Origin of the sequence: Guptibacillus hwajinpoensis, from assembly GCF_020524165.1 — a bacterium.
GTDB lineage: Bacteria > Bacillota > Bacilli > Bacillales > Guptibacillaceae > Guptibacillus > Guptibacillus hwajinpoensis_D.
On the sequence record NZ_JAIVKU010000001.1, the window covers coordinates 1 to 340,163 of the forward strand.

The window sequence follows — 340,163 nt, forward strand, 5'->3', positions numbered from 1 at the left end:
TCAGGGAGCAAGCTCCCATCTCTTCGCTCGACTTGCATGTATTAGGCACGCCGCCAGCGTTCGTCCTGAGCCAGGATCAAACTCTCCGATAGAAAGCTTAATCTAGCTTTTAAAACAATGTTTGTTTCCGTAGAAACAACTACTTACATGGCGTTTCGTTCAGTTTTCAAAGAGCAATTTGTTTCTTTCGTTTCCGCCGTTGTTTATCGGCGACTTAAATAATATATCATGTATTGCACTGTCTCGTCAACACTTTTTCAAAAGTTTTTAAAACCAATTTATGAAGGTTTTGGAGACGCCGTCAAAGCGACGGAATTACATCTTACCATCTGCTATTGTTTTATGCAATAGAAATAAACAAAAAAAGAAGAGGATTTCTCCTCTTCTTTAAAAGTTATTCTTCTTCGGTTGTAGAACCGTTACTTTCGTCATCTTCCGGGACTTCCTCAGCTTCAACCTCAATGATCTCTTGATCACTTCCAACAGTAGCTTCAGAATCTTCACTGTCTTCCCCTTCGATGCCCTCTTCATTAATCTCCACTTTCGCGACCGTTGCGACAGAGTCTCCTTCAGAGATACGGATTAATCTCACACCTTGCGTGTTTCTTCCAGTTTGAGAAATATCCTGTACATCGATACGAATAATAACGCCACTCTCCGTAATGATCATACATTCTTCTTCAAGCGTGACAGTTTTTAGAGCTGTTAGCACACCATTACGCTCAGTAAGGTTACACGTCTTGATTCCTTTACCACCTCGTGTTTGAACCCGATACTCTTCCACAGGTGTTCGTTTACCGAATCCTTTATCCGTCACAATAAGAACATCCTGGTTTTCATCTAGAATGCCAATACCAACAACTTGATCGTTTTCTTGTAACGTGAGTCCTTTAACACCAGTTGCTGTTCGGCCCATGGATCTAACGTCCTCTTCATGGAAACGAATCGCCATTCCTTGTTTTGTTCCCATAATAAGTTCCTTTGATCCATTTGTCAGACGAACCCCCATTAGCTCATCATCTTCTTTAAAGTTGATAGCAATGAGTCCACCTTTGCGGATATTTGCAAAAGCAGAAAGCGGCGAGCGTTTGACAACACCCTGCTTCGTCGCAAAGAAGACAAACCAATCATCGACGAATTCTTCTATAGGAATAATCGCAGTAATATATTCATCTTTTTCAATTTGTAGTAGATTGATAATCGGGATGCCTTTCGCTGTTCGACTGAGTTCAGGGACTTCATATCCTTTTAGTCGGTAGACTTTACCTTTATTCGTAAAGAACAGAATAGTATTATGGGTTAACGTTGTAAATAAGTGTTCAACGAAATCGCCATCGTTCGTACCCATTCCCTGAATTCCACGACCGCCACGTTTCTGACTACGATACGTATCGATTGGTAAACGCTTGATGTAGCCTTTGTGCGTTAAGGTAATGACGATATTCTGCTTAGGGATAAGATCTTCATCCTCAATCATATCGAAACCTACTGTGATTTCAGTACGACGTTTGTCAGCAAATCTTTCTTTAACTTCTGTTAGTTCTTCGCGGATGATTTCAAGAACTTTCTCTTCATCAGCAAGAATGGCTTTTAGCTCAGCAATTCGCTTCATTAATTCTTGATATTCAGATTCAATTTTATCTCGTTCTAGACCCGTAAGACGCTGAAGTCTCATATCAAGGATGGCTTGAGACTGATCATAGCTTAATGAGAACTTCGTCATGAGACCTTCTCTAGCGATATCCGTTGTCTCAGAAGCACGAATCAACTTGATTACTTCATCTAGGTGATCAAGTGCAATTCGTAAACCTTCTAAAATATGAGCTCTTGCTTCCGCTTTGTTTAGCTCAAATTGTGTTCTTCTTCTAATAACAACCTTTTGATGCTCGAGATAGTGTTCAAGACATTCTTTCAGTGTTAATACTTTCGGCTGTCCATCTACTAACGCAAGAGTGTTAATACCAAAACTCGTTTGAAGGGCTGTTTGTTTATATAAGTTATTTAAAAGAACATTTGCATTTGCATCTTTACGGACTTCAATCACGACTCGCATACCTGTACGGTCAGATTCGTCACGTAGATCGGTGATACCTTCAATCTTCTTATCACGAACGAGCTCTGCAATTTTCTCAACAAGACGTGCTTTATTTACCTGATAAGGAAGCTCAGAAACTATGATTGTTTTCTTTCCATTGCTGAATTCCTCAATTTCAGCTTTTGCACGCTGAATGATTGAACCTCTCCCAGTTGTATAAGCTTTGCGAATTCCCTCACGTCCCAGAATCTCAGCAGCTGTTGGGAAGTCTGGTCCAGGAATAAACTCCATTAGTTCAGGAATGGTTATCTCAGGGTTTCGACTTAATTCTAAGATCCCTTCAATCACTTCCCCTAGGTTATGCGGTGGAATATTTGTCGCCATTCCGACTGCGATACCCGAAGCTCCGTTTACTAGCAGATTCGGAAATCTTGCTGGAAGAACGATTGGTTCCTGCTCAGAACCATCATAGTTGTCCTGATAATCAATCGTATCTTTGTTAATATCTCGCACCATTTCCATTGCGATCTTGGACATTCTTGCTTCTGTGTAACGCATTGCAGCTGCTGAATCGCCATCAATAGACCCAAAGTTTCCGTGTCCATCTATCAACATATTGCGATAGCTGAAGTCCTGAGCCATACGTACCATTGTGTCATATACAGCTGAATCACCGTGTGGGTGATACTTACCAATAACTTCTCCTACAATACGTGCCGACTTTTTATAAGCCTTATCAGAAGTCATACCAAGGTCATTCATGGCATACAAAATACGACGATGTACCGGTTTTAAACCATCTCGTACATCAGGAAGAGCACGACTCACAATAACGCTCATCGCATAATCCATGAAGGAGGTGCGCATTTCCTGACTAATATTTATTTCTTTAACTCTCGATCTTTCCATATCAGACATACGGAAAACCTCCAATTATACTCTTGTTCATCTCATAACATTTAGCTCAAGATCTTTTGTTGTTTCAATCAAAAAAACGCTTTTAACAGAAGAAAAGGGGGGATATCCCCCTTTGATGTGTCTCTTACACGTCTAAATTCTTTACGTAATGAGCATTGTCTTGAATAAAGTTCCGTCTCGGTTCAACACGATCTCCCATTAGCATATCAAACACTTCATCCGCTTCAATGGCATCCTGCAGTTCAACCTGTAGCACCGTACGTGATTCAGGATCCATCGTTGTTTCCCAAAGCTGTGTTGGATTCATTTCTCCAAGACCTTTGTAGCGTTGAATACCCGGCTTAGGGTTTTTCGGAATTTCTTCTAAAATAACATCAAGCTCACGGTCATTATAAGCATACGTTACCTTTTTTCCTTGAGAAACTTTATAAAGTGGTGGCTGAGCAATATAAACATATCCATTTTCAATTAATGGGCGCATATAGCGATAGAAGAATGTTAATAAGAGCGTTCGAATATGTGCACCATCAACATCGGCATCCGTCATGATGATTAACTTATGATAACGAGCTTTTGATAAATCAAAATCTTCTCCTATACCAGTTCCTAGTGCCGTGATAATGGCTCTAATTTCATTGTTTGAGAGGATTTTGTCTAAACGCGCCTTTTCGACATTTAGAATTTTACCTTTCAACGGTAGAATGGCCTGGAAATGGCGGTCCCGACCCTGTTTTGCAGATCCACCCGCTGAATCACCCTCAACAATATAAAGTTCTGAGATAGATGCATCTTTAGAGGAACAATCCGCTAGCTTACCAGGAAGTGCACTGACTTCAAGTGCTCCCTTTCTTCTTGTTAATTCCCTTGCTTTCTTAGCTGCAGCACGCGCTCTTGAAGCCATAAGGCCTTTTTCAACAATTTGTTTCGCAACGAGAGGATTCTCAAAAAGGAAAGTAGAAAACTTCTCTCCAAAGATCGACTCGGTAATCGTACGCGCTTCCGCATTTCCAAGCTTTGTTTTTGTCTGACCCTCAAATTGCGGATCAGGGTGCTTAATCGAAATAATGGCTGTTAGACCTTCACGTACATCGTCACCTGTTAAGTTAGGATCCGTTTCACGGAATAGGCTGTTTTTTCGTGCATAGTCATTGATAACACGAGTAAGAGCCGTTTTAAAACCGTACTCGTGACTCCCGCCTTCATGCGTGTTGATGTTATTTGCAAAAGAATAGATATTACTAGCAAACCCGTCATTATATTGAACAGCGATTTCTACAGAAATTCCTTCACGTTCCCCTTCTACGAAGATTGGCTCTTCGTGCAGTGCTTCTCGGGAACGATTCAAATGTTCAACGTAGGATTTAATACCACCCTCATAATGATATTCATTGCGCTTCGTTTCTTCAGGACGCTTGTCCTGTGCGACAATCTTAATGCCGCGATTTAAAAAGGCAAGTTCTCTAAGGCGGTGAGCAAGAATATCAAATTCATACTCTGTTGTTTCAGTGAAAATCTCGTTATCCGGAATAAAGTGAATGGTTGTGCCTGTTATTTCGCTTTCCCCAATCACTTTAAGATCTTCATCAGGTACACCGCGGGTATAGCTCTGGTAATAAACTTTTCCTTCTCGCTCTACTGTAATTTCCAGCTTGGAGGATAAAGCATTTACGACAGATGCTCCTACACCGTGCAGTCCGCCAGAAACTTTATATCCGCCGCCGCCAAACTTACCGCCGGCATGCAGTACGGTCATAATGACTTCAACTGCAGGACGACCCATCTTTTCCTGAATTCCAACCGGGATCCCTCGCCCATTATCTTCAACCGTAATACTGTTATCCTTTTCAATACTTACAGTAATTTGCGAACAGTAACCTGCAAGGGCTTCATCAATACTGTTATCGACAATTTCCCATACAAGGTGATGCAGTCCACGGCTACTCGTTGAACCGATGTACATACCCGGGCGTTTCCGAACAGCTTCGAGTCCTTCAAGAACCTGAATCTGACTTTCATCATAACTTTCTTTATTAGACTGTTGCTCTAATGTCATATTGTTCACCTACATTTCTCTATCAAAGATAGACTCAATTCAGCTTGCTGATGATCAGACAACCTGGTTTTAAGATGATTCGCCATTTGATGTAACTTCCACACTGTCTGATATTGTGTAAGCACGTCTTTTAAGTGTGAGTGAAGATAAAGGGGACAAATAGACCATATCAGTCGTAATAACGATTGATTTCGTTAAATCACCACCGATGTCTTCTACTAGCCTGTCTTTTTGATGGCGATGCAAAAATTCACTCGTGATCTCTGCTTCCTCCATAACTTGCCAATCAAAGATCCCAACAACATCTCTCGATTGGACGACAACGTCCTCTCCTAAGTGTATAAACAACACTTCACCTCATTTCACCTTTTCGATTAGCCCTTCTTGGACTTGAAAAGTCGTCGCTTTTTCAAGCGTTTCATGATGAATGCCTTCCACGCTCGTTGTTGTCACAAACGTTTGTACTTTTCCTTGAATTGTATTTAAAAGATGCGACTGTCTAAAATCATCTAACTCCGACAGTACGTCATCGAGTAGAAGTAAAGGATATTCGCCTACTTCACTGTGAATCAATTCGATTTCAGCGAGCTTTAAGGATAAAGCAGTTGTTCGCTGTTGTCCCTGAGATCCATACGTTTGAACGTCCTTTCCGTTTACAAAAAACGACAAATCATCTCGATGCGGTCCCGCGAGCGTGACACCACGCTCCACTTCTCTCTCTTTAATTTTATCAAACTTTTCCTTATATCCATCTACTATTTTCGACAAATCCGTTGGTTCTGATACCTCAACCGTCGGATTATAATGGATTTCGAGTTTCTCTAGTCCTCTACTAATCCCATAATGAATCGGTTCAGCCCACTGTTGCAAGAGTTGAACGAATCGAACTCGACGTATATAAATATTCGCAGCAGCTTCGATTAATTGTTCGGTCAAAATATCCAGCATGACATAATCGGGATTCTTTTGATAGCGCAACGTTTTCAATAAGCTATTTCGCTGCTGAAGAAGCTTCAAGTATCGTCCCAAATAATAAAGATAAACGGGTTGAACCTGGCCAATTTCAATATCTATAAACCGTCTACGAACGCCAGGATTACCTTTAACCAAATTGAGATCCTCTGGTGCAAACATGACAACATTCATTGCGCCAATGTAATTACTGAGCTTCTGCTGTTCCAATTGATTTAGTTTGGCTTTCTTACCTTTTTGGGAAATAACCAGTTGGAGGGAGAGGGGACCATTTCGTTTTTCAATTCTACCTTCTATTTTAGCATATTCCTCATCCCAATTGATTAATTCTTTATCTCTTGGTGTACGATGGGACCTTGCCATAGCAAGGACATAGATGGCTTCCATGATGTTCGTTTTTCCTTGCGCATTCTCGCCCAGAAAAACATTCACGTTGTTTTCAAACTGAAGTTCTTGCTTACGATAATTTCGATAATTCGTTACTTTTAATGTGTTTAGATGCAACGGGATACCCCCATTCAGCTAGATACAACAAACTCTCCTACTCCAGGAATCATGACTGTATCCTGGTTGTAGAGTTTTCTGCCACGCCGGTCTTCTAATTCTCCGTTTACATAGACCTCATACTCTGACAGAAACCATTTTGCCATTCCGCCTGTATTAATCACCCCAGCTTCCTGAAGAAGTTGTCCAAGAGTGATATATTCTTTAATTAATTTAATTTCATTCATGTTCGTTCACCTCATTTTCCTCCTGCTCTATCTTACTATACCGAGTTTGAAGGTAGACAATAGTTTATTATAACTCTTTTTTAACTAAAACGCATGAATAATTGAGTGGAAAATTTGTAAAGAGGCTAAAAAACAGAAAGCCGCTGGAAGTAAACTTCTCAGCAGCCTCATGATCTTTATATTTTTTTAAAAATTAATAAGTTCGGACAGGAAGAATCAACTGCATAATCGCAGCCCCTTCAATTGGTTTAATCAAGAAAGGTCTCATCGCACCAGTAAAACTAATATTCACTTCATTGGAGTCCATTGACCTGAGGGCATCCATCATATATTTGGCACTGAATGAAATTTTCAGTTCTTCTCCATCAAAGGAATGAGATTGCACCTGTTCAATAACCTTACCAATTTCAGGTGAATTGGATGAAATCTCTAGAGTTGACTCTTCAAGGCTCGCCAGTTTTACAACGTTGTTTCTTCCCTCACGCGCAAGAACGGAAGCACGATCAATTGCTTGTAACAATTCTTTGGCAGAAACCGTTACATTCGTTTTGCTTTCATTTGGGATCAATCTGCTTGTATCCGGGTAGTTTCCGTCAAGAAGTCTTGAGAAGAAAAGAATATGATTCGATTTAAATAAAATTTGGTTTTCAGTAACCGTTATATCAACCAGCTCTTCGTTATCATCAATGATTTTTGATAACTCACTTAGGCTTTTTCCTGGAATAACAACATTCGAAAATGAAAGGTCATTACCATTTGGCTCAACTTTAACCGTTCTAAGCGCAAGTCTGTGGCTATCTGTAGCAGTACAGTTGAGCTCACCATCTTCTAACTTCCAGTTTACACCTGTCAACACCGGTCTAGTTTCTGAAGTTGAAACAGCGAAAACTGTTTGTCTAATAATGTTTTTAAGTAAATCCGCTTGAATCTGAAATCCTTCTTGCGCTTCCACTTCTGGCAGACGAGGATATTCTTCTGGGTCTAAGCCGTTCAGGTTAAATTCTGAAGAACCAGAACGAATTCGTGTTGTTAAACTATCGTGAACTTCGATTTCGACTTGATCACCTGGTAGTTTTTTAACGATATCAGAAAAGAAACGAGCTTGAAGTACGATGCTTCCCATCTGAGAGATTTCAACAATTTGTTTATCATTTTCTTCTGAGGGAATGAAACATTCGATTGAAATATCTGAGTCAGAACCCGTTAACGTAACGCCTTCATCACTTGCTACAATTTTGATCCCGGTAAGAATCGGTATAGTTGTTCGTGAAGACACAGCTTTCATTACATCGGATACGCTTGATACTAAATAATCTCTTTCGATCTTGAAACGCATAATTGACCTCCTAAATAAATGACTCAGATTATATAATTATTACTTAAAAATATCGTAGTCTTACTAGTAGGGGCTGTGAATGTGTGGATAAGTGTTCACGAACCCATAAGAGATAAGTTATCCACTTGTGGACAGTGTGTGAGTAACTGTATGAAATTGTACACACTCTATTAACCGCTATCCACAAAAAAAGAGTTTACCCGTTTTTTAATTGTTCAACGATATCTTGCAATTTCTTCTGAAAAGCTTGATCAGAATCCACTAGTTTTGAGATCTTCTCATGAGCGTGAATAACTGTGGTATGATCTCTTCCCCCAAACTCTTCTCCGATTTTCGGAAGCGAAAAGTCTGTTAGCTCCCTAGAAAGGTACATGGCAATTTGACGTGGAAATGCCACAGATTTTGTTCTTTTCTTTGCTGCGAAATCTTCGAGTTTTACTGAAAAATGATCGCCTATTACCGTTTGAATATCATGAATTGTAATCACTCGCGGTTTTGAAGATGGAATAATGTTTTTTAACGCTTCAGCTGCAAGATCTGCATTCATATCTTGATTTATTAAAGAAGAATAGGCTACCACTCGAATAAGAGCACCTTCAAGTTCGCGAATGTTCGTGTCAATTTGATTGGCTATATAGAGCATCACTTCATTTGGTATATCGAGACCTTCCGCTTTTGCCTTCTTTCTAAGAATGGCAATCCTTGTTTCGAGATCAGGAGGTGTAATATCCGTAATTAACCCCCATTCAAAGCGGGACCGAAGGCGATCTTCCAACGTAGGGATTTCTTTAGGCGGTCGATCACTAGAAATGACGATTTGCTTACTTTCTTCATGAAGAGCATTAAAGGTATGGAAAAACTCCTCTTGTGTTTGTTCTTTTCCTGCCAGGAATTGAATATCATCAATTAGCAGTACGTCTACATTACGATACTTATTGCGAAAATTAACCGTCTTATTATCACGAATCGAGTTAATAAATTCGTTTGTAAACTTCTCAGATGATAGATAAACCACTTTTGCATTCGGATTATGCTCAATGACATAGTGTCCAATTGCGTGCATTAAATGGGTTTTTCCAAGTCCAACTCCCCCATATATAAATAGCGGGTTATATGCTTTGGCTGGTGCTTCTGCTACGGCTAGAGAAGCAGCGTGCGCAAAGCGATTCCCTGATCCAATCACGAACGTATCAAACGTATATTTCGAATTAAGCACGCTCTGAGGGTGTTCTTCATGGGCTGGATTCGCTTTAGGCTTTTTTTTCATAGCTTGTTCAAGGTCCAAATCAGCATCGGACTGATTTTGAGGAATAATGAACTTAGCTTGTAATTCACTTCCGGTCAGCTCAAGCAACGTCTCCGTTATTAAACTTGAATATCGTGACTCCAGCCAGTCTCTAGCGAACTCGTTAGGGGCAGTAATAATGATTGTGTCGCCTTCCATTCGATTTGCAGAAGTCGACTTAAGCCAGGTTTCAAAGCTTGGCTTACTTAATTTTTTTTCGATTTCGGATAGAGCCTGTTGCCAGAGATCCGTGATGTTATCCAACGAAGTCCCTCCTTTTGTTCAAAAATATCTAACTAGGGAAAGCAAGTGAAACTGTTATAGATAATGGTTAGATCAAACAGCCGCTAACGCTTTTCCCCAAAATAAAAACAGGCTGTAATCGCTGACGATAGTCGCCTAATGTGCCAACGTACAACCTTTGTACAATCATTTGAATATTCACGAATAATTATACTATCCACAGTATCGAAGCAGATCATATAATATAGAAGAAAGTCGAATTATCGACTATGTTCACAGTGTTGTGGACACGATGAATAACACCTCTTAATAACTGTCCACACTTTTATCCACAGACTGTGGACTAGTTTTGTTGTCGCTAATCTTATTCACGAGTTAAAACACAAATATCATAACAAAAGAATAGCTTGTTTGCAATGTTTTTCGGGTGGTTATCCACAGAGCGCATATCTTGTGGATTGGAACTGTCCACAGCACTAGATTTTGTGTAGAACCTGTCGATAAGTGATGTGAATAAGTGAAAAGTGTCGAAATGAGTTATCCACATGGCCTTTTGTAGAGTTTTCGTTAATGATTTTTTGTTGCGGACAAGCTCGTGGATCATCTGGTTATTGGAAGAGGAGATTTATAAGAATGTCTTTTTATTTTAATTAAACTTGACAATTCACCCCCTCTTTTCTTATAATTACTTGGACTGTCTTTATACAGTTTATCCTCAGGGAGGTGTAATAGAATGAAAAGAACGTTTCAACCAAACACACGTAAACGTAAAAAAGTTCACGGTTTTCGTGCACGTATGAGCTCAGCTAACGGACGCAAAGTTCTTGCTCGTCGTCGCCGTAAAGGTAGAAAAGTATTGTCTGCATAGACCACTGATCATCAGTGGTCTTTTTTTAAGATAAGGTTTATAATATGCTTATCCAAGTAACACTGGGAGTGTGCGGATTGAACAGCAACTACCGGATTAAAAAGAATTCTGAGTTCCAGAAGGTTTTTAAGAGTGGGAACTCAACTGCAAACAGACAATTTGTTGTGTACGTATTAAAGCGAAATGATCAACCTCAATTTCGACTGGGTCTTTCAGTAAGTAAACGGATCGGCAATGCGGTTACAAGAAATCGTGTGAAGCGACTCGTAAAAGAATCCTTCCAACAACTTTCCGATCAAATTAAGTTTCCTTATGATTTTGTCGTTATTGCTCGAAAACCTACTTCAGAGATGAGTTTTGAAGAAGTAAAGAGTAGCTTAATTCATGTGCTGAATCGCGCACGTGTATTAAGAGGAGGGAAACAGACTGATAAAGGAAGGGATGTTAAATGAAAAAAACGGCTATGATGCTGATTCGCGTCTACCAGAAGTTTATTTCTCCATTAACTCCCCCATCCTGTCGTTTCTATCCATCTTGTTCTCATTACAGTTTTGAGTCTTATCAGAAGCATGGTTTTATGAAAGGTTCATGGTTGACCATTAAAAGAATTTTAAAATGCCATCCATTTCATCCTGGAGGTTTTGACCCCGTACCGGATAAAAGAAACTAGTGGTATGCTTTTACTACATAAATTATTGTCGAGATATGATTGCAAGGAGGATGAAGCGTGAGGAAAAAACTAACCCTCGCATTTCTATTAATTGGTCTCGTTGCGGTCCTTTCAGGCTGTAACATTAATGAGCCAATTAACGCAGAAAGCACAGGATTTTGGAGCGAATATATTGTTTATCCATTATCTATGACCTTAACATTTTTCGCTGATTTAACGGGTGAGGGGAATTATGGTCTTGCGATTATCATTGTAACGATCTTAATTCGACTTCTACTGCTTCCGTTAATGATTAAACAAACGAGAAGTTCGAAAGCTATGCAAGAACTGCAGCCAGAAATGCAGAAGCTTAAAGAAAAATACAGCAGTAAAGACCAGAAGACGCAGCAGCAGCTTCAACAAGAAACGATGCAACTCTTTCAACAGAATGGGGTTAACCCGCTTGCTGGTTGTTTGCCAATCCTGGTTCAAATGCCGATTCTATTAGGTTTTTACCATTCGATTATGCGTACAGAAGCAATTGCTACACATAACTTCCTGTGGTTTAGTCTCGGTGATCCAGATATTATCCTGGCATTAACTGCTGGTCTAACAACATTTATTCAACAAAAAATCATGATGGGTAGTGGCGGTACGGTGCAGCCTCAAATGAAGATGCTCCTATACGTTATGCCGATAATGATCATTGTCTTTGCCATTAACTTCCCTGCAGCACTTGCGCTTTACTGGGTTGTAGGTAACATCTTTATGATTGCGCAAACTTACTTTATTACGAAACCTACCATTAAAACCGCTGATACGAATATGGAGGGAGCGAAGAAGTGAGAAGCGTTACGGTAACGGGGAAAACGATTGAAGAGGCCATTCAAAATGCGCTCAATCAAATCGGAACTGTTCAAGAAAATGTTGATGTTGAAGTGTTAGAAGAGCCTAAAAAAGGATTTTTAGGCTTTGGAGGAAAGCCCGCCCGCATTAAAGTCATTGAAAAACCCGACATCCTGGAGCAAACAAGGGCTTTTTTAGAAAAGGTCATTCGCAATATGGGAGTTGAAGCCAGTATTGAAGGTAGAAGAGATGATCGCGATCTTTTCTTTACGTTATCTGGCGAAAAAATTGCAATTGTGATCGGGAAACGTGGCCAAACTCTTAATTCTCTGCAATATTTAACAAATCTTGCCGCAAATCGATTTTCTGACCGATTTGTCCGGGTAGTTCTTGATGCTGAGAACTACCGTGAAAGACGTGAAGATACGCTGAAGAAGCTAGCAGATCGTCTTGCAGACAAAGCGATGGTTACGAAAAAGGACATACAGCTAGAACCGATGCCGTCGCTTGAACGAAAAGTCATCCACCTTTATCTAAAAGATAAAAAAGGGATTACCACTCACTCAGATGGAAAAGATCCACACCGACGTGTGGTTATTGTTCCGCGTAATAAATAATCGAAAACCTTCGGGCCATTAGCCCGGAGGTTTTTTTGAGGAAAGATGTGTTTCCCTCGTTTTATTATTCAATTCGCATTCTTATGCGGCACGTTGCAATAAGCATCCTTATTTCTTTTTTCGTGAAAATCGGTTACACTAAAAGGTATTGTGGATTAGTCTGTCACTTTTAGGCTGGTAGTTATCCACTGTGGATAATTGGTTAAACTAATAACACCTATTAATAGATAGAAACTTTAATAAAAGAGACGAAGTGTGGATAGAGAGGTGAATGTAAGTGGAATATGAAACAATTGCTGCGATATCGACTCCAATGGGTGAAGGAGCGATTGCGATTGTCCGACTTAGCGGGGAAGAGGCCATTAAGATAGCGGATCGATTATACAAAGGAAAGCAGCCACTTGAATCTGTTGATACGCATACGATTCACTATGGGCATTTGATTGATCCAGATACGGAACAAACTGCTGAAGAAGTAATGGTTTCAGTAATGCGAGGTCCTCGTACGTTTACTCGTGAAGATATTGTTGAAATTAACTGTCATGGAGGTCTCGTTTCTGTTAATCGTGTCCTTGAATTGGTTCTGCGTGGTGGAGCGCGTCTTGCGGAACCAGGCGAATTTACAAAGAGAGCCTTTTTAAACGGCCGTATCGATTTATCGCAAGCCGAAGCCGTTATTGATTTAATTCGAGCGAAAACAGATCGGGCAATGAACGTTGCTTTAAATCAGATGGAAGGCCGTTTGTCGACACTAATTGCGTCCTTAAGACAGCAATTGCTTGAAACGGTTGCACATGTTGAGGTGAACATCGACTATCCTGAATATGATGCAGAGGAAATGTCAAAAGATCTCTTAACAACTCAGTTAAAAGAAGTAGAAAAAGAGATTGAAGGAATTCTTGTTACAGCAAGACAGGGGAAAATTTTGCGAGAAGGACTCTCAACGGTTATCGTTGGACGCCCGAATGTCGGGAAATCGTCTTTGTTAAACAGTCTTGTTCATGAGAATAAAGCGATCGTAACTGATGTACCTGGAACAACGCGGGATGTGATTGAAGAGTATGTTAATGTAAGAGGCGTACCATTACGACTAGTAGACACAGCAGGTATTCGAGAGACAGAAGATCTTGTGGAACGAATTGGTGTTGAGCGTTCACGTGAACGTTTAAAACAAGCTGATCTTATTTTACTTGTGCTAAATTACAACGATGAGCTTACGCATGAGGATGAGAAGCTTTTTGAAGCTGTTAAAGGGATGGACGTTATTGTCATTATAAATAAAACAGATCTTGATGAGAAACTTGATTTAGATCGAGTGAAAGAGTTAGCAGAAGAACATCCAATGATTACAACTTCACTTAAGAATGAACAGGGCGTTGATGAACTTGAACAATCGATCTCTGAGCTGTTTTTTGCTGGTGAAGTTGAGTCACAGGATTTAACATATGTATCAAATTCTCGTCACATTGCATTACTAGAGCAGTCGCGAAGAACGCTTGAGGATGCATTAGAAGCAGTTGAATCTGGAATGCCTGTTGATATGGTGCAGATTGATATTACGCGCACCTGGGAGATTCTTGGAGAAATTATTGGTGATTCGGTTTCTGATAGTTTGATCGATCAGTTATTTTCACAGTTTTGTCTTGGGAAATAAGAAGATTAAAGGAGGAATACGGCAATGGGTTACAAAGCCGATTCTTATGATGTTATTGTCGTTGGCGCAGGCCATGCAGGTGTGGAAGCGGGACTTGCTTCAGCAAGAATGGGTGCCAAAACACTCATGCTTACACTTAACCTTGATTCTGTCGCTTTTATGCCATGTAATCCAAGTGTAGGAGGCCCTGCAAAAGGAATCGTTGTGCGGGAAATCGATGCACTTGGTGGAGAAATGGGACGCAATATTGATAAAACGCACATTCAAATGCGTATGTTAAACACAGGTAAAGGACCTGCTGTACGTGCACTGCGTGCACAGGCTGATAAAGTGCTTTATCAAAGTGAAATGAAGAGAACAATTGAAGAACAAGACAACCTCACGCTTTTGCAGGGAATGGTTGAGAAACTAATCGTTGAAGACGGTGTCTGCAAAGGGGTTATTACAAAAACAGGTGCAGAGTATGAAGCGAAGTCAGTCGTTTTAACTACGGGTACATTCATGCGCGGTCGTGTTATTATTGGTGATCTTTCTTATGAAAGTGGACCAAATAACATGCAACCGTCCGTCAACTTGTCTCACCATTTGGAAGAGTTAGGCTTTGAGATGGTTCGCTTTAAGACAGGTACACCACCGCGTGTTAATAACAAATCAATTGATTATAGTAAAACTGAAATTCAGCCCGGAGATGAAAAGCCTCGTGCATTTTCGTATGAAACAACGGAGTTTATTACAGATCAGCTACCATGCTGGTTAACGTATACAGGGGAAGAAACACATAAACTTATTAATGATAATCTTCATCGATCTCCAATGTATTCAGGAATGATTGAGGGTACAGGCCCACGTTACTGTCCATCCATTGAAGATAAAATTGTACGCTTTAACGATAAGCCACGGCACCAAATTTTCCTTGAACCAGAAGGGCGCAATACAAAGGAAGTTTATGTACAGGGTCTATCCACAAGTCTTCCAGAAGACCTGCAGCAGAAAATCCTTAAAACTGTCCCAGGGCTTGAAAATGTTGAGATGATGCGTGCAGGCTATGCGATTGAATATGATGTGATGGTTCCAACCCAGTTATGGCCTTCACTTGAAACGAAAACAGTTAAAAATCTCTTTACTGCAGGACAGTTAAACGGAACTTCTGGTTATGAAGAAGCGGCAGGGCAAGGCATTATGTCGGGAATTAACGCTGCAAGAAATGCACAGGGCCGTGAAGCTGTGATTTTGGATCGCTCACAAGGGTACATTGGGGTTATGATTGATGATCTTGTGACAAAAGGGACGAACGAGCCGTATCGTTTGTTAACCTCACGTGCAGAATACCGACTCCTTCTTCGTCATGATAATGCTGATTTGAGATTAACAGAACTTGGTTACGAAATCGGCATGATTCCTAAAGAGCGCTACGACCGATTTGTAGCTAAGAAAGAAATGATTGAAAAAGAAATGAAACGTCTTGAGAAGGTTGTTATTAAACCGAGCGAACAAGTGAATGCAGTGCTTCCAGAGAAAAGTACGGAATTAAAAGAAGCCATGCATGCAGCTAATCTATTGAAGCGACCGGAAGTAACGTATCAAGAAATTCATCAATTAGCACCCGCTGATTTTGACATTCCAGAAGATGTAGCGGAACAAGTTGAAATCCAGGTGAAATACAGCGGCTATATTAATAAAAGCCTGCAACAGGTTGAGCGTATGAAGAAGATGGATGAGAAGAAAATTCCTGATGGCATTGATTATTATGCGATTGGTGGCCTTGCGACTGAAGCGAAGCAAAAGCTTGATGAGGTGCGTCCACTGTCTATTGGTCAAGCTTCTCGCGTGTCAGGGGTTAACCCAGCTGATGTATCCATTTTGCTTGTGTATATCGAACAAGGTAAAATCGCTAAAATTGCAAAATAATGTACAAGTGGAGGGTCTATGAACGAGCAACAGTTTCAGGAGTTGTTAGAGGAGAACGGAATTAGCCTTTCTCCCAGACAGCTTCACCAATTTCAAACCTACTATGAGATTCTAGTTGAATGGAATGAGAAAATGAACCTGACGGCTATTACGGATAAAGAAGAAGTGTATGAAAAGCACTTCTTTGATTCGATTATGGCCGCGTTCTCATTTGATTTCTCTTCTGATTACCATATTTGTGATGTGGGAGCAGGAGCTGGCTTTCCGAGTTTACCTATTAAGATTTGTTTTCCTCATTTAAACATTACGATTGTCGATTCACTTAACAAACGAATTGGCTTCCTAGAGCATCTTTCTTCAAAACTCGAGTTGGAAAATGTCTTCTTTTATCATGATCGTGCAGAATTATTTGGTAAAAACAAAGATCATCGCGAAAAATATGATGTTGTCACTGCAAGAGCTGTTGCAAGACTGTCTGTTCTTGGTGAATTGTGTCTCCCTCTCGTTAAAACTCACGGCTACTTTGTGGCGTTGAAAGGTCCAAATGTAGAGGATGAGCTGAATACAGGAAAGCAAGCAATTAAGCTTCTTGGTGGAGAAGTCGTCAAGCGAGAAACGCTAACATTACCAGGTGAAAAAAGTGAGCGAAATATCGTAACGATTAAAAAAATTAAAACGACTCCTAAAAAATATCCAAGAAAGCCAGGCACACCAAATAAAAATCCTTTATAATGAAGATGGACTGCATTTGAACGGTTAAGTGTTTCACATGGAACGCTGCAACGATGGAAGGAATTTGTTTTCAGGCAGCGAATCAGTTAAGGAGTCGATTAAAGGTGGTGTTAGGCGATGAAGCATACGTTTTCACGTCTTTTCGGTTTGAACGATGAAAAAAGCGAGACGATGGAAATTGAACAAGAGGAAGTGAAGCAGCTTCTTGTTGAGGATATTATTCCGAACCGTTTCCAACCTCGAACAATTTTTATAGATGAGAGAATTGCTGAACTATCTCAGACAATAAAGACTCATGGAGTTATTCAGCCGATCGTGGTTAGAGAACGTGAAGGCAAGTATGAAATTATTGCCGGGGAAAGGCGCTGGAGAGCAGTCAAGAAGCTTGGATGGGAACGAATTCCTGCAATCGTGAAGGAATTTAATGATTCTCAAACCGCTTCAATTGCATTGATTGAAAACTTGCAGCGCGAGGAATTAACAGCTGTTGAAGAAGCGATGGCTTATGCTCAGCTGATTGAGCTACATGATTTAACACAGGAAAGTCTTGCTCAGCGACTTGGTAAAGGGCAATCAACGATAGCGAATAAGCTAAGATTATTAAAGTTGCCTGAACCGATCCAGCAAGCCCTCTTGCAGAAGAAAATTACGGAGAGGCATGCTCGAGCATTAATTCCATTAAAAAATCCTGATAATCAGGTAAAAGTTCTTAGTGAGGTTCTTGAACGACAGTGGAATGTTAAGCAGACGGAAGAACGAGTAGCCCGTATGTTAGAAGGCACTGTCCAAAAACCTAAGCCGAGAAAAAAATCGGTTAGTAAAGATATGAGATTGGCCGTCAATACCATTCGCCAATCCCTTGATATGGTGACAGAAACTGGTTTAATGATTGATACAGATGAAGAAGACCACGATGAATACTATCAATTTACCATTCGCATACCGAAAAAGAAGTAAACTCATCCACTCGGATGAGTTTTTTATTAACAAAAATGTGATTCCAAGTTGTAGAGAGAAAGTGGACGACAATTGAAAAAAGGATCCAGATAATTGGAAACATGATAAACTAAAGAGAGTACTGTTGTGAATGAGAGTGGGGTGGCAGGTTGGCGAATATTGTGGCGATCGCGAATCAAAAAGGCGGAGTTGGAAAGACGACAACTTCAGTGAATATGAGCGCATGTCTTGCTTATCTAGGAAAGAAAGTTTTACTTGTAGATATTGATCCTCAGGGCAATGCAACAAGCGGTGTTGGCATCGAAAAAGGGGATGTTGAAACGTGCGTTTACAATGTTCTTGTTGATGATGTGGAAGCGGGAGAAGTTATACAGGAAACGATTGTCGAGAATTTGCATGTAATTCCTTCCACAATTCAGCTTGCAGGTGCGGAAATTGAGCTAGTTCCAACCATTTCCCGGGAAGTAAGATTGAAGCGGGCTCTCAATAAAGTTGAAAAAAAGTATGATTATATTATAATAGATTGTCCTCCATCATTAGGACTATTAACCATAAACGCTTTAACTGCGGCAAATGCAGTGCTTATCCCTGTGCAGTGTGAGTACTATGCACTCGAAGGGCTGAGTCAGCTACTGAACACAGTTCGACTTGTCCAAAAGCATTTAAATACAGAATTGAAAATCGAAGGAGTTCTTTTAACGATGCTTGATGCCAGGACAAATCTTGGGATCCAAGTGATTGAAGAGGTTAAGAAATACTTTCAAGAAAAAGTGTATCGAGTGATTATTCCTAGGAATGTACGGTTGAGTGAGGCGCCAAGTCATGGCAAGCCAGTCATAGTATATGATCCAAAATCTCGAGGAGCTGAAACTTATTTAGAACTTGCAAAGGAAGTGTTAGACAATGGCTAATCGTGGTTTGGGTAAGGGGATTAACGCCTTTTTCCCTTCCCAAAATGAGGACGAGGTAGTGAAAGAAATACCAATCAATGAACTTCGTCCTAATCCTTATCAACCGAGGAAGAAGTTTAGTAATGAAGCCATTGAAGAATTGCGCGCTTCGATTGAAACTTTCGGTGTTCTTCAGCCATTAATCGTTCGACAGAGTATTAAGGGGTATGAAATTGTTGTTGGAGAACGGAGATATCGTGCTTCAAAAGAAGCAGGTCTTACAACAATTCCTGCTGTTGTGAAAAAGTTAACGGATCGAAAAATGATGGAAATTGCATTAATTGAAAATCTGCAACGTGAAAATTTAAATCCAATTGAAGAAGCGCTAGCCTATCAAAAATTAATGAACGAAACGGATGTCACGCAAGAAGAGTTAGCTCAGCGCCTTGGAAAAAGCAGGCCACATCTGGCAAATTTTTTGCGTTTGTTGCAATTACCATCAGAAGTGCAGGAGTATATTTCTGAAGGAAAGCTTTCAATGGGACACGGGCGTGCGATTCTGGCATTAAAGAAAAAAGAAGCTCGAAAAACGCTAGCCGATCGAGCATTGGAAGAGAAATTAAACGTTCGACAGCTTGAAAAGTTAATTACACAGTTAAATCAAAACGTTTCACGTGAAACAAAGAAAAATGAAAAATCTGATCCGTTCTTAAAAGAAAAAGAAAGTTCTCTTCGTGAGAAGTTTGGAACATCTGTTTCAATTAAACGATCAAAGAAAAAAGGGAAAATTGAAATTGAATTTTTCTCAGAGGAAGATCTTAATCGTATTTTAGATGTATTAGAAGAAAGTAAGGAATAAGAGCATGAGCTTAGTTCATGCTCTTATTTTAACGAAACGTGATGGGGTGGTAACGTGATATATTTTGATCAAGCGGCATCATCATTTCCTAAACCACAGGAAGTCGTCCAGGCAATGACAGAGGTGATGACGGAGTATGGAGCAAACCCAGGTCGCGGCGGCCACGCTTTATCTCGCCGTGCCAATGACACAATTATCCAAACACGTGAACAGCTAGCGGACTTTTTCGGATTCGACTATCCTGAACGCGTTTGCTTTACCACTAATGCCACTGCGGCACTAAATCAAGCGATTAAAGGGTTTGAATTTGCAGAAGGGGACCATGTTCTAACAACCTCGTATGAACATAACTCTGTGCGCCGTCCCCTAGAATACATGAAAAAAGCTATCGGAATTGAAGTTGATTACTTAAACATAGGGGAAGCGGAGGATTTTGATAGGGAAGCATTTCGCCAAGCGATTCAACCAAATACTAAAATGATCATCGTGTCACACGGATCAAATTTAACTGGCAACATTGTGCCTATTGATGTTATTGGAGAGTTAGCAAAACAAAAAGGAATTACATTTTTAGTAGATGCTTCTCAAACCGCTGGTATACTCCCTATCCACATGAGGGAAATGGGCATTGATTTGTTAGCCTTTCCCGGTCATAAAGGTTTGCTAGGTCCTCAAGGGACAGGTGTGCTTATTGTGGGCGAAGGAATGGAGCTAAATCCTCTGTACCATGGCGGAACGGGGAGTAGCTCAGAATTAATTGGTCAGCCGGATCAACTACCGGAACGTCTTGAGAGCGGTACATTAAATACGCCTGGTATTGCAGGGTTATTAGCTGGTCTAGGCGCTGTAAAAAAGATGGGTCTGCTTGAAATAAGAAAGCATGAACAGAAGTTAACAGAGATGTTGATCAATGGTTTGAAACAAATTGAGTATGTTTTCGTTTATGGTCCCGCTGAACGACTTGGCGTCATTCCTTTTACGATAGAGGGAATTGATGCCCAGGAAATTGCTATTATTCTTGATCAGCATTATCAAATAGCGGTAAGAGCAGGATTGCATTGTACGCCGCTTGGTCACGAAACGATTGGCACGAGCAGTACGGGAGCAGTTCGTTTAAGTGTAGGGCCATATAATACAGAAGATGAGGTTCATAAAGTAATCGAAGCAATAGAAGAAATTGTTGAGGGGTACTTCGGCTGAGGAGATGTAGGGAATGGTGTTTTTAGGTACAGTTGTAAATGGAGTAGCCATTGTGGTTGGTACTTTAATCGGAACATTTAGTAGACGAATTCCAGACAGAACGAAAACGACGATCATGCAAGGACTTGCTCTCGTCATTACCGTGATTGGTCTTCAAATGGCGATGAAAAGTGAACAATTTCTTATCGTCATTGGTAGCCTTGTTCTTGGTGGTATGCTTGGAGAATACTGGGATCTTGAAGGGAAACTCGCAACATTAGGTAGGTGGATTGAGAAGAAAACGGGTGCTTCCTCAGAAGGAAGCGTTTCCCAGGCTTTTGTAACCGCTACCCTTGTTTACGTTGTAGGTGCAATGGCGATTCTTGGTGCACTCGATAGTGGCCTTCGAAATGATCACTCCATTCTATTTACGAAATCACTGATTGATGGCTTTACAGCGATTATGTTTACAGCGACGCTTGGATATGGGGTGTTGTTTTCAGCTATTCCAGTTATGATTTATCAAGGCGTGATTGCTTTATTTGCTTCTCAAATTAATCAACTTGTGCCTCAAGTGCTCCTCGATGCGTTTATTGCAGAAGTGACTTCAGCGGGAGGCATTATGATTATGGCGATTGGCTTGAATTTACTTGGTATCATACATATTCGAGTAGCTAACTTCCTACCTGCTTTATTGATTGCCGCTATTCTTGTCGCTGCTATGACTCTCTTTCCCGCTATTTATTAATTAAATAGATATCAAAAAGCTCATGTTTTGGCCAGGTAGCCGGAACATGAGCTTTTATTCATTGCTAGGGAAGTTGAACCAAATCATCCCCCCAATTGGATGCATTATTCTTTTCAAACGGAATGTCTCTTCCATAAGCTTCAATTGACTCATGAAGGCTGACGGCCATCACATCTGCCATTTTCATAACAAGATTTAATCGTGTATTTTGAAGAACAAAGTATTCCATGAAGCCACTTACATTCACAATACCTGTTAAATGAATGTTTCCTACTTCAGGTAGTTCTTTTTTAACCCCCGCTCCCGGCTTAACTGGACCTTCTCCCGCCGTTATAATACCAACCGAATGAAGACGTCCGAGACAAGCATCAATTCCAATGATAAACGGGCGGGCATGAGCTTTAGCAATTGATTCCATAACCTCATTTAAATTGACAGCATGAACAGGTGATTCAAGCGTACCGTAGACTGTCGCTTTTGGTTGTAGCTGTTCTAATTTAGTACCTACGAGTGGACCAAGTGCGTCTCCTGTTGAACGATCTGTTCCAATACAAACAATAACGATTGAATCCGTTCTTCGTGCTGGTAAAAGTGAGGAAAGTTTCTCACTAAGCGTTTTTATAGCCAGAGTATCCTCATGATGGATTCGATACGCAGCAGGCTTTTTTTGAAAAAACTTGTCTCGAAGATTCATAGGATTCTCTCCTTTGTAATAGTAGTAACAGTATACGGAAATCTGACGTGATCTATACATACAAGATGATTTTTGCGATGTATTTCACTTCGATCGTATAACGAGTAGGCCAGGGAGGGAATGCCATGTTAAGCGGTGGATTGAAATGGCTGTTTCTTATATTAGGAACGATGATCGGCGCTGGTTATGCTTCAGGACGAGAGCTGTGGCAGTTTTTTGGGCATGAAAGTGTACTGGCTATTATGTTGTTTACGATGATGTTCTCCATTTGTTGTTTCGTGATTATGAAAATTAGTTACGAAACGAAATCTACTCACTATATTCCGATTTTGGAGCGACTTGTTGGGAAAAGACTTACCGGTATCTATGATTTATTAATAATCTTGTATTTATTTACGACAACGATTGTGATGTTGGCAGGTGGCGGTGCGACGATGGAAGTGGTGCATCTGCCGTATTGGTCTGGAATTGGCATTCTCGCCTTGCTTGTCGTTATCTTGTTTTTTTGGGATATCAATGGCATGTTATCCATGAATGCCTTCATTCTTCCTCTACTTATTATTTTACTACTGTCTGTTCTGACGCTGTTTATCTATGCTAATCCTTCAGCAATCCTTTTTAATTGGACAAAACAGTCAAATTGGCCGGCTGCATTTACATTTACGGCGCTTAATATTCTCCCGCTCGTTGCAGTTCTTTCGGCCGTTGGCCACCAAATTAAGCATCGAGGAGAAATTTGGATTGCGAGTGTTGGAAGTGGGGTTATTCTTGGAGGGGTTTCGTTTCTCTATAATCAATCGTTAATACAAGTTGCTCATGATTTACTACTATATGAAATTCCACTATTTGCAATATTGAAAAGTTATCCTTATTATATGATTTTAATTATGTCCGTTTTATTATGGTTAGCGATTTATACAACGGCGGTTAGCGGTGTTTTTGGGCTTACTTCAAGATTTCGAGGTTTTCTTGGACTACCATTATGGCTTGTAGCGTTTCTTATCGTATTGATGATGATTCCATTTACGTCGTTTGGTTTTTCAACGTTGGTTGCTTTTTTATACCCTCTCTATGGTGTGCTCAATCTTTATATTTTGGCATCTATCTTGATTTTCCCAGTTCTAAAACGGTATGATTTGTTATCATAACACTAAAAACTGGGAGGGATGATGCTTGGATTGGTTCGAGGCGATGTGGCATTCTGGGTACGACTATTTATCCAATCGTGATCTTTGGGGGAATGTAATCAAAAGAGGATTTACGATCCTTGCCATCATTATCGGAACGTGGATCTTTCTTCGGATCGCAAAATCGGCCCTAGCCCAAATTTTTGCGATCCGTCTGAAAAGTCCACTTCGGTTATCTGAACGGAGAGAAGCAACGCTCATCCGTTTAATTGAAAATATTTTAACCTACGTCACTTATTTTATTGCACTTGTGATGATTTTGAGTGAGTTTGATGTGGATGTACGAACGCTAATTGCTGGAGCTGGTGTCGTCGGTTTAGCTGTTGGTTTTGGAGCCCAGAACCTTGTTCGGGATGTTATTACAGGTTTCTTTATTATTTTTGAGAAACAGTTTTCCGTTGGGGATTATGTGCGTATCTCTGGAGTGGAAGGCTTTGTTGAAGAAATTGGACTACGCGTGACAAAGATTAAAAGCTGGACAGGAGAACTTCATATTTTACCGAATGGTAATATAAATCAAGTGACGAACTATTCTATCCATAATAGTATTGCTGTAGTAGACGTGAGCATTGCATACGAAGAGCAAATTCAAGAAGCTGAAGAAGTGATTATTGAATTATTGGACGAGCTTTACGAGAAATTCGAAGCAATGATTGTGAAGCCGGAATATCTAGGGGTACAGAATCTTGGCGCCTCGGAAGTAGTTCTTCGTATCATCTCTGAAGTACAGCCAATGGAGCATTGGGTAATCGGAAGGGAAATTCGTAAAGCAGTGAAGCAACGTCTTGATGAAAGTGGTATTGAAATACCATTCCCGCGTGTTGTCATGTATCAGCGTGACGAGCAAGGTGAAGTGAAAGAAAAAGCATAGAGGGGGAATCCTTGTGTCTGATAAAGAATTTGGCTTAAACGATGTTGTTGAAATGAAGAAAGCTCATCCATGTGGGGAAAATCGTTGGAAAGTGATTCGAATGGGAGCAGATATTCGAATCAAATGTCTTGGATGTGATCATAGTGTGATGCTTCCAAGAAAAGAGTTCTCCAAAAAGTTAAAGAAAGTGCTTGAGCACGCAGAATCTTGACCGTCCATTTCGGGCGGTCATTTTACTTATAGCGGAATGGTGAGCGCTTGTTTTTTTACGTTGTCATCTCTATAATTGATAGGGTATGTCGTTTGATTACTAGAATGATGAAAAAAGTCTAGAAATGGCTCATATAGCCGTCTTTTTATAAAAATCGCCTTTTAAGGCAATTTAAAGGAGTGACCGAGATGGCATTAACCACCGGTATTGTAGGACTTCCGAATGTTGGGAAGTCAACGTTATTTAACGCAATTACACAGGCAGGAGCAGAGTCAGCAAACTACCCGTTCTGTACAATTGATCCGAACGTGGGAATTGTAGAAGTTCCAGATGAGCGTCTTCAAAAGCTGACAGAACTCGTAAATCCAAAGAAAACTGTACCAACAGCTTTTGAATTTACGGATATTGCTGGGATTGTTAAAGGCGCAAGTAAAGGAGAAGGTCTAGGAAATAAATTTCTTTCTCACATTCGTCAAGTGGATGCGATCTCTCAAGTTGTTCGCTGTTTTGATGATGAAAATATTACCCACGTTTCTGGTAAAGTAGATCCAATTTCTGATATTGAAACAATTAATCTTGAGCTTGTTCTTGCTGATCTTGAATCCGTTGATAAACGTATTGCTCGCGTTCAAAAAATGGCGAAGCAAAAAGATAAAGAAGCGTTGGCGGAGTTTAATGTCCTTACAAAGCTTAAGGAAGCATTCGAAGAAGAGCAGCCTGCTAGAAGCGTAGAGCTAACGGAAGAAGAAGAGAAAATTGTTTACGGCTATCACCTATTAACGAAAAAGCCTGTTCTTTACGTAGCTAACGTTGATGAGGATGATCTACTTGATCCATCAGATAACGAATACGTCGCTAAAGTGCGGGAGTATGCTGCAAAAGAAGGCGCTGAAGTAATTGTGGTTTGTGCGAAGATTGAATCTGAACTGGCTGAGCTTGATGGCGAAGAAAAAGATGCATTTCTTGAGGACATTGGAATCTCTGAGCCAGGCTTGAATAAATTAATCCGTGCTTCCTATGATCTTCTTGGATTAGCTACCTACTTCACAGCTGGTGAGCAAGAAGTTCGCGCGTGGACATTCCGTCTTGGTATGAAAGCTCCGCAGGCAGCCGGCATTATCCATACAGACTTCGAACGTGGCTTTATCCGCGCAGAAATCGTAGCTTATGATGATCTAGTTGCAGCGGGCACAATGGCTGCTGCAAAGGAAAAAGGTAAAGTTCGTCTTGAAGGTAAAGAGTATATTGTGAAAGACGGAGACGTCATTCACTTCCGCTTTAATGTATAAGATTGAAATCGAACTTGCTAAGAGAGAACTAATTTGGTATAATCTAAAGCTGTGAGTAATTATCTTTGTATACTTACTCCTTGCTCTTAATTCCAGTTAAGAGCCGTTAGACCAAAAGGAGGTGAACGGAATGCGTAACTACGAAATTATGTACATTATCCGTCCAAACATTGAAGAGGATGCACAGAAAGCTCTTGTTGAGCGTTTTAACAACATCCTTACTGACAATGGTGCGGAAATTAATGAAACGAAAGAAATGGGTAAGAAGCGTCTTGCTTATGAAATCGAGAATTTCAACAGCGGGATCTACATGCTTCTTAACATTAACAGTAATACTGAAGCGATTGATGAATTCAGCCGTTTGATGAAAATCAACGACGATGTTCTTCGTTTCATGACGATCAACCTAGAAGAAGCTAAAAAGTAATTGTTTTATAAATAGGAGGGGTTCTGATGCTGAATCGCGTCGTATTAGTTGGACGTTTAACAAAAGACCCTGAATTGCGTTATACCCCTAGTGGCGTAGCGGTTGCGAACTTCACACTAGCTGTGAATCGCCCGTTTACGAATCAGCAGGGAGACCGCGAAGCTGATTTTATCAACATTGTAGTATGGCGCAGACAGGCAGAAAATGCAGCCAATTTCTTGAAAAAGGGCAGCCTTGCTGGTGTAGATGGACGAGTTCAGACTCGTTCTTATGATAATAGCCAGGGACAGCGTGTGTTTGTGACAGAAGTGATGGCTGAAAGCGTCCAATTTCTCGAGCCTAAAGGTGCAAACCAGGGCAGTGGCGGAAGCGGCAACAGTAGCAACTACGGTGGCGGCAACCAAAACAGAGAAACCGGCGGTTACGGGAATCAGAACCAAAATCGTGATAACAACCGTGATCACTCCAATTTTGGAGATGACCCGTTTGCGAGCGATGGCAAGCCGATCGACATTTCAGATGATGACTTGCCGTTCTAATACTCTCTGTTTCGAGCGGTGAATACAGAGAACGAATTTTAAATGCAAAGGAGGTAACTACCCATGGCAAGACCAGGTGGACGCAGAGGTCGTCGTAAAAAGGTTTGTTTCTTCACAGTAAACAAAATCACTTACATCGACTATAAAGATGTAGATCTTCTTAAACGCTTCGTATCTGAGCGTGGAAAAATTCTTCCACGTCGTGTAACAGGTACTAGCGCTAAATACCAACGTCAATTGACTCGCGCGGTTAAACGTGCTCGTCAAATGGCTTTACTACCATACGTACTTGGTGAGTAAATAAGAAAAGCAGTAGGATGATGTCCTACTGCTTTTTTCTATACAAAACAAAGTTATTCTATGAGGTTAACGACATTTTAGAATAAGTGGTTTACTCTCCTACAGAAAGAGGGAATACAACCTTTACAAGAATCCTGTAAGGAGGAACCACAATAATGAATGTTGAAACTTCAACAATAACGCTTACGGCACAGCTTACTATGAATTCTCTTATGGCATTTGTTAAAAAAGCAAAAACGTTTCATAGTCACGTATCCCTCTATCGGAATGGTCATAGCATCAACGGAAAGAATTTAACAAGCGTCATTACGTTTAATCTTACCGTGAAAGAAAATGATTCAATTCTTCTTATTGCGGACGGTGAAGATGCACAGGAAGCTTCTATGCAATTAGTAGAGTGGCTCCAAAATGAAATGAATAGTAAGAAGGAAGAGACGCTCTCTCTTATGTAATACATAAAAGGCTGTTTTATTATACAGCCTTTTCTTAATGCTTACTATTCAAATTAATGAAACATTTGCTGAAACGGGCAGAAATTCTTACAATGTAGTAAGGGGATTTCGACCCGTTTTTTGTATTTCAACTAAGCAGGTTGATAAAATACATGTGTATACTGATAAATATGGGGTCTAATCGGTTATTTCCGCTTTACTGATCTAGCTGCGCGGGCCAAATCCTTCGGCTGTTTCGCCCAATCGAATGAGACAAAAGGCCTCTCAATCTCATGGGCTCCAACATCCTGCGGGTTTAAGCAGGACCGCTCCGCTTTACACGATTCAGCTGCAGTGACCAGTCTCTCGATCACTTCACCTTTTCCTCTGAACACAAAGAGCGTGTTCAAATGAAAAGGTTCCAGTGCTTGTCGAGCCTAGCCGGTCACTTCCGCTTTACACAAAGGAGAAGACTATTGAAGAATCAGACTGTTAGGCAGTTAGTTGAAGGGGCTGCGCTTGCGGCCGTGTTTGCTGTATTGTTTGTGATTACGATTTATGTACCGCTTTTAGGTTCATTAACGATTTGGGCTCTTCCTATTCCGTTTATATTAATGGTTATTCGTAATGGGGTGAAGAGTGGGCTCGTCATGTGGGCTGTTACACTTGTTCTAGGAGTTTTAACGGCAGGTCTTCCTTCTCTCGTACTTACCTTTACGGTAGGCCTAGGAGGTTTAACTGCGGGGTATTTATATTCTATTCGGAAGTCTGCTCTGGCCGTTCTTGTGGGAAGCGGCTTAGCGTATATCATTGGCCTCTTAGTTGCTTTTGTATCAAGTATCCTAGTGATTGGTCAAAATCCAGCTGATCTTGTCGTTGAAATGATGAACCAATCTTTTCAACAAGCAGAATCAATCTATCGTTCTTTAGGGCAGGATACAAGTCAATTTAATCAGCTTAAAGAACAAATTGGTTTGCTACGTTATTTAATTCCAACAGGTCTTGTGCTGATGGGTGTTGTGATTGCCCTTATTTCTCAGCTTCTTTCAGGCCCAATCTTAAAGAGAGTAGGCCATTTTCATCCACCTGTCTTTCCGCCAATCCGAGAATGGACATTTCCAAAGAGTTTTTTATGGTATTATTTAGTTGTTACTATTGTTATGATGGTAGGATTAGAAGAAGGATCGGCTGTTTTTGTTGCAGCCATTAATGTGTACGCGATACTCAATGCTCTGATATTTGTACAGGGGCTTGCAGTTATTTACTTTTTTAGCCATCAAAAAGGATGGCCCATCATCGTGCCAATTCTGTTAACGGTTCTTGGCTTCGCGTTAACATCATTTGTTGTTATTCTTGGAATCATTGATCTTGGTTTCGAATTGCGAAGGAGAATGAAATCATAGGTAGGAGCTGAAAGTATGCCAAAGTTTTTAACGAAACGGTGGCATGGTTATCATGTGGTAGCCTTGTTCGTCATTTCCATCCTGTTTATCGGCATCATCACCTATTACAACTGGATATTAGGAATTGGGAGCGTAGTGGTCATGACGCTTCTTGTTTATACAGCGATTCGTGCAGAGTCTTTATTTCAAGCTGCTCTCAGAGACTATGTTTCCACTCTATCTCATCGGGTGAAAAAAGTTGGAGACGAGGCTTTGATGGAGATGCCATTTGGGATATTGCTGTATGATGAGGAATATCATATCGAATGGACAAATCCTTATTTGCCCATCATGATGGAGAAAGAACAATTAATTGGACTTTCTTTAAATGATATTTCCGAACAAATTATTCCCTTTCTAAAATCAGAGGCGAATGAAGAAATTCTAACGATTCAAGATCGAAAGTACAAAACGTATTTTAAGCAAGAAGAAAGGCTGCTATATTTCTTTGATGTAAGTGAAAAAGTAGAAATTCAGCGTCTTTATAATGAAGAAAAAACGGTTGTTGGAATTGTCTACCTTGATAATTATGAAGAAGTCACCCAGGGACTTGGTGATCAGGTGCGTAGTAATTTAAACAGCTCTGTCACATCAATTCTAAATAACTGGGCAGACGAACAGGGGATTTTCTTAAAGCGTAGTTCATCTGAAAAGTTCTTCGCTGTTTTAAACCAGAAGATTCTTCAGGATTTAGAAAAAAATAAATTTTCGATTCTTGATGAAGTGCGTGAGGCGACTTCTAAAGAGAATATTTCAATCACCTTAAGTATTGGAATTGGAAGTGGACATAGTACGCTAACCGAACTTGGACAGTTAGCTCAATCTAGTCTTGATTTAGCTCTTGGTCGCGGTGGTGATCAAGTTGCCATTAAGCAGACAACAGGAAAAGTGAAATTTTATGGTGGAAAGACGAATCCAATTGAAAAACGAACACGGGTAAGGGCGCGAGTCATTTCCCATGCTTTACGAGAGCTTGTGCTTGATAGTGATCAAGTCATTATTATGGGGCATAAGAACCCTGATATGGATTCTATTGGGGCTTCCATTGGTATTCTTAAAGTAGCACAGGCTAATGGAAAAGAAGGGTCAATCGTTTTTGATCAAAATCAACGTACAAGCGGTGTCTCAAGATTAATCGAAGAGATTGAGGGGAATGAACAGCTTTGGGCTCGTTTTATTGATCCTGAAGATGCGCTTGAGAATTGTACGCCAAATACACTGTTAGTTGTGGTAGATACGCATAAACCTTCCCTAGTGATGGAGGAGCGACTTTTACAAAAGCTTGATCACGTCGTTGTTATTGATCACCATAGACGTGGAGAAGAGTTTATTGAAGATCCTGTTCTTGTTTATATGGAACCTTATGCTTCTTCCACAGCTGAGCTTGTGACCGAACTCTTTGAATATCAGCCTAAACGGCTTAAAATGGACATCATGGAAGCGACAGCTCTTTTGGCCGGTATTATCGTGGATACAAAAAGCTTCACGCTTAGAACCGGTTCTAGAACGTTTGATGCAGCTTCTTATTTAAGAGCACATGGTGCTGATACTGTCCTCGTTCAAGAATTTCTTCGAGAAGACATTGCGCAGTATATTAGAAGAGCCAAAATCATAGAGAAATCTCATATTTACCGAAGTGGGATTGCCATTGCGCTTGGTGAAAAAGATCAGACTTATGACCAAGTTCTGATTGCGCAAGCTGCTGATACGCTTTTATCGATGAGCGGCGTGATTGCTTCTTTCGTTATTTCGAAACGAAATGATGGTAAAATTAGCATTAGTGCCAGGTCGCTTGGGGAAGTGAATGTCCAGATAATTATGGAAGGCCTAAATGGCGGCGGACATTTAACAAATGCGGCTACACAAATTGACTCAGGGTCAATTGAAGAGGCAGAGGAATTGCTTAAGGAAACAATCGATAACTATTTGGAAGGGAGCGAAGATGAATCATGAAAGTGATTTTCTTAGAAGATGTAAAAGGTAAAGGCAAAAAAGGTGAAGTGAAAAATGTAGCGGACGGATATGCTCGTAACCACCTGCTTAAGAATAATCTTGCTCTAGAAGCAAATAATGCAAATATGAAAACATTAAAAGCAAAGCAGCGTAGTGACGATAAAAAAGCTCAGGAAGAGCTTGATGAAGCGAAAGCGTTGAAAGAGAAGATCGAAAGCCTTGAAGTTGAACTAGAAACGAAATCTGGTGAGGGCGGCCGCCTCTTCGGTTCCATTACAAGCAAAAATATAGCTGAAGAACTGAAAAAGCATAATATTAAAGTTGATAAACGTAAAATTGAACTAGATGAACCAATCCGTTCCCTCGGTTACACAAATGTACCCGTTAAATTGCACCATGATGTAACAGCAACTGTTAAAGTACATGTGGTCGAGCAATAGTAGGTGATGACGGGTGGAAAATAGCGAACTGCTCAGGGGGAAAACAACATGAGTGATTTATTTGCTGATCGTACGCCACCTCAAAATATAGAAGCTGAACAAGCGGTAATCGGTGCTGTTTTTCTTGAAATCGATGCACTCACAACAGCAACAGAGGTACTACAACCAGAAGACTTTTATCGAGCGGCACATCAGAAGATATTCTCTGTGATGATCGACCTCTCTGAAAAAGGAGAACCAGTCGATCTTGTCACGGTTACATCAGAGCTTCAGGATCTTAAGATTCTTGAGGAAATCGGCGGAGTATCTTATTTAAGTGATCTGGCTAATTCGGTACCCACCGCAGCAAACGTTGAGTACTATTCCAAAATTGTAGAAGAGAAATCGATTTTAAGAAGATTGATCCGCGCAGCTACGGATATCGCCTCTGATGGATATGCGAAAGAGAACGAGATAGAAAACCTTCTTTCAGAAGCTGAAAAGTCGATTATGGAAGTTTCTCAGCGTAAAAATACAGGAGCCTTTATTTCGATTAAAGATGTTCTTGTCACAGCTTATGATAATATTGAAACCCTTCAGAACAATACGGGAGACATTACAGGGATACCTACCGGGTTCTCAGAGCTTGATCGTATGACGGCTGGTTTCCAGCGAAATGATTTAATTATTGTAGCGGCACGACCATCAGTAGGTAAGACGGCATTTGCGCTTAACATTGCGCAAAACGTTGCAACGAAGACGGATGAGAATGTCGCCATCTTTAGTCTTGAGATGGGTGCAGAACAGCTTGTCATGCGTATGCTTTGTGCGGAAGGCAACATTGATGCTCAACGTCTTCGTACAGGTGGTCTGACAGGTGATGACTGGCAGAAGCTTACGATGGCGATGGGAAGTTTATCGAATGCCGGTATTTATATCGATGATACTCCTGGTATTCGAGTAGGTGATATTCGAGCTAAGTGCAGGCGACTAAAGCAAGAAAAAGGGCTCGGTATGATTCTGATTGACTATATGCAGTTGATTCGGGGAAATGGATCTGGAGAAAACAGACAACAGGAAGTTTCTGAAATATCACGATCCCTAAAAGGAATTGCACGTGAACTTGAAGTCCCTCTTATTTCACTCTCGCAGCTCTCACGTGGAGTTGAGTCGAGACAGGATAAAAGACCAATGATGTCTGATATTCGTGAATCTGGGAGTATTGAGCAGGATGCCGATATTGTTGCGTTCCTCTACCGTGATGATTATTACGATAAGGAATCGGAGAATAAAAACATTATTGAAATTATTATTGCGAAGCAGCGTAATGGGCCTGTTGGGACAGTCGAGCTTGCATTTGTAAAAGAATATAATAAATTCGTTAATCTGGAGAGGCGTCATGAAGAAGGTGACATGCCGCCAGGTGCTTAAAAAGCCTCGTATTTCGAGGCTTTTTTCTTTGCTTGAAACGAGTATGACCATAGATTATAGATTCGTGACAGGGCATCTCGCAGTATATTATGAAAACAAATAATGCGCATAATAAGAGAGCATACTTTGTTTAATTGCATGTATTTAAAAACTAAATAACGAACATATTTAGTTTTGTCTATATAATTGTTCGGGTTTGTTGACTTGTGAGGATCAAATTGGTACACTTAGCCTGGGTTTTTTAAAAAAGTAGTATGCTTCTGACAAATAATTCAAGGAAGCATCTGGAGGTGCTCAAATGCCATCAGTAGTTGTGGTAGGTACACAGTGGGGCGATGAAGGTAAAGGAAAGATCACAGATTACCTTTCTGAAAATGCAGAAGTTGTCGCTCGTTATCAGGGTGGAAATAATGCAGGACATACCATTGTATTTAATGATACAAAGTACAAACTTCACTTGATTCCATCAGGGATTTTTTATGATGATAAAATCTGCGTCATTGGAAATGGAATGGTAGTTGATCCAAAAGCCGTTCTTGAAGAACTATCATACTTACATGAACGTAATATCAATACAGATAACCTGCGTATAAGCAATCGTGCACACGTCATTCTTCCATATCACTTAAAGCTTGATGTCGTTGAGGAAGAATACAAAGGTGCTAATAAAATCGGTACGACGAAAAAAGGGATTGGCCCAGCGTATATGGATAAAGCAGCACGAGTTGGCATCCGTATTTGTGATCTACTTGACCGTGAAGTTTTTGAAGAAAAATTAGAACGAAACCTTACAGATAAGAACCGCCTTCTCGAAAAGATGTATGAAGTAGAAGGGTTCAAAAAAGAAGATATTCTTGAGGAGTACTACGAGTATGGTCAACAGATCGCTAAATACGTCGTGGATACTTCCGTGGTGCTGAATGATGCCATTGATGAAGGTCGTCGCGTACTTTTTGAAGGTGCTCAAGGAGTTATGCTTGATATTGACCAGGGGACGTATCCATTCGTTACATCTTCTAATCCAATTGCTGGTGGCGTTACGATAGGTTCTGGAGTAGGACCAAGTAAAATCAATCATGTGGTTGGCGTTTCTAAAGCTTACACAACAAGAGTTGGAGATGGCCCATTCCCTACCGAGCTTCATGACGAAGTTGGAGATCAAATTCGTGAGGTAGGAAATGAATATGGAACAACAACAGGACGCCCTCGCCGAGTTGGCTGGTTTGATAGCGTTGTTGTACGTCATGCACGTCGCGTGAGCGGTATTACAGACCTTTCTTTGAATTCAATTGATGTATTGACTGGAATTGAAACGCTTAAGATCTGTACAGCTTATAAGTACAAAGGTGAAATCATCGAAGAATTTCCTGCTAGCCTTAAAGTACTGGCTGAGTGTGAGCCTGTTTATGAAGAGATGCCTGGCTGGACAGAAGATATTACAGGCGTGAACAACTTAGGTGAACTCCCTCCTAATGCTCGTCACTATATTGAACGAGTTTCACAACTTACTGGGATTCCATTGTCGATCTTCTCAGTTGGCCCAGATCGTAATCAAACTAATATGATCCGCGGCGTGTTTGCTTAATGAACAGAGCTGGCAGTTTAAAACTGTCAGCTTTTTTTACAGCTTTAGAAGTTGGAAAATTCTGCAGAAAAACACTTTTTATGATAAACTTGAACTATCAAAATCGGTAAACGTTGATGAGGTGTGCATATGAGTCGTAATAAAAGGCAGGTTTTTCGACAGCAACTGGACGTTCCTTTTGCTGCAAGAATGAGAGTGATTGAAAAAGAATCACCTGTCGCGCCAGAATTCAATCATAAAATCTATATCCATGATATTGGACTTGAAGGTATTGGTTTCTCAGTAGATCTAGAAGTACCAATGTATACGAATATGGAGTTTTCGATTAAGTTAAACGATGAGCCTTTTCGCATCACAGGTGAAGTCGTATGGGGGAAGCCGAACGATCCTAACGATCCAAATACAAGAGCAAGTCAGTTTTTTGGGGTGAAGTTTCACCTTAAGACGGATCAGGAATCTTCTCTCATATTTCAAGAAGTCAATCGTTTTGCTATTAAACGTCATCGTCGAAAACAAGAAATTCGTGAGATGATGAAAGAGCGACTAAATAAACAGGCAAAGGGGTAAAGTAAGATGGAATCACCTTACTCCATGACTGTTTTTTTATTTTCTTTTTAAGATTGCTTGCTTTTTATGAATTCCAATGATATGATAAATCTTGTCGTCGTTACACGATATTTATGACGAGCCATTAGCTCAGTTGGTAGAGCATCTGACTTTTAATCAGAGGGTCGAAGGTTCGAGTCCTTCATGGCTCACCATTTTCTTTTTACATAGTGAAGAGGAAACAGTGCACAGCATAATGAAGCATGTGCAAAATAATGACACTTATATCGTCGCGGGGTGGAGCAGTTCGGTAGCTCGTTGGGCTCATAACCCAAAGGTCGCAGGTTCAAATCCTGCCCCCGCAACCAATTTAAAATTCTGACTACGTCGAATTTACATCTATGTTAGAATTTAAGGGTAGTACCAATGGTGCAACCAAAAATTTAACTGCGTCGATTAATCTTCCTTGTTAAATTTTTATCGGAGTCCCTTCAGGGGCAACCTAAATGCATAACTTGGTATGATTACTCTCAAACGTAAGTGAACAATATCTACTTGGTCTCGTGGTGTAGCGGTTAACATGCCTGCCTGTCACGCAGGAGATCGCGGGTTCGATTCCCGTCGAGACCGCCATTTAATCTATTAAACGGAATATAAAATTAGTAAAACATGGCTCTGTAGCTCAGTCGGTAGAGCAGTGGACTGAAAATCCACGTGTCGGCGGTTCGATTCCGTCCGGAGCCACCATGATTTTTCAATTAACAACGTACATATATCGCATATCTCTCTTTGAGGGATATGCGTTTTTTGTTGAGAAAAGCTTCGCTGTAATTATACCCCCTTCGTCGTCTAGGTGGAAAGCCATGAAGAAGCTTCCAGAATGTTACCATGACTTGCCACGATCGTGACGAAAAGACTACATTTTTATTACAAGTTGAGTACTTGTACCCATGTGACTTCCTAATTATGATAAAGTGCGAAACGTGAGTAAAAAAGATAGTTTCAGCTATTTCGGGAGGAAGTCGCATGAAAAGAATGAATGTACGTCGTTTTTTACAGCTTTCCATTATTGTTACAAGTTTCAGTTCGCTTCTTTGGATCGAACCAGTTGGAGCGTCTGTTCATAATTTAATGAAACCAGTTTATCATGTTTATATAGATGGAGAAAATATCGGCACGATTGATAGTCGAGCAGCGTTAGATAAAAACATTGAAGAACTCAAGACTGAAAAAAGTAGTGAAGGTATTGAGCTCTCCGTTGAGAATGATGTGGAAGTCGTAACGGAACGACTTTTTAAGCCAACTTATGATAATAAGGAAGCTCTTGATCAACTAGATGAGGAAATCTCGTTTATTGGTGAGGGGTATTCGCTTTCATTTGATGGGGAACAGGTAGGTCGGTTTACGAGTGAAAAAGAAGCAATGGATGCTTTATGGACATACGCTAAACCGTTTCTATCTGATGAAAAAGTAAAGGAAATTGAAAAGACGGTTAAAAGCATGGGAGATTCTAATGAAGCGTTTCATCCGGTTGAAGCCGTTGACTTTTCTACTCCTTTTACGATAGAAAAGGTAGAAGTCCATCCGAAAGACATTATGTCTAAAGAAAATGGGGTTTCACGACTTCAAGATGGTTATGAAGAAGAGACGGAATATGAAGTAGACGAAAAACAATCTCTGAAAGAAATTGCAGATGAAGTTGAGATGGAGAAAGAAGAACTTTTGGATCGAAATAACCTTTCAAATGATGATGAAATCAAGAAAGGCGATCAGCTCAATGTTCTTCAGCAAAAGAAGTTCACCACTGTCTTGGAAACGATTGAAGTGGAAAAAACAGAAGAAATCGACTACAAAGTGATTAAGAAAAAAAGCAGTGAGCTCCTTAAAGATGAAGAAAAAGTTAAGAGAGATGGAGAAAAAGGAAAGAAGCTTGTAACCTATTCTAAAGAATATGAGAACGGTGAGGTAGTTGAGAATGATGTTGTGAAAGAGGAAGTAACGAAGGAACCAGTTGCTAAAGAAGTAGTGATTGGAACTAAGGAAATTTCCTCCAAGGGCACGGGTACATTTGGCTGGCCAGCTGTCGGAGGTACCATTACTAGTAAACAGGGAGAGCGCTGGGGGTCATTCCATAAAGGGATTGACATTGCCGGTGTGAAGGATAAAACCATTCGATCGGCTGATAATGGTAAGGTGACAGCTGCAGGTAAGAGAAGTGGGTATGGCAACCAAGTTACTGTCAGTCATAATAACGGAATGAAGACGACCTACTCTCATCTAGCATCTATTTCTGTTTCTGTAGGTGATACCGTGCAAAAGGGTGAAAAAATCGGTGTGATGGGGACAACAGGTGATTCGACTGGAATCCATCTTCACTTTGAAGTATATAAAAATGGTAAGTTAGAGAATCCAATGGATTATCTAAAGAAATGAACCTTCAGTGAGAGCTGAAGGTTTCTTTTTGACCTTTTGTCCAGGTGTTTGGGACGCCGTACGAAAGGGATCGCGTTTCTCTTCAAGAAGTTAAGGGAAGAGCTGTAGGGAAGATCGTAATAAAACCTACATAATATGATAAAATAGATGAAAGTATGCATGTTTCATATCAACGGTAAATTGATATTGTCATATCAAAGAAGGAGCGTTCATAATGGACAAGAAAATTCTTGTTGTAGATGATGAAAAACCAATTGCGGATATTTTGCAATTTAACTTAGAGAAGGAAGGCTTTACAGTTGTTTGCGCTTACGATGGCGATGAAGCCATTGCGAAAGTGGAGGAAGAGAATCCTGATATGATTCTTTTAGATATCATGTTACCTCAGCGCGATGGCATGGAAGTTTGCCGTGAAGTTCGTAAAAAATACGAAATGCCTATTATTATGTTAACGGCAAAGGATTCAGAAATTGATAAAGTGCTAGGACTTGAACTTGGTGCAGATGATTATGTGACAAAACCCTTTAGCACAAGAGAACTGATTGCACGTGTGAAGGCTAATTTGCGTCGTCGTCAGCAGGAGCCTGAGAAAGAGTCGTCACCAAATTCTCTTATAAAAGTAGGAGCGCTAACGATTCACCCAGATGCTTATCTTGTGACAAAGCGTGAAGAATCGATTGAATTGACACACCGAGAGTTTGAACTGCTGCACTATTTGTCGAAGCATATCGGTCAGGTGATGACGCGTGAGCACTTATTACAGACTGTGTGGGGCTATGATTATTTTGGTGATGTAAGAACGGTCGATGTAACTGTACGTCGATTACGAGAAAAAGTAGAAGATAATCCAAGCCACCCGACGTGGATTATTACAAGACGTGGCGTGGGGTACTATATGCGTGAACCGGAACAGGAGCAGTAAACTTTAGATGGGAAAGGTCGGTTTTTTTAAGTCTATCCATTTTAAGTTTGCAATTGTTTATGTTCTTCTCATTCTAGTTGCGATTCAATTTATTTCTGTTTATTTTAATGACAAATTAGAAGATCAGTTTCAACAGAACTATATGAGTTCAATTCGAGATCGTGCTGAGCTCCTAGCTGATAATGTGTCTGATCAAGTGAATAGTAAGAGTGATGAAGAAGAAAATACAATCACAAGCTTGATCAGAAATTTTAGACAAAACGAGATTCGTCAAATACTCGTTGTTAATTCATTAGGCCAGGTTGTCGGGACGCTTAATGATGATGGTCTTGAAGGAACGCGCGCAACCAATGATTACGTGAACAGTGCTTTAAATGGCGTTTCTAAGGAAAATATTTTGATCGACAGTGAAGGAGAACGCTTCTTTGCGTATAGTTATCCTATTAAGGGAGAAACGAATTCAACTGTTGGTGCTGTTTACATTCAGGCAAATATGAATCAAGTTTTTGAACAAGCAGATGAAGTCAATAGTTTATTAGCTCAATCGGCTCTCATCGCACTTGTGTTAACTGGACTACTTGGCATTATCATTTCACGTACAATCACAAGGCCCATTTCGGATATGCGAAGACAAGCACTTGTCATGGCACGCGGAGATTTCACCCGAAAAGTAAAGGTATATGGTGAGGATGAGATCGGACAGCTTGCCCTTGCCTTTAATGATTTAACACGTAGGTTGCAGGAAGCGAATGCGATTACTGAAGGAGAGCGTCGCAAGCTTACTTCGGTTCTTGCTTATATGACAGATGGCGTTATTGCTACAGATCGAGAAGGCATGATTATATTAATGAACGATCGAGCAGAGGAAATGATGAGCGTTTCACGTGAAACGGTACTCGGAACATCACTAAATAAAATTCTTCAGTTTTCAGAAGAAAAAACGTGGGATGATGTCTACAATGGCCCTGATTCCATGATTCTGGATTTAAGTGATGATCATCAGACGTTTATCATACGCGTTAATTTTTCCATTATCCATAAAGAAGACGGTCCTATTAATGGATTAATTGCTGTTCTTCATGATATTACAGAACAAGAGCAGCTTGAGCAGGAGCGCCGTGAATTTGTTGTGAATGTTTCTCACGAGCTACGTACGCCACTAACAACGATGAGAAGTTATCTCGAAGCCCTTCAAGATGGGGCATTGCAGGATCCTGAGATTGCTCCTCGCTTCTTAAGTGTGACGCAAAATGAGACCGAACGAATGATTCGACTAGTAAACGATCTTCTCCAATTATCTAAAATGGATAAGAAAGAGTATCGTCTTGAGTTTACAGAGGTCAATTTTGTAGAAATGTTTGATCATGTACTTGATCGTTTTGTAATGTCGAAGCGAGATAACATTGAGATTATTAGACAGCTCCCTCGTGTAGCTATTTATACGCAGGTGGATAAAGACAAGATGACGCAGGTGCTCGATAATATTATTTCGAATGCCATTAAATACTCTCCAGATGGCGGTACGATTACCGCCCGGTGCTGGACGATTGGTAAGAAGATACGGATCAGCATTAGTGATGAAGGTGTAGGTATTCCTAAAAATAACCTTTCAAAGATTTTTGACCGGTTCTATCGTGTAGATAAAGCTCGCTCCAGACAGCTCGGGGGAACGGGGCTTGGTTTAGCTATTGCCAAGGAAATGATCCACGCCCACCATGGTGATATTTGGGCAGAGAGTAAGTGGGGACAAGGAACAACGATCTACTTTACTCTCCCTTATAAACGAATAAGGGAGGTTGAGGACAAGTGAGAATGACGAAGAAGCAGTTTGAGAATTTTAAGACAGTCTTGTTGAACGTCCTTGTGTTAACGAGTTTGTTTCTCACCTGGCAAATTTGGACGTTTGAACCTGAATACGAGAAAGAAGCAGCACCTACGGAAGCGAGTCCTGTGGGCATTCAGGATGTCAATATAAGCGATGTTGTGAAACCCAATCAGCTCGTTTACCATATTGATAATCAGCATTTTACTTCGTTCAATTTCAACACGATTAACGACTTTTATACCAACTTTATTTCTGGAGTGAAAATTAAATCCTTTACAGTTGAAAATGATATGGAGGATTTAAAGGGAGTAGGGGATAGCGTAGAGCTTATTTTCCCTACCCTGCTTTCAAATGATGTGTTAAAGAAATTAGTGAGCATATCAAAAGATGATATTCCACTTTCGACATTCGATCGGATTATTATTCCTTCCATTGCTTCCGGTAAAAACAATGAGGTCGTTTTTCTCAACACATCAAGTCAGGTTGGCATGCGCGCTACGATTGAGGCCTCTAGTGAAATGAAGGAATGGTATGCAAACGTCTTTTCTTCTTTCGATATTGCTAGTAGTGATGCGGAAGAAATGGAGATGGCTCGTGCAAAAGAACTTCAAGTTTCTAATAAATCACCTATCTTTTATTTGCCAATTCAAGGTCAAACGATTGCTTCATTCGGTGGGAGTACAGATGAACTAGCCAATGAAGAAGATTTTAAAGAAGCGCTTTTTCCTGAACAAGATACTGTTGAAAAGAACTCTTTTAACAACATTTCAGATCTTTATACTGATGGAAGTCGTGATTTAACGTTTAACTATGACAATGAATATATGATCTTTAAAAACCCGCCATCAACGACAAGGGAATTTGTGGCAAATGAATCACCTATATTAGATGCTTATGGCTTTATTAACAAGCATTTTGGCTTTCGGATCACTGATTTAAACGACGACAAGTATATCCTTAGTGAATGGGTGACATCTTCTAAGAACAACACGGATCAAATCTCTTTTCGGCTTTATACAGAAGGTTACCCCGTGTATAGCTCTTCTACAGAAGATTTAGATGAAATAAATGTAACGCTAGAAAATAATGATGTTAGCACCTACAAGCGGATGTTGAAAATCATCCAGTATACAAAAGAAATCAGTGAACGCCAGCTACCAGGTTATGATGACGTTGTTGCCCTACTGGAAGAGGGAAGCTTTAAAACAAGTGAGATACAAAACATGACAGTTGGTTATACAATTGATCGTTCAGCAAATCAGACATATGATTTTTCACTGATTCCCCAATGGTTTGTTAAATTGAATGGTACCTGGACACCGCTGCAAACCATTAGCAATGAACAGGGAGGGGAAGAAGTTGGATTGGAATAGAACGAAAACGATATTAATCTTAACCTTCCTGGTATTTAATATCTTTCTGGCAAGTGATCTATTTAAAAAGCAAACGGAATTAAGTGAAATCGAACAACAAAAACAGGTGACGATTGAAGACCAGCTGAAAAATCTAAACGTTACGTACGAAAAGAACCTCCCTATTCAATCTGAGAAAATGTCTTTTATAAGCGGAGACGTTCATGAATTTACAGAGAAAGAAGAAAAAACCTTAGAAGAAGGAACGAGCCAGGATATTACACTTGATGAAGAAAAGTTAGTTTCTACGCTTAAAAAACCTTTTCCAATAAGTGATCCAACAGAGCCTTCTGCTTACTCCATCTTTCTTGAAACGTATGTTTACGAAGGTGGAAAGTATCAATATTACGGTCCTGCTGAGAATAACCCTAATATCGTTTATTTCGTTGAAACGTTTGAGGATCGGCCCATTTATAGTCAAGAATCAGGTATGTTGATCGTAACACTTGAGGACGATAAGGTTATTTCCTATACACAAACTTATTTAAGTCTGCAGAAAATAGGGAAAGAACGTAAAATTGATCCTGCTTCTGAAACGATCGGACTACTATTAAACCAACAAGACATTGGTTTAAATGATGAAGTCGAAGACATGTCGATTGGTTATTATACAACGGTAGCAAACGAAGATGAGCGGGACACGTTCGTCTTTGTTCCAACATGGCATGTGGTCGTTTCAAACAAGAAGAAAGATGATCCAGTAGATAATTATTATGTTAATGCGATCGAAAAAACGGTATTTAGCGAACCGGAAGAAGATAGTGGAAATGAACAGGATGAGAAGGACACGGATCAGCCTGATCCTTCAAAGCCAAAGTCGATTACAAGCGATAAGTAGGAGAGGAATGTTTTATGTCTCTTGAATTTAGTGTGCTTGCTAGTGGGAGCACTGGGAATGCCATTTATGTTGGTACCGAGAAGCACAAGCTTCTAGTCGATGCCGGATTAAGCGGGAAAAAACTTGAAGAACTGTTCACAAAAGCCCATCTCGATCCAAAAGATCTAGATGGGTTGCTTGTGACACACGAGCATAGTGACCACATTAAAGGACTTGGAATATTTGCAAGACGATACAAACTCCCGATCTATGCCAATGCAAAAACGTGGGAAGCGATGACTGGATTAATTGGTGAAATACCTGTTGGCCAGAAATTTCAATTTGATATGGATACGGTAAAAACGTTTGACGACCTCGATGTGGAGTCTTTCGGTGTCTCGCACGATGCGGCAGAGCCGATGTTTTATGCCTTCCATCATGAAGGGAAAAAGCTCAGTATTGCAACAGATCTTGGTTATGTAAGTGATCGCATTAAGGGAACTATTCGGAATTCAGATATGCTTGTATTTGAATCCAATCATGATATTAATATGCTAATGATGGGGCGTTATCCTTGGAACGTCAAGCGACGGATTCTAGGGGATATGGGGCATGTATCTAATGAAGATGCCGGAGCAGCCCTTTCAGATATCATTGGTGATCAGACAAAGCGTATTTATTTAGCCCATTTAAGTAAAGATAATAACATGAAAGACCTGGCAAGACTTTCTGTCCAACAAACCCTTGAACAAAATGGATTTGCAGTTGGAGAACAACTTTCTTTATATGATACTGATCCTGCTTCCCCAACAGTAGTAACAAAAGTATAAAGAGAACCAAAAAGGGTTCAGAGAAAAGAGAAGTCTTGAACGGTCTCCTTTTTTAATTGAAAGGATGGGTGAACACTTTGGGCTATTATGATGGTGAAGAAAACAATCGACCAAAGCGGCAGAAAGGAAACCGAGGCGGCGCCTTTATGGCGGCATTATTTGGCGCAATCCTCGGTGCCCTGCTTATTCTATTTACGGTTCCTGCCCTATCAGATGTAGGCGTCCTGCCTGATATTGAGCCCCCTCAAGAGGAAGAAGCGGATTCCCAGTCAGAACAGCGAGCGATTACAAAGGACATTAGTATTGATGTAACAAATGATATTACATCAGCTGTTGCCAATGTAGGAGAAGCCGTAGTAGGAGTTATTAATTTACAGAAAACAGATTTTTGGGCTGAGGATTATGGAGAAGCCGGAGCGGGCTCAGGTGTGATTTACAAAAAAGAAGGGAAAGATGCCTTCGTTGTAACGAATAATCATGTAGTCGAAGGTGCAGGACAGCTTGAAGTAAGTTTAAACGCCGAGAAACGCGTTTCAGCAAAGCTTGTAGGCACTGACCCTCTGATGGACCTGGCTGTTCTTAAAATCCCTTCTGAGGCCGTTACAATGGTTGCTGAGTTTGGAGACTCCGATAAGTTAAAACCAGGTGAGCCAGCGATTGCAATTGGTAACCCGCTAGGTTTTTTAGAAGGAACCGTTACCCAAGGGATTATAAGTAATCCAGAGCGCTCCTTTCCGGTCGATACTGACCAGAATGGTACGATTGATTGGAATGCTGACGTAATTCAAACAGATGCATCGATTAATCCTGGAAATAGCGGCGGCGCATTAATTAACATATCAGGTCAACTCGTCGGGATTAATTCGATGAAGATTGCTCAATCAAGCGTAGAAGGTATCGGCTTCTCTATTCCGATTAATATTGCTGAACCAATTATTAACGACCTTGAATCATACGGGGAAGTCAGAAGACCTCAAATTGGAATTGGAACAAAATCACTATCTGAAATTCCAACATATCATTGGAGTGAATCGCTTAAGCTGCCAGGTAAAATCGATTATGGTGTTGTCGTGATGAGCGTGTTCCCTACATCATCAGGAGAGATTGCGGGTCTTAAAGAGTTAGATGTGATTACAGCAATGGATGGTCAAAAGATTAAGAATTCCATTGATCTTCGTAAGTTTCTTTATACAAAGAAAGAAATTGGCGATCGTGTGAAATTAACCATATACCGTGAAGGAACAAAGCAAGAGGTTGAAGTAACACTTGCTGAGCAGCAACATTCGTAAACGAGAACAGGGGAGGAGACTCTCCTGTTTGCTTTTGAAAAAATCATTTAGAATGAACAAGAAAGGAACGATTAGATGAAAATCTATTGTTGTGACGATCACGTAGAATTGGCATTGGATGTTGCTGTTGATGAAACAGGACAGTTTCCTGTCTTAGAAAGAGTGGAAAAAGATGCGGAAAAGTTGTCCACAGTTTGTGAGTATTGCAAAAATAACGCAACATATATGGTGTCGAACTAATATTCGGTCACGATATGTGGATGGAAAATGTGTATATGTGGATAAAATCTGTGGATAACCTGTTTATTTTCTGTGGACTTACAAAAACATACACAGGTGGGGATAACTTTTGAATATCAGTATTGTAACGGTAGGGAAGTTGAAAGAGAAATATTTAAAGCAGGGAATTGAAGAATACACAAAACGATTAGGACCTTTTGCAAAAATAGAGGTTATTGAGGTTCCTGATGAAAAAGCACCAGAAAATTTAAGTGAGACGGAAATGGAGCAAGTAAAAAAAGCAGAAGGCAACCGCATTTTATCTAAAATTTCTCCTGATGCGCATGTGATCGCGCTTGCGATTAACGGAAAAATGAAAACGTCTGAGCAGCTCGCTCATGATCTTGATCAATTGGCGACGTACGGAAAAAGTAAAATTGCCTTTGTAATCGGGGGATCACTTGGTTTAAGTAACGAGGTTCTTCAACGAGCAAACGATACGTTATCTTTTTCTAAAATGACTTTCCCTCATCAACTGATGCGGCTTATTTTAGTGGAGCAGGTGTATCGTGCGTTTAAGATTAATCGAGGGGAACCTTATCACAAATAAAGTTACTATAAATAGTAAATAAACACACAAAACTAGCAAACTACTAGAAAAATAATGAAAAAGGGCACGGATCACTAGTGATCCGTGCCCTTTTTAATGGAACAGTAGGAGTACATCAATCTGACTCCACTATAAGGTTCTCCATTGTTCTTTCAATATTTATAAAGACAATTTATGGATAATTGCTATAATGGTTTTTATAGGGAAAGTGTAGCACCTACTTTTTGCATGACAGTAAAGGGGGACTGGCGAATGTCCGAAATGAACGAGAATCCGTTAATGAGCGAAAAGGAACCAAAGATGAAGATGGAAAGAAAAGAAGGGGAACCGACAGGCGCTTTTAAAGGGGCTAGTTGGGCCGCTTTAGTCGTCGGTGTATCTGCGTATCTCATTGGCCTTTTTAACGCCTCTATGGAGCTCAATGAGAAGGGATATTACTTTGCTGTATTGGTATTTGGACTGTATGCAGCTGTATCTCTGCAAAAAGCAGTTCGGGATAAGGACGAGGATATTCCTGTTTCGGGCATCTACTATGGACTCAGTTGGTTTGCTGTGATTGTAGCGATCGCTTTAATGGCCATCGGGCTTTATAATGCCAGAAGTATTACCTTAAGCGAAAAAGGATTTTATGGTATGTCGTTTGTTCTTAGTCTATTCGCAGCCATTACAATCCAGAAAAACATTAGAGATACACAGGTGGCGAGAGATCGAGATAAATAAACAGAGGATTTTTACTGTTTTTAGTCTTTCGGAATGAAGTTCGAAACCTAAGCTTTTAGCTGAGCTTAGAAATGATAAAGGCATCGGTAAACTTAGTCAGTTACCAGTGCCTTTTTTAATACTTGAATGAAAAAAAGAGAGAAAAGCACGAATGACTTTTCTCTCTGAAAACATCTAATATGTTACCTTGAAAAAGACCTAAGAAACCGTAAATCCTTTCTTTTTCAACGCCTCATTCTCCATAAACTCGTCAATTAGTGCACGCACTTCGTCAGTCGAGTCAGTACTCATCAATTGATTCCTTAATTCACTTGCGCCTCGGAATCCTTTAACATATATCTTAAAAAAGCGGCGAAGCGTTACAAACTGACGCGTTTCTAGTTCTGCCGAATATTTATCATGAAGATCGAGCTGCAATCGAAGGAGATCAAGCAATTCTTCACTCGTATGCTCTTTCTTCTCTGTTTCAAATGCAAACGGGTTGTGGAAAATGCCACGCCCAATCATGACGCCATCCACCCCATACTTCTCTACAAGCTCGAGTCCTTTTTGACGGTCTGGAATATCCCCGTTGATCGTTAGAAGCGTATTAGGAGCAACTTCATCACGAAGTTGCTTGATCTCCGGAATCAGCTCCCAGTGAGCGTCAACATTGCTCATTTCCTTTTTTGTACGGAGATGAATCGAAAGGTTAGCAATATCCTGTTCCAGAAGGTGCTTCAGCCAGTGGCGCCACTCTTCAACTTCCGTGTATCCGAGACGGGTTTTGACACTGACGGGTAACCCTCCAGCTTTTGCTGCCTGTATGATGTCTGCTGCGACATCAGGACGACGAATGAGTCCGCATCCCTTTCCTTTTGGTGCGACATTGGGAGCAGGGCAGCCCATATTGATATCTACGCCTCGATAGCCCATCTTTGCCATACCGATACTCATTTCTTTGAAGTATTCCGGCTTATCGCCCCAAATATGGGCTACGATTGGCTGCTCATCTTCCGTGAACGTCAATCGTCCGCGCAAGCTGTCTTTTCCTTTCGGATGACAGTAGCTTTCCGTATTCGCAAACTCTGTAAAATACACGTCAGGACTCGCTGCAGCACTCACTACATGGCGAAAAACGACATCCGTTACGGCTTCCATTGGAGCGAGAACAAAGAACGGTCGTGGCAGCTCATTCCAAAAATTATCTTTCATATCTATCTGAACCCTTTCCTTAAGGGAAATCCATTCCCAAAATTAAAAAGTAAAATGGTGTTGTACAATCCATTATAGAATGGATTTCAACCAGTATATACTTTAATCGTATTAAATGAAAAGTGCAAGGGGATGAGTTAGGATAGGTGGAAGGAGATTCCGATTATAACAAGAATTTCGTTTAATCATCAGTTGTTAAAGGTCTTCAGATGGTTAAAAAAGAGTTCTCAAACCCGTTAAAATGTGTAAAAAATAGTAAAAACGCTTTAGATTATTTGTTATTTTTCCTACAATTATAATAATTGCTTATGATAAGGTATAATTAGGATAGAACATGTTAGTTAACCATGTATCGCCTTGCTTTTCTAGCATATGAGCATGAGCGCGTATTCTTTTTATTACAAATAAATGAGACAAGGAAGGGTATCATGAGCAAGAATCAAAAAAAAGATGTTATCTTAATTGGTGCTGGAGTCATGAGTGCAACTTTGGGATCTTTATTAAAAGAATTAGCACCTGAATGGAATGTTAAAGTTTTTGAGAAACTTGGAAGTGCAGGAGAAGAAAGCTCGAATGAATGGAATAATGCAGGGACAGGCCATTCTGCTTTATGCGAACTAAATTATACGTCTGAAAAGGCGGACGGATCAATCGATATTAGCAAGGCGGTCAAAATTAATGAGCAATTCCAACTGTCAAAACAGTTCTGGTCTTATTTCGTTAATAAAGGATTAATTCAAAACCCTCAAGAATTTATTAAACCAATTCCCCACATGAGTCTTGTGTTTGGAGAAGATAACGTAAGATTTCTGAAAAAGCGTTTGGAAGCGTTGTCAGGAAATCCACTCTTTCAAGGCATGGAACTTTCTGAAGATCCTGACAAGCTTAAGGAATGGATTCCACTCATTATGGAGGGGCGTACTTCGGATGAACCGATTGCTGCGACAAAAATCGATTCTGGTACGGATGTGAATTTTGGGGCTTTAACCCGTCTTATGTTTGAGCATTTAGAACGCGAAAATGTTCAAGTTCAATACAAACACAGTGTAGAGGATATCACACGTACGAAGGAAGGACTTTGGGAAGTCAAAGTTAAAGATTTGGTCCATGATAACCTTGAATTCCATACGGCAGACTTTGTCTTTATTGGTGGAGGTGGCGGTAGTCTTCCTTTACTCCAAAAAACCGGAATACCTGAATCAAAACAAATTGGAGGGTTTCCAGTAAGTGGGCTGTTCATGGTATGTAATAATCCTGAAGTGATTGAGCAGCATCATGGAAAGGTTTATGGGAAAGCAAAGGTAGGAGCTCCCCCAATGTCTGTCCCTCATCTTGATACAAGGTACATTAACAATAAGAAAAGCTTATTATTTGGACCATTTGCAGGATTTTCGCCGAAATTTCTTAAAACCGGTTCAAACATGGATCTCATTAGTTCTGTTAAGCCTAATAATTTATTAACAATGATGGCAGCAGGCGTAAAGGAAATGGGATTAACGAAATACCTTGTGCAACAAGTCATGTTATCAGAAGATAAGCGCATTGAAGAATTACGTGAATTTATTCCGACTGCACAAAAGGAAGACTGGGATATTGTAGTGGCTGGACAACGTGTACAGGTAATCAAGGATACAGAAGAAGAGGGGAAAGGAACGCTTCAATTTGGTACAGAAGTGGTGACAGCATCAGACGGATCGATTGCAGCGTTACTTGGTGCTTCTCCAGGTGCTTCCACAGCTGTACATGTCATGCTAGAAGTTTTTGAAAGGTGCTTCCCGGAGTATCTAGAAAAATGGGAACCCAAGATTAAAGAAATGATTCCATCTCATGGGTACGCTCTCGAGGAAAACCCTGATCTTTTTAAAGAGATTAATCATGCAGTCTCACAAACGCTTGGTCTTACTGAAGGCCAGCCTATATATAGCTGATTTGTAACGACAAAGAAGCGTGTGGCAATGATAGTGCTGCACGCTTCTTTTAATTGAACTACTAATTTTACTTTAAACCACTCAATTATATGAAAAAATAAGCTTGAAAGAGGGAGTTGATTTGTGCCTTAACCTGAGAGTCGTAGTAATGGTCTAGCCGTTGCGTCAATGGTTTTAGGTATAATTGGTCCTCTATCTCTTTTTAAACCCTATTAATCCTTATCCTTTGTCTATATTGGCAATTATTTTTGGAGTGATAGGGAAAGGCTTTGCAGTTAAGGTCTGGTAACGCACGACGTTAGGTTAAAAATATGGTTTGTGGCTAGCCTCACTTCTTTGATGTAGTTTTCTTTCTAATTGATCCGTTTTTAATGACTGCGATAAAGCAGTCATTTTTATGTTTTAACATTTACATAATCATTCAAGGCAGTATTCTCTTAAAACCCACCTCATATCTAAGCATTCTTACAGACTAATAAAGCTTGAGTGAGCAGGTATAGGAAGTGCTTATTTTGAACGGTTATAAAAGAAAAATCTTTGTATACAAATTACGTGTACAAGTAAACAAAAATGTAAACTTGTAATCATTTTATGTACACAAGTAAACAAATGTGTACACATGTTGGTTTGTAGGGATGCGTACAATTATGTATACAAGTAAACATTTAATGTGTACATGTAGACGGAGTTGTAAACATGTATACAAAAATGTAAACTAGATAGAATGACTCATTGACTTCGTTTGAAAATTTCTATAAATTTTAAAGTAATAGTAGAAATACTAGATTTTAAATATGAAAGGATGGATCGTTTTTATGAGTAATTCAAGAATTGCAGCAGTCGATGTAGGTAACGACTCACTAAAAGGAATCTATGGAAAAATTGAATCTGACCTCTACATACCAAATGTAATTGCAAGAGATATAGAAGATCGCCCAGTGATTGGAATCGAAGAATTGGATACAAAGGATCCACTTGACGGTATTCATATTCGCGTTCACTCCCCTGCTCTAAAAGATAACAATGCAATCTATCGAGTTGGTAATCTAGCAACAAAGAGTGATAATCCGACTGAATTAGACCCCGGGAGTGCAAAATCAGAAGAAGATCAAACCCTTGTCATGCTGTTTGCATCTCTCGCTTTGGATGCAGTTGATCCAAAGAACTCAGCAAACTTCAAAAATCAAAATGGCGTGATTGATGCCAACTACACACTTGGAACAGGTCTTCCACTACGTGAAGTAAAAGAAGGAAAAGATGTAGGTTACCGTTCAAGACTTCTTGGTTCTGTTCACCAGGTAGAGTTTCTTGTCACACCGAAATATCAAGGGAAGAAAGTAAATATTAAGTTTGATGAAGTTAAAGTTTACCCAGAGGGCTTTGCGGCATACATTAACCTTGTTATGGATAATGATCTTAATATTATTAACAAAGATCTAATTGATAAGCGTATTCTTATCCAAGATATTGGTGGTCTTTCTACTGATATCGCGGTTATTAAAAACCGTAATGTGGATGACGATAAGGCCCAGGGCTTTAATCTTGGTGTTGCTGAGTCGCTTGAAGCGATTCGCGAAGAAATCCGCTCAAAACATGGTGTGGAACTTGATAGCCGTCGTGATGTAGTTGATATTATTACGAAAAAGAACGATCGTAATCACATTATGGTTCGCGGAAGCCGTACGAGCGTCCATGATATTACGGACCGCATTCTACTAGAACTAGCGAAGAAGCAGTATCGTCACCTTCGTAATGTATGGCAGAAGAACTCTCAATCTGAAATCTGCTATTTCGTTGGCGGTGGTTCCATTGTTCTTAAAGATTACCTAAAAACGTTGAACAATAATTTAGATGGATACAACATCGATTTCTTTGAAGATGAGAAAGAAAGCATCTGGATGATGTCGAACGCTTACTACAAGCTGATCTCTGATTTCACTCGTAAAAATAACAAACCTCAGCACCAAGAAAAGAAAGACGAAAAGAACAAGGTCAAAAACTAGTAGGGTGATTTGATGAAAAAGGCGGGGATGACGGGGATACAGAGAGGACAGGCGATCACGTTTCGCCTTCCCTCTGATACACCTGATCATATTCTCAAGCAGCTACAGAAGTTGAAAGAAGAAGAAAAGCGTAACTTCTCTAGCCGCATTGCGGAATATGTATTGGATGGTGTGACGCAAACGATCAGACGCGATAATGATGCGATTACAGTGCCTTTACCCAAAGGATTAAGCAAAGCGCAAAGAGATTGGCTAAAGCATGAGCATTCAGAAGCGCTTCTTGGCAACATCGTTTACCAAATTTTATCAGATCCCGTACGCGCTGCATCACTCCTCGCATCGTTTAACAGCAATTCAATTGATATTGATCAGGCCCTTTATTTGCAGGAGGAAGCAGTACACAGAGAAGTGTCAGAACCTGTGGCAACCTTACCAGAGACGTCTGATGATGATCTAATGAACTTTGATTGGGATCAGGCGAAACAGGAGCAAAGTTCAGCTGTTGAAGAAGAGGAAGAAGAAAGCGTAGATGATTTGCTTGGCGGATTTCTTGATAAAATGAATAAATAGCAATAGAAAGGCAGCGGATCTCCGCTGCCTTTCTTCGTTTATGAGATTAATCAATGGAAACGATGCCGCTATCACCTTGAGGTATGCTACCTGTTTTTTTGATTTTTAATGTTTGTAAATTCGTGAAAATAACAGGTGTTGCAAGGGACGGAACAGCTCGTCTGACGCTACTTAAATCGACTGTCATCAATTTATCGCCTCTCTTAATCTTATCTCCTTCTTTTACATAAGTCGTAAACCCTTCTCCTTTTAAATTGACCGTATCAATGCCAACATGAATTAAGATTTCTATGCCACTATCGGACTTCATACCTATCGCATGTTTTGTAGGGAAGACGCTTATGACTTCGCCGTCAACTGGCGAAACAAAATGACCATCTTCAGGAAGGATGGCGAAACCATCTCCCATCATTCCTGCAGAAAAGACTTCGTCAGGTACCTCTTTCAACGGAATGATTTTCCCTTTAACAGGCATGATAAAAGCTTGATCGTCCATCGTTTTTGTTAAGTTGATGGAAGGATTAGACTTCTCCTTTGAAGGAGTTGAGCGGGTACCCCGCATGGCATCTGCTACAAATTCTACATCCGTTCCGACGATGATTTGAAGGTTGCGATTATTTACTTTCACCACGCCTCGAGCACCGTGTCGTTTTAATTCTGCTTCATCGACTTTTGCCATATCATTCATTTGTAAACGCAGTCTCGTCGTACAGTTATCAATGGATGAAATATTATCGATGCCGCCAATACTACGAATAAAATGGCCTGCCATGACATCGTATTTATCACCTTCAGAAGTCGAAGTAGCTTGTACGGCCATATCTTCGTCTTCTCGACCAGGCGTTTTTAAGTTTAATTTTTTGATTAAGAAGTAGAAGACAACAAAGTAAATGACTCCGTAAATCAAACCAATAACAAGCAATAGCCCGGCTTTCTGTGCTAATCCATAATTAAGGAAAAAGTCAATGGCACCAGCAGAGAAGCCAAATCCATGGTGGATGTCCAGAACGTAGGCGAGAACCATGGAGCTAGCTGTTAAAAGAGCGTGAATCCCATATAATAAAGGTGATAAGAACATAAAGGCAAATTCAATTGGTTCCGTAATCCCTGTTAAAAAGGAAGCAAAGGCAATTCCAATTAACATGCCGCTTACTTCAGCTCTTCGCTCTTTTTTAGCAGCGGCTATCATGGCAAAGCAAGCTGCAGGTAGGCCGAACATCATAATTGGGAAGAAGCCAGCCATGAATATGCCGGCAGAAGGATCTTCGGCAAAGAATCGATTCAGGTCTCCTGTTGCGCCGTTATACTCTCCAAAGACGAACCAAACTAAACTATTTAGTACATGATGCAGTCCAAAAGGAATCAGCAATCGATTTAAAAATCCAAATACGCCAACACCGAGTGCCCCTGCATCAATAATCCATTGGCCAATTGCATTAATTCCGTCTTGGATTGGAGGCCAGACAAAGCCGAATAACCCGGCAAGAATAACCATTGCAGTTGCTGTGATGATTGGTACAAAACGTCGTCCTCCAAAGAAACCAAGCCATGTTGGCAGCTTAATGTCGTGAAATCGATTATAAAGCAGTCCAGCGACGATACCAGATAAGATTCCTCCGAGGATCGCCATGTTTATATCTTCATTCACTGCTTGAGTTCCCTGTGTCAGAACCAGGTAACCAATTGCACCTGCTAATCCAGCGGCGCCATTGCTATCTTTTGAGAAACCAATCGCTACACCAATGGCGAAAATCAGGGCTAAGTTATCAAATATGGCTCCTCCTGCAGCAGCGACAAATGGAATGCCGAGCAGGTCATCTTGCCCTAACCTTAGCAGGAGAGCGGCAGCTGGTAGCACTGCGATAGGAAGCATTAACGACTTACCGATACGCTGTAAAGCTCCGAGCATAAACGTTCAACCCCTTTCATAATTTGAAAACGTTTTATTGTCCTGTTCATCATAACAGCACAAAATATAGTTGTCTATACCAATAATTTGATATCATGCCGCCTTGATGCATCTACTGGTATAGACAACTGTACTTAATGGTGATACGATTCATTTAATAGAACGATGAGGAGTGTGTGGTAGTGACAGATAATCATTTCGTTATTGATCAGGTAACGGTATATAGCGAACGAGAAACAATAGAGAATGGTTACATTAAAGTTGCAAATGGCATCATTACTGAAATTGGAGAGGCGAAGCAACGTATTGAAAGTGATGGTGAAAAAGTATTTACGTTTCATGAAAAAGTATCTCTGCTTCCAGGCATGATTGACGTACACATTCACGGGGTAAATGGAGCAGATACGATGGATGCAACAACAGAAGCACTTGATACGATTACGAAAACACTACCTCGCGAAGGCACCACAAGCTTTCTTGCGACCACCATTACACAGGAAGCAAAAGCGATTGAACGTGCTCTTCAGAATGCAGGTGATTATGTAGATAATAAGCAAATGGCCGGTCACGCTGAAGTGCTTGGCATTCATTTAGAAGGGCCGTTTCTAAACAGTGAGCGAGCCGGTGCACAGCCACTGCATGCGATGCAGCGTCCTGATCATCATGTGTTTGAATCGTGGAATAAGCTTGCTAAAGAAAAGATTAAACTTGTAACACTCGCCCCTGAAAAGGAAGGTGGGTTGGAGCTGGTTCGTTATTTAACAAAAAGAGGGGTTGTCGCCTCAATTGGACATTCTGATGCAACTTATGAGCAGGTAATGGAGGCTGTATCCAATGGCGCCACGCATGTTACTCACCTCTATAATGGCATGAGAGGACTGCATCACCGAGAGCCGGGTGTGGCAGGTGCTGCTTTATTAGTCGATCAATTAAAAACAGAAGTGATTGCAGATGGGTTTCATGTTCGACCGGAGATGATTCAGCTAGCTTATCAACAAAAAACGTCATCTGGGATGATTTTAATAACAGATGCCATGCGTGCAAAATGTCTTAAAAATGGTCGATATGATCTAGGTGGGCAAGAGGTAGAAGTAAAAGATGGCAAAGCCCTTTTGGAGAACGGGACTTTGGCGGGCAGTGTGCTGAAGATGAAAGACGCGCTTACGAATATTCAAGCTTATACGGGGTGTTCCCTTGAAAGTGCAGTTAAAATGGCGTCTGAAAATCCTGCTAAACAGCTCGGGGTTTTTGATCGAAAGGGCAGTCTTGCCGTAGGAAAAGATGCAGACCTTTTCCTACGATCTGAAGAGGGAGACGTGATCATGACTTTCTGTAAGGGGCATCTTGCTTATTCGATTGGAGGGAGCGAGAAAAATGAAGTTGATTGAAGCAAGGGATTATAAGCATATGAGTGAGCTCGCGGCCAATTATTTAGTTGATAAAGTCCAAACAAATCCGTCGATAGTACTCGGACTTGCAACGGGAGGGACTCCCCTTGGAACATATCAACGATTAATTATGGATCATGAAAAGAACGATACATCTTACAAACAAGTAACCACCTATAATCTGGATGAATATGTCGGTTTTTCATCGGATCATCCCAATAGTTACCATGCTTTTATGCACAAAAATTTATTTGAGAAAGTCGATATACCACCTTCAAATGTCCATCTACCTAATGGAATCGCTCCTGATCTCGTAGAAGAATGCAAAGAGTACGAAGCAAAAATCGAAGCATCTGGAGGAATCGATGTTCAGCTTCTCGGAATGGGAAGTAACGGGCATATTGGCTTTAATGAGCCAGGAACATCCTTTCAAGCAACAACGCAAATCGTAGAACTGGCGCAATCTACAAGAGAAGCCAACGCTCGTTTTTTTAGTGATATTCGTGAAGTACCACATGAAGCCATTACTATGGGAATTGCCACCATTATGAAGAGCAAAGAAATTTTATTACTCGTATCAGGCGAATCAAAAAACGAAGCGATGAGAAAATTGGTGAAAGGTGAAGTTGATGAGTCCTTTCCTGCATCAGTATTAAACAAGCATTCTCATGTTACAATTATTGCTGATAAACATGCGTTGTCTGGCGTAACCATGCGCTGAAAGGAGTTTGTTCCGATGATTGATAAAACGTCCCCCTTACCGATTTACTATCAGTTAGTAGAATGGATAAAAGGATTAATTGAACGAGGTGAATTAAAACCAGGAGATTCATTACCGTCAGAGCGAGAGTACGCCGAGCGGTTTAGTATTAGTCGGATGACAGTGAGGCAGGCGATTACAGAGCTTGTGAATGGTGGGTACCTTTATCGCCAAAAAGGCGTTGGAACGTTCGTAGCCGAGAAAAAAATTGAGCAGCAGCTAATGGGGTTAACAAGCTTTACCGAAGATATGAAATCACGCGGCATGGAGCCAAGCAGCAAACTTGTTGGTTTCGAAATTGTTCCTGCTCCCTCGTATATTTCGCATCAGCTAAACATCATGGAGCATGCACCTGTATACGAAATTAAGCGAATTAGATTAGCGGATGGCATTCCAATGGCGCTTGAAAAGACGTATATATCAGCTAATTTAGTGAAAGGGCTAACAGAAGAAACCGTCCAACATTCGTTGTATCATCACATTGAAAATCAGCTCGCGATCAAGATCGAAGAGGCCACTCAGGTGCTAGAGTCGTCTGTAGCAACACAGCAAGAGGCAGAATACCTCAACATTCAAAAAGGAGCACCGATCTTACTTATTCAGCGAAATACGAAACTTGCAGATGACACACCGCTTGAAGTGGTGAAGTCTTCGTATCGAGCCGATCGTTATAAATTTATGATTACACTTAAGCGTTAAAGGAGGGGACCGCTTGTTTAGTGAGTACTTTCATAAAATCAAAACAGCTCTTCAAGTGATTGAAAAGCATGAAGCACACTCTATTGAACGAGCAGCTAGCGCTGTGGCGACTACTATTGAAAGTGGGAAAATCGTTCATGTCTTTGGCTGTGGTCACTCTCATATGATGGCAGAAGAAGTATTTTATCGTGCAGGAGGTCTCGTCCCGATTCGCCCCATTTTTATCGAAGACTTAATGCTACACAGGGGCGGAGTGCGTTCTTCTGCTCTAGAAAGAACCAATGGTCTAGCTGCAGATTTTATGAGTAATCAAGACATTCAACAAGGTGACGTGGTCATCGTAGTCTCCACGTCAGGACGTAATCCCGTTCCGATTGATGTTGCCCTTCTTAGCAAAGAAAAAGGGGCTTTTGTAGTTGGATTAACATCGCGAAATGCTTCAATTGGACAGGCATCCAGGCATCATACAGGAAAATACTTATATGAAATGGTGGATCTGGAAATAAATCACCACATTGCGCCAGGAGATGCAGCAATGCAGGATCCGGAGAGCCAACTTTCTTTTGGTTCAACTTCTACTGTTCTTGGAATGGCCATTATGAACGGCATTACAGTAGCAGCCATTCAGCTGCTTATTGATCGAGGAATTCATCCTCCTGTATTTAAAAGTGGGAATGTAGATGGTTCAGACGAGTGGAATCAAGCATTGATTGCGAAATATAAGTCGCGCATTCCTCTTCTTGAAAATCGTCATAGCTAAAAAGCTCCCCGTTGTGGAGAGCTTTTTTCATTCTCTTTAGGAGGCTGATGCTGATCATTGCCCCGGCAATAATTCAATGAGTAAGGACGCTAGACTAATAAACACGAGCATTTCCGCTTGATAGTGAAATCTTCACCTGATATTTTCCACTACCATGGACACCAGAAATTTTTTTGTTGCTTACAGTTTGGTCTTTTAGGTTAAAGCTTGTTGATATATCACCACTACTTGCTTCTGTATCGAGGGTAAAATCAGCATTGTCTGGGAGATCTAACTCAACGTCTCCCGAGCTAAGATCAAACGAGACGTCTCCCGTTAATTGAGTCATTTGAACGTTCATTTCGCCTGATGACATGTCTCCCTCAATTGGACCTGAATAGTTCGTTAAGATCACATCCCCAGAGCTAATGTCAAAGCGACCATCCTTCGTTGTAAGCTGATCAATCGTTAGTCTTCCAGAAGAACCATCATGTTCAAATCTTTTTGTTTGCAGATTCGAAAGTTCTACATCGCCAGAACTCATTTGGATCTCCACATCATTTAGAACGAGTGGGCTTCCTGCATGTAATGCAAGATTTCCTGACCCAACTTCCAGCTTAAGGTTTTGTTTAAAATCTTCTGGTAAAAAGACCGTCACATCAGAGTCATTGTTGAAATTAAGAAATTGATACCATTTTTTCTTCACTTCTACTTCAATCGTATCTCCTTTTTGTCGTAAGGACAGCTCTCCATTTCCTGTGAGCACTGCTTTAACATCATCCCGTGCTTCAGGAACGATTTTCATATCACTGCTGTGCGTCCTAATGTTTATTTCCTCTATCCTCTCCGTAACGTTTATTTGATTCTCGTCACTGCTCCCAGTAAATAATGATGTGTTCTCATAGAGGATTAATAAAACGGCACCGACGGCTAATAATCCAACAATCACAAAAAATCCACTTCTCACATCGCACACCCCCGCGTTTTTACATTCTATATGGTAATCTTATACTAGCTGATTGAGTTAAAACAGAAACCAGAGCAGTAACATGGAATAAGACTAAAGACGTAAATGAAGATATGGAGGCAAGCGTATGTACCTCACAGTGAAAGAGACGGCAGAATATTTATCGCTACCTGAATCTTATATTGAAACGCTCATTCGCGAAAAACGCGTTCGGACGATTTTTGACGGTGAGCAGCATTTGTTGTATAAAGAGCAATTTAACACTCATTTCGAACAGCTCGAGAAAATGAAGCAAAGACTTGAAGAGGAAGCCAATGAGCCGATTCCTGAAGATCCCGACGTTAAAGATGAAGATTAAGAAATGAAAGAAAGGATGCCGGATGGCATCCTTTCCTCACGTCGTAGAAATTTCGCTCATAATAGCATGCGTGTTTTGTTCGCTATCCTCAAAAAAAGCCATCCAAGTTTCGTTATCATTCATTTTTGCGACAAGGTGAGGTTTACTAGTAAACAGCACGCCATCCTTTTTTAACCGTTCATAACTTTTTTCAATGTGATTAACTTGAAAATAAACAATGGAGCTAGCCTGAGCGAATTTTTCTTTTTCAGGAATGCTAAGAAGAATGCGTAGTCCGTTACAATCAAAAAAGGCCATTTGATCAGTTTCAAATAATAACTGCAGCTCCAGAATTTCTTTGTAAAACTGGACAGCTCGTTCCATTTTTTTGACGGGAATGGCAATTTGACTCACCTGTTTGATCATAAAAGGGATACTCCTCCTAGTTAGTAAGCTTAGTTTCTATTTCTACCCATCAGTATGCGATTCCTTTAATTTTCGTTTATGGATTCAGAAAACGGGAATAGCCTTAAGTAACAGAGGAGGGGTTCTTTTAATGAGAAACCTGATTAAGAAAGCGATCAAGTACGGTCCCATTATTTATCCGATTGTGAAAAAGATGCGTAATAAACGAAGAACAAGATAACAAGGATAAACCCCTGTGCTTAAGCACAGGGGTTTTGATTATGGTTAATACGTCGTCACCTGGAATAATTTCTGAAGAATGTACATGACATATTTATAAGAGGAGAGGGAGTTTTGATATTTCTCATAATCCGCTGTGTATGTTCCATCTTCATTCGTCCATATTCTATTAAAATAACGATCAACGTTTTGGATGACTTCCTGGTCATTTGAAGCTTGTAGTTGAATGTTTGTTTCCATGTTGTAATCATCCATGTTACGAGAGGTATAGTTACCTGATCCACCAACAATCGTGCTTTTTTCTTTCCCTTTTATATAGAGAAGTTTGGTATGGAACTGCTCTTTGTTTGTATCATACCAGCGGATCGTCAGGTGTTTCTTTCCCTGTTTCGTAAGTTCGGCTGTTATAGGTAAATTAGGTAATCCCATTTTTTGTTGACCGAATGCATTTTGATTAGGGTCAAGAACCAACCTTACGTCGACTTTTCGTTCTGTTGCGTCAACGATGGCATCAATAATGTCTCGATCGGCAAGGTAGAACATGCCGATATAGATGAGATCACCTTCTTTGGCGTCATCAATCGCAGTTACAACGCTATCTTGAATTTTACTTTCCGTTACGATTTGTGCCTTTATCTCTTTAGTAGCATCTGCATCAGAGATCGGTTTATCCGGGAATTTTGATATATCTCCTCCGGAAAAGCCTGCGACAGCTTTCTCCGACTTAACAAGATCATTAATAATAGAGCCTTTCACCTTGAACGCAATATTGGAGTGAAACCCACTTGCATCGTGCGGGTTGGCAGACATGATAATTCCAGCATCTTCTGTTGTAACGGTTTTTCGATGATTTGCCTTTACATTTAACAGTTCAAGGTAAGAGCGAGCCGTCACTTTTGGTGCAGAAGGAGCCATTGGATTTGGAAGCCACCCTTTGCCCTCCTGACCAAACCAGGAAAACGCCATTCTCCAGAGGCCTGAATAAAACAAACTAGGATCGCGAAGTCGTTCTAAATCCGTAAAAATGACTTCCGCCCCCATGTCTTCAATTTTCTTGATTTGTTTTGCTTCATGTGAGCCGTATGTTGTATTTACTTCATCACTTATTAAGATGACGTTGAGTTCGGGTTTCTTTTTCATAGTCTCAATTACAGCTTTCGACAATTCCTCACTGATTTTTGGATAATCACGCTTGCCATCTGTATATCCATTAAATAAAAAGAGGTCTAAAATGAGAAAATCATCCGCTTCTTTAATCGTTTTGTTCACTTCATCAAAGATCTGATGATCGTACACTTCTTTCCTATTTTTATCGTACGTTAAATCATAAAGAAATTCGACTTCATCACTACTTAATTCATGAACATCACTTGCATAAGAGACTCCTTCCGGTAAAGGTTTAAAACGATGATAGGTAATAATGGAGACATAAATGAGAATAAGAATACTAAATAAGATCCAACGTTTCCTTCTATACCATGGCCGCTTTTTCATAGGACGTGCTCCTTAACTTCTATTTTCTTTTCTATACCCTATACCGTACAAATTTATCCCGATTCTGAATGTGTTTTTTGGCGTCTTGAATGGTTGTTTGAATGAGGGGCTTAGGATTATACTGATGGATAACCGACTGGAAGACAGAAAGAAGGTTTTGCATAATGACTGTGGAACAACATACTTATCATTTTGACGCTTACCCAATGTTTGCCTTTGTACCAATGGGAAAGAAAAACAAACGAATTCGATCAGTTGGACAAAAAGTACAAAAAGGGTTGCTTCATCGCCTTCACGAACATGTTAAACGAAAAGTCGACACTTTAACGAAGGAAGAACGTATGAAATTACAGGCATTTCTTGAGCATGACACGGAGGCTGTATTACCTATTCCCTTAAATAAAGAAGATGAATTATACCCCCACTTTCTAAGACCAGAGCAATTAATTTGGCAATCTTTTTCGCCGATGCATGGTATCCCGATTCGTGCGTCAGCCACTTATAGCGAATCTTATTTAACTCTATCAACGGATGACCTGGATCATCATCTCGACCTAGTGTTTCGCGATTATCTTTTTTGTGCGAGTTTAGCTCAAAGAGAGAGGCACGAGTGGGAGAATCGAATTGTTAAAGGTTTTCAACGCCATCCTTTTATTCAATTAGCAAAAGAGAAGAAAGAAGTCGTTCAAGCAGTAGAAAAAATGAATCATTCTCCATTGATTTCGCTGTTAAATTCTCCTGAAGATCTTTCTTTTTGGCGACACCGTGTAGAGATTGTGATGAGGCCGTATCGCGCAATTCCAAATGCGTGGTTATGGGGAAGCGGCTGCACACATGAAAAAGAAATGGTTTTTCACTCGTCTACCTGGGAGATTGAATATTTTTGTGAATCGTGCGGATTTGCCGTTTACTATGATATCACCAAAGACCAGGTGCGCCTGAAAGAAGAAGTCGATTTGGCTCGCGCCCAGAAACGTATCGCGACCATTGAACGTCAATTTAATGAAATGGTAGAGAAAACCCCACGATTAGTTGAGAAAATTGATGATGTAGCGAATGCGATGTTGTCCTTTAAACCGTTTGATGGACTTTATAATGAGGTGGCGAACCTCAAAAGCAGATTAGAAGCAGAAGAAGCACCGCCGTCAGTAACTTTGTATGAGCAGCTTAGAAAGGTGCGCCTTCCTGAAGAGAGAGAGGGTTCACCGCTGCTTTGGTTTTCAACCGTTTCGACCGATACCATTGAACCGTTTAAACCGAGAACGATTTTACCTCTTTTGAATGAAGCTGAGCTAACGCGTGTAAGAACCTATTTAGACAAACTTCTATCGTTAAGTACGCGTCGTCCTGGGGATGGGGATCAGTATGTAACGATAAAGGGGAACGTGCTTACCTATGGGGAAATGAAGGGAGTACTTCAATTCATCTCTTTAAACGAACATACACCGTTGCACGTGATAACAAAAGTATTAACGGGACAAGCCACAAACGCAATACGAACCCAAGGATTGCATGAAGATGAAAACTTCGGTTTATTGAATTCTTGGGAAGAAAAACACGTGGTGAAAGCAATTAAGTTGATGGAGAAGGACGGCTTTCTCGATAAGCTTTTAAAAGGCTTTATGTTGACGGAGAAGGCGAATTCTCTAGTAGATTGAGAGATGAACGTTAGGCGATGCGGTAGTAGGCATCGTCTTTTTTGTTATGGGTATATTTTCCTCTAATAGTGAAACCTTTTTTTGTAAGTTTCGTAGAAAGAAGTAGAAGTTTACAGACGGAGGAGATTTTATGAACCACGGACCAGGTAAGGTGCTTTCTCTAAAAGGATTAACAAAATGGTATGGCGAGAAGCTCGTCCTCGATCATATTGATCTTGACGTCTATGAAGGTCAAATCATTGGATACATAGGGCCAAACGGAGCAGGAAAAAGCACGACAGTTAAGATCATGCTTGGATTAGATACGTCTTATACAGGTAAGGTAGAAATTTTTGGTCAGGACATTAAGGAAAGCGGCGTTGCATACAAGAAAAGAATTGGTTACGTACCAGAAGCTGCGGATCTTTATGATAATTTAACGGCAAGAGAATATTTAACGTTCACAGGAGAGCTTTATGGTTTATCGGCGGATACGGCAGACGATAAGGCACGATTACTGATGAACGTGTTTGAACTTGAAGACGTTTATGATTCGCGTATCTCTTCCTACTCCAAAGGAATGAAGCAAAAAGTTTTATTAATTTCAAGCCTTCTTCATGATCCTGACATTCTCTTTCTAGACGAACCAATTAATGGGCTTGATGCGAACAGTGTTATGGTGTTTAAGGAAATTCTTGCACAGCTGGCCGCACAGGGAAAAACCATCTTTTATTCTTCTCATATTATGGAGGTGGTTCAGAAGATAAGCAGTCGCATACTTCTGTTGAATGATGGGAAAATCGTTGCCGATGGGAGCTTTGAACAGCTGAGTCAAAAGAATAAAGAAGGTTCTTTAGAAGAAATTTTCAATCAACTCACAGGTTTTAATGAGCATCAAAACCTGGCAGAGGATTTCGTGCGGATCGTACAGCGTGATAATAGATGAAGAATTTTAATACGTTAAAAGTACTAGATCTGTTTCGGATCATGTTTGAGCGATTTGAGATTGATTATTGGACAATGAGGCGAATTATTCAGATTAAGCTTACGATGGATAGTAGGCGACCAACAACAATTATGAGTCAGAATATGGGCGGGGAGAAAAAGAAAGATACAAATCAGTTTCTTAAATCACTCTGGTTCTATGCGCTCATTGGGCTAACATTAATTCCAATTTTGTTTATAGGCGACAATTTTATGTTCCAAATGAGCTTGATTTTCGGAGTGGTCATGTTTTTAATTATGACCGCGATGATCTCCGACTTCTCATCTGTGCTGTTGGATGTACGTGATCAGACGGTCATAGGGACAAGACCAGTTGATCATCGGACGATAAGTGCAGCACGCACCATTCACGTTTTGATCTATTTATTGTTTTTAACAGCCGCAATTGTATGTGTGCCTTTCATCGTTGGAACCGTGCAATATGGAATCGTTTTTGGATTGCTATTTTGTGTGACTGTTTTGTTTAGCGATTTGTTCATTGTAGCCATCACAGCGTTACTTTATTATGTGATTTTGAAATTCTTTGGTGGGGAACGTTTGCGGGATATCATTAACTACGTGCAAATAGGGCTTTCTTTTACGATTGTCGTAGGTTATCAAGTACTTGCTCGAGCTTTTGAGTTTCAGGGTATACAGGCGAGCTTTGAGCCAGCATGGTGGAACATGTTTTTGCCACCAGTCTGGTTTGGTGCGCCATTTGCTGTTGCACTAAATGGTGCTAACGGATGGTATTACGAAGTGTTTATAGCGCTAGCCATCCTCATACCAGTGATTGCTTTATGGATTTACTTATCACTATTACCAACATTTGAAAGAAATCTACTGAAATTAATGGATCAGACAGGGCCACCTAAAAAGAAAGCGACAAAAGGAATGAACCGTCTTGCTTCGCTTTTAACAACGAGTAAAGAGGAACATGCTTTTTATCAATTTGCAGAGAGAGTGTTGAAGAATGAACGTGATCTAAAACTGAAAATCTACCCTTCATTAGGTTTTGCGATCATTTTTCCTTTTGTTTTTCTCTACAATGGCTACTCTGCAGGGCAATCTTTAGAAAGTATTCGTTCTGGGCAAATGTATATAACGATCTATGCAAGTATGATGATGATTCCGGGCATTGTGATCATGCTTCAGTATTCAAGTAAAAGTAAAGGATCATGGATTTATCACGTTACACCAATCGATAATATGGGAGTGATTATGAAAGGCACATTAAAAGCGTTTCTCATTCGACTGTTTGCCCCTGTATTTCTTGTGATTAGTCTTCTTTACGGTCTTTTATTTGGCATCCGGATCCTCCCTGACCTGATTATCGTCCTCTTGATTGCTATCATTTATAGTGTGATTTGCTTTCGAATGCTGAAAGGAACGCTTCCTTTCTCACAGCCTTTTGAATCTGCTGGACAAAGTGATGGGTGGAAAACGATTCCATTTGCGTTATTGATCCCTGTATTTGGTGGTATACATTTTGCACTAACCTATGTTCCATTCGGTACATGGGTCTATCTCGTCATTCTATTATTGATTGTTCCGCTAACATGGCAGAAGGGGCTTCAAAGGTGACAGGCACCCGCGCTTTTTGTCGAATGAAAACCCACCCTAATGGTTTTTAGGGCGGGTTTTCATATGGTTCTCATCAACCTAATGGATGCTTTCATTCAATTTCACGTTTTTTGCATATATCACCATAATGACTGCAGACAAAGCCATTAAGGCGAACAAAAAGGCATACGTTAGCTGGAAGGATTGCGTACTATAGGTTAAACCGTTCAGCTCTAGTAGTATTCCTCCAGCTACTGAACCGGATGCGCTGCCGACGAATTGGGTGAGTTGTTTCATCCCAATCCCGGTTGCGATTTCTTCAGAAGGAAGAATGCGCGATACTTCATTTGTCGTACTTGAAGAAAGGCTAGAGAAGCCGAAGCTTGTGAACATATAGCCAATCATAATCATGTACTCATGAAGAGGAGAAAGGAAATAGAAGAGCACGGTTGATAGAAGAAGTAGGCCGTGAGCAAGGTAGATGACCTTCATATTTCCATAGCGATCGAGTAGTCTCCCTACATAAATAGCGGCCACGGCGGAAAGCATGGCTCCCGGGAAAATAATATATCCAACTACCGATGGACCTTTCTCGTAAACGTTCTGAAGCATGAGCGGCATCAGCAATAAAATAGCAAAATGCGTCGTAAACCCAAGGTAGCTCATATACAGAAGCTTTCGGTACCCTTTGTTTTTAAAAAGGGAAGGCTGAATAAAAGGAGCATCGGTTCTTGTAATCCGAAGCCAGAGCAGTCCACCTACAATCATCCCAATCGCTAAAAACAGCCAGTTAAACGTTGAGATATAGAGAAGGAAGCTTGTAACGGTAGCTCCAGTTAATAATCCGCCAGTTAGATCAAAGCTTCCCTTTCGAACCTTTTCTTCAGGCAGGCGACGAAAGAGAATGGGGATAAGTAAAACAACAAACAACGTGACGGTGAAAAGGTAGTTCCAGTTCAAATACTCCGTCACAACACCGCCTACAACCGGACCAAGACCGAAACCAAGTGATGAGGCAGAGGCGATCATCGCCATGGCTCTTCCGCGTCTTGAAAAAGGAATGAACCGTCCTGCGAATACCATGGATAGTCCTGGAATAGCTGCTGCCCCTGTTGCTTGTAACAGACGTGCAGCAAGTAGAAGTGGAAATGTTGTCGCAAAGAAACCAAGGATCGATCCTAGTCCGAATATGACAATCCCTGCAATTAAGAGGCGTCTGATTGGAAGGTAATCCGATAGGCGCGTATACGTTATCGTAAATATCGCCAGGATGATTGAGTAACCTGAAACAATCCAGGCGCCATCTGCAGGGGAGAGATTAAATTCAGTTAATACGTTAGGTAGTGCTACATTAAACATAGTTGTATTCATGACCACAAGCCAGACCGCCACGCTTAGAAGAAGAATGGTTCTGAAATAGCTTGAAGTTGTTTTTTCGTTCATTAAAACCCTCCTGATGCGTTAGTAAAGCACCAGCTTATTGTAAACGATAAAGACACAGTTCGTCTCATTTCAAGGTTTCAGTTTTGTTCATTCTGTTTCTGTACCATCCTTTTTGCCAATAGTTCCTTGGCTTGATTATAGGTAAGACCAGAGTTTGCGTTAAGACGTTTTACCGTCTCAATATCGGTTCCTGTTTTTGTTTTCACGATGGATCACCACCTTTCCTACTTAGTGTCTGAACTGACCGGGTCATTTATCCGATAAGAATCCTGGTTAATAGATGGGAAAGAATACGTGATATAATGCAAGCAGATTAAAAAACACGAAAAGTTAGGATGACACGATGAGGAACGAACAAAGCGTGCAGGTGCAGCCAAAGCATCAGAAGAAATTTCTAAAAGGATATCCGCTCATTTTTAAAGAAGCACTTGTGAATGCAGATCGCTTAAAAGAAGAAGGAGTCGTTCTCAGGCTTGAAGATGAGAAAGGACAATTTATCGCAAAAGGCTATTATGGAAGGCAAAACAAGGGGTTCGGCTGGGTCCTTTCACAAAACGAAAACGAAGTCATCAACCTTGATTTTTTTGTTAGGAAAATTCAAGACGCACTTCAACACAGAGTTCCCTTTTTTAATGACCCGTCGACCACGGCCTTTCGCATTGTGAATGGTGAAGGAGATGGTCTTGGCGGGGTAACGATCGATTATTTTGATGGATACTACCTCATTAACTGGTATAGTCAGGGGGTTTATTCATTTAAGGACGCTATTATTGGTGCGTTAAAGCAACTCGTTGATTTTAAAGGGATTTATGAGAAAAAGCGATTTGATGCTAAAGGGCAGTATGTAGATGATGATGATTTTGTAGCTGGGGAACGTGGCGAGTTTCCGCTAATTGTAAAGGAAAATGGTGTAAACTTTGCAGTATATCTAAACGAAGGAGCAATGGTTGGCGTGTTTCTTGATCAGCGTCCGGTACGTAAATTAATTCGCGATAAATATGCGAAGGGAAAAACGGTATTGAATACGTTTTCGTATACTGGTGCATTCTCGGTTTTTGCGGTTGAAGGCGGGGCAGTTCACACAACAAGTGTTGATCTTGCTAATCGCAGTCTGAATAAGACGATTGAACAGTTTAGCGTAAATGGCATTGATTATGAAGAACAAAATATTCTCGTTATGGACGTGTTTAAGTACTTTAAGTATGCCGTTAAGAAAAATTTATCGTTCGATATGGTCATTCTAGATCCGCCAAGTTTCGCGCGTTCTAAGAAACATACGTTTAGCGCTGCAAAAGATTATAAAGATCTTCTGAAGGATGCCATTTCAATTACAGAAGATAATGGGGTGATAGTCGCTTCTACGAATTATAGCGGCTATGACATGAAAAAGTTTAAAGGCTTTGTAGATCAAGCGTTTAAAGAAATGAATGGAAGTTATCAGCTGCTTGAAGAATTTACACTTCCTGAAGATTTTCGAACAATGAAGGAATTTCGAGAAGGAAATTATTTAAAAGTCGTCTTTATTAAGAAAGTGAGGTAGTTTCACCTTTCTTATAAAAAGGGGATATAAAAGATATCACGCATAAGAAGGGAAGAGGTTCTTACAATGAAGCTACTTGTTTTCGGAGCTACTGGTGGTACTGGAAATGCATTTGTCAGACAAGCGATTGCCGCAGGTCATTCCGTTACAGCATTTGTTCGAACGCCTGCAAAGCTTGAAACGTCTCACAAGAACTTGTCAGTTGAAATTGGTGACGCGATGCAGTCTGCAGATGTAAAGCAAGCAATGTCTTCCGAAGTGGACGCGGTTGTTTCATGCCTTGGCGCAAATGGACTTGGAAAAACGACGGAGCTTTCGACAATGACCACAAACATTCTTGATGCGATGAGTCTTCATGGGGTAGATCGCATTGTGTATATGGCTTCGGCAGGAATCTATAAAGAAATTCCGGGTGTTACAGGTTTCATTGCAGGAAAACTATTACAGAACGTTTTAGCTGATCATCGAAGAGCAGCTGACCTTCTTGTAGCAAGTGAAGCGGAATGGACAATTGCTCGTCCAATGGGTTTGACGAATGATGACCGTAAAGGAGAATATCGGAAAGCTCGCAAAGGTGTACCCAAAGGAGGTCGCCGAATTTCAAGAGAAGATGTAGCTGACTTTCTGCTTCAAACGGTGAGCAATCATCTTTATCTTCGAGAATCAATAGGACTTGCCTATTAAAAAAAACACCGTGAAGGAAGTCTTCACGGTGCTTTTCCTTATACAGAGACTTTTTGAGCATGGATGACGCGTTCTCCAACGGCTTTAATCAATTCTGGGGGCAGCGGATAATTAAGAGCGGCTGGATCCATTTTAACAGCTGCAACAGTAGCATCGAGTGCTTCAGGGGGAATCGAATAGTCCTTAAAATTTGCAGGCAGCCCAATGTCCTGCTGCATGTCTTGAATTTTTGAGATGACTTCCGTCAATAACGACTGTTTTTCCTTGCCTGTTGTTTCTAAATGAAGGGCTTCAGCAAGCTCCTTGATTTTTGGAAGGTAAAGATCAGGAAGAGACGCCATCACGACCGGTAGGAAAACCGCATTGGCGAGGCCGTGTGGGATACGGAATAGTGCTCCATAAGCATGAGCAAAATTGTGAACAGGAATGGCATTTAGTGCGAAGCTAAATGCGGTAATCCCCATCATGCTTGCCTGTAGCATTTCCATGCGCGCATGAAGATTTTCTCCGTCTTTCACTGCAATCGGAAGGTGAGATTCAATCAGGCGAATCGATTGCAGGGCATACGCATCTGTTAAGGCTGTAGCTGTTGGTGATGCGAGGGCTTCAATCGCATGAGTTAAGGCATCGAATCCAGTAAATGCAGTGATTTTAGCAGGTAACCCGGTGGTCAGTTCCGGATCTAAAATAGCCATGTCAGCATTAATGAATGGATGAATGATATTAGTCTTCATCTTTATTTCCTCGTTATATATGACGGCAATAGGTGATACTTCCGATCCAGTTCCAGCAGTCGTCGGGATGGAAATATGGGGGATGGGCATATACGTTGCTTCTGGCCATGATAAATAAAGAAGTCCGCCAGGGATTGCTTCCTTGATATCCGTTATTCCGTGATGCAGTGCATACTTAACGCCTTTAACGGTGTCCATTACGCTTCCTCCTCCAACAGCGAGGAGCCCATCAGCACTTACTTCCCGAGCGAATTTAAGTGCAGCGTTCACGTCGTTACTCCCTGCATCCTGATGGATATCAAGGTAAACGCCTGCAAGTTCCGGACCTGTCCCATGTGGGGTTAGCTCAAAGATTTCCTTGATTTTCTCAACGATCCCTGCCTGCTCAAGACCACGATCACTAAAGAGAACCACTCGCTTCGCTTCAAGTCCTTTGAAAAGATCAGGAACGAGTGCGCGTGTGCCAGCGCCACTATGAATGGCGGTTCGAAGCATATACTGTGAATAGGTTAAAGACATACGTTTCGACCTCCTTTATTTAGATTGATTTGAAAAGAGTAGACTGTACCAGGATCTTCTCTCAACTTCTGGAACCATCGACGTATGAACATGCTTCACCTGGGTATACGCATCAAGGCAATGCTTGCCCATTTCTCTCCCAATCCCACTTTGCTTGTATCCTCCAAATGGCGCATCATTTCTCAGCATATGCCAGTCATTAATCCAAACAACACCTGCACGCAGTTTTCGAACGACTTGATAGGCTTTGTTTACATCACGCGTCCAAACACCAGCAGCAAGGCCATAGATCGTATCATTTGCCATTCGAATTGCATCATCAACATCGCTATAGCGAATGACGGATAGAACAGGCCCAAAAATTTCTTCACGCGCAATTGTCATCTCGTTCGTTACATCTGCAAAAATGGTCGGAGCGATAAAATGCCCTTTTTCGCAGCCTTTCACGTTCACTTCATAACCACCGCAAATGAGACGAGCGCCTTCTTGTTTTCCTTTCTCGATATACGATAGAATGGATTCTTTTTGAGTGGCAGAAACGACTGGTCCCATATCTGTTGCTGGGTCAATCGGGTTACCAAGCACAAGCTTTTCAGATAGCTCTTTAAGACCATCGATCACTTGATCATACAATTGATCTGGAACAAATAATCTCGTTCCGCTCTCACAAAGCTGACCTGAGTGGAGAAATACGCCGAAGAGACTACCAGGCAGTGCGAGTGAAAGGTCAGCGTCTTCAAGAATAATAGAAGGTGATTTTCCACCAAGCTCAAGCGTCGTATTTTTTACTGTGCTTGAAGCGAGGCTCATAATATGACGGCCGACATCTGTGGATCCTGTGAAGGCAATTTTATCGACTTGAGGGTGCGTTGCAAGAGGTTCGCCGACGTCCTTCCCGCTACCTGTCACAACGTTAATGACGCCCTTAGGTACAACTTCAGAGATAATTTCCGCCAGGCGAAGCGTTGTAAGCGGTGTGTAGCTTGCAGGCTTAATCACAATGGTGTTTCCCATAGCGAGTGCTGGAGCAATTTTCCATGTAGCAATTAGCATTGGCATGTTCCATGGCGTAATGGCTGCACATACGCCGATTGGTTCACGCCAAATAAAGTTATGAGCAGGTCCTGGAAACGGGGGAGAAGGGAGCGTTTCTGAATAGGTGTAATCGAGCACGAACTTGCCCAGCGTCTGGAAAAGATCAACCATTTGAATGATGTCATTTGAACCAAGACGTCTGACTGTACCACCTGAAGAGAGCGCTTCTAACGAAACAAGCTCTTCAGCATTTTCTAAAATTTTCTGAGCAATGGCATACAACATTTTAGATCGCTTTTTAGGAGGCATATCACGCCAATCGTCCTTATCGAAAGCTTCAGAAGCAGCTTTAACTGCCAGGTCCACATCTTCTGCTGTACCACTTGTTACTTTTGCAATCACATCTCCTGTCGCAGGATTCATTACGTCAAATAGCTGCCCTCCTTTGGATGGAGACCATTCTCCATTGATGAAGAGGGGGAATGATTTGATTTCAACGTTAACGGCCATATTACTTCCTCCTTTACATTAAAGAACTCCGACATCTGATTCTGTCGTGCGATAAATCTCGTTTATGCTTTTCCCTTTTGCTCGCGCAAGGATCTCCATACGAACGGAGAGTTGTTTCTTCGAAAATGCCATTGTCGCATCAAGCGTATTTCCGAAGGCGCTATACGTTCTTCCTCCGATTCCTTCCTGTGTTAACTGTGCTGCAAGAGGAGCGAGTTGATTCATCTTGTTCTGAATAAGATCAAACAGTTGCGGATGTTCAGCGATAAGACGCTGTAACAAAAATGTTCCATAACCGATATGACGCGATTCATCTCTTTTAAGTAACCCAATGCCTTTCATTAGTCCGGGCATCACATTTGCTTTGGCAAGAGATTCATAGAAAGAGAAGTAACCTGTTTCAGCTAGAACCCCTTCGACAAACATGTTGTAGACAGTAGAGGCTTCTGCTAATGCTTCAGGTGAGTGATCATGCTGGAGCTTCTCCATTGCTTCAGGCAAGATTGAGTAAAAAATGTGGTGGTAAGTTTCCGAGTGAAAACGTGAGAGGTCACCTGTTTGACCAATCTCGTTTAAAAAAATGCGAAAAAACTCTGTATGTTTGGCCTCTTCGTACAAAAAAGTGGTTAAGTACATCTCTTCTTCCAATCTTCCTTCTTTTGCAATTACCATGATTAAAGGAAGGAGATCGAGCGTTACGGCTTCTTCCCCAGCTTGAAACTGTGAGACGAGTCTAAGTATTTCTTCCTGCTGATCCCCGGTAAGAAATTGCCAGTCTTTCACATCTTGAGTGAAATCAATCTCAACTGGATTCCAACTCCCGAATTTCTTCGCTTTTTGATAAAGACGAAAAGGTAGCAACTCTTTATTAAGACCACGAGCACTCGTTGTAATCATTTCTTTTCGCATCTCATACCGCCCTTCCTTGCGATTTCAATGAGCACCTTCTATAATAAAAGAGCAATCACAGAAAGCGCTTACATAATTAGTGTAACGAATGATGTCCAAGGATTATATTCCTGAAAAGATAGGGGGGAATTATGTCGATGCATGAGGAAGTGTGGATGCGCTCTTTTCATCGTATCATCGCGATAAAAGATCCAATCCACCGTTGTGAAGTCATGATTCAGCAGTGCCTTGCTCATTTTCCATTCATGCGTGCAAGTATGTTTACTTTTTCCTATTTTACGAGTATGGGGGAAGGGATTCTTCGCGTAGACCGTCACGGTGTCTTTTCAATGGCCGCCATTCGTGAAGACGTGAGGCGCATTCCACCCATTCAACGTGCTCTTCTTTCAAATAAACCAGCCTTGTTGATGATGGATCAGCATCATCAACTTTTCCCCGAAGAATACATCGAAGCCTATGATTTAACTTCTGTCTTAATCATCCCGCTAAGCATTGAACGTGTCGCAATCGGATGCGTGCTTCTTGATGAAAAAGAAGAAGGGGTAACGATTCATCAAGGTCTTATTGACGATGTGATGATTTATTTTCAACACGCCCTTGCTTATTTGTTACCACCTACTCCAACTACACCCAGTCCTTTAAGTAAACGCGAAACGGAAGTACTTCAGTATGCAGCTGATGGCTACAGCACAAAAGAAATGGCCAGTATGCTATGCATAAGTGATTTTACAGCTCGAGATTATATGAGCTCAGCCATTCGAAAGGTAAAAGCCAATCATCGTGCAGAAGCTGTTGCAAACGCATTGCGGGAAAAGTGGATTCAGTAATTGCACTCCTTCTCTTTTCTTTTTCTTGAATAATGATGGAATTTTCAGTAAACTTAAAATACTGACCAGTTGGTATTTAAAGTGAAGGAGGATTTTATAATGGATTCGGCTAAGAACGTTCACTACCGTACCTGTCCGCTTTGTGAAGCGACGTGTGGCTTAGAAATCCACACTGTAAATGGAGAAGTGACGCACATTGAGGGAGATAAGCAAGACCCTTTTAGTAAAGGGTATTTATGTCCAAAAGGATTTAGTTTAAAGGAACTTCATCATGATCCAGATAGAATCAGAGAACCGATGATTCGAAAAGGTACGGAATGGTTTACAGTGAGCTACGAAGAAGCTTTTAAGGAAGTGAGAAAAGGACTTCGAGGTGTGATTGAAAAACATGGGCGGGATGCAGTTGGCGTCTATCTTGGAAATCCAAATGTCCATAATTTATCAGGTATGCTCTACTTGCCAATCTTTCTACGCGAGCTTGGGAGCCGTAATCAATACTCCGCTAGTACCGTTGATCAGATTCCAAAACAGCTAGCAGCAGAGTTTATGTACGGCAGTGACTTCAGCATACCAATCCCAGATATTGATCGGACACACTATTTTCTTGTGATTGGGGCAAATCCCATCGTTTCAAATGGAAGCTTAATGACTGCTCCAAATATGCGAGGTAGGCTTAAATCGTTGCAGGAGCGGGGAGGACGACTAGTTGTTGTTGATCCAGTTCGTACCGCAACCGCTAAATTGGCGGACGAGCATCACTTTATTAAACCAGGTACAGATGGGTATTTGTTATTTAGTATTCTTCACACCTTATTTGATGAGGGGTTAACGAAGGAGTCACATCTTGCTGATCATGTAAACGGCCTATCAGAAGTAAAGAAACTTGCAAAAGATTTTCCGCCTGAAAAAATGGCATCAGTGTGCGGTCTTGATTCAGAAACGATTCGTACCATTGCAAGAGATCTTTCTTCTGCCACTTGCGCTGCTGTTTATGGACGAATGGGGACGTGTACACAGGCGTTTGGAACAGTTAACAGCTGGTTAATTGACGTGATTAATTATGTAACAGGCAATTTAGATCGTGAAGGCGGCGTCATGTTCACAACACCTGCAACTGGAGGAAGAACGTCTAAAAAAGGCTATCGTTTTAATCGTTTTAGAAGCAGGGTAAGCGGCATGCCTGAAGTGTTAGGGGAGCTCCCTGTTAGTTGTCTGTCAGAAGAAATGGACACGCCCGGGGAAGGACAGATCAAGGCGTTTGTAACGGTCGCAGGAAACCCTGTTTTATCAACTCCGAATAGTAAGCGGTTACAAAATGCGATGGAAAATCTTGAATTTATGGTTAGTGTCGATTGCTATTTGAATGAAACGACAAGAAAGGCGAATGTGATCTTACCTGCACCGACGCCACTTGAGCGCTCTCATTATGATCTTTCCTTTTACCAGCTGTCGGTACGTAATATTTCTCACTACTCGCCACCTGTTTTTGATAAGAAAGAAGGCCAGTTAGACGAATGGGAAATTCTTCTTAATCTTACGGCGTTAGTTGGAGAGGAAGAGCCAGATCAAGATGCCGTTACCAAAATAGATGATGCAACGATTGAATATCTTATCAAAAAAGACATTAATAATGATCGGTCACCAATTTATGATCGCGACCCAAAGGACATATTTGAAGCGTTAGAAGGACAAACGGGCCCAGAGCGAATGCTTGATTATATGCTCCGTTCAGGGCCATACGGTGATCATTTTAAACAACAGGATGGGTTAAGTTTAAAGAAATTGGAAGAGAACTCGCATGGTATTGATTTAGGAGCGTTAAAACCACGAATTCCAGAAGTGTTGCTCACGCATACAGGGAAGGTAGAGCTTGCCCCTGAGTTAATCATAAAAGACGTAACAAGACTAAAAAAAGAAGCATCAAGTCAATCGGATATGCTTTTGATTGGTCGAAGAAATCTGCGATCGAACAATTCTTGGATGCATAACTTACCTGTGCTTATGAAAGGAAAAGATCGGTGTACCCTTTGGCTTCACCCAACAGATGGTGAGAAGCTGGAGATTCAAGATGGTGAACTTGCTGAGGTGCAATCAGAGGTGGGTCTTCTTGAAGTAATCGTGGAGTTAACAAACGACATTATGCCGGGAGTAGGTAGTATTCCCCACGGCTATGGACATGGTCTTAGCGGTGTAAAAATGACCGTGGCAAAGGAAAACAAAGGCGTAAATACAAATGTATTAAGTGATGAGAAAAGACATGATGCTATCTCAGGAACCGCCGTTTTAAATGGAATTCCAATTAAAGTTAGCAAAATAAAAAGTGGGAGGGAGAAACATGGCGCTGTACGCACTGAATCTATTTAATGTAAAGGACGGAGAAGAATATGCTGAATATGCGAAAAGAGCAGAGGAACCGCTGCGTCAATATGGAGGCAAGGTTGTGGCCATTGGTAAGCTTCACTCCTCTCCAGAAGGAGACATTGCGCCGAGGCAAGTGATGATGCTTGTTGAGTGGGAATCGAAAGAGGGGATTGACAACTACGTGAATGATCCTAACCTTGAAGATTTACACCCTCATCGTGAGCTTGGCGTCGATGATTTTGTTTGGCATTTGTTTGAAAAACTAGAAGATCTGCGTCCAGTATTGAAATAATAAAAGCCCCCGCAAACAATGTGGGGGCTTTCTTCATTTTATTCTTCGATTGGGAACCAGCCAGGTACGCTGAAAATCGCGTTCCAAAGCGGATCAGGTAAAACGAGTTCTTGCTGTGCATCTTTCCGTAACGTTACACGAATGTTTTCTTCGTCACCGCTTTGGACTTTCTCTACCCAGTTTGGTTCCATGATCATTTCACGACCAAGGGCGATGAGAGGCACGCCAGTATCAAGTGCTTTTTCTACTTCATCAGGAGTATGAAGAGAGCCGACACCGATGACAGGTACAAGGTGACCAATTCGTTCTTTGATCATTGACATGCGTGGGGTAGGGTCTTCTTCACGCATTGAACCTTGATAGAAATCGGATAGCGAAACGTGAACATAATCAAGGTGACGTGAGGCAAGTTCATCTACGAGCTGAAGGGTATCGTCCATTGTGATGCCAGGATTTTCACGTTCTTCAGGTGAGATTCGATAGCCAAGAATGAAAGCACTATGCGCGTGTTCCTTGATAGCTGCCTTTGCTGATTCTAAAACAGCTAATGGAAATTTCATGCGGTTTTCAAGACTTCCACCCCACGCATCTTCTCTACGATTTGAGTGAGGAGAGAAGAACTGTTGTAGAAGATACGTGTTTGCACCATGAAGTTCAACACCGTCAAAGCCGGCTTCAATTGCTCTTCGCGTTGCTTCACCAAATGCTTGAATCGTTTCTTGAATTTCTTCTTCTGTCATGGCTCGAGGTGTTTTCGATCCTTCTCGCTCAGCAGGTACTGCACTTGCGCTAAGGATTTCTTCATTCGGAACGAGCTCAGGAGGGCACATTCTTCCTCCATGGAAGATTTGTAAAATGGCTTTTGCACCTTTCGCGTGAATTGTATCAGCTAATTTTTTCAGGCCTGGGATCTGTTCATCGCGATTAGCCCCAATTTCACCAGCGAAACCTTTACCGTGCGGGAGCACATAAGCGCAGGCAGTTATAACCGCCCCTACACCGCCAGAGCGCTTTTCATAATAAGCCAGTTCCTGTGCGGATACAGTTCCATCTTCATTAGATAAAAAATTGGTCATTGGAGCAAGCATGACACGGTTCTTTAATTCTATCCCTGAAGGTAGTGTATAAGATTGTAGCATTTTTCGATTTGAAGTCATTGTGTTCCTCCTTATGTACTTACTGTAATTCTAACTCTTACAGTTTAGCATGGCAGATTATTGTTTGTCTTATCATGTGCCTTCTAAGTTGAAAAATGTAAAAAAACCGCCTGAAATGGCGGTTGGATGTGTAAGATTAAATTCGCTTTGAAGAGATCGCTTCGCGCATTAATTGAAGGGAGTGCTGAGATTTTTCTTTTCGAGCGATCATAATGTTCACGTAAAGCGCATCAACAAGACTTAACTGTGCAATCCTAGATGCGAGCGCTTCCGAGCGAAAGTCTGTTTCCTGTGAAACGGTATAGAGAGGAATGTCGACTTTTTTACTAAGTGGCGAAGTGGCCAGGTTCGTGATGGCAATTGTAGTTGCACCAGTTCCACGCGCAATGTCAGCTACACGTAACATATCTTTATTCGTACCAGAATGAGAAATCAAGACAGCTACATCGCTACTTGAGAGCTGAGAAGCTGACATGATTTGCAGATGCGCATCGCTATATGATGTTGAGCGTAATCCAGTTCGAATAAATTTATGCTGAGCGTCCATCGCAATAATGCCAGAACCACCATTACCATAAAACTCAATATGTGTTGCTTTTAATAAAATTTGAACGGCCTGGTCAATTGTTGCGTCATCCAGAATGTGATACGTATCTTCAAGCGTCCGAATGTTTGACCGAAGGACCTTTTCGGCGACCTCTTTCGTGGAGTCAGTCTCTGTGATGGTTTCATGAATATCCTGAATAGGGTTCACAATTTCAGCTGCAAGGGCAATCTTCATTGCTTGAAAACCTTTGAAGCCAATTCGCTTACAAAAACGGAATACGGTAGCATCTGCTACGTTCAGGTCTTCAGCCACCTGATTAATGGTACTATGGATAATCTTATTCGAATTATTCAATATATAATCCGCAACCTGTCGTTCTTTTTCGCTAAATTGCGAGTAAGAAGAGCGGATTCTTGGAAGGCAGTGACGGGTTTCCGTGTCGGACATTTACATTCTCCTCTCTATCAATCCTCATTTTATTATTGTAACCGATTACAATTAAGATGAAAATAGATTCCGCTCAACCAATTGAAACAAAAAATATTTAATGTATAATTAGAATATAGGAAAAAATATTTCATTCGTATAAGGAGTTTTTCATATGAACGTCGGATTAATTGGTCTTGGCAAAATGGGGTACAATCTTGCCCTAAATTTACGTGATCACGAACATAACGTGATCGTACATGATGCAAACGATGAACAGGTTCAAAAAATGAATGATGAAGGTTTTGCTGGAAAGAACTCTCTTAAAGAAGTTGTTGAATCATTAGAGGCACCACGTATCCTATGGATGATGGTTCCTTCAGGTGATATTACGGAAGCTGTGACAACTGAATTATCAACGCTTCTTGATAAAGGTGATATTATCATTGATGGTGGTAATTCCCATTACAAGGATTCAAAACGCAGAGGCGAAATGCTTTTAGAAAAAGGCATTTATTTCTTTGATGTAGGAACAAGCGGTGGGAAGTCAGGTGCACGCAATGGCGCTTGTACAATGATTGGTGGAGATAGCACAGTATTTGAAACGATTGAGCCTCTATTTAAAGACATCTGCGTAGAAGATGGATACCTTTATACTGGCGAGTCTGGCAGTGGCCACTTCCTAAAGATGGTTCATAATGGCGTGGAATACGGCATGATGCAATCCATTGCTGAAGGCTTTGATCTGCTAAGTAAAAGTGAATATGATTTTGACTACGAAAAAGTGGCCCGCGTATGGAACAATGGTTCTGTTATTCGCTCGTGGTTAATGGAATTAACAGAGTCTGCATTTTCTAAAGATGCAAACCTAGATGAAATTCGCGGTATCATGAATTCATCAGGCGAAGGAAAATGGACTGTAGAAACAGCGCTTGACCTTCAGACAGCTACGCCTGTTATCGCTCTTTCTTTGATGATGCGCTATCGCTCATTAGAAGATGATACATTCACAGGTAAAGTTGTGGCGGCACTTCGTAATGAATTCGGCGGTCACGCAACTGAAAAAAGCAATTAATGAAATAGATAAAGAAGGGAAGCATGTTCACACAACATGCTTCCTGATCTTTTTTTGTTAACGATTCGTTTATTTTAATTGAACGCGCTTACAGGTGTGTTCGGAAGATCATTCGTATCGTGCGTACGAAAGAGCTATACTATAAAGTGGAATGAACAATTACGTAGGAGGAATGGCTTATGACGATGAATGAACAATATATGATCGGTGTCGATATCGGTACAACGAGTACAAAAGCCGTTCTATTTAATGATGACGGACAGCCCGTTTCAAAACATAATGTGGAGTACCCACTCTTTACTCCAACACCAGCAACGGCAGAACAAGATCCTGAACAAATTCTTCTAGCGGTTGTAGAGTCAATTCGGACGGTCATACAAGATAATCAGCTAAGTGGTGAACAAGTCAAATTTGTTTCATTTAGCTCAGCCATGCACAGTTTGATCGGAGTAGATGGCAAGGGAAAGCCACTAACGAACTGCATCACATGGGCAGACAACCGAAGTGCACAGTGGGCTGAGAAAATAAAAAATGACATGGATGGGCATGAAATTTATCGCCGAACAGGAACCCCTATTCACCCAATGTCGCCTCTTTCGAAGCTTGTTTGGCTTAAAAATGATGAAAGTGAATTATTTCAATCAGTTGCAAAGTTTATTTCAATTAAAGAATACGTTTTCTACCGCTTTTTCCATGAGTACGTGATTGACTATTCAATCGCCTCAGCAACAGGATTATTTAATTTAGAACAGCTTAGCTGGGATGAAGAAGCGCTTAACATCGCTGGTATCAATGCGGAACAATTATCGAAACCCGTGTCAACAACGCATATGATATCAGGGTTGAAAGCACCATATATCGAGGAAACCGGGCTTACTTCTTCCACTAATTTTATTGTTGGTGCAAGTGATGGCGTCCTTTCGAACCTTGGCGTTAATGCCATTGAACCAGGTGTTGTAGCCGTAACGATTGGGACAAGCGGAGCCATTAGAGCTGTAACGGATCGTCCCGTAACGGATCCAAAAGGACGCATCTTCTGCTACGCTCTTACGGAAGACAAGTGGGTTGTAGGTGGCCCAGTAAATAACGGTGGTATCACATTCCGCTGGGTACGCGATCAATTTGCTGCTTCTGAAACAGAAACAGCGAAACGTCTTGGCATTGATACGTATGAAATACTAACGCGAATTGCAGAGCAGGTGAACCCTGGCTCAGACGGTCTTCTTTTCCACCCATATCTTGCTGGAGAACGTGCTCCATTATGGAATGCGGATGCCCGTGGAAGTTTCTTTGGACTTGCTATGCATCACAAAAAAGAGCACATGATCCGCGCGGTACTGGAAGGCGTTATTTATAATCTATACAGTGTTCTTCTTGCTCTAGAAGAGTTAATTGGAGAACCAAAGCAAATTAAAGCAACAGGTGGATTTGCTCGATCAGCTCTTTGGAGACAAATGATGGCTGACATCTTTAATCAAGAAGTAACCGTGCCAGAAAGCTATGAAAGCTCCTGCCTCGGTGCCATCGTTCTCGGTAAAAAAGCACTCGGTGAAATCGACTCACTCAGCATCGTCTCAGACCTCGTCGGAGACACATTCAGCCATGAACCAAAAAAAGAAAATGTCCAAATCTACTCAGAACTACTTCCAATCTACATCAGAATCTCAAGAAAACTAACCGAAGAATACACCGCCATAGCCAATTTCCAAAACAAAACATTGGGGAAAAGCTAAAGCGTATGTGCCACGCTTAGACCCGGCAGGCACTGGAAGCCTTCAAAATGAACACGGTGTTTGTGTTCAGATTGAAGGCTGAAGTGACCGAGGGTCTGTGGCACAGGAGCTGGATGGAGCTAAAGCGGAAACACACCGTTTAGACCCGGCAGACACTGGAGCCTTTCAAAATGAACACGGTGTTTGTGTTCAGATTGAAGGCTGAAGTGACCGAGGGTCTGGGGTTTTGCAACTAGCCCAAGCTAAAGCATATGTGCCTCATCCTCACGCTCATACAAAAAAGGACAGCCCGAGGGCTGTCCTTTTTTGTATTACGAAAATTAATGCTTAATCGCTTCTTTTAGAATGACAGTTGCTTGATCTAACTCGACATCTTTTGTCAGAACGATCTCGCTTATGAGAAACTGCTGGGCGTTTTCCAGTAGTTTTTTATCATCAGTTCCGAGTGGTCGTTTCTTGTTTAGGGCTACGAGCTCACGGATCACTTCCACATGATTGTGGATATCACCTGTTTTAAGCTTGTTCATATTATCCCTGTAACGCTGGTTTCTATTTGCACTGGGCTCTTCCACGTCTACTTCTTCGTTAAAAGAAGTAAGAACCTGGTCCATTGTGCTGACGTCAGACACTTCACGAATTTTCAGGTTTTCCGTTTTTCCTTTTGGAATCATCACCTGAATATCTCGAAAAGGCATATTAAGAATATAATAGATCTGAGTTTCACCCAGTATTTCTTTTTCCTCGATAGCTTCGACTATACCTGCACCGTACATGGGATAAAAAATCTTATCGCCTACCTCAAACAAGCGCCCACCCCCAAATTTATAAATTATAGCACATCTCCTATTATAACATAAACAATTAATTTGTACGAATGGAATATTTTTTTAGGTTTTGCGCTTTGATTGCTTGATCGGTGCCAACTCCATTACAATAATAGACAAAACTGGTTCTGGCCAACAATGGAGGCGATTACAAAATGAAGATCGGAATGATTAGTTTTTGGCACGTTCATGCAAAAGATTATGCGGAAGAAGCTCGGGTTCATCCAGACGTAGAGATTGTAGCGATTTGGGATGAGAATGAAGAGTGTGGAAGAGAAGAAGCTCAAATGAGACAAGTGGAATACATAAATAGCATAGATGAACTTCTGAATCGACAAGAGATTGACGCAGTGGTTGTGACTTCACCAACAAACAGACATAGAGAACTCATTGTAAAAGCAGCTAGAGCAGGAAAGCATATTTTTACCGAAAAAGTTCTGGCGGCTACAGAAGAAGAAGCGCTTGTTATCCTAGATGAAGTAAAGAAAGCGGGAGTAAAGTTATTTGTCTCGTTGCCACGCGTTTATGATGGCTATACGGAAGCCATCCAACAGTTGCTTGCTTCAGGAGAGCTAGGTGATGTGACACAAACGCGCGTGCGCCTTGCGCACAATGGAGCGACGGCTGATTGGCTTCCAAATCATTTTTACAACAAAGAAGAATGCGAGGGGGGAGCCCTAATTGACCTTGGATGTCACCCGGTTTATTTAACAAAAATTTTTCATGGAATGCCACAACGAGTCACAGCACAGTTTGGGTATTTAACTAAGAAAGATGTAGAGGATCAGGCTGTCGTAACATTCGGGTATGAGGACGGATCCTATGGAATAGCCGAAACAGGTTTTGTAACAGCTCACTCTCCATTTACCATTGAAATACACGGCACGAAAGGTTCAGTTGTCTATGGAATACCGGATAAAAAACTAATAAAAAAAGTGTCTGATAGCTGGGATGAAGTAGCGATACCTGCTAATCGCCCCTCTCCTTTTTCACAGTGGATTGATCATATTCAAAAAGATAAGGTGACAGATGAGAACCTGGCACTTGCTCTTGATTTAACGGTGTTAATGGAAGCGGCTTATGAAGCAGAGGAAAACAAGTCTGAAGTCTTAGTGGGTGGCCGATAGTCCATCCTACGTTCTGATGATTGGAATATGGTACACTAGCTTCGACTAATGATAACGAGGTGTCTTATGAAACCATTTTTACAATACAACCCAACTCGTCTTTATTTTGGGAAAGACAAAATAAAGGAAATAGCAGAGGAACTTAACTATGGAGTAAAAGTTCTTGTGGTCTACGGTGGCGGAAGCATAAAGCGAAACGGCGTTTATGATGCAGTCATGACTGAACTTAAGAAAGTGAATGCGGACGTGCATGAGCTTTCTGGAGTAGAACCGAACCCTCGCCTGACAACAGTAGAAAAAGGTACTGCCATTTGTAAAAAAGAAGGCATTGATTTTCTTCTTGCCGTAGGCGGTGGAAGCGTGATCGATTGCACGAAAGCAATTGCGGCAGGGGCTCACTATGAAGGTTCAGCGTGGGATTTAATCACGCAAAAAGAGCCAATTGAATCAGCCCTGCCTTTTGGAACAGTTTTAACCCTTGCTGCGACAGGTTCAGAGATGAACTCCGTTTCGGTGATTACAAATTGGGAAACGAAAGAAAAACTAGGGTGGGGATCTCCACATGTATTTCCAACGTTTTCTGTTCTTGATCCGACCTATACGTTTTCAGTTCCAGAAAATCAAACGGTTTATGGCATCGTTGATAGCATGTCACATGCACTGGAGCATTATTTTCATCGGACAAACAACACGCCGATGATTGATGGGTTTATTGAATCCCTTCTTCGCACGGCGATTGAGACAGGTCCAAAGCTTCTAAGGGATTTGAAATCATATGAACATCGGGAAACAATGATGTATATTAGCACGACAGCTTTTAACGGAACATTAAGTAATGGAACGGATGGCGGTGATTGGGCCACACACCGAATCGAACATGCTGTATCTGCCGTTTACGATATTCCTCACGGTGGTGGATTGGCAATTTTATTCCCGAACTGGTTGGAACATGTCCTTGAAGAAGATCCAACTCGAGTGAAACAGTTAGCCGTGAATGTTCTTGGCGTATCATCAGAGGGTAAAAGTGATTACGAAGTGGCTGTAGAAGGAGCGGAAGCGCTTCGTACGTTCTGGAACTCTCTTGGTGCACCCTCTCGTCTTGCAGATTATGAGATTGATGATGCCGAATTTGACAGTATGGTTGAAAAGACCTTCATCAAGCCAGGCGTTGGCACATATAAAGAACTCGATCGGGAAAGCGTTCGAGATATTCTAACCCGTTCCTTATAATGCAGAAAGCAGCATGGCGCCGCCATGCTGCTTTCTTCTTTACTCATTAATGGAAATGTGGCGAAACTCTTTAACGCTAAAGAGTCCCATATCTGTTAGTTTAAGCTCTGGTATGACTGGAAGACTTAAGAAAGAAAGCGTTAGAAAAGGATTGAAAGACTTAGGAGCACCAATTTCTGTTAAGGCCAGGTCGATTTCTTCTAGTTCTTTCACGACAGATTGGTAATCGTTATTCGAAAGTAGTCCCGCAATAGGTAGCGGCAATTTTGCCAGCATTTCTTGGTTGCGCACAACCACTAAACCACCTTGCATTTCTTGAATGGCTTCAGCGGCTATGATCATGTCCTCGTCGCTAACTCCGGCCATAATCAAGTTATGGGAGTCATGTCCAACAGTTGTCGCAATGGCCCCATCTTTAAACTGAAAACCGTTTACAATGCCAAGGCCAACGTTGCCTGTATGATGATGCCGCTCGATAACGGCGAGTTTCATGAGGTCTTTTTCAAAACAGGAGACGAAGCCATTGTTAGCATTGCGATTAACGGTGAACTTCTTTGCTTCTGTCACAATCTGATTTGGAATTACTTTAATCACATTTGCTTCTTTGTCTGTTACAGGTAAGTGCAGGTGTTCCATTGTTAGTTTTGGTAGATGAACGGAGTTGGTTATTCTTGTAGAAGGCGTCACCGTCTTGATCCTCTTCGTCTTGCCTTCTTCTGCAACAAGCTCCCCAGCTCGATAAACCTGTGCGATTGAAAATGTTGTAACGTCGTTAAGGAGTAGGAAATCAGCATCAAGACCTGGGGCGATGGCGCCTTTTGTGGATAAATTAAAACACTCCGCTACGTTTAGTGAAGCCATTTGAATGGCGAGCAGAGGATCAAGTCCTTCTCGGATAGCAAGGCGAACATTATGATCAACGCTTCCCTCTGTTATCAAGTCGTCAATGTGCTTATCATCCGTGCAAAACATAAATCGTCTCACATTTCGTTCGGTTACAGCGGGAAGGAGTTTCTTTAAGTTTTTTGCGACAGAGCCCTCGCGAATAAAAACATACATCCCGCGTTTCACTCGCTCAAGCGCTTCCTCGGCGGTGATGCATTCATGGTCTGTTCCAATGCCTGCTGATTTATAAATATTCAAAGCACGGGTATCTAAGCCAGCAGCATGACCATCAATCTTTTTATTTTGAGCATCGAAAAGTTTTTGCATCATAGAAGGGGAGGTGTTTGCAACAGATGGATAATCCATCACTTCAGCTAACCCAAGAACGCGTTTATGTTCATAGAACGGCTTTAAGTCTTCAGCAGAAAGAATCGCTCCACTATTTTCAAAAGGTGTAGAAGGAACGCTTGAGGGAAGCATGTAGTAGATGTCCATCGGAACATTTTCAGAGTCTTGTAGCATATAAGCAATCCCTTCTGCCCCAGAAACATTAGCGATTTCATGGGGATCGCTAATGATTGTCGTTACACCACATGGAAGGACAGCCTTGGCAAATTCAGATGGAGGAACCATAGCGGATTCAATATGGACGTGCGCATCAATTAAAGAAGGTACGACGTATTTTCCTTTTGCATCAATGACGTGTTTCCCTTCATAATTTCCTATGCCTGCAATAACTCCATCGATAATTGCTACATCCGCTTTGATAAACTCGAGATTATAACTATCTAAAATCAGTCCATTTTTAATAACATAATCGGCAAGACGTTCGCCGGCAGCTGTTTGTATTCTTCGAGTCAGTTTATCCATTCTTTATCTCCTCTCAGTCTAGACAGAGGATGACAGATTCGCATTGCCAGAATTGTCATCGTAGTCAAACCATTTACGGTAGTTTGGTAGAAACCTTTGGACCATATCTCCAAAATTATACGAAACCTGGTACGTATTATTAGCGTATTTTATAGATGTCTAGGGCGCTCGTCAATAGCATGTGACCTTCCGCCCTAAAAATACTTTCATCTTCGTATTGATAAATGAGTCAAATCCAAGTAAACTACAAGTAGGTAGAAGTAAATAAGTGAAAAAGAAAGCGCTTTTTTTATCGAGTTTTGAGCAAACGTTTGCACTTTACGAACTTTATAAAATAGATGAGGGTGTAGAGATATGAAAAGAATCTGGTGGAAAGAAGCGGTAGGCTATCAAATTTATCCTCGAAGCTTCCAAGACTCTAATGGTGATGGAATTGGAGACTTACAGGGGATTATTGAGCGACTGGATTATATAAAAGATCTTGGTATTGATGTCATTTGGATCTGTCCAATGTACAAATCTCCAAATGATGATAACGGTTATGACATTTCTGATTACCAGGACATTATGGAAGACTTCGGTACAATGAAAGACTTTGATCTGCTGTTAAAAGAAGTGCATAAACGCGATATGAAATTAATTATCGATCTTGTCTTAAATCATACGAGTGATGAGCACCAGTGGTTTATTGAATCGCGTTCATCAAAAGAAGATCCAAAACGTGACTGGTATATTTGGCGAGATGGAAAGAATGGCAAAGAACCGAATAACTGGGAAAGCATTTTCGGTGGATCCGCCTGGGAATATGATAAGAAAACCGATCAGTATTATCTTCATGTTTTCTCAACAAAGCAACCGGATGTGAACTGGGAAAATCCAGATGTTCGTGAAGCACTCTACGACACGGTTAACTGGTGGCTTGATAAAGGGATTGATGGTTTTCGAATCGATGCGATTAGTCATATTAAGAAGCGCCCAGGGTTTCCCGATATGCCGAATCCAACCAATGAAAAATACGTTTCTTCATTTGATATGCACATGAATCAAAAGGGAATTCAGTCATTTCTTCAGGAGTTTAAGGATAAAACGTATTCAAATTACGATGTTATGACGGTTGGTGAAGCAAACGGTGTAAGCATTGATGAAGCCGATCAATGGGTGGATGAAAAAGACGGTAAAATGAATATGATTTTTCAATTTGAACACCTTGGATTATGGGATGCAGAAGAAAACCCTGATCTCGATATCGTGTCTTTAAAGAAAGTACTAACACGCTGGCAAAAGGGACTGGAAAACAAAGGGTGGAATGCTTTGTTTGTTGAAAATCATGACAAGCCACGTGTTGTTTCAACCTGGGGCAATGACCAGGAGTATTGGAGAGAAAGTGCAACTTCAATGGGTGCGATGTATTTTCTTATGCAAGGGACACCATTTATATATCAAGGCCAAGAAATCGGCATGACGAACGTTCAGTTTCCTTCTATTGAAGATTATGATGATGTGGCCGATAAAAATCGCTATCGCATTCAACGCGAAGCAGGAGTACCCCACAAGGATATTATGAAGGTCATTTGGGCTTCATCTCGTGATAATAGCCGAACACCGATGCAGTGGAGCAACGATCATAACGCTGGCTTTTCTTCTGGAACGCCGTGGTTAAAAGTGAATCCAAACTTTGTGGATATTAATGTGGAGAAGCAAGAAGCTGACGATCAGTCCATTCTATCTTTCTATAAAAAAATGATTGAACTGAAGAAGAAGAACCTTGTTTTCACATACGGAAGCTATGACTTGCTTCTTGAAGAGGACCCGCAAATTTACGCTTATACAAGAACGACAAATGATGACGCAGTTCTAGTGGTCACAAACCTATCCATTGAACCTGCTGTATTCAACACAGAACTTAAGCTAGAACCGAAACAATTACTTTTGAATAACTATCCAGTTGCAAGAGAAGTGAACGATTCGATCGTATTAAAGCCGTACGAAGCAAGAGTTTATCGCCTTAATCGCTAATAATTGACAGTCGAGTTTGATCGACTGTCTTTTTACTAGGTAGAAAAAGGGTTTCAAATGGCACTGTTTTGTCTAAAATTTACCAATATTGTCGAGAAAACAGGGGGAAAAAAGATAGATTTCTTGAAAAATTTACCGTATAGTGTTGATTAGTGGGAGGTAGGACCTATTTTAAACTTTCACTACATACTAGTTTGATAGGGGAGGATTAACATGAAGAAGTTCATAGTAGCTTTATTTTCAGTAGTAGCACTATTTATGTTTATGGGCACTGGCGCTTTTGCAGCAGAAAATGATCACGCTGAAATCTTACAAAAAATTGACGAAACGAATGTAAAAATTGAAGCGGAAATCCAAACGGCGCAAGGCAAAGGAGATCAGTTATTGGCAACGCTTTCCCTTGAAACGGCAAAGCTCGATGCCAAGCTTGAAAATGCGCGTCTAAATGGTGCTTCAGATGCAGACGTTGCGAATATCGAACAAGAAATAAAGAAGAAAAAAGCAGAGCTTACTGAAAAGTACAACCAGGATCTAGATAAATTAATCGATGACCTTATTAGTAAAACGAATAAAATGACTGCTGATATGATTGAGGAAGCAGCTGAAGCGGGCATTCAAGCAGAATGTTCATGGGTGTACGTCCAGATTGCAGACCGATGGGTTTGGGTTGATCCGATTCAAATCGTGGGAGTTTAATTGTAAAAGCATCTCATTTGAGATGCTTTTTATTATATGCGTAGTACTATATAATAAGATATAGAGGAAATGTATGTTAGTGGAAAAAGAGGTGTAAATTTGGACGGTTTATCTGTAGGACGTAAGCAGGAGTGTTTGGAAGAAGTAGTGCAAGAATCTGCGAAGCTTAGTTTATTAGGAAGAGGTTCTGGCATTGAGGTCATGAAACAAGTAGTATACGAAGGAACCGTGTTTTATTTATATCCAGGCAACAACTCTGAAAGCTTTGAATTCTTTTATATTTTAGAAGGTGAACTGGTATGTGAAGAACTTTCCATTACCTTGAAAAAAGATGATTACTTTTTCGTAAAAGATCTTAAAGATATCGTATTTTTTGAAGCTGCTTCTGAAGTCTCAATGATTTGGATGATAAATGAGTCCGTTTTCCATTTAATTAGTCAAAAAGTTTCTTTGCTACTAGAAGTGGTTAGTAAGGTTGAAGAGAAGGATCGATATACGTTTAAGCATAGTATTAGAGTTCAAAATACTAGTATTAAAATAGGGAAAAAATTGAAGTTGACAAAAGATGAGTTAGATACACTAATTGTTGCTTCAGTCCTTCATGATGTAGGGAAAATAAACGTACCTGAAGAAATATTGAACAAGCCGGGCGGTCTTACGGATGAGGAATATGAGGTCATAAAAAAACATCCTGGCGATGGGGCGGAAATGGTTAAAGACTCCTATTATTCCGATATAAGCACTATTATACGACAGCACCACGAGAGACTTAACGGCTCTGGTTATCCGGATGGTCTGATGGGCGATAAGATCACGATTGGTGCAAAAATTATAGGTGTTAGTGACTCTTATGACGCGATGACCGATGATCGTTCATATCGAAAAGCTTATACACCTGAATATGCATTGAATGAATTAAAGCGTCTTTCAGGCGTGTTGTATGATGCTGAAGTAGTCGATGCCCTTGAAGCTGTTTTAATAGAAGAAGGCATTTTAAATAGCAACTAGCCGAAGGGAGATGGGAGACATCTTCTTTTTTGTTTGGTAAAGAAAATACGAGTAGGCAATGTTTCACGTGTAACATTGAAGCTGGTATGATAGGACATAGAAATAATCGAACTATGAGGAGATTGGTATTGTGGGTAAAAAGCTCATTCTTGCAGAAAAACCCTCCGTTGGGCGCGATATTGCGAGGGTATTAAATTGTACAAAAGGTGGAAATGGTTTTCTTGAAGGGGATCGCTATATCGTAACGTGGGCGCTTGGTCATTTAGTGACGCTTGCAGATCCCGAAGTTTACGATGACTCATACAAGACATGGAAGTTAGAAGATTTGCCAATGCTTCCTGCCCCGCTAAAACTCGTCGTTATTAAAAGAAGTGGAAAGCAGTTTAGCGTTGTAAAAACGCAAATGAATCGTAATGATGTGAGCGAAATTGTTATTGCAACGGATGCAGGACGTGAAGGAGAGCTTGTGGCCCGGTGGATTATTGAAAAAGCACGAGCTAAAAAGCCTCTTAAAAGATTATGGATTTCATCTGTTACAGACAAAGCGATTCGTGATGGATTTAAAAATTTGAAAGATGCGAATCAGTACACGAATCTTTATCATGCAGCTGCAGCTAGGTCTGAAGCGGATTGGTATGTTGGTTTAAACGCAACTCGTGCGCTTACAACAAAATACAATGCACAGCTTTCCAGTGGAAGAGTGCAAACGCCGACCCTTTCAATCATTGCCAGGCGAGAAGAGGAAATAAAATCATTTCAACCTGAACGGTATTATGGAATAGCAGCGGTGGTGGATGGCTTTACATTAACGTATCGTGATTCAAAATCGAACGATACTCGTGTATTTGATCGCGACCGAATTGATGCCGATCTTAAGCTGTTATCAGGAAAGCAAGCACGGATAGAAGAAGTGAAAAAAGTTAAGAAAAAGTCGTTTGCTCCTGGATTGTATGATCTTACAGAGCTACAAAGAGATGCACATAAACGTTATGGCTTTTCAGCGAAAGAGACGCTCTCAGCTACCCAACGCTTGTACGAGCAACATAAGCTCGTTACTTATCCGAGAACGGACTCACGTTTCCTATCTTCTGATATGAAAGACACGTTGAAAGAAAGACTAGAAGCCGTAGCCCCTTATGAAAGAACAGCTCGGAAAGTACTTGGGAAAACGATTCAAACAGGGAAGCATATTATTGATGATCGAAAAGTATCCGATCACCATGCGATTATTCCAACGGAGCAAACCCCTGTCATTCGTGAACTAAGTGATAAGGATCGAAAAGTTTATGATTTGATCGTTAAACGATTTGTAGCTGCGCTATACGAGCCTTTTGAATATGAGCAAGTAACGGTTAAAGCTAAGATTGGTGAAGCCAATTTTGATGCAAAGGGGAAAAGGGTTCTTTCGGCTGGTTGGAAAGAAGTATATGACACAGAGGAGGCAGATGTCGTGCTTCCTGAGTTGAAAGAAGGTCAGGAACTTCGCGTGCTCTCTCTTACTAGAACGGAAGGGAAAACGACTCCTCCTTCTCGCTTTAACGAAGGGACTTTATTAACTGCCATGGAAAAGCCAGCGCAATTTTTAAGCGCGCAAGATAACAAGCTTGCGAAAACGCTTGGAGAGACTGGAGGCCTTGGAACAGTTGCGACACGTGCGGATATTATCGAAAAATTATTTAATAGCTTTTTAATTGAAAAGAATGGGAAAGATCTAACAATCACGTCAAAAGGCAAGCAATTGCTCGAAATTGTTCCTGATGAATTGCAATCACCTGCACTAACTGCTGAGTGGGAGCAGAAGCTTGAAGCGATTGGCAAAGGTCATCTTTCAAAGCAGGCATTTATTGAGGAAATGAAAGCTTATGCCAATGAAACTGTTCAGAAAATCAAATCAAGTTCGAAGAAATATAAACATGATAATGTAACGGGAACGAAATGTCCTGATTGTGGGAATTTAATGCTCGAAGTAAAGAGTAAAAAAGGAAAAATGCTCGTTTGTCAGGACCGCGAATGTGGCTACCGCAAAGGAAAAAGCAAAGTCACAAATGCAAGATGTCCTAAATGTAAAAAGAAACTTGAGCTCCATGGTCAGGGTGATGCCCAAACCTTTGTATGTAAGTGTGGCCATCGTGAAAAACTGTCGACATTTAATGAACGTCGTAAAAAAGAGAAAAACACGAAAGCGACAAAGAAAGATGTATCAAGTTATATGAAAAATCAGCAGAAAGAAGAGCCGGTTAATACCGCTCTTGCCGATGCGTTAGCAAAATTAAAATTAGACCAGAAGAAGTAGCAGAGAGCAGGGTGACCTGCTCTTTTTCATTTTAAAGTGATCCTTGTCATCAAAAAATAAATTTGAATAGAAATGGATTCATTTCGCCATCTGAAGGGTAATAAACCTTTCATAATCTAAAAGAGAAAGTGTCCTCTTCCGATAAAAAAGAGTAGATAGTTGCCATATTGTATGAGTAGCATATAAAATGACGACATGAAAACGCATTTCAATCTTTTTACTAATAACGGTATTTTTGAGCATATTTTCAAACATTTCTGTCCATATCGATTATAGTGAAGTTAGGTACATAGGACAGAATAGGAATGAAGTACGAGCAGTTGTTAAACATAAGGAGGCTATCCATGGTCGATTCGATTTTATTTAATATTATGCTGGTTGGTGCCCTTGGCATCTTTTCGCAATGGATTGCCTGGCGTTTTCATTTGCCCGCCATTGTCGTTATGTCCATTATTGGTTTGCTTGTCGGTCCAATTTTCGGCTTACTTCATCCTGAAGATGTATTCGGGGATTTGTTTGATCCATTCGTATCCATTGCGGTAGCCATTATTTTATTTGAAGGAAGTCTTAATCTTGATTTTCGGGAAATTAAGGGGCTCGGTCGACCGGTTGGCAGAATCGTAACGGTAGGCGCTTTTCTAGCCTGGCTTTTAGGGTCACTGTCAGCACATTATGTTGCGGGATTATCCTGGGGTGTGGCATTTGTTATTGGTGGCTTGTTTATCGTAACTGGGCCAACCGTTATTTTACCGCTATTAAGACAGGCTAAACTAAAGCCAAGACCAGCAAAAATATTGAAGTGGGAAGGCATTATAGTCGATCCACTGGGAGCGCTTCTAGCCGTTTTTGCATTTGAAATTATTAAGTTTTTAAAAGTAGAAGAAGCAACGCCCACCGTTCTTCTCGTCTTTTTCTTAGGTTCATTATTTGCAACGCTATTTGGCTTCCTTTGTGGTCGAGGCGTTGGATGGATGTTCGAGAAGGGGTACGTACCGGAATTCTTAAAGTCTCCCGTCGTTTTCGCTGTCGTTATTCTTTGTTTTGCAGTAGCAGATGAAATCACTCATGAAACGGGGCTACTCGCTGTTACCGCAATGGGAATTACGCTTGCGAATATGCATATTTCATCGATTGACGATATGAGACACTTTAAAGAAAATATTTCAGTACTGTTGATTTCAACAATCTTTATTATGCTAACCGCTTCATTATCCGTTGACACTTTGCTTGAAATTTTCCATTGGCAAATTCTTGCCTTTGTCCTTCTTATGCTATTTGTGGTTAGACCCATTTCAATTTGGCTATCAACCATTGGAACGGACTTATCCTGGCAAGAAAAGACGCTTGTTGGCTGGATTGCACCACGAGGAATCGTTGCGTTAACTGTCGCGAGCTACTTTGCCAGTGTGTTACTTGATGCCGGCTTTGAAGATGCCAAAATATTGATGTCTCTTACATTCGCATTAGTATTTGCTACCGTTGTTGTTCACGGATTTTCGATACGTTGGACAGCTGAGAAGCTTGGACTTGCAAGCGATGGGCAGCCTGGTGTTCTCATCGTAGGTGGCAGTACGTTTTCCACCGCTTTATCAAAAACGCTACAAGAATTAAAGATCCCAGTTTTAATTACGGATTCGTCCTGGCAAAGGCTACTTACTACGAGAAAAGCTGGTGTACCGTTTTATAGAGGAGAAATTCTATCCGAACAAACCGAATATCGCCTCGATTTAACGCCATACGAGTATATGATTGCGGCAACCGAGCTTGATTCTTATAACGCACTTGTTTGCACAACGTTTGTTCCTGAAATCGGACGCAACAATCTCTTTCAGTTAAGTTTACGGAACGATCGCGGTGATGATCTAGAAGAGCTCGTGCATACGATAGGAGGCCGTGTTGCATTTAAAGAAGGTGCCACGTGGGAAAACCTGAATCGTAAAGTGGAGAGTGGCTATGTTTTTCGAAAAACAAATATTACACAACAGTATGGCTATGATCAATATCTTGAGGAAAGAGATGAAGAAACAATTATGCTCTTTGTGAAGAAGCCTTCTGGAAGTTTGGAATTTTTTGCTCACGATTCTCAAACAAGAGCGGAAGCAGGCGATGTTATTGTAAGCCTGATGCCGCCTAGTAAAGAGTTCAATCGAATACGTGAAAAGCTTGAAAAACAGCGTACTGATGAGAGGAATGAAAAGGAAGAAATGAAAGAGGTAAGTGAGTAAGGCCCCCGTAAAGGGGCTTTTTCATTTATCAAGAATCAGGATACGGTGGGAGATTGATGAAATGAAGTAAAAGTGAAGAGGCCAACTCGCCGTTCTAGTGCTGGATTATGATATGCTTTTTTAAATAGGAGGGGAGGGTTGTCATGTATGACGTAACGATTATTGGAGCTGGGGTTAGCGGGATCTTTATGGCTTATCAGCTGGCAGAGCTACACCCGGATTATAAAATTATGCTGCTTGATAAAGGGAAGGAGCTTTCAGAACGAAAGTGTCATGCTCGTTCAAAACAAACGTGTTCTTGTGACGTTTGTGATCAGTACATAGGGTTTGGTGGACTCGGTAAGTCGGAAGGGAAATTTAATTATACGAATGATTTTGGTGGTCATCTCGGGAGAAAAATTGGAGCAGAGCGGGCAGAAGAACTGATGTGGGAAGTCGATCGTATTCTTTGTGCTTTTGGGGGAGAAGAAGCAGAGCTCTATCATACGCATAGTCAGGAGTTAAAAGAAGATGCGAGAAACGCAGGTTTGGAAGTATTTACCACGTCAGTTCGGCATCTTGGTACGAAACGCTCTCGTATTGTATTTCAAAAATTGTACGAGTTTCTACTAGATCGGATTGAGCTACAATTTGAAACAGATATTTACTCAATTAAAAAAGCTGAAGTCTTTGATATAAATACTTCAAAAGGAACAATACAATCAAAGAAAGTTGTTCTCTCAACAGGGAACAGCGGAAGTGAGTGGATGTATACTCAGTGTGAACAGCTCGGTCTACTACCTGGTCCAGCTCGTCTTGATCTGGGTATTCGGGTTGAAATGCGAGGCAATCAGCTTCAATCGATATTAAAAAATACATTTGAAACTAAGCTTCATATCAAAAGAGCGGCTTTCGAAGGAACAACATACTGCATGAATCCAAACGGGAGAATTATAAGGAAATATCAAGACGGACTTGTCATGCCGGATGGACAGAATAAGAGGGAAAAAGATGAGCCGGGCAGTAATTTAAACTTTACGTTATTCGTACCTTCTTTTTATTCTTCAAAAGAGGAAGCCGATCAAGTTGCGAACCAGGTGATTGGTGGGATTAATCGAGAAAGGGATCGGATTGTGGTTCAGCGTCTCCAGGATTTAAAAAAGCAGCAGACGACTAATCCAGATATTCTGAAACTAAATTCAATTGTACCCTCCCTTGATGCGGATGCTGGGAACCTGATTAAAGAAGTCCCCCACGTTTATCTCCAAGCACTTCTGGAGTTTTTCGATTGCCTCGAGCAGCTGATAGGGGATCGGATTGATGAAGAGACGTTGCTATATGGCATGGACGGGAAATTCTACGAAGCAAAAATCCCAACAAATGACCATTTCGAAACAGAAGTGAGTGGACTCTTTTTGATTGGAGATTGTTCAGGTGAAACGCATTCCTTATCTCAGGCAGCTGCTAGTGGTTTATATACAGCCCAAATGATATAAGAAAAAAGATCGGCACAGATGGCCGATCTTGTCATTGCTTATGAAGAAGCAGATGATTCAGGTACTGCTTTTTCACGCTTAGACAAAAACTTCAACGTGAAGATCGAAAAAGCGAGTAAACCAATACATGTTAACCCAAGGTATAGATTACTAAAGATAAGATTGTTTCCCGATAGTGAGAAAGGATTCATGGAAAACGAGACATTTTTCATATCAAGAAGTCTTCCAAAGATCGCTGAACTAAAAGCACCCGCAAGGAAGTTCAATAAATTGAACACGCCCATTCCTACACCATTTTGGTTGTCTGGTAAAATGGTCGATAATAAATCAGCAGTAGAGCTTTGAATGAGTGGGAATCCGAGATAAGCAATTAATAGACAAGGTGCAATCACCCAAGCACTGTATCCTGCAAATGTTGAAATAAAAAATGTTCCACTGGCAATTAAGAGTAAAGCGATTTTAACAACGAGAATGGCGCCACGCTGTTCAATAATTTTACCGCCAATTTGTCCAATTAACCCAGCTGCCATGGCACCAGGGAATAAGACAAGACCAATCTTTAACGTAGACAGCCCGTTTAGCTCTCGTAACATAATCGGAATGACAAAAATGAGTCCAAAAAGTGCTGAAGTACCTAGAAAGCTTGTTAAAACGGTTATTGTATATTTGGTATTTTTTAATATAACTGGATCGATAAAGGGATGGGTAATTGTAAACGTTCGCCATAGAAAAAGAATGAAAAAGACAATGAAGATGACGAGTAAATACCATAGAAACGTTGTAATATAGAATAACAAAGAGGCAACGGATACAGCCATAAGAGCAGCACCTGGTAAGTCAATCGAGCCTGAACGTTTTTCTTCATTGGGCAACCATTTTCGAAACAGCGGTATCGCAAATACGGTTGCAACAGAGAATAGGAAAAGAAAGCGCCAATTCAGGGTGCCGCCTACAACCCCGCCAATAATTGGACCAACTCCTGAAGCAAAAGCTACTGTCGAAGAAATCAATCCAAACACTCTGCCTTTTTCATTAGGGAGAAAACGAATCGGAACAATAAAGGCAAGCGCTGGGATCGTAGCGCCACCAATCGCTTGTAGAATTCGAGCTGCTAATAAAGTCGGATAGTTGGGGGAAAGGAAGCCAATAAAAGCACCTGTAGCAAAAATACTAATTCCTATTGTAAAAAGTGTTTTGATTGGATAGAGATCCGCCAGTTTGCCGTACATGAGCGAACCAATCGCAAACACAAGGATATACCCTGTCAAGACCCAGCTTACTTCTGAAGGGCTAAGGTTAAACGACGCAGCAATATCGGGAATGGCAACGTTAAACATCGTTCCATTCATAACAGCAAAAGCTAAAATCGTACAGACGAGAATGATCAACTTTTGCCGAGCTTGGGCGTCTAATTTTTCGTGTTCTGTATAGTCTGACATAGCTGCCCTCCTTTAATTGGTTTGTTATTCGTTCAACATCATTTATTTAGTATCCCGAAACAAAACATATTCCATTTAATCATAGTGGCCTTTTTGTGAGAAGTAAACTATATTGCCTGTCTCAAAGGTTTAATCGTACATATTTTCCCAATTATAGACTTTAGAGGTTATTTCGATTATGATGATAGAAGGAAAGATTGCATTAATGGAGGAACAGTTATGCCAACTATTAAGGATGTAGCAAAACGTGCTGGAGTCTCTCGTACAACCGTATCACGAGTACTTAATGACAATGGCTACGTGAGTCATGAAGCAAGGCAGCGGGTCGTTGAGGCTGTCGAAGAAATGGGTTATATTCCAAGTGCTCATGCTAAAACGATGCGAACGAAACGCTCTGGAGTAATTGGCGTTATTCTGCCTAGAATTAGTACGGAAACTGCCAGTCGCGTTGTGAACGGAATTGAAAAAGAGCTTGCGGAAAACGGATATCAAATTCTTTTAACCAACACACAGTTACAGCCTGAGAAAGAAATACAAAATATTAAACTATTGAAAAGTCGTCAAGTAGACGGCATTATTTTGCTTGCCACAAACCGTAATCAAGATTTACTCGATACAATTTCTGAAACTTCCATCCCCTTTGTGGCGATTGGACAGGAGCTAAGCGGAGTGACGTCTGTCGTTTACGACGATTATCATTCTGCCTTTAGTGTAACCGAGTTGCTTATTGAAAAAGGTCATCGTAATGTTGGGTTTATTGGCGTACCTGAGAGTGACCACGCGGTTGGCGTTATTCGAAAACAAGGCTATTTAGATGCGATGAAAAAGCACGGCTTGTCAGTTGAAGAAGGGTGGATTCAATATGGAAACTTTACGTTTGAATCTGGCTATGAAGCAGCAAGACAATTATTGGAGCAATCTGAGCATCGGCCGACAGCTATTTTTGCTGTAACAGATCGAATGGCGATCGGAGCACTTGGCCAGTTGAAAGAAAAAAGCATTCGTATACCTGAAGATATGGCTTTATTTGGTATTGGGGCGTCAGATTTATCGAGACATGTGACACCAGCACTATCAACTGTTGATTATTTTAATGAAGATGCTGGACAGAAGACAGCTCAGCTTATTTTAGAGCAGTTATCAGGAAAAGTGGTTGAAAAAGAAAAAATTAAACTTGATTATAGACTTATTGAAAGAGATAGTGTATAGTAACTAATGAAAACGATGTCAATTTCTTTTTAACTAGTGTGGAATCGTTCACACATCCTTTGAACCTAAATTTACTTTTGGAATAACAGAGTAGCGAGTAAATGAAAACGTTCGCATTCTGTTTTGTATAATGTGGAATCGATACCATGAACAAGATAAACCTTGAAGGGAGAAAATAATATGGCTACAAATCGTGAGATTGCTCAGGAAGTCATTGCTGCCATTGGAGGACAAGAAAATATCCAATCTGTTGCACATTGCGCAACAAGACTTAGAATAATGGTACACGATAAAGAGAAGATTGATCAGGAGAAAGTAGAAGGGGTTGAAAAAGTTAAGGGTGCCTTCTATAATTCCGGTCAATATCAAGTTATTTTTGGAACAGGAACGGTTAACCGGATTTATGAAGAAGTGACGGCATTAGGAGCGACTGGATCAACGAAGTCCGAAATTAAAGAAGAGTCGGCTAAGCAGGGAAATGCTTTTCAACGTGCCATTCGTTCATTTGGTGACGTTTTCGTGCCGATCATTCCTGCACTGGTCGCAACTGGATTATTTATGGGTCTACGTGGACTTGTTCTCCAAGAAGAGATACTCGCTCTTTTCGGGTTAACACCAGGGGATATTTCAGATAATTTTATTCTATTTACACAAGTCCTAACAGATACAGCGTTTATTTTCTTACCGGCGCTTGTCGCGTGGTCGACATTCCGAGTGTTCGGAGGAAATCCCACCATTGGTCTCGTTCTTGGATTAATGCTAGTGACTCCAGCTCTTCCAAATGCATGGGAAGTAGCGGCAGGAAATGCAGAACCACTTAAGTTTCTAGGATTTATTCCAGTCGTTGGGTATCAAGGTTCCGTGATTCCAGCATTCGTTGCTGGTTTACTCGGTGCAAAGTTAGAGAAACGTATTCGGAAACTAGTTCCTGAAGCACTGGATCTTATTTTAACGCCATTTTTAGTATTGCTCATTATGATTACCCTGTCATTGTTTGCGATTGGACCGATTTTCCATACGGTAGAAGAATACATCATGGATGGTACCATCTATATTCTTGATCTTCCATTTGGTCTAAGTGGATTAATTATTGGTTTCTTCCATCAAATCATTGTGATTACAGGTGTGCATCATATCTTTAATTTCCTTGAAATTCAGTTGTTTGAGAACCTTGGTTATAATCCCTTTAATCCAATCATTTCAGCTGCCATCGCAGCTCAAGGTGGGGCGGCACTTGCAGTCGGGATGAAAACAAAATCGAAGAAACTAAAAGCATTAGCACTTCCATCTTCTTTATCTGCATTTCTTGGAATTACAGAGCCGGCAATCTTTGGCGTAAATCTTCGTTATATGAAACCATTTATTATGGGACTGATTGGTGGGGCAGTTGGCGGATTCCTTGCATCACTCTTTAAGCTAAAAGCCACTGGTCTTGCGGTTACCGTTATTCCAGGTACACTCTTGTTCTTAAACAGTCAGATCGTTTTATATCTTCTTGTGAACGTTATTTCGATCGGAATTGCCTTTGGTCTTACATGGGCATTTGGCTATAAAGACGGTATGTTAGATAAATAATCATGGAAGGGGGGTCCTCATAAGAACGGATCCCCTTTTCAAAAATTAAACAAACTAGGTGATTTGATGTTAGATCGAAACAATGAATTAAAAGAACTAGCCATAAAAGAGATCGAAATGCACCGAGAGACGGTTGAGCGTGATCCGTATCGTCCAGCTTTTCACTTAATGCCACCCGTAGGCTTATTGAATGATCCAAACGGCTTTATTCAATGGAAAGGAACTTATCACGTCTTCTTTCAATGGATGCCGTTTAAGACGGAGCATGGGGCAAAATTCTGGGGTCACTATACATCCAAAGACCTTGTGAACTGGGAGCTTGCGCCAATTGCATTAACTCCTGGTGACTGGTATGACAAGAATGGGTGTTATTCAGGGAGTGCGGTTGTTCATGATAACAAGATGAAACTTTTCTATACAGGAAATGTGAAGGATGAAAATGGAAATCGCGAAACATATCAATGTGTGGCCGAATCAGAAGATGGGATCCATTTTGATAAAAAGGGCGTGGTGGTTGAGTTACCAGAAGGGTATACCCCACATTTTCGTGATCCGAAAGTATGGAAGCATTTAGATAAGTGGTATATGGTCATTGGCACGCAGGATTTAAGTGAGGAAGGGCGCATCGTGTTATATGAGTCTTCTGATTTAAGAGAGTGGACGTTCAAAGGCGATGTAACCGCTTCGGGACAAGAGCCGATTGGTGACCTGGGATATATGTGGGAGTGTCCAGACTTATTCGAGTTAGACGGAAAAGACATTCTACTCTTTTCACCACAGGGTCTTGAAGGAAATGGCTACCTTTATCAAAACGTCTATCAAACCGGTTATCTGTCTGGAGAACTTGATTATGCTAGTGGGAAGATGAGTCATGGAGCATTTACTGAGCTTGATCGTGGCTTTGAGTTTTATGCCCCTCAAACGACGCTTGATGAGAATGGTAGAAGGTTAGTGATCGGATGGATGGGTGTACCAGAGCAGGGAGAAGAGCATCATCCAACAATCGCTCATAAATGGATTCATATTTTAACAATCCCGCGTGAGCTTCATTATGAGGGAAATCAACTTTTTCAACGTCCTGCTGCAGAACTTGAGGCAATGAGACATAGTGACATAACGAAGAATGTAAGTCTTTCGAATGAGCGAAAAGAGTGGAGTGAGTTGAACGGAGCGGTATATGAACTACTTGTTCAACTTAATAAAGTGGAAGAAACCTTTTCTGTAACCATACGAAATAATGCTACAATGACGTATGATGCAACAAAATCAGTGTTAACATTTAAGAGAAAAAGCTTTGTGAACGGGGAAGAAGAAACACGTAGCTGCTTGATTGAGAGTGTAAACGAGCTCCGTTTCTATGTTGATTCTTCTTCGATTGAAGTATTTGTAAACGATGGTAAAGAAGTATTCACCTCAAGGTTTTTCCCAGAGGAGTATAACGAAAGCCTTGTATTTGAAGCAGACGGACATTCAACCTTTCAAGTAACGAAATGGTTATTAAAGTAATAGGTATTAAGCGAAACCCCACTGGCTGAGTCAGTGGGGTTTCATGGTGTGTAAAGACATTTCCTAACAAAGTTTATGTCGTTTCAATATGAAAACGACATGAAAGTGAATGATAGGAATCAACATTGTAAAACAAGCAAGCGCTGTTATATCCAGTAAAGTTAAAAAAATCCACAAATTTGAACGAATTATGAACGAAATGTGTCGAAAAAGTGATAAATGCATGAGCAACTTTTGACACTTTGTGACACGTGTCACATTTATATGAGGAACCTGCTACAATAGCCAATGGTAACTGTTGTTCCATGTCATTTATTGTTTAAAATCTACTTAACTATTATATAGGAAGAAAGGAAGGTGGCCTGGCGGTGAAGCGAATGAAATCATTCTTTGCGCTCAGTATGTTTCTTGCAGTAATGGTATTGAGTGGCTGTAGTAACTTAACCGTGCTTGATCCAAAAGGACCTGTAGCAGAACAACAAGCGAATTTAATCCTTTTCTCTATTGGATTTATGCTGTTTATTGTTTTGGTCGTGTTCGTGCTATTTACACTCATCCTTGTTAAATATCGTGAACGTAAAAGTGGTCCTGAATATGAACCTCCTCACATCGAGGGAAATGTATTTCTAGAAATTGTTTGGACTGTTATTCCGGTAATTATTCTTATTGTTCTTGCAGTGCCGACGGTACAAACGATCTTTGCACTTGAAGAGGCACCGGAAGCAACGTCTCATAAAGATCCAATCGTGATTCATGCAACGTCAGTTGATTGGAAATGGGTCTTCAGCTATCCAGAGGAAAATATTGAAACGGTGAACTATCTTCATATTCCTGAAGATCACCCAATCTTATTTAAACTCGCATCTGCTGATTCGATGGGATCATTTTGGATTCCGTCACTTGGTGGGCAGGAGTACACGATGTCCGGCATGATGACAGAACTGTATTTGCAAGCAGATGAAGTTGGGGAGTATCGAGGCCGTAATGCAAACTTCACTGGTGAAGGATTTACGGAACAGGTATTTACCGTAACCGCTGAATCTGAAGAAGATTATGAAGAGTGGGTAGAAGAGGCGCAAGACGCACCTAAACTTACTCAAGAAAAATACAATGAGTTGATGCTAAAAGGTCATACAGAAGAGCAAACATTCTCAGAAACCCATCTTCAGTGGGTGGATCATGGAATGGATGCTGAGTATGCAACGAAAGTCCGTAATGGCGAATCAACTGATGAAGATGATTCCTCAGAAATGGATCATTCCGAAATGAACCATGACGATTCTGAAAAAGATTCCGAGGAACACTCGCATTAAGAAAGGAGGAAGACACCATGAAATTGGATGAATTTTTTGTCACCGGGGATCCGCTTATTTACGGTGCGGATGTTTCGATCGCGTTAACACTGATCGGTGCCATTTTCGTACTAACGTATTTCAAAAAGTGGAAGTGGTTATGGACAGAATGGCTAACGACTGTTGACCATAAAAAGCTCGGTGTCATGTATATCATTGCAGCCGTCCTAATGCTATTCCGCGGTGGTGTGGATGCCTTGCTCATGAGGGCACAGCTAACCGTTCCGGATTCAAGCTTTTTGGATGCGAATCACTACAATGAAATTTTCACAACGCACGGTACGATCATGATTATCTTCATGGCGATGCCGTTCTTGATTGGTTTAATTAACGTTGTTGTTCCACTACAAATTGGTGCACGTGACGTTGCTTATCCATTTCTAAACGCAGTAAGTTTCTGGACTTTCTTCATGGGGGCTATGCTCTTTAACATTTCTTTTGTTATCGGGGGATCGCCTTCTGCTGGTTGGACAAGTTACGTACCTCTAGCTGGTCTAGAACTAAGCCCTGGAGTAGGGCAGAACTATTATTTACTAGGATTGCAGATTGCAGGTATCGGTACTTTGTTAACGGGGATTAACTTCCTGGTAACGATCTTGAAAATGAGAGTACCGTCCATGAAGCTGATGCAAATGCCTATGTTTACATGGTCTTCCTTGATTACAATGGTTATCATCATTTTTGCATTCCCGGTACTAACTGTGGCACTTGCACTTATGACGTTTGACCGTCTGTTTGGAAGTCACTTCTTTACAATGATGGATGGCGGTATGCCAATGCTATGGGCAAACCTCTTCTGGATTTGGGGACATCCTGAAGTATACATTGTTATTCTTCCAGCATTTGGTATGTTCTCTGAAATTATTAGTACTTTTGCTCGTAAAACGCTGTTTGGTTATAAAGCAATGGTTTACTCCATGGTTGTTATTGCCGGACTAAGCTTCCTAGTATGGGTTCACCACTTCTTTACGATGGGAGCAGGTGGAGCAGTTAACTCATTCTTCTCCATCACAACGATGTTAATCGCCGTTCCGACAGGTGTGAAGATCTTTAACTGGCTATTCACTCTGTACAAAGGGCGAATACGATTTACAACAGCGATGCTTTGGTCGCTTGCCTTTATCCCGAACTTCGTTATCGGTGGGGTAACGGGTGTTATGCTAGCGATGGCAGCAGCTGACTATCAATATCACAATACGTATTTCCTAGTTGCTCACTTCCACTACGTACTAATTTCTGGTACCGTATATGCTTGTTTTGCAGGTCTATATTTCTGGTATCCAAAAATGTTCAACCACCGTTTGAACGAACGTCTTGGTAAATGGAGCTTCTGGATTTTCGTTGCTGGATTTAACTTATGTTTCTTCCCAATGTATTTCTTAGGTCTTGCAGGAATGCCTCGTCGTATTTACACTTACGGAATTGGAGACGGCTGGATGAGCTTGAACGTACTGGCTACGTTCGGTGGTGTGTTAATGGGAATCGGCTTCTTAATCCTTGTTTATAACATCTACTACAGCTTCCGTTACTCTCCACGTGAAACGACTGGTGATCCGTGGGATGCTAGAACACTGGAATGGTCTACACCAGCTCCAGTACCGCATTATAACTTCGCACATCTTCCTGAAGCGAAAGGTCATGATGCATTCTGGATTATGAAAGAAGAGAAGAAACAAGGAAAAGCACCTGAGAAGAAACCTTATAAACCAATTCATATGCCAAGCTACTCTGGTGTACCGATTATTATGAGTGTTTTCTTCTTTATTGCCGGATTCGGTATGGTCTTCTCCTGGCACTGGATGTCCATCCTTGGACTAATCGGTGTGCTTGCGACAATGGTGATCCGTTCGTTTGATTATGATAAAGGTTTCTACGTTAGCGTAGAAGAAATAGAAGAAACTGAGAAAAAGACTACCTTATAAAGGAGGCGTGAAGCATGGAATCAGTCGAATATTCTCCTAACACGCCTTTAGAATATCAGTCGGAAACTGGCCGACTGAATATTCTAGGCTTCTGGGTTTTCCTCGGCGCAGAGATCGCTCTATTCTCTACTCTGTTTGCGACTTACTTAGTGTTAGTAGGTCGTACTGGAGGCGGTCCTGGACCAGAAGAGCTTTTTGAACTAAAAGGTGTGCTTATAGAAACGTTTTTACTTCTAACAAGTAGTTTTACTTGTGGACTAGCAATTCATTATATGAGAAATCATTCACTAAAAGGTGTATTTCTATGGATCGGTGTTACGCTGGCTTTAGGTCTAGGATTCCTGGGCTTTGAGATTTATGAATTTGTTCATTATATTCATGAAGGTGCTGCACTAACAACAAGTGCTTATTGGTCTGGCTTCTTTGTATTAGTCGGAACACACGGTGCCCACGTTACAATGGGTATCGCATGGATTTCGCTAATCTTAATTCAGTTAAAGCAGCGCGGGTTAACACCTGATACAACAAGGAAGGTCTTTATCTCCAGTCTTTACTGGCACTTCCTTGACGTTGTGTGGATCTTTATCTTCACAGCAGTCTACTTGTATGGGATGGTGATGTAAGATGTCCAACAACGAGCAGACAAACAGTCATAGCCACTTTCCATGGAGTCACTTAATTGGTTTCGGTCTTTCGATCGTCCTCACATTACTTGCTTTGTGGGTAGGTTTTGCTTCAGACTTTAGCTTCAGAACAATTATGATTATTGTCGTTATTCTGGCATTAATTCAGGCAGCTATTCAACTCTTGATGTTTATGCACATCACAGAGAGCGATAGTAGTCGAATTCAAGTTGGTACGATTTTATATGCGGTCTTTATTGCCGCTGCAATCGTAGCTGGAACAATCTGGGTGATGTCATTCGGAATGCACAATATGAACATGTAATTGAAAAACCGTTGTTCCCGACAAGAAGGGAACAACGGTTTTTTTAATGGATATGTGATTATTCTTCAACGCGGGACATTTTCTTTGCAAGCTGACGTTCCTTAAGGAAAGGACGAGCAAAGATGAGATAAGCCGCTAAATGAGCAAATAGAACATTAATCGCAAAAAGTGTAATAAAGAGTGTATGTGCAACTGGAGTCATACCGCCACCAATATAGAAAATAAGTAGCGCCCAGATTGCTACAATGAAAGGCGTGTGTACGAATGCGAGCTTCTTATAATCCTGCCAGAGAAAAAGTGGGGTTGCCGTAATAACGAAAAGATAGACCATATAGACATCCATAGTAAACAACTCCTTTTTATGATACCGCTTACAAATTAAACTTATGTCAAAATAAAGAATAATTTGTGAATGTTTTGTTACAATTAGTATACCACAATTGTTCGAAAATTCTACATATATTTGAGATTTTTTTCCGGTAACCTTATGATTTAAGAAGTCATTTAAGAAAGTTGGGTTCATTATGAAGAGAATTTTATTATTTATTATATGGCTTGGATTCATTTTATATGCTGTCTTTGTGGCACCCGAGGGTAACGGTTCCTACCTCTCAGACCTCTTCACAATGAATCATTCTGATGCTGGTTTGTTCGCTATGTTTTCTTTACTTGGGGTTTTTCCGGCGGTATTTGCTATTTTACTTCTACGAGACGATAGTGGATCAGTTCCAGCCTGGCCGTTTGTTCTTGGATCTTTTGCGTTAGGTGCGTTTAGTTTGTTGCCTTATTTCTTCTTAAATAAGAAGAGAAGTCGCTCCAATCGAACGCCAGATAAGCTAAGAAAATTTCTGGATTCTAAAGTTCTCTCGCTCTTCCTATTGGTATTAGCGCTTGGTTTAATGGTATATGGGATATCTGCTGGAGATGGGATGGTTTATCAAAAAGCTTTTCTAGAATCGAATTTTGTTCACGTAATGACAATTGATTTTATCGTATTAACTGGTCTTTCCATTCTAGCTTTACGAGAACGCGACGGAACTTCAGGTGTGAAGGGTTTTCTTCCAATTATCGGCCCTCTATATGTAGTCACCATTAAAAAAGGTAAATAAGGAGAATGAAAATGCGTAAATTAGAAAAAAACGAAATCATCAATGCGGTACGTCTTTCAGAATATGCCTTTCAATATACTGTGCGGAAAGATGAGCTAGATGAAAAAATCAAGGGATATAGCGAGCATGAGATCTGGGGTGATTTTGAAGAAAATGAACTTGCTGCAAAACTTCATTTAATTGATTTTGAAACATGGATTGCTGGAGAGAAAATGAAGATGGGTGGCGTAGCATCAGTTGCAACTTATCCGGAATATAGAAGAGGGGGAAGGGTAGCACGACTGCTCTGCAATGCTTTGATGGAAATGAAACAAAGGGGCCAAACGATCTCTTACCTCCATCCCTTTCAAATTTCCTTTTATCGAAAGTTTGGATATGAAGTGTTAAATAATTGGAAGCAGTTAGAGTTACGTGCAGAAGATTTCAAGCCACTTTCTCGTGTGAATGGAACAGTGAGACGAATTGAACTGGATCACGTATATGAAAGCTTGAATCCTGTTTACGAAACATTTGCGAAACGCTATAATGGCATGCTCGTTCGAACTGAAAAGTGGTGGAAGGAACGCGTATACTCGAAAGGGTTTCAGTTTGCTTCTTATAAAAATGAAAAGGAAGAATTGGTCGGATACGTTTATTACAAAATTGAAAATCGGAAATTGGAAGTTGAAGAAATGGTCTGTTTGGAGGGCGAAGCAAGAAGTGGACTGTGGAATTATCTCTGTCAGCACGATTCGATGATTGATGGAGGAACGATACTAACAAACGAAAGTGATCAGCTAGCATTTTTGTTAGCCAATCCTAAAGTGAAAGCAACTGTCGAGCCATATTTTATGGCGCGTATTGTTGATGTGGAGAACTTCCTTAAACTTTACCCATTTCATATTGAACGGAACGAGTCTCTCTTTCTTCATATCATTGATGAACAGGCGGAGTGGAATAATGGAAGCTATTTAATCAATGCTGAAGGTATTCGTGTATTTAAAGGAGATAAAACAAATGCAGCATGCGCTCATCCGCCAAGGAGAGGGCTTAGGTGTACGATTAATACACTAACGGCTATAGTAACTGGATATCAGAATCCATCTTTTCTCTATGAAGCAGGCTTGATCGAAGGGCCAGAGGAGGACGTTGTTCTCTTGCAACGCTTATGTTCTAATAAAGAAACAAACTTTATGGACTTCTTTTAAAAAAAATCCCATCTCAACATATGAGAGATGGGATTTTTTTTGCTTTATTCTTGTACATTTGCCGTTGCTTCTCTTTCCGCCTTCATGTTTCCTACATAGATCAAACGCAACGCAATCACCATTAGGAGGATGGCAATCAACCTTTTTATATCAAAAGAAACCTGTAAACCACCGAACCAACCGAAGTGATCAATAAGCATCCCCATTGACAATTGGCCGATAACGGTTGAAATGTTTGCTGCGATGACACCTATTTTTGGAACAGCAAGAATGGTAAGAAACAGATAACCTACTCCAAACCACACGGCACTAAGCTGCCATTTTGGTGCTTCGAGTATTTTAAGCAAATCCCCATTCCCAACGAAAAGAATGACGATAAATAGTATCATTGCTCCAGTAATAAAAGTGATAAAAGTACTTTCAAATGTTCCTGCTTTTTTACTAAATGCCCCATTGATTGAAGACTGAGCGCTTAGAAAAATACCGCCAAAGACAGAGGCAAGTAGAATAAGAATGGACATCATGAACCAACTCCTTAAAAGATTAAAATAAGAGCAACGGCCATCAATAAAACGGCTATTATTTTTTCTTTCTTGACCCTTGTTGCTTTGCTTCCTAACCAGCCCTTATGTTCAATAATCATACTCATCGCCATTTGACCAACGATTACGCTAATCATTGCTAAACCTACACCTACAATAGGGATTCCGATAACAAGGATGGTTAAATAAATAACACCTAGAAAACCGCCAGTTAACTGCCACTTTGGTGCTTTGAAAGTATAGGACAAGGATCCTTTTCCAAGAAATAACACCACGATTCCAATAATGACTGTACCGACAGCAAAGTTATAAAAACTGCTTTCCAATTTTCCAATTGATTTTCCTAACTCACCGTAGATTGCTCCTTCCACGCTTAGCGCGGCACCAGCAAGTAAAGCGAGGAGGTAAATGCCAAATTTCACAATGAACATCTCCAATCATATTTATAATTCGAGGAATATCGATACGTTGAGTAAAAAAAGAGAGCTCAAAGCTCTTTTTGAATAAAAGTGGCTACTTGTTGAATGATTTCTTCGTTTCTCCGGTAATAAGTCCATTTTCCATGTCGCTCAGACTCGAGTAGACCTACCTTTTGCATCATAGATAAATAATGCGAAACGGTCGATTGAGACATGTTTGCTTTTTCTTGGATGTCACCAACGCACACGCCACCCTTTTCACTGATGTTCTTAGAAAGGTGTGCGGTTGGTTTTTCAAAATGGTCCATTGGATTCTTGAGCCACATCAACATATCAATACGCGTTTGATTTGCCAGCACTTTAAAAATATCAACGTAATTTTCCATGCGTTTATATTAATCGATGATCTTCGATATGTCAAACGCTTTGCAAATCCTTAACATTCATGGAGAAACGGCATTAATCAAACTGGATAAGGGTATTCTGTTAACAGTTAAGCAACAGAAATGTTAAGACCAACTTAGGAAATCAGTTAAGCACGAAGACTTTTATGAGAAATATAAAGAAATTGTATGAATTAGCAAACGAGAGGGATTTAATATGACACGCATGTTAACTGGAATCGTCATCATTCTAATGATTGGATTAATGAGCTTAGTTAGTGCCAAAGGATGGCCATCTTCAACGAAGGACGCATCTGAGAAGAGCGAATGGGTCGGATCATGGACTGCTAGCATGCAGGCTCCTGCTAAAGATGGAAACTCTCATGAAGGATTTAAGGATCAAACAATCAGGTTAATTCTTCGCCCGCATATGGCAGGGGAGAAGATGCGGATTCGATTATCCAACGAATTTGGTTCACTCCCTTTATCTATGAAAGAAGTGAGAGTGGCTGTTTCGAGTGAAGGGGCAAGTATTGATAAGGAGACGGATCAGCTTATTACATTCAAAGGTGAAGAATCAGTGACGATTCCTGCAGGAGAAACACAATATAGTGATGCCATTGAATTTCCGGTAGATGCCAATCAAAACTTAACGGTTAGTTTGTACGTAGATCGTGAGACCGGCCCAACAACCTGGCATCAGCGCTCAAACCAGACAGTCTATATGTCTGAAAAAGGAAATCATGCCGGAGAAGAAAAAGGCTCTTCCTACACGTCAAAAGAGGAAGCCTGGTTCTGGCTTGACCGACTAGAAGTTGTACCTGATGAATCAGTAGAAGGTGCTGTTGTTGTAATGGGAAGTTCCATTGCAAATGGCAATTATTCCACGTTAAATGCAAACCGGCGTTGGCCAGATTATTTAGCGAATCGCATGAATTCGAAAAATGCTGAGGTGAAAATGTCGGTTTTAAATGCAGGGATTTCTGCCAATCACCTGATTAATAGTGAAGAAGGAAAAGGGCAGAATGCCTTTGCAAGATTAGAACGAGATGTACTTAGCCAAGAAGGAATCAATGGTGTTATTCTACATGAAGGCATTAATGATTTAAGACACTATCCCGAATACGATTCACAGAAAATCATTGATCGAATGAAAAAAATTATTAAAGCCACTCATGATAAGAGAATGCCTATTTATGGAGGGACTTTAGCTCCTTATAAAGATTCTAGTATGTTTACGAAAGAGGGAGAGAAGACGCGTCAGGAAGTCAATGAATGGATTCGTACGAGCGGAGAATTTGATGCAGTCATCGATTTTGATAAAGCATTGAGAGATCCAGACGATCCCGAAAAGTTTCTTTCGGAGTTTGATTCTGGGGATCATTTGCATCCGAATGATAAAGGATATAAGAAGATGGCAGACACAGTCGATTTCTCAATATTTAAACAAAAGTAACCCTTGCAAAAAGAACGAATGTTCGATAAAATTGAATTATCAACCGAATATACGTTCTCACATCATGGTATGACTTCCACTTCTTAGGGGAGTCATCTTTTTTTTTAGGAGGAGGGGAAGGGAATGGAAAATGAGTACGTTTTAAAGCAAGCAGAGAAAGATATGAGGGAAGCGATGACACGGTTTTCAAAAGTAAAGAAACGGGATGGCATGAAAACAATTGTTCAAAGACAAATGCAGGGAAGTCGTCAATGGAAAAGAGATATTTGGTAAGTGCTCTCATAGTCACGTCTTGACAAATTTTGTTTGGATTGATATTTTTATTAAAATATATTTTCTTATCCAGAGAGGTGGAGGGACTGGCCCTTTGAAACCTCAGCAACAGGTCCATTGGATACTGTGCTAACTCCAGCGGGTGATAAACCTGATAGATGAGAGCCTTCGGTTTTATTTTGTCAGTTACGCACTCATTTCGAGTGCGTTTTTTTGTTTTTCTGGATGGAAAGTAAGGAGAATTAACATGGAAAACAAACAGGGTTTTAAAAGGGAAATGAGGTCAAGACATGTTGTCATGCTCTCGCTTGGAGGAGTCATCGGTACGGGGTTGTTTTTAAGTTCTGGATATACGATCCAACAAGCAGGTCCTATTGGGACGATACTGTCTTATCTGGTAGGTGCACTTGTCGTTTACCTGGTCATGCTGTGTTTGGGGGAGCTGGCGGTGCATATGCCTGAGACAGGTGCTTTTCATAGCTATGCGGCTAAATACATTGGCGGAGGAACAGGCTATACGGTTGCCTGGTTGTATTGGCTAACTTGGACAGTTGCGCTTGGTTCTGAGTTTACAGCTGCTGGTATGCTCATGCAGAGGTGGTTTCCACTCATTAACGTATGGATTTGGAGCGGGTTGTTTGCTGCAATGATTTTTATTTTAAATGCTCTAACAGTGAAATTTTTTGCTGAGAGTGAATTCTGGTTTGCTCTTGTAAAAGTTCTGGCTATCGTGTTGTTTATTATCATAGGTGCAGCAGCGATCGTAGGATTTATTCCAATGGAAACTGGAGCAAACGAATCCTTATTCGCTAACTTCACAAATGAAGGCATATTTCCGAATGGTGCATTTGCCATTTTAATGACGATGCTGGCAGTGAATTTTGCTTTCTCTGGAACTGAACTCATTGGAATTGCAGCGGGAGAAACAGATAAACCTGCACAAACCATCCCAAAAGCGATTCGAACCACCTTAATACGGCTGATTCTATTCTTTGTCGGTTCAATCTTTATTTTATCCGCTCTTCTACCGGCCTCAGAAGCTGGCGTTCTAGAAAGCCCATTTGTAGCGGTACTTGAAAGAATTGGGGTTCCTTATGCGGCGGATATGATGAATTTTGTTATCCTTACCGCTATTTTATCCGCTGCAAATTCAGGATTATATGCTTCGTCGAGAATGCTCTGGTCTCTTTCGCACAAGCAAATGATTTCTCCTATTTTTGCTAGACTAAACAAAAATGGTGTCCCTCTTAACGCGGTGATTTTAAGTATGTTAGGCGGAGTACTTGCACTCCTTTCAAGCATCATTGCACCAGATACCGTTTATGTGGTGCTTGTCTCTATATCTGGTCTGGCCGTTGTCATTGTCTGGATGAGTATTAGCGCGTCGCAATTTCTTTTTAGAAAGAAATATGTAACAGACGGCAGATCGATTAAAGACCTCAGTTATCGTACGCCATTCTATCCGATCGTTCCGATCTTAGCCTTCGTCCTTTGCTTCGCTTCTTTGGTTGGAATTGCTTTTGATCCGACCCAGCGAGTAGCGTTGTACTGTGGAATTCCGTTCATTGCATTGTGCTATGGAAATTATTATTTAACAAAACGAGTAAAGAAAAGGGGAGTAAGTGATGTGGCAGAAACAGAATCCTATTAAGGGCATTTTAGAAGACTTCAATTTAGTCATATTAGACGGGGCGCTTGCAACTGAACTTGAGAAATACGGATGTGACTTAAATGATTCGCTCTGGTCTGCTCGCATTTTGCTTGAAAATCCAGAGCTTATCTATCAGGTTCACTTAGATTATTTCCGTGCAGGAGCTGATTGTGCGATAACATCAAGTTATCAGGCTACAATTGAAGGATTAACAACCCGCGGTTTAAGTAAAGAAGAGGCTGTGGAGTTAATAAAGAAAACAGTTATTCTTGCGCTCAAGGCACGTGATGATTTCTGGGAACAGGAGGGAAAATTGAATCGTCCCAAACCTTTTATCGCTGCTTCTGTTGGTCCCTATGGTGCCGCCCTTGCTGATGGATCGGAATATCGTGGTGATTATAACGTAAGCGATGAGGTGCTTATCGCATTTCATCGTCCGAGAATAGAAGCATTAATTGAGGCAGGTGCGGATGTTTTAGCTTTTGAAACCATACCATCTTTTCAAGAAGCGAGAGTTTTAGGTTCCCTATTACAAGAGTTTCCATCGACTTATGCATGGCTTTCTTTCACTCTTCAAAATGAGGAAAAAATGAGCGATGGAACGACTTTAAAAGCATGTTCTCACTACTTTAAGGAAAATGCCCAGATTGCGGCAATTGGCATTAACTGTGCGTCTCCTTCACTTGTGACGAAAGCGATTCATCAATTAGCTTCTCAAACCGATAAACCGATTATTGTGTACCCTAATTCAGGAGAAGTTTATGACGCTAAGACCAAAACATGGCGGGATGGTGAATCATGCGATGGGATTGTCGATGGATCAAATGAATGGTTTCAAGCAGGTGCACGATTAATTGGTGGATGCTGTCGGACAAGTCCGGAACAGATCAAGCGCCTTTATGAAAGCTGGAGAGGGTAACACAAAAAGGAGGTAACGGATGTTTCGTTACCTCTCTTTATTTAGTGAATTTAGTTTAAAATGGATTCGTCGCCCACTGCAATGACTGCTTGATGAAAATCCGCGGGTGCAATTTCAATTGACCCACCATATATTCGGCAAGGTCCTCAGGCTGCATATATTTTTCTTTATCCTGCTCATCAAGCTTGTCCCCGAAGACGAGTTCTGTTGCAACAAGACTTGGATTAAGAGTAAAGACGCGAATGTTATTTCGACGAACTTCTTGCATAAGGGCTTCGGTCATGCCCTGGATAGCAAACTTAGAAGCACTGTAAGATGTAGAGCCAGCCGTTCCTTTTAGGCCGCTACTTGAGGAGATTGTGATAATATCACCGCTGTCTTTTTCGATCATTTGTGGGAGAACTGCCCGCGTTACATGATACGTTCCATAAACATTGACTTCGAACGTTTCCTTCCAGTCATCGGGTTCAATCTCTAAAAATGATCCGTAACGGCCCATTCCAGCATTATTAATTAAAATATCTGCTGTCCCGAGTTCATTTTTTAATTTCTCTACCGCAGTATTCACTTCTTCAATCTTCGAAATGTCAGCTGGAGCAACGATCGCTTTAACGCCGTGCGATTCTGCTTCGGTCGCTACTTCTTTCAGCTTCTTTTCTGTCCTGGCAATTAAGCCAACGTGTACCCCTTCACTCGCGAGTTGAAGCGCGGTTGCACGTCCAATACCACTACTTGCGCCTGTAATATAAGCAATTTTTCCTTTAATCGTTTGTCCCATTCTTACTCATCCTTTCTGCAAATCTCTCTATTTTAGTCTAAAGCTAATATTCCTCGGATTCAAAGATAAGCAACCGCTTTCTAAATTTCATGAAAGCATCCATATGTTTAACTATAGTCCTTAACGGTTACAGTTACTGTGGAAGCAAAGAAAAGCTAAATCATTTTAAATCGATTAAATATAAAAAGGAGTTTTACATCATGCGTAACCAATTAAAACATTACATTAATGGCGAATGGGTTGAATCAACAGGTTCAGAAACACATGAAGTAATCAATCCAGCGACAGAAGAAGTGATCGGTAAAATTAGTTTAGGAACGAAAGAAGATTTGGATAAAGCAGTGAAAGCAGCACGTGCGGCATTCCCTTCTTTCTCTCAAACAAGCCGAGAAGAACGTGTGAAAATGCTTGAAGATATCGCGGAAGAATACGCGAATCGTAAAGAAGAAATTATTGACGTGATTACACAAGAACTCGGTTCTCCACGCTCTATTTCAGAGAAAGTTCATTACAACATGGGCTATCAACACTTCTCTGAAGCAGCAAAAGCATTGAAAGAGTATTCTTTCTCAGAAGATCGTGGCGATCATACAATCTTTAAGGAATCCATTGGCGTGAGTGGTTTAATCACACCTTGGAACTTCCCGACAAACCAATCGTCTACTAAAATTGCGAGTGCGTTTGCAGCAGGAAGTCCAGTTGTCTTAAAACCAGCTGAAATCACACCATTTGCAGCGATTATCTTAACTGAAATCTTTGATAAAGTGGGCGTGCCAAAAGGTGTATTTAACCTCGTGAACGGCACAGGCGAAACGATCGGTGACGGCATTAGCTCACACCCTGATATCGATTTTGTATCATTCACTGGTTCTGCAGGCGTTGGTGAAAAAGTGATGAAAAACGCGGCGGAAACAATTAAGACAGTAGCACTTGAACTTGGAGGTAAATCTCCATTTGTGATGCTAGAAGATGCGGATATTACGGAAGCGGCTAAAGCAGCGGTTAGTCATATTGCAACAAACTCCGGTCAGGTTTGCTCGGCTGGTACTCGAATGATTATTCCTGCTTCTCGAAAAGAAGAATTTGAAGAAGCTGTAATAAATGTTCTTCCTGAATTTCCAGTAGGTGACCCGAACGGAAACAACTATGTGGGACCACTCGTTTCTGAAAAGCAGTGGAATACCGTGCAGTCTTACATTCAAAAAGGAATCGACGAAGGTGCCAACTTGATTGCAGGTGGAACTGGTAAGCCAGAAGGTCTTGAGAAAGGCTACTATACAAAACCAACAATCTTTACAGATGTGAAAAATGACATGGTCATTGCGCAAGAAGAGATCTTTGGACCTGTTATGTCGATCATCACATATGAGACAATTGATGAAGCGATCGAAATTGCGAACGACGTCGTATACGGTCTTGCTGGATATGTCTTTGGTGAAGATAAAGAAACACTTCGCAAAGTCGCAACAAGCATCCGTGCCGGTCGCATTAAAGTGAATAATGCTGATATGGATTTCTCAGCACCGTTCGGTGGCTACAAGCAATCTGGTATCGGCCGCGAGTGGGGAGACTTCGGAATTGAAGAGTACCTTGAAACAAAAGCAGTACTAGGATTCCCGTCTTAAAATAATTTAATAACGTATGAAAGAGAGCAGTTGCCACAAGGGCAGCTGCTTTTTTGGTTTGGATGTAGATAAAGAGTAGAGGGATTCCTTAATTAGATCGGTATAGAATCAAATAAAGACCCGTTTGTATTTTGTTTAAAACCCCACGGTAGACGTAAGAAATGGTAAATTAGTTTTGTATGAATTTAGGAGGTGCGAAATGTTTCTCTTTTTTCTGATCGTAGCGAGCAGCGTGGTTGGACTTTTACTTTTTCCGCTACATGAGATTGGCTTCATTATTGGATTTGGTATTATCGTAGGTTGCTTGCTTCGAGGGCTATATTTGCTTCATGAAATTAATCGAAAGCTTGACCCAGATAAGAAGTGATAGTTTGAAACGATCTATTAAATTTGAAAAACGATGTTTTTTATGAATCCAATTGATTGAGGTGTTAATTTGAATAAGTTTAATCTGCAAAAAGTGTCTGCAAGATTAGTGATACGACCTTTAAAAATGGAAGACTATCAAAACTGGTTACGCGAATTTAATGCAAGGCTTCCTTCGCAACACGCCTATGATCCAGGTAAGATGGATATGAGTGACTGTACAGAAGAGTGGTTTCACGAATTAGTGCATAAGCATCAAGAATTAGCCATAAGTGATACGGCTCATGTGTTTGGTGTTTTCCATAAAGAGGATGGGACGCATATTGGAATGGTGGATTTTTCAACACTAGCGAGAATGAATTTCCAGTGGGCACGGATCGGCTACACGATACATAATCAGTATTGGCGAAAAGGGTATGGAAAAGAGGCAGTAAGAGCGGCGTTACAAATTGCATTTCATAATCTTAACTTTCATCGCATAGAAGCACACATTAACCTGGATAACCAACCATCGACTCAATTAGCTGAAAGTGTGGGAATGATGTATGAAGGTGTGAGGAAAGGCTTTATTTATGAGAATGAGAATTGGACCGATCAGTTGGTTTATGTAGCGACTGCTGAAAATGAGATAGAATAACAAAAAAGACCATCCTTTTACTGAGGATGGTCTTTTTCGACTAAATCGTATCATGTTTTTCTTCTAAATTATTTTTCGCTAGCGAACGTTTGATCAAGGCAGCTCCAGCAAATACAGCGATGAGTAAGGCAGCAACGATGACAAGGAATAGAACGTTAGAAGATAGCAGCTCAATCAAGCCGCCGAGAAGGAGTCCAACTACACCGAAATCTGAATCTCCAAATGTCGTTCCTTGAAATCCTAGTGAACCAAGCACTGGCAGAAGTAGTGCTGGCAAGAAACTGATGATGACACCATTAGCCATCGAGCCAAATACCGCTCCTTTACGACCGCCAGTCGCGTTACCGAATACGCCAGCTGCAGCACCGGTAAAGAAGTGAGGCACAAGACCTGGGACAATCACTTTTAGACCTAAGATTGGTAGAAGGAACATGCTGAGAAGTCCTGCGACAAAGCTAAAGAAGAAACCGATGATGACCGCATTGTTTGCGAATGGGAATACAGACGGAGCATCAAGTGCTGGGATTGCATTAGGTACGACTTTATCAGCAATTCCTTTAAAAGCGGGAACGATTTCAGATAGGAGCATTCTTACACCCGCCAAAATGATGTAGACGCCAGCTGCAAACGTTAACGCTTGCATAAATGAGAAGACCAAGAAGTTTGTTCCGCCGCTTAATTCTGATTCGATGAACGAAGGGCCTGTGAAAAGAGCGACTACGAAGAATAGAATCGCCATTGTAAGAGAGACAGATACAGAAGTGTCTCGCAAAAAGTTAAATGACTTTGGTACTTTAATTTCTTCAGTCGATTTAGAGTTTTTTCCAACTGCTTTACCGACAGTGGCTGCGATTAAATAACCGAAAGAGCCAAAGTGTCCAATGGCAAAGTCATCACTACCTGTAATTTTTCTTGTGTAAGGTTGCAATAGAGCAGGTAACAGAACCATCAGAGATCCGAGGATAAGGGACCCAGTGATGATCATTGTTGCGCCACTAAAGCCACCGGTTGAAAGAATAACGGCGATCAGACAAGCCATGAACATCGTATGATGACCTGTTAAGAAGATATACTTAAAAGGTGTGAGTCGCGCTAGTAGGATGTTGGCTACCATTCCGAAAAGCATAATCATCGCCGTTTCTGCACCAAATGCATCCTGAGCTAGTGCAACGATCGCTTCATTGTTTGGAATAATTCCCTGAATTTCAAAAGCATGATCAAACATACTACTAAAGTTATCTAGGGAGGCGACAAGCACACCTGCCCCTGCCCCCAAAATAACAAAACCCATGATTGTTTTTAGCGTACCTGATATGACATTGGCAACATCTTTCTTTTGAAGAAGTAAGCCGATAAGGGCAAATAACCCTACAAGAATCGCTGGTGTACCTAGAATGTCTTTCATTATGAGATCGACCATGATTTATGCCCCTTTCAAGTTTGCTTCAATCGCCGTCCTTAGTTCTTTTTTATCCATCAAATTATTTAGCTTAATCACATTTCGTTTGCCGTCTTCTAGATTTTCAACAATCTCGGTTGAGCCTAAGTAGTAATCAGCATTTTCAGATTTACTAGTCGTAAGGTCTGTGTGATCAACCTCAGCTTCAATTCCAAGCTCGTTTAGAATACTTTTTACGTTCATTTCTACGATAAAGCTGCTTCCTAGACCATTTCCACATACAACAAGAATTTTTTTCATTTTTATTCTCTCCCTTAATTTGAGTATTTTGATACAAGTTTAATAATTTCTTCTTTTTCCTCTGCTCGATAAATCATTTCTAGATTTTCTTCTTCTGATAGAAGCTCCGATAGTTGAGCAAGAGCTTTTAAATGTGTTTCGTTATCTACTGCAGCAAGCACAATGAGCAACTTAACCTGGTGCTTTTCTTTAGATGAAAAAGGAACTTCTTGATCTAGTCGAAGCAAGCTCATCCCGACCGTATTCACGCCTTCTTCTGGACGGGCATGAGGAATAGCGATTCCTGGAGCAATCACGACATACGGCCCCAGATCTTCTACGTTTTTGATCATAGCATCGATATAGGAAGGGGCGATTTGCTCTGTTGCAAGAAGCGGCATGGCCGCTGTTTTAATCGCCTCTTTCCAATCGGGTGTATCTGTAGCAAATTGGATCGTTTCTTCGTGTAATAAGTCATTTAACATAGGTCGTTCAAACCTTTCTATCGATAAGGTGGTTGGTGATGGTGCAAAAAACTGTTGTAATTCATTTCTTAGTTCTTTTTCATTCGTAATCGTGCCGTGTTTTTTCATGATTTCAACGATCACGTCAGGGGTAGGTCCACTCTCTTCACTTGGAGTTGTTTGTACTTCCTCCATCCAATGCAGAATTTTCTCTTTTCCCTGCTGCGTCAAAATCGGGTTAACCGTTAAAATGGGTAACGTCTCATGCTCCAAAGGTGATGTAGAGAAGACATAATCTACGTCGTAGTGATTTTGTAGAAATTGCCTCCTTGAAACTGTCCCGATGATTTCCACATTTGTGAGAAGCTTTTCAAGCTGTCCTCTTAAAATATTTGATGTGCCAATTCCTTTTTCACAAACGATAATCGCTTTCCCAAATGTTACTTCTGGAAGCTCTTCCTTCTGCATCCAAGCTCCAAAGTGCATGGCGAGATAAGCTAATTCATCATCAGGGAGCTTTTGAGACATCATCAATTCAATCGGCCAAACCGCTCGTTTCGTAATAGAAAAAACATCTGGATATTCCTGCTGGACTGACGCTGTTAATTCGTTTGTGATCGGAACATGATATTTCAGCCGGTAGTATGTTGGTTTAAGATGAAGAAAAAGTGCTTCTTCTAGTTCATCGCGCTGTTCGAATAGGACACAAGCGTAAACTTGAAATTCGTTCACGATTTCAGTAACCACTTTTCTAAGCTTATTACTTTCAAGACTACCTACCGTACCTACTTCAGAATAATTGACTCTTGAGCCAAGTAGGTGCATTGTGATAAAGCCTATCTCATCCAGTGATAAGGAAAGTTTAAATTGAGCTTCTAATTCTTTTGCAATGCTCTTTGCCGCTTCAAACTCTCTCGTTGAACAAAGAGCGTGTTTTTCATCTGGATCGAGCTGGATACGATGTTCGCCTTTTAAACGTTGAAGAAGAACGACAAGCTGAATGGCTAGAACATGAATTGTATCGTCTGTTAACTCTACTTTTAGAATTGGTTCCGCATTCATGATGATTTGCTTCATCGGTATGAGGTGTGAATAGGTATGTTCATCACCATTCTTTAAGAGCGGATAAAGAAAATTCGTCATTTCGGTTAATTGTCCATTGGTGAGGACCTCGGACAGAAAAAGACTCAATATTCTCCGCTTGTTTTCCTCTTTCCCTTCCACACGATAGCCTGTTGATCGTTCAAACTGTAACGTTAATGCTTCATCGGCTAGAACTTTCTTAACAAGTTTTAAATCTTTAGCGACTGTTCCACGACTAACTTGAGTTCGATCCATAAAGTTCTGCATAAAGATCGGCTTATCATTTGTTAAGAGCTCGACACCAATTAAGGTGATACGTTCTTGTTGCGAATAGTGGTACTGCCATTCTTTTAGTTCTTTCATCAATTTAGGAACGGTTTGTTTGGTCTCTTCTGAGAGATAGTAACCTAATCCTTGTTTTGTTTGGATAATGGGTAGTTTGTTCTCATCGAGCCAATCGTTAATTTTTTGTAGATCGTAATGAACGGTTCGTTTTGATATGCCGAGCTGGTCGATGACATGATCAACCGTAACTAACTCAGTTGCATTCACGAGTTTCGTTAATAGAAACGTGCTTCTTTCATCAAGTGACATGGAGATCTCCAACTCCCTTACGAGTGCAAAATGATACGGATGAAACAAATCATGATTTGATAGTGCTAAGTATATAGGCGATAGAACAAATATGAAAGGGTTTGCAATGTGTTGTTTTTGTCTTTCGTCAATTTGCAAAAGTGAACAGATGTAATTTTTGGGTATCTAAACCTAGTCATACTCTATTAAAAAAGCGAAAGATCAATAAAAAATAAGTTTTAGAAAACGGCAAAAAAGCGTTTTAATTTTACTTTATTGGGAAAATAAGGTTTAGGTGAAAGAAACTGGTGATTAATAGGTGTCTCATCTGGTAGCCTCATACATCATTTCCTGTCACATCACTTCCCTAGCCTTCTCTTGCCAAAAAAATGAATTGGAGTGTTTTGATGTTAAAGAAGTTAGTCCCTCTATCGGTAGCCGCAGTTGTTTTTGTAGGAGCTCCGTTTCACACATCAGCAAAGGAAATGACTGCAACGGATATTTTAAAGCAGTCAAATGAGGCGATGACTGAGGTTGAGAGCTATTCTACAAAAACAAATGTGGAACAATCAATGCCTCTTGAAGGAGAAACAATGATGATCTCCAGCCAATCTGAAGCAGACATTACGTTAAAGCCTTTTGCGATGCATCAGGTCGTCACAACAAAATCACCTGAAGAAGGCGAAATGTCCATAGAATCTTATTGGACTGAAGAAGGTTATTATCAAGAAGATCCCGAAAAAGGCTGGATCAAGATGCCGAAAGAACTCACACAAGGTTTAGAGGAACTACAAAGCATGTCGTCAGTAGAAGCACAAATGGCTCAGGCGGAAGAGCTCGGCAAAGAGATGAGCGTCGAAGAGACGGATGAAGGTTTTGTGTTAACGTACGAAGGCGATGGCAAGACGTTAATGGAAGCCTCTATGAAGATGTTTGAAGACAGCATGTCAGGTGAAGAAGGTTCCGGATCGATGAAAGGTCTCATGGAACAAATGACGATTAATGACGTTAACTATAAAGTAACAGTTGATAAAGACACGTATTACATGAAGCATTTAACGATGGACATTGATATGGATATGAAAATTGAAGATGAAAGCATGAACATGAAACAATCAATGGAAATGTCGATCGACAACTTTAATCAAGTTGATACGATTACCGTTCCGCAAAACATCATTGACTCTGCTAAACCGCTTGATGGAATGAAAGAGGGCGGAGAGTTGCCTGAAACAGCTACAGCCAATCCAATGCTTGCTATGGGTGGAGTAGCTTTGGCGGTAGCTGCAGGTGGTTTACTTCTTTATAGAAGACGTTCCGTTAGCTGGTAATATGGCTTAAAAACCGCATAATAAGCGGTTTTTTCGCTTTTCTTAGTGAGGTGAAGACTATGAACAAATTATATGCTTTGCTCATGTGTGCAGGCATCGTGATGGCGGGCTACTATGGGTATGAATGGTGGCAGGGCACACAGGGAGTAGAACAAGTTTCTGCAGAAGAAACGAAACAGTGGCATAATATGGAAGGAGTAGAGACTGCGAAGAAAACAGTTGTGAATACACAAGAAGTTTTCATGAGTGATCAGATAAAGAAATTTGATCCTGGTCAAGAAGTAGGTAGGTTAGTCATCCCTACGATTGAAAAAGGGTTTATGATCTATTGGGGAACCGATGAAGACACGCTCGACCAGGGAGTTGGTATGTTTGTTAGTCCATTCACAACGACACCAGATCAGAAGCGTCACACCGTCCTAAGCGGCCATCGCGATACGGTTTTTACTGGTCTAAAAGACGTGAAAAAAGGGGATGCCGTGTTTCTTGAATACGATGGAAAGCGGTATGAATATGCTGTGGTCGACATGAAGATCGTAGATGAAAGCGATCGAACAGTAATTGTTGATAAAGAGGAAGCGACCTTAACATTAACAACATGCTACCCATTTGATTTTATCGGAAGTGCGCCTGAGCGGTATGTGATTGAATCTGAATTAGTCAATGTGTCAGATATGTAGCTATTAGTCTATAAAAATAAAAAGTCCTGCCGTCGAGCAGGACTTTTTACGTGTGGGAAAGAGAGGTCGTCGGTCGTAGACGCGGTAAGATGGTTTCAACGAGCTGTTTGCCCTTTCCTTGCTCATTTAACTGCAGCAAATTGACCGCCGTGCTTTCTTCCACTTCATACGTGAGGCCTGTGTGGTAATCGATGAGAAAATACATTTTCCCATCTTCAGTCGTTCCTGATAAGAGCTCATACTTATCGTATTCGAAGTGTACCTCAGTTCCATATTGGGTCATCTCAAGATACGTTTCAAAAGGAGTGACAGGGAATCTTTCAAAATTGTTCATGCTTAACCTCCAACTTTTTAATAGACTTTAAGAAGCAGTCTATCCAATTAAGTTGTTCTCTATACATGAAAGCGAGAATAAGAGATTGAAAGGTTGATAAAGGAATTTAGTTGGATGTTAAAGCTAACTTTTTGACTTTCAAGGAATTGTGCTGTATCTTATTTCCTAGTAAACGTATATGAATAATTTGCGTTCGAAGGAGGCGGAAACGATGAAGAAGATCTTAAGAGGCTATATAAACGCTTCGTTAATTATAAAAATTACAGTTGCACTTATTCTTGGAGTTGCCGTAGGGCTTATCTTTGGAAAAGATGCAGCAGTTCTTGCACCATTCGGAGACTTATTAATTAAATTGCTATCGTTCCTTATCATTCCACTTATTTTATTTACATTAATTGTGGGTGTCAATCAAACGAAACTGAGTAACCTTGGACGCATGGGCGGAAAGGTATTTCTCTATTACGTGTTAACATCTGCACTAGCGATTATTGTGGGATTAACCGTAGCGAACTTGTTTAATCCCGGTACGGGATTATCCATTGATCCAGATCAATCGTTTGATGTACCTGATAATCCAGGGATTGTAAGCGTGCTGTTAAACATTGTGCCATCAAACATTGTAACGGCATTTAGCGAGATGAATCTTCTTGGGATTATCTTTACGGCCTTTGCTTTTGGGATCGCTATCGCTTCTTTACGAAACTCTGAAGAACATGGTGCACTTGGCGAACATCTTTATAAAGTGGTGGAAGGATTAAATGAAGCCACGTTTAAAATCATGAACGTGATTTTGCAATATGTTCCAATAGGAATCTTTGCTATAATAGCGAAAACAATTGGGAATCAGGGGTTGGATACGATCCTCTCGCTAGGAAACATGATCGCAGTACTTTATATTGCGTTGATTGTCCAAGTAGGGATCTATATCCTGTTCTTACTTTTCTTTAAAGTAAGCCCGAAAGAATTCTTTCGTAACGCAAGTAAGCCGATGATTACGGCTTTCGTGACGCAAAGTAGCTCTGGAACCCTGCCGCTTACGATGAACGCAGCTAAGGGATTAGGCCTTTCAAAAAGTCTATATAGCTTTAGTTTACCATTGGGCGCAACGATTAATATGGACGGAGCTGCCATTCGCATTGCGATTTCAGCCGTTTTTGCTGCGAACGTCGTTGGCTCGCCGCTTAGTTTTACAGATATGGTAATGGTCGTTATCGTAGGAACGCTTGCATCGATTGGTACAGCAGGCGTTCCAGGTGCAGGAATTGTTATGATTGCCACCGTATTTGCGCAAGTGGGATTACCGATGGAAACCGTTGCTTTATTAACAGCGGTGGATGCTTTAGTTGGAATGGGCGCTACTGGTCTAAACGTAACAGGAGACCTTATTGGCGCGAGCATTATTAATCGAAAAGAAAGTTCGGTGAAAGAAAAATAATCTGCACAAAAAGTCAGGCTAAATGCCTGACTTTTTATTTTGCTTAAAAATTCATATAGAAAAAAGCTTGTAGATCAGGTGTTAGTATCCGCTTTCGAATTCGAAACCCTCTCTTACGCCGATTATGTGTAAGAAAAATCCATTTACTTTTAACAGTCGAAATATTAAGATAACAATAACTTTAGAGCTTTCATGCAGAAAAGGAATGGGGGATATGAGTGACAGAACTCAAGGGGATTTGGAAGGATTGGCGACTACATTTACTTGTATTAGTCATTGTAGCGTTTACGGAGTGGATAGGCGTCTTTCAATTTACGGTGGGGCCAGGCGTAATCCTGCTATTGCCGATGCTATATGCAATGCTCATTGGACTTGGTTTGTTTTTTACACCAGTTATTAAAAAAGCGCAGTCACTAAATGCTGAACCGCTTATTGTGCTTGGAGTTACCTTGCTTATTGCAAAAATTGGAGTGATCATTGGGCCTTCACTACCGAAATTAATTGAGGCAGGGCCGGCTTTGCTGCTTCAGGAATTTGGGAATTTGGGCACGATTTTCATTGCTCTTCCGATTGCTGTTTTACTTGGATTAAAGAGAGAAAGCATTGGTATGACGCATTCTGTCGCACGAGAGCCAAACGTTGGATTAATTGTTGATAAATACGGTTTTAATTCACCTGAAGGACGAGGCGTGATGGCGATTTACATCTTTGGTACTGTTTTTGGAGCAGTATTTATGGGCGTGATTTCCGGATTCCTTGCGACCATTACACCTTTACATCCGCTATCGTTCGCAATGGCTTCTGGGATTGGAAGTGGAAGTATGATGGCTGCTGCAAGTGGCTCGCTCGTTGCTGCTTTTCCTGCATTTTCAGATGACATTATCGCATTTGCAGGTGCGAGCAATTTGCTGTCATTATCAACTGGATTATACATGAGTATTTTCATTGGTCTTCCACTAACAGAAAAGATGTATCAGCTGATGACAAGAAAAAAAGCATCGCATAGTGTGGAAAAGGGGGCATAAGATGCTACTAAAAAATGTACAAGAGTGGACGTTGTTATTAATCATCTTTGGTCTGATTGCCGCCATTGGAAACTGGGTTGGCTACAGTGTTTTTCCAATTTCATCTTTACCAGGTATGACCGTATTAATCGTGATTTGTTTAGCGGGACTTATTCTTCAGCACGTTCTTCCTGTCAATATTCCAAGCGTTGCTTACATCGGGATTATTGGGATTCTTGTATCGATGCCTGTCATGCCTGGTTCAGAGTATATTGTGAAGTGGACTGAAAACATTAATATTCTTGCTCTAGCAACACCAATTCTTGCATATGCAGGTATTGCAATAGGTCGCTCATGGACCGATTTTGTAAAGCTTGGATGGCGTAGCGTTGTCGTAGCTATGTTCGTAATGGTAGGAACGTTTCTCGGCTCAGCATTGATTGCTGAAGTTGTGCTACGCATGCAAAATCTAATATAGATCCATAAAAAACTTCCCTTGCGGAAGTTTTTTTGTTTGGAAATAACGATGTTCAAATCAGACTTTCTAATAAATGCAGGGAATGGCAATAGATTTTCTGGGCATTGCCTGAAAAGTCCGGTTCTGGTAATGAAAATAACGAAAGGGCAGGTGTGTTAATGAACCAATCTCTGCGATCGGGTGGTTCATGATGGACGTCTTTCCAAACAGATAAAGTAGGACTATAAATGCGCGGTCCTTTTTCAAGTTTACATTTTTTTAGGACGCGTTTTTCATCTAAACTTCCTTCCTTTATGGGGTGAAACAGCTCTGGCCAAAAATCTTTTCTAGATCCTGTGTGAGAGGAGCTTATTGCCCACTGTATGATTTCATTTAGAACGTGTTGATTCGAAAATACGAGTTGATAAAGTCGTTTTCCTAGTTCAATCCGTTCTTTCACATAAAGAAAGTGGTGGGCAGGTTCTCCAATGAGTTGAATCGCGTTGTTTCGTACCATGGGAAAGAGGAGCACGTTCATATTAAAGGCATCTTGAAGTTTAAAAGGAAACGTTGCAAAAACGGTTTGCTTAAAATGCTCCTTGCTCATGACACGAGAATCGATGTAGTATTGTTCGTTAATAATGAGAGCGACTGAAAGCGTAGGTGAATTTTTGTCGAACCAGAACCGACGCCAAACAACTTCCATAAAAGAAGAAACGTGAAAGAATGGTAGAAGATGAAAAAGCGGTTTCTTTCGTTTCAGGCTTTCTTCGTAGATTAATAGCTGAGGATAGGCATCCTGAAAAATGAGCCAGTTTCCTCGTTCCAGGAATGAGAAAAAGGATTCTTGATCATCTTGTGATAAAAAGCGAAGAAGGTATTCACCTTTTAAATCTGTCATCGTCCAACCGGCATTCCGTGAAACAAGGTGAGCAAGGAAGGCCCAGTGAATTTCCCGATGCCTTAAGTAGAAATCGAGATATGCCCTTGTTCGTGTGACATTATTTTGATTTGCTCGTTCCGTTCGTTCACGAATCCGATCTGTGACTCTCACTTCTTCGGCTGTTAAGTCAGGGGGTGGGGAGGGTGTGACACTCTTCAACTCTTTTATTAGTGGGGTATCCTGATTCTTGATGATTGGAAATAAGGAAAATGAGAATTTCATACTGACTTCCCCCTAACACCTTGTTTCTATATAGGTATGATGTGAGGTAAAGGAAAGAATCCTGTTTTTACGAAAGAGTAGGACCATTTTGATGAGGTTGATTATTTCTTAATGGAAATCACATATGAACTAAGCGAAGTCATATTTTGCTTTCCTTAATCTACCACTCAACGTCGTATGCGTGTATGATAGAAGTATTCAAAACATTAGTACGATAGTATTTTCCCATTTGGAAGAAGGATAGCCTTAACTATTTTTTCAATGATCATAGTAAGGGAGGCCGAAATGCTGAATGTCAAATGGCCATTGGAAGAAGGAGCTTGAATCAGAAGAGCTTCTTAAAATCATTTTTGATTATGCAGGGCGTATTACGATTGAGAACAATCTTAATCGTCTCTTGTTGCTTATGGCAGATATGGGGCGAGATATGGCAGTTGCCGATCGCTGTATACTCTGGATTTATGATGAACAATTGGATGAGCTATGGGCGAAAGAGGCTCATGGGATGGGGGAGGTCCGTGTACCTGCTGAGAGTGGTTTAGCAGGTTACGTGTATCAGACATCAGAACCGCTCGTTATTGAGGACGCCTATCAAGACGAAAGGTTCCATGCAGACGGTGATAATACCACGGGTTATCGAACGAAGTCAGTTATGGTAGTTCCACTTAAAAATAAGCAGAATCAGACACTTGGCGTTTATCAAGTGATCAATAAATTAACGAAGGAAGGCATATTTACGCCGCAGGACGTAAGAAATTTAAGTCTTGCCGCCTCTTATACCGCTCAGGCGCTTGAAGCGGTACTCATGAATACAGAGATGGAAGAAGCACAGAAGGAAATTATTTTTAAAATGGGGGAAATCGGAGAAGTTCGTTCAAAAGAAACAGGTGCACATGTTAAACGTGTAGCGGAGTATGCCAAGCTTCTTGCCATTAAATCTGGTTTTAGTGAAGAGGAAGCCGATCTTATTAAAGTTGCTTCACCTATGCATGATATCGGAAAAGTAGCCATTCCGGACGCGATTTTAAATAAGCCTGGGAAACTATCGAAAGAGGAATTTCTTGCGGTGCAGGAACATGCGAACATCGGCTACCATCTTCTTGAAAATTCAAAGCGAAGTATCCTAAAGGCGGCAGCGATTATCGCAAAAGAGCATCATGAACGCTGGGATGGAAAAGGTTATCCTGAGGGACTAAGTGGGGAGAAAATTCATATATATGGGCGGATTGTCGCTGTAGCCGATGTATTTGATGCCCTCGCCACGGATCGCCCTTATAAAAAAGCGTGGACTCTAGAAAATATTCTCACTCATTTTAAATATGAAAAAGGAAAGCAGTTTGATCCAGCGTTAATTGACGTCTTTTTAGAAAATCTAAATGGTTTTCTCCAAATAAAAAAACGATACGAAGATTAAAAAGTAAAATAAAGAGCGCACTCGGCGCTCTTTATTTTTGTAGAGAATGAAGGTTAGAAAGTTCGTGAGCGAGCGTTTCGGCGATTGCTTTCATACCTGAAACACCTGCTTTTTTCTCTGCCTCCGCATTGTAGTTTGTATTCGTGTTTACATCATAAGTAAAGAGATCGCCACGCTCATTTTGAATGCATTCAATCCCTGCAAAGGCAATGCCGTTCGCTTTTAAGAAAGCTTCGTAGTTAGCGAGAACAGGATGGTCGAAATTCTCAATCACTTCGAATTTAGGCTTTGGTTCTTCGGTAGTTGGGCAAAAGGAATCGCCAACCTGGCACACATCTGCAGGGCAGAGTTCAAAGCCTTCTGACGTATCAACGCGAACAGCATAAAGAAACTTTCCACCGACGAATTCGCATCGGGTAATCGAAGCGTCAGGTGATGAAATGTACTGTTGAAGCAATGTGATCCCATCTATTGAATCTTCAAAAGCATCGCTCTTCACATAAGCTTTCAGCGTCTCAGGATCGTTAAATAGCTGAACGCCAAGTCCTTTGCCGGCTCGGTTATGCTTCGTTATAAAGGAGTCAGAAAACGCATCCGCTGCTTTTGCGAGATGGTCTTTCCCGACGGCAGCGATGGTTTTCGGTGTAACAACACCATGTTTTCGAAGGGCCGCATACTGCGCCACTTTGCTTACTTCAAGAGCAAGGGCGCGACTATCATTTAACACTCTACGACCGTGACTCTCGAGCCATGTGAGTACTGCTGCCGTGTATTCAGGAGCATAACGATGATCACGCGTATGAGAAGAAGCACTCATGCGATTATAGAAAATACCGTCTGGTGGTACATCACTTAAGTCAAAACTTCCTTCACTCAAAAACCAGTCTTCGTATGGGACATGAAGTGCCTCAAGTTCTTGTTTAAGAGGCTTTGTCCATTCTTCGTTTTCATGAATGATATATACTTTAGCACTCATATCATAACCTCCTTGATCAATAACCGTTAAAACCCATCATTTTACTCAAGTATAAAGGAGATTGATCAAAAATCCCAGTGAAACTGTTTTAGAATAAAAAAAGCAGAGCACTCACGCTCTGCTTTAAAAACTAAATGGCCCAGTTTCCTTTACGGAACACCGGCTCACTTGTTCCATCTTCTTTGATTCCGTCAATATCCATTTCGGCTGATCCGATCATAAAGTCAACGTGTGTCACGCTTTCGTTCGCTCCAGCTGCTTCAAGCTCTGCTTTCGACATTGTCTTCCCGCCTTCTAAACAGAAAGAATAAGCATTTCCGATCGCCAGATGATTCGATGCATTTTCATCAAAAAGAGTGTTAAAGAAAATGATGCCGGCATTTGAAATAGGTGAATCATGAGGAACAAGCGCTACTTCACCAAGATAATGAGCGCCTTCATCTGTTTCAATGAGGTGTTGAAGTGTTTCGTTACCTTGCTTTGCTTCAGCTTTAATGATCCGACCTTCTTCAAAGGTAAGGGTAAAGTCTTCAATGACTGTACCACCATAGCTGAGCGGCTTTGTTGAAGAAACAACGCCATTTACACCCTTTTTATGTGGAATGGTGAACACTTCTTCTGTCGGCATATTAGCAACAAAGTGATTTCCTTTCACGTTTTCGCTAATGCCGCCTACCCACTGATGAGCCTTTGGTAGCTCAATTGTAAGATCTGTTCCTGGCGCATGATAGTGGAGCTTGGTGTAGTGTTTCGTATTTAGGTAATCTACTTTTTGTTCGAGGTTAGCACTATGTTCTTTCCATGCTTGAACAGGATCTCCTGTTGAAACGCGCGTTGCTTGGAAAATGGCCTCCCATAGCTTCGCTTCCTGTTCGTCTTCAGGCGCATCAGGGAAAACCTTCTCGGCCCATCCTTTCGAAGGAACGGCGACAACGGACCAGCTGTTGTGGTCAGACATGATATAGTTCCGATAGCCTTCCATTGCCTTTCCGGCTGTTTTGCTAGCGTTTGAAATTCGTTCAGGATCAACCCCTTTTAAAAGGTCGGGGTTTGATGAGGTAATGGAGAGAAAAGCCGCACCGTTTTCCGCCATCTCTTCAAACCCTTTTGCTTTCCATGTTGGGAATTCCTTGAATGCTTCATCAGGTGCTTTGTCATACTTAATCCGAGTTAAACTTTCGTCATTCCATTCCACGTGAACATTCTTTGCTCCAGCTTCATAAGCGCTTTCAGCAATATTTCGCACAAATTCAGCCGATGTGAGAGGAGCGTTGACGACAAGCGTTTGTCCTTTTTGAATGTTCACGCCAACTTTAACTGCTAGATCTGCGTATTTCTGTAAATTTTCTTGAAACGTAGCCATAGTCGAAAATCTCCTTTTTTATCACGTAGTTTTACATCTAAATTGTAGCAGATTTCAGTATATTTTAGTAAATTATTCCCTGATTGCATACCCATAAAGCAAGTTTCTGGCAATAAACCGTCCGTTTCGGATATGTTATAGATAGTGAAACGAATATTTGAGGGAGATTTCCCCCTTAGGTGGAAGTTAAGTAGTGACGTTTAGAGACAATTCCCCACACTTAAGGTGGGATCAATCTGCTATATTGGAGTGATAGAAAATGAGTACGAATTATGAGCTTGCAACATTTGCTGGAGGCTGTTTCTGGTGTATGGTGGAGCCGTTTGAAGAAATGCCGGGCATTCAAAGCATTGTATCTGGCTATACAGGTGGAGAAAAACCTTATCCAACATACGAAGAAGTGATTTCAAAAACAACAGGTCACGTAGAGGCCGTTCAAATTTCGTTTAATCCCAATGTTTTCCCATACAGTAAATTGCTTGATCTTTTCTGGCGTCAAATTGATCCAACTGATGCAGGAGGACAGTTCTTTGATCGTGGTGACACGTACATTACTGCGATTTATTATCATAATGAAGAGCAAGAGCAGCTTGCTGAGCAGTCACGGAAAGATCTAGAAGCAAGTGGTCGTTTTTCAAAACCGATCGTAACAAAGATTCTTCCAGCGAAGCCGTTCTATCCGGCTGAAGATTATCATCAGGATTATCACAAGAAAAATCCTGCTCACTACAATCGCTACAAAAAAGGATCAGGTCGAGCTGATTTTATCGAAAAAAACTGGGCCTATGAGAAGAACGATGACGAGCTACGTAGCCGTCTTACAGATATTCAATATGAAGTAACACAAAAAAACGGCACAGAGCGTCCGTTCCAGAATGAGTATTACGATAATGCAAAACCAGGCATTTATGTGGATATTGTATCGGGTGAACCGCTGTTTAGCTCAACCGATCAATACGATGCAGGCTGCGGCTGGCCAAGTTTTACACAGCCAATCAACAATCATTTCGTAAAAGAAAAGAAGGATTTCAGTCACTTTATGATTCGAACAGAAGTGCGAAGCAAGGAAGCAGATTCTCATCTCGGCCATGTCTTTAATGATGGCCCAGGAGAAAATGGTCTTCGTTATTGTATCAATTCCGCGGCGATGAAATTTGTTCCGAAAGAAAGTCTTGAAGAAGAAGGATACGGCGAATACCGAGTTTTATTTGAATGAAGGAAGTTGACGTTGCAATCGTAGGTGGGGGGATGACGGGCATTCTGGCGGCAAGGAAACTAATGAATACAGGTTTTAAGGTTCTGGTGCTTGATAAAAGTAAAAGTGTTGGAGGCCGTCTTGCTACCAGAAGGATAAATGATGGCCGAGCTGATCATGGAGCCCAGTTTTTTACCGTTCGAACCGATTCATTTCAACAGATGGTGGATGAATGGGAAGAAAACCGCTGGGTATCAAGGTGGTTCGGGGAGAAGCACCCAAGATACAAAGCAGCGAACGGTATGAATCAACTGGTAAAAAACCTTGCAAATGAGATACCGCTTCAGCTCGTTAGTAAAGTGGAGCGCATCGAGCGGAATGAGGAAAAGTACGTAGCCTTTTCTGAGGGAGGAGAGCAAGTAAAAGCGAGCGCGATCCTTTTTACTCCACCAGCTCCTCAAACGCTCGAGCTACTTGAAAACAGTGAGGTCCTTCTTTCTGAAGAGGCGGCGAAAGCACTTAAAGAAATAACTTTTGATCCTGCGCTCGTTTGCCTCCTTACGATGAAAGGTGAGACAGCAGGTCTGTCCCTTGAAGGTCACAAAGACTCAGACCTTCCTGATGGTATCGAGCGTATCGTGGATAATCAGATAAAAGGGATTTCTGACGAAAAAATCATATCGATTTATGCAACAGCTGCTTTCTCGAAAGTTTACTATAATCAAGAGGATGAAAGCATTTTAGATCAAATGTTAGCTAAATTGGGGCATTTTCTTCCCCGTGAAGCGATTTCTTCTTGGCAGTTAAAAAGATGGCGTTATGCCCAAGCAAATCACGTGCACCATCATCCGTTTCTGCAAGTTTCTATAAAGGAACCTGTCTATGTTGCGGGTGATGCCTTCTTACATGAAGAGGACCAGGCAGGAAAAACGAGAATCGAAAGTGCGGTGATTTCAGGGCTCTCAGCAGCCGAAGAATTGCAGCGATTTCTGAACGAGAGGGCTTCTACGTGAAGCCTTCTTTTTTGTGTGAGTAGAATTTCGAAAGTTTCGAAAACACATGATTGTTGGTAAGAAATTACGTTATAATGAAGGTGGTGGAAAAATTTTCATAGTTGGACGAGGTCAACATGAAAAGGGTGAAAAGCTAAGTGAATGTTTCAAGAGAAAATGATCATAGTATTGAAATGATATTATCCCTATTTCGATGGGTGTTTTTGATCATTGCAGGCGGATATTACTATATTATAATGCAGGGGACAAGTTTCTCCTTTTTAGTTTTACTTTTATTTGGCGTAGCATATATGACAGCTGCTGAATTTGCGCTCCATTTGGCCCCGTTGGATTCAAAGAGATATCACTACATGACAAAAGTAAGCGTCGGTTTTGATTATGTCGCTTTCCTTTGGCTAATTGTACTAACCGGCGGCGGTGAAAGCCCTTTGTTTCCAATCGCCTATTTAATTATTTTACATGTAGCGGTTTACTGGAAATTTAGTGGTGGCATGATTGCCGCGCTTTTTCTTGGCGGAGGGTATACCGGTATTCTCCTTATTAGTGGCTACTCCTTCACCGGAGAAAGTCTCATTTCCTATCTTTTTAACTGTATGTTCTTGATTTTTATAGGGGTTTTGGGCGGAATAATCGTATCAAGAGAGCGTACGATGCGTTCAAAAAACTCGCAATTAGAAGACATTGCTCGAAAGGATTTTTTAACGGATCTTTACAATCACCGCTCTTTTCAAGAAGATTTGCGCTACTGTGCTGAACAAGAAAAACAAATTCTTATTGTTCTAGCGGATATCGACTATTTTAAATCAGTTAATGATCAATTTGGTCATCTGGTTGGAGATATGGTCCTTCGAAAAATAGGGGAAGTATTGAAAAAGCAAATTGGAACTAGGGGACGCGCCTATCGTTATGGAGGAGAGGAGCTTGCTATTTTACTTGATTCAACGAACGTAGAGGAGGCGAGAGAGTGTTTGGTGAACATTCAACTTGCCATTAGAAACACAACTTTTACGGCAGATGGTGAGCGTTTTAACGTGACGATGAGTTTTGGAACAGCGCTATTTCCTCTTGAAGATCGTATTATTTCGAGTATGAAGCTTGCAGATGAGCGATTGTATTTAGCAAAGAGGCAGGGAAGAAATCAAATCTTCTGGTACGACCAAAATATAGAGAAAGGCTCACGGCTCTCCTAACGATAGGGAGGCGTGAGCCTTTTTGTTAGAGGGGGTATTTATTGGTGAGTTGTCTCTCTATTTAATATTGAAGTGACGATATGTTTGGGGGAATTTTCAAATAAAGAAAAATAGTTCAGCACATGTCGATCGGGAAAAAGCTCCTTCTGAATGACGGATGCAGGCTTTCCATCGTTATGCTTTTGAATGACCTGCGTTTGAATAGAAAGGAGGTAATCAAGCTTTTCTTCTAAACGCCTCCGTCCATTATGTAAAATCCCCGCGTGAGAACAAAACACGGTGTCAAAATCGTATGATAAAACTTTGTGAAGCGATTGGATGACATCTGGTATGGACTCAAATGCGAAAATGCTTTTGGGCTGACTCATCACGTAAAGGTCACCTGTAAAGAGCCAGCCCTGCTCCTTCTCGAGAAGAGCAAGGTGATCAGGGGCATGACCTGGTGTATGAAGCAAATCGAATGTATGGTTTTTTGTTTTTACCTGATGTTCGATCCCTTTCGTTTCAAATGGTTTTCGTGAGCCCCAGAAAACACGTCGGTAAAGTGGCAGACGAGGTCTGGTACGACAAAGAGGTATGCCTTCAGGGTGAATATAAATTGGAATCGACGGTGGCACGAGTGAAGCATTGCCTGTATGATCCTCGTGGTGATGCGTTAAAATTATTTGGGTATAGCTCTCTGTAGAAAGGAAATCAGTTATTTCTTTTCGAAGACGGCTAGGCCCACAGTCAATTAAAAGTTCATCAACAAGGTACATATAGACATTCATTCTTACGCCACCAAGTTGAAAGGTTCCTTTTATGGCTTTCATACTCTCGAATTCTGAAACGGTGAGCACAATCCATCACACCTTCCGCTAATCTACTTCTAGTATAGCGATTTTTAAGCGGAATAACAGCTCATCTTCTAGTGGGCGTTGAGGGAGTATTTTTGGTTTTATTGAGCAAACCACAAATACCACATGAAAAAAGAGCTGCCGACTGTCGGCAGCTCTTTCCGGTACGTGAAGCTTACTTCGCGATGGCTACTAGCTCTACTTCCATATTTCCACGAGTTGCTCTGGAGTAAGGGCACGTTTGGTGCGCAGCTTCAACAAGCTCCTCTGCAGTCGTTTGATCAACGCCAGGGATCGTCACGTGTAATTTCGCGCTAAGCCCAAATGCGCCGTCTTCTTCTTTTCCGATCGAAACGTGGGCTTCTACGACCGTATCCTTAATTTTCACTCGCTTCATGCGTGCAACCATATTTAGGGCACTATCGAAACAAGCAGCATAACCTGCTGCAAACAATTGTTCAGGATTTGTTGCTTCTCCCCCCTGACCACCAAGTTCTTTTGGCATACGAAGATCCATGTTGATGACACCGTCTGAAGATTCTACTTTACCCTGTCTGCCGCCGTGAGCGGATGCTTTTGCTGTGTATAACGAATTCATAATCAAACTCCTCCTCGATATTTAAGTTGTGCACAATTTAATTTTACAAGATTAAATATACCGCAATGGTTTTTATCTGTCAATGAAGAGGCTTCAAGAATGCCCTCATATTGACAACACAGCCAAATCGGGATAAGTTGATTGTGCACAACTTACTGTAAAGAAGGGGTTACTATGAACCATAATGAACAATTAAAACTAGAGAACCAGCTCTGTTTTTCTGTATATGCCTGCTCAAGAGAAATTACGAAAATGTACCGCCCTTATTTAGATCAGCTCGGTCTTACGTATCCACAATATCTTGTCCTACTCGTTCTATGGGAACATCATGAAACCACAGTAAAAGCGCTAGGGGCCGAGCTTTATTTAGATTCCGGCACGTTAACGCCGCTGTTGAAAAGGATGGAAGAAGCGGGTCTTGTTAAAAGAGAACGTTCAAAAGAAGATGAGCGGAAGGTAATGGTTCATTTAACAACGAAAGGGGAAGAGTTAAGAGAAGAAGCGTCGATTATTCCTGACGCGATGGCAGCAAATAGTGGTTTATCAAAAGAAGAATTCAAGAAAGCACTAACAGGCTTTCAACAACTGCTTGATCATATCCATTCTGTAAATGAAAAATAGTCACTTCATTTTAGAAAGAGTTGACAGAGGGAATTGGGTACAAGTATAATTATCTCGAATTCAAGATATTAGAAGGTTAAGGGTGAACGTTATGAATGAAACAGATCGGGAGCTTTCGTTAAAGCTATTTATTGTGTTAGCCAGAGCTAGTCGCTCCGTAACAGATCATATTAAAACAGATATTCAACGGTACGGACTAAATCCAACAGAATTTGCCGTCCTTGAATTGCTTTATCACAAAGGAAATCAACCGCTTCAGCAAATTGGTGAAAAAATTTTACTCGCAAGTGGAAGCATTACGTATGTAGTCGATAAGCTTGAAGGAAAAGGCTATTTAAAACGTAATCCATGTCCAAATGACCGTCGTATCACACATGCTGTGATTACCGATGAAGGAAAAGAATTGATGGATCGTATTTTTCCTGAACACGAACTTCAGGTGCAATCGATTTTTGCTGGGTTAGACGAACAGGAGAAAGAAACGGCTATTACTTTACTTAAAAAACTGGGTCATTATGCGGAGGAGCTGTAGAAGCTTCTCTTTTTTTATCCATTTTTACCCTTTTTAATGTTTGAGATAAGAAGAGAAGGGTATATCTCGAAGTAGAGATAAATGAATTAAAAGTAAATAACGAATGACATCCTCACCAAAAAAAGGAGTGGAAAAATGAGTACAAAGATTTTAATTCCGTATTACAGTGCTTACGGTCATATTTATGAAATGGTTCAATCTGTAGCTGAAGGTGCAAAAGGCGCTGGAGATGTAGAAGTGAAAATTGTGAAGATACCGGAATTTGATGTCGTAAAACAGGCGATGTCAGATCAGCCACCTTACGTCGAAGCACAAGAAGCACAGAACAATATTCCTGAAGCGACGCTTGATGATTTACGCTGGGCTGACGGGATTATTTGGGGTGTTCCAACTCGCTATGGTTCCATGCCTGCTCAAATGAAACAATACCTTGATTCAGCGGGATCACTTTGGATGAATGGTGAATTAGAAGGGAAAGCGACGGCGGTTGTTACAAGTACCGCTTCGATTCATGGGGGACAAGAAACGACAGCACTCACAACGTTTGTTCCGCTTATGCACTTTGGTTTGATCTATGTTGGACTGCCTTACGGTGAAAATCCGGAGCAGCTCACAACAGATGGAATTGGAGGCTCTCCTTATGCTGCTTCAACTCTTGCGGGTGGCGATGGGTCCAGAACGCCAGTTGAAGCTGAACGAACGATGGCTTCCCGCCTTGGTGCACGCGTTGCAAAGGTTGCAGGCGCCTTAAAAAACATAAGATAGGCGAAAAACCAGCTTCTCACACCGAGAAGCTGGTTTTTTTGACTTGCTTTGTCTCCTGCATGGCCGTTACGCCAAGCAACCCAAAGAGTGAGAAGCCGAATGTATTGATAAACCCATGAAAAAAGACCATTAAAGGAATGCCGAGGATGACCGTTTCATTAATATGAGCAAAGCCATAGATCATCGCGGAGCTCATTGAAAACAAAAGAGAGGCAAAAGAGATCGATAATAGCATTTGCACCGAATACTCAAGCGTTGGCACGAAGTAGACGAGGCAAAGAATTGAAAAGACGATTAACGGCGTCACAAATTCAACGACTGAAATAAACTCAAGAACGGGTAATGAATCCGATAGCGTAATGCCTGCTGCGATAAACGGTGGCCCAAATAAGACAAGAATAGCGATCAGTTTAAACCAGGCCTTCAACGCCGGCACTTTTGCAAGCAGACGTTTTCCGATAAACGCCATCGTGATGGGTGTGATAAATGCAGCATAATGAAAATGGATGGATGTAAGGAGCACAATGACGTCGCTAAAATGCAGAATTTGCATACCCGATCGATGTAAAACGAGCCAGAGACCACCGATGCTGATATACATTAACCCAAGTTGGATTAAGACATCAAAAATCGTACTTCTTTTCCACGTTTGCAAGAGACGGGTTAGACCGTAAAGGGCAATGAAAATGGTTGTGAGAAACCATGGAACGGCTAGCAAAACGGCGATCGCTCCTTGTTCAAGAAAGAAGGAAATGCCCGCTAGCACCCCTGCAAGAAGCTGCAAACGAGTAGCGTAGCGATAGAAAGCATTCTTTTTTTGCGTTACAAGGTTTAGCGTTAACGGTACGAGTACCAGGTAGGCGAACATTAATAGAATCATGACATATTGAAGCGTATCGATCGGCGTCGTGATTAATTTTGTCACAACGAACGCGATCCAAAGAAATAGACCGGCAAAACTACTTGTTTTCATTAGGATTTCACCTCTCTTTTAGTGTACGATGAAGAGAAGTGATAGAAAAGGAAATTCTGGGAAGAGAGGCGATTCATATGGAGAAAAAGACAGTATTAGGGTTTATTGGCATCGGTGTTATGGGAGAAAGTATGGTGCGAAACTTGATTAACGCAGGGTATCGTACCCTTATTTCGACAAGAACGAAAAGGAAAGCTGAAGCGCTTATTCAAGAAGGTGCAGAATGGTACGACGAAGTGAAGGATGTGGCGGCAAACGCTGACGTTATCATCACCATGGTCGGTTACCCGAAAGATGTGGAAGAGGTCTATATTGGCGAGAATGGGCTGCTTGAACACGCACGAGCACATTCGATTTTAATTGATATGACAACCTCAAGCCCAACGCTAGCTGAAGAAATCTACCAGCAGGCTTTATCAAAACAACTCTATTCCCTTGATGCACCGGTATCGGGAGGAGACGTTGGGGCCAAAGAAGGCAAGCTATCGATTATGGTTGGTGGCGAATTAGAAGTCTTTGAAAAAGTTCAGCCTATTTTTGAAGTGATGGGTCAAAATATCGTGCTTCAAGGACCAGCTGGAGCAGGGCAGCATACGAAAATGTGTAACCAAATCGCCATCGCAAGCAATATGGTTGGCGTTTCAGAGGCGATCGTTTATGCCGAAAAAGCTGGATTAAATCCGACAACGGTTCTTGAAAGTATTGAATTTGGTGCTGCTGGAAGCTGGTCGCTAAGCAATTTAGCGCCAAGGATGATTTCGAATCGCTTCGAGCCAGGATTTTATGTGAAGCATTTTATTAAAGATATGACGATTGCCCTTGAATCCGCCAAACAAATGGGAATGCTAACGCCAGGACTTGAGCTTTCGAAGAAGTTATATGAAGATCTAGCTGAACGTGGAGAAGAAGATAGTGGCACGCAAGCGCTTGTGAAATTATTTCGCGACGCAAACTAAACGAAGACCCGGGGCACAGGCTCCGGGTCTTCGTTAATTTTAAAAGGAAGTTTCCTTCTTCTATCGAATAAACTCTAAGAAACGATCATTTCTCTTTTTTTGAACGTTTTTCAATTTCTTCTGATACAACAAATGCAAGATCATCATTTCCAAATAGGGAAAGCACGCCGATTACCGTTTGATCTGGAATATGCTCTGATTCCTCTTTCGGCACAACGAGTTCGATGCTTTGTTTCAGTGCAGGGTTATGGATCTGATCAGGATAAGCTTTCTCGTAAAGGGTTTCTGGATTCAGGTCATTGTTCACGCACCATTGGGCGAATACGAGAATCATCATGTTTTCATCACGCTGATAATTTTCAATTACTTTATTTTGAATGTCATTTTGGTCCATAGGACGACCTCCGTTTCATCACTCTACCGTTAGTGTACTCGCAGCAAGAATGTGTGGCAAGTGTGCTCGTTGTAAAAGGTTGATGAATAATCTTCCAGTACGAGGGATGAGGCCACAAGACCTGTTATGCTGAAAGAAAACGAACTTCATGGGGGCAAAGAGATGAGGAAAAAAGAGATTCGTAGTTGGATGATGTATGACTTTGCAAACTCTGCTTTCGCAACCACGATGATGGCGGCTGTTCTACCCGTTTTTTACTACGATGTCGCTGCCAACAATATTGATCGAAGTCTTGCTACTTCTTACTGGGGCTATTCACAATCCATTGCTGTTTTAATCGTCGCCATCCTTGCGCCAGTTCTTGGAGCAATAGCTGATTACTCCAATTCGAAAAAAACATTTTTGCGCTTTTTTGCTTATATGGGCATGATGGCAAGTCTGTTAATGGCGTTTGTTGGAGAGGGCGGCTATCTTTTTGCTTCGATTCTATTAATCTTTGGAACAATCGGTTTTTCGGGTAGCAATGTTTTTTACGATGCGTTCTTGCCTGAAATTGCAAAAGGAGAAGAGATCGACCGCATTTCGGCACGGGGCTACGCATTTGGTTATATTGGTGGTGGACTCCTTCTTCTGGTAAATCTGATGATGATCCTAAATCCATCCTGGTTTTTCCTTCCCAATACGCTTGTTGCAACGCAATTATCATTCGCGAGCGTTGGCGTATGGTGGTTTGTTTTCTCTATTCCGATGTTCAAAAACGTGAAAGAAGTGGCGCATCCCCAGCCGAAAGTAAGCGGCTCTTACACAACGATCGGGTTTAAGAGGCTTAGCACGACGTTTAAGGAGTTAAACCATTACAAGCAGCTTCTTCTATTCCTTGTCGCCTTCTGGTTATTTAACGATGGAATTTCTACCATCATTAAAATGGCTACGATTTATGGAAGAGACATTGGAATTGATGCAAACGATTTAATTGCGGCACTCTTGATTACGCAGTTTGTCGGAATCCCATTTGCTTTTTTATTTGGCTACCTAGCGAAAAAAATTCGGCCAAAGCGAGCCCTCATGCTTGCACTTTGGATTTATGTCGGAATCGTCCTACTCGGTTATTTTATGACAACCGCCACCCATTTTTATCTGCTAGCCATACTCGTTGGTTTTGTTCAAGGAGGCGCTCAAGCGCTAAGTCGTTCGATCTTTGGAAGCATGGTTCCGGAACACAGACATGCAGAGTTTTATGGTTTCTATGGCATTTCAGCTAAATTTTCAGCGATTTTCGGCCCATTTCTCTTTGCCTTTGTGGGTCAAGTAACCGGATCAAGCCGCCTCGGTATCGTTTCCCTCGTCGTCTTTTTCTTGGCAGGTATCTATTTACTTAGCAAAGTAAACATTGATCAAGGGAAAGAGCAGGCGAAGATTGTAATGGCGAATGAAGGGCTAGATGTGTAGGGTTTGTAGGATCGCGATTTTAGAACGTACAAGTCAGCAACAAGGCCACAAAAAAGGTTCAGAGCAGTACAACCAACTGCTCTGAACCTTTTTATATCTTGTAACCCCTTACACAATTGGATCGAAATGTTTTAGCTCAAGTGGAAGCGTGCAATCTTTTCCTGTGTCATAGGAACGGTTGCCGATTTGTGTTTTTAACTCAGTGATGCAATCTTCTTCATTGTGCCAGTAGTCATGAATCAGAGGCAGGATACTTGTTGCTTCTTCTTCCGCTTGTTCGAGCAGCTCCTCAAAGGTCGCGGTCGATTCCTCATCTTTAATAGCTGGGTGAATCCAAGTTGTGCCATCTCGATTTAAATAATCTTCATCGCCGATTTGTTTTCGATAGGAAAACGAAGAGATTTGCTTTTTTAAAAGCTGATTCTTCCAGCCGTGCGGGTCGAATAAAATTTTCAGCGCCAGCACCATATCTCGATAAGATTGATTGATAAAGTCATCGGGCATGCGTTCACCCGTCTCTGGATAAAAGGATTGAATCAATTCATACAGCATGAGTTCAATTGGGGGGTAGAGCGATTTTCCAATTTGAATCTCGGCATAGACAGGGGTTTTCCATGTTTCCACATCTTTATATTCTTTCATCAAAATGGTATCAATGATAATTTCTAATTGCTGATGACGATTTCCCTCAAGACCGGAACGGTAGTGAATATAAGGATGGGTGTTTCGATCAAGAATATGATGCGTGACGAATCCAAGGATATAGGCGCGAAGCATCGGATCGTCTTGTTTTCCATATTCAATCATCTCCATAAGGAATGGGCCACAATGATCTTGATGGAGCACAGATCCTACTTCTTGAACCGGCTTATTCTTTTTCCACGGCCAGAAATTATGATAAAAGAAAGGATCAGGTCCCTGTGCACCAAGTCGAAAAAAAGGCAGGTCACCTTTAATCGCGTTCCATATGCCGGCTTCCATCGCAGCTTCTTCTCCGAATAAAATATGTGTCCAGACATTTGGCATCGATTTATCCCCTCCTTACGTGTCTTTCTATTAGTATACCTGATCAGAACCTGTCTTCTTGCCACTTTCTTATGAAAAGAAATTCTTCTTCTATTCTATTTCCCTTATTCATGAAAAGATAAGCAAAAAGCCCGGCGTTAGCCGAGCTCTTTAGGTTCCAGATCTTATTCACTTAAAAAGACTTCTTTAATATCATCAAGCATTAAGTTAGCGGATAAAACGCCGCCGGACGTATTCCAAATGGCGTCACTTACTTCATGTACATTTCCGTCTTTTACAACCTGTAGATTGTTCCAAAGCGGATCGTTTGTCCATTCTTCAGCAGTGGAATTCGCTTCACCGTCTCCAGCTTCATAGGTGAAGTAGAAGAGAACGTCGCCATCCATTTCAGGGATGCGTTCTTTGGTTACTTCTTCCGCAAAATCATCTTTTTGCTGAGATTCTGGACGGTCGAAGCCGAGCTGTTCAAGAATAACTCCTGAGAAAGAATCTTTATAGTAAATTCTCGTTTGGCCCGCTAGGAAACGAACAACGGAAACCTTCTTATCCAGCTGATCACCAAGCTCTTCGCTCATGGAGTTAATGCGATCGCTATAGGCATTCATCACTTCTTCGCCTTTATCTTTTTTGTTTAGTGCTTTGGCATAAAATTCGAAGTTCTCCTGCCAATCGCCTTTTAACGTTTCTGAATAAACCGTTGGAGCGATCGCGCTAAGTTGATCATAAATGTCTTCTTGACGAAGCTTATTACCGATAATAAGGTCAGGTTTTAGTGCAGCAACCGCTTCAAGATTCACTTCACTTTCCGTTCCAACAACTTCAACATCTTTCATGTCGTCTGAAATATGGTCATACCACGGATCACCGAGCCATGACTGCACAGCACCAACCGGAGTTACATCCATGGCAAGTAATGCTTCCGTTCCTTCGTTTGTTAATATAACGACCTTTTCAGGATTCTCTGGTACTTCAGTTTCTCCCATTGCATGAGTTACTGTACGAGTACCTTTCTCTTCTTGTTTGTCATCTGAGCTACTATTCCCGCTATTTCCGCTCGTTCCGCAGGCAGCTAGAATCATAAAGGTTGCTAGACAAATGATAAGCCAGCTTTTTTTAACCATATGTAAATCCTCCCCTGTTAGTGATAATCGTTTTCATTTACGATGTAATCATACTGAATTGTCACACAAGAGTCAACCGTTAAATGAGATTGATTCTCAAAATCATTGACACGTTTTCATTCTTTTTTTACACTTAAAAAGGATGATTAGGAAAGGGATTAACCTTTATGACGCATAAATTACATTCATCGAATAGAAAATGGTTTGGAATCGTGATTGGGTTGCTTCTCGTTATGATGTTAATGGTAGCGAGCGTTGTGTATGGGCTAACGAGTATCACATGGGCAACAGCCTGGCGGGCATTTACACAATATGATGGGAGCAATGCCCATATTATTATCATTGAAAATCGCGTTCCGCGGGCGCTAATTGGTGCGGCTGTTGGTGCGAGTCTCGCTGTAGCAGGTGCACTAATGCAGGCGATTACGCGAAATCCTCTGGCGTCACCGTCGATCCTGGGCGTTAATGCTGGGGCAAGCTTTGTGATTGTGATCGCTGTTACGTTTTTTTCGGTATCGTCGCTTGCAACCTTTAGCTGGTTAGCGTTTCTTGGAGCGGCATTCGCATCAATTCTTGTATACGTACTTGGTTCACTTGGAAGAGAAGGATTGACGGCGATGAAGTTGACACTTGCAGGTGCAGCGATGGCAGCGATGTTTTCTTCATTAACGCAAGGCATGCTTGTGTTAAATGAGAAGGCACTTGAAGATGTCCTTTTCTGGCTAGCTGGGTCGATTGAAGGCCGCAGTCTTGCCATGCTTTACTCGGTGCTTCCATATATTGGCGTCGGTTTAGTAGGGGCGCTGCTGATTAGCACGAAAATTAATACGCTTGTCATAGGAGAAGACGTCGCCAAAGGCCTTGGCCAACGTACGCTTCTTGTGAAAGCCGGCGCTGCACTATTCATTGTTTTTCTTGCCGGTGGCTCGGTTGCGGTTGCTGGCCCAATCGGATTTATTGGCATAGTGGTCCCTCATGTAGCTCGCTTTTTTACTGGTCCTGATTACCGTTGGGTCATTCCATATAGCGCCATACTAGGGGCTATTCTGCTACTATCTGCAGATATTGCGGCGCGTTATGTGATCATGCCGCTCGAAGCGCCTGTGGGAGTATTAACCGCTGTCATCGGAACGCCTTTTTTTATTTACATTGCTCGAAGGGAGTTTAAATAACTATGACGAAATATACTTCCTTTCGAATGAAAGCTATTTCTTTTTTACTTGATCGGCGTGCACTCTGGGTAATCGCTGCTCTTGTTTGTGCGGTTCTTGTGACCGCGCTCCTTAGCATTGGTCTTGGAGAGATTTTTATGACACCTGATCAAGTGGTAAAGGCGCTATTCGGCTATGGGGATGAAATGAATGAGCTTGTTGTGAAACAGTTTCGTTTCCCACGAATTGCGATGGCGGTGTTAGCAGGTGCAGCCCTTGCCGTGTCAGGAGCGATCCTGCAGGGGATGATACGAAACCCGCTTGCGTCTCCTGATATTCTCGGTATCACCTGGGGCGGTGCCCTTGCGACAATTGGCTTTCTAACGGTGTTTAGTGATAAAGCGAATGCGCTAACAGTCAGCATTCAGTGGATGCCGCTCGCATCGTTTACCGGAGCAGTGTTGGCGGGATTTCTGGTGTTCCTTTTATCCTGGAAAAATGGCATCTCGCCCATTCGATTAGTGTTGATTGGGATTGGCTTAACGGCTTTGCTGCAGGCGCTAACAACGCTATTAATGATCGTTGGGCCAATTTATCGAGCGTCTGAAGCGAACATTTGGATTACAGGTAGTGTTCATGGCACGAATGGAGAGGACGTTCTTACGCTTTTGCCGTGGGTTGTCATCTTACTGATTTTGCTGATGGTTTACTCAAGAAGAGTGAATTTACAAGAGCTTGGCGATGATGTTGCAAGGGGAGCAGGCGCTATGCTTTTGAAAGACCGCATCGTTCTGCTTTTAATTAGTACGGCACTTGCAGGAGGTGCTGTCGCATTCGCCGGTGGCGTTGGCTTTGTTGGTTTAATGGCTCCTCATATTGCGAGGAAATTAGTGGGTTCTTCTTTTGGTGTACTTGTTCCCGTCTCTGCTCTTGTCGGCAGCATGCTCGTCATGATCGCGGACTTGATTGGACGCACGCTTTTTTCTCCGCTCGAAGTTCCAGCCGGTGTGTTTACGGCAGCGATTGGCGCTCCGTATTTTATCTATTTATTGTATCGCTCTAGAAACAAATAAGGAGTTGGCGACATGTATGCACTGCAAACGAAAGATCTAACGCTTGGATATGGAGAACAGACGGTCATCGATCAGCTGAACTTACTGATTCCTAAAGGAGAGATGAGTGTCCTAATAGGTGGCAACGGCTGTGGCAAGTCAACGCTTTTACGAAGCCTTGCCCGTCTTTTAAAGCCACATTCAGGTGGTATTGTGCTAGACGGAGAGGCGATATCACATATGCCAACCAAAGAAATTGCTCGGAAAATGGCCATTCTCCCTCAGTCTCCTGTCGCTCCTGAAGGCCTCACGGTGCTGCAGCTTGTCAAGCAGGGCCGTTATCCGTATCAAACTTGGTTTAGTCAGTGGTCCGAAGAAGATGAAAATGCCGTGCAAAAAGCGCTTAAAGCGACGCACATGGAAGAGTATGCGGAGCGAAATGTTGATTCCCTTTCCGGTGGACAGCGTCAGCGTGCGTGGATTGCGCTTACCCTTGCTCAGGATACAGATATTATTTTACTAGATGAACCGACAACGTATTTGGATCTCGCGCATCAAGTGGAGGTGCTCGATCTCCTTTTTGAATTAAATAAAGAGGATAACCGGACGATTTTAATGGTTCTGCACGATTTAAATCTTGCTTGTCGCTATGCCGATCATATTATTGCTGTAAAAGATAAAGGCATTTACGATCAGGGGAAACCTGAGGATATTGTGAATGTTGAGCTGGTGGAGCGTGTATTTGGCCTTCAGTGTGATATTATCCAAGATCCGCTATTTGGGACGCCACTTTGTGTCCCGCATGGCAAAGGGAGGAGGGTACATCGTGACGGAGCAGGTGGGGTTTAACGAAAAGGAGAAAGAGAAACTGGAGCAGCTCCGCCTTACGTTTGATGGAAAAGGCGAGTATACGGTTCAACAACTTCTGGATGCCGATCAATTAAAAACATTACTTGAACGACTTGTTACGGAAGGACAGTATCCATCGATTATCGTCGCAGGTTCACAGTTCATGAAGCGATATGGCTTTATGACACTAGCACCGATTTTATATGCTTTCACAATGTGGGATAAACCAATTTTTTCAGGACCTGATGAACTTGAGATAAACATGAATATGCAGGCAGCGCCCTTAATGATGCAGTTAACGATTCCGAATCCGTTGAAGAGAAGCGAAAAGGAGCGGGCGGACACTAGAGCAGAACTTGCGAATAAGCTCATTAATGAAAATCTTGCCCCTTTCGTGGAAACGATGGTAAAAGCCACCAAACTATCCGCAGCCATTCTATGGGAGAATGCGGCAATCTACCTTTTTTGGGTCTATGAAACACTTATTCCTTCTGAGGGAAATGCGGAGCAAGTGAATCGAGCGAAAGAAGACTTTCATTATTTACTCAGAGAGTTTAACTGTACAAGCTTCACCTGCGGAGCGAATCCGTTTATGCCGTATTATTCAGAGAAAGTCGAGCGAGAAGAAGGACCAATCCGGTTCCGTCGCACGTGTTGCTTATATGATCAAGTTTCTGCAGATGGAGCGTGCTGTAAGACGTGTCCGAAAGCGCGATAGCGGGTAGCGGGTGACAGGCACCACCCGGTTTAGCTCGATTGATGTCGAAACAGCGAGGCGCACTCCTCAAGGGTGCGCCTCGCTGTTTTTTGGTTTTCTTTTGTATGAGTAGCTTCTGATAAAGAGGTAAAGACCAGTAATGATAATTCCGCCACCGATCCACTGCATCGTATGCAACGTCTCGCCCAGAATGAAGTATGCGAGAATACTAGCGCCAATTGGTTCGAACAGAATGCTCATCGAAATCACATTCACGCTTACCCACTTTACCGCCCAATTGAGGAGGGAATGCCCGAGCAACGTAGGGAAAATAGCGAGTAAAAGAAAATATCCCCAATCGGACCCCGGGTAGGAAAAGAAAGGATAGCGCAGGACAAGGTTATAGATCACAAGCGTTAGCGCTGCGATTCCGTAGACGATGAATGTATAGGGGATCAAATCCAATCGCTTGCGAATGTTTTGTCCAAAGAGAAGGTATCCGGTAACCATGGCACAGGCAGTGAGGGCGAGAAGGTCTCCCCATAATGCCATTCCACTAATGCGAAAATCCCCCCAGCTAATCACGATCGATCCTGCCACAGCTGTCACCCCTCCAGCAATTGCTAGAAGGGTGAGCTTTTCTTTAAAGAAGAAATAGGTGCCGATGAAAGCAAAGAGCGGCTGCAGTGTAACGAGAACGACTGAGCTCGCGACTGAGGTGTAATGAAGCGATTCAAACCAGAGAATAAAATGGAACGCAAGACTGATTCCTGCCAGACTACCATAGCCCCAATCTGACTTTTTGATCTGTCTAAATGAATCGCGATAATGTCGAACAACTATCGGCACCATGATAAGAATCGCAAACATAAGACGGTACATCGCAATGACCGAAGCAGGTGCTGAAGCGAGCTTAACAATGACAGCGGAGGTTGAAATAAATAAAATGGCAACCATAATTGCGAGATAAGGCTTCGTATGTTGATTCGTAAACAATTCGTAGTCAATCCTCCTGTTAGCTTAGACGAGTTCTGCCTCAACTTCTTCGTTCTTAGCATCATGATGTAGACAGCGCTGATAACGCCCGATGCGCTGCTCAATCTGTTCACCTAGCTGAAAGAGCGCTTCTTCATGACCTACCCGACTAACGAGCTGGACACCAATTGGAAGACCTTCTTTACTCGTACCAATTGGAATTGTGAGGGAAGGAAGTCCCCACACATTGGCATAGGCAATGTAAGGCATGTAGTTCAAGAACGTTTTCCGAATTGAGAATAGCTCTTGATACAATTCGCCATGATGTGGGGCTGGAGAATGATAAACAGGCAGAATTAAAATGCGGTCATCCAGGTAGTCGTCTAACATTTCATCCCCGCGTTTTAGTGAAGCATGAAGTTGCTTTATTTGTTTTTGATTCGGTTTAAAAAGTCGTGTGCCGATGAGCGCCCAGGAGAGATAAGGATGAACATCTGAACTTCGAAAGAGCTTTTCTTTCATATATTCTCCGAAAGGACTAGCTTTCTCATTGTCTGACATGAGTTTTGCCATATCAGCTCCTCCGTCAATCGACATCATTTGTTGCCACATAAGAGCCGCTTCTTCAAAAAATGGAGGGTTCGCCTGTTCTTCAGCAAGCTCTCCATCAAATGCATCTCTTATCCCTGCGATCAATTGAAAGGTTTCGCGATTGATCGGATAGCGATGATGAGGTACGGGATAAACGAGTTTGAAATCATCCAGATTTCGTGCTGAAGGCGGTTCGTGAGCGATAATCTCGTTCATTAACCTCGCATCCTGGACGGACTTACTCATCGCACCAATACCTAGCATACGTTCTTGCTCGGGCTTATCGACGTAAGGGAAATTTCCCACTTGTGACACCTGGCGATTACCAGATTTAAAACCGACAATGCCATTAAAATGAGAAGGGAAGCGAATGGATCCGCCAATATCGGCTCCAAGTCCCACAGCGGCACCACCTGAAGCAATTAAAGCCCCTTCGCCTCCACTTGATCCCCCGGCGGTTCTTGTTACATCCCATGGATTGTTCGTTCTACCAAAATGCTTATTATCGGTTTCCTGGCAAAAACAAAGGGCTGGTGTATTGGTTTTCCCTAGTATAATGGCCCCTTCTGCACGAAGGCGTCTCACCACTTCAGCATCTTCTTTTTCCCGTGTTGAAGCGCGGTAGCTTAGTCCTCCAGTTGTTTTCATGTTCGTAACATGGAAACACTCTTTCACACTAATTGGAACACCGAATAGTCGACCTTTTGCATCTCCAGTCGTAAGGGTATAATCGGCTTTTTTCGCTTCTTCGATCGCTTCATTAAAGCGATCTTCGACAAGACAATTTAGGACAGGATTAATTGCATTCAAATGATTCATGTACGTTCGAACGGCATGGTACGATGAAATTTCTCGGTTGGAAATCTTCTTCGACAGGGACAGGGCATCCATTTCTAATAATCTCATGCTATCCCTCCATAGGTTACCGGCCTATCCTCCGGCATTGGTTAATTACCATATTCGTCTTGAAGGCACAAAATCCTCTAACTAATGAATCTGCTCATTAGAAAAGGCATTTCGCGTTCATCGAAATGCCTTCTCATCATTCTTACATCGCAACAGAAGATTCTGAAGGAAGTTTTCCATAAAACAGGCGACGTTCATTTGTTTTAGGGTGATAGTACACGAGTAAAAGGGTTTGCACAGCCTGACCGTTTTCAGAGGCTGGTAAAAGTTCTACGACCGTATGCTTATGAAGCTCTCGTTCCGATAACTGTAATGATTGATAGGCTTCTCCCAGCAAAGCTGGCTGATTGTTAATCAATTTTAAAAGTGTTCCTTCTTTTTCTTTGTCTAAGCGGTCACTCCACCACACCGTCCGCGGTTTTTTCTTTGACTTAGATAAATAGTCGATTTTCATAAGAGAGGACACACGTTCATGATGTTGAGGCGCATGCATCTTAATAAAATCAGCGAGCCGCCTGAAAAGATCTTCAAGCTGATGGCCGATGCGTGACCATCCTTTGCCTTCCCAGTAACTACCGAAAGCTTGAAAGAAATCAAATGGTGATGGAAACACTTCTGTCACGAGATATTCAATCGTTGGATCCATCCGGTGATCGTTCCAGTATTTTTCGAGCACATCCTCCACCTGTTTAATGCGAATAACGTCATCAAATGAAAGAACGTTATTGCCGAGAATTTCATAAGGTGCATTGTCCATGTATAGATAGCCGTGCTTTTCTGCGCTTAGCCTTACCCCAGTTCCACGAAGCATTTTTAGAAAACCGAGCTGAAGCTCTTCAGGACGAAACGAGAAAACATCATTAAACGTTTTACGGAACGATGCGTAATCTTCTTCCGGAAGTCCGGCTATTAAATCAAGATGCTGATCGATTTTTCCGCCGTCTTTTACCATTGTCACCGTTCGGGCGAGCTTCTCGTAATTTTGCTTACGCATCACGAGTTCATTCGTTGCGTCGTTCGTTGACTGTATCCCGATTTCAAAGCGAAAAAGACCTGGAGGTGCTTCGCGATTCAGAAACTCAAGTACTTCCGGGCGCATAATGTCAGCTGTGATTTCAAATTGAAAGACGCAACCAGGGCGATGCTCATCGATAAGAAATTGGAACATATCGATCGCATAGTTTCGTCGGATGTTAAACGTTCGATCGACGAATTTAATCGTTTTTGCCCCATTGTCCATCAAGTAACGGAGCTCATCCTTCATGCGTTCTGCTGGAAAATACCTCACCCCAACTTCGATAGAAGAGAGGCAGAACTGGCAAGAATAAGGACAGCCTCGACTCGTTTCAACATAGGTTACACGGCGACCAAGATCAGCGCGATCTTCTTCAAAACGAAACGGAGATGGAAGGTCACTTAAGCTAAGCTTCGGTGCAGGTGGATTGATGTGGTTTTCTCCCTCTTTTCGGTATGCAATGCCTTTTACAGACTCTATGGATTCACCTGTTTCAATAGAATGAAGAAGCTCTTTAAATGTGTGTTCGCCTTCTCCCATCACAATATAATCGGCCTGAGGGATGCGATCAAGCCACTCATACACATCATATGACACTTCTGGTCCGCCAAGTACAATTGTGAGTGACGGATTTACTTTTTTTAACATTTCAATGACGGGAATGGTTTCTTCAATGTTCCAGATGTAGCAACTAAAGCCAATCACATCGGCTTTCATGCTGTGTAGGTCACTTACAATATTCATAACGGGATCTTTAATCGTGTATTCTGCCATCTTGATCTCATAGTCAGGGGCAGCGGAGGCTTTTAAATAACGTAATGCGAGACAAGTATGAATAAACTTCGCATTTAACGTACTGACAACAATCTTCATTTTTTCCAACTCCTGCATTGTTAATCTTTTCATTATATCACCAGAATGGGATCTTTTCTTAAGAAAAATACGTTTGATTATTCAGAAAATATTTGTAATGTAAGCGTTATCATGAGAAGATAAACAAAAACTGGGGAGTGACGCAATTGGAACTTGCTTCAATAACGCCTGAACATCCTTTCACTGAACAGGATTTTGAGTATACTGCGTTAATGCCAAGCTATCGTGTTGACTTAAGGAATCCTCGAAATGAACAGTTGGATCGTTTTGTAAATGCGAATGTTGTTAGTGACTGGTCAGACCTTTCGTGGAAACAGGTAGGAAGGCCATTTGAAGTAAAGAAACTTGCGAGAGAGCGACGGGACTGGGAAGCAGAACATCAGCAGGACATGCCAGTGAAAACGTCGTGGGAATACTTTAACCGCTCCTTTCATCAGCTGTTCATGCAGGACGTACCAGCGGAACAAAAGCGAGTGAAGTCTTCTCTAAAAGATAGTTTCAAAGGCTTTCATTTACGTGATGTTAAGCATGGACTGGGCGAGATGGTGCGCTTGTCTCTTTGGAATTATGTGCACCGCATTGAAGATGGCATTTGGGATCCAAGAGGGAAGCGGGCTCTTTTTGAAGGACTGGATGTGAAAAATCCTCGTATTCTCTTTTTAGGCGCAGCGGAAGGATATGAAGCGATGCAGCTTCATGCGATGTATCCTGGTGGAGAAGTCGTTATGGTCGACTATGATGCTTTCTGTAAATCCGACCGATTTGGGCATTTTCCCAATACGTATCCGTTTCTTGGGACAAATCCACAAACCGGCGGGCCCAAAGTTTGGTACAAAGATCAGATGAATATTAGTTATCTCGTAAAAGATATCCGTGATCTCGATTTTCATAAAGAGTTTGATATTGTCTTGAGCGTTGGGTTACTTGAGCATGTACCTGATGAGCACAAGCCCGCGATACTAGACTGGCATCGAAAGTTTGTGAAGGATAATGGATATGTGATCATGACAACGCCTCGAAATCAGATGAAGTCTCGTCTTTATTATCACGTGATGGCCGATATGATGAACCATACGTATCGAGAGCTAATGGATATTCGCCAGATGGGGCTCTATGCCTACGAGAACGGCATGGATATTGTGAGACACGGATACATCAAAGTTCATAACGGGATCATTGCAAGAGCACGCTAATGGCTAGCACACTTTTCTTAATTATGATAAAAGTGAGGTGAGACAATCACTAGGAGGGGTAATATGAGTGTACATTCATTCACTGCAGAAACGCTTCAAGGGAAAGAAATGCCGCTTTCAGAATATAGTGGCAAGGTACTTCTGATCGTCAATACGGCAAGCAAATGTGGATTAACACCGCAATACGAAGGGCTTCAGGAACTATATACGTCTCTTGAAGATAAGCCGTTTGAAATTCTTGGTTTTCCCTGTAATCAGTTTGGCGAGCAGGAACCTGGATCCAAAGAAGATATTGAGGAATTTTGTTCGATAAATTATGGCGTTAGTTTTCCAATGTTCGCTAAAATTGATGTGAACGGTGAACATGCTCATCCTCTTTACACGTATTTAACGAAGGAAGCGCCAGGGATCGAACATGCCGACATCCCATGGAACTTTACGAAGTTTCTTGTGAATGAAAATGGTGAGGTTGTAAAACGCTATGAACCTACGACTGAACCGGCTGATTTAAAGAAAGATATCGAGGAAATGCTCTAAAAAAGGTTCAGTAATTGTCGAAACGGGGTATATCATTTCTGAGGTGATGATTCAAAATGAAATGGTGGATTCCGTTTTGCTATATGATTGGCACGTTTTCAGGAGCGATGCTCAGTGGATGGGGCATGGACCGTGAATGGGATGTGTTTCCTTCATTTGCGATGGCAATTACAGCATTTTTTATAGGGATATTTTATATTGTCGTTCGCGACGTTGTTCCAAAAGTCTTTGATGAGACCCTACGTAACTAGTACGCAGGGTTTTTTTGTGGTTTAAAAGGTTTATTAACAGCTCATATCAAAGGGGTGAAACGGGGGTTCCGCTTGATAGAGAAACTCCGATTTCCCTTGCTCCCATTTCCAGGCTGCATACGCAGCAAGGCAAGCATCAAAAGAGTGCGAGGACTGAAGCGCTTTGTTTGGAATGCCGCTCACCCCCTCGCTCTCGAGAAAGCTTCTTAGCTCATCGCGTGATTCCATTTCTGTTTTATAATCGAGAACCGCTCCCAAATGTGGCGTTCGCAAACCAATGGCTGCTCCAGGATGAACCTCAACGAGATGCGTGTTAACCAGACCTCTCGAGAGAGAAATGCCTCTTAACGTTAAATACACCATTCGCGTCATCGTCGGGGTCATAATTGACCCACTTCTCATTCCAGCTTTCACAATACGCTGTCGAAGAGCACGGTCTGATGGACGATCGCCACCACCCGGCTGATACGATAGGGGCGCATCCATTCCGACAAAGGTCTCCTTGTTATCTTGGAATCGTTCATAGATTTCTTCATCCGTAACACCTTCCAATAGTTGAACAAACATAAGCTTCTTATCGTTCCCCTCAAAAATGGCTAAAGACGTATCCTTCGTATTTGATGGTCCGGATAAGTCAATACCAGCATACTGCTTCATAATAGCCGCTCCTTCTATCTGAATTAAGTAAACAATAAGTGGAAAATGGGTTCATGTAAACCCCCTGCTTACGTTATAATGTAGGAATAGAAACGGACTGATACGAATGATAGACATAAGGCATAAAGTATTTAAATTTGTTGGTGGACGTATTTTAAAAACAGGACTGGCGGCGTTTCTAACCGCCTGGATTTGTGATGCGCTTGGATTGCCTGTTCTCTTTGCGGTGATTACCGCGATTGTAACGGTTGAACCGACCGCCTCCGATTCCATTAAGAAAGGGCTTGTACGCTTTCCCGCTGCGGCGATCGGCGCCGGATTTGCAATGTTGTTTGAATCTTTTTTACATCAATCGCCCTTCACGTTTGCATTAGCTGCAACCTTCACGTTAATTGCCTGTCATAAGCTTGGTCTCGATGACGGGATGCTTGTGGCAACGCTGACAGCCGTAGCGATGATTCCGGATACGACAGGCGATTATATGACTTCATTTGTTGGACGACTTAGTACAACGTTAATCGGGATTGTGGTCTCAACTGCCGTTAACTACTTTGTCATGCCACCCAAATTTCATACGATGATTAATCAAGGTGTCAAGCGGCTGTATCGAAATGCTGGTGATTTATTAGATCAAATTATCATCGATCTCCCTCATGCTAAAAAACAAACGCTCGTTTACCAGAGACTTAGTCGTGATCTGGAACGAACATACAAATTAATTGCTTACCAGCGTGAGGAATGGAAATACCGTAGACACAGCATAAATGAAGTGCGTAGTTTCTCAGTTGTACTTAAAAAGCTCGAATACCTTCAAAAGATCCTTTATCACCTTGGAAATATGTTATTTACTGAGACAAAAAACACCATTGACCAAGATGACCATCGCATTATTATTGAAGCGGGTCGATCGATTTCAAAAGCGTTCCATAACCCTTCCACACAGAATTCGAAAGCTCATCTAGAAAGTATCGAAAAGCTTGATCAGCTCTTTCACGACCTTGATGACATAAGAGATGAAACGACAGATCCACGCCATCATTTTACTGGAAAAATGATTGTTATTTTTGAATTGCTTTCTTTAAATGACGTGATTGATGATCTGTATATCTTAGAACAGAAAGAAAAAAGGTACAAAAGCAGGGGGGATAAGCGTGATGCTGATCTTTGAGGAAAAATGGGATCGAACGATTGCAGAGCGTGATCGTAAAATGTATGAGGAGATCTACACAAAGAATCCGATTCAAGAAGGCAAGATCCAGTTTATTCCCGTACGAATAGCTTTCAACCACCGAAATGATCTGCTTGCTTCCGTTTGCATCGTAAATGGGATGGATGACTGGATACTAGAAAATCGTTTGCTGTTTTATTTTGAAGACAACGTACTCGTAGCCGAGAAACGTTTTACTCATAACCTAACAGTTCCAGCCAACACGGCTGTACCATGGACATTTATTTTTACGCCTGACTCGATGATTCGACAGGCAACTCTTAAAAATTGGGAAGTCTCGAACTAATTTGATAAAAATTCACAAATTGAAATCCATGTTTTTACGACATTTCGCTTTCTTTCGACAGCTCATCGGCCAACAGCCTTAGTCGAAAAAAAACGAAAGAAGTAGAAATGTGGATTTTTTTGTATTAGTACAGTTTAGGTGTGGAGCTGTGTCATTGAACAGCCTGTACCAATTGCAGGAACAATATGGTATAGTAAATTTGAAATTTTCTAATTATTGAAGGGGGCGAATGGCATGGGAAAGAAAAAATTAATGAGTTTATTTATTGTCGTATTATCGATGGCAATGATACTCGGTGCTTGTGGAGGGTCTGATTCAGAGGGAGAAGCGAACGGATCCCCTTCAGAGCTTAGTTTACTAACGGGTGGTACGGGAGGAACTTATTTTCCACTTGGTGGTGAGCTAGCGAATATTATTCAAGATGAAACCGATATTGAAAGTGCAAATGCGCAATCTTCTGGTGCTTCCGTTGAAAATATGCAAATTCTTCAGGATGGAGACGCGGATATTGCCTTTACACAAACAGATATTGCAGCTTATGCAACGAATGGTGAACTAATGTTTGAAGATGGAAAAGTGGACAATATACAGGCAATCGGCACACTTTACCCTGAAACGATTCAAATCGTAACGCTTGAAGAAAGCGGAATTGCTTCTGTTGATGAATTAAAAGGCAAGAAAGTATCGGTTGGAGCGCCGGGTAGTGGAACGTATGCGAATGCGGAGCAAGTGCTCGCAGCTCATGACATTACAATGGACGACATTGATGCTCAGCATCTGGCATTTGATGAGTCCACAGAAGGCATTCAAGACGGCACAATCGACGCTGCTTTCATCACTTCTGGTACGCCGACAGGTGCGGTAGAAGGACTATCTGCTCAAAAGCAAGTTCGTATCCTTCCAATCGAACAGGATAAAATCGATAAGCTGATTGAAGAGCATCCGTACTATGCAGAAGATACGGTGAAAAGCGGAACGTATAAAATTGAAAGTGACGTGAAAACCGTTGCGGTTCTTGCGATGCTTGTCGCTCGATCAGATCTTGATGAAGATTATGTGTATCAAGTAACGAAAGCGATCTTTGATAACTCTGATAAAATTACCCACGCAAAAGGGGAGTTCATTACGGCTGATTCTGCACTAGATGGCGTTGGAATTGATCTTCATCCTGGAGCGAAGAAATACTTTGATGAAAAAGGTGTCGAGTAAGTAAGAATCTACAAAAAAAGGATGTGATGGACGCAGGTGAAAAGCCTGCGTCTTCTTACGATGAAACCTTCTGATTCAACAAAACAATTTCTGTATCAAACGTCGATTGCCCTTATCCTTATTTTAATCGTTTTTCTTTATCCGTTTTTTCCTGTCGTGGCATTAGAAAAAGGAGGATCCGGAAAGGTACTTGCCTATGTGCCATTTGAGGATGACCCTGCGAACTTTGATATTCGCTATACGCACTCTGTTCACAAAACGCCCGTTCAGGAATCCTATTATGTATCGGAGTCAGGTGAAATTGTGCAATATGAGCTTGCTTATGAGAATTTCGCAATCGGTATGCCTTCTAATGCAGATGCAGGAGAGCGCTTTGTGCAGGATAAGGATGGATATAAAATCAAGGACATGAACCGAAAATTTCCGTTTATTGACCTTAGGACCGGACAGGTTGTTGCAAACCACGTACTCCTTGTGCAAGATAAAGAAATTGAATTAAGTCGGATTATTGAACCGGGATCATGGCTTCATCTTGAATCAGAAAACATTAGTTTATGGCAGTGGATGAAAGGAGTGAACGTACTTGAGTGAGAAAGATCAGCCTCCGAAAACAAAGCAAGACAAAGATCAGATGACAGACGAACAAACGCAGGAACTAATGGCGAAATTCGATCCTGAAGCAGGACATCGAAGGCTGACAGGAATAATTGGATGGATCGCTCTTGCAGGGCTCGTTGGATTCTCTATTTTCCAGCTGTACACCGCGATATTTGGTGTTTTTACAGCCCAGCTGCAGCGCTCCATTCATTTAGCATTTGCGCTGGGCCTCATATTTCTTTTATTCCCTGCTTCGAAAAAGAAGCTGCAGAATAAAACGAAAGGCAAATTTCAAGTCGCCTGGTACGACGGACTCCTGGCGATGATTGGTGTATATGTCGGGATGTACTGGCCGCTCAACTTTGATGAGCTTGTATTTAGAGTGGGCCGGTTAACTACCCTCGATTTAATTGTTGGTCTTCTGGCAATATTGCTTGTACTAGAAGCGACTCGTCGCGTTGTAGGCTTACCGATTACTGTGATTACATCGATCTTTTTGCTTTATGCCTACCTTGGTCCATATATGCCGGGCTTCTTACAGCACCGTGGGTTAAGCATTGATCGGATTATTCGCTCGATGTATTACACGACAGAAGGGATTCTTGGTACGCCGCTCGGGGTGTCTTCCACCTTCATTTTCCTCTTCCTTCTCTTCGGAGCCTTTCTCGTTAAAACAGGGGTTGGACAGTATTTCAATGACCTTGCTCTTGTGATTGCAGGGAAGCGCGTTGGTGGTCCTGCAAAAGTCGCCATCTTCTCAAGTGCGCTTCAGGGAACGATTAGCGGAAGTTCCGTTGCGAACGTTGTCACGTCAGGATCTTTTACAATTCCAATGATGAAGCGGCTCGGCTATCGAAAAGAGTTCGCTGGTGGCGTTGAAGCGGCAGCTTCAACAGGTGGCCAGCTCATGCCACCAATTATGGGGGCAGCGGCGTTCCTCATGGTTGAATTTATTGGGGGCATCACCTACTGGGAAATTGCGAAAGCGGCTGCGATTCCAGCCGTGCTCTATTTTACAGGAATCTGGATCATGACTCATTTTGAAGCAAAGCGAATTGGATTACGCGGACTAACGGAAGATGAAATGCCAAACCGAAAAGCTGTACTCGCTCGGATTTATCTCCTATTTCCAATTGTCGCCGTTATCTTCTTCTTAATGTCTGGAACATCGGTTACGCGTGCTGCGCTTTATGCGATTTTATCAGCAATCGTCGTTGGTGCGATAAACAAAGAAACGCGCATGGGCATTCGTGATTTTATTGATGCGCTTGCGAACGGTGCGCGCACGGCGCTTGGCGTTGCAGCAGCAACGGCTGCAGCGGGGATGATTGTAGGGGTTGTAACCCTAACAGGTCTTGGGTTAAAGCTTGCAAATAGTCTCGTTTCTCTTTCAGGAGAAAATTTGCTGCTCACGCTCTTCTTTACAATGATTGCTTCGCTGATTCTCGGAATGGGATCGCCGACAACTGCCAACTACGTAATCACTTCAACGATCGCGGCGCCGGCGCTAATCGTACTATCTGTGCCTGAACTTTCAGCGCACATGTTTGTGTTCTATTTCGGAATTGTGGCGGATATTACCCCGCCAGTTGCGCTCGCTGCATTTGCGGCAGCAGGTGTGTCAGGAGGTGAGCCTCTTAAAACCGGGGTGCAATCCGCCAAACTCGCGATTGCCGCGTTTATCATTCCTTACATTTTTGTGCTCTCACCAGAGCTTATGATGATCGATACAACGTGGCAAAGTCTTCTTTGGGTGCTGTTTACGTCCTTGACGGGCATGATTAGCATTGGCGCAGGTATGATCGGATACTGGTACCGTCGCACCTATTTAGTGGAACGAATTGCAGCAGTAGCGGCAGGTGTGATGCTCATTTATCCAGAGGGGTCAACGGATCTATTTGGACTTGGGCTGTTTATCGCATTACTTGCGCTACAGTTTATCATTAAGCAAGACGATCAGAAAAAAGAAGTTGCGAATGCTTAAAAAACCGCTCCTACGTGAGCGGTTTTTTTATATGAAAATGCAACGATCTCCTGATTCCCGCTAGAAGGAGAGTGTGTTATGATGAAAGCGTCGTCATAAATAGAATTTTAACGAAGAGAGAGGACTTCTCTTCTTTTTATCGAAGTGGAACCTGTTAGCTTATACTCTGAAGGAGGATCACAATGGATTATCGAATTGAACGAGACACAATTGGAGAAATCAAAGTACCAGCAGATAAAATGTGGGGTGCTCAGACGCAGCGAAGCAAGCAGAACTTTAAAATCGGCAATGAGCAAATGCCGCTTGAAGTCGTGAAGGCTTTTGCGATTTTGAAAAAGAGCGCAGCCCTAGCGAACCAGCGTCTTGGTAAGCTTGAAGATGTAAAAGCGGAAGCCATTGTGAAAGCGGCGGATGAAGTGATTAACGGGGATCATAATGAACACTTCCCACTTGTCGTATGGCAGACAGGTAGCGGCACGCAGTCCAACATGAACATGAATGAAGTACTCGCTTTTCGTGCGAATGAACTTTTACAAGAACAGGGAAGGGAAGAGCGCATTCATCCAAACGATGACGTGAATAAATCTCAGTCATCCAATGATACATTCCCGACAGCCTTGCATGTTGCGGCCGTTCTTTCTGTTGAAGATCATCTGTATCCTGCTCTAATTGAGCTTAAGGAAACCCTTTATCAAAAAATGCAAGACAATGAACATATCATTAAAATCGGACGTACGCATCTTCAGGATGCAACGCCACTAACGCTCGGTCAAGAAATTAGCGGCTGGCATCGCATGCTTGTGAAGTGTGAGAATATGCTCCTTGAAAGTGTGAAATACATGAAGGAGCTTGCGATTGGAGGAACAGCGGTAGGAACGGGGCTAAATGCTCACCCGAAGTTCGGAGACATGGTAGCGGAAGAAATTAGCAAAATGACAGACAAGACGTTCGCATCTGCTCAAAATAAATTTCATGCGCTCACAAGCCATGATGAGATTGTTCACGTACACGGTACGTTAAAAGCACTTGCGGCTGATCTAATGAAAATTGCAAATGACGTGCGTTGGCTTGCGAGTGGTCCGCGCTGTGGCATTGGTGAACTAACGATTCCTGCGAATGAGCCGGGAAGCTCGATTATGCCAGGTAAAGTTAATCCTACGCAGAGCGAGGCGCTTACGATGGTAGCTGCGCAAGTGATGGGGAATGACGCAACAATTGGTTTTTCAGCGAGTCAAGGGAACTTTGAGCTTAACGTCTTTAAACCAGTTATTATTTATAACTTCCTTCAGTCTTCTCGCTTGCTTGCAGACGGAATGAAGTCCTTTAACGATAACTGTGCAGTTGGTATTGAGCCGAATGAAGAAGTGATTCAAGACTACTTGAAAAACTCCCTAATGCTTGTCACAGCATTGAACCCGCATATCGGTTACGAAAACGCGGCGAAAATTGCGAAAAAAGCGCATGAAGATGGGACAACGCTTCGCGAATCTGCTCTTGAGAGCGGTCTTCTAACCGCCGAGCAGTTCGATGAGATCGTTCGTCCAGAAGATATGATTGCACCAAAAGAATAAGGCAAAAAGCGGGATCCTAGAGATCCCGCTTTTCGTTTCTTTCAGGAGCGGAAAGCGTTTACACTTTCCGGGGTAAGATGGCCATGATGCCTTTGTAGATCAAGACAAGTGCAAATAGCAGCGCTGCTAAAAAGCCAACAACTTCGAAGACCGGATTAAGACTCTCGAGGAATGAATCTGCTTCAGACAGACGAAGTAATGCAAACCCAGCAATCATAGCGGCTACGAAAAGCAATGTTCGATCCAACATATCAGCACTCCCTTTGAAAGAAATATTTTTATTGCCCTACAAATATATGCGCCTGGAGACGAGCGGAGAACTAGTTTTTGTGTGCCATTTATGTTGTTTTTTATTGCACTTTTTTTGGGGTCTGACTCCTCTCTGACCCCCTTCACATACAATTGTCCGCTTACCATGGAAAGATTTTCACCAAGTTGACGGAATGGACGGATGAGATACGTCTATTTAAGTGAAAGCTCTAGTGAGGTGAGATAGGTTGAAGCAATCGACTTTAGAATGGCAAACAGAAGAAGGCTTTCGAGAGGTAATTAACTGCTATTCGAACGCTCTCTATGCGGTTTCCTATAGCGTTCTTGGGGACTACCACCTTGCCCAAGATGTGGCGCAGGAAGCATTTATAAAAGCCTACGTAAAGCGGCACACACTTGAAGATCCAGAGAAGGTAGGGAGCTGGTTAACGAGTATAGCGCGAAATTTGAGCTTAGATTTAAAAAGAAAGCGAAAGCGAATGGTGCAGGTGATGGAGCGTTCCTTTCACGAAAAGACGCTTCAGCTGTTTGAAAAGAAAGAAAGTGAAACAAGCGAACTTGTTTGGCTAGCGCTGTATGAATTGAAGGAAGAAATTCGAACTTCTGTTGTTCTTCACTACATGGGCGGCTATTCCATGAACGAAATTGCTTCCATGTTAGCCTGTTCCACCTCTGCAGTAGAAAGTCGGATCCGAAGGGCTAGAGCAAAGTTAAAAAAGGAGATGAATGAGATGGTTGAGAAAAATTTGAAGGAACAAAACGTTGGGGAAGAATTTGAGCGGAAAGTATTCAAAGAACTTCGTCTTCGCAGTGCTTTATTCGATCAAGTTGAGTTAACGAACGCGAATTTCATGAATTCGAACTTAGCGCAGTCCATCTTTTCTGATGCCTACATGGTTGAAGCAACGTTTAAGAACATGAACATGAGTGGGATTTCGTTCCGAGATATTGATCTGAGTGATCTTAAGATTGAGGATGCGCAAATGGGTGGTGCGGTTTTTCGAAACATTGGATTGCCCCCTGAAGATCATTTAGCAGCGGGGCGTAGAGAGGAGCATATGCCACTTCTTTTTGATAAATGTGACCTTCATGGAAGTACACTGACTAATTGTAACCTTAAAGGTGTGAAAATCGAGAAGTCAGAAGTAGAAGGTATGACGATTGACGGGATTTCTGTGGAAGAAATGTTAAAGGTCTATAAGGAGAAAAAGAGTGAGTGAGCTTAGGGTATCGATTGAGTCTTATCGAGGGCGTTCCGTTGAGATCGGTGAAGGCGTGGGTTCTCATGAACAAATGAAGGTCGTGCAGAAACGATCTGAGCATTTTGTTCAGCCAATTCATATCGAGGAAGCCCGCACTGTCTATGAACGCTTTGCTCCACATCTATTAGATGAAATCGAAGGGATAAGTAAGGCATTAGCGATTTCACCAAATAACGCGCTCTCTCTTTTTAGTGGATATGATTTACCTAAACTCGAAGGATTAGGCTGTACAGCCGTCATGACCAATGAAGGATATGTGAGGAATTATGATTTTGGGCCTGACTATTACGATGGACGATTCATGTTAAGACAGCCAACCGAATGCTATGCAACGTGTGGTCATAGTTTATTTGGAATTGGTTTACATGATGGGATGAATGAATATGGACTTACAGTAGGTCTCCATTTTGTATCAACGCGCTTTCATCAAAAAGGACTAATGGCTGGAATCATTGTCAGAATCGTACTCGACACATGTCAAACGGTTGAAGAAGCCATGTCGTTATTAGAAGATTTGCCCCACGCTGACGAGTATAATTACTCCTTAACAGATGCTTCAGGTCGATCGGCCATTGTTGAAATTGGCCCCTTAAGTAGCGAGGTGAAACGTAGCGAAACACTGTATTGCACCAATCATTTTCAGAAGTCTAGCACACCGCAAGCAACGGAAAACTCGCTTCAAAGGCTAACCTATTTAGAAAACCATCCCGTCATTGAGCTAGAGAATTGGTTTGATGAATTTAAAAATCCTAATTCTCTCCTATTTTTTGCTGACTATGACAACCTGTTTGGCACGCTTCATACTGTCATGACGAAGCCGAAGGAACGCCTATTCAAAACCGCTATAGCAGGAAGCGACGAGGTCATTGCGGTCGATTTCGAGGATTGGCTTAATGGCGGCACAGTAAACAATCGTTACGTTAGTGCAGCACTTTAAAGCAGCGGGGGTCAGGTACGTACCTGACCCCCGCTGCTTTACTGCATAAAAAAGCCGTGGATCTCAACAGCAGATCCACGGCTCTTTCTCAATCACTCACTCATTCTTTCTTACTTCCAATTCGTCACTTTATCTGTATCCGTTACAAACATGAAAATCTTGCCTTTGTCCATTTCTTCTTCGTAACGTTCTGATTCTTCTTTAGAGAAACCGATTTCCTGCATTTTGCTGCGCAGTTCGTCGCCTTTTTTACTAAAAACGTTCTTCAAGCTGCTAAGTCCCATTTCTTTTTTGCCAATTGTGTTTGCATCAACGCCGTCTGCAACGCGCTCTGTGCGGTCGTCATCATGGGAAAGTACGTAGATGTCATCTTTTGAGACGCCGATATTGCTTAGCTCCTCGATATCACTTTTTAGTTTCTCATCGTTTTGATATTCACGTACAACTGGTCTACTCACAATATTGCCTCCTTCAAAGATTAAAATCCTGTTTTTTTGATCACAGAAGTACTATTCACGCTTTCTTAACGTTCTAAACGAGAAATTTGCACATCAATGTGCTGCTTTTTTCACACATTGTAAGGCATAATAAGTTCAAATGGTGACGTGAGAGGGTATAGAAAGAATAGAAACATGATAACAGGAGGCGATCGATGTGAGTTCAGAACAATTAGGTGTGAAAGAAGGGAAGCTTGCTCCCTGCCCAGATAAACCAAACTGCGTATTGAGTCAAAGTAATGACGAAAAGCACGGCATGGATCCGATCCCGTACAAAGGTACGGCTGACGAAGCTCTCGCTAAATTAAAAACAATCTTAACGAGTCGAAAACGAACAGAAATTGTAGAAGAGGGATCGCACTACCTACGAGCGGAGGAAAAATCAAAGCTGTTTAAATTTGTTGATGATATTGAATTTTACATTGATACTGCGAGCGAAATGGTGCATTTTCGATCCGCTTCTCGTACAGGCTATTCGGATATGGGCGTTAATAAAAAACGGATGAATGAAATCAAAGAAGAGTTTCAGAAAGCATAAACAACAGGTGCCTTGATTGGCACCTGTTGTTCGTTATGAAAAATCATTCGCTTCATCATTTTCCTCTTCAAGGGTATCATCGTTCTCGTCTTCTCGTTCCGTTTCCTTTCGTTCTGAAGATAAAAACCAGCCGCCAAGGGCAATGGCGACAAGGACGCCCCAGAACGTAATTTTCCACGCAGGTTCTTTCGGGAAATCTTCTGCAAGGATACCGAGGTTTGGATGCGCAAGGGTGTAAATGGCAAGCTTCACCCCAACCCAACCAACGATAACGAATGCAGCTGTTTCTAGACCAGGCTTACGATGGAGAAGCTTTACAAAATAATTAGCAGCAAAGCGCATGATGATTAGCCCAACAATTCCTCCAGTTAGGATGACAAGGAACTGTCCGCCATCCATTCCACCGATTTTCGGTAACGTTGTATTCGGAAGCGTTAGCGCTAACGCAACGGCCGCTAAAATTGAATCCACCGCAAAAGCAATGTCAGCAAGCTCGACTTTTAAAACAGTTGTCCAAAAGCCAGCTCCCTGTTTCGGCTCTTTTTCCTTTTTGGTTTCTTTACGATCGCTTAGGAAAAACTTTTTCACAAGATGATTTAAACTGAGAAATAACAGGTAAATGGCACCAATCGCCTGCACCTGCCAAATGTCGACGAGAAAGGAAATGATGAAGAGAGATCCGAAGCGAAAAACAAAGGCTCCACCAAGTCCATAAAACAAAGCCTTTTTACGCTTTTGTGGATCAAGGTGCTTGACCATAATGGCCATGACGAGAGCGTTATCTGCAGCTAGTACCCCTTCAAGACCGATTAAAACAAGAAGCACCCAACCATATTCCAGTAAAAGACCAACATCCATGGTTATCTCTCCTTTACCTTCTCATTAGTATTCCCAGAAGGCCAAGACCATACTAGAAAATACATGCATCAAAAGGGAGATCTATCCTCTAACATGTTCTTCGTTTTGAATTAGACGAAAAATGGTATAAGGTAAGAAGTGGAGGTGGAAGTATGCGTTTAGAAAATAAGAAAGTGATTAGTCTCGTTCATCATGAATTTGAAGATCTCGAGCTCACATACCCTTATTATCGCTTAATGGAAGAAGGCGCAACCGTTCATTACGTTGGGGAGAAAGCAGGAGAGAAATATGTTGGGAAATACGGCGTACCCGTCGTTTCCGACTATGCATATGAAGACATTAACCCTGCTGATTACGATGCGATTCTCGTTCCTGGTGGATGGGCACCTGATAAAATTCGCCGTTTCCCTGAAGTGTTAAAAATGGTACAGCACATGGAAGAAAATAAGAAACCAATCGGTCAGATTTGCCATGCAGGCTGGGTGTTGATTTCTGCAAAGGTACTAGAAGGAAAGAAAGTAACGAGCACACCAGGAATCCGTGATGACATGGAAAATGCAGGTGCAACGTGGATTGATGAGCCAGTTGTTGTTGACGGACATCTCGTATCTGCCCGTCGTCCGCCGGATCTTCCGCAGTACGGAAAAGCTTTTGCTGATGTGTTAGCGAAATAGCCTTTAAACAAAGCGCGCTCCTCGATGAGGAGCGCGCTTTTACTATTATTCTGTTACTTGATCTAATTTTCCAGTCGCTGGATCAATCACAAGCCCATGAACGGGAAGGTCTTTTGGAAGAAGCGGATGATTTTGGATCATCGAAACGCTATCGCGTACGCCATCTTGAACAGTTGTGAATCCCTGGAGCCAAGAATGAAGATCGATTCCAACGTGTTTCATGGAAGCAACCACTTCTTTTGTGACGCTATCTTCGATTTTATGAAGAAGTTCATCCGGATTGACTTTTCCCATGCCGCAATCGTGGTGTCCAATAACCCAGACTTCTTCAGCTTGAAGTTCATACACCGCTACGACGATACTGCGCATAATACTTCCGAACGGGTGACTGACAACAGCACCGGCGTTTTTAACAATTTTTACATCGCCATTCTTTAAATTCATTGCGCGTGGTAGAAGTTCTACTAGACGTGTATCCATGCAGGAAAGAATGACGATTTTTTTATCTGGAAGGCCAGTGGTTTCAAAAGGAACATACTCCTTGTTCTTAACAAATTCCTCATTAAATTTCAGAGCTTCTTGAAGAGTATCCATTGTTTAATCTCCTTCTCATTTAATTTTTTCATTTGGTTTGTAGTTTGGTACACTAGGGACAAAAGATCCTTCACTAAAGGAGTTAACTGAAATGAAAGATATCCCGATTGATCAGCTGATTCAGCAAATGAATGCACGAATGAAGCAGCTTACGTATAATGTTGAAGAAAATGATGCTGACGTTGAAGGCATTCGCGAAGAGCTTATTGCGATTAAAACATACTGCGACATGCTACTTCAGGCAGGAAGCAGTCGATCAAAGCCCGTAGCGCAATCAGCTAGGCCACTTCAACAACAGGGGGCCGCGCCCGTTCAACAATCCCTGTCTTCTAAACCGATGAAAGACGATGATGCGAACGAAGATTCAATCTTTGATTTTTAAGCAGGAGCCGCTAATGAGCGGCTTTTCGTATGTCGTTTTTACACTCCGAATGCTTTCGGATAAACAACTTCTCCGCTAATGTTTTTCAGCGCGTCCTTTTTTAGTTCTTTCACCATGAACGCATCTCCTGCATCAAATGGTCCAGTAAGGTTTTGTTCAGAAGCGGGGACGAAACCGAATCGCGGGTAATATTCTTTGTGTCCAAGCACGACAACGTGACGGTAACCGAGCGAAGTCGCCCTCATCAGACCTTCTTGAATGAGCATGCTCCCAATTCCCTCTCGCTGTAATTCAGGAACAACTGCTACAGGGGCCAGCGCAAGAGACGTGAGGCTCCCTTTTTCTGTAGAAATGGTGATCTCACTAAGAAGAATGTAACCGACTGGATCGCGTCGATTATGTAGCGCAACAAGAGAGAGCTCAGGAACAAAGTACGTAGACGCTCGAATCTCACTGACGAGCTTAACCTCATCTTCTCCACCAAACGCTTTTTGTAAAATGGTTGAGATTTCCTCATGATCCTGTACCTTCTCTTCACGAACTTCAATCATGTTTCCATCTCCTTCTCTCTATCTATTTTTTCAAAAATGAAAATAAAAAGCAACAAAATAGCCATTTAAGTATTTTCCTACTATTTCCCGGGTAACCAATTTTTATTTAGTGAAGGTAGGTCATTAAAAAAGCCCCCGAACGAATCGAGGGCTTTTAACTACTTATTGGAAAAATGGATACTGACGACGTTCTTGTTGAACGGAAATCCATTTTACGGTTGTAAATTTATCGAGTGCCCATTCGCCACCGAAACGGCCAAGTCCTGACTCTTTTTCGCCACCGAAGGCCATGTGTGCCTCATCATTTACAGGCTGGTCGTTAATGTGGACCATTCCTGTTTCAATTTGCTGAGCTACCTGTACTCCCCGGTTTAAGTCGCGAGAGTGAACGGAGCCACTAAGGCCATACGGAGATCCATTTGCGATTTCAATTGCTTCGTCTACTGTGCTAAATTTAATGATTGGTGCGACAGCTCCGAAAATTTCATCTTTCGCAATTGGCATATCGTTGGTGACATTCGTTAGAATGACCGGATGCATCACGTTTCCTTCCACTTCGCCACCAAGAATTTTCTCAGCACCTTGTTCAAGAGAAGCGTTAAGTGATTCTTGAATACGTTCAACGGCATCTTTGTTGATCAGAGGACCAACGGCTGTTTTCGCGTCAGACGGATCACCAGCTTGCAGAGAAGCCACTTTTTCTTTAAATGCTTCAACAAATTTGTCATGAATGCTTTCGTGCACGATAATGCGGTTGATCGCCATACAAATTTGACCCTGATGCAAGAATTTACCGAACGCTGCTGATTCAGCTGCCTGATCAATATCCGCATCATCAAGAACGATAAACACGTTGTTACCGCCGAGCTCTAGTGCCGTTTCTTTAATGTTCTTACCTGCAAGCTCACCGATATGTTGGCCAACTTCGGTTGAACCTGTGAAGGAAATCAACTTCGGAATTGGGTGAGTAACGAACGCATCGCCAATTTCAGAACCACGTCCTGCTACGACATTTAATACGCCTTTCGGAAGTCCTGCTTCTTCAAATAGTTCAGCAATTAGGAACCCTGCTGTTACAGGCGTTTCAGATGCTGGTTTTAGGACCACCGTGTTACCAGTTGCGATGGCTGGAGCTACTGAACGCATGGAAAGGTGAAGTGGAAAGTTCCACGGTCCGATGACGCCAATGACGCCTTTTGCGCTTTTATATATGCGGTTTTCTTTACCTGGCGTATCTGAAGGCGCGATTTGTCCCTTCATGCGATATGGGAATGATGCAGACTCTTTCACAACGCGAGTGGCTGCTGCCCATTCAACATTTGCTTTGATTTTTGTACTGCCAGATTCTTTTACTAGCCAGTCAACGATTTCTTCTTTTCGTTCTGTCATGAGTGCCGCTACTTTATCAAGAATTTGCTGGCGCTTGCCCGGTGTTGTCTGCGCCCATGATTTTTGTGCTTCTTTTGCTGTTTTATAAGCTTTATCTAGATCTTCTTCAGATGCTGAATTTAATGTAAAAATTTCCTCACCGGAAAATGGATTATAATTTGTTACAGTTTTGTCACTAGAACCCTTAACCCATTCACCGTTAATGTATTGCTTTGTATATGTGTTAGCCATGAGTCATCCTCCTTTAGTGTACGTTAGAGAAGGTTCCCGAATGCTTAAAGGATTAAACATACTAGCATACAAGAATGTTTTTCCAACATAAAAAAGGCGTGAAGGGACAAATTGATAGTAATCCCTAAAGAAAGGAGGGAGACAGAATGCCGGAACCAATCCCGTTTTTTAATCAAGAGGAAGAGATGAAAAATGCACATACGTATAACGTTTATGTGAATGACGATTATGTGGGCAATAAAATTTTGTTCTCTCAGTGTGAAAAGATTGAAGATCTGAGCGACTATTTAAATAGTAAAGGTTTTTACAATTTCCAGGCAGAAGCCGAAGGAGATCACTACCACCTGCAGCTGACCGAACAGGATCAGGGGGAGGTAGTGAAGGATGAACTTCACAGCTACCTCCGATTGCATTAGCGGGTGAATCGCTCCCAAATCCGAAGCTTTTGTTCTTCCTGCTTTGCCGCCTCTTGTGCTTCTTCCACAGATACTTCACTAAAGCGGATCTTACCGCCGGGAGGAAGCTGGGCAACGAGTGGCAAATCTGGACCGATGACCGTTCCAATCCGCGTGTAGCCACCTGTCGTTTGCCGATCCGCGAGCAAAATGATCGGCTGACCGTTCCCAGGTAGCTGGATGCCGCCAAGCGGAACCCCGTCTGAAATAACGTTTGCTTCATGATTTGTTTCAAGATCTGATTGTAGGCGATAGCCCATCCGGTTTGATTGCGGTGACACTTCATGAGTCATAGCGAAAAAGTCCGAAACGGCCTTATCTGAAATTTGCTCATGATGAGGTCCTTTTACAACGCGAACTTCAACATCACGATCATAATCAGGAATCTCGGTGAAAAAGAGCCCGGTTCCTGCTTTTTGTTTTCTAGGCTCACCAACCAGCTCATCGCCTTTTTCAAGTCGACGCCCAAGACCTGCTGGTTCATATACCGAGCGGCTGCCCATATAGGATTGCGCATGAAAACCACCTGAAACGGTAAGATAAGCGCGAACGCCAAGGCGTGGTTGGCCAAATTCAAGCACCTGTCCTTTTTTTATCAGCACCGACTTCCAGAGCGGAATACGCCTTCCATTAATCATTGGAGACAAATCGCCTCCCGTTACAGCGATCACAAAGGTTTCTTCTGCGAGTAGTTCTGGCCCCTGCATCGTGACCTCAAGACCTGCCGCCCCTCGTTCATTGCCAACTAGAATATTACCAACCTGAAGAGCGAAGCGGTCAAGCGCTCCAGATGCCGGTACACCATATTTCAAATACCCGACACGTCCCAAATCCTGATATGTTGTATATAATCCTGGCTTTTCGACTGAAAATAACTTCACCGGTTTCCGACCCTTTCCATCTCAATGTTTTCTTCATCAAATCGTTTCCGAAGCGCTTTAATAAACGCAAGCGCCGACGATTCATCGCCGTGCACACAAACCGTATCCGCTTCAATCGCAATGATCGAACCATCCACAGCCGTTACCGTTCCTTCTTTCACCATTTGAATCACTTGTTCAATCGCCGCTTGCTCATCACGAATCATCGCATGTTTTTCTACCCGTGGCGTAAGTGATCCGTCAGGTTGATACGTTCTGTCGGCAAACACTTCTGAAGCATAAGGAAGTGCAGCGTCTTGCGCAGCACGAATGAGCTCTGAATTTGCCAGTCCAAATAGAATCAGCTCTGAATCAAAATCCTTCACGGCTTGCGCAATCGCGTTCGCAAGCTCAGGATCCTTCGAAGCCATATTGTAAAGCGCCCCATGTGGTTTCACGTGCTGTAGTGGCACTTCATGAGCCCTGCAGAACCCGTGCAGTGCTCCGATTTGATAAAGAACAAGCGAGTAGGCATCTTCTGGTGTAATGTTCATATTTCGTCGCCCAAACCCGACTAAGTCCGGGAAGCCTGGATGCGCGCCAATACCGACGTGATGCTCCTTCGCCCATTCAACTGTTTTATTCATAATGTGCGGATCACCGGCATGATAGCCACACGCCACATTTGCTGACGACACGAGCTCAAGCACCTGCTCATCCTGTCCAACGACATAGGTACCGAAGCTTTCGCCGAGATCACTGTTTAAGTCAATGCGAAACGTCATTCAGATTCCTCCTTGCGTTCCAGTTTGTACGTACCGTTTTCAATTTCACGCTGAATCTGTTTGTATTCGTCTTCTGAAATAGCTTTGAACTGTAAATAATCGCCCTGCTCAAACAGAAACGGCTCTTCTTTTTCAGCATCAAAAAGCTTAAGCGGCGTGCGGCCGATGATATGCCAGCCTCCGGGTGAATCGAGCGGGTAGATCCCAGTTTGACTTTCGGCGATGCCGACCGATCCAGCCGGAACAGACTGTCTTGGATTTTCAAGGCGCGGCATCGCAATGCGTTCATCTAAGCCGCTTAAGTAAGGAAAGCCTGGTAAAAAGCCGATCATGTTGATGAGGTAGCTGCCGCTTGTATGTAGGTTGATCACGTCTTTAGTGGAAAGATTATTAGCAGCTGCGAGATTTTCAAGATCCGGTCCGTCATCCCCGCCATAATGTGTTGGAATGGTCACCATTTTCGATTCGTCGCGATTCACGTCAAGTTCAACTACCATATTTAGAAGGAAGTCAGCGAGCTGTTGATACGAAAGCTTCCACGGATCATAGTAAATGGCCACAGAATCATAGGCAGGCACCCATTCGGTTATGCCGATGATTTCTTTCGAGCGAAGCTTTCTACAAAATGCCTGGATTTTATCCGTCAATGCCGGCGATACGTCTTCTTGAAAACAGCACTTCAAAGCTGCTTCGCCGAGCGGATGAAAGGTGAGGTTCATAATGGATTCTCCTTTCGTAAACGTAATGTATTTTGATAAAGATAAAGCTTCGACAAGATTCTTCTTTTTAAGCGGTCGTCTGCCACTTTAAGTTTACCGAAATTTCAAAAAGACAACAAATTATCCATGGAAAAAAGCGCTTTAGGCCTTATAATGAAGGTACACACTGATCAACAAAGGAGATCGCTATGAAATTACATACTGCACGCTTTGGAGAAATGGATGTTACCGAAGAACGTCTCGTCACGTTTGAAAGTGGCATCCCTGGCCTTGAGCACTTTACAACTTACTGTCTATTACCCGCCGACGACAAAGATGAGTCTCCTTTTTACTTTTTACAATCAACAGAAGAAAGCGGTCTTTGCTTTTTCCTCGCAGATCCGTTTTCCTTTTACCCAAATTATGAAGTAAACCTTGACGACAGCACGCTTGCCCAGCTAAACCTAACGGATCCAGCACATGCGCTCGTGCTATCCATTCTTACAGTCCAGGGCTCATTAAAAGAAGCGACGATGAATTTAAAAGCACCCCTTATTTTTAACACCGAAGAACGCACTGGAAAACAACTTGTCCTAAAACAGGAGTATGGCATCAAAGAACCTCTATTGAAGCAAGTGAACACAGAGGAGGCGGAGTAAATGCTCGTACTTGGACGTAAAAAAGGCGAATCGATTGTCATTAATGATGAAATTGAACTTAAGATTATAAGCATCGACGGAGATACGGTGAAGCTTGGTGTAGAAGCACCAAAGAACATCGCCATTCACCGAAAAGAAGTATATGAAGCCATTCAGTCAGAGAATAAGCTTGCCGCGATGCAGGAGTTTAGCTTGGAGGATTTAAAGGAGTTCAGGAGAAAAACAAGTTCATAGGAGGGGCTTCATGAGTTTCTTTGAAGGTGTTTATCAAGTGAACATTCGTGTACGGAATATCAAGAATGCAGTGAAATGGTATGAAGAGATGCTCGGTCTTCATGTGACAAAAGACTACGGAGGTACAGTGGTGCTCGGCGTTGGAGAAGGGCAGACGGCGATTTGCTTAATTGAGTTGAAGGCAGGCGAAGAGCTTCCTTCAGCTGATGCGAGCGGATCTTATCCGGTGCTTCATTTAGCAGAGAAGCATGCGGCGAAGTTTAGGAATGAGCTGCGAAAGCGTGGCGTTTCGGTTGATGAAGAGGATGGAGTGGCTCATTTTAAGTTTTATGATCAGGATGGGAATGGGATTGAAGCTTATTTACCGGGGCTATATGAGAAGGAAGAATATGCACATTTAAGGTGATCAATTATTGGGAGGAACCGCGGTTTTATGGATGCGGTTCTTTTTTATTTATGAAGGGGAGGCAGGGAATAAAAAGGAATCCAAGATTTTCTAAAAATTTTTCAGAAAACTGTTAAACATCCTAAAATGCCTGCCGATAATAGTGGTGTTAGGAAGTCCAAACGGATGTGGATTTTCTTGATAAAACCAATTACATGGAGGTAGATTTAGGAATGATTATTAATCACAATATCGCGGCTTTGAACACTTACAGTCAGATGGGTGCGAACTCAGCAAATGCATCAAAAAACATGGAGAAATTATCTTCAGGTCTTCGTATTAACAGAGCGGGAGACGATGCAGCAGGTCTTTCGATTTCTGAGAAAATGCGTGGACAGATTCGTGGTCTAGAACAAGCTAGTCGTAACTCTCAAGATGGTATATCTCTTATCCAAACTGCTGAAGGCGCATTAAATGAAACACATTCTATTCTTCAAAGAATGAGAGAATTAGCGGTACAATCTGGAAACGATACTAACACTGATACTGATCGTACTGAACTTCAAAAAGAGTTGAATCAGCTTGAAGAAGAAATTGATAGAATTGCTAATGATACAGAATTTAACAACAAAAAACTAATTAATGGAGATCTTAGTGGAGTTACCAATAAAATGGGGTCTGTTAGTTTTGATAATCAGGGCGACGCAAGCTTGTTTTCAAGTGTAACAGCAACGACTGCTTCTGTTGCGGGAACACCAGGAACTGAAGCCAATGAAACAATTAATGTGAAAATTACTGATTACGATGCAGCAAATGACGAATATACAATGACTTGGACTACTCAAAGTGGAGAAACTGGAACTATTGGAAATATTGCCTCAACTGGTGGGGCACAAAAAATAGTTACTACCACAGGTGGAGGAGATTATTCACTAACTATAGGTGCTTTAACAACTGATAGTTTAGGAAAAGAGGCTACATTTACTTCAAGAGAATCGGTTGAAGAATTTGCTGATAATACCCTCTCTTTCCATGTAGGAGCAAATTCATCTCAAACTATTAAAGTTGGTATTAATAAAATGGATTCTTCTGCGTTAAATGTAAATGGACTCGACATTTCTTCCGCGGAATCCGCGGAGGCTTCAATTACAGCTGTTAATAAAGCTATTGAATCTGTTTCTTCGCAACGTTCAGAACTTGGGGCATACCAAAACCGACTTGAGCACACAATCAACAATCTTGGGACTTCATCACAAAACCTTACAGCCGCTGAATCACGTATCCGCGACGTTGACATGGCAAAGGAAATGATGGAGTTCACAAAGAACAATATTCTTAACCAGGCTTCTCAAGCAATGCTAAGCCAAGCCAACCAACAGCCACAAGCTGTACTACAACTTCTTCGTTAATTTACTTACAAGGTGGTCTTCAACTGAAGGCCACTTTTTTTAACAACAAATGAATAAGGAATTGGAGAATGACTGATGGAACTAAGGGACGTTTCAACCACACCTATTGGACCAACGAAGTTAACTCAAATAACTAATACTGAACTGTATAAGAAGACCGAAAAGCATAAGGTAGAAGAAAAAGTTTTATCAAAAGAAACCGTCGAGAACCACATCAAAACTCTCAATACCTATCTGGAACCATCTCAGACCTCACTCAAATTCCAACTCCACGAAAAACTAAACGAATACTACGTCCAGATCATTGATACGCAAACTGACGAAGTAATTAAAGAAGTTCCTTCAAAAAAGTTCCTTGATCGCTACGCAGCAACGGCTGAGCTTCTCGGCTTTATGGTCGATCAGAAAATTTAAGTGTTCGAACTCTCGATTGAGGGTTCTTTTTTAGGTCTTTTTACACCTTAAACAATCACCTAACCCTGCCGATAGTATCAATAGAAGGTATGAACGGAGGAGATGGTCATGAGAATTTCCGGGTTAGCGACGGGGATGGATACGGATCAGATGGTAAAGGATCTTATGATGGCGGAGCGCATGCCGCTCGATAAATTGTCTCAAAAGAAACAAACGATCGAATGGCAAAAGGAATCGTATCGTGAGTTGAATACGATGATGTCGGATATGCGAAGTACGGCTTCCGCGATGCGGTTGCAGTCTGGCTATAATGCTTATAAAACGGTCTCTTCTAATACTGGTGCCGTTACAGCGAAAACGACATCTGTTTCTGTTCCAGGTTCTTATTCGGTTACGGTTAACGAACTCGCACAAAGTGCCAAGTTCACATCGGGACAGGCCATTCAAAATGAAGCTGGTACGGCCGCAAAGGGAACAGATAAAGTACTTCAAACAGGTGAAGCAGATACGACGCTTCAGCTTACAAATAGCAAAGGGCAAACCGCTTCCATTACCATCACTGCATCAGACACATTTAAAAGTCTTGCAGAAAAAGTAGCAGGTGCCACAGACGGTACGACAGGTGAATCACTTGGCTTACGAGCAAGCTTCGATGACACGACCTCTCGGTTTTTCATTTCCTCAAAAGCAATGGGCGGAGATGAGACGTTCACACTTAGTGTTAGTGATCCAAACGTAGAAAATCGTATTCTCGGCGGTGCGGCCAACACAGCACAGGGGAAATATGGTTCAGTCACGTTTGATGGGATTGTTGTCGATAACTTAAAAACAAACACTACGACGATTAATAACCTAAAGCTCGATTTAGTTCAGAAAGGGACTTCCACCGTTTCGGTCCAGAGTGATGTTCAGGCTCCTTTTGACCTGATTAAGAATTTTGTTGAGAAATACAACGAGTTCATCGATAAAGCGCAGGGGATGCTGACTGAAAAGCGAAATCGCGATTTCCCGCCGCTCACAGATGCGCAAAGAGAAGATCTTACGGAGAAAGAAATTGAACTATGGGAAGAGAAGGCGAAAAGCGGGATGCTCCAAAGTGACGCGACGGTTCGGGGAATTGTGAGTGATCTTCGCAGTGCCTGGATGATGCCAGTTAGCGGAATTCCAGCAGGCGAGCTTAGCATGCTTTCGCAAGTTGGGATTAACACGGGGGCTTACCAGGATGGAGGAAAGCTCTTTATTGACGAAGCCAAGCTAAAGAGTGCTCTTGAGCAAAAGCCTGATCAGGTGATGAACTTGTTTACAAGCGGCACAGATGGGATTGGCGATCGGCTTTATGATTCTGTTAATAAAGGGATCGATCAGCTAGGAAAAAAAGCTGGTACGCCGGGAACGCTTGTTGATAGTAGCTTTCTGTCTACAAGATTAAAAGATATAGATGAACAGATGCAAAACTGGGAAGATAAGCTCGTTACGATAGAAGATCGGTATTGGAAACAATTTTCAGCGCTAGAAACTGCGATGAGTCAGCTCAATCAGCAAAGCGCCTGGGTACAACAAAACTTACTTGGTGGGATGTAAAATGAGAAGAATTGACGCTTTAAACCAGCTACACGTGGTGACAAATCAAATCGCGAAATCACTTGAGATCGTAAACCCTTCAATGGATGAGCAAGGGTCTGAACAGCTTGAAGGTATTAATCACATGATTACGCGACGTGAAGAGACGATTAAACTCTTAAATGAAGCGATGGAAAAGGAGGGAAAGAATTGGACGGAAGACGAGCAGGGTCTTCTTCAACAGTTGAACCTCCTTGAAGAAACCATTCAACCGAAACTTTCTGAGCTTTATGCCGCTTTTTCCGATCAGATGAGACGCCTGCAGAATGGCAAGGCAGCTGCAAGTAAATACAAGCAGGCCGCATATACGGACGGCGCCTTTTTCGATCAGCGTAAATAGGAGGGATTCTTATGGCTATGAAAAATCCATATCAAACGTATCAAACGAATGCGGTCGCAACGTCATCGCCTCAGGAATTAACGTTAATGCTTTATAACGGGTGTATCAAATTTATTCGCCTGTCCGCTATTGCGATGGAAAAAGGCGATATGGAAGCAAAGAACACGAATATCATTAAAGCGCAAAATATCCTTTATGAATTACGTTCATCATTAAATATGGAGATGGAGCTCTCCCAAACGATGGACGCGCTCTATGAGTATATGATTTCACAGTTAGTGACGGCGAATATTCAAAATGATACAAGCGTATTAAAAGAAGTTGAAAGCCTGGCAGAAGAGTTTCGAAATACGTGGAAACAAGCAATGGAACAGGCAAAGAAGTAAGTTAAACAAAGAGGGTGAAAGCAATGGAAAAAACATCTCTGTTCGGTGTGCTCCTCGGTTTTTTCGTCCTTGTAGGCGGATTAATCCTGAAGGGAGCGAATCCGGCTGCTCTATTAAATCCCGCTGCCCTCGTCATCATTTTTGTTGGGACAGCGGCGGCACTACTCATCGCGTTTCCGTTTAACGAGATTAAGAAATTCCCCACCTTATTAAAAATTATCTTTTCTAACCAAAAGCTCCTGACTGAAAAAGAGCTGATTCCGATGTTTCGTGAATGGGCGACGGTCGCTCGTCGTGAGGGACTCCTTTCCCTTGAGAATAATCTTGAAAACATTGATGATGATTTTCTAAAAGGTGGATTCCAAATGGTAATAGACGGCCATTCTCATGAAGCGATTGAAGAGATCCTGGTAGAAGATATTGAGGCCATGAAAGAACGCCATCGCATGGGAGCGGGGATTTTTACTCAGGCTGGAACGTATGCCCCAACCCTCGGTGTTCTCGGAGCGGTTGTTGGTCTCGTCGCAGCACTCAGTCACCTCGGTGATATGGAGCTGCTTGGAAAATCGATTGCAGCAGCGTTTATCGCGACGCTTTTTGGGATTTTCACAGGCTACGTTCTCTGGCATCCATTCGCGAATAAGCTGAAGCGAAAATCTAATGCTGAGGCTCGTATTAAAATGATCATGCTTGAAGGCCTTCTGGCCGTTCAGTCAGGCGCATCGCCTCGCATGGTAGAAGACAAGCTTCTCGTCTATCTCCCGAGTAAAGAACGTAACCTTGACGCTGAAAAGAAAACAAATCAATCAGAGGTAGAAGGAGTAGGCGCTGATGCGTAAGAAGAGACATGAAGAGCATGAGGATCACGTCGATGAGAGCTGGCTCATTCCATATGCCGATATGTTAACGCTTCTGCTTGCGCTTTTTATTGTTCTCTTTGCGGCAAGTACGGTTGATGCTAAAAAGTATGAAGCTATTACACAATCCTTTCAAGAAGTGCTAAGTGGTGGCACTGGGATTTTGGAAGGCGAACCTGCGATGCTCGATCCAGAAGATGGTTCATTTGTAGGAATGACAGATGAACCAGAAAAAGAGGAGCCAAAAGAGGATGAAGCGGAAGAAAAAGCGATCGAACAGGACCAAAACAAGCTTCAGAAATTACAGGCGCGAATTGATGAATACATCGCGGATGAAGATCTCGATTCTTATTTAAAAACAAAGCTAACAGAAGAGGGGCTTTTAATTACAATTAAAGAAGCGGCACTGTTCCAAAGTGGAAAAGCCGTGTTAACGGGGGACGCGAAAACACTGGGGAAAGAAATTTCATCCCTACTCGTTACAGATCCACCGCGTCGGATTACGGTTACCGGTCATACAGACGACCGTCCAATTAAAACATCGCAGTATCCATCGAATTGGCATTTAAGTTCTGAGCGCGCACTGAACTTCATGACAGAGCTATTGAATAACAAGAAGCTTGATCCAAAGCTATTTAGTTTTACAGGATATGGAGAATATCGCCCGATCGATTCAAACAAAACGGAAGAAGGCCGAGCAAAGAACCGAAGAGTTGAAGTGCTTATTCTTCCATACAACGTAGAAAATTAGAACAAGAGGTGACAGAATGAAGCGGATTCTAATTATCTTCCTAACCGCACTTGGTATTATCGGAGCTGGAGCTGCCGCTGCGGTGTTTTTTCTCGATATTGATCTGAAAAAAGTCGTGGCGCAGGAAGAGAAAGAACCAACAGCTGAAGAGCTTGCAGCAAGAAGCTTTAGCATGGAACCGTTGACGACGAATTTGTCATCAGAACATTTTGCGGTCGTTCAACTAAATTTACTAGCTGATAATGAAAAGAGTTATAAAGAACTTGAAGTTCGTAATCCTGAGTTGAAAGCGATCGTCATCTCAACATTAGCGGGTCTAACAAAAGAGGATTTGAAAGGATCTGAAGGTCTCAATAAGTTTGAAGAAACGATCAAAAATGAAGTGAATAAAGTTATGCATGATGGAAAAGTAGAACGTGTCCTCGTAACGGACTTTAAAATTCAGTAAGCGATTAACTTTTTTATAAAATTTTCCGATAATAACGGTACAATCCTCAAATTCGGGTACGAATAATAGAATAGGAGTAGTATGATAAACGATCGGAAAGAGGTGACCGGATATGAACGTCAATAAACCATCAGCACCACCCATTGTAAACCCTTACCAGAAGCATAATCCTGTTACGAAAGTTGAGCAGGTTAAAAAGGCTCCTCGAGAAGACGAGCTTCAAATTTCAAACAAAGCGAGAGAACTATACGACATGAAGACCGAACAAGAGCGCGAAGCGAAGGTAACGGCCATCAAAAAGCAGATTGAAGAAGGTACGTATCGTGTCGACAGTCAGAAAACAGCGGAAAAGCTGTTTGATCAGTGGTTTTAACAGGAGGCGGCACGATGGGACAGGAACTATTATCGGTTATGGGTGAAATGATTCTCCTTCATGAGAAATTAATCGTTCGATCAAAACAGAAACAGGAAGCCTTATTAGAACGAGACGTGAAGCGATTGACTGAAGTTATCAACAAAGAAAAAGATCTTCTGCAAGAACTGCGTGTTAGTGAAGAGAAACGGCAGCAGATAACAGAAAAGCTTGCAGGTCGAACAGACCAAACGCTTAAAGAAGTTCTAGGGATGTTAAGTCCACCTGTTAAACGAATGGTGGAAAATCGAGCTGCGGATTTAAAAGAAAAAGCGGTAAAACTTCAGCATATGAATGACTTAAATGAAGAGTTGTTAAGAGATGGAATGGCCTTTGTCCATCATATGATTGGTCATTTAACGACAACAAATCAATCGATCACTTACGGCAGGCCCAACCAGAAGCCATTGCAAACACCGCGAGGATATTTTGATACGAAAGCCTGAGTGATCAGGTTGAGAAAGGAACGGATTTGAATGACGTCTACGTTTCATGGATTAGAAGTCGGTAAGAGAAGTCTCTACACGCAACAGGCAGCTCTTACGACAACAGGAAATAATATTTCAAATGCGAATACTCCCGGATACTCGAGGCAGCGAGTGGACATGCAAGCAACGTCTTCCATACCTTATCCTTATCAAACTGGTAGCTCATCCTCACAGCTTGGGACTGGTGTAAGTGTTGAATCGATTGAACGAGTTCGATCAGAATATCTTGATACCCAGTATCGAGAACGAAATGGTCAATTAGGTTCTGAATCGACGAAGCTTGAAACGCTCCAACAAATTGAAGCGCTGACAGGAGAACCCGGAAACGGACTAGGTGCTTCTCTCGATCGCTTTTTCTCAGCTTGGGAAGATCTTGCTTCAAATCCTGATAGTCTTGCCGCCCGTGCAGTTCTTGTCGAACGTTCAGAAGAACTCCTCTCTCAGGGGAAAACGTTAAATGATGGATTAACTAATCTATCAAAAAGCTTAACCCAGCAAACCACAGCAGTGAAAGATCAAGTATCCGCTTTAACTGCACAAATTGATAGCTTAAATAAAGAGATTGCATCTAAACCAGAAGCAAACGAATTAAAAGACCGCCGAGATTTATTAATGGATGAAATGTCAGGACTGACGAATGCCCAGAATACTGGAAAACTTGAGGGACTTCAGCAATCGGTTAAGGAAGTGGAAAGCTTTCAAAATGATTTAAATGAAATGTTTCATCAGCTTATTAATGGTTCAGTTACAACAGACGTGAATGGAACGCCAAAACAATTCAATGGATTAAATGACCTGATGACATCTGGCTTTTCATTAGTAAAAGACGCGAATGGTTCGATGAAACAAGGAGAAGCAATGTTTGATACGACTGGAACAGGAACGACTTTTCTTGAAAGTCTAAGCATGAATCAAGAAGTCAAAGCGAATCCAGCAACAATCGCTGCTTCTTCTAATAATAGTGCCGTTAGTAATGGAGTTATCGCTACTGCAATAAGCGACCTGAAAAACGAAACGTTTTCTTTTGATGTAGCAGGTTCAAATGTAAAGGCAGAAGCTAGCGTAAGCGATTTTTACGGTATGCTTATATCAAAAATTGGGGCAAAAACGCAGGCGTCAGAACGATCAGTCGAAAGCCACCAGGCCGTCTTAAAATCAATCGATCAAAATCGGATGTCCGTAAGTGGCGTCTCGCTTGATGAAGAGATGTCAAACCTCATTCAATTTCAACATGCCTATAATGCGGCGGCTCGTTATGTAAGTACAACCGATGAGCTTCTTGATGTGATTATTAATCGCATGGGCGTTTAGTAGAAAGGAGATTATTAAATGAGGATTACACAGCAAATGCTTAGCTCCAATATGACTTCTCAGCTTCAGCAAAATCTTTCACGCTATGAGAAAGCGAATGAACAAGTATCAACAGGCAAACGAATCAATGCGCCTTCTGATGACCCCATTGGTGTTCAGAAGTCTTTGAAACTGGCCTCTCAGTTAGCTGATAACGAGCAGTATGAACGAAATACGGATTACACTCTTTCTTGGATGGAAACAACCGATCAGGCGCTGAATAGCATTTCTAATGCGCTTCAGCGTGCAAATGAGCTAGGCTTGCAAGCATCGAATGGGACAAACTCACCAGAAGATCAACAAACGATTGCGAAAGAAATTGAGCAATTACGTGCTGAGATACAGGATATTGCCAATACCAAGTTTGATGGGAAGTACATCTTCAATGGACAGCAAACAGATCAACCGATACAAGTCGCAGCGAATGGCGACCTCACTTATGACAATCATTCCATCATGCAGCGGATGTCATCTAGTAATACGATTGCTATGAATGTTACGGGAGAAGTGTTTGATGGGAATGTAAACCTGTTTAAAGCACTTGATCAGCTCTCAGGCGCTTTAGCGGGTGGAGACAATGACGGCATTAGTAGCGCACTCGAACAGATTGAGACAGGTAAGGATCAAGTGTTGAACAGCTGGACAAGTCTTGGCGCAAAGCAGTCGAGAGTGGAGGGGATGAATCAACGCTTGAAGGAAGAAAACCTTTCCTTACAAACGCTCGTTTCTAAAAATGATGACGTCGATTTTGCTGAAGCCATCATGAAACTAAAGACCGAAGAAAGTGTCTACCAGGCATCGCTTGCGGCAAGTGCAAAGATTATCCAACCTTCTCTATTAGACTTCCTTAGATAAACAAAATCCCACTCATGCGAGTGGGATTTTGTTTATTACTTTATCTCTTAATCGTATTCGCTAGCCCCATCATTTCATCAGCCATCTTAATCGCCTGGCTCTGGAATTGGAGAAGACGCTGAGTCGAAATCATCTCTGTTGTTTCATTCGTTAGGTCTACGTTCGACATTTCAAGGTAGCCCTGTCTTGTTTTATATTCTTCACCGTCTAGCGCGACAAGCTCAAGGTTACCATTCTCTTGAAGAGAAAATTCGTTTCCTCCAACGTTCACGAGCGCCTGCGGGCGATCAATTTTAGCGATGCTGAGCTGAAACGTTTGATCATTCCCGTTGGCATCTGTCGCGACCATCTCTCCTGTATCAGAGATCGATAATTCTGATGGGTTCGTTCCAAACGTAATGGCGTTGCCATTCGGATCTAACACCGCATTCCCACGGCTAGTCACGAGTGAAAAGACCCCGTTCTGATTCTGAATCTCAAAAGATCCGTCTCTTGTATAGTTGACGGCGTCCCCATTTTGAACGCGAAAATAGATATTCTCTCCTTCAAGCATGACATCCAAATCACGTCCGGTTTCCTTGGCAGCCCCTTGCTTATAGTTAAGAGTCGTTAAACCAACTTTCGATCCAAAGCCAACGCGAAGGTTTTGAGGTGTTTCTCTTCCAGGCTCCGCTTCTTCCCCTGTTTGATTCGCGTACGTTTGAGTTAAGAGATTTTGGAACGTCGCTTCACGGCTTTTATAGCCTGCCGTATTCACGTTTGCAATATTGTTTGCGATTGCATCCATTTTTTTTTGTGTCTGGCTAAGTGAAGAAGATGCGGTTGCCATTTGAATATTCAATCGTAGCCCTCCTAGTAAACGCGACCGATATCATTGACGGCTTTGTCGATGCTTTGATCATACGTTTGTAGTACTTTTTGGTTTGCTTCATATAAGCGATAAGTGTTCAGCATATCCGTCATCGTTGTCGTCATATCTACGTTCGAACCTTCGAGGTAGCCCTGTTTCACAGCATACTCGGTGATATTTGTTGTTTGAATATTTAGTGGCCCATCAGCTTCATCGCCTTCCCACACAAAAACCCCATTCCCTTGCTGAGTGAGATTAGTAGGGTCACCGGTGTAGCCAATCCATAGCTGCTGCTCGTTCCCATTATCCTCACGAATCGTGCCATCTTCTGTCACAGTAAACGAGTCCCCTGTTAGTTGAATCGGCTGAAGATTATTTCCGACCACTTGATAACCTTCGCTAGTTGTTAGAAATCCGTTCTCATTAACAGAAAAATTTCCATTTCTAGTATAGCGAATCGCGTTATCATCAAGACGAACGCCGAATAAAACTAGGCCTTTTTTACCGGTTTCTGCATCGATAGGAAGATTTTCGTCGATAAGAGCCAGGTCAGTTGGTTTACTAGTTTCCTTGAGAGATCCACTTGAAAAGTTAGGAATGCCTTCTTGGGTATAGACGCCAGTTTGGAGCGTGCCAATGGAAGAATTAGGGGTAGGTGTGTTCGTATTTCTTTCTTTCAATAAGTATTCAGGGAAGGAACGGAACGCTGCTTCACCCTGCTTGAAGCCCGGTGTTTCAGCATTTGAAAGATTATTCGTAAGGAACTGCTGCTTCCGCTCACTTGCCATCATGCCGGATGTGGCTGTATACATGCCTTTAAACATTTTTTCGCTCCCATCGTAGTACTATCGTACGTGTACCTAGAAAATTATACCTCTATTATACCGTTAAGATGTGGGAAAATTAAGTGAAAAAAGTCGTTTTTTAGGTTAAAACACTCATTTACTATTATTTTTGACAATGCTATGCTAACAATATCGAAAATATTGTCGAATGAGTATAGTTATGGCTTCAAAACCAATATTTACCTATAAAAACACATTTATACAAGGAGTGTGGAAAGCTTCGTGAATGTTTTTCAATCGATCCAACCGCTTGAACAAGCATTAAATGCGTCAATGGTACAACAGCGAACCATTACATCAAATATATCAAATGTTGACACCCCTAATTACAAACGTCAAACCGTTTCATTTCAAGATAACCTGCAGGAAGCTACTAATAATCTGCAAAGCTACAAATCAAACCCCAAACACGTCCCTTTTAGTAACGAAAAAAATGGAGTACAACCCGTTGTTAAAACGGATCAAAATACAATCAATCAATCGAATGGAAACAATGTTGACATGGATGTTGAAATGGCAGAGCTTGCGAAAAACCAGCTCTGGTACAATGCGATGGTCGAAAAGACAAATAGCCAATTCCGTGATTTACAAACCGCAATACGAGGGAGCTAACTAGAATGAATTTGTTTAATGGATTCAATACGAGCGCTTCAGCGTTAACAGCAAATCGCCTTCGAATGGACGTAGTCTCTTCCAATATTGCCAATGCTGAGACGACGCGTTCTGAACTCGTTGATGGTGAATGGCAGCCTTATAAGCGAAAAGTAGTAGAGATCGAGGAAAACTCATTTGAAAGCAAGCTCCAAAAGGCGATGGGGAACGAGTCGTCTTCTACTGGAGTGAAAGTATCGAACATACAAGAAGATAGCGCTCCAAATAAGCTCGTTTATAATCCCGCGCATCCCGATGCGAATGAAGAAGGATACGTTGAGATGCCGAACGTGGACATGGTGAAAGAAATGGTTGATCTGATGTCAGCTTCTCGTTCATATGAAGCAAACGTGACAGCGTTAAACGCGACAAAGAGTATGTATATGAAGGCACTCGAGCTTGGGAAATAAGGTTCGAGCATAGGATAGGAGGATTATATGAACACAATTAGTGCACTTCAGCAGCTTCCTGCTCAGGCAAAGCCTCAAGTTTCTTCAGGAGAAGCAACCGCTGATTTTGGTCAAATGCTTCAAGATGCGATCAAGCAAGTGAACGACAATCAGGTGGCATCGGAACAAATGACAAATAAGCTTGTCACTGGGGAAGTTCAGGACGTTCATGAAGTAATGCTTGCAGCACAAAAAGCCTCACTATCTCTTAATCTAACAGTAGAAGTGAGAAATAAAGTGATCGAGTCATACCAGGAAATCATGCGTATGCAAATGTAGCATGTCAGGGATGGATAAGAAATGAACCAACAACTAATGAAATTTAAAAGTCGCTGGAATGAAACATGGGGAAGCTATTCCACTAAAACAAAATGGCTGATTGGAGGGACGTTTCTCGTCACTCTTCTTGTGCTTCTATTCCTTGTTTTTTGGATGTCTAAACCTAATTTAACACCTATATATTCAAATCTCACACCGACAGAAGCTGGCGAAATCAAAGGAGCAATTGAACAGAAAGGCATTCCGGTAGAAGTTTCAGCCGATGGAACGACGATTAGTGTGCCAAAAAATCAGGCCTCTGATTTAAAAGTAAGCTTAGCTGCTGAAGGCATTCCGAAAAGCGGTAATGTAAATTACAGCGTTTTTAGTGAAAACATGGGTATGGGCATGACCGATCGTCAATTTGATGTCGTTGAACGTGATGCCATGCAAAATGAGCTAAGTTATCTCATTGAACAAATTGGCGGCATCAAGGAATCCAAAGTCATGATTACCTTACCTGCAGAAAGCGTTTGGCTAGATGAAACAGGTGAAACGGCTTCCGCTTCCGTTGTTCTAACGCGAGACCCTGGTGTGCAGCTTGATCAAGGTCAAATCACCGGTCTTTATCATCTCATCAGTAAGAGTGTTCCGAATTTGCCTGTTGAAAACATCGTCATCATGGATCAAAACGGTACGGCGTTTGACTATGGTGAAGGGGGCGGAGATCCAACGTTATCCGCTTACCAGCAGCAAGAAGGTATCCGTAACGACATTGAAAAAGACATGCAACAAGAACTCCAACAAATGCTTGGCATGATTCTCGGTCAGGATAAAGTGGTTGTTTCTGTTATGGCCAGCGTCGATTTTACAAAAGAAAAGCGAACGGAAGACCTCGTTGAACCTGTTGATAAAGAAACAGGCGAAGGTATTGACATTAGTGTTGAGAAAATCATGGAATCGTATTCTGGCGACCAAACAGCTGTGCAGGATGGCACTGGTACAGATGAAGGCGAAATTCCAAACTATAACGCAGATGATCCGAATGCCGAGGGCGACGGTTCTTACGAAAAAGTAGAAGACCGCATCAACCGTGAAGTGAATCGCATCCACAAAGAGATCGAAGAAAGCCCTTATCTCATTGATGATATTACGATTAACGTTGGTGTAGAGCCACCTGTGGCTGATGATATGACAACACTAACTGCTGCTGATATAGAAGATATTCGTACCGTACTTAAGAATGTTGTCCGTACATCGCTAAGTGAAAGTGATGTTCCTCTAGATGATGCTGCTCTTGAAGAACGAATTTCGGTTTTTGCCAATGAATTCAAGGGGCGTGCCGATTATGAAGAGCCGACTGAAGGCATCTTTTCAACTATGATGGATAGCGTTCCGGCCTGGGTGCTTTATGCGATTGCAGGTGGAGTTGGCATTCTACTAATAGGTGGAATTTTGCTATTTTTCCGACGGAGAGGAAATAAAGTAGAGGATGACTTCATGGAGTTTGAGGAGTCTTACAGCGCTCCTGAAGATCATTATTTACCGCGTGAAGAGCGTGAAGTCGATATGACGCCAGAGACGCTTGTTGGGAAAGACGAAATTGAAAGTCTCGCCAAAAATGATCCAGAAGAATTTGTGAAACTACTACGACTATGGATGAAAGAAGAATAGGAGGGGTTGGATGAGCAGTACAGAGGAATTAACAGGAACTCAGAAAGCGGCGATCCTTCTTACTTCTTTAGGACCTGACTTATCCGTACAAACGTTTAAGCATTTATCGGAGAAAGAAATTGATCAGCTGGCGCTTGGCATCTCAGAGCTTCGAAAAGTGGAGCCTGATGAGCGAGAGGCGGTTGTAGACGAGTTCATTCAAATGGTAAAAGCGAAAGATTATATTGCTGTCGGAGGCATTGAATACGCGAGGCATATTCTTGAGCAGGCGCTTGGGGGGAAGAAGGCTGAAGAGATCCTGACACGTCTTAAAGCCAATTTAAAAGTGAAGCCTTTTGCTTTTGCTAGAAAAGCAGATCCCGACCAGATTTTAAATATTTTACAGCAGGAGCACCCGCAGACGATCGCGCTCGTTCTTTCCTATCTTGATGCAAAGCAGTCTTCGCAAATTTTGTCATCACTACCTCAAGATAGTCAGGCAGACGTTGCTCGTCGTATTGCGCTAATGGATAGCACGTCACCAGAGGTGATTAGCCAGCTTGAGACGATTATTGAAGGGAAACTTAACGCGACGGGTTCTCAAGACTATACGTTTACAGGTGGTGTAGAAGCGATTGTTCAGGTGCTGAGCAGCGTGGATCGAAGCACAGAACGAACGATTCTCAGTTCACTAGAAAAAGATGATCCGAATCTAGCAGAAGAAATTAAGAAGCGGATGTTTGTGTTCGAAGATATCGTGACGCTTGATGATCGCTCAATTCGCCTCGTGATTAGCGAAGTGAAGGATGAAGATCTGTCTATTGCTTTGAAAGTCGCAAGCGACGATGTGAAAGACACGATTTTCCGAAATATGTCCAACCGACGCGTCGATACAGTGAAAGAAGAGATTGAACTAATGGGACCTCTTCGCCTTCGTGAAGTGGAAGAGGCGCAAACACGCATCGTTTCCGTCATTCGCTACCTTGAAGAAACAGGTGACGTCATGATTGCGCGCGGTGGAGGAGATGATTTGATTGTCTAACATCATCCGAAAAACCTCTGGAGAAAAACGTGCTGTTCCAAAGGTCATTGAACAGAGAATGGTAAGAGAACCAAAACGAAGTAGCGTCCTCCCTACGCGAACCATGACAGTTGAAGAGAAAAAATCTCAGCTTATCGAAATGATGATTCGCCTTGAAGATCTCTACCATACGATTCGAACGAGGCTAGGAGAAGAAGAAGCGAACGTTCATCAGAATTTAGAGAAGAAGCAGCAAGAAAAAGAGCTAGAGTGGCAGGAAATCACGAAAAAAACTGTGTGTGAAGCGGAAGAAAGGGGTTATGCAGCCGGGTATGAAGCTGGCATGCAGCAAATCCATTTTGAGTTCGATCAGCAAAAGAAAGAGATGGAACAGATGGTGAAGGCCGCTTATGACAAGAAAGAAGAGCTTATTCAAAGCGCTGAGCCGTTTCTTCTGTCACTAAGCACCGCTATTGCGAAAAAGGTCATTTTAAAAGAAATGAAACAAACCCCTGAGACGTTACTTGGCATGGTCCAAGGTGCGCTTAAAAAAGTTCAGGATCGGGGCGAAGTGGTTGTTCAAGTGTCAACAGAAGACTATCACCATGTGATGCCGATGGTAGACGAACTAGAAAAACAATTGGATGTTAACGCGAGTCTGAAACTCATTCCGATGGTCGATTTAGAAGTTGGTTCTGGTCTTGTTCATACCCCAAGTGGATCGTACGATATCTCGATTAACAGCCAGCTTTCTGAAATGAAAAAGCAGCTACTTGCCATGTTTGAGGAGCGAACAATTGATGAGCATGAACGTTGAATCGTATCTTTCGCAAATTCAGGCAATGGAAACGGTCCAGAAATATGGCAAAGTGACGCAGGTCATCGGACTTACGATTGAATCACTTGGCCCAGAAGTGAAAATTGGAGAGGTTTGCTATTTGTATCCGGGACCATTAAAAGAACCGATTGAAGCCGAAGTCGTTGGGTTTCGGGAAAATCGCGTTCTTCTTATGCCAATGCATGATCTATCAGAGATTGGTCCAGGTTGCCTTGTTGTAGCTACCGGTCAACCTCTTGAAGTAAAAGTTGGCTATTCGCTGTTAGGTACGATACTGGACGGACGTGGTAGACCGCTTGATCTAACGAATCTTCCAGGAGGGTTAAGAGCCGTTTCTACGAATCGTAAGCCGCCTAATCCAATGACAAGACCGCGTATAACCACGCCATTCCAGCTTGGAGTCCGCGCCATTGATGGTCTGCTAACGGTCGGCCAGGGTCAGCGAATCGGTATTTTCGCAGGAAGCGGTGTTGGAAAAAGTACGCTAATGGGCATGGCAGCACGAAACTCAGAAGCCGATGTGAACGTGATTGCACTTATTGGTGAACGTGGACGAGAAGTAAGAGATTTTATTGAGCGAGACCTTGGCGAAGAGGGCTTAAAGAAATCGGTTGTTGTCGTCGCAACGTCCGATCAGCCCCCATTGCAGCGCATAAAAGGGGCGCTCACGGCAACCGCCATCGCCGAATTTTTCCGAGATCAGGGGAAAAACGTCATGCTCATGATGGATTCCGTGACGCGATTTGCAATGGCTCAGCGAGAAGTAGGGCTTGCGATTGGTGAGCCGCCGACCAGTAAAGGTTATACCCCAAGCGTGTTTGCGCTTTTGCCTAAACTATTAGAGCGATCAGGTACGGCAGAGACGGGATCGATTACCGCTTTTTATACCGTTCTAGTTGATGGTGATGATATGAATGAGCCAATTGCAGATGCAGTCCGAGGCATACTGGACGGGCACATCGTTCTCGATCGAAAGCTCGCTCAAAAAGGGCAGTATCCGGCCATTAACGTTCCGCAAAGCGTGAGTCGGGTGATGAAAGAAATTGTAACGCCAGCGCATATGAAATCAGCAGAAGAATTCAAACGACTGCTTGCTGTTTATGTGTCATCGGAAGATTTGATTAACATTGGCGCTTATAAAGCGGGAACAAACGGCAACATCGATAAAGCGATCTCGATTCATCCGGAAATTGAAAAGTACATTAAGCAGGGCATTGATGATCAGGCTTCATTTGAAGAAAGTAAGGATCGGCTTCTATCTCAATTTGGAAAGGATGACTAACCATCACAGCTTTTCAATTCCCATTTCAACGAATTTTGGATGTGAAAGAAAACGAGAAGTCTCAGGCTCAGCTTGAAATGGCCGAGTCGCTCAAAGTACAAGTTGATCTCGAGCAGGAAACGCACCAACTTGAAGAAGCCATTTATATTTTGCGAGAGAGACTTGAACAGCGTCAGTTAGATGGTCTTCCCATTCTCGAACTTTTAAAAGAAGAAGAGCACATTGCTTATCTTGAAAAGCAGCTTGAACGAATACGACATCAACTGAGTCAGGTAGAACACAAGGTGAGCGAGCAGCAGGATACGCTTGCTTCAAAAGTAAGAGAAGAAAAAACGTGGCAATCGATTAAAGAAACGCGAAAAGAAGCGTTTTATCACGATCAGAAAATAATCGAACAAAACGAACTGGACGATCTAAATACCGTACGAGCATATATGCTGGCAAGAAACGGCTAAAAGGAGTGAGAGGGATGCGACAGCGACAGAAAAGTTCATGGAAAGAACGCATCATTCACGGTTTTTTATTCCCGCTTGCTTTTATGGCAACCGTTCTGCTCGTTGTTCTTCCGTTTCTTGGATATGACTTGTTTGCCGTAGCAACTTCTCTTACGAAGAAACCAATCGCCTATGTTGAAAAGAATTTGACGGCTGAAGCAACGGATCAAAATGAAGAAGACTTGCTACAAAAAGAGATTGATAACAAGGAAAGCGAAATATCCGCGTTAAAAAAACAGCTTGATGAACAGGAGATTAAGCTAACGAAAAAGCAATCGGAGCTGGAATCGTTAACGCAGGAAATGAAAAGTGAGTTAGCTGACAAGGAAGAGCGTGAGAAGAAGCTTCAGCAGTTAGCGAAAACCTATGAAGGAATGTCAGCTTCAAAATCTGCATCCATTATGGAAAATCTCACACTAAAAGAAGCGGCTTTACTGCTTAATGCGATGGGAAGTACGGAACAGGCAGCCGTGTTAGGGAAAATGAATTCGGCCGTAGCCGCTGATCTGACGATTGCTTTAAAAGATCTTGAAAGAGCGGACGATCCTGAACTTGCTGCGATGCAGGAAAGAGTGACGCTTCTTATGAATGCGATCGACCGAAAAAAAAGCACGCTTTCCACTTCAGATGTCGCAAAAGATCTATCCGAAATGCCTGAAGAAGAAGCGGTCGCTATCCTTTCAAAGATGGCGCAGTCAGAAGAAGAGAAAGAAGTGGGACTAGCAATACTTCAAGAACTCGGAAACGACAAGCGGAAGGCATTACTTACCGAAATGGAAGAATCGATTTCATCTAGTTACGTTAGTGATTTAGCGAACTGAGAGGAGGTGAAAAAGTGAACGCCATCCAGTCACTTGGAAAAAGCGTTATCGTCCAGACTAAGCCAACAGGCAACGATTCAACTGGATTTTCAACTTTGTTAAGTGCTTTAGGGATAAAGATGGTCGATCAAGAAGCGGGTAGAGCTGATGGAACTGCAGGCAAGAGCGAATTAGGGCAGGGTGACGAAAAAAAGAGATTAGGAGAAACCGGAGAAAGTGAGCTACCGCTCCATCTTCTAGCAGCACTTCCGTTAGACGTTCAAGTTGGGCAAACGTCCAGTTCGACTAAGCTTGAAGGAAATCTTGAAAGAAGTGAGAGTCTACAAGTGAAAAGTGGGAGTCAGCAAGGATTCATCCTAACTGGTTTTACGAAGCAGGAATTGATGGACTTGGAGCAGGTTGGAAAGCCAATACCCTATGAACCTGTAGCTCCCAGGTTACCTCTGAGTAATGAATCACGTTTGCAGTTACAAGAAAAAGACAGTTTTATCTCACCTGGGTTATTGAAGCAAGAATGGTTAAAGATGTCACAAGGTGTTAAGGAAGTCTTAGTTGACCCGTTCATGAAAGACAAGCCGCTTGAAGAGGACGAGGTAGTTGAAGTTCCAAAAGGGCAAGAGGCGATAAAAGCACTCGAAATGATCAAGCAAATGACAGCTGAGCAATCTTCCCAACAAAAAAATCTTCCTATAACAGTTGATCAAACTCCTCCACTAGAAGAGCAAGAAGCTATATTCGAGGGTCGTGAGCAAAGACCTGTCCTAGAAGAAGGGGAGGAAGTTAAGTCACAAGTTGATCAAACGGAAGGTACGGAACAGGTGGAAAATGCAGATCAAGCGTCTACTGAACCTTTATCGGTTGATGACGTTCAAACGGACGAAAAGCCAGATGGTTTGCCGCTAGTAAAACAAACTAATGATGCACAGATTAAAGAAGCTCCCGTTCAAGCTCGATACTTGAACTCGGAACTAAGTGAACGAATCACGGAGCGCATGCAACTTTCCAAAAATGGTGATGAAACAAATATCAGAATAAAGCTTTCCCCAGAAAATCTCGGACAGCTTGATATTCGGTTAACAACATCAGATGGAAAAGTGACAGCTCATATCTTGACCGTCACTGCAGGAGCCAAAGAACTAATTGAATCCCAGATTCATCAGCTTCGTCATACGCTCGTTCAGCAGGGTATTCAACTTGATAAAGTCGAAGTAGTTCAACAGCCACAAGGCTCTCAACCTTCCTTTATGCAGGATGGGCAGGGAGAGCAGGGGCAGTTTCAACAAGGAAAGCAGCGTCAGGGACGTAAAAGTGAATACGATTTAGAAGATAATCCGCTCGTAACAAGTGAAAAAGAAGAAAGCACGCCCGGCGGAATTAACTACGCCATATAAGGAGGGGTTAGATGAATATAAACTCCGTTACAGCATCACCAGCGACACAAACACAAAAGACAGAGGCACCAGGTCAGCTAGGAAAAGATGATTTCCTAAAAATTCTAGTTGCTCAGCTTTCGAACCAGGATCCAATGAAGCCGATGCAGGACACCGAATTTATCGGTCAGATGGCGCAATTTAGTTCACTTGAACAAATGACAAACATGAATACATCAATGAATAAATTTTTCGATCGTCAGTTACAAGATTCAATGGCAGACTATGCGCATTTAATTGGAAAAAGCGTTCAGTGGCAGGAGAATAACCAAGTATCTTCTGGAACGGTCCAGGCCGTTTTATACAAAGAAGGTAACGTACTCGCAGAACTTGATAATGGCAAACAAGTAGACGTATCCCTCTTAGAGCGTATCGAAACGGGGGAATAGCATGGCGAATATTCAAGTGAATCAAGTGTATTATCCGAAGCAGCCAGTTCAATCGCTTAAAAAGCAGGAAGCTCGATCTTTTGCAGATCAGCTAAAACAAACGATTGAGTCTCAAGTTTCATTTAGTCATCACGCTCAAGTTCGACTCGAGCAAAACGGGATTTCGCTTTCAGATCAGCAGCTCCAACAGTTAAATGACGGGGTGGAAAAAGCGCGAGAAAAAGGATCAAAGGAATCACTTATGTTAATGAAAGATCTCGCTTTTGTCGTCAGTGTCAAAAACAATAAAGTGATCACTGCCATGAAGCAGGACAATATGGAAAACCAAATCGTAACAAACATTGATTCAGCACTTATTTTATAACGGCCGGACCAAGCCGGAGGCCAAGTCGCTGTGGACCGATTGAAGCAGTGACACAATTAGAGGGGGAAACAACTTGTTAAGATCAATGTACTCAGGCGTTTCAGGAATGAGAGGCTTTCAAACAAAGCTAGATGTTATTGGGAATAATATTGCGAACGTGAATACAACTGGTTTTAAGAAAAGCAGGGTGATGTTTCAGGATTTATTGAGTCAAAATATGGGAGACGGTGGGGTTAATACAAAACAGGTTGGGCTAGGTGTAACGAACTCTGCCATTGATACAATGCACACAGCTGGATCACTCATGACAACAGGAGTAAAGACAGATCTGTCAATTGAAGGAGAAGGTTATTTTCAGGTTCAACGTGAAGAGGCAAATGGTACAACTACTAATCTATTAACAAGTTCCGGTAATTTCTATATTAACAGTAATAATGAATTAGTAACATCTCAAGGGTATAGCGTACTTAACGGTGCTGGACAACCAATTACAAATCTACCAGCTGATTTTGCAATTAATCGTCAGGGTGAAATAATCGAAACGGATCAAAATGGTAACTCCACTATTATTGGAACAATCGGGATCGGAACGGTTGCCAACCCAGCTGGCCTTTCTAAAGATGGGGGTTCAACTTATAAAGTAACGGATAAATCTGGTCCGCTTACTAATGGACTACCGGATGGTTCTCGCGTCGTTTCCGGCCAACTCGAAATGTCCAACGTTGACCTAACCGAAGAGTTTACGGAAATGATCGTAGCGCAGCGTGGGTTCCAGGCGAACTCAAGAGTGATAACAACTTCAGATGAGATCCTTCAAGAAATCGTCAATTTAAAACGATAGGGGGTAAGGGCTGAGGAATTTCCTCGGCCTGCTCTGTTCATATGATACCGTTAACGAAATTAAATCGAGAAACGATGATGTTGAATGCGGTTTTCATTGAAACGATCGAATCAACGCCGGATACGATGATTCTATTAACGAATGGAAAACGCTATGTGGTGTTGGAGACGATTGATGAAGTGAAACAGCTCGTGACGGAATTTTACCGTGACATTAATGTATTAGAGAAAAAATAGACGAACGGGGGTGACCATGTTGTCTGATATGCTATCGCCAGCAACTGTCGATGCGCTTCTTGCTGCTATTGATGAGCCTGGGCAGAAGAAGCCAATGAAAGAACGGAAAGTGCAAACGTACGATTTTAAAAGGGCGCTTCGCTTTTCGCAGGACCATATTCGAATTTTAACGCGTATTCACGAGAACTATGCGCGACTCATGACGACCTATTCATCCGCTCAGCTTCGGACGATCATTCAAGCCTCCGTTCATTCTGTTGATCAGATGCCGTTTGAAGAATTTGTGAAGTCGATTACAGAGAACTCGATTCTTAGCCTCTTTGTTGCTTCACCATTGCAAGGACAGATGGTGCTTGAAGTGGCGCCAGAGCTCGCGTATGCGATGCTTGATCGCATGCTTGGAGGTCAGGGAGTCCAACCGAATAAGCTCTCCCATTTAACTGAAATTGAAACGATGGTGATTGAGCGGATTTTCAGTAAAATTCTTGAAAGCTTTCAAGATGCCTGGACGTCAGTCCTTAAGCTGAAAACGGAATTGAAGGAGCTGGAAGTTAATCCGCATTTTCTTCAAATTGTATCACCGAACGAAACGGTCGTAACGGTTACGTTACGTGTCAAAGTAGGAGAAGTTAGTGGCAATATTCGTCTCTGTCTTCCGCACGTCGTTCTTGAACCAATTATGCCGAGGCTTTCGGCTCATCACTGGCTATCCAATCAAAAAAAAGATCGCGAGCCGCAGGAAAGCAAGGAGCTTGAAAAAAGACTAAAAAAGACCAATTTAGGCATTATTGCTGAGCTTGGTCATTCTGAAATTACCATTGAAGAATTTTTGAATTTGGAAGATGGTGACGTAATTCGTTTAAATCAAACTGTTTCTGATCCGCTTGTTGTTAAGGTGGATAACCGTGTGAAGTTTCATGGGCAGCCTGGCACATCAAAAGGTCGAATGGCCGTACAAATCACTGAAGTGAAGGAAGAGGAGGAAATAGGACATGACGGATGATCGCCTTTCAAAAGAAGAAATCAATGCGTTATTTCAAGAAGCAGCAGCAGGGAAGGAGGAAGACGTCGTGCACTTTCATGAAGTTGAAAAGGAAGCGCTGAGCGAGCTGTTTAGCGTCGCGATCGGCAGTCTGACGACAACACTTTCATCTGTTTTTATGCAAGATGTTTTTGTATCTAATGTTGCGATGCAGATTCTTCCTGAAGATCGTTTTCAGCAAGAAATGTCTCTCCCTTACGTAGAAGCAGCGATTCGCTATGAGGGAGCAGCGGCTGGAGAAACGATCATGATGGTTAACCCCCCTGATGCTCAGGATATGGCTGATATTTGGCAAGTAGCCAAAGGGGATGACGGCGATGAGAGCGTGGATAAAAGCTTAACCGCTGTGATGACAGGCATGATGGACAGCATCCATAAGGGACTGAGTATGGCTTCAGGCTCTTATTTTTCTGGATCGTTTACGAATCTTCAAGTTGTTTCTGAGTCATCAAACTCCGTACTTGTAGAAAAAGGCACAGAACCGATTTATGTGGATATTACGTTCGAACTTTCAATCGGTTCGATTGTACAAACTGTCGTTCACCATGTTGTGCCAGCAACCGTAGCAAAGCAAATTAGCGAACTAATCGTCAGTGCGGAAGACCTTCAAGCAGCAGAGCAGCAAGAGACACAGAAGGCAAAGGAGCAGGAGGCCGAATTGCAGCAATTAAATGAGCCTGAACAGGTTAAAGAAGAACAGGAGCCAGGCACTTTTGCCTCACGAGTGAAAGAGCCTGAACCGAATATCCAAAACGTTCAGTTTACAAATTTCAGCCAGGAAGATCATCCATACGGTGAACAACGCAATTTGAATATGTTACTTGATATTCCACTTCAAGTGACGGTCGAGCTTGGCCGAACGAAGCGCATTGTAAAAGACATTCTTGAACTCTCTCATGGATCGATTTTAGAGCTAGATAAGCTTGCTGGAGAGCCGGTCGATATTTTGATTAATAGTAAACTCATTGCCAAAGGGGAAGTTGTCGTAATTGATGAGAACTTTGGTGTCAGAGTAACCGATATTTTAAGTGCAGCAGAGCGTTTATCTAAGCTGCGTTAAAAAGGAGTTTTTACAGGTGAGACAGCATATGATTGGCATCATGACACTCCTCCTTTGCTTTGTATTACTGATGCCACAGCATGTCGTAGCGGCAACAGATGGTAGCGTGACGGATTGGCTGACGGAAGATGGAGATGCTCCGTCTGCCCCTCAAAATGAGCAGCCCACCGAAGTAGAAGGAGCAAACACGAACATTTTCTTCCTTCTGATCAAACTTGTTTTCTATACAATCGTAGTGGTAGGACTGATTTACTTGCTCATTCGTTTTCTATCAAAACGCCAGCAAAAACTTCAGCATCATTCGGTCTTTACGGCAATTGGTGGAACGCCGCTCGGTAACAATAAATCGGTTCAAATGGTGAAGGTTGGCGATTCGCTTTATATGATCGGCGTTGGAGATAACGTGAATCTGCTGAAAGAAATTAAAGAGAAGGCAGAAGTAGAGCGCATCCTATCACAGGCTGAAGATCAGAAATCAGGTTTTTCTTTTATGAATCAAAAGCAGGCAGGTATTCAAGAGATGGTTCAGGCAAGCTTAAAGAAACAGCGAAACAAGCGTAAGAACTATTGGGACGACGGCGATGAAAGGGACGATAAGTAATGGATTTGCTCATAAACTTAACGATTCCAGGGCTTGATTTCGGATCAAACGCTACAGAAGATGTGTCCGTCACGATCCAGCTTGTCCTGCTCTTAACCGTTCTTTCGCTTGCGCCAGCGATTCTTGTATTGATGACGTGTTTTACAAGAATTGTTGTCGTTCTTTCGTTCGTTCGCTCAGCGCTCGCGACACAATCCATGCCACCGAATCAAGTGCTCATTGGTTTAGCGCTGTTTTTAACCTTTTTTGTGATGTCTCCCGTTCTTTCAGAGATTAATAGTGAGGCGCTTCAGCCTTATTTGAATGAAGAAATCGGACAGGAGGAAGCGCTCGATGCGGCTGAACAGCCGATTAAAGAATTTATGGCGGGACATACGCGTGAAAAAGACCTGGCGCTTTTTTATAAGTACGCAGAGCTAGAGAAGCCGGAGTCAGTGGAAGATATTCGCTTAACTGCACTCGTTCCTGCATATGCCATTTCAGAACTGAAAACGGCGTTTCAGATTGGATTTATTATTTTTATTCCGTTCCTAATTATTGATATGGTCGTAGCTTCAACACTTATGGCAATGGGGATGATGATGCTACCCCCGGTTATGATTTCGCTACCGTTTAAAATTCTATTATTTGTGCTTGTCGATGGCTGGTATCTGGTCGTCGAATCACTTCTATTAAGCTTCTAAGGAGGACGACGATGACGCCGGATATGGTCATTTCACTTGCAGAAGATGCCGTTTATACCGTGATTATTATTTCAGCTCCGCTTCTGTTAATCGCTCTTGGCGTGGGATTAATCGTCAGTGTGTTTCAGGCGATGACGCAAATACAAGAACAGACGCTGGCATTTATTCCGAAAATCGTAGCCGTTCTGTTAACGATCGTTCTGTTTGGCCCGTGGATGCTCACAACGCTGCTCGATTACACAACGAACTTATACCAAAATTTATACAGGTTTATCGGCTAAAGATGGAAAGTGTCGTTAACGCTCTGCCTTTGTTTTTACTCGTTTTTATGAGGGCAACGTCATTCTTTATTACCGCACCCGTATTCTCAACAAGAAGCGTTCCAAACCGCTTTAAAGTGGGACTTAGTTTTTTTATTGCTTTCATTGTGACAGCTGGGTTAGGAGCTGAAATAGACTTAACCCTTGATCTGATGTTTGTTGTCTACATTTTAAAAGAGCTATTTATTGGTCTGTCACTTGGATTTATTGCTTCTCTCATCCTTTATACGGTACAAGTCGCAGGTGCCTTTATCGATTTTCAGATGGGCTTTGTCATTGCAAATGTCATTGATCCTCAGACAAGAACCCAAGTACCGATTATCGGGAATTTTAAATACATGCTCGCCCTGCTTTTTCTCGTTTCTGTAGACGGTCATCATATGATGCTTAATGGACTAGTCAGAAGCTATGAGCTTTTACCAGCTGATGCCCTTCTTAGCCAGGCCGATAGCCAGTCCCTTGCTCGATTTATTGCTGAAGTTTTTGCAGGGATGTTCTTCTCCGCGTTTCAGCTTGCGCTACCGATCGTTGCTTCTCTCTTTCTAGTCGATGTGGCGTTAGGGCTTCTTGCCAGAGCCGTCCCGCAAGTGAATATCTTTGTCGTTGGATTGCCTTTGAAAATTTTTGTTGGCTTCGTTCTCATTCTCGTTACGATCCCGCCGTTCTTCTTTTTACTCCGAGGGGTTTTTCAAGAGATGCTTGAGACGATGGGTCAGCTTATACAACTATTGGGTGGGTAGTAAGATGCGAACAACTCGATTCCAGATGGATCTTCAGTTCTTTTCACAGGAAAAGACAGAAAAAGCAACACCACAAAAGAAACAGGAATCTCGCAAAAAAGGTCAAGTGGCGAGAAGTTCTGAGATTCCATCTGCGTTTATGATGATTGGCGTTTTTTTATTTATGTCATTCATTGGCGGTTGGATGATTGAAAGTCTTCAATCAATGATTCGCGGAAACCTTGTCCAAATCACAAACTGGACGCTCACAGAGCAAAATGTCGATCGCATGTTAAAAGAAAACGTCTGGCAAGCGGCGATGATCGCGGCACCGCTCATGGGCATTTCGCTCGTAATGGGTGTGCTAGGAAACTATATGCAGGTTGGCTTTCTCGTTTCGACTGATCCGCTCCAGGCAAAGCTTGAACGAATTAATCCGTTAAAAGGAGCGAAGAGGATTTTCTCAGCTCGAACGCTCGTGGAACTATTAAAATCATTAATTAAAATTACCTTTATTTCAGCTGTTACATTTATTGTTCTTTGGAATAAGCGAGATGAAGTCATGCTCATTTCGCAAAAGTCGATGGGGGAAGCAACCGCTCTTGTAGGCTCACTCATCGTCCAAACGGGCTTAGCTGTAGGCATTCTCCTATTATTTCTAGCCCTCTTAGACTATGTTTATCAGAAATATGACTTTGAAAAAAACATCCGAATGTCGAAGCAGGACATTAAAGATGAATATAAAAAAAGCGAGGGAGACCCGCTCATTAAATCAAAGATAAAAGAAAAGCAACGCGCACTTGGAATGAATCGCATGATTTCTGAAATCCCAAATGCAGATGTCGTCATTACGAACCCTACGCACTTTGCCGTTGCGCTTAGGTACGATCCGAAGGAAATGGATAAGCCGACAGTCATCGCGAAAGGAATGGACTACGTCGCGCAAAAGATTAAAGAAAAAGCGAAAGAGCACGACATCATGACGACAGAAAATGTTCAGCTTGCGCGCGCACTCTATCATCAGGTGGAGATCGGTGATGGGGTGCCGGAAGATCTTTTCAAAGCCGTCGCTGAAGTGCTTGCTTATGTATATAGCATAAAAGGCTACCCGGGAGGAGGGAATGAACGATGAAAATAAAAGATTATGCCGTGCTCGTATCCGTTATCATGATTGTCATCATGATGGTCATCCCGTTCCCTCCACTCTTACTCGATTTTCTAATTATGATGAACATTAGTCTTGCCCTTACAATTATTCTGGTTGCGATGAATACGAAAGAAGCACTTCAGTTCTCGATTTTTCCATCGCTGTTGTTATTAACAACGCTCTTTCGCCTTGGCTTAAACGTCTCAACAACTCGCTCCATTTTAACGAATAAAACAGGCGGACAGGTAATTGAAACGTTTGGTTCCTTTGTGGTGGGCGGAAGTGTTGTCATCGGACTCCTTGTTTTCCTGATTCTTGTCATTATCCAATTTATTGTTATTACAAAAGGATCCGAACGAGTGGCGGAAGTCGCCGCACGCTTTACGCTTGATGCGATGCCAGGGAAGCAAATGAGCATTGATGCTGATTTGAATGCAGGTATGATTTCAGATCGCGAGGCGAAAGTAAGTCGAGAGAAAATTGCGCGCGAAGCTGATTTTTATGGCGCAATGGACGGAGCAAGTAAGTTTGTAAAAGGTGATGCAATTGCCGGAATTGTGATTACGCTAATTAACATTATTGGCGGATTGATCATCGGCATGGTTGTTCATGGGATGCCGGTTGGTGATGCGGCAACGACGTTTACCCTTCTTTCGATTGGGGACGGACTTGTCAGTCAAATTCCTGCACTTCTTATTTCAACAGCGACAGGGATTGTGGTCACGCGAGCGGCGTCAGATGGCAATCTTGGATCAGATATTACAGCACAAATTTTTGCTTATCCAAAGCTTCTCTATGTGGTTGGGGCGGTCGTCACGCTTCTAGGACTTGCAACGCCGATTAATCCGCTTCTTACGTTTCCCATAGCGGGGCTTCTCGTCTATGGAGGCTGGATGATGCAAAAGAATCTCGATCAAACGAAAGAAGTCGAATTAGCCGCAGGTGATGAAGAAGTCGAAGAAATGAAAAAGCCAGAAAGCGTGACGAGTCTTCTTCAAGTCGATCCGATTGAGTTTGAGTTTGGATACGGGCTCATTCCACTGGCCGATCAAAAGCAGGGCGGGGATCTTCTCGATCGCGTCATTATGATTCGCAGGCAGATTGCTCTTGAGTTCGGTATTGTCGTTCCAGTCATTCGCATTCGTGACAACATCCAGCTTGAACCGAACGAATACGTGGTAAAAATCAAAGGCAATCGCGTCGCTGGTGGAGAAGTTCGATTGGATCAATACCTTGCGATGAGCTGCGGTTTAGAAGATGACAGCATTACAGGAATTGAAACGGTCGAACCGGCTTTCGGACTTCCGGCTCTCTGGGTAACGGAAGAAATGAAAGATCGCGCCGAGCTTTCGGGCTACACGATTGTGGATCCCCCGTCAGTTGTTTCGACGCATTTAACAGAAGTGATCAAACGCCATGCGCATGAATTGCTAAGTCGTCAGGAAGTGAAGCATCTGCTTGATAACGTGAGAGAATCATCTCCGGCTGTTTTAGAAGAGCTCATTCCCAATATCTTGACAATCGGCGATGTGCAGAAAGTGTTGATAAGACTCCTGAAAGAGAAAGTCTCGATTCGCTCGCTTGATATGATACTCGAATCATTAGCGGACAACGGGGTGCGGACAAAAGATACTGATGTCTTAGCAGAATACGTCAGGCAGTCCTTATCACGCCAGATCACATCTCAAGTAGCTGTACCGGGAGAACCTGTCAAAGTCCTAACGGCAGGGGCGCGATTAGAAAAACGCTTCGCGGAATCGGTACAGCAGTCCGATCAGGGTAGCTACTTAGCTCTTGATCCTGAAACCTCGCAAACGATTTATCAGGAAGTATTGCAGCAGGTCAATCGCCTTCAGCAGTCAGGCATCCAGCCAATCCTGTTAACGTCACCTGCAATCCGCATGTATTTACGCCAATTTCTAGAGCGCTATATGCCTGAGTTAACGATTCTCTCCTATAGCGAATTAGAGCCTGATGTTGAAGTCCAGAGTGTAGGAGTGATTAATCTACCATGAAGATCAAACGTTATGTGGTCACCCACCTTCGCGAAGCAATGCCGCTTATAAGGCAGGAGCTCGGCCAGGATGCCGTTATTTTAGATACGAAAAAAGTAAGAGTAGGCGGGATCTTCGGTTTATTTCGAAAACAGCGTCTGGAAGTCCTCGCTGCTCTTGATGAGGAAAAAGTAGCGAAAGAAGAGACAGATTTTGCGACGTTACTACAGTCTGAAAAAAAGCGTCGGGAAGAGGTTCCTGAACGAATAGAGCAGCCGCGTAATGTAGACAAACAGCCTGTAGAAGATGATGCTCAGGTGCTTGGGGAGCTAAAATCGATGAAAGAAATCATGATGCAGATGATGGAAAATGAGCGATTGCCGAAACCGTTAAAGCCGGTTCAGACCTTTTTAGAAGCGCAGGAATTCTCGCAGACCATTCGCTCAGGAGTTATGGCAGAATTACTCATTAAATCAAAATCATACCCAGGTTTTACGAAGGATGATGCTTTTGAATGGATGAGACAGGAATTTGCGAAACGGATCAAGAATTATCCTAGTATAAGAAGTGAATCGAAGAAAATACGGTGCTTCGTAGGTCCAACAGGAGTGGGGAAAACAACGACAATTGCAAAAATAGCAGGAAATTTATTATTGAAAGAACGTCAATCCGTTGGGTTGATTACGTCAGATACGTACCGAATTGCCGCAGTTGAACAACTTCGAACGTATGCCGATATTCTTGGCATTCCTATGGAAGTCGTCCAGTCTCCTGCCGATTTAGGACAGTCGCTTGACCGCCTTTCTGCCTGCGATGTTATTCTCATGGACACGGCAGGTCGGAATTATCAGCAGTATAGCTATATTACGCAGCTAGAATCGCTTCTATCCGGTCAGGAAATGTCAATTACACTCATATTAAGCCTTACCCATCGTTATTCTGATATGAAATTGATTGCCGATAATTTTCATTCGCTCGGTGTCTCGGAAGTGATTATGACGAAGATGGATGAAACGACAGTGCGAGGACCGATTTATAATTTTATGGAGGACTATAACCTTCCGATTACGATCCTAACAACTGGACAGAACGTCCCCGACGATCTCGTGAGAACGACACCAGATTTCTTCGTTGATCTGGTGATGGAGGAGCGATGAAATGGCTGATCAAGCGAATCAATTACGTCAAGAAGTGAAGCGACGCCTACATTCTGGTTCAAATAATCGAAAAACAAAAGTGATCGCTGTGACAAGTGGAAAAGGCGGCGTCGGAAAGTCGAATGTCTCGCTTAATTTTGCCCTTAGTCTTGTGGCGTTAAATAAAAAAGTAGTGATTTTTGATTTAGATGTCGGTATGGCGAACCTTGATGTGCTGATGGGGGTTACGCCGAAAGAGACCATTATGACCATGCTTGAGAAACAACTCTCTCTTGAAGCCGTTGTTGAAACAGGGATAAATGGTCTTCAATATTTGGCAGGTGGTCATGGAATCGGGAAAATTCTTACGTTAGACGGTCAGCAATTAAATCATTTTTTTAAAGAAATTGGTTCTCTTCAGGGCAAAGTCGATTACATTATTCTCGATACAGGTGCAGGGCTTACTTATGAAGGGATGCGGTTTCTACAAGCTGCTGATGATGTGTTTCTTGTGATTAACCCTGAGCCGCCTTCCATCACCGATGGGTATAGCGTACTAAAAGCGCTCTATGCGAAACATAACGAGGCTTCTGTCAAATTGATCGTAAATCGATCTCTTACGAAAGAGGAAGCTGAACAGACATCTCTTAACTTTCAAAAAGCCACTGCTCAGTTTTTAAATAAGTCGATTGATTTGCTTGGGGCGATTCCCGATGACCCATATGTGCGAAAAGCGGTTATCGCCCAGTCACCTTATTTACTCCAATATCCTAATTCGAAAGCGGCAAAAGCCATCGACGAATTGGTTCGATCGTATTTAAACCTTCCTTCGGTTTATAAGCTTGGCGTGAAAGGGTTTTTGACAAAGATTCTGTTTCATAAATAAGCGGGAAGAATTTTTCAGGTGGTGAACTTCATGAATTCCAAAATGGATAAACAGACAACCGAATATTGGAGAGCGTGGAAAGAGGAGAAGCAGGAAGAAGCCGGTAACCATCTTATTTCGCTTTATCGTCCGCTTGTTGATTTCGCTGTGCAACGATATGCGGCTGCTCTCCCATCTACCGTTCAGCGTGATGACCTTACGAGTTTCGCTTATCAGGGGCTTCTTGATGCACTTGAAAAATTCGAGCCAGAACGTGATTTGAAATTTGAAACGTACGCCGGCTGGAGGATTAAAGGCGCGATCATTGACGGCCTTCGCCAAAATGATTGGGTGCCCCGTTCCGTACGTGACAAAGCGCGTAAAATTGAAGAAGCTTATGCCGCTTTAGAACAGCAAAATCAAACGTCGAGCAGCGATCATGACGTGGCTTCGTATCTTGGGATGTCCGTTGCGGAAGTTCAGCGAGTTATACAAGATGCTTCTTTATCGACAATGGTGTCAGTCGATGAGCCTGTGCAAGAGGATGATCAGCAAAAAATTGAACGGTACAGTGTTATTGAGAACGAACAGGCGGAGTTACCAGAAAAACACCTACACCACCATTTTATTAAACAGCTATTAGCTGAAACGATTGACCGTTTACCGGAGAAGGAAAAGCTTGTTGTCTCACTCGTTTATTTTGAAGAATTGACGCTTACCGAGATTGCCAGAATTCTAGGGTTATCAACGAGTCGCATTTCCCAATTACACTCGAGAGCGCTCCTTCGAATGAAGGGTGTCCTCCGAGCTAACAAAGAACATGTTCAATCAATGTAATCGGAGTGATCAGCATGTATTCATTCATTTTTATTAGCGTTGCGCTTCATCTTGTGAGCTTTCTTTGTATCGTGCTTCTTTTTCTAAAGCAATCAAAGGGAACGGAAGTACGAGAAGAAATCGCGGCCAGTATGGAAGTCTATATCGAGCAGCTAGAAGAAGAAAACGATCGTCTCTTGAACGAAGTGAAATCATACGTCGATGCACGTGAAAACCAGCTTGATACCCGCCTTCGCGTTCTAGAGCAGGGTAAGGTTGGTTCTCCTGAAATTGAGGAGCTAACGAAATCGGTGATTGTTCAGCATCCTTCCGCTCATAGTGAACGAAACCAAAAAGCCGTACAGCTCCATCAGCAAGGCTTTTCGATAGCGGACATTTCGCGGTTATTAAACTGCGGGATTGGAGAAGTAGAGCTGATTGTCAATTTGCATGGAAGGTCTGAACAGCGATGAAAATTCAGCAGCATAGCAAACCATCACTTGAATCACTAAAGATGGATCTGCCAAAAGGAAACAAGCAGGCGGGATTTCAATCTGTGATTCAGGAGGCATCTAAAGAGCTGAAAGGGGCTGAGCTAAAGCGTCTTCTGCAACAAATTGATCGTCAGGGAGATCTGCTTGGGAAGGAACGCACATTTCAGAACTTATCTGCCTACAAGCGAATGGTGAAACAGTTTCTTGAAGAAGCGGTTAGCCAGGGACTCACGCTATCGGAGAGAAACAGCATGGATCACTATGGAAGAAGTCGCACGTACAAGCTAGTGGAAACGGTGGAGAACAAGCTTATTGAAATACAGGAAGAAATGAGAGAAAAAGAGAAGAACGGGATGACCTTATTATCACTCGTTGGTGAAATAAAAGGGCTGCTTGTTGATCTTTCTCTCTAGTTCAATTGACCCATCTAAAAAAGGAAGTATTGACTCATGTTCATTTGCATGAGTTTTTTCTATAATTAAAATAAGAACATACGTTCGAAATAGTGGTTGTGATTTTTAACTGCCAGGATACTTTCATTCCTACAGACAGAGAAAGGAGAGGTGAGGATATGAAAAGTGGATTGCATGTAACAGATAAAATGATTGAGGAGTTAAAGGAAAATCTCTTATTTCAGTCGTTTATTCAAGAAGAAGCGCATTGGGAAAGTTTTATGGACGCAACGAAGGATCGGGAATCGCTAAACACGCTCAATTCTCTTTTTCATAAGTATTATACGGAAATTCGTTTTATCGCTTATGTGACGAAGTTAATCCGTTATACGGCCATTAACTTTGATCGAAAGCGTAGACTTGGGCATCTTCGTTTTCCTCTCACACTTGATCAGCCTGTAGGAGGGTCAGATACTGCCTGGATTGATTTAATCGAAGATCCAGAAACAAAGGAAGAAACAAATTCGTTTGAAGAAATTTTTTTAGAAAAATCTCTCTTTCTTGCTTACAGCCGATTAACGGGCAAACAAAAAGAAGCGCTCGATCTCTTTTATCGATCTGAATACTCCGATACCGAAATTGCTAGAGCGTCAGGCATTTCACAGCAGGCAGTCAGCAGAAGGCGCAAGCGAGCACTAGAGAAGCTCAGCTTTGCGGGGAAGGAGGGGAGAGTATGAGTATCACAACGGTTATTAACGCCATCATCGGTGATCTCGGGTTTCCAATCGTGGTTTCCCTTTATTTACTCGTTCGATTGGAGAAGAAAATTGATGATTTAACAAATGCGGTGACGGATCAGGAAACGAATAAGAAGGGATGACTATGGAGAAAAGACTGTATTCAGCTTTACAACTAGCAAAGCAGAAGGATGAAGAAGGACTGAAGGAGGTTATTCATCAGTTTGAGAAAAAAATAGAAGCAGAGCTCAGGCAAACATCCTTTCAAAACAGGGATGATTTGCGACAGGAATTGGTGATCAAGGTGATGGAAGCCGTCGAAAACTATAAGATGGAAGATGTGCCAAACTTTGAACAGTTTATTGAAGAACAAAAAGGAAAGAAATAGGAAACTTTTACTTGTTTTCTGTCGTATTAGAGGGTAGAGGTGAGGCCGATGCTTAAAGTTGCGATTGAAGAAGCGGGTTACGAAAAAAGAGAGAGTAACATTCGAGAGATTGGATTCGAAGTAAAGAGCGGTGAACTGCTTGGTTTATTAGGGTCAAATGGAGCGGGGAAAAGTACGACCATTAAGACCATTTTAGGATTGTTAAAAGAGTGGAAAGGAAGCGTCGAGTTTAAAGATGGGACACGTTATGCTTACGTACCAGAGCTGCCCGTTTTCTATGACAGTTTAACACTCTGGGAACATATAGAGTTTGCGGCTGCGGCAACCGCGTTGGCCGATGAAGACTGGGTGGAGCGTGCACAGGATTTGATCCGTTACTTCCAGCTTGAGCACGTGAAGCATCATCTACCGTCAAGCTTTTCAAAAGGGATGAGACAAAAGGTCATGCTGATTACCGCGTTTACGCTGAGGCCTGATGTGTATATCATTGATGAGCCGTTTCTAGGACTGGATCCGCGGGCGACGAAAGACTTTTTAAAGCTCATTGAAAAAGAGCGAGCACGCGGTGCCGCGATCTTAATGTGTACGCATGTGCTTGATACGGCTGAGCGTATTTGTGATCGTTTTGTCTTGCTATCGAACGGGACATTACTGGCAAAAGGATCGCTAGAGGAAATGCGTGAACAGTCGGGAGCGGGTTCAGAAAGTTCACTACTCGATTGTGTTGATACGCTAATGGAGCAGCGATGATGACCGGGCTACAAGTGTTGCGGAAGCGTGTATCGGACGATCGTCGTTATAAAATCCGGGATCTTCGTACAGCGCTTGATTGGACGGTCTGGCTATATATCCTACTGCCAGCGCTTGTCATTGGAATAGCCTATTACCGTTCGTGGTGGGTGACAGCACCGGACTGGCTCGCAGGAGTGCCGGAACAGGCAGCTGTTTTCCCACTATTTGTAATCGCGACGGCCTGGTCGTTCCGAATTTATACAGAAGAAGCGGATCAAGTGTATTTGTTGCAAAACGTCTCGCTTAGTCAAGGGCTAAAAAAGTGGGGCATCGCTCATTCACTTGGAAAAGGAGTGATAATGACAGTCCTTGGAATAGGATTCATTCTTCCATTACTCGTTACCGGTTGGGGCTGGAGTTTGGAACGAATCATTGTCACAACGTTATTTCTTCTTATGGTGAGTTGGAATGTGAGGACGTGTCGGTATTTTATCGATCTGTTTGTGCCTTCTATCTGGGTGAAATGGATGCCAGTTGGATTGGTGAACCTGCTTTCTGTTGGCATTCTTCTCTTAATGAGCCAGGTTCTCTGGATGTATGAATGGGCGGTTGTGATCGGAAGCGGAAGTTTACTTCTTCTGTTGGTTGTTCAGCTACGAGTGCGCGTGAAGATGAGGGGAACCTTTTTTTACGATGCGGTCATCGAGCGAGGTCATAAGCAGAGTATAACGAAATTTTTGATGGGACGCGTTGGGGTAGCGCCGGCGACTGCTATTGTTCGAAAACAGCCTTTTCTTTTTCGAGGATCCAGGCGAATACGTAAGAAACGTTCTCCTGAGGCAAGGATGGTGGATCTTTATACGAAATGGCTGCTTCGATCGGTAGGGAAGGTGCAATATTACCTACAAGTGATTGGCTGGGGAACGGCAGCGATTCTTCTTCTTCCGCTCGTTGTAAAAGTAGTGGTGCTCCTGTTTGCGCTTTATGCGTTGATTGGACTATCGAAAGCGGACTGGCATGAGTTCTCGGAAGGTGGCTACGCCCAGTTGTTTAAGTGGGAGCCGTCGCTACGTGAAGCCGGGGAACGAGCGTTAAAGCTAGTAGCAATGCCGTGTTTTCTCTTGCTATGTGTGGTGACGGGATATTCATTTCCTGGATGGATCGGGCTGATGCTTTTTCCCTTAGCTGGCTGGTTTGTTTTTAAAGTAAGTGGGCAACTAGCGTACCGAAGTATGCAAACAGGTAAGTGGGAAGATTCGAAAGGTGTATGAACAATTTCAGAATTGATTGCTTCGCTCAAGCGCTTTCCGCTATGATGGGAGAGAAGATTCGGACGAGGGAGCGGATAATGTGATAAAGGTATTTTTAATTATTGGTGCGATTAATGCGGCGCTTGCGGTTGGACTTGGCGCATTTGGAGCACATGGATTAGAAGGAAAACTATCAGAAAAGATGCTCGAAACGTATAAAACGGGCGTGCAATACCATATGTATCATGCGCTTGGTTTAGTTGGTGTGGCCATTGCGGCAGATAAGCTTCAATCCGCAGGACTCATGCAATGGGCCGGCTGGCTCATGTTTGCCGGCATCGTGCTATTTTCGGGAAGCTTGTACGTGCTTAGCTTGAGCGGAATTAAGATTCTTGGTGCCATCACACCACTTGGTGGCGTGGCGTTTATTACAGCGTGGATTCTAGTGGTTGTGGCAGCGTTTAAGGCGTAGAGTGGGAATTCCGCGCATTCGCGAGTGCCTGTCACCACCCGCTATTTGTCGAACGATGGCAGGTGGGAGAGGTTAATTGGCCAAAATAAAAAGCTGCCGGAAATTCGGCAGCTTTTTTCATACGTGCTAACGCGGAGAATACTGCGTTGTTTGCTGAAGAGGGTAGTTATACTCGAGCTCTTCATCAAATGTAATATAGTCCAAATAAACCATAAGTAAAATATACCGTTTGCCTGTTTGAGGATCCGAAAGAATAATATGATCTCTCCCAGCAGCTTCGACAATCCCTTTGAAGACTTTCGCATTCCATTTGTCATTATTCTCGAACGTCATGTACACAGTAGCGATTTTCCCTAAATTTAGACGTAGAATGTTTTCGATATAGGATTGCTCAACGGCGAGCTGTCCAGGGAAGCCTCCTCCCTGCGTTGACGCACCTTGAACCTGCTGGCCTTGACCTGGAAAGCCTGAAGGATACTGTGCCATTTGTCCGCCGCCTTGCCCTTGCTGCGGCATTTGACCATAGCCGCCTCCCCGGTTTTGTGGCGGTGAGGTGTTCCAGTATTGATTGTTCATCATAACCCTCCTTAAGCGTTCTCTTACAAACTGTTGTACACTTCGGCATATTCACTTTCAGTCGGCGGGTTGAAACAGTGTGACTAAACGTCCGTCTATCCACTGGTTATACCACTGGAAAGGCGTCGGCAGGCTTAAAGAACCAGAGCGAATAGCTATTAGGATGTTACTAATGGCACGCAATAAAAGAAGGGATAATGCCATGGCTCTACGTAACTCATTGTATGTACGAAATGAAGGAATATGCCTAACAGGAATTGAGTTATAGAAACAAAAAAATCCCTTCTAAACACAGGAAAGTGTTAGAAGGGATTGCCTTTATACGTATAAAAATTGAGGGAGGCGTTCTTTAGGAAGGTGCGTGCCAACAAAGAAACTACCAAATTCGCCGTAGCGTGCACTCACTTCATCAAAGCGCATTTCATAAACGAGCTTTTTAAACTGAAGCACGTCATCTGCGAATAGCGTCACGCCCCATTCCCAGTCATCGAAGCCAACAGAACCTGTAATGATCTGCTTTACTTTTCCAGCATAGCTACGTCCGATCAGCCCATGGCTTCGCATCATTTCTCGACGCTCGTCCATTGAAAGCATGTACCAGTTATCGTTGCCTTCGCGCTTCTTGTTCATTGGGTAGAAACAAACATAAGGCGCTTCTGCTAGTTCTGGCTTTAAGCGAGCTTGAATGCGAGGGTCGTTATCCGGATCGCTATCTTTTCCAGCCATGTAGTTACTAAGCTCAACGACAGAAACGTAAGAGTATTCTTTCACCGTATATTCAGCTAACGTTGTTTTGTTAAAAGCGTTTTCGATTTCATTTAACTCTTCCATCGTCGGGCGGAGGAGCATTAACATAAAGTCTGCTTTTTGACCAACAATGGAATAAAGCGCGTGACTTCCTTGCTTATGGCCTGCGGTGACTTCCCACTTTTCAAGGAACGTAAGAAACTCATTCATCGCAAGATCGCGTTCTTCGCTTGAAAGCTGTTTCCAAGCTGTCCAGTTCATGCTTCGAAAGTCATGAAGGCAATACCAGCCATCAAGAGTTACTGCTGCTTGATTCATATCTGATTCACTCCTTATCTTTTATCACACCTTTAAGGAAAACTAACGCTCGCCTGCGAAATTCTTGAGGCGAATTCAACTTCCACTAAAGGTCCGATTGGTTCAACTCACCACCAGAGGAAATAAACAATGCCACCTCTAATGAAAGTTTCACTATATCCATTACCTACTATACCAATACTTCTCCTTCATTAAAAGCGGTTGAGAGTGACGATAAGATGAATAAAGATACTACTAGGCATGTTTAATTACAGGAAGGTTGGCTTATATTAAAAGAGGAAAAAAGGAGAACATCACCGTGAACTGCTCTTGGATTCGTCTGAAAAATAGAACTTTTACATGGAAGGGCTTACACTAAGGGATTTATTTTCGTTTTTCAGGAAAAAGGGTTATCGTAGGAGTTGGATATTAAAATAAATGAGGTGAAACCAATGAGTGATCTTTTTACAAACATGAAAGACCAGGTGAAAGCAGGTAATCCGACAATCGTATTTCCTGAAGGAACTGATGAGCGCGTATTGGCAGCAGCAAACCGTCTTGCAGAGGATGGTATCCTTAAGCCGATCGTAATTGGTGGAGAAAATGCGATTCAAGATAAAGCGGCAAGCTTAAACATCACATTGCACAACGATCTAACTGTGATGGATCCAGCGACTTATTCTGAAATGGATGCACTAGTTGAATCATTTGTAGAACGACGTAAAGGCAAAGCAACAGCAGAACAGGCGAAGGAAATTCTTCTGAATGTGAACTACTTTGGCACAATGCTCGTTCATACTGGTAAAGCAGACGGACTTGTTAGTGGTGCTGCTCATTCAACTGGTGATACGGTTCGCCCTGCCCTTCAAATCATTAAAACAAAAGAAGGCGTGAAGAAAACATCTGGCGCATTCGTTATGGTAAAAGGTGATGAGAAGTACGTTTTTGCTGACTGTGCGATTAATATTTCACCTGACAGCAATGATCTAGCTGAAATTGGCGTAAGCAGTGCGGAAACAGCGAAAATGTTTGGCATCGAGCCAAAGGTAGCGATGCTAAGCTTCTCTACAAAAGGATCCGCGAAATCTCCTGAAACAGAAAAGGTTGAAGAAGCAACGCGTATCGCAAAAGAAATGGCGCCCGACCTTGTAATCGATGGTGAATTCCAATTTGATGCGGCCTTTGTTCCGGAAGTGGCTCAAAAGAAAGCACCTGAATCGCCACTTAAAGGGGAAGCGAATGTCTTTGTATTCCCAAGTCTTGAAGCAGGAAACATCGGCTACAAAATGGTTCAGCGCCTTGGTGGCTATGAAGCCGTAGGTCCGGTTCTTCAAGGATTAAACAAGCCAGTGAACGACCTTTCTCGCGGCTGTAGTGAGGAAGACGTTTACAAGCTAGCATTGATTACAGCAATGCAAAGCCTATAATAGATGAAAAGCCCCTGAAGGAAAGCCTTCAGGGGCTTTTTTCTAATTACCCAAGCGCTTTTTCGTTACGTGAAAAGACGCGCTGGTAATTAAAATCGTAAAGAGAGAGCTCTGGAATAGATAGCTGAGCCGTAGTCAATGAATCGGTATATCTCTTAAGCGTTTTAAGGGTATTCATCATAATATCGGAAACGTTTAACTCTTCTCCAATTAATTCACTTAGCGAAGCCATCGTTTCTGGAACAATTTCAGGATAAGTGAACTTTGTTGCTTCACCTTTTACACCCCGTTTGTAAAACTCCTGAATGACTGATGCCCGCTCCGAACCACTTCCATTGACGCAAAGATAAACTTGCACAGCAACGCCACCACGAAGTCGTCTCTGCGAAATACCGGCGAATTTTTTGCCGTTCACGCTTAGATCGTAACGACCTGGACAGTATGAACCAACAATTTCCCTGTCTTCTATACTCACGTTATACGGTGACAAAATTTCCTGGACAAAATTCACCATTGCCTCATATCCCGTATCAATATCAATTTGTTGCTGCTTTTCAGCAAATACAAGTGAAAGGTTTAATACACCGGCATCAAGGACGACAGCAAGGCCTCCAGAGTTTCTTACAATGACGCGATAGCCTAATTCTTTTAAATAGTGAACGGCCTCTTCAAAATAAGGAAGGCGCGTATCTTGTATGCCAAGGACAATCGTATTGTGATGAACCCATGAACGCAAAATTGGTGGAGAATCGCCGCTTCCAGCAGAATTGCAAAGCGTATCATCCATTGCGAACGATTGGAGTGCATCAAACGAAGGACCAAGGGTTGATTGATCGATAATTCGCCACTTAGGCTGATAAAGAATTGAATCGTTGTTTCCCATTTTCTTACCCCTTCTTCACGTACTAATCGTTCTTATTATAGCAGACGAAAGGAGTTTTAAGACATCATCCGACAGTATTTCCCGGGTGATGACAAAATGGCTGATCCTTTTTACCCAATTTCACTCCTTATTTCCCTATAAAACTTCGATTTTACAGGAAAAACTAGCGCTTGCGAAAAAAAGGAAATTGCGAGAATTGTCTAAAATGATATAATGAGAATTACGGTAGTTTCAAGTTAGCGAGCGAGCGGGTATAGATAGAAAAGAAATGGTAATCTATGTAAGAGCTTTCATATATGACGGAGTTCATAAGAAGAGTTTACATAACCTAGATAGAAGCCAGCATTGTGCGGTCCGTATTATGCACACGATGATGGTAGTTATGTCGATGAGACGAAAGGGGACATGTTTATGAAGCTAACAGTTAAAATTATTGCGGGTCTTGTTCTAGGTATTCTTGTTGGTGTCATTTTTAATTTGTTTGCACCAGATGCCTTTGGACCTGTCGATCAATATGTGCTTGGTCCTATTGGGCAAATCTTTCTGAATTTAATTAAGATGCTCGTTGTACCAATTGTATTCTTCTCCATCGTTGTAGGAACAGCTGGAATAAGTGATCCGAAGAAACTAGGACGTATGGGAGGAAAAACCGTTGCGTTTTTCCTAGTAACAACAACCATTGCGATTTCGATTGCGATGGCGCTTGCTTACTTAATTAAGCCGGGTGTTGAAGGTTCATTCTCAGGAAACGCGGATTTTAAAGCGGAAGAAGCACCGCCGGTCTTGGATACAATTATTAATATTATTCCAACCAATCCAATTCAAGCGATGGTTGAAGGAAACATGCTACAGATCATTGCTTTTGCTATTTTCGTAGGTTTTGCTCTTGCGATTCTTGGAGAACGCACGAAAGCACTACGTGATCTTTTTGAACAAGGTAACGATGTAATGATGTATCTTGTTAAAATCATTATGGAAACAGCGCCATATGGTGCTTTTGCGCTGATCGCTTCTGCTGTCGGTGGTCAGGGGAAAGAAGCCCTACAATCGATGGGCATGTATTTCCTCGTCGTACTAGGAGCCTTGCTCATTCATTTTCTCTTCACATATGGTAGTGCGATTTACTTCTTGTGTAAAGAGAATCCAATTAAATTCTATAAAGCCTTTGCGCCAGCGATGGCTGTTGCTTTCAGTACATCTTCTAGTAGCGGTACGCTACCAGTATCGATGAAAACTGCTCAGGAAAACCTGAAAGTACCAAAGCAAATTAGTAGTTTTGTCCAACCGCTTGGAGCGACAATTAATATGGACGGAACGGCAATTATGCAGGGTGTTGCAACGATTTTTATTGCCCAAATTACCGGAGTTGATTTAACCTTTACACAGTTGATTATCGTTGTTGTAACGGCGACACTCGCTAGTATTGGGACTGCAGGTGTACCGGGTGTAGGACTCATTATGCTCGCAATGGTTCTAAAGCAAGTTGGTCTACCTGTCGAACCGATTGGCTTAATTCTTGCCGTTGACCGTCTTCTCGATATGACTCGTACAGCTGTTAACATTACAGGTGATGCGGCATGTGCCATGTATATTGCAAAATCTGAAGAGAAGCGCGAAGGCAAAGAAGCTGAAACTGTTCTATAACATATGATGAAAGTGGAACGCTTCCTCTTATAAAGTTAAATGCTATGATCAGTGTTAGTCTTTCCATCCTTTTCTCTATACCCAAACAACATGAGCCTTCTCCCATTACAGCTTGGGAGAAGGTTTTCATTTATGATGGCGTGGTATATAATGAAGGGATGAATTTGACGGAAGGAGCCTGCCGCGAAATGCTCGAACGATTAAACGAAGAAAAAGTATTTAAAGACCCTGTTCATCGCTATATCCACGTTCGATACCGTTTAATCTGGGATCTGATTGGTACGAAAGAATTCCAGCGTTTGCGCAGAGTTCGCCAGCTCGGAACGACGTATCTCACTTTTCATGGAGCGGAACATAGCCGCTTCAGTCATTCACTTGGTGTTTATGAGATTGTGAGACGCATAAATGAGATTTTCTCACAGTACGAGGGTTGGGATGAAGAAAATGAGTTATTAAGCATGTGCGCAGCACTACTACATGATGTTGGGCATGGACCTTTTTCACACTCGTTTGAAAAAGTATTTAACCTCGATCATGAGGATTTTACTCGAATGGTCATTCTTGGCGACACGGAAATTAACGAGGTGCTTCGAAGAGTGAGCGATGACTTTCCCCTTCAAGTTGCTGATGTGATTGCCAAAACGCATAATAACAAGCTCGTGGTGAGCTTAATTTCAAGCCAGATCGACGCGGACCGGATGGACTATTTACTTCGTGATGCGTACTTTACCGGTGTTAGTTATGGTCAGTTTGATATCGAGCGTATCTTACGGGTCATGCGCCCGGGTGACGATCAAATTGTCATTAAGCAAAGTGGCATGCACGCTGTGGAAGACTATATTATGAGTCGCTATCAAATGTACTGGCAAATTTATTTTCATCCTGTTACACGAAGTGCAGAGGTGATCTTAAGTAAAATTCTTCATCGTGCAAAGCAATTATTTGAACAGGGATATCACTTTCAACATGATCCGATTCACTTTTATTCTCTTTTTAAAGAAGACATTCGTCTTGAAGATTTTTTGAAGCTGGATGATTCTGTTGTGATGTTTTATTTCCAAATTTGGCAGGAGGAGAATGATCAAATCCTGAGTGATCTCTGCGAACGTTTTATGAATCGAAGACTGTTTAAATACATTGAATTTAACCCGATGCAGCAGATGAATGCGTGGAGAGAGCTTTATGAGTCGTTTCATGAAGCGGGCATTGATCCTGATTACTATCTTGTGGTTGATTCATCTTCCGATTTGCCGTATGATTTCTATCGGCCTGGAGAAGAAGAAGAACGGTTGCCGATTCATTTATTGAAACCAGGTGGTGATTTACGTGAGCTTTCGCGTGAATCTGATGTGGTAGAAGCCATTTCCGGTAAAAAAAGAACCGATCATAAATTGTATTTCCCTGCAGACTTTATTCTTGAAGGAAATACAGATGCTACTCGTCGTATTAAGTCATTGCTTCAAATCGATTAGCTGTTCAAAAAGAAAGTCAGTCCTGGCATGAAGTTTGCTTCCGCTACAGGTCTGCTCTGTGTTCAAAAGAAGAGGTGGGCGTTTTAACCTCGCTTTTTGTACATCTTCTACTAAAATAAGAATGCTTTTTGGACAACCTGTAAAAAGTACATGGGAGGGGTGCAGGTTGCTAGAAGATCACGCGAAAGTGATAGCTGTGTTGAAAGAAGCCGGAGAGGTTATTGGACGAAAAAAATTACAAAAGATCATCTACATTTGCAAAAAGCTGCAGTTTCCATTTAATGAAAAATATCAATTCCATTTCTATGGACCTTACTCAGAAGAGTTAACGCTAAGAGTGGAGGAGCTTTGTAACCTCGGTCTCGTTACAGAAGTAAAGGAAAGCAAAGGTGGCTATTACCAATATAAATATACGGTCACGGAAGAAGGCAATGAGTTTCTAGGTCATTACGATTTTCAATTGCCAGAACTTCGCCAGTGTATTAATGAGATTAATAGTCAGAGCTCACGATTTCTTGAACTTGTCTCAACGATTCTCTTTTTCGATCGCCTGACAAAGGAAGAAGTGATTGAGAAGGTTCGTACGATTAAACGGAAACAGAATTATTCCGATGATGAAATTGATCAAGCCTATGCTTTTATGAAAAAGCTCGGCTGTTAATGCCTTTGGCCTAATAGATTAAGTGACAACAAAAGGTGCCCTGTCAGGGCACCTTTTGTTGTGGAAATTAACTTTTCATCGACATTTTCTTATCTGTTGATGTAAGCTTTGTGAAATCAACTTTTCCGAGAATGAATCCAGCGATAACAATGACGATCATCATCAGAAAAGAAATCAGTAGTGTACTTAAGTAAGGGAGAAACAGTTCTGTCATCTCCGGTAACGTACCTGCCATCATAACGACGAGCGTAAAAGAACTAATAACATGGAATGTCGTTCCCGCTCCGAGCGCAATCGTCGTTTTTATTTCAAGAAGGGTCGGAAGCAAGTACGTCGAAAGTAGAAGATAAGCTACCAGGATGGCGAGAATTGAAAAGAAGCCAGCTAATCCAGTATGACGATAGCCGCCTGCTGCCAGAATGATCGTATAAATGAGGGAAGCAAGTAGTCCAAGAATGATACTGATTACAACAGGAGAATAAAGGGTTTTTTTCATAATAAAGCCACCTTTTTTACAAATGTTTCGAATGCATTACATAAATACCCATCTGAACATTAGTATAATCGTATATTAGCATCAAAATTTGGAAAAAGAAGTCGAGTAATTTGTACGTTCTTGTCGAATTGGAAAAAGGGTTCAAAAGACTTATAACATGGGAGTGAGAATGAAGTGAGAGAAGTGAAAGCTGGCTTAGTTGGTTTTGGTTTTTCTGGGGAGACGTTTCATGCGCCTATCATTCATGCGGTAGAGGGATTAACGATGACAACAGTTGTTTCTTCGAATACAGACAAGGTGCATCGTTCATTTCCAGGAATGAATGTTGTTTCGTCATTGGAGGAGTTGTTAACCGATAAGGAAATCGAGCTGGTGATTATCACGACACCGAATGAGTTTCATTTTCCAATGGCCAAAAAGGCTCTTGAAGCAGGGAAGCATGTTGTTCTTGAAAAGCCATTCACTGTTAGCGCAGAGGAAGGTGAACGCTTAATTGAAATTGCAAAAGAACAGGAACGTTTGCTAAGCGTGTATCATAACAGGCGCTACGATAGTGATTTTCTCACAATCCAAAAGCTTATGAAAGAAGAGCAGTTTGGAACGATTATGACCTATGAAGCTCACTATGATCGCTATCGAGCGGAGGTGCGTGATCGCTGGCGTGAACAAGATAAGAAAGGTTCTGGCATCCTATTTGATCTCGGTTCGCATTTAATTGACCAGGCGCTCACCCTCTTTGGGAAACCTGATGGCGTGTATGCGGATATTATTGCCCAGCGCGAAGAAGGCAAGACAGATGACTATTTTCATCTTATTCTACAGTATGGAAAAAAGAGAGTGATTCTTCATGGAGGCTCCCTGGTAAAAAAACATGGCCCGCGGTATCAAATTCACGGGATGAAAGGATCGTTTTTAAAATGGGGAATTGATCCTCAAGAGGAGTCGTTGAAAGCGGGGAGGGTTCCCGGAGACGAGGGGTGGGGAGAAGAAAAATCAGAGGAATATGGTGTGCTCACTAATGAAGATGGTGAGCACATCATCCCATCGTTACCAGGGTCTTATCAAACGTATTACAAAGAATTGTATCAAGCGCTGATACAAGCCAGTGCTTTACCGGTCATGGCTGAAGAGGCACTGGATGTCATTAAAGTAATTGAGCTTGCCTTAAGAAGCAGTGAACTGAAAAAGATGATGTTGTGGGAGTAAGAAAAATCGGCTCAAAGTCGCCCTTGTTCAATACGCTATTTCTTAGAAAGCAAAATAAACGTAGAAGATCAAAAAAAGCTCTGCCGATGAGGCAGAGCTTTACGTTAGGCATGAGGTAGGAAAGCCAGCTGATAGAAGAACAGTACAGCGAAAAGGTAAAGAAGCGGATGAACGTCACGCCATTTTCCTTTTACAATTTTTAAGATCGGGTACGTAATAAATCCTAACGCAATACCTGTTGCAATACTTGCGGTCAGCGGCATCGTAAGGATGATTAAGAAAGCAGGGAATGCCTCGTCGAACTCGTTCCAATCAATTTTACCAACGGCGCCAATCATTAAGCTACCAACAATAATTAACGTAGGAGCTGTAATCGCCGAAAGACCTGATAGAGAACCAACGAGCGGACCAAAGAACGCTGAAATAACGAAAAGTACGGAAACGACGACAGAGGTTAATCCCGTTCGTCCACCAGCTGCAACGCCGGCAGAGGATTCAAGATAAGCACTCGTAGGACTTGTTCCAAAAATCGCCCCTACGGTTGTTCCGATTGAGTCAGCGAGAAGAGCCTGACGCGCACGAGGCATCTTCTTCCCTTTCATTAAACCAGCTTGTTCGGCAACGCCTACCATTGTGCCGGTTGTATCAAATAAAGTAACGAGTAAGAAGGAGAACACAACAGCATATAAGCCGTATTCGATCATATCTTTAAATGCTTGAAGCGGGCTGCCGAAGATAAAGAATTCGGGAGCAGATGGGGCTTGCATAAAGCCCTCTTTGAATTCAAGCTGTCCTGTGAAGATCGCGATAATCGCCGTGATAATCATTCCAAAAAAGAGTGCCCCTGGAACGTTGCGAGCCATAAGAATCAGCGTAATGATGAGCCCAACAAGCGCTAAGAGAACTTCAGGTGAATGGAGATTACCAAGGCCAACCAGGTTCTCTTCATCTGCGACGATAATGCCCGTCATTCGCAGACCAATAAAGGCAATAAACAATCCAATCCCAGCTGTAATCCCTAGCTTAAGGTTGGCCGGAATCGCTTCAATAAGCTTTTCGCGGAATGGAGTTAAGGATAGAATAATAAATAATAATCCTGCAATGAAAACTGCGCCAAAGGCAACTTGATAGGATACGCCTGCGTCTCCACCTACAACGGAAAAGGCGAAGTAAGCGTTAAGCCCCATACCAGGCGCAATCGCGATTGGGTAATTTGCGAATAGACCCATCCAAAGTGTTCCAACAACCGCCGCAATAATCGTTGCGATAAAGACTGTGTCAAACGGAACCCCTGTTGAGGATAGGATAATTGGGTTAACAATAACGATATATACCATAGTCAGGAAAGTGGTTAATCCTGCAAGAAATTCTGTTTTAACGTTTGTTCCATTTTCTTTTAAGCGGAAAAAGGAGTTAAACATGGTAAGACCTCCATTAAATACGAACGTTTTTTAAACACAAATACTATAATATTCGTAATAAACGCGTTTGACAAGGGGTAATCTAAAATCAATTGCGATAAATGCTTGAATGGCTGTGACATGAATCCTTACAGGTAATTGTGATAAAATGATAGCGGACAATTGTGATTGAAGGAGGTACAAAGAAATGGCAAATGAAGAAGAAAAGAAGCCGGAAAAAAAGCCTTCAACAGGTTTTAACATTTTAAGTGGTGACTCTACAGACGGACACGGAGGTTACGGAGTCGGTACGATTAACCTCGATAACGTTTCGCCTGTGATTATCGATCCAACGACGGACGAAATCTATGTTGATGTCGGTGCGCTTCATGCACGTAGTGCGCTTGAAAAGCGTAAGAAGCTTGTAAAAACGCGCGAAGAAGTACCAGATGGTCATACAGCCTGGATCGTATGGGTGACGCTTCAACGTAATGAGGAAGGGCCATACTATCACGGTATTGGCGCATGTGAATTTTTCTTGAATGCAGAGGCGAAACGCGCATGGAAAAGCATGCCGGAGCATGTGAACAATATGGATAAATCCATGAAAGGCAAGGTCGTGGTCGATCATATGGATGCAAAATCCAAAGAAATGCTTCGCAATTATTTAATTGAGTTTGATAAAGACGTCTATGAACGTTCAAGTGATGAAGTGAAAGCAGGACTTCAAGACTAACTTTCAATTGTTTTCTGACTAATTGATAAAATCCCTTGAGGTTTCCAGAAACTGAGCGTAAACTTATGAGTACGCAACACATATAGCTAGGACCCAAAACAGCCCGGGGAATTTTCCCCGGGTTGTTCTGGTTCTAGGGAAAGATCGCAAGCGTTTTCCTGACAAAGAAAGGGTGAGCATCGTGTATCAAATGCCACGTGAGAAAAAGAAAGAGCTAATTGAACGCATCCAGACGTACTTCTATGAAGAGCGAGACGAAGAAATTGGTGAACTAGCTGCTGAAAACGTCTTACATTTCATCATGTCCGATATTGGTCCAACACTTTACAATGCAGGTATATCGGATGCGATTGGGATGACGGAACAAAAATGGATGAGCATTGAACAAGACCTCGAAGCTTTAAAGAAGCCGGATCCAGAAGTGAATCGCTAGATAAAAGACGGGTGTTGCACCCGTCTTTTATCTTATCCATTGAAAGAACCGATCGAAAAACCCTTTTCTCTCTTTTACTTTCTCTGAAGAAGGCGTGCCGGGATGGTCTTTACAAAGGTGGGACGGCTCAGTTCCTTCTATATAATACGTTAAACGCTTGACTGGACAATTTTCAGTAGCGATCAATCCTGTTTGAGGATCGACCTCTATCCCTATAACGTTTTCTGGCTTCTTAAAATCAGCCGCCTTCTCATTAGCTAGTGCTTCTTCAATAAAGTTTGCCCAGATCTTCTTCGTATAGGACCCATCATTTCGATGATTCAGGGTCTCTCCTCTATCATAGCCAACCCAAACCGCGGCGGTAAGCTGTGGCGTAAAACCAACCATCCAGCTATCGGTTGACGTTGATCCGGTTTTTGCAGCTGCAGGGCGTGTGAGTAGGTGGTCAACCCCAGATCCCGTAACGCGCGTGTAGTCATTGAGTGATTCATCAAAAACCCCTGTCATCATACTTGTTGTTACGAAAGCGGCATCAGGATCTAATACAAGCTCAGATTGCGAGGCATGCTCATAAATCACTTTGCCGTCACGATCCGTTACTTTCTCGATGTAATAAGGAGAAACGCTGTAGCCGCCATTTGCCAGCATGCTATAAGCTTCCGTCATCTCCATCATCCCGACAGGCTTTGTTCCAAGAGCGAGAGACGGGATCGCCGATAATTTACTTTTGATTCCGAAAGATTTTGCGGTATTGACGAGCGTTTTTTCTTCTAAAAACATATGCGTTTTCACTGCAACCACGTTATCTGAGAGCGCTAAAGCCTGCGCGAGCGTAATTTCGTCATTCGCATACACGTCTCCAAAATTGTGCGGAGAGTAGGTTTTCTGTTCGTTGTCATAGTAGAAGGTGGTTGGCTCACTTCGTACGAGCGTTGATGGAGTGAAGCCATTTTTAATGGCCGCATAATATAACAACGGTTTAAACGTCGACCCCGGCGTTCGCTTCGCCATCGTCGCACGGTTAAATTTACTGTCTGAATAATCCCGGCCTCCAATCATCACCTTCACAGCGCCTGATGTTGGCTCCATCGCAACTAGCGCGGCCTGAATGTCACTTTTTGGATCAATGGTCGAGTCAACCCACTTTTCTGCTGCCTTTTGCATGGTTGCGTCAAGTGTTGTATAGACGTGAAGACCTCCCAGCTCGATAACACGCTCATCAAGTGAAAGAACTGATTTTAATTCTTTTTTCACTTCTTCAGCAAAATAAGGCGCGATTTCAGACTTCGTTTCTTCTGTAAATGTTTGAAGAGCCATGTTTTCTGCTTTCGCTTGTACCGCTTCTGTTTCAGTGAGCGTCTCATTCGCTACCATTGCTTGAAGAACGGTGCTTTGGCGTTCCTCTGCCCGCTCAGCATCAGCATAAGGAGAATAATAGCCAGGTCCTTTCGGAATACCAGCAAGCATTGCTGCTTCAGCAAGAGAAAGATCCTCCGCTTTTTTGCCAAAGTACGTTCTTGCGGCAGACTCAATGCCGTAAGAGCCGTGTCCATAGTAAATGGTGTTTAAGTATCCCTCAAGAATCTCTTCTTTTGAATAATGCACTTCAAGTCGATATGCATAAAAAGCTTCAGCGATTTTTCGTTTCCATGTTTTATCATGTTCTAAAAAGAGATTTCGTGCATATTGCTGTGTAATGGTACTAGCTCCCTGAACTTTAGCCATTGCTTTAAGATCAGCCAGAATCGCTCCACCAATTCGTTTAAAATCAAACCCCATATGTTCATAAAAATGCCTATCTTCAATGGCAATGGTTGCATCAATCACGTAAGGAGAAATATGTTCAAGATCAACCCAATAGCGGTTCTGGCCATCCTGGTTTGATTCGCTAATCACTTGTTCATCACGGTCATAGTAAATGGTTGTTTGTGGTACTTGAAGTTCCGGGGGACCCATGAACACTGTTACCAAATACAGAAGCCCCATAGACAACCCGATTAGCACTATGCCGATCATCATTAGTTTACTTAGAAGCATTGTCCACCGCTTCCAATAATGGAATCGCTCATCATTGAGCCATTTCATGTGGTTCACCCCCACATCGTCTTAAATCTAGTATGTGACAATCTAGAAACTCTTAAACACGTTTCTCGGTGAAATCGTTCTATTTTCTATAACAGAACGACGGAAGCAATCAGTTCGAAAAATAGTTGTCCAGTTTTTGAATAGGATAAATTATAATCATTTTTATGGAGAGCGGGGAGAGAAACGTATGGAGATCATCATTGCAATCATTCTTGGAATTGTAGAAGGATTAACGGAATTTTTACCAGTTTCCTCAACAGGGCATTTGATTTTAACCGGGTACTGGCTCGGTTTTACTGGTGAAAGAGCCAAAACGTTTGAGATTGTGATTCAACTTGGATCCATTCTTGCGGTTGTGGTGATGTATCGAAAAAGATTTGTGGCGTTAGTATCGCCGAATAGAGCGAGTGGATTAACGATGAGTCATCTCATTTTAGGGATGATTCCGGCGGTGGTAGCAGGCTTTCTTTTGCACGGGTTTATTAAAAGTTATTTATTCTCGCCTTATACCGTTGTGATTGGCCTTGTTGTAGGCGGGGTGCTGATGATTTTCGCTGATCTAAAAAAACGAGTGCCTGTTACGTCAACATTAGATGACTTAACGCTTAAGCAGGCTTTCTCCATCGGCCTCTTTCAATGCCTGGCACTTTGGCCGGGATTCTCACGATCAGGTGCCACGATTTCAGGCGGTGTTTTACTCGGAACAAATCACAAAACAGCGGCTGAGTTTTCATTTATTTTAGCGGTTCCGATGATGGTAGCGGCAAGCGGTTATGATTTATTGAAAAGTTATCAGTTTTTATCTGTGGCTGATCTCCCCGTTTTCGCAACAGGCTTTTTAGCCGCCTTTTTCGTAGCGCTTTTCGCTATTGTAACATTTATTAAATTTATTGAACGCGTCCGGCTAATCCCATTTGCAATCTATCGATTCGTGCTCGCGCTTTTTGTGTGGATGGTCTTATTCTAGGGGGAAGAGAAGCCGGCATGAAAAGAACGTTAAGAAACAAGAAATGAAAGTACAAATTTCTCTTGCTTTTTACACAGAGTCGACTATACTTTTCTTGTACTTTAAGAATAGACAAAGGGACTAAAAGTATAAGGGGGAACAATGGCTTCCGATTGGTTGCAAGTTTTCCTGATGCTTAGATACATTTTTTTGCTACATACTAATGGTGTTTGGACCTTTGTGGTTCGGGAACGGACTTAGTGTAGCAATTCGATATAGAGGAGTGGTTGAAATGGAATTATGGTATACAGAAAAACAAACAGAACGCTTCGGCATTACGGCGAAAATTAAGCAGACGTTGCACACGGAGCAAACGGACTTCCAACGTCTTGATATGATTGAAACAGAAGAATTCGGTAACATGCTCGTTCTTGACGGAATGGTGATGACAACCGAAAAAGACGAGTTCGTCTATCATGAAATGGTTGCACACGTGCCACTTTTCACACATCCAAATCCGAAACACGTATTAGTCGTTGGCGGAGGAGATGGCGGTGTTATTCGTGAAGTGTTGAAGCACCCATCTGTTGAAAAAGCAACGCTCGTTGAAATTGACGGCAAAGTAATCGAGTATTCGAAAAAGTACTTACCTTCAATCGCAGGAGCACTTGATCATGAGCGCGTTGAGGTGCTTGTTGATGATGGCTTCATGCATATCGCAAAAAGCGAAGGGGAATATGATGTGATTATGGTTGATTCAACTGAACCTGTTGGCCCAGCTGCAAAGCTATTTGAACGCGGCTTCTACGAAGGGATTTCAAAGGCGCTTAAAGAAGACGGTATTTTCGTTGCGCAAACGGACAACCCGTGGTTTAAAGCGGACTTGATTACACAAGTATCTAAAGATGTTAGAGAAATCTTCCCGATTACGCGCGTCTATACAGCGAACATTCCTACGTATCCAAGCGGTCTATGGACATTTACCATTGGTTCGAAAAAGAATGACCCGCTTGAAGTACCAGAAAGTCGCTTCCATGAAATTGACACAAAGTATTATACAAAAGAACTTCACAACGCTTGCTTCGCACTTCCTAAGTTCGTACAGGATCTCGTCAAATGAGCATGAAGTTTGATGAAGCTTATTCAGGTAATGTTTTTATTCTAAGCAACCCGTCTTTTGATGACAGTAATGTTGTGATTTATGGCATGCCAATGGACTGGACCGTGAGCTTCCGTCCAGGTTCTCGCTTTGGTCCTGGTCGTATTCGTGAGGCATCGCTCGGTTTAGAAGAATACAGCCCTTATGCGGATCGTCATCTAGAAGAAATTCGTTATTTTGACGCTGGAGATATTCCGCTTCCATTTGGTAATCCGCAGCGAAGCATCGATATGATTGAAGAATACATCGATTCGTTGCTTGAAGCTGGGAAGTTTCCACTTGGTATGGGGGGCGAGCACCTTGTGACGTGGCCGATCCTTAAGGCATTCCATAAAAAGTATGACGACCTCGCATTGATTCACATCGATGCGCATGCTGATTTACGTGAAGAGTATGAGGGTGAACCGCTTTCTCATTCCACACCCGTTCGTAAAATTTGTGGATTGATTGGTGCGGAGAACGTATACTCCTTTGGGATTCGCTCCGGCATGCGAGAAGAGTTCCAATTTGCGAAGGAATCAGGCATGCATATGCATAAATTCGATGTAGCTGAACCTTTGAAAAAAGTTCTGCCAACGCTAAACGGGCGCAATGTGTACGTGACGATTGACATTGATGTTCTTGATCCAGCGCATGCCCCTGGGACAGGCACGGCTGAAGCTGGCGGCATCACTTCAAAGGAGTTACTTGAGGCGATCTCAGCAATTGCAGGTTCTGAAATCAACGTTGTTGGCGCTGATCTCGTTGAAGTGGCGCCAGCGTATGACCCATCTGAACAAACGCCAATTGCGGCTAGTAAATTCATTCGTGAAATGCTGCTAGGCTGGACACACAAGAAATAAGGCAGAGAGACTGTATTCCAATTGAATACAGTCTTTTCTTATTGGAAAGAATGGAAGAACTTTTAGTAGGCGTTATTCCAAAGCCTACCCCCTCGAGGTCTTAAGCCCCCGCTCATTGTGACAAAGAACGTCACATTGAGCGGAACCTTAAGCTGGTCGGGGGTGGACAAGGCACCTCCGCTTTTCTTATAATAAGTAAGTTAATGATTTAGTGAGGACGTGAAGTGATGAGTGATCATCCGATTGAAATAACGATTGATTCCCGGATTCAGTCTGGGAAAGAGAAAGAATCTACAAATTATTCCGTTCAGGGAAATCTTGTTGAAAAAGGCAACGCGCTCTATTTGCGTTATGAGGAAAGCCTCGAGATTGGGAAGGTTTCAACAACGGTGAAAATAGATCAAGAACAAGTGACTGTGATTCGAAGAGGGGCCCTTTCCATGCGACAGCAATTTGCGCCAGGACAGGTGTCTGAGTCTCTTTATAAAACGCCGTTCGGAGCAATGCCGATGCAAATCCGAACAGAACGTATTGAGCAGCTAGTGGATATGGAGAAACATAAAGGCCGTTTAACACTTCGCTATTTGCTTTACCTTGAAGAAGATGAAACGCAGCGACATGAGCTGTCGCTAAGCTGGAAAGGAGCAAGTCAATGAACAGTGTAGAACAAAAGAAAGAGCAGTTAAAAGAAGAGATCAAACAGGCCGTCCTAAAGGCGAACCTTGCATCCGAAAGTGAGATGCCAGAAGTGATTTTGGAATCACCAAAGGACAAGGCTCACGGTGACTATGCCACAAACATGGCCATGCAACTTGCTCGCATTGCCAAGAAAGCACCGCGTGCGATTGCAGAAGATTTAAAAGCCAATCTTGATATGACAAAAGCAGGAATCAAGCAGATTGATATTGCAGGTCCAGGATTTATTAACTTTTTCATGGATACGGCGTATTTAACAGAGCTTATTCCAACGATTCTTGATAAAGGGAACAGCTACGGTCGTTCAGCGGACAAGAATGAAAAAATTCAGGTAGAGTTCGTTTCAGCTAACCCAACTGGAAGCCTGCACCTTGGTCACGCACGAGGAGCGGCAGTAGGTGATACGCTTTGTAACGTACTCGATCGTGCCGGATATGACGTGTCACGTGAGTATTACATTAACGATGCCGGTAACCAAATTCATAACCTAACCGTTTCTCTTGAAGCACGCTACATGCAGGCACTTGGAAAAGAAAAAGACATGCCGGAAGATGGCTATCAGGGTCAGGATATCGTGCAGTTCGGGAAAGATCTTGTTGAAAAAGAAGGCGACCGCCTGCTTCAGCTTGATGAGAAAGAGCGCTACGCATATTTCCGCGAGTACGGTCTTGAACGTGAGCTTGAAAAGCTTAAAAAAGATTTGAAAGAGTTTGGCGTTGAATTTGATGTTTGGTTCTCTGAAACCTCTCTTTATCAATCCAACAAGATCGATAACGTTCTTGCGAAGTTGAAAGAGCGCGGTGAAACATTTGAGCAGGATGGCGCGACATGGTTCCGCTCCACCACGTACGGCGATGACAAAGATCGCGTCTTGATTAAAGGTGACGGTTCTTATACGTACTTAACGCCAGATATCGCTTACCATCAGGATAAGCTATCACGCGGTTTTGATAAGCTGATCAACATTTGGGGAGCAGACCACCACGGTTACATTCCAAGAATGAAAGCAGCGATCGAAGCACTCGGCTATAAGCGTGAGCAGCTAGAAGTGGAAATCATTCAGATGGTGAACCTCTTTAAAGACGGCGAAAAAATGAAGATGAGTAAGCGAACAGGGAAAGCTGTTACTCTTCGTGAATTGATGGATGAAGTGGGCATCGATGCGATGCGCTATTTCTTCTCGATGAGAAGCTCAGATTCACATCTTGATTTTGATATGGATCTCGCTGTTTCTCGTTCGAACGAAAACCCTGTCTATTACGTGCAGTATGCGCACGCTCGCGTATGTAGCATTCTTCGCCAGGGAGAAGAAATGGGCTTAACAGAAGACGCGGACCTTTCTCTTATTACATCTGAGAAAGAAATGGATCTTCTGAAGAAGCTCGGTGAACTTCCTGAGGCGATTGCAGAAGCAGCGGAGAAGCGTATGACGCACCGTATCACGAACTATGCCTTTGAGCTTGCCCAAGCGTTACACAGCTTCTATAATGCAGAGCGCGTTCTAGATCCAGAAGATCTTGCGAAAAGCGCGGCGCGCTTTAAGCTTATGAAAGCCGTTCGCCAAACGATTCAAAACACGCTTGAAATCATCGGTGTGACAGCTCCAGAAAAAATGTAAGAAACGAAGTCCTATCGCTTTTGCGATGGGGCTTTTTTTAGATTGAATGACAAAATCGAGCATCGTTTTATAATGAATCGTTCATTCGGTCATACTTTAAAGAAGAGGTGATGGGATGAAGACGGTATTAATTGCGACATTAACGGGGTTTTTAGTAGGGCTTATTTTTGCTTTCTTAAAACTTCCGATTCCGGCTCCGCCTGCGTTTGCTGGAATTGCTGGGATTATTGGTATCTACCTTGGGTTTAAGGCTTATGAGTGGTTGACGGGTCTTATTTCTTTATAAAGAAAGTGGCGCTTCTTATGCCCAAACAAAACGCGCTCTTCGTTAGAGCGCGACTATTTTGAAAGGTATCGATACGATCTCCCGCAAAGAGCGACAATTAAAAGTAGGCATCACATTGCTACTTCCATTCAATGGTGCCACCATTAAGTCGTTTTACACCGCGAACGGCTGAAAGATCTTCGACAAGCTGAAGTGCTGCGAGGTCTTTTTTCTTTGCTTCAATCATTATGTCCGCATCTTCTCCGTGTTCCTTTAACATGTTGAGAAAGGGTATCGCAAATTCGCTGTCCACGTAATCCGCATGACTCCGATAGGCACTATTTGATTTAGGTGAAGAGAGATGGAATTTTGGTCGAATGTTGTGTGATTCCCACGTCTTATAAACTCGCTCAAAAAAGCGATCCGGAAGACCGTCGCCTGGATTGGCCATATGGTGGTGATAATCAAAGATGAAAGGGACACCGGTTTGCTCGCAGGCTTCTAGCGTTTCTTCCGCTGTATAGGTTTTGTCATCATTTTCAAGCGTCACATGAGAACGAAGGTTTTTTGGAATCGTATCAAAGTTTTTGTAAAACCGTTTCAGCGTTTCCGTCTTATCTCCATATGCTCCGCCGATATGAATGTTCACAATTGAGCGAGTGTCAAGCCCCATTGCTTCTAGCATGGCGACATGATAATGCAAATCACCAATGGCATTTTCAGTTACATGGGGCTTCGGGCTTGTAAAAAGCGTGAATTGGTTCGGATGAAAACTAACACGAAGACCGTGCGTCTTAACAAGGGTACCAATTTCTTGAAATAGCTCTTGAAAAGGCGAGATATAATCCCACGTTGCTTTAGGGTGCGTCGCAAGTGGCACAATAGAAGAAGACATGCGATAAAGATCAATTTCATGCGCTATATTGTAGTGAAGTGCTCGAAGCGTACTCTTTAAATTCGTTTCTGTAATGGTGTGAAGCTTGGCATCTCGCTCTTCTTTTGATAGCTTTGACCACGTTGCAAACGTCATCGTTCGCGCTGGTGAAGCTTCATATAAGGCAAGCGCATTCGAAACATAACCGAACCGAATTTGCATAGGGAGGTCGACTCCTTTCAAAAAGATCTGAACATGTTACATTCCCTTCTCGTTGCAATTAAAACAGAACGTAGCACACTTACAGAAAAGGACTAAGCAAGCGTGCAATAGGAGAAACGAAACGGTTTCCAATGGTTCGATCTTGTAGTCGTTTTAAATCAAGCCGCTCCGACTGAAGCAGATCCGTTTGAATGACTTGTTTCATTTCGGCTACAAAAGCAGGAGAGTGTAAGAGGCAGTTGATTTCGCCATTAATATGGAAGCTCCGCTGATCAAAATTTGCAGTGCCTATATCACAAAACGTATCATCAATAATCATCACTTTTGCATGATAAAATCCGTTCATATACTGATACACTTCACAACCAGCCTGAATCAACTCCACCAGGTAGTGATAAGAGGCTTCTTTGACGAGCGGATGATCCGCCCGCATTGGCAAAATGATTTGAACAGACACGCCGCATTTTAGCGCGCGTAATAAACTCGTTTGAACCGTTTGACCGGGGATGTAGTAGGGTGTGCCGATTTTGATAGATGTGGTCGCTTGATTAATGTAGGAAACAAATGCTTCTTCAACTTCATTTCCATTTGTAATATGAAAAGTGATCGGTTCAGTCCCTTTTGAAAGGATGGGTTCAATGGATTCGGTTGGGGAGGAATGGTTTTCCTCCCAGTCAAGAACAAATTGTTCTTGTAACCCTCTCACAGCTTCTCCAGTTAGCCTTAGATGGTAGTCGCGCCAGTAACCGAATTTTGGATCTTTCCCTGCATATTCGTTTCCAACGTTAAAGCCACCCACATAGCCGATCTTTCCATCGACTACCGTTATTTTTCGATGATTGCGTTCATTTAAAGAGGTAAACAGTTTTGGGAAAGATATTTTTCTAGAATAGGAAAAATGAATGCCGCATGAAACCATTTTAGTAATGGTCGCTTTTTTTAATCCATGACTACCGCCATAATCAACGAGGAGATAGACGGGAACGCCTGACTTCGCTTTTTGGCAGAGATGATCAATCACTAAATGACCAGTTTCATCATCTCGAAAAATATAAAACATCATCTGAATCTGATGAACCGCAGCGTCTACATCCGATAAAAGCTTTCTGAAAAAGTCGTCTCCATCCCCAATGAAAGTGACGTTACCGGTCATCTGCAATTGCGAAGACAGAGAATTGTTCCTTTTTTTACTCCCTAAATGAAGGTCAATGACCATCCATAAAAGAAGGACGAGGAGAATCATCAAAAAGAACCCCATGCATTTCACCCCTTTCCAACGTTGGTATGGCCATAGTTTGTCCTAAACTTAAAAAAAGTAAAAAAAAATCTCTGACTGAATGCTCATTCATTTGTTTTTGTGTTATACTAAAGTCAGAAAATTACTTTCATTCTGACTTAAAAGCGTTTTCATAAATCGTTTGGACAATCGGGGAGCACCATCGTTCAAACATCTCAGAAGCGGCTAAGAAGGAATGACTCGAAAGGAGAGGTTTGCCAACATGGATGTTTTATTGATCGCTAACTGGATTGCTTTCATTCTTGTAACCGCTTACGCTTTGTTTTTGTTTGGTTATGTCGTTAAAACAAGATACGAATACATTAAGCTTGGAAAGAAAGCAGAATTTGATCATTCCATGAAAGAACGACTAGAAGCGATTCTAGTTAAAGTATTTGGGCAAAAGAAATTATTAAAAGATAAGAAGAGTGGAACCATCCATGTGATGATGTTCTACGGTTTCCTTCTCGTTCAATTCGGTGCGATCGACATGATTGTGAAAGGATTATCACCGGAGTCACATCTTCCTCTTGGACCGCTTTACCCAGCGTTTACGTTTTTCCAGGAGCTCGTGACGCTTATGATTTTAACGGCGGTTGTTTGGGCTTTCTATCGCCGCTATATTGAGGCCATTGCTCGCTTGAAAAAAGGGTTTAAAGCAGGACTTGTCCTCTTGTTTATCGGCCTCCTAATGATTTCTGTTCTATTTGCAGGTGGTATGGAAATCATCTGGCATGATGCAGGTTATTCATGGAGTGCACCAGTGGCTTCAGGGATTGCATTCCTGTTTTCATGGATCAATGAAACAGCAGCGATTGCGCTATTCTTCTTTTTCTGGTGGATTCACCTGCTCGTGCTATTAACGTTCATGGTGTATGTCCCACAATCGAAGCACGCGCACTTAATTGCTGGACCAGTGAATGTTTTCCTTGGTCGTACGCACAAAGTTGGGCAGCTATCATCCATTAACTTTGAAGATGAAAGTCAAGAAACATACGGTGTCAACACGATTGAAGATTTTAACCAGAAGCAGCTAGTTGATCTTTATGCTTGCGTGGAGTGTGGACGCTGTACGAATATGTGTCCGGCTACCGCAACAGGAAAAATACTTTCTCCGATGGATCTGATCGTTAAATTACGGGATCACTTAACAGAGAAGGGCGCTGCCGTCACATCAAGAACACCTTGGGTTCCAGCTTACGCTTTTTCAAATACAGCTGGAAATCAAATTGCTTACCAATCACGTGCACAGCAGGAAACAGCTGCTGCAGCAGAAGGTCTAGTAAGCGGAGACTTAATAGGGAACGTCATTACCGAAGAGGAAATTTGGGCTTGTACAACGTGCCGTAACTGTGAAGATCAGTGTCCGGTTGAGAACGAGCACGTTGATAAAATCATCGACATGCGTCGTCACCTTGTCTTAATGGAAGGGAAGATGGATAGCGATGTTCAGCGAGCGATCACAAACATTGAACGTCAGGGCAACCCATGGGGCATTAGCCGTAAAGAACGTGAAAACTGGCGCGATTTGCGTGACGATATCGTTGTTCCAACAGTAAAAGAAAAAGAAAAAGCAGGCGAAGAGTTCGAATACCTCTTCTGGGTTGGCTCAATGGGCTCTTACGACAACCGTAGCCAGAAGATTGCCGCTTCCTTTGCGAAGATTATGAATGAAGCAGGCATCTCCTTCGCGATTCTCGGTAACAAAGAAAAGAACTCTGGCGATACGCCAAGACGTGTTGGGAACGAATTCTTATTCCAGGATCTTGCTCAAAAAAATATCGAAACGTTCCAGAAGCATAACATCACTAAAATTGTAACGATTGACCCTCATGCTTATAACTCACTTAAAAATGAGTATCCAGAGTTTGGGCTTGAAGCAGAGGTTTATCACCATACCGAATTATTATATGACTGGATTAAAGAAGGAAAACTGAAGCCGAAGCACGAAGTAAACGAGAGAATCACGTATCATGATTCCTGTTACCTCGGACGTTACAACGAGGTGTATGATCCACCACGTGAAATTCTTCGCAGCATTCCAGGCGTTGAAGTGATCGAAATGGACCGAAACCGTGAAAACGGCATGTGCTGTGGTGCAGGTGGAGGATTGATGTGGACAGAAGAAGACACTGGATCCCGTATTAACGTAACGAGAACCGAGCAGGCACTAAGTGTGAAACCTTCCGTTATCGGAAGTGCATGTCCATATTGCTTAACGATGATGAGCGATGGGACGAAAGCAAAAGAAGTAGAAGAAGAAGTAGCAACACTTGATATCGTCGAGATTTTAGAACGCTCGATTGTGCAAAAAGAAGCCGTTGTTCAATAGACTGTTTGGCAAAGGGTTAGCTTATGCTGGTTTTTACGACCGGCATGAGCTCTTTCCTTTGTTACTTTGTCGGTAAGGTGAGCGAGCGTTCAGTCGCATTTTACACAATTATGATAGCGTTTTCAAAAAAGAGAGGAGCGATTTTTGTGGGCAAAACGGTCATCGTTAGTGGAGTTAGAACACCATTTGGAAAATTTGGAGGAGCTTTAAAGTCAATTGAGGCATCGAAACTTGGTGGAACAGCGATTAAAGAAGCATTGATTCGAGCGGGTGTTGAGCCAGCCGATGTTGGTGAAGTCATTATGGGATCAGTTCTTCAAGGAGGTCAGGGTCAAATTCCATCACGACAGGCCGCAAGATACGCTGGCATTCCATGGGAAGTGAAAACAGAGACGATTAACAAAGTATGTGCATCAGGTCTTCGTAGCGTAACGCTCGCTGATCAGATTATTCGTTCTGGCGATGAAGATGTGATCGTGGCCGGTGGTATGGAGTCAATGAGCAACGCGCCATATATCATGAAGGACGCGCGCTGGGGCATGCGTATGGGCGATAAACAGGTTGTGGACCTTATGGTACATGATGGATTGACCTGCTCCTTTGACGGGTGTCATATGGGCGTTTATGGAAATACGACAGCTGAAGAATTTGAGATTTCGAGAGAAGAGCAGGATCGCTGGGCAACAAGAAGTCAGGAGCGAGCAGTAAAAGCGATGGAAGCAGGCATTTTTGCTGAGGAAATCATTCCAGTTGAGGTTCCACAGCGAAAAGGAGACCCTCTTGTCGTTGAACATGATGAAGCGCCAAGAAAAGGCACTACGGAGGAGCAGCTCGCGAAGCTGAAGCCTGTGTTCGGGGCTGACGGTACGATTACTGCTGGGAATGCACCTGGTGTTAACGACGGAGCCGGAGCGCTTGTCCTGATGTCGGAAGAACGCGCTTCGAAAGAAGGAAAAGAAGTGATGGCAACCATTCTTGCGCATACCGCTATTGCAGTTGAAGCAAAGGACTTTCCGAAAACGCCGGGTCTTGTCATCAATGAACTTTTAAAGAAAACGGGGAAATCACTTGAAGAAATTGATCTTTTTGAAATCAATGAAGCGTTCGCAGCTGTCGCACTAACGAGCGGGAAAATTGCTTCTCTTGATGAAGAAAAAGTAAATGTACACGGCGGTGCAGTGGCACTTGGGCATCCAATTGGCGCAAGCGGTGCACGCATTTTAATAACGCTTATTCATGAATTAAAGCGATGCGGTGGCGGCATTGGCGTAGCAGCAATCTGCAGTGGCGGCGGTCAAGGCGACGCTATTATGGTTCAGGTATAGGAAGGGAGTATAACGATGGAAATCAAAACGATTATGGTAATTGGTGCAGGGCAAATGGGGGCAGGAATCGCGCAGGTATGCGCCAATTCTGGCTATACCGTGTATTTAAATGATTTGAAACAGGAATTTATAGATAAAGGACTTGCACGAATTGAAAAAAATCTGTCAAAACAAGTTTCCAAAGAGCGAATCACGCAGGAAGACTTGAACGAAACGATGGAGCGTTTGAAGGCAACGACAGATCTTCAGGATGCTAAGCACGTAGATCTTGTCATCGAAGCAGCAGTGGAAAATATGGAAGTGAAATGTAATTTATTCGCACGATTGGACGAAATCGCTCAGGATCATACAATACTTGCGACAAATACATCCTCTCTTCCGATTACCGAAATTGCAGCAGCGACAAAACGTCCTGGAAAAGTGATCGGCATGCATTTTATGAATCCGGTTCCTGTCATGAAACTTGTTGAAATCATTCGGGGCTTAGCAACGACCGATGAAAGCTATCAGTCAGTTGAAAAGCTTGCAGTAGATCTTGGAAAAACAGCGGTGGAAGTAAACGACTTCCCTGGATTTGTTTCCAACCGAATTTTGATGCCAATGATTAACGAAGCAATCTACACCGTGTATGAAGGCGTGGCATCACCTGAAGATATCGATAGCGTGATGAAGCTCGGCATGAACCATCCGATGGGACCATTAACGCTCGCTGATTTTATAGGGCTTGATACGTGTCTATATATTATGGAAACGCTTCAAGACGGATTTGGCGATGACAAATACCGCCCATGTCCGCTACTACGAAAGTATGTAAAAGCTGGCTGGCTCGGACGTAAGACAGGAAGAGGCTTCTACCAATACCAGGATTAACACCACGAGGAGGAACGAGCATGGAGCTTGTATTTACGGAAGAGCAGAAGATGATGCAGAAAATGGTGCGTGACTTTGCGGAAAAAGAAATTGCCCCGATCGTTGAGGAAATGGAAGAAACAGATCGTTTTCCTCGCGAAGTGATCAAACGAATGGGCGAGCTCGGCTTGATGGGGATTCCGATTCCAGAAGCTTATGGCGGGGCTGAGATGGACTATACGTCTTATATTATCGCGATCCATGAGCTATCAAAAGTGAGCGCGACCGTTGGCGTCATACTTTCGGTTCATACATCCGTTGGCACGCTACCGATTTTGGCGTTTGGAACGGAAGAGCAGAAAAAGCGCTACATTCCAAAGCTAGCAACGGGGGAATACCTCGGTGCCTTCGCCTTAACGGAGCCGAGTTCAGGCTCGGATGCGAGCAGTATGAAAACACGTGCTGTTTTAGACGGTGATCATTACATTTTAAACGGCTCGAAAATTTTTATTACAAATGGAGGCGAGGCAGATACGTACGTCGCCTTCGCTAGAACGAATTCGGATGAAAAAGGTAGCAAAGGTGTGACGGCCTTTATTATCGAGCGGGATATGCCAGGCTTTAGCGTCGGAAAAAAAGAAAAGAAAATGGGGTTGAATGGCTCCAATACCGTTGAAATCATATTCGAAGACTGCCGTGTACCAGTTGAGAATCGTCTTGGCGAAGAAGGACAAGGATTTAAAATTGCGATGGCGAACCTTGAGAGCGGCCGCATTGGGATTGCTGCCCAGTCACTAGGTATTGCAGAAGCGGCGCTGAACTATGCGACGGCTTACGCGAAAGAGCGCCACCAGTTTGGCAAGCCGATCGGGCAGAATCAGGGGCTTGGATTCAAGCTTGCAGATATGGCAACGGAAGTAGAGGCAGCAAAGCTATTAACCTACCGTGCTGCAGACTTAAAGAATCACGGCATCCCTTGTATGCAGGAAGTATCGATGGCGAAGCTCTTTGCTTCTAAAGCTGCCGTGAAAGCATCGATTGAAGCGGTTCAAGTATACGGTGGGTACGGCTATACGAAAGATTACCCGGTAGAACGCCTCTTCCGCGATGCAAAAGTATGTGAAATCTACGAAGGTACGAGCGAAATCCAGAAAATCGTCATTAGCCGAAACCTGATGAAATAAAGAAAAGCGGAAGTGACCGTTTAGACCCGTCAGGCAGTGGAGGCTTCTAAACCGAACACGTTCTTTGTGTTCGAGTTGGAAGATGAAGTGACAGAGGGTCTGGTCACAGCAGCTGGATCAGAAAAGCGGAAGTGACCGTTTAGGCCCGTCAGGCACTGGAGGCTTCCAAACCGAACACGTTCTTTGTGTTCGAGTTGGAAGGAGAAGTGACCGAGGGTCTGGTCACAGCAGCTGGATCAGAAAAGCCGGGATCCCCGGTATATTGGCCAAACTTCATTTTTTTATTAGCCAAATTCGAAATCTATTGTCCAAACCACCAAAAAGGGAGAGAAACAGGATGAACTTTCAACTATCAGAAGAACATGAAATGCTACGGAAAATGGTGCGTGACTTTGCGAGGAAAGAGGTTGAACCAACAGCAGCTGAGCGTGATGAAGAAGAGCGCTTTGATCGCAAGCTTTTTGATCAAATGGCGGAGCTTGGCTTAACGGGAATTCCATGGTCAGAAGAGTATGGCGGCATTGGCTCTGATTACTTAAGCTACGTGATTGCGGTGGAAGAACTTTCGCGTGTATGTGCGTCTACAGGCGTAACGCTTTCTGCTCATACATCTCTAGCCGGTTGGCCGCTAAATGCTTTTGGTACAGAAGAGCAGAAGCAGAAGTTCTTACGTCCGATGGCAGAAGGCAAGTTAATGGGAGCGTATGGGCTCACGGAACCAGGATCAGGTTCTGACGCGGGTGGAATGAAAACGACAGCGAAGCTTGATGGCGACCACTACATTTTAAACGGTTCAAAAATTTTCATTACAAACGGCGGCGAAGCGGAGATTTACATCGTCTTTGCTCAAACGGATAAGGAAAAGCGCCACAAAGGAATCACGGCATTTATCGTTGAAAAAGGAACCCCCGGTTTCTCGATGGGTAAAAAAGAGAAAAAGCTTGGCATTCGTTCCTCTCCAACGCTTGAAATTATTTTTGAAGATTGCCGTGTCCCGGTTGAAAACCGTCTTGGTGACGAAGGACAGGGCTTTAAAATTGCGATGAAGACGCTTGATGGAGGACGTAACGGAATCGCCGCGCAGGCAGTTGGTATTGCGCAGGGTGCGCTTGATGCAGCAACCGCTTATGCGAAAGAGCGCAAGCAGTTTGGGAAGCCGATCGGCGAAAATCAAGGCATTGGTTTTAAGCTTGCCGATATGGCAACAAAAATTGAAGCTGCGAGACTGCTAACTTATCAGGCCGCTTGGAAAGAAAGTCAGGGTCTTCCGTACGGCAAGGAATCGGCGATGTCGAAACTTTACGCTGGCGATATTTCAATGGAAGTAACGACCGAAGCGGTGCAAGTCTTCGGTGGCTATGGCTATACAAAAGATTATCCGGTTGAGCGCTATATGCGTGATGCGAAGATTACGCAAATCTATGAAGGAACAAATGAAATTCAGCGTCTTGTTATTTCAAGAATGCTGATGGCTGACTAAGTAGCCCATGCATCCACTCGCAGAACGACTTTCAAATCAGGATGAGCGAGCGCTCGCAAAAGCCATTAGTCTTGTTGAAAATGATGCTGAAGACAAACTGGAATTGCTAAAAGATATCCATCCAATGACAGGGCGAGCCCACTATATCGGTATGACTGGGTCACCCGGGGCTGGGAAAAGCTCGCTCGTCAACAGGCTGATTACGTACCTTAGAACGTTGAATCTCACTGTTGGCGTCGTTGCAGTTGACCCAACGAGTCCGTTTAGCGGGGGTGCTCTTCTAGGAGATCGCGTCAGGATGGCGGAGCATTTTACTGACCCTGGTGTCTTTATTCGAAGCATGGGAACACGAGGGAGCCTTGGAGGGCTTTCTCGAACGACGAAAGAAACGGTTCGGTTAATGGATGCCTTTGGATTCGATGTCATCTTAATCGAAACGGTTGGGGTTGGCCAATCGGAGCTTGATATTATGAAGATTGCCGATACGATAGCGGTCGTTCTTAACCCTGGTAGTGGGGATGTTGTGCAAGTCTTTAAAGCTGGCATTATGGAAATTGCGGATCTCTTCATCGTTAATAAAGCAGATTTACCAGGTGTCCCGAAGCTACTTGCTGAGCTTGAAAGCATGCTCGATCTCGTAAAGCACGATGCGCCGTGGCGTCCACCAATCGTGAAGGCAATTTCTGTTCAGAATCTAGGGCTTGAGAATGTGTGGAAACGAATGCAGGAGCATATTGAATACAGTAAGGCGTCTGGTGAGCGCGATGCGAGACGGAAGACGTCACTTGAACGGGAAGTTATTGAAGTCGTGCATGCTGAAATGATGAAGAAGCTTGTGGAGCGTGAGGAGGCCGAGGAGAAAGGTTGGGTTGAGGAAGTGACAAGTGGATCCATTGACCCTTACTCCGCTGCAGTGAAGCTGCTTCAGGATTATGTGGGCGGCCTTGAGAGGAAGGGGATGGGAAGGTGAAGAAAAACGTTCCTTCGATGGTGAAAGATGAGAAGTTAATCCAGAAACGACGCGAACAAATGATTAAAGCAGCGGTCTCTCTTTTTAAGGAAAAAGGATTTCATCGGACGACCACGAGAGAGATCGCCCGGGTCGCCGGATTTAGTATAGGCACGCTTTATGAATACATTCGAAAAAAGGAAGACGTGCTGTATCTTGTTTGCGATAGCATCTATGACGAAGTTCGTGAGCGGCTTGAGGAGCAGCTTAAGCCTGATATAACAGGGATCGAACGGCTGAGGCAGGCCCTTCATGCGTTTTATCATGTGATGGATGATATGCAGGATGAAGTGCTTGTCATGTACCAGGAAGCCAAGTCACTCCCGCGAGAAACGCTACCATACGTTTTAAAAAAAGAACTAGGCATGGCAGAAATTTTTGAGCGACTGATTGAAGAGTGCGTTAAGGAAGGGAAGATGAGCCTTACACAAGGCGAAATCTACGGTGCTGCGCATAACATCCTTGTGCAGGGACAAATGTGGACTTTTAGACGCTGGGCACTGCATTCACATTATTCAATTGAAGAATATACCAAAATGCAAGAAGGGTTTTTGATGCAGGCGTTAAATCCAATCGAAGCTAAAAACGTATAGAGGAGGAACTGCAGTGAGTGTAGTTGAAACGTATAAACCGGTTAACCACGTTCGTTTTGTAACCGCTTCAAGTTTATTTGACGGTCATGATGCGTCTATTAACATTATGCGTCGTATTTTACAGGCAAGCGGTGCAGAAGTGATCCATCTGGGTCATAATCGCTCTGTTGAAGAGGTTGTGAATGCTGCGATTCAGGAAGATGCGCAGGGAATTGCGATTTCTTCTTACCAGGGCGGACACGTGGAGTATTTTAAATACATGTATGACCTCTTGAAAGAAAAAGGCGCTTCGCACGTCAAGATATATGGCGGTGGAGGCGGCGTTATCATACCGAAAGAGATTAAAGAGCTTCATGCTTATGGCATCTCCCGTATTTTCTCCCCGGATGATGGGAGCGACCTTGGACTTCAAGGCATGATTGATTTAATGATTAAGGAATGTGATTTTCCAACTTTTAAGCAAATCGATAATCAGATCGATCGTCTCCATGAGCGTGATCCTCAGGCTGTTTCTAGTTTGATTACGCTTGCTGAAAGCTATGGAGGAGAGCGTACCGAAGAGACGGCAGCCGCTGCTGAGCAAGTATTCGATAAGCTGAAAAATATGGCGACCGACGCACCTGTTCTTGGGATTACGGGGACGGGGGGAGCGGGGAAGAGCTCTTTAACAGATGAGCTTGTGAGACGCTTTATTAATGAATTTGATGATAAAACGGTCGCCATCCTTTCGATTGATCCGACAAAACAAAAGACAGGCGGCGCTCTTTTAGGTGACCGCATACGCATGAATGCGATTCACAATGATCGTGTTTTTATGAGAAGCCTGGCAACGCGTAAGTCAAAAACGGAGCTCTCTCTTTCCATTCGTGAAGCATTAACTGTCGTAAAGGCCGCTGGATATGACTTGATCATCATTGAAACTAGTGGAATCGGCCAGGGGGATGCCGAGATCGTTGAAATTTCCGATGTTTCCATGTACGTCATGACAAGTGAATTCGGCGCGCCTTCACAGCTTGAGAAAATTGATATGATTGATTTTGCAGACCTGATTGTTATTAATAAATATGAGCGAAAAGGGTCTGAAGACGCTTTGCGCGATGTGAAGAAGCAATATCAGCGTAGTCATATGCTTTTTGAACAGAGCCTTGATCAAATGCCTGTCTATGGTACGATCGCCAGTCAGTTCAATGACCCGGGAACAAATACGCTCTTTAAAGCACTTATTGATACGATTCATCGCAAATGTCGAAATGATTGGGCAACCAATATTGAAACGAGTGAGATTGTTGAAAAGCTGAATTTGATTATACCGCCACAGCGCCAACAATATTTACAGGATATCTCCGGATCTGTGCGACGCTATCATGAATATGTTGACAAACAGGTTCAGCTTGCGCGAAAAGCATTTCAGCTACAAGGGACGATTGAAATGCTTGAGGGTACGGCGGACAATGATGAGACAATTGCCATGCTAACGAAAATGAAAAAACAAAATATGGACGATATGCATGGGGAAACGCGTAAAATCATTGAAAACTGGCCTGAAGTGAAGGAGAAGTATAGCGGAAAAGAATTTGTTACGGTGATTCGAGATAAGGAAATCGTTACGGAGCTTACGACTAAGAGTCTGTCTGGCTTGGATATTCCGAAAGTCTCTCTTCCGAAATATGAAGACTGGGGAGAAATTGTTCGCTGGGTATTAAAAGAGAACGTCCCAGGGTCCTTCCCGTATACAGCCGGTGTTTTTCCTTTTAAGCGGAAGGGCGAAGATCCGAAGCGTCAATTCGCAGGCGAAGGCACGCCGGAGCGCACAAACCGCCGTTTCCACTATCTTTCTGAGAACGAAGATGCGAAGCGCTTAAGTACGGCGTTTGATTCGGTTACACTTTACGGAGAAGATCCTGACTATCGACCTGACATCTATGGAAAAGTAGGCGAGAGTGGCGTAAGCATTTGTACGCTTGATGATATGAAAAAGCTTTATGCAGGCTTTGATTTATGTGCGCCGTCGACTTCGGTTTCAATGACAATTAACGGCCCGGCGCCAATTATTCTAGCTATGTTTATGAACACGGCGATTGAGCAGCAAATACAGCGATTCGAAGAAAAAGAAGGCCGAAAAGCAAATGAACAGGAGCTTGGGGAAATCAAGGCAAGCACACTGAGCACCGTTCGTGGTACGGTTCAGGCCGACATTTTAAAAGAAGATCAGGGTCAAAACACGTGTATCTTCTCAACGGAATTTGCGCTACGAATGATGGGAGATATTCAGGAATACTTCATTCGTGAAAACGTGCGTAACTACTATTCTGTCTCTATTTCGGGTTACCATATTGCAGAAGCAGGTGCCAATCCGATATCGCAGCTGGCATTTACGCTTGCCAATGGCTTTACGTATGTTGAATACTATTTAAGCCGCGGTATGGATATCGATAAATTTGCGCCGAATCTATCGTTCTTCTTTAGTAACGGGCTGGATCCGGAATATACGGTGATTGGAAGAGTGGCGCGCAGAATTTGGGCTACGGTGATGCGAGAGAAGTATGGTGCTAATGCGCGTAGTCAGAAGTTAAAGTATCACGTACAAACGTCAGGTCGATCCTTACATGCACAGGAAATGGACTTTAACGATATTCGTACCACGTTACAGGGTTTGATGGCGATTCATGATAACTGCAACTCGCTTCACACGAATGCGTACGATGAAGCAGTGACAACGCCAACAGAGGAATCTGTTCGCCGAGCGATGGCGATTCAAATGATTATTACGAAAGAGCATGGGCTTACGAAAAACGAAAATCCACTACAAGGTTCCTTCATTATTGAAGAGTTAACCGATCTTGTAGAGGAAGCGGTCCTTAGTGAATTTGAGAAAATTAACGCGCGTGGTGGCGTGTTAGGGGCGATGGAAACGCAGTACCAGCGTGGTAAAATTCAAGAAGAGTCCATGCACTATGAAATGTTAAAGCATAGCGGTGAACTTCCGATCGTTGGGGTGAATACGTATAAAAACCCAAATCCACCTGCAGAAGAAGAGTGGAACATGGAGCTAGCGCGAGCGAGCAAGGAAGAGAAGGAACAACAAATTGCAAACTTAAATCTCTTCCAAAAAACGCATTCAGAAAAGACAGAAGAAGCGCTTAATCGCTTGAAGCGTGCTGCTTTAAGTAAAGGCAATATTTTCGAAGAGTTAATGGAAACAGTGAAGGTTGCAAGTCTAGGTCAAATTACGAGAGCCCTTTATGAGGTAGGCGGGAAATACCGTAGAAATATGTAAACAGTAAAGAACTTGTCAAATGCAAGCGTTCATATTATTGTAGGAGGAAGGACTTCCCTTCCTCCTTTTCGTTCGAAAGCGATTGGGCTAAGGAAGGATCAATCCTTATTATTTCAATAGATTTGTTTAAAAATCGTAGCATAGATTGTGTAAATTTGTTTATAATGAATGGTATGTTTTGCATTAGGATCGCTTAGCGAAAAGCTAGTTTTTACATTAACAGCTATTATTCATAGGAGATAATTGAAAGGGAGTGCCGATATCGTGAGTAGCTTAAAGCAGTTGTCTGCTGAAGACATTCAAGAAACATCCATGATTGATATTATGTATTTCATCCTGCAGGACGAAAAGAAACCCGTTTCTTTCTATACGCTGATGGATCAGATCGGAAAGATGAAAGGTCTATCTTCTCAAGAGCTTCAAGATATGCTTGCAGAAGTTTATACAAACCTGAACACAGATGGTCGTTTTGTAACGCTTGGGGACAACCAGTGGGGTCTAAAAGGCTGGTATCCAGTTGAACAGTCACAAGAAGAGCTTGCCACAACAATCAAGCCGAAGAAACGCAAGAAGTCTGATGACGATGATCTTGGCTTCGACGAAGATGATGAAGACGATCTTGAAGATCTTGAGGTCGATGATCTTGACGATTTTGATGACGATGACTTCGATGATGATACAGAAGATTTGGATGATGAAGACCTTGACGATGACGATGATGACGATTTGGAAGACGACGAAGAGGAACAGAAATAATTTCTGTCGCTTCTTGACTTTCAGTAGCGAAATCGGTAGAATCATTTTTGGGCTTCACCAAAATACTAAACTAATTTATAGATACGATATAAAAACAAAAGTGCCCCCCATTTATGGGACAGGTGCCACTTTTGTTTTTTTTGTTTTTATACTCATATTGAGAAGTTGGCATTTATCCAGTGCGAGTGGACCTTCCGTTTAAGTTAAGAAAATTGTAACCATCTGCATGGATTTTATGTAAAAAATAAAATCTCTCGTTTCAGATGAATCCTCTCCCTTTCTAAAAGGGCAGAATACAAACCATGAGGGGGCAGAAAGATGACAGCAAAACATAAGAAGTACATCTTCGTAACAGGCGGCGTAGTTTCGTCACTTGGTAAAGGAATCACAGCAGCTTCACTAGGACGTCTTTTGAAAAACCGTGGCGTGAGCGTAACAATTCAGAAGTTCGATCCATACATTAACGTTGACCCGGGGACAATGAGCCCTTATCAGCACGGAGAGGTATTTGTAACAGATGATGGCGCTGAAACGGATCTTGACCTTGGTCACTATGAGCGTTTTATCGATATCAACCTTTCAAAAAACTCAAACGTAACAACAGGTAAAGTCTACTCAACCGTTCTTCGTAAAGAGCGTCGCGGTGACTATCTTGGTGGAACGGTTCAAGTGATTCCGCACATCACAAATGAAATCAAAGAGCGCATTTTCCGCGCTGGAAATGAAACAAATGCTGATGTCGTTATTACTGAAATCGGTGGAACGGTTGGGGATATCGAAAGTCTTCCATTCCTTGAAGCCATTCGCCAAATCAAGAGCGATATCGGTAAGGAAAACGTGATGTATATTCACTGTACGCTTCTTCCTTATCTAAAAGCAGCAGGCGAAATGAAAACAAAGCCAACGCAACATAGTGTGAAAGAACTTCGTAGCCTTGGCATTCAGCCTAACGTCATCGTTGTACGTGCAGAACAGCCTGTTCCACAAGAAATGAAAGACAAGATTGCTTTATTCTGTGACATTGATGAACACGCCGTTATTGAAGCACAAGATGCAGATACGCTTTATAAAGTACCTCTTGCTCTTCAAGCACAGAAGCTTGACGAAATCACTTGCCAGCACCTGAAGCTAAACTGTCAGGAAGCGGACATGGACGAGTGGAACGAACTTGTTGATAAGGTTCAAAACCTTTCAAGAAAAACGAGAATTGCCCTTGTTGGTAAATATGTAGCTCTTCAAGATGCTTACATTTCTGTAGTAGAATCTCTCAAGCACGCTGGTTATGCATTTGATGCAGACATCGACATTAAATGGGTTAACTCTGAAACCGTGACACAGGAAAACGTGAAAGAGCTTCTTTCAGATGTCGATGGCATCCTTGTTCCTGGTGGATTCGGCGATCGTGGAATCGAAGGGAAAATCACAGCTATTCAGTATGCGCGTGAAAACAAAGTACCTTTCCTAGGAATTTGCCTTGGTATGCAACTTGCTTCTGTTGAATTCGCTCGTAACGTCCTCAACCTTGAAGGCGCGCATTCAGCTGAAATTAAGCCAACAACGAAATACCCTGTCATTGACTTGCTTCCTGAACAAAAGGATGTAGAAGATCTTGGTGGTACGCTTCGTCTTGGTCTTTATCCTTGTAAACTGACAGAAGGCACAAAAGCATACGCTGCTTATAACGACGAAGTCGTCTATGAGCGTCATCGTCACCGTTATGAGTTCAGCAATCAGTATCGTGCGGAAATGGAAGAAGCAGGATTTATTTTCTCTGGTACGAGCCCTGATGGTCGTCTCGTGGAAGTCGTTGAAGTGAAGGATCACCCATGGTTTGTGGCATCACAATTCCACCCTGAATTCACATCACGTCCAACTCGCCCACAGCCGCTCTTCAAAGAATTTATCGGTGCTTCAATGGCAAATAGCTAAATAAAAAAAGACATCCTTTCTAACCAGAAGGATGTCTTTTTTATTTGGCTTTAAAATTCGTATCCATGCTCTTCTAATATTTCGCGAGTCGTTAAATAGAGGGCGTGGTACACGTATAACGAAGTGAGGAGAGAAGGATAGCCAATGCGCTCTCCATCATCGTTTGGAACGAGCCCCGTCGTTAACCCAGTGTTAATATGAAAATCAGTCGTTTGTTCAAGGAGAGGGTCTGCTTCTTTTCGCGTAGCGGAAATACCGACTACCTTCGCTCCAGTTGCTTTAAACGCTTTGGCATGTTCGGCTGCTGCCTGGTCTTCACTTAGCCTTGAAAATAACAGAACACAATCGTTTTCTGTTAAATCGGCAGGATCATGAAGGATGGCGCTTGAAGGTAGCTTCTCAGAGCCATAGACAGCTTCAAGTGCCGCCCCCTGAAGTTCATTCTCTCCATAAAAATAAACGGTCCCTCCGCCTGTAATGACTTGAGCAAACAGGCGTGAACTATCTTCAATTACCATTTCATGCTGATCTTGAATTCCCTTAAACTTTCCCATCAGCTGAGTTGTAAAAATTTTAAGCATTTGATCACGGCCTTTCTTTAATTATGAATCATTTAGGGTAAAATGTTGTCTGAAGTTAGATATCGATAAATAAATTTCATTCTCGATATCGCCACCACTTATGCGCCACAATTGCGTTCCTATTATAACGAAACTGGCTAACACTTGCGAATTAGAGCTCTCAATGTATAATCAGGAAGGGATTCGCGATCTTTAAGCGAATTTAAACATAAGACTAACGGAAAAGTAGGTGCTCACACATGAATGAAAAAATCTTAATCGTAGACGATCAATACGGCATTCGCATCCTTCTTAATGAAATTTTTCAAAAAGAAGGGTATCAAACGTTCCAAGCAGCAAATGGCGTTCAAGCACTCTCCATCGTAAAAAGTGAGGATCCCGACTTAGTTATTCTCGACATGAAAATTCCTGGAATGGATGGACTTGAGATCTTAAAGCGAATCAAAAAAATGGAAGCAAGAGCGCTCGTCATTATTATGACGGCTTACGGCGAATTGGACATGATTCATGAAGCAATGGACCTTGGAGCAGTGACGCATTTTGCGAAGCCTTTTGACATCGATGAGATCCGAGCAGCTGTCAAAAAAGAATTAGCATCGCTTTCATGAACAAAGGTAACGCTTACATAAACAAATCCTATTAAATCAAGCTTTTTCCCCTTCTTTTATAGAAGTGATATGCTATAATAGAACCGTGTTTTTGGAGAATTTGTAGAGGAAATAAATTCAGATCAGTGGAAAATTCTTAGGCAGTGGCATACATAAAAACATCGTGTTTGTGCCATCTTGAAGAAGACAGTTTTTTCTGGATGCATCTGCATGCTTCAATAACAGGTATTCGTTATTAAGATGTTCCAGGTCAGACCTGGCAATTTTAAATTAGATTGAGGAGGATTTATCATGCCTTTAGTTTCTATGAAAGAAATGCTCGAAAAAGGTAAAGCAGAAGGCTACGCAGTTGGCCAATTTAACCTTAACAACCTTGAGTTTACTCAAGCAATCCTACAAGCTGCACAAGAAGAACAATCACCAGTTATCCTTGGTGTTTCTGAAGGTGCTGCTCGTTACATGGGCGGATTCAAAACAATTGTTAAGCTTGTTGAAGCACTTATGGAAGAGTACAAGGTTACAGTACCAGTTGCGATTCACCTTGACCACGGTTCTAGCTTCGAGAAGTGTATGCAAGCGATCAACGCTGGATTCACTTCTGTTATGATCGATGGTTCTCACTACCCACTAGACGAAAACATCGCTCTTACTACAAAAGTAGTAGAAGCTGCACACGCAGTTGGTGTTTCTGTTGAAGCTGAGCTTGGCCGCATTGGCGGACAAGAAGACGATCTAATCGTTGACGATGCTGAAGCTGCATACGCGATTCCTGAAGAGTGTGAGCGCCTTATCAACGAAACTGGTGTAGATTGCTTCGCTCCTGCACTTGGTTCTGTACACGGCCCTTACAAAGGTGAGCCTAACCTAGGATTCGACCGCATGGAAACAATCAGCAAAATGACTGGTGTTCCTCTCGTACTTCACGGTGGTACTGGTATTCCAACTGCTGACGTTAAAAAAGCGATCAAATTTGGACATGCTAAAATCAACGTAAACACTGAGAGCCAACTTTCTTCTGCTAAAGCAGTTCGTTCTGTACTTGAAGAAAAGCCAGAACTTTACGATCCTCGTAAATACATGGGACCTGCACGCGATGCAATTAAAGAAACAGTAATCGGCAAAATGCGTGAATTTGGTTCTTCAAACAAAGCATAATCTTCCTAAAAGATCGGATAATCAGAAACCGCTCAATCTGAGCGGTTTCTGATTTCCATTTTTATTATCCCCCAACCACTGCAACTATTTTTCAGTTATTTACAATCAAATCAGCTAACGTAAAACAAAATATGTTAAAATTTTTCTCGTAACCGCTTTCTAAAATCAAAGGAGGACGAACGTAATGAAAATTTTCATAGATTCCGCTAACTTAAATGACATCAAAGAAGCACACGAAATGGGCATCGTTTCTGGTGTAACGACAAATCCATCCCTCGTAATGAAAGAAAACGTCGATTTTCATGATCGTCTTCGTGAAATTACTAGCCTAGTATCCGGATCAGTTAGTGCCGAGGTTGTTTCAACAACAGCTGAGGAAATGATTGAAGAAGGAAAACAGCTTGCTGAAATCGCTCCGAACATTACTGTGAAAGTTCCGATGAACCGTGAAGGCATGAAAGCTGTAAAAGCATTCTCTGAAGCTGGTATTAAAACAAACGTAACGCTTGTGTTCTCTGCGAATCAAGCATTGCTTGCAGCTCGTGCTGGCGCATCTTATGTTTCACCATTCCTTGGCCGTCTTGATGATATTGGTCAGAATGGGCTTGATCTTATATCAGAAATCTCTGAGCTGTTTGCGGTCCATGGCATTGAGACTGAAATTATTGCAGCATCCATTCGCCATCCAATGCACGTAACAGAAGCGGCGCTTCGTGGTGCTGATATTGGCACAATGCCACTTAAGGTCGTTCTACAAATGCTAGAGCATCCACTAACAGATAAAGGGATCGATCAATTTCTTTCTGATTGGGAAGAAGCGAAGAAAGCAAACAAATAGTCTTATTAAATTGGCATGAACTTCCTGTTTTTGCCCATACTATTCTTATGAAGTATCATGACAGAATGAGGAACAGGAATACGATGCGGACGAAGAAGGGAGACCGTTATGGAAAAGTTGATGATCGCTGGAGGCCACCGTTTAAGTGGAACCGTTCAGGTGAGCGGTGCCAAGAATAGTGCGGTTGCATTAATCCCGGCGGCTATTCTAGCAGATTCCACTGTCACTATTGATCACTTGCCGAACATTTCTGACGTTGGAATTCTCCGTGATTTGCTTGAAGAAATCGGGGGACAAGCTGAGCTAAATGGAAATACATTAACTGTAAATCCACAGGATATGATTGCAATGCCGCTGCCGAATGGCAAAGTAAAGAAGCTTCGTGCTTCCTATTATTTAATGGGTGCGATGTTAGGTCGTTTTAACAAAGCGGTTATTGGACTACCAGGCGGGTGCAATCTTGGACCACGTCCGATTGATCAGCATATTAAAGGTTTTGAAGCACTTGGTGCAAAAGTAACAAATGAGCAGGGTGCCATTTATCTTCGGGCAGATGAACTGAAAGGCGCTCGTATTTATCTTGATGTTGTGAGCGTTGGGGCAACGATTAACATTATGCTTGCAGCGGTTCGTGCGAAAGGGCGTACCGTTATTGAAAATGCTGCTAAAGAACCTGAAATCATTGATGTTGCCACACTGTTATCAAGTATGGGTGCCAAGATTAAAGGGGCTGGAACCGACGTTATCCGAATTGATGGAGTGGACGAGCTCACAGGCTGTTACCATTCGATCATTCCTGACCGTATTGAGGCAGGGACATATATGATTATGGCAGCTGCGATGGGTGATGAAGTTGTGATTGATAACGTCATTTCTCAGCACCTTGAATCCCTTATTGCAAAACTTCGTGAGATGGGTGTGCAAGTGGAGACGAATGAAGATCAAGTCTACATTCGCTCTCCGCGTGAAGGCTGGAAAGGCGTTGACCTTAAAACCCTCGTCTACCCAGGATTCCCGACCGATCTTCAACAGCCGTTTACATCGCTCCTAACGAACGCTGAAGGTAGCAGTATTGTAACCGATACAATTTATGGCGCGAGATTCAAACATATCGATGAACTTCGTCGAATGGGTGCGAACGTCAAGGTTGAAGGACGATCTGCAATTATCAACGGTGCCGTTAAACTCCAGGGAGCAAAGGTGCGCGCTTCGGATTTAAGAGCCGGTGCAGCTCTTGTTGTAGCTGGTCTGATGGCTGAAGGGATAACGGAAGTCTCAGGTCTTGAACACATTGATCGCGGCTATGAGCGACTCGTAGAGAAGCTCAGTAATCTTGGAGCGCGGGTTTGGCGTGAGAAATTGGATCAAGAAGAGCTAAAAGAGGTAGAAAGTACTTAAGGTGAAAGGCAGAAAGGCGGTGAAAACCGCCGTTCTGTTATCTTTTTTGAAAGCGTTTTATTTAAGTTGCGTACCCCGGGGGAGGAAAGCATAATGGAAAGAAGTTTAACGATGGAACTTGTGAGAGTTACGGAAGCTGCTGCTCTAGCATCAGCACGTTGGATGGGGAGGGGCAAGAAAGAAGAAGCAGATGACGCAGCGACCACGGCGATGCGAGATGTGTTTGACACCGTGCCGATGAAGGGAACAGTGGTTATTGGGGAAGGCGAGATGGATGAAGCCCCAATGCTTTATATTGGTGAAAAGCTGGGAACTGGTTACGGTCCACGCGTAGACGTTGCCGTAGATCCATTAGAAGGAACGAATATTGTAGCAGCAGGAACGTGGAATGCTCTGGCCGTATTAGCTGTAGCGGATCATGGGAATCTGCTTCATGCGCCTGATATGTACATGGACAAAATCGCGGTGGGACCAAAAGCCGTTGGCAAAGTCGATATTAACGCTTCCGTCCTTGATAACCTGAAGGCTGTCGCTGAAGCGAAAGGAAAAGAAATTGAAGATTGCGTGGCGGTCATATTGGATCGGGAACGTCACGAAAAGATTATAGAAGAAGTGCGTTCTGCAGGTGCAAGAATTAAACTTATTTCTGACGGGGATGTGGCAGCGGCAATTAACACAGCCTTCGATGACACCGGTGTTGATATATTATTTGGTTCCGGTGGTGCCCCTGAAGGTGTACTTGCAGCTGTTGCATTGAAATGTCTTGGTGGAGAAATACAGGGGAAACTTCTCCCTCAAAATGAAGAAGAGTTAAAGCGATGTAACGAAATGGGAATTGAGGATGTTTCACGCGTCCTTTATATGGAAGATCTCGTAAAAGGTGAAGACGCCATATTTGCAGCAACCGGTGTAACCGATGGCGAATTGCTAAAAGGTGTCAGATTCCAGGGAACTTCTGGTACAACCCAATCGGTTGTTATGCGTGCGAAGTCTGGAACCGTTCGCTTTATCGACGGGAAACACAGCTTGAAAAAGAAACCAGACCTCGTTATCCGATAGAAATGTTCACAAACGGCACTTCATTCTCACACGCATGACTCATTTCATGTTGAATATTTTTTAGGAATCTGGTAAAACTATAAGGTGCTGTATTATTTCCTATTACTATTCGCTCAACATCGTTGAGTTGAAAAGTTGATTTTTGGCTCAAATGTCGTCATTCGCTTAGTGGACGCTCGTTCCACTTGTTGATAATGGCGAAAATGAGCCAAAAATCATGAAAGAAACGTATATAAGAGTAACGATTGTTAAGCAACACCTTCGTTGTGCACTTCCTCTACTCTCACTTAAGAGATGCCTGAATGGATCACATACTAGCCTCTCACAGGATCTCAACAAACTCTTTCTCTCTTTCTTTTTTCTAAAACGGATACCTATAAGCAACTTCTCTTTGTTGTTTTTATGAATCTTCTTGCACTTATTTCATTTCCAGTCGGGGAAAACCCATAATCATTTAAAAAGTGTGGTGTCAACATGGCAGTAAATATATCAGAATTAGAACAAATGACATTAAAAGAGCTTTATGAACAGGCAAGACTGTACAAAGTCTCTTATTATAGTAAGTTGAACAAACGAGAGCTTGTTTTCGCAATTCTAAAAGCACAGGCAGAGCAGTCGGGGCTTCTTTTTATGGAAGGAATCCTTGAAATTATTTCATCTGAAGGATTTGGCTTCCTTCGACCGATTAACTACTCGCCAAGCGCAGAAGACATTTATATCTCGGCTTCTCAAATTCGCAGATTTGATTTGCGTAACGGCGATCGTGTTTCGGGTAAGGTGCGTCCTCCAAAAGAAAATGAACGCTACTACGGCCTCTTACATGTGGCGGCAGTTAACGGGGAAGACCCTGATTCTTCGAAAGAACGTGTTCACTTTCCAGCGCTAACACCGCTATATCCGGAGAAGCGAATGAATTTCGAAAATAAATCAGGCAATCTTTCTACTCGAATTATCGATATGATTTCACCGGTAGGGTTTGGTCAGCGTGGATTGATCGTTGCACCGCCAAAAGCCGGGAAAACGATGCTTCTGAAGGAAATTGCAAATAGCATTACAACTAACCATCCTGAAACGGAATTGATCGTACTTCTTATCGATGAGCGTCCTGAGGAAGTAACGGATATTGAGCGTTCAGTTGATGGTGATGTCGTTCACTCAACGTTTGATGAAACGCCAGATAATCATATTAAAGTAGCTGAGCTTGTCCTCGAACGTGCGATGCGCTTAGTTGAGCATAAAAAAGATGTGGTGATTCTTCTTGATAGTATTACACGTCTCGCTCGTGCTTATAACCTTGTTATTCCTCCAAGTGGACGTACACTTTCTGGTGGTATTGATCCTGCTGCTTTCCATCGTCCAAAACGATTCTTTGGTGCTGCAAGAAACATTGAAGAAGGCGGGAGTTTAACGATCTTAGCGACAGCACTTGTTGAGACAGGCTCGCGTATGGATGATGTCATTTATGAAGAATTTAAAGGAACGGGTAACATGGAGCTTCATCTTGATCGTCGTCTTGCGGAACGTCGCGTCTTTCCTGCAATTGATATTCGTCGCTCAGGTACGCGTAAAGAAGAGTTGCTTCTTCCGAAAGAACAGCTTGAAATGCTTTGGACAATTCGTAAGAGCATGGATGATTCCTTTGAATTTGTCGATAATTTCTTGAAACGTCTTAAGAAAACAAAAGAAAATCGCGAGTTTTTTGATCTGTTTGAGAAGGAAAAAAGCGGTTCATCCAGGTAAGTTCTGAAAGGGCTTCGTCACAAGATGATCAATTGCATTGTCTTAGACAGCCTGCTATAATACGTCTATGTGTGCAGAAGCTAAAAGGCACTGCCTTTTAGCTTCATTTAACTCTGGTTCCTCAGGAATCAGGGCGGAAGGAGATGAAATTCATGAAACAAGCGATTCATCCTGGTTATGAAACCATTAAGGTAAGATGTGCTTGCGGTAACGAATTCGAAACTGGTTCTACAAAACAGGACGGCGTGAGCGTAGAGGTATGCTCTGAGTGCCATCCATTCTATACTGGTCGTCAGAAGTTTAATGACGCTGGTGGACGTGTAGATAAGTTTAGAAAAAAATACAACCTAAAAGGTTAATGATAGAACAGGCAAGTTTTTACTCCTTGCCTGTTTTTTAACTCAATTGAAGCAAAGAAGGCCAAATTTGTAGGAAGAAACGGTTCGAGCAAACAGATTTGTTCACCCGTTTCTTCCTATAATGGATGATCTTTAGATGAGGCGAAGCATGTCGATTAAGAAAATGGGTGAGTGTGTCGTGTGATACCCTTGCCATCAATAATAGGATGAAAGTATACGCAAAATAAGGACTGCGCTGATCAGTCATTTTTTTATGCTTATGCTGGGAAAGGAGAAGCGGTTGAATGCATGTTATGAAGTACAGCGGCTGGATTGAGGTTGTATGCGGGAGTATGTTTTCTGGAAAGTCTGAAGAGTTAATTCGTCGTGTTAGACGAGCGACATACGCCAAGCAAAAAGTCCAGGTGTTTAAACCAAAAGTGGATAACAGATATAGCGAAGAATCTGTTGTATCTCATAATGGAATGTCCGTCATCGCTGTTCCGGTTGATCATTCACAGGCGATCCTGGACCGCGTTTCAGAAGACACGGATATGGTTGCGGTTGACGAAGTGCAATTTTTTGATGAGGGCATTGTGGATGTCGCTCAGCAGCTTGCGGATGAAGGTGTTCGAGTGATCGTAGCAGGGCTGGATCAAGATTTCCGTGGGGAAGCATTTGGACAGGTTCCAAAGCTCTTAACGGTAGCTGAATCGGTTACAAAGCTTCAAGCGATCTGTGTCGTGTGTGGTTCTCCAGCAAGTCGTACGCAGCGCCTCATTGATGGTAAGCCTGCTCATTATGAAGATCCAATTATTCTTGTCGGTGCATCAGAGTCGTATGAGCCTCGCTGCCGTCATTGTCATAAAGTGCCAGGGAAGCCAACGGCACGAGACAACAAAGAACAAGAAATCTCTAAGTAAGTCCGGGAAACCGGGCTTTTTTTGTTCTTTCGAAATATTGTTTTTCGTAACGAGGGGATAAGAAAAGCACTGGTTTGAATCTAACCATCATTTGTTGGGCACCTTAAAAACAGGAGGTGACCGACTGATGAGAAAGATAACTTGGATGATGCTAGCGTTTGTGTTGTTTGTATCAGCCTGTTCGCCACTCAAACCGCCAGAAGCAAATGGACAGGCGGGAGAAGGGCAAAATTTAAATACCGATATTAACTTAAACCCACAGTCCTATCGAAATATGAGTGTGGATAAGCCGACGATCAGTGACGATCAGGATAAAATTCGAGAGGTTGTCGAAGCGGAAGGTTTCGATGCTGGATTGATTTCAATTACAGGGAATCATGCATGGGTAAATGTAAAGTTCACAAATAAACAAGAAGCAGAATTAACGAATCAGAAAAAAACGCTTGCGGCTAAAATTTATCAAGCCGTACCAAGATACAAAATCCACGTCCGAGCAAGATAAAACCCTCTCACCAACGAGAGGGTTGTTTTGATTAATGCTGCGCTCGTCTTGCTGCTTGTTGCAAGGGATCCCAAACGCTGTTATAAGGAGGGGCGTACGCCAAATCGAGGTCTTCGATGTCATGAAGCGTCATCTGGTGATAGAGAGCGGTTGCGAGCACATCGACGCGCTTATCTACGCCATACTTCCCAATGAATTGTCCGCCAAGAATGCGTTCGTTATCATCTCTGAAAATGATTTTGACACAAAGTTCACGTGCTTCAGGATAGTAACCAGCGATGTCTGTCGCTTCAGTAGAGCAGCTAGCGAACGGTAAGTTCAGTTCTTTTGCTTCATTTGTTGAAAGGCCGGTGCGACCGAGTGTTAACCCAAAGAATTTAATCACAGAAGTGCCGACAATTCCTTTAAACGTGTTTGGCTGGCCGACCATATTCAGTCCGGCAATTCGTCCCTGTTTATTAGCCGTCGTACCAAGAGGAACGAAATCATCGCGTTCTTTGACGCGATGGTAATGGGTGGCGCAGTCTCCAGCCGCATAAACGTCTTCCTTGCTCGTTTGCATGTAGCGGTTTACCTGAATCGCCCCGTTAGAGGCGGTATGAAGCCCACATTCCTTAAGGAAGCCTGTATTAGGCTTTACCCCAACAGAAACGAGAACAAGATCTGCCTCATACTCTCCCTGATCTGTTACAATTTTTTCGACGCGCTTTTCACCTTTAAATGATTGGACACCTTCGTTTGTATGAACAGCCACCTCGTTACGCTCGGCTTCATCATGAATCATCTTCGCCATATCTTCATCAAAAATGCTGGCGAGGTGCGGACCAAGCTCAATGATGCGCACCTGTTTACCGAGCTCACGGAACGTTTCAGCCATTTCAAGTCCGATATAGCCGCCTCCAATGACGGCTACGTTTTTCACTGTTTCATCTAAATCTTTTATAATCTTTTTAGCATCAGGTATCGTTTTTAATGTATGTATCCCTTCAAGATCGATCCCTTCCCAGTCTGGTTTAACAGGACTAACCCCTGTGGCAATTAGGAGCTTATCGTAAGATTCGGTGAAGTGATCGCCTGATTTTAAATGTATTCCTTTTACTATTTTTTTTTCGGTATCCACGTTTGTTACTTCATGGTACACGCGAGCATCAATTCCATACTTCTCTCGAAACGTGTCTACGGATCTGGCGATAAGTTTATCAGTGGATTCAATTTTTTCACTAATGACATAAGGTAGTCCACACTGCCCGTAAGAGTAAATTTCTCCCTTCTCAAGTGTGACGACTTCTGCTTCCTCATCATTTCGAATTATTTGCATCGCTGCACTCATACCAGCGGCATCTCCACCAATAATCACAAATTTCATCTATAAACAGCCCCTTCCGGAATCGTTCATTATTACTAGCCTACTCCCAGTTTACCCTGAATGAAGGATGTTAAAGCTATTTTTGCTTTTGACCTGTGAAATGTCCTATACTATAATTAGAATGTTATGCAACGAAAACGAGGTGAAAGATCTTGTTAGACCGTTTAGAAATTGTAGAAGAACGTTATGATAAGTTAAATCAGTTGTTGAGTGATCCGGAAGTCATTAATGACACGACGAAACTCCGAGAATATTCCAAAGAGCAAGCAAGCCTTGAGGAAACCGTTCAGGTGTATCGTGAATATAAGGAAATTCTCGAAGGCATTCAAGATGCGAAAGCGATGCTTGAGGAAGAAAAAGATGCTGAAATGCGTGAAATGGTGAAGGCAGAGCTTTCCGAGCTTACACCTAAAGAAGAAGAGTATGCAGAGCGCTTACGAGTACTACTTCTTCCGAAAGACCCCAATGATGATAAGAACGTTATTATCGAGGTTCGCGGAGCAGCGGGTGGAGACGAAGCCGCTCTATTTGCCGGTGACTTGTACAAAATGTACAGCCGCTTTGCTGAAATGCAAGGTTGGAAGTCTGAAGTGATTGAATCAAGTTCAACTGAGCTCGGTGGTTTTAAAGAAATTATCTTTATGATCAACGGTGCCGGCGCTTATTCAAAAATGAAGTATGAGAACGGGGCACACCGTGTTCAGCGCGTTCCGTCAACAGAATCAGGTGGTCGTATTCATACGTCTACGGCAACAGTTGCGGTGCTACCTGAAGCAGAAGAAGTAGAAGTTGAGATTCACGACAAAGATATCCGCGTGGATACCTTTACGTCTAGTGGACCGGGTGGACAGAGTGTAAATACAACGATGTCAGCCGTTCGTTTAACGCACTTACCAACAGGCGTTGTTGTGTCTTGTCAGGATGAAAAGTCCCAGATTAAGAACAAAGAAAAAGCGATGAAGGTTCTTCGTGCTCGTGTTTATGATAAGTTCCAGCAGGAAGCACAGAAAGAGTACGACGATAACCGTAAATCAGCTGTTGGTACTGGCGACCGTTCTGAACGTATTCGCACGTACAACTTCCCGCAAAATCGCGTAACGGATCACAGAATTAACCTGACGATTCAGAAACTTGACCAGATTCTTCAAGGTAAACTTGATGAGTTCATTGATGCGCTGATTACTGAAGAGCAAACGCGCTTAATGGCGGAAGCTGGAGAGTGACCTTATGATGACTGTATTCGAAGCCCTTAAATGGGCTTCTTCTTTTTTAGAGAAGCACGGACGTGAAGCCTCGGCTGCTGAGTGGCTGATCAAGCATGAGTTAAATGTTTCAAGAACGGAACTTTTACTTCAAATGCAGGATGAAATGCCGAATTTCCCAAGTTTTGAAGCGAAAATAAACGAGCATGCGAGCGGTATTCCCGTTCAGCATATTGTTGAGAAAGAAGAGTTTTACGGAAGAACGTTTCGCGTGAATCATCATGTGCTTGTGCCAAGACCTGAAACAGAAGAGCTTGTGCAAGGCATTCTTACTCGAGCAAAAGCGCTGTTCTCAGATCCAGCAAAAGCAACGATCGCCGATGTTGGCACAGGAAGCGGAGCCATTGCCATTAGTCTTGCTCTAGAACTTCGCAATCAAGACGTGACAGCTGTTGATATTTCAGAGGATGCGCTTAAGGTAGCGAAGGAAAACGCGCGCCGGTTAGAGGCTCCAATTTCATTTCTTCACGGTGATTTACTTCAGCCGCTAGAAGGGCGAAAGCTTGATATTGTCGTTTCCAATCCTCCTTATATTTCGGAAGAGGAATATGCGACCCTAGATCCGTTAGTGCGTGATCATGAACCGATTCAAGCGCTTGTAGGAGGAGAAAATGGTTACGAGCTTTATCGCCGACTTGCGGAAGGCCTGCCGAAGCTAATCTCTTCTCCAGGCTTAATTGGATTTGAGGTAGGGGAAAAGCAGGCAAGAACGGTTGCTCGGATGCTGGAAGACTCTTTTGGTGAGCGTATCCAGGTTGACGTGGTGAAAGATATTAGTGGGAAAGAACGGATGGTCTTTGGTGTTGTGAAATAGCCCTGTCGATTCTACTCGCATTCTGGTGAACAGTTCTACGTTTAAAACGTCTGATTCTGGCCAGAATGAGAGCTAGAAGGGACGGGATACAAGATGAATCAAAGAGGACTTATTAATCTATTAATCTCATTTTTTATTCTTGCTTCAAGTCTCCAGGGTTCGGGTATTGTAAAAGCAAATGAGCAAGTGATTCCAGACGAAGCGATTCGTCTTCGCATTTTAGCAAATAGTAATAGTGAAGAAGATCAGTCAGTAAAGCGTAGCATTCGTGATGAAGTGAACGAATCGATTAATAAGTGGGTTGCTGATTTAACATCCATTGAAGCATCGCGTCGTGTAATCAAAAGTCATTTAAATGAAATTGAAGCGATTGTAGAAGAAGAGCTTAATCAGATTGGGAGTAGTGAATCATTTTCTGTTTCGTTTGGAGAAGTCGCTTTTCCGACAAAGCTGTATGGAGATTTTGTTTATCCAGCCGGTGATTACGAAGCTGTCTTAATCACAATTGGGGAAGGGCTTGGGGATAACTGGTGGTGCGTTTTATTCCCGCCGCTTTGCTTCCTTGATTTCTCAAATGGAGATGCTGTTCAGGCGGAAGGTGACGCGCCGGCAGAAGAGCCGGCAGAAGAAGTGGAAGTCGACTTCTTCCTGGTGAAAATCATCGATACGATTGTGGACTGGGTAAAAGGAATTTTCAGCTAATCGGTCTATTCTCCTCCTTCAACGCATAAGACCATAATAGAACGGTTTTATGGACAACGTGAAGGAGGAGATTCATTTGTTTCTTGTTAGAAAAGCAACGCAGGAAGATGCCGCAGCGGTTTGGGATTTTGTCTCACGGTCCGGACTAAAGGTGGACGGGCTCCCTGCTATTGAGTCGTTTCTAATCGCTGAATCAGAAACGAAAGAATGGCTTGGTGTGATTGGACTTGAAACAATAGGTGCATCAGGTCTCTTAAGGGCACTCGTTTTGAATCGTTCTGGATCGACCTCTGAACGGCTATTACGCTTTTTTGATCAGGTTGTTCTTTTTGCGAAAGAAGCGAACTTGGACGAGTTGTTTCTTACTTCAAAAGAAGAGTCATTTTTCTTTCAAGTTTTCGGTTTCTCGACAATTTCCCTCGCAGAGGTTCCGGAGTTAGTAAGGGAAAATGAGCTATTTTCCAATCAGTCAGATCAGCGAATCATCATGAGAAAACGATTGATCTAGGCATTCTCATCAACAAGGTTATGCACAATCCGAACATACGTTATCCACATTGTGTGGATATATTTACGATTAGCAGAAGGAAGCGTTTTTACGAATTGTGTAGAATCCTGTGGAAAGATCATATATTTTCCCGAAATAAGCGGGTTTATGAGCATTTTTAGAATAAGAAGGTGAAGAAAGTGGAAGGTATCCACACAAATGTTTGGTATGTGGATGAAAATGTGGATAGTGAAAATGATTATCCACAGATTGTGGAAGCTGCCGAATGTTTACAACGTAATGAAGTTGTCGCTTTCCCGACTGAAACCGTCTATGGACTAGGGGGAAACGCGCTATCAGAAGAAGCTGTAGCAAAAATATTCCGAGCAAAAGGTCGTCCTGCCGATAATCCACTGATCGTTCACGTGGCGAGTCGTCCACATGTGGAAAAGTTAGTGACGCATATTTCTAAACAAGCAGATGCTTTAATGAATGCGTTCTGGCCAGGACCGCTCACGATTGTATTTCCTGGTGGAGAAAGTGTCGCTCAAAATGTAACGGCTGGCCTTGATACGGTAGCGATTCGCATGCCAGATCATCCAGTTGCACTCGCGCTGTTAAAGGCTGCGAATTTACCCCTCGCTGCACCAAGTGCAAACTTATCCGGTAAACCAAGTCCAACCACAGCCCAACATGTGATTCATGATTTAAGTGGCAAAATCGCTGGTATTGTGGACGGTGGTTCAACAGGAGTGGGACTAGAATCTACTGTTGTGGACTGTTCCGGCGATCGCATAACCATTCTTCGTCCTGGTGGGGTTACGAAAGAACAGTTAGAAGAAGTCGTTGGAGAAGTGAAAGTCGATCCAGCACTAAGCGATGATGGCCATAAGCCTAAATCTCCAGGTGTAAAGTACAAGCATTATGCCCCAACGGCGCCGGTCACGCTTGTGGATGGCTCGATTTCATACTTGCAGTCGATTGTGGACAAGCGTAGAGCAGAGGGAGTAAAGGTCGGGGTTCTTGCGACTGAGGAATCGAAAGCGACGTATCGGGCCGATGTCATTATCCCGTGCGGTACGAGAGAAGACCTCATCTCCGTTGCGAACCGTTTATATGATGTCTTACGTCAATTTGATGAAGCCGATGTGGATGAAATATATAGTGAAGTGTTTTCACAAGAGGGCGTGGGAGCAGCCGTGATGAACCGGCTATCAAAAGCCGCCAGCAATCGTGTGATCAAAGAATAGCAGAAAACCCGCTCAAGGATGAGCGGGTTTTCTTATACCTCATTTGCGCTTCTTCTCTACGAATTCTTCTACCATCTGTTCTGTAACGTACGTACGCGTAGGGATGCTTCCCTGTTTGGCAAGTTCATTAATTTGAAGAGAAAGCTCATTAATACGGTCCGTTGAATATGGTTGATTTGCTTCACACAATTCGACAGCATGAGCAATAGCGGCTTCTCTCTCTTTATCTAACTGAATAAACAAGTTAATTTCACGGTTTTTTTGACTAAGCTGATTCGATATCCCTTTGTGAACGCTCATAGTATTAGTTCCTCCAATTTGGCTCAATCATTACTAAAACACTACCCTTAAAGAGCCTTACGTAATCTATTATTCATTCTTTCCCTTCTATTTTCAAGAGGACGTGCATAAAAGTTGAATAGCACGTCCCGGGAGGAGATGGAATGATTTCCACTGCGTTAATAGGAGAGCTGGCAACTTTAAGCATAATGGCATTTGCTCTCGGTATGGATGCTTTTTCAGTTGGACTTGGCATGGGCATGATTCCGCTTCGTCTCCGCCAAATTGCTAAAATTGGCGTAGTGATCGGGCTGTTTCATATGGGAATGCCGCTTGCTGGGATGATCATTGGCCGCGTCCTTTCAGAACACTTTGGCACGGTTGCAACAATGGTTGGCGGCGCTCTTTTGCTATTACTTGGTATTCAAATGGGACTTTCCTCGCTTTCATCGAGCGATAAGCCGTTTGTAACTCCGGTTGGCTTTGGTTTGCTTGTTTTCTCGTTAAGTGTGAGCCTCGATAGCTTTTCGGTTGGTTTAAGTCTAGGAATCTACGGGGCTAGAGTTTTCGTCACGATTTTGTTATTTGGCCTAATCAGCATGCTCTTAACCTGGTCAGGATTAATGATGGGTCGGAAGTTTCAGCGCTTGATCGGATCGTACAGCGAACTTCTCGGCGGTTGCATCTTATTTGGATTTGGGTTGAAGCTGTTGATCCTGTAATGTGGGATGCACGATGACAGGTTGACCAATAAACACTTCTAGAGAGGCCGCTCACGTAATCGAAAGGGCCTCCCTGGTAAGATTTACTCTGTAATTCCCTGTAAAAGTCTCGCATAAGGCGAATCTGCTGGCAGCATGATTACCGTTTCGTCATTCAACGTTGTTTTATAAGACTCAAGCGTGCGGTAAAGCTCGTAAAATTCTGGATCCTTGCTGAATGCTTTGTTGTAAATCTTCGCCGCTTCCGATTCGCCTTCTGCTCGAATTTCTTCCGCATCCGCATCGGCTTTGGCGAGAATGGTATCTACCTCTTTATCCGTTTCAGCTTTAATTCGATCCGAGTCGGCATCCCCTTGCGATAAATATTCCTGGGCTTTTGACTCACGCTCTGAAATCATACGCTGGAAAACGGACTGTTCGTTTGCATCAGGAAGGTCGGTTCGCTTCATACGTACATCCGTTACTTGAATTCCGTATGAATCGCGTTCAAGTAATTCATTCACTCGCTCACGCACATTGTCATTAAAACTTCCTCGATTGGATTTTTCCTCATTAATAATCTGATCGTACTCCAGTTGACCAAGTTCTGAGCGAATAACGGAGAAAATAAATTCACCCATTTTGGCTTCAGCGTTTTCAATCGTCCGTGCGTTTGAAATCATATCTTGTGGATCACTGACTGACCAGACCGCATAGTTATCAACCGTCATGCGCTTCTTATCTTTCGTGGTAATTTCTTCTGGATTCACATCATAAAGCATTTGGTATTTTGGAAGTGTCGTAATGGATTGGATAAAGGGCACCTTTACCTTTAATCCAGGCTCTGTTTCAATCTTTACAACGTCCCCAAATTGGCGAATCACTTTGTACTCACCTTCCTTCACGACAAAGAGGGTGCTGAAGATCCCGCCAATGATCACGAGAAGGAGAACGATGAGCAATACGCTTTTTACGATTTTACTTGGATTCATCTTACGGCGGTGTTCATCCATATTAAAAACGTTCTCACTCATTCTTTTCACTCTCCTTTGGCTTTTCGCTCGTTTTCTCCTTCGCTGGTTGAATTGGTAAATATTTCACGGTGTCTCCACCTTCATCGGTAATATAGATCTTAGTATCAGGCAGCACTTCTTCAAGCGTTTCTAACACCAGGCGCTGTCTTGTGATATCTGGATTATTTTTGTATTCATTGTAGAGAGCGTTAAATGTAGCAACATCCCCGCGTGCCTGCTCAATTCGCTGCGCTTTTTCACCTTCTGCTTTAGAAATACGCGCATCTTTTTGACCTTCCACAACATTTAGTTCCTGGTTTTTATACTTCTTCGCTCCGTAAATCGTCGTTTCTTTTTGTTCACGAGCATCTACAACGTTCGTAAACGCTTTTCGTACTTCATCGTTTGGTAACTCCACGTCTTGAAGCTTCACATCAAGTATCGAAATACCAATTTCATAGCGATCAATTAGTTTAGTAAGAATGTCTCGGACATTTCCTTCAATCTCGGCTTTTCCTGACGTGAGAGCTTCGTCAATTTCGGAGCTACCGATCACACCTCTTAAGGAAGAAGAAGTTGCGTTATAGAGAATTTCTTTCGGTTCATCTGAGTAGTATAAGTATTGTTTTGGATTCGTGATGCGCCACTGAACGACGAGATCAGCGAGGACGATGTTTTCATCTCCCGTTACCATTTTCGTCTCCTCTGGATAATCCACGATCTTGCCATCTTCCTCATCGTATCCAAACGTTAAGCTGAACGTTTCTCTCGGTAGAATGTCTACCTGTTGAATCGGCCATGGAAGTTTAAAATGAAGTCCAGCATCGCTAATTTCTTCATCCACTTTACCGAATGTCATAATAACCGCTTGTTCAGACTCATCAACGGTATACCAGCTCGTAACGAGGATAACGCCAAGAATAAGAAATAGAACAATGGAGCCAGATAAAAGGACGATTTTTCTTTGAGACATGCGACTTTCCCCCCTTGATTTGCTTCTAACAAGTATTACGTTCAGATGACAAAAAGGTTTCAGAACTTCCATTCTTTTTCTCTGAAATTGTTCCCTGAGTGAGGGGTGGATTTATCCCGTTTCATCTCTCATAATAAGAAGAGAAGGGAAGTGGACAAGGTGAGAGTAGTATTTGTGTGTACAGGTAACACATGCCGCAGTCCAATGGCGGAAGTGATTTTAAAAAATAAAAGCAAAAAAATCGAAGCGAAATCAGCAGGCGTTTTTGCGGCGAATGGCGCACCGGCAAGTCGTCAGGTTGAAATTCTTTTAGAAGAGAAAAACGTCCCCTTTACGCATACGGCAAAAATGCTGGATCGAGAGCTCGCCGAATGGGGCGATCTTCTTTTAACGATGACGAGTAGTCACAAAGCGCTCGTGTTACGGGATTTTCCAGAACTCGCTCATAAGGTGTATACCTTAAAAGAGTATGCCGCAACTGAAAATGAAAAAAAATATGATGCTTATCAGGAGAAGGCAGCAGAAATTGAAATGAAGCGAGCGGCTTTTCTTCATGACATTACAAAGCTAGATACAGAAAAACAAGTGGAAAAGCGTCAGCAATTCGAATCAGAAATGAGAAAAGAGTTAAATGACTTGCAAGCGCTTGAACAAGATCTGCCTTCAATGGATATATCTGATCCGTTTGGCGGTACCATTGAGCAATATCGAGTAACATATCGTGAAATTGAAGAAGCGATTGAGCGGATGATTGAGCGTCTCGATCAAGAAGAATTGGAGGGATAACCGTGAAAGTAGCCGTAGGTGCTGATCATGCGGGTGTAAAGATTAAGGAAGACATTCTTCATGTCATTAAAGAGCTAGGAATGGAGGCGATTGATTTAGGTTGTGATTGCCATGATTCAGTTGATTATCCTGACTATGCGATTCCTGTAGCAGAGAAAGTAGCGACCGGAGAAGCGGATCGCGGCATTTTAATCTGTGGTACAGGAATTGGGATGTCGATTGCAGCAAATAAGGTAAATGGCATTCGCTGTGCGCTTGTTCATGATCTTTTCAGTGCAAAAGCAACGAGACAGCACAATGATTCAAACGTTCTGGCAATGGGGGAGCGGATCATTGGACCGGGTCTTGCAACAGAAATTGCAAAGGTATGGCTTGAGACGGAGTATGAAGCAGGTCGCCACGCAAAACGAGTCGGTAAGATTACGGAATACGAAGCGAAGGGATAAGGAGGCGTTATCTGTGAATGAACAAACAGCGCGTCAAATCACCCGTCATACGTTAGAAGCGCTTCAGGATCTTCAACAGGATGCGCGTCTTTCCAATCGTCACCTGCTTGTGATTGGAATGAGTTCAAGCGAAGTCATCGGTCAGCGAATTGGAACGGCTGGTACGATTTCAGCAGCAGAGGCAATTTATGAAAGTGTGAAAGTCTTTCAACAAGAAACGGGTGTTCAGCTTGCTTTTCAATGCTGTGAGCATTTGAATCGAGCACTTGTTGTTGAGCGTGAAACGGCTGAAGCGAGAGGATACGATATCGTAGCCGCGATTCCGACAACACGAGCAGGTGGTTCGATGGCAACCCATGCTTATGCAAATATGAGTGACCCTGTACTTGTGGAGTTCATTTCTGCAGATGCTGGGATTGATATTGGTGATACGTTTATTGGTATGCACATACGCCATGTCGCAGTACCTGTGAGAGGAAGACATACGTCGATCGGCGAGGCTCACCTCACCATGGCACGCTCAAGACCAAAACTTATCGGTGGAGAACGGGCATCATATCCAGGGAAGAATGAACACTGCTTTTAGGCTTAAAACCGAACAATAATTTAGTTCGTTTATCTAATATACGGATACGAACTTCTGTGGTACAATGCAATCGAGATGAAATACGAACTGTTCGTGTTTGCGAATGGTAATTTGTGTGGGATGGAAAGGGGATATCAATGCAAAACCTAGCAAAGCAGGATCAAGAACTTTTACAGGCAATGAAAGACGAGCTTGGCAGACAGCGCAGCAAGATTGAACTTATCGCATCAGAGAACTTTGTATCAGAAGCCGTGATGGAGGCGCAAGGGTCTGTTTTAACAAACAAGTATGCGGAAGGCTATCCAGGCCGACGTTATTACGGTGGCTGTGAATATGTCGATGTCGCTGAAAATATTGCAAGAGACCGTGCCAAGCAGTTATTTGGTGCAGAGCATGTGAACGTTCAGCCTCACTCAGGCGCACAAGCCAACATGGCGGTTTACTTCACCATTCTTGAGCAGGGTGATACGGTTCTTGGCATGAATCTTTCTCACGGCGGTCATTTGACGCACGGAAGCCCTGTGAACTTCAGTGGCGTGCAATATAACTTCGTGGAGTACGGCGTCGACAAGGATTCACACCGTATTGACTACGAAGATGTTCTTGAAAAAGCAAAAACCCATCGTCCAAAACTAATCGTTGCAGGTGCAAGTGCTTATCCGCGCGAAATTGATTTTAAACGATTCCGTGAAATTGCGGATGAAGTAGATGCGTACTTGATGGTCGATATGGCCCATATTGCAGGTCTTGTTGCTACAGGACATCATCCGAATCCAGTGCCACACGCCCATTTCGTAACGACGACTACCCATAAAACACTTCGTGGACCGCGTGGCGGCATGATTCTTTGTAAAGAAGAATTTGCGAAGAAAATTGATAAGTCGATTTTCCCTGGTATTCAAGGGGGACCACTGATGCACGTGATCGCTGCAAAAGCGGTAGCCTTCGGAGAAGCTCTTTCTGACGATTTTAAAGCTTACTCAGAAAAAGTTGTAGCGAATGCTAGAAAACTTGCTTCAGCGCTTGAAAAAGAAGGCATTAATCTCGTTTCAAACGGAACGGATAACCACCTTGTACTTCTCGACTTACAAAGCCTTGATTTAACAGGGAAAGTCGCTGAAAAAGCGCTTGATGATATTGGTATTACAACGAACAAAAATACGATTCCATTCGATCCACAAAGCCCATTCGTAACGAGCGGCCTTCGTATCGGTACAGCAGCCGTTACGTCACGCGGATTTGGGGAAGTAGAAATGGAAGAAATCGCAAGTATCATTGGCGATGTATTGAAGCAGCACGAAAACGAAGATGCTCTTCAAAAAGCAGCGAAGCGTGTTCAAGAGCTTACTGACAAATTCCCGATGTATGAAAACCTTTCTTATTAAATAGACACTGACGCCGGGAGATGCTTATTTCCCGGCGTTTTTCTAAAATGATGGCCGTTCGTCATTAGATCGGAAGAGCGTGAATATTTCATCATCTTAGAAAGCCTTGAATCAATCCACGTTTTTCTGTAAAATTGCGAAGAAGATTTAGGAACGAAACCAAAACGAAAAGGGGAGTGCATACGATGGGTAAAGTATACGTGTTCGATCATCCGTTGATTCAGCATAAGCTTACATACATTCGTGATGAGAAAACTGGAACGAAGGAGTTCCGTGAACTTGTGGATGAAGTAGCAGCATTGATGGCTTACGAAATTACAAGAGAGCTTCCAACTGAAGAAGTGATGGTGAAAACGCCTGTAACCGAAGCGAAATCAAAGGTACTTTCTGGTAAGAAGCTTGGACTAGTTCCAATCCTTAGAGCTGGACTTGGCATGACAGACGGGATTCTCAAACTGATTCCTGCTGCTAAAGTTGGCCACGTTGGTCTTTACCGTGATCCTGAAACGCTTCAGCCGGTAGAATACTATGTAAAGCTTCCTGCTGACATTGAAGAACGTGAATTCATCGTGATTGATCCAATGCTTGCAACGGGCGGTTCTGCTGTTGAAGCAATCAATTCCCTTAAAAAACGTGGAGCAAAAAACATTAAAATGATGTGTCTGATTGCAGCACCTGAAGGCGTAGAACTTCTAAACGAGGCGCATCCTGATGTAGACATTTACATTGCAGGTCTTGATGAGAAGCTAAACGAAAAAGGATACATTGTTCCAGGTCTTGGCGATGCCGGAGACCGTCTATACGGAACAAAATAATAACGAAAAAACTCTTCCTTAAATGGAAGAGTTTTTTTGTTGCAACGTCCTAAAATGTGATAAAAAAGTGACAAATTCCGTCTTAAATGACAGGGAATGATTCCCTGTTTTCTCTGATTAACACAACTCTGCTCGTGTAAGCGTTACTATCCTTGGTATTACTGGGTTTTTTAAGTGTTTTTCTATTTGTGAATTTGATCACACCATTTCCTCTAAACGCATTGACATCAAGTACACCCTATTGTAGACTTACAAAGGGTATAGTGATAAGGTTTTCATTTGCTCGATACATCCTTTTCAATGACTCACCTTTATAGCAAAGGGGCGCTTTATTTGAAGGCGATGGCACTCTATACAACAATCCTTTCTTATCTTGTTGGATCGATCCTTGCGGGGGTATTTTTGGGAAGATGGATGGATCGTCTATTCGACACATTTCCACTTTTTCTCATAATTGGTCTTTTGCTCGGTTTGGGCGGAGGAATTTATGGATTGGTTCGTCTTCTACATAAGTTTACAGGGGAAGATTAAATGACAGAATATACTCAAAGTTTTCGCCGCTACATGCAATTTACCCTGTATTTGCTCGCCATTTTCGTAATGGGTTGGGGAATTACCTCCTATAAAGCATTATTCCTCGGGTTAATTCTTGGCACCATTTTCAGTATTTACAACCTATTTAATATGTTCCGTAAGATCAATCGTCTTGGAGAAGCTGCTGCAGAAGGTAAAAAGGCAAAATCGCTCGGTTTTTTAACAAGACTGGCCGTTGCTGGACTAGCCGTAGCCATTGCGACAAGATATCCGGAACACTTCAGCTTGCTAGGTGTGGTAATTGGGTTAATGATCACCTATATTATCATTCTCATAGATTCAATATCCAAAATACGCTTTAAGTAGGAAGAGAGGTGAAAAGCTGTTGGAACATCATGCACCTACACATGACTTTCTAGGACTTACTTTCAACCTTTCCAATGTTCTTATGATTACAATTGCTTCTGCTATTGTTTTTATTCTTGCTGTTGTAGCAACTCGTTCGTTAGCAATGCGTCCTACGGGATTGCAGAACTTTATTGAGTGGGTAATGGACTTTGTTAAAGGGCTTATTGGAAGTACGATGGACTGGAAAACCGGTGGGCGCTTCCTGTTTCTCGGGATGACGCTACTCATGTATATTTTCGTATCAAATATGCTTGGTCTTCCATTTGCCATTACAATCGATCACGAATTATGGTGGAAGTCTCCAACTGCAGACCCGACAATCACGCTAACTCTAGCAACGATGGTCGTGGTGCTTACACACTATTACGGTGTGAAAATGAAAGGGCCAAAGGAATATGGAAAAGGGTTTATTAGCCCGCTAAAATTCTTATTCCCGTTTAAGTTAATTGAGGAATTTTCCAATACATTAACGCTTGGTCTTCGTCTTTACGGAAACATTTACGCTGGTGAAATTCTACTAGGCCTTCTAGCTGGTCTTGGTGCTAGTGGATTTGGCGGAGCGCTTGGAGCCTTTCTTCCTATGCTCGCATGGCAAGGATTCAGTATCTTTGTCGGTACAATTCAAGCGTTTATTTTTACAATGCTAACGATGGTTTACATGGCACACAAAGTGGCAGATGACCACTAAACACTGGGTACAATGAGTTTTGATTATATAAAAACTATTTTATGAATTATAAGGAGGAAGTTTAGCATGGGTTTAATTGCAGCTGCAATTGCAGTAGGTTTAGCGGCAGTAGGTGCCGGTATTGGTAACGGTCTTATCGTAGGACGTACAGTAGAGGGAATCGCTCGTCAACCAGAACTTCGCGGAACTCTTCAAACAACAATGTTCATCGGTATCGCACTAGTTGAGGCATTGCCGATCATCGGTGTTGTTATTGCCTTCATCGTACTAGGTCAATAATTTAAGAACTTTATAGTGATGTTGGATCGTTTCATGATGGCGAAGAAAGTTTCGAAATGAAACCTTCGCCATTCGTTTTGTATGACCTCTGAAGGGAGTGAACACGGTGTTCAATAGTTTAATTCTAGGAGCAGGATTTGCTGCAGGAGATATCATTTATCAGCTTGTCGCATTTATTGTCCTTCTTGCGCTACTAAAGAAGTTTGCATGGGGACCTCTTATGGGCATCATGAAAGAGCGTGAGCAGCACATTGCGAACGAAATTGATGCAGCTGAGAAGAATCGTAAAGAAGCGGAAGCATTTTTGAATGAGCAGCGCGATGAAATGAAGCGTGTTCGTCAGGAAGCAAAAGCAATGCTTGAGAACCAAAAGCAAATGGCTGACCAAAAAGGTCAGGAAATGATCGAAGCGGCTCGTCTTGAGTCTGAACGTTTGAAAGAAGCAGCTACTGCTGAAATCAAACGTGAGCGTGAAAGTGCAGTTGCCTCATTACGAGAGCAGGTTGCCTCACTATCCGTTATGATCGCTTCAAAAGTTGTTGAGAAGGAACTGGATGAGCGAGCTCAAAAGCAGCTGATCGATGAGTACCTTGATCAGGCAGGCGATCAGAAATGAGTAGAGATCTTGAAGTAATCGCAAAGCGTTATGCCGGTGCTCTTTTTGACATCGCTCGTGAGAACGATAACGTCGAGCAGGTCAAGAATGAGCTTGTCATCGTAAAGGATGTCTTTCATCAAACGCCGGATCTGATGAACGTGTTTGAACATCCGAAATTTACGACAGCACAAAAGAAAGAAATCGTCCAAACAAGCTTTGGGTCTTCTTTATCACCGACGGTTATGAATACGCTTCTGACACTGATTGAAAGAAAGCGTGTGGCGATCGTTTTTGATCTTGTGAACCAATTTGAAAGACTGACGTATGAACAACAGCAAACAGCAGCAGCGAAAGTTTATTCTGTGAAGCCTCTAACGGAAGAGGAGCAGATGAGAGTTTCGACTGTATTTGCGAAAAGAGTAGGCAAAACAACGCTTCGCATTGAAAATGTGATCGACCCTACGTTAATCGGTGGGATTAAAGTACGTGTTGGCAATCGCATTTTTGACGGAAGCATTAGCGGAAAACTTAAACGCATGGAACGAGAATTAGTTTCAGCGAAGAGCTAGAAGATAGGGGTGAATATGCATGAGCATCAATGCTGAAGAAATCAGTGCGCTGATCAAGCAGCAAATCGCAAATTATCAAACTGATATTAAAGTTGATGATGTTGGTACCGTTATCCAGATTGGTGATGGTATTGCTCGTGCCCACGGTCTCGATAACGTGATGGCAGGAGAGCTTGTTGAATTTTCAAACGGTGTTATGGGTATGGCTCAGAACCTAGAGGAGAGCAACGTTGGTATCATCATCCTTGGACCATACACTGAAATTCGTGAAGGCGATGAAGTACGTCGTACTGGACGCATCATGGAAGTTCCAGTCGGTGAAGAGCTTCTTGGCCGTGTTGTAAACCCACTTGGACAACCTGTTGATGGACAGGGCCCACTTGGTACAACAAAAACTCGTCCGATCGAAAGCCCAGCTCCAGGGGTTATGGATCGTAAATCAGTACATGAGCCACTTCAAACAGGAATCAAAGCAATTGACTCTCTTATTCCAATCGGACGCGGACAGCGTGAGCTTATCATCGGTGACCGTCAGACGGGTAAGACATCCATTGCGATCGATACAATCCTAAACCAAAAAGACGAAGATATGATTTGTATCTACGTTGCGATTGGTCAGAAAGAATCTACGGTACGTGGCGTTGTTGAAACGCTTCGTAAGCAGGGTGCCCTTGATTACACAATTGTTGTAACAGCTGGCGCGTCTCAGCCATCTCCGCTTCTTTTCCTAGCACCTTATGCTGGTGTCACAATGGGTGAAGAATTCATGTATAACGGCAAGCACGTTCTTGTTGTATACGATGACTTAACAAAGCAGGCTTCTGCATACCGTGAACTTTCCCTACTACTTCGTCGTCCTCCAGGTCGTGAAGCATATCCAGGGGATGTATTCTATCTTCACTCACGCCTTCTTGAGCGTGCAGCGAAGCTTAGTGATGCAAAAGGTGCAGGTTCACTAACTGCCCTTCCGTTTATCGAAACACAAGCTGGTGACGTATCAGCTTATATCCCAACTAACGTAATCTCCATCACAGATGGACAGATCTTCCTTCAATCTGATCTCTTCTTCTCGGGTGTACGTCCAGCGGTTAACGCCGGTCTTTCCGTATCCCGTGTAGGTGGTTCCGCTCAGATTAAAGCGATGAAGAAGGTTGCGGGTACACTACGTCTTGACCTTGCATCATACCGTGAGCTAGAAGCATTCGCTCAGTTCGGTTCTGACCTTGATAAAGCAACTCAAGCGAAGCTGAACCGTGGTGCTCGTACGGTTGAAGTTCTTAAGCAGGGACTAAACAAGCCACTTGCAGTTGAGAAGCAAGTTGCTATTCTTTACGCACTAACTCGTGGATTCCTTGATGATATCCCAGTTGGCGACATTCAGCGTTTTGAATCTGAAATGATGACATGGATCGAACACAATAAGAAAGAAATCTTCAATACAATTCGTGAAACAAAAGCTCTTCCTGATGAAAAAGAATTCAACGGTGCAATCGAAGAATTCAAAAAGAGCTTCGCAGTATCTGAATAAGAGGGATGCGGCGGAAACGCCGCGGCCAGCTTAAAAGGTGGTGAAATGAGTGGCATCTTTACGCGACATTAAGTCGAGAATTACGTCGACGAAGAAAACAAAGCAGATTACAAAAGCGATGCAGATGGTTTCCGCTGCGAAATTGAACCGTGCTGAAATGAATGCAAAGTCATTCGTTCCATACATGGAGAAAATTCAAGAGGTTGTTGGAAGCATTGCAAATGGATCGAGCGGCGTACGTCATCCGATGCTAGAAAGCCGTGAAGTAAAGAAAACCGGTTATGTGGTAATCACATCAGACCGTGGACTTGCTGGGGCATACAATAGTTCGGTACTACGTCATGTATATAGAACCATTAATGAGCGTCATAACTCTACAGATGAGTATGCAATTATCGTAGCTGGTAAAGTAGGACTTTCCTTCTTTAAAAAGCGCGGAATGCCTGTTGTTGAAAGCATTGTTGGTCTTTCCGATCAGCCATCTTTCGCAGACATTAAAGACATTGCATCTCGAACAGTAGGAATGTTTGAAGATGGAGCTTTCGATGAGCTTTATCTTTATTACAACCACTATGTAAGTGCCATTCAGCAGGACTTAACAGAGAAGAAACTTCTTCCGTTAACCAATATTGAGACAGGCGGAGGCAAATCACTCGCAAGCTATGAGTATGAGCCGTCTGAAGAAGAAATTCTTGAAGTACTCCTTCCTCAATATGCTGAAAGCTTGATCTACGGAGCGCTTCTTGATGCGAAAGCAGCCGAGCACGCTTCCCGTATGACAGCGATGAGAAGTGCGACAGATAACGCGGACGACCTTATCGGCGACCTTACACTATCCTACAACCGTGCTCGTCAGGCTTCGATTACACAGGAACTAACTGAAATTGTGTCTGGGGCAGCGGCGTTAGAATAGAAACGGAATGAAATAGATAGTCTTAATTGCCAAATAAGGACGATTCTTGTTTTGGCAGCTTAAAGCAAGTTAGGAGGGAACAGGATGAACAAGGGATACATTACCCAGGTTATGGGTCCGGTTGTAGACGTTAAGTTTGAGAGCGGAAAGCTTCCAGAAATCTACAACGCCCTTAAAGTTAACTATATCGCTCAAACCGGTGCTGAAGAGAGCATCGAATTGACGCTTGAAGTCGCGCTTCACCTTGGCGATAACTCTGTTCGTACCGTAGCAATGGGTTCAACAGACGGTCTTGTACGTGGAGTTGACGCTCTCGATACAGGTGCACCAATCTCCGTTCCAGTTGGAGATATTACACTAGGACGTGTATTCAACGTACTAGGTGAGAAAATTGACCTTAATGAAGAGCTCGGCGAAGTACGCCGCGATCCGATTCATCGTCTAGCACCAGTATTCGAAAACCTTTCAACAACAACGGATATCCTTGAAACGGGAATTAAAGTAGTCGATCTTCTTGCACCATACGTTAAAGGTGGTAAGATCGGTCTCTTCGGTGGTGCCGGTGTAGGTAAAACGGTACTGATCCAGGAACTGATCAACAACATCGCACAAGAGCACGGCGGTATCTCTGTATTCGCAGGTGTTGGTGAACGTACGCGTGAAGGTAATGACCTTTACTACGAAATGACTGATTCTGGCGTTATTAAGAAAACGGCAATGGTATTCGGTCAGATGAACGAACCACCAGGTGCACGTATGCGTGTTGCCCTTTCAGGTCTTACAATGGCAGAATACTTCCGTGATGAGCAAGGACAAGACGTTCTTCTCTTCATCGATAACATCTACCGCTTTACACAAGCTGGTTCTGAGGTATCGGCATTGCTTGGACGTATGCCATCAGCAGTAGGTTACCAACCTACACTTGCGACTGAGATGGGTCAACTTCAAGAACGTATCACTTCTACAAATAAAGGTTCTGTTACTTCAATTCAAGCAATCTACGTACCAGCCGATGACTACACTGACCCGGCTCCGGCAACGACGTTTGCTCACCTTGATGCAACAACAAACCTTGAGCGTAAACTATCTGAGCAAGGTATCTACCCTGCGGTGGATCCACTTGCTTCAACTTCTCGTGCGCTTTCTCCGGAAATCGTTGGAGATGAGCACTACAACACAGCGCGTGAAGTACAACAGACGCTTCAGCGCTATAAAGAGCTTCAAGATATCATCGCAATCCTAGGTATGGATGAGCTTTCTGATGAAGATAAGCTAACTGTTTCGCGCGCTCGTCGCATTCAGTTCTTCCTTTCTCAGAACTTCCACGTAGCTGAACAGTTTACTGGACAAAAAGGCTCTTACGTACCAGTTAAAGAAACGATCAAAGGTTTCAAAGAAATCCTTGATGGTAAACACGATGATATTCCAGAGGACGCATTCCGTCTTGTTGGAACAATTGAAGAAGTGGTTGAAAAGGCTAAACAAATGGCGTAAATCAAAAGTAGTGCGGAGACCAAACGCGTCTACCGCACGAACTTTTGATTTAGTGGCGATTAGCTAAATTTCTTTTACTTTCTCTAATTACGATCACCACACCCAGGGAGGGGTACAATGAATACATTGGATGTCAGTGTAGTCACCCCTGACGGCCCGGTATACGAAGGGGAAGCTGAAATGGTCAGCGTAAAAGGAACGAGCGGTGAGCTCGGAATTTTACCTGGACACATTCCGCTTGTTGCCCCTCTTACAATCAATGCGGTTCGCTTCAAAAATGGAGCGGATACACACGTACTGGCCGTTAGCGGTGGGTTTGTTGAAGTAAGACCAAAGCAGGTAACGATCCTTGCTGAGTCTGCTGAGTTACCTTCCGACATTGACGTGGAACGCGCACGTGCAGCGAAGGAACGAGCAGAACAACGCTTGAATCAAGCGAAGCAGGACAACGTTGATTTCAAACGTGCTGAGCTAGCGCTTAAGCGCGCAATCAACCGCCTGGATTTGGCAGGTAAATAAATGGAAAGCACCGGCGGGATGTTCCCGCTGGTGCTTTTTTTGTATTTAAATCTGTACATTCGGTAGCATGTGATCTATTTTGTTAATCGTTTTCCAATTCCGCACCGTGGCGTACTCGTTTGAACGCGTTACGTAGCTCGCAAGTTTTGAGTTTCGAATGCTATCATAAAAAAGTAGATAAATTTCTCTGCCTCTAATCTCACATTTTTCTGTTTCAGATACATAGGTAAGAAGCTTTTGTTCAGATTCTTTTAAAAGAGGCTCTGCTAACATCGCGACATAAAAACTTTCCCCAGTGGCCACTTCCTTCGCTTTTGAAATTTGTTCATCATGAAAAGGGGAGTTTTCGATGATGTTCTTCCACTCTATCGCAGTTCTTAAAACGATAGGGACTTTTAATCCGAACTGTTTCGCGATGATCTCTTCCATCTTTTTTCTTAAAAGGTTTTCAGCTTCTTCAGATTCAAACAAAACATTCCCGCTTTGAATATATGTTTTCACATTCTGAAACCCATCACTTGAAAGGGCATCCCGCAATTCGGCCATTTTGATTTTGTTTTTTCCACCAACGTTGATTCCTCTTAATAATGCGATATAGTTTGTCATTTTCGTCCCACCTTCTTTTGTTGGTTAACTACGGGAAGTTAAGGTAGTAATCCTTCTATTTTCTACTACTTTCTTTTAGATAATCTTCTCTTAAGACAATCCGCAACTGTTTTTGATCATACACCTCATTCCATTTCCTCTGTGGTTGAACAAAGCTACTTTGTAACAAATAATCAGACGGATAGGTTTCAAGCAGCTTCCAAATCTGCTTTTGAATCACTTCAATGTTGTGATCGGTTAAGGGGTTTAAATCAGTTAGTTGCTCATTCATAACGGCAATAAATTCTTCTTTTTCCTCGCTTGTTGCCCTTTTTTTGAAATAGCCCCACATATGTTGGAGTGTTGTCCGCATACCCTTTTTAGTATAGGGGAGAGTTAAGGTTTTCTTTAGTAAGTCATAGACATCAAGCAGCTCTTCAGGTGATTGCGCTTTTTTTAACGCTTCTCCTATGTTTTTGTAATGCTCATAGCCTTTCGCCATCACCGTATATTTATTTCTTGCCCACAGCTTTTCTGTTATCGGTCGGATTCGTTTGTTGCTCATTCGATCACCTCTGTTCGAAATTTAAAAAAAACTTACAAATAAAAGCAAGAATAAGAGTGGGGATGTTGAATTAGTATACAAGACTAGCAACTTTACAGCACGATGAGAGGAGAGACCTTCATGGGTGAATCGCTTAACGTGTACCAAAATAGTTACCTCTTCGTAATCATGTTCCTTTTCCTTGGCCTTCTCCTTCCAACTGTTGCCCTAACAGCAGGAAGATTCCTTCGTCCCTCAAAACCAACATCTGAGAAACAAACAACCTATGAAAGTGGCATTGAGCCGTTTCACCAAAGCTGGATTCAGTATAACGTTCGTTATTATTTATTTGGATTGCTTTTTGTCATCTTTGATGTCGAAACCGTTTTCTTGTATCCATGGGCGGTAGCCTATCAAAAGCTTGGTTTCTTTGCGTTCATCGAAATGATGATCTTTATTGTCATGCTATTAATTGGCTTACTATACGCTTGGAAGAAGAAGGTGTTGAAATGGATTTAAACTTAGAAAATATAACGCCGGAAGAATATGAGGAAATGAAGCACAATGTTTTCCTTGCAACCCTTGAAAATGTAAAGGCCTGGGCACGAAGCAATTCGCTCTGGCCGTTAACGTTTGGTCTCGCCTGCTGTGCCATTGAGATGATGGGTTCTGGTGCTTCTCACTATGACTTAGACCGCTTTGGAACGTTTTTTCGAACGTCCCCAAGACAGTCTGATGTGATGATTGTATCAGGAACCGTAACGAAAAAAATGGCTCCTGTATTAAAACGTCTCTATGATCAGATGCCAGAACCAAAATGGGTCATTGCGATGGGTTCATGTGCGACAGCGGGCGGTCCATATATTAACTCCTATGCCGTTGTAAAAGGAGTGGATCAAATTGTCCCCGTTGATGTGTATATCCCTGGCTGCCCGCCAAATCCAGCAGCCCTTATATACGGAATCAACAAACTACAAGAAAAAATCCGCTATGAAGCGCGCACCGGAAAGCGGGTGACGAATCGATGAGCGATCAAACACCTGAAGAGCTGGCGGAAGCAAAACGAAAGGCCGTAGAAGAAGCAAAGCGGAAGGCGGCTGAGTTACGGAAAAAGAAGGCGGAAGCCGAGAATCCTGCTGATGACCTTGAACTTCAAAAGAAAAAAGCGGTCGCAGCAGCTAAAGCAAAAGCCGCAGCGCTTAAAAAGCAAAAAGAAATGGAGAAAAGTGAAGAGAATAGCGTAGCGGAGGAAGAAGACGTTGCGCTTGCGAAAAAAAAGGCAGTCGCTGCCGCAAAGGCGAAAGCGGCGGCATTGAAAAAACAAAAAGAATTGAAACAAAACGAAACAGACGAGGAAGCATCGGAAGAAGACATCGCACTTGCGAAAAAGAAAGCGGTTGCTGCCGCAAAGGCGAAGGCAGCTGCGTTGAAAAAGCAGAAAGAAATGGAGAATGACGGTGGCGTTGAGGAAGAAGCTACTCTTGCGAAAAAGAAAGCTGTAGCGGCGGCAAAAGCGAAAGCCGCAGCTCTAAGAAAGCAAAAAGAGGCGGGTAATTCCGAAGCTGCTGATCAGAAAGAAAAAGCGATTGCAGCTGCAAAGGCAAAAGCCGCTGCAGCTAAAGCGAAAAAAGCAGCTACAGAAGAGGATGAGCCGGCAGCCCCTTCACCCAATCAGCCCGTGCTTGATCGCTACCTTCATATCATTCAAGAAAATCTCGGAGACGACCTTCTTGAAGAGGCGTACATTAATCGGCTCGCAAAAGATGTTCCAACGCTTGTTGCAAAGAAAGAGACATACCTTAAAGTGGCGCAGTTCCTTAAATATAATGAGCTGCTCGCTTTTGATTATCTTTCTGAAACGCACGGCACCGATTTTGAGACGCATATGGAAATTTACAACCACCTATACTCGTATCAAAATCACCAGAGCGTCGCACTTAAAGTGAAAATGGACCGAAACGAACCGGTCATTGATTCGCTCACATCGCTGTGGGCTGGGGCAAACTGGCCAGAACGAGAAGGGTATGACCTGCTCGGCATTATCTTTAAAGGACATCCGAATTTAACGAGAATCATGATGCCAGATGATTGGGTCGGTCATCCGCTTCGAAAAGATTATGAGCCTTATGATGTGGAGGTGTAGCGATGATTCGGACAGAGGAAATGCTATTAAATGTAGGTCCACAGCATCCGAGTACGCATGGCGTCTTTCGCATCGTGCTGAAAATTGATGGAGAAGTCATCAAAGAAGCAAAGCCTGTCATTGGCTACTTGCATAGAGGCACAGAGAAAATTGCTGAGAACTTGCAATATACACAAATAATCCCGTACACGGATCGAATGGACTACCTCGCAGCCATGACGAATAATTATATCCTTTGTCATGCCGTTGAAACAATGATGGCTATGGACATTCCCGAACGCGCAGATTATCTTCGCGTTATTGTGATGGAGCTCGGAAGGATCGCGAGTCATCTTGTTTGGTTCGGAACGTACCTTCTGGATATTGGCGCGATGAGTCCATTTCTTTATGCTTTCAGAGAGCGAGAAGTGATCATTAATTTGTTGACGGAGATCTCGGGTGGACGATTGACATTTAATTATATGCGCGTTGGTGGGGTGAAGTGGGATGCGCCTGAAGGCTGGCTCGACAAGGTGCGGGAATTTGTGCCGTATATGAGAGAGCAGCTTGCTGGCTACCATGATCTTGTAACAGGGAATGAAATTTTTATGGCGAGAATGAAGGGGGTGGGCGCATATTCCAAACAAAAAGCGCTTGCTTACTCGTTGAGCGGGGCCAACCTTCGCTGTACAGGCGTGCAGTGGGACCTCAGGAAAAATGAGCCTTATTCCCTTTACGATCGCTTTCAGTTTGAGGTCCCGGTTTTTCCCCAAGGTGATGCTCTAGCCCGCTACAACTGTCGCATGGCTGAAATTGAAGAGGCACTGAAAATTGTGGAACAGGCTGTGGGGCAAATTTCTGACGGACCGATTATGGCAAAAGTACCGCGGATCATTAAGCCCCCTGCTGGTGAGACTTATGTTCGCATTGAATCGCCCCGCGGAGAGATTGGCTGCTATATTGCTTCAAAAGGAAAAAAAGAGCCGTACCGTCTGAAATTTCGTCGGCCATCCTTTTATAACCTTCAAATCCTACCTGAGTTACTCGAAGGAGAAAACATTTCGAATTTAATCGCGATTCTCGGCGGTATCGATATTGTGCTCGGGGAGGTGGACGGCTAATGATCAATGATATGCTTGCTTCCCAACCAGGTTACTGGCAGACGCTAGGTTTTTTCCTTGTCAGTGCCGCCATGTTAATGGTTGTACTCGGATTCGTTACGTACGCGATTTTAGCCGAGAGAAAAGTACTTGGCTTTATGCAGCTACGTCATGGGCCAAATAGAGTAGGTGGCCGGTTCGGTTTGCTACAAACGGTTGCTGACGTATTAAAGCTACTACTAAAGGAAGATACGATTCCACGCGATGCGGATCGCCCACTCTTTATCATTGCACCAGTGGTTGCCTTTGCGCCAGCTTTTATCGTAATCGCCGCCCTTCCGCTAACTGAACAGGTGTCCTTTGCGAATATCGGCGTTGGCTTGCTTTATTATATTGCGATTTCTGGTATTTCTACGATTGGCATTCTTGCGGGGGGATGGGCATCAAACAATAAATACGCACTGCTTGGTAGTATGCGATCAGCGGCTCAGATGATTTCCTATGAAATTCCGCTTGTGATGAGTGTTGTAGGAATTGTGCTCTTAACAGGGTCGTTAAATCTTAACACCATTATTGCGGAACAGGAATCCGTTGCATTTCTTTTTAAACAGCCGCTTGCGTTCTTCATTTTTTTGATTGCATCGGTTGCGGAACTGAATCGTACCCCATTTGATTTACCAGAAGCAGAATCAGAGCTCGTTGCAGGTTATCATGTTGAATACTCAGGGTTTCGGTTTGCTTTCTTTATGCTAGCGGAATACGTTTACTTGTTTGCGATGGCTTCGTTAACGACCATTCTGTTTCTCGGAGGCTGGCAGGCGATTCCATTCTTAACCTTTATACCAGGTGCAGTCTGGTTCGCGCTTAAATTTATCGCGATTGTCTTCCTAATGATCTGGATTCGCGGCACATTTCCTCGTCTCCGAGCTGATCAGCTTATGTCTTTCGGATGGAAAATCCTTTTGCCGCTCGCTTTAGTAAATATTTTTCTCACGACCGTCGTGATTGAAATCATTCGCTCATTCTAAACAAGGGAGGAAGCCAACATGCGTGGATTAGCGAAAGGCTTAGCTTACACCCTCAAAAATATGACAAAGGAAAAAGTGACGTATCAGTATCCTGATCAGCCACTTGCCTTACCCGATCGGTTTCGCGGCATTCAAAAATTTTATCCTGAAAAGTGTATAGTTTGTAATCAATGCGTCACGATTTGTCCGACTGACTGCATCTCCCTAACAGGAATCAAACATCCTGATCCGAATAAAAAAGGAAAAATCATTGATACGTATGATATTAATTTCGAAATTTGCATACTGTGCGATCTTTGCACAGAGGTATGTCCAACGGAAGCAATTATCATGACTAATAATTTTGAGCTTGCGACTTACAGCCGCGATGATCTCTTTAAAAATTTAGAGTGGCTCGATGAAAATGATACGAACCTTCGGAAGGAAAATAAAGTATGAACGGGGAGCTGCTTATTTTTCTTTTCCTATTTCTTGTGACGATCACGGGTGGCTTACTCATGATTAATCTATCAAAAGTCATTCATATGGTGATGGCCCTTGTTCTCACGTTTCTAGGTATTGCCGGGCTATATGTGATGCTTTCTGCTGAATTTGTAGCGGTCGTTCAAATTTTAATTTACTCTGGAGCGATCACGATCATTATGCTTTTTGGGATCATGCTGACAAAACATACGGAAGAAGAGGTGAAAACAAGCTGGGCGAAAAAAGGCATTGTATTAACCGTGATCACTGCATTCTTCTTAGTTGTATTTAAGGGCATCCGAACGATGTCGCTCGGTCCGCAGGCGGAGAAGCTTCATGAAAACAATACCGAACAGGTAGGGTTAATGCTATTCACAGATTACGTGATTCCATTTGAACTTGTGTCGGTTGTGCTTCTCGTTGCCCTTGTTGGGGCCATTATTCTTGCGAAAAAGGATGAAGAAGAAGGTGAGAAGCGATGAGTTCGATTCCACTTTCCGCCTATTTATTAACCGCTTTGCTTCTGTTTTGTATTGGACTATACGGAGCATTAACGAAACGCAATGCGGTCATCGTGTTAATTTCGATTGAATTAATGCTGAATGCTGTTAATTTAAACCTAGTCGCTTTTGCAAAATATGGAGTAGGCGCATCGATTCGTGGTCAGGTATTTTCTCTTTTTACGATTACAGTTGCAGCAGCGGAAGCGGCTGTTGGGCTTGCTATTTTGATCGCGCTTTACCGAAACAGGGCTACCGTTAATGTAGATGAAATGAACACACTTAAAAAGTAGCGAAGGGGGTAGAAACGTGGACGTTGTCTGGCTTATCCCGATATTACCGCTTCTCTCATTTCTTATCATTCTGTTCACCAGGCCGATTCTCTATCGAAACGCCGGGTTTGTTGGGACCATTTTTACTGGAGCTGCCTTTGGCTGTGCCCTTCTTGTGCTTTTCAGCCATTTCGCTCAGGGGAATCAGCTTGTAGAAGCCAATTGGTTCTCAATCGATTCAGTCGTTCTGACAGTAGGCTTTGAAGTGACTCCGCTCAATGCGTTAATGCTTGTTATCGTGACGCTTGTCAGTTTTCTCGTACATATGTATTCCATTGGGTATATGGCGAATGATGAGCGCATTGCGACTTTTTTTGCATACCTTGGTCTCTTTACATTTGCGATGACAGGGCTTGTTCTATCGCCTAATCTTCTGCAACTCTATGTGTTTTGGGAGCTTGTAGGCGTTTGTTCCTTCTTACTCGTTGGTTTTTATTTCTATAAGCCTGAAGCAAAAGCCGCGGCTAAAAAAGCATTTATTGTAACAAGGATAGGGGACATAGGACTACTTGTTGCGATTTTTTTACTGTTTTGGCAAACGGGTAGCTTTGAGCTTGATGTCATTTTTGAGTCAGTACTAGCCGGTGACATCACTCCCTCTATGGTTACGATGATTGCGATCCTGATTTTTATTGGAGCAGTTGGGAAGTCAGGACAGTTCCCGCTACATACATGGCTTCCTGACGCGATGGAAGGACCGACGCCAGTCTCCGCATTAATTCACGCGGCAACCATGGTTGCTGCTGGAGTTTATCTTGTTGCCGTCATGTATCCTCTCTTTTCAAGCTCTGAAACAGCGATGACGACCGTAGCCATCACAGGTGGGTTTACCGCGATTTTTGCAGCCACCATCGCTCTCGTGCAGCGAGACATTAAACGAATTCTTGCTTACTCGACGATTAGTCAGCTTGGCTATATGATGCTTGCCCTTGGTGCTGCAGGGTACACAGCAGGCATTTTTCATTTAACGACCCACGCCTTTTTTAAAGCGCTTTTGTTTCTTGCGGCAGGAAGTGTCATCCATGCCGTTCATGAGCAAGACATTTTTAAAATGGGTGGACTCAGAAAACAGCTTCCGGTTACGGCAGCATTATGCTTAATCGGGTGCTTGTCGATTTCAGGATTTCCACTTTTGTCAGGCTTTTTTAGTAAAGATGAAATTCTTGTTTCTACTTATGCAGACGGTCGGTACGTGTTATTTTCAATGGCGTTACTTACCGCTTTTCTCACAGCTTTTTATATGTTCCGTCTTTACTTTCTTGTGTTTGCTGGCAATCAATCAAGTGAAGCGAAGGAGTCTTCACGTGTCATGCTCATTCCGATGCTCACTCTTGGGCTTCTTTCCATCGTAGCAGGTTATATACAAACCGCCTGGTTTGGAACGTTTCTTGGCGACTGGTTAGAGACGAGTCCTTATCCGATCACAGTGGCTCATCACACGGCACCATCGTGGGTACCGATTAGCGCCATTCTTTTATCATTAGCGGGCATTGCGCTTGCTTGGACGTATGCGAAAAAGCCGCGGTATGCTGGAGAGAGATTGAACCCGGTGCATCGCCTTTTAACACATAAATACTTTATCGATGAGGTTTATCATGCAACTGTTGTCAAAGGAACGCGAGTCATTGGCTACTTCTGGATGTACTTTGAACGTTTCATTATCGAAGGAGGCACACAGGCGCTTACAGGGCTTGTGAAACGAATGGGTAGAGCGGGATCAGACATTCAGTCCGGCCAGGTGCAAACATACGGTACAGTGGCATTCTCAGGTCTTGTCGTTGTCATCCTGCTTATTGCGGTATTAGGGGGGTATTTCTAATGAGTGGCTTACTGACAATACTAATTCTCTCCCCACTACTTGGCGTTATTGTGCTAATCCTTATGCCTGAGAATCACCGTTCTATTAAAGTGATTGGCGTTCTTGGTACAGTTTTACCGCTAACGTTAACCATTGTTGTTTTTAGCTTGTATGATCGCACGCTTTCTGGTATTCAATTTGTGGAAAGCTATCGGTGGTTTGAGTTGATGACGGCAATCAGTCCGAATGAGCCCTATCCGGTCACCTACGACCTTGGGATCACCGGGCTATCGCTACTGTTTTTGATGCTATCAGCTCTTATCACTTTTCTTGCTTCGCTCGCTGCCTTTCGCATTCAAGAGGGAGTTAAAGCGTTCTATATGCTCTTTTTACTACTCGAATTTGGCATTCTAGGAGTCTTTTCTAGTGAAAATTTATTTCTATTTTTCTTGTTTTTCGAAGTGACGCTTGTTGCCATGTTTTTACTCATTGGAAAATGGGGAGGATTCGAGCGAGAAAAGGCTGCATTTTCATTTCTCGTCTATAACGGCATCGGCTCGATCTTACTTTTAATTGTCATCATTGTGCTATTCGTCGAGTTGCGAACGATGAATATTAGTGAACTAACTTCCATTTTGCAGGATTCCGATTCTTATGAGTTTCTATCAGGAAATACAAGAATGTGGCTCTTTCTCCTTCTTCTTCTAGCATTTGGAACGAAGCTTCCGATCGTGCCGCTGCATACGTGGATGGTTCGTGTTCATATTGAGGCTCCTATTGCGGTGGTGATGATTCACGCAGGTGTTTTATTAAAAATAGGCGCTTATGGCCTTATTCGCTTCGGGGCAGGTTTTTTCCCAGAGCAGTTGAAGGAAACAGCTGTTATCCTCGCGATTTTAGGGGTCATTAATTTACTCTACGGTGCCTTCATCGCTCTTGTTCAAACTGAGCTCCGTGCTGTACTTGCATACTCGTCTATCTCCCATATGGGCATTGTGATCATTGGCGTCGCATCATTTAATACGGCTGGTTTTCAAGGGGCTGTCTTTCAAACCATTTCACACGGCCTGATCGCAGCGCTGCTTTTCCTACTTGTTGGGGTGATCGTTGATCGCTTCCAAACAACAAAATTGGCGGACTTAGGCGGAGTGGCGAGTCAGACGCCGCTTTTTGCAGGTTTCTTTCTCGCGGCAGGACTTGCTTCACTCGGATTACCTGGAATGAGTGGATTTATAAGTGAATTTCTTGCGTTTCTCGGTTTGTTTGAAGCGATGCCCGTGATTGGAAGTGTGGGCGTTATTGGCTTGATTCTAACCGCAGTATATATGCTGCGCGCTGTGCTTGCAGTGACGTTTGGAGAAAGAAAACCTCAATTTGATCAGCAAAAAGATCTATCGTCCGTTGAACTTGTTTCTTCCGCTATTCTGCTCAGTCTCATTATCTGGATTGGTGTCTATCCTGCAGTGTTATCCAACACACTTCAAATGGCGCGTACACTCGGGATCGGAGGTTAAGATATGGAAATCAATCATTTACTAGACTACCAATGGAGCAGCATGATGCCAGAGTTTACGATTCTGCTGACGGCAGTGGCACTTTCACTAGTTGATTTATTTATGCCGAAAAAAAGGGATCGAGCCATTCTCATCTGGTTTTCCCTCGCAGGCATTGCGCTTGCGATCATCTTTCTTATTTTTCAGCTTGATGGTGGCGTTGAGACAATCGTAAATCAAACGTATCGGCTTGACTCGTTCGCAAAAGCATTTAAGCTGCTGATGCTCCTTGGAACGGGACTCGTATTACTGCTAGGAATAAAAGCAAATGACCTTGATGAGGTGAAAGGAGAATATCCCTACCTTCTGCTAACTGGCCTTCTTGGTGGGATGATGATGGCTTCGAGTGCAGATTTAATCACACTCTTCGTTGGTCTGGAGCTTCTTAGTCTTTCATCCTACATTCTTGTCGGCATTCGAAAAAAGAATAAACTAGCGAATGAAGGCGCCTTTAAATATATTGTTAATGGTGGAATTGCCACAGCGATTACATTGTTTGGGATGAGTTACTTATTTGGTCTCACCGGTGAAACGAACATTTATGAAATTCAAGCATTAATGGGAAGCGATGTTGTTACAGAGAATCGGTACATCGCCGTGTTTGCATTTCTTATGATTTTTGTTGGTCTTGCCTTTAAAATAACGGCCGCGCCGTTTCATATGTGGGCACCGGACGTTTATCAAGGGGCCGAAACGCCAATTACGGCTTACCTTAGCGTTGTCTCTAAAATAGCGGGATTTGCGATCATGCTCAGGCTAATCATGGTTCCGTTTGTTTTTGCCCCTGGTACTGGAAAAGTGATTACGCCTGATGGGGTAAGCTATGAAACGCTGCTTATCTCGGTTCGCCCCTACCTTGTGCTACTCACTGTTCTAACGATTCTGATTGGCAACCTCATTGCGTTAAGACAGGTAAATGCAAAGAGGCTGTTCGCTTATTCAAGTATTGCTCATGCTGGCTATCTTCTCGTTCCATTAGCTGCATTATCAGAGCTTGTTTTTGATGCCGTATGGTTTTATCTCGCCGCTTATTTGCTAATGAATCTCGGGGCATTTGCGGTCATTCATGCATTAGGCGAAGAGAATAATGAAGTAACCGTCGCGTCATTTGCTGGTTTATTTAAACGCTCTCCTTACGTCACTATAGCCATGACAATCTATCTTTTGTCGCTCGCTGGTATTCCACTCACGGCAGGATTTATCGGGAAGTTTGAAATTTTCATGAGTGCACTTGGGACAGAGCCTAAGCGATACATTCTAGCGCTCGCGATGTTAGCTGGAACGGTCCTTTCGTACATTTATTATTTTGGCTTGTTTGTTCAAATGTATTTCCGAAAAGCGGAAATCAAAACGCCGCTCCTGGCTTCAAATGGACTCGTCACTGTATTGACAATAACAGCAGCCGGAACCGTTTTACTTGGCGTCTTTCCTTCTATTGCACTAACCTTTATTCACGACCATTTTCAATTTCTAGAAATTTTCAATCCATGAAACAGCAGACAAGTCTGCTGTTTTTTTGTTTAAAAGAAGTAGACGAGGAAAAATATGACGGAAATGACTTATTTTAAGCAGAAAAAAACGGGTATATAGGGGGAAAGTAGGATATTCAATTGAGTTGAAATCTTTTATAATAGGCTATTAGATGGAAAAATGTACGTTTGTCGAATGGTGCACTTGCAGATAGGGGGGTAGATAAGATGACAGAAGCACTGGCGCAACAATCGATTTTAACGATTGTGATCAACCTGGTTTTCATTATGATAACCTGGTGGGCGTTACAAACCGTTCGGTTCGATGTCTTTTTCAAAAAACCGAACAGTCCACAGGCGAAAGTCCTCATGATCTTGCTAACCCTAAGCATCGGTTCCCTCGCAAGCAGTTTCTTCCTAGATTACTACAACTGGTCAATCCGTCTACAGTATTTCTTTTAAAAAGTGAAAAGCGGAATCCCTCGATTAGTCCCGACAAGTGCTGGAGCCTTATAGGATGAACACGGTCTTTGTGTCAATCTGGAAGGTGAAGCGATCGAGGGACTGGGGGTTGAAGCTAGACAATGAAAAGCGGAACCCCCCGATTAGTCCCGACAAGTGCTGGAGCCTTCCAGAATGAACACGGTCTTTGTGTTCAATCTGGAAGGCGAAGCGACTCAAGGGGCTGGGCGTAGCAGCTAGACAAATCTAAAAACAACTCACATATAGGAGCGTCGTACGGAATTTGTCGGGATCTGACTACAACTTCCATGTATGCCTTCCCCTCCCATGGTCACACTGAAAGATAAGAAGACCAGAACGGGGAGAGGGTTAAGATGAGGCTTCTAATCGCAGTACTGTCCATTTTACTTCTAGCGAGCTTTTCAAATGGTACATCAGTCTCAATTGAAGATGAAACGGAAGTAAAGACTGCCGATATGGCGAATGTTTTATTGACCCACAATTATTCTATACAAAAGTGGTCTCTTTACACACGAGAAAAAGTGAGTTTCATTCCAAAGTCGTTAGGGTACAAAGGTATTATGTCCGAGCTTTCCAAAAGAGCACCCGGCTTTCAATGGGGTGACATGGAAAAAAGTGATGGTAATGTAAAAGTAAGTGGGACAAGAATCGATTCAGAAGTGGGTACGAAAGAAACTTTGACGCTTGTGTCTTATCCAGAAGCAAATCGCATTAGCTCTTATCTTATTTATAACATGGAAATTAAAGGATTTTCTCAGGAGGAATGGCGAACAACGTACGAACAATTTAAGGCGCAAAAGTCACAATTAGTCACGCAAGATGCCCCAGTTTTCTCTTGTTTTGTGGGCGAGAAAAATGATACAATGAACATTGTTTTGTACAATGAAGCAGACAAGCTGTTAGGGGCTTTTTCCGCTTCAAAAGTAGAAGAAATCAATGAAGAGACGTTTGTATCTCTTTCCGCATACCATGAAGAGTGGGAAGAAGATCTTGTAACGAACAACCAGAGAATGAACATACAAATAGCATTACGGAATACAGGAATAGGCGGCGGAATAACCGCTACAATTGGCACACCAATAATTACGACTGAATATTAATATACAAATAGGACGCGGAGGGGAATACGTTGGAAAAAATCATCGTCCGAGGTGGCAGGAGATTGTCTGGCTCTGTGAAAGTTGAAGGAGCTAAAAATGCAGTCTTGCCCGTCATCACAGCATCTATTTTAGCAGGTGAAGGCACGAGCACGTTAAATGATGTGCCTGCCCTTTCAGATGTACACACGATTAGTGAAGTATTAAGCTATCTTAATGTTGAGACGCAAATAGAAGGTAATACAATCAAAGTAGACGCAACAAAACCTTTGGAAACAGAGGCACCATTTGAAGCAGTACGTAAAATGCGAGCTTCGTTTCTTGTAATGGGACCACTTTTGGCCCGCGTGGGTCATGCTCGTATAGCATTACCTGGTGGTTGCGCAATCGGCTCAAGACCGATTGATCAGCACCTTAAAGGCTTTGAAGCAATGGGTGCAGAAGTCACAATTGGTAATGGCTTTATTGAAGCTGGTATTAAAGGAAGACTTCAAGGGGCAAAGATTTATCTTGATTTCCCAAGTGTAGGCGCCACAGAAAACATTATGATGGCAGCTGTACTTGCAGAAGGTACAACGGTAATGGAAAACGTTGCTCAAGAACCTGAAATCGTTTGTCTTGCGAACTACCTCAATGCAATGGGTGCGAAAGTACGCGGCGCAGGTACTGGTACGATTCGTATCGAAGGCGTGGAGAAGCTTGTTGGTGCAGAACACGCTGTTATTCCAGACCGTATTGAAGCAGGAACATTCATGGTAGCTGCTGCAATTACAGGTGGTAACGTATTGATTGAAAATGCAGTTTCAGAACATCTTCGTCCATTGATTGCGAAGATGGAAGAAATGGGCGTTGAGATTACAGAAGAAGGCCAGGGACTTCGCATTATTGGGCCTGAAACATTGAAGCCAGTTGACTTGAAAACAATGCCTCACCCTGGGTTCCCGACGGATATGCAATCTCAGATGATGGCGCTGCTACTTCAAGCGAAGGGTACAAGTGTCATTACAGAAACAGTCTTTGAAAATCGCTTCATGCACGTGGAAGAATTCCGTCGCATGAACGGGAACATCAAGATTGAAGGACGCGCCGCTATTATTGAAGGACCTTCTACACTTCAAGGTGCAGAAGTATCGGCTACTGATTTGCGCGCTGGAGCTGCTTTAATCCTTGCTGGACTTGTGGCTGATGGCTACACTCGTGTGGATGAATTGAAGCACCTGGATCGCGGTTACGTTAACTTCTCCGGTAAGCTTGCAAGCCTTGGAGCTGACGTTGAACGTGTAACAGTGGATGAAACAGAAAAGCCTGCAACAGAAGCAACGGATGAGCAAGCTGTCAATATGAAACCAAAATTCGCATAACGTGAATCCAAAAAAGGAGGCCATTGCCTCCTTTTTTATATGCACAAAAATAGGATTTTTAGTGATGTTCTTTACATATATATGGTAAAAAAACTCCGTGTCTCCTCTCCATTTCTGTTCTAAATGGTTGTCCAACTCCATACGATGATAGGGGTAAGCAATCGAGAAGGAGGCATGTGAATGAGGCGAATTGTTGGCTCACTGATTCTGTTTGCGACGATTCTAATCCTTCTCCCATCAATTCTGGTTTTGCCTTATGGAACAACGGAGATGAGACCGGCGCCGGCTAGTGAAGGGAATCAGATGACGAAGGAGAAAGTAACAGAAGCGGTTGAAGTGGACGTTCCGGTCTTTCGATCAGCACAAGAAAAAACAATGAACATCCCAATCGAAGACTATGTGAAAGGCGTGGTAGCTGCTGAAATGCCTTCAGACTTTAATATGGAGGCGTTGAAGGCTCAGGCGCTAACGGCAAGAACGTTTGTCGTAACAAAGCTCAAAAACCCTTCTACAGACCTTCCTGATCAAGCGGTCGTAACGGATACGATCCAAGATCAGGTCTATAAGGATGAAGCTCAGCTGAAGAAAGCGTGGGGAAAAGAATTTGACGAAAAGTTTGCAAGGATTGAAGAAGCGGTTCAAGCAACCGCCGGTCAAATTTTAACCTATGATAATAATCCAATCTACGCTTCATTTTTCTCAACAAGTAATGGTTATACCGAGAATTCAGAGGACTATTGGGAAAACAAAGCCCCTTATTTAAGAAGTGTCGAAAGTCCTTGGGATGTGGATTCTCCTAAATATGAAGACAAAGAGACATTTACCGTAGCAGAATTTGAGCAAAAACTTGGCGTGAAGCTTTCTGGAAGTTCGATCGGTACGATTAAAAACTTAACAGAAGGAAAAAGAGTAGCCGAGGTTTCGGTGGGTGGAAAAACGTTTACCGGGAGAGAAATAAGAGACCTTCTTGGACTTCGATCTTCCGATTTTACATGGGAACGAAATGGCGATGCGATCAACATTGTGACAAAAGGGTATGGTCACGGTGTGGGAATGAGCCAATATGGCGCAAATGGCATGGCCGAGGATGGAAAAGAATACTCAGATATCGTGAAATATTATTATCAAGGTGTAGCGATTAGTGATATGGAAAACTACGTGACAGATTATACAGCACAACGATAAGAAAAGGCCGCTATTAGCGGCCTTTTCTTATCGTTAATTAAAAAATGGAAGCTTAAACTTTTTCTGGTGAGTGCCAAGGATGGCGCTCCAATTTGAGACAAAGGCTTTTTCACGGAATTCTTTATCGACCTCAATCGAGCCGAAATCCATATCCTTTACTTCAATCATAGCGTTTGATAATGCTTCAATATTATTTTTCTCAACAATGAGCCCATTTTCATGATCCTTTACTAAATCTCTTGGACCATATTTAATATCATAAGCGACAACAGGACAGCCGTTATTAAGACTTTCCATAATCACAAGTCCAAATCCTTCATACTGACTTGGGAGGAAGGAAGCTTTCGCCGAGGCAAAGACGCTTTCTGGATCATCCGTTAATCCCTTTAAGGTGACGCGGCCTTCAAGCTGGTATTCTTTAATTTGTTCTTCAAGTTTTTCTTTTACTGGTCCTTCACCATAAATATCAAGCGTAAAATCGGATAGCTGTTCTTTCGCCATTTGATACGCTTCAATTAAATGGTCTGGCTGCTTTACATCCGTTAATCTACCAATAAAAACAAATTTATTTTCCTTTTGAACATTCTTGTTTCGAGTAGAAGGCGCAATAGAATGCGGAATGATACTGATTTTTTCATTGTTAAAGATGTGATGAGAAAGATCTTTTTTCTGTTCATGAGTTAACGCAACGATATGGTCAACGTCATCCGCATGCTCAATCAAATACTGGTAAGACGATTTAAGGTCATGAAGATCTTCGCTTTGAAGATGTGTGTTATGAAGGATAGCAATTTTCGTTACGTCATTCCCCTTCATCTCACACATTGGTTTATCAAGAAGGCGAGCATCATTAATAACAGTAGATCCATCCTCAATCATGTGCTCAAGGCAATAGCGGAAGAAGTCTTTTTCCGTTTTAAATTCTAGAATGTCTTGTCCGCTAAAGAGATGCATGCGAATCAATTTATTTTCACTTGAGCCGTCATATGTTTTATTTACATAGGCGTAGCCAGCGTCATCATAATAGATTTCTTCAAGCTTATTTGTTGTTCCTTGCTTGTAATTAATTTTTCTGTGACATTTTCCAAGGCTATTAAATTCTTTTCTGCAAGCGCGTTTGCGGTTGTAAGAATCCATAAAGTCGATAAATTTCAAAGAGCCGTCTTCTGTATCATAGTTTTTATAAAGAACATACTCACCGTTTTCGAAAAAACGATATGCTTTGTTTTTCTTTATTTCACGATACACAAGGCCTTCTTCTTCAACCGGTTGCTCTACTTTATCACCAATGTAAGAACGATTTGCGAGAAAATCGTAAATATTGATCATCTTAACAGAGCGAGGGACTTTATTCTCACGATAATACTGCTCGTATAGCTGCCCATAGTAAGGATTGTAATTCGTTGTAATAATCGTATATTCCATGTTCGCTTGTTCCACTAATTTCTTCGTACGATCAAGAAGGGACTTTGTTCTGCCTCCATACTGCTCAGGCAGTGTTGACGTAATCACGTAATTCATAACTGGTTAATCCCCTTTATTATCATTTTGATAGAATCAAAATAGATTTTGTTGTCAAAAGCGTATAAAGGTTATATACCCTATTGCTTAAGGAATCATTCTTACAAATAGATAACAAAATAGATACAAGAAACACTTACATATGGAGTCAATAATTGGTTGGAAAACCAGAGGAATCATAAAATAATTAATCAAAAGACATAACAAATAGTCAAATTCATGCATAAAAGAAACGCTGTTGTCGAAAAATAAATAGAACTTTTTTTAAGAATAGGTATATAAATCTCGCAACCTGACCACAATGTTGCTGAGGTGATGAACAAATGGGAGACGAAAAACAACGATCTCATCCTGTTGAAAAAAGCGCTTCTAAATGGCAGAAGCTAGCAAGAAAACGCTGGATTTACCCAGCAGTCTATCTTGGTTTTGCAGCAATTGTTCTTGCAGCCGTACTATGGATGCAAGGCGGGCAAGAAAATGCAAAAGATTTAAGTGGTATTGATGAAGAAAGAAGTGCCTTTGACACAAATGACGAGTCAGTTCCAGTTCTAGGTGATTCAGAAGTTTTTAAAGTACCTGCATCCGAAGATAGTGGTGTATTTGTGCAGAAACAATTCTATGACACTTCAGCTAGCACGGAAGAACAACAAGCAGCCCTTGTTTTCTATAATAATACCTACTACCAGAGCGCAGGAATCGATTATGCTAAAGAAGATGGCACAAGTTTTGATGTGAATGCCGCAATGAGTGGTAAAGTTGTGAAAGCAACAAACGATCAGCTACTTGGAAATGTTGTTCACTTAGAGCATAACGATGGTGTTGTGACTGTTTACGAATCGCTTGAAGCTCTTGATGTAAAACAAGGCGATACTGTTAAGCAAGGCGATAAGCTAGGTACAGCTGGTACAAATACGTTTGATACAGACGCTGGCGTTCACGTACACTTTGAAGTTCGTAAAGATGACATGCCGGTTAACCCGCTTGATGTCTTTAATCAACCGTCTTCAGCAGTAGAGGCTCCTGAAAAGGCGCAAACAAGTGATGAAGTTTCAAACCCATCAGCCTCAGAAGGTACTGATGTTGAGAACCAGGACAACAGTACAGAATCCGAAATGGATGCTGAGAAAGACGCCGAAAAAGATGCGAATAGTGCAGACGAGGATCAATCCGACGAGCAAAAAAGCAACGAGCAGAAATCGGACGATCAAAAATCAGATACAAAGGATTCACAATAACAGAGCCCCCCAACCGGGGGCTTTTTTATGTGTATTGAAAACGGACACAATTCGACCTTTCCCGGGAAATAGCGCTATCATTCCTTAAGGATTGAAAAAATTCGCTTTTTTGTGTCGGGAACACAGGTCTATTGTCATGTCGTTATATACAATTACTGGTAAAATGGGCTCATTGACTTCTTTTTATGGTAGAAACATAATGAGAGATGTATTTTAGAAAATTCAGATAATTAATTTAGGAGGGAGAGACTACTTATTTTATACGTGTTGCTAGCTGCTGCTATAGTCAGTCTAATCTTTACAATCAAAAAGCGAAAAGGCGTATATTTATTATTTCCAATCGCGCTAATGGGAGTCTATTTTGTTATTGAAATTGCTAGAGTTCCGCTTGGTTTTGTCGAAACAGTCGAACTTATTTTTAACTTAAAATAGTTAGGAGGTTCAATCATGAAAAAGATTGATAAAAAAATCGCCGATGCCTACTTTCATGCGAGAGTAAGGTTGATTTCCATTTTACTTCTTTTCTGGTTTGCTGTGTCTTTTGGAATGGTTCTGTTTGCTGAAACGCTTGCGGAATATACGTTTAATGGCTTCCCCCTTCATTACTTTATGGGCGCCCAAGGTTCGATTGTCGTTTTCATTATTTTATTATTTGTTAACGCTTACATATCGGACAGGATTGATCAAAAGTATGGGTTAGTTGAAAAACGAGTGAAAGCAACAAAAGGACAAACCTTACAATCATAAGGGGGATACAGGATGGATACACAATTTTTAGTATCGCTTTTACTTATTGTCGCATCATTTGGTCTATACATTGGGATTGCCGTCTTTAATCGTGCGAGACAAACATCAGAGTTCTTCGTAGCCGGTCGAGGTGTACCCGCAATTTATAACGGTATGGCGATTGGCGCTGACTGGATGAGTGCCGCTTCATTCATTGGTCTTGCTGGAACGGTTATGGTACTTGGATATGACGGGCTGGCTTATATCATGGGATGGACAGGTGGCTATTTGCTCTTAACCTTTCTACTTGCGCCTCAACTTCGGAAATACGGTCGCTATACAGTTCCGGAATTCATTGGAGATCGCTTTCAGAGTAAAACGGCTTTAGTCATTGCGGCGATCGCAACCATCATCATAAGCTTTACCTATTCCATTGGTCAGTTAGCAGGATCTGGAGTGGTGATTGGAAGATTGTTTGAAGTAGATGCCAAAGTGGGCGTGATGATTGGTGTTGTGATTATCGCCATCTATGCCACATTTGGTGGTATGAAAGGGATCACGTGGACACAGGTAGCTCAATATATCATTCTAATACTGGCCTACTTAATACCGGTTATTTTCATGTCACTTCAAATTACGAATAACCCGATACCGTGGCTAAGCTATGGAAATGTCGTATCAGAACTCGGTGAGTTGGATCGCGAACTTGGTATTTCTGAATATTTTGCGCCATTCGAATCCGCTTCAAAGTGGCAGTTCATTGCCCTTATGTTTAGCTTAATGGCTGGAACTGCTGGTCTTCCTCACGTAATTGTTCGCTTCTATACGGTATCAACGATGAAAGCAGCGCGCTGGAGCGGCGCCTGGGCATTATTATTTATTGGACTACTCTATTTATCTGCTCCTGCCTACGCGGCTTTTTCAAGGTTTATCTTGATGAAGCAAGTAGCAGGTAGTCCGATCGATTCATTGCCTGGCTGGACCGATAAATGGGTGAACACCGGACTTCTAACGATGGCTGATACGAGTGGGGATGGGATTCTTCAGTGGAAAGAGATTGCGATCAGTAACGATATTGTCGTGATGGCAACGCCTGAAATTGCTGATCTTGGTGTATTTGTCATTGGTCTCGTCGCAGCAGGAGCGATGGCAGCTGCGCTCTCCACGGCTGGAGGGTTACTGATTGCGATTTCTTCTTCTTTTTCTCATGATATCTACTATCGCATTATTAATCCTAGAGCAACGGAACGGAAGCGCATGTCAGTTGCGCGCTGGTCGATTCTGATTGCGACGATCGTAGCGGGAGTTGTGGCACTAAACCCACCCGGTGTAATCACGCAGATTGTGGCATGGGCTTTTGCACTTGCTTCAGGAACGTTCTTTCCAGCACTTATTCTTGGGGTATGGTGGAAGAGAGCGAATGCGCCAGGTGTTATTGCCGGGATGATCGTAGGATTAGTGGTCACCTTAACATATATTTTCCTAGCGAAATATGGTGGCTTTACGATTTTAGGGATTATTGACACTGGAGCAGGCATTTTCGGAGCTATTTCAGCCATTTTAACAAACGTGATCGTGTCATTGAGTACAAAACCACCTTCACAGAAGCTTCAGGATGAGGTAATGGATCTCAGGTACCCTGAACAGCTTACTTTCAAAGATGGAGAAGTATGGAAAGATGACCGTGTGATTTGATCGGAGAACCTCCTATTTTACATTAAAAATAGGAGGTTCTTTTTTCATGCAAGGTTACATACAAAAGACGAATGAGATCAATTTGAAAGAAAATTTAAATAAAATCCCTTGTCCCTCTTGACTTTTTGGAATATAACCACCTCTGCTTTAATAAAATGTTACAAAACTTAGTAAATGAGGGGCAGAGGTGAGAAGTTGTGGTAAGGCTTCGAAGTATTCTTGCATGCAATACTCCTGACATCATGTAGGTCACCTGATGACTAGAGCTTCGTAGCATGATCACTTTATCAGTCTCATTTCGCATCTCTCACATCCAATTTAGGGAGGCGAGTGGTGTGCACGATTACATCAAAGAGCGAACCATCAAGATTGGAAACTACATCGTGGAGACTAAGAAAACGGTGAGGGTGATCGCAAAAGAATTTGGCGTTTCTAAGAGTACCGTTCATAAGGATTTAACAGAACGACTTCCCGAAATTAATCCGGACCTCGCCAATGAGGTGAAGGGGATTCTCGAGTATCATAAATCGATACGCCATCTCCGCGGCGGCGAAGCGACGAGAATAAAATATAGAAAGGATACGGAAAAAGAGGAAGCTGTCAAATAATACGCCTAAAAACGACAATTTTTTCTAAATACTTTCTTCCTGTTTCTTAATTTATGGTACAATATACTAATGGATACGTAGTTTAAACATACTAGGACTGAAACTATAGATGAGTGTTAGAATACAGGGAGGATACGTCATGTTTTCACGTGATATTGGGATTGACTTAGGTACGGCGAACGTACTGATTTATGTGAAAGGGCGAGGCATCGTTTTGGATGAACCGTCTGTTGTAGCACTAGACACTGGAACTGGAAGAGCACTTGCTGTTGGTGAAGAAGCAAGGCAAATGGTTGGCCGGACTCCTGGAAACATCGTTGCAACACGTCCACTGAAGGACGGCGTGATCGCAGACTTCGATATTACAGAAGTGATGCTAAGACATTTTTTGAACAAAATTAATGTAAAAAGCTTTCTTTCGAAGCCGCGTATTTTAATCTGTACGCCAACGAACATTACATCTGTTGAGAAGAAAGCGATCAAAGAAGCTGCTGAAAAAAGCGGCGGAAAACAAATTTTTCTTGAAGAAGAACCAAAAGTAGCTGCAATTGGCGCTGGCATGGATATTTTTCAGCCAAGCGGTAATATGGTTGTGGACATTGGCGGTGGAACGACTGATATCGCAGTTCTTTCAATGGGCGATATTGTCACCGCCTCTTCCATTAAAATGGCAGGGGACAAGTTCGATTACGAAATCCTGGATTACATCAAGAAAACGTATAAGCTTCTTATAGGGGAGCGAACAGCAGAACAAATTAAGATCAATGTAGCAACGGTATTTCCAGGCGGCCGGAATGAAGAACTTGATATTCGTGGACGAGACATGGTGTCAGGACTACCACGCACGATCACAGTGAAGTCTGATGAAATTCAGCAGGCGCTCCAAGAGCCAATCTCCCACATGGTGATGGCAGCAAAAAGCGTTCTTGAACGAACGCCTCCAGAACTCTCAGCGGACATTATTGACCGCGGAGTGATTATGACAGGGGGAGGCGCATTGCTTCACGGCATCGATCAACTATTTGCTGAAGAACTTATGGTTCCAGTCCTTGTAGCGGAAGAGCCGATGAGCTGCGTAGCAAAAGGAACGGGTCTGATGCTTGAACATATTGACAAGATTGCAAAGAAAAAATTAATCTAAACTAGAACGGAAACTATTCGTAAGGGTGTAATCATAATGGCGAACAACCATGAAAAGGTGAACCAGGCCTCCGAAGAAAAAGTCATTCTTAAGAAAGAGGTCGAACAAACGAATAAGAATCACGATGAGAAAGAGCGTAAGCCAAAGGTTCGGTTAATCCCGATTTGGCTACGCCTTCTTCTCGTTGCCTTATTGCTCATGGCATCACTTCTAGCAGGTGCAATGATCGGTTACGGCGTAATCGGTGACGGTAGCCCGGGAGATGTGTTTAAGAAGAGCACATGGGTAAAGATAAGTGATATTGTGAAAAAAGAAGAGTAACAGATAGGAGAATGAGATATGTTAGATAGTCAGGATATTAAAAAGATTATCCCGCATCGCTACCCTTTCCTTCTTGTTGATCGTATTCTTGAAGTCGAAGAAGAAGTACGAGCGGTCGGTATAAAGAACGTAACAGCGAATGAAGAATTCTTTAATGGGCATTTCCCAGACTACCCGGTAATGCCAGGCGTTCTCATTGTGGAAGCACTTGCTCAGGTAGGTGCTGTAGCGATGTTAAAGAAAGAAGAGAATCAAGGCAAGCTGGCTTTCTTTACGGGGATCGATAAATGTCGTTTCAAAAGACAGGTGAAACCAGGTGATCAGCTCCGTCTTGAAGTGGAAATTATCCGCATTAAGGGACCGATTGGTAAAGGAAAAGCAACTGCTACTGTTGAAGGTGAAGTTGCAGCTGAAGCTGAAATTATGTTTGCGTTGAAATAGGACGAGTATAAAGCAACGAATCCTCACCACAAGTGGTGAGGATTATTTTTTTAGAACCAGAACTGAATTATTGTCTGCATGTTAACAACTTTTAAGTATTGTAAAACCAACATAGAGACTATGTAAATTTCAACATTTTGCCTTTTTGACCTGATATGATGAACTCAACCGTTCATTAGCGGTAAAACTTATTGAGTTCAGGGAGGAATTTTGGAAATGAATAACAAGAAATTCATGCTCAAAATTGCAACTTCGTTAGTAGCTGTTATGTTAATCACAGCGTGTAACAGCGGTGAAAATGATTCAGAGAACGGCAATAACTCTATGGATAATGGAAGTAACACCGAAGAGCCTGCAGCTAACGAAAACTCCGAGAACTCTGCTGAATAAGAACTTGCTCTCCTGTCCATTCTGGACAGGAGTTTTTATTTTTCGCCACTTTTTCCATGGTGCATTTGCCACTTTTTGAACTCCAGATAATCCGCAAAATCTTCCTTCGTAATCCCTGAACGCATCGCTTCTTCGATCAACTCTTTCCATTCTGTATCAAGAGCAGGCTCTTCATGATCTTCTTCGAGGATGAATACCTCAATCGGCACCTTAAGTTCCGCTGCGATTTTTTCAAGAAATTGGATAGACGGATTCGCTTGTTGATTTCGCTCGATGGAACTTAGATATGATTTCGCAACGCCTGCTCGCTTCGCTAACTCCGTTAAAGATAACCCCATCCGATTCCGATAAAGTTTAATTTTTTCACCGATCATCCCTTTACCTCGACTTTATCATTATTTAATAATTCAATTTTATCAAGAACATTTTGTTCTGTAAACAGAACAAAAGTCATAGATTGTATGACTAGGTGTTTGATCAATATTTATGAAAAATTAAGATTGAGAGAGGAATTATTAGTAAATACAAGATATAATAGGCATTATGAGTGAAAACAAAGAATTTTCACTCTTTTTAATCTTCCAAAATAATACTATATTAGATGTACATTCTAAATAAAGAACGAAACGTTCTTTATTAGTGTCGGTTATTGCTGAATTTGATAAGGGGGATGGGGAATGAGAACGTATACTGACGAAAAGTTGGACGAGGAATGGGTGACCCTTATGTCAATCGCAAAAAACATCGGTTTATCTAAGGAGGAAGTGAAGCGATTTTTAATCAATTCCTCAAAAAAGTAAGGAGGAATGGTGGTGATCAAGTTAGGTGAGGGAACTTTTGTATCCTATATCTTAGGGAAAAGGATTAAAGTAATGGCAATAGATGATCAAATTGCTAAGCTTTATATCAATGATGAATACAAAGGTAAATGTGATCTTTCTTTTATTCTGGAGAAAATTCATAGCCTTGAATATAAAGAACAGGATATAAAAGGCCTGATGGAAGATGAGCAAAAGATGTATGACGAACTGAGTCGCATCATAAAAAATCAAACCATATCTCAGCATTATGAGTAAAGGGAAAAGGATGAGATCGTTTTTGGTTATTTAACTTGGAAGCAAGAATCGACTCGATGGATGATGCATGACGTACAGATGGGGTCTTCAGAATATGTGAATTGGGGAAGTGAATCCAATCATGCGGGGCTTTCATTTAATGTATAAAATCGTTGATTCTCTTATTATTTGGAATGCTGGTCAAGATTGAACAATTAAAATCCAATTTAATACGAGAATTGGCTAGTGCTTTTGTTAACAAATTAAATAAGAGCCTAACAAAATGTTGGCTCCTGTATGAAGCTTTACTGATTTGGCCCCTGTTTCGCTCGCCATTTATTAAATTCAAGAAATTCCTTGAATTGGTCTTTGCTTACGCCAGATTCCATGGCTTCCTTCACTAGTTTTTTCCACTCGGAGTCTAGTTCACTTTGATGAATGGGATCATCCCCCTGAAGGAGTACTTCGACTGAAACATCCAAAACATTTGATATTTTGTCTAAGAATTGAATAGAGGGATTTGATTGTATATTACGCTCGATAGAACTTAAATATGATTTTGCGACATTGGCACGTTCTGCTAACTCTGAAAGTGATAACCCTTTACGTAAACGATACTTTTTAACTTCTTCTCCGATCACGTTTATCCCTCCGATGCTTCGACAAAATTCTTTGTTATCAATAATTATACCAGTATGTTTTTGTTCCGTAAATAGAACGAAAGCGGCATATCATGATATGCCGCTTTCGCTTCATCTGCTTTGATGACGAAGAAAAGACTGAATCTCGGAAATCGAGATACCAAGTTCCTTCGCTTCCTTTATTAATTCCACCCATTCGTCATCAAGTTTTTCCTCAATATGTACGCCCATGTAACTCCTCCTTCAAATCTTTCCAGGTAGTTCAGCCATCATAGAAGTTCTGCAAAGATCTTCCTTAGATCTGTTTACTTTGCGTCCACTTTTTTTCAAAAATGGTTGCCCTTTTCTGGAGGATACGCTGTACGCTTAACGAGTAATAACAAAATAACTACTTTCATCATAGGACATTCAACCTACGAAAGGTGTAGAATTTTGGAAAAAATAACAATTTATTATGACTTATTTTGTAGGGACACGCGGAAACTGTATCCTTTCTAACTTATATTAAAATGGGTAGCTACATATTTTCCAAAATGATGGCAAAGATACCACTATAACACCTACGAGGAGGAAATGATTTGAAAAAGTGGATGCTATCCTTTTTCACCTGCTTACTTGCTTTCAACCTGACAGCGTGCTCTGATGCAAATGAAGAAGAAGGCCCTGTTGAAGATCCAGAAATGCAGGAAGATTCGCCTGAAGATGAAGAGAACGTAAATGAAGATGACGGAACCATTGATCAGGAAGATGACGACACGATGAATAAGGATGGCAAGCAAGAAGGCGATCCAGATGAAGATGGCAATATGGAAGAAGGCGATATGGACGATATGGAGAAACAGCCGAATGATGAAACGAAAGATCAGCAGTAAGGGACCTCAGAAGGTCTCTTTTATTTTGAAAAAATTGTCTAAAAAACGAGTGATCGGGAATAAGCAGAAAAAAGGAGGCTGAGAAGATGAAAAAAGTAGCTATTGTGACTGGTGGAGGCTCTGGAATTGGAGCAGCAACAGCAAAGCGGTTTGCGAAAGAAGGAATCGCAGTCTGTTTATTTGATCTAAAAGAAAGTCGCGCTGAAAAGGTGAAAGACGAGATTATCAATGATGGAGGCGAAGCGCTGGTATTAGATGTGGATGTGTCTGATGAGAAACGAGTTACATACGCTTTGGAAAAAGTGATAGAAGAATGGGGACGTATTGATATTCTGTTTAACAATGCCGGGATTAACGGGACACTCAATCCGATTGAGGAGATGAAGGTAGAGGAATGGGATCAAACGATTGAAACAAACTTGCGCAGCACGTTTTTAATGGTAAAGCACACCATTCCTTATATGAAAGAAAACGGAGGCAGCATGATTATTACAAGCTCAATCAATGGGAATCGAACATTTTCAAATTTCGGTATGTCAGCTTATAGCACATCAAAGGCAGGGCAGGTTGCTTTTATGAAAATGGCTGCGCTTGAGCTTGCGCAATATCACATTCGCGTAAACGCCATTTGTCCTGGAGCCATTGATACAAATATCGATCAAAATACAGACAAGAAAGAAAGTGTGGAAGACATCGAAATACCGGTAGAGTTTCCGGAAGGAAGTCATCCCCTTGAGCAAAAGCCAGGCTCACCAGAGCAAGTAGCCGATGTCGTTTATTTTCTAGCTTCTGATGCATCGAGTCACGTTACAGGCACGGCCATGTATGTCGATGGAGCGGAGTCATTATTATAAGGAGGATTTTTGATTGACTCAGGCCACTGGTAGGAATAATGTTTAGGTTGAGGTGAAGAAAATGTTTGCAAAAGTGCACCATGTGGCCATTATTTGTTCAGATTACGAACGATCCAAGGAATTTTATACGAAGACGCTAGACCTAAAGATCATTGAAGAAACCTATCGGAAAGAACGAGATTCCTATAAACTTGATTTGGCAGTAGGGAATCATACCCAAATTGAATTGTTTTCATTTCCTAATGCTCCTGAAAGACCAAGTTATCCTGAAGCAAGAGGGTTAAGACACGTTGCTTTTGAGGTAACGGATCTGGAGGAAGCTGTCCAACAGTTATTGAAAAAGGGCGTCTCCTCACTTGAAGAGATTAGAGTGGATGAACTCACAAATAAGCGATTTACATTTTTTGAAGATCCAGATGGTTTACCGATTGAATTATACGAGAAATGAAACAATATTCTAAAAATAAGTTGATTCCTTCCAATTCCTGTGGCAAAATAGAGCGTGAAAACGTTTGCTTAGTTTTGGAAAAATTGACTTATTTTTTGTGAGACAAACGGTTTCCTTACTTTTATGATTTTGTGCAAACGTTTTCACATTTCGTGTAAGGGGGAAAAGGATGAAAAGGGGTAATCGAAGAAAACTTTCACTGTCACTTGTTCTTGTACTTGTTCTTCAACTGCTTGCTGGGTTGATTCCAGTAGCTGTGAAGGCTGCAACTAGTCCTGTCATAGACGGATCGTCAGCAACATTTATTTTTGAAGGGGATGGAAGCGAAGAATCCGTCCTTGTTGCCGGTGATTTTACAAATTGGCAGGAAGGAGCGCTACCGTTAGAGAAGGTAGAAGGCGTCTGGAAGGTAACGGTAGATGACTTAACCGATGGCCTTCATCAGTACAAATTTATCGTGGGGGATGAATGGATGAAAGATCCTTTAAATCCAAATGGCAGCGATAACAGTACGTTTACCATTGGTGAAGTGTCAGATGACCGCATCGTCACATTAGTAGGAGATTTACAGGACGAGCTTGGTGCATCGAAGGAATGGGATCCAGCAGCAATAGAAACGGTGATGGAAGCAAAAGGAGACGGCTTTTATGAATTCTCTGGTGAACTTCCGGCTGGGACATATGAATATAAAGTAGCGATCAACCAGTCTTGGGGGGAGAGTTATGGTGACGGTGGAAATAACCTTAAACTAACGCTTCCTGAGAAAACAAACGTAACGTTTTATTATCACGATGACACCCACGCGATTGCAAATTCAACAACATATACGCCTAGCGAAAAGCAGCCACGCCTTGTTGGTTCCATCCAGCCTGCTATTAATGCTGGAGCAGAGTGGAGTCCGGATCAGTCAACGGCGCTTTTCACTGATGATAATTTTGATAACATTTATTCCTTTTCAACAAATGTTCCAAAAGGAAACTATGAATATAAAGTCGTACTTGGAAATCAATGGGGAGAGGAATATCCAGCAGACAATGCAAAGCTGAATGTGATTGAAAAAGCGGACGTTACGTTCTTTTTTAACACAAAGACGAAAGAAGTCAGCACAGATTACAGTGCTGCTGGATCAGATGGGGCGGTTTCTAAGGCAAGTCTTCTACATAACTCATGGGAAGAAGCTTATCGTGCTCCGTTCGGTGCTGTGCAAGTAGGAAAGACGGTAACATTGCGTCTAGCAGCGAAGAAAGATGATCTTACGAAAGCCGATCTTTATATGAAGAATCAAAATACAGGTACGAGTAAAGTGATTTCAATGGAAAAAGCGGCTACTTCTGAAGGGAATGATTACTGGGAAGCAAAAGTAACGCCAGAAGAAAAAGGACTTTACGGTTATAAATTCATTGTCCGTGACGGTTCAGCTAAGGCGGAATACGGAGAAGATACGAAACAGGGGGAAGCTGGTAAAGCAGTTGATGCCAATGCAGAACTCTATCAATTAACAGTCTTTGATCCAGGCTATGAAACGCCAGACTGGATGAAAGAAGCTGTGGTGTATCAAATTTTCCCGGATCGATTTAACAATGGAAATAAAGACAATGATGATGCGAAGGAAACGGCGCGAGGCCCTGAACCAATTGAGCACCAGGAATGGGGAGATCTTCCGGATAATCCGAGGCTTGCGGATAGCGCAGATTACGAGGGTGATGGCATTTGGAGCAATGACTTCTTTGGTGGCGATCTTAAAGGAATTCAGCAAAAGCTCGACTATATCCAATCCCTTGGTGTCAATACGATCTATTTAAACCCAATAGCGAAGGCTGCGTCCAATCACAAATATGATGCAACGGACTGGAAAACGGTTGACCCGATGTTTGGTACACCGGAAGAATTTAAAGCATTTACGGATGAGCTCGAAAAACGTGACATGCATCTCATTATGGACGGGGTATTTAATCACGTTGGCGATGACTCCATCTATTTTGACCGCTACGGGAAATATAAGGTAGTTGGTGCTTATGAATATTGGTCTCGCATTTATGACCTGATGAATGATGAGGGCATGAGTGAAGAAGACGCAAAAGCAGAAGCGCGTAAACAGCTCGAAAAAGAAGGACAAACGTTTAACGATGAGTATGGCTTTCATAACTGGTTTAACATTAAAAATGAAAAAGTTACGGATGAAAATGGGAAGGAACGTTATGATTACCAGGCATGGTGGGGGTACGATTCCCTTCCTGAAATCAAAAGCATTGAAGGCGATGCTGTTGATTATGATAGCGAGTTAAATAATGAAAAATTTGCCGATTACATTATGTATGACAACGATTCCGCATCCAAGTCATGGTTAACTAACGGCGCGTCTGGCTGGCGCCTTGATGTGGCGAATGAAGTGGATATGGAATTCTGGCGTGAGTTCCGTGATGAATTAAAGTCTGATGACATGGCCGGTGCCGGAGCAACGTTGAAAGACGGGGAACAGCCATTGATCCTGGGGGAAATTTGGGATGATGCTTCAAAGTACTTCCTTGGCGATCAATATGATTCCGTGATGAACTACCGATTTGAAGGAGCGATTCTCGATTTCTTAAAGAACGGGAATGCAGCGAGTGCAGACGAGAAACTGATGGCCGTACAGGAGGATTATCCTGATGAGGCGTTTCATGCGCTCATGAATTTAATGGGTTCCCACGATACGCCGCGAGCGATTTACGTTCTTGGTGGCGGAACAGATACGTATGAGCGAGCAGAGTTTGATCCGAATTACGATCATGAGCTTGGCGTGCAGCGTTTAAAGCTAGCTGCCGTGCTTCAAATGGGTTATCCGGGTGCCCCAACGATTTACTATGGCGATGAAGCTGGCGTAACGGGTTCAAAGGATCCAGATGATCGCCGCACTTATCCGTGGGGTGAGGAGAATGCAGACTTAGTCAAGCACTATCAAACTGCAGGTGCAGTTCGTACGGAACATGCCGATCTTTTAGCCTATGGAAAGCTCACAACGCTACATGCAGATGGCGATGTCTATGCAATTGCGCGTACGAGTAAAGACGGTGCAGCCATTATTGCAGTGAACCGCGGCAATAAAGCGCAAACGATCGAGCTCGATGTAAAAGACGTTGTGAAAAATAAGATTTCGTTTACGGATGGTCTCATGAAGGATTACAGCGTAACCGTGAAGGATGGCAAGGTTTCTGTGACAATTCCTGCGATGACGGGTCGTATGCTCGTCGCGGATCAAGGACAGAATTTTGAACTTCCGAAAGCAGCGACTGACTTAAAAGCCACTGCCGGAGAGGGAAGCGCTAACCTTTCATGGACAGGCGATGCGGCAAAATACAAAGTGTATCGCTCAACGCTTCAAGGAGCGATGTATGAAGAAGTGACCGTAACTGATCAGAAAGAAGTCACGGTCGATGGATTAACAAACGGTCAGTCTTACTTCTTTGCCGTAACGGCGCTTGATGAAGATGGAAATGAATCGGTGAAGGTAGAAACGGTGGAAGCAACCATTCCACACATCGAATGGAAAGATGGAAAATATGACATTTCTTATGTCAATGCCATCGAAGACCAGGTACTCGATCTAGCAAATACATTTGAAATGGAAGCCAGTGTAAAAATTGACGGAGCTACGGAATCAGGGCTTGCAGAAGGCTTAATTGGCAAGCTTCAGGTGAAGCGTGGTGACGGCGAGTGGCACGAGACGAAGGCCACATACACAGGACAGGATGGCGCATTTAACAAATTTAAAGCAGATTTCCGTCCGATCGAAAAAGGTACGTATGCGTATCGACTTGCTTTTTCAACTGATCGTGGCGGGACTTGGAAAACGACGAACACGGAAGAAGTAACGTTCACGCAAAATCAGGACGATACGAAAGCCCCTGCAGATGCTGTGCAACTGGAGGAGCCACTAAAAGAATCCGGTCAAGTGACGTTAAACTGGAAACTTGAAGGTGCTGATGGTGCCTATCTTTTAGCGGTAGAGCGTAATGGCGAAACACTTGAACGAATTGAAGATGCAGAGGCAAGCACCTATACCGATTTTGCTGTAGAGAACGGGAAGGCCTATACGTATCGGATCGTGGTGTATGATCAAGCTGGAAACCAAACTGCTTCAAATGAAGTAAAAGTAACGCCGGATATTGTCATGGTCGACGTCACATTTAAAGTGCACGCCCCGGACGATACACCACTTAGTGCGAAAGTAACGATGCCTGGCGATCAAAATGGCTGGAGCACGAGCGCGTGGGAGATGTCTCGTAACGGAGCGGTATCCCCCGACTGGGAGATACAAAAGTCGTTCCCAGAAGGCACGATTTTAACTTACAAATATGTGAAAGGGGAGTCGTGGGACCAGGAGGGTCTTGCCGATCACACGCGTAACGATCAGTCAGACGATGATGTGAGTTATTATGGTTACGGAGCGGAAGGCACAGATCTGAAAGTCACGGTAACCAACCAGGGTAGCAATAAAATGGTCGTTCAAGATGAAATCCTTCGCTGGATCGACATGCCAGTGGTCGTCAATTCTCCGGAAGATGGAGCTGTCGTGGAAGGTGATACGGTTACGTTTAAAGGAAATGCCATCAAAGAAGGAAACCTCACGATTAATGGTGAAAAAGTGACTGTAAATGATGATATGACATTCACCCATGAAGTAAAGTTAGAAAACGGTGAAAATGAAATTCCAATTACCATCGAACCATCAGAAGAAAATAAATCTGCGATCTTTAATAACGATGGTGGAGCGATTGGAAAGAATACGAAAAAATATACGTGGAACGTAACTTCAAATACTGGGGAAGCAGAAACAAAAGAGCCTGTGCGTTTGTTTGGAGACGATCGTTATGCGACAGCTGTCGAGATTTCAAAAGAAGGCTGGGAAGATGCGGATACTGTCGTGATTGCACGAGGGGATAACTTTGCCGATGCATTAGCAGGAGCGCCGCTCGCGTATAAAGTAGATGCACCAATTCTGTTAACTAAGGAAAAAGGGCTTGAGAAATCGGTTATAAACGAAATTAAGCGCCTTGGTGCAAAAAAAGCGATTATTCTTGGCGGAACATCAGCCGTACCGAAGTTTATTGCTTATCAGTTAGAAGGACTCGATTTGAAAGTAAAACGAATCTACGGTGAAGATCGTTTTGAAACAGCAGCTAATATTCAGGCAAGCCTTGGTGGGAGCCCTGATAAAGCGATTGTTGCAGATGGAATGAATTTCCCGGATGCTCTTTCTGCCGCATCCTTTGCAGCAGAGAATGGTTACCCAATCTTATTTACAAAACAGGATGTTATTCCAAAAGCAACTAAAGTAGCACTTCGTAGCGTTGATCACACGATTGTGGCTGGTGGTGAGGCCGTCATTAGTAAAAAGGTGATGGGTGAGTTACCGAATGCAACACGCTATGCTGGTGAAAATCGCTTTGGTACCGCCGCATCGATTGCTACGGAATTGAATCCATCCACACACGTCTTTGTGGCAACAGGCATGGATTTCGCTGATGCCTTAACAGGTTCCGTTCTTGCAGCCAAGCAAGATGCGGCGATGCTTCTTGTGAAACCGAATGAACTACCGGCAGAAACAGCAGAAGCATTGAAAGCGTTAAAAGCAGATACGTTCACAATCCTTGGTGGCGAAAGTGCTGTAAGTGAGAAGGTTGTAAAAGGGATGAAGTAACAGTACGAGTACGGGGGTCAGGCTCGTGCCTGACCCCCTCAAAAGACAAAGCCCTAATAGTGTCCGCCTCAGGCGGACACTTTTTTTGTTATGATCTTTCTTTAAAACGCTGGAGAAGCTAGAAGGAATAGGGGTTTGAGAGGATAGAAGGGCAAGGGGGTCAGCTGCGTATCTGCCCCCCTCCACAACGCCCTATTAACTCTCTCTTCAAATTCCTTCCGAAACAATTAAAAAATATTTCTGAATAATATATTAATTAACTATTCCCAAATTCTTGAAAAGTGGTATACTACAATTATCAGCCTCGCTATAGTAGAAATTCCCCATTTTCCTTGCCAAAGGAGCAATTCGAATGCCTCGTAAGAAACGAACCTGGTTTCCTGGTGCAAAGTATCATATTATCTGCCGTGGAAATCGAAAAGCACCACTGTTTGAAGAACAAACCGATCGTTTCAAGTATTTTCAAATTCTAGAACACGCTCGTCTCGCTTTCCCGTTTCGCCTACACGTATACTGTCTCATGACTAACCATGTGCATCTCTCCATTGAAACCTTCGATCATCCCCCTGGTGAAATCATGAAAGTGATCAACTCCAACTATGCTAGATATTTCAACGACAAATATGAGTACACAGGCCATGTCTTCCAAGGTCGCTTTAATGCTGAACTGCTTGATTCAATTGATTATGAAATTGACGTAAGTAAATACATTCACCTTAATCCAGTTAAAGCCCGAATGGTGGCCAAACCAGCGGACTATTTGTGGAGCAGTTATCGTGCCTATATTTCATATCGAAAGAATCCACATGCTTACCCTGATTACATACTCTCACTGTTCCAAAAACCTTCACGGGAAGCTTATCAGCGCTATGTCGAAAGCGAAGACCCATTGTTACCACCAGAACTTATAAAACAACTGCCAGAGTGGAAAGGGAAAAAAGTTTATTTGCTCTCAAATTTGCCGAAGTAAAAACGCTGAAATTACTAACGAAAGAGAAGTGAATGAATGGAGTATTGGATCTGGCTAAGTTCCCTTCCTTACGTGGGTCCGGTTACACAAAAGAAACTACTGGCCACTTTCGGAAGTCCGGAACGAGTCTATGATGCCTCTCCGTCTGAACTCAAGGAAATAAGGATTTCTCAACGTGCATTTGAATCCATTCTAACGGCACGATCGCTTGAGAAACCAAAGCGCATTCTTGAACTCGTTCAGCAAAAGGAGATCTGGCTACTACCCCGGGATGACCCGCTTTACCCAAGTTGCGCCAAAAATGTTGCTGAATCGCCCGTTCTTTTATATTACAAAGGCCGAATTAGGCTGAATCTTCCTTCTGTTGCCATCGTCGGTTCTCGCTCTTGTTCCAATTACGCACGACGTGCTGCAAAAGAGTTATCCACCAGACTCTCAAGCCTGAACATTCCTGTTGTTAGTGGACTCGCGAAAGGAATCGATGAGGCTGCTCACACTGCCTGCCTCGCAAACTGTGGGCACCCGATTGCTTTTGTTGCAAATGGTGTTGACGACTGTTACCCGAAAGAGCACCGCTCGCTCTACGAAGCAGTTATAAATGAAGGCGCTGTCATCTCGCAGTATCCACCTGGCACAGCACCTACACCAAAGCAATTCATTCAGCGAAACGCATTAATCAGTGCATGGTCAAGTCATGTGGTAATCATGGAAGCTAACGTGAAAAGTGGTGCGATGGCGACCGCTCACTTCGCTCGAAAGCAAGCAAGAGAAGTCTTTGTACTCATAAGTAATGATGCTCGATTTAGGCAGGGAACAAACTGTCTAAGAAAACAAGGTATACGCCCTTATCATAGCTTTCAATCAATTGAAAAAGAATTCAACAAACTCTCTTAAATCGTTAAGATCCCTCGCAAGTTTTCCGTGATTTAATCCCTCAAGGATCTTCAAGAACCTCTCTCCCGACTAGAGCATGATGGATTCCAACCCATCAGGGAAGAGAAGTAAGAAAGAAGAAGATAAACCTGCCTCTAAACTACCTAATCGAGCCATCGATCGGGTAGTTTTTCTTATGGAAAAAGAAAGATAGAAAACTAGTTCTTTAGTCTAGCAAATGAGCGAAGAGATGAGGGGCGGCGACAAACTCATAAATCTATCGTCATATATTAAATTTAAACAATCTTTACAAAGACAAATGTCAGATAAAGGTCTATGTTACAAAAAATGTGTCCCGTCAGCGTGGACAAATGCAGTGAAATTAGCGGTGTTGTCTTTAAGGGGGGTCAGGCTCGAGTTTGACCCCCTTCAATAAATGTAAGCGTATTCAAAAATTAGACAATTTACGCTATTTTTACACATATGAGTCAAAAGTTATTGTATACTGACAATTGGTGGGACTCTCACCAAAATTCGACTACATATCCGGGGGGATGAAATTTGAAACGAAGGTCAACCAGTCGTTTTATTAGCTTTGCGCTAATATTCTCAATGGTTCTTAGTTTTTTCGCATTACCAGTTTCACAGCTTTCAGCTTCTGCTGAAGACGTGATTTCTGTTGGAGAAGCGATCGCTAACAATACTGGTTCTGCAACAGTAGAAGGGTATATTGTAGGAACAACTTCAAGCGGCCCTTCTTATAACTTAGATGGCGCAAATGGAGTAGAAACGAACATTGCCATTGCAGATTCTTCAAGTGAAACCGAGTCCGACAAGATTATGCCGGTTCAACTACCTAAAGGATATTTAAGAGATGAGCTCAATTTAGTAGCGAATCCCGCAAACAAAGGTAAGAAGATCCAAATTACTGGAGACCTCGCAGCATACTTCGGTGTACCAGGTCTGAAAAGCCCAACAGCTTACACTTTTTCCGACGGCACAACTCCAGACCCAGAACCTATCGAACTCTCAACCATTACAGATGCTAGAAAAGTAGCAAACAATACACCAGTGAAAATTAAAGGAACGGCAACTGCAGCCTTCGAAGCAGGCGGTCAAACCAACCTATTTATCCAGGATGATACAGCAGGTATTATCGTTCGTGCTGCAGGCATCACTGCTAAGATTGGTGATGAAGTCACTGTAGAAGGAACAATGTCTGACTACTATGGCATGCAGCAAGTCATGACAAGTGCTTCTGATGTGGTCATCACCACAGAAAACAAAGGCATTCCGTCCCCACAGTCCCTTACATCAACTGATCTTTCCAAAGAAAATGGTGAACAGCACGAAGCTGAATTCACTCAATTTCATGACGTTACGGTTAAGTCAGTCGACAGTAACGGAAACTTTACAGCCGAAGATGCTTCAGGTGAATTTCTCATAAAGCCAGCCGACAAATCGCTTCTTGAAGTAGGCCAAAGCTATGAAATTCTTAGAGGCGTCATCGACTACAACTATAACGAATACAAACTTGTGCCTCGTAGCGCAGCTGATGTCATCGAAAAAGCTTTTTCAGTGACAGCTAATCCATCTTCAGGATCTGTTCTTGAAGGCACGATGGTTAAACTTGCGACAGCAGAAGAAGGCGCAACGGTTCATTACACAACAGACGGTAGCGAACCAACTGCTGACAGCACAGAATATACAGCTCCTATTGAACTAACAGAGGATACAACAATTAAAGCGATTGCAGCAAAAGATGGTCAAACAAGTGAAGTAGCTACTTTTGACTACGCTGTTCTAAAATCTGCTGATGGCATTAGCATTCACGACATTCAAGGTGCTGGCCACACTTCACCTTATGAAGGAAAAGCGGTTACGAAAGTTGCTGGGATCGTGACAGCAAAACACGGTAACAACGCATTTTACATGCAAGAAGAAAACCCTGACGACAACATTGCCACTTCAGAAGGCATCTATGTTTACAAAAGCGGCGGCGCTGGCGTTAATGTTGGCGACAAAGTAGAAGTAGACGGTCAGGTAAAAGAGTGGAGAGAAGATGGTTATAGCGATGCAAAAGACCTTTTAACCACTCAAATCACAGCTTCAGACGTTTCAGTCACTTCTTCAGGCAACCCATTACCAGAAACAATTGTTATTGGAGAAGATCGCACGCCTCCAACTGAAATTGTAGAAGACGATGAAATGAAGACGTTTGATCCTGAAACAGATGGACTGGATTTTTACGAAAGTCTTGAAGGGATGTTAATTGAGATTCCAGATGCAACGGTAACAGGTCCAGTGAAATACGATGAGCTTCCTGTTTACGTAAACACAAGTGAAGATCAACTGTTCACTCGTGCGAACGGACTTCTGCTGACAGCAGACGACCCGAATCCTGAGCGTCTTTTAATCGACGTTGATGGCATTGATATTGACGTCACGACTGGTGATCGACTTGACGGATCGGTTACTGGAAACATGAGCTACGATTACAGCAACTTTAAAATTCGTCCAACTGGCACGTTCCCCGCTGTTATTGATGGGGATACAGAGCGCGAAGTCACGACATTAGAATCGACAACTGGTGATCTAACGATTGCTTCTTACAACATTGAAAACTACTACCCTGGTGTTGGGGAAGAGAAAACAGGCAAAATTGCTGAATCGATTGTAAAGAACATGAAAACTCCAGACATTGTCGGTTTGATTGAAGTACAAGATAACAACGGCCCAACAGATGATGGCACAACAAAGGCAAACGAGTCTTATGAAGCGATTATTAAAGCGATTGAAGAAGCAGGCGGCCCAACGTACAAGTTTGCTGATATCGCACCAGCAGATAAAACAGATGGCGGACAGCCAGGCGGAAATATCCGTGTCGGGTTCATTTATAATCCTGATCGCGTAGATTTCCCTGAGAAAAAATCAGGTGATGCCACAACTTCAGTTGGCGTAGATGTAAATGGCCTAACGCTGAACCCAGGTCGCATTGATCCAACGAATGAAGCATTTGACGATTCTCGTAAACCACTTGCAGCTGAGTTTGAATTTAACGGTGAAAAAGTGGTTGTTGTTGCGAATCACTTCAACTCAAAAGGTGGAGACGGTGCCCTATTTGGCGCGGATCATCCTGTCGTTTTAGGAAGTGAAGTGCAGCGCATGAAGCAGGCATCAATCGTAAACAACTTCGTAAATGACGTAGTGACGAACATGGAAGATAGCAACGTTGTTGTTCTTGGTGACTTGAATGACTTTGAATTTTCGAAGCCAATTCAAACGCTTGAAGGCGACGTACTAACGAATATGGTCAAAAAGCTTCCAACAGAGCAACGCTATTCCTACAACTATCAAGGGAATGCGCAGGTGCTCGATCATATTCTCGTATCGAACAATCTAGCAAACCGCACGATGATTGATAGCATTAACATTAACTCTGATTTTAGTGAAGCTGATGGACGCGCTAGTGACCATGATCCAATGCTTGCGAAGATTCAAATGGAAAACAGCGTGGACCGTACTTCAGGAGCAACGCGTTATGAAACAGCGGTTGAAATTTCAAAAAAAGGTTGGGAAAAAGCAGACACTGTCGTGATCGCAAGAGGCGATGAGTTCCCGGATGCCCTTGCAGGAGCACCACTTGCTTACAAATACGATGCGCCAATCCTTTTAACCGAACAAAACAAACTAAACGCAGCTGTTAAGAAAGAAATTGAGCGTCTTGGTGCGAAGGAAGCGATCGTTCTTGGTGGAACATCCGCCATTTCTTCTTATACGGAATATGAACTAAAAGGTCTTGGACTGAAAGTAGATCGTATTGGAGGCGCAACACGTTATGAAACAGCTGTGAACATCGCAGCGAAGCTTGACGGAACGCCTGAAAAATCGATTCTAGCGAATGCCTTTAACTTCCCAGATGCACTATCTGTTGCTTCTTATGCAGCAAAAAATGGTTACCCAATCGTGCTAACAGATGACGATCAGCTTCCTGCTGTTTCGAAGAAAATTTTAAACACAACAGATGAGCAAATCGTTGTTGGCGGAGAAAGTGCAATCAATGAAGAAATCAAAGATAGTCTTTCCAATGCCGTTCGTATTAGCGGAGATGACCGCTATGCAACGTCAGCATCGATCGCAACTGTTCTAACACCTGATTCAGATACAGCGATTGTTGCTACTGGTGTGAAATTTGCCGATGCGCTTTCTGGTTCAGTCCTTGCAGCGAAAGACGATGCAGCTATTCTTCTTGTGAAGAAGGATGAAATTCCGGAGAAGATTGCAGAGGCTATTGATGAAAATAACATTCATAACTTCCACATCCTCGGTGGCCCTAACGCCGTGAGTGATGACGTTATGAACGATCTAAAGAACAACTAATAGTGAGGAAAGGGCGGGAAATCTCCGCCTTCTCCTTTTCTATGAAACTAGTTATAAAGTATTATTTTGAATTTGTTAACTATTGTGACAAAAAGGACCATTCACCTAGTAGTCTAGTATATAATGAAAATCGCGGAGACATTCCGACAAAATCTGAGTTTTCGAAAGGGAAGGGATTACGTACATGAATATGAAAAAACCTCTTTTCGGCGTTCTATCAACAGCTGCACTAGCAATGGGGATTGCGGCAGCATCACCGTCAACTCCTGCAGAAGCGGCAGCGGGTGATTTTGATCTTACAATCATGCATACAAACGATACACATGCGCATCTTGATAATGCGCCAAGACGCCTAACGGCTGTCGAGGAAATTCGTGCGGCTCGTGAAAATACGATTCTATTAGACGCTGGAGATGTTTTCTCTGGTACGCTCTTTTTCAATAAATACAAAGGCCTTGCTGACGTGCAGTTTATGAACATGATGAAATACGATGCCATGGTTCCTGGTAACCATGAATTCGATGAAGGTCCTAAGACGTTCTCTGAATTTGTAAAGCAAACGAAATTCCCAATCGTAAGTGCAAACATTGACTATAGCAAGGATCCCTACCTTAGCCCGTTATACAAAAATGAAATGGCGATGACTGGTGACGATGGCACAATTTATCCAGCTGTTATTCTTGATGTGAACGGAGAAGAAGTTGGTGTCTTTGGACTAACGATTGAATCAACAGACGAGCTTTCAAGTCCTGGTGAAACAATTTCTTTCCAAAACCATCAGGAACAAGCAGAGAAAATGGTGAAAATGTTCCAGGATAAAGGCGTTAATAAAATTGTTGCGCTAACTCACCTTGGAAAAACGGTTGAAGTTGAGCTTGCTGAATCTGTAGAAGGCATCGACGTTGTGGTTGGTGGGCATAGTCATACGAAACTTGAAGATGCAGTGGTCGTTAACGGTGATAAGGAGCCAACACTTGTTGTACAAGCGAATGAATACAGCAAATACTTAGGTGATCTTGAAGTGACGTTTAATGCGGACGGCGTGCTAACAGATTGGGATGATGAATTACTGGACCTTAGTGAAGGAAAAGGTTTTGAAGCAGATCCAGAAGCAAAAGAGCTTTACAATGACTTGAAAAAGCCACTCGAAGAAATTGAGAAAGAAGTGGTTGGACAATCAGACGTTTATCTTGACGGAAAACGAGCGTCCGTCCGTACTGGTGAAACGAACCTTGGTAACTTAATCACTGACGGTATGCTGAACAAAGCTCAAGAATTTACAGATGCAACAATTGCGATTACAAACGGCGGAGGAATCCGAGAATCAATTGATGAAGGCCCAATCACGCTAGGTGAAGTATTAACAACAATGCCATTTGGAAATAACCTTGTAACGCTTGATCTGACTGGTCAAGAAATTATTGATTCATTAGAACATGGGGTAAGTGGAGTTGAAACCCAAGAAGGCCGTTTTGCTCAAGTAGCAGGACTTCGTTATTCTTTTGATAAAGATCTTCCTTCTGGTGAGCGAATTCTCGATGTAAATGTGAAAACGGAGAACGGCTATGAAGACATTGACCCTGAAGCAACATACACAGTTGCTACAAACGCTTATATCGCACAGGGTGGCGATGGCTATGACGCAATGGGCGCAGCAGCTGCTGACGGTCGTATGGAAGAACTATTTTTCGTAGATTTTGAAGTGTTTACAGAGTATCTCGATGAAATTGGAACAGTTAAAGCGAAAGACGAAGCCCGTATCGTTGAAGCAGATGCTGAACGTATTCAGGGTGAAACGCGCTATGAAACATCTGTGAAAATCTCACAAGAAGGCTGGGACTCAGCGGATACCGTTGTTCTTGCACGCGGTGATTCTTTCCCCGATGCACTAGCAGGAGCACCACTGGCTTATAAATACGATGCGCCAATTCTTTTAACAGAAAGCGGTTCATTGAACAAAATGGCGAAAGAAGAAATTGCGCGACTTGGTGCGAAAGACGTGATTATTCTTGGTGGTACTAGCGCGGTAAGCAACTATGTCGAGTTCCAGCTTGAAGGGATGGGTATCGAAGTGGAGCGTGTTGCTGGAGACAACCGTTTCGATACTGCTGCAAACATTGCAGCACGTCTCGGTGGATCACCTGATAAAGCCATCGTAGCAAATGGAATGAACTTCCCTGATGCCCTCGCGATTGCACCATATGCAGCGCAGAAGGGTTACCCGATTCTTTTAACAGAAGCGGATGAAATTCCATCAGCAACGAGCAATGCGCTTAAAGGCATTGATGGATCGATCATCGTTGGTGGCGAAACAGCTGTTAATGGTAAGCTAGACAAGAAGCTCCATGCGGAAGATCGCTATGCAGGAGACAACCGTTTCGGTACAGCAGCTGATATTGCTACAAGCCTTAACCCTTCTGCACGCGTTTACGTTTCAACTGGAATGAACTTCGCGGACGCTCTTTCCGGATCCGTTCTTGCGGCGAAACAAAATGCAGCGATGCTTCTTGTAAAACCAGATATGCTTCCGAAAGAAACAGCAGAAGCAGTTGAGGAAATAGAAGCTTATGACTTCAATGTTCTAGGTGGAGAAAATGCCGTTAGCCAGAAAATTGTAGACGAATTGAAAAAATAATGAGGTAAAGCGTAGGGGGCGCCCCCTGCGCTTTTTTTGATTTATTTTTAGTATAGGCAGGTATTGAAGCATGGAAAGCTAAATGTATTATAGTATTATGCGTTATAACGAATTTGATCTGAGGGAGGGTTCTGATTGAAGAAATTAGGTGAGCGAAAAATCAGTCCACTGTTACTGCTCATTCTCGTGATCACCATGTTCCTACCGTCTCAAGCGTTTGCGATTGCGAGCGTCGATGAAGAAAAGAATGCAGTGCATTACGCTGCGTTTGGGGATTCATTGGCAGCTGGCGTTCTGTCAGATAATACAATTGGTTTAAGTTATGCAGACTACATAGCTCAAGATCTACAGCGGGTGGATCTATTAGGAAGCTACGAAAAGCCTTATGCTGTGCCAGGTGCTACGTCTCAAAATATGCTGGATGCTCTAATGGATCGGGATATGCAAATCAAAATCGCATCGAAAGATATGATCACGATAACGATCGGGGCCAATGATTTTCTGCAAGTGCTCAGTAAGGAACCAGAGCGCCTACAAAACCCAGAAGAAGTCGAAAAGATCATCGCTGAGCTCTCTGAAAACTACGTCTTCATCATGAGCATCATCCGGAATGTTAACCCTTCGGCCGAGATTTATTTAATGGGCTATTACAACGGTTTTTACGCTTTCCCTGAGGCCCAACAGCGTCCTCTTGTGGAGATTATGCATACAGTAAATAGCATCATTAAACAAATTGCATCCGATTCAAACAGTCATTATGTTCCGACGTATGATGCCATTTCGACTGATTCATTAACGTATTTGCCAAATCCTAAAAATGTCCATCCTTCGCCAGCTGGTTACATGGCGATTGCAGATGAATTTTGGAAAAAAGTGAAATTGAATTTGCCAACCAATGTGACTCGTATAGCTGGAGTTAATCGCTACGAAACGGCAGTTAAAATTTCTCAGGAAGGGTGGAAGGAACACGCTCAGGGAGTTGTCATCGCGCGCGGTGATGATTTTCCAGATGCCCTGGCTGGTGCGCCGCTTGCCTACGATTTGGATTCGCCAATTCTATTAACGCATTCGAACGCTCTTGATCAAATCGTGAAGGATGAAATTGAACGACTCGATCCAGAATTTGCTATTCTTCTTGGAGGGGAGAAGGCGCTCTCTAAAGACGTTGAAGATAAGCTGGATAAAATGGGGATCCCTGTTGAACGAATTGCAGGAGACAACCGCTATGAAACGGCTGCGAAAATTGCCGGAACCTTACCTCATGCAGAAAAGGCCGTTATTGCGAACGGAACAAAATTCCCTGATGCCCTTTCCATTGCTTCGTATGCGGCGGAAAATACGTATCCCATTTTACTCGCAAAACAAAATGAGATACCAGAGGATACGGCAGAGGTTTTAAAACGTTATCCTGAAAGCATTGCCGTTGGAGGGATGGCCGTTCTCTCAGAAAGTCTCGTTGAAAAGTTACCGAAAGCCAAGCGCTATGGCGGAGAAGACCGTTATGAAACAGCTTCGATTATTGCGATGGAGTTAAACCCTTCGCACAAAGCCTTTATGTCTACTGGATTAGAATTCGCGGATGCGCTAACCGGTAGCGTTCTAGCCGCTAAAAGAGACAATAGCTTTCTACTTGTTGATCCGAATAAGATGCAGGATGCTGTAATGGACGCTAAAGAAAATCTTGAAATCTATCATTTTACGATTCTAGGTGGACCAAAAGCCGTTAGTCCAACGATCGAAAGACAGCTGATGGGCGTTAAATAAAATGTGATTCAAAAGGGAGCAGCTCGTTGCTGCTCCCTTTTCACATGAAAAATATGCAGAATTATGGCAAATTTTAACTCGCTAGTGATAGACTTGTAGAGTATGTGAAGCTCGAGCTTAGGGGGAAGATGATGAAAAAAAGCATCTATGGGTTTGGATTACTTCTATTTAGTTTATTGATGGTTTTTGGAACGAATGAGGCAAATGCCATGCCTGCACTAGAAAAAACGCAGAAGCTTGTTCAGCCGTCAGGAGAAACATTTAACGCTTCACTCAGTGGAAACGAAAGTCTGAACTGGTGGACGGCATCAGGTGATGTGATTAAAAGAGGAGACGACGACTACTGGTATTACGCTAAAATCGTCGGTCAGCATCTACAAGTAACGAATGCGAAATATGCGATTGATAACAAACCTTCTGAAGCAGCAAAACTCGAAGAAGTCCTACTGCTTCAACCGGCTGATACAAAGCCAAAAGAGATACCGAATCCAAATGATAAATTTGATTTATTAAGCGTCGGGAAGCAAGAGAATACGCTAGTTTTATTAGTAGAATTTAGCGATGCGAAAACCACCTATTCCGATGAAGAGTGGCGTAATCGTTTTTTTGGAGCACAAGGAAGTACGCTCAATGCTTACTATGAAGAAGTATCAAATGGTAAGTTAGGATTTAAAGGGGCCGTTGAATCCAGTGGAACGAATGATGGCATCGTGAAAGTTACGCTTCCTTATGCTCATCCTCGTCCTGAATCGGCCTATAATCCGGATAGCACGTACTCACAAATTGTGAAGGATGCTCTTAAAGCATCTAATGCAAAGGTGAACTTTGCGCAATTTGATCAAAATAAAGACGGTTCCCTTACTTCAGAAGAGTTACATATTGTGGCGATCGTTGCTGGTGGCGAAGCAAGCTATGGCGACACGGGAAAAGTGGTTTGGGGCCATATGTCTAGCTTATATGAGAGTGAGGCTCCTGTACTTGATGGGGTGAAAGTTGGCTCGTATCAGGCTGGCGGCGGCTACACGATGTTTGGGGAAAAACATGGCGGTCACATGGCAACGGTTGGGATCATTGCACACGAAATGGGACACGACCTTGGTTTACCAGATTTATATGATACGGACGGCTCTTCAGAAGGCGTTGGCATTCATAGTTTAATGGGTGGTGGCTCCTGGACAACCCACGACAATCAATATGAAGGGTCCATTCCAACGCATTTGGATCCATGGTCTAAGATGGTGCTTGGATTTATCCGCCCTATCGAAATTCAAAACAATGGCACGTACGAAGTGGCAAATTTTAAAGCGGATCAACCAGCCGTATTGAAATTAAAGACGACAGATGAATCGGAATACTTTTTAATTGAAAACCGACAGTTTACTGGATTTGATCTAGGATTAGCAGATGAAGTTGTCTCTCCTGGAATAGCCATTTGGCATATTGATGAGCAGCAGTTGAAGAATCGCCAATATAATACGAACGAATCTCACAAAGCAGTTGACCTGGAAGAGGCCAATGAAAGTAGACTTGGTTACGCAGAGCTGGATCAGCAGCATATTTTCCGTCTGTATTATGATCATTATTTTAGTGGAAATGGCTATGACCGCTTTACGACCACGTCTTCTCCAACGAGTAAAGTGTATTCTGGGGCAAGTTCAGGTGTCGCGGTGACCGTACTTGATCCGAACAGTGAGGCGATGACGGTTTCAGTTAAAGTACCTCAGGGAGACGATCAGCAGCCGCCACTATGGCCAAAGGCAGAACTTAACGCGACAACGATCCAAAATGATCGCCTGACGTTAAACTGGTCTGAAGCAACAGATGATTCAGGCATTGCCTCGTACATCGTCTATAAAAATGGAACGCTTTTAAAAGAAGTTGATGGCGCAACGAGAAAGCTCACGGTGAAAGGACTTGCGACGGATAAAGAGTACAATTTTAAAGTAGAAGCCGTTGATAAAAAAGGGTTTGCTACCTCAAACGGACCAGAATTAACAGTAAAAACGTCCGCCAACACCGTTGAGCGAATCGAAGGACTGAATCGTTTTGAAACGGCAGCAAATGTCAGTGCCAAAACGTATACTCAAGCGGAGACGGTCGTGATCGCAAGGGGTCTTGATTTTCCGGATGCATTGTCAGGCGCACCGCTTGCGTATCAGTTACAAGCACCGATCCTGCTCTCAAAAACAAATGAACTTCCAACAGAAACAAAAAAAGAAATGGCGCGACTTAAAGCAAAGAAAGCGATCATTCTTGGTGGAGTAAATGCGATTTCTCTTTCGACAGAAAAAGCCATAAAGGCACTCGGATTAGAAGTGGAGCGAATCAGCGGTGATAATCGCTATGATACTTCAGCGAAGATTGCAAAGCGCATGGGAGGAGATCCAGGGAAAGCGATTATCGCGTATGGTCTTAATTTTCCAGATGCCCTTGCGATTGCCCCATATGCCGCGCAACAAGGCTATCCGATCTTATTAGTTAATAAAGACAGCATCCCGGCAGCTACAAAACTTGCGTTGAAGAACATTGACGATACGATCGTGATTGGGGGAGAAAGTGTGATCACGAAGAGCGTGTATGAAGGTCTTCCATCACCAGAGCGTATTGCCGGAATCAACCGTTTTGAAACGGCTGCGAAAGTGAAAACAACGTTTTATCCAGACGCCAAAACCGCTTATTTGGCCACTGGTTTTGGCTTTGCGGATGCACTAGCGGGTTCTGTTCTCGCAGCGAAAGAAGGCGCACCTCTTTTGTTAGTGAAGTCAAATGAGCTTCCTTCAGAAACGGTCGAAGCGATAAAAAATGTGAGGGACTTTAACTTGTTAGGTGGTCCGTCCGCTATAAACGAGAAAGTCCAGCAACGCTTATATCAGGAATAATGCGACAAAAGATGCAGGTCGTGATTAAGAGATACAGGGAATTTGACCTGTATCTCTTATTTTTTGGAAAAATTAACAGGATTTCGCTTAAACTTTGTTGAATTATAGCCGATAGTATAGGCAGAGTGTCGATATTTGGGCAGCAACTTAATTGGAATGAGGAGGATCTGGATGCAACCTTCATTGGTCAAGAAAGCAATAACGGGTTCTGCGCTCGTCGCGGGCGTCATGTTTGTTCAACCTGATGGGGCAGAAGCGGCGTTTGGAGATCAAGAGCTTAAGCTAGGCATGAACAATCAGGACGTGAAAGAGCTACAGGATGTATTGAAGGCAAAGGGCTATTTTACTTACCACACATCAACAGGCTACTACGGTCCAATTACAGAGGATGCCGTTAGTCAGTTCCAAAAGGCAGTTGGTTTAAAAGTAACGGGGGTTGCGACAACTGATACCCTTCAGAAGCTAGGGGCCAGTACGGTTAGCAAATCATCAGCTTCCACATCTTCATCCGTTTTACAAGTTGGCTCGCGCGGTCAAGACGTTACGAATCTTCAGGCCAAGCTGAAAGAAGCAGGCTACTATTCCTACAATGTGGATGGCATTTACGGTCAGATTACCCAAAAAGCTGTACAGGATTTTCAAAAGGCGAAGGGACTTTCTGTAACAGGAAAAGCGGATGCGACGACCATTAGCGCTCTTGCAAACACGAGTGCCACAAGTTCAAAATCGTCTGGCTCAACTTCTGACCTGTCAGTTGGCATGCGGGGAAGTGCAGTGACAGATCTTCAGACGAAACTAAAAGCAAAAGGCTATTATACATATACTGTTGATGGCATTTTTGGGCAAATTACGAAAACGGCGGTTCAACATTTTCAAAAGGCAAATGGGTTATCCCAAACGGGTGTGGCGGACAGCAAAACCTTATCGGCCCTGTCTGAAAGCAGCGATGCAGTGAAACCTGCAACGAGCGGACTGACTGTTGGATCGCGAGGAAGCGCCGTTACGAATCTTCAACAGATGCTAAAAGACCGTGGCTACTATTCCTATAACATAGACGGGATCTTTGGTAGTATTACGCAAAAAGCGGTCAAAGAGTTTCAAAGTATTGTAGGATTACCGGTGACAGGTGTTGCCGATGATAAAACGATTGATGCATTGAAGTCAAGAAGTTCACAGGAGACGTCGACCGTCCTGAAGGTGGGATCAACAGGCAGTGCGGTCACAGACCTCCAGAACAAGTTAAAGAAAGCCGGTACCTTCCACGCGGAAGCGACAGGATACTTTGGTCCTGTCACTGAGAAAGCGGTCAAGGACTTCCAGAAAGCAAAGAAACTGCAGGTGACAGGCACTGCGACAAAAGAAACAATGGATGCGCTTGACGGCTTAACAGAAAAAGTCGTGTCATCACCTTCTACTGGAGAAGATTACGGGGATTTATTGAAAAAAGGATCAACAGGGTCACTTGTGAAAGAACTCCAATCAAAGTTACAAGCGATTGGCTTATACAGCGGTCCTCTTGATGGCGATTTTGGAAATGGAACAGACCGAGCCGTTCGAAACTTCCAATCGCGTAACAAGTTAACGGTCGATGGCATTGTCGGACCGGCGACATGGGAAAAGCTAAAGCAATCAACGGGATATGAAGGAAATAGCAATGAGGATAGTGGAAGCGGGAGCGGAAGTTCCAATTCGGACTTTAGCGTAATGGATCTGATCGCAGACGCATCGTTATACATAGGTGTTCCTTACGTTTGGGGCGGAAACACCCCTACGCAGGGCTTCGACTGCAGCGGTTTCCTCGTCTATGTCTTTAACAAGCAGGGCGTCTCCTTGCCAAGAACGATGGCACAAATGTGGAACGTTACAACACCAGTAAGCTCACCATCCGTAGGTGATATTGTATATTTCACCACCTACAAACCAGGTGCTTCTCACGGTGGGATTTACATCGGCAACAATAAATTCATCCACGCTGGCTCATCGACAGGCGTTACCATTAGCGACATGACATCAAGCTACTGGGGACCGAGGTATTTGGGAGCGAAGCGCGCGCAATAATGGGGGGTCAGACCCCTCTTAAAGACAAAACATCAAAAGTGTCCGTCACAGACGGACACTTTTGCTATGTAAAGAACGGTATAATCCTGGAAACGACTTTTATCAACAGTGCTTTCAATCTGATAACATCATGAGGAAACGTATTAGCATCGCCATCCAGTAGACCAGGAGACCGGTAACCAATTTTATGAAATAAATTGGAATCTATTTCTAGTAATGCTAGAATGAAAGAAGTGTTCAATAAGAAGTCTATGAGGGGGATATGATGGGGAAACAATTAAAGAGTTTACTAGTAACATGCCTAACCTTAGCGCTAGTTATGCCATCGATGGCAGCAGCGGAGAAAGAAAAGGTTACTTATAATGACATGAATCGGATGCTAACAGAGAGTGCGTTAGAACATAATATTCCACCAGAAATTGCGAAAGCGGTGGCATTGAAAGAGAGCGCATGGAAGCAATGGGCGGATGACGCACAAACTGAACCATTCGTTAACTCGAATGATGGCGGAATCGGTTTAATGCAAGTCACCAGTCATGTTTGTGAAGGTGATGAAACAAAAGATTGCTATGATCCTGAAAAACTCGGAAATGATTTGCGATACAACATCGATGCCGGTTTAGATATTTTAAATGAAAAATGGAGCTACGGCGTTGATGGCATTATTCCAACAATTAATACAAATGATCGAGATATTCTAGAGCATTGGTATTTTGCGATTATGGCCTACAATGGCACTGTGCCTGTTAATAGTCCCTACTTTCGGGATTCTAATGATGGAACAAGGAATGTCGATACCTACCAGGATAAGGTCCTTGCTCTAGTTGAAAAGCACAATTATTTAGATCTGAATACTGAAGCCATTATTTTTGAGCGTGATGATTTTTCTTATGATTCTAAGGAAGATGACCCGATTGTGTTTAATAAAATGCACTTTACTGTCAATGAAGAACTGACTCGGTCAAGAACGCTTTTAAAAGAAGGCGATAAAGTTTCAACAGTAAAAGGTAAAATAATGAAAGATTCTCCAAGCGGTGCGAATGAGGTTGAAATTAGTGAATCTCAACTAGCAACTGTGTTAGATAGTCAGTTTTATGTAGATGAAACAAAAAACAGCCCGACCGAACATTGGGTTCGCTACCATGTACAACTCGCAGATGGAAGATCAGGTTATATGGCTTCAAGCAGCCTAAATCCATTAACCGAACGCCTTTCGGGTAGTAATCGTTACAATACATCCATTGAAATTTCGAAAGATGGTTGGCAGGATGGTGCGGATACCGTCGTAATTAGTCGTGGTGGTGACTTTCCAGATGCTTTAGCTGGAGCGCCCCTGGCTTATCAGGAAGATGCACCAATTCTGTTAACGCCAGATAAGAAGTTAACGGATGAACTTAGAAGCGAAATAAAACGCCTCAATCCAGAAACGGCCATTATTCTTGGAAGTGATAATGCCATTAGTTCAGCCATTGAGAAAGAACTTTCACAAATGGGAATGAAAATTAACAGAATCGGTGGCGACGATCGCTTTGAAACAGCGCAGCTAATTGCAAAACAACTTCATTCAAATAGTAAAGATGCCGTTTTAGCATTAGGCATGGACTTTCCAGATGCTCTTGCAGTAGCCCCATATGCAGCGAAAGAAGGCATACCGATTTTATTATCAAAGAAAAACGCGCTCCCAGATTCTACTAAGGATGCCCTATCTGACATCAACAAGATAATTGTTGTAGGCGGGGCAGATGTTGTTAACGCAAACGTTTATAACCAATTGTCAGATGAGCGGATTCGTCTTGCTGGCGATGATCGATTCGGTACGGCAGAAGAAATCATGAATTACTTTGGCGAAGGAGCAAAGACAGGCTATGTAGCAAATGGTCTAGGATTTGCTGACGCTCTTACAGGAGCAGTCCTTGCTGCTAAAAATGATGCACCTTTAATTCTATCAAGGAAAAATGTGTTGCCTTCTTCAATGGAAGAAGCAATCAATGACCAAGAACTTAATCGTTTTGTTCTTCTCGGAGGTTCGGATGTGATTCATGTTGATGACGACCTCGCTAAATTTGCGATAAAATAATGGTAACTGCCCTCTGATTTCGATCAGAGGGTTTTTAAATAGTGGGAAGGGGGTCAGACTCCTCTCTATCCCTCATTACAGTAAAGGAGTGAAGAATCCATGACCATAGCTGGAAAATCTCTTGAACAGTGGAAGAGTGAGAATCCACTATTCACGGATCTACTTCAATATAAAGAAGTGAGCTGGAGAAATCCGCAAAAAGGTAAGCTCCCGGAGACAGCTGACCTTTCGATGGAAGATATTCTGGAAGCCGAAGCTCGAATGAAACGTTTTGCACCTTATTTTCGAAAAGTATTTCCAGAAACGAACGGTATCATTGAATCGCCGATCTCAGATATCAGCAACATGAAAGCGAGGCTGGAAAAAGAAGAACAGATTAGCATCCAGGGTGATCTTCTCCTGAAACGCGATGATATTCTTCCGATAGCCGGTAGCATTAAGGCGCGTGGCGGCATTTATGAAGTCATTAAACATGCGGAGAAACTTGCGCTCGGCCATGCGATTTTAACGAAAAACGACGATTATTCGATTCTAGCTGATAAAAAGTTTACCGAATTCTTCTCGGCTTTTTCGATCGCCGTCGGTTCAACTGGGAACCTCGGGTTAAGTATAGGTATCATGTCGGCCAAGCTTGGGTTTAACGTCACGGTGCATATGTCGAGTGACGCGAAGCAGTGGAAGAAAGATCTCTTACGTGAAAAGGGCGTTCAAGTTGTTGAGCATCAGGCAGACTACGGAACGGCTGTAGAAGAAGGCAGAAAGCAGTGTGAGAAGAAACTCACGTGTTATTTCATTGATGATGAAAACTCGAAAGACCTTTTTCTCGGATATGCCGTAGCGGCTCTTCGCTTGAAAAAGCAGTTCGCAGATCGGGATATAAAAGTGAATGCTGAAAATCCGCTATACGTGTATCTCCCATGCGGTGTAGGTGGTGGCCCAGGTGGCATTGCATTCGGTCTTCATCAAGTGTTTGGCGATCACGTTCACTGTTACTTTGCTGAACCAACACATTCACCATCTATGCTGATCGGTTTAATGACAGGATTGCATGAGCAAATAGCTGTTCAAGACTTTGGGATCGATAATCAAACAGTGGCAGACGGACTTGCTGTTGGGCGACCGTCTGGTTTTGTTGGTCGTGTGATTCAACCAATGCTGGAAGGTGTCTATACGGTGACCGATGAGCGTATGAAGGAACATTTACGATGGGTTTACGATACGGAAGGAATTAAGCTTGAGCCTTCTGCTCTCGCGGGAATGAGCGGTCCGCTTGTAACAGCGGTAGAAGGGAAGGGTCTTCGTGGCACTCACCTTGTGTGGGCAACAGGTGGTAGCCTGGTACCGGATGAGGTGTGGGGAGAAAAGTGAAGGTATTTTTTTAGAGGGGTCAGGCTCGAGCCTGACCCCTCTAAAATACAAAATAACCAAAAAGTCCACATAACAAGGACAGTACCGCTTATTTGCTTCCAATCATTTTGAAACAATTTCACTCTTCAATCGTATCTATAGAAAGATTGGTCACGATTGTAAAATGAACTTAGTAGAGGGGTGCGAGGAGTTGGATTTGATTTTGGAGTTTTTAGCATTAGCAAGTGATTTTATTTGGTGGGGCGATCCTCCAGACGAGCAGCGGATTGAAGCGAATATTGTGGCACTGATGGCATACAGCTGGTTTGTTGAGCTTATTGAAAAGCCCCAATATGATAAGTTAGTTCGTGAGAATCCATCTGTCCGATATGTTATAGGAAAAATGAAGATGAAAAAGATGAAGCGGTCCCCGATATATGAAGAGAGGAAAGAACGGAAGTTGAAAAAAGAAATTCAAAAACAGATGGCGACGAGCGGTTGAAAGAATTAAAATCACGGCGAAGTGGCGTTTGATGGCGACTACGCCGTTACTGACTTTTGTTTCACTACGAAAGGAGAGTGACAAAGCAATTGAATTTCTACATTGCATCTAGTTTTCAAAACAAACAACACGTGCAAGTGATCGCTACTGAGCTGAAGAATCGCGGCTACAAGCTTACATACGATTGGACGAAAAATGAAAAAGCGGTTACCTTAGATGATCTTGCTTCAATTGGAGAAGCAGAACTAGAGGCAGTAAAAAAGGCAGATTTCTTGATTGTCCTTCTTCCAGGTGGGAAAGGGGCCCATGTTGAGCTTGGCATTGCGCTCGGTCGAGATATCCCTGTTTACCTCTTCAATGGAGATGGGTTTCACAGCTCAGAAGCAAGCTCCTTCTATTACACTAATGGCGTAACGAGAGTAGAAGATAGCCACGAGAAGCTCATTCAAATAATTGTAGAAAATCATGGCTTTTCTACTTAGCCTGTTCATTCATAGGCAGACTTGAAAGAAAACAAGGAGGTGTTATCTTGACGAATAAGAAAATGACCGAAGAAGAAATGGACAAGGAAATACACCGACTACACCATGTATTAGAGGAGCAAAGTGAAACCTTGAAAAAGCTTACTGGGAAAGGATTATTCGAAAGAGTAAAAACGGATGGAAAAGGAACAGTTATAGTGGATTCCGATAACATACAGCAGAGAAAGATGTGGGGCATTGATGATGAATGAGTAAGTAGGCAGGGATAGGGGTCTGGTACGTACCTGACCCCTCATAAAGACAAAACCACCAAAAGTGTCCTCCAACAAAGGACACTTTTTCATATTATTGATCGCCAGTTTTAGAGCCAATCCCTTATGGAGTAAGAGGTTATAGGCAACAGAGGCGGTAGGGGGACAGACTCGAGCCTGACCCCTAATCAAACCGCCTCCGCTCTCATCCTCCGCCCGCGCACCTCTCGCAAAACTTTCCAAATCACGAACACCCCTAGCCCAATGATTAAAATACTTAGCGTGTACGTTAACTGCACCGGTTTATCGTCTTTTACAAAGATGCCAAAGTAACCCCATAAAAACACAATAGGATAGATCAAATCGTCGTTGTAAAGGCTGAAGTAGACGGCGAGTCCTGCCCCGATGATGAGCATAATAATCGTCCAGGCGAGCTCATTCATTCCAAAAATCAGTGAGATATCATTTGCTTCGGCTACGACAAACGCATCTACGATTGTGGCAATTGATGTCCAGGCGAGGTAGAACGAGAACGGCACGCTGAAGAAAGAAGAGCGCTCAGGGTTTTTCGTGATGATCGTGTAAAGGATAGAGAGCGTAATCAGTGAACCAGCAATAAACAAAAGCGCAACCGACTCACTTACAAGCAAAGCGGTTCCTGATAACAACATGCTAGAGGCAAAAAGGTAGGAGATCTTTACATAGAGCACCTGATCACACTCACTTGCTGTAAATTGCCGAACGAGCGAAATAAGAAGCAACAAATAAATGATGATCCAAATGGCGAACGTGTAGCCAGCAGGGGCAATGAGTACTTCATTCGCACCCCTCATATCTCCTGAAAAGATGAGGGAAGAGGCAAGTAAGTACAAGTAGGCAGCAATCGTAACGAGTTTCATGGTCATGACCATTTTCCTCCTTCATAGGTCTGGTTACTCGTATGCTACCCTGATTGAAGAAATCCTATGAAAAAAGAGACAGAGAATGGCGAAAAGCCCTCTCTGTCCCTGATTTAACCTATTTCGAACTTGAAATTTTCCCTAAGAAAAAACCGTCTACTTCACTTAATTTCCCTCGCCACACGATCTTTCCCTGTGAAGGCGTTGGTTTGCTGTCGCCAAGATAAACCTTTGTATTCTTCAGGTGAATAAAATTGGTTTGGGCCTCGGCGGTATCTTCTAAAGACTGTCCAGCTTCTGCGAGTTTTTCGCTTAATTTCTGAGCGACATCATTTCCGTTTCCAATAGAGTCGCTTAACGTATCAAAATACTCTTTTGCTGAAATCGTTGTTCCAGTAATCAATGCGCCATTTATATTTAACGTAATATCGAGCGCAAAATCATGTTTGTTCGACGCGTGTGTAAAAAATTCAAGAATACTGTCTTTGCTTGATTCAGAAGCCATGTTCACTTCTCCTTTCGGCAGGTGATTAAGAAGATGTGTCGTCATTACTAGAAAGTGTCGTTACTTTCTCTTTTTCACGGTTTTGCTCATCGTTTTTATTACTCGTTTTTTTCGAACTGTTTGATTTTCGGGAAGTGCTTCGTTTCTTTTTGTTGGATGCGGACTTCGGTTCTTCCGATTCTTCCTCATCATCTTCTTCCTCGTCCTCGTCTTCATCTTCATTATTTTCATCATCTGCTTTTAACTGCTTATTTCCGGAAGCTTTCGTTTCGTTTTCTTCTTCATCTTCGTTTTCTTCATCTTCCTCGTCCCGATCGTCTTTCTTATTCTCTGGTTTACGAGAAGTTTTCTGTTTCTTCTTTTTTGAAGAAGGCTTGCTTTCTTCTTCTTCTTCTTCTTCCTCGCTTTCGTCCTCGTCCTCGCCTTCAACCTCTTCTCCAAGCGCTCTCGTTAAACGATCCAGTTTTTCTTCGATCTCGCTAAGACGATTTTGAAGTGAGTCATTTTCTTCTTTCAACGAGTTGTAGTCTTCGTTATTAGAATCCTGCTGCTGATCGGATTGAGTCTCGACTTGCTCTTCTGCTTCGATTGTTGGAGCTGCTTCGTTGGAAGCGAGAGTCGTTTCATTCGATTCTTCACTTTCTGAAGATTCTTGTTTGTCACGCTTAAAAAGATTAGCTGTTGAATTTCGAATTGAGCCTGCTGCTTGCTTTGACTTTTCTTTCGTCACTCTTCCGAAATCTTTTCCTTTGTTTTTAAGCTTTTCTTGATCGATTTTGCCAATTAATTTTTTCCCGTTCTCTGGAGTGGCGAGGTACCCTACTGTAGCACCAAGAATACTTCCAGTGACGGTTCTTGTAAGTGGTCCATTCAAACCGGCCTTTTTCTTATCCGTTCCGTTCTGCTGCTGATCCTGCTTTTCAACTTTCGTGTTTTGTTCTGTCATGATAAATCCCTCCAATAAATTATTTTTCATTTAGGTTAAGCCGATTTTGGCTTAAGTTGTTTTCAAGAGCTTCCAATCGTTCTTGTAACTGTTTGTTCTCCTGTTCAAGTGCGGCCGTTTTGTTATCTGCGGCTTTCGAGCTAAGGTAGGGGTCATTTTCCCACCAGTCCATGCCAATTTCCTTCGCTTTATCAACGGAGGCGACGATTAAGCGAATCTTAATCGTAAGAAGTTCGACATCAGCGATCCCGACCGTAATGTCTCCAGCAATCACGACACCTTTATCAAGCACTTTTTCTAATACATCGACAATCGTATTTGACTGCATCTGATGCTCAATAGCCATCTGAATGCCTCCTTTATCTGGAGCGAATTAAAGCAAGTTGCCAAGGGGGCCAAGATCAATATTCAAATCCTCTGCATCAAGGCCAAATACATCCTTTAACTCTTCCATTTTTTCTTCTAAATTCATTAACGCCACGCCAAGGTTCTCAACTTGCTCATCGGTTAAGGTACCGCCTTCGACGCGTCTCATCGCATGCCGTTCCACAATTTGTCTCAGAAGTTCAACGACGGTAAGCACAAGCTGGGCGAGTCCTTGCTCGGCATTATCAGGGTCAACGTTGATGCGACCACTCGTCGGGTTGTGTTGCTGCATAGTCCAATGCCTCCCTATCTCGATCAAATTGCTCTGAATTAATCGTGTTTCGCGTACCTTGTTTGTGCTGAACGAGTGTTTCAACAGAAGAAATCAGCACGCGCAAGTCGAGGTAGACGAGATCAACTCCGGCAATGGAAATGATTAAGTCTCCCTTAATCGCCACCCCTTTATCAAGAATGACATCTAATATATCGATTAAGGCGATGTCTTTGTTTTCAATCGTTTCTCGTACCGTCATGGAAATTCATCCTCACTGTCTTCTTTAAGAAAAGCTAGAAAAATGGTAGGGTGGCCACGGTCCAGATACTTCAAACTTCCAACCAATTTCCTGAAAGTCTCCTTCATATTGCTCGACGTTGCCTAAAAACTGCTCAACGTTAGACGTAGGGAGGAGGAAGACGCTATTCCACGCCATCTTTTCCTTGCGGCCCGTTACATCCTTACCCCAGGTTTTCTTAATACTGCCGAAGAGAGAAACGCTCTTAAGCTTTTCATGAATGTCTTCACAGAAACGATTTTTCTCATCTTCAAGTTCTTGATTAATGAGCTCGTCCATTTTCTTTTTCTCGAAAAATTGTCTGCCACGAGGTAAAGCACTAATTTCTTCTCGTTTCGCTTTAATGACCGGATTGCTTTCACTTACTTGCTGCTTAATCTGCTCATCATCGCAATAGATTTTAAGATTCCATTCTTCATTTCCATCAAGCAACTCAAACGTTTCCTTCAGCTTCACCTTATTTTTTTCAACCGTTTCTCGTAAGCTTTCTTCATTTTTATAAAGCGTACAGAATTTTAATGGCACAATCGTAAATTGTTGCGCGAGCTGTTGCACCGTTTCATGATGATGAAACGCTTTTTCTTGTAGCCATTCCATATCATTGTTGATTTTGTCGCTAATCGTTTCTTCTGAATAGGCCGTGTGATCCAGGTGACAAACGATCGCTGTCACGTCATCATTAGGAAGCATAAAGATCTCATGCTCACCATCAAACCCTTTTATAGAAGGGAGGGGGTGAGTGGCTTCATGTGTTGGGATCAAACCGTATAAGTAGAGGAGGTCCCCCATATCGTCACCTTCCATCTTTTTTCGTTAATTCTTCCCATTGCTCCATTTCTCGGCGCTTTGCGATTTCATATCGCAACAGCAATTCTTCTTCTTTTTCCGTATAAGCGTCTTCTGGTAGTTCGCCAAGCTCATACATCATCTGAAGCTGAATCAACTTCTTTTGAATGGTGGGAAGATCGTATAATTCTTTATCTGCTTCTTCTTTGATTTTTTCACCGACTTTAATGACAAGATCAAAAGGCGCGGTAACCAGTTTTTGTATCATTAAGCTTCTTCCACCTTTAAGTGAATGTTGACGAAATTATAGGCGGGCCATGGACCGGTATAGTTGAAATCAACTTTGTCTTTCCACTTCTCATGAGCTTCATTTACTTTCTGATCAAATTCTTCCTCGCGATCGCGATCAATGAGAAAGGAAGCATTTAAAAGCATTTTTTCACCAAGTGGGTCATTGGCTTTCGCTGATTCTGCGGTTTCTTCTAATGGCATAAAAATCTCCTGCTTAATATCGTTTTGAAGGGAGGCGAAGAACTTTTGTGCCATTCCCCCAAGCTGAATGCGTTCGTAATAGCCAGCCGCTTCTGATTTTCCTTTGACGGCTGCTGCCATTTTTTCAACCTCAGGATTGTCGTTGACAGCGGCTTCAAGCCAGTCTTTCTTGCCAATCACCTTTAATCCAACTTCGATTTTGCCTTTAATATTCGGAAAAAGGTTCACGAACTGCGGGTAAAGGTTCTCGAGCAGTACCTTCACATCGTCTTTCGATTTAAAAACATTTCCGAAGCTGATCGGGATGACTGTATCCTTTTCACTCATAACTTGAGAGACAGCATTCTGGTGGGATAAGAGATTGTCTTTCTTAGGATGGTAGATTTTCATCGGAACTTCAGCGGCTACCATCGCGGCATCTTTATAGCGAATCGTGAAAATATCACGCGTTTCATTTTCAAGTTCAATCGTTCCAAAATCATCATCTTGATCGGTTTGAATGGCACAAAAAATGTATATGCCTGTTGTTTCTGCTTCACTCATCATTGACACTCCTTTATTCCTCAACAACCTTCATCTTTTCACAAGCCTCAATAATCACTTGTTCTACCGTATCTTGGTTCTCTTCCATGCATTCGCTCATCGTATGAGCGGTTATATCAAGACATAGCCGTTGGAAATCAGCGTTTTCACCGTCTATCGGGATATCTGAATCAATGGCAAGCGTGGCGATCATGATTGAGGCGCGTAAACTAGGACCGTCCCCATTTGAACAGTGACTTCGTAGCGCTGCAATCAAATTGGTCACCGCACGTGCTTCGGGTATGACGAGGTTCGCCTTTTCTGAAACAATCAGCGCTTCTCGTTCAGCATCTTTATAATCGACGTTGATCGTAATCAAACGATCGAGCAAGGCATCTTGCGTTTGATAAACCCCAGCATATTCAGCAGGGTTACTTGTAAAAATAACCGAGAATGCTGGATGGACGCGGATAAAAGGTTCCGTTAGCTTAGAGCCGTATAATGGGAGGATACCTTCTTCAAGAATCGATAGGAAAAGATTATTTGTCGTTGGTTGTGAACGCGTAAACTCATCATAGACGAGCGTATAACCATTTTTCACAGCTTCCAACAAGCGACCATCCCGCCAGGTTTCCGTGACGCTTTCATCTTTCTTATAAACAGAGCGTACGTATTGATCGACCACTTTTTTACTTGTATAGCCAGTGAAATCACCAATTAAATCTTTGTTGTTTAGCTCATGATTTCCGTGGATGAGCATCACCGGTCGATTGCGCTTTTTGGCTAAGGCAAGAGCAAGAGACGTTTTTCCAGCGCCTGATGGACCGATATAGTGGACAGGATACCCGGCTTTCAGGTATTGAAGTGAACGTGAGAGAAGCTCCTTCGTGTCATCATCCTGTATTAGTGCTCGTTTATCTTTTTTCTTATGGTTTGTTAAAACGGTCACATCACAACCCTCCTGCTCGTCGCCTACATTTCTTGTCCAATTGCACTTCGATAGCGCACGTCACGTCTTGTAAAAGAGACTACTTCTTTATCATTGTTTAAGAGCACTTCATACGTTCCGAGCATTTCGTCTTTGGCATACTTTTTCATGTATTCCTTTTCTTCAATCACTTCCGCAATGACTTTCCAGCCTTCTTGTTCGTTCATTTCGACGGAAGTGATTTTATGGAGGGGAGCCACATGCTGGTTAAAAAAATCTGCGACTTGACTCATCACTTCTTTGATTTCCATACGATCCTCCTAGTTTAATAGGGGAGGTGGTGCGAAAGACCACCTCACAATTAATTTCAATTAAAGACTAAACTGGGCATTGCGCTCATTCTGCTGATTTGCGAGACCTTCTTCTTGTACGTCATCACGTAGTAGCCCGACAGCTTCAGCATATCTGAGCCATGTATCAACACTCGCAATCACGACACGGGCTTCAATTGTTAGAATTTCAATTCCTACAACAGAAACACGCGCGAAGGCGTCAATGACAATCCCCTTATCAAGAATACGGTCGATTACTTCAGCAAGACTCGAACTATCAGCACTTTTTTGAATAGCCATCATCATTCTCCTTTCATTTCTAAGATGTGATCCGTTTAATGTCTTTTGACGATTTAATATTTTCCGAGCTTTTAATTTCAGTGGAGCTTTTAATGTCGAGTGAACTTTTGATATCACTGACACCTTTAAGACTTCCAACACCTTTTACCTTTGTCTTCTTCTGATCAGAATCGGACATTTTTTTCTGGAATTCTTCACCTGCTTCTTTTGCATTTCCAAGCTTTTCGCGAACCGATAAAAGCACATCTTGTACTTTCTCTTTCGCATCTTCTGCTTTAGAATGAACGTTTTCAGCGTTCTCTTCTTTCGTTTTCTGCAATTTCTCAGAAGCGTCATTTACATTTGATTGGACACCTTCCTGCACGTGATCGCGCATATCATCAGCGAACTTTTCCTTCGCTTTGTCGATCACCTTTTCTTTCACATGCTCTGGCGTATGCTCTGCCACTTTCTTTGCGATTTTCTTGCCGACACTCATCGAATTCCCCCTTAAGGGACGTCTATTATTTCGAATCTACTAAGCTTGAAAGCATGTTTTCAATGCGATCTAAGCGTTCGTTTAACTGCTTGTTTTCTTCTTTAATTTCATCGATTTCCTCATTGGAGGAAGCAGCGGCGACTTCATCGTTCGCTTGTTGCTGCTCACTGTTGTTCTTTTTCGCCCCGGAGAGGAGACGACCCTCATATTTACTCATGTAGCCAGTCGCCGTTTGTCTTAACGTAAGCATGGCCTGTTCTGTAATGAATTCCTGCGCCGATCGTCTTAGTTCCTTTCCGGCATTTCTTACCGCTTCGGATTTGCCAAGGCTTTCAACGACTTTTTTGCCTGTTCCAGGATTTGAAAGTAAGCCAACTCCGGCACCAACCACGCCACCAATGATGGCGTAGTTCATTGATGGACGTTCACTAGATTCTTGTTGCTTCGAGCTCGTGCCGTTCTCAGGCTGGGATAGGATTTTGCCACTTGTGTGATTCACATCATTTTCACTCATGTTATTCCCTCGCTTCTATTTGATAGTGTTGTATGGATTTAAATACTAAACTGTGGTGCGCCGCGATCTTGATCTTGCTTTTCCAGACCTTCTTCTTGCACGTCGTCTCGAAGTAATCCGACGGCTTCTGCATAACGAAGCCATGTATCCACACTTGCGATTACGACGCGGGCTTCTATTGTTAGAATTTCAATCCCAACAAGAGAGACTCTCGCAAATGCATCAATCACAATTCCTTTGTCGAGAATACGGTCAATCACTTCCGCGAGACTCGAGCTATCGGCGCTTTTTTGAATACTCATGCTTTCACTCCTTTGTCCATAAATAGTTGGTATGAGACTTTTGAACTGGATTTTTTTATTGGAGTTGAACGTTGATTAATTCGGAATATACCTCGGTCTGACTCGCTTGAAACCATCACAATTGCGCAAAAATCGTAAAAGAGACATTTTTTAAACATCTTTTTGAAGTTTTCAACACTTTTGTAATAAAAGTTTCTTTATTCCATAAGGGTTTGAGCAATATTTAGCATTTTATTAAGACAAATATTACAAATATATAACAGTTGATGGACTTTTTTTGATGATTGAAATCGCTCTCAAAAAAGTAGTACAAAAGACAGAGTGGTGGGGGTTGAAGGGAAAAAAAGAAGAGGTAAATGATGGGTGAAAGAAGGAGAGGGGGTCAGGCGCGAGCCTGACCCCCCTTGCAAACAACTGTCCTCCTACAAAGAACACTCTCCATTCCTCTTGACCCTCCCATTCGTTTAAACTACACTATGTAGTGTGAGGTGGACGCGATGAAAATTCAGCAGTTCAAGATAAATGAAACAGGGTTGAATCGCTTCTTTGGTTCGCTTGAAGCGAAGATACTGGATATTCTCTGGAATGGACCGGAGATGTCGATCAAAGACGTGAAGCAAAAGCTTGATCAGGAGAAAAGCACGAATTTTAACACGGTGATGACGGTAATGAACCGTCTCGTGGATAAAGGAGTGCTTGTGAAAAGAACGGAGAAACGGTCTTCCATGTTCAAGCCGCTTTTCTCGAAGGAAGAATTTTTACAAACGCAGTCGAAGGAGCTAACGAAGGACTTGATGGATGAGTTTGGCCCGCTGGCTGTGAATCATATGCTTGATGCGCTTGATGAAGCGGATCCAGTTCTTATTGAAAAGCTTGAGCAAAAAATCAAGCAGCTAAAGGAGAAGTAGGATGAAAATTAAACGGCCAGGACTTGTTTTCACGCTGTCCTTTTTTCTCGTTGTAGCCCTGATCGTTCAAATGGCGATGTACAGTCTGCATCTGTTCTCAAACTGGAATCTGATGTTTACCGTTTTCGAAGCATGTCACAACTTGTTTCGAGCGATCGGGATATCTTCGATGAACGTGATGCTGGAAATGCTCATTCTTTCAACGGTAGCGCTTGTTTTGATTAGGCTAACGAAGCAGATTGCACGATACGTTACTTTTTCGAAGCGATTGGCCGTGCTCATCGATGAGTCGATTACGAATCAAATGGCTGACCACTATGAACTTCAGCACTCGCTGATCGTAATTATTCATGAGGCTCCGCTCGCCCTTACATATGGTTTTGTGAAACCAAAAATTGTTCTTTCAACTGCGCTTGTGAACATGCTAACGGAGGAAGAGCTACGCGCTGTCATTTGTCATGAACAATTTCATCAACAGCACCGTGACCCGTTCAAAAAGTTTCTCGTCACGCTTCTTGTCACCGCTCTCTGGTACGTGCCGATTCTGAAATGGGTATCGAAACACTATCAAACGCTAAGAGAAATTGCGGCGGATCGGTTCGCGATGCAGCAAACGAACAATAGGGTCGACCTTAGTAGCGCCCTGTTAAAATTATTGAAAAATGAGCACAGGTTGCGTCATGCATTTGCCGTTTCGTTCGCCGATACGTCGGTCAATGATCGCATTCAGCACATTCTTTCCCCTGAGAAAGAAGTGCATGCTACGCTACCTGTAGGAACGATTTGTTATTCGATTTATATCGTGTTAGGGTTAACCGTCATGTTTACGGTGGCGACACCCTAACTCTTTTATGGAAATTAGCACTACGATGTGTAGTGTGAATCAAAGGAGAATGTAAAGATGAAATTATCAACAAATGCGGCCTTTCTCGTGCTTCGTCTTGCGCTTGGCCTGATTTTTATCGTTCATGGATTTGATAAGTTTGCAGGGGGGATCGAGAATACGGCCCATTTTTTTGAAAGTATCGGGATCAGTGGTGGATTAGCTTACGTCGTGGCTACGATTGAACTGATAGGCGGTATTCTAATGATCCTTGGACTAGGAACGCGCATCGTCGCGGCGCTCTTTATCATCGTCATGCTGGGTGCTGTATTTACTGTGAAAAGCGGGACTGGCTTTATTGGAGGATACGAGCTTGATCTCGCGCTACTCGGTATGTCACTCGCTCTGCTAATAAGCGGAGGCGGTGCCATATCGGTTGAACATCAACTTTTCTCAAAACAGTCGAAAGAGGTGCAAGCATAATGGAAAATGGGAAAAAGGGTAAGAAGCAAGCACAAAAGCCGAAGTCGAAAGCGTGGATTTACGGTTTGGCGGCTGTGGTGGCTGCGGTGATCGTAGTCGTTATCATCTTGGCGACTGGCTCGAACTCGGGCGAATCGAGTGAAGAAGCAATGAACCAGCCGTTTCTTGGAGATGAAGAGGCACAGGTGGAAGTGATTGAGTTTGGTGATTACAAATGTCCTTATTGCAAGGCGTTCGAGCAATCTTTCTTTCCGCAAATTAATCAGGAGCTCATTCAAACAGGTGATGTAAAATTTACGTTCATCAACTATCCGTTTATTAATGTGGATTCCAATCGCTCGGCAGAATTTGCAGAAGTCGTGTATCAAGAGCTTGGCAACGATATTTTCTGGGAATTTCATCACTTAATGTACGAAAAGCAAACGGAAGGAACGGAGCAGGAGGATATTTATACAGAAGCTTACCTCGTCGAAACGTTGAAAGAAATCACTGATGAAGAACAAGCAGAGCAAGTGCTTACCGCCTTTCAAGATGGTGCTGGGGAAGACGCGGTGGAGTACGACCTTAAACGTGCGAAGGATCTAAACGTCAGCGGTACGCCGGCGCTATTCGTGAACAATGAGCCGTTTGAAGGGCAGACGATCGAGGATTTGAAGGAAATGGTGGAAGAAGCAAAGGGAGAGTAAGTTTGAAAACCTCAATTGTCCACGTGTGGTGGACAATTGAGGTTTTTTGTTTTTGAGTGGGGTCAGGCTCGAGCCTGACCC

General features: G+C 42.5%; 347 protein-coding genes, 4 tRNA genes, 1 rRNA gene and 3 riboswitches. Of the genes, 262 read left to right on the plus strand and 90 right to left on the minus strand.

Annotation, left to right across the window (positions count from 1 at the left end; genetic code table 11):
* From LC090_RS00005 to dnaA, 8 genes are all read right to left on the minus strand, one after another.
* A 16S ribosomal RNA gene (locus LC090_RS00005) occupies positions 1–92 on the minus strand; the annotation flags it as partial.
* Between the two features lie 302 nt (positions 93–394).
* Complete coding sequence (gyrA, locus tag LC090_RS00010; RefSeq protein WP_226654100.1) at positions 395–2,953, minus strand: DNA gyrase subunit A; 2,559 nt, start codon at positions 2,951–2,953, stop codon at positions 395–397.
* A gap of 124 nt (positions 2,954–3,077) precedes the next feature.
* On the minus strand, positions 3,078–5,006 hold the full coding sequence (gene gyrB, locus LC090_RS00015; RefSeq protein ID WP_226654102.1) for a DNA topoisomerase (ATP-hydrolyzing) subunit B: 1,929 nt from the start codon (positions 5,004–5,006) through the stop codon (positions 3,078–3,080).
* A 69-nt stretch (positions 5,007–5,075) separates the two neighbouring features.
* Positions 5,076–5,357, minus strand: a complete 282-nt coding sequence (remB, locus tag LC090_RS00020) for an extracellular matrix regulator RemB (RefSeq protein WP_425590614.1) — start codon at positions 5,355–5,357, stop codon at positions 5,076–5,078.
* 6 nt (positions 5,358–5,363) lie between these two features.
* Positions 5,364–6,482 (minus strand): DNA replication/repair protein RecF, encoded by a 1,119-nt coding sequence (recF, locus tag LC090_RS00025; RefSeq protein ID WP_226654107.1) that lies wholly within the window; start codon positions 6,480–6,482, stop codon positions 5,364–5,366.
* 14 nt (positions 6,483–6,496) lie between these two features.
* Complete coding sequence (gene yaaA, locus LC090_RS00030; RefSeq protein ID WP_224591230.1) at positions 6,497–6,709, minus strand: S4 domain-containing protein YaaA; 213 nt, start codon at positions 6,707–6,709, stop codon at positions 6,497–6,499.
* A 193-nt stretch (positions 6,710–6,902) separates the two neighbouring features.
* Positions 6,903–8,045 (minus strand): DNA polymerase III subunit beta, encoded by a 1,143-nt coding sequence (gene dnaN, locus LC090_RS00035; RefSeq protein ID WP_159780740.1) that lies wholly within the window; start codon positions 8,043–8,045, stop codon positions 6,903–6,905.
* Between the two features lie 196 nt (positions 8,046–8,241).
* Entirely contained in the window at positions 8,242–9,594 is a 1,353-nt protein-coding gene (dnaA, locus tag LC090_RS00040) for a chromosomal replication initiator protein DnaA (RefSeq protein WP_226654108.1), read from the minus strand.
* A gap of 712 nt (positions 9,595–10,306) precedes the next feature.
* Between dnaA and rpmH the strand changes: the two genes are divergently transcribed.
* The 13 genes from rpmH (at position 10,307) to LC090_RS00105 (ending at position 21,480) form a co-directional block, all read left to right on the plus strand.
* Complete coding sequence (rpmH, locus tag LC090_RS00045; RefSeq protein ID WP_048311109.1) at positions 10,307–10,441, plus strand: 50S ribosomal protein L34; 135 nt, start codon at positions 10,307–10,309, stop codon at positions 10,439–10,441.
* A gap of 77 nt (positions 10,442–10,518) precedes the next feature.
* Entirely contained in the window at positions 10,519–10,893 is a 375-nt protein-coding gene (gene rnpA / locus LC090_RS00050; protein ID WP_226654109.1) for a ribonuclease P protein component, read from the plus strand.
* Positions 10,890–11,111: a membrane protein insertion efficiency factor YidD gene (yidD, locus tag LC090_RS00055; protein ID WP_226654110.1), complete on the plus strand. Its 222-nt coding sequence runs from the start codon at positions 10,890–10,892 to the stop codon at positions 11,109–11,111. The genes rnpA and yidD overlap by 4 nt, the downstream gene beginning before the upstream one ends.
* Positions 11,112–11,168: 57 nt before the next feature.
* Positions 11,169–11,936 (plus strand): YidC family membrane integrase SpoIIIJ, encoded by a 768-nt coding sequence (spoIIIJ, locus tag LC090_RS00060; RefSeq protein ID WP_226654111.1) that lies wholly within the window; start codon positions 11,169–11,171, stop codon positions 11,934–11,936.
* Positions 11,933–12,553 (plus strand): RNA-binding cell elongation regulator Jag/EloR, encoded by a 621-nt coding sequence (gene jag / locus LC090_RS00065; protein ID WP_226654112.1) that lies wholly within the window; start codon positions 11,933–11,935, stop codon positions 12,551–12,553. The genes spoIIIJ and jag overlap by 4 nt, the downstream gene beginning before the upstream one ends.
* A gap of 277 nt (positions 12,554–12,830) precedes the next feature.
* The gene (gene mnmE, locus LC090_RS00070; RefSeq protein WP_226654113.1) at positions 12,831–14,207 is read left to right on the plus strand and encodes a tRNA uridine-5-carboxymethylaminomethyl(34) synthesis GTPase MnmE; all 1,377 of its coding nucleotides are present in this window, start codon (positions 12,831–12,833) and stop codon (positions 14,205–14,207) included.
* Positions 14,208–14,231: 24 nt separating this feature from the next.
* On the plus strand, positions 14,232–16,115 hold the full coding sequence (gene mnmG / locus LC090_RS00075) for a tRNA uridine-5-carboxymethylaminomethyl(34) synthesis enzyme MnmG (protein ID WP_226654115.1): 1,884 nt from the start codon (positions 14,232–14,234) through the stop codon (positions 16,113–16,115).
* 18 nt (positions 16,116–16,133) lie between these two features.
* Positions 16,134–16,847, plus strand: coding sequence for a 16S rRNA (guanine(527)-N(7))-methyltransferase RsmG (gene rsmG, locus LC090_RS00080; RefSeq protein ID WP_226654117.1), 714 nt, complete (start codon positions 16,134–16,136; stop codon positions 16,845–16,847).
* Between the two features lie 117 nt (positions 16,848–16,964).
* Positions 16,965–17,804: a nucleoid occlusion protein gene (gene noc / locus LC090_RS00085; RefSeq protein WP_226654118.1), complete on the plus strand. Its 840-nt coding sequence runs from the start codon at positions 16,965–16,967 to the stop codon at positions 17,802–17,804.
* Positions 17,805–17,953: 149 nt separating this feature from the next.
* Positions 17,954–18,715 carry a ParA family protein gene (locus LC090_RS00090; protein ID WP_226654119.1) on the plus strand — a complete coding sequence of 254 codons (762 nt, stop codon included), beginning with the start codon at positions 17,954–17,956 and terminating at the stop codon, positions 18,713–18,715.
* The gene (locus LC090_RS00095) at positions 18,708–19,553 is read left to right on the plus strand and encodes a ParB/RepB/Spo0J family partition protein (RefSeq protein ID WP_226654120.1); all 846 of its coding nucleotides are present in this window, start codon (positions 18,708–18,710) and stop codon (positions 19,551–19,553) included. Before LC090_RS00090 ends, LC090_RS00095 begins: the two co-directional genes overlap by 8 nt.
* Positions 19,554–19,607: 54 nt before the next feature.
* Positions 19,608–20,753 carry an aminotransferase class V-fold PLP-dependent enzyme gene (locus LC090_RS00100; protein ID WP_226654121.1) on the plus strand — a complete coding sequence of 382 codons (1,146 nt, stop codon included), beginning with the start codon at positions 19,608–19,610 and terminating at the stop codon, positions 20,751–20,753.
* Positions 20,754–20,766: 13 nt separating this feature from the next.
* The gene (locus LC090_RS00105) at positions 20,767–21,480 is read left to right on the plus strand and encodes a DUF554 domain-containing protein (RefSeq protein WP_226654122.1); all 714 of its coding nucleotides are present in this window, start codon (positions 20,767–20,769) and stop codon (positions 21,478–21,480) included.
* A 64-nt stretch (positions 21,481–21,544) separates the two neighbouring features.
* On the opposite strand, the gene yyaC is transcribed toward LC090_RS00105, so the two are convergent.
* Positions 21,545–22,174 carry a spore protease YyaC gene (gene yyaC / locus LC090_RS00110; protein ID WP_226654124.1) on the minus strand — a complete coding sequence of 210 codons (630 nt, stop codon included), beginning with the start codon at positions 22,172–22,174 and terminating at the stop codon, positions 21,545–21,547.
* A 125-nt stretch (positions 22,175–22,299) separates the two neighbouring features.
* On the opposite strand from yyaC, the gene LC090_RS00115 reads away from it, so the two are divergent.
* From LC090_RS00115 to yiaA, 28 genes are all read left to right on the plus strand, one after another.
* On the plus strand, positions 22,300–23,322 hold the full coding sequence (locus LC090_RS00115) for a YkvI family membrane protein (protein WP_226654126.1): 1,023 nt from the start codon (positions 22,300–22,302) through the stop codon (positions 23,320–23,322).
* A 43-nt stretch (positions 23,323–23,365) separates the two neighbouring features.
* A complete protein-coding gene (locus LC090_RS00120; RefSeq protein WP_425590616.1) occupies positions 23,366–24,232 on the plus strand; it encodes a mechanosensitive ion channel family protein in 867 nt (288 codons plus the stop codon).
* 13 nt (positions 24,233–24,245) lie between these two features.
* Positions 24,246–24,443 (plus strand): DUF951 domain-containing protein, encoded by a 198-nt coding sequence (locus tag LC090_RS00125; RefSeq protein WP_098445611.1) that lies wholly within the window; start codon positions 24,246–24,248, stop codon positions 24,441–24,443.
* Positions 24,444–24,631: 188 nt separating this feature from the next.
* Complete coding sequence (ychF, locus tag LC090_RS00130) at positions 24,632–25,732, plus strand: redox-regulated ATPase YchF (RefSeq protein ID WP_224591210.1); 1,101 nt, start codon at positions 24,632–24,634, stop codon at positions 25,730–25,732.
* 130 nt (positions 25,733–25,862) lie between these two features.
* Positions 25,863–26,159, plus strand: a complete 297-nt coding sequence (rpsF, locus tag LC090_RS00135; RefSeq protein ID WP_224591209.1) for a 30S ribosomal protein S6 — start codon at positions 25,863–25,865, stop codon at positions 26,157–26,159.
* Between the two features lie 26 nt (positions 26,160–26,185).
* Positions 26,186–26,698, plus strand: coding sequence for a single-stranded DNA-binding protein (gene ssb, locus LC090_RS00140; protein ID WP_226654130.1), 513 nt, complete (start codon positions 26,186–26,188; stop codon positions 26,696–26,698).
* Positions 26,699–26,761: 63 nt separating this feature from the next.
* Positions 26,762–26,998, plus strand: coding sequence for a 30S ribosomal protein S18 (gene rpsR / locus LC090_RS00145; RefSeq protein WP_098445608.1), 237 nt, complete (start codon positions 26,762–26,764; stop codon positions 26,996–26,998).
* A gap of 155 nt (positions 26,999–27,153) precedes the next feature.
* Positions 27,154–27,450, plus strand: a complete 297-nt coding sequence (locus LC090_RS00150; protein ID WP_226654132.1) for an HPr family phosphocarrier protein — start codon at positions 27,154–27,156, stop codon at positions 27,448–27,450.
* 455 nt (positions 27,451–27,905) lie between these two features.
* Positions 27,906–28,832: a YybS family protein gene (locus LC090_RS00155; protein WP_226654135.1), complete on the plus strand. Its 927-nt coding sequence runs from the start codon at positions 27,906–27,908 to the stop codon at positions 28,830–28,832.
* 15 nt (positions 28,833–28,847) lie between these two features.
* The gene (locus LC090_RS00160) at positions 28,848–30,824 is read left to right on the plus strand and encodes a DHH family phosphoesterase (RefSeq protein ID WP_226654137.1); all 1,977 of its coding nucleotides are present in this window, start codon (positions 28,848–28,850) and stop codon (positions 30,822–30,824) included.
* Complete coding sequence (rplI, locus tag LC090_RS00165) at positions 30,821–31,264, plus strand: 50S ribosomal protein L9 (RefSeq protein ID WP_226654139.1); 444 nt, start codon at positions 30,821–30,823, stop codon at positions 31,262–31,264. Before LC090_RS00160 ends, rplI begins: the two co-directional genes overlap by 4 nt.
* Positions 31,265–31,312: 48 nt before the next feature.
* The gene (gene dnaB, locus LC090_RS00170; protein ID WP_226654142.1) at positions 31,313–32,674 is read left to right on the plus strand and encodes a replicative DNA helicase; all 1,362 of its coding nucleotides are present in this window, start codon (positions 31,313–31,315) and stop codon (positions 32,672–32,674) included.
* Positions 32,675–32,972: 298 nt separating this feature from the next.
* Positions 32,973–34,259 carry an adenylosuccinate synthase gene (locus LC090_RS00175; protein ID WP_224591199.1) on the plus strand — a complete coding sequence of 429 codons (1,287 nt, stop codon included), beginning with the start codon at positions 32,973–32,975 and terminating at the stop codon, positions 34,257–34,259.
* A gap of 129 nt (positions 34,260–34,388) precedes the next feature.
* Complete coding sequence (locus tag LC090_RS00180) at positions 34,389–34,826, plus strand: PilZ domain-containing protein (protein WP_226654144.1); 438 nt, start codon at positions 34,389–34,391, stop codon at positions 34,824–34,826.
* A 118-nt stretch (positions 34,827–34,944) separates the two neighbouring features.
* Positions 34,945–35,020, plus strand: a tRNA-Lys gene (locus LC090_RS00185).
* Between the two features lie 76 nt (positions 35,021–35,096).
* Positions 35,097–35,173, plus strand: a tRNA-Met gene (locus LC090_RS00190).
* 189 nt (positions 35,174–35,362) lie between these two features.
* Positions 35,363–35,438: transfer RNA gene (locus tag LC090_RS00195), tRNA-Asp, on the plus strand.
* Between the two features lie 38 nt (positions 35,439–35,476).
* A tRNA-Phe gene (locus LC090_RS00200) sits at positions 35,477–35,552 on the plus strand.
* Between the two features lie 279 nt (positions 35,553–35,831).
* Positions 35,832–37,238 carry a M23 family metallopeptidase gene (locus tag LC090_RS00205; protein ID WP_226654147.1) on the plus strand — a complete coding sequence of 469 codons (1,407 nt, stop codon included), beginning with the start codon at positions 35,832–35,834 and terminating at the stop codon, positions 37,236–37,238.
* 214 nt (positions 37,239–37,452) lie between these two features.
* A complete protein-coding gene (gene yycF / locus LC090_RS00210) occupies positions 37,453–38,160 on the plus strand; it encodes a response regulator YycF (RefSeq protein WP_098445599.1) in 708 nt (235 codons plus the stop codon).
* A 7-nt stretch (positions 38,161–38,167) separates the two neighbouring features.
* A complete protein-coding gene (walK, locus tag LC090_RS00215) occupies positions 38,168–39,970 on the plus strand; it encodes a cell wall metabolism sensor histidine kinase WalK (protein ID WP_226654149.1) in 1,803 nt (600 codons plus the stop codon).
* Positions 39,971–39,972: 2 nt separating this feature from the next.
* Positions 39,973–41,358: a YycH family regulatory protein gene (locus tag LC090_RS00220; protein ID WP_226654665.1), complete on the plus strand. Its 1,386-nt coding sequence runs from the start codon at positions 39,973–39,975 to the stop codon at positions 41,356–41,358.
* A complete protein-coding gene (locus LC090_RS00225) occupies positions 41,345–42,235 on the plus strand; it encodes a two-component system regulatory protein YycI (RefSeq protein ID WP_226654152.1) in 891 nt (296 codons plus the stop codon). Before LC090_RS00220 ends, LC090_RS00225 begins: the two co-directional genes overlap by 14 nt.
* A gap of 14 nt (positions 42,236–42,249) precedes the next feature.
* Positions 42,250–43,044: an MBL fold metallo-hydrolase gene (locus LC090_RS00230; RefSeq protein WP_226654154.1), complete on the plus strand. Its 795-nt coding sequence runs from the start codon at positions 42,250–42,252 to the stop codon at positions 43,042–43,044.
* A 77-nt stretch (positions 43,045–43,121) separates the two neighbouring features.
* Positions 43,122–44,333, plus strand: a complete 1,212-nt coding sequence (locus tag LC090_RS00235) for a S1C family serine protease (RefSeq protein WP_226654156.1) — start codon at positions 43,122–43,124, stop codon at positions 44,331–44,333.
* A gap of 75 nt (positions 44,334–44,408) precedes the next feature.
* Positions 44,409–44,573, plus strand: a complete 165-nt coding sequence (locus LC090_RS00240; protein ID WP_226654158.1) for a CxxH/CxxC protein — start codon at positions 44,409–44,411, stop codon at positions 44,571–44,573.
* 109 nt (positions 44,574–44,682) lie between these two features.
* Positions 44,683–45,162 carry a 23S rRNA (pseudouridine(1915)-N(3))-methyltransferase RlmH gene (gene rlmH, locus LC090_RS00245; RefSeq protein WP_226654160.1) on the plus strand — a complete coding sequence of 160 codons (480 nt, stop codon included), beginning with the start codon at positions 44,683–44,685 and terminating at the stop codon, positions 45,160–45,162.
* A gap of 252 nt (positions 45,163–45,414) precedes the next feature.
* The gene (yiaA, locus tag LC090_RS00250) at positions 45,415–45,882 is read left to right on the plus strand and encodes an inner membrane protein YiaA (RefSeq protein WP_226654162.1); all 468 of its coding nucleotides are present in this window, start codon (positions 45,415–45,417) and stop codon (positions 45,880–45,882) included.
* A gap of 198 nt (positions 45,883–46,080) precedes the next feature.
* On the opposite strand, the gene LC090_RS00255 is transcribed toward yiaA, so the two are convergent.
* A complete protein-coding gene (locus LC090_RS00255) occupies positions 46,081–47,076 on the minus strand; it encodes a tRNA dihydrouridine synthase (RefSeq protein ID WP_226654164.1) in 996 nt (331 codons plus the stop codon).
* A gap of 347 nt (positions 47,077–47,423) precedes the next feature.
* Between LC090_RS00255 and mqo the strand changes: the two genes are divergently transcribed.
* From mqo to LC090_RS00270, 3 genes are all read left to right on the plus strand, one after another.
* The gene (gene mqo, locus LC090_RS00260; protein ID WP_226654166.1) at positions 47,424–49,004 is read left to right on the plus strand and encodes a malate dehydrogenase (quinone); all 1,581 of its coding nucleotides are present in this window, start codon (positions 47,424–47,426) and stop codon (positions 49,002–49,004) included.
* Between the two features lie 815 nt (positions 49,005–49,819).
* Positions 49,820–51,007 carry a ParM/StbA family protein gene (locus LC090_RS00265; RefSeq protein ID WP_224591182.1) on the plus strand — a complete coding sequence of 396 codons (1,188 nt, stop codon included), beginning with the start codon at positions 49,820–49,822 and terminating at the stop codon, positions 51,005–51,007.
* Positions 51,008–51,019: 12 nt separating this feature from the next.
* The gene (locus LC090_RS00270; protein ID WP_226654168.1) at positions 51,020–51,577 is read left to right on the plus strand and encodes a hypothetical protein; all 558 of its coding nucleotides are present in this window, start codon (positions 51,020–51,022) and stop codon (positions 51,575–51,577) included.
* A 46-nt stretch (positions 51,578–51,623) separates the two neighbouring features.
* Here the strand turns inward: LC090_RS00270 and nagE are convergent, their stop codons facing one another.
* A complete protein-coding gene (gene nagE / locus LC090_RS00275) occupies positions 51,624–53,486 on the minus strand; it encodes an N-acetylglucosamine-specific PTS transporter subunit IIBC (RefSeq protein ID WP_226654170.1) in 1,863 nt (620 codons plus the stop codon).
* A gap of 176 nt (positions 53,487–53,662) precedes the next feature.
* Between nagE and nagA the strand changes: the two genes are divergently transcribed.
* Genes nagA through LC090_RS00295 form a run of 4 tightly spaced genes read left to right on the plus strand, consistent with a single transcriptional unit; the run spans position 53,663 to position 57,093 of the window.
* Positions 53,663–54,874 carry an N-acetylglucosamine-6-phosphate deacetylase gene (gene nagA / locus LC090_RS00280; protein WP_226654171.1) on the plus strand — a complete coding sequence of 404 codons (1,212 nt, stop codon included), beginning with the start codon at positions 53,663–53,665 and terminating at the stop codon, positions 54,872–54,874.
* Entirely contained in the window at positions 54,861–55,595 is a 735-nt protein-coding gene (nagB, locus tag LC090_RS00285; RefSeq protein WP_226654172.1) for a glucosamine-6-phosphate deaminase, read from the plus strand. Before nagA ends, nagB begins: the two co-directional genes overlap by 14 nt.
* 15 nt (positions 55,596–55,610) lie before the next feature.
* Positions 55,611–56,333, plus strand: coding sequence for a GntR family transcriptional regulator (locus tag LC090_RS00290; protein ID WP_226654173.1), 723 nt, complete (start codon positions 55,611–55,613; stop codon positions 56,331–56,333).
* Positions 56,334–56,346: 13 nt separating this feature from the next.
* Entirely contained in the window at positions 56,347–57,093 is a 747-nt protein-coding gene (locus LC090_RS00295; RefSeq protein WP_226654174.1) for an SIS domain-containing protein, read from the plus strand.
* A 94-nt stretch (positions 57,094–57,187) separates the two neighbouring features.
* On the opposite strand, the gene liaG is transcribed toward LC090_RS00295, so the two are convergent.
* Positions 57,188–58,039 carry a LiaG family protein gene (gene liaG, locus LC090_RS00300; RefSeq protein ID WP_226654175.1) on the minus strand — a complete coding sequence of 284 codons (852 nt, stop codon included), beginning with the start codon at positions 58,037–58,039 and terminating at the stop codon, positions 57,188–57,190.
* Between the two features lie 127 nt (positions 58,040–58,166).
* Between liaG and LC090_RS00305 the strand changes: the two genes are divergently transcribed.
* On the plus strand, positions 58,167–58,397 hold the full coding sequence (locus LC090_RS00305; RefSeq protein ID WP_226654176.1) for an excisionase family DNA-binding protein: 231 nt from the start codon (positions 58,167–58,169) through the stop codon (positions 58,395–58,397).
* 36 nt (positions 58,398–58,433) lie between these two features.
* On the opposite strand, the gene LC090_RS00310 is transcribed toward LC090_RS00305, so the two are convergent.
* Together LC090_RS00310 and LC090_RS00315 are read right to left on the minus strand one after the other, a co-directional pair.
* On the minus strand, positions 58,434–58,802 hold the full coding sequence (locus LC090_RS00310; protein WP_226654177.1) for a VOC family protein: 369 nt from the start codon (positions 58,800–58,802) through the stop codon (positions 58,434–58,436).
* Positions 58,803–59,066: 264 nt separating this feature from the next.
* Positions 59,067–60,515 (minus strand): phospholipase D family protein, encoded by a 1,449-nt coding sequence (locus tag LC090_RS00315; RefSeq protein WP_226654180.1) that lies wholly within the window; start codon positions 60,513–60,515, stop codon positions 59,067–59,069.
* Between the two features lie 164 nt (positions 60,516–60,679).
* Here LC090_RS00315 and LC090_RS00320 point away from each other — a divergent pair, with 164 nt between their 5' ends.
* From LC090_RS00320 to LC090_RS00330, 3 genes are all read left to right on the plus strand, one after another.
* The gene (locus LC090_RS00320; RefSeq protein ID WP_226654182.1) at positions 60,680–62,173 is read left to right on the plus strand and encodes an RQC-minor-2 family DNA-binding protein; all 1,494 of its coding nucleotides are present in this window, start codon (positions 60,680–60,682) and stop codon (positions 62,171–62,173) included.
* A 130-nt stretch (positions 62,174–62,303) separates the two neighbouring features.
* Positions 62,304–63,098 carry an ABC transporter ATP-binding protein gene (locus LC090_RS00325; RefSeq protein ID WP_226654184.1) on the plus strand — a complete coding sequence of 265 codons (795 nt, stop codon included), beginning with the start codon at positions 62,304–62,306 and terminating at the stop codon, positions 63,096–63,098.
* Complete coding sequence (locus tag LC090_RS00330) at positions 63,095–64,720, plus strand: hypothetical protein (protein ID WP_226654187.1); 1,626 nt, start codon at positions 63,095–63,097, stop codon at positions 64,718–64,720. The genes LC090_RS00325 and LC090_RS00330 overlap by 4 nt, the downstream gene beginning before the upstream one ends.
* Positions 64,721–64,798: 78 nt before the next feature.
* Here LC090_RS00330 and LC090_RS00335 read toward each other — a convergent pair whose 3' ends face one another.
* On the minus strand, positions 64,799–66,142 hold the full coding sequence (locus LC090_RS00335; RefSeq protein WP_226654189.1) for an MFS transporter: 1,344 nt from the start codon (positions 66,140–66,142) through the stop codon (positions 64,799–64,801).
* 343 nt (positions 66,143–66,485) lie between these two features.
* On the opposite strand from LC090_RS00335, the gene LC090_RS00340 reads away from it, so the two are divergent.
* Both LC090_RS00340 and LC090_RS00345 read left to right on the plus strand, forming a co-directional pair.
* Positions 66,486–67,682, plus strand: a complete 1,197-nt coding sequence (locus tag LC090_RS00340) for a class I SAM-dependent rRNA methyltransferase (protein WP_226654191.1) — start codon at positions 66,486–66,488, stop codon at positions 67,680–67,682.
* A 66-nt stretch (positions 67,683–67,748) separates the two neighbouring features.
* Entirely contained in the window at positions 67,749–68,366 is a 618-nt protein-coding gene (locus LC090_RS00345) for an NAD(P)-dependent oxidoreductase (protein WP_226654193.1), read from the plus strand.
* Positions 68,367–68,404: 38 nt separating this feature from the next.
* Here the strand turns inward: LC090_RS00345 and LC090_RS00350 are convergent, their stop codons facing one another.
* Genes LC090_RS00350 through LC090_RS00360 form a run of 3 tightly spaced genes read right to left on the minus strand, consistent with a single transcriptional unit; the run spans position 68,405 to position 72,073 of the window.
* Positions 68,405–69,619, minus strand: coding sequence for an iron-containing alcohol dehydrogenase (locus LC090_RS00350; protein WP_226654196.1), 1,215 nt, complete (start codon positions 69,617–69,619; stop codon positions 68,405–68,407).
* Between the two features lie 15 nt (positions 69,620–69,634).
* On the minus strand, positions 69,635–71,164 hold the full coding sequence (locus LC090_RS00355; protein ID WP_226654198.1) for an aldehyde dehydrogenase family protein: 1,530 nt from the start codon (positions 71,162–71,164) through the stop codon (positions 69,635–69,637).
* Positions 71,165–71,182: 18 nt separating this feature from the next.
* Positions 71,183–72,073: a R2-like ligand-binding oxidase gene (locus LC090_RS00360; RefSeq protein WP_226654200.1), complete on the minus strand. Its 891-nt coding sequence runs from the start codon at positions 72,071–72,073 to the stop codon at positions 71,183–71,185.
* 131 nt (positions 72,074–72,204) lie between these two features.
* Here LC090_RS00360 and LC090_RS00365 point away from each other — a divergent pair, with 131 nt between their 5' ends.
* From LC090_RS00365 to LC090_RS00375, 3 genes are all read left to right on the plus strand, one after another.
* Positions 72,205–72,900 (plus strand): helix-turn-helix transcriptional regulator, encoded by a 696-nt coding sequence (locus LC090_RS00365; RefSeq protein WP_226654202.1) that lies wholly within the window; start codon positions 72,205–72,207, stop codon positions 72,898–72,900.
* Between the two features lie 99 nt (positions 72,901–72,999).
* Positions 73,000–75,264, plus strand: coding sequence for a molybdopterin-dependent oxidoreductase (locus LC090_RS00370; protein ID WP_226654204.1), 2,265 nt, complete (start codon positions 73,000–73,002; stop codon positions 75,262–75,264).
* A complete protein-coding gene (locus LC090_RS00375; protein WP_226654207.1) occupies positions 75,236–75,553 on the plus strand; it encodes a DUF1330 domain-containing protein in 318 nt (105 codons plus the stop codon). The genes LC090_RS00370 and LC090_RS00375 overlap by 29 nt, the downstream gene beginning before the upstream one ends.
* Before the next feature lie 38 nt (positions 75,554–75,591).
* Here the strand turns inward: LC090_RS00375 and LC090_RS00380 are convergent, their stop codons facing one another.
* Both LC090_RS00380 and LC090_RS00385 read right to left on the minus strand, forming a co-directional pair.
* Positions 75,592–76,710 (minus strand): NADH-dependent flavin oxidoreductase, encoded by a 1,119-nt coding sequence (locus LC090_RS00380; protein ID WP_226654208.1) that lies wholly within the window; start codon positions 76,708–76,710, stop codon positions 75,592–75,594.
* Positions 76,711–76,846: 136 nt separating this feature from the next.
* Positions 76,847–77,704 (minus strand): MurR/RpiR family transcriptional regulator, encoded by an 858-nt coding sequence (locus LC090_RS00385; protein WP_224591134.1) that lies wholly within the window; start codon positions 77,702–77,704, stop codon positions 76,847–76,849.
* Positions 77,705–77,858: 154 nt separating this feature from the next.
* On the opposite strand from LC090_RS00385, the gene gnd reads away from it, so the two are divergent.
* Together gnd and gntK are read left to right on the plus strand one after the other, a co-directional pair.
* Positions 77,859–78,758 carry a phosphogluconate dehydrogenase (NAD(+)-dependent, decarboxylating) gene (gnd, locus tag LC090_RS00390; RefSeq protein ID WP_226654209.1) on the plus strand — a complete coding sequence of 300 codons (900 nt, stop codon included), beginning with the start codon at positions 77,859–77,861 and terminating at the stop codon, positions 78,756–78,758.
* A gap of 200 nt (positions 78,759–78,958) precedes the next feature.
* On the plus strand, positions 78,959–80,491 hold the full coding sequence (gene gntK / locus LC090_RS00395; RefSeq protein ID WP_226654666.1) for a gluconokinase: 1,533 nt from the start codon (positions 78,959–78,961) through the stop codon (positions 80,489–80,491).
* Between the two features lie 320 nt (positions 80,492–80,811).
* Here gntK and LC090_RS00400 read toward each other — a convergent pair whose 3' ends face one another.
* Entirely contained in the window at positions 80,812–81,297 is a 486-nt protein-coding gene (locus LC090_RS00400) for a CarD family transcriptional regulator (protein ID WP_098445563.1), read from the minus strand.
* Positions 81,298–81,470: 173 nt separating this feature from the next.
* On the opposite strand from LC090_RS00400, the gene LC090_RS00405 reads away from it, so the two are divergent.
* A complete protein-coding gene (locus tag LC090_RS00405; protein ID WP_226654210.1) occupies positions 81,471–82,442 on the plus strand; it encodes a Gfo/Idh/MocA family protein in 972 nt (323 codons plus the stop codon).
* Between the two features lie 66 nt (positions 82,443–82,508).
* The gene (locus LC090_RS00410) at positions 82,509–83,672 is read left to right on the plus strand and encodes an iron-containing alcohol dehydrogenase (protein ID WP_226654211.1); all 1,164 of its coding nucleotides are present in this window, start codon (positions 82,509–82,511) and stop codon (positions 83,670–83,672) included.
* Between the two features lie 39 nt (positions 83,673–83,711).
* On the opposite strand, the gene ade is transcribed toward LC090_RS00410, so the two are convergent.
* Positions 83,712–85,427, minus strand: a complete 1,716-nt coding sequence (gene ade, locus LC090_RS00415) for an adenine deaminase (RefSeq protein ID WP_226654212.1) — start codon at positions 85,425–85,427, stop codon at positions 83,712–83,714.
* A gap of 41 nt (positions 85,428–85,468) precedes the next feature.
* Positions 85,469–85,570: riboswitch (purine riboswitch) on the minus strand.
* Positions 85,571–85,781: 211 nt separating this feature from the next.
* On the opposite strand from ade, the gene LC090_RS00420 reads away from it, so the two are divergent.
* The 6 genes from LC090_RS00420 (at position 85,782) to LC090_RS00445 (ending at position 95,140) form a co-directional block, all read left to right on the plus strand.
* A complete protein-coding gene (locus tag LC090_RS00420; RefSeq protein ID WP_226654213.1) occupies positions 85,782–87,443 on the plus strand; it encodes a glycoside hydrolase family 13 protein in 1,662 nt (553 codons plus the stop codon).
* Positions 87,444–87,656: 213 nt separating this feature from the next.
* Positions 87,657–88,139, plus strand: a complete 483-nt coding sequence (locus tag LC090_RS00425) for a hypothetical protein (RefSeq protein WP_226654214.1) — start codon at positions 87,657–87,659, stop codon at positions 88,137–88,139.
* Positions 88,140–88,238: 99 nt separating this feature from the next.
* Positions 88,239–89,147: an HD-GYP domain-containing protein gene (locus LC090_RS00430; protein WP_226654215.1), complete on the plus strand. Its 909-nt coding sequence runs from the start codon at positions 88,239–88,241 to the stop codon at positions 89,145–89,147.
* Positions 89,148–89,277: 130 nt separating this feature from the next.
* Positions 89,278–91,440: a DNA topoisomerase III gene (locus LC090_RS00435; protein WP_226654217.1), complete on the plus strand. Its 2,163-nt coding sequence runs from the start codon at positions 89,278–89,280 to the stop codon at positions 91,438–91,440.
* A 344-nt stretch (positions 91,441–91,784) separates the two neighbouring features.
* The gene (locus tag LC090_RS00440) at positions 91,785–93,665 is read left to right on the plus strand and encodes a cation:proton antiporter (protein WP_226654218.1); all 1,881 of its coding nucleotides are present in this window, start codon (positions 91,785–91,787) and stop codon (positions 93,663–93,665) included.
* Positions 93,666–93,808: 143 nt separating this feature from the next.
* Positions 93,809–95,140: an NAD(P)/FAD-dependent oxidoreductase gene (locus tag LC090_RS00445; protein WP_226654220.1), complete on the plus strand. Its 1,332-nt coding sequence runs from the start codon at positions 93,809–93,811 to the stop codon at positions 95,138–95,140.
* A 38-nt stretch (positions 95,141–95,178) separates the two neighbouring features.
* On the opposite strand, the gene LC090_RS00450 is transcribed toward LC090_RS00445, so the two are convergent.
* Positions 95,179–96,579 (minus strand): MFS transporter, encoded by a 1,401-nt coding sequence (locus LC090_RS00450; RefSeq protein ID WP_226654223.1) that lies wholly within the window; start codon positions 96,577–96,579, stop codon positions 95,179–95,181.
* 219 nt (positions 96,580–96,798) lie between these two features.
* Here LC090_RS00450 and LC090_RS00455 point away from each other — a divergent pair, with 219 nt between their 5' ends.
* From LC090_RS00455 to qoxD, 7 genes are all read left to right on the plus strand, one after another.
* Positions 96,799–97,788, plus strand: a complete 990-nt coding sequence (locus LC090_RS00455; protein WP_226654225.1) for a LacI family DNA-binding transcriptional regulator — start codon at positions 96,799–96,801, stop codon at positions 97,786–97,788.
* 180 nt (positions 97,789–97,968) lie between these two features.
* Entirely contained in the window at positions 97,969–99,363 is a 1,395-nt protein-coding gene (locus tag LC090_RS00460) for a sucrose-specific PTS transporter subunit IIBC (RefSeq protein ID WP_226654227.1), read from the plus strand.
* Between the two features lie 66 nt (positions 99,364–99,429).
* Positions 99,430–100,869 (plus strand): sucrose-6-phosphate hydrolase, encoded by a 1,440-nt coding sequence (locus tag LC090_RS00465; RefSeq protein ID WP_226654229.1) that lies wholly within the window; start codon positions 99,430–99,432, stop codon positions 100,867–100,869.
* Between the two features lie 377 nt (positions 100,870–101,246).
* Positions 101,247–102,182, plus strand: a complete 936-nt coding sequence (qoxA, locus tag LC090_RS00470) for a cytochrome aa3 quinol oxidase subunit II (RefSeq protein ID WP_226654667.1) — start codon at positions 101,247–101,249, stop codon at positions 102,180–102,182.
* A 17-nt stretch (positions 102,183–102,199) separates the two neighbouring features.
* Entirely contained in the window at positions 102,200–104,143 is a 1,944-nt protein-coding gene (gene qoxB, locus LC090_RS00475; RefSeq protein ID WP_226654232.1) for a cytochrome aa3 quinol oxidase subunit I, read from the plus strand.
* Between the two features lie 14 nt (positions 104,144–104,157).
* A complete protein-coding gene (gene qoxC / locus LC090_RS00480) occupies positions 104,158–104,766 on the plus strand; it encodes a cytochrome aa3 quinol oxidase subunit III (protein WP_226654234.1) in 609 nt (202 codons plus the stop codon).
* A 1-nt stretch (position 104,767) separates the two neighbouring features.
* On the plus strand, positions 104,768–105,091 hold the full coding sequence (qoxD, locus tag LC090_RS00485; protein WP_226654236.1) for a cytochrome aa3 quinol oxidase subunit IV: 324 nt from the start codon (positions 104,768–104,770) through the stop codon (positions 105,089–105,091).
* A 58-nt stretch (positions 105,092–105,149) separates the two neighbouring features.
* Here the strand turns inward: qoxD and LC090_RS00490 are convergent, their stop codons facing one another.
* Positions 105,150–105,434 (minus strand): spore morphogenesis/germination protein YwcE, encoded by a 285-nt coding sequence (locus LC090_RS00490; RefSeq protein WP_226654239.1) that lies wholly within the window; start codon positions 105,432–105,434, stop codon positions 105,150–105,152.
* 181 nt (positions 105,435–105,615) lie between these two features.
* Between LC090_RS00490 and LC090_RS00495 the strand changes: the two genes are divergently transcribed.
* Both LC090_RS00495 and LC090_RS00500 read left to right on the plus strand, forming a co-directional pair.
* The gene (locus LC090_RS00495; RefSeq protein WP_226654241.1) at positions 105,616–106,200 is read left to right on the plus strand and encodes a hypothetical protein; all 585 of its coding nucleotides are present in this window, start codon (positions 105,616–105,618) and stop codon (positions 106,198–106,200) included.
* Between the two features lie 11 nt (positions 106,201–106,211).
* Complete coding sequence (locus LC090_RS00500) at positions 106,212–107,387, plus strand: GNAT family N-acetyltransferase (protein WP_226654243.1); 1,176 nt, start codon at positions 106,212–106,214, stop codon at positions 107,385–107,387.
* 44 nt (positions 107,388–107,431) lie between these two features.
* On the opposite strand, the gene LC090_RS00505 is transcribed toward LC090_RS00500, so the two are convergent.
* From LC090_RS00505 to LC090_RS00515, 3 genes are all read right to left on the minus strand, one after another.
* Positions 107,432–107,908, minus strand: a complete 477-nt coding sequence (locus LC090_RS00505; protein ID WP_226654668.1) for a DMT family transporter — start codon at positions 107,906–107,908, stop codon at positions 107,432–107,434.
* 14 nt (positions 107,909–107,922) lie between these two features.
* Positions 107,923–108,351, minus strand: a complete 429-nt coding sequence (locus LC090_RS00510) for a DMT family transporter (RefSeq protein ID WP_226654245.1) — start codon at positions 108,349–108,351, stop codon at positions 107,923–107,925.
* A gap of 65 nt (positions 108,352–108,416) precedes the next feature.
* On the minus strand, positions 108,417–108,734 hold the full coding sequence (locus tag LC090_RS00515) for an ArsR/SmtB family transcription factor (RefSeq protein ID WP_226654246.1): 318 nt from the start codon (positions 108,732–108,734) through the stop codon (positions 108,417–108,419).
* A 214-nt stretch (positions 108,735–108,948) separates the two neighbouring features.
* On the opposite strand from LC090_RS00515, the gene LC090_RS00520 reads away from it, so the two are divergent.
* The 4 genes from LC090_RS00520 to mmuM all read left to right on the plus strand — a co-directional run bounded on the left by LC090_RS00520 (position 108,949) and on the right by mmuM (position 113,030).
* Positions 108,949–110,187: an SGNH/GDSL hydrolase family protein gene (locus LC090_RS00520; RefSeq protein ID WP_226654247.1), complete on the plus strand. Its 1,239-nt coding sequence runs from the start codon at positions 108,949–108,951 to the stop codon at positions 110,185–110,187.
* 123 nt (positions 110,188–110,310) lie between these two features.
* The gene (locus tag LC090_RS00525; RefSeq protein WP_226654248.1) at positions 110,311–110,460 is read left to right on the plus strand and encodes a hypothetical protein; all 150 of its coding nucleotides are present in this window, start codon (positions 110,311–110,313) and stop codon (positions 110,458–110,460) included.
* Positions 110,461–110,522: 62 nt separating this feature from the next.
* Positions 110,523–110,625: riboswitch (SAM riboswitch) on the plus strand.
* Positions 110,626–110,707: 82 nt separating this feature from the next.
* The gene (gene mmuP / locus LC090_RS00530; RefSeq protein ID WP_226654249.1) at positions 110,708–112,111 is read left to right on the plus strand and encodes an S-methylmethionine permease; all 1,404 of its coding nucleotides are present in this window, start codon (positions 110,708–110,710) and stop codon (positions 112,109–112,111) included.
* Positions 112,086–113,030, plus strand: a complete 945-nt coding sequence (gene mmuM, locus LC090_RS00535; RefSeq protein WP_226654250.1) for a homocysteine S-methyltransferase — start codon at positions 112,086–112,088, stop codon at positions 113,028–113,030. Before mmuP ends, mmuM begins: the two co-directional genes overlap by 26 nt.
* Before the next feature lie 55 nt (positions 113,031–113,085).
* On the opposite strand, the gene LC090_RS00540 is transcribed toward mmuM, so the two are convergent.
* Positions 113,086–113,808 carry a 3-ketoacyl-ACP reductase gene (locus tag LC090_RS00540; RefSeq protein ID WP_226654251.1) on the minus strand — a complete coding sequence of 241 codons (723 nt, stop codon included), beginning with the start codon at positions 113,806–113,808 and terminating at the stop codon, positions 113,086–113,088.
* 200 nt (positions 113,809–114,008) lie between these two features.
* Between LC090_RS00540 and LC090_RS00545 the strand changes: the two genes are divergently transcribed.
* The 3 genes from LC090_RS00545 (at position 114,009) to LC090_RS00555 (ending at position 116,436) form a co-directional block, all read left to right on the plus strand.
* A complete protein-coding gene (locus LC090_RS00545) occupies positions 114,009–115,433 on the plus strand; it encodes an aldehyde dehydrogenase family protein (RefSeq protein ID WP_226654253.1) in 1,425 nt (474 codons plus the stop codon).
* Positions 115,434–115,632: 199 nt separating this feature from the next.
* Positions 115,633–115,800 (plus strand): hypothetical protein, encoded by a 168-nt coding sequence (locus LC090_RS00550; protein WP_226654254.1) that lies wholly within the window; start codon positions 115,633–115,635, stop codon positions 115,798–115,800.
* A 69-nt stretch (positions 115,801–115,869) separates the two neighbouring features.
* The gene (locus LC090_RS00555) at positions 115,870–116,436 is read left to right on the plus strand and encodes a GNAT family N-acetyltransferase (RefSeq protein ID WP_226654255.1); all 567 of its coding nucleotides are present in this window, start codon (positions 115,870–115,872) and stop codon (positions 116,434–116,436) included.
* A 40-nt stretch (positions 116,437–116,476) separates the two neighbouring features.
* Here the strand turns inward: LC090_RS00555 and LC090_RS00560 are convergent, their stop codons facing one another.
* Genes LC090_RS00560 through LC090_RS00570 form a run of 3 tightly spaced genes read right to left on the minus strand, consistent with a single transcriptional unit; the run spans position 116,477 to position 120,255 of the window.
* Positions 116,477–117,856, minus strand: a complete 1,380-nt coding sequence (locus tag LC090_RS00560) for a PTS ascorbate transporter subunit IIC (protein ID WP_226654256.1) — start codon at positions 117,854–117,856, stop codon at positions 116,477–116,479.
* 3 nt (positions 117,857–117,859) lie between these two features.
* Positions 117,860–118,135, minus strand: a complete 276-nt coding sequence (locus tag LC090_RS00565; protein WP_226654257.1) for a PTS sugar transporter subunit IIB — start codon at positions 118,133–118,135, stop codon at positions 117,860–117,862.
* Between the two features lie 14 nt (positions 118,136–118,149).
* The gene (locus LC090_RS00570) at positions 118,150–120,255 is read right to left on the minus strand and encodes a BglG family transcription antiterminator (protein ID WP_226654259.1); all 2,106 of its coding nucleotides are present in this window, start codon (positions 120,253–120,255) and stop codon (positions 118,150–118,152) included.
* A gap of 386 nt (positions 120,256–120,641) precedes the next feature.
* Here LC090_RS00570 and LC090_RS00575 point away from each other — a divergent pair, with 386 nt between their 5' ends.
* Both LC090_RS00575 and LC090_RS00580 read left to right on the plus strand, forming a co-directional pair.
* Positions 120,642–121,565 (plus strand): DUF6612 family protein, encoded by a 924-nt coding sequence (locus tag LC090_RS00575; RefSeq protein WP_226654261.1) that lies wholly within the window; start codon positions 120,642–120,644, stop codon positions 121,563–121,565.
* A 59-nt stretch (positions 121,566–121,624) separates the two neighbouring features.
* Complete coding sequence (locus tag LC090_RS00580) at positions 121,625–122,245, plus strand: class D sortase (RefSeq protein ID WP_226654263.1); 621 nt, start codon at positions 121,625–121,627, stop codon at positions 122,243–122,245.
* 46 nt (positions 122,246–122,291) lie between these two features.
* Here the strand turns inward: LC090_RS00580 and LC090_RS00585 are convergent, their stop codons facing one another.
* On the minus strand, positions 122,292–122,579 hold the full coding sequence (locus tag LC090_RS00585; protein ID WP_226654266.1) for a hypothetical protein: 288 nt from the start codon (positions 122,577–122,579) through the stop codon (positions 122,292–122,294).
* 211 nt (positions 122,580–122,790) lie between these two features.
* Between LC090_RS00585 and LC090_RS00590 the strand changes: the two genes are divergently transcribed.
* The 3 genes from LC090_RS00590 (at position 122,791) to LC090_RS00600 (ending at position 125,496) form a co-directional block, all read left to right on the plus strand.
* The gene (locus tag LC090_RS00590) at positions 122,791–124,014 is read left to right on the plus strand and encodes a dicarboxylate/amino acid:cation symporter (protein ID WP_226654269.1); all 1,224 of its coding nucleotides are present in this window, start codon (positions 122,791–122,793) and stop codon (positions 124,012–124,014) included.
* A 218-nt stretch (positions 124,015–124,232) separates the two neighbouring features.
* Positions 124,233–125,039: a DUF3100 domain-containing protein gene (locus LC090_RS00595; RefSeq protein WP_226654271.1), complete on the plus strand. Its 807-nt coding sequence runs from the start codon at positions 124,233–124,235 to the stop codon at positions 125,037–125,039.
* Position 125,040: 1 nt separating this feature from the next.
* On the plus strand, positions 125,041–125,496 hold the full coding sequence (locus LC090_RS00600) for a hypothetical protein (RefSeq protein WP_226654273.1): 456 nt from the start codon (positions 125,041–125,043) through the stop codon (positions 125,494–125,496).
* A gap of 52 nt (positions 125,497–125,548) precedes the next feature.
* Here the strand turns inward: LC090_RS00600 and LC090_RS00605 are convergent, their stop codons facing one another.
* On the minus strand, positions 125,549–126,640 hold the full coding sequence (locus LC090_RS00605) for a DUF2515 family protein (RefSeq protein WP_226654275.1): 1,092 nt from the start codon (positions 126,638–126,640) through the stop codon (positions 125,549–125,551).
* A 292-nt stretch (positions 126,641–126,932) separates the two neighbouring features.
* Here LC090_RS00605 and LC090_RS00610 point away from each other — a divergent pair, with 292 nt between their 5' ends.
* Positions 126,933–128,054, plus strand: coding sequence for a GAF and HD-GYP domain-containing protein (locus LC090_RS00610; RefSeq protein WP_226654277.1), 1,122 nt, complete (start codon positions 126,933–126,935; stop codon positions 128,052–128,054).
* 31 nt (positions 128,055–128,085) lie between these two features.
* Here LC090_RS00610 and LC090_RS00615 read toward each other — a convergent pair whose 3' ends face one another.
* Together LC090_RS00615 and LC090_RS00620 are read right to left on the minus strand one after the other, a co-directional pair.
* Positions 128,086–129,030: an ATP-grasp domain-containing protein gene (locus tag LC090_RS00615; RefSeq protein WP_226654279.1), complete on the minus strand. Its 945-nt coding sequence runs from the start codon at positions 129,028–129,030 to the stop codon at positions 128,086–128,088.
* A 130-nt stretch (positions 129,031–129,160) separates the two neighbouring features.
* Positions 129,161–130,393: an aminopeptidase gene (locus LC090_RS00620; protein ID WP_226654281.1), complete on the minus strand. Its 1,233-nt coding sequence runs from the start codon at positions 130,391–130,393 to the stop codon at positions 129,161–129,163.
* Between the two features lie 259 nt (positions 130,394–130,652).
* On the opposite strand from LC090_RS00620, the gene msrB reads away from it, so the two are divergent.
* The 3 genes from msrB (at position 130,653) to LC090_RS22090 (ending at position 133,791) form a co-directional block, all read left to right on the plus strand.
* On the plus strand, positions 130,653–131,609 hold the full coding sequence (gene msrB / locus LC090_RS00625) for a peptide-methionine (R)-S-oxide reductase MsrB (protein WP_226654283.1): 957 nt from the start codon (positions 130,653–130,655) through the stop codon (positions 131,607–131,609).
* Positions 131,606–132,601, plus strand: a complete 996-nt coding sequence (locus LC090_RS00630) for an NAD(P)/FAD-dependent oxidoreductase (RefSeq protein ID WP_226654285.1) — start codon at positions 131,606–131,608, stop codon at positions 132,599–132,601. Before msrB ends, LC090_RS00630 begins: the two co-directional genes overlap by 4 nt.
* Positions 132,602–132,738: 137 nt before the next feature.
* Positions 132,739–133,791 carry a GGDEF domain-containing protein gene (locus LC090_RS22090; protein WP_226654288.1) on the plus strand — a complete coding sequence of 351 codons (1,053 nt, stop codon included), beginning with the start codon at positions 132,739–132,741 and terminating at the stop codon, positions 133,789–133,791.
* Between the two features lie 38 nt (positions 133,792–133,829).
* Here LC090_RS22090 and LC090_RS00640 read toward each other — a convergent pair whose 3' ends face one another.
* On the minus strand, positions 133,830–134,630 hold the full coding sequence (locus LC090_RS00640) for an MBL fold metallo-hydrolase (RefSeq protein WP_226654290.1): 801 nt from the start codon (positions 134,628–134,630) through the stop codon (positions 133,830–133,832).
* A 172-nt stretch (positions 134,631–134,802) separates the two neighbouring features.
* Positions 134,803–135,225, minus strand: a complete 423-nt coding sequence (locus tag LC090_RS00645; protein WP_226654292.1) for an organic hydroperoxide resistance protein — start codon at positions 135,223–135,225, stop codon at positions 134,803–134,805.
* Positions 135,226–135,399: 174 nt separating this feature from the next.
* On the opposite strand from LC090_RS00645, the gene LC090_RS00650 reads away from it, so the two are divergent.
* The 3 genes from LC090_RS00650 (at position 135,400) to wrbA (ending at position 137,143) form a co-directional block, all read left to right on the plus strand.
* On the plus strand, positions 135,400–135,846 hold the full coding sequence (locus tag LC090_RS00650; protein WP_226654295.1) for a MarR family winged helix-turn-helix transcriptional regulator: 447 nt from the start codon (positions 135,400–135,402) through the stop codon (positions 135,844–135,846).
* Positions 135,847–135,937: 91 nt separating this feature from the next.
* On the plus strand, positions 135,938–136,378 hold the full coding sequence (locus LC090_RS00655) for a MarR family winged helix-turn-helix transcriptional regulator (RefSeq protein ID WP_226654669.1): 441 nt from the start codon (positions 135,938–135,940) through the stop codon (positions 136,376–136,378).
* A gap of 135 nt (positions 136,379–136,513) precedes the next feature.
* Complete coding sequence (gene wrbA / locus LC090_RS00660) at positions 136,514–137,143, plus strand: NAD(P)H:quinone oxidoreductase (RefSeq protein WP_226654298.1); 630 nt, start codon at positions 136,514–136,516, stop codon at positions 137,141–137,143.
* A 16-nt stretch (positions 137,144–137,159) separates the two neighbouring features.
* On the opposite strand, the gene LC090_RS00665 is transcribed toward wrbA, so the two are convergent.
* A complete protein-coding gene (locus LC090_RS00665; protein WP_226654301.1) occupies positions 137,160–138,116 on the minus strand; it encodes a YndJ family protein in 957 nt (318 codons plus the stop codon).
* A gap of 77 nt (positions 138,117–138,193) precedes the next feature.
* On the opposite strand from LC090_RS00665, the gene LC090_RS00670 reads away from it, so the two are divergent.
* Positions 138,194–139,072, plus strand: a complete 879-nt coding sequence (locus LC090_RS00670) for an NAD(P)-dependent oxidoreductase (protein ID WP_226654304.1) — start codon at positions 138,194–138,196, stop codon at positions 139,070–139,072.
* Between the two features lie 85 nt (positions 139,073–139,157).
* Here LC090_RS00670 and LC090_RS00675 read toward each other — a convergent pair whose 3' ends face one another.
* Positions 139,158–139,466, minus strand: coding sequence for a hypothetical protein (locus tag LC090_RS00675; protein WP_226654306.1), 309 nt, complete (start codon positions 139,464–139,466; stop codon positions 139,158–139,160).
* 162 nt (positions 139,467–139,628) lie between these two features.
* On the opposite strand from LC090_RS00675, the gene LC090_RS00680 reads away from it, so the two are divergent.
* The gene (locus tag LC090_RS00680) at positions 139,629–140,915 is read left to right on the plus strand and encodes an MFS transporter (protein WP_226654308.1); all 1,287 of its coding nucleotides are present in this window, start codon (positions 139,629–139,631) and stop codon (positions 140,913–140,915) included.
* A 108-nt stretch (positions 140,916–141,023) separates the two neighbouring features.
* On the opposite strand, the gene LC090_RS00685 is transcribed toward LC090_RS00680, so the two are convergent.
* Both LC090_RS00685 and LC090_RS00690 read right to left on the minus strand, forming a co-directional pair.
* On the minus strand, positions 141,024–141,941 hold the full coding sequence (locus LC090_RS00685; protein ID WP_226654310.1) for a zinc dependent phospholipase C family protein: 918 nt from the start codon (positions 141,939–141,941) through the stop codon (positions 141,024–141,026).
* Between the two features lie 164 nt (positions 141,942–142,105).
* Complete coding sequence (locus tag LC090_RS00690) at positions 142,106–143,062, minus strand: ABC transporter substrate-binding protein (RefSeq protein WP_226654312.1); 957 nt, start codon at positions 143,060–143,062, stop codon at positions 142,106–142,108.
* Positions 143,063–143,229: 167 nt separating this feature from the next.
* Here LC090_RS00690 and LC090_RS00695 point away from each other — a divergent pair, with 167 nt between their 5' ends.
* The 4 genes from LC090_RS00695 to LC090_RS22095 are packed head-to-tail and all read left to right on the plus strand — an operon-like array spanning position 143,230 to position 146,832.
* Positions 143,230–144,234, plus strand: coding sequence for a FecCD family ABC transporter permease (locus LC090_RS00695; RefSeq protein ID WP_226654314.1), 1,005 nt, complete (start codon positions 143,230–143,232; stop codon positions 144,232–144,234).
* A gap of 2 nt (positions 144,235–144,236) precedes the next feature.
* Positions 144,237–145,286, plus strand: a complete 1,050-nt coding sequence (locus LC090_RS00700; protein WP_226654316.1) for a FecCD family ABC transporter permease — start codon at positions 144,237–144,239, stop codon at positions 145,284–145,286.
* 12 nt (positions 145,287–145,298) lie between these two features.
* Positions 145,299–146,114, plus strand: a complete 816-nt coding sequence (locus tag LC090_RS00705; RefSeq protein ID WP_226654319.1) for an ABC transporter ATP-binding protein — start codon at positions 145,299–145,301, stop codon at positions 146,112–146,114.
* Positions 146,092–146,832 (plus strand): IucA/IucC family C-terminal-domain containing protein, encoded by a 741-nt coding sequence (locus tag LC090_RS22095; protein WP_226654321.1) that lies wholly within the window; start codon positions 146,092–146,094, stop codon positions 146,830–146,832. The genes LC090_RS00705 and LC090_RS22095 overlap by 23 nt, the downstream gene beginning before the upstream one ends.
* A gap of 66 nt (positions 146,833–146,898) precedes the next feature.
* Here LC090_RS22095 and LC090_RS00715 read toward each other — a convergent pair whose 3' ends face one another.
* The 3 genes from LC090_RS00715 to LC090_RS00725 all read right to left on the minus strand — a co-directional run bounded on the left by LC090_RS00715 (position 146,899) and on the right by LC090_RS00725 (position 151,171).
* Positions 146,899–147,807: a DMT family transporter gene (locus tag LC090_RS00715; protein ID WP_226654323.1), complete on the minus strand. Its 909-nt coding sequence runs from the start codon at positions 147,805–147,807 to the stop codon at positions 146,899–146,901.
* A gap of 24 nt (positions 147,808–147,831) precedes the next feature.
* Entirely contained in the window at positions 147,832–149,283 is a 1,452-nt protein-coding gene (locus LC090_RS00720; RefSeq protein ID WP_226654325.1) for an amidase, read from the minus strand.
* 142 nt (positions 149,284–149,425) lie between these two features.
* On the minus strand, positions 149,426–151,171 hold the full coding sequence (locus tag LC090_RS00725) for a B12-binding domain-containing radical SAM protein (RefSeq protein WP_226654327.1): 1,746 nt from the start codon (positions 151,169–151,171) through the stop codon (positions 149,426–149,428).
* Between the two features lie 146 nt (positions 151,172–151,317).
* Here LC090_RS00725 and LC090_RS00730 point away from each other — a divergent pair, with 146 nt between their 5' ends.
* From LC090_RS00730 to LC090_RS00740, 3 genes are all read left to right on the plus strand, one after another.
* Positions 151,318–152,364, plus strand: a complete 1,047-nt coding sequence (locus LC090_RS00730) for a class I SAM-dependent methyltransferase (protein ID WP_226654328.1) — start codon at positions 151,318–151,320, stop codon at positions 152,362–152,364.
* A 63-nt stretch (positions 152,365–152,427) separates the two neighbouring features.
* The gene (locus tag LC090_RS00735) at positions 152,428–152,901 is read left to right on the plus strand and encodes a glutathione peroxidase (RefSeq protein ID WP_226654329.1); all 474 of its coding nucleotides are present in this window, start codon (positions 152,428–152,430) and stop codon (positions 152,899–152,901) included.
* 56 nt (positions 152,902–152,957) lie between these two features.
* A complete protein-coding gene (locus LC090_RS00740) occupies positions 152,958–153,152 on the plus strand; it encodes a hypothetical protein (protein ID WP_098445509.1) in 195 nt (64 codons plus the stop codon).
* Between the two features lie 33 nt (positions 153,153–153,185).
* Here LC090_RS00740 and LC090_RS00745 read toward each other — a convergent pair whose 3' ends face one another.
* Positions 153,186–153,809, minus strand: a complete 624-nt coding sequence (locus LC090_RS00745) for a DUF429 domain-containing protein (protein ID WP_226654330.1) — start codon at positions 153,807–153,809, stop codon at positions 153,186–153,188.
* Positions 153,810–153,915: 106 nt separating this feature from the next.
* Here LC090_RS00745 and LC090_RS00750 point away from each other — a divergent pair, with 106 nt between their 5' ends.
* From LC090_RS00750 to fumC, 6 genes are all read left to right on the plus strand, one after another.
* Positions 153,916–154,977 (plus strand): FUSC family protein, encoded by a 1,062-nt coding sequence (locus LC090_RS00750; protein WP_226654331.1) that lies wholly within the window; start codon positions 153,916–153,918, stop codon positions 154,975–154,977.
* Positions 154,964–155,323 (plus strand): SLAP domain-containing protein, encoded by a 360-nt coding sequence (locus LC090_RS00755; RefSeq protein ID WP_226654670.1) that lies wholly within the window; start codon positions 154,964–154,966, stop codon positions 155,321–155,323. Before LC090_RS00750 ends, LC090_RS00755 begins: the two co-directional genes overlap by 14 nt.
* A gap of 234 nt (positions 155,324–155,557) precedes the next feature.
* On the plus strand, positions 155,558–156,532 hold the full coding sequence (locus LC090_RS00760; RefSeq protein WP_226654332.1) for a TAXI family TRAP transporter solute-binding subunit: 975 nt from the start codon (positions 155,558–155,560) through the stop codon (positions 156,530–156,532).
* Positions 156,533–156,568: 36 nt separating this feature from the next.
* On the plus strand, positions 156,569–157,123 hold the full coding sequence (locus tag LC090_RS00765; RefSeq protein WP_226654333.1) for a DUF1850 domain-containing protein: 555 nt from the start codon (positions 156,569–156,571) through the stop codon (positions 157,121–157,123).
* Between the two features lie 40 nt (positions 157,124–157,163).
* Positions 157,164–159,113 (plus strand): TRAP transporter permease, encoded by a 1,950-nt coding sequence (locus LC090_RS00770; RefSeq protein ID WP_226654671.1) that lies wholly within the window; start codon positions 157,164–157,166, stop codon positions 159,111–159,113.
* Positions 159,114–159,295: 182 nt separating this feature from the next.
* Complete coding sequence (gene fumC, locus LC090_RS00775) at positions 159,296–160,684, plus strand: class II fumarate hydratase (protein ID WP_226654335.1); 1,389 nt, start codon at positions 159,296–159,298, stop codon at positions 160,682–160,684.
* A gap of 58 nt (positions 160,685–160,742) precedes the next feature.
* Here the strand turns inward: fumC and LC090_RS00780 are convergent, their stop codons facing one another.
* A complete protein-coding gene (locus tag LC090_RS00780) occupies positions 160,743–160,934 on the minus strand; it encodes a hypothetical protein (RefSeq protein ID WP_098445502.1) in 192 nt (63 codons plus the stop codon).
* A 247-nt stretch (positions 160,935–161,181) separates the two neighbouring features.
* On the opposite strand from LC090_RS00780, the gene LC090_RS00785 reads away from it, so the two are divergent.
* Together LC090_RS00785 and LC090_RS00790 are read left to right on the plus strand one after the other, a co-directional pair.
* Positions 161,182–162,174, plus strand: a complete 993-nt coding sequence (locus tag LC090_RS00785) for a sigma-70 family RNA polymerase sigma factor (RefSeq protein ID WP_226654337.1) — start codon at positions 161,182–161,184, stop codon at positions 162,172–162,174.
* Complete coding sequence (locus LC090_RS00790) at positions 162,167–163,153, plus strand: C45 family autoproteolytic acyltransferase/hydolase (protein WP_226654339.1); 987 nt, start codon at positions 162,167–162,169, stop codon at positions 163,151–163,153. The genes LC090_RS00785 and LC090_RS00790 overlap by 8 nt, the downstream gene beginning before the upstream one ends.
* Positions 163,154–163,263: 110 nt before the next feature.
* On the opposite strand, the gene LC090_RS00795 is transcribed toward LC090_RS00790, so the two are convergent.
* On the minus strand, positions 163,264–163,611 hold the full coding sequence (locus LC090_RS00795) for a general stress protein (protein ID WP_224591010.1): 348 nt from the start codon (positions 163,609–163,611) through the stop codon (positions 163,264–163,266).
* A gap of 196 nt (positions 163,612–163,807) precedes the next feature.
* On the opposite strand from LC090_RS00795, the gene LC090_RS00800 reads away from it, so the two are divergent.
* The gene (locus tag LC090_RS00800) at positions 163,808–164,188 is read left to right on the plus strand and encodes a DUF1499 domain-containing protein (RefSeq protein WP_226654341.1); all 381 of its coding nucleotides are present in this window, start codon (positions 163,808–163,810) and stop codon (positions 164,186–164,188) included.
* A 33-nt stretch (positions 164,189–164,221) separates the two neighbouring features.
* Here the strand turns inward: LC090_RS00800 and LC090_RS00805 are convergent, their stop codons facing one another.
* Positions 164,222–165,046, minus strand: a complete 825-nt coding sequence (locus LC090_RS00805; protein ID WP_226654343.1) for a TerC family protein — start codon at positions 165,044–165,046, stop codon at positions 164,222–164,224.
* 152 nt (positions 165,047–165,198) lie between these two features.
* Here LC090_RS00805 and LC090_RS00810 point away from each other — a divergent pair, with 152 nt between their 5' ends.
* Positions 165,199–165,720 (plus strand): type 1 glutamine amidotransferase domain-containing protein, encoded by a 522-nt coding sequence (locus LC090_RS00810; RefSeq protein WP_226654345.1) that lies wholly within the window; start codon positions 165,199–165,201, stop codon positions 165,718–165,720.
* A 45-nt stretch (positions 165,721–165,765) separates the two neighbouring features.
* On the opposite strand, the gene LC090_RS00815 is transcribed toward LC090_RS00810, so the two are convergent.
* A complete protein-coding gene (locus tag LC090_RS00815; protein ID WP_226654347.1) occupies positions 165,766–166,314 on the minus strand; it encodes a beta-class carbonic anhydrase in 549 nt (182 codons plus the stop codon).
* Positions 166,315–166,405: 91 nt separating this feature from the next.
* Between LC090_RS00815 and LC090_RS00820 the strand changes: the two genes are divergently transcribed.
* Positions 166,406–166,696, plus strand: coding sequence for a DUF5327 family protein (locus LC090_RS00820; protein ID WP_226654349.1), 291 nt, complete (start codon positions 166,406–166,408; stop codon positions 166,694–166,696).
* Positions 166,697–166,734: 38 nt separating this feature from the next.
* Here the strand turns inward: LC090_RS00820 and LC090_RS00825 are convergent, their stop codons facing one another.
* Complete coding sequence (locus LC090_RS00825; protein ID WP_226654351.1) at positions 166,735–167,247, minus strand: GNAT family N-acetyltransferase; 513 nt, start codon at positions 167,245–167,247, stop codon at positions 166,735–166,737.
* A gap of 162 nt (positions 167,248–167,409) precedes the next feature.
* Complete coding sequence (locus tag LC090_RS00830) at positions 167,410–168,867, minus strand: aldehyde dehydrogenase family protein (RefSeq protein ID WP_226654354.1); 1,458 nt, start codon at positions 168,865–168,867, stop codon at positions 167,410–167,412.
* Positions 168,868–169,013: 146 nt separating this feature from the next.
* Here LC090_RS00830 and LC090_RS00835 point away from each other — a divergent pair, with 146 nt between their 5' ends.
* Positions 169,014–169,283: a hypothetical protein gene (locus tag LC090_RS00835; protein ID WP_226654356.1), complete on the plus strand. Its 270-nt coding sequence runs from the start codon at positions 169,014–169,016 to the stop codon at positions 169,281–169,283.
* On the opposite strand, the gene LC090_RS00840 is transcribed toward LC090_RS00835, so the two are convergent.
* From LC090_RS00840 to pxpB, 3 genes are read right to left on the minus strand one after another with little or no spacing between them, the layout of a single operon-like run.
* Complete coding sequence (locus tag LC090_RS00840) at positions 169,280–170,203, minus strand: biotin-dependent carboxyltransferase family protein (protein ID WP_226654358.1); 924 nt, start codon at positions 170,201–170,203, stop codon at positions 169,280–169,282. The genes LC090_RS00835 and LC090_RS00840 overlap by 4 nt on opposite strands.
* Positions 170,200–170,967, minus strand: a complete 768-nt coding sequence (locus LC090_RS00845; RefSeq protein ID WP_226654360.1) for a LamB/YcsF family protein — start codon at positions 170,965–170,967, stop codon at positions 170,200–170,202. The genes LC090_RS00840 and LC090_RS00845 overlap by 4 nt, the downstream gene beginning before the upstream one ends.
* Positions 170,964–171,686: a 5-oxoprolinase subunit PxpB gene (gene pxpB, locus LC090_RS00850; RefSeq protein WP_226654362.1), complete on the minus strand. Its 723-nt coding sequence runs from the start codon at positions 171,684–171,686 to the stop codon at positions 170,964–170,966. Before pxpB ends, LC090_RS00845 begins: the two co-directional genes overlap by 4 nt.
* A gap of 188 nt (positions 171,687–171,874) precedes the next feature.
* Here pxpB and fliW point away from each other — a divergent pair, with 188 nt between their 5' ends.
* The 15 genes from fliW to flgL all read left to right on the plus strand — a co-directional run bounded on the left by fliW (position 171,875) and on the right by flgL (position 182,273).
* Positions 171,875–172,324 carry a flagellar assembly protein FliW gene (fliW, locus tag LC090_RS00855; RefSeq protein WP_226654364.1) on the plus strand — a complete coding sequence of 150 codons (450 nt, stop codon included), beginning with the start codon at positions 171,875–171,877 and terminating at the stop codon, positions 172,322–172,324.
* Positions 172,325–172,558 carry a carbon storage regulator CsrA gene (gene csrA / locus LC090_RS00860; RefSeq protein WP_226654366.1) on the plus strand — a complete coding sequence of 78 codons (234 nt, stop codon included), beginning with the start codon at positions 172,325–172,327 and terminating at the stop codon, positions 172,556–172,558. It abuts the gene before it with no gap.
* Between the two features lie 10 nt (positions 172,559–172,568).
* Positions 172,569–172,964: a VOC family protein gene (locus LC090_RS00865; protein WP_226654369.1), complete on the plus strand. Its 396-nt coding sequence runs from the start codon at positions 172,569–172,571 to the stop codon at positions 172,962–172,964.
* A 212-nt stretch (positions 172,965–173,176) separates the two neighbouring features.
* Entirely contained in the window at positions 173,177–174,352 is a 1,176-nt protein-coding gene (locus tag LC090_RS00870) for a flagellin (protein WP_226654673.1), read from the plus strand.
* A gap of 75 nt (positions 174,353–174,427) precedes the next feature.
* Positions 174,428–174,766, plus strand: a complete 339-nt coding sequence (gene flaG / locus LC090_RS00875) for a flagellar protein FlaG (protein ID WP_226654371.1) — start codon at positions 174,428–174,430, stop codon at positions 174,764–174,766.
* Between the two features lie 108 nt (positions 174,767–174,874).
* A complete protein-coding gene (gene fliD / locus LC090_RS00880) occupies positions 174,875–176,347 on the plus strand; it encodes a flagellar filament capping protein FliD (RefSeq protein ID WP_226654373.1) in 1,473 nt (490 codons plus the stop codon).
* Position 176,348: 1 nt separating this feature from the next.
* Positions 176,349–176,726 (plus strand): hypothetical protein, encoded by a 378-nt coding sequence (locus LC090_RS00885; RefSeq protein WP_226654375.1) that lies wholly within the window; start codon positions 176,349–176,351, stop codon positions 176,724–176,726.
* 11 nt (positions 176,727–176,737) lie between these two features.
* Positions 176,738–177,112, plus strand: coding sequence for a flagellar export chaperone FliS (gene fliS / locus LC090_RS00890; protein WP_226654377.1), 375 nt, complete (start codon positions 176,738–176,740; stop codon positions 177,110–177,112).
* Positions 177,113–177,135: 23 nt separating this feature from the next.
* Positions 177,136–177,951, plus strand: a complete 816-nt coding sequence (gene motA / locus LC090_RS00895) for a flagellar motor stator protein MotA (protein ID WP_226654380.1) — start codon at positions 177,136–177,138, stop codon at positions 177,949–177,951.
* Positions 177,941–178,720: a flagellar motor protein MotB gene (gene motB / locus LC090_RS00900; RefSeq protein ID WP_226654675.1), complete on the plus strand. Its 780-nt coding sequence runs from the start codon at positions 177,941–177,943 to the stop codon at positions 178,718–178,720. The genes motA and motB overlap by 11 nt, the downstream gene beginning before the upstream one ends.
* Positions 178,721–178,736: 16 nt before the next feature.
* Entirely contained in the window at positions 178,737–179,168 is a 432-nt protein-coding gene (locus LC090_RS00905; protein WP_226654382.1) for a flagellar basal body-associated FliL family protein, read from the plus strand.
* A gap of 112 nt (positions 179,169–179,280) precedes the next feature.
* Positions 179,281–179,541, plus strand: coding sequence for a flagellar biosynthesis anti-sigma factor FlgM (flgM, locus tag LC090_RS00910; RefSeq protein ID WP_194218296.1), 261 nt, complete (start codon positions 179,281–179,283; stop codon positions 179,539–179,541).
* Between the two features lie 14 nt (positions 179,542–179,555).
* Entirely contained in the window at positions 179,556–180,026 is a 471-nt protein-coding gene (locus tag LC090_RS00915) for a flagellar protein FlgN (protein WP_226654384.1), read from the plus strand.
* 30 nt (positions 180,027–180,056) lie between these two features.
* Entirely contained in the window at positions 180,057–181,379 is a 1,323-nt protein-coding gene (gene flgK / locus LC090_RS00920) for a flagellar hook-associated protein FlgK (protein WP_226654386.1), read from the plus strand.
* A gap of 18 nt (positions 181,380–181,397) precedes the next feature.
* Positions 181,398–182,273 (plus strand): flagellar hook-associated protein FlgL, encoded by an 876-nt coding sequence (gene flgL, locus LC090_RS00925; protein WP_226654388.1) that lies wholly within the window; start codon positions 181,398–181,400, stop codon positions 182,271–182,273.
* A 40-nt stretch (positions 182,274–182,313) separates the two neighbouring features.
* Here flgL and LC090_RS00930 read toward each other — a convergent pair whose 3' ends face one another.
* Both LC090_RS00930 and LC090_RS00935 read right to left on the minus strand, forming a co-directional pair.
* Positions 182,314–183,114, minus strand: a complete 801-nt coding sequence (locus LC090_RS00930; RefSeq protein ID WP_226654391.1) for a flagellar hook-basal body protein — start codon at positions 183,112–183,114, stop codon at positions 182,314–182,316.
* An 11-nt stretch (positions 183,115–183,125) separates the two neighbouring features.
* Entirely contained in the window at positions 183,126–183,947 is an 822-nt protein-coding gene (locus LC090_RS00935; protein WP_226654393.1) for a flagellar hook-basal body protein, read from the minus strand.
* Positions 183,948–184,178: 231 nt separating this feature from the next.
* On the opposite strand from LC090_RS00935, the gene flgB reads away from it, so the two are divergent.
* From flgB to LC090_RS01100, 33 genes are all read left to right on the plus strand, one after another.
* Positions 184,179–184,580: a flagellar basal body rod protein FlgB gene (gene flgB, locus LC090_RS00940; RefSeq protein ID WP_369522700.1), complete on the plus strand. Its 402-nt coding sequence runs from the start codon at positions 184,179–184,181 to the stop codon at positions 184,578–184,580.
* Positions 184,581–184,585: 5 nt separating this feature from the next.
* The gene (gene flgC / locus LC090_RS00945) at positions 184,586–185,029 is read left to right on the plus strand and encodes a flagellar basal body rod protein FlgC (RefSeq protein ID WP_226654395.1); all 444 of its coding nucleotides are present in this window, start codon (positions 184,586–184,588) and stop codon (positions 185,027–185,029) included.
* Between the two features lie 27 nt (positions 185,030–185,056).
* Positions 185,057–185,347, plus strand: a complete 291-nt coding sequence (fliE, locus tag LC090_RS00950; protein WP_226654397.1) for a flagellar hook-basal body complex protein FliE — start codon at positions 185,057–185,059, stop codon at positions 185,345–185,347.
* Between the two features lie 21 nt (positions 185,348–185,368).
* Complete coding sequence (fliF, locus tag LC090_RS00955) at positions 185,369–187,000, plus strand: flagellar basal-body MS-ring/collar protein FliF (RefSeq protein ID WP_226654399.1); 1,632 nt, start codon at positions 185,369–185,371, stop codon at positions 186,998–187,000.
* Positions 187,001–187,010: 10 nt separating this feature from the next.
* Positions 187,011–188,021, plus strand: coding sequence for a flagellar motor switch protein FliG (gene fliG / locus LC090_RS00960; protein WP_226654401.1), 1,011 nt, complete (start codon positions 187,011–187,013; stop codon positions 188,019–188,021).
* Positions 188,014–188,817: a FliH/SctL family protein gene (locus LC090_RS00965; protein ID WP_226654403.1), complete on the plus strand. Its 804-nt coding sequence runs from the start codon at positions 188,014–188,016 to the stop codon at positions 188,815–188,817. The genes fliG and LC090_RS00965 overlap by 8 nt, the downstream gene beginning before the upstream one ends.
* On the plus strand, positions 188,801–190,120 hold the full coding sequence (fliI, locus tag LC090_RS00970) for a flagellar protein export ATPase FliI (RefSeq protein ID WP_226654405.1): 1,320 nt from the start codon (positions 188,801–188,803) through the stop codon (positions 190,118–190,120). Before LC090_RS00965 ends, fliI begins: the two co-directional genes overlap by 17 nt.
* Before the next feature lie 41 nt (positions 190,121–190,161).
* On the plus strand, positions 190,162–190,575 hold the full coding sequence (locus LC090_RS00975) for a flagellar export protein FliJ (protein WP_226654407.1): 414 nt from the start codon (positions 190,162–190,164) through the stop codon (positions 190,573–190,575).
* 14 nt (positions 190,576–190,589) lie between these two features.
* Positions 190,590–191,435 carry a MotE family protein gene (locus LC090_RS00980; RefSeq protein WP_226654409.1) on the plus strand — a complete coding sequence of 282 codons (846 nt, stop codon included), beginning with the start codon at positions 190,590–190,592 and terminating at the stop codon, positions 191,433–191,435.
* 14 nt (positions 191,436–191,449) lie between these two features.
* A complete protein-coding gene (locus LC090_RS22100; RefSeq protein WP_226654412.1) occupies positions 191,450–192,826 on the plus strand; it encodes a flagellar hook-length control protein FliK in 1,377 nt (458 codons plus the stop codon).
* A gap of 11 nt (positions 192,827–192,837) precedes the next feature.
* Positions 192,838–193,254: a flagellar hook assembly protein FlgD gene (gene flgD / locus LC090_RS00990; RefSeq protein WP_226654414.1), complete on the plus strand. Its 417-nt coding sequence runs from the start codon at positions 192,838–192,840 to the stop codon at positions 193,252–193,254.
* Position 193,255: 1 nt separating this feature from the next.
* Positions 193,256–193,618: a TIGR02530 family flagellar biosynthesis protein gene (locus tag LC090_RS00995; protein ID WP_226654416.1), complete on the plus strand. Its 363-nt coding sequence runs from the start codon at positions 193,256–193,258 to the stop codon at positions 193,616–193,618.
* Between the two features lie 73 nt (positions 193,619–193,691).
* Complete coding sequence (locus LC090_RS01000) at positions 193,692–194,459, plus strand: flagellar hook-basal body complex protein (RefSeq protein ID WP_226654418.1); 768 nt, start codon at positions 193,692–193,694, stop codon at positions 194,457–194,459.
* A gap of 41 nt (positions 194,460–194,500) precedes the next feature.
* Positions 194,501–194,695, plus strand: a complete 195-nt coding sequence (locus tag LC090_RS01005; RefSeq protein ID WP_226654420.1) for a flagellar FlbD family protein — start codon at positions 194,501–194,503, stop codon at positions 194,693–194,695.
* Positions 194,696–194,714: 19 nt separating this feature from the next.
* On the plus strand, positions 194,715–195,698 hold the full coding sequence (fliM, locus tag LC090_RS01010) for a flagellar motor switch protein FliM (RefSeq protein ID WP_226654679.1): 984 nt from the start codon (positions 194,715–194,717) through the stop codon (positions 195,696–195,698).
* On the plus strand, positions 195,688–196,797 hold the full coding sequence (gene fliY / locus LC090_RS01015) for a flagellar motor switch phosphatase FliY (protein ID WP_226654423.1): 1,110 nt from the start codon (positions 195,688–195,690) through the stop codon (positions 196,795–196,797). The genes fliM and fliY overlap by 11 nt, the downstream gene beginning before the upstream one ends.
* A 16-nt stretch (positions 196,798–196,813) precedes the next feature.
* Positions 196,814–197,398 (plus strand): flagellar biosynthetic protein FliO, encoded by a 585-nt coding sequence (locus LC090_RS01020; RefSeq protein WP_226654428.1) that lies wholly within the window; start codon positions 196,814–196,816, stop codon positions 197,396–197,398.
* Complete coding sequence (gene fliP / locus LC090_RS01025; RefSeq protein ID WP_226654432.1) at positions 197,398–198,081, plus strand: flagellar type III secretion system pore protein FliP; 684 nt, start codon at positions 197,398–197,400, stop codon at positions 198,079–198,081. The genes LC090_RS01020 and fliP overlap by 1 nt, the downstream gene beginning before the upstream one ends.
* Positions 198,082–198,092: 11 nt before the next feature.
* Positions 198,093–198,362 carry a flagellar biosynthesis protein FliQ gene (fliQ, locus tag LC090_RS01030; protein WP_098445458.1) on the plus strand — a complete coding sequence of 90 codons (270 nt, stop codon included), beginning with the start codon at positions 198,093–198,095 and terminating at the stop codon, positions 198,360–198,362.
* A 2-nt stretch (positions 198,363–198,364) separates the two neighbouring features.
* Positions 198,365–199,141, plus strand: coding sequence for a flagellar biosynthetic protein FliR (gene fliR / locus LC090_RS01035; protein WP_226654434.1), 777 nt, complete (start codon positions 198,365–198,367; stop codon positions 199,139–199,141).
* A gap of 4 nt (positions 199,142–199,145) precedes the next feature.
* On the plus strand, positions 199,146–200,252 hold the full coding sequence (gene flhB / locus LC090_RS01040) for a flagellar biosynthesis protein FlhB (protein ID WP_226654436.1): 1,107 nt from the start codon (positions 199,146–199,148) through the stop codon (positions 200,250–200,252).
* A complete protein-coding gene (flhA, locus tag LC090_RS01045) occupies positions 200,249–202,282 on the plus strand; it encodes a flagellar biosynthesis protein FlhA (RefSeq protein WP_226654438.1) in 2,034 nt (677 codons plus the stop codon). The genes flhB and flhA overlap by 4 nt, the downstream gene beginning before the upstream one ends.
* Complete coding sequence (gene flhF / locus LC090_RS01050) at positions 202,279–203,418, plus strand: flagellar biosynthesis protein FlhF (protein ID WP_226654440.1); 1,140 nt, start codon at positions 202,279–202,281, stop codon at positions 203,416–203,418. Before flhA ends, flhF begins: the two co-directional genes overlap by 4 nt.
* Position 203,419: 1 nt before the next feature.
* Positions 203,420–204,283: a MinD/ParA family protein gene (locus LC090_RS01055; protein WP_226654442.1), complete on the plus strand. Its 864-nt coding sequence runs from the start codon at positions 203,420–203,422 to the stop codon at positions 204,281–204,283.
* A 30-nt stretch (positions 204,284–204,313) separates the two neighbouring features.
* The gene (locus tag LC090_RS01060) at positions 204,314–205,099 is read left to right on the plus strand and encodes a FliA/WhiG family RNA polymerase sigma factor (protein WP_226654444.1); all 786 of its coding nucleotides are present in this window, start codon (positions 204,314–204,316) and stop codon (positions 205,097–205,099) included.
* 14 nt (positions 205,100–205,113) lie between these two features.
* Positions 205,114–205,551 (plus strand): DUF6115 domain-containing protein, encoded by a 438-nt coding sequence (locus tag LC090_RS01065; RefSeq protein WP_226654446.1) that lies wholly within the window; start codon positions 205,114–205,116, stop codon positions 205,549–205,551.
* Positions 205,548–205,985, plus strand: coding sequence for a YaaR family protein (locus LC090_RS01070; protein ID WP_226654448.1), 438 nt, complete (start codon positions 205,548–205,550; stop codon positions 205,983–205,985). The genes LC090_RS01065 and LC090_RS01070 overlap by 4 nt, the downstream gene beginning before the upstream one ends.
* Before the next feature lie 158 nt (positions 205,986–206,143).
* On the plus strand, positions 206,144–206,701 hold the full coding sequence (locus LC090_RS01075) for a sigma-70 family RNA polymerase sigma factor (RefSeq protein WP_226654450.1): 558 nt from the start codon (positions 206,144–206,146) through the stop codon (positions 206,699–206,701).
* A complete protein-coding gene (locus LC090_RS01080) occupies positions 206,698–206,844 on the plus strand; it encodes a YvrJ family protein (RefSeq protein WP_226654452.1) in 147 nt (48 codons plus the stop codon). The genes LC090_RS01075 and LC090_RS01080 overlap by 4 nt, the downstream gene beginning before the upstream one ends.
* A gap of 2 nt (positions 206,845–206,846) precedes the next feature.
* Entirely contained in the window at positions 206,847–207,089 is a 243-nt protein-coding gene (locus LC090_RS01085; protein WP_226654454.1) for a helix-turn-helix domain-containing protein, read from the plus strand.
* Between the two features lie 48 nt (positions 207,090–207,137).
* Positions 207,138–207,839 (plus strand): ABC transporter ATP-binding protein, encoded by a 702-nt coding sequence (locus LC090_RS01090; RefSeq protein WP_226654456.1) that lies wholly within the window; start codon positions 207,138–207,140, stop codon positions 207,837–207,839.
* Positions 207,836–209,092, plus strand: a complete 1,257-nt coding sequence (locus tag LC090_RS01095; RefSeq protein WP_226654459.1) for an ABC transporter permease — start codon at positions 207,836–207,838, stop codon at positions 209,090–209,092. Before LC090_RS01090 ends, LC090_RS01095 begins: the two co-directional genes overlap by 4 nt.
* An 82-nt stretch (positions 209,093–209,174) precedes the next feature.
* The gene (locus LC090_RS01100) at positions 209,175–209,543 is read left to right on the plus strand and encodes a DUF423 domain-containing protein (RefSeq protein WP_226654681.1); all 369 of its coding nucleotides are present in this window, start codon (positions 209,175–209,177) and stop codon (positions 209,541–209,543) included.
* Between the two features lie 126 nt (positions 209,544–209,669).
* On the opposite strand, the gene gerQ is transcribed toward LC090_RS01100, so the two are convergent.
* Both gerQ and hemQ read right to left on the minus strand, forming a co-directional pair.
* Positions 209,670–210,122, minus strand: a complete 453-nt coding sequence (gene gerQ / locus LC090_RS01105; protein WP_226654461.1) for a spore coat protein GerQ — start codon at positions 210,120–210,122, stop codon at positions 209,670–209,672.
* A gap of 315 nt (positions 210,123–210,437) precedes the next feature.
* Positions 210,438–211,184, minus strand: coding sequence for a hydrogen peroxide-dependent heme synthase (gene hemQ, locus LC090_RS01110; protein ID WP_226654463.1), 747 nt, complete (start codon positions 211,182–211,184; stop codon positions 210,438–210,440).
* A 431-nt stretch (positions 211,185–211,615) separates the two neighbouring features.
* Between hemQ and pta the strand changes: the two genes are divergently transcribed.
* Positions 211,616–212,590, plus strand: coding sequence for a phosphate acetyltransferase (gene pta, locus LC090_RS01115; protein ID WP_226654464.1), 975 nt, complete (start codon positions 211,616–211,618; stop codon positions 212,588–212,590).
* A gap of 46 nt (positions 212,591–212,636) precedes the next feature.
* On the opposite strand, the gene LC090_RS01120 is transcribed toward pta, so the two are convergent.
* Positions 212,637–213,473 carry a lipoate--protein ligase family protein gene (locus LC090_RS01120; RefSeq protein WP_226654466.1) on the minus strand — a complete coding sequence of 279 codons (837 nt, stop codon included), beginning with the start codon at positions 213,471–213,473 and terminating at the stop codon, positions 212,637–212,639.
* A 411-nt stretch (positions 213,474–213,884) separates the two neighbouring features.
* Here LC090_RS01120 and LC090_RS01125 point away from each other — a divergent pair, with 411 nt between their 5' ends.
* From LC090_RS01125 to LC090_RS01135, 3 genes are all read left to right on the plus strand, one after another.
* Positions 213,885–215,117, plus strand: a complete 1,233-nt coding sequence (locus LC090_RS01125; protein WP_226654467.1) for a dicarboxylate/amino acid:cation symporter — start codon at positions 213,885–213,887, stop codon at positions 215,115–215,117.
* A gap of 158 nt (positions 215,118–215,275) precedes the next feature.
* The gene (locus LC090_RS01130) at positions 215,276–216,589 is read left to right on the plus strand and encodes an HD domain-containing protein (protein ID WP_425590615.1); all 1,314 of its coding nucleotides are present in this window, start codon (positions 215,276–215,278) and stop codon (positions 216,587–216,589) included.
* Between the two features lie 166 nt (positions 216,590–216,755).
* A complete protein-coding gene (locus LC090_RS01135; protein WP_226654469.1) occupies positions 216,756–217,250 on the plus strand; it encodes a YwgA family protein in 495 nt (164 codons plus the stop codon).
* A 67-nt stretch (positions 217,251–217,317) separates the two neighbouring features.
* On the opposite strand, the gene LC090_RS01140 is transcribed toward LC090_RS01135, so the two are convergent.
* Positions 217,318–217,746: a hypothetical protein gene (locus tag LC090_RS01140; RefSeq protein ID WP_226654470.1), complete on the minus strand. Its 429-nt coding sequence runs from the start codon at positions 217,744–217,746 to the stop codon at positions 217,318–217,320.
* A 174-nt stretch (positions 217,747–217,920) separates the two neighbouring features.
* Here LC090_RS01140 and LC090_RS01145 point away from each other — a divergent pair, with 174 nt between their 5' ends.
* Complete coding sequence (locus tag LC090_RS01145) at positions 217,921–218,952, plus strand: oxidoreductase (RefSeq protein WP_226654471.1); 1,032 nt, start codon at positions 217,921–217,923, stop codon at positions 218,950–218,952.
* A 104-nt stretch (positions 218,953–219,056) separates the two neighbouring features.
* Here LC090_RS01145 and LC090_RS01150 read toward each other — a convergent pair whose 3' ends face one another.
* A complete protein-coding gene (locus tag LC090_RS01150; protein WP_226654472.1) occupies positions 219,057–220,373 on the minus strand; it encodes an NCS2 family permease in 1,317 nt (438 codons plus the stop codon).
* 187 nt (positions 220,374–220,560) lie between these two features.
* On the opposite strand from LC090_RS01150, the gene LC090_RS01155 reads away from it, so the two are divergent.
* Complete coding sequence (locus LC090_RS01155; RefSeq protein WP_226654474.1) at positions 220,561–221,088, plus strand: YwhD family protein; 528 nt, start codon at positions 220,561–220,563, stop codon at positions 221,086–221,088.
* A gap of 190 nt (positions 221,089–221,278) precedes the next feature.
* Positions 221,279–221,521: a DUF2164 domain-containing protein gene (locus LC090_RS01160; protein ID WP_226654683.1), complete on the plus strand. Its 243-nt coding sequence runs from the start codon at positions 221,279–221,281 to the stop codon at positions 221,519–221,521.
* Between the two features lie 27 nt (positions 221,522–221,548).
* Here the strand turns inward: LC090_RS01160 and LC090_RS01165 are convergent, their stop codons facing one another.
* Positions 221,549–223,606 carry a transglycosylase domain-containing protein gene (locus LC090_RS01165; protein ID WP_226654476.1) on the minus strand — a complete coding sequence of 686 codons (2,058 nt, stop codon included), beginning with the start codon at positions 223,604–223,606 and terminating at the stop codon, positions 221,549–221,551.
* Positions 223,607–223,793: 187 nt separating this feature from the next.
* Between LC090_RS01165 and bacA the strand changes: the two genes are divergently transcribed.
* From bacA to LC090_RS01195, 6 genes are all read left to right on the plus strand, one after another.
* Positions 223,794–224,573 carry an undecaprenyl-diphosphate phosphatase gene (gene bacA, locus LC090_RS01170; protein WP_226654478.1) on the plus strand — a complete coding sequence of 260 codons (780 nt, stop codon included), beginning with the start codon at positions 223,794–223,796 and terminating at the stop codon, positions 224,571–224,573.
* Between the two features lie 271 nt (positions 224,574–224,844).
* The gene (gene speE / locus LC090_RS01175) at positions 224,845–225,672 is read left to right on the plus strand and encodes a polyamine aminopropyltransferase (protein WP_226654480.1); all 828 of its coding nucleotides are present in this window, start codon (positions 224,845–224,847) and stop codon (positions 225,670–225,672) included.
* Between the two features lie 2 nt (positions 225,673–225,674).
* Positions 225,675–226,553 (plus strand): agmatinase, encoded by an 879-nt coding sequence (speB, locus tag LC090_RS01180; protein ID WP_226654685.1) that lies wholly within the window; start codon positions 225,675–225,677, stop codon positions 226,551–226,553.
* Positions 226,554–226,780: 227 nt separating this feature from the next.
* A complete protein-coding gene (locus LC090_RS01185) occupies positions 226,781–227,209 on the plus strand; it encodes a DUF1934 domain-containing protein (RefSeq protein WP_226654482.1) in 429 nt (142 codons plus the stop codon).
* Complete coding sequence (argS, locus tag LC090_RS01190) at positions 227,206–228,867, plus strand: arginine--tRNA ligase (RefSeq protein ID WP_226654484.1); 1,662 nt, start codon at positions 227,206–227,208, stop codon at positions 228,865–228,867. Before LC090_RS01185 ends, argS begins: the two co-directional genes overlap by 4 nt.
* Before the next feature lie 115 nt (positions 228,868–228,982).
* Positions 228,983–229,153 (plus strand): XapX domain-containing protein, encoded by a 171-nt coding sequence (locus LC090_RS01195; RefSeq protein WP_226654486.1) that lies wholly within the window; start codon positions 228,983–228,985, stop codon positions 229,151–229,153.
* Between the two features lie 118 nt (positions 229,154–229,271).
* Here the strand turns inward: LC090_RS01195 and uvsE are convergent, their stop codons facing one another.
* Both uvsE and cls read right to left on the minus strand, forming a co-directional pair.
* Positions 229,272–230,228 carry a UV DNA damage repair endonuclease UvsE gene (uvsE, locus tag LC090_RS01200; protein WP_226654488.1) on the minus strand — a complete coding sequence of 319 codons (957 nt, stop codon included), beginning with the start codon at positions 230,226–230,228 and terminating at the stop codon, positions 229,272–229,274.
* Between the two features lie 79 nt (positions 230,229–230,307).
* Positions 230,308–231,486: a cardiolipin synthase gene (cls, locus tag LC090_RS01205; protein WP_226654491.1), complete on the minus strand. Its 1,179-nt coding sequence runs from the start codon at positions 231,484–231,486 to the stop codon at positions 230,308–230,310.
* Between the two features lie 241 nt (positions 231,487–231,727).
* On the opposite strand from cls, the gene LC090_RS01210 reads away from it, so the two are divergent.
* The 10 genes from LC090_RS01210 (at position 231,728) to LC090_RS01255 (ending at position 246,238) form a co-directional block, all read left to right on the plus strand.
* Positions 231,728–233,836 carry a heterodisulfide reductase-related iron-sulfur binding cluster gene (locus tag LC090_RS01210; protein WP_226654493.1) on the plus strand — a complete coding sequence of 703 codons (2,109 nt, stop codon included), beginning with the start codon at positions 231,728–231,730 and terminating at the stop codon, positions 233,834–233,836.
* A gap of 110 nt (positions 233,837–233,946) precedes the next feature.
* A complete protein-coding gene (locus LC090_RS01215) occupies positions 233,947–235,161 on the plus strand; it encodes an acetyl-CoA C-acetyltransferase (RefSeq protein WP_226654687.1) in 1,215 nt (404 codons plus the stop codon).
* Positions 235,162–235,176: 15 nt separating this feature from the next.
* Positions 235,177–236,031, plus strand: coding sequence for a 3-hydroxybutyryl-CoA dehydrogenase (locus LC090_RS01220; protein ID WP_226654495.1), 855 nt, complete (start codon positions 235,177–235,179; stop codon positions 236,029–236,031).
* 20 nt (positions 236,032–236,051) lie between these two features.
* A complete protein-coding gene (locus LC090_RS01225; RefSeq protein WP_226654498.1) occupies positions 236,052–237,194 on the plus strand; it encodes an acyl-CoA dehydrogenase in 1,143 nt (380 codons plus the stop codon).
* 337 nt (positions 237,195–237,531) lie between these two features.
* Positions 237,532–238,674 (plus strand): acyl-CoA dehydrogenase, encoded by a 1,143-nt coding sequence (locus LC090_RS01230; protein WP_098445419.1) that lies wholly within the window; start codon positions 237,532–237,534, stop codon positions 238,672–238,674.
* 7 nt (positions 238,675–238,681) lie between these two features.
* A complete protein-coding gene (gene meaB, locus LC090_RS01235) occupies positions 238,682–239,644 on the plus strand; it encodes a methylmalonyl Co-A mutase-associated GTPase MeaB (RefSeq protein WP_226654500.1) in 963 nt (320 codons plus the stop codon).
* Positions 239,645–239,661: 17 nt separating this feature from the next.
* Positions 239,662–240,276, plus strand: a complete 615-nt coding sequence (locus LC090_RS01240) for a TetR/AcrR family transcriptional regulator (RefSeq protein WP_226654689.1) — start codon at positions 239,662–239,664, stop codon at positions 240,274–240,276.
* A 13-nt stretch (positions 240,277–240,289) separates the two neighbouring features.
* Positions 240,290–243,553 (plus strand): fused isobutyryl-CoA mutase/GTPase IcmF, encoded by a 3,264-nt coding sequence (gene icmF, locus LC090_RS01245; protein WP_226654502.1) that lies wholly within the window; start codon positions 240,290–240,292, stop codon positions 243,551–243,553.
* 264 nt (positions 243,554–243,817) lie between these two features.
* Entirely contained in the window at positions 243,818–244,309 is a 492-nt protein-coding gene (gene rpoE / locus LC090_RS01250; protein ID WP_226654504.1) for a DNA-directed RNA polymerase subunit delta, read from the plus strand.
* Between the two features lie 318 nt (positions 244,310–244,627).
* A complete protein-coding gene (locus tag LC090_RS01255; RefSeq protein ID WP_226654506.1) occupies positions 244,628–246,238 on the plus strand; it encodes a CTP synthase in 1,611 nt (536 codons plus the stop codon).
* 50 nt (positions 246,239–246,288) lie between these two features.
* Here the strand turns inward: LC090_RS01255 and LC090_RS01260 are convergent, their stop codons facing one another.
* A complete protein-coding gene (locus LC090_RS01260; protein WP_226654509.1) occupies positions 246,289–246,819 on the minus strand; it encodes a DUF2529 family protein in 531 nt (176 codons plus the stop codon).
* 239 nt (positions 246,820–247,058) lie between these two features.
* Between LC090_RS01260 and LC090_RS01265 the strand changes: the two genes are divergently transcribed.
* The 9 genes from LC090_RS01265 to LC090_RS01305 all read left to right on the plus strand — a co-directional run bounded on the left by LC090_RS01265 (position 247,059) and on the right by LC090_RS01305 (position 255,380).
* On the plus strand, positions 247,059–247,427 hold the full coding sequence (locus LC090_RS01265; RefSeq protein ID WP_226654511.1) for a response regulator: 369 nt from the start codon (positions 247,059–247,061) through the stop codon (positions 247,425–247,427).
* Between the two features lie 291 nt (positions 247,428–247,718).
* Entirely contained in the window at positions 247,719–248,582 is an 864-nt protein-coding gene (fba, locus tag LC090_RS01270) for a class II fructose-1,6-bisphosphate aldolase (protein WP_226654513.1), read from the plus strand.
* A 184-nt stretch (positions 248,583–248,766) separates the two neighbouring features.
* Positions 248,767–249,420: a fructose-6-phosphate aldolase gene (gene fsa, locus LC090_RS01275; protein WP_226654515.1), complete on the plus strand. Its 654-nt coding sequence runs from the start codon at positions 248,767–248,769 to the stop codon at positions 249,418–249,420.
* 108 nt (positions 249,421–249,528) lie between these two features.
* Positions 249,529–250,818, plus strand: a complete 1,290-nt coding sequence (locus LC090_RS01280) for a UDP-N-acetylglucosamine 1-carboxyvinyltransferase (RefSeq protein ID WP_226654518.1) — start codon at positions 249,529–249,531, stop codon at positions 250,816–250,818.
* Between the two features lie 93 nt (positions 250,819–250,911).
* On the plus strand, positions 250,912–251,877 hold the full coding sequence (glpX, locus tag LC090_RS01285) for a class II fructose-bisphosphatase (RefSeq protein WP_226654520.1): 966 nt from the start codon (positions 250,912–250,914) through the stop codon (positions 251,875–251,877).
* A 474-nt stretch (positions 251,878–252,351) separates the two neighbouring features.
* Positions 252,352–253,617, plus strand: coding sequence for a transcription termination factor Rho (gene rho, locus LC090_RS01290; RefSeq protein WP_159786363.1), 1,266 nt, complete (start codon positions 252,352–252,354; stop codon positions 253,615–253,617).
* A gap of 152 nt (positions 253,618–253,769) precedes the next feature.
* Positions 253,770–253,976, plus strand: coding sequence for a 50S ribosomal protein L31 (rpmE, locus tag LC090_RS01295; protein WP_098445408.1), 207 nt, complete (start codon positions 253,770–253,772; stop codon positions 253,974–253,976).
* 284 nt (positions 253,977–254,260) lie between these two features.
* The gene (locus tag LC090_RS01300) at positions 254,261–254,878 is read left to right on the plus strand and encodes a thymidine kinase (protein WP_226654522.1); all 618 of its coding nucleotides are present in this window, start codon (positions 254,261–254,263) and stop codon (positions 254,876–254,878) included.
* 127 nt (positions 254,879–255,005) lie between these two features.
* Positions 255,006–255,380, plus strand: a complete 375-nt coding sequence (locus tag LC090_RS01305) for a hypothetical protein (RefSeq protein WP_226654524.1) — start codon at positions 255,006–255,008, stop codon at positions 255,378–255,380.
* A 31-nt stretch (positions 255,381–255,411) separates the two neighbouring features.
* On the opposite strand, the gene LC090_RS01310 is transcribed toward LC090_RS01305, so the two are convergent.
* Positions 255,412–256,746, minus strand: a complete 1,335-nt coding sequence (locus tag LC090_RS01310; protein ID WP_226654525.1) for a CoA-disulfide reductase — start codon at positions 256,744–256,746, stop codon at positions 255,412–255,414.
* Between the two features lie 152 nt (positions 256,747–256,898).
* Here LC090_RS01310 and prfA point away from each other — a divergent pair, with 152 nt between their 5' ends.
* The 5 genes from prfA (at position 256,899) to LC090_RS01335 (ending at position 261,261) form a co-directional block, all read left to right on the plus strand.
* Positions 256,899–257,969: a peptide chain release factor 1 gene (gene prfA / locus LC090_RS01315; RefSeq protein ID WP_224590872.1), complete on the plus strand. Its 1,071-nt coding sequence runs from the start codon at positions 256,899–256,901 to the stop codon at positions 257,967–257,969.
* Positions 257,970–257,976: 7 nt separating this feature from the next.
* The gene (gene prmC, locus LC090_RS01320; protein WP_226654691.1) at positions 257,977–258,822 is read left to right on the plus strand and encodes a peptide chain release factor N(5)-glutamine methyltransferase; all 846 of its coding nucleotides are present in this window, start codon (positions 257,977–257,979) and stop codon (positions 258,820–258,822) included.
* A gap of 93 nt (positions 258,823–258,915) precedes the next feature.
* Positions 258,916–259,524 carry a stage II sporulation protein R gene (gene spoIIR, locus LC090_RS01325; protein ID WP_226654526.1) on the plus strand — a complete coding sequence of 203 codons (609 nt, stop codon included), beginning with the start codon at positions 258,916–258,918 and terminating at the stop codon, positions 259,522–259,524.
* Between the two features lie 76 nt (positions 259,525–259,600).
* The gene (locus tag LC090_RS01330) at positions 259,601–260,032 is read left to right on the plus strand and encodes a hypothetical protein (protein ID WP_226654527.1); all 432 of its coding nucleotides are present in this window, start codon (positions 259,601–259,603) and stop codon (positions 260,030–260,032) included.
* Positions 260,033–260,220: 188 nt separating this feature from the next.
* A complete protein-coding gene (locus LC090_RS01335; RefSeq protein ID WP_226654693.1) occupies positions 260,221–261,261 on the plus strand; it encodes an L-threonylcarbamoyladenylate synthase in 1,041 nt (346 codons plus the stop codon).
* Positions 261,262–261,300: 39 nt separating this feature from the next.
* On the opposite strand, the gene LC090_RS01340 is transcribed toward LC090_RS01335, so the two are convergent.
* The gene (locus LC090_RS01340; protein WP_226654528.1) at positions 261,301–261,561 is read right to left on the minus strand and encodes a DUF2533 family protein; all 261 of its coding nucleotides are present in this window, start codon (positions 261,559–261,561) and stop codon (positions 261,301–261,303) included.
* Positions 261,562–261,704: 143 nt separating this feature from the next.
* Between LC090_RS01340 and LC090_RS01345 the strand changes: the two genes are divergently transcribed.
* On the plus strand, positions 261,705–262,262 hold the full coding sequence (locus tag LC090_RS01345; RefSeq protein WP_226654529.1) for a manganese efflux pump MntP family protein: 558 nt from the start codon (positions 261,705–261,707) through the stop codon (positions 262,260–262,262).
* Between the two features lie 83 nt (positions 262,263–262,345).
* On the opposite strand, the gene hflC is transcribed toward LC090_RS01345, so the two are convergent.
* A complete protein-coding gene (gene hflC, locus LC090_RS01350) occupies positions 262,346–263,275 on the minus strand; it encodes a protease modulator HflC (protein WP_226654531.1) in 930 nt (309 codons plus the stop codon).
* Entirely contained in the window at positions 263,268–264,227 is a 960-nt protein-coding gene (gene hflK, locus LC090_RS01355) for an FtsH protease activity modulator HflK (protein WP_226654533.1), read from the minus strand. Before hflK ends, hflC begins: the two co-directional genes overlap by 8 nt.
* Before the next feature lie 159 nt (positions 264,228–264,386).
* On the opposite strand from hflK, the gene LC090_RS01360 reads away from it, so the two are divergent.
* The 15 genes from LC090_RS01360 to LC090_RS01430 all read left to right on the plus strand — a co-directional run bounded on the left by LC090_RS01360 (position 264,387) and on the right by LC090_RS01430 (position 275,775).
* Positions 264,387–265,013 carry a low molecular weight protein arginine phosphatase gene (locus tag LC090_RS01360; protein WP_226654535.1) on the plus strand — a complete coding sequence of 209 codons (627 nt, stop codon included), beginning with the start codon at positions 264,387–264,389 and terminating at the stop codon, positions 265,011–265,013.
* A 2-nt stretch (positions 265,014–265,015) separates the two neighbouring features.
* Positions 265,016–265,459, plus strand: a complete 444-nt coding sequence (rpiB, locus tag LC090_RS01365; protein ID WP_226654536.1) for a ribose 5-phosphate isomerase B — start codon at positions 265,016–265,018, stop codon at positions 265,457–265,459.
* A 13-nt stretch (positions 265,460–265,472) separates the two neighbouring features.
* Positions 265,473–266,045: a TIGR01440 family protein gene (locus LC090_RS01370; RefSeq protein ID WP_226654537.1), complete on the plus strand. Its 573-nt coding sequence runs from the start codon at positions 265,473–265,475 to the stop codon at positions 266,043–266,045.
* A 137-nt stretch (positions 266,046–266,182) separates the two neighbouring features.
* A complete protein-coding gene (glyA, locus tag LC090_RS01375) occupies positions 266,183–267,430 on the plus strand; it encodes a serine hydroxymethyltransferase (protein ID WP_226654538.1) in 1,248 nt (415 codons plus the stop codon).
* Between the two features lie 185 nt (positions 267,431–267,615).
* Positions 267,616–268,245, plus strand: a complete 630-nt coding sequence (gene upp, locus LC090_RS01380; protein ID WP_159786319.1) for a uracil phosphoribosyltransferase — start codon at positions 267,616–267,618, stop codon at positions 268,243–268,245.
* A gap of 300 nt (positions 268,246–268,545) precedes the next feature.
* Complete coding sequence (locus LC090_RS01385) at positions 268,546–268,776, plus strand: AtpZ/AtpI family protein (RefSeq protein WP_224590850.1); 231 nt, start codon at positions 268,546–268,548, stop codon at positions 268,774–268,776.
* Positions 268,777–269,145: an ATP synthase subunit I gene (locus tag LC090_RS01390; protein WP_226654539.1), complete on the plus strand. Its 369-nt coding sequence runs from the start codon at positions 268,777–268,779 to the stop codon at positions 269,143–269,145.
* A gap of 19 nt (positions 269,146–269,164) precedes the next feature.
* Positions 269,165–269,875 (plus strand): F0F1 ATP synthase subunit A, encoded by a 711-nt coding sequence (gene atpB / locus LC090_RS01395; protein WP_226654540.1) that lies wholly within the window; start codon positions 269,165–269,167, stop codon positions 269,873–269,875.
* A 66-nt stretch (positions 269,876–269,941) separates the two neighbouring features.
* Positions 269,942–270,154, plus strand: coding sequence for a F0F1 ATP synthase subunit C (gene atpE / locus LC090_RS01400; protein ID WP_121681967.1), 213 nt, complete (start codon positions 269,942–269,944; stop codon positions 270,152–270,154).
* 106 nt (positions 270,155–270,260) lie between these two features.
* Positions 270,261–270,770: a F0F1 ATP synthase subunit B gene (gene atpF, locus LC090_RS01405; protein WP_224590844.1), complete on the plus strand. Its 510-nt coding sequence runs from the start codon at positions 270,261–270,263 to the stop codon at positions 270,768–270,770.
* On the plus strand, positions 270,767–271,321 hold the full coding sequence (locus LC090_RS01410; protein ID WP_224590842.1) for a F0F1 ATP synthase subunit delta: 555 nt from the start codon (positions 270,767–270,769) through the stop codon (positions 271,319–271,321). Before atpF ends, LC090_RS01410 begins: the two co-directional genes overlap by 4 nt.
* 19 nt (positions 271,322–271,340) lie before the next feature.
* Positions 271,341–272,849 (plus strand): F0F1 ATP synthase subunit alpha, encoded by a 1,509-nt coding sequence (gene atpA, locus LC090_RS01415; RefSeq protein WP_224590839.1) that lies wholly within the window; start codon positions 271,341–271,343, stop codon positions 272,847–272,849.
* 49 nt (positions 272,850–272,898) lie between these two features.
* Complete coding sequence (locus LC090_RS01420) at positions 272,899–273,762, plus strand: F0F1 ATP synthase subunit gamma (RefSeq protein ID WP_226654541.1); 864 nt, start codon at positions 272,899–272,901, stop codon at positions 273,760–273,762.
* A gap of 84 nt (positions 273,763–273,846) precedes the next feature.
* Positions 273,847–275,256, plus strand: a complete 1,410-nt coding sequence (gene atpD, locus LC090_RS01425) for a F0F1 ATP synthase subunit beta (protein ID WP_159786297.1) — start codon at positions 273,847–273,849, stop codon at positions 275,254–275,256.
* Positions 275,257–275,373: 117 nt separating this feature from the next.
* A complete protein-coding gene (locus LC090_RS01430; RefSeq protein WP_224590835.1) occupies positions 275,374–275,775 on the plus strand; it encodes a F0F1 ATP synthase subunit epsilon in 402 nt (133 codons plus the stop codon).
* 45 nt (positions 275,776–275,820) lie between these two features.
* Here LC090_RS01430 and LC090_RS01435 read toward each other — a convergent pair whose 3' ends face one another.
* Both LC090_RS01435 and LC090_RS01440 read right to left on the minus strand, forming a co-directional pair.
* Positions 275,821–276,381 (minus strand): DUF1697 domain-containing protein, encoded by a 561-nt coding sequence (locus LC090_RS01435; protein ID WP_226654542.1) that lies wholly within the window; start codon positions 276,379–276,381, stop codon positions 275,821–275,823.
* 55 nt (positions 276,382–276,436) lie between these two features.
* Positions 276,437–276,925: a YbgA family protein gene (locus LC090_RS01440; RefSeq protein WP_226654543.1), complete on the minus strand. Its 489-nt coding sequence runs from the start codon at positions 276,923–276,925 to the stop codon at positions 276,437–276,439.
* Between the two features lie 120 nt (positions 276,926–277,045).
* Here LC090_RS01440 and LC090_RS01445 point away from each other — a divergent pair, with 120 nt between their 5' ends.
* The 15 genes from LC090_RS01445 (at position 277,046) to spoIID (ending at position 291,394) form a co-directional block, all read left to right on the plus strand.
* Positions 277,046–277,423 (plus strand): NADH-quinone oxidoreductase subunit A, encoded by a 378-nt coding sequence (locus LC090_RS01445; RefSeq protein ID WP_226654544.1) that lies wholly within the window; start codon positions 277,046–277,048, stop codon positions 277,421–277,423.
* Entirely contained in the window at positions 277,414–277,932 is a 519-nt protein-coding gene (locus LC090_RS01450; protein ID WP_142329594.1) for a NuoB/complex I 20 kDa subunit family protein, read from the plus strand. Before LC090_RS01445 ends, LC090_RS01450 begins: the two co-directional genes overlap by 10 nt.
* Positions 277,929–279,047 (plus strand): NADH-quinone oxidoreductase subunit C, encoded by a 1,119-nt coding sequence (locus tag LC090_RS01455; protein ID WP_226654545.1) that lies wholly within the window; start codon positions 277,929–277,931, stop codon positions 279,045–279,047. The genes LC090_RS01450 and LC090_RS01455 overlap by 4 nt, the downstream gene beginning before the upstream one ends.
* A gap of 2 nt (positions 279,048–279,049) precedes the next feature.
* The gene (locus LC090_RS01460; protein WP_226654546.1) at positions 279,050–280,147 is read left to right on the plus strand and encodes an NADH-quinone oxidoreductase subunit D; all 1,098 of its coding nucleotides are present in this window, start codon (positions 279,050–279,052) and stop codon (positions 280,145–280,147) included.
* Positions 280,147–281,154 carry an NADH-quinone oxidoreductase subunit NuoH gene (gene nuoH, locus LC090_RS01465; RefSeq protein ID WP_226654547.1) on the plus strand — a complete coding sequence of 336 codons (1,008 nt, stop codon included), beginning with the start codon at positions 280,147–280,149 and terminating at the stop codon, positions 281,152–281,154. Before LC090_RS01460 ends, nuoH begins: the two co-directional genes overlap by 1 nt.
* 18 nt (positions 281,155–281,172) lie before the next feature.
* The gene (gene nuoI, locus LC090_RS01470) at positions 281,173–281,592 is read left to right on the plus strand and encodes an NADH-quinone oxidoreductase subunit NuoI (RefSeq protein WP_226654548.1); all 420 of its coding nucleotides are present in this window, start codon (positions 281,173–281,175) and stop codon (positions 281,590–281,592) included.
* Positions 281,589–282,098 (plus strand): NADH-quinone oxidoreductase subunit J, encoded by a 510-nt coding sequence (locus tag LC090_RS01475; protein WP_226654550.1) that lies wholly within the window; start codon positions 281,589–281,591, stop codon positions 282,096–282,098. Before nuoI ends, LC090_RS01475 begins: the two co-directional genes overlap by 4 nt.
* Positions 282,095–282,409, plus strand: a complete 315-nt coding sequence (nuoK, locus tag LC090_RS01480; protein ID WP_098445374.1) for an NADH-quinone oxidoreductase subunit NuoK — start codon at positions 282,095–282,097, stop codon at positions 282,407–282,409. Before LC090_RS01475 ends, nuoK begins: the two co-directional genes overlap by 4 nt.
* A 16-nt stretch (positions 282,410–282,425) precedes the next feature.
* Complete coding sequence (nuoL, locus tag LC090_RS01485; RefSeq protein ID WP_226654552.1) at positions 282,426–284,267, plus strand: NADH-quinone oxidoreductase subunit L; 1,842 nt, start codon at positions 282,426–282,428, stop codon at positions 284,265–284,267.
* Positions 284,267–285,760 carry a complex I subunit 4 family protein gene (locus LC090_RS01490; RefSeq protein WP_226654554.1) on the plus strand — a complete coding sequence of 498 codons (1,494 nt, stop codon included), beginning with the start codon at positions 284,267–284,269 and terminating at the stop codon, positions 285,758–285,760. The genes nuoL and LC090_RS01490 overlap by 1 nt, the downstream gene beginning before the upstream one ends.
* A gap of 3 nt (positions 285,761–285,763) precedes the next feature.
* The gene (nuoN, locus tag LC090_RS01495) at positions 285,764–287,290 is read left to right on the plus strand and encodes an NADH-quinone oxidoreductase subunit NuoN (protein ID WP_226654556.1); all 1,527 of its coding nucleotides are present in this window, start codon (positions 285,764–285,766) and stop codon (positions 287,288–287,290) included.
* Positions 287,291–287,496: 206 nt separating this feature from the next.
* Positions 287,497–287,730 (plus strand): DUF1146 family protein, encoded by a 234-nt coding sequence (locus LC090_RS01500; RefSeq protein WP_226654557.1) that lies wholly within the window; start codon positions 287,497–287,499, stop codon positions 287,728–287,730.
* Between the two features lie 374 nt (positions 287,731–288,104).
* The gene (locus LC090_RS01505) at positions 288,105–288,851 is read left to right on the plus strand and encodes a YwmB family TATA-box binding protein (RefSeq protein ID WP_226654558.1); all 747 of its coding nucleotides are present in this window, start codon (positions 288,105–288,107) and stop codon (positions 288,849–288,851) included.
* A gap of 29 nt (positions 288,852–288,880) precedes the next feature.
* Complete coding sequence (murA, locus tag LC090_RS01510; RefSeq protein ID WP_226654559.1) at positions 288,881–290,209, plus strand: UDP-N-acetylglucosamine 1-carboxyvinyltransferase; 1,329 nt, start codon at positions 288,881–288,883, stop codon at positions 290,207–290,209.
* A gap of 180 nt (positions 290,210–290,389) precedes the next feature.
* Positions 290,390–291,394: a stage II sporulation protein D gene (spoIID, locus tag LC090_RS01515; RefSeq protein WP_226654560.1), complete on the plus strand. Its 1,005-nt coding sequence runs from the start codon at positions 290,390–290,392 to the stop codon at positions 291,392–291,394.
* A gap of 33 nt (positions 291,395–291,427) precedes the next feature.
* On the opposite strand, the gene LC090_RS01520 is transcribed toward spoIID, so the two are convergent.
* Positions 291,428–292,915, minus strand: coding sequence for a glycosyltransferase (locus tag LC090_RS01520; RefSeq protein ID WP_226654561.1), 1,488 nt, complete (start codon positions 292,913–292,915; stop codon positions 291,428–291,430).
* Between the two features lie 323 nt (positions 292,916–293,238).
* Here LC090_RS01520 and LC090_RS01525 point away from each other — a divergent pair, with 323 nt between their 5' ends.
* The 8 genes from LC090_RS01525 (at position 293,239) to LC090_RS01560 (ending at position 299,472) form a co-directional block, all read left to right on the plus strand.
* Entirely contained in the window at positions 293,239–294,150 is a 912-nt protein-coding gene (locus LC090_RS01525) for a M23 family metallopeptidase (protein WP_226654562.1), read from the plus strand.
* A 447-nt stretch (positions 294,151–294,597) separates the two neighbouring features.
* Positions 294,598–294,897, plus strand: coding sequence for a DUF4212 domain-containing protein (locus LC090_RS01530; RefSeq protein ID WP_226654564.1), 300 nt, complete (start codon positions 294,598–294,600; stop codon positions 294,895–294,897).
* 12 nt (positions 294,898–294,909) lie between these two features.
* On the plus strand, positions 294,910–296,571 hold the full coding sequence (locus LC090_RS01535; RefSeq protein WP_226654566.1) for a sodium:solute symporter family protein: 1,662 nt from the start codon (positions 294,910–294,912) through the stop codon (positions 296,569–296,571).
* 335 nt (positions 296,572–296,906) lie between these two features.
* Positions 296,907–297,179 carry a sporulation transcriptional regulator SpoIIID gene (spoIIID, locus tag LC090_RS01540; RefSeq protein ID WP_048311390.1) on the plus strand — a complete coding sequence of 91 codons (273 nt, stop codon included), beginning with the start codon at positions 296,907–296,909 and terminating at the stop codon, positions 297,177–297,179.
* Between the two features lie 139 nt (positions 297,180–297,318).
* Positions 297,319–298,320: a rod shape-determining protein gene (locus LC090_RS01545; protein WP_098445362.1), complete on the plus strand. Its 1,002-nt coding sequence runs from the start codon at positions 297,319–297,321 to the stop codon at positions 298,318–298,320.
* Between the two features lie 36 nt (positions 298,321–298,356).
* Complete coding sequence (locus LC090_RS01550) at positions 298,357–298,641, plus strand: DNA-directed RNA polymerase subunit beta (protein WP_226654568.1); 285 nt, start codon at positions 298,357–298,359, stop codon at positions 298,639–298,641.
* A gap of 18 nt (positions 298,642–298,659) precedes the next feature.
* On the plus strand, positions 298,660–299,082 hold the full coding sequence (gene fabZ, locus LC090_RS01555; protein WP_226654571.1) for a 3-hydroxyacyl-ACP dehydratase FabZ: 423 nt from the start codon (positions 298,660–298,662) through the stop codon (positions 299,080–299,082).
* 210 nt (positions 299,083–299,292) lie between these two features.
* Positions 299,293–299,472 carry a hypothetical protein gene (locus tag LC090_RS01560; protein WP_226654573.1) on the plus strand — a complete coding sequence of 60 codons (180 nt, stop codon included), beginning with the start codon at positions 299,293–299,295 and terminating at the stop codon, positions 299,470–299,472.
* 35 nt (positions 299,473–299,507) lie between these two features.
* On the opposite strand, the gene LC090_RS01565 is transcribed toward LC090_RS01560, so the two are convergent.
* Positions 299,508–299,846 carry a helix-turn-helix domain-containing protein gene (locus LC090_RS01565; protein ID WP_226654575.1) on the minus strand — a complete coding sequence of 113 codons (339 nt, stop codon included), beginning with the start codon at positions 299,844–299,846 and terminating at the stop codon, positions 299,508–299,510.
* A gap of 303 nt (positions 299,847–300,149) precedes the next feature.
* Between LC090_RS01565 and LC090_RS01570 the strand changes: the two genes are divergently transcribed.
* Together LC090_RS01570 and LC090_RS01575 are read left to right on the plus strand one after the other, a co-directional pair.
* Positions 300,150–300,272, plus strand: a complete 123-nt coding sequence (locus LC090_RS01570) for an anti-repressor SinI family protein (RefSeq protein WP_226654576.1) — start codon at positions 300,150–300,152, stop codon at positions 300,270–300,272.
* A 12-nt stretch (positions 300,273–300,284) separates the two neighbouring features.
* Positions 300,285–300,548, plus strand: coding sequence for a hypothetical protein (locus LC090_RS01575; protein WP_226654579.1), 264 nt, complete (start codon positions 300,285–300,287; stop codon positions 300,546–300,548).
* 284 nt (positions 300,549–300,832) lie between these two features.
* On the opposite strand, the gene LC090_RS01580 is transcribed toward LC090_RS01575, so the two are convergent.
* Both LC090_RS01580 and LC090_RS01585 read right to left on the minus strand, forming a co-directional pair.
* Entirely contained in the window at positions 300,833–301,168 is a 336-nt protein-coding gene (locus tag LC090_RS01580) for a helix-turn-helix domain-containing protein (RefSeq protein ID WP_226654581.1), read from the minus strand.
* Between the two features lie 111 nt (positions 301,169–301,279).
* Positions 301,280–301,399 carry an anti-repressor SinI family protein gene (locus LC090_RS01585; RefSeq protein ID WP_226654583.1) on the minus strand — a complete coding sequence of 40 codons (120 nt, stop codon included), beginning with the start codon at positions 301,397–301,399 and terminating at the stop codon, positions 301,280–301,282.
* A 22-nt stretch (positions 301,400–301,421) separates the two neighbouring features.
* A riboswitch (cyclic di-GMP riboswitch) is annotated at positions 301,422–301,519 on the minus strand.
* 227 nt (positions 301,520–301,746) lie between these two features.
* Between LC090_RS01585 and LC090_RS01590 the strand changes: the two genes are divergently transcribed.
* The 16 genes from LC090_RS01590 (at position 301,747) to LC090_RS01665 (ending at position 329,240) form a co-directional block, all read left to right on the plus strand.
* The gene (locus LC090_RS01590) at positions 301,747–302,040 is read left to right on the plus strand and encodes a DNA polymerase V family protein (protein WP_226654585.1); all 294 of its coding nucleotides are present in this window, start codon (positions 301,747–301,749) and stop codon (positions 302,038–302,040) included.
* 86 nt (positions 302,041–302,126) lie between these two features.
* Positions 302,127–302,894: an SDR family oxidoreductase gene (locus LC090_RS01595; protein ID WP_226654587.1), complete on the plus strand. Its 768-nt coding sequence runs from the start codon at positions 302,127–302,129 to the stop codon at positions 302,892–302,894.
* Positions 302,895–302,955: 61 nt separating this feature from the next.
* Positions 302,956–303,342 carry an SMU1112c/YaeR family gloxylase I-like metalloprotein gene (gene gloA2 / locus LC090_RS01600; protein WP_226654589.1) on the plus strand — a complete coding sequence of 129 codons (387 nt, stop codon included), beginning with the start codon at positions 302,956–302,958 and terminating at the stop codon, positions 303,340–303,342.
* A gap of 169 nt (positions 303,343–303,511) precedes the next feature.
* Positions 303,512–309,022: an alpha amylase N-terminal ig-like domain-containing protein gene (locus LC090_RS01605; protein ID WP_226654591.1), complete on the plus strand. Its 5,511-nt coding sequence runs from the start codon at positions 303,512–303,514 to the stop codon at positions 309,020–309,022.
* 352 nt (positions 309,023–309,374) lie between these two features.
* Positions 309,375–309,992 carry a transposase gene (locus LC090_RS01610; protein ID WP_226654593.1) on the plus strand — a complete coding sequence of 206 codons (618 nt, stop codon included), beginning with the start codon at positions 309,375–309,377 and terminating at the stop codon, positions 309,990–309,992.
* Positions 309,993–310,028: 36 nt separating this feature from the next.
* Positions 310,029–310,886 (plus strand): DNA-processing protein DprA, encoded by an 858-nt coding sequence (dprA, locus tag LC090_RS01615; protein ID WP_226654596.1) that lies wholly within the window; start codon positions 310,029–310,031, stop codon positions 310,884–310,886.
* 540 nt (positions 310,887–311,426) lie between these two features.
* Positions 311,427–315,245 (plus strand): cell wall-binding repeat-containing protein, encoded by a 3,819-nt coding sequence (locus LC090_RS01620; RefSeq protein WP_226654598.1) that lies wholly within the window; start codon positions 311,427–311,429, stop codon positions 315,243–315,245.
* Between the two features lie 184 nt (positions 315,246–315,429).
* Positions 315,430–317,880 carry a cell wall-binding repeat-containing protein gene (locus tag LC090_RS01625; RefSeq protein WP_226654600.1) on the plus strand — a complete coding sequence of 817 codons (2,451 nt, stop codon included), beginning with the start codon at positions 315,430–315,432 and terminating at the stop codon, positions 317,878–317,880.
* A gap of 135 nt (positions 317,881–318,015) precedes the next feature.
* Positions 318,016–319,644 (plus strand): cell wall-binding repeat-containing protein, encoded by a 1,629-nt coding sequence (locus tag LC090_RS01630; protein ID WP_226654602.1) that lies wholly within the window; start codon positions 318,016–318,018, stop codon positions 319,642–319,644.
* A gap of 131 nt (positions 319,645–319,775) precedes the next feature.
* Entirely contained in the window at positions 319,776–322,523 is a 2,748-nt protein-coding gene (locus LC090_RS01635; RefSeq protein ID WP_226654605.1) for a cell wall-binding repeat-containing protein, read from the plus strand.
* A gap of 171 nt (positions 322,524–322,694) precedes the next feature.
* Positions 322,695–324,581 carry a peptidoglycan-binding protein gene (locus LC090_RS01640; RefSeq protein WP_226654607.1) on the plus strand — a complete coding sequence of 629 codons (1,887 nt, stop codon included), beginning with the start codon at positions 322,695–322,697 and terminating at the stop codon, positions 324,579–324,581.
* A gap of 262 nt (positions 324,582–324,843) precedes the next feature.
* Positions 324,844–326,658, plus strand: coding sequence for a cell wall-binding repeat-containing protein (locus LC090_RS01645; protein WP_226654610.1), 1,815 nt, complete (start codon positions 324,844–324,846; stop codon positions 326,656–326,658).
* A 99-nt stretch (positions 326,659–326,757) separates the two neighbouring features.
* A complete protein-coding gene (locus LC090_RS01650; RefSeq protein ID WP_226654613.1) occupies positions 326,758–328,026 on the plus strand; it encodes a D-serine ammonia-lyase in 1,269 nt (422 codons plus the stop codon).
* 190 nt (positions 328,027–328,216) lie between these two features.
* Positions 328,217–328,507: a hypothetical protein gene (locus LC090_RS01655; RefSeq protein WP_226654616.1), complete on the plus strand. Its 291-nt coding sequence runs from the start codon at positions 328,217–328,219 to the stop codon at positions 328,505–328,507.
* A gap of 77 nt (positions 328,508–328,584) precedes the next feature.
* A complete protein-coding gene (locus LC090_RS01660) occupies positions 328,585–328,989 on the plus strand; it encodes a nucleoside 2-deoxyribosyltransferase (RefSeq protein ID WP_226654619.1) in 405 nt (134 codons plus the stop codon).
* 47 nt (positions 328,990–329,036) lie between these two features.
* Positions 329,037–329,240 (plus strand): hypothetical protein, encoded by a 204-nt coding sequence (locus LC090_RS01665; protein ID WP_226654622.1) that lies wholly within the window; start codon positions 329,037–329,039, stop codon positions 329,238–329,240.
* 188 nt (positions 329,241–329,428) lie between these two features.
* Here LC090_RS01665 and LC090_RS01670 read toward each other — a convergent pair whose 3' ends face one another.
* The 15 genes from LC090_RS01670 to gvpA all read right to left on the minus strand — a co-directional run bounded on the left by LC090_RS01670 (position 329,429) and on the right by gvpA (position 337,182).
* Entirely contained in the window at positions 329,429–330,145 is a 717-nt protein-coding gene (locus tag LC090_RS01670) for a tryptophan-rich sensory protein (protein WP_226654625.1), read from the minus strand.
* A 112-nt stretch (positions 330,146–330,257) separates the two neighbouring features.
* Positions 330,258–330,644 carry a gas vesicle accessory protein GvpU gene (gene gvpU, locus LC090_RS01675; protein ID WP_226654627.1) on the minus strand — a complete coding sequence of 129 codons (387 nt, stop codon included), beginning with the start codon at positions 330,642–330,644 and terminating at the stop codon, positions 330,258–330,260.
* A 25-nt stretch (positions 330,645–330,669) separates the two neighbouring features.
* On the minus strand, positions 330,670–331,590 hold the full coding sequence (gene gvpT / locus LC090_RS01680) for a YtxH domain-containing protein (protein ID WP_226654630.1): 921 nt from the start codon (positions 331,588–331,590) through the stop codon (positions 330,670–330,672).
* A 19-nt stretch (positions 331,591–331,609) separates the two neighbouring features.
* Positions 331,610–331,936, minus strand: a complete 327-nt coding sequence (locus LC090_RS01685) for a gas vesicle protein (protein WP_224881616.1) — start codon at positions 331,934–331,936, stop codon at positions 331,610–331,612.
* Positions 331,937–331,963: 27 nt separating this feature from the next.
* Positions 331,964–332,248 carry a gas vesicle protein K gene (locus LC090_RS01690; RefSeq protein ID WP_226654633.1) on the minus strand — a complete coding sequence of 95 codons (285 nt, stop codon included), beginning with the start codon at positions 332,246–332,248 and terminating at the stop codon, positions 331,964–331,966.
* On the minus strand, positions 332,208–332,489 hold the full coding sequence (locus tag LC090_RS01695) for a gas vesicle protein (RefSeq protein ID WP_226654636.1): 282 nt from the start codon (positions 332,487–332,489) through the stop codon (positions 332,208–332,210). The genes LC090_RS01690 and LC090_RS01695 overlap by 41 nt, the downstream gene beginning before the upstream one ends.
* Before the next feature lie 24 nt (positions 332,490–332,513).
* Complete coding sequence (locus LC090_RS01700; protein ID WP_226654638.1) at positions 332,514–333,317, minus strand: GvpL/GvpF family gas vesicle protein; 804 nt, start codon at positions 333,315–333,317, stop codon at positions 332,514–332,516.
* A gap of 4 nt (positions 333,318–333,321) precedes the next feature.
* Positions 333,322–333,582: a gas vesicle protein GvpG gene (locus tag LC090_RS01705; RefSeq protein WP_159786151.1), complete on the minus strand. Its 261-nt coding sequence runs from the start codon at positions 333,580–333,582 to the stop codon at positions 333,322–333,324.
* Positions 333,582–334,349: a GvpL/GvpF family gas vesicle protein gene (locus LC090_RS01710; RefSeq protein ID WP_226654640.1), complete on the minus strand. Its 768-nt coding sequence runs from the start codon at positions 334,347–334,349 to the stop codon at positions 333,582–333,584. The genes LC090_RS01705 and LC090_RS01710 overlap by 1 nt, the downstream gene beginning before the upstream one ends.
* A gap of 13 nt (positions 334,350–334,362) precedes the next feature.
* A complete protein-coding gene (gene gvpN / locus LC090_RS01715; RefSeq protein ID WP_226654642.1) occupies positions 334,363–335,277 on the minus strand; it encodes a gas vesicle protein GvpN in 915 nt (304 codons plus the stop codon).
* 23 nt (positions 335,278–335,300) lie between these two features.
* Positions 335,301–335,567 carry a gas vesicle protein GvpO gene (gene gvpO / locus LC090_RS01720; RefSeq protein ID WP_224590721.1) on the minus strand — a complete coding sequence of 89 codons (267 nt, stop codon included), beginning with the start codon at positions 335,565–335,567 and terminating at the stop codon, positions 335,301–335,303.
* A 60-nt stretch (positions 335,568–335,627) separates the two neighbouring features.
* Complete coding sequence (gene gvpJ, locus LC090_RS01725) at positions 335,628–335,888, minus strand: gas vesicle protein GvpJ (RefSeq protein WP_226654644.1); 261 nt, start codon at positions 335,886–335,888, stop codon at positions 335,628–335,630.
* 19 nt (positions 335,889–335,907) lie between these two features.
* Positions 335,908–336,366: a gas vesicle protein GvpQ gene (gene gvpQ / locus LC090_RS01730; protein WP_226654646.1), complete on the minus strand. Its 459-nt coding sequence runs from the start codon at positions 336,364–336,366 to the stop codon at positions 335,908–335,910.
* Positions 336,367–336,391: 25 nt separating this feature from the next.
* A complete protein-coding gene (gene gvpT, locus LC090_RS01735; protein WP_226654649.1) occupies positions 336,392–336,880 on the minus strand; it encodes a GvpT/GvpP family gas vesicle accessory protein in 489 nt (162 codons plus the stop codon).
* A gap of 38 nt (positions 336,881–336,918) precedes the next feature.
* Positions 336,919–337,182: a gas vesicle structural protein GvpA gene (gvpA, locus tag LC090_RS01740; RefSeq protein WP_226654652.1), complete on the minus strand. Its 264-nt coding sequence runs from the start codon at positions 337,180–337,182 to the stop codon at positions 336,919–336,921.
* 497 nt (positions 337,183–337,679) lie between these two features.
* On the opposite strand from gvpA, the gene LC090_RS01745 reads away from it, so the two are divergent.
* Genes LC090_RS01745 through LC090_RS01760 form a run of 4 tightly spaced genes read left to right on the plus strand, consistent with a single transcriptional unit; the run spans position 337,680 to position 340,082 of the window.
* Complete coding sequence (locus LC090_RS01745) at positions 337,680–338,090, plus strand: BlaI/MecI/CopY family transcriptional regulator (protein WP_226654654.1); 411 nt, start codon at positions 337,680–337,682, stop codon at positions 338,088–338,090.
* A gap of 1 nt (position 338,091) precedes the next feature.
* Positions 338,092–338,934: a M56 family metallopeptidase gene (locus LC090_RS01750; protein WP_226654657.1), complete on the plus strand. Its 843-nt coding sequence runs from the start codon at positions 338,092–338,094 to the stop codon at positions 338,932–338,934.
* A gap of 57 nt (positions 338,935–338,991) precedes the next feature.
* Positions 338,992–339,396, plus strand: a complete 405-nt coding sequence (locus LC090_RS01755) for a DoxX family protein (protein WP_226654660.1) — start codon at positions 338,992–338,994, stop codon at positions 339,394–339,396.
* On the plus strand, positions 339,396–340,082 hold the full coding sequence (locus LC090_RS01760) for a DsbA family protein (protein WP_226654663.1): 687 nt from the start codon (positions 339,396–339,398) through the stop codon (positions 340,080–340,082). The genes LC090_RS01755 and LC090_RS01760 overlap by 1 nt, the downstream gene beginning before the upstream one ends.
* The last annotated feature ends 81 nt before the right edge of the window (positions 340,083–340,163 follow it).

Bases quoted from the DNA above. Each gene is read 5' to 3' on its own strand.
- gyrA (WP_226654100.1), bottom strand. From the start codon at position 2,953: ATGTCTGATATGGAAAGATCGAGAGTTAAAGAAATAAATATTAGTCAG.
- gyrB (WP_226654102.1), bottom strand. From the start codon at position 5,006: ATGACATTAGAGCAACAGTCTAATAAAGAAAGTTATGATGAAAGTCAG.
- yaaA (WP_224591230.1), bottom strand. From the start codon at position 6,709: ATGAATGAAATTAAATTAATTAAAGAATATATCACTCTTGGACAACTT.
- dnaN (WP_159780740.1), bottom strand. From the start codon at position 8,045: ATGCGTTTCAAGATCGAAAGAGATTATTTAGTATCAAGCGTATCCGAT.
- rpmH (WP_048311109.1), top strand. From the start codon at position 10,307: ATGAAAAGAACGTTTCAACCAAACACACGTAAACGTAAAAAAGTTCAC.
- yidD (WP_226654110.1), top strand. From the start codon at position 10,890: ATGAAAAAAACGGCTATGATGCTGATTCGCGTCTACCAGAAGTTTATT.
- mnmG (WP_226654115.1), top strand. From the start codon at position 14,232: ATGGGTTACAAAGCCGATTCTTATGATGTTATTGTCGTTGGCGCAGGC.
- rsmG (WP_226654117.1), top strand. From the start codon at position 16,134: ATGAACGAGCAACAGTTTCAGGAGTTGTTAGAGGAGAACGGAATTAGC.
- noc (WP_226654118.1), top strand. From the start codon at position 16,965: ATGAAGCATACGTTTTCACGTCTTTTCGGTTTGAACGATGAAAAAAGC.
- LC090_RS00095 (WP_226654120.1), top strand. From the start codon at position 18,708: ATGGCTAATCGTGGTTTGGGTAAGGGGATTAACGCCTTTTTCCCTTCC.
- LC090_RS00105 (WP_226654122.1), top strand. From the start codon at position 20,767: ATGGTGTTTTTAGGTACAGTTGTAAATGGAGTAGCCATTGTGGTTGGT.
- yyaC (WP_226654124.1), bottom strand. From the start codon at position 22,174: ATGAATCTTCGAGACAAGTTTTTTCAAAAAAAGCCTGCTGCGTATCGA.
- LC090_RS00115 (WP_226654126.1), top strand. From the start codon at position 22,300: ATGTTAAGCGGTGGATTGAAATGGCTGTTTCTTATATTAGGAACGATG.
- LC090_RS00120 (WP_425590616.1), top strand. From the start codon at position 23,366: ATGTGGCATTCTGGGTACGACTATTTATCCAATCGTGATCTTTGGGGG.
- ychF (WP_224591210.1), top strand. From the start codon at position 24,632: ATGGCATTAACCACCGGTATTGTAGGACTTCCGAATGTTGGGAAGTCA.
- rpsF (WP_224591209.1), top strand. From the start codon at position 25,863: ATGCGTAACTACGAAATTATGTACATTATCCGTCCAAACATTGAAGAG.
- ssb (WP_226654130.1), top strand. From the start codon at position 26,186: ATGCTGAATCGCGTCGTATTAGTTGGACGTTTAACAAAAGACCCTGAA.
- rpsR (WP_098445608.1), top strand. From the start codon at position 26,762: ATGGCAAGACCAGGTGGACGCAGAGGTCGTCGTAAAAAGGTTTGTTTC.
- LC090_RS00150 (WP_226654132.1), top strand. From the start codon at position 27,154: ATGAATGTTGAAACTTCAACAATAACGCTTACGGCACAGCTTACTATG.
- LC090_RS00160 (WP_226654137.1), top strand. From the start codon at position 28,848: ATGCCAAAGTTTTTAACGAAACGGTGGCATGGTTATCATGTGGTAGCC.
- rplI (WP_226654139.1), top strand. From the start codon at position 30,821: ATGAAAGTGATTTTCTTAGAAGATGTAAAAGGTAAAGGCAAAAAAGGT.
- dnaB (WP_226654142.1), top strand. From the start codon at position 31,313: ATGAGTGATTTATTTGCTGATCGTACGCCACCTCAAAATATAGAAGCT.
- LC090_RS00175 (WP_224591199.1), top strand. From the start codon at position 32,973: ATGCCATCAGTAGTTGTGGTAGGTACACAGTGGGGCGATGAAGGTAAA.
- LC090_RS00180 (WP_226654144.1), top strand. From the start codon at position 34,389: ATGAGTCGTAATAAAAGGCAGGTTTTTCGACAGCAACTGGACGTTCCT.
- LC090_RS00205 (WP_226654147.1), top strand. From the start codon at position 35,832: ATGAAAAGAATGAATGTACGTCGTTTTTTACAGCTTTCCATTATTGTT.
- yycF (WP_098445599.1), top strand. From the start codon at position 37,453: ATGGACAAGAAAATTCTTGTTGTAGATGATGAAAAACCAATTGCGGAT.
- walK (WP_226654149.1), top strand. From the start codon at position 38,168: ATGGGAAAGGTCGGTTTTTTTAAGTCTATCCATTTTAAGTTTGCAATT.
- LC090_RS00220 (WP_226654665.1), top strand. From the start codon at position 39,973: ATGACGAAGAAGCAGTTTGAGAATTTTAAGACAGTCTTGTTGAACGTC.
- LC090_RS00230 (WP_226654154.1), top strand. From the start codon at position 42,250: ATGTCTCTTGAATTTAGTGTGCTTGCTAGTGGGAGCACTGGGAATGCC.
- LC090_RS00240 (WP_226654158.1), top strand. From the start codon at position 44,409: ATGAAAATCTATTGTTGTGACGATCACGTAGAATTGGCATTGGATGTT.
- yiaA (WP_226654162.1), top strand. From the start codon at position 45,415: ATGTCCGAAATGAACGAGAATCCGTTAATGAGCGAAAAGGAACCAAAG.
- LC090_RS00255 (WP_226654164.1), bottom strand. From the start codon at position 47,076: ATGAAAGATAATTTTTGGAATGAGCTGCCACGACCGTTCTTTGTTCTC.
- mqo (WP_226654166.1), top strand. From the start codon at position 47,424: ATGTATCGCCTTGCTTTTCTAGCATATGAGCATGAGCGCGTATTCTTT.
- LC090_RS00265 (WP_224591182.1), top strand. From the start codon at position 49,820: ATGAGTAATTCAAGAATTGCAGCAGTCGATGTAGGTAACGACTCACTA.
- LC090_RS00270 (WP_226654168.1), top strand. From the start codon at position 51,020: ATGAAAAAGGCGGGGATGACGGGGATACAGAGAGGACAGGCGATCACG.
- nagE (WP_226654170.1), bottom strand. From the start codon at position 53,486: ATGCTCGGAGCTTTACAGCGTATCGGTAAGTCGTTAATGCTTCCTATC.
- nagB (WP_226654172.1), top strand. From the start codon at position 54,861: ATGAAGTTGATTGAAGCAAGGGATTATAAGCATATGAGTGAGCTCGCG.
- LC090_RS00290 (WP_226654173.1), top strand. From the start codon at position 55,611: ATGATTGATAAAACGTCCCCCTTACCGATTTACTATCAGTTAGTAGAA.
- LC090_RS00305 (WP_226654176.1), top strand. From the start codon at position 58,167: ATGTACCTCACAGTGAAAGAGACGGCAGAATATTTATCGCTACCTGAA.
- LC090_RS00310 (WP_226654177.1), bottom strand. From the start codon at position 58,802: ATGATCAAACAGGTGAGTCAAATTGCCATTCCCGTCAAAAAAATGGAA.
- LC090_RS00315 (WP_226654180.1), bottom strand. From the start codon at position 60,515: ATGAAAAAGCGGCCATGGTATAGAAGGAAACGTTGGATCTTATTTAGT.
- LC090_RS00320 (WP_226654182.1), top strand. From the start codon at position 60,680: ATGACTGTGGAACAACATACTTATCATTTTGACGCTTACCCAATGTTT.
- LC090_RS00325 (WP_226654184.1), top strand. From the start codon at position 62,304: ATGAACCACGGACCAGGTAAGGTGCTTTCTCTAAAAGGATTAACAAAA.
- LC090_RS00330 (WP_226654187.1), top strand. From the start codon at position 63,095: ATGAAGAATTTTAATACGTTAAAAGTACTAGATCTGTTTCGGATCATG.
- LC090_RS00335 (WP_226654189.1), bottom strand. From the start codon at position 66,142: ATGAACGAAAAAACAACTTCAAGCTATTTCAGAACCATTCTTCTTCTA.
- LC090_RS00340 (WP_226654191.1), top strand. From the start codon at position 66,486: ATGAGGAACGAACAAAGCGTGCAGGTGCAGCCAAAGCATCAGAAGAAA.
- LC090_RS00345 (WP_226654193.1), top strand. From the start codon at position 67,749: ATGAAGCTACTTGTTTTCGGAGCTACTGGTGGTACTGGAAATGCATTT.
- LC090_RS00350 (WP_226654196.1), bottom strand. From the start codon at position 69,619: ATGTCTTTAACCTATTCACAGTATATGCTTCGAACCGCCATTCATAGT.
- LC090_RS00355 (WP_226654198.1), bottom strand. From the start codon at position 71,164: ATGGCCGTTAACGTTGAAATCAAATCATTCCCCCTCTTCATCAATGGA.
- LC090_RS00360 (WP_226654200.1), bottom strand. From the start codon at position 72,073: ATGCGAAAAGAAATGATTACAACGAGTGCTCGTGGTCTTAATAAAGAG.
- LC090_RS00365 (WP_226654202.1), top strand. From the start codon at position 72,205: ATGTCGATGCATGAGGAAGTGTGGATGCGCTCTTTTCATCGTATCATC.
- LC090_RS00370 (WP_226654204.1), top strand. From the start codon at position 73,000: ATGGATTCGGCTAAGAACGTTCACTACCGTACCTGTCCGCTTTGTGAA.
- LC090_RS00375 (WP_226654207.1), top strand. From the start codon at position 75,236: ATGGCGCTGTACGCACTGAATCTATTTAATGTAAAGGACGGAGAAGAA.
- LC090_RS00380 (WP_226654208.1), bottom strand. From the start codon at position 76,710: ATGACTTCAAATCGAAAAATGCTACAATCTTATACACTACCTTCAGGG.
- LC090_RS00385 (WP_224591134.1), bottom strand. From the start codon at position 77,704: ATGTCCGACACGGAAACCCGTCACTGCCTTCCAAGAATCCGCTCTTCT.
- gnd (WP_226654209.1), top strand. From the start codon at position 77,859: ATGAACGTCGGATTAATTGGTCTTGGCAAAATGGGGTACAATCTTGCC.
- gntK (WP_226654666.1), top strand. From the start codon at position 78,959: ATGATCGGTGTCGATATCGGTACAACGAGTACAAAAGCCGTTCTATTT.
- LC090_RS00405 (WP_226654210.1), top strand. From the start codon at position 81,471: ATGAAGATCGGAATGATTAGTTTTTGGCACGTTCATGCAAAAGATTAT.
- LC090_RS00410 (WP_226654211.1), top strand. From the start codon at position 82,509: ATGAAACCATTTTTACAATACAACCCAACTCGTCTTTATTTTGGGAAA.
- ade (WP_226654212.1), bottom strand. From the start codon at position 85,427: ATGGATAAACTGACTCGAAGAATACAAACAGCTGCCGGCGAACGTCTT.
- LC090_RS00420 (WP_226654213.1), top strand. From the start codon at position 85,782: ATGAAAAGAATCTGGTGGAAAGAAGCGGTAGGCTATCAAATTTATCCT.
- LC090_RS00425 (WP_226654214.1), top strand. From the start codon at position 87,657: ATGAAGAAGTTCATAGTAGCTTTATTTTCAGTAGTAGCACTATTTATG.
- LC090_RS00440 (WP_226654218.1), top strand. From the start codon at position 91,785: ATGGTCGATTCGATTTTATTTAATATTATGCTGGTTGGTGCCCTTGGC.
- LC090_RS00445 (WP_226654220.1), top strand. From the start codon at position 93,809: ATGTATGACGTAACGATTATTGGAGCTGGGGTTAGCGGGATCTTTATG.
- LC090_RS00450 (WP_226654223.1), bottom strand. From the start codon at position 96,579: ATGTCAGACTATACAGAACACGAAAAATTAGACGCCCAAGCTCGGCAA.
- LC090_RS00455 (WP_226654225.1), top strand. From the start codon at position 96,799: ATGCCAACTATTAAGGATGTAGCAAAACGTGCTGGAGTCTCTCGTACA.
- LC090_RS00460 (WP_226654227.1), top strand. From the start codon at position 97,969: ATGGCTACAAATCGTGAGATTGCTCAGGAAGTCATTGCTGCCATTGGA.
- LC090_RS00465 (WP_226654229.1), top strand. From the start codon at position 99,430: ATGTTAGATCGAAACAATGAATTAAAAGAACTAGCCATAAAAGAGATC.
- qoxA (WP_226654667.1), top strand. From the start codon at position 101,247: ATGAAATCATTCTTTGCGCTCAGTATGTTTCTTGCAGTAATGGTATTG.
- qoxB (WP_226654232.1), top strand. From the start codon at position 102,200: ATGAAATTGGATGAATTTTTTGTCACCGGGGATCCGCTTATTTACGGT.
- qoxC (WP_226654234.1), top strand. From the start codon at position 104,158: ATGGAATCAGTCGAATATTCTCCTAACACGCCTTTAGAATATCAGTCG.
- qoxD (WP_226654236.1), top strand. From the start codon at position 104,768: ATGTCCAACAACGAGCAGACAAACAGTCATAGCCACTTTCCATGGAGT.
- LC090_RS00490 (WP_226654239.1), bottom strand. From the start codon at position 105,434: ATGGATGTCTATATGGTCTATCTTTTCGTTATTACGGCAACCCCACTT.
- LC090_RS00495 (WP_226654241.1), top strand. From the start codon at position 105,616: ATGAAGAGAATTTTATTATTTATTATATGGCTTGGATTCATTTTATAT.
- LC090_RS00500 (WP_226654243.1), top strand. From the start codon at position 106,212: ATGCGTAAATTAGAAAAAAACGAAATCATCAATGCGGTACGTCTTTCA.
- LC090_RS00505 (WP_226654668.1), bottom strand. From the start codon at position 107,908: ATGTCCATTCTTATTCTACTTGCCTCTGTCTTTGGCGGTATTTTTCTA.
- LC090_RS00515 (WP_226654246.1), bottom strand. From the start codon at position 108,734: ATGGAAAATTACGTTGATATTTTTAAAGTGCTGGCAAATCAAACGCGT.
- LC090_RS00520 (WP_226654247.1), top strand. From the start codon at position 108,949: ATGACACGCATGTTAACTGGAATCGTCATCATTCTAATGATTGGATTA.
- LC090_RS00525 (WP_226654248.1), top strand. From the start codon at position 110,311: ATGGAAAATGAGTACGTTTTAAAGCAAGCAGAGAAAGATATGAGGGAA.
- mmuP (WP_226654249.1), top strand. From the start codon at position 110,708: ATGGAAAACAAACAGGGTTTTAAAAGGGAAATGAGGTCAAGACATGTT.
- mmuM (WP_226654250.1), top strand. From the start codon at position 112,086: ATGTGGCAGAAACAGAATCCTATTAAGGGCATTTTAGAAGACTTCAAT.
- LC090_RS00540 (WP_226654251.1), bottom strand. From the start codon at position 113,808: ATGGGACAAACGATTAAAGGAAAAATTGCTTATATTACAGGCGCAAGT.
- LC090_RS00545 (WP_226654253.1), top strand. From the start codon at position 114,009: ATGCGTAACCAATTAAAACATTACATTAATGGCGAATGGGTTGAATCA.
- LC090_RS00550 (WP_226654254.1), top strand. From the start codon at position 115,633: ATGTTTCTCTTTTTTCTGATCGTAGCGAGCAGCGTGGTTGGACTTTTA.
- LC090_RS00560 (WP_226654256.1), bottom strand. From the start codon at position 117,856: ATGGTCGATCTCATAATGAAAGACATTCTAGGTACACCAGCGATTCTT.
- LC090_RS00565 (WP_226654257.1), bottom strand. From the start codon at position 118,135: ATGAAAAAAATTCTTGTTGTATGTGGAAATGGTCTAGGAAGCAGCTTT.
- LC090_RS00570 (WP_226654259.1), bottom strand. From the start codon at position 120,255: ATGTCACTTGATGAAAGAAGCACGTTTCTATTAACGAAACTCGTGAAT.
- LC090_RS00575 (WP_226654261.1), top strand. From the start codon at position 120,642: ATGTTAAAGAAGTTAGTCCCTCTATCGGTAGCCGCAGTTGTTTTTGTA.
- LC090_RS00580 (WP_226654263.1), top strand. From the start codon at position 121,625: ATGAACAAATTATATGCTTTGCTCATGTGTGCAGGCATCGTGATGGCG.
- LC090_RS00585 (WP_226654266.1), bottom strand. From the start codon at position 122,579: ATGAACAATTTTGAAAGATTCCCTGTCACTCCTTTTGAAACGTATCTT.
- LC090_RS00590 (WP_226654269.1), top strand. From the start codon at position 122,791: ATGAAGAAGATCTTAAGAGGCTATATAAACGCTTCGTTAATTATAAAA.
- LC090_RS00600 (WP_226654273.1), top strand. From the start codon at position 125,041: ATGCTACTAAAAAATGTACAAGAGTGGACGTTGTTATTAATCATCTTT.
- LC090_RS00605 (WP_226654275.1), bottom strand. From the start codon at position 126,640: ATGAAATTCTCATTTTCCTTATTTCCAATCATCAAGAATCAGGATACC.
- LC090_RS00610 (WP_226654277.1), top strand. From the start codon at position 126,933: ATGTCAAATGGCCATTGGAAGAAGGAGCTTGAATCAGAAGAGCTTCTT.
- LC090_RS00615 (WP_226654279.1), bottom strand. From the start codon at position 129,030: ATGAGTGCTAAAGTATATATCATTCATGAAAACGAAGAATGGACAAAG.
- LC090_RS00620 (WP_226654281.1), bottom strand. From the start codon at position 130,393: ATGGCTACGTTTCAAGAAAATTTACAGAAATACGCAGATCTAGCAGTT.
- msrB (WP_226654283.1), top strand. From the start codon at position 130,653: ATGAGTACGAATTATGAGCTTGCAACATTTGCTGGAGGCTGTTTCTGG.
- LC090_RS00630 (WP_226654285.1), top strand. From the start codon at position 131,606: ATGAAGGAAGTTGACGTTGCAATCGTAGGTGGGGGGATGACGGGCATT.
- LC090_RS00645 (WP_226654292.1), bottom strand. From the start codon at position 135,225: ATGAATTCGTTATACACAGCAAAAGCATCCGCTCACGGCGGCAGACAG.
- LC090_RS00650 (WP_226654295.1), top strand. From the start codon at position 135,400: ATGAACCATAATGAACAATTAAAACTAGAGAACCAGCTCTGTTTTTCT.
- LC090_RS00655 (WP_226654669.1), top strand. From the start codon at position 135,938: ATGAATGAAACAGATCGGGAGCTTTCGTTAAAGCTATTTATTGTGTTA.
- wrbA (WP_226654298.1), top strand. From the start codon at position 136,514: ATGAGTACAAAGATTTTAATTCCGTATTACAGTGCTTACGGTCATATT.
- LC090_RS00665 (WP_226654301.1), bottom strand. From the start codon at position 138,116: ATGAAAACAAGTAGTTTTGCCGGTCTATTTCTTTGGATCGCGTTCGTT.
- LC090_RS00670 (WP_226654304.1), top strand. From the start codon at position 138,194: ATGGAGAAAAAGACAGTATTAGGGTTTATTGGCATCGGTGTTATGGGA.
- LC090_RS00675 (WP_226654306.1), bottom strand. From the start codon at position 139,466: ATGGACCAAAATGACATTCAAAATAAAGTAATTGAAAATTATCAGCGT.
- LC090_RS00680 (WP_226654308.1), top strand. From the start codon at position 139,629: ATGAGGAAAAAAGAGATTCGTAGTTGGATGATGTATGACTTTGCAAAC.
- LC090_RS00685 (WP_226654310.1), bottom strand. From the start codon at position 141,941: ATGCCAAATGTCTGGACACATATTTTATTCGGAGAAGAAGCTGCGATG.
- LC090_RS00690 (WP_226654312.1), bottom strand. From the start codon at position 143,062: ATGGTTAAAAAAAGCTGGCTTATCATTTGTCTAGCAACCTTTATGATT.
- LC090_RS00695 (WP_226654314.1), top strand. From the start codon at position 143,230: ATGACGCATAAATTACATTCATCGAATAGAAAATGGTTTGGAATCGTG.
- LC090_RS00700 (WP_226654316.1), top strand. From the start codon at position 144,237: ATGACGAAATATACTTCCTTTCGAATGAAAGCTATTTCTTTTTTACTT.
- LC090_RS00705 (WP_226654319.1), top strand. From the start codon at position 145,299: ATGTATGCACTGCAAACGAAAGATCTAACGCTTGGATATGGAGAACAG.
- LC090_RS00720 (WP_226654325.1), bottom strand. From the start codon at position 149,283: ATGAGATTATTAGAAATGGATGCCCTGTCCCTGTCGAAGAAGATTTCC.
- LC090_RS00725 (WP_226654327.1), bottom strand. From the start codon at position 151,171: ATGAAGATTGTTGTCAGTACGTTAAATGCGAAGTTTATTCATACTTGT.
- LC090_RS00735 (WP_226654329.1), top strand. From the start codon at position 152,428: ATGAGTGTACATTCATTCACTGCAGAAACGCTTCAAGGGAAAGAAATG.
- LC090_RS00740 (WP_098445509.1), top strand. From the start codon at position 152,958: ATGAAATGGTGGATTCCGTTTTGCTATATGATTGGCACGTTTTCAGGA.
- LC090_RS00745 (WP_226654330.1), bottom strand. From the start codon at position 153,809: ATGAAGCAGTATGCTGGTATTGACTTATCCGGACCATCAAATACGAAG.
- LC090_RS00750 (WP_226654331.1), top strand. From the start codon at position 153,916: ATGATAGACATAAGGCATAAAGTATTTAAATTTGTTGGTGGACGTATT.
- LC090_RS00755 (WP_226654670.1), top strand. From the start codon at position 154,964: ATGCTGATCTTTGAGGAAAAATGGGATCGAACGATTGCAGAGCGTGAT.
- LC090_RS00760 (WP_226654332.1), top strand. From the start codon at position 155,558: ATGGGAAAGAAAAAATTAATGAGTTTATTTATTGTCGTATTATCGATG.
- LC090_RS00770 (WP_226654671.1), top strand. From the start codon at position 157,164: ATGACAGACGAACAAACGCAGGAACTAATGGCGAAATTCGATCCTGAA.
- fumC (WP_226654335.1), top strand. From the start codon at position 159,296: ATGGATTATCGAATTGAACGAGACACAATTGGAGAAATCAAAGTACCA.
- LC090_RS00780 (WP_098445502.1), bottom strand. From the start codon at position 160,934: ATGTTGGATCGAACATTGCTTTTCGTAGCCGCTATGATTGCTGGGTTT.
- LC090_RS00805 (WP_226654343.1), bottom strand. From the start codon at position 165,046: ATGGATGTTGGTCTTTTACTGGAATATGGTTGGGTGCTTCTTGTTTTA.
- LC090_RS00810 (WP_226654345.1), top strand. From the start codon at position 165,199: ATGCGTTTAGAAAATAAGAAAGTGATTAGTCTCGTTCATCATGAATTT.
- LC090_RS00815 (WP_226654347.1), bottom strand. From the start codon at position 166,314: ATGGATACTCTTCAAGAAGCTCTGAAATTTAATGAGGAATTTGTTAAG.
- LC090_RS00820 (WP_226654349.1), top strand. From the start codon at position 166,406: ATGAAAGATATCCCGATTGATCAGCTGATTCAGCAAATGAATGCACGA.
- LC090_RS00825 (WP_226654351.1), bottom strand. From the start codon at position 167,247: ATGATTGAAGTTCGTGAAGAGAAGGTACAGGATCATGAGGAAATCTCA.
- LC090_RS00830 (WP_226654354.1), bottom strand. From the start codon at position 168,867: ATGGCTAACACATATACAAAGCAATACATTAACGGTGAATGGGTTAAG.
- LC090_RS00835 (WP_226654356.1), top strand. From the start codon at position 169,014: ATGCCGGAACCAATCCCGTTTTTTAATCAAGAGGAAGAGATGAAAAAT.
- LC090_RS00845 (WP_226654360.1), bottom strand. From the start codon at position 170,967: ATGACGTTTCGCATTGACTTAAACAGTGATCTCGGCGAAAGCTTCGGT.
- pxpB (WP_226654362.1), bottom strand. From the start codon at position 171,686: ATGAACCTCACCTTTCATCCGCTCGGCGAAGCAGCTTTGAAGTGCTGT.
- fliW (WP_226654364.1), top strand. From the start codon at position 171,875: ATGAAATTACATACTGCACGCTTTGGAGAAATGGATGTTACCGAAGAA.
- csrA (WP_226654366.1), top strand. From the start codon at position 172,325: ATGCTCGTACTTGGACGTAAAAAAGGCGAATCGATTGTCATTAATGAT.
- LC090_RS00865 (WP_226654369.1), top strand. From the start codon at position 172,569: ATGAGTTTCTTTGAAGGTGTTTATCAAGTGAACATTCGTGTACGGAAT.
- LC090_RS00870 (WP_226654673.1), top strand. From the start codon at position 173,177: ATGATTATTAATCACAATATCGCGGCTTTGAACACTTACAGTCAGATG.
- flaG (WP_226654371.1), top strand. From the start codon at position 174,428: ATGGAACTAAGGGACGTTTCAACCACACCTATTGGACCAACGAAGTTA.
- fliD (WP_226654373.1), top strand. From the start codon at position 174,875: ATGAGAATTTCCGGGTTAGCGACGGGGATGGATACGGATCAGATGGTA.
- LC090_RS00885 (WP_226654375.1), top strand. From the start codon at position 176,349: ATGAGAAGAATTGACGCTTTAAACCAGCTACACGTGGTGACAAATCAA.
- fliS (WP_226654377.1), top strand. From the start codon at position 176,738: ATGGCTATGAAAAATCCATATCAAACGTATCAAACGAATGCGGTCGCA.
- motA (WP_226654380.1), top strand. From the start codon at position 177,136: ATGGAAAAAACATCTCTGTTCGGTGTGCTCCTCGGTTTTTTCGTCCTT.
- LC090_RS00905 (WP_226654382.1), top strand. From the start codon at position 178,737: ATGAAGCGGATTCTAATTATCTTCCTAACCGCACTTGGTATTATCGGA.
- flgM (WP_194218296.1), top strand. From the start codon at position 179,281: ATGAACGTCAATAAACCATCAGCACCACCCATTGTAAACCCTTACCAG.
- LC090_RS00915 (WP_226654384.1), top strand. From the start codon at position 179,556: ATGGGACAGGAACTATTATCGGTTATGGGTGAAATGATTCTCCTTCAT.
- flgK (WP_226654386.1), top strand. From the start codon at position 180,057: ATGACGTCTACGTTTCATGGATTAGAAGTCGGTAAGAGAAGTCTCTAC.
- flgL (WP_226654388.1), top strand. From the start codon at position 181,398: ATGAGGATTACACAGCAAATGCTTAGCTCCAATATGACTTCTCAGCTT.
- LC090_RS00935 (WP_226654393.1), bottom strand. From the start codon at position 183,947: ATGTTTAAAGGCATGTATACAGCCACATCCGGCATGATGGCAAGTGAG.
- flgC (WP_226654395.1), top strand. From the start codon at position 184,586: ATGAATTTGTTTAATGGATTCAATACGAGCGCTTCAGCGTTAACAGCA.
- fliE (WP_226654397.1), top strand. From the start codon at position 185,057: ATGAACACAATTAGTGCACTTCAGCAGCTTCCTGCTCAGGCAAAGCCT.
- fliF (WP_226654399.1), top strand. From the start codon at position 185,369: ATGAACCAACAACTAATGAAATTTAAAAGTCGCTGGAATGAAACATGG.
- fliG (WP_226654401.1), top strand. From the start codon at position 187,011: ATGAGCAGTACAGAGGAATTAACAGGAACTCAGAAAGCGGCGATCCTT.
- fliI (WP_226654405.1), top strand. From the start codon at position 188,801: ATGAGCATGAACGTTGAATCGTATCTTTCGCAAATTCAGGCAATGGAA.
- LC090_RS00980 (WP_226654409.1), top strand. From the start codon at position 190,590: ATGCGACAGCGACAGAAAAGTTCATGGAAAGAACGCATCATTCACGGT.
- flgD (WP_226654414.1), top strand. From the start codon at position 192,838: ATGAATATAAACTCCGTTACAGCATCACCAGCGACACAAACACAAAAG.
- LC090_RS00995 (WP_226654416.1), top strand. From the start codon at position 193,256: ATGGCGAATATTCAAGTGAATCAAGTGTATTATCCGAAGCAGCCAGTT.
- LC090_RS01005 (WP_226654420.1), top strand. From the start codon at position 194,501: ATGATACCGTTAACGAAATTAAATCGAGAAACGATGATGTTGAATGCG.
- fliY (WP_226654423.1), top strand. From the start codon at position 195,688: ATGACGGATGATCGCCTTTCAAAAGAAGAAATCAATGCGTTATTTCAA.
- fliP (WP_226654432.1), top strand. From the start codon at position 197,398: ATGGATTTGCTCATAAACTTAACGATTCCAGGGCTTGATTTCGGATCA.
- fliQ (WP_098445458.1), top strand. From the start codon at position 198,093: ATGACGCCGGATATGGTCATTTCACTTGCAGAAGATGCCGTTTATACC.
- fliR (WP_226654434.1), top strand. From the start codon at position 198,365: ATGGAAAGTGTCGTTAACGCTCTGCCTTTGTTTTTACTCGTTTTTATG.
- flhB (WP_226654436.1), top strand. From the start codon at position 199,146: ATGCGAACAACTCGATTCCAGATGGATCTTCAGTTCTTTTCACAGGAA.
- flhA (WP_226654438.1), top strand. From the start codon at position 200,249: ATGAAAATAAAAGATTATGCCGTGCTCGTATCCGTTATCATGATTGTC.
- flhF (WP_226654440.1), top strand. From the start codon at position 202,279: ATGAAGATCAAACGTTATGTGGTCACCCACCTTCGCGAAGCAATGCCG.
- LC090_RS01055 (WP_226654442.1), top strand. From the start codon at position 203,420: ATGGCTGATCAAGCGAATCAATTACGTCAAGAAGTGAAGCGACGCCTA.
- LC090_RS01060 (WP_226654444.1), top strand. From the start codon at position 204,314: ATGAATTCCAAAATGGATAAACAGACAACCGAATATTGGAGAGCGTGG.
- LC090_RS01065 (WP_226654446.1), top strand. From the start codon at position 205,114: ATGTATTCATTCATTTTTATTAGCGTTGCGCTTCATCTTGTGAGCTTT.
- LC090_RS01070 (WP_226654448.1), top strand. From the start codon at position 205,548: ATGAAAATTCAGCAGCATAGCAAACCATCACTTGAATCACTAAAGATG.
- LC090_RS01075 (WP_226654450.1), top strand. From the start codon at position 206,144: ATGAAAAGTGGATTGCATGTAACAGATAAAATGATTGAGGAGTTAAAG.
- LC090_RS01080 (WP_226654452.1), top strand. From the start codon at position 206,698: ATGAGTATCACAACGGTTATTAACGCCATCATCGGTGATCTCGGGTTT.
- LC090_RS01085 (WP_226654454.1), top strand. From the start codon at position 206,847: ATGGAGAAAAGACTGTATTCAGCTTTACAACTAGCAAAGCAGAAGGAT.
- LC090_RS01090 (WP_226654456.1), top strand. From the start codon at position 207,138: ATGCTTAAAGTTGCGATTGAAGAAGCGGGTTACGAAAAAAGAGAGAGT.
- LC090_RS01095 (WP_226654459.1), top strand. From the start codon at position 207,836: ATGATGACCGGGCTACAAGTGTTGCGGAAGCGTGTATCGGACGATCGT.
- gerQ (WP_226654461.1), bottom strand. From the start codon at position 210,122: ATGATGAACAATCAATACTGGAACACCTCACCGCCACAAAACCGGGGA.
- hemQ (WP_226654463.1), bottom strand. From the start codon at position 211,184: ATGAATCAAGCAGCAGTAACTCTTGATGGCTGGTATTGCCTTCATGAC.
- pta (WP_226654464.1), top strand. From the start codon at position 211,616: ATGAGTGATCTTTTTACAAACATGAAAGACCAGGTGAAAGCAGGTAAT.
- LC090_RS01120 (WP_226654466.1), bottom strand. From the start codon at position 213,473: ATGGGAAACAACGATTCAATTCTTTATCAGCCTAAGTGGCGAATTATC.
- LC090_RS01125 (WP_226654467.1), top strand. From the start codon at position 213,885: ATGAAGCTAACAGTTAAAATTATTGCGGGTCTTGTTCTAGGTATTCTT.
- LC090_RS01130 (WP_425590615.1), top strand. From the start codon at position 215,276: ATGAATTTGACGGAAGGAGCCTGCCGCGAAATGCTCGAACGATTAAAC.
- LC090_RS01140 (WP_226654470.1), bottom strand. From the start codon at position 217,746: ATGAAAAAAACCCTTTATTCTCCTGTTGTAATCAGTATCATTCTTGGA.
- LC090_RS01150 (WP_226654472.1), bottom strand. From the start codon at position 220,373: ATGTTTAACTCCTTTTTCCGCTTAAAAGAAAATGGAACAAACGTTAAA.
- LC090_RS01155 (WP_226654474.1), top strand. From the start codon at position 220,561: ATGGCAAATGAAGAAGAAAAGAAGCCGGAAAAAAAGCCTTCAACAGGT.
- LC090_RS01160 (WP_226654683.1), top strand. From the start codon at position 221,279: ATGCCACGTGAGAAAAAGAAAGAGCTAATTGAACGCATCCAGACGTAC.
- LC090_RS01165 (WP_226654476.1), bottom strand. From the start codon at position 223,606: ATGAAATGGCTCAATGATGAGCGATTCCATTATTGGAAGCGGTGGACA.
- bacA (WP_226654478.1), top strand. From the start codon at position 223,794: ATGGAGATCATCATTGCAATCATTCTTGGAATTGTAGAAGGATTAACG.
- speE (WP_226654480.1), top strand. From the start codon at position 224,845: ATGGAATTATGGTATACAGAAAAACAAACAGAACGCTTCGGCATTACG.
- speB (WP_226654685.1), top strand. From the start codon at position 225,675: ATGAAGTTTGATGAAGCTTATTCAGGTAATGTTTTTATTCTAAGCAAC.
- LC090_RS01185 (WP_226654482.1), top strand. From the start codon at position 226,781: ATGAGTGATCATCCGATTGAAATAACGATTGATTCCCGGATTCAGTCT.
- argS (WP_226654484.1), top strand. From the start codon at position 227,206: ATGAACAGTGTAGAACAAAAGAAAGAGCAGTTAAAAGAAGAGATCAAA.
- LC090_RS01195 (WP_226654486.1), top strand. From the start codon at position 228,983: ATGAAGACGGTATTAATTGCGACATTAACGGGGTTTTTAGTAGGGCTT.
- uvsE (WP_226654488.1), bottom strand. From the start codon at position 230,228: ATGCAAATTCGGTTCGGTTATGTTTCGAATGCGCTTGCCTTATATGAA.
- cls (WP_226654491.1), bottom strand. From the start codon at position 231,486: ATGGGGTTCTTTTTGATGATTCTCCTCGTCCTTCTTTTATGGATGGTC.
- LC090_RS01210 (WP_226654493.1), top strand. From the start codon at position 231,728: ATGGATGTTTTATTGATCGCTAACTGGATTGCTTTCATTCTTGTAACC.
- LC090_RS01215 (WP_226654687.1), top strand. From the start codon at position 233,947: ATGATAGCGTTTTCAAAAAAGAGAGGAGCGATTTTTGTGGGCAAAACG.
- LC090_RS01220 (WP_226654495.1), top strand. From the start codon at position 235,177: ATGGAAATCAAAACGATTATGGTAATTGGTGCAGGGCAAATGGGGGCA.
- LC090_RS01225 (WP_226654498.1), top strand. From the start codon at position 236,052: ATGGAGCTTGTATTTACGGAAGAGCAGAAGATGATGCAGAAAATGGTG.
- LC090_RS01230 (WP_098445419.1), top strand. From the start codon at position 237,532: ATGAACTTTCAACTATCAGAAGAACATGAAATGCTACGGAAAATGGTG.
- meaB (WP_226654500.1), top strand. From the start codon at position 238,682: ATGCATCCACTCGCAGAACGACTTTCAAATCAGGATGAGCGAGCGCTC.
- LC090_RS01240 (WP_226654689.1), top strand. From the start codon at position 239,662: ATGGTGAAAGATGAGAAGTTAATCCAGAAACGACGCGAACAAATGATT.
- LC090_RS01255 (WP_226654506.1), top strand. From the start codon at position 244,628: ATGACAGCAAAACATAAGAAGTACATCTTCGTAACAGGCGGCGTAGTT.
- LC090_RS01260 (WP_226654509.1), bottom strand. From the start codon at position 246,819: ATGCTTAAAATTTTTACAACTCAGCTGATGGGAAAGTTTAAGGGAATT.
- LC090_RS01265 (WP_226654511.1), top strand. From the start codon at position 247,059: ATGAATGAAAAAATCTTAATCGTAGACGATCAATACGGCATTCGCATC.
- fba (WP_226654513.1), top strand. From the start codon at position 247,719: ATGCCTTTAGTTTCTATGAAAGAAATGCTCGAAAAAGGTAAAGCAGAA.
- fsa (WP_226654515.1), top strand. From the start codon at position 248,767: ATGAAAATTTTCATAGATTCCGCTAACTTAAATGACATCAAAGAAGCA.
- LC090_RS01280 (WP_226654518.1), top strand. From the start codon at position 249,529: ATGGAAAAGTTGATGATCGCTGGAGGCCACCGTTTAAGTGGAACCGTT.
- glpX (WP_226654520.1), top strand. From the start codon at position 250,912: ATGGAAAGAAGTTTAACGATGGAACTTGTGAGAGTTACGGAAGCTGCT.
- rho (WP_159786363.1), top strand. From the start codon at position 252,352: ATGGCAGTAAATATATCAGAATTAGAACAAATGACATTAAAAGAGCTT.
- rpmE (WP_098445408.1), top strand. From the start codon at position 253,770: ATGAAACAAGCGATTCATCCTGGTTATGAAACCATTAAGGTAAGATGT.
- LC090_RS01300 (WP_226654522.1), top strand. From the start codon at position 254,261: ATGCATGTTATGAAGTACAGCGGCTGGATTGAGGTTGTATGCGGGAGT.
- LC090_RS01305 (WP_226654524.1), top strand. From the start codon at position 255,006: ATGAGAAAGATAACTTGGATGATGCTAGCGTTTGTGTTGTTTGTATCA.
- LC090_RS01310 (WP_226654525.1), bottom strand. From the start codon at position 256,746: ATGAAATTTGTGATTATTGGTGGAGATGCCGCTGGTATGAGTGCAGCG.
- prmC (WP_226654691.1), top strand. From the start codon at position 257,977: ATGACTGTATTCGAAGCCCTTAAATGGGCTTCTTCTTTTTTAGAGAAG.
- spoIIR (WP_226654526.1), top strand. From the start codon at position 258,916: ATGAATCAAAGAGGACTTATTAATCTATTAATCTCATTTTTTATTCTT.
- LC090_RS01340 (WP_226654528.1), bottom strand. From the start codon at position 261,561: ATGAGCGTTCACAAAGGGATATCGAATCAGCTTAGTCAAAAAAACCGT.
- LC090_RS01345 (WP_226654529.1), top strand. From the start codon at position 261,705: ATGATTTCCACTGCGTTAATAGGAGAGCTGGCAACTTTAAGCATAATG.
- hflC (WP_226654531.1), bottom strand. From the start codon at position 263,275: ATGAGTGAGAACGTTTTTAATATGGATGAACACCGCCGTAAGATGAAT.
- hflK (WP_226654533.1), bottom strand. From the start codon at position 264,227: ATGTCTCAAAGAAAAATCGTCCTTTTATCTGGCTCCATTGTTCTATTT.
- glyA (WP_226654538.1), top strand. From the start codon at position 266,183: ATGCAAAACCTAGCAAAGCAGGATCAAGAACTTTTACAGGCAATGAAA.
- upp (WP_159786319.1), top strand. From the start codon at position 267,616: ATGGGTAAAGTATACGTGTTCGATCATCCGTTGATTCAGCATAAGCTT.
- LC090_RS01385 (WP_224590850.1), top strand. From the start codon at position 268,546: ATGACTCACCTTTATAGCAAAGGGGCGCTTTATTTGAAGGCGATGGCA.
- LC090_RS01390 (WP_226654539.1), top strand. From the start codon at position 268,777: ATGACAGAATATACTCAAAGTTTTCGCCGCTACATGCAATTTACCCTG.
- atpE (WP_121681967.1), top strand. From the start codon at position 269,942: ATGGGTTTAATTGCAGCTGCAATTGCAGTAGGTTTAGCGGCAGTAGGT.
- LC090_RS01410 (WP_224590842.1), top strand. From the start codon at position 270,767: ATGAGTAGAGATCTTGAAGTAATCGCAAAGCGTTATGCCGGTGCTCTT.
- atpA (WP_224590839.1), top strand. From the start codon at position 271,341: ATGAGCATCAATGCTGAAGAAATCAGTGCGCTGATCAAGCAGCAAATC.
- atpD (WP_159786297.1), top strand. From the start codon at position 273,847: ATGAACAAGGGATACATTACCCAGGTTATGGGTCCGGTTGTAGACGTT.
- LC090_RS01430 (WP_224590835.1), top strand. From the start codon at position 275,374: ATGAATACATTGGATGTCAGTGTAGTCACCCCTGACGGCCCGGTATAC.
- LC090_RS01435 (WP_226654542.1), bottom strand. From the start codon at position 276,381: ATGACAAACTATATCGCATTATTAAGAGGAATCAACGTTGGTGGAAAA.
- LC090_RS01440 (WP_226654543.1), bottom strand. From the start codon at position 276,925: ATGAGCAACAAACGAATCCGACCGATAACAGAAAAGCTGTGGGCAAGA.
- LC090_RS01445 (WP_226654544.1), top strand. From the start codon at position 277,046: ATGGGTGAATCGCTTAACGTGTACCAAAATAGTTACCTCTTCGTAATC.
- LC090_RS01450 (WP_142329594.1), top strand. From the start codon at position 277,414: ATGGATTTAAACTTAGAAAATATAACGCCGGAAGAATATGAGGAAATG.
- LC090_RS01455 (WP_226654545.1), top strand. From the start codon at position 277,929: ATGAGCGATCAAACACCTGAAGAGCTGGCGGAAGCAAAACGAAAGGCC.
- LC090_RS01460 (WP_226654546.1), top strand. From the start codon at position 279,050: ATGATTCGGACAGAGGAAATGCTATTAAATGTAGGTCCACAGCATCCG.
- nuoH (WP_226654547.1), top strand. From the start codon at position 280,147: ATGATCAATGATATGCTTGCTTCCCAACCAGGTTACTGGCAGACGCTA.
- nuoI (WP_226654548.1), top strand. From the start codon at position 281,173: ATGCGTGGATTAGCGAAAGGCTTAGCTTACACCCTCAAAAATATGACA.
- LC090_RS01475 (WP_226654550.1), top strand. From the start codon at position 281,589: ATGAACGGGGAGCTGCTTATTTTTCTTTTCCTATTTCTTGTGACGATC.
- nuoK (WP_098445374.1), top strand. From the start codon at position 282,095: ATGAGTTCGATTCCACTTTCCGCCTATTTATTAACCGCTTTGCTTCTG.
- LC090_RS01490 (WP_226654554.1), top strand. From the start codon at position 284,267: ATGAGTGGCTTACTGACAATACTAATTCTCTCCCCACTACTTGGCGTT.
- nuoN (WP_226654556.1), top strand. From the start codon at position 285,764: ATGGAAATCAATCATTTACTAGACTACCAATGGAGCAGCATGATGCCA.
- LC090_RS01500 (WP_226654557.1), top strand. From the start codon at position 287,497: ATGACAGAAGCACTGGCGCAACAATCGATTTTAACGATTGTGATCAAC.
- LC090_RS01505 (WP_226654558.1), top strand. From the start codon at position 288,105: ATGAGGCTTCTAATCGCAGTACTGTCCATTTTACTTCTAGCGAGCTTT.
- spoIID (WP_226654560.1), top strand. From the start codon at position 290,390: ATGAGGCGAATTGTTGGCTCACTGATTCTGTTTGCGACGATTCTAATC.
- LC090_RS01520 (WP_226654561.1), bottom strand. From the start codon at position 292,915: ATGAATTACGTGATTACGTCAACACTGCCTGAGCAGTATGGAGGCAGA.
- LC090_RS01525 (WP_226654562.1), top strand. From the start codon at position 293,239: ATGGGAGACGAAAAACAACGATCTCATCCTGTTGAAAAAAGCGCTTCT.
- LC090_RS01530 (WP_226654564.1), top strand. From the start codon at position 294,598: ATGAAAAAGATTGATAAAAAAATCGCCGATGCCTACTTTCATGCGAGA.
- LC090_RS01535 (WP_226654566.1), top strand. From the start codon at position 294,910: ATGGATACACAATTTTTAGTATCGCTTTTACTTATTGTCGCATCATTT.
- LC090_RS01545 (WP_098445362.1), top strand. From the start codon at position 297,319: ATGTTTTCACGTGATATTGGGATTGACTTAGGTACGGCGAACGTACTG.
- LC090_RS01550 (WP_226654568.1), top strand. From the start codon at position 298,357: ATGGCGAACAACCATGAAAAGGTGAACCAGGCCTCCGAAGAAAAAGTC.
- fabZ (WP_226654571.1), top strand. From the start codon at position 298,660: ATGTTAGATAGTCAGGATATTAAAAAGATTATCCCGCATCGCTACCCT.
- LC090_RS01565 (WP_226654575.1), bottom strand. From the start codon at position 299,846: ATGATCGGTGAAAAAATTAAACTTTATCGGAATCGGATGGGGTTATCT.
- LC090_RS01570 (WP_226654576.1), top strand. From the start codon at position 300,150: ATGAGAACGTATACTGACGAAAAGTTGGACGAGGAATGGGTGACCCTT.
- LC090_RS01585 (WP_226654583.1), bottom strand. From the start codon at position 301,399: ATGGGCGTACATATTGAGGAAAAACTTGATGACGAATGGGTGGAATTA.
- LC090_RS01595 (WP_226654587.1), top strand. From the start codon at position 302,127: ATGAAAAAAGTAGCTATTGTGACTGGTGGAGGCTCTGGAATTGGAGCA.
- gloA2 (WP_226654589.1), top strand. From the start codon at position 302,956: ATGTTTGCAAAAGTGCACCATGTGGCCATTATTTGTTCAGATTACGAA.
- LC090_RS01605 (WP_226654591.1), top strand. From the start codon at position 303,512: ATGAAAAGGGGTAATCGAAGAAAACTTTCACTGTCACTTGTTCTTGTA.
- LC090_RS01610 (WP_226654593.1), top strand. From the start codon at position 309,375: ATGCCTCGTAAGAAACGAACCTGGTTTCCTGGTGCAAAGTATCATATT.
- dprA (WP_226654596.1), top strand. From the start codon at position 310,029: ATGGAGTATTGGATCTGGCTAAGTTCCCTTCCTTACGTGGGTCCGGTT.
- LC090_RS01625 (WP_226654600.1), top strand. From the start codon at position 315,430: ATGAATATGAAAAAACCTCTTTTCGGCGTTCTATCAACAGCTGCACTA.
- LC090_RS01635 (WP_226654605.1), top strand. From the start codon at position 319,776: ATGAAAAAAAGCATCTATGGGTTTGGATTACTTCTATTTAGTTTATTG.
- LC090_RS01640 (WP_226654607.1), top strand. From the start codon at position 322,695: ATGCAACCTTCATTGGTCAAGAAAGCAATAACGGGTTCTGCGCTCGTC.
- LC090_RS01645 (WP_226654610.1), top strand. From the start codon at position 324,844: ATGATGGGGAAACAATTAAAGAGTTTACTAGTAACATGCCTAACCTTA.
- LC090_RS01650 (WP_226654613.1), top strand. From the start codon at position 326,758: ATGACCATAGCTGGAAAATCTCTTGAACAGTGGAAGAGTGAGAATCCA.
- LC090_RS01670 (WP_226654625.1), bottom strand. From the start codon at position 330,145: ATGACCATGAAACTCGTTACGATTGCTGCCTACTTGTACTTACTTGCC.
- gvpU (WP_226654627.1), bottom strand. From the start codon at position 330,644: ATGGCTTCTGAATCAAGCAAAGACAGTATTCTTGAATTTTTTACACAC.
- gvpT (WP_226654630.1), bottom strand. From the start codon at position 331,590: ATGACAGAACAAAACACGAAAGTTGAAAAGCAGGATCAGCAGCAGAAC.
- LC090_RS01685 (WP_224881616.1), bottom strand. From the start codon at position 331,936: ATGGCTATTGAGCATCAGATGCAGTCAAATACGATTGTCGATGTATTA.
- LC090_RS01690 (WP_226654633.1), bottom strand. From the start codon at position 332,248: ATGCAGCAACACAACCCGACGAGTGGTCGCATCAACGTTGACCCTGAT.
- LC090_RS01695 (WP_226654636.1), bottom strand. From the start codon at position 332,489: ATGACGGTACGAGAAACGATTGAAAACAAAGACATCGCCTTAATCGAT.
- LC090_RS01700 (WP_226654638.1), bottom strand. From the start codon at position 333,317: ATGGGGGACCTCCTCTACTTATACGGTTTGATCCCAACACATGAAGCC.
- LC090_RS01705 (WP_159786151.1), bottom strand. From the start codon at position 333,582: ATGATACAAAAACTGGTTACCGCGCCTTTTGATCTTGTCATTAAAGTC.
- LC090_RS01710 (WP_226654640.1), bottom strand. From the start codon at position 334,349: ATGAGTGAAGCAGAAACAACAGGCATATACATTTTTTGTGCCATTCAA.
- gvpO (WP_224590721.1), bottom strand. From the start codon at position 335,567: ATGGAAATCAAAGAAGTGATGAGTCAAGTCGCAGATTTTTTTAACCAG.
- gvpJ (WP_226654644.1), bottom strand. From the start codon at position 335,888: ATGGCTATTCAAAAAAGTGCTGATAGTTCGAGTCTTGCTGAAGTAATC.
- gvpQ (WP_226654646.1), bottom strand. From the start codon at position 336,366: ATGAGTGTCGGCAAGAAAATCGCAAAGAAAGTGGCAGAGCATACGCCA.
- gvpT (WP_226654649.1), bottom strand. From the start codon at position 336,880: ATGAGTGAAAATGATGTGAATCACACAAGTGGCAAAATCCTATCCCAG.
- gvpA (WP_226654652.1), bottom strand. From the start codon at position 337,182: ATGAGTATTCAAAAAAGCGCCGATAGCTCGAGTCTCGCGGAAGTGATT.
- LC090_RS01745 (WP_226654654.1), top strand. From the start codon at position 337,680: ATGAAAATTCAGCAGTTCAAGATAAATGAAACAGGGTTGAATCGCTTC.
- LC090_RS01750 (WP_226654657.1), top strand. From the start codon at position 338,092: ATGAAAATTAAACGGCCAGGACTTGTTTTCACGCTGTCCTTTTTTCTC.
- LC090_RS01755 (WP_226654660.1), top strand. From the start codon at position 338,992: ATGAAATTATCAACAAATGCGGCCTTTCTCGTGCTTCGTCTTGCGCTT.
- LC090_RS01760 (WP_226654663.1), top strand. From the start codon at position 339,396: ATGGAAAATGGGAAAAAGGGTAAGAAGCAAGCACAAAAGCCGAAGTCG.